Below are 459,418 nucleotides of genomic sequence, written 5' to 3' on the forward strand. Positions count from 1 at the left end.
GTTTTGGTCGCTCTTTAACGCTTTGACCGACATGTCCCTGCCGGCCAATATCGTGACGGCGCGACTCATGACAAGGCGATACGTCGATGCGCTCGTACAGCACAAGGAGCGTGAGGTATTCATGGCCGGGTTGTGGCACATCACCGGTTTCACGCAAATTGCCGCGACGGTCCACAAGCTCAGCAATGCCACGTCGACCTATACGTTCCGCAAGAAGCTCTCTTTGCTGATCAACTCGATTACCGCATTCAGCAACACGCCGTTGATCGGTATTTTCTATCTAGGCGTCGGCATCTCGTTGCTGGCCGCCGTCTATATCGTCTGGCTACTCGTGTTTTGGCTATTTCTGAATCGTCCGCCAACCGGTTGGACTTCGGTGATGGCCTCGATTTGGCTACTGGGCGGATTGATCATGTCGAGCATCGGAGTCATCGGCATCTATCTTTCGAAGATCTTTTCGGAGGCCAAACAACGCCCGTACACTATCGTTCGGCAAATTTACCGACGGGAATCATGACTCGACGGATCGTATTCCTCTGTTCAGGAGGCGGCGGCAATTTACGGTTCATCGCACGCGCGGCCGAACTCGGTACGTTGCCCGATGCGACGATCGCGGCCGTCCTCACCGACCGCGAATGCCTCGCGAATCAATTTGCGCGCGAGCAAGGCCTGCCGACTGAAGTGCTCGATTTCGGCGGCGAACGTCAACAAGCGGTCGTTACCGCGCTCGAAGCGCTCGCACCCGACGTGGTCGTGACCAACGTACACAAGATCCTTTCGCCCGCGGTGATCGAAGCGGCTCGGGGACGGCTGATCAATCTGCACTATTCGCTGCTGCCCGCGTACGGCGGCGTCATTGGAACTCGGCCCGTGGAGTTGGCGCTCGCAAACGGCGCGAAGTTTATTGGCGTAACCGCCCATGAGGTCGATGTCGCCGTCGACGCCGGCCGGCCCATCATCCAAGCCGTCCTTCCGACCGAGCCGGCCGACACCGTTGCATCCGTCATGGACACGATCTTCCGTTGCGGCTGCCTAGTGTTGCTCGAGGCGCTACGCGCGCCCGGCGAATCGCCGTCGCGGGCGCCGGCGCGCCTTTGCATTCATGGCCGCGAGGTGTTCATCAACCCCGCGCTGTCGTTCTCCGTCAGCGCATTCGACGAACCGTTCTGGCAAGCGTTGGCGGCTTACCCCGCATCGCCCGTGACGGGCTCGATGCGTTCATGAGTCAGCGAACCGAAGTGGGAAGGCAGGCCTAATGGCGCAAATTACGAGCGGCATCCGCGCGATACTCTCACAACCCGTCGTGTATTCGGCGTTCCAGCGCTTCATGGGGGCATACGACGATCGCGAGCGCTACGTACGGGAATTCCTGCGTCCAGTCGCAGGCATGCGCGTGCTCGATATCGGCTGCGGCCCGGCGGACATCCTCGCGCATTTGCCGGACGTCGAATACCATGGGTTCGACATCAGCGAGCAATATATCGAAACGGCTCGGCGTCGTTTCGGCGATCGCCGCGCACGATTCGCATGCAAGCATCTATGCCCCGATGACCTCGATACCTTGCCTCGTTTCGACCGGGTCATTGCAATCGGGCTTTTGCATCACCTGGACGACGAGACCGCGCGTGGGGTCCTGCGCATGGCGTCGTCCCGATTGGCGGAGGGCGGCCGCTTGGTTACGCTAGATCCGTGCCTAACGGCGGATCAGAATCCGGTCGCACGCTGGCTCGTAAAATCGGATCGCGGTCGGAATGTCCGTACGCTCGAAGGATATGAAGGTCTCGCTCGCGCGGCTTTCGATCGCGTGCATGCCACCGTCCGCCATAAGCGCTGGATCCCCTATACGCATTGCCATGTCGTCTGTGAAAACGACGGCACGCGCCCTCGCCCATCCGTAAGCGAATCGACGGACATACTATGAGCAGCGACAAAATCGAATTCAACCGCCCGTACATGACCGGGCGAGAGCTACAGTACATTGCCGAAGCTAACGAAGGGCATCGTCTCGCGGGCGACGGTCCGTTCACCAAACGCTGCCATCAATGGTTGGAAGCACGGACGGGCGCCCAAAAGGCGCTCTTGACACACTCGTGTACCGCCGCGCTGGAAATGGCCGCGCTGCTACTCGATATCGCGCCCGGCGACGAAGTCATCATGCCGTCCTATACGTTCGTGTCGACGGCAAATGCGTTCGTCCTACGCGGCGGCATCCCGGTCTTCGTCGATATCCGCGACGACACGCTGAATTTGGACGAGCGGCTCGTGGAAGAAGCGATTACGCCCCGAACCCGCGCTATCGTCCCCGTGCACTATGCGGGCGTATCGTGCGAGATGGATACGCTCATGGAGATTGCGGGCCGTCGTGGGCTCGCCGTCGTGGAAGATGCGGCCCAAGGCGTGGAGTCGACCTACAAGGGCCGCGCGCTCGGAAGCATCGGAACATTCGGCGCACTCAGCTTTCACGAAACGAAAAATGTCATTTCGGGCGAAGGCGGAGCGCTGCTCGTCAACGACACCGCGTATAGCACGCGCGCCGAAATCATTCGCGAAAAGGGCACCGACCGAAGCCGCTTCTTCCGCGGTGAGGTCGACAAATACACCTGGCAAGAGGTTGGTTCGTCGTTCTTGCCCGGTGAATTGGTCGCCGCGTTTCTTTGGGCGCAACTCGAACGTGCCGACAGCATCACGCACACGCGCCTCGAGGCATGGGCGCGCTACCACGAGCTGCTTGCGCCGCTCGAGCAGCAAGGGGTATTGCGCAGGCCCTACATCCCGGAGCAATGCGGACACAACGCGCATATGTACTACGTCCTTCTTTCGGAAGGGATAGAGCGTCAGAAGGTGCTCGACGCGCTAAAGGAAAGTGGCATCTATTCGGTTTTTCATTACGTTCCGCTCCACACGTCGCCTGCGGGACAACGTTACGGAAGGGTGCATGGAAACCTCGACGTCACCGACCGTCAGGCCGAACGTCTCATTCGTCTGCCACTGTGGATCGGCTTGAACGCCGCACAGCAAGAGCGCATCGTCGCGATACTAAGCAGCGCCTGCCGGAACTGATTCGCTATGGGTTCGTATTTGCTAATCTTGCCGGTCGCATCGCTCGTCGCATACAGCCAGCTCATGGTCAAATGGCGAGCGACCTCGCTGCCTATTGCGACGAGTCTAACCGGCAAGCTGGTAACCATGTTCGCCGACCCGCTGATTTTGTCGGCGTACGCGGCCGCCCTCGCCGCGTCGGTGGCCTGGCTACTCGTAGTTACGAAGCTGCCGCTGACCATCGCATTTCCGGTCTATATCGGCGTGACGTTCGTGATGGTGGTGCTCGGCGGGCACCTGATGCTCGGTGAGCCGCTCCCTTTTGCGCGGCTTGCGGCACTCGTGCTGATCGTCGCGGGAATCGCGCTCGGTATGTCATCGAACACATGAGCTCGGCAAACGCGAAGCAATACGATATCGACGGGTGGCTGCATACCGTCGCCGAGCGCATCGAGAGGGAGGCGCCCGAATTGCGCGACGTGTTCGAGCTTTATTCGGGCGAAGCTCGCTTCGGACGCCGCTTCATCGCGACCGACCTCGACCGTTTGCCGCGCGGTTCGCGCGTGCTGGAGGTTGGCGCCGGATCGTGCCTGCTCAGTTGCCAGTTGGTCCGCGAAGGTTTCGACGTCGTAGCGCTGGAACCCGTCGGCATCGGCTTCTCGCATTTTCGGCGCATGCAAAGTCTGGTCGCACAATTGGCGTCCGAGATGGGATGTATGCCGAAGGTGCTCCAGCAGCAAGCGGAGACGCTGGACGCACGAGACGATTTCGATTTCGCGTTTTCCGTCAACGTCATGGAACACGTACGCGACGTCGCCGGCGTGATCGCGCGCGTTGGCATGGGGTTAAGGCGCGGCGCCAGTTATCGCTTCACTTGCCCCAACTATGCATTCCCGTACGAACCGCACTTCGATATGCCGACGCTCTTCGGCAAGCGCTTGACAGAGCGCTTGATGAACAGACGAATCTTCGGAAATCAAAAGCTAGACGATCCGGTTGGCACCTGGCAGTCGTTAAACTGGATAACGGTGGGCCAAATCGTCCGTGCGGTAGGCCGGCACCCCGAGTTGCGCGTCGCGTTCAGTCGAGATCTGCTGACGTCGACGCTCGAGCGCGTCACCCGCGACCCGGAGTTCGCGGCTCGTCGTTCCGCCGTCGTCCGCAATGGCATCGCCCTACTCGTTCGCTCGGGTCTACATCGGTTACCCGCCGCACTACCCGCATCGATGCTGCCGATCATAGACTGTCGGATAGAAAGGCCCGCGAACTGACGCAGCCCCGTATTCGTGCGACTGTGATAAAACCGCGGACGTGAGAGTCATCGGAGGATTTATGATCAAGCAACTTTCCGCCGCGTTCGCGTGTGCTGCGTTCGTCGCGCTCGCAGGCTGCGCGCAGCCGTGGCAAGGGTTTTCGGCCGGGCAGGATCAATCCGCACTTGTCGCCCGTCTGGGTCCGCCACGCGAAATTTACGACCTGCCGAACGGCGGCAAGCGCCTCATGTGGCCAACCCAGCCGATGGGAGAAACGACGACGGCTGCCGATGTGGACGCCGCGGGCAAGATCGTGACCGTGCGCCAGGTGCTCCAGCCGAACGAGTTCTACAAGGCGCAAATCGGCACTTGGACGAAACAGGACGTACTCGTCAACTTCGGCCGCCCGGAGGAAACGGCTTATTTCCCGCTGATGAAGCGCGAAGTCTGGACTTACCGCTACCAGGAAGACAACGTCTGGTACCAGCTCTATCACTTCTACTTCGATCCGCAGGGCATTCTCCGGCTGACGCAAAAGACGCCCGACCCGCTGCACGAGCCCGAGCGCGACCGGATGTGGTGAAGCAAGTCTGCGACTGACTGCGCGCGTGCACGTATCTGAAAAAAACCCTCGCCGGCCATAACCTGACGAGGGTTTCGCATACAACCGGACACACGCGCTGCCCGTATCCGCTCAAACGCCCTGCGGATTCACCTTTTCCACGTTCGCGTACAGCTTGTTCAGCGCAGAGATGTAGGCCTTGGCGGAAGCCGCCACGATGTCCGGGTCCGTGCCGACGCCGTTCACGATGCGCCCGCTCTTGGACAAGCGCACCGTCACCTCGCCCTGCGCCTGCGTGCCCGTCGTAATTGCGTTCACCGAGTACAGCAGCAACTCGGAACCGCTGCCCACTTCACCCTCGATCGCATTGAGCGTGGCATCGACGGGACCGTTGCCGCGCGCCTCGCCCACCGTCTCCTTGCCGTCGACCGAAAACACGACGCGCGCATGCGGACGCTCGCCCGTTTCCGAATGCTGCGCCAGCGAAACGAACTTGTAGTGCTCGCGTTCGGCCGCCGCGGCCGATTCCTCGGAGACGATCGCAATGATGTCCTCGTCGTAGATCTCAGCCTTGCGATCGGCCAGTTCCTTGAACCGTGCGAACGCTTGATTCAGTTCGCCCTCGCTGTCCAGCGAGATGCCGAGTTCTTGCAGCCGTTGCTTGAATGCATTGCGGCCCGAGAGCTTGCCGAGCACGATCTTGTTCGCGCTCCAACCCACGTCTTCCGCACGCATGATTTCGTAGGTATCGCGCGCTTTGAGCACGCCGTCCTGGTGAATGCCCGACGCATGCGCGAATGCATTGGCGCCCACCACCGCCTTGTTCGGCTGAACGACGAAACCCGTGATTTGCGAGACGAGCTTGGACGCCGGGACGATCTGCGTCGTGTCGATACCCACGTCCAGACCGAAATAGTCCTTGCGCGTCTTCACGGCCATCACGATTTCCTCGAGCGCCGTATTGCCCGCGCGCTCGCCGAGGCCGTTGATCGTACATTCCACTTGGCGCGCCCCGCCGATCTTCACACCGGCGAGCGAGTTCGCCACCGCCATGCCGAGGTCGTTGTGACAGTGCACCGAAAAGATCGCCTTATCCGAGTTCGGAATACGCTCGCGCAACGTCTTAACGAGATTGCCGTACAGCTCGGGAACGCCGTAACCGACGGTATCCGCGATGTTGATGGTCGTCGCCCCTTCGTCGATCACGGCTTCCAGGATGCGGCACAGGAAGTCCATGTCGGAACGGCTGCCGTCCTCGGGCGAGAATTCGACGTCGTTCGTGAACTTACGCGCGAAGCGCACGGCCAAGCGCGCCTGCTCATACACCTGCTCCGGCGTCATGCGCAGCTTTTTCTCCATGTGCAGAGGCGAAGTTGCGATGAACGTATGGATACGGAAGTGGTCGGCGGGAGCGAGCGCGTCGGCGGCCCGCTGGATGTCCTTGTCGTTCGCACGGGCGAGCGAGCAGATCGTGCTGTCCTTGATCAGCGAGGCAATCGTATTGATCGCATCGAAGTCACCGTTCGAGCTGGCCGCGAACCCGGCCTCGATCACGTCGACCTTCATCCGCTCGAGTTGCTTCGCGATACGGATCTTCTCTTCCTTCGTCATCGACGCGCCAGGCGACTGCTCGCCGTCACGCAACGTCGTGTCGAAAATAATCAGCTTGTCTGCCATCTCATGTCTCCAGGGGACGTTTGCTTTCGGAATACGGGGGTGAATACGGAAAATGGAATTCGGGCGTTTGCGCCACCGCAGGCGACGCCGAACAACGAACGAGGCAGACGGGGGCGAGAACGATCAGCGCGGTAGGCGCGCTAGCGCTAGCGCGCATAGAGGCGCACCGGCGAGAAGGGATAGGCGGGGGAAGGTCAAGATTGCCATGTCGCCGACTATAGCGGCATTCGCGAAATCGCGCAATCGGCCCGGCCCCAGCCGGACGGCCACGCGGCCCCGGGGAAGATGGCCCTCCCGGAGCCGCCATGGCGCGCGAGAGAGCCGACACGTTTTTAGTGATCGTGCGGAACGGACCGGGCTGGGTTGTCGCGCCCGCGCACGGCCATATAGGCCCAGAACACGTAGCCCGACAGGCCGTACAGCACGAACAGCCCGAACAGCATCAGCGGCGGATCGGACGACACGAGCACGAACGCCACGACGACCAGCAAAATCGCGGCGAACGGCACGCGATGGCGAACATCCAAGGCCTTGCCGCTATAGAACGGCGCATTCGACACCATCGTCACGCCCGCATAAATGGTCAACGCGAACGCAACCCACGGCAACCAAACCAGCTTGAGCGGGACCCGATTGTCGGTCGCGAGCCACACGAAGCCCGCGATCAGCGCGGCCGCGGCCGGGCTCGGCAGCCCTTGGAAGAAGCGCTTGTCGACGACGCCGATGTTGGTATTGAAGCGCGCCAACCGCAGCGCGGCGCCCGAGCAGTAGACGAACGCCGCAAGCCATCCCCAGCGCCCGAGATCCTTGAGCACCCACTCGTACATGACGAGTGCAGGCGCCACCCCGAACGAAACCATATCGGACAGGCTGTCGAACTGTTCGCCGAATGCGCTTTGCGTGTGCGTCATCCGAGCGACGCGCCCGTCCATACCGTCCAGCACCATCGCGACGAAGATCGCGATCGCCGCGATCTCAAAGCGCACGTTCATCGCCTGCACGACGGCGAAGAAGCCGCAAAAGAGCGCGGCCGTGGTGAACGCGTTCGGCAGCAAATAGATGCCGCGAGTGCGCAAAAATTGCTGGCGCGCGGCGCGGCGGCTTTCGGCGGGGGCCATCTCGGACCCCAGCGTCTTATTGCGCCTGAACGGATTGCGCCGGAACGGGCGCGGCATCGGTGTCGTACCGGAGCGCGGACGACGCGGTTTGAAAGCGGCCATCTGACTCTCCTGCCGCGGCGTTACAGTTCGGCGAGGATCGTCGACGAGGCGAACACCTTCTCGCCGATCGACACCTTCGCGCGGCTGCCAAGCGGCAGGTAGACGTCGACGCGCGAACCGAAGCGAATGAATCCATAACGCTGGCCACGCGAAAGCGGCTCGCCGGTGCGCACGTAGCACAAAATCCGCCGAGCGATCAGGCCCGCGATCTGCACCGACGTGACCGTCTGCCCGTTCGCCGTTTGAATGACGACGGCATTGCGCTCGTTCTCGGTCGATGCTTTATCGATGGCGGCGTTCAGGTACGCCCCCGGGAAATATTCGACCTTGGTGATCGCGCCGTCCACGGGCGAGCGTTGCGAGTGGACGTTGAAGACGTTCATGAACACGCTGATCTTCAGCGCCTCACGATCGGCATAAGGATCGCGCGTGGTTTCGACCGCGACGATACGGCCGTCGGCCGGACACAAAACGGCGTTCGCCTGCGTCGGAATCGGGCGCGGCGGATCGCGGAAAAATTGCACGACGAAGATTAGGATCAGCCAGAACGGCCAGGCAAAGCCGAATCCCGCGACCGCGTGGATCAACAGCGCGACGACGGCGGCAATCGCGATGAACGGCCAGCCTTCGCGTGCGATGATCGGGTGTGGGTAATTCATGGATTGTTTCGAACTTTTTGTAAAACCACTAGGATAGCAAAAGCCGCCCCGCACGAGACGCACGGGACGGCTTTTGAGGGGTCGGCCCGGCTGCCAAACGCGGCTTAACGCCGCTCGGCGAACGCGATTCGGGGTCCTATCCCCCGAATCGGCCGGACTCGCGCGTCATCGCTGCGCGCGAGCGAACCGTAATGCTTAGTTCTTCGATTGGTCGACGAGCTTGTTCTTGGCGATCCAGGGCATCATCGCGCGCAGCTTGCCGCCGACTTGCTCGATCTGGTGCTCGGCCATCAAACGGCGACGCGATTGCAGCGTCGGCGCGCCGGCGCGGTTTTCGAGAATGAAGCTCTTCGCGTACTCGCCCGTTTGAATGTCCTTCAGAACGTCCTTCATGACCTTCTTCGTCTCTTCGGTCACGACGCGCGGACCCGTGACGTACTCGCCGTACTCGGCGTTGTTCGAGATCGAGTAGTTCATATTGGCGATGCCGCCTTCGTAGATCAGATCCACGATGAGCTTGAGCTCGTGCAAGCACTCGAAGTACGCCATTTCCGGCGCGTAGCCCGCTTCCACGAGCGTTTCGAAGCCCGCCTTGATGAGCTCGACCGTACCGCCGCACAGCACGGCTTGTTCGCCGAAGAGGTCGGTTTCCGTTTCTTCACGGAAGTTCGTCTCGATGATGCCGGCACGGCCGCCGCCGTTGGCCGCTGCGTACGAGAGCGCCACGTCGCGTGCCGCGCCCGACTTGTCTTGCGCCACGGCGATCAAATGGGGCACGCCGCCGCCTTGTGAGTACGTCCCGCGCACGGTGTGGCCCGGTGCCTTCGGCGCGATCATGATCACGTCGAGGTCGGCACGCGGAATGACTTGGCCGTAGTGCACGTTGAAGCCGTGCGCGAACGCGAGCGCCGCGCCTTCCTTGATGTTCGCGTGCACTTCGTTCTTGTAGACGTCGGCGATTTGCTCGTCGGGCAACAGCATCATGACGACGTCCGCGCCCTTCACGGCTTCGGCCACTTCCTTCACCGTCAGGCCCGCGCCTTCGGCCTTCTTCCACGACGCGCCGCCTTTGCGCAGGCCAACCGTCACACGCACGCCGCTGTCTTTCAGGTTCAGTGCGTGGGCATGGCCTTGTGAGCCGTAGCCGATGATCGTCACGTCCTTGCCTTTGATGAGGGACAGGTCGGCGTCTTTATCGTAGAAAACTTTCATGTCGATTCCTTCGCGTTAATCGTATTCGTGAAATTCATTAAACGCGCCCGCCGGCCGGCGAGCGCTGATCGTCTTAGCGTTATACCTTCAAGATGCGTTCGCCGCGCCCGATACCCGAGCTGCCCGTGCGGACCGTCTCGAGAATCACGGTGGCGTCGAGCGCTTCGATGAAGGCGTCGAGCTTGTCGCTCGCCCCCGTCAGCTCGATCGTATAGGTCTTTTCGGTCACGTCGATGATACGGCCGCGGAAGATATCCGCCATCCGCTTCATTTCTTCGCGTTCCTTGCCGACCGCCCGTACCTTGATCAGCATCAGCTCGCGCTCGATGTGGGCGCCTTCTGTCAAGTCGACCACCTTCACCACCTCGATCAGGCGGTTCAAGTGCTTCGTGATCTGTTCGATCACGTCGTCCGAGCCAATGGAGACGATGGTCAGGCGCGACAGCGAACGGTCTTCCGTCGGCGCCACCGTCAAGGTTTCGATGTTATAGCCGCGAGCCGAAAACAGACCGACCACGCGCGAGAGCGCACCCGGTTCGTTCTCCAGCAAGACGGAGATGATATGTCTCATGTTGCTTTCCCGTTTATCCAGATGTCGATTGCCAGGAACCTAACGCCCGCCTCGCCGCGCTTCGATGCGCCCTTCGTGAGGGCGGCTGTGCGCGCGAGCGGTCGCGAAAGGTCCGTTATGCGTCTTTAGAGGTCTTCCGAGCCGAGCAGCATCTCGGTGATGCCCTTGCCGGCTTGAACCATCGGCCAGACGTTTTCGGTCGGATCGGTCTGGAAATCGAGAAATACGGTGCGATCCTTCAAGCGCAGTGCTTCCTTCAGCGCCGGCTCGACATCGGACGTCTTTTCAACTCGGATGCCGACGTGGCCGTACGCCTCGGCCAGCTTCACGAAGTCGGGCAGCGCATCCATATACGAATGGGAGTAGCGCTTGCTGTATTCGATCTGCTGCCACTGGCGCACCATGCCCAGATAGCGGTTGTTCAGCGAGATGATCTTGACGGGCGTGTCGTATTGCTTGCAGGTGGACAGCTCCTGGATACACATCTGGATCGAGCCTTCGCCCGTGATGCAGACGACTTCCGAATCGGGATGCGCCATCTTCACGCCCATCGCCGCCGGCAGGCCGAAGCCCATCGTGCCGAGGCCGCCCGAGTTGACCCAGCGACGCGGCTTATCGAAGCGGTAGAACTGCGCGGCCCACATCTGGTGTTGGCCCACGTCAGAGCAAACGAACGCGTTGCCGTCCGTCAACTCCCAGAGCTTTTCCACCACGTACTGCGGCTTGATGATTTCGCTCTTGCGGTCGTACTTCAGGCAATCCTTCGCGCGCCAGCCTTCGATGTCCTTCCACCACTCGGCCAGCGCCGCCGTATCGGGACCGTGCTCGGCGTGCTGAAGCTGCTCGATCATCTCCTTGAGCACTTCCTTGACGTCGCCGACGATCGGAATATCGACCTTCACGCGCTTGCTGATCGAGGACGGGTCGATGTCGATGTGAATGATCTTGCGCGGGCGCGACGAGAAATGCTCCGGATCGCCGATCACGCGATCGTCGAAACGCGCGCCGATCGCGATCAGCACGTCGCAGTTCTGCATCGCCATATTGGCTTCGTACGTCCCGTGCATGCCGAGCATGCCGAGGAATTTCTTATCGCTCGCGCGGTAACCGCCAAGACCCATCAACGTGTTCGTGACGGGATAGCCGAGCAAATCGGCGAACTGATTCAATTCGCGCGACGCATCGGCCAGGATGATCCCGCCGCCCGTGTAGATGTAAGGACGCTTGGCCGAGAGCAGCAGCGATACCGCCTTGCGGATCTGGCCCGAATGGCCCTTCGTCACCGGGTTGTACGAACGCAGCGTCACGCTTTTGACGGGCTCGTATTGGCAAGGCGTTTTCGAAATGTCTTTCGGGATATCGATCAGCACCGGGCCCGGACGTCCCGTCCGAGCGATGAAGAAAGCCTTCTTAACCGTCGCGGCCAGCTCGCGCACGTCTTTCACAAGGAAATTGTGCTTCACGCAAGGACGCGTGATGCCGACGGTGTCGCATTCTTGGAAGGCGTCTTGGCCGATCGCGGCCGTCGGCACCTGCCCGCTGATGATCACCATCGGGATGGAGTCCATATAGGCGGTGGCGATGCCGGTGACGGCATTGGTCACGCCGGGGCCGGACGTCACGAGACAGACGCCGACTTTGCCCGTGGAGCGCGAGTAGGCGTCGGCCGCATGTACGGCTGCCTGCTCATGGCGCACGAGCACGTGCTGGACTTTGTCCTGCTTATAGAGTTCGTCGTAGATATACAGTACCGCGCCGCCGGGATAGCCCCAAAGCACCTCGACGCCCTCGTCGGCCAATGCGCGCATGAGCACGGTGGCACCGATCGAACCGGCTTCGTGGGAAGGAGTGGTATCCGACGTGGAGAATTCCGCGCTGGGCATGTTCATCGTTAACCTTTCGAATTTTCGGCAAAAAATTGATCGGGTGCTCTCTACCGGGCTTGTGGCTCGGGTTCAAGCGGCGCGTCCACTTTGACAGACGAGCCTCATGGGCCCGTCCAAAAAGAGACAAATCACTTATGTCGCGAACCGGAAACCTTATCGGTTGCGGGCCCGCAGGTCAAGCAAAAGTTCTTAGCGCGCGTACGGGCCGCCACACTGGAATCGGCCCCTTTTCCGCGCCAAAATAGCGCATCTTTTACTCATCGATACACGGCTACACACCCATCGCCCCGAAAGTTTGCTAGCATCCGCGAGTTTTACGACATTTTTCTATCGATTACGGCGCACGCGAAAGTTTCGCGCCGCCCCCTCGGATGGCATCAGACAAGGAACTCGCCGATTTTCTGGCGGGCGTCGAAAGGCGCGCGTTTAAGCACACCGTCTACGCCGTGCGCGACGACGACGCCGCCCTCGACATCGTCCAGGACGCGATGATCAAGCTCGCCGAAAAATACGGCGACCGTTCGCCTGCCGAGCTGCCGCTCCTATTTCAGCGTATCTTGCAAAATGTGATGCATGACTACTTTCGTCGTCAGAAAGTACGCAACACATGGGTCAGCCTATTTTCGTCGCTCGGCAGCGGCGAGGACGACGAATTCGACCCGCTCGAGACCATCGAAGCCGACGACAGTTCGAGCGCCGGCCTGAGCAGCGAGCAAAAGCTCGAACGCGACCAAGTATTGGCCCTGATCGACGCGGAGATTCAAAAATTGCCGGCACGTCAACGGGAGGCGTTTCTCATGCGTTACTGGGAAGATATGGATGTCGCCGAGACCGCCGCCGCGATGGGCTGCTCCGAGGGTAGCGTGAAAACGCACTGCTCGCGAGCGACGCACACATTGGCAGTCGCGCTCAAGGCCAAAGGAATTACGCTATGAGCTCCGCTCCAGACACTAAAGAACTCGAGTTCGCGGGGAAGATTCGCCGCGCGCTCGACGAAAGCACAGCCGACTTGCCCGCCGCCACGCTCGAACGCTTGGCCGGCGCGCGTCGTCTCGCCCTCGCACGCAAGAAGCCCGAACCCGTATCCGCTCCGGTTTTCGTACCGGTGCTCGCGCACGCAGGCGCCGACGCCGGCGCAACGTTCGACGCTCCGCCCGCAGGCAAACGGCGGGGCTCGCCGCTTGCCCGCATCTTGCGCATATGGCCCGTTGTCGCGCTTGTCGGCGGCATCGCGGTTATTGCCTATTGGGAAAACCTGCAACGCTCCGCCGAACTGGCCGATATCGACGCGGCCATGCTCAGCGATGATCTGCCCCTCAATGCATACCTCGACCACGGGTTCAATGCGTACCTGTCGCGAGCGCGCTAAGGCAGGCGGAGAATAACGGGGTGAGCTACAAGCGCGGCTTGGCGGTTGTGTTCGGATGCGCGATCGCAGCGGCGGTCGCGTTCGCCGCCACCTACCCTCGATTTTTCGGCGAACCCTCCACGCGTCAGATGGCGGGCGCGCCAGGCGTTGCCTTGCCTACAACCGCGCCGCTGGCCGTCGAATTTCCCCCGCTCGCAGCAGACACCAATCCGCTCTCGTGGTCGCACCTAAGCGATGCGCAGCACGAGGCGCTCGCGCCCTTCGCGTCCGAATGGAACACGTTCAGCGACGAGCGCAAGCGAAAATGGATCAAGATCGCGTCGCGTTTCGCGAAGTTGTCGCCGGAAGCGCAAAAGCGGCTGCATGAGCGGATGAGCGAATGGGTCCGGATGACCCCCGATCAGCGGCGGGTTGCGCGCGAAAACTATCAAGTTTCCAAGGCGCTGCCCGCACAGGCGCGCAAAAAGGCCTGGCAGGCGTACCAAGAACTGACGCCCGAGCAGAAAGCGAAGCTCACCGCCATCGGGCGTAAGCGCCGGCCCACGATCGTGAGCGCGCCCCCGTCGGGTGAGCGCAGTGAGATCCGCGGACTGAACCGACTCGTCAACCCGTCGCTCGCCGCGAGCGGCGCAGCGAGCGCGGCGGCCGCCGCAGGCGCCGCTTCAGGCTTGCCGGCCTCGGGCGGCACGCCGGCTTCGGGGGCCGTGAATTCGACCGTCCCCGTGCCGGCGACGCCGATGTCGCCGTCGGACGCGCCGTCCATTTTCCGCGGCGCCTGACCCGGATGGCCTCGCCGGTTCCGAGCACCCCACCGCTGGCCGAGATTCCGGCCGCCGCCGGCGTGCCCTCCATCCGCCGCCGGCTCGCGGCATTGGTCTACGAGGGCGTGCTGCTGTTCGGCGTGGTATTCATCGCCGGCTATTTGTTCGGCACGCTCACGCAACAGCGCAACGGCCTGACGCACCACAATCTACTGACGATATGGGTTGCGCTCGTTGTCGGCGCCTATTTCGTCTGGTGTTGGACCCGCGGCGGCCAGACCCTGCCGATGAAAACCTGGCGGCTAAGGCTCGTCGCCACCGAAACCGGCCGCCCACCCAGCGTCGCCCGCGCGCTCGCGCGCTACATCGCCGCTTGGCTCTGGTTCCTCCCGCCGCTCGCCTTGCATCCGCTTTTGCAGCTCTCGGTCCCGGCCACGCTCGCCGCGACCGCGGCCTGGTTCGCGCTCTGGGCCGCCGCTGCCTGCCTGGACCCCGCCCGGCAATTCCTCCACGACCGCCTCGCCGGTACCCGCATCGTCACCATCGAGCGCAACTGAGAACGGGCGACGCGCCTCTCGCTTTCGAATCGCCGTAATAAGAAGTTCTTGTGACTGTCATGTGGCAGTCACGGGCGCATGGCGCAATGAGCGCCATGTACAACTCGACGCGAGAAGCCATGGACCGCACGACGTCCGCGACTTCCCTCCTTAGGCAACTCGGCGCAAGCGTCGAAACCGTCCCCTTCGATGCGGCCTTGCCCGGCGGCCATCCCGCGCTGCCGTCCGGCCCTGATACGGGCGACGCATCGGGACATCAACATGACGAGGGCGTCGGCGATCCGCTGCGCTACCGCACGATTTGGCTGTCCGACATCCACCTCGGATCGAGCGGTTGCCAAGCGCCCTACCTGCTCGACTTCCTGCGGCACAACGAGTCGGAATACCTGTATCTCGTCGGCGACATCATCGACGGCTGGCAGTTGAAGAAAGGCTGGTACTGGCCGCAAGCGCACAACGACGTCGTCCAAAAGGTGCTGCGCAAGGCCCGCAAAGGCACGCAGGTCATCTACGTCCCCGGCAATCACGACGAAGGCGCCCGGCAATTTTGCGACCTCGCCTTCGGCGACATCCATGTTCGCGGCGAAGCGTTCCATACGACGCTCACGGGCAAACGCCTTTGGATCGTCCATGGCGACTTGTTCGACGGCGTGATCCAGCACGCGAAATGGCTCGCGTATCTCGGCGATACGGCCTATACGGCGATCCTCGTCCTCAATCGCTGGTTCAACCGCTTGCGCAGCCGGTTCGGCCTGCATTACTGGTCGCTCTCGCAGTACCTGAAGCACCAGGTCAAGAACGCGGTCAACTTCATCTCTTCGTTCGAGCATGTGATGGTCGAGGAAGCCCGGCGGCGCGGCTGCGACGGCGTAGTTTGCGGTCACATCCATAAAGCCGAGATCCGGGACGTCGACGGCTTGCTCTATTGCAACGACGGCGATTGGGTCGAAAGTTTGTCGGCACTCGTCGAAACCCTCGACGGCGAACTCAAGCTGGTCTACTGGACCGTGATGCGCTCGCCGGCCGAGCAACAGCGCAAAACCAAGGCTACGGCCTAACCGCTTCGCGAACCGGATCCGACCGCATGAAAATCATGATCGTCACCGACGCCTGGGAACCGCAGGTCAATGGCGTCGTGCGTACCTTGAAGAACACCACGCGCGAGTTGACGGCGCTCGGTCATCGCGTCGAGTTGATGACGCCGCTCGAATTCCGCACGATCCCGTGCCCGACCTATCCGGAAATTCGCCTTTCGCTATTCCCGCGCCGGCGCGTGCATGCCCGAATCGACGAGTTCGCTCCGGACGCACTGCACATCGCCACCGAAGGTCCGCTCGGCCTAGCCGCGCGCGCCTACGCATTACGTCACGGATTGCCGTTCACGACGGCCTATCACACGCGCTTTCCCGAGTATGTGCAAGCGCGCTTCGGCATTCCGACTTCGGCGACCTATCGCTTCTTGCGTTGGTTTCATCGCGCCTCGCTCGCCGTCATGGCGCCGACGCCCGTCGTCAAGAGCGATCTCGAGCAGCACGGCTTCGACAACGTGGTCTTGTGGACCCGAGGCGTCGATCTCGAGATCTTCCATCCGATGGATTCGAAGGTGCTTAACACCGCACGGCCGATCTTCTTGTACGTAGGCCGGGTGGCGATCGAAAAGAACGTCGAAGCTTTCCTGAAGCTCGATTTGCCCGGCTCGAAATGGGTCGCGGGCGAAGGCCCGGCGCTCGCCGAACTCAAATCGCGTTACCCGGAAGCCAATTACCTCGGCGTGCTCAGCCAATCCGAATTGGCGAAGGTCTACGCCGCGGCCGACGTGTTCGTATTCCCGAGCCGCACCGACACCTTCGGCCTCGTGCTGCTCGAGGCGCTCGCATGCGGCACCCCCGTCGCGGCGTACCCCGTTACCGGCCCGATCGATGTGCTGGCCGGCGGCAACGCGGGGGCGATGAACGAAGATTTGCGCGAAGCATGCCTCGACGCGTTGAAGATCGATCGCGCCGACGCGCGCGCCTGGGCCGAGCGCTTCTCGTGGCAAGCCGCCTCGATGCAGTTCGCGGCCCACTTGAAGCCGCTCCCGCGTGCAAGCGGGCAAGAGGAAAACGCGGCCGCATGAAACGCGACGAGCCGCTCATGCACGACGAATCCGCCGATCGGGCCCATCTGGCCGAGCCGAGTGAAAGCGCGCAGCACGAACCGCTTTCGCCCGACGATCCGCTGGCCCCGCTCCCGTTCAACCCCTATAAGGGCAACCGCGGCTTCACGCGCGCCTGGCACGCGCTGAAAAACTCCATTGCGGGATTTCGCGTCGCAATCCGGGAAGAGAGCGCGTTCCGGCAAGAACTGACGCTCGCCGCGATCCTCGTGCCGTGCGGCGCGCTCGTCCCCGTCGATGCGGTCTCGCACGTCCTCTTGATCGGATCGGTGCTGCTCGTGCTCATCGTCGAGCTCTTGAATTCGAGCGTGGAAGCAGCAATCGATCGCATCTCGCTAGAGCGGCACGAACTGTCGCGCCGAGCGAAGGACCTCGGCAGCGCGGCCGTCATGGTCGCGCTCGCCGCCTGCGTGCTGACTTGGGCACTCATCGTCGGCCCGCTTTTCGTCCGCTGGTTCGGCCATTGGCACTAGCGTTTCGTCAAAAACCTATCGCAAAATTCGGGGAACAGAACGACCGGTTTATAATCGCCCGACGCAGTGCCACATACCAACCGAGCCGGGCGCATCAACGCAGCGTCGCGCGAGCGCCGCGCGTGCCCGGCAGCACAGGGCCGGACGACATGGAAGCCAAAACTCCCCGCCGCACCCGCGAACGGATCCTCGAGTTATCGTTGAAGCTATTCAACGAGATCGGCGAGCCGAACGTCACCACCACGACGATCGCGGAGGAAATGGAGATCAGCCCAGGCAATCTCTACTACCATTTCCGCAACAAAGACGACATCATCAACAGCATCTTCGCGCAGTTCGAGCAGGCGATCGAGAAGCGACTTCGGTTCCCCGAGGACCATCGCCCGACGATCGACGAAACATGGTCGTACCTGCAATACATGGCCGACTTCATGTGGACGTACCGGTTCCTGTATCGCGATCTGAACGATTTGCTCGCGCGCAACCGCACGCTGGAAACGCACTTTAAGCAGATCATTAGCCACAAGGTGCGCTTCGCCAAGGAGATGTGCGAATTGCTCGTGGCCGACGAGGAAATGCTCGCCACGCCCGAGGAGATCCAGGTCATCGCAACGAACATGGGGGTCATCGCCACCTATTGGCTGTCCTACCAATTCGTCATGCATCCGCGTAAGTACAACGATCAAGAAGCGATTCGCGACGAACTGCATCAAGTGAGCGTGCACGTCATTTCGATGATGGCGCCTTACCTGCGCGGCCGCTCGCGCCAGCTCTTCGACGATCTCGTCTCCGGCAAGCTGCCCAAGCGGCAATTTCAGGACTATCTGCCGCCGCGCGATGCGCTCGGCCGTCCTAAGGACCCACAAGCATGAAATCCATCTGCGTCTATTGCGGTTCGTCGATCGGGGCCAAACCCATCTATGCGCAAGCGGCGCAGGCGTTCGCGCGCGCGCTCGTGCAGGCCGACTGCTCGCTCGTCTACGGCGGCGGGCGCGTGGGCCTCATGGGCGTGATCGCCGACGAAGTGCTGGCAGCGGGTGGACGCGCCGTCGGCGTCATCCCCGAATTGCTTGTCGACAAGGAAGTGGGCCACACCGGCTTGTCCGAGTTGCACGTCGTGCCCGATATGCACCAGCGCAAACGCAAGATGGCCGATCTGGCCGATGCGTTCGTGGCTTTGCCCGGCGGCGCGGGCACGCTCGAGGAATTGTTCGAGGTCTATACCTGGGCTCAGCTCGGATACCACAACAAGGCCATCGGTCTTTACGATATCGGCGGTTACTACGCGCCGCTCGTCGGCATGCTTCAGCACACGGTCCGCGAAGGGTTCATGCAGCAAGGCTATCTGAACGTCCTGCAAATCGATACCGACGCGAACGCGCTGCTCGACAAGCTGCGCCGTTATCAGCCGCCCGGCCGCGATAAGTGGGCCACACAGCGCGAAGTCGTCTAACCGCGAAGGCTTCATTTCCCTCGAACGAAGGTCGCCCGATGAATGCCAACCGCCGCGTCGTTCTGATCACCGGAGCCAGCCGCGGCATCGGCCGCGCCACCGCTCGCCTGCTCGGCGATGAGGGAGCAGCCGTCGGCGTCAACTACGTACGCGACCTCTCGGCCGCTCAGGAAACGGCCGACGAGGTGGAGCGCGCGGGCGGTCGAGCCCTGCTGCTGCCGGGCGACGTCGCCGACGAAACGGCCGTCGTCGCCATGTTCGACGAACTCGAAACCGCGTTCGGCAACGTCGATGCGCTCGTGAACAACGCCGGCATCGTCGGGCCCTCGCTACCGCTGGCGGAGATGGACACGGCGCGGCTCAAGCGCATGTTCGACGTCAACGTATTCGGCGCCTACCTTTGCGCACGCGAGGCGGCGCGGCGCATGTCGACCGATCGCGGCGGCCGCGGCGGTGCGATCGTCAATATCTCGTCGGCGGCATCGCGGTTGGGCTCGCCGAACGAATATGTGGACTATGCGGGCTCGAAAGGCGCGATCGATACGATGACGATCGGCTTGGCGAAGGAACTCGGGCCGCGCGGGGTACGCGTCAACGCGGTGCGTCCCGGCTTGATCGAAACCGACATCCACGCGAGCGGCGGCCAGCCGCACCGCGCCGCCGCGCTCGGCGCCCAAACGCCGCTCAAACGCCCGGGCAGCGCCGACGAGGTCGCGCAAGCAATCGTCTGGCTGCTGAGCGATGCGGCCTCATACGTAACCGGCGCCCTGCTCGACGTCAGCGGCGGGCGCTGATTGCACCGGCCGGTCGCGGCCCTGCTGCGGCCTCCCCCGTTTTCCGGCGGCGCCGGCATGCCCGCGCCGACTCCGTCGCGACAAAACTTCACAAATCGAGACGTTTCTCGCCAGACATCGGCGTGCGGCCCCTCTACGATGATGCGCACTGGCTAGCAATAGCCGCCTACCTCGCGCCGATCGTGGTTCGGCTCGAGTCCACGGCTGCCGGCCAGCCTCGAGAGTAGCCCTCCTAGGCCGCACCCCATGTAGGGTGCGGCCACTCCAAAGCATCTCATCATGACGGACATATCCGAACCCGCGCGCAGGCTCGCGTCCGCGCGCGATGCCCTTGCTTTGCCCGTGGCGACGCGCTCCGCCACCTCTTCGCTTACGAGCGCCGCGTCCGCCGCAAGGACGGGCGACGCTATCGCGCCCGCCATGCCGCAAAGCAAGGCGCCGCCGCTCGCATCCGCGCACGCCGGGGCCTATGCGCCGGTCCGTTACGGCTTGCAGGCACTGCTCGCGCTCGTCGCGATCGTATTCGCGTATCTGCTCGTCGGCACGCTTGGACACGACCCGTGGAAGCAGGACGAAACGTATACGTTCGGGATCATCCAGCACATGCTGGAAACGGGCGATTTCGTCGTGCCGATGAACGCGGGTCAGCCGTTCGTCGAAAAACCCCCGCTCTACGACTGGGTCGCGGCGGGCCTGGCTTGGCTCGCACGGGGCTGGCTGCCGCTGCACGACGCAGCGCGACTCGCGAGCGCACTGTTCACGGCGCTTGCGCTTGCGTGCGTCGCGCATCTGGCACGCCGCATCCATGGCGCGCGCCACGCACTCGATCCGCGCGTGCTCGGCACGCTCGCGCTCTTCGGCACGACGCTGCTCGTCATCAAGCACTCGCACGACATGATGACCGACGTCGCGCTGATGGCCGGCACGGCACTTGGGTTCGCCGGACTCTACGAACTCGTCGCCGCGCTCCACGCGCCGCGTCGCCGCTTCGACGGCTCGCTCTCGAGCGCACTCGCCGATCGGGCGGCAATGGCGTTCGGCGCGGGGGTCGGCATTGCCTTCATGACGAAGGGCCTGTTCCTGCCGCTCGTGTTCGGTGCGACGCTGTGCACGTTGCCCGTGCTCTATCCCGCCTGCCGCGGCCGCGAGTTCGCGCGCGCGATGGGCATCGCCGCCCTCGCCTTCGCCCCGTTCGCGCTGATTTGGCCGATCGCCTTCTACTACCGATCGCCTGAGCTGTTCAAGGTTTGGTTTTGGGATAACAATGTCGGCCGCTTCTTGGGCTTCTCGGTCGCAACGCTGGGCTCGGAAAACGACAAGCCGCTCTTCGTGTTGCGCGCGCTGCTCACCGCCGCGTTTCCGGCCGGACCGCTCGCATTGGCGGCGCTCGCCACGGGCGCATGGCGACGCTGGCGAGCCCCGTCGATCGCGCTTCCGGCCGTTTTCGCCGCGGTCGGCCTCGCCGTCTTGCAAACGTCGGCGACGGCCCGCGAACTCTACCTACTGCCGTTCGTCGCGCCGCTCGCCCTTATCGCAGGGCAAGAACTCGAACGTTGGCCGCGATATGTCCATCTCGGGTGGGACTATCTGAGCCGCGTGCTCTTCGGCACGGCGGCGACGCTGACGTGGCTCGTCTGGTCGGAGATGACCGATGCGGCGAGCACGCATGCGAACCTGCGCTGGCTCGGCCGCTGGCTCCCCCTCGATTGGACGCTGCCGATTCAGCCGACCGCCGTCGTCGTCGCGCTGGCGCTGACGCTCGGCTGGCTTTCGCTGATGCCGCGTCTGCGCGATATGGGCGCTTGGCGCGGCGCACTGAGCTGGGCCGGCGGCGCCATGCTCGTTTGGGGGCTCGTCTTCACGCTGCTGCTGCCTTGGATCGACGCGGCTAAGAGCTACCGTTCGGTGTTCGAGGATCTGGCGCTACATCTCGATACCGAGTGGAACGTCAACGACTGCATGGCCAGCGCCCACCTCGGGGAATCCGAAGCGCCGATGCTCTACTATTTCGCCGGCATCTTGCACGAGCCGCTGGCGGATACCGCGACTGACGCCGATACGACGCGTTGCCGCTGGCTCATCGTTCAAGGCCGTAAAACGCACTTCGAGCCGGGCACGGGTTGGACGCCCGTGTGGTCGGGCGCTCGCCCCGGCGACAATGACGAGTTGCTGCGCGTGTTCGTGCGCAAACGCATGCCCGTGCAGTTGCAGGTCAACGACACGCCGTAACCCGACCTCCGATCAGAACGCCGAGCCGGGTTCTTGCAAAAACGCGCGCTCCTCATCGGTCGACGCCCGCGCAAGCACTTCGTTGCGATGAGGAAACCGTCCGAAGCGTTCGATGACGGCGGCATGCCGCCGTGCATAGTCGAGGTAACTCCCCTCGCCCGTTTGGTTCGTTTCCCGCGCGAGCGCTTCGAACAACCGCACCGATTCGCGCTGCGCGTCGAGCGATTCGGCATGCTCGAACGGCATATAGGCAAACACGCGGTGCTCGGCGGTAGGCAAACGAGCATGCGCGCCGCTCGCGACGAGCCGGCGTGCAGCCTCGAGCGCCCGTGCATCGGCGGCAAACGCCTGCGCGCTACCGCGGCCAGTATTTCTGGAAAACTGGTCCAGCACGACGACGAGCGCCAGTGCGCCGAGCGGTGTACGCAACCAAGCATCGCATTCGCCGCGCCTCGCGGCCGCCAGCGTCTCGCCGAATCGTGCGAGGATTTGCGCATCGAACGCCTCGTCGCGTTTGAACCAGCGCGGCGACGCGACACCAAATGCGGGCGTGCCGGGCTCGCCGAACCAAAAATCGAGCACCGCTCGCGCGGCCGGATCGAGCGTGGCGTAATCGGCCTCGGCCGCGATGCGATTCATTTCGTAGCCGGCTCCAAGCGGAGCGCGTGGCAACGTTACGCCCGGTGCGTCCTTCGACTCGGTCATCTCGATTCTCTTTTCTCTTGTTAGGCGCTCGCCGCTTTCTTTTTCGATTCGGTCACGACGCGAGGCAGACCTGGCCTCGGCTGTCGGTCATCGGCCGTTCAACCCGGACGGTTGCGCATCCAATCGGCCGTATCGAAAAACGACGTAACGAGCCGTTCGCGCAGCGCCTCCGGCAGACCGGCGTCGTCCATCGCCCACGCCATGCAACGCACCCATTGGTCGCGCTCGGACGACGCGATCGAGAACGGCAAATGGCGAGCACGCAGCCGCGGATGGCCGAAGCGCTCGATGTAGTGATCGGGGCCGCCCAGCCAGCCGCAGAGAAACCAGAAGAGTTTGTCGCGCGAGCCGTCGAGCGACGCCGGGTGCATGGCGCGAATGCCCGCGAATTCGGGCTCGAGGTCCATGAGGTCGTAGAAGCGGTCGACGAGTTCGCGCACGCGCGCTTCGCCGCCGACGAGGTCGAATGCGCTCGGCTGCTTCGCCTGCGCTTCGTCGTCGTTCAAATCGGTGGTCATACAGTCAATCGAAATCGGTGTAGCAAGAGTTAAACAATACGCCGCCTTGGGCAAACGATGCCTCGGCGGCAGACCATGGCGGCAGCATCAAGCGTCGCGCAGCGACTGCGCGGCCGGCCGCTGCAAGACGCGCCGCAAGCTGATCCACCCGCCGACGCCTGCGCAAGCCACACCCGCTGCAATGCCGGCCGGGAAGAGCCACGGGTCGACGTCGAGGTGGAAGTCGAAGACGCGCGTGGCCAGGACGATACCGAGCGCTTGCGCGCCGACGGCCCCCATCACGCCCGCGAGCGCGCCCACGACGGCGAATTCGGCCGCATGCACCGAGCGCACTTGCCCGTGCGAGGCACCGAGCGCCCGCAATAAGGCCGATTCTCGCACGCGCTCGTCGCGCGTGCCGGCCAGCGCCGAATACAGCACGAGCAAACCGGCCGCGAGCGTGAAGGCGAACAGGAATTGCACCGCGCCGATCACTTGGTCGAGCACGCGCTGCACTTGGGCGAGGATCGGCGCCATATCGATCGCCGTCACGTTCGGGTGTGCGGCAATCAAGCCGTCGAGAACCGGACGTCGCGCGGGCGGAAGATAGAAGCTCGTGATGAACATGGCGGGCAACTTATCCAACACGGCCGGCGGCATCAGCACGAAGAAGTTGACCTTGAAGGTGCCCCAATCGAGCTTGCGCACGCTCGTGATAGGCGCTTCGATCGGAATACCCGTGACGTCGAACCGCATGGTGTCTCCCACCTTGACGCCGATCAGTTTCGCAAGCCCCGCTTCGATGGAGATCTCGGGTCGCGTCGTATCGCCATACCACTTGCCGGAAGCCACGCGATTGTCGTCGGGCAATGTGTTGCGGTACGACAAATTGAACTCGCGGTCGACGAGACGCCGGGCGTCGTCCGTCTTGAACGACTCCGGTACGACGCGCCGACCGTCGATCGAAACGAGGCGGCCCCGCACCATCGGCTCGAGCGCGACGTTCGCGATGCCGTGCGTCGCCAAATAGTCGATGACGGCCTGCCGCTCGTCGGGCTGAATATCGATCAAAAACTCGTTCGGCGCATCGGGCGGCGTCGAATTGCGCCAGCCCTGAACGAGATCGTTACGCGTCATCGCAATCAGCAGCAGACACATGAGCCCGATTGCGAGCGCCGTGATTTGCAGCGCGCTGGCCCAGCCGCGTCGCTCGAGCGACGCCAATGCGTAGCGCCAACCGACGGCCGCCGCGAGCCGCGAGCCGCCCGCGCTGCGCGCGAGACGCGCACAAAGCCAAAGCGCCGCGCGAGCCAGCAAGGCGAACGTGACGAGGCCGAGTGCGAAGCCGCCCGCGACGATACCGCCGAGCTTGAGTTCGCCGGCCGCGAGCACGAGCAAGCCGCCGAAGAGCGCGATGCCCACGGCATAGGCCCACCATGCGGCGCTCGCTTGGCCGTTCCACTCGCGGCGCAACACGCGCAGCGGCGGCACGCGCGTGAGCGGCAAGAGCGGCGGCAAGGCGAAGCCGAATAGCAGCACGAGCCCGGCGCCGATGCCCTCAAGTGCCGGCAGCACGCTCGGCTGCGGCAACGCAACGCCGATCAAGCTGCCCAGCCACGCGAGCAGCGCGAAATGCCCTAGATAACCGAGTACGGCGCCGAGGACGCCGCCGGTCAGCCCCACGAATCCGAATTCGAGCGCGACGAGCATCCGCAACTCGCGCTCGCCCAAACCGAGACATCGCATCACCGCGCAGCCGTCGAGATGGCGCCGCGTATAACGATGCGCGGCCATGGCGATGGCGACGGCCGCGAGCAGCGCCGTCAACAATGCGACGAGTCGCAAAAAGTGTCCGGCACGATCGAGCGTTTCGCGCACTTGCGGCTGGCCGTCCTGCAACGATTCCAACGCGACGCCGCGCAGCTTGCCGCCGTCGACGCGCGCGTGCGCGAAGCCGGCAAAGCGCGCGACGGCCGCATCGCTCCCGGCGACCAGCAGCCGGTAGGTCACGCGACTGCCGTAACCGATGAGTCCGGTCGAGGCCAACTCGTCGGCGCGCACCATGACGCGCGGCGAAAAGTTCACGAATGCAAAGCCGCGATCGAGTTCGCGCGTGATCACGGCACCGATCGTGAAACGGCGATCCCCGAGCTGCACCGTGTCGCCCACTTTCACGTGCAAGGTCTCGAGCAACTGCGGATCGACCCACACGGTCCCCTTTGCGGGAATGCCTGGCGCCGTACGATCGGGGGCGTCGGGCGCGGCGGCGATGCGCAACGCACCGCGCAACGGATAGGTTGCCGACACGGCCTTGACGGCCGCGAGCCGAGCGTTTGCAAGCGCCCAGTCGCTGCCCGCCGGGCTCGCCCGCGTCACCATGCTCGGGAAAATGGCCGTCGTGGCCGTATTCAATCCAAGCGCATGCGCTTCGTCGAAGAAAGCCGTGTCCACGGGATGATCGGAGCGTACGACGAAGTCGGCCGCGATCATGCGCCGGGCATCGCGTTCGAGCCCTTGCTGCAAGCGGTCGGCGAGAAAACCGACGCTCGCAAGCGCGGCAACGGCCAATACGAGCGCGATGACGAGCATCGTCAACTCGCCCGCGCGCCAATCGCGCATCGTCATGCGCGCAGCTTGCGCGATGAGTTGGGGCCAGCCGAGCGGCGGGCTAGGATGGACGGCGCGCGGGGCTTGGCTCAATCGCGCTTGCCCCCGAACGAACCGAGACGCGACACCATATGCGTCGCCATCCCCCGGAAGCCCCCTTGCACGCCGCGCCATAGCCGCGGGAGCGCCCAAACCGCAAAAGCGACGAAACCCGCCATCAGCAACAAAAACAAAAACGGCACGAAGAGCGCGAGCGCGAGACCGACGCAGACGAGCACGTCCTCGGTCGAGGAGGCCACCCAGTTGGAAAACGGCTCGGGCGATAGATTGATGAGCGCGCGCGTGCTGGCTTTCGTGAGGTGCGCGGAGCCGGCGAGCGCGCCGCCCGCGAGTGCTGCGACCGTGAGTAGGGCCGGATCGGCGTGGCCGAGCGAGCCCGCAGCCAAGAGCGCCCCCGCCGGAATGCGGATGAACGTATGAATGGCGTCCCAGAGAGAATCGAAGGCGGGGATGCGGTCGGCCAGGAATTCGATGACGGCCAGCACGGCCGCCGCGCCGATAACCCATCCCGAGGCAAGCACGGAAAGGGAGTCGGGCAAATGGACGACGCCGAGACGGTCGAACAAGCCAACCAGAAAAACGGTCAGATACAGACGCAAGCCGCTGGCCCACGACAGACCTGCGCCGAGCGAAAGTGCGTCGATCATTGCCCCCTCCCCGCTCTCATGGTGACCTCAAGCGCCTGCTCGGTATCCGCTCGCCGAACCTACGTCACGCCTTCGGTGCGCTGTGAAGTCCCATTATAGACAGGCCCGCCGCCGCTCAGAGCAGACCGACGAGCCGATAACCGATTCCGGTCTCCGTCATGATGTGCTCGGGCTGGGCTGCGTCGCGCTCGAGCTTGCGCCGCAGGTGCGCCATGTAGATCCGCAGATAGTGCTGGCTTTCGACGTGCGACGGACCCCACACTTCGCTGAGCAACTGCCGATGCGTCAGCACGCGCCCGGCATGCCGAATCAGCACGGATAACAGCCGATATTCGATCGGCGTGAGGTGGACAGCCTCGCCGGCGCGCGTGACGCTACGCGCGGCGAGATCGACGGTGACGTCGCCGAAGCGCACGACGGGGGCATCGCCCGGCGCGCCGCGCTGACGGCGCCGCAAATGCGCTCGGATGCGCGCCAAAAGTTCCGGCACGCCGAACGGTTTGGTGAGGTAATCGTCGGCACCCGCATCGAGCGCGGCGACCTTTTCCGCTTCTTGCGTACGCGCGGACAAGACGATGACGGGTATATCCGCCCAAGCGCGCAGCTCGCGAATCACGTCGATCCCGTTGGCGTCGGGCAGTCCGAGATCGACGATGACGAGATCGGGTTTGCGCGTCGCCGCTTCGGTCAGGCCCGACTTGCCGGTTTCCGCATCGTGAACGTGCATGCCCTCGGCCTCGAGCGACGCGCGGACGAAGCGGCGAATTTGCCGCTCGTCCTCGATCAGCACGACGTTGATGGCCGCGTCCGTCATCGGCTTCGCCTCGATGCGCCCGGTATGGCGTGCATCGGCCGATCAGGGAATCAGGACGGTCGAGCCGGTCGTCTTGCGCCCTTCGAGCGCGCGATGGGCCTCGGCCACGTCCGCAAGCGCAAAGCGCTGACGCACGTTGGTCCTGACCTTGCCCGACGAGATCACGTCGAATAGCTCCGTGGCCATCGCATCGAGCCATTCGCGTTTGGCGATGTAGCTGAACAGCGTCGGCCGCGTGAAGAACAGCGAGCCGCGATTGGAGAACTCGGCCGCTTCGATCGGCGGCAGCGGGCCCGACGCGCTGCCGAAGCTCACGAAATAACCGAGCGGCGCCAGGCAATCGAGCGAGCCCTTGTAGGTGTCCTTGCCGATCGAATCGTAGACCACCGGCACGCCGGCCCCGTTCGTGATTTCCTTCACGCGCTCGGCGAAGTTCTCGCGCGTATAGACGATCGGGTAGTCGCAGCCGTGCGCCTTCGCAAGCTCAGCCTTCTCGTCCGAGCCGACCGTGCCGATGACCGTCGCCCCGAGCGCCTTCGCCCACTGGCAGACGAACAATCCGACACCGCCCGCCGCCGCATGAATCAGGATCGTCTGGCCCGGTTCGACACGGAACGTGCGCCGCAATAGATATTGCGCGGTCAACCCTTGCAACATCGCCGAAGCCGCATCGTCGAAACCGATCGCATCGGGCAATTTGACGAGCGCGTCGGCCGGCAGAACGCGTTCTTCCGCGTAGGCGCCGGCCGGGCGCGCCACGTACGCGACGCGATCGCCGACCTTGAACCGCGTCACCTGCGCACCGACCTCGGTGACGACGCCGGCCGCCTCCATTCCCAGCCCGCCGGGCAAAGGCATCGGGTAGTGACCCGTGCGGAAGTAGACGTCGATGTAATTGAGCCCCACCGCGTGCTGCTTGATGCGTACCTCGCCCTCACGGGGCGCGCCGACCTCGACGTCGACCCATTGCATCACTTCCGGGCCGCCCGTGCGTTCGATTCGAATCGCTTTCACCATACCGTTCTCCTTGCCGAGCGCGAAGCTCGCGTTGTTCGATAAAGGCGGCAAAGCCGACGGCCGTCGCCCCGAGGATTACGCTATTTCGACGAAACGTGCGCGCTAGCCCGATCAACCGGCTGCAATACGCTCCGCGAGCGTGTTGAGCAGCATGCGCGCTGTGGCGACGTTCGTCGCGCAAGGCACGTCGTGCACGTCGCAGGCGCGCACGAGCGCGTTAATGTCGGGTTCGTGCGGCTGGGGCGTCATCGGATCGCGCAGGAAAATGACGAGATCGACTTTCCCTTCGGCAAGCAACGCCCCGATCTGCAAATCGCCGCCGTACGGCCCCGAGAGCATGCGCTCGACGGTAAGCGTATGCGTATCGGCGATGCGCCCGCCTGTCGTACCCGTCGCGATGAGCTTGCATTGGCGCAGCGTCTGCGCGTATTCGCCTGCGAGGGCGACGATATCGTCTTTCTTATGATCGTGCGCGATCAACGCAACGCAGGCAGTCATGGCACCGCTCCTTCTTGGTCAAACCAGCAAAAGATCGATCGTAGCGATCGGTGGGGGCGCTTTTCGCGCGAAACATCAAGCCTTAGAACGTACCGGGGTAGGCGCCGCCGTCGAGCAGCCAGTTTTGCCCCGTGATATAGCCCGCGTGCACGCTGCACAAAAACGCGCACGCTTTGCCGAACTCCTCGCGCTGCCCGAGCCGCTGAGCCGGAATCGAGGCGGCGCGCTCGCGCCGCGCCTCGTCCACGCTAACGCCCTTCGCTTGCGCCTGCGCGTTCAAGGTAGTGGCGATGCGATCGGTATCGAACAAGCCCGGCAGCAGATTATTGATCGTCACGTTATGCCGGGCCACCTTGCGCGCGACGCCGGCGACGAAGCCCGTCAGTCCCGAGCGCGCACCGTTGGACAGGCCGAGCACGTCGATCGGCGCCTTCACGGCGGAACTCGTGATGTTGACGACGCGGCCGAAACCGCGCTCGATCATGCCGTCGATCGTCGCTTGCAAGAGTGCGATCGGCGTCAGCATGTTCGCCTCGAGCGCACGGATCCAGTCGTCGTGCGTGAACTGGCGGAAGTCGCCCGGCGGAGGACCGCCGGCGTTGTTGACGAGGATATCGGGCGATGGGCAAGCCGCGAGCGCGGCTGCGCGCCCCTGCGGCGTCGTGATATCGCATGCGACGGTGCGGACCGAGACCCCCGTCTTCGCACGGATGTCGGCCGCGGTGGCCTCGAGTGTCTCGCTCGTACGCGCGACGATCACGAGATCGACGCCTTCGGCGGCCAAGGCCTCGGCACAGCCCCGGCCGAGCCCTTTGCTGGCGGCGCAAACAAGGGCAGTGCGTCCTGCGATTCCAAGGTCCATACTAGTTCCGGATGAGGATAGGCGATGGGGGCGATTGTAGAAGAATCGCCGCAAGCCTGCCCAAGCCCGGCGCGCCGCGCGATAGCGGCCGACCGATCCCGAAAAGCGCGGCCCGCCGAAAGGAAAATTCGGCGTACGGGCTTCCTTTAGGTAAACTTGTCTGAATATTTTGCCGCGCCGCCTCGCGCCCCCGTCATGAAACAAGATAGCCGCTTCCCGAATCTCTTCATCCTCAACCACCCGCTGATCCAGCACAAGCTCACGCATATGCGCGACAAGGACACGTCCACGCGGACGTTCCGCGAGCTGTTGCGCGAGATCACGCTGCTCATGGGCTACGAGATCACGCGCAATTTGCCGATTACGACGCGCCGCGTCGAGACGCCGCTCGTTCAGATCGACGCCCCCGTGATCGCGGGCAAAAAGCTCGCGATCGTGCCGGTGCTGCGCGCGGGCGTGGGAATGTCCGACGGTTTGCTCGAATTGATTCCGTCGGCGCGCGTGGGGCACATCGGCGTATATCGCGACGAGGAACATCGTCCCGTCGAATATCTGGTGCGGCTGCCGGACCTCGAAGATCGGACGTTCATTCTGTGCGACCCGATGGTGGCGACCGGCTATTCGGCCGTGCACGCGGTCGATGTGCTCAAGCGCCGCGGCGTGGCGGGCGATCAAATCTCGTTCGTCGCGCTCGTGGCCGCGCCCGAGGGCGTGCAAGTGTTCCAAGACGCTCACCCCGACGTGAAGCTGTACGTGGCCTCGCTCGATTCGCACTTGAACGAGCACGCCTATATCGTGCCGGGGCTCGGCGACGCCGGCGATCGCCTGTACGGCACGAAAAACTGAGCATAACGGGGAAGCATTCGTTCGATCCAATTAGAAGGCGCCCGCTAAACGTAGCGGCGCCCCCGCCCGGCGCCGTCGGCGCCGCGCCAGACACGCCGGCCGATCAAAATCGCGAGCCCCCCTCGGGTTTGTCTCGCATCAGAAAACCGCCCGGCGTGCCGTTAAACGACGTGGAACCACTCCCGTCATCGCCAGCTTGCCATGCACGGCACTTACAATTTTTGGCTCGTCGCGCTCTCGCTCGTCGTCGCGACACTTGCCTCCTATACCGCGCTCGATCTTTCGGGGCGCATCTTTCAACTGCCGACCCGCAGGCAACGTCAAGCCTGGCTCACGGGAGGCGCGATGGCTATGGGCGTCGGCATCTGGTCGATGCATTTCATCGGCGTGCTCGCTTTTTCGCTGCCGATTCCGCTCGGCTACGATTTTTCGATCACGGCCTGCTCGCTGCTCATCGCGATCGCCGTCTCGTATTTCGCGCTGCGCGTGATTACGCACTCCACCCTCGGGACGACGCGGCTCGCGTGCGCGTCGGTGCTCATGGGTCTGGGTATCGTCGGCATGCACTACACGGGCGACGCCGCGATGCGGATGCAGCCCGCCATCGTCTACGACCCGACGCTCGTGGCCGCCTCGATCGTCATCGCGATCGTCGCCTCGGGCGCCGCGCTCTATATGGCGCACACGCTCCGCGCGGAAGATCAACGCCATGTTCTGTCGAAACGGCTGGCCGCATCGCTCGTCATGGGGCTCGCCATCACGGGGATGCACTACACGGCGAACGCGGCGGCGAATTTTCTTCCGGGCGCGATCTGCGGCGCGGCCGATGGCGTCGATTTGCGTTGGCTCGGCACGACCATTTCGATCTTCACGTTCGCGATCCTGATCGTCACGCTGATGCTCTCGCGCTTCGACGCGCGTACGGCCTCGCTCGTCCAATCGGTGTCCCAGTTGAATAGCCGGATCGTCTATATGGCCGCGTTCGACTCGCTCACCGATTTGCCGAACCGGCGCACGCTGACCGAGCACATCGAGCGCGCGATCGAACTCGGCAAGCACGGCAAGAACCTGTTCGCGATCCTATTCATGGACCTCGACGGCTTCAAAACGATCAACGATTCCCTCGGTCATACGGTCGGCGACCAAGTGCTGAGCGCGTTCGCGCGGCGCCTCGTCGATTGCGTGGGGACCGGCGACACGGTGGCCCGGCTAGGCGGCGACGAGTTCGTCATCCTGATGCGCCACATCGGCTTGCCCGACGATGCGCAGCGCGTCGCGCAAGCCGTGCTCGAGCGGATGCGCGAAACGATCTGGGTCGACGACCGGCCGTTGCAAGTCGCGCCAAGCATCGGCATCGCCCTCTTCCCGCGCGACGGCGATACCGTCGAGGCGCTGCTCAAGAACGCCGACGCGGCGATGTACGCTGCCAAACGCGCCGGCCGGGGCACGTGCCGCTTTTTCGAATCGAATATGAACGAAGCGGCCAACCGCACGCTGCTGATCCAGCAAGCGCTGCACGAGGCGCTCGACAAAGGCTATTTCTCCCTGCGCTTCCAGCCTAAGTTCTATGGCCGCGACGGTACGCTGGCCGGTGCGGAGGCGCTGCTCCGGCTCAATCATCCGACGCTTGGGCAGCTCTCGCCGGCCGAATTCATCTCGATCGCCGAGCGCAACGGGCAAATCGTCCCCATCGGCTATTGGGTCGTTAGCGAGGCCTGCCGGCAGATTCGCCGCTGGGAAGCGGCCGGGCTGAAAACGACCAAGGTAGCGATCAATCTCTCGCCCCGACAACTCGCGCAGCCCGACTTGCTGGCGACGATCCAGCAGATCGTTCAAGCCGAGCGCATGGGCGCCGAGCGCGTCATGTTCGAAATCACGGAAACCGCGGCCATGCACGACGTACGCCGTACGGCCGAGATGGTGCACGCGTTCCAGAAAAGCGGATTCGAGGTGGCCATCGACGATTTCGGCACCGGCTACTCGAGCCTCGCCTATTTGCAACGCTTTCGCGTGCGGCAGCTCAAGATCGACCGGTTTTTCGTCGACGGATTGGACGCCCACGACGACGAGGGCGCGGCGATCGTCTCGGCGATCATCGAGCTGGCCCATTCTCTGGGCATGAACGTCGTCGCGGAAGGCGTGGAAACGGTGTCGCAACGCGAAAAACTCGAAGCGCTACGCTGCGACGAGTTGCAAGGCTACCTGCTCGGCGAGCCGCTCGAACCCGATGCATTCGGCGCGCTGCTCGGCAGCGCGGGCGAAGGCGCGCCGCGCGCCCACCCGGTTCCCGCTTGATTGCCGGCGCGCCGCCTGCGCGCGCCGAACGCCCCCGGGGCCGCGCAAGGCCTCGTACGCGTGCCTGGGCATGATAAAATCACGGTCTGCTCTTTGTTGGGACGGCCCGTTCTATTCGCATCGCGGCCCGCATCCGCTACAAACGCGCGGGCACGCCGCCCGATACCCGAACTGAACCACAGCAGGACTCGCACGGTTCAAACGATTCGCAATCGACAAAACGCATCATGCGTGTGCCAAATGGGCGCGCGCCACGGAGAAAGGTATGGCTGGTCACTCGAAATGGGCCAACATCAAACATAAGAAGGCCGCGGCCGACGCCAAGCGCGGCAAGGTCTGGACGCGCCTGATCAAGGAAATTCAAGTGGCGGCCCGCATGGGCGGGGGCGAGATCGATTCGAATCCGCGCCTGCGGCTGGCCGTCGAAAAGGCCTACGACGCCAACATGCCCAAGGACAACATCAACCGTGCGATCCAGCGCGGCGTGGGCGGTGTCGACGGTGCCAACTATGAGGAAATCCGCTACGAAGGCTACGGCATCGGCGGCGCGGCCGTCATCGTCGACACGATGACCGACAACCGCACGCGTACCGTCGCCGAAGTGCGGCACGCATTCTCGAAGTTCGGCGGCAACATGGGCACGGACGGCTCGGTGTCGTTCCTGTTCGATCACGTCGGCCAATTCCTGTTCGCGCCGGGCACGCCCGAGGACACGCTGATGGAAGCCGCGCTCGAAGCCGGCGCCAACGACGTCGTCACGAACGAGGACGGCAGCGTCGAGGTGCTCTGCGGCCCGAACGACTTCTCCAAGGTCAAGCAAGCGCTGGAGGCAGCCGGCTTCAAGGCCGAACTCGCCGAAGTGACGATGAAGCCGCAGACGGAAGTCGAATTCGCGGGCGAAGATGCCGTGAAGATGCAAAAGCTCCTCGACGCGCTCGAAAATCTCGACGACGTGCAAGAGGTTTACACGAACGCGTCGATCGCGGACGAGTAAGGGATGCATCGCGCGCCGCGTCCGCCGCGAAGCCGGCAGCGGGCGCCTGGCGTGCAGGGCAACGACATCGCGGCCGGGCTCAATGCGCCGGCCGCCCCTCTTTTATGTCTTCGGGGAACCATCATATGAAACTACTCGTCGTCGGTGGCGGCGGTCGCGAACACGCGCTCGCCTGGAAGCTCGCGCAATCGCCGCGCGTGCAACTCGTCTACGTCGCGCCCGGCAACGGCGGCACGGCGAGCGACGAGCGCTTGCGCAACGTAGACATCACCGATCTGAACGCGCTAGCCGATTTCGCGGAGAAAGAGCAGATCGCACTGACCGTCGTCGGCCCCGAAGCGCCGCTCGCCGGGGGCATCGTCAACGTGTTCCGCCAGCGGGGTTTGAAGGTGTTTGGCCCCACGAAGGAAGCGGCCCAGCTGGAAAGCTCGAAGGACTTCGCCAAGGCGTTCATGAAGCGCCACGGCATCCCCACGGCCGAGTACGAAACGTTCTCCGACGCCGCGCTCGCTCACGCCTACGTCGATCGCATGGGCGCGCCGATCGTGATCAAGGCCGACGGCCTGGCCGCCGGTAAAGGCGTCGTCGTTGCGCAAACACTCGACGAAGCCCACGCAGCCATCGACATGATGCTGGCCGACAACAAGCTCGGCGACGCGGGCGCGCGCGTGGTCGTCGAAGAGTTCCTGGCCGGCGAGGAAGCGAGCTTCATCGTCATGGTGGACGGCAAGCATGTGCTGGCGCTCGCCTCGAGCCAAGACCACAAGCGTCTGCTCGACGAGGATCAGGGCCCGAACACGGGCGGCATGGGCGCCTATTCGCCGGCGCCGATCGTCACGCCGCAACTGCACGCTCGCGTCATGCGCGAGATCATTTTGCCCACCGTACGCGGCATGGAAAAGGAAGGGATCCGCTATACGGGCTTCCTTTACGCGGGCCTCATGATCGATAGCGAAGGCAATCCGAAGACGCTCGAGTTCAACTGCCGCATGGGCGACCCCGAAACGCAGCCGATCATGGCCCGTTTGAAGGGCGATTTCTCGAAGGTGCTCGAGGCGGCCATCGCCGGCACGCTCGATACGGTCGAATTGACTTGGGACCGGCGCACTGCCCTCGGCGTCGTGCTCGCGGCGCACAATTACCCCGATACGCCGCGCAAGGGCGATCGAATCAACGGGATTCCGGCGGAGACCGACACCGCGGTCACGTTCCATGCCGGCACCTCGCTCGTCGACGGCAAGCTGCTAACCTCGGGTGGGCGGGTGCTTTGCGTGGTCGGCTTGTCCGATTCCGTGCGCGGCGCGCAATCGGAGGCTTATGAGACCATTAACCAGATTTCGTTCGACGGTATGCAGTATCGTCGCGACATCGGCTATCGCGCTCTGAACCGCAAGCACTGAGCGCACTCGCAAGAGTGCGTCGTTCGATCCGGGCCTGACCGTGTTCAGGCCCGGTTTTCGTCACTTTCGCGTGCGTCCTATCATGTCCGACACGACCTACGATGTCTCCCAAGTGCGCAGCTACCTGCAAGGGCTGCAAACGCGCATTGCCGATGCGCTCGGCGCGCTCGACGGTACGCCGTTCGGGACCGATGCGTGGCAACGACCGGCCGGCGAGCGCCTGCGCGGGGGCGGCATCACGCGCATTTTGGAAAACGGCGCACTGATCGAACGCGGCGGCGTGGGGTTCTCGGATGTAGCCGGCGACAAACTGCCCCCATCGGCCACCGCCTTGCGGCCGCACTTGGCCGGGCGCGGCTTCGAAGCGATGGGCGTCTCGCTCGTCATGCACCCGCGCAATCCGTATTGCCCGACCGCGCACATGAACGTGCGGATGCTCGCCGCCACCAAGGAAGGCGAAGCGCCGGTGTTCTGGTTCGGCGGCGGCATGGATCTGACGCCGTATTACGGCTTCGAGGAAGACGCGGTACATTTCCACGGCGTCTGCCGCGACGCGCTGGCGCCGTTCGGCTCGGAACTGTATCCGCGCTTCAAGCGCTGGTGCGACGACTACTTCTTCTTGAAGCATCGCAACGAGACGCGCGGCGTCGGCGGCATCTTTTTCGACGATTTCGACGAACTCGGATTCGAGCACTCGTTTGCGATGGTCCGCAGCGTGGGCGATGCGTTCGTCGATGCGTACCTTCCGCTGCTCGAAAAACGGCGTGCGACCCCCTATGGTGAACGCGAACGCGATTTCCAGGGCTATCGCCGCGGCCGCTATGTCGAATTCAACCTCGTATATGACCGTGGCACACTATTCGGGCTGCAAAGCGGCGGGCGCACCGAGTCGATTTTGATGTCGATGCCTCCCGTTGCGAACTGGCGCTACGATTGGCAACCCGAGCAAGGCTCGCCCGAGGCGCGTCTTTACAGCGACTTTCTACAGCCGCGCGACTGGCTCGAATGAACCGCGACCGCTCAACGAGGACCGACATCTGATCTCGACCGCTTCCGCCACGCCTAGCCGCGCATCCGACGCGCGGCCGATGCTGCCGCGCCGTGTCGGCCTGCTCGGCGGCACGTTCGATCCGATCCACAACGGCCATCTTGCGCTGGCGCGGCGCTTCGCCGATTTGCTGCAACTGACGGAACTCGTGCTGCTGCCGGCCGGCCAGCCGTATCAGAAAACGGGCGTTTCCGCGGCATCGCACCGCTTGGCGATGACGCGCGCGGCCGCCGCCTCGCTCGATTTGCCCAGCGTGGCCGTCACGGTGGCGACCGACGAAATCGAGCATGCCGGCCCTACCTATACGGTCGAAACGGTTTCGCGCTGGCGAGCGCGCGAAGGCGGTAACGCCTCGCTCTCGCTGCTGATCGGAGCCGATCAGCTATTGCGGCTCGATACGTGGCGCGACTGGCGCCGATTGTTCGAATTCACGCACGTATGCGCGGCGACGCGGCCAGGATTCGACTTGACGAGCCTCGCGCCCGCGCTGGCGGTCGAGCTCGGTCCGCGCCGCGCCGATGCGGCAACGCTACGCGCCACCCGCGCAGGGCACCTGCTCGTCGACGATACACTCGCGCTGGATGTCTCGGCCACCGACATCCGCGCTCACGTGAAAGCGCGGCTTGCGCAAAAAACGGCGGCGCCGTCAGGCACGGCGCCGGCCGTCGAACCGATCCCCGAGGCCGTCTGGGACTACATTCTTCAACATCATTTGTATCACCCGTAACCATGGATATTCGCAAACTCCAGCGCGCGATCGTAGACGGTCTCGAAGACGTCAAGGCGCAAGACATCCGAGTCTTCAACACGAGCCATCTGACGGAGCTGTTCGACCGCGTCGTGGTGGCGAGCGGCAACTCCAACCGGCAGACGAAGGCGCTGGCTTCCAGCGTCCGCGAAAAGGTGAAGGAAGCCGGCGGCGAAATCGTCAGCACCGAAGGCGAGGACATCGGCGAATGGGTGCTCGTCGATTGCGGCGACGCCGTCGTGCACATCTTGCAGCCGGCGCTGCGCCAGTACTACAACCTCGAGGAAATTTGGGGCGATAAGCCCGTGCGCGTCAAGCTTACGAACACGAGCCCGTTCGGCGGCGCGCGTGCGAGCGAACCGGAAGACGACGACGAGGACGAAGACAACGAGCCCGCCGCCAAGCCAGCGCGCAAAAGCGCAGCCGCGGCCCCGGCCCCGGCCCGCAAGAGCCCCGCGAGCAAGAGCCCTGCGCGCAAAAGCCCTGCGCGTAAGACGAGCGCCAAATAACGAGGACTGACGCGCCCGTCTATCAGCGGGCCGTTTTCCGCCTCGCTCGACGCGATGAAACTCCATATTTTGGCCGTCGGCCATAAGATGCCCGACTGGATCTGCGCCGGCTTCGACGAATACGCGAAGCGGATGCCGCCCGAATTGCGGATCGAGCTACGCGAGATCAAGCCCGAAGCAAGAACGGGCGGCCGCTCCGCGCAGAGCGTGATGGCGGCGGAAGCGCAGCGTATCGAAGCGGCCCTGCCCAAAGCCGCGCTCGTGGTCGCGCTCGACGAGCGGGGGCGCGACTGGACGACGATGCAATTGGCCGCCGCCCTGCCCGACTGGCAACGCGAAGGCCGCGACGTCGCCTTCGTGATCGGCGGCGCCGACGGCCTCGATCCGCAGATCAAGGCGCGCGCCGAGTTGCTGTTGCGTATCTCGAGCCTCACGCTGCCGCACGGCATGGTTCGGGTACTGCTTGCTGAACAGCTTTACCGCGCGTGGAGCATCACGCAGAATCACCCTTATCACCGCGTCTGATGCGGCGTCCGTTTTCGTGAAACCGGGCGCCTACGCCCAACGAGAACGACACATGCCGCAGCCGAATACCCGCCCGTCTTCCTATCCTTTCGTTTATCTCGCGTCGCAGAGCCCGCGCCGGCAAGAATTGCTGGCGCAACTCGGCGTTCGCTTCGAATTGCTGCTCCCCCGCCCCGACGAAGACGCCGAGGCGCTCGAAGCCGAGCTCGCCGACGAACAAGCGCACGCCTACGTCGTGCGCGTTTGCGTGGCCAAGGCCGAAGCCGCCCGCGCGCGACTCGAAGCAAGCGGCCATGCCCGCGCGCCGATCCTCGTAGCCGATACGACGGTCACGATCGACGGCGCGATCCTCGGCAAACCGAACGACGTCGAACACGCCGTGCAAATGCTGGCGCGCCTCGCGGGGCGCGAACACGAGGTCCTGACCGCCCTGGCGGTGGTAGATGCCGACGGCACCGTGCTCCCTGCCGCGCTCTCGCGCTCCACGGTGTCGTTCGCGAACGTCCCGCTGACGAGGCTCACGCGCTACGCCATGACCGGCGAGCCGCTCGGCAAGGCCGGCGCTTACGGCATTCAAGGCCGCGCCGCCGAGTTCATCGAGCGAATCGAGGGATCCTATTCGGGTATCATGGGTCTGCCCCTATTTGAGACCGCTGCGCTGCTGCGTCAGGCGCGCGTCGACTTCTGAAGCCGCCGACATGAACGAAGAAATCCTAATCAATGTCACGCCGCAGGAAACGCGAGTCGCACTGATCCAGCAAGGCGCCGTGCAAGAGTTGCACGTCGAGCGCACGCTCTCGCGCGGGCGTGTGGGTAACGTTTATCTCGGCAAGGTCGTGCGCGTGCTGCCCGGCATGCAGTCGGCGTTCATCGACATCGGGCTCGAGCGCGCCGCGTTTCTGCATGTGGCCGACATTTGGCATCCTCGCTTGGCCGGCGAACATGCGAGCCCGCAACAGCCTATCGAGAAGATCGTCTTCGAGGGCCAAACGCTGACGGTGCAAGTAATCAAAGACCCGATCGGCACGAAGGGCGCGCGCCTATCCACGCAAATCAGCATCGCGGGCCGCATGCTCGTGTATCTGCCGCAGGAGCCGCACATCGGGATTTCGCAGAAGATCGAAAGCGAAGCGGAGCGCGAGGCGATCCGGGCGCGTCTGACGGCCGTGCTTCCGGCCGAAGAGAAAGGCGGCTACATCGTCCGCACGATGGCCGAAGACGCGACGAGCGAGGAACTCGCCAGCGACGTCGCCTATTTGCGCAAGACCTGGGCAACCGTGGTCGCGCAGGCGCAGCGTTTGCCGCCGACGAGCCTGCTTTACCAAGATTTGAACTTGGCGCAGCGCGTCTTACGCGATTTCGTGACGGACGAAACGTCCCGCATTCAAGTCGACTCGCGAGAAACGCACCAGATGCTGGCCGAATTCGCGGCCGAGTTCACGCCGGCCGTGAGTTCGAAGCTGCACCATTACACGGGCGAGCGGCCGCTATTCGATCTATACAACATCGAAGCCGAAATTCAGCGTGCGCTGTCGCGTCGCGTCGATTTGAAATCGGGCGGCTACTTGATGATCGATCAAACGGAAGCCATGACGACGATCGACGTCAACACGGGCGGCTACGTCGGCGCACGCAACTTCGACGACACGATCTTCAAGACGAATCTCGAAGCCGCGCATACGATCGCGCGTCAATTGCGGCTGCGCAATCTCGGCGGCATCATCATCATCGACTTCATCGATATGGAGAACGCCGAGCACCGCGACGCAGTCCTGGGCGAGTTGAAGAAAGCGCTTGCGCGCGACCGCACGCGCTCGACGGTGAACGGCTTCTCGCAACTGGGGCTCGTCGAGATGACGCGCAAACGCACCCGCGAATCGCTCGCACACGTGCTGTGCGAGCCGTGCCCGGTATGCCAGGGGAAAGGTCAGGTGAAAACCCCGCGCACGGTCTGCTACGACGTGCTGCGAGAGATTTTGCGGGAATCGCGCCAGTTCAACCCGCGCGAGTTTCGCGTCGTGGCGTCGCAGCAAGTCATCGATTTGTTCTTGGATGAAGAATCGCAGCACCTGGCCATGCTCATCGATTTCATCGGCAAACCCGTCTCGCTGCAAGTGGAGTCGAATTTAAGCCAGGAGCAGTACGACATCGTTCTGATGTAGTGCCGCCGCGCGTCTGCGCGCGCGAATCGTCGTATCGTTCAGGCGACAACACGTACGAAACGGGGCGGCGATGCCGCCCCTCTCTTATTCTCAATGGCGGTCATGCCAGCCGCCGTGTCCATGCCCATGCCAGCCATGGTCATGGTCGCCCCAACCGCCCCATCCACCGCCAACCCCGATGCCGATACCGACCGAAGGCTCGGCATACGCCGGGTAATACGCGTACCCAGGCTGGTAGTAGTCGTAGCCATACCCGTACGCCGGCGCGGCCGGCGCAACGACGCAGCCCGACAGCGAACCGGTCGCCGCTACCGCCGCGAGCGAAACCATTAGGATAACGAACGACCTTTTCATGATGCTCCTCCTGTTGCCTCGTTAGACGGCCGCCGGACGCGTGACGTTCGCCAATGACTTGTGTCACCGAGTAAAAGGTGTAATGCCCGCTGTAATACGCGCACTCGCGCTATCGTTTCTTAAATTCGGGCCGCATCGAGTCGTCCGGTGGGCGGGCTTACCGACCAAAGGCAATGCGCAGCAGCCCGCGCGTTCGCGGTGAAATCTCCTAGAATTTTCTAAGTAGCAGCTAGCAAGGAGACCACCATGGCCGAATCGATCGCGGACATCGTCGTCGGCATCATTCTGCTGATCGCCGTCATCGTCATTGTTGCAGCGCACTATCATCGCGAGCATCAGCGGGCCCGGTGGCTGCACCGCATGGACAACAACCGGATTTGGGACAAGCTCAGACATTGGCATTGACGCACGCCGTCTGCGAAGCCGGGAGAAAAGAGATGACGGAAGAAGAAGACGCCCTGTGGCAAATGACCCAATACGAGGGCTTTGAAGTGCACGTGGCCCCGCTCCTGCGCGAACTCGACGAAAGCACGTCGCCGGCGGCGCGGCAGCCTTATACCTACATCGGCTACGTGTGCCACCCGGGCGCGGATCCCAAGCTACCGGGTCACGCGGTGCCCTTTCACGCCGACGGCGACGTCGGCTTCGCGAGCGCCGCGGATGCGCTCGACGAAGGCATGCATGTGGGTCGGACGATCGTCGACGGCACCCACCCGGACTTGACCGTATTGCCGCTCGTCACAGGCGGCGTTTAAGCCGAACGGCGAGCGGCGGCGAAAAGCCCTACTCGCCCAATGCCGCGACTAGCGATGCATAGACGCGCTCTACGTCGCGCTCGTCCGTACGCCAATTCGAAAACGCTGCGCGCAACGCCCATGTCCCGCCATAGACCGTGGGCGAGATAAAGACGTCGCCGCGGTCGCGCACCGCGAGCATGTACGCTTGCACGCGCGCCTCGCTCGGTGTGTCGGCCAGCGTGAAGCAAACCACGTTCAGACGCGTCGGCGCGAGTAGCTTGAATCGCGAATCCGCGGCAATGTGCTCGTCCAAGGCGCGCGCAGTCCGTACGTTGCGCTCGACGATCTCCGCATGGCCCGCACGCCCGTACGCGGCCAATGAGAACCAGGCCGACATCGCCCGCAACCGGCGCGAGTTTTCGGGCGTCAAATGGACGAAATCGGGATTGTCTCCGGGCAGGCCCAGATAGGCGGCGGAATTTTGAAAGACACGAACCTGGAGATCGCGCCGACGGGAAAATTGGACGGCCGAGTCGTAAGGCACGTTGAGCCACTTGTGCAGATCGATGCAAACCGAATCGGCTGCATCAATACCGGCCACGAGCGAAGCGTGCTCGCTCACTAGCGCGGCAAAGGCGCCGAACGCGCCGTCCACGTGAAGCCAGAACGAATAACGCGCTTTCAATGCGGCGATTGCGGCGAGATCGTCGAAGTCGACCGTATTGACCGTGCCCGCGTTCGCCACGACGATCACGTTCTGCCCTTGAAGCCGATCGAGCGCAGCTTCCAGCGCGCCGAGATCGACGGCCTCGCGTCCTTCGAGCGTCGGGATCTTTTGCACGGACTTACGTCCGATTCCGAGCATCGAGAGCGCTTTAAAGATGCTCGAATGGGGCGTCGCCGACAGCACATGAATCGGACCGAGCGCGCCGACGCCTTCCTCGGCCACGCTGATGCCGCGCTGCTCGCCTAGCCACTCGCGACCGATCGCGAGCCCGACGAAGTTCGACATCGTCGCACCGCTCACGAACGTGCCGCGATGCACCTGCGACAATCCGAACAACTGCCGCAGCCGTTCCACGGTTTCGCGTTCGAGGTCCGGTGCGGAACTGTCGATACCCGCCGTAGGATTCTGGTCGTAGACGCTCGTGAGCCAATCGCCGCCGATCGAGGCCGGCGTCGCGCCGCCCGTGACGAAACCCAGATAGCGTGGTCCGGCGCTGCCCGAAAAGCCCGGCGCCCAGCGCGCGGCGAATTCGTCGAGCGCGCCGGCGAAACCGGCGCCGTGCTCAGGCAACGGTTGCGGCTGCACCGGGCCGGGCGCCGACGCAACCGTTCGCCGGTCGAGCCCGGCCAGCGTTTGCGTCGCATGGCGTACGGTAAGTGCGAGCAACGCTTCGAGTGCTTGCGAATCTTGCGACAGTTTTTCGTACATGAAATGCCCCGTGGATCGTCAACGACGAGCGCGCCGAGCGCGGGTCGGGCACTCGCCGTCAAGCAGCCTGCTGTTGGTATTGGATGCGATGCAGATGCGCGTAGAGGCCGTCTTGTTGCAGCAACGCCTCATGGCTACCTTGTTCGACGATACGCCCTGCTTCCATCACGAGAATGCGATCGGCTCGCTCGATCGTCGAAAGCCGGTGCGCGATGACGAGCGTCGTGCGTCCCTTCATCAGCGTTTCGAGCGCCGCTTGCACATGCCGTTCCGATTCGGAATCGAGCGCCGACGTGGCCTCGTCGAGAATCAGGATCGGCGCATCCTTATAGAGCGCGCGCGCGATCGCCAACCGCTGACGCTGACCGCCCGATAAACGCATGCCGTTGCCGCCGACGTGCGTGTCCATACCTTCGGGCATCGCCTGCACCGTATCCCACAGATTCGCTGCCGCCAGCGCCGCCTGCACGCGTTCGCGATCGGGCGTGCCGCCGTAGGCGACGTTGGCAGCCACCGTATCGTTGAACAGCACGACATCTTGGCTCACCATCGCGATCTGGCTACGCAAGTCGTGCACGTCGTATTCTTGAATCGGCACGCCGTCGACGAGAATCCGCCCGCTCGTCGGCGCAAAAAAACGCGGTAGCAAGTTCACGAGCGTGGTCTTGCCGCTGCCGGAGGGCCCCGCAAGCGCGATCATCTCCCCGGGCTTGGCTACGAACGAGACATGATCGAGCGTGAGCCGTTCGACCTCGCCATAGGCGAACGTCACGTCGTCGAACTCGATCTCGCCGCGCGCGGCCTTAAGCGAACGCGTGCCGCCGGCCGGTTCGAGCGGCTCGTCGATGAGACCGATAATGAATTCCGCCGCCGTCACGCCGCGTTGCAACGGCTGATTCACATCGATCAAATGTTTGAGCGGCGAGATCACGAGCAGCATCGACGTAACGAACGCGACGAAGCCGCCAACGGTCGTTTGATTGTGCGCCGACTGCACGACGGCGATCGTGATCACGATCGCTAGCGCGAACGAGGCGAGGATTTGCGTAAGCGGCTGCGCAAGCCCGCCCGCCACCGTCATGCGCATCGCATAACCGCGCAAGCGCTGGCTCATCGCCGCGAAGCGGTTCATCTCGTACGATTCGCCGTTATGGATCTTCACGACCTTGTAGCCGGCCACCGTTTCCTCGACGATATACGACAGCTCGTTCGTCAGAGTCTGCTGCTCTCGGCCGAGGCGGCGCAACCGCCGGTTGATCTTGCTCACGAGCCAGCCGATGCCCGGCAAAATGAGCGCAACGATCAACGTCAAACGCCAATTCAAATAGAACAAATAGCCGAGCAGAAAGAACACCGATAGCGAATCGCGCACGAGCGTCACCATCACGCTCGTGAGGACGCCGAGGATCTGATTGACCTCGAACACGATCGCGTTGATAACCGTGCTCGCCGTCTCGCGTTGAAAGAACGTCGCGCTCGTATGGATCATGCGCTGGAACATATCGAGCCGCAGTTGCAGCAAGATCCGATTCGACACGTACGACAGCAGGTATTGCGACGCGTATTGGGACACGCCGCGCACGATCGCAAGCCCGATCACCGCGGCCGGGACGTACCACTTCGCGTGATTGCTCGCGTTCTGGCCGAAGCCGCGGTCGAGGAGCGGCTTGAGCAACGCCGGAATTCCGGCGTCGGTGGCGGCGGACAGGCCCATCGCCGCGACGGCGAGCACGAGCACCCAGACGATCGGTTTCAAATAGGGCCACAAACGCCGCATCACGGCCGGCGTCGACGACGTTTGTGCGCCGCCGATCGTTTTTCTCAAAGTGGCTCGGTTTTCCAAGAGTTTCCTTGTTGCTGCGGCAAATCGCCGTCGGTCCCGGCCCCATGCCTGGACACACGAGGCAACTCGCCCGAAAAATCGAATTATTATAAGCCGGCGCCGGCGCGACGCCCGCGAACCCGGCGGCTGGCGATCGCCCGCGGGTATACTGTCGCGTTCCGTTTCGCCGCTGAATATCAGCGTATCCCTGAACGTGCCGCTCACGACCTCCGCTTCGCCCCGCCGCCCAACGCTCGGCGTCGCCATTATCGCGCTCAATGCCGAAAGGCGTCTCGCGCAGTGTTTGTCCGCGCTCTCGTTCGCCGACGATATCGTCGTCATCGACGGCGGCAGCACCGATACGACGGCCACGATCGCCCAAGCGCACGGCGCTCGTTTGATCGTCGAACCGAATTGGCCGGGCTTCGGACCGCAGAAGAATCGCGCGGTGGCGGCGCTCGATACCGATTGGATTCTATCCATCGACACCGACGAAGTGGTCACACCGGAGCTAGCGGCCTCGATCCGGCAAGCGCTGGATACGCCGCGCGCCGACGTCTACGCGCTCGATCGCATCTCGAACTTCTGCGGGCGATGGATCCGCCACGGCGGCTGGTATCCCGATTGGGTACCGCGCCTATTTAAACGCGGCGCGGCGCGGTTCTCGGACGACTTGGTGCACGAACGGCTCGTCTTCGACGCGCAGCCGGCGCAGCTCGCCGGCCAGCTTCTCCATTACTCGTACGACGACCTCGAATCGGCGTTGGATAAGCTCAACGCCTATTCCACCGCAAGTGCGAAGCAGCGTCACGCGAAAGGCAAACGCGGCAGCTTGCGCCTCGCGCTCGCTCACGGCGTGTGGGCCTTCGTCCGTAGCTACTTCGTGCGGCGCGGATTTCTCGATGGGCGAATGGGCTTCATCGTCGCCGTCGCTACCGCCGAGGGCACTTACTATCGTTACCTCAAGCTCATGCTGATGTCCGAGCTTGCGCAAGATTCGGGCGACACCGCGCATGACCCACGATAAGCTCATTACCGTCATCGTCTCCACCTACAACCGTCCCGATGCGCTCGAGTTGGTGCTGGAAGGATGCCTCGCCCAAACGGACCGCGCCTTCGAGATCATCGTCGCGGACGACGGCTCCGGTCCCGCGACGCGCGAGGTCGTCGAACGCATCAAGCGCCGCTCGCCGGTGCCGCTCACGCACGTCTGGCATGCCGATGACGGATTTCGCCTTGCCGCGATCCGCAACAAAGCCATCGTACAGGCCCGCGGCGAATACCTGATCTTTCTCGACGGCGACTGTGTGCCCCAGCGCGATTTCGTGGCCAGGCACCGAGCGCTGGCCGCGCCGCGCACCGTCGTCACGGGTAGCCGCATCTTGCTCGGGCCGCGGCTCACCGCGCTCGCGGCAGCCCGGCATCTGCCGCTCGCCGAGCAATCGCTCGCGTTCTGGTTACGTCAACGCGCGACCGGACAAGTCAATAAGATCGCACCGCTCTTCGCTCGGCTCCCGGACATGGCGCGCAGGAACGTGCAAGGCTTCGTATGGCGCGGCATCAAGGGCTGCAATCTCGCCGCGTGGCGGTCGGACGTCGTGGCCGTCAACGGCTTCGACGGCAGCTTCGTGGGCTGGGGGCATGAAGATGCCGATTTCGTCGCCCGCCTGCACAACGCCGGCGTCGTTCGTAAAAAAGGCTTTTGGGCCACCGAGGTGCTGCACCTATGGCATCCGGAAGCCTCGCGCGGAAGCGAGGGCCCCAACCACGCTAAAGTGCTCGCCCGTCTAGCCGATCGCAGCACGCGAGCGCAAGAAGGCTTGGAAGAGTTGACCGCAGCGGGGTGACGCGCTCGTTGTAACGAACGCGTCACCGCATCATTCGGCGGCGATGTGCTCGCCGAGTGCCGGGTTCATCGCGATCTGCCGCGGCAAATCCGGTTCCCAATTGCGCAGATCGCCAAGCGGATACCGGGGAGCGAGTGCGTACACGGCGCGCTTGATCCTTCCCGCAAAGGTCGGCTCGGGGATGTTGGGCAGCGATTGCGCATTCGCCTCCCCGGTCTTGCGGACATAGTCGCGGACGAACGCCTGCTGAGAGATGCCCCACTTCAAAATAAACGTACGCCCGCCCTTGTTGCGGCGAACGCGGCGCGTCGTCGCACAGGCGAAGTGATAAAGGTGACATCCGGCGACGATGCGGAACGTCCGGCAACCGGCAAGCCAGATCTTCATGAGGAAATCGTCGTCACTGCTCATGCCGGGTCCGAATTCGATGCTATAGCCGCCCACCATATGCCAAAGGCGCGTCTGCGTAAGCATCGGCTGAGCGGCGAAGCCATGCCGATCGACCGACTTCAGCCCCGCGCCGAACGCGAGCAGGCCGGGTTCGTCGAAGTTTTCCGGTGTCGTCCCGTAATTGGCGACCGTCACTTGCGTGTTGCTCGTACCGATCGGCTCGATCAATTGCGCCGACAGGTACATCGGTACGCTTTCGCCGATTTCCTGCGCGGCCGCGTAGAGCGCTTTATCCCAGCCGGGCAGGCACACCATGTCGTCGTTCATGAACAGGATCCACTCGCGCGTGGCAAGCCGCGCCGCATCGTTCATGGCCACGCATACACCGACGTTGCCGCGGCTCGCCGTATGGCGAATCCCTTGCTCGCGCACCCACTTCAGCGTGCCGTCCGTTCCTTCGTTGACGTGGACGATGATCTCGTGATCGAAAGCCGAATGACGCCGAATGCTGTCGATGCACAGCTTCAGGTACGGCAAGTTATTCCAAGACGGGATCAGGATGCTGAACATTGCGATTAGGCGCCGTTGATTGAGGAAGGGTTACCGAACCGCGTCGCGCGAGACGCCGCGGGCGAAATGACGATGCCGGCCAAGATGGCGACAATGGAAGCGTAAAACGAGACGACCATCTTCAGGTCGAACGTCTCGACGGTGAGCCCGAACACGAAAAACGAAACGACAAACGTGAGTCCCAGCACAGCTGCTCCGCGTACCGCGTGCGAGCGCGCCTTCAAGTGACGTGCAAACAGCCATCCCGGCATGAAGTGGACCGCAATGCCCGCGAGGCCGGCGATCATGCCGTAATTGGCCGTATCGGCAAGCAGTTGATTGTGTGCCTCGCCATAGCCGACCGCCGCAGCTGCGGGCGTGATTGCGCCGGAGCGCTCGAACGCCGGCATCGCGTTGGCGAAACCGTTCGGACCAGCGCCGAACAGCGGGTGGTGCCACGTCAGAGAAATCGCGGCGCTATATAGTTGGAGCCGAAGCCCCGTAGACGTGTCTTTATGGCCGTGCGAGTACTGAACGATGTCGGACCAAATGTCGAACAATCGGTGCTGCACCTCGCGTGACACCGCACAAACCGCGATCAGCGCGAAGAACATCGCCAACAGCACCGCGATCCGCCACGAACGCGACTTTTCCCGACCGTAGACATAGACGACAAGCGGGACGATCACGGGCAAAGCGAGCCATCCGCCGCGCGAGCCCGATAGCACCGAGGCAGCGAGCCCGGCGAGCAGCCCGACGACCTTCAGCAAACGTATCGAAAGACGATCCTTGCGCCACCAGTCGATCGACAGGCCGGAGAGCAAGCCCATGACCAAGGCGATGTCGCCATAATGGATCGAATCGAGAAACGGGAGCCGCAGCCGCGTACTCTCGTTAAACGGCCACACATAGGCCACCGCGAGGGCGCCGATCGCACCGATAGCGAACGAGCAGTCGCTCCATTGCAACGCGCGCAGCGGCATCCGACGCAACGCGAGGAGGATAGGGACGGCGGCTAAAAAACGCCACGGCGCATCGAGCAGGTTGAGCACGAATCGCCCATGCCAAAGCTCGCTCGCCAGCGTCGCGCACAACGGACCCGCGAGCGCAATGCACATGAATTTAACGAGCGGGTCGAATGGGTCTTCATCCACCCTCGCCGTGCCGGGCGCCGAGCGCCGCAACATCAGCGCGGACAAGGAGAGAGCCAGCGCCGTCATCATCATCGCGCTCGCCCCGCCGCGCACGGCGAGCGTCACGAATGGGTATGCAAGAACGAATACGGCTGTCAGCGCCTCGCCGACACGCCAACTACCGGTTTCAAAAGTCTTTGAAGGAATCATGCACAATGTTGGCCGGCCGCTCGCACAGACGAACTCAATCTAGATACAGGTTACGGAGCAGGAGAGACGACCAACCGCCGCCCGACGTCGCTAACTGCGGCACGCGCGACGCTCTCACGACATCAACTAGGCACCCGTTTCCGACGCTCAGTATATATGCTGCGCTCCAGCACCAAGAAAACGCGCAAAGACGCCTCATTGGCCGCCTGCTTTCGGCAATCGCGCCCCCTTGGGCCGCGCCGAGCGGACGCTCGACCTTCCGCGCCGTCCGCACGGGGCGAAATTATGACAGACGGCCGAGCCAATCGGTCTTACTAATGACGAATACCGCCCGCCGACCCACGCGCGAGCCCTGACGTATCGACACGAACGACGCCGCCATCCACGCTGGAAAGCGGCTCAGCGAGCCCGAGCATCTGCGCTGCCGCGCGAATTACGCGGCTCGCCGGCAAGGTCAGGAGACATTCGCTCGTACTTTCGAGATGCCGCTCGCAGCCCTCCTTTTTGCAGGGCACGCACTCGCCCTCGCCTTGAACGAGGTAGACGTTGTCGCGACGGCCGGAGCCGATGAGCGGCCAAGGATTGGAACCCGAACGCCAGCCTTTCGGCCAGGGGCCCCAACGAACCGTATCGGACGGACCGAACAGCGCCACCGTCGGCGTACCGGTTGCGGCCGCGACGTGCGTCGCACCGGTGTCGGGGCCGATAAAGATTTTCGCTCGCCGGTACATCTCGGCGCTTTCGCCGAGCGAGAGCTGGCCGACCAAATTGAGCACCGGCTCGCCCCCTGCCTCGACCACGCTTTGCGCGTACTCGCGTTCGGCCGCGGCGGGTCCGCCGCTTAGCGCAACCGCGAAGCCGCGCGAACGCAGCCAACGTATCAACTCGCCCCACCCCTCTACCCGCCAGCGCTTATAGACGAACATCGGCGCCGGATGCAGCACCGCGAGCGGCTGATCGGGCGACGCGGCCGGCGCCGCATCGAAGCGCGCGGCGAACGCGGCGCGGCGAACGGGATCCGCGCCGATGCCGGGCGGCACGACTTCCGCGATCGGCTCGATACCGAGCACGCCCGCCAGCGCAAGGCTGCTTTCGACCGTGTGAACGGCTTGATTGTGACTCAACGCAAAGCCGTCGAGGATGAACCGATTGAGCGGCGTCACCCGGTCCGGATCGAGCAGCCCGATCCGCTTTTTGCCCGCGAACCAACTGTAGAAGCGAGGCCGGTCGCTGCTCGTGGCCGCGCAGGCCAGATCGTAACGGCGCCACATGCGGACCGCATCGGCCAGCCGCTCGCGCAACCGCGCGCGTTGCGCCACGGTGATGACCCGGCGCACGTCCGGGTTGTGTTCGAGCACGCCTTCCGTGCCGCGAAAGACCAGCATGTCGATCGGCGTATCCGGCCAGCGTACCTTCAGCGACCGGACGAGCGGCGTCGTCAACAAGACGTCGCCGATACGACGCGTGCAGACGACGAGGATGCTGCGAGGAGGCCTAGATAAGATCAATCGGGAAGTCACTGGGAAGCAAGCTATTCAGGTCAATACTGAAGCCGCCAGTTTACTTCAATCCTCGGCGCGCTCCGGACGCCATACCGAGGATCGAAGCCGGCGGTTCGTGCCTATCTCGACTATCAATAGACGATCTCGACGTCGGTCCCTTGGAATTCGGTGCGCAGCGTGGCGAGTAGCTCGTCGCTTGGGCGAACGCGCCAGGCGTCGCCAAGCACGATCTCGCCTTGCGCGCTAGGCGCGCTGTAGGCGATGCGTACGGCCAGGCCGTTCGGCGCGGGTGTGCTCACACGCGCTCGCCCACCGTCGGGGCCGCGTTTGGACGGCCCGGCGGCCAGCGCCGCGTTGACCTCTTGCGCCGATTCGCGCGGGGCGCAATGCGCCTCGAGCACCCGCTTGAGCACGCCCGCGTCGGCATTGCCGTTCATACGCACCTTCACGGCCTGCGCGTAGCGGCTACGCGCGCGCTCGAGGTCCATCACCGAATCGACGGTAAAGCGGATGCCGCCCGTAAAGGCATCGTTACGCGCCTGCCCCTGCACGACGAGCAGTTCGTCTTCCTTGAACAATGCCTTGTTCGCCTCGTACTGCTCGTTGAAGACGGTGACTTCGCACTGCCCCGTGCCGTCGTCGACGAGCGCGATCAGCATCTTGCCGCGCTGGGTCATCTGCGTGCGCAGCGACGCGATGATCCCAGCCACAAGTTTGTCGCGCCCTTCCTTCAGGTCGGCCAGCTTCATGCGCGCGAAGCGCCGCACCTCGTCCTTGTAGGCATCGAACAAATGCCCCGACAGGTAAAAACCGAGCGCGGTCTTCTCTTCCTGTAGCTTGCGCTTGTCGTGCCAGGCAGGTTCGTCGACGAGCTCGTGCCCTCGCGACGGTGCGTCGCCCATATCGAACAGGCCCGCCTGCATCGCATTCGCACTGGCCTGCTCCGCGGCCTCCATTGCAAGCGGCACCGATGCGATCAACTGGGCGCGGTTCGCATGGATGGAATCGAATGCGCCGGCCCGGATCAATGCCTCGATCGTGCGCCGATTGACGACACGCCGGTCGATGCGCGCGCAGAAATCGAATAGATCGACGAACGGGCCCTCTTCGCGCGCACGCAGTATTTCCTCGATCGCATTTTGGCCGCTGCCTTTCACCGCGCCCAAGCCGTAGCGGATCGTGCGCGAACGCTTGCCGTCCGCCTCCGCGACCGGCTCGAAACGATAGGCCGAACGATTGATGTCGGGCGGCAAGACAGCCATGCCGTTCGTCTTGCAATCGTCATAGAGAATCTTGACCTTGTCCGTGTCGTCCATGGCCAAGCTCATGTTGGCTGCCATGAATTCCGCGGGGTGGTGTGCTTTCAGCCACGCCGTGTAATAAGCGAGCAGCGCATAGGCCGCCGCGTGCGACTTGTTGAAGCCGTAGCCGGCGAACTTCTCCATCAAGTCGAAGATTTCGTCGGACTTCTCGCGCGTCAAGCCGTTCTTGGCCGCGCCCTCCGCGAAGATCTCGCGATGCGTGGCCATCTCCTCGGGCTTTTTCTTACCCATCGCGCGGCGCAGCAAGTCGGCGCCGCCGAGGGAGTAGCCGCCGATGATCTGCGCCATCTGCATCACCTGCTCCTGATAGACCATGATGCCGTAGGTCTCTTTCAGAACAGGTTCGACACGCGGGTCGGGATACTCCACCACCTCGCGTCCGTGCTTACGCGCGCAAAAGCTCGGAATCAGATCCATCGGACCCGGGCGATAAAGCGCCACGAGCGCGATGATGTCCTCGAAGCGGTCGGGCTGCGCGTCCTTGAGCATGCCTTGCATGCCGCGGCTTTCCAGCTGGAACACGGCGACCGTATTCGCCTTCTTCAGGATGGCGAACGAGGCGGGATCGTCGAGCGGCACTTGCGCGAGCGACCAATCGGCTTTCGTCGGGTCGAGCCGGCGAATGTAGCGCTCCGCCCAGTCGAGAATCGTGAGGGTCGTCAGCCCCAAAAAGTCGAACTTGACGAGGCCGACCGCTTCAACGTCGTCCTTGTCGTACTGACTCACGACACCGCCGTCATCGCCTTGCGTGTACAGCGGACAAAAATCGGTCAGCTTGCCCGGAGCGATCAGCACGCCCCCGGCGTGCATGCCGACGTTACGCGTCAAACCCTCGACGCGCTGGGCCAGCTCGAGCAACTGACGAACTTCGTCTTCGTTGTCGTTACGCTCTTGCAGCAGCGGCTCTTCCGTCATCGCGTCGGCGATCGTCACGTGCTTGCCCGGTTTGAACGGGATCAGCTTGGCGACACCATCGGTGAAGTTGTAGCCGAGATCGAGCACACGACCGATGTCGCGCACGGCGGCCTTCGCGGCCATCGTGCCGAACGTCGCGATCTGCGAAACGGCATCGGCCCCGTACTTGCCCTTCACGTACTGAATGACGCGGTCGCGCCCTTCCTGGCAAAAGTCGATGTCGAAGTCGGGCATCGAGACCCGCTCGGGATTCAAGAAACGCTCGAACAGCAGGTTATAGCGCAGCGGATCGAGATCGGTAATCCCGAGCGCATAGGCGACGAGCGAACCCGCGCCCGATCCCCGGCCGGGCCCCACGGGCACGCCGTTGTTCTTGGCCCAGTTGATGAAGTCGGCCACGATCAAGAAGTAGCCGGGGAAGCCCATCTTGATGATCGTGCCGCACTCGAAGTCCAGCCGCTGGTAGTACTTCTCGCGCTCGCGCGAGCGCTGCGCTTCGTCGGGATAGAGTTCGACGAGACGCTTTTCGAGCCCCTCTTTCGACAGCTGCACGAGGTAATCGTCGAGCGACATGCCGTCTGGCGTCGGGAACAGCGGCAGCTTCGGCTTGCCGAGCTCGAGCGTCAAATTGCAGCGCTTCGCGATTTCGACGGTATTGGCGACCGCCGACGGGATATCGGCGAAGCGCTCCACCATTTCGTCCTGCGTACAAAAACGCTGCTCGGTCGAGAAGCGCTTCGGACGCCGCGGATTCGCGAGAATGTCGCCTTCCGAGATACATACGCGCGCTTCGTGCGCCGTGTAATCGTCCGCCGACATGAATTGAATCGGATGCGTGGCGACCACGGGCAATTTCAAAGCCGACGCGAGCGTCACGGCCTGCTGCACATAGGCTTCCGCGCCCGGCTGGCCGGAGCGCTGCAACTCGATATAGAACGCATTCGGGAAATAGGCGGCCCAGCGCTGCGCATGGCGCGTGGCGGCCTGCTCGTTACCCGCCGCGAGTGCGAGGCCGATGTCGCCGTGCTGCGCGCCCGAGAGCGCGATTAGACCCTCGCTGAGCGGCGAATCGAGCCACGCGGCATCGACTTCGGCACGCCCGCGATACTGATTCGTGAGCCAAGCCTTCGTCAGCAATTCGCACAGATTCAAATAGCCGCGCCGATCCTTGACGAGGAGCAGCAAGCGCGAAGGCTTGTCGCGATCGTCCGGGTTCATGACCCAGACGTCGCAGCCCGCGATCGGCTTCACGCCTTTGCCGCGGGCTTCCTTGTAAAACCGTACGAGACCGAACGCGTTGGCGAGATCGGTCATGGCGAGCGCGCCCTGGCCGTCGTCGGCCGCCGCCTTGACGATGTCGTCAATGCGCACGATGCCGTCGGCGATCGAGAATTCGGAGTGGACGCGAAGATGGACGAAGCGGGGATCTGACATGGGCGATATTGTACATCCGGCCTTCGCCCGAACCGCTCGCCAAATGGCCTAGGACGAGTCGCCCTCGGTTTGCGGGATAATAGAGGTTTCGCCGCCCCGCCCCCGAACGACCGCGGCCGCCCCGAGCGGGCAGCCGTGCGATCGGGCCGTGCGCACCGGCACTCATTATCGCGACACCATCATGCGCATCGTCAATCTCGCCGCCTACCGCTTCGTCACCATCGACGCCATCGACACTTGGCGCCCGCAGCTCACCGAGCGGTGCGAGGCGCTCGGCCTACGCGGCACCATCTTGCTCGCGCCCGAGGGCATCAACCTGTTCATCGCCGGCACGCCCGAGGGCGCCCGCGAATTCATCGACTACTTGCGTGGCGATCCGTTGTTCGAGGGCAAGTTCGCCGACTTGCAATTCAAGGAAAGCTTTTCCGACACGCAGCCGTTTCGCCGCATGCTCGTCAAGCGCAAGCGCGAAATCATCACGATGAAAAAGCCCGCGATCCAGCCCGAACTCGGCCGCGCGCCGTCGGTCGACGCGCCCACGCTCAAGCGCTGGCTCGACGAAGGCCGCGACGACGACGGACGCCCCGTCGTCATGCTCGATACGCGCAACGCGTTCGAAGTAGACGTCGGCACGTTCGAGGATGCGGTCGATTACCGGATTACGAAGTTCAGCGAATTTCCCGCCATAGTCGAGGCCCGCCGCGACGAATTCGAAGGCAAGACCGTCGTCTCGTTCTGCACCGGCGGCATCCGTTGCGAGAAGGCGGCGATTCATATGAAAGAGGCCGGGATCGACCATGTCTATCAGCTCGAGGGCGGCATCCTCAAATACTTCGAGGAAGTCGGCGGGGCGCACTATCGCGGCGAATGCTTCGTATTCGACTATCGTACGGCGCTCAATCCCCGGCTCGAGCCGACCGAGACCGTCCAATGCTTCGGTTGCCGCGCCGTCGTGACGCCCGAGGCCCAACACTCGCCGCTTTACACGCCCGGCAAGACGTGCCCCGCATGTCATCCCGACCGGGACGCGGCACGCGCGGCGTGAGCGGCGCGCCGCGGCCGACCGAAACACCCGCGCAAACGCCGCGGACACCCTACCGCGGCCGCTTCGCGCCTTCTCCCACGGGGCGCTTGCATGCCGGCTCGCTCGTCGGCGCGCTGGCAAGCTACCTCGATGCGCGCGCGCACGGCGGTATATGGCTCGTGAGGATCGAAGACATCGATGGTCCCCGCACGATACCGGGCGCCGATCGCGCCATCATTGAAACGCTGGCGCGCTTCGGCATGCAAAGCGACGAACCCATCGTCCGGCAAAGCACGCGCACAGCGTTGTACGCGCAGGCGCTGGAGCAACTCGAGCAGGCGGGGCTCGTCTACCCCTGCGGCTGCACGCGCAAGGAAATCGCCGATTCACTCGCAAACGCTCATGCCCGGCACACGACGCTCGCCTATCCCGGTACCTGCCGACAAGGCCTGCACGGGAAGCCCGCGCGTGCGTGGCGGCTGCGCGTGCCGGACGCGCCCGATGCCGTCGTCACGTTCGAGGACCGCTGGCAAGGCCGGCAAACTCAAGATCTCGCACTCGAAGTCGGCGACTTCGTGCTCAAGCGCGCAGACGGTCAATGGGCTTATCAGCTCGCCGTCGTCGTCGACGATGCCGCGCAAGGCATCACCCATATCGTGCGCGGGGCCGATCTGCTCGACTCGACGGCGCGCCAGATCTATCTGCAACGCTGCCTGGGCGTGCCGACGCCGTCCTATCTGCACGTGCCCGTCGTGGCCAACGCACAAGGCGAAAAACTCAGCAAACAGACGGGCGCGCGCGAACTCGATGCGAGCGAGCCGCTCCCGGCGCTCATGGCAGCGGCCCGGCACTTGGGGCTCGAATTGAAAGCCGACGCCCGCGGCTATCGATCGCTCGACGCGTTTTATACCGACGCGCTCGCCGCTTGGGGCGAGCGATTTGTCGAGCGGCAAGCATAGTCCGTCGTACGCCCCTCATCCCTCACGGAAGATAAAACTATAGGCGCTCAACGCCGGGGCGCCGCCCAAGTGCGCATACAGCACGCGCGAACCGGGCGGAAATTCGCCGAGCCGCACCTTGTCGATCATGCCGTGCATCGACTTGCCTTCATAGACGGGGTCGGTCAGCATCCCCTCGTAGCGGGCGCACATCCGAATCGCCTCGAGGGTGCCCTCGTTCGGCAGCCCATATTCTGGCCCGCCGTAACGCGTATCGAGCACGATATCGCCGGCGACAATCGGACGGCCAAGCCCGACGAGTTCGGCCGTATGTTCGGCGATCCGTGCAATCTGCGCGCGCGCCGCTTCGGGCTTGGCGGACGCATCGATGCCGATGACGCGATCGGCACGCCCGTCGGCCGCGAAGCCGACCACCATACCCGCCTGGGTGCTGCCGGTCACCGAACACACGACGATGTAATCGAATTTGAATCCGAGCGCGGCTTCTTGTTCGCGCACCTCCTCCGCGAATCCGACGAAGCCGAGGCCGCCGAGCGGATGCTCGGAACACCCCGCGGGAATCGCATACGGTTTGCCGCCGGCGGCCCGTACGCTTTCGAGCGCATCCTCCCAGCTCTTGCGGATACCGATATCGAAACCGTCCGGCACGAGACGCACGTCGGCCCCGAGAATGCGCGATAGCTCGATGTTGCCGACGCGGTCGTAGACCGCGTCATAGTAGTTGACCCAGTTTTCCTGGACGAGCACGCACTTCATCCCTAGGTGTGCCGCCACCGCGGCGACTTGCCGTGTCTGATTCGATTGAATGCCGCCGATCGAGACGAGCGTATCGCATCCCTGCTCGATCGCTTCGGGCACGAGGTATTCGAGCTTGCGCGTCTTGTTGCCGCCGAATGCGAGCCCACTGTTGCAGTCTTCACGCTTCGCGTACAACTCCACTTTGCCGCCCAGATGCGCGCTCAAGCGCTTGAGCGGTTGGATCGGCGTGGGACCGAATGTCAGCGGATAACGGGGAAATCGCTTGAGATTCATGGTGGCTCCGGTCGGGTCGCACAAGCGCTCGAGCAGCCGACGGACAAGCCGTCGCGGCAGGCAGCGCGCGGGTCGAACACCGGAAAATGATAGGCAAACCGCCGCGAAATGAGCTTGCGAATTTTTATTGACGCGCCTACTTTCAGGCCACCTTCAGCGCCATTTGTTTAACAACCCGGAGCTCTTATCAGCCATGTGCGCAACGAAATTGCGTACCGCCGCGACGCGCGTCGCGCCTCGGTCCCGCCGAAAGACGGGACGCAAGGCGCCCGCTCCAACGAGCGTCGGGCAGGTGCCCGCCATCGGGCAACTCGACCGTATCGACCGCGCGATTTTGAAGCACCTGCAACGCGACGCATCGATCTCGAACGTTGCGCTCGCGGGCAAGGTCAAGCTCAGCGCGCCGGCATGCTTACGCCGCGTGGAACGGCTCAAGTCGCTGGGGTTGATTCGCGGCATCGTTGCGCTGCTGGAGCCCAAAGCCGTCGGCGCGGGCATGCTTGTGGTGATCGGGATCGTGCTCGATCGATCGACGCCGGAAGCGTTCGCGGCGTTCGAGCAGGCGGCGCGCGACGTGTCCGGCTGTATGGAATGCCACGTCGTGACGGGCGAGTTCGACTACTTCATGCTCGTGCGCACCCGCGACAGCGAGAGCTTCAATCGGCTTCACGCCGAGCAATTGCTATATCTGCCGGGCGTGCGGCAGATTCGGTCGTTCATGGTGCTCAAAGAGATTTTGTCCACGACGCAATTTCCCATTTGACGGGAGGTTGCGCGGGGATGGTGGAGGTAGCGTCGAGCAGAGCGGCCCTGCGCAGCGGTAACGCGCCCGGTGCGCGGCCCCGCACGGATGTGAGCCACCATGCGCGCATCGCACGCCAGTATTCGCTTTTCGACATCGCGCCGGCGAAAACATGCCGTGCCAGGCGCAGGCGCCGGTATTGCCGAATCAGTACCGCGCGCCGCGATGGGTCGGTGATTCTTTTGCGGATCAGCCCGAGCCAGTGCCCGGATTCGACGTTGGCTTGCCGCAGCAACGCTTGCCGCATACGCGGCGAGCATCCCGGCGCATTCGCCAAGGAAACCAAGCTGCTCACCACGCTCAGATAACTACGGGCACGCTTGATCACCGCTCGCTGACTTGGACACCCCATGATCGATCCCGGCCGCGTCCGATAGCCGTAATACGGCGTCGGGCATACGCCGAGGCGCTGCACGTGATTCGCCAAGTGCGCGCTCCACAGGACGTCTTCGTGAACGATGTTTTCGACGAACCGCATGTTGCCGCCGAGCAGTACGTCGCGGCGAATCAATTGCAGCCATACATAGTGGTGCCATGCATCGCGAGCGACGCTGCCGACGACCCACTCCTCGCCCGACATGACGCTCGAGTCCGGCAGCCACTTCGCGAGTCCGACACGCGGATGATGTTCGGGATCGGTCTCGAAACGAAAACCGTTGCCGAGGACAAGTTGCAACGATCGCGCCTCGCCGAGCGTCACCCAAGCGGAGAGCGCATCGGGCGCAAGCCAGTCGTCGCCGTCTGCGAACGCGACCCAGCGGCCGCGCGCCAATTCGAGCCCCGCATTGCGCGCCGACGATACGCCCAGATTGCGCTGGCTAACGACTCGCAACCGCGGCTCGTGGACGGCAAGCCGTTCCAGGACGGCGAGGCTATCGTCCGAGGAGCCGTCATCCACGGCAATGATCTCGAGCCGGACATCTTTCTGCGCTTGCAGCGATCCGATCAACGTCTCCAAATATTGCGCGCAATTGAAGACCGGAACGACAACGCTCACATCGATTTGGTCAACCGCCATTTTGCTACACCCCGTTGCAGCCGGCATTTCCCTGATGGTCTTCAGGGTCAGTCGATTATGTTTCCGACTTTATAAACGCCCAAAAAAAGCATTTCCAGGCTTATCGCCCGATATCGTTCGTTGCCGATGTTCGAAGACCGCGATTCATTTTGGTGGACATGGTCTGTGTCCGTCGCGATTTCGCTTCGAATATCGGCTGTTTCAATACGACTGGGTACGACAACGCGCTCGAACGATCGACGATGCCGTATCCGGTAAGACTGTCAGGAGGACGAACTGTTGCGCCGCGGCATGCCGAATCCACCTAGGAGCGCCGCCAACGGCTGCTTGGGCGTCTTGCTCTGCGGGGCTTCTTGTTTCTTCGCTTCCTCTTCCTTGCGCGCCGACGGCGAGGGCTCGTACGGCTTCAGGAAAAATTCGTCGATCGGCGCATGATTCGCGCGATACGTCGTGCGCTCGTGCGAGCCCGTGCGGCGGCGCCCCGAGCGGTCCTCTCGTTCGCGCCGGCCCGGCTCCTCGCGCCCACGGCGCACCGGTGCGTCGACGGTCAAGGTCTGCACTTGCAGCGGCTTTTTGATCAGCTTTTCGATCTCGCCGAGCTGCTTACGCTCGTTGGGGCTGCACAGCGACAACGCGTCGCCCGACGCACCCGCACGCCCGGTGCGCCCGATCCGGTGCACATAGTCTTCCGCGTTGAACGGCAAATCGAAGTTGATCACGGCCGGCAGCTCGGCGATGTCGAGGCCGCGTGCCGCCACATCCGTGGCGACCAAAGCCTCGATCTCGCCGCGCTTGAACGCGTCGAGCGCTTGCATCCGCTCGTTTTGCGACTTGTCGCCGTGAATCGCGGAGGCGACAACGCCGTCGCGCTCGAGTTGACGCGCGAGCCGGCTAGCGCCGATCTTGCTGTTGCAAAACACGATGACCTGCTTGAGCGCGCGCTCTCGGATCAGTTGCACGACGGCGCCCTGCTTGTCGCCCTCGGCCACCTCGTAGACGATCTGCGTGACGTTCGTGGCCGTCGAGTTGCTGCGCGCCACCTCGATCGTCTGCGGATTACGCAGATACGTGGAGGCGAGCTTCTTGATCTCGGGGGAGAACGTCGCCGAAAACAGCAGCGTCTGACGCTCTTTCGGCAACAGGTTCAGGATCCGCTGCAAGTCGGGCAAAAAGCCCATATCGAGCATGCGGTCCGCCTCGTCGAGTACAAGAATCTGTACTTGGCCGAGGTTGGCGGTCTTTTGTTGCACGTGGTCGAGCAAGCGGCCCGGCGTGGCGATCAGAATTTCGACGCCGCGCCGAAGCTCCGCCGATTGCGGGTTCATGTCGACGCCGCCGAACACCACCGCGCTACGCAGCGGCGTGTGCTTGGCATACGACTGAACGTTCGCGGCGACCTGGTCGGCCAATTCGCGGGTGGGCGTGAGAATCAGCGCTCGCACCGGATGGCGTGCCGGCGAGGCGCTCGTGCTCGCGGCAGGCAACAAGCGCTGGATGATCGGCAGCGAAAAGCTGGCCGTCTTACCGGTTCCGGTTTGGGCGGCGCCCATCACGTCGCGTCCAGCCAGCACGACCGGGATCGCCTGGGCCTGGATCGGCGTAGGCGTGGCGTAACCTTGCTCGGTAACGGCCCGCAGGATTTCAGGGGCGAGACCGAACTGGTCGAAAGTCGGGGTAGTAGGCGTGACAGCGGGATCGGACATTGTGGCGTTCGCTAAAAATGCGCCGCTAGGCGCTGCGTCGTTCGAGCGCGCGGCGGCGGCAGCACAGCCGCTCGATAAGGTCGACGTGAAGGCGGAGCCACGGCGAGTCGCGCGCGGAGGACATCTGCCGAAGGACCGCACTTCGCGCGCGGCCGGCTCCAGCCGGCGGATATGCCGCCGGAAAGGCCGGTATTGTAGCACCGCAAGATTGCACGGGCCGTACCTGCGTGCGGCCGGCCGAACGTAGGGTCGTGATCCGTGGCCCGGCGCCGCGCCCGGACGCTTAGCGCGCCGATACGGGCCGCACCGCCGCCGCGGCCGCCAACGCGCGCTCCCGGGCCTCGTCGATACCGGAGGCCGTCGCCACGGCGACGCCCATGCGCCGCTTTTTAAAGCTCTCGGGCTTGCCGAACAGTCGCACGTCGGCCTGCGGTACGGCCAGCGCTTCGCGCACGCCCTCGAACGCGATCCCGGCCTCCTCGAGCCCGCCGTAAATGACGGCCGACGCACCCGGCGACACCAGCGACGTATCGACGGGCAATCCCAGAATCGCGCGCGCATGCAGTTCGAACTCGGACAAGCGCTGCGAGCGCAGTGTGACGAGCCCCGTGTCGTGCGGACGCGGGCTCACTTCCGAGAACCAGACGTCGTCGCCGCGTACGAACAGTTCGACGCCGAATACGCCGCGTCCGCCCAACGCGCCGGTAACCTGTTCCGCGATTTGCTTCGCACGCTCGAGCGCCGCGCCCGACATCGGCTGAGGCTGCCACGACTGCACATAGTCGCCGTCGACCTGCAAGTGGCCGATCGGTTCGCAAAACGAGGTACGCACCTCCCCGCTCGCCGGATCGACGGCGCGCACCGTCAGCAGCGTGATCTCATAGTCGAACGTAATGAAACCCTCGACGATCACGCGCCCGACGTTGACGCGCGCGCCGGCCGTCGCGTATTGCCAAGCAGGCTCGATATCGGCCCCGGCGCGCACTACCGACTGGCCCTTGCCCGAGGAGGACATCACGGGCTTGACGACGCAGGGATAGCCGATCCGTTCGACGGCCGCCTTGAACGAGTCGAGCGAATCCGCAAACTCGTACGGCGAGGTGGGCAATCCGAGCGTTTCCGCCGCCAAGCGGCGAATCCCCTCGCGGTTCATCGTCAGTTGCGTCGCGCGCGCCGTGGGAATGACTTCGGCGAGCCCTTGCGCTTCGATATCGGCGAGGGCGTCGGTGGCGATCGCCTCGATCTCGGGCACGATCAAATGCGGCCGCTCCGCTTGCACGAGCGCCTTGATCGCCGCGCCGTCGGTCATGTCGATCGTATGGGCCCGGTGAGCGACTTGATGTCCCGGCGCGTTCGGATAGCGGTCGACGGCGATGACTTCCACCCCGAGGCGCTGCAACGCGATGATGACTTCCTTGCCCAGTTCGCCCGCGCCCAACAGCATGACGCGCGTGGCGGAGGGCGAGAGCGGCGTCCCGATCCGTTGACCGATCTGCATGGCGAATCCCGTTATGCGAAAGAAGGAAAGACGACGATGTTAACACGCGCGGCGCGCGATTCTTGCACCCGCCAAGCGACGCGGCGCCCGCTCGTTTCGCCCGTGCGATATGCACCGGTGCGCAGCTAGCTCGCTAGCGACGCCAGGAGTGCGTTACCCTTACGCCTTCGCCAGTTTTAAAAGAAGGTTCGGGGCCATGTCGAATCCATTCGTTGCACCGACGCGCGCACGCTCGCGTCGGCGCTTGCCGTCGTGCGCGCTTGTGCTCGCGGCCGCGCTCGCCGTCGCCGGTTGCGCGATGCCGACCCATCCCGATTCCGCCGCGGGGCCCAGCAACCCGCTCAATCCGGCCGCAGTGCAACTGCTCGACGACACGCGCTGGATCTTACAAAGCGCGCTAACGAGCGAGGGGCGCACCGCATTCGAGGTGCCCGCCGACCAAGGAGCCGCGCCGACGCTCGTGCTCGACGCCACGTCGGGTCAACGCCTTGCCAGCGGTTTTTCGGGCTGCAATCGTTTCTCGGGGTCATATCTGCTGCGCGACGGCGGGTTGACGTTCGGGCCGCTCGCCACGACGCGTAACGCCTGTGGCGCCGACGCCGGCCGTTTGAGCGAGGCCTATCTGGACGCGCTCTCGCATATCGATACCACGCTCGTGCAAATGCGGCCGCCGCAGCAAATGCGCATCATTGCGTCGAACGGCATCACGCTCACCTTCGCGCGCGAAGGCCAATGACCGGTACGGCGCTCGCTCGCCTCCCTCGAATGTTTCACCCTTGAGCATGCATACGGTAGTTTTCAGCTGGTTCGGCGTCTCGGCCTTGTGGGCCATACCGCTGGCCTTGCGTCTCGCGATCGGGGCCATTTCGCGCGACGCCCGCGGGCGCGGCACGATCAGGCTTTGGCTCGGCTTTGCCGCCGTCTTCATCGGCAGCGGCGCACTCGAAGCAGCGCTCGTGCCGAACACGGGCAATGCACTCGGACATGCGCTGCTGGGCGTCGGCGTGCGCGCGCTCGGACGCGGCGCATTCGCGGTTTCGCCTTTGCTTTTGATCGCCGGCCTGCCTTGGCTCATGGGCTTCTCTTGGCGCGACACGTTGCGCTGGGCCGACCGTGCGTTCGGCCTCGGTCTGAATATCTCGCCGGCGAGCGCATCGTCGCGCGCCGCGGCCGGCGCACGCGACGAGGAACCGCGCCTTGCCCGCGGCACGATGGGCGGGTCCGTCGTACGCACGTCGACCACCAACGCGATGGCGCCCAAATCCACCGGCCGCTATGCTCGGCCCACCGTCTGGCAGCCGCCCGCGAGCGCGGGGATCAAGGCACGGCCGGCCGCACCGGTGGCGGCGCGAGGGCTTGCGCGCGAGGCACGCGCGATCGACACTAAACCGTTCGAGCCCGCTTCGCCGATCCGTCCCGCGCCTCAAACGCCGTGGAGCGCCGGCGACGCTTCGCGCGGCGCGCGGCCCGCCCGCCCTGCGACGAATAGCGCCGGCACGTCGAGCGTCCCGAACATGGCGGCCGCGCGCACTCGGCCGCCGGCTACCCCAGCCGTGCCGGGTGCGAACCGCCGTCCGGACGCCCCCGCAGCCCAGTCGCAAGGCGCGTTCGCCGCGGCCGCCGGCTACGCGACGGCGCGCGCGTCCCAGGCGGCGGCCGGTATCTCGGCGACGTCTTCCGGCGCGCTCCCCGCGACGCCTTCCATTCCCTTCTCCTCGACGGCTCCGAGCAGCCGTGCGAGCGCAAACCATCAAACTAGCCAGAACGAGCGGACGAGACCGGTCGTGCGGACCTATGCGCCGCCGGCGGAAATCGCCGCCGATGCCCCGGCACAAGCCGAGCCGTCCCCCGGCGTGCTCGAAACGCTCAAGGCGATTGAAGCGAACGCGGCGCAATGGACGGCGCTTGCGAGTTCCAGCCTCGCCCGGCGCGGCGCGGCGGCCGCCCCGCGGCCAAACGTGCCCGAGCATAGCGCTGCGACCGAGATGCCCACCGATACGCCATCGGAAGCCACGAAGCCGGCGGGTGATGTCGAGGCGGCGGTGAACGACCACCTCGCGCAACCTGCGCCGTTCGAAGTACCGCAGGCGCCCTCTGCGTCGTCGCTACCCCCGATCGGCGAGGCCAAGGCGGACGACGCCGGCGCGGGGTTCGACGAGCCCGGACCGACCCATCTGCAATCGTCCGAAAGCCCGGCTACCCAAGCGGCGGGGTCGGATGCCCCTGCGCCGGTAAGCGAAGCGCCGCAAGACACCGCCGCGCTCGCACCGTGGGTGGACGCCGAGGAGCCCTTCGACACGCTTTCGGATAACGACCCACCCGCGGCCGCCGCGCCCGTCGAACCGGGATCCCCCTTCGCACCTTCGGTGCCCGGCGCCGCCCCCGCCAATATCGAATCGACAGCCGATGCCCGCACCGAACCGCCATTAGACGGAGCGCCGAGTGCCGCGAGCGTCCTGCCGCCGGTCGCGCCCGTGCTACTGGAGCTCGCGTCGTCGCCGCAGCCGGTCCCTTTGCCGGCGCCGGCCCTCTCGGCGCCGACGGCGACGGATGCGGCCTCGACCTCGCCCAGCGCAGCGCCACCGGCCGCCCCGCTTTCCCGCGTCGATGCCGCGCCGGTCCCCGTGACGCCCGATAGCCAACCGCCCCAACCGCCGTCGGCCCAGGCCTCCGCCCCCACCCCCGCCTCTAGCGTCGATACACCGGCGACGTCCACCGGCGCGGAAAACGCGTCGCGTACGCCGTTGCGCGGCCATGCGCCGACCGAGTTCACGTTCCAAGCGCCGGCCGCTTCGACTGTCGAATTGCCGTCGCTCGATCTGCTGGAACCCGCATCGAGCGAAACCGAAGAGATTCCGGCCGAGCGACTCGCTCAAACCGGACAGCTCATCGAGCAGCGTCTACAGGAATTCAAAGTGCCCGTGACGGTCGTGGGCGCATCGGCCGGCCCGGTGATTACGCGTTTCGAGATCGAACCGGCCCTCGGCGTACGCGGCAGTCAAATCGTCGGTTTGATGAAGGATTTGTCGCGCGGCCTCGGGCTTACGTCGATCCGCGTCGTCGAGACGATCCCGGGCAAGACCTGCATGGGGCTCGAATTGCCGAACGCAAAGCGGCAAACGATCCGCCTATCCGAGATCCTCGCCGCCGCCCCCTATCGGAACTCGGCCTCCAAGCTCACGCTCGCGATGGGCAAGGACATCACGGGCCACCCGGTCGTCACGGACCTCGCCAAAGCGCCGCACATGCTCGTCGCCGGTACGACCGGCTCCGGAAAATCGGTCGCCGTCAACGCCATGATCGTGTCGCTGCTGTTCAAGGCGACGCCCGAGGAAGTGCGGTTGATCATGATCGATCCGAAGATGCTGGAATTGTCGGTCTACGAAGGCATTCCGCATCTTTTGGCCCCCGTCGTCACCGACATGAAGCTCGCGGCCAACGCGCTGAACTGGTGCGTCGGCGAGATGGAGAAGCGCTACCGGCTCATGTCGGCGGTCGGCGTACGCAACCTCGCCGGCTTCAATCAGAAGCTGCGCGACGCGCACGCAGCCGGCAAAAAAATCGGCAACCCGTTCTCGCTCACGCCCGACGCACCCGAGCCGTTGTCGCCCTTGCCGCTGATCGTCGTCGTGATCGACGAGCTGGCCGATTTGATGATGGTGGCCGGCAAGAAAATCGAAGAATTGATCGCCCGGCTCGCGCAAAAGGCCCGTGCGGCCGGCATTCACTTGATCCTGGCGACGCAGCGTCCGTCGGTCGACGTAATCACGGGGCTGATCAAAGCCAACATCCCCACTCGCGTGGCCTTCCAGGTGTCCTCGAAGATCGACTCGCGCACGATTCTCGATCAGATGGGCGCCGAGTCGCTGCTCGGTCAGGGCGATATGCTGTTTTTGCCGCCCGGCACGGGCTATCCGCAGCGTGTTCACGGTGCGTTCGTTGCCGACGAGGAAGTGCATCGCGTCGTCGAACACCTGAAACAATTCGGCGAGCCCGAGTATGTAGAGGGGATCCTCGACGGCCCGGCCACGGAGGGCGCGGCGCAAGATTTGTTCGGCGACGCCCCCGATGCGGAAGCCGATCCGCTCTACGACGAGGCCGTGGCGTTCGTCGTACGCACCCGCCGCGCGTCGATCTCGGCCGTGCAGCGGCAACTGCGAATCGGCTACAACCGCGCGGCGCGCCTCGTCGAACAAATGGAAGCGGCCGGTCTCGTCTCGGCGATGGGCGTCAACGGCAGCCGCGAGGTGATCGCGCCGCCGAGCTCGGAGCCCTGATTCGCCGCGCCATCCACGCGCTCAAAACGCGTAGCGCATCCAGAAAAACGCAACGTCGCCCTTGTTCAACCCGCCGAGCCGCGGAATCAAGGTGCCCATCGCGGACAGCTTGCGATAGCGTATCGACGCGATGGGCAAAGCGAGGGGCAGCGGCGCATAGTGCAGGACGTCGTCGCGCGCCGTGACGCCGATGAAGTAGCCGCCGCCCAACGAGAGGCCGCCGAGCACGGGTCGTGTGTACCACTGGCGCGCATAGCCGCCGATCGGCTCCAAGTGGTCGTGCGAATCGAGAAAGACGAAGGCGAAGACGATATCCTCGTCGCCGCGCGCATCGGTCCAATGCTTTCCGGCTCCGCCGCCCCACGAGCGTGCATTGAGCGATGCGCGGTAGCTCGACGTGTAACCGTCGATATGCCAGCCATAGCCTGTCAAGTACAGATCCCACGAGCCTTCCCCGACGACACGGACGACGCGGCGGCAATGCGCCGCGTAAAACCCGTCCGAGTCGCCGCATTGCGCCGCCGCGGCGCTCGGAATCAAGGCCGCGGCCATCCAAGGCCCCCATGGCCCGGCAAACAGCGCCGCGACGGCAAGACCGGCACCGCAGGCGGCACGCACAGCGTCGATCGCCTGCTTGCGCAACGACGCCCGGGACCGATGAGCCGAAGCGGCGGTCATGAATGCGCTCTCCCATGGCATAAGCGCGTAAAACCTACGCGGCGATTGCAAGAACTAGCCGTTCGTGGGCAATTTCAGCGCGTCACGCCCCGCATTTCGCACGGGCCGGCAACTCCTACTCTAGAGACTATGCGATTCGCTTACGCCGCTCTGGCACGGGAGCTGCATCACACCGCGAAGGCTGCCCTGAAGTCCGCAAGTTACTGGACCCCCGAGGCCGGCCCTGCGTTCATTTCCTGTCATCCCCTGCCGCCCCGCCCCCCGTGAGGCGGTAGATTTGAGCCTACGCGCTTGCTCTGACGCGTAGGCTCTCTTTGTTTTTAGGCCACGAAAAGGAGCGCAGGCAACGCCGTTCACGACGACGGCGTGAACGCGAAATCGACCGGCGAGCCGATGGACAGTTGCGCCGGCTCCGCCAGCCGTCCCGTCTCGGGATCGCGCCTGAAAATAAAAGCACTGTCGCTATCTTGATTGCCGACGATGAGCCAGCGCCCTGTCGGATCGATGGCGAATTCGCGCGGGGTGCGGCCGAGCGTCGAGTACCGGCCGACGAGTTTGAGCAACCCGTCGTACGGATCGACCGAGAAAACGACGATCTCGTTGACGTCGCCGCGATTGGTCGCATACAGGAATTTTCCGTCGGGCGAGAGGTGAATCGCGCCCGCGCCGATCTTCCCCTTGAACCCAGGTGCGGTCAGCCGTACTACCTGGAGCGGCCGGAGCTTGCCGTTCGCATATTGGAGGGTCGTCACCGTGCCCGCCAACTCGCTCGTCAGATACGCGTAGTGGCCGGCGGCGTCGAATATCAGGTGCCGAGGGCCCGAACCCGGCGGCATCTGCGTATAGCCTTCGGGCACCGGGCTGATGAGCCCGCGGCTGCCGTCATTCGTATAGCGATATTCATACAGTTTGTCGTTGCCCAGGTCTTGGGCGAACAGATACCGGCCGTCGGGGGCGAACACCGTTGAGTGCACATGCGCGTCGTCCTGCCGGCCTTTGACTGGCCCGCCGCCCTCGTGATGGACCACCAGTACGGCATCGCCGACCCCACCGCTCGCTTGCAGCGGAAACACGGCGAAACTCCCGCCGGGATCGGCCGCGACCGAATAGTTCGCGGTCAGCAAATAGCGTTCGTCGGGCGAAAACGACAAGTAGCAAGGGTCGTTTCCCTCCGACGAAACGCGATTGACGAACGAGAGCGTCCCCGCGCGCGGGTCGAACGTAAAAGCGCTGATTCCGCCTCGTTCGGTAGCTGGGCCGTTATCGCCGGGCAGCTCGTTGACGGCGTAGACGCGCCGATGGTCGCGGGTCACGACGAGATACGACGGATTGACCGTCTGCACGGACGAGAGCGGCGTCACCTGTCCATTCGACGCATCGAAGCGATAGACGTAGATGCCATGACTTTTGCCGGCGGTATACGTTCCAACGAGCAAATCGTACACGCCCGCGTTGGCCGCGGCGGGCGCATCCTGTTGAGCCATTGCCGGTGCACTGGCGAGGGCACATGCAAAAGCAAGCCCGGCGTACCGCACGCCAAGCGCGGTATGCGCTGCGCGCCGAGACATTGGACGAACCATGCGCAACATGAAGAGCAACCTCCGGTGGTGTCGGACCCCGACTCGGCGGCCGTATCGCCGAAGTACGTTCGTACCGGGCCGGCACTTTGCATAGGGTCCGAGTGGACGCTTACCGCCCTCGGCTCGATAGCATGCGAAAGGCCCGGCCGGCGGCGGCGCGTCGACTCAGCGTTCAAAAAAGGAAATCAAAGGAGCCGCTATGAATATCTTCGTCAGCTTGGGACCGCTCGCCGCACTGATCGCGGGCATTCTGATTCTGGTCGTGCCGCGACTGCTGAACTACATCGTCGCGCTGTACCTCATCATCATCGGATTGCTGGGGCTGCTAGGCCCGGGCGCTCACTCGCTGCATCTCTGAGCGGGCGCACCGGGCCCGCATTCGGCTCGACCTCAGCCGTTGACGAACTGGTCGAGTCGCAGCTTGCCCTGCAACGATAGGCCGCCGACAGCATAATGACCGTCACCGTCGCGATGACGCTTGAAGCAGCCGCGCTCGATCAAGAATGCGGCTGCCGTTTCCATGGCGTTGCGCGTCAGACCGAGGGTGCGGGGATCGAGTTGGAGCAAGGCGTCGTCACCCAGCTCGCGTGCTGCGGAAAGGATCGTGATGCAGTCGACCTTCGACGGATTCAGCATGGCGTCAATTCTCACTTTAGGTGTTGATGACTAGCGCATTGGTGGCCGAGTGCGCGTCGCGCTGTGCATAGCTCGTTGTATCGGAAGCGCACGGCCGGAATCCCCGAAGCCCGATTGTAGCCAGCCATTTTGCGCCATGGCAACGCGAAATCGTTTCCGGCCCGACCCGCCCGACGCGTGACCTAAGCATCGCGCGAACGCGTGGGCAGGCATGGACATTGACACGCATTTGCCGTCGTATTTGTATTGGCATTCGCCCGCATCGAGGAGAAACACCCACATCATGCCCGCCCACATCGAAGACTATGCTCTGGTCGGCGACGGTCACACGGCCGCGCTCATTTCGCGTGAAGGTTCCGTCGATTGGCTGTGCTGGCCCCGCTTCGATTCGGGGGCCTGTTTGGCCGCGCTGCTCGGCAAGGAGGAACATGGATCTTGGCGCCTCGAACCGATGCCGGGCACTTCAGTCTCATGCACGCGGCGTTATCGGGGCGAAACGCTGATCCTGGAGACGCGTCACGAAACCGCTGACGGCGCCGTCACCGTGATCGATTTCATGCCGCCGGGCAATGGCCGCTCGGAGCTCGTCCGCCTCGTCGTCGGGGAGCGCGGACGCGTACCGATGCGCATGTCGCTCACGCTGCGCTTCGACTATGGCCTCTCGGTCCCCTGGGTCACCCGGCTCCCGGCGGCCGGCGAGCACCGCCTGGGCGGCATTAAAGCGGTCGTCGGGCCCGACACCGTGGTGCTACGCACGCCGGTGGAGTTGCACGGCGAAAACATGCATACCGTCGCGGAGTTCACCGTGGCCGAAGGCGAAAAGATCCCGTTCGTGCTCGCCTATTCGGCCTCGCATGAACGTCTGCCGCCGTTGAAAAATCCGCTCGATTTGCTCGAACACACTGAGCAGTACTGGCGGGAGTGGATCGCCCAATGCGACGTACGAGGCCGCTACGCCGAACCGATCCGGCGCTCGCTGATCACGCTCAAAGCGCTGGCCTACAAGCCGACGGGCGGCATCGTCGCGGCACCCACGACGTCGCTGCCCGAGAGGCTTGGCGGCTCGCGCAATTGGGACTACCGGTACTGCTGGCTGCGCGACGCCACGATCACACTGCTCGCCCTGATGCGCTGCGGCTTTTACGACGAGGCGCGCGCTTGGCGGGTATGGCTCGAACGCGCGCTCGCGGGTTCGCCGGCGCAAGCGCAAATCATGTACGGCGTGGCCGGCGAGCGCCGCTTACCCGAGACGGAAATCGATTGGCTCCCCGGCTATGAAGGCGCGAGCCCGGTGCGAATCGGCAACAAGGCGGTCGGGCAGCTACAGCTCGACGTTTATGGCGAAGTGATGAACGCACTGCATCTTGCGCGCGTCGGGGGGCTGCATGCCGACGAAGCCGTCTGGGCGTTGCAATGCGTGATGCTCGAGCATCTCGAGACCATTTGGGTCGAACCCGATGAGGGCCTGTGGGAAGTGCGCAGCGGTCCGCGCCAGTTCACGTTCTCGAAGGTGATGGCGTGGGTTGCCTTCGACCGGGCGATCCGCTCAGCCGAGAAATTCAACCTGTCCGGGCCGATCGACCGGTGGCGCTCGGTGCGCGAGTACATCCATGCCGATGTGTGCACGAAAGGCTGGAACGAGGAACGGCGCACCTTCACGCAGATATACGGCGGCGACGAGCTCGACGCGAGCCTCCTTCTGATCCCGCTCGTGGGCTTTTTGCCGCCGGACGATTCGCGCATCGCCTCGACGATGGCGGCGATCGAGAAAGATCTCATGTTCGACGGCTTCGTGAGCCGCTACCGGACGCACAAGGTGGACGACGGGCTGCCGCCCGGCGAAGGCACCTTCCTCGCGTGCAGCTTTTGGATGGTCGACAACCTCGCGCTGCAAGGGCGAATGCGAGAGGCCCACGAAATGTACGAACGCCTGGCGAACCTCGTCAACGACGTCGGCTTACTATCGGAGGAATACGACCCGCAAACCGGCCGGTTCACGGGCAATTTCCCGCAAGCGTTTTCCCACGTCGCGCTCGTTCACACGGGGTTGAACTTGATGCGCCACGAGGAATCGATGGCACACGCCACGGGGCATCCGAGCGGCGCCGCGAGCGATCCGCCCCCGGAATTGGACAACGAGGCGCTCTAGAACCGCCCGGCGGTGCGGCTGCGCAGGGCCGGGCCGATATCGGCACGATTGCTGCGCAGCAGTATCCGGGAAAGTCCCTGGCCTAGGCCGCGAATTGCTGCGTTGCAACAACGACGTTTGTCCCTTATCATCAATTGAGTCACATCGCCACGAGCAACCGTGCGGTACCCCAGCCGCGACGCCGAGCGCCGCATTTTTATTGCCCCGTCCCACCCCGCGGGAGCCCCAAATCATGCTTTACCAGTTTTACGAATATCAGCGCGCGCTTTTGAATCCGCTGACCGCCTGGGCGCAAGCCGCGTCGAAGTCGTTCGCCAATCCCGCGAGCCCGTTCGCCTACGTGCCCGGCGCGACTCGTCTGTCGGCGGGTTATGAATTGCTGTATCGGCTCGGCAAAGATTACGAAAAGCCCGAATTCGACATTCATCAAATCGTCAAAGACGGCCATAACATCCCGATCATCGAACAAACGATTGTCGAAAAGCCGTTTTGCCGGCTGCTGCGCTTCAAGCGCTTCGCCGACGATCCGGACGCGGTCTCCCAGCTGAAGGACGAACCTGTCGTCCTCGTATGCGCGCCGCTGTCGGGGCACCATTCCACGCTGTTGCGCGATACGGTACGCACGCTGTTGCAAGACCATAAGGTCTACATCACCGACTGGGTCGATGCGCGCATGGTCCCGCTCGAGGACGGCCCGTTCCATTTGGACGATTACGTCGCCTACATCCAGGAATTCATTCGCCACATCGGCGCGAAGAATCTGCACGTGCTCTCGGTGTGCCAACCCACGGTGCCCGTTCTGGCCGCGATTTCGCTCATGGCGAGCCGCGGCGAGGACACGCCGCGCACGATGACGATGATGGGTGGACCGATCGACGCACGGCGCAGCCCCACGTCCGTCAACTCGCTCGCGATGCAGCGCTCGTATCAATGGTTCGAGAACAACGTGATTCACACGGTGCCGTCGAACTATCCGGGCGTCGGCCGCCATGTGTATCCCGGTTTCTTGCAGCATGCGGGCTTCGTCGCGATGAACCCTGAGCGCCACGCCGCCTCGCATTGGGACTTCTATCAGAGCCTGCTGCGCGGCGACGAAGACGATGCCGAAGCGCACCGCCGTTTCTACGACGAGTACAACGCGGTGCTCGATATGGCCGCCGAGTATTACCTCGACACGATTCGCATCGTCTTCCAAGAGTTCCGGCTAGCGGAGGGCACCTGGGAGATCGAAGGCGAACCCGTCCGTCCGCAGGACATCAAGAAGACTGCGCTCTTTACGATCGAGGGTGAACTGGACGACATCTCGGGCTGCGGCCAAACGCGCGCGGCGCATGACCTATGCGCGGGCATTCCCGAGAAAAACAAGCATCACTTCACCGCCGAGAAGTGCGGCCACTACGGCATCTTTTCGGGCCGCCGCTGGCGCACGATCATCTACCCGCAATTGCGCGATTTCATTCTCGAGCACAATCGCGAAACGAAGCGCTCGCGCGAGCCCATCGAAGCGTAACCGCAAGCACCAAGCGCCGCCCGGCGAGTACGCCGGGCCGGCCGCTTGAAGCCGGTGCTTATTTGCGCATCAGGTACGCAAGCAACAACTCGGTATTCATACGCACCATTTCCGCTCGCTCGGCCGGCGCACTGAAATCGCGGCCCAGCGAAGCCTCGAGCGTAAAGCGATTGGACACGATGTAATAGCCGAGCCCCGAAAGCGCGACATACAGGCGCAAGGGATCGATATTCGCGCGAAAGAGTCCCGCACGCTGCCCTCGTTCCAAAATAGACGACAGCGTTGCCACCATCGGCGAAATCATTTCGCGAATGCGTGACGACTTTTGGATATAGCGCGCTTCGTGCAAATTCTCGTTGTTGAGCAGGCGCAGCAAGTCGGGATGGTCGCGATAGTAGTCCCAAACGAAATGCGCGAGCCGCGTGATGGCTTCGACGGGCGCAATACCGTTCAGATCGAGCGTCTTTTCCGCTTCGGTCAATGCGCCGAAAGCGTGTTCGAGTACCGCCGTGAAAAGCTGCTCTTTGCTACCGAAGTAGTAATAGAGCATGCGCTCGTTCGTCTCCGCCCGTCGGGCAATCTGATCGACGCGAGCGCCGAACAAACCACCATTCGCGAATTCTTCGGCCGCCGCAAGCAGAATCCGGCGCCGCGTCCCTTCTGGATCTCTTTTGATTTTCGATTGATTCATGGTGGCCTTTTTGCTTCGTGAGCCGCGTTGCCCCGTCACGCGGCCGGCCCTCCTTGACCTACGCCGGCAGCGTGAACGAGCGCGCCATTTTTCTGGGAAACTGCATGCGCCTCGTGCGAAAAAGCGCTTCGATTATGGCACAAGGGTGACCAATGGCAATCCGGGAAATCGGCGATAATGCGCTCTTTTCCCGCACGCGAAGCGCAACCGCGCCTGGCCAGTGCCCGGCGCGGGGCAACGCGTGCGCGGGCTGCATCGAGTATGCGGCCCGCGTGCTTCTTGACGTTCTCAACGTGACCGATCGTGTAACTCTCGCAGACCGCATCGAGGATCTGCTTCCGCAAACGCAATGCACCAAGTGCGGCTATGACGGCTGCCGGCCTTATGCCGAGGCCGTCGCGCACGGCGAGGCGAACTACAACCAATGCCCGCCCGGCGGCGCTCAGGGCATCGCACGGCTGGCCGCCCTGCTCGGCAAGCCCGTGATCCCGTTGAATCCCGTCAACGGCGAGGAACGGGCGCGGCCGCTGGCGGTCATCGACGAAACGCTCTGCATCGGCTGTACGTTGTGCATGCAGGCCTGTCCCGTCGATGCGATCGTCGGCGCCGCGAAGCAGATGCATACCGTCGTTGCCGAGCTTTGCACCGGCTGCGACTTGTGCGTCCCGCCATGCCCCGTGGACTGCATCGAGATGGTGCCCCTCACCGGCGAGCGCACCGGCTGGGCGGCATGGAGCCCGGAGCAGGCCGATGCGGCCCGGGTTCGCCACGACCGGCGCACGGCGCGTCTCGCGCGCGAACGAGAAGCCGCCGAGGCACGCGCCGCGGCCCGCCGGGCCGAAGCAGCGGCGCACGCTAGCGTGCCCGAAACGCAAGGCGCGGCTCAGGACGAAGCCGCGAACAAGCGCGCGATCATTCAAGCTGCGCTCGAACGAGCGCGGCAAAAGAAGGAAGCACAGGCGGCGCAGGGCGTCACACCGAGAAACGTCGAGAACGTCAGCGCGGACGTTCAGGCTCAGATCGATGCGGCCGAAGCCCGTCGCCAACGCCTAGGCGTCGCATCGACCACGACAAACGCGCGAGCAGCCGAGGCGAAAGCGCCTGCCGAGCCCGGAAAAGACGAGCGCGACGGTCCGGCCACACCCGGGGATCGCTGACCCATTTCACATCGAAGCGCAGCATGAACGCACAAAAACGACGCGCCATCTACGAAACGCTGCAAAGCCTCAATCCGCATCCGACGACCGAGCTCGAATACACGACGCCGTTCGAGTTGCTGATCGCCGTCATGCTGTCCGCGCAAGCGACCGATGTATCCGTCAACAAGGCCATGCGCAAGATGTTCCCGGTAGCAAACACGCCGCAGGCCGTGCTCGAGCTCGGCGAGGCGGGCGTCACCGAGTACATCAAGACGATTGGGCTTTATCGGACCAAGGCGAAGAACGTCATCGCCACGTGCCGGATCTTGCTCGAACAGTACGGCGGCGAGGTGCCCGCGCAGCGCGAAGCGCTGGAAAGCCTGCCCGGCGTCGGTCGCAAGACGGCCAATGTCGTGCTCAATACGGCATTCGGTCAACCGACGGTCGCCGTCGACACCCACATCTTCCGCGTCGCCAATCGAACGGGGCTCGCACCGGGCAAGGACGTACGCGCGGTCGAAGCCGCGCTCGAGAAGTTCACGCCGCCCGAGTTCTTGCATGACGCGCACCATTGGCTAATTCTGCACGGGCGCTATGTCTGCAAGGCACGCCGCCCCGAGTGCTGGCATTGCGCCATCGAGCCGCTGTGCGAGTACAAGCCGAAAACGCCGCCGCCCGAGCTTTGATCGCCCGTCGGCGCGCCCGCTCGGCACGCTGACGTCGATTTAGAGATTGCCTTCGAGGGCCACGGCCTCATCGTGCGGACCGCCGCCGGCCCCGACGAGCCATAGGACAGCGGCGAGAACCGCCGCGCCGCCGCACCACTGCAACAGCGTCAGCCGCTCGCCGAGCAATATCGCCGCGAGCAAGACCGTCACCACCGGCTCCAGCGTCGAGAGCATCGAAGTACGCGCCGCTCCGAGCCGTGTGAGGCCCGCGAAAAACGCGAGCATCGCCGTCACAGTCGAAACGAGCGCGATCGCGACGAGCGCCGCCCAGGCCAGCGGGGTCGTGGGCAGATGCGGGGGTGCCCCCGAGAGCGTGCGCACGAGCGACGCACCGCAAAATACGGCCGCCGCCGATAAACAAACCACCGCGGTGGTCGCTAACGGATCGACACCCTCCGTAAGCCGCGCGCCGGCCACGATGTACAGCGAATAGATGACGGCCGCCGCGAGCGCGAGCCCTATGCCGAGGGGCTCGCCGTGTCCTCCGCCCACCATGAGCGCGGAGCCCGCTAGGCACAGCACGAGGGCGGCCCCTTTCACGCGCGTCAGGCGCTCTCCGAGCCAGAGCGCAGCCAATAGCGTGACGAAGGCCGGGTACAGATACAGCAGCAGTGCAACGAGGCTCGCCTGCGCATGCTGAAGGGCGATGAAATAACTCAGCGATTGACCCACATAGCCGAGCGCCCCCATGGCGCAAATGCCGGCCAAGGCGCGCCCGCGCGGCCAACGCACGCCGCGACGCCACGCGATTGCGGCAAGCACCGTACCGCCGATGAGAAACCGGAGCGTCAGCAACCCGAGGACATCGGTGCCGCCCGCATAGGCGTATCGCCCGAAAATCGCCATGGCGCCGAACGCGCAGGCGGACAAGGCAACGAGCAACGCACCGCGCAAGGTATCGGCGCGCGAATGATCGTGAAGGTCGGGCATCGAAAAAAGGGGTGTCGTAATCGAGCTGTTTGTTTGTTTCGTCCAACGAGGGCTGGAGTCGCGTGCGCGCGACGCCGCCGCTCGCCGCTTCGCGCCGATCGATTCTACCTGTGCGATGGAGCGCCCGGCGAGCGCGGCCTATCGCGGCGTAAAATAATGGATTGGCCGCTGGCCGCCGTCGCAAGACGGGTCACGCTGCCCGGCACCCCTGAAACAAAGGTCGATTTACACGATGTTCAATCCGAGCCGCGACGAAGTCCGACGTTTTTTCATCGATACCTGGCGCAAGCAGCGCGCCGGAGACATTCTCACGCCGCTCGAAGCAATCGCGGCCGACTGGATCGTCGAACACCCCGAATACCATGCCGAGTTGTCCGATGAGGCAACGGCAGCGGCCGATTACGCCCCCGAGGCGGGCCGCACGAACCCGTTCTTACATCTGTCGATGCATCTCGCGATCAGCGAGCAACTGTCGATCGATCAGCCGCCCGGTATCCGAGCCGCGTACGAGCGGCTCGCCGCACGGCTCGGCTCCACGCACGAGGCGCAGCACGCGATCATGGAGTGTCTAGGCGAAACGATCTGGGAAGCGCAGCGCAACAACACGCCGCCCGACACCGACGCCTACCTAGCCCGCATCGAGCGTCGCGCGTCGAGGGATTGAGGGCAAGGCGGCTGCGACATCCTGCGACATCTTGTCGCAGCATCGATTTTCGATAAAAAAACACCCCGCATAGCGGGGTGCTTCTCGATCGGCAACGCGCGGGGGCATGGAGGCGTACCGCGACGCCCCGGCGTGCGAGCTTACTTCTTGTCGACGAGATCGCCTTGAAGCGACTCGAGGTATGCGCCGATGTCCTTCATGTCGCTGAGCGACAAGCCTTGCACCTGGGCCTGCATGATGGCGTTGTTGCGGCCGAAGTTCGGGTTGCCCGTGCCCATTTGGTACTGGCGCAGGGCCATCACGATGTAGTCGGCGTGCTGCCCGGCCAGCTTCGGATAGTCGCCGCTGACAGGCTTGGTGAACGTGGCGCCGTGGCAAGCCGCGCAGTTGTGCGCTTCGATGAGCGCTTTGCCGTTGTCGACGCTGGCCGCATGGGCCGAACCGGCCGCCCCGAAGGCTGCGACGAGCGCCGCGCAAGCGGCCTTGACGGCGAAGCGCAGTGCCTGATCAGGTTTGTTCATGAATTCTCCTATCCCGCGAAATGAGGTAGCTGGAAGCGTCCGTTGGGACGGTCACTTGTCGGGATTGTCTTTCGACGCCGGCGTTTGCGAGGCGTAGTACGCCGCGATATCGGCGATATCCTGGTCCGACAGCGACGCCGCGATCGCATGCATCGTCTGGAAGTGGCGGTCGCCCTTCTTGTACGCGTGCAGCGCGTTATCGAGGTATTGCTGGTTTTGCCCACCGAGGATCGGCACGTGATAGACCTCGGGGAACGCAGTGCGGTAATCGGGAATGCCGTGGCAACCGATGCACATGGCAACCTTGCCCTGGCCCGCCTTTGCGTTGCCGACCACATCGGCCGCCTGCGCGCTCACCGCAAACCCCGCCAGCGCGGCGAGCGCTGCGGTCACGACATGTTTGCCGACGAAAGAGTTCATAGGTTCTAACCTGGCTTGAGGGGAAACGAGCGCCCGCTAAACGCCTGCGGGCAATGGCGCTGCGCCGTTCTTGTTGTCGAAATCGCAACGAGCGGCCAAAAAAATCGCGGCAATTGTACCGCGCCGCTCGGCCGGGCGTCCACCCGGCACCGCCGGGCACAAGCCGTCCGACACGATAAAGCCGGTTGACAAAGTCGCCTAGCCCTTCTGACTTATACTGGGTTTTTTTCTCAGGAAGCAGGCCGCCATGCGCTTCGAAGGCTCGTCGCAGTACGTCGCCACCGACGATCTCAAACTCGCCGTCAACGCCGCGATGACGCTCAAGCGTCCGCTCCTGATCAAGGGCGAACCGGGCACGGGCAAGACGATGCTGGCCGAGGAAGTCGCGGCCTCGCTGGGTATGCCGCTTTATCAGTGGCACATCAAATCGACGACCAAAGCACAGCAAGGTCTGTACGAATACGATGCCGTCTCGCGGCTGCGCGACTCGCAACTCGGCGATGCGCGTGTGCAGGACATCGCGAACTACATCGTGAAGGGCGTGCTCTGGCAAGCGTTCGAATCGGACGTACCCGCGGTGCTTTTGATCGACGAGATCGACAAAGCGGACATCGAGTTTCCGAACGATTTGCTGCGCGAACTCGACCGCATGGAATTTCACGTCTACGAGACGCGCGAGGTCGTACGCGCGAGGCACCGTCCGCTCGTCGTCATCACGTCGAACAACGAAAAGGAGCTGCCCGACGCGTTCTTGCGCCGCTGCTTCTTTCACTACATCCAGTTCCCGGATCCGGCCACGATGCAGCGCATCGTCGACGTACATTACCCCGGCATCCGCGAGGACCTGCTGCGCGCGGCCTTGACGAGCTTCTTCGAATTGCGCGCCGTATCGGGCCTCAAGAAGAAGCCGTCGACCTCCGAATTGCTCGATTGGCTCAAGCTGCTGCTCGCCGAGGACATCCCCGCCGAGGCCCTGCGCTCGATCGATCAAAAGCAGGTCGTGCCGCCGCTCGCTGGCGCGCTGCTCAAGAACGAGCAGGACATGAGCCTGCTCGAGCGCTTGGTGTTCATGAACCGCCACAACCGCTAACCCACGGCGCACCCTCGCGCCTTCGGCGCTCGCGCATACAGAGACATCGGCATGCTGATCGACTTTTTCTATTCGCTGCGCGCGGCCCAATTGCCGGTGTCGGTCAAGGAGTATCTGACGCTCGTCGAGGCGCTGCGCGAGCGCGTAATCGCCCCCTCGCTCGACGAGTTCTACTATCTCGCCCGCCTCACGCTCGTGAAGGACGAACGTTACTTCGACAAGTTCGACCAGGCGTTCGGCGCCTACTTTCGCGGCGTGCAAGCACGGACCGATGCCGCCTTCGAGCTGCCGCTCGATTGGCTCGAGCAGCGGCTGCGCCGCGAGCTTTCGCCCGAGGAGAAAGCGCAGATCGAGGCGATGGGCGGGCTCGATAAGCTCATGGAGCGCTTGAAGGAACTCTTCGACGAGCAGAAGGAGCGTCACGAAGGCGGCAGCAAATGGATCGGCACGGGCGGCACGTCGCCGTTCGGCAACGGCGGCTATAACCCCGAAGGCGTCCGAATCGGCGGTCCATCGGCCGGCAACCGAACGGCCGTCAAGGTCTGGGAGGCCCGTGGCTATCGCGACTACGACGATCAGGTGGAAATCGGCACGCGTAACATCAAGGTCGCGCTGCGCCGGCTGCGCCGCTTCGCGCGCGAGGGCGCGGCGGACGAACTCGATCTGCCCGACACGATTCGCAGCACGGCCGCCAACGCCGGTTGGCTCGATCTGAAGATGGTGCCCGAGCGGCACAACACGGTCAAAGTGTTGATGTTGCTCGACGTCGGCGGTTCGATGGACGACCACATCAAGCGCACCGAGGAGCTGTTTTCGGCGGCGAAGGCCGAATTCAAGCACCTCGAGTTCTACTACTTCCACAACTGCGTCTACGACCACCTCTGGAAGAACAACCGGCGCCGGCACGTAGAGCGCATGCCGACTTGGGACGTCTTGCACAAGTACACGCCCGAGTACAAGCTCATCTTCGTCGGCGACGCAACGATGAGCCCCTACGAGGTGCTCCAAGCCGGGGGATCGGTCGAATACAACAATCCCGAGGCCGGCGCGGTATGGTTGCGCCGTCTAGCAGATCGCTTTCCCCACCATGCGTGGCTCAATCCCGAACCCGAAGGATTGTGGGAGTATCGTCAATCCGTTTCGATCATTCGGCAGTTGCTCGGCGAGCGCATGTACCCGCTGACGCTAGCAGGGCTCGAAGCGGCGATGCGCAGGCTCACCAAATAACCCCGCGCTTCGCACGCGTTTCGAGCGATTCGGCCGTCTAGTCCTTTAGCCTTTTTTTCGCCGCTGCCCGGTATCAAGCACCCATGACATCACCCTCTGCTCCCGATATGCCGGGTCCCTTTTCGGTCCGCCGCGCGCTCGTGCGCCCGCTCGCCGATACGTCGCTGCACTCGATCGTCGCCGGCTTCGTCGCGATGATGACCGGATATACGAGTTCGCTTGTGCTCGTGTTTCAAGCGGGCCGCGCCGCGCAATTGTCCGACGCGCAAGTTTCGTCATGGATCTGGGCGCTCTCCCTGGGTATGGCGCTCTCGAGCATCGGTCTATCGCTACGCTTTCGCACGCCCGTGGTGGTTGCCTTCTCGACGCCCGGCGCCGCGCTGCTGATCGCGTCGTTGCCGCACGTCCCCTACGCGGATGCGATCGGCGCGTTCATCGTGAGCGCCGTGTTGGTCACGGCCGTCGGTCTGACGGGCTGGTTCGATGCGCTCATGAAACGCGTCCCGGCCGGCATCGCCGCGGCACTGCTCGCCGGCATCTTGTTCGAGATCGGCATCGAAATCTTTCATGCGGCGCAGTATCAGACGACGCTCGTGCTGACGATGTTCTTCGTCTACCTATTCATCAAGCGCCTCGCACCGCGCTACGCCATCTTGTCGACGCTCGCCGTCGGCACGGCCGTCGCGGCGGGCCTCGGACTCCTCGATTTCAGCCGCTTTCACATCGCGCTCGCGCATCCCGTCTTCACGATGCCGCACTTCTCGCTATCGGCGGCCGTCAGCGTGGGCGTGCCGCTGTTCGTCGTTGCGATGGCGTCGCAGAACATGCCGGGCGTCGCCGTGCTGCGTGCCGACGGCTATTCCGTACCGTCGGCGCCGCTCATTTCGACGACGGGCATCGCCTCGATGTTGCTCGCCCCGTTCGGCGCGCACGGCGTCACGCTCGCCGCGATCACCGCAGCGATTTGCACGGGTCCCGAAGCGCACGAAGACCGCAAGAAGCGCTATACGGCGGCCGTTTGGTGCGGTCTGTTCTACCTCGTCGCCGGCATCTTCGGCGCGACGATCGCAGCCTTATTCGCCGCGCTGCCGAAAGCGCTCGTCGTATCGGTGGCGGCGCTTGCGCTGTTCGGCTCGATCATGACCGGCCTCACCAATGCGATGAGCAACGTACGCGAACGCGAAGCCGCGCTCGTGACGTTCATGGTGACCGCCTCGGGACTCACGCTGCTCTCGATCGGATCGGCGTTCTGGGGGCTCGTCGCCGGCGTCATTACGCAGGTGGTGTTGAATGCGCGGCGGACGTAACCCGAGCCGCCCGTTCCGGCCCCATCGCACCCCGAACGCGACAGGCCTAAAATAGTCTCATTTACAGTGGGTCGCGCCGCTTGAGCGGTTTTAGCGGTGCGACCCTGATCCCACCCATACCGGAGGCGCGCCGCGCTACTGAATCGACTATGACCAATGCTCTCGACCAACTGAAGCAGCACACGATTGTCGTCGCGGATACCGGCGACTTCCAGCAACTCGCGCAATACAAGCCGCGCGATGCCACCACGAACCCGTCGTTGATCCTCAAGGCGGTGCAAAAGGACGCCTACAAGCCCTTGCTCGAGAAAACCGTGCGCGAGCACGCGAGCAAGCCCGCCACGGCGATCATCGATCACTTGCTGATCGCTTTCGGCACCGAAATCTTGAAGATCATCCCGGGGCGCGTATCGACGGAAGTCGACGCGCGCCTTTCGTTCGACGCCAAGCGCTCGATCGATAAGGGTCACGAACTCATCAAGCTGTACGAAGCCGCCGGCATCGATCGCGAACGGATTTTGATCAAGCTCGCATCGACCTGGGAAGGCGTACGCGCGGCCGAAGTCCTGCAAAAGGAAGGCGTGAACTGCAACATGACGCTGCTGTTCTCGCCCGTTCAGGCGGCAGCGTGCGCCGAGGCCGGCGCGAAGCTGATCTCCCCGTTCGTCGGCCGTATCTACGATTGGTACAAGAAGCAAGCCGGCGCGGACTGGGACGAAGCCACGATGGGCGGCGCGAACGATCCCGGCGTGCAGTCGGTACGCCGCATCTACGCTTACTACAAGCGCTTCGGCTACAACACCGAAGTCATGGGCGCGAGCTTTCGCACGACGAATCAAATCGTCGAACTGGCCGGGTGCGATTTGCTGACGATCAGCCCCGATCTGCTGCAAAAGCTGCACGACAGCAACGAAACGGTCGAGCGCAAGCTGTCGCCGCAGGCGAGCGAGGGCGAGAAGATCGAGCGCATCGCTATCGACGAACCGTCGTTCCGCTTCCAACTCAACGACGACGCAATGGCAACCGAGAAGCTGGCCGAAGGCATCCGCGCATTCGCGGCCGATGCGATCAAGCTCGAGAAGCTGATCGAGGCCCTACGCTGAACGGCATCTCACGCAGACGAAGGGGGTAATCGCCATGGTGGTCCAACCGTACTTGCATTTCTACGGCCGCTGCGAGGAGGCGCTTGCGTTTTACGAGCAAGCGCTCGGAGCGCAAGTCACGTTCAAGATGCGTCACAAGGATGCGCCGGGCGACTATGCGTTGGCGGGCGAAGCGGGCGAGCGGATCATGCACGCTTCGTTCAAGGTCGGCCAAACGACCTTGATGGCCACCGACGGCCCCGCGAACGACGCGAATGCGCCGGCCTATTCGGGCTTCAGCATCTCCGTATCGCTCGACAATATGGCCAAGGGCGAAAAGATTTTCGACGCGCTGGCGCAAGGCGGCGAGATTCGTTTTCCTTGGCAATCGACGTTTTGGGCGAAAGGATTTGGCATGGTCGTCGATAAATTCGGCGTGCCGTGGATGGTCAACGTCGAGAATACCGAGCCTTAACCTGCCGGCGAACGGGAACCGCGCGTCCGCGCGCGGGCTGCCGCATCGCCCTCGATGTGCCAATACGGCTCCGTATCGGCGAGCAGCGCGCGCAGCACGTCCACTTGCTGGGCGAACCACCCGGCAATCCAGCGTGGCCCCGGCATCGTGTCGTCGGGCGCCCCGCTTCGCTCGTCGCCGATCTCATGCGCATCCCCCGCTGCAAGCGAGGGTACGGCCAAGCGCTCGCCGGCACGGGAATGCGAGCCGAATCGCAAAGCACGTGCCATCCTGAGCAATGCGGCACGCTCCACATACGCATCGTCGCCCATCTCCGCGCGAGTCGAGGGATGCATCGCCGCGCTCGTCGACATCATCTCAAGCGCACTCAACGTCGAACGATGCAGCCGCTGAATCGCCTCCAACCGCTTGAGCGGAATATCGACTTCCTTGGCGACGGAGGGCATCAACGACCGCAGCTTCACGAGCCGGCCGTTGAGCGCAGCGAAAGCCGCCACGTGCGTCTCGACGTCGAGCGGCCGGCCCCGTGCGATCCTCGCGCGAATGCGAGCGCAATCGCGCAAGTTGCGAGCGAGCAAATAGCGCCACGAATAGGTCGCATAAAGCGGCACGGCGAACGAAAACGCGAGCGCGATCACGATGCCGACCAAGACGTTGAGCGTGCGCCATAGCCCCGTATCGATCGTGCTATCGCCGTGTCCGGCCACGATGCAGATCGTGATGGCCGTCAGCAGCGCGATATAGCCGGCTTGGCCGATTGCGTAGTACCCGCATACGCCCGTGGCGATCGCCATGAGCAAATACGTAAGCGGCATCGATCCGATCAGATGCAGTTGAGCGATCAGCAAGAGCCCCACTGCGGCGCCGAGCAGCGTCCCTAGCGCGCGGTCGGCAGCCTTCTTGCGAATGTTGCCGTGATGCTGCAAGCCGCCGATCACGACGAGAACCGTCACGGAAGCCCAGATGCCGTTCGGCACGTGGATGCCGGTGGTGACGAGGATGGAGGCGAGCATCGCCAAACCCACACGTATGGCATGCAGCACGCTCGCATGGCGGTAGCGGTAGTACGGCGAAACGATGACGCTCGCGAGCGAACTCGCAAGCCATCGGAAAGGACGGAAACGGGTAATCACCGTGCAATTGTCGAGCAAATGCGGCGCCGAGTCGATACGCGTACGTGCGACGAATCCGCTGGTCGAAAAAAAAGGCGGCGCATGGCCGCCTGGCGCTTGAGCAAGCAGCGCGCCGTACCGCTCGCGCGAGGCGAGCGGCGCAGCGAGCCCGCGCTCAGCCTTCGACTACGTCGAGATAATCCTCCGGACGCGTGCGGTCTTCGGCATGGCTCATACCGATCGCGCGCACGACCAGGCTGACGACGATCGCGACCGCGAGGTTCACGATCAACGACCACACGGCCGCATAGCCGGGGATCGCGACGCCGCCGAGATGGATCGCGAAGATCGAACTCTTGAGCCCGTTCGACGCGGCCATCCACGTACCCACCGCAATACCCACGGCCCAGCCGGCGAGCAGACCGCGCGAGTCGAGCTTACGCGTGTAAAGCCCGAGCACGATCGCCGGCAGCGTTTGGATGATCCAGATCCCGCCGAGCAACTGCAATTGGATCGCGTAGGTCAACGGCAAGCCGAGAATGAACGCGACGGCGCCAACCTTCACGATCAGCGAAACGAGCTTGGCTACGCCGGTTTCCTGCTCGTGCGACATGTTGCGATTGACGAACTCCTTGTGGATGTTGCGCGTGTACAGGTTCGCCGCGGCGATCGACATGATCGCGGCCGGCACGAGCGCGCCGATCGCAATCGCCGCAAACGCCACGCCGACGAACCACGACGGGAAGAAGTGCAAGAACAACGCCGGCACGGCGAAGTTCGGTCCGAACGCCTTGAAGTACGGGGCGAACTCGGGCATATCCTTCACGCCCGAGGCCAGCGCCATATAGCCGAGCAGCGCCAACAAGCCGAGCACGAGCGAGTATGCGGGCAGCATCGCCATGTTGCGGCGGATGGTGTTGCCCGAGGACGAGGACAAGATTGCCGTGACCGAATGCGGGTACAGGAACAGCGCCAACGCCGAGCCGATGGCCAGTGTTGCGTACGCGCTGTAGCCGTTCATGCTCAGGGCGTCGGGTGCTTTCAGCAGCAGCTTGGCGGGCGGCACGACGCTGAAAATGTGGCCGAAGCCGCCGAGTTGCGCCGGAATGACGATGATCGCAGCGATGATCGTAATGTAGATCAGCAGATCCTTGACCACGGCGATCATAGCCGGAGCGCGCAGGCCCGACGTATAGGTATAGGCGGCGAGAATCGCGAACGCAATGATGAGCGGCAGATCGCCGACGAAACCCGAGGTATCGAAGCCGAGGCCGCCGATCACCACTTCGATGCCGACGAGCTGCAACGCGATATACGGCATCGTCGCGACGATACCCGTGACTGCGACAGCGAGCGCCAGCGTGCGGCTACCGTAGCGGGCGCTGACGAAGTCGGCCGACGTGACATAGCCATGGCGTTTCGCGACGGCCCACAGCTTGGGGAAGACGACGAACGCGAACGGATAGATCAGGATCGTATAAGGCAGCGCGAAAAAGCCCGTCGCGCCGGCGCCGAACACAAGCGCCGGCACGGCGACGAACGTATAGGCAGTATACAAGTCGCCGCCGAGCAGGAACCACGTGACGATCGTACCGAAGCGACGACCGCCGAGGCCCCACTCTTCCAGATGGGCGAGATCCCCGCGCCGCCAGTGCGCGGCGACGAAACCGAGGATCGTTACGCCGATGAAGAACAGGACGAAGACAAATGTTGCTGTTGCGTTCATCGAGCGTCTCCGGCAGAGGCGCCCGGCTTCGAACGCGATTTGGTCTTGAAATAGACGACGCCCGTGATGACGGCGCTCACCAGTACCCAGAACAGCTGGTACCAGTAGAAAAACGGAAAGCCCCAGAGTTGGGGGTCGACTTTGTTATACGACGGCACCCAGATCATCGCGATCCAGGGTACTACCAGCAGCCAGAGCCAGTGCTTGGAGGCCCGATTGGCGTCGGCATTGTGAGCCATGACGTCTCCTCTTTTACTCTTTTTCACCCCGCGGGACATCCCCTCGAGGGCGACGACCCAGATTTGAACCGTTCCGAAACCCGCGCGTGGAGCGGCCGGCCGGCAACCTTCAGCTTATTAAGCTTGGGAAGAGTATAAGAGCGTTGCCCGAGCGGTCAAGCGGGACAGACCCGGGGCCGGCCATACGCGGCAAGCCCGCCCGCCGCGCCTTCGCGCGATGCGGGGGGCAAATCGGCTCGACGCTCAGATTCTGAAAACGGCGCCGGCCGACGATGCGTCGCCGCCGCTGCGAGCGGCATCCACTTCGCGCAGCGCCTTCACCCAGCGCCGGGCCGGCAGTCCGAGCTTCGCCTCGATCAACTCCGCGCGGCGCACGAGCGAGGCATACGGCACGTCGAGCGCGGGGCCCGAGAACGCCAGCGCGATACGATTGCCCTCGTGCACTTCGGGCAACGCGATCACTCGACCGTCGAACGCTGCGTTCAGGTGCTTCATGTTGCGCACGAAGCTCGGATGATCGCCGAACAGATTGATCGTCGCGACGCCGGCGCCGGTCAAGCAAGCCCGCACCGCGCGATAGAACGCCACGGTATCGAGCACGGGACCGCGCGCCGTCGCATCGTAAAGATCGATTTGCAACGCGCCGATCGTCCCGTGATTGGCGCGGTCGTTCACGAAATCCCAGGCATCGGTCTCGTGGACCGTCAAGCGCGCGTCGTCTTGGGGCAACGCGAACATCGTGCGCGCCGCCACGACGACGGCCGGATTCAGTTCTACGGCTTCGACGTGCGCGCGTCGCAAGAAGCGATAGGCGAACTTGGTCAGCGCCGCCGCGCCGAGGCCAAGTTGCACGACGCGTTTCGGCGTTTCCAAAAAGAGCAGCCAGGCCATCATTTGCTCGGCATATTCGAGCTCGATGCGGTCGGGCTTGTTGATACGCATCGCGCCTTGCACCCACTCGGTGCCGAAGTGCAGAAAGCGCACGCCGCCCTCTTCGGAGAACGTGACTGGCGCGAACCGCGGTTTGCGCGGCAGCTCGATACGCGGCGCATCGTGGGGAAAATCGTCGGCTGCGTCGGGGCGCGACGCGCGCGAGCGCTTACGCTTGGCTTGCTCGTCACGTTGGCCGCGTGCGAAAGCGCGCGCCTCAGCCGAAGCGCGCTTGATGAGATCGGTCATGGAAAAATAGGTGCGCACGTAGGCGCCGGGTTGAATCGGACGAGAGGATAGCATTGCGCGGCTAGCACGGCGGTGCCGTGCGGCCGAGGCCGTCAACGCATGTGTGCACGCGCGCGCCGGTGCGCCATGCGATGACGGCAAGCGTTACGGGTTAGCGGAACACGCCGACTGCGTCGACGAGGCGCGTCGCCTGCTGCTTCAAACTGGCGAGCGCGGCCGTGCTTTGCTCGACGAGCGCCGCGTTTTGCTGCGTGATGTTATCGAGTTCGCTCACCGCGCGATCGACTTGCAGCACACCGGCGCTCTGCTCGCTCGTCGCCGAACTGATTTCGGCGATGAGATCGGACACACGCTTGACCTGCGCGACGATGTCGTCCATCGTACGACCCGCATCGTCGACGAGCTTCGAGCCCGAATCGACCTTTTCGACGCTCGCATCGATCAGCGACTTGATCTCCTTCGCCGCGGTCGCGCTGCGTTGCGCCAAGCTGCGCACCTCGCCCGCGACGACCGCGAAGCCTCGGCCCTGCTCGCCCGCGCGGGCCGCTTCGACGGCCGCGTTCAGCGCGAGGATATTGGTCTGGAATGCGATGCCGTCGATCACGCCGATGATGTCGGCGATCTTGCGCGAACTCGTCGTGATGTCGTTCATCGTATGGACGACCTCGGATACGGCGCGCCCGCCCGCCGATGCCGATTCGCTCGCGGTGCTCGATAGCTGGTTCGCGGCCGACGCCGTCTCGGCATTGCTCTTGACGGTCGAGGTCATTTGCATCATCGAGGAAGCCGTCTGCTGCACGCTCGATGCCGCTTGCTCCGTACGCGAACTCAGATCGATATTGCCTTGCGCGAATTCGTTGATCGATTGCTGCACGTGACGCACTTGCCCGCTCACGTCATCGACGAGCCAACGGAACATCAGTCCCATCTGGTTGACGGTGCGCAACGTCATGCCGATCTCATCGACGCGATCGGCTTCGGCCGATTGCCGCCCTTGCCCCGACGCCACATTGAGCGCATGTTCGCGCAAGCGCTCGACCGGTCCGGCGATCTGCGCTTCGAGCCAAAACGACGCGAGCGCGAACGCCGCGCACGTCACGGCGCCGAAGACGGCGAGCCCGGTGCCGGTCTGGCCGGAAGCCGCGGCGGCGCCGACGAGCACCGGCACGAGCGCGATCAGTGCCGTGCGGATACGCCAGCGCACGGACATCGTCTTGAGCGCGCTGGTAAAGCCCAACAGACCCTTGCGAACGACGAGCCCCTTGTGGAAGGCACGGTTGCCCGCCCGCCCCTCGCGAACATCGGCATACAAGGCCTCGGCGGCTGCGATTTCATCGCGCGATGGCTTCGTGCGCACCGACATATAGCCAACGGGGCGCCCGCCGCGTACGACCGGCATCGCATTGGCCCGCACCCAGTAGTGATCGCCGTTTTTGCATCGGTTCTTGACGATGCCGGTCCAAGGCTCGCCGTCCTTGAGCGTCGCCCACATATCGGCGAACGCTTCCTGCGGCATATCGGGGTGGCGCACGACGTTGTGCGGCTGGCCCTCCAGTTCCTCGACCGAAAAACCGCTGACCTCGACGAACGCCGCATTCGCATAGGTGATATAGCTTTGCGCGTCGGTTGTCGACATCAGGGTTGCGTCATCGGACAACTCATGTTCCCGGCCGGTGACAGGCACGTTGTTGCGCATCGAACAAGACCTCAGAAAGTTTGAAACGGGGCGGCAACACAATGCGGCCGATAGCCGCGGTGGCTGCTTACGCTCGTTTAACGGCCGGCTTACGAGGAACTTGAGGTATCTTTTACGCGGCGGCGGGATAAAAAGCGAAAAAGCAATCTTACGAATAGTGCGACAATAAAAAACGGCCTCCGTGCCGGGGTGTCCCAGCACGGAGGCCGTATCGATTCTCTATCGACAAACAACGCAGTCGATTAAGTTCGCTTAATTAAGTGCGCCTAAGTATTCGACTAAGGCCGTTCACGCTAGTCGGAATGGCGGTCCGCCGAGTTGGTGATGGCTTGTCCGCCCTTCGAGATGTCCTGGCCGGCGCCCGCGACGGTATGGCAGGCGGTCAGCGCGAGCGTACTTCCAAGCAGCATCAGTGCGATGAGTCGTGTCATGAGCGTCCTCCGTTCGAGTATGAATCTACAAAGATCGCAGCAAGCTCCATACCCGATTCGCTTACGCACCGCACATCTCTCGGTGCAAGCGCTTCAAACCGACGATAAGGCGGCGTTGATACCTTGCGCACGACGCGACGGCTCGGCGCCATGCAAATGAACGGCGTAGGTATCGCGAGGCAACTTGAATTGCGGACCCTCGGCGAGCGCGACGCGCTTCAATGCCGCGCAAGCCTCGCCGCGATGATAGCCGCCGTGAATGACCACGTGCGTCAGCATCTCTTCGCGCGTCATGTAGCCGTTGTCCCCGTCCGTGAACTGGAACGGAACGGATTCGCTCAACGCGGACGGCGTCACCTCCTTCACGTAGTCGAGATACCAGTCGTCGATACGGGCGAACTCCGAACGCAGCGCCTCGAGTTCAGGCGTATCGGGAGTATTGTCCGCAGCGAAGCCATGTTGCTCGCCGACAAGGTGCGCCGCGAAGATTTTGCCCACGACAAGGCAATGATTCATGATTCGAAGCATGAGGTGCCGCTCATCGGCGTGGCGAACGGCGTCGAGTCCTTTCATCGCCTCCAACACTTCCGAATTAGCCCATGCTTGATAGCGGAGCATTCGGGATAAGAGGTCGTTTGTGCTCATCACCACGTTCTCCTTGGACATCAATCAAATGTGAATTCGCGATGCATCGTTGGCAAGCGGGTGCTCGCATATTCGCGGCACAATGCCTCGACGAGCGAGCATACGGCAGGATTGTCCGACGCCTTGAGCGTCGTCACGACGATCGTCGCCGTCAACTCCGGTCTTTGGGGCAACGGGCGAAAAGCGAGCGCGCCGCCAGACGCACGCGTTCGAGCATCTTTTCCATGTCGCTGCAAAGCAACTGCGCATGGGCATACATCACCGCACCGGCGGGTGTCAGTTGAACCGAGCGCGTCGTGCGTGTCAGCAATTGCGCGCCGACAAGCGCTTCGAGCCGCCGAATTTGATGACTCAATGCCGGTTGACTCATACACAGGCGCTCTGCGGCTCGCGCGAAATGCAATTCTTCCGCAAGCGCGCAAAAAGTGACAAGCAGCCGACCGTCGAGCCCGATTAATTCAGAGATCAAAATAAACGGCGCCCAATTATGAATTGGACGATTATCGATATGCCGCCTACGCTTCGTCAACTTTTCGAATGAAGGGGCGTGCGGTGGGGCAAAGCGAAAACATAAAGGGAACGTCCGGCGATATCGGTGTCTCCGATATCGTCGCGCGAATGCGATTGGGCATCGCGCGTCCCGCGCAGTGCGTCGACGATGCCTGGGCTGCGATTGCGCGCTGCGATGTGCGCGTGCGGGCGTGGGCGCACGTCCCCTCGCGCGGTACGCTGTTGGCCAGCGCGAATCGCATCGATCCTACCGCTGCGTTGGCCGGCGTCCCCTTCGGCGTGAAGGACATCATCGACGTCGCGGGCATGCCGACCCGGTATGGTGCACACCTGCCGTCAACCGGCGACGCGCCGTTCGACGCCGCATGCGTCGCGATCTTGCGCGCCGCCGGCGCGGTGCCGGTCGGCAAAACCGTGACGACAGAATTTGCGTATCGGACGCCCGGCTCGACGCGCAACCCGCACAATTTCGAGCGTACACCGGGCGGCTCATCGAGCGGTTCGGCCGCTGCCGTTGCCGCCGCCATGGTGCCGATGGCCCTCGGCACGCAGACTGGCGGCTCGATCATCCGCCCCGCCGCATTTTGCGGAGTCGTCGGTTTTAAACCGTCGATCGGCGCAGTCCCACGCGACGGCATTAAAGTGATTTGCGAGTCGCTCGATACGATCGGATGGTATGCGCGATCGGTCGGCGATGTCACCGAAGTCGCTCGCGTGCTGCTGCCTTCGAGCGCCGGAACGCCCCCGCCGGCTCGAGCGCCCCGCATCGCGGTGATCCTCGGCGGATATCGGCATACGCTCGACGATGAGGCCCGTCACGTACTGGACAGCGTCGTCCAACGACTCGAGACGCAAGGCGCGGACTGCTTCGAGAGACACGTGCAGGGCGAACTCGCGCAATTGGCCGACGCGCATCGCACGATCATGCGCTACGAACTGGCCGCGAGCCTTTCACCGGTTGCGCACCGGTATGAAGGGCGGCTAAGCGAAGCGCTGCGAAGCTGTATTCGCGACGGACTTGCCACGCCTTTGTCCGACTATCTCGCCATGCTCGAGGTGCGGCGTGAATTGACCTACGACTGGGAAAGATTCGCCGGCCACGCCGACCTCATCGTCACGCCGAGCGTGCCCGGCGTAGCGCCGACCGGGCTCGCCGACACCGGCTCGTCGGCCTTCAACGTAGCTTGGTCGGTTCTTGGCTGGCCATGTTTGCATCTTCCGGCCGCCATGTCTGCTCATGGGATGCCGCTCGGCGTGCAACTCATCGGTCCACGCTATCGGGATACCGATCTACTGGCCACGTCAGCATGGATCGAATCGGCATTGCCGCGTATCGATTAAGTTAGCCCTTACCGTGCAGCGCCTAGCGCCAATGGCATAATTGCATGGCCAATCCCAAGACGCGATGCCAGATATCGCGCGCCGAAATCACTCAATACGACCGCATCCTGCAATGAAATCGACGACACTTTGCGCACTGATGGTCCTGCTGTGCGCAGGCTGTGCGAGCAGTGGCCACCGCGCACAAAGCAAAGACGTCCTGGCGACCCTGCCGGCGGATCCGCATCAAACAACACAGCCTCTTTGGATCAAGGCCGTACCGCCTTATTCCTTATCCCTGCTTTCCAAAGCGGAAGTCGATTTACATTCGGTCCAATCGAATGGCGACGGGACCATTACAGCGTGGGAACGGGACACCTACCAGGAAATTCAAAATCCCTCGACCGACTATGGCTATAAGGTTGCGGAAGCGCACTACTTGTTCGACTGCGCCGGCGGGACGTTTTCGATTCTCGACGTCAACACGAGAAGAGAAAACGGCGACCTAGTCCGATCCGTGCCGCTCTCGGGTAGCGGACCGCAACATCGGCAAAACATCTTCCCGCATTCGCTGAACAGTGCCGAGGCCAAACTTGCTTGTGCTCAGGCCGAACGCAATTGGCCGGGCGACGCTCGTTATACGCTTCAGATAAAGCCCGACGCACCGCCGCCCAAGAGCGACGGTGCATCCGACATGACACCGGACAATAGGCGGGAAATCGAGCGTTCGGTTCTGCAACTCAAGCAACGGCAAGCAGTCGATGAGGTCCCCGCCGCCTCGGTGCTGGCTATTCCTTCGGGGAGCAGTGCATGCCGCGCGATGACCCTTTCCGGCGGCCGCGCATCGACCTTCGAATTGTGTGTCACCCAAGGACACATGTCGCACGACATCTACACCGTACGGATGGCGGGACAAAAGATCATCGAAGGGATCGACGACGACACCACGCAGGGCATCGCCCGGCTGTTCGGGGGCACCGCCCTCAATCTCAAGTGCGTCCCTATCGATCAGCTAGCGAGCGACGTTACGGCGAAGACGATCGAAGATGCGATAGAGTCGTTGAAAACGTCGTCTCCCAACGCATCGTTCGAACAACGAAAAGACTTTGCGCTATCGATGCACTCAGTAGAGATCGGCCGCCACTGTAGGCTGACTCAGTCGAACGAAGCGACCGCAACCCTCGACATTCGATTCCCTGAATAACGATCTCTGGCGGCCTCACTCTTTGGCCGCCTCATCTTCCAACGACCATACGTCCCAACGAATCGCTTCCCTATGACCGGAGTGATTCGTCCCTTACAGATCGCCTGGACCACACTGCCGAGCCTTTGTTGTCGGTGTGAAACGCTGGCGCGTTCTAACGGGGTTTTGGCGATACCGACCGGACGAAAAATTCATAATATGAACGCACCATGACGCCCCCCAGGGGCTCATTACGCGCGTACCGGAACGCGCTAGCGCTTCTAAAAAAAGAGGGTAAACGCGATGCTTCTTGCCTCAAGGACCGAACACGCATGCCGCTTACCTCGCACGTCGCTTCAAGTGCTTACGCCAGCCTTGCTCGCGATATGGCTCACTACCCCGGCAATTGCATGTGCGGCCGGGGCGCTACCTCAAGGCGGGAAGTTCGCCGCGGGGTCGGGGTCGATCAACGGCAACGCGACATCGCTGACAATCAATCAAACATCGAGTCGCGGGGTGATCGATTGGACGAGCTTCTCGATCGGCAGCGGCAACCAGGTCACCATCAACAACGGCACGGGCGCGACGCTCAACCGCGTGACGGGTACCGCCGCTTCGGCGATTCTCGGCTCGCTCTCGGCCACCGGCAGCCTCTATTTGATCAATCCACAGGGAGTCCTAATCGATCATAGCGGCGTGGTCTCGACAGGCGGCCGCTTCGTCGCCTCGTCGCTCGATACCGACGACACTGCATTCATGAACGGCGCGCCCCTTACCTTCTCGAGTCCGTCGGGTACCGCTAAGGGCACGGTCGTGAACCTGGGGACGATTGCGACCAGCGGGGGCGACGTCTTTCTCATCACCAGCAACGAAGTCGATAACGTCGGCACCATTACGGCCCCGAAGGGGACGGTGGAGCTAATCGCCGGGCAACAAGTGCTGCTGCACGATTCGGCGGCTAGCCAACAAGTGTTCGTCCAAAACCCGAGCCACGGGATAGTCGTCAATCGCGGCACGATCGAAGCGGCGCAAATCAACCTTCAGGCGGCCGACGGCAACATCTACGCACTGGCCGGCGCGCATTCGGTGCTGCGCGCGACAGGCACCGCGGTACGGGACGGTCATGTCTGGCTGGTGGCCGATACCGGCCGAGTCTGGATGGACGGAGCAATCGATACGGTCAACGCAGACGGAAGCGGCGGCACCGTCGATACGAACGCTGCGACGCTGCGGATCGCGGGCGGCCCGAGCGTAAAGGCCAATCAATGGAACATCACCACGCCCAGCCTTACGATCGACAGCCTCGCCGCGCCTGTCTTACAGAACAACCTCAATGCGGGAACGTCGATCAATCTTCAAACGACCGGCGCGGCGGGTACGACCGGCGATATCGACCTAGCCTCGAGCATTCATTGGAGCGGCGCTGCATCGCTGACGCTGGACGCTTACCACTCATTGACGATCGAAGCCGCCGCCAAGTTGAAAAACGACGGCAACGGGAATTTGACCTTGTTCGCCGATGCGCAAGCGATCGACAACGGCGGCAGCATCACGAATAAAGGCACGGTGGATTGGTCGACGAGCCAGGGCATCGTCAGCCTGTTTCACGACATGAACGGCACTTACACCGCCGGCACTTTGCTCTCCAACGGATCGTGGACCGCACCGGCCGACAGTGGCCTCGTATCGCAGATCACGAGTTATAAGCTCGTCAACTTCTATAAGGATCTCGAGAACGTCAACGGCGATTTGACGGGCAACTACGCACTAGGCCGGGATATCGTCGCGACCGCGTCGAGCGACGGCTCCTTCGTTCCGCTCGGCGGCGGCAATAACGCGTTCACCGGTCAATTCGATGGGCGTGGCCATACGATCTCCTCGCTCACGATGCGCGGCGCCGGCCCGCAATCGATGGGCCTGTTCGGAACGCTCGGTGCGAGCGCGGTCGTGCGCGATCTGAACGTCAACGGCAATATCGCGATGGCGCTCGATCCGCAAAACAACTGGGAAGACGGCATTCAGGGGATCTTGGCCGGCATCAACGAGGGGACGATTCTGCGCGTCAACACGTCCGGCAGTATCTGGGATGTGCTTGCTACGCAAAACATCGCGATCACGGGGGGACTCGTGGGCGTGAACACCGGCACGATCGAGCATTCGAGCGCCGCCGCGATTCTGAACTCGGGAACAGTGGGAGGCCTCGTCGGCGAAAACGACGGCCTGATTGCGGACTCGCATGCTTCGGGGCAAGTTCAGGGAGCAACTGCGGTGGTCATCACCGCCGATGGGCCAGCCGGCCTGGTCAGCGATAACCGCGGGACGATCACCCGATCGTATGCAACCGGTGTGGTAGTAGGCGAATGCAATGACTCGCATTGCGGCGGTGCCGCCGGACTCGTCTCGGACAATTTCTACGGCGTGATCAGCCAGTCGTACTCGACCGGCGATGTGGAAGCCGGCCGCTGCGGCGCCGAGAGCTGCGGATATGCCGCGGGACTGGTGCTGCAAAACACGGGGGCGATCAGCCAGTCGTATTCGACAGGCCGCGTGATTGCCAACGGATGTATCGACCCTTCCAATTGCGGCTCCGGTTCCGCGCTTGTGTATGACAACGCCGGCAAGATCAGTCAGTCGTTCGCGACAGGCTTGGTGACGGCCGGAATCATCGACCCGCCCGCCGGCCCGCAAGCACAAAGCTCCGGCATCACGACGCGCAACACGGGCTCGATCGGCAACAACGTCTACTGGAACAAACAAACCACTGCCACGGCGGTCGGCGTGGCGTCCGGGACACCGATCTCGGCCGCCAACGGCCTAACCACTGCGCAGATGTCGAACGCCGCGAACTTCTCGGGTTGGGATTTCAGCTCGACCGGTGCGTGGGCGATGCCGGCGGGCGCCGATCATCCCGTCTTAAGATGGCAGATGCAGAACCCGTAGACGGTCATGCAGTGAAGCTGACGAGCGGCGCGTGCGATATGCATGCGCTGCGACACCCACGACCGGCTTCGCCGCAATCGTCGATCAGCCGGGTCGGCGAAACTCGTTTTCCACCCAGCTCGCCGCGCTCGCCTTATTCAACTTGAAGTTCGGCGCCACCCGCACTTGAGCGAGCTGTTCTCCGAAGGTGGTCAGCGCTGTTAGTAGCGCATACGGGTCGTCCTCGTCGGGAACGATGTCCAGCGTGACGTCCAGATCGCCATCGCCCGTTGCGGCCGCTACGGTCACTCGCTTGTGCAGTTGCGCGCGCAACTGCTGCTCGTGCCGCCACAATACCTCCGACGCGGTTTTCACGAGCGTATTGAATGCCGCCGCATCGAGCGGTTTCGGGTCTTTCTTGTTGCGGCCCATCGTCCACGGGCCGACCAGCGCGGGCTCCGGCTCTCCGTCCTTGATCATTTCGACAGCCCAGCCGTCGTCGTCCTCGTTCTTGATCACGCGCGCGGTCCATCCGCTGTCGCGCCAGAGTCCGTCTCCGTGCACCGTTTCGGAAACCTCGGTGGCGGGGCCTTCGGCTGCAAGCTCGGGCGACGGAAGCGATAAATCAGTCATGACACATTCACTCGTTCGGGCGGCGCATCGTGCGCGCAATCCAGCGATTTTACTCGCGCATGGCGCAGCGAACGCAGCGCTATGACAAACGGACAAGGCAACCGCCACGGCAAAACTTCGGCGAACTGTACATGGTGCCCATGATCGACCGACGCTTAGACTCTTCGCATCGAACCGTCTTTCAGACCGGTATGCTAAAAATTCTGGGAAAAGCGTCATCCATCAACGTTCGTAAGGTGCTATGGACCTGCGCCGAATTAAATCTATCTTTTGAGCAAGAGGATTGGGGATCGGGTTTCAAATCTACGCAAACGCCGGCATTTCTTACTTTGAATCCGAACGGTCTGGTTCCGGTGTTACGCGATGGCGATTTCGTTCTTTGGGAGTCGAATTCCATCATCCGTTATCTTGCGTCGCGCTATAACGGCTCGCATCTTTATCCCACCGATCCAATGGTGCGCGCGGGCATCGATCAATGGATGGATTGGCAAGCCACGGAGCTCAATCGGTCCTGGAGCTACGCCTTTCTCAACCTGGTTCGGCAGTCCACGACGCATCAAGCGGCAGATGAGACGACACGATCGATCGAGACTTGGACCAGACACATGCGCATACTGAACGGTCAGCTGACGGCAACCGGCGCGTATATCGCCGGCACTCGATTTTCGCTGGCCGATATTCCAATCGCGTTGTCCGTGAATCGCTGGTTCGGCACACCGTTCGATCGCCCGCATTTCGCTGCCGTTTCACACTATTTCGATCGTTTGAACGATCGTCCCGCCTTTCTCGATTACTGCAAAAACGGACTGCCTTAGCCGATGGCGAGATCGACTGTCATGTTCCGGCATGGTCTTTAGTACAACCAAATAAAATATCGCGGTTCGGGTCCGTTGGGACTCCAGTTCGACCTGTGCGTCGGTCATGCCGGCGGGAGCCGTTCATCCATACTTGCGGCAGCCGCCTCTGTAACTGCACCGGCTTCGCTTGCAGCACGTGTGACATCTGCGCCCTGCATGACGACGCGTAGACGACCCGGCGCCCGTGAGCGGCATTCAATTGTCGCTGGCCGAAATGCCTAAGAAATTGGCCGTGGAACCCTAGCGTACCGCTCGATTCGAGCGTCCGTATCAATCAATGGCGCGATCCACTGTCATTTTGGCGATGCCATCTTTCTACAGCCAAATAACATGAGCGAGTGATGGCCCACTCCCCCACGCGAGGGTTGCGTGCGCCGGGAACGGATAACGTCATTCGCGATTCGTCATTGGCGAACCGCCACGCTCACGATACAGGGATAACCGTGAATCTCCTCGCCTCGCGTCGCATAAGTTTTCAAGACATCCGGCGCAATCCACTGCCCGCGCTCCTGCCCACCGTTCTCGCCGTCTCACTCGCTATGCCGGCCGCCGCTCTCGCCGCCGGCGCGTTGCCGCAAGGCGGGCATTTCGTCGCCGGTTCCGGATTCATTTATAGCGATGCCAACTCGGTCACGATCGACTCAGCTCTCGGCCGCTCCGTCATCGATTGGACCAGCTTCTCGATCGGCGCCGGCAACCATGTGAGCATCTACAACACGGGCCCTACGCTCAATCGAGTCACGGGTGCGGATCCCTCATCGATTTTCGGCTCGCTCACATCCAATGGCAGCGTCTATTTGATCAATCCTCACGGCGTGCTCATCGGCAGCTCCGGCGTCGTCACGACGGCGGGCCGCTTCGTCGCCTCCACGCTCGATGTCGATAACACCGCGTTTATGAACGGCGGTCCCCTCACCTTCTCGCGCCCATCGGGAGGCGCGAAAGGCACCGTCGTCAACCTCGGCAAGATCTCCTCGACGGGCGGCGACGTATTTTTGATCGCGAATGGCGAAGTCGATAACGTCGGCAGCATCAGCGCACCGAACGGCAGCACCGAACTCGTCGCCGGCCAACAAGTGCTCTTGCAAGATTCGGCGGGCAGCCAACAATTGTTCGTGCAACAAGGCAGCGCCGGCAACGTCGTCAATCGCGGCGATATCGAAGCGGCGCAGATCAGCCTACAGGCGGCCGACGGCAACGTTTATGCGCTCGCCGGCAATCACGCGGTGCTGCGCGCCACCGGCGCGGCGACGCGAGACGGTCATGTCTGGCTCGTGGCCGATACGGGCAGAGTCTGGATCGATGGAGCGGTCGAAGCGGCCAATGCGGACGGCAGCGGCGGCACCGTCGATACGACCGCCGCCAGGTTGCGCATTGCGGGCGGCCCCACGGTGAAGGCAAACGTCTGGAACGTCAGGCTGCCGACCTTCACGCTCGACGGCGCCGATGCGCAAGTATTTCAAAACAATCTCAACCAGGGCACCTCACTCAATCTCCAAACAACCGGCGCAGGCGGCACGACCGGCGATCTCGAGGTCGCGTCCAGCCTGCATTGGAACGGCGCGGCGTCGCTCACGCTTGGCGCCTATCACTCGTTGACGATCGACGCTGCATCGAAATTGATCAACGACGGGACGGGGAATTTGACGTTGCGCGCCGATGCTTCGGCGAGCGATAACGGCGGCAGCGTCGTGAACAACGGCGTCGTGAATTGGTCGGGAAGCCGGGGCATCGTCAGCGCGTACTACGACATCAACGGCACCTACCGCCCCGGCACAATGCTCGCCAACGCGTCGTGGACCTCGCCGACCTACAGCGGCATCACCGCACAAATCTTGGCTTACAAGCTCATCGACAACTTAACGGACCTGAATCACGTCGCTACCGACCTGGGTAGCAACTACGCGCTCGGCAGGGACATCGATGCCGGTGTTATTTGGGGCAGCACATTCACGCCCATTGGCAGTGGTAACTCCCCTTTCACCGGCCAATTCGATGGACAGGGCCACACGATCTCGTCGTTGACGGTGTCGACGGATCCCACCGTATTAGCGGGGTTGTTCGACACCCTGGGCGCAAGCGCGACCGTGCACGATCTAAACATCAGCGGCAACGTGGTCTCCGCTGGACAAGCAGTAGCGGGGATCTTAGCGGGCCAAAATTATGGCACCGTCTTGCGCGTCAACACGTCGGGAAACGCGGGGAACACTTATTTTGGGGCGGGCGTGCCCGTCGGGGGACTCGTGGGCGAGAACTTCGGCACGATCGAGGGCTCGAGCAGTAGCGCATTCGTCGCATCGACCGCGGCAGGCGGCCTCGTCGGTTGGAATACCGGGCAAATCATTCAGTCCCACGCATCGGGACAGGTTCAAGGCCCGTCGGACCCCAACGGCGGTCCTGGAGGACTTGTCGCTGTCAACGAAGGTGGGACGATCACTCAGTCGTACGCGACGGGTCTGGTAGATAGCCAATGCTCCATCGGAACCTGCTACGGCGCCGGGGGACTCGTGTACCTCAATTACTATGGGACGATCGACCAGTCGTACGCGACCGGCACCGTGGACGCCAATGGATGCGGCTTTGGCGGGTGCGCCATCGGCGCAGGGCTGGTCCTCATTAACGAGGGGTCGATTACTCGGTCGTATGCGACCGGCGACGTCTTGGCTCTAGGGTGTTACAGCGCCACCCTGTGCAGTGCCGGATCGGCGTTCGTTGGCTATAACCAAGGTTCGATCAGCCAGTCGTTTGCCACCGGTCGAGTGACCGGCGCCGTCACGCAATCGCCCACCGGCCCCACCGTGCAAAGTTACGGTATCGCATTCAGCAATAGCGGCGACATCGGCAACGATGTGTATTGGGACAAAGATTCCACCGGGACCTCCGTCGGCGTGGGATCCGGCACCGCACTCCCGCCTGCTAGCGGGCTGATCGCCGCGCAAATGTCGAATCCGGCGAGCTTCTCCGGTTGGGACTTCAGCTCGGCTGGTATGTGGACTATGCCGCCCGAAGCCGACCACCCCATCTTGCGCTGGCAGTTGCAGCCGCCTTCGACCGAATAGTCGATCGCCCCCGCCGCGCATCGGTGAATGGAAGCTTTACCACGAGGGGCGCCATGACCGCGAATCCGGCGATCGAGACATACATCACCAATGGTAATTGGCGCTGGCGAGCACGGTTCGCTCATTGCCGAATCCGCAGACCGAGTACGACTGGCAACCGCTGATGTAGCGACGGTCGAACAGGTTTGTCGCGTTCAGTGAGAAGCGCCAATTGCGACTGTCATAGTGCAGCGCCGCGTCGTACAGCGTGTAGCTCGGGACGGTCAGCGAGTTGTCCGGGGCACCCGCGGACGCGCTCTGGTAGCGGATCCCGCCGCCGATGCCGAACCCGGCAAGGGCGCCGGTATGCCATGTCCAGTCGGCCCACAGCGACGCCATCTGGCGCGGCCGCGCAATGTCGACGGGCCAGTTGTTCAGCGATACGTCGTTCGCCTTTACGTTCTTCACGTCCTGATAGATGTACGACGTGACGATCGACAGCTCGCGCGTCACGTTTCCAACCGCGCTCAACTCGATGCCGCGCGAACGCACCTCGCCGGTCTGCACGGAGGAGATGCCGGTAGGATCGAGATTTTTCGGTGCCGGCGTCACGACGTTCGTCTGGTTGATCTGGTAGGCGACCGCGCTCAACATCAGTTTTTTGCCGAGCGGCTGCCAGCGTAGGCCTGCCTCGGTCTGCCTACCACGCGTTGGCTGGGGCAATTCACCACCGAACATCCTCACACCGATGACCGGATTGAACGATGTCGAATAGCTGACGTACGGCGACAGGCCGTAGTCACCGCGATACGTGAGGCCGACGCGGCCCGAGAACGCGCTGACGTTCTGGTTCGACCGCGTGCCGGCCCCGCGGTCGTCCTGGTGCAGGTTGACCCAATCCTCGCGGCCACCGAGCGTCAAGGTCCAACGGTCCCATTTGATCTGGTCCTGCGCGTAGGTACCGACCGTGTTCATCGCCGTGTACAGATCGGGGTGGCCCAGGGAGGTCGGGCCCGAGAAGATCGCGCTCGTGACCGGCGCATAGACCGGATGGTAGAGGTTCAGGCCCGGCGCCAGCGCGAGCCACTCGCTGTCGGTCGACGTCTGCCGGTTGTACTCGATGCCGAGCAGTACCGTGTGCTCGAGCGGCCCCATGCCGAAACGCGCCTGTGCGTTGTTGTCGATATCGAAGCGGCTGTAGTTCAGTTGGAACAACCCGGCGAAACGCGTTATGTTGGCCGCGCTGCCCGGGGCAAGGCCAGCGCCGAAGACCGATGCGTCGTCCAGCGACAGGTGCATCCAGCGGACATTCTGGCGCAACGTCCAAGTTGAATTGAGGTTGTGCGAGAACTGATAGCCGAGCGACCACTGTTTCTTCCGGTAGTCGTTGAATGTCGGATCGCCTGTGTACACATCATGCGTGAGCTGTCCGTTGGGGTTCGGCAGAACGGTACCCTGGGCGGGTAGAAAGTTGTGTGAGAAATCGCTCCGATCTTGAAGATAGGTCGAAGTGAGTGTCAGCGAGGTGTCGGCATCCGGCTGCCAGCGCAGTGAAGGCGCAAGCGCGACACGCCGGTCCCCATTCGGACCGGTCAGTGCGTTGCCGTCTCGCGCAACGCCGATGAAACGGTACGCATACTTGCCGTCGGAGTCGAACTTGTCGCCGATGTCGAGCATCGTCTCCTTACGCGCGTAGTTGCCGATCTGTACACCGGCGTTACGCACGCGCTCGCCGTCGGCCTGTTTCGTCTGCACGTCGACGATCGCGCCCGGATCGCCGGCCCCATACAACACCGACGTCGGCCCGCGTAGCACGGTGACGCTATCGATCGTCTCGGGGGCCACACGCCAATCCGCAATGGACGTCGTGTTCGGCGCTTGCAATCCGTCGACAAACAGAGCGGGCTTAAAGCCTCGCAGCGTCGCATACAGGTCCGAGCGGTTGTCGGATCCATACGACGCGAAACCTGGCAGGTAGCGCAGTGCCTGGTTGAGATCGGTCGAGCCGGTCATCTCGATCTGCTGGTCAGTGACGATGTTGATCGTCTGTGGAATCTCGCTGATAGACGTATCGGTCTTCGTACCCGTTGCGGTGCGTTTGCCGACGAGCCCGACCGATGACGCGTTCGCCACGCCTTTCACCACGATCTCCGGTAGCGTGGCGCTCGTCGCTTGTATGTCGTCCGCCGGTTGCGGCGCCTGCGCGTAGGCGTGGCCAGCGGCCGTTGCACACAATATCGCTCCGGCGGCGATCGCACGTCGACCGTTGCACGTTGCCGCATTGTCTTTCGTTTCACGACGCCGTGAGGCTGCGGTGAATTGCACCGAAAGTACGCATACCCTGCAATTCGCCGACCGCGCGGGATGTTGTAATTTCTTGAGTTTCAATGCGGGCTTCGTTTCTATCGGATGCGTTGATGAAGAGGGCGGGCACGACCTCGTGGGGCGCGCCGCCGCGGACAAACGTCGACGAGACGCCTGATTTACGGACTTACACCGACCCTATATCGACACGACGGCGGCGGACTTGAGGCAAGAGCGAGCAGGATCACATCCCCAACCAAATGCCAAAACCGATTGGCGTTTTAGTCAATTTGCCATCGGGTACGGCATCGCTAACCCACCCGCGTAGGTCCACATGCTCAGGTCTGCCCCGATAGAACGAACAACAGCGCTAACCGGCGCGCTACGCGCAAAGCGCAGCCGTTAGCTCGACCTATATCTAAATGCAGAGGCCCATTGCGCAATGGCTGGCATTCGGTCTTAGAAACAAGCGAATTCACCACGAAGCCGGCACTCCCTCGTTGGCATCTAGCGATTGGCGAGCCCCTAGGTGGTCCGCGCCGCAGTATGTAAGCAGACGACGGCCCGCAACCGTACAGCAACCGCATCCGCATAGACGGTCCTGTGCATCCCATCCGCGAGGGTTCAGGCCCGGGAACGCGTACGCGTATCGAGTATGACCACGCGCATCGCGGCGCTCAGGTTCGTTTCTATTTCTACGAGAACGCTGCGAAGTTGCTGGCGGATTTCTGGGGCGAAGTTGAAGCGATTCTTGCGAGAAGAAGCAGTCAGCATGAGTAAAGCCAACGTCTTGAAGGTCGGGATTGCGTCATTGGAGCAATACAAAGCTCGGACGATGGCAATTGCCCGAGGTGACTATGTGCCCAGCCCGGATGAGCCCAAAGTCTGGTTCCAGTCGCTAGAAACGCTGGCACAGGTACTTTCCGACAGAAACCGCTCGCTGCTTGCGTTGATCGCCGAGACGAAGCCCGCGTCGCTGAGCGAATTAGCGGAGCGCTCGGGCCGTGCGAAGTCCAATCTATCGCGGACGTTACGGACAATGGAGCAATACGGGCTCGTTCGTTTCGAAGAAGGCGAGGGTCGAGAAGTCGCGCCGCGCGTCAACTACTCAGGCGTGGAGCTGGAAATGTCATTCGCATGATGGCGGTGGCAACTGCATGAACGTCGAGATGCGGATCGAGTTGACCCGCATGGTCATTTCAACGCGGCAGGCAGCGGCTCGCCGAGCACATCCCCGAACGGTTGTTTCCGCAAGCGTAGCCGACTTCGCTATTGCGCGGCGCGTTTGTATGATTCGAGTTCCGTCGTGGCGCGTTCGGTGCGCGTACCGTTGCTGCCGTATATCTCCTCGATGGACTTCACCCAGCGGCCCACCTCCGGCACATACCAGAACGCCTTGTAGGTGTGGCCGGCCGCTGTCTCCGCCGTGACCCGCTGCGTTTGCGTGACGAGCGTAGTCGCGTTCGACACAGTTTGGGCCGCCTGCACGACCGAGTTCGAAGGAGCCAATTGCGCGTGCCAATCGCCTTCCGCTTCGATCTTCAGCGCGTGGAATTTTCCCGCCGGCACTTGCACATCTTCATAGCCGACAATTTTGTATTTCGTCGTCCATGTCGCGGAGCTGAGCTTCGGGTTCGGGTGGGGCTCCGTATATTGAACCGCCCAGCTCTTGCCAATCTCGAGCGGGAAGGCAAGCGGCCGATTGACGACAACGTCGGTACCGTTCAATTCGCGTATGCGGCTCCAATCTGCACCGGTGATTGCCTCGTTGCCGTTTTGCGTAGAACCGGCTTGTTTCGCAACAAAATATACGTGCGAGTCCGTCACGCGTTGCACGGTAAGCTCGTCATGCGTCTGACGCCATCCCGATGGACCTCTTTCCAACGTCTCGACATAGGTCCATGAATCACCTTCTCTCAAAGTCGGTGCTGAAATCGATTGCCCCATCGCGATTATCGGCATACCGAAGGCTAACAGTAGCGCCGCGGTCAGCTTCGTTTTCATGGGTTTGCCCCCGTGAGTGTGGTGCCGGAGATTTTACAGCTCTATCAACGATATCTGATGAAGTTCGATGTGATGCCTGCGAACGTAACCGTCGACTACGATTAGTGCCGATGCGCTTCAACTTGACGAAGTGCCGCTGAACGGACCGAATGAACTCGTTCGTCAGCGCGTTAGCGGGCGCCCCCTGGGAACGGAGAACCGCAAACGAATAAGGTAGAGTTGCCAGACGTCCATTATTGCCGATCGACTGCTGCTGGCCATGGAACGGACCGTTGACCGGTGCAATGGGTGAGATCAGTGCTCGATGAGGCTTACACCATTAACCACTTGCGCAACGCCTCCCACGCCCTTAACTTCTCGGCATAAGGCACGGCCGCATAAGCCGGGCTGCTCGACGTCAGCTTGACGAGATCGAGCGATAGTCGGCTTTCGGCCAGCGCCTGCATCCGCGCCTCGTACGCCATCCCCGGCAGCGCTACGTCGATCACATCCCCAACCAAATGCCAAAACCGATTGGGGTTTTGGTCAATTCGACATCGGCCGAAACCGCCTAGGGGAGCCAGCCCGCACAAACCCGGTATATCAATCTTCACGATTCAAGGTTCGCGGCTCCGTGCCGATATCCTCAAAGGGGGCCAATCCGACCCGACCAGGCAAGACCTTAAATCCGCCAGACGCCGGCCGGCGTTTGCAGCCTAGGGTCCTGCGTATGTCGACGCTAACAATTACAAGGTAAATCGAATATGTTCAATGTTGTTCGTGTAGTCGGCTTGACCGCGCCGATCGCTCTATTGACAGCTTGCTCTCTAGTCGCTCCGCCGTACTCCCCCGATGTCGACAATATCCAGTCCCTCAAGAACGTCGCCACCGCTCACGCGAAGATCGGCACGTTCGAATCCCGCGCGGATGCAAAAAACCCGTACCCGGTCCCCTTGCGCGCGAACGTGATGAAGTCCCCGGTTGGAAACTCATTCGGTGCATACCTTGCCGACGCAATGACGAAGGAATTGCTGATGGCCGGCAAGCTTTCCCCTCAAAGCGACGTCGAAATCAAGGCAACGCTACTGGAAAACGACATCGACACCGGTATTGCCACCGGCACCGCGACGCTGTCGGCACGCTTCGTCGTGACGCGAGGCGAAACGGTGCGCTACGACCAGGTCAAGTCCGCGCACACGCAATGGGATTCAGCGTTCGCGGCAATGATTGCCGTACCGAAAGCGCGTGAAGAATATCCGCTCGCCGTACAGAAGTTACTCGGCGAGCTATATGCAGACCCCGCCTTCCTCGAGGCAATTCAATAACATTACCAACCACACTACGAGAGACCCCATACAATGGCATTGATTCGAACGATCGCGGCAGCAGGTATGATCGCGGCATTGGCAGGCTGCGCTCACGAAATTTCGCTGACCGGCGACGCAAGCAAAATCCCGGCGCTTTCGACGGAGCCGCTCGATAAAACGGTGGGCCTCGTGATCACGGACGATCAGGTATCGAAGGAAGTGATTACGCCGGGCGGCGGGGGCGACAAGGTGAGCTATCACCCGTACCACGATCTTGAATTGCCCATATATGTAGGGCTCGGGCATGTGTTCAAGAACGTGACGAAGCTCAAGAGCACACCGGACGCCGCCACGATCCAGGCCAAGCATCTCGACTACGTGATCACTCCGACGATCAAGACCACGTCGTCGTCCCCTAGCCTCCTCACGTGGCCTCCGACGGATTTCTCGGTTACGCTCACCTGTACAGTCGCGGACCCGAGCGGTCAGACGGTCGTAACAGAAGACGTGACCGGCACCGGCCACGCGGAGTTTAGCCAATTCAAGCACAACCTCAGTCTTGCTGGGCAGCTTGCGACCGCCGATGCCGTATCCAGACTACAGTCGGCACTAGCGGACGCTCCTGAACTGAAAAAGTAGCGTAGGGCACGCGGCATGGTTGAAGCCGCGTCTACAGCCGTGCCTTCGCTCGCGGAATCTTCGACAAAAACGCAGCGGCGCGGGGGAAACCTCGTAAATCCCGATTTTCCCCGCCGCGCCACCATTGAATGCAACAGACGCGAGATTCGGCAACGCGATCACGAGCGCCGCCAGATCATTCGTCGCATGGAGCGAGCCGGCAGGCAGTAATGGCGTTGCAAGTGCTTGTCCGCCTCGATGCGATCGTCAATGACGTGAACGCTAGATGCCCGACGGATGCGGAGAAAAGATCTCGGTCCAGTTTGGGCCACCGTACGTAATGCCCACGAACGTCACCGTCGACTCCGAGTCATCCACGGCGTATGCGAGCATTAGTCTCCCCTTCGATGTTCCACGTTCGAAGCCCAGCCATTAGGTCACCCTGACTGGCGCCACGATTCGGAATTCAGCGATGCTGCACCGCCACCCACTTGCGCAACGCGTCCCACGCCCTTAATTTCTCGGCATAAGGCACGGCCGCATAAGCTGGGCTGCTCGACGGCAGCTTGATGAGATCGAGCGACATCCGGCTTTCGGCCAATAGCTGCATGCCAATCTTCGCCGCTGTGCCTCCGTTGAACGCTACCGCAGCGAGATTCGGCAAGGCAGCCACCAGCGCTGCAAGATCGTTCGTCGCATGATCGCGAATGCGGCTATCGAGGCTACCTTCCCGCTTGGCTTTCGCAATCACGTCCCACAACCCCACGCGATGATCGAGCAGCGTTTGCAACCGCGCCTCGTACGCCATCCCCGGCAGCGCTACATCGATCACATCCCCAACCAAATGCCAAAACCGATTTTGCGGGTGCGCGTAGTACTGGCTTTGAGCGAGCGAGGCTTCTCCCGGCAAGCTGCCGAGCACGAGCACGCGAGTATGCTCGTTCACGACGGGCGCGAACGAATGCTTGAACGTCACGATGAGCTAGCGCGCGTCGCCCGCTCCGTCACACGGCTCGATGCGTGACCCGCGTGCGAAGGCCGCGCCGGGCGTCCGCCGCGATCATGAGGAAGATGAGGATGAGCGGAGGCTAGCGCATTGCCGCCTGTGTCGCCGGCTCGGCGGCCATCGAGATGCGCCCATAGCGCCGGCAGCATACATTCGGTCACCATGAGCGGCGCACCGTGCCGCACGAACACCGATCGTCGCGCGAGCAACGTTCGCGGCGCACGCCCCGCGATCTCGCGCCGCGCCAACACGGCAAGCGGATGCCTCGGCGCAAGGCGCGTGCCGACCAACACCGAACGCGCCACGGTGCTATCCGCATAAAGCAACTCGGCAAGCGGGCGCGTCCGCAGCCGGCGCATCGCCTGCCAAACGCCTCGGCTCGCCGCGAGCGGGGCGATGCTATGCGCGGCGACAAACGGCACGCCGTCCACCTCGAGCACGACTTCACGCACCCACACGCGCGTGCGCGACTCCACGCGCAGCGCCGCACATTCGTCGGGCCAGGCGCGATCGACCGCCTCGCGCGTGACGCGTACACGCACGTTACCGAGCGCGCGCAGATGCGCGGTGAGCGACCCGCCGCGCGTGAGCCAATCGTTTTGATCGAACGTCGAAAGCGGCCGCCGCGCCGCGCGCCAAGCGCGGCCGGCGGCGTCGTAGCGCAAATGCGCGGCGTGCATCAGCGCGCCAGCAAGAGCGCGTTGGTGCGCTTCACGAAGCTTGCCGGATCGTCGAGCGTGCCGCCCTCGGCCAACACGGCCTGATCGAACAGGAGATTGCACCAATCGGCGAAATCGCCATGCTCGGGACTCAACGCCTTCACGAGCGCATGCTCAGGGTTGATCTCGAGAATCGGATGGAACTCCGGCGTCTTTTGACCCGCGGCCTTCAGCATGCGCTGCAAATACCCGGTCATCTCGCCGTCATCGGCCACCAGACACGAAGGCGAATCGGTGAGGCGGAACGTCAAACGCACGTCCTTCGCCTTATCCTTGAGCACGTCCTTCATCTTTTCGACGAGCGGCTTCATCGTTTCGCCGATCGCCTCGTGCGCCTTCTTCTCTTCGTCGTCGAACGCATCGAGATCGAGGTCGCCGCGTGCCACGCTCGCGAGCGGCTTGCCGTCGAATTCAGTGAAGTAGGCCAGCCCCCACTCGTCGACGCGATCGGTCAACAGCAGCACTTCGATTCCCTTCTTGCGGAACACTTCGAGATGCGGGCTGTTCTTCGCCGCCTGCCAGGTATCGGCCGTGACGTAGTAGATCTTCGTCTGTTCCGGTTTCATCCGAGCGACGTAGTCGGCCAACGACACCGTCTGGTCGGCGGAATCGGTATGGGTCGACGCGAAGCGCACGAGCTTGCCGATCCGCTCCCGGTTTGCGAAGTCTTCGCCGAGGCCTTCCTTGAACGCCTGACCGAATTCCTTCCAGAACGTCGCGTACTTGGCCTTGCCTTCTTCGGTCTCGGCGTTGGCCATTTCTTCCAGCATCGACAACACGCGCTTGGTCACGCCTTCGCGGATCGCCTTGACGTCGCGGCTCTCCTGCAAAATTTCACGCGACACGTTCAGCGGCAGATCGGCCGAATCGACGACACCTTTCACGAACCGCAGGTAAGGCGGCAGCAGTTGCTCCGCGTCGTCCATGATGAACACGCGCTTCACGTACAGCTTCAGGCCGCTGCGATGGTCGCGGTTCCACATATCGAACGGCGCATGAGCAGGCACGTAAAGCAGCTGCGTGTACTCGCTGCGGCCTTCGACGCGGTTGTGCGTCCACGCCAGCGGATCTTGCTCGTCGTGCGCCAGGTGGTGATAAAACTGCTTGTACTGTTCGTCTTCGATCTCGCTCTTCGGCCGCGTCCAGAGCGCGCTGGCCTGATTGATCGTCTCGTCCTCGTCCTTGACGACGGTCTCGCCCTTCTCCGCGTCCCACTCTTCCTTCTTCATGAGAATCGGCAATGCGACGTGGTCCGAATACTTGCGAATGATCGACTTGAGACGATACGACGAAAGCAACTCGTCTTCCTCAGGGCGCAGATGCAGCGTAATCGTCGTGCCGCGCTGCGCGCGCTCGATCGTTTCGACCGAAAAGTCGCCCTCGCCCGCGCTGATCCAGCGCACGCCGTCTTGCGCCGGCAACCCGGCGCGGCGCGTTTCCACGGTGATCTTGTCGGCGACGATAAAGCCGGAGTAAAAGCCCACGCCGAACTGACCGATCAGCGCCGCATCCTTTTGCTGGTCGCCCGACAGTTTCGAGAAGAACTCCTTCGTGCCCGAACGCGCGATCGTGCCCAGATGCGAGACGGCTTCGTCTCGGCTCATGCCGATGCCGTTGTCGTCGATCGTGATCGTGCGCGCCTCTTTGTCGAACGCCACGCGGATGCGCAAGTTCGGATCGCTTTCGTACAGCGCGCTATCGGCGATCGCTTCGAAGCGAAGCTTGTCCGCGGCATCCGAAGCATTCGAGATCAACTCGCGCAGGAAGATTTCCTTGTTGCTGTAGAGCGAATGGATCATCAATTGCAGAAGCTGCTTGACCTCTGCCTGAAAGCTCATGGTTTCTTGTGCCATGGTCTCAAGTTCCTTTGCGTACGGTTACGGTTCGTAAATGACGGAAAACGACGATTCGCGCGCCGCCCGCGGCCCGGGCGAGCGGTCGCGACGCGTGAGCGGCCCCTTAATTGGGGGCGTCCCGCTAACCTTTCAAGAGCCGCGGGACGCGGTGGCGCGCTTCGATGTAATCGGCCAGAAAGCCGGGCAGCGCCGGATCGCCGCAATTTGCGACGTTGAACCGCATCCAAGTCGTGGACGATTGGTGCGGCGAGAACAAGCTACCCGGGGCCAGCAAGAAGCCGGCCTCCTGGCCCGCGGCGGCGAACGCGTCGGCGTCCACGCCTGCATCGGCCCAAAGAAACATGCCGGCGGTCGGCATCGAAAAAAGCGAGAAGCCGGCCTGCTCGAGCATCCGGCCGCACTGTTCGCGCACGGGCTCGAGCCGCGCACGCAACCGCTCGACGTACCGCCGGTAGTGCCCCTCGGTCAAGATTTTGTAGAGCAGGCGCTCGTTGAGCTCGGGCGTCGTCATCCCGACTAGGATCTTCTGATCGGCAATGGCCTGCGCCACCTCGGGCGCACAGGCAATGAACCCCACGCGCAGGTTCGCCGTCAGCGTCTTCGAGAAGCTGCCCAAATAGATGACGCGGCCTAGCTGATCGAGCGTCGCCAGGCGAGTAACTGGTTGGCCCGGGGGGGAAAGATCGCCGTAGATGTCGTCTTCCACCACGACGAAATCGTACTCCTCGGCCAAGCGCAAAATACGAAACGCTTGCGCCGGAGACAACGAGGTGCCCGTCGGGTTATGGAGAACCGAGTTGATGACGAGCATTTTCGGGCGCCAGGTCTTGACCTGCTCCTCGAGCGCGTCCAAATCGGGACCGGCCGGCGTGTACGGCATGCCGACGAGCCGGGCGCCTTGCGCGACGAATCGGCCGAACATTTGAAACCACGACGGATCGCCCACGATCACGGCGTCGCCCGGCTCTATGTATAGACGCGCGATCAGATCGATCGCCTGCGTGATACCGGAGGTCAGCACGATCTGCTCCGGCGAGGCGCCGATCTCCAACTCCTCGAGCCGGGTTTGCAGTTGCTGCCGAAGCGGCAGAAACCCTTGCGCAGAACCGGTTCCGAGCCATTGCGCCGCGTTCTGCCGAGCGAGCGCGCGAAGGGCCGACGCCATGAGTTCGCCGTCGAGCCAATGGCTCGGCAAGTACCCGAGGCCCGGGCCTTTCTCGGGCGGCCCCGCCTTCAGCGTATTGCGCACGAGCCAAACGACGTCGATGGGCCGCGGCGACGCGTTCTCGCCCGTCGCGGGAACCTCCTGCCGCCCCGGTGCCAAACCGCGCTCGCCAGGCCCGTTCGAGGCGCGCTCGCGGACGTAGAATCCCGAGCCCCGCCTCGATTCGAGATAGCCCTGCGCGACAAGCCGTTCATAGGCTTCGACGACAGTGAACCGGGAGACACCCTTGTCTTGAGCGAGCTTGCGAATCGACGGCATCCGCATACCGGGCCGGAACACCCGCTCCTCGATCCGGCGCCTCGCCCATTGAACGAGCTGCTCGACCAGCGTCAGCGACGAAGCCTCATGCGGAGCAGGGATTTGATCCAGAGCGGTAGACATGGCGTCGAGGAACTGTACAGAGAAGTATCGTTGCGATTGTACAGTTACTGTGCTGGCCATGCCGATTAAAGTGATCGGTATACCCACTCAGCCGGACTCGGCACGGTCATTGTCCGAATAGACCGGTCTTACGCCGCCGCTCAACCCCGTCTTTGCAATGAAAAACGCCTCCGCGCTCGAACTCGATCACCTCGTCGTCGCTGCCCGTACACTCGAAGAAGGCGCGCGCTTTATCGCCGATACGCTCGGCGTCGAACCCGTCCCCGGCGGCAAACATGCCGCCATGGGCACGCACAACCAACTGCTCGGCTTGTGGGGTGGCGCTTATCTGGAAATTATCGCGATCGATCCGGACCCGCAGCGCGAGCGCACCGGCGCGGCAGACTCGGCATCGCCGGCCCGAGCCCGGTGGTTCGCGCTCGACGATCCCGCCACGCACGCGCGGCTCGAGCACGGACCCTATCTGGCGCACTGGGTCGCCCGCGTGCCGCGCCCGAAGGATCTCGGCCGCTGGCAAACGCAATACCCCGCGCGTATCCCGAGCGTCATGCCGATGGCGCGAGGCGATCTGACTTGGCGGCTGACGGTACCGGCCGACGGCGGCTTCCCGGCCTGGCAAGGCGACGGCGACGGCATCGTGCCGACCTTGATCCAGTGGGACACCGTCGCCCATCCCAGCGCGCGCCTGCCCGAAAACGGCTTGGCGCTCAAAACCCTAAAAGCTCGTCATCCGCGCGCGGACGCATTGCGCGCGCAACTCGAATGGCTCGGCGCGGCCCATCTCGTCGAGTTGGAGGCCGCCGAGGACGGCCAGGCGGGACTCACGGCCGAAATCGAGACGCCGGCCGGTGTGCGGACCCTTGCGTAAAACGTGCGCACACCGCCTTTTTCGACGATTCAGAGAGCCTTTCGATGACGAATTCGCGTGAAACCCAAGGGATGTTGCTCGGTTTGCTGGGCGTCATCATCTTCAGCTTGACACTGCCGATGACACACGTCGTCGTGCAGGAAGTGAATCCAGTACTCAACGGTCTGGGGCGCGCGCTCGCCGCGGCCGTGCCCGCCGCCGCGCTGCTGGCGTGGCGGCGCGAACGGCTGCCCAACCGCGCCCAACTCAAGGGCCTGGCGGTCACGGCGCTCGGCGTGATCGTCGCTTTTCCCGTGCTATCGGCCTGGGCCATGAAGACGGTCCCCGCGTCGCACGGCGCGCTCGTCAACGGGCTACAACCCCTTTTTGTGGCAATCTATGCGGCTTGGCTCTCGCGCGAGCGCCCGTCTCCGGCATTCTGGGCGAGCGCGGCGATCGGCAGCGCTCTTGTCATCGCTTATGCTCTGCACGCAGGCGGCGGCGCGCTCCAAGCGGGCGACCTGTTCATGCTTGCCGCCGTCGCGGTGGGCGCACTCGGCTATGCGGAAGGCGCCCGCATCGCTCGTGAATTGGGTGGCTGGCAAGTGATCTGTTGGGCGCTCGTGCTTGCTGCCCCGTTTCTGCTGATCCCCGTCAGTTGGCTGGGTTGGCAACAGCACTTGGCCCACCCGGCGCCTCTCGCGCTGCGGACGTGGTTCGCATTCGGCTACGTCACGCTGTTCTCGCAATTCATAGGATTTTTCGCGTGGTACGCGGGACTGGCCATGGGTGGAACCGCGCGGGTGGGACAAGTGCAGCTATTACAGATATTCTTCACGATCGCATTCGCCTCGCTCTTTTTCGGCGAAACGGTCGCGCCGTCGACGTGGCTGTTCGCCGCCGCCGTCATTGCCACCGTGATGCTCGGCCGTCGGGCGGCCGTACGGACGGTCGCGACGACAACCGCATCCGGGACACCCGCAACGGGACGACTCGCGCGATAATCGCGCTTCTCGTCTCGAAACATTACCCGTGTTTCGGTATCGACGACGGAACCCAACTCAACCACCATCGAGGACTAAGGAGACGTTTCATGGATCACAGCGATCTGCCGCACACGAACTGGCGCATATCCGAGCGCGCACGCAAACTCACGAGCTCCGCCATCCGCGAGATCCTGAAAGTCACCGAACGCCCCGAAGTTATCTCGTTCGCGGGCGGCCTGCCCTCGCCGGTCACGTTTCCGGTCGAGCGCTTGCGCGAGGCGTGCGATCGCGTGACGCGCGACGCCCCGGCCGCCGCTTTCCAATACAGCGCAACCGAAGGCTATGCGCCGCTGCGCGAATGGGTGGCCGCGCGCTATTCGAAGGACGGCGTCATGATCCGTCCGAGCCAGGTGCTCATCGTCACGGGATCGCAGCAGGCGCTCGATCTGCTCGGCAAGGTGCTGATCGATCCCGAGAGCCCGGTGCTCGTGGAAACGCCGACTTATCTGGGCGCGCTGCAATCGTTCTCGATGTACGAGCCGCGCTACGTGCAAGTGCCGACCGACGAGAACGGCTTGATCCCCGAAGGCTTGACGCCGGCGCTGACGCAAGGGGCGCGACTGCTGTACGCTCAGCCGAATTTCCAAAACCCGACCGGACGCCGTCTGCCGCTCGAGCGCCGCCGCGCCCTGGCCGAGTTCGCCCGTACAAGTCCGTTCCCCGTCATCGAGGACGATCCTTACGGCGCGCTGGACTACGCCGGCGCACCGCTGCCGACGCTGCTCTCGATGGCGCCCGATCACATCGTGCACTGCGGCTCCTTCTCCAAGGTGCTCGCGCCGGGTCTGCGCCTGGGCTACATCATCGCCCCCGAGGAGCTGCACTTCAAACTCGTGCAGGCCAAGCAAGCCACCGACCTGCATACGCCGAGCTTCACGCAACGCATCGTCTACGAAGTGATCAAAGACGGCTTCCTCGACGAACATGTGCCGACGATCCGCGCCCTCTATCGCGATCAGTGCGAGGCGATGCTCTCGGCACTCGAGCGCCATATGCCCGAAGGCGTGAGCTGGAACCGCCCCGAAGGCGGCATGTTCATTTGGGCGAGTTTGCCGGGGCAGATCGACACGATGAAACTGCTCGAAGCCGCCATCGCCGAGAACGTCGCGTTCGTGCCGGGCGCGCCGTTCTATGCGAACGACGCAGATCACAGCGCGCTGCGCCTGTCCTTCGTCACCGTGCCGCCGGCGCGCATCGACGAGGGCATCGCGCGTTTGGCCAAGCTGATCCGCGAGCGTATGTAACTCGCTGACTCACTAACTCGCATTCAACCGCTTGCGGCCCATGCCCTTACCTCGCTCCGCCGGGGCGGGACATGGGCCGATCGCGCGACGCTTCACTGAATCGCTCTCTTTCACCGTCCTAATCGAGGAACCGCCATGGCAAACCAAAACGTCTACGACAAGCTCAAGGAAATGGGCATCGAACTGCCCGCCTCGGCCACACCGGCCGCCGCTTACGTCATGGCCGTGCAAACGGGCAATACGCTGTTCGTCTCGGGCCATACCGCCAAGAAGGACGGCAAGCCCTGGGTCGGCAAGCTCGGCGCGAACATGACGACGGACGAAGGCAAGGTTGCGGCCCGCTCGGTCGCCATCGATTTGATCGCAACGCTGCATGCGCATACGGGCGACCTGAACCGCGTCAAGCGCATCGTGAAAGTGATGAGCCTCGTGAATTCGACGCTCGAATACACCGAGCAGCATCTCGTGACGAACGGGGCGTCGGAGCTGTTCGGCGAAGTGTTCGGCGATGCAGGCAAACATGCGCGCTCCGCATTCGGTGTCGCGCAAATCCCGACCGGCTCGTGCGTCGAAATCGAGCTGATCGCCGAACTCGCGTAATTCGGAGCGCATCGATGAGCGCACGCCAAGTCCGCTTCAAGCAGGTCGACGTGTTCTCGGCGGTGCCGTTCAAGGGCAACCCATTGGCCGTCGTCTTCGATGCCGACGGCCTCACCGACGAGCAAATGCAGGCGATCGCGCGTTGGACGAACCTCTCGGAAACGACGTTCATCTGCGCACCGACCGAACCCGGCGCCGATTACCGGGTGCGGATCTTTACGATCGCCTACGAGTTGCCGTTCGCCGGCCATCCGACCCTCGGCACCGCGCATGCGCTGCTCGAGAGCGGATATCGCCCCCGGCAACCGGGCCGGCTCGTTCAGCAATGCGGCGTCGGGCTCGTCGAGATCGCGCTGCACGATGACGGCTCGATGTCATTCGCGGCGCCGCCCGCTCGGATCGAGCCGCTCGGTCCCGAGGATCGGCGCGCGCTCGCGGCCGCACTCGGCAACGATGAGATCGATTTCGGCGACATCGAGCCGTGCTGTCTCGACAACGGAACGCCGTGGCTCGCGGTCGGCGTCGATTCGCCGAGTACCTGCTTATCGATCGGCTTCGACCCGCTCAAGGTGTCGCGCATTGTGCAGAAACTGGGCATGACCGGGCTCGCTTTCTACGCGTGGCATGCGCCGGACGGTCCTGCGACGCTTGAGGTGCGCTGCATCGTCATCGACAGCGACTATGCAATATATGAAGACCCGGTGACCGGCAGCGCCAACGCAGGCCTCGCCGGCCTTTTCGCGGCACGCGACCGCCGCCCCGGTAGGCGCTACACGGTTCGCCAAGGCACCGCCATCGGCCGCGAAGGACGCGTGACGGTCGAATACGCCGAGAACGGCGGCATCTGGGTTGGCGGCCGTTCGACGACGATCGTCGACGGGACATTCCGCATAGCCTGAGCCGCATAGGCGACTGTTCTCCGAAGGGCGGTTCACATCGCCCTTTCCCCTTTTTTTCTTCCACTAAACGAAATAGCCGATCGGTCTATCGAGCCTGCGTATGCGGCCCGATGACGCCGCTCGCGGGCCGCCTCAGACCGTCGAATGCCCTTGCGCAGTGCGTTCGCGACGTCAGGCGGCGCGAAATGGGAATACCATTGCCGAAATCGTGCCCGGTGCGACGAACGTTTACCCGATAAACGGACGCTATCTTAATTTTTATCCATTCAGTAATATCCTCGATGAGGAACGTCTGCGGTATTCGAAGCCTTCCCAATCACTCACTGCCCCGATGAATTTCGCCCGGCTTCATTCCACGAGAGACACCCGCACGCGATCCAACGCCGCGGGCTCACGCCGTCGCGCCCTGATCGCGATCCCGGTGTTGGGCATACTCGTGCTTGCGCTGCTCTGGACGGTGATCTCCGCGCGGCTATCGGTCGAGCGCGACTCGACCTACCGGGAAGCGACGGCCTCGGCCGCGATCCTGTCCGCCGCGCTCGAGCAGCACACCGTCAAAGCCATCCACCAAGTCGACCAGATCACGCGCTTCGTCAAGTACGAATACGAGAAGAGCCCCGATCGTTTCGACCTCGCCAGCACGGTCGAGAAAGGCGTCGTGCAAAGCGATACGCTTGTCCAAGTATCGATCATCAACGAGCACGGCATCTTGATCTCGAGCACGGCCGAACCCAACCCGGCGCCGATCGACCTCTCCGATCGAGAGCACTTCAAAGTGCACGAGCACGAGAACGACGATCAGCTCTATATCAGCAAACCCGTACTCGGCCGCGTCTCGCATCAGTGGACGTTGCAGATGACCCGCCGCCTGAACCATCTCGATGGCTCCTTCGCGGGCGTCGTCGTGGTCTCCGAGGACCCGAGCTACTTCACGAGCGACTTCTATAACAACGCGGCGATCGGCAAGGACGGCGTCATCGCCGTCATCTCCGATAACGGCGCGGTCCTCGCGCGCCGCACCGGCGTCGCGCGCGATCCGGCCGGCGCGTTTTCCGCGAGCGGCACCTATCCGATCTCCGAGCATGTCTCGGGCACGCTGACCGATCCGATCGACCACGTCAAACGGATCGTCTCGTACCGGCATATCGACGGCTATCAGATGGGCGTGCTCGTCGGCCTATCGCAGGCCGAGGAGTTCGCCGACTACCACCATACGCGCAACGTCTACCTGTTGATGGCGGGCTTCATCTCGCTTGCGATGCTCGGTTTTTTCGCCGTCGCAACGGGCCTCATCGGCAAACTGCTCGGACGCGAGCGCGAAATGACGCACCTCGTCGAGTACGACTTGCTCACGGGCCTGCGCAATCGCTACGCGACCATGCAAAGCCTGCGGCAAGACGTGGGCGATCCGGCCAACGTCGGGCGGCTCGCCATCTTGTTCATCGATCTCGACAATTTCAAGACCGTCAACGACACGCTCGGGCACAACGCCGGCGACATCGTCTTGCAGATGACCGCCTCGCGCTTGTCCGATGCGGTCGGCGCGGCAGGTGTCCTCTCTCGCATCGGCGGGGATGAGTTCGTCGTGGTGCTCAAGGGCGGCGACGTCGAACGCCAGGCCGTGCAACTCGCGGAGAACGTCCGCGAAATCTTCGAGCATCCGTTCGACGTACGCGGCACCTCGTTCGTCTTGCATGCCAGCATCGGCATCGCCCTCTACTCGGTCGGCAGCGAGAGCGAAATCGACCTGCTCAAGAAGGCCGATCTCGCGATGTATAGCGCCAAGGACGCCGGCAAGAACTGCTACCAGTTTTATTCGCCGCACCTATCGCATCGCGCCGATCACCTGATGCAATGGGAACAGCAGTTGCGCGTGGCGCTAGCCGAGAACCAACTGTTCCTCGTCTACCAGCCGAAGATCGATCTGGCGCGCCGCTGCATCACCGGTTTCGAAGCGCTCGCGCGCTGGAACCATCCGCAACAAGGCGTCATCTCGGCGAGCGAGTTCATCCCCGTGGCCGAGTCGACAGGGCTCATCGTGCCGATCGGCGATTTCGTCATCGAAACGGCCTGTCGCCAACTCGCCGCATGGCAGCGCGACGGCTTCGAAACGCTTTCGCTCGCCGTCAACATCTCGGCAGTCCAGTTCTGGCGCGGCGATTTGTACGAAACGATCTCGCGCGCGATCGAGGAAACCGGCATCGCCGCTCATCGGCTCGAGCTCGAGATTACCGAGACGGCGATGATGGAGTACCCCGAACTCGTCTCGGAAAAAATCGTGGCGCTGAAGCGGCTCGGCGTCGGCATCGCACTCGACGATTTCGGTACCGGCTATTCGTCGCTGTCGTACTTGAACCGCTTTTCGGTCGACACGCTCAAGGTCGACCGCTCGTTCGTTCAAGCCATCCCGGCCGACCGCAGCGTATGCGTGATGGTGTCGGCAATCGTCAATCTGGCGCGCTCGCTCGGATTGACCGTCGTCGTCGAAGGCACGGAAACCGAGGAGCAGATCGCATGGCTTTCCGCGCTCGGCAACATTCAGGCGCAAGGCTTTTTGTTCTCGCGCCCGGTGCCCGCGGAAGGCATTCCCGCGCTTCTCGAACGCTTCGGCGTCTGCGACATGCACGAGCCGTTCGGGTCGTACGGCAAAAACCAGAAGAACACGAGCAAACAATCGGCATAAGCGCATCGGCCCCCATGCGGTCGGTGCTGGAGCGAACGGAAGGACCGATCGATGGGCGATGCCAGCACGCGCAGGAGACGCGCTTCGCGAGCGCCGCGCACCGCCCCTGCCGCTGAGCGAGAGGCGTATGTCGCGCACGCGCCCGATACCGGGCCCGAGCCGCTATGGGCGCTATTTCGCGTCGTCTGCGCGCTTTCGGCGCTCTCGTGGGGCGGGCTCGCGCTGATGGCACAACTCGAAATGCATTACGTGGCGCGCGAGCGCCGCTTCACCCAAGTCCAATTTTCCGATTTCGTCGCGCTCGCCTGGATGACCCCGGGCGCCGTGGGCTACAACGTGGCCGTGCAGGTCGGTTATGCGCTGCGCGGGCGCCTCGGTGCGTGCGTGGCCGGCATCGCCGCCGTCCTGCCGTTCTTTTGCACGATGACGACCTTGGCGACGTTCTACCATGCGTCGTTCATCCATGCGCTCGCCACGCCCGGTCTCATCGACCATTTCGCCGCCGTACTCGCCGTGCTCATCGGCATCACCTGGTACCGGCAGACCCGAGTCCTTGTGCACGAACCGATCGAATGGGGCGCGGCCGCCCTCGCCTGCGTCGTCCTGCTGACGATCCACGGCACCGCATCGTTTGTCTTGTTGCTCGCAGGCTCGTTCGCCGCCGGCTGGTTCGCGAGCCCCGCCCGCGGCGGCAAACTGCGGATTTCGCTGGGGCTGGCCGACAAGCTCATCGCGCTCGTGGTGCTCGCCTTGATCGCGCTATTCGCGGCACCATTGCCGCCGCAGTATGCTGGGCCCCTCATCTGGCCGCGCCTGGCCGGCGCCGGCATGACGTTGTTCGGCGGCGGATTCTCCGCGTTACCGGTACTCAAAGCGCTGTTCGAAACGCCGGCGGTCGGCGTCACCGCTCGCGAATTCACGCTCGCATTTGCGCTCTCGCCGATCTCGCCCGGCCCGCTGCTGAACGTCGTTCCGTTCCTCGGCTATCTCGTGCACGGCTGGGCCGGCGCGGTCGCGGCCACCTGCTCGCTGTTCGTACCGTCGGCGATCCTCATCGTATTCGCGCGCCGCCACTTGCATCGACTCGAGGAAAACGCGCGGTTCGAACACGGCATGCGCGTGCTGCGCGCATCGACAACGGCCTTCTTGCTCACCGCCGTCGTTCACATCGCCGAACATCTCCCTCGCGAACCCGCCGAACTCGTGACGTCCGTTTTCGCGTTCGTCTGCCTCGTGCGTCTCAAGCTACCTGTGTATGCCGTCTATGCCATCGTGGCTGCCATCTACGGGCTGGCGCGAGCGCTCGGCTACGCATGAACCCGAGCGCGGTGCCGGCACGTGCTACGCGTAACCGAGCACACCGATCAAGGCGCCTGCCGCGATCAGCCAAAGCGGATTGAGTTTCGTGCGCAACCCTACGGCAATCGTTGCGATCGTCAAAGCGATCGTCGGCACGGAATGGTCGGCGCCTCGAGCGAGGATGGCGCCCGTGGCCATGAGCAAGCCGATCGTCACGGGGGCGAGCGCCCGCCGGAACACGATCATCCAGCGCGCATCGCGGTGCGCCCCCGTGTAATGCTCGAATACGAGCGCGAAAACGGAAGACGGCCCGCACATCGCCAGTGTCGAAACGGCCGCTCCCGCAAGGCCCGCCGCCTGCCAACCGAAGAGCGCGACGAACAGCACATTGGGACCGGGCGACGCTTGAGAAATCGCGAACAGCGCCGCGAACGTCGTATCGTCGATCCAATGATTTTGCTCGACGAGAAAGCGATGCATTTCCGGCAGCACGGCCGTCGCCCCGCCGAACGCGATCGCCGATACGAGCGCGAAACGCCAAGCCAACTCGAGGAGAATCATCGCCGCGCCCTCCACTCGACCCAGAGCGCCGAGGGGATCAACACGAGCATCGCCCAACCGAGCGGCAATCGCACGATACCGACGGCGGTGAGCGACAGCAAACCGAAGATAAGCCCGCGTAGCGTGCGAGGCTGGCTTTGGGCGAGCTTGATACCCGTCATGAGGACGAGTCCGGCCGCCACAGCCATCATGCCGTGCAGCGCGCCTTGAACGGCGGGCAACGCGCCGAAGCGATGGTAAAGCGCGCCGAGCATAAGCACGATGACGAACGGCGCGCCGAGCAAACCGACGGCCGCGGCCAATGCCCCGCGTGCACCGCAAGCGCGATAGCCGACGATCACCGCCATATTGCAAATGTTGGGACCCGGGAGAATCTGCCCGATCGCGAGCAGCTCGGCGAATTCCCGGTCGTCGAGCCAACGGCGCCGGTCGACCAGCATGCGCCGCGCCCAAGGCATGACACCGCCGAAGCCGTAAAGGCTCATTTCGCCAAAGGTGCGCAAGAGCTCCGCCGGCGTGATGCGAGGAAGCGGCCTCGCATAGTCGTCGGACGCGCCGCTTGCGGGATCGGAGGGAATCATCGGCGGCTTACTCGTAAAGCCTCAAGTATCGTGCAATACCCTTGCAAATAGTCTGCCTGCAATCAACCGTAATGGTTGCGCACGCAACCGTCACTCGCTGCTCGAAACCCGCTCAAAACCCGCGCGAGAGCACGGCCGCGACGATCGTCGCCACGCCGAGGACGAGATTGACGAGCACGAGCCGGCGCATCGTATCGACGGCGCGCGCCCCGTCCGGCCAGCGTTGCGCCTGTACGGCGCGGCGGATGCGAGGGAAGACGGCGAAGCGGACGTGTCCGAAGATCATCATCATCACGACACCCAACGCGGCCATCAGATTGATCTGCCACGGCGCCTGCGCGCCGCCGAAGCGCGACATCAGAAAGCCACCCGAGATCAAGATCGCGATCACGGCGGCGCCGATCCAATTGAAGAACCGTCCGAACACCGCCTCGATCAGCGGCAAGCGCAACTGCGGCGAGACATCGGCCAAAGCGGGACGCAAACAAAAATGCGCGAACACCATGCCGCCCACCCAAACCGCGACGGCGGCTATATGCGCGAAGAGCGCAACGTCGATCGCGATCGACAAGGACATGAGATTCTCCAAGAACGTTCGTTCCAATCTGCGATGCTCATGCCGGGGCGAACCGCCATGCATGAGCATCGGACACGCCGACAAGTCAATCGAGTGCGGGCCGCAACGCGGTAATCTTCAGCCGCGTATCGGGTGCGCGACCGCGGCGGGCACGCTTACCGACGTGCGGTGCGAGCGCCGCGCCCGCAAGCCTTTCCTCTTGCGGCTTACCGCCGCGGCCGGTGCCCAACAGCACGACCCCGGCAGGCGCGATCGCCAATGCTTGCAGAAGCTTTTCACCGTCGTCCAGCCCCATCAAGATGATGCCGCGCCCACCGCCCGCGAGCGACTTCATTTCGTCGAGCCCGAATACGGCGAGACGCCCCCCGCTGGACAAGCAAGCGACTTGGCTCGCCTGCGGCACCACGGGCATCGGCGCCAGCGGCTGCGCGCCTTCGTCGATCGTCATGAACGCCTTACCCGCCTTGACGCGACTGACCATATCGCCGACGCGTGCAATGAAGCCATACCCGTTGCTCGACGCGAGCAAGAGCGGCTGGTCCGCACTCGCCGCGTAGTAGTGCATGAGATGCGTGCCCGCTTCGAGGTCGATGAACGACGTAACAGGCGCGCCGTCGCCGCGCCCGCCCGGCAGCATCGCCACGGCAACCGAGTACACGCGCCCCTTGCTGCCCCACGCGATCAGCGTATCGGGCGTACGGCATTGGAATGCCGCGTAAAGGCTATCGCCGTCCTTGAACGTAAAGCCGGCGGCATCGAGCCCATGGCCCTTGAGCGCACGCACCCACCCGCGTTGCGAGACGACGACCGTCACCGGCTCGTCGATCACGCGCGCCTCGAGCATCGCGCGCTTCTCTTGCTGAATCAGCGTGCGCCGTTCGTCGCCGTATTGCTTCGCGTCGCCCTCGATCTCCTTGATGATCAAGCGCTTCATCGACGACTCGTTCGCCAGCAGCTCTTCGAGCTTGGCCTTCTCTTCGCGCAGCGCCTCGAGTTCCTTCTCGATCTTGATCTTCTCGAGCCGGGCCAATTGGCGCAGCCGGATGTCGAGAATGTCGTCGGCTTGCCGCTCGCTCAGACCGAATGCGCTCATCAACGCCGCCTTCGGCTCGTCCGACTCGCGGATGATGCGGATGACCTCGTCGATGTTCAGGTAGACGATCATCCGGCCTTCGAGGATGTGGATGCGATCGTCGACCTTCGTCAGCCGATGGCGCGTACGGCGCGTGACCGTCGCGAAGCGGAATCCGATCCACTCTTGCAGGATTTCGGTGATGCCCTTTTGCCGTGGCCGCCCATCCCCGCCGATCATGACGAGATTCAACGCGGCGTTCGATTCCAAGCTCGTATGCGCGAGCAAGGCATTGATGAACTCGGTTTGCTCGAGGCGGCTCGACTTCGGCTCGAACACGAGGCGCACCGGCGCATCCTTGCCCGATTCGTCGCGCACCGCATCGAGCAGCGCCAGCATCGTCTGCTTCGTTTGCAGTTGCTCGGGCGTCAGCGACTTCTTGCCGAGCTTGATCTTCGGATTCGTCAGCTCCTCGATTTCCTCGAGCACCTTCTGACCCGACGTATTGGGCGGCAGCTCGGTGACGACGAGTTGCCACTGGCCGCGCGCGAGGTCCTCGATCTTCCAGCGCGCGCGCACCTTCAAGCTGCCGCGGCCCGTCTCGTAGGCGGCCGCGATTTCGGTTGCGCTCGAAATGATCTGACCGCCGCCCGGAAAATCGGGACCGGGCAAGAGCTCCATGAGCTCCGCATGCGAAATCTTCGGATGACGAATCATCGCCACCGCCGCCGCAGCCACCTCGCGCAGATTGTGCGAAGGAATCTCGGTCGCCAAACCGACCGCGATGCCCGATGCGCCGTTAAGCAGCAGGAACGGCAGACGAGCCGGCAAAAGCTTCGGCTCTTGGAATGAGCCATCGTAGTTCGGCGCGAAATCGACGGTGCCTTCCCCGATTTCGTCGAGCAGCAGCTTTGCGATCGGCGTTAAGCGCGCTTCGGTGTAACGCATCGCCGCCGCGCCGTCTCCGTCGCGCGAACCGAAGTTGCCTTGGCCGTCGATCAGCGGATAGCGCATCGAAAAATCTTGCGCCAAGCGAACCAGCGCGTCGTACGCCGATTGATCGCCGTGCGGATGGTACTTACCGAGCACGTCGCCCACGACGCGGGCCGACTTGACCGGCTTCGCATCGGCAGCCAGGCCCATTTCGTTCATCGCGAACAGAATGCGGCGTTGCACGGGCTTTTGTCCGTCGCAAACGTCGGGCAGCGCACGGCCCTTGACCACGCTCACCGCGTAGTCCAGATAAGCGCGCTCGGCATAATGGCCGAGCGTCAGCGACTCGCCGTCGGGCGCGGCGGCCGGTGCGAACAGATCGTCTTGTTGATCCATCGAGAATAATGTCCGTGTTCAGGAGACGCTAGAAGAAGTGGGCGCCTACAAGTCGTTGTCTTGCGTCAGATATCGGCTTCGACTTCGTTGCCTTTCTCTTCGAGCCAGCTGCGACGCGCCGCCGCCTCACCCTTACCCATCAGCATGGTCATGCGCGACACCGTGCCTTCGTATTCCAGTTCGCCGAGCGCAACAGGCATAAGCCGCCGCGTGTCGGGGTTCATCGTCGTATCCCAAAGTTGCTCGGCGCTCATTTCGCCGAGGCCCTTGAAGCGGCTGATCGACCACTGCGTCTCGCGCACGCCGTCCTTGCGCAGCTTATCGAGCGTGGCCTCGAGCTCGCCTTCGTCGAGCGCGTAAAGCTTCTGCGCGGGCTTCTTGCCGCGAGCGGGCGCATCGACGCGAAACAGCGGCGGCCGCGCGATGCAAACGTGCCCGCGTTCGATCAGCTGCGGGAAGTGCTTGAAGAACAGCGTCAGCAGCAACACTTGGATGTGCGCGCCGTCGACGTCCGCGTCCGAGAGGATACAAATCTTGCCGTACCGCAGATTCGAGAGATCGACGTTGTCGTCCGGGTTGTGCGGATCGACGCCGATCGCCACCGAGATGTCGTGCACCTCGTTGTTGGCGAACAAGCGGTCGCGCTCCGTCTCCCAGGTGTTGAGCACCTTGCCGCGCAACGGCAGAATCGCTTGAAACTCCTTGTCCCGGCCCATCTTCGCCGAGCCGCCGGCCGAATCGCCCTCGACGAGGAAGAGCTCGTTACGAGAAATGTCGGTCGATTCGCAGTCGGTCAGCTTGCCGGGCAACACGGCGACGCCCGAGCTCTTGCGCTTCTCGACCTTTTGCCCGGCCCGCGTGCGCGCCTGCGCTTGCTTGATGACGAGTTCGGCGAGCTTCTTGCCGTGCTCGACGTGCTGATTGAGCCACAATTCGAGCGCCGGGCGCGCGAACGACGATACGAGCTTGACGGCGTCGCGGCTGTTCAGACGCTCTTTGATCTGCCCTTGGAATTGCGGATCGAGCACCTTCGCCGACAGCACGAACGACACCCGCGCAAACACGTCCTCGGCCAACAGCTTCACGCCCTTCGGCTGAAGATTATGCAGCTCGACGAAACTCTTGACCGCTTGAAAGAGCCCGTCGCGCAAGCCCGACTCGTGCGTGCCGCCCGCGGGGGTCGGGATCAGATTCACGTAGGATTCGCGTTGCAGCGGCCCCTCCTCGCTCCAGGCGACGACCCACGCCGCGCCTTCGCCTTCGGCAAATGAATCTTCGCTTGTCCGCGTGCTATCCGCGTAGCGCTCGCCTTCGAAGAGCGGAATCAACAACTCGCTGCCGGCCATGCCCTCGAGCAAGTAGCCACGCAGGCCGTCGTCGTATTTCCAGCTTTGACGCTCGCCCGATTTTTCGTTGACGAGCACGACCTCGACGCCCGGCAGCAGCACGGCCTTCGAGCGCAACAGGCGCTGAAGCTCACCGAGCGGCAGATTGGCCGAATCGAAGTATTTCGGATCGGGCAGCGCCGTCACGCGTGTACCCGTGCGCTTTTCGCCTCTCTCGACGGCGCGCACGGTCAACGGGCGGATGACGTCGCCATGCGAGAACCCGACTTGCGCGACCTTGCCGTCGCGCCAGACCGTCACGTCTAGCCGCGACGACAAAGCGTTCGTCACCGAAACGCCGACGCCGTGCAAACCGCCGGAGAACGTATAGGCGCCGCCGGCCGCCTTATCGAATTTGCCGCCGGCGTGCAGGCGCGTGAAGACGATCTCGACGACGGGCACGCCTTCGTCGGGATGCAAGCCGAAGGGAATGCCGCGCCCGTCGTCCTCGACGGAGACCGACTGATCGGCATGCAACGTGACGGTAATCTGGCGGCCGTGACCGCCCAGTGCTTCGTCCGATGCGTTGTCGATGACTTCTTGAATGATGTGCAGCGGATTCTCGGTGCGCGTGTACATGCCCGGCCGCTGTTTGACCGGCTCGAGCCCTTTGAGCACCTTGATTGAGGCCTCGCTGTATGCGGCGCTTGGCTTTTTCGTGGACATGGTCTCGTGTTGGTCGTTGTCCACAGCGCGTGTGGATATCCGCGTGGACAAAGCGTTGAAAGTTCAAAAAAAGCGAATCGAATCAGCGCAGCGGCCGGCATGCCCGCAAAGCGAGCGTGGCCGGCGCCGCCGAATGCGCGTCCGCCGTAGTCGCGCCGTATTTTACTGGTTTCGTTTCATGCGGCAATTCGTTGAAGCGGTCACCCGCCGGGCGGCGCCCCGCGGGACGGCCATTTCGCCGAGCCGCAGAGGACGGCCATTTCGCCGAGCCGCAGAGCGCGCGGCGGCCCGCGGCCGCCATGGAAACTACTTGCGCTTGGCCTCGAGCGCCTCCCAGCGTTCGAGGGCGGCCAGCAATTCGTCGTCGATCGCGGCGTAGCGCTCCGTCAGGCGGGCGCCTTCCTTGGCGTCGCGCGCGAAAATCGAGCCATCCTCGAGTTGGGCCCCGATCGACTTTTGCTCGGCTTCGAGCGCGGCGATCGTCTCGGGCAGCGCTTCGAGCTCGCGCTGCTCCTTGAACGAAAGCTTGACCGTGCGCTGCGCGTTGCGTCCGGCGGCGCTTTCTTTCGGTGCAGCCTCGCGCGGCTCGGCCTTGGGCGCGTTTTTGGCGGCGGCCTCTTGGGCGAGCCGCTCGGCCCGCGCGCTTTGCGTCTGCCAATCGGTGAAGCCGCCGACATACTCGCGCCAAACGCCGTCGCCTTCGGCTGCGATCACGGACGTGACGACGTTGTCGAGGAACGCGCGATCGTGGCTGACGAGCAGTACCGTACCGTCGTAATCGGCCAGCAGCTCTTCGAGCAACTCCAAGGTCGGAATATCGAGATCGTTCGTCGGCTCGTCCAGCACCAGGACGTTCGCGGGCCGCGCGAACAGCCGAGCCAGCAACAGCCGATTGCGCTCCCCGCCCGATAACGACTTGACGGGCGAGCGTGCGCGCTCCGGGGCGAACAGAAAGTCGCCGAGGTAGCTCATGACATGCTTACGCGTGCCGTTCACCTCGATCCAATCGCTGCCCGGGCTAATCGTATCGGCCAAGCTCTTTTCCTGATCGAGCTGCGCGCGCATCTGATCGAAATAGGCCACTTGCAGGTTCGTGCCCACCCGAACGGTGCCTTCATCGGGCGCGATTTCGCCGAGTATGAGCTTGAGCAGCGTCGTCTTGCCCGCGCCGTTCGGACCGATGAAGCCGATTTTGTCGCCACGCATGACCGTCGTCGAAAACCGATCGACGACCGTGCGTTCGCCGTAGCGCTTCGTCACGTCGGTGAGTTCGGCGACGATCTTGCCGGAGCGCTCGCCCTGGCCGACATCGAGCTTGACGTTGCCCTGAACGTTGCGGCGCTCGGCGCGCTGGTTGCGCATCTCGACGAGCCGCGCGATGCGCCCGACGCTGCGCGTACGGCGCGCCTCCACGCCCTTGCGTATCCACACTTCTTCCTGCGCTAGCAGTTTGTCGAACTTCTCGTTCTCGATGCGTTCCACTTCCAGCTGCTGCGCCTTGCGTGTTTGATAGGCCGAGAAATTGCCCGGATACGACAACAACCTGCCGCGGTCCAGTTCGACGATGCGGGTAGCGACGCGATCGAGGAATGCGCGATCGTGCGTGATGAAGAACAGCCCGGCACGCGAATTCACGAGCAACTCCTCGAGCCAGCGGATGCCGTCGAAATCGAGGTGGTTCGTGGGCTCGTCGAGCAGCAAGACATCGGGATCGACGACGAGCGCCTGCGCGAGCGCAACCCGTTTCTGCATGCCGCCCGACAGCGCACCGACACGCGCTTCGCCGTCGAGATTCAACTGCGCGATCGTTGTGGAGACGCGCGTGCGCCAGTTCCAGGCGTTGGCCGCATCGAGCGCCGACTGCAATGTGTTCATGCGCGCGAGCAGCGCATCGTGCTGCTCGCCTTCCGGCGTATCGGCGAGCGCATGGGCGACGGCGTCGTATTCGTCGAGCGACGCGCGCATTTGCGTCAACCCGGCCGCGACGGTATCGAATACCGAGGCTTGCGGATCGAACTCGGGCTCTTGCGGCACGTAGACCGTGGACAGGTCTTGCTGACCCGTGACGAGCCCGTCGTCCGGGTGCATCAGGCCGGCGACGATCTTGAGCAGCGACGATTTGCCGGCGCCGTTGCGCCCGATGAGCCCGACGCGTTCGCCGGCCTCGAGCGAGAAGTCGGCGTGATCGAGCAAGGCGACGTGGCCGAACGCGAGCTGCGCATCGACGATGGAATAAAGCGACATGAAGGAGCGCGCCTGCGAAAAATCGAAACATCCATTGTACCGGCCGCCGGGCGCGGGCCGGCATGTGCTGGCCGTTCGGTCTACCGGAGGCCGTTTGGGACCCCAACAGCGGCATCGGAAAAAGAGTGCGACAATTCGCCTCGCCGTCGAAACGCCGCAAGGCAACCCGGCGGCGCTAAGGTAGCGACTTTTTGAGATGAACTAGGTAGAACGCTGTGAGCGACGTTATCGAGTACAAGAGCTGGGTCTGCGTGATTTGCGGGTGGGTGTACAACGAAGAGGAAGGGCTGCCGGACGAGGGGATTGCCCCGGGCACGCGTTTCGCGGATATCCCGGACGATTGGCGGTGCCCGCTGTGCGACGTGAGCAAGGGCGAGTTCGCCGCCGTGGAATTTTGAGATCTAGCGCGCGCATGGAACCGTGCGCGCGATTGCGATAGGCAACCGGCCGGGCTTTGATATACTCTGCGCGCGCCGGCGCATCCGGGCTCACCGCCCGGTCAGCGGATCCTCCCCGTAGTTCAATGGATAGAACAAGTGCCTCCTAAGCGCTAGATACAGGTTCGATTCCTGTCGGGGGGACCATCATCGATCCCGCGCCGTCTCCCAATCTTCCGAGAAGTCTCGCTCCCCCATTGTCCGGCGGGGCCTGCGGCTGCCCAATGCCCGAGGCAAGCACGCTCGGTTGGGGGCATCATTGGGCAGCCACCGCAGTACATCCAACGGCCGCGGCCCCGAAGCCCCGCTAAACGCACCTCGACGCGGCAAGCGCGCCGCGCCGGATACGCGATCGGCCAAATCAAGCCGACCGAATCGCCGCTTGGTCGGAATGCATGCTTAGGTAGTGCATCTCGATATCACCTACCAGTAATTGCTCCTTGTCCTTCACGAGGCGTTGTAGCGGCTCTGTCTGGAAGTGCAAATCGAGATCGGCCTGCGACCTCCAGTTTTCATACATACACCACACGGCAGGGTCGGTGTTGCTGCGATGAAGGTCGTAGTTCAGGCAACCGATCTCTTTGCGCGAAGGCTCGACCAGTTCCATCAAGCGGCGGCCGAGCTCCTCCTCAGCACCGGGTTTGGCACGCAGGAAGGCGACAACGGTAAGTTGTTCAGACATGGATTTCTCCGGTGAGGTAAGGATGGATTTGCTGGGTACCGAGCAGGTGCAACTCTAACGATCGAGGCCGGACTGAGGAACGAACCGGCGGTAGCACGCGCCACAACCGAAAGTTGTCATGCCGCCATGCTGTCTCCGCCTTGCGGCAGGTGGTAGGCGGCACTCCCGCGTAGCCGAGCCAGCGCGAAGTCGACAAAGAGTCGTACTCGCCGCGGCATGGCGTTTCGGCGAGGGTAATAGAGGTAAAGCGCCTGCGGTGCGCATACATGCTCCGGTAGCAGCAATTGGAGCCGGCCGGCCAGCAGGTGAGGAACCGCGTTGAGACTGTCGATCTGCCCGATCCCGATACCGGCTAATACCGCCTCCAGTTCGCTCTGAGTGTCATTGACGCTAAAGACCGCCGACGGCACGAACGTCCCCGTAGCACCGCGGCGCCGTACCGTCCAGGGACAGATGCGTCCGGTGGTGCTTAGGCGGAACGCAGTGCAACGATGCGCTTGCAAGTCGTCCAGTGTTTGCGGCGTACCGTGTCGCGCAAGATAGTCGGGTGACGCGCAGATGAGCAATTGCAGCGGAAAGAGCTTTCGTGCCACCACCTCTCCCTCCGGCTGGGCGCCGGCCCGGAAACCCAAGTCGATACGGTGTTTGGCCAAGTCGGTGAATTCGGCCGAGAGCACGAGTTCGATTTCGATACGGGGATGGCTTTGCATGAACTCTGCCAACAGCGGCAGCAGCGCACGGCGCGCGACCGGGCCGTCGGCCGTGATGCGCAGCAGCCCGGCTTCGTCCGCGTGGACCGCCTTCGTGGCGGACAGTGCCTGAGTCAGCGTATCGAGCACCGGACGTATAGTCGCCAGGAGGCGCTCGCCCTCCTGCGTGAGCGTGCATTGCCGGGGGCTGCGGTGAAACAACCGCACCTCCATGTGCTGCTCCAATTGCCGAATCGATTTACTGACTGCTTGAGGCGTGAGGCCGTGTTGAAGCGCCGCGCGGTTGAAGTTGCCGCACTCGACGACGGCCACAAACATGGACAGCGCGCGAAAAGAATCCATACGCGGATTGATGTGAACGATGAACGATGCCACCCAGCCCTGCCGCGCCGACCGCGGCATCCGCCAAGAGGAGCGCAGTTTAGCGCGGGAGGCTCGTTGCACGCAGGCAAGCCCACATCACGCGTGTCGCCGGGCGCAAGCCAATACGCACGACACTACCGACATCGCATCAAAGCTCCGCGTCGGCTTGGGCGCGAGCTTGATGGGGGCCTGCCGGGAACGAAGTGCCCGCCTCCTTGTACCGTTGGGCGTCCAGTAAGCCCAATCCGCGACGTTCGGCATTGTCTTTCGCCACGCGGATCGCCCGGTCAAAGCTGTCTTCGCTGGCAACACAGCGCCGGTCCACATTTACGATCCAATTGTTGAAACAGTAGCGCCATTTGATTCGGCGCTCTTCCAACATGACTGCGAACCAACGCCAAAGAGCAGCGTCGGCCGCATTGGCCTGCGCTGCCGCTTCGATTCGCGCTTGTTGCATCGCGTCCATGACAAAACCTGGAACTCTCATTCTCCCGTCATGCATGTCGTCGACATCGCATCCGAACTACCTCGGCACCCGCGGCAAACCGCACACCGTGCGCGCGAAACGAACATCGGGCGAGGCGACAAGATACCTCTACGGAAATCGTCACGCTCGCTGCGGATCGTAAAGCTTTTCCTTGATGAAAAGCGCCGGCACCAGCCCGCAAAGGAAGTAGGCACCGCCCATCACCAAAAAGCCCAAACCAATGGTGCCTCCCGTCGCCAGCCATCCGATCGCGGCGGGGGCGATCGCTGCGCCGGCACGGCCGACGTTGTACGCGCCGCCAACCGCCGATCCGCGAATCCGTGCCTCGAAACTCTCGGTCATATACGTCGCGTTCACACCGTAGGGCATGCCGTACAGAAGCCCAAAAACCGTCATCAAGTACGCAATATTCCCCGGCGTGTGCCATAGCACGATCACCGGCAAAAACACCGCCGAGCCGAAGGCACCGAATGCGAATACCGCCCGTCGCCCGAATTTGTCCGCGAACCAGCCCGCCACCACCTTACCGAGAATCATCGCGACGTAAGTGCCCACCATATAGCTCGTCATCGACGAGAACTTCAGATGAAGCTCCTTCTCCAGATAAGTGGGCATCCAATTGCTGACGCCGTAGTACCCGAATTGCAGCAACCCCGCCGTCATCGACCAGAGCACGAACATGCGACGATTCACAGGATCGCTGAACACGAGCTTCATCGCGCCGCCACGCTTTTGCTTGCCGTCGGCCCCGTCACGGCGACGCGTGCCGCGCGACGCGACATAGCTTTGCGGCTCGGGCACGACCCGCTGCATCGTCAACGCGAGCAAGACAGGAATGATCGAAACGAAAAACAGATAACGCCAACCCAAAGCAGGCAAGATCCACCCGGCCAAAATGGTGGCGACCAAATAGCCGACCGACCATCCCGCCTGCAACGTACCGAGAATGGTGGTGCGCGATTTCGTCGGCGAATACTCGGCCATCAACGTATTGCACGCGACATACTGGGCACCCAGCCCAAGCGACGCGATAAAGCGAAAGACGGCGAATTGCACGAAATTCTCCGTGAAGCCAAGCGCCGCCGTCCCCAACGAAAAAAGTGCGATGGTCCACGCAACAGTACGCACACGCCCGAACCGGTCGCACGCCCAGCCGCCGTAAATCCCCCCGATCGCCATGCCCGCCAGCGTAATACTGCCAAGCGTGCCCGCTTCGACATTCGAAAGCCCGAACTCGCGTTTCAAACTGGAGAGGCTATAGGACAAGAACATCAAGTCCGCCCCATCGACCATCAAACCCAAAAACGCAAAAGCGAACGCCGCGATCCATATGCGATCGTGCGCGATCAAGCCTCGCCGGCTCAGCGAATCGATTTCCATTTGTTCTCCTCCATCGGGCAAAAATGCTCGGCAAGCGCTCTGCGGCGCCGTTACGCCAAACGATGAACGGTGACGGGCACCGTACTCCTGACTATCTCAATCGAAGCGCGCGGATCAAAGACTCGCGTTGCGCATCATGTCGCGCGCAATGACAAGTTGCTGAACCTGAGTCGTGCCTTCGTAAATGCGAAAGAGACGCACGTCGCGGTAAAACCGCTCGACGGCATATTCCGAGACATACCCCGCCCCGCCGTGAATCTGCACGGCGCGATCGGCGACGCGCCCGCACATCTCCGATGCAAACAATTTGCAGCACGACGCAAGGGTGGCAACGTCCTCGTTCTCGTCGCGTCGACGGGCCGCATCGAGCACCATCGATCGCGCGGCGTAGATTTCCGCGCGGCTGTCGGCCAGCATCGCCTGGATCAGTTGAAACTCCGCGATCGGTTTGCCGAACTGTTGCCGCTCCAGCGCGTAACGCAAGGCATCGTCGAGCATGCGCTCGGCAGCCCCGACACAAATGGCCGCGATGTGCAGGCGCCCTTTGTCGAGCACTTTCATTGCCGTCTTGAAGCCGACACCTTCGATGCCGCCGATCAGGTTTTGCGCAGGTACGCGGCAATTTTCAAAGATGACGTCGCATGTGTGCGCACCGCGCTGCCCCATCTTCTTGTCGACTTTGCCGAGCGACAAACCCGGGGTTCCCTTTTCGACGATGAAGGCGGAGATTCCGCCCGCGCCTTTGATATCGGGATTCGTTCGGGCCATCACGGTGAAGATCCCGGCCTCCGGCGCATTGGTGATGAAGCGCTTTGTGCCGTCGATGACATAGTGATCGCCGACGCGCACGGCACGGGTACGCAAGGATGCGGCGTCGGAGCCCGAGCCCGGCTCCGTCAGCGCGAACGAGGCAATGAGTTCGCCCGACGCGAGCCTCGGCAGATAGTGCTGCTTTTGATCCACCGTCCCGTCGATAATGAGCCCTTGGGACCCTATCCCCACATTCGTGCCGAACAGCGACCGAAAGCACGGCGAAGTCCGCGCAATTTCGAACGCCACCAGAACTTCCTCTTCCATCGTGAGCCCGAGGCCCCCGTACTGCTCCGGAATGGACAGGCCAAACAGACCCAACTCGCGCATCTCGCCCACGATATCGGCGGGGATTTCATCTGTCTGCGCCACGTGCTCTTCGGCAGGCACGAGCCGCTCGCGCACGAAGCGCGAAATCGCGTCCAGAAGAAGGTTGAGGGTTTCATCGTCACGGATCATCTGCAATTCCCGATTTCACAACATTCGCAACGGGCGCTCCGTTCGCGCGCCGTTTTCCAGTCATCGCCGCCCTAAGGCGGCACCCAAACGATTCACGAGATCCACTAGGCGGGGGCCCAGATCCTCCTCCAGCGTCTCGCGGCTCATCACGAACGCCGGTCCGCCGCAATTGAAAGCCATACGTGTGCCGTCGGGCGCCGTGAACGGGACGCCGACGGCCGCGATGTCCTTGTCCCAATCGCCCGCGGAAAGGCAGAAGCCGCGTTCCTCGTAATCCTTCACGGCCTGAACGATGCCGCGCTCGATGCGCGGCCAATTCGCTTCGTCGTGCGCACGCACGTGTTCGAGCACCTCGTTGCGCTCAGCCTCGGAGGCCGCGGCCAGATACGCCCGTCCCATCGACGTGGTGGCGAGCGGCAAGCGAACGCCCACGCTTCGCATCACGGTGATCGGGGCGCTGCTACGCACCCATTCGATGTAGACCACCGAAAGGCGATCGCGAACCCCGATGGCCACCGACGCCCTCGCGTACTCCGCGAGTTCTTGCATGAACGGGCGCGCGACATCGCGAATATCCAAATTCGACAGCATCGAATAACCGAGCGAAAGCACACCCGTGCCAAGGCTGTATTTACCGAGCGCTTCCGAGTAACGCAGATACCCGAGCTTGGCGAGCGTGCCGGCCAATCGCGCCACCGTCGCTTTCGGCAAACCCGCGCGCCGCGCAAGCTCCGACAACCCCAAGTAGCGCTCGCGCGGCTCGAAACATCGCAGTACCTCGAGGCCCCTCGCCAAAGCGGTCACGAACTGCCGGTCGGTAGCAGCCTCCTCGTCGAAGCGCGCGATGTCGCGCTGCTCGCTGCGCGACTCCGACGACCCCACCGCACGCTTGATCTTTGGCACCGCTGCACCCCGCTCTTGCTCGTCCGAGCCTTTGGTTTTGCCGAATCCTGTCATGGTGAAAATCTCCGTGTCAAACATTTCTCGATTTCGGTTCGCATAGCGGATCGATCGATGAATCTCCGATATTCCGCTGATCAAAGCGCAAACACCGTATAAGGATTTGCACTCAATGGCTTATGAAATGAGAATCCATTTATTTGAACGAGGCACCGTTTACATTCGATCGGCGCTTCGATAGTGTGCGTGTAGAACCGAATTCTACCTCTCTGGTTCGCATAGCGGACCGAACCGACCCATTCAGCCGCTAAGCGAATCACCTTCAACTTCAGGATGTCCCCATGCACGGAGCACTCTCCCATCTTCGCGTTCTCGATCTGTCTCGCGTCTTGGCCGGCCCTTGGGCAAGCCAGACGCTGGCAGATCTCGGTGCCGAGGTAATCAAAATCGAACGCCCCGTCACGGGAGACGACACGCGAGCCTGGGGGCCGCCTTACTTGCATGACGGCGAGGGCAACCCGACCGGCGAATCGGCCTATTTCCTCGCGGCGAATCGCGGCAAGAAATCGGTCACGCTCGACATCGCGACGCCCGAGGGCCAAGCGATCGTGCGCAAGCTGGCGCAGCAAAGCGACGTGTTCATCGAGAACTACAAGGTGGGGGACATGGCCCGCTACGGGCTTGCCTACAACGATCTGCGCGAGATCAATCCGCGCTTGATCTACTGCTCGATCACGGGCTTCGGACAAGACGGGCCGCTCGCGCAATGGGCCGGCTACGACTTCATCGTTCAAGCGATGGGCGGTTTGATGAGCATCACGGGCGAGCGCGATGCGCTGCCGGGCGGGGGGCCGCAAAAGGTGGGCGTCGCATTCGCCGATTTGATGACCGGCATGTACGCGACGGTCGCGATCCTCGCCGCGTTGGCCCATCGCACCGAGACGGGCGACGGCCAATATATCGACATGGCGCTCTTCGACGTGCAGGTTGCCGCCTTGGCGAACATGAACCTGAACTACCTCGTTTCCGGAAAGACGCCGCGGCGGCAAGGCAATGCGCACGCGAACATCGTGCCCTACGAGGCCTTCGACGCCCAAGACGGAAAAATCGTATTGGCCGTCGGCAACGACAGCCAGTTCCGCAAATTCTGCGAAATCGCGCAATGCGCGCATCTCGCGTGCGACCCGCGTTTCGCGACGAATACGGCGCGCGTGACCCACCGCGAAACGTTGGTCCCGCTCATACGCGAGATCTTGGCCACGCGCACGATCGAACAATGGGTCACGCCCCTTGCCGCGGCGGGCGTGCCTTGCGGTCCGGTCAACGACATTGCTCAGACGTTCGCCCATCCGCAGGTTCGGCACCGAGGCATGAAGGTGGATTTGCCCCACGCGCTTTCGGGTACGGTCCCCTCCGTGGCGAATCCGATCAAGATGTCGCGCTCGCCGATCCGATATACGAGCGCGCCGCCGACACTGGGGCAGCACACCCAAGACGTCTTGCAAGCGCTGTGCGGAATCGGCGGCGAAGAACTCGATGCGTTGCGGCGCGGGGGCGTCGTCTAACGGGCTGGTTGCTCCGTGCTAGCATCGCCTGACCACGGAAGCACTCATGAACCCGACGACAGCTCATCAATTCGATACAGAATTCGCGCCTCGCATTGCCCAAGCGATTCAAAACGTCATCGGCCCCGATGCCCACGTGCGGCTCGAACCGTACGCTGGCCCCGAGCGTCCGACGACACTGACGATCACCGCGTCGATCGCCGAACGGGTGCGCGGCGCGCGGCATCCGCTCAATCTGCGGATGACATGGGACGAATGTGAAATCGCCTCGCTAACGGAGCATAACGGCCCGCAACGTTTCGAACATTATCTCGAGGCGCTGCCGCGTAAGTTGGCCGCCTGGCAAGCCGCGCGCGATTTCGACCTGGCCACGCGCTCGCAGGCCGAGCCGTTCGTGCTGTTAGGCAACCTCGATCTGGAAGGCTGACGCATTACCCCCATTGCCCCATTACCCCACTACCCTCGATGCGCGCGGTCCTCCGCGCACGACCACGCCTGCGCCGCCGCTAGGGACGATCGAGTGCGACGTAATGCAGCCTAATGCCGATGGTGAAGCCGATCGAACCAATGGCGTGCCTGGATCCAATGCATCAGATCGGTCACCGGGCGATCGGTGTGGTAACGCGTCGCCACGGCAAGCGCGGCGGCTGTAAGGAACGCGAGTACGAGCACCATTACGATCGACGAATCGGACATGGCGACCTCCTTGTCTTACCCGGCGCGGGAAAAGCTTAAGTCCATTGTAGGCCCGCCACGGGCCATTGCGAATGTGCGCCGCCGTACGGCCCATCGCTGCGATAATCGAGGTCCCCACCCCACCAAAACGCCCAAGGAGCCGCCGTGAGCGAGCCGACTTCCTCCCCTGTCAACGTCATTCGCCGTGTCGCCTTCATCGGGCTCGGCGTCATGGGCTACCCGATGGCCGGCCATTTGGCCAAAGCCGGCTTCGACGTCACCGTCTACAACCGGACCCACGCGAAAGCCGAGCAGTGGGTAGCCGAATACGGCGGGCGGGCGGCCGGCACGCCGCGTGAAGCGGCACAAGGCGCCGAACTCGTACTCGCGTGCGTCGGCAACGACGACGATCTGCGCAGCGTCACACTCGGCGAGCAGGGTGCTTTCGCCGGCATGGCGAGCGGCGCGATTTTCGCGGACCACACCACGGCATCGGCGGGCGTTGCCCGCGAACTCGCGCAAGCGGCGAAGTCGCACGCGGTGCAGTTCATCGACGCGCCCGTCTCGGGCGGCCAAGCCGGCGCCCAAAACGGCAAACTAACTATCATGTGCGGCAGCGACGACGCCCAAGCCTTCGAGCGCGCCGCGGCCGTCCTGCGCCATTACGCCGTGGCGGTGACCTGCCTCGGTCCGGTCGGCGCGGGCCAACTGACAAAGATGGTCAACCAGATCTGCATCGCGGGGCTCGTCCAAGGCCTGTCCGAGGCGATCCATTTCGGCGAGCGCGCCGGGCTCGACATGACGCGGGTGCTGGAGGTCATCGGCAAAGGCGCGGCGGCGAGCTGGCAGATGGACAATCGCGGCAAGACGATGATCGAGAATAAATTCGACTTCGGCTTTGCCGTCGATTGGATGCGCAAGGACCTTGGCTTCTGTCTGGACGAAGCCAAGCGCAGCGGCACGTCTTTGCCCGTGACGGCGCTCGTCGACCAGTTCTACGGCGACGTTCAAGCGCTCGGCGGCAACCGCCTGGATACCTCCAGCCTAATCTGGAGATTGCGCAAGCTGCACGCGCCCCGCTGACGCGGCGCACCGCCGATGCGCGCGCAGGTGCGGTGATAAACTCGGCTCGCGAGCCGCACCGCGATGCATCGTGTCGTACCGCCCACCCCGTTAAGAAGAAGGAGGCATCCGATGGCTGAGTTCAGAATCTGGTCAGACGACTTCCCGAGCAACGGCTTCATGCCCAAAGCTCAGGAGTGCAACGACAAATCGTTCGGCGTCGACGGCGACGGCGGCAACCTCTCGCCCGCGCTGCAATGGGAAGCGCCGCCCGCGGATACGAAGAGTCTCGCGTTGACGGTCTACGACCCCGATGCGCCGACCGGCAGCGGTTTTTGGCACTGGGTCGTCGTCAATATTCCGGCCGACGTGCGCTCGCTGCCGCTCGGCGCCGGCAAGGCGGACGGCAGCCTGCTGCCCGCCGGCGCGATCCAGGTCCGCAACGACTACGGCACGCAGGGCTTCGGCGGCGCCGCGCCGCCGCGCGGCGACAAGCCCCATCGCTATATCTTCCGTCTGCACGCGCTCAAGGTCGATCATCTGCCCATCACGCCGGAAACGACCAACGCCGTGGCCCGCTTCATGACGCATCTGAACGAGCTCGACTCGACCACCTATACCGGGCTCTACGAAATGAAATAGCGACCTCTCGGGTCACCGCCTTGCACGGCGCATGAGGGCATGGTGGTTGCGCAGGCAACCAAAAGTGCCCGCCGCCGCGCAGGCGTGCCCGCAAGCACGCCGAAGGGTTGCGCGCTTAGAATGCGGGGGTACGTCCCCGCAGCCCGCTACCCTGAGTTTCTTCGTGATGGAAGCAGAACAAGGTATTCCCGTTCCCCAGCGCTACTGGGCGATCGTCGTCATCGCGCTGGGCATCACGCTCGCCGTGCTCGACGGCGCCATCGCGAATGTCGCCCTGCCGACTATCGCCCACGACCTGCATGCCAGCGCCGCATCGTCTATTTGGGTTGTCAACGCCTACCAGCTCTCGGTCACGATTTCGCTCTTGCCGCTCGCCTCGCTAGGCGACAGGATCGGCTACCGGCGTATCTATCTCGGCGGACTGGCACTCTTCACCGTCGCCTCGCTCGGCTGCGCGCTGGCCGGATCGCTACCGGCGCTCGCGCTCGTGCGGGTCGTCCAAGGCTTCGGCGCCGCGGGCATCATGAGCGTGAACACCGCGCTCGTGCGAACCATTTACCCGCCCACCCAGCTCGGCCGCGGCGTCGCCATCAATGCGATGGTCGTCGCGATATCGTCGGCCGTCGGACCGACGGCCGCATCCGCCATTCTCTCGGTTGCCGCTTGGCCATGGCTGTTCGCGGTCAACGTGCCGATCGGCATTATCGCCTTCGCGGGGGCATTGCGCGCGCTGCCGACCAACCCGGGACACGACGCGCCTTACGATTACCTGAGCGCGGGGATGAACGCGATCGTGTTCGGGCTCCTGATTTTCACGATCGATGGGCTCGGTCACGGCGAAGCGTCCGGCTGGTTGATCGTGCAAGTGCTGGCCCTACTCGTCGTAGGTTACGTGTTCGTTAGGCGGCAACTCACGCGGCCCGCCCCGCTGCTGCCGATCGACCTTTTGAAGATCCCCGTCTTCGCGCTCTCGATCGCTACCTCCGTTTGCTCGTTCTGCGCCCAAATGCTGGCTTATGTCGCGCTGCCGTTCTTCTTTCAGAACGTCTTGGGCTTCGATCAAGTGCGCACGGGCTTGTTGATCACACCTTGGCCGTTCGTCATCATTTTCGCCGCGCCGATCGCCGGTGTGCTCTCCGACCGCTATTCGGCAGGGTTGCTCGGCGGCGTCGGTCTGCTCGCGCTGACGATCGGACTCACGCTGCTCGCGACGATGGGGGCGCATCCGAGCGAGTTTTCCATTATTTGGCGCATGGCCCTATGCGGCGCGGGCTTCGGGATGTTTCAGTCGCCCAACAATCGGCAAATGCTTTCATCGGCACCTCGCGAGCGCAGTGGGGGCGCGAGCGGTATGCTGGGCACAGCGCGCCTAACGGGGCAGACGATCGGCGCGGCCCTCGTCGCGCTGATTTTCGGCGTCTCGCCTCAACATGGGCCGGTGATCGCTTTGACCCTCGCGGCCACAGTGGCCGGGCTCGCGTCGGTCGTCAGCCTGATGCGCCTGCGTGCGCCGCATACCGTCGCAACAACCTGAGCGACGACGCGATGAGGCCTAGGGACACGAGCGCCCACGCACCCCTCCCGGGATAAACCCGCACGGGGACGCACCTACGCAAAGAATTCGTGTCCAAGCATATGGCCCGGGGCGCGGCTCGCGCCAGCGGCCCTGCCTCCGGTTCTTCGCTTTGCTCATTCGGCATGCCCTTGGGCAACGCCGTCAAGGAGCCGCCATGTCGCTTATCGTCGCTGGACGTTTCACTACGTTCGCCGCGGCACAATCCGCCGCCCGGCAGTTATTCGCGCAAGGCTTCCTGGAAGAAGACGTCAGCCTGTTTTTCGTCAATCCCCGCGGCCAACACGCTCACGCCGCGGCCGACAGCCTGCACTCCGTTACACCGGGAGCCGGGCAAGTCGGGCTCGCGCAGCGTTGGAGCACGGCTGGCGCGGTCGCCGGCGCCGCGCTCGGCGTGGCGATTTGTGCGCCCTTGACGGCCTCGTTCATTGCCGCGGTGACGGCGGCGGGCATCGGCGCCTACGCCGGCGCGTTGCTCGGCGGCCGCTTGCATGCCTATCTCGGCATGTCGCCGACGTTACGCGAGCGCGTCCGCCATGCGGTCCATCACGAGATGCGCGATTCGGGCGTGCTGGTCGCCGTGCATGTGTCGCCCGACAATCAAGCGAAGGCCGCGCACGCGCTAGACGAGGCTGGCGCGCTCGCGATCGAACGCGCCACCGGGCACTGGCAGCAGGGTCGTTGGGCCGACTTCGACCCGACCGTGCCGCCGGTACCGCTCTCCGAATTTGCGCAGCGCCACGCGTAGGCCGCATATAGGCCCAAGTTGGGCGCCGCGCCGCCTGGTGTCGAATGCCTTACTCGGCTTTCACCTTCAGGCGATTCTTGACTTCATGCACGCCGGTGACGCCGGCGGCGACCTGCTCGGCGCGCGTCTTCTCGTCGCTCGTCGGCACCGACCCGGTCAGCCAAACGATACCGCGCCGCGTCTTGACGTGAATGTGCGTGGACTTCACGTCGTTTGCCGTCATCAGCGCAGCCTTCACCTTCGTCGTGACGGTGCCGTCGCTAATGTGCTGCCCTAGCGATTCGGAGCTGCCCGAAGGCGCGGACGCGCTTTCGGTCGACGATGCCGTGGTCTGGGCCGAGACGCCTGCGGCGAGGGAAAGAGACGCAACGACAGCTGCGATTTTGAGTAAAGGGAGCGCTTTCACGTTTTCTCCTGCTCAAAGATGGAAGGAATTGCCGAACCCGGCGTGCGCGATCGGGAAGGGATGCCGCCCTGAGTCTATTGCGCACTCATCATCCGCAAGCATCGTGCCCCGCGCGCCGCCCCATCCATCCGGCGCTTTGTTCGCAGCCGCAGCAAAGCGCGCCGCGCTTTTGCACTGGAGTCTGTAAAAGCTGCCGCGTTCTTCGCGTTGCGGCACGGTTCCTGCGGTAGCTAATCGTCTGCATTGCCCACGTGGCAACACCTGGTATGGCCGTTGCTTTACAGCCAGGACTATTCCACAGGACTTTCGACATGCCACCGACACTCGAGCTACGCAGCAAACAACATGTGGCACTGACGCCGCGCCTGCAACAATCGGTGCGTCTTCTGCAACTGTCGTCGCTGGAATTCCAGCACGAGTTGCGGCAAGCGCTCGACAACAACCCGTTCCTGGAATACGACGACCCGATCGTAGAAGAGTCGGAAAGCCCCGCTAACGGCTCGCACGCAGGCGATGCGAACGACCTTCAGCCCGGCGTCGCGGCCGACGCGCCGCAGACCGTTGAAACGGCCGATCCTTACGATGGACTGGGAAGCGCCGATGCGACGATCACGGCGCCGGCCGACGACCCGATCGGCGATTTCGGCCAAGATTGGAGCACACGAGGCGCCTCGCGCAACAACGGCGACTCCGACGACGTCGACCCGGGCGCTTGGGCGCACGCGCAGCCGACGATGCACGAGCACTTGCACAACCTGCTCCATCTCTATCCGTTGAGCGAACGCGATCGCGCGGCCGCGCAGATCGTCATCGAAGCGCTCGACGACGACGGGTACCTGCGCGAATCGCTCGAAGAGCTCGCCGGCGCATTCGAAGCGGATCCGCCGCTCAGCGAAGAGGAATTGCGCGTCGCGCTGCGGCTCGTGCAAACGCTCGACCGCCCGGGCGTAGGCGCACGCTCGCTCTCCGAATGCTTGAGCCTGCAACTCGACGCGATGCCGCCCGATACCCCCGGGCGTGCCGCCGCGCGTGAAGTCGTCGAACACCATCTCGAGCGGCTTGCCCGGCGCGAGCATGCGGAACTCCAAAAGCAGTTGGGGTGCTCCGCCGAGCAATTGCGCGTGGCGTGTGCGCTCGTGCGACGGCTCGATCCGAAGCCCGGTCAGTTCTATGCGCGCGCCGACGACAATTACGTCATCCCCGACGTCATCGTGCGCCGCGTGAAGGGCCGCTGGGTGGCGACGATCAATCCGGCCGTCCTGCCGCGCGCGCGCATTCATCGCGTCTACGCCGAGTTGTTCGCGCAATCGGGCGGAGCCGGCTCGCCGCTCGGGCAGCAGTTGCAGGAAGCGCGCTGGCTGCTTCGCAACGCCGAGCAGCGCTTCACGACCATTCAACGCGTCGCGCAATGCATCGTCTCGTATCAGAAGGCATTCTTCGATTACGGCGAGATCGCACTCAAACCGCTTGTCCTTAGCAAGCTCGCCGAAGAACTCGGTTTGCACGAATCGACCGTCTCGCGCGCGTCGAGCAACAAGTACATGGCTACGCCGCGCGGCATCTTCGAGTTCCGGCACTTCTTCCCGCGTGAACTCGCGACCGAAACGGGCGGCCGCTGTTCGGCCGCCGCGGTACGTGCGCTCATCAAAGAGATGATCGATCAGGAAGACGCGCGCAACCCGCTGTCGGACGTCGCCCTCGCGAAGATGCTCTCGCAAGAAGGCATGATCGTCGCGCGCCGGACCGTCGCCAAATATCGCAACCTGCTGAAGGTGCCGCCGGCGCAGTTGCGGCGGCAAGCGTAGCGCGCGTTGAAGGCGAGCGAGAACGTCGATTAGGGCTGCTAATCGTCTGTAGTCCTAATTGGCGTTCTCGCGTTCTCAAATGCGCCGACGGAGCAGCTCGATCGTTTTCCGGTTTCAAACAAATAGGGCCGACTAACGAGTCGGCCCTATTCGTGTCGACGACGCGCCGTCGCGCTAAGCGGCGATATCGGCCAGCTTGACGGCCTTGCGCGTGACGGACGCTGCCGTCGTGACATCGCGCAAATCGGCCAGGAACGCATCGCGCCAGGTCGACAGATCGCCCGAGCGCAGTTGCGCCATCATGTCGGCGTGCCGAGCCTTGCGATCCTCGAGCGGCATCGATAGCGCCCGCTCCAGCGCCTCGGCCATCTGCGTCAGATCGAATGGATTGACGATGAGGGCACCGGGCAGTTGCTCGGCCGCGCCCGCGAACTGCGACAGCACGAGTACGCCCGGATCCTCGGGATCTTGCGACGCCACGTACTCCTTGGCCACGAGATTCATGCCGTCGCGCAACGGCGTCACGTAGCCCACTTGCGAGAGACGGAAAAGCGCCATCAAGAGATTGCGCTCGTACTTGCGGTTCAGGTACTGAATCGGCGTCCAATCGAGCTGGGCGAATCGTCCGTTGATGCGGCCCGCTTCGCCTTCGAGCGTCTGGCGAATACGCTGATAGGTCTGCACGTCGGAGCGCGTCGGCGGCGCGATTTGCACGAGCGAGACACGCCCGTGCCAATGCGGCGAGGCGAGAAGCAAGCGCTCGAATGCTTGAAAGCGTTCGACGAGGCCCTTCGAATAATCGAGCCGATCGACGCTCATGATGAGCTTGCGTCCGCGCATCGCGTCGCGCAGCGTACCCACTTGCTTGCGATCCGCGAACTGTTGCGCGGCCTTGGCGATCGCGTCCGGATAGATCCCGATCGGGTAGGCGCCGACCTTCAAGACGCGTCCGAATGCATGAATCATCCCATCGTCGCTCGCCGTGCCGAACCCGCCCCGCTCGATATAGTCGACGAACGACTGGCGATCGGCCTGGGTTTGGAAACCGAGCACGTCGTAGCTGCACATCGCCTTGACGAGTTCTTCGTGCGGCGGCACCGTGCGCAGCATCTCCGGCACCGGAAAAGGAATGTGCAGGAAAAAGCCGATCGGGTTGTTCACCCCCAACTCGCGCAGCGCACGCGCGAACGGCAGAAGGTGATAGTCGTGAACCCAGATAATGTCGTCGGGCTCGAGCATGGCTTTCAACTGCTTCGCCATCGTCGCATTGACCCGCAGATAACCGGCATATTCTTGCCGATCGTAGCGCGACAAGTCGGTGCGATAGTGAAATGTCGGCCATAGGGTCGCGTTCGAAAAACCTCGGTAATATTGGTCGTAATCGCGTCGCGTGAGGCCGACGGTCGCATAAGTGACCTTGCCCTGGTTCTCGATCGTGGGCGGTTGTGATTCACCGATGATCTCGCCACTCCACCCGAACCAGACGCCGCCCGTTTCCTTCAGGGCGTCGAGCACGCCAATCGCCAGCCCCCCCGCTGCGGGGCGGCCCTCTTGCGTCGGCGCGACGCGGTTTGACACCACGATAAGTCTGCTCATTGCGGCTCCACCTCTTCGGTTGGCAGTTCTCGCGCGGCGAACCATCTCGCCGTCGCTCGGCGTGAGATACGCAAGTGCCGTGCCGCAATCCCCATTCGAAGCACGTTTCCGCCATTCGCGCACTCGTCGCGGTAAAGGCGAGCCCCCAATAGGCAATGCGCGCTTGTCGAAACTCGATCAAGCGCGTACGCGTTATCGCACGATACGCAACGTGAAAGCGCGCCCTACGCCGCGCCCACACGCGCACGTGCCGACTTTTTTCCGACAAAGCTACGACTAAGCGTCTTGCTCGGAGCCTAGATCGCGTTGATAGTCGAGCCCCTCGACGCGAGCCCCACCCTGATTGTGCTCGCCGTCCGCGGGCGCGTCAGGCGCGGCGCGGTTCTGGCCGGACGCATCTTCGGAAGACGGCGAGCGAGCGGGAAAACCGCCGCCGTTCTTCGCTTCACGCTTGAGCGCATGGCGCGCAGAGCGCCGCAACGCAGGGTGTCTCATGGATCGGTCTCCAAGAGCAGGCGAATGCCCGCGCAAGCAAAGCAATGTCTTTCAAGTCTAGGATGCCGAACGAGCGAACGCGCGGTAACAATTGCGTCAGATTTGTAACGGGTACCGCCGAACGTCGCTTGCGTCGTCAATGCATGGGCGGCAGATCCGAAGGAATCGGGGGCGGATCGCCGATAGGAGGTTCGCGCGGCTCGGGCGGCTCGCGCTCGGGAACCGGCCCCGGCACCGGTGGCTCTTTCGGCGGCGGCACAGGCGGGTCGGGCTCGGGCGTATGCAAATGTGCTCGCGGTCGTAGCCGCGTGCGGAAACAAGCGGAAATCTGAGCGTATGCGCTACATGATGCGGGCATGGCAAACGTCCCTCGTCGATCGACCCAATGGAGTTAGGACGATAGGCGAGCAAATCCTTTGCCATGCGAACGATCGCGCCGAACGTCGATTACTCCAGGCTACTCGTTAGGCGCGATCGCATGCGCGAGCCGTGACGGCCCGCTTGCTTCAGCGTCCAGCCGTGGCCTCGCCCGGCTCGCCGGCCGCATCGCTTTCGCTCGCGGCCGATTTCGCATCTTCGCCGTATTCGACGAGCCGGTTGTACAACGTCTTCAGGCTAATGCCGAGAATTTCGGCCGCGCGCGTCTTCACGCCGCCGCACTGCTCGAGCGTGGCGAGAATCAATTGACGATCGGCTGTTGCGAGCGACGTGCCGAACGGAATCGTCACCGCAGTGCCCGTAGACGGTTTGGACAGCGAGATCTGCAACGGCACGGCAGCGGTACTGTCTGCGTCGGGCGCGGCCATGATGAACGCGCGCTGCACGTAGTTTTTCAGCTCACGCACGTTACCCGGCCAGGGATACGACAGCATCATGTCTCGCACTGCGGGCGGGAACTGCTTGCGCGAACCGTGACGCTCGTTGAGCTCGTCGAGGAACGCCTGCGCGAGCAGCCAAACGTCATTGCCGCGCTCGCGCAGCGGCGGCAGGCTGATCGGAAACACGTTGAGCCGGTGATAAAGATCGAGCCGCAACTTGCCTTCGAGCACAGCCTCTTCCGGATCGCGGTTCGTCGCCGCGATCACGCGCACGTCCGTCTCGATTTCCTTGGTGGTCCCCACCCGCATGAACATCCCGGTCTCGAGCACCCGCAGGAATTTCACCTGCAACTCGGCCGGCATCTCGGTGATTTCATCGAGGAAAATGGTGCCGCCGCTCGCACGCTCGAAATAGCCCTTGTGCTGACGATCCGCGCCCGTAAACGAGCCGCGTTCATGGCCGAACATCTCCGATTCGATCAGGTTCGGCGAGATGGCGCCGCAATTGACGGCGAGAAACGCGTGCTTGCGCCGCAAGCTCAGTTCGTGGATGGTTTGCGCCGCCACTTCCTTGCCGGTACCCGATTCGCCCACGAGCAGCACGGACGCCGCAGTCGGCGCGACGCGGCCGATCTGGTCGTACACCGATTGCATCGCCGGCGAATTGCCGAGCATCAGGCCGAATCGCCCCATACGGCGTAGCTCGCCGCGCAGCGTGCCAATCTGCGCTTTCAGATCGCCGGCACGCGGCAGGCGATCGAGCACGGCCTTGACGCGCTGCATGTTGATCGGCTTAACGAGATAGTCGGAGGCACCCATTTTGAGCGCCGTCACGGCCGACTCGACCGTCGCATGACCCGTGATGACGATGATTTCGACGCCCGAACGCGGATCGAGGTCTTCGAACAAATCGACGCCGCTGCCGTCCGGCAGTTGCAGATCGGTGAACACGACATCCGGCGTTTGGCGTACGAGCTGAATGCGAGCCTCGCGCAAATCGCCGGCCGTCGCGGTCGTCAAGCCGTCGGCGGCGATGATCGATACGAGCGCTTCGCGGGTTTCGGGGTCGTCGTCGACTATCAGCACATGTGGCATCTGTTTTCGCTGGTCTTTGAATAACGGGTTGGAAACAAAAAAGCGCGAACCGCTCGCGCGGCTCGTTGCGACATTGTGCCTAGACGCAACGAGCCAAGCGAGCGATTCGTCGCACCAATACGAAATCGGCACCGCCCGAGCGGCGGCGCCGAAGGTCGCCCAGCGTACTGACCGGTGTCAGCTATGCCCGTGCGGGAAGATCCATGCGTCGCGCGTGCCCCCGATGCGTCCCATCGCGCCGTGGCCGGCACCGTTGGGCATCACGTCGCGCCCCGGGCCGCTATCGGACATGGCCTGCGTGGCGCTTGTGCCCGCCGCTACCGCACCGCCTTCGCCCTCCCACCGAGTCAACTCGCCTGCGAGCCGCGCTTGCGCCGCTCGATGCTTTTGCGCCCAGCGCAACGCTAACACGCCGCCGACGGCGACGAGTGCACCAAAAATGCCGATTTTAGGACGAGCCATGAGATCCCCCTAGCATTACTCGTTGCATTGACGAATGCGAGGTAAAGCGGCGTTCGCGCACCGCTCGGATCTTATTCCGATCGCTTTACGCGCGCCAAGTTCCGCTTACCGTCGATTTCGGCCAGTCGCAGTTTTCGTGCCTGGGCAAAGCGCAGGACAGGGGTGCGCCAACGTTGCGTTGCATGGTTAAATACTCGTTTGGAACTAGCTACGCGCATTGCCGCCGAAGGATAGGTCGCATACTTTTTTCGGGGCGATGACGCCCCTTGGACTTCAATCACATGCCCGAGTCTACCGATGTTGAAACGCCAGCCGCGGCGCGGGATCAAGACGCAGCGGCGCGATTCGCGAAGACCCTCGCCCGCGATGCGGCAGGGCTCGAATCGTACGGGATGCTGTACGGCTCCTCGCCGTCGATGCTGGAGTTATACGAGCAAATCGAACGCGTCGCGTCGACCGATGCAACCGTGTTGGTCGTCGGCGAGTCCGGCACCGGCAAGGAATTGGTCGCCCGCACGATCCACGACCGCAGTTCGCGCAAGGACGGCCCGTTCGTCGCGGTCAATTGCGGCGCCATCCCCGATAGCCTGATCGAAGCGGAACTGTTCGGCCATGAGCGCGGCAGCTTCACCGGCGCCATTCAGGGTCGCGCCGGCTACTTCGAGCACGCGAACGGCGGCACGCTGTTTCTCGACGAAGTCACCGAGATGATGCCCGTGCGTCAGGTGAAACTGCTGCGCGCGCTCGAAACGGGCACGTTTTACCGCGTCGGCGGGACGGAGTTATTACGCAGCGATGTGCGCGTGATCGCCGCGACGAACCGCGATCCGATGGTGGCCGTGAAGGAAAACGGCCTGCGCGAGGATTTGATGTACCGGCTCGCCGTGTTCCCGTTGCGGGCCCCACCGCTGCGAGAACGCGAAGGCGACCGGGAACTGCTTGCGCAACATTTCCTTGCCGAACTGAACGCCCAAGAAGGAACGAATAAGGCATTCAGTAAACGGGCCAGGGAAACGATGCGCACGTATTCGTGGCCGGGGAACGTGCGGGAGCTGAAGAACAGCGTCTATCGTGCGTTTATCCTCGCGGAGAAGACGGTCGAGATCGAACATCCGCGACTTGCGGCGCGTTCGAAAAAAGCCGTCACGCAAGGCGATGCGATGAGCATTTGGGTGGGCACGCCGCTCGCCGAAGCACAACGTCAGATCATCCTCGGCACGCTCAAGCACTGCGGCGGCGATAAGCGGCGTGCGGCGAAGGCGTTGGGCGTCAGTTTGAAGACGCTCTACAACCGGCTCGGCGCGTACGAAGACGAGGACGACGGTCCTGCGTCGGAAGCATAAATGCAAACGCGCCGCGCGCATCCCATGTGGAGGGACGCACGCGGCGCGCTTCGTATCGATTACCGCCTTCGCGCTTTTTCGGCCTGATTCCTAGGACTCTACGTCCTCGAGGCTAAAAATCTCGGTCTGGTCGTTGTACGAGAAAATCTCGCCGTACCGGCCCCAGTTGATGACGGCATCGAGGGTCTCTTCCGCGGCGCTGTCCGAGAGAAAATCTTCGAGTTCTTGCTCGAAGCGCACGCGCGGCGCGCGATGGCCCGGCCGTTCGTTGAGCACCTTTTTGATCCGAGCGGCAAGCGGCACATGCCGCAGCAGATGCTCGGCGAACATCATCTTGCGCTCTTGCGTGCCGAACTCCGCGAACACGCGCGCGGGCGGCGTCAGAAAAATATCGCCCTCGCGCACGTCGGCGAAACCCAAGTGCTGAAGCACTTCGGCGATCGGGAATAGATCGTCCACCTCGAGATGCAACGAGCGCGCGATTTCCGGCATATCGGCACGGCCGTGGTACGGCGGCGCCGCCAGCGTTTCGATCAAACCGGCCATCAAGTTCGTCGACACGCTCGGCAGCCAACTGCCGAGTTCGAGGCCTTTCTTCGTCGCCTCATCGGTCCGGCGCGCCGTCATCTTCGCGTAGATCTCGTCGACGAGCCGTCGGAAAGCCGGATCGAGCCGGTTGCGCGGATGCGCGAACGGCACTTTGATCTCGGCCAGCACGCGCCCCGGATTCGACGAGAGCACCAGGATCCGGTCGCACATGAACACGGCTTCTTCGATGTTGTGCGTGACGATCAGCACCGACTTGATCGGCATGCGGCGCTGCGTCCAGAGGTCGAGCAAGTCGGTACGCAGCGTTTCCGCCGTCAGCACGTCGAGGGCGGAGAACGGCTCGTCCATCAACAGCAGCGTCGGGTCCACGACGAGCGCGCGCGCGAAACCCACGCGCTGGCGCATACCGCCGGACAGTTCGCGCGGATAGGCGTTCTCGAAGCCGTCGAGGCCGATCAAATCGATTGCGGCCAACGCGCGCTCGCGCCGCTCGCGCGCAGCGACGCCGAGCGCCTCGAGCCCCGCTTCCACGTTTTGCAACACGGTGAGCCACGGAAAGAGCGCGAACGTCTGGAACACCATGGCGACGCCTTCGGCCGGGCCCGAAAGCGGCGCGCCCAAGTAGCTGACTTCGCCGGCGGTCGGCTCGATCAGGCCGGCGATGATCCGCAGGAGCGTCGATTTGCCAGACCCCGAACGACCCAGCAGCCCGACGATCTCACCTTCGCGCAGCGACAGATTGACGTCGTCGAGCACGAGCAATTCGCCTTGCGCCTTGGAAAAACCGCGGCATACGCCCTTCACGTTCAAGACTTCCTCGCCCGTACGCGGGGCTGCTGCGGCGGTGCCCGCGAACGGCGCGGCGCTTAGGTCAGCTTTAGGATTTTGCATTGCGCTTCACTCTTGATTTGAGCACTCGGTCGGCGCGGCCTTCGCGGCCGCGCGCCTTGGACGGTATCGGTCAATCGAGCCGCAGCTTCGATTCCGCATAGGCATAAAGCGGGCGCCACAGCAGCCGGTTGAATAGCGTCACGAACAGCGACATCACGGCGATGCCGAGGATGATCTTGGGGAAATCGCCAGCCGCCGTGTATTGCGCAATATAGGCCCCGAGCCCATGCGCCGCGATTTTCGTATCGCCCCACTGCACGAGTTCCGAGACGATGCTCGCATTCCATGCGCCGCCCGAGGCCGTAATGGCGCCTGTGACGTAGTACGGAAAAATGCCCGGCAACATGGCTTGACGCCACCATTGCCACCCGCGAATCCGGAAATTCGTCGCCGCTTCGCGATAGTCGTTCGGGTAGGCCGTCGTGCCCGCGATGACGTTGAACAGGATATACCACTGCGTCCCGAGCACGATGAGCGGCGACAACCAGATGTCGGCGTTCAGATGGAACCGGACGATGACAATCACGAACACCGGAAATAGCAAGTTCGCCGGGAAGGCCGCGAGGAACTGGGCAATCGGCTGCACTTTCTCGGCGAGGGCCGGCTTCAGACCGATCTTCACCCCGATCGGCACCCACACCAGTGACGAAAGCGCGATCAGCACCACGACCCGCATGAGCGTAAAGAAGCCGAGCACGAAGACATGGCCGACTTCGGCGCCCGTCACGCCCGTGCGCACATAGGCCACGACGCGCCAGGCCACATATAGCGTGCCGGCGAGCACGAGCAGGCCCCATGCGATATCGCCGGCGAGCGAGCGCTTGCGCCCGCTCGCCATGCGCGCGAACGAGACGTTGTCCACGCGCGGCAAGCGCAGCGGCAACCGCGCGAGCTTGGCGAAAATCCATCCGGCCGGCACGAGCAGCAGATGGATCAAGCGCGTGCGACGTACGAGGTCGAGCAGCCACGATTCGGGCGCATCGCCCGAACTCGTCGTTTCCATACGGAACTTATCGGCCCAGGACACCAGCGGACGGAACATCAACTGGTCGTACGCAAGAATGACGACCGCCATCGTGACGATCACCCAGCCGATCGCGACCAGATTCTTTTCGGCGATCGCTTGGGCGAGATAGGCACCGATGCCCGGCAACGTAATCGTGTTGTTGCCCACGGTTATCGCTTCCGAGGCCACGACGAAGAACCAGCTCCCGGACATCGACATCATCATGTTCCAGATCAGCCCCGGCATCGAGAACGGCACCTCGAGCTTCCAGAAGCGCTGCCAGGCCGTCAGATGAAAGCCGCGCGAGACTTCGTCGAGATCGCGCGGCACCGTGCGCAGCGACTGGTAAAAGCTAAACGTCATGTTCCAAGCCTGGGCCGTGAAGATCGCGAAAATGGCCGCGAATTCGGCGCCGAGCACGCGCGCCGGGAATAGCGCGAGAAAGAACGTGACGGTAAACGAGATATAGCCGAGCACCGGAACCGACTGCAAGATGTCGAGGATCGGTACGAGCACGATGCCCGCCCGGCGGCTCTTGGCCGCGACGGTTCCGTAGACGAGCGTGAACACGAGCGACGCCACGATCGCGGCCAGCATGCGCAGCGTCGTTCGAAGCGCGTACTCCGGCAACATCGCGGGATTGAGCGAAATCACCTGCGTCTTGAGCGTCGAGATCGGCGCCATCGTCTGGTGAAAGCCGATCGCCGCCATGGCAATTACACAGATGATGAGCGGAAATGCGACGAAATCCCAGCGATTGGGGGCTAAACGCCACGCAGATGCATTGGCGGTGCGGTTCAGGTTGAAACCGAAATCCATTAAGCCCCCTTCAAGCCGCGCGGCGAGCGGCAAACACGCGCGGACAGGCCGAGCGGGCGAACGCATGCCGCCGGCGAACTGGCGCGCAAGCATGTGCGCGGGGCGGCGCAGCGATCCGAGACACGAAATACAGGCATGACGAGCGTATGGTTGCGGTGATGCGTTTTGAGCGCGAATCGTTGATTGTTGAGCCGTCCGTTCTAGCTGCCGGCCCTTGCCGCCTTTTCGACGGCACGACACTACTACAACCTTTGTTTCAGGCACAACCGCGCGGGCCACAAAAATCTCGCCTCTTGGCCCGATGCGTGCGACGAAAGCGAGCGCAGGACGGCTCGCCGTGGCCGCGCCGCTTCGGCGCTTGCGATGGCCGCCGAAAATTGCCTCCCGCTGCGGGTCGTTGCCGCAAATGCCTGCGCAAAGCACACGCCGGCGCGTAAAAAATGCCCGGCGTGTCGGCGCGAACGCGAAATTATGCCCCGAAGCGGCGGCGGGCGAAACCCACGGGGGTGGCGAACGGAAGTCGCGCTCGCCTCGAAATCGGCGAACGAACGGCACTTGGACGAGAGCGGGTATGATCGATCTCTCGTGGCGAATGAACCTACCGATCTACCGGGAGATACGCATGAAAGGAAATCTGGTCATCGTCTGTCGCGACCAGGATGCGCACGCATTCGATCAGCTCATGGCCGAATACGGCGCGTTCCAGACCAGGCTGTCGTCCACTTCGTGGTACCTGAAACTCGATACGGAGCCCGAAGAAATCCAGGAGGAGATTCTGGCTCGGCTCGGCAAGTACACCACGCACTACATCTTCGAGGCGAACAGCGTCACCTACAACACGGTGGATAGCGAGGCCGCGGCCGCCCTAGACTCCCTTTTCGCCGAGTAGCCCGCGGGGGCTTCGTTGCGGCGGCCGAAAGCAGCGTTACCAGGCGCTTTCGGACTCCCGGGCAGACCGGGCCGTGGCGGCGAACGGAAACGTCATCGCCACGCGCAAACCGCCCTCCGGGGCATTGCCGATCTCGCATACGCCGCCCTGCCGGCGCACCAGCCGCTCCACGATCGCAAGACCCAGCCCGCTGTGGCCATTGCCGCCGCGCGCCGGATCGAGCCGTACGAAGGGCCGGCTTGCGTTGACGAGATCCAACGGCGCAATGCCGCGACCGTGGTCGCTGACGGAAAGCTCCCAGCCCGCTTGCGTGCGCGCCGTCGCCACGACCACGGGCGGCGCGCCGTAGGCATGGGCGTTATCGAGCAGGTTCGATAAGATCCGTTCGAGTGTGGCCGTCGGCAGCCGGAAACCGGCGCCGGTCGCCAATTCGGTGCGTACGGGGGGACTGCCCGGCGCAACGGCGCGATAAGTCCGAGCGATCCGCGCGCATTGTTCGTCCACGACCACGGGTTCGCTACGGTCCGAGCCGTCGTGCGCGAATACGAGGAACTGGTCGACGATGTGGGCCAGTGCATCCACGTCGCGAACGACGCCATCGCGTAGCTTGGCTTCCTCCATCATCTCGGCGCGCAGGCGCAGCCGCGCAAGCGGCGTCTTCAAATCGTGGGCCACCCCGGCCAGCATGACCGCGCGGTCCTGCTCGGTACGCGACACCTCGCGCACCATTTGATTGAAACCGTGCGTGAGCGCACGCAGCTCGCGCGGACCGCGCTCGGCGAGCGGCGGTACGCTCTGCCCTCGCCCGAAACGTACGACGGCTTGGGCGAGCGCGCTGATAGGCTGCTGGAGGCGCCACGCGACGAACAGCGCGCACATCACGGCAATGCTGAAGATGACTGCAAGCCATTCCAGCATTTGATCGCGCGGCCGCGGCGGATGCAGCGACGTCATCGGTAAGACGATCCAGTTCTCGTCGGTCGCCTCGTGGACCCAAAGCGTCGGCGGGCGGGCCGGCGGCCCAATACGCACGAGCGAGCCCGGCGGCAGACGGTCGCGAATTTCCTCGAGAAAGCGCCTCAGCGGCGGGGGCAGGTCTTGCTTGGCGGGCGGCACCTCGGGGCTAGCCGGATCGACGAGCCGGACGCGAGAAGGCAGCGGGACCGAGGGCGATCGGGCCACGTGCTGGCGCACGGCATCGATCAGAAAGGTCTCTTCCTCGACCGCGTAGCGTGCCTGCGACTGGCTGCGCTCGACACGAATGAGCACGAACCAAGCGAAGTGAGAAATCAGCAGAACGGCGACGACGAGCAGTGCAAGCCGGCCGAACAGCGAGTCAATTGGGCGCCGCATTCGGTTCGCCGTTAGGGACGAAGACATAGCCCCGGCCGCGTACGGTTTGGATAAAACGCGGCGTAGAAGGGTCAGATTCCAAGATGCGGCGCAACCGCCAGACTTGAACGTCGATACCGCGGTCGGTGCCGTCGTACTCCGGCCCATGCAGCAGTTCCAGCAATCGCTCGCGCGTGAGCGTACGCATCGGATGGTTCACGAAAATCTTCAGCAACGCGAATTCGCTACCGGAAAGCGTCAGCGGACGCCCCTCGAGATTGAGCGCGCGCGCCTGAAAGTCAAGTTGGAAGCGGCCGAATGCGAACGGCTCCCGCTGCTCGGGCGCCGCCGACGGAATCGTCCGGCGCCGGCGCAGCACGGCTTGGACGCGCGCGAGCAGTTCGCGCGGATTGAAGGGCTTGCCGAGGTAATCGTCGGCGCCGAGCTCGAGCCCGACGATGCGGTCGACATCGTCCGCGCGCGCCGTCAGCATGATCACGGGAATGTCGTCGCCCGTCGCCCGCAGCTTGCGCAGCGCCGTCAGACCGTCGACGCCGGGCATCATCAGATCGAGCACGATGAGATCGGGGCGTTCGCGTTCAAGCCGGCGCTCGAGTGAGACGGCGTCGTGCAGCACCGACACCTCGATGCCTTGACGGACCAAGTAGTCGCGCAGGAGATCGCGCAGTTCGGCGTCGTCGTCGACGACCAGGATTTGAGTAGCCATGCCGTGAAGTTTAACGCGAGCTACCCGTGTAAGACCGTCACAAACGACGTAAAGGGTTACCGGGCGTTACCGCGAAACTGGCCCGTAACGACGCGTAATAGGCAGCGCGCGTCGCGTAACACGCCCCCGCTTCGCAGCGCATAGCCTGACGTCACGGAGCTTAAGCCTTACTACGGCTTCTCCTTCATTGTTCAGGAGCATCGAATGAAACGACTCTCGCGCTTGCTGTCCGCTACGGCGCACACGCCCCAAACGAATCCGACTTCCCGCCTCTCGCGGCGCTGGCTCGCCGTGAGCGCCGCCGCGGTCGTACTGGGATTGGGCACCGCTTACGCCGCCGAAAACGCGCCGGGCCCCGCCGGCGATACCGGCGGCTGGCATCACGGCTGGCACGGCCACCATCATGACGACGGCATGATGATCATGAAAGAGCTCGGCAAGCTCCACAACGAACTGAAGCTCACGCTGACGCCCGCCCAAGAGCGGCTATGGCAGAACGCACTGCAAACGATGACGCAAGCGCGCGATGCCGCTCGTACCGAGCACGATGCGGCGCGCAAGCAGTTCGAAGCCATGGCGCAGCAGCCCGTGATCGATCTCGATGCGATGCATAACGCCCATCAAAAGCTCGCGGACGACCAGCGGCAACGGCACGAGCAGGTCACGGCGGCTTGGCTCAAGGTCTACGACAGCTTGAGCGAGCAGCAAAAGAAGGTGGTCAGCGACGACATCAAGCAGCACCTCGCCCGCATGGCGCATCGCGGCGGATGGATGATGGAGCACGGGCATGACGCAGCCCCGGGTGCCGCGCCCTCGCAAACGCAATAAGTCGACGACGCCCCCGCCCCTACCCCTAGCGTGCGCATTCCCTTCGCGCACGCGTTCCTTCGCCGCGCCCTTTCGGGTCGCGGCTTTTTTTTGCCGTTCCGCGCGGAGGCCAATGCGCTGTCTCGCGGCTTCCGGCTCGGGACGCCGATAGACAGAAACAGAACCCGGGTTCGTCGCAGTAGCGCGGCAGCCCGCTTCAGGTAAAATACCGCGCTTTTCCGGCTGGACGCCCTTTCCCCGGAGCGGCGGTCGTCCCGCCGAGGCGCGTTCGTGCTCGAGCGGCGGCCCAGGCAAGCCATTGCGGCGCCTGGCCCATCGTCGCCCGCCGCGGACGCTCAGGCTGGCCCCAATATTGGCCGCACGCCATTTTTGGCCGCTTAGTATTTCGTTTCGCGGTGCACGCACATTCCCGCGCGCCGTCAAGGACTGCACTTCCAACCATGTTTCTTCAAGGCTACGGCCCGCTGATCCTCGCCGGCACTTGGCAGACCGTCAAGCTCTCGCTGCTGTCGCTCGCGCTGGCCTTCGTTCTGGGCCTCGTCGGCGCGGCGGCGAAGCTCTCGAAAAATCCGGTGCCGAGAAGCATCGGCACGGTGTATACGACGCTCGTGCGCGGCGTGCCCGATCTCGTGCTGATGCTGCTGCTGTTCTACAGCATCCAAATCTGGCTCAACAACTTGACCGATCTGGCCGGTTGGGACGAGATCGACATCGACCCGTTCGTGGCCGGCGTCATCGTGCTCGGCTTCATTTACGGGGCCTACTTCACCGAAACGTTCCGCGGCGCATTCCTTTCCGTGCCGCGCGGACAGCTCGAAGCGGGCGCCGCTTACGGCATGACGGGCTGGCAGAGCTTCTCGCGCATCATGTTTCCGCAGATGATGCGTTTCGCGCTACCGGGCATCGGCAACAACTGGCAGGTGATGGTCAAAGCCACGGCGCTCGTCTCGATCATCGGCTTGGCCGACGTCGTCAAGGCCTCGCAGGACGCCGGCAAAGGCACGCTGCGCTTTTTCTTTTTCACGTTGATCGCGGGGGCGATCTATCTCGCGATCACGACGGTTTCGAATCTAGTCCTCCTCTGGCTCGAGAAGCGATATTCGATCGGCGTGCGTAAAGCCGAGCTATAAGATCTGTCTGTCCAAATCCACCATGATCGAGCTGATTCACGACTACTGGCGCAACTACCTGTTCACCGACGGCTATCAAACGACGGGCCTTGCCATCACGCTGTGGCTGCTGGTCGTGTCGATCGGCATCGGCTTTTGCTTGTCGGTGCCGCTCGCTTGCGCTCGGGTCTCGCGCAACAAGGCGATCTCGGGCGCCGTGTGGCTCTACACGTACATCTTTCGCGGCACGCCGCTCTACGTGCAGTTGCTGCTCTGCTACACGGGGCTTTACAGCCTCGACATCGTGCGCAATCACGAAATGTTGAACGCGTTCTTCCGCCAGGGTATGAACTGCACGCTGCTCGCGTTCACGCTCAATACCTGCGCTTACACGACCGAGATCTTCGCCGGCTCGATCAAGGCAACGGCCTATGGCGAGATCGAAGCGGCGCGTGCTTACGGGATGTCGACGTTCACGCTCTATCGGCGCGTGATCCTGCCTTCGGCGCTGCGGCGCGCGTTGCCGTTGTATAGCAACGAAGTCATTCTGATGCTGCATGCGACGACGGTCGCATTCACGGCCACCGTCCCGGACATCCTCAAGATCGCGCGCGACGCCAATTCCGCGACCTACATGTCGTTCCAGGCGTTCGGCATCGCGGCCCTGCTCTATCTGGGCATCTCGTTCGCGCTCGTCGCACTGTTTCGCCGCGCCGAAAAGCGCTGGCTCGCCTACCTGCGCCCGCAAGGCAAGTAACTCATGCATAAGCTTTTCATCGACGATCTGCACAAGCACTACGGCAGCAACGAAGTTCTCAAGGGCGTTTCTCTGAAGGCCAACGCCGGCGACGTGATCAGCGTCATCGGTTCGTCGGGCTCGGGCAAGAGCACGATGCTTCGCTGCATCAACTTCCTCGAACAACCTAGCGCCGGGCGGATTTTCGTCGACGGCGAAGAGGTACGCACGGCCAAGGACAAGACCGGCGCACTGCGCGTATCGGATCAAAAGCAGTTGCAGCGGATCCGCACGAAGCTCTCGATGGTGTTCCAGCACTTCAACCTTTGGTCGCATATGAACGTGCTCGAGAACGTGGTGGAAGCGCCCGTGCACGTGCTGGGGCTCTCTCGCAAGGAAGCCGAGGAGCGTGCGCGAACGTATCTCGAGAAGGTCGGGCTCGCGCCGCGGCTGGAAAAGCAGTATCCGTCGCATCTGTCGGGCGGGCAGCAACAGCGCGTGGCGATTGCGCGTGCGTTGGCGATGAATCCCGATGTGATGTTGTTCGACGAGCCGACTTCGGCGCTCGATCCCGAGCTCGTCGGCGAAGTGCTCAAGGTCATGCAGAAGCTGGCCGAGGAAGGCCGGACGATGATCGTCGTCACGCACGAGATGGGGTTCGCGCGCAATGTGTCGAATCACGTCATGTTCCTGCACCAGGGTCGCGTGGAAGAGGAAGGTGCGCCGCAAGAGGTGTTCAGCAATGCGAAGAGCGAGCGGCTGCGGCAGTTTCTGGCGGGGAGTTTGAAGTAGGAGGGTCGCCGCGGGAGGCAATCAAACCGGGCTTTGCTGAAGCGGCTGCCGATGTTCGGTGATCTCGACGATGGTCGGCGCGGTAACAAGCTTCGCGCCTTCGATGCTCTGCACTTGACGTAGGTCTAGTCGAATGCCCTGCTTCGACTCTTACTGGCATTCGACGCGCGTAGGTGTAATCGGCCTCACCCGGCGACCATCGTCACTCAATAGAAAAACACGCTCACGACATTCGGATACAAGATCAGCCGATCCGTCGATGTGATATCGCGCCACCAGTATTGCACTATCCGAACGACCCGCCAATTCGGTCACGTAGGCGCGGCCATCTCGCGTTCGCAAAGGCTCGCCCTCGGCAGTGGAGAACATGTCCAATGCCTTCGAATCCCGCCCGGTGGACAAGTCCGACAGTGTGAAATAGCGGCACTCGGCTCCGCAGCTATGCACGCCGAGGTAGTACCTGCCGGCGAAGTTGATGCGAACGGGAGCGACTTGCTTTCCCATGTCATCGCGCCAAACGCCGTCGGAATCGTGCGCATAGTAGGACACGACGTGCAACGCCCCCGTGTAGACCGGTACCGGATAGTCGGAAAACTTCGGCATCGGGGTTAGGCCATCCCCTTGTGCGGATGAACCGACGTACAGGCAAAGCGAGATCGCTAGAACTGCATGACGTTTCTTCATTGGCATGCGGCTTTTGAGCTAACCCGTGCATCGCACACTGTCTGCGGCGCACGCGAGGACATTGCTCGACGTACCTCCGATAGTTGGCGGTGTCGACGTTAAGGATCGCGGGCGTATCCGGATCGTTCGTCACATCGAACGCCTTCATCGTATTGACGTCCAAATTTGATCTGGCATCTCGACTACATATTCGTGTCCGAGGAGGCAAAGACTGCTTCGCTCTGGCCAAAGAAAATCGTTCGCGGCCGAAGGAACGCAATGGTGGCTGCGCGATTCTCATCCTCCACGGCCGCACAGTATTTCGCGGCCATTTGCGTGAAATACTGCCCACACGTCTGCGCGGCGCCGACGCCGTTCATCGCAGCCGCGGCCTCGTCTCTCGAATGACTCCATGCCGCTTGGCTATCGTGAATATAACGATCGAAAAAGGCCACAACGTCCTCGGGCAATGGACGCGGATCGTTCCATGCTTCCCAGATGGCCTTTTCCCAATCAGCAGCACGGCCACTCGCCACTAAGCGGGACAGAGCGCGCGCCTCGCCTTCGAGCCTATCGTCGGCTTCCTTCGCTTGCTGCTTGTCGTTGTCGAACTCATTATTCCTTGAAATTTGGTCGTTCAGGGCTGTCTCTTGACTGGCATTGCTATCAAGTTCCGCCTGTTGACTCTTTGTCAAAACTCCGCCCTGGGCGCGAAACATAATCAGTCCGGTGTCGTCGTCTCTGAGTGATCTCAATCGATCAAACAACGACCTGTTCGTCTGCTTAGCTTGATGTGAGAGCGCCGCGAGCCGCTGCGGGATTGGCGCCTGCAAGTTGTTCATCCTCAATTTTCGCCAACGCCAGTAGAGTCTCAGATGACCGAAGGTCTGCTCCTCTAGCGATTCACCCGTAGTTTCCAGCGCCCCCATGTAAGTACGAAAATGAGGCAGTACATTCGCATCCATCTTGAAGTGCTCCCGCGCAGCCGTGGGCAGGTCATCGATATTTTTTAGCGGAACACCGGCCATTTGTGCTTCGCGGTACATCGAATATAAAGGCAGTTTCGTGTAGGCATTGGAACGTCCCTGCTCATTCTGAGCGTATCCGCCACCGACATCTGAGTGCACGCCAGGAAATACATATTCGACGACATTGGCCGGGTATCGTCCGTTGCGCCGTACGGAATCGAGAGGAAATGCAAATCGAAGTTCATGAGCGGCCACCATATGAACACATCGCTCGACGATCTGCGGGATGCTTAATTCTCTCGAGTAGGTATTATGATCCCGCGGCAAACCAACCGACGCCACGGTATCAAAGATACCAAGGAAGTAAATACGAAACCTGGCGCCATCACGAACCCACTGCCCGCCTTGTTGCTTCGCTTGCTTGGCGAGCCTGCTAACGAAGGCACGCGCAAGCGTTGCGCCGCGCGAGAAACCGAACACTGCGACATGCACAGTGTTCACCTTCAGGCCGCGCGCCCTTTGCGTATCTGTCGCGACCTTTAGGCGCATTTCCGCCCAATCAATGCGCTCCATGCCCATATAGCCCATCGCATATCCCATGGCGCCACCCGAATCTCCAATCTCTGCAAACTTAGTGCCGACGCCAGGCATGTACTCAGTTGCTATAGCCTTCGAATCGTTTCTCGGCTGGTGCGCAAAGAACAATCGTGCGACGTTCGTGTATGACTGCTGCTCATGGGGGCGGTGGTCTTCGTCATAAAGACTGTTGCTGGTTCCATCGAAGAAAGCCGAGAACCACACGTCCGTCGTACAAGACGAAGCCGTATGGGGTGACTCGATCGCAGCGGGAGCCATTTGGGCTGCGCGGCTCACGAGCTGCGCAGGCGAAAGTGCATCGGGTAACGCCACATCGGGACGAAGCGCCGCGTCGCTCATGGCTGCTCCTTCCGATCTTCGGGCAGTTTTATCCGTGGTTCCGATGACCATTGCGTGACCGCTGCCTCGACGTGCCCATCCGGATAAAAGTGCACCTCGAGATTCTTTGGATCATCCGGAAACGGGGGCTCCACGGAGACTGATGCAACCTTGTGAATCTCCGGAGCAACGGTATGGCCGGAGGCATCATCGATTCGACCGATTGTCCAGTCGATCCGAAGTCGAACGGCCCGCGTAGTATTCGGTTGCAGCAGCACGCAGCATGTGCTTCCACCACCGCCGGCTGTCGGCGTACTTAACTTCACGTCACCGCCCCATGAGCCATTGCCGCTTTCATCGGTTACAGTGAAGCTAGATATATACCGATTAGTGTAGTTATAGCCTTCTATGGCCAATCCGATTGGCTTCGCTCGCGAACAGCCATTGAATGCGACCAGGATGAAAGCGGCGAGAAAAATTCGACTTGACGTTTGCATAACTTGCTCAGAATTTACGCAATTATTTTGATTGCTCGTTGAATCGTTGCAGGATCGACATTTCAGGTTAGCCGAGGTCTACTCCATATGGTCCATGTCTACCTTCGTCGACAGCAACCGCAGACTAGCCCCGCTGCTCAAGCCGTCCACCGATCTCTGCTGCGACGGCTGCCAGCGATACGTTCCCAGCAGTCACCGATTGCACCAAATGTCCCACGCGGGTGTCATCAATCCACTGCACGCCGTGGGCCCCCGAAAGCGCAGCGACGATGAATAGATCTCCCATAGACCTTTTTCCCAACCGCTCGCCAATTTCTAACTGCTGGATACAGAACGCCTTGCGCTCAGCCGATGTTAGTGACTCCATGATTGACGGGCCATGGGCTTCAATATAGCCCGCCAGCGCGATACGATTCGCAAGTCCCTCGAACCGATCTTGTTCGTTGCGATCAAGCCGCAGCGGGCAACTAAGTTCAGACGCAGGCTCCCATACTGGACGTTGCAACTGCTTTAGGACATCGTCCTCGTCCAAATAGCTCCACGCGCTCAACGGCCGCCATAGCGCAGCCTGCCTCCCAAAATCGAAACAAGCAATCGTGTCCTCCATGATGCGTGGATCGTAGGGACGAAGTATCGCCGCAGTAGCGCCGAATTCCGCTCGTATAAATCGAGCAAAATGCTGTGCAAGTACTTGCCTTGATAGGGGCGACCACACCCAACTCGCTAAATGGTATCGGACAGCCAATGCAGCAATCTGGGCAGCGAGGTCACCTTCGAGCGCCGGGATCGACACAAGCAATGGCGAAGCATCTGCACGCGCATCATTGAATGCGTACGCAAATAGTGGCTCCGCTTTTGCACCAATCAGTTCCGCCGCGAGATCACCATACGACTTGCCCATTTCGTCGGTTGAAGCTGCGGCGTAGACCGTGCTATCGAGAAGACAGTATAGGGATAGTCCATCTCGCTGCTCGGCCGCTATCAGCTGCAACTGCTCGATTAGTTCTCGATCATTCATATCAATTGCTGATGGCGAAAGGCATCTTGGCGCGTGCTGCACGGATCATGCACTCTACGCAGATCTCGCGCGGCAGTTGCGGCATCGGATAGGGCATTTCCGTCGGCCCCGCAAATATCCGCTTAGCCCCTTTCACATCGATCGTTCCAGGCGCATGCATTTCGATATTGCCGTCCTTGATCCGGATATACGCCCCGCCAGAGGTCAACAAGATCTCGCGCTTGCCTGCCATTTCGATTACATCGGCAACCGAAACGAGCTTCACACTTTTTTGCGCCTGCAATTCGATTCCATCGCCGTGAGCCTGCACTTCGACCTTGCCCTTCGCCGCAAAGAGCTTCATCCCCGCGTTCTGCACAAAAAGGCTGAGCTTTTCCGCGATCGAGGCAATCAACGATTTCCCGCTCGCGATATGCGTACTCCCGCCGCTGACGACATTCACGTGCTGATCGGCGCTGACCTGCACCGATTGCTGCGTCGACAACGCAATGCCCGAAGGACTCGCCATCAACATGACTGGCTGCGCAAACCCATTCGCAGTGCCCGTCCCACCGCCCGCCGTTCGGCCTGCACCCGACGCGTCGCCGGCCGTCTTCTTTTGCGTCGCATCGGTAAACGCCTTGAGGGCGTCATATCCGTCTTTCAGGCTTTCGGCCTGATGCGCCGCGCTCGCGTCGGAAAGGCCCTCGATCACGCTTTCGGCATTCACGAGTTCCGCGCGCACCTGCGCGACATCCAACGGCTGCTTGGTGGAGGCCGGATAAGTCGACACATACAGACCCTGCTCTGCCCGGACCGCGCCATAGGCACTCGATTTCAAATCGAAGCCGCTACCCAGATACCCGCCGCGCGTGTTGCCGGTGTGATCGACGAGATAGCCAAGATGCAGATGCGAGTCGGCACTCGTCGAATAAAGATGGATGCGGTTCTGTCCGGTAGCATCGTCCAATACGAGCTGATTGAAGCCGCTACCCGCGTATTCCTTTGACCGGATACCCGACAGTAGCCCGTTCGAATGCCAGACGGGCGGCGTCGGCCCGCCGTGCATCCGGCCCATGATGACGGGCCGGTCGCAGTCGCCGCCCATGAAACCGACAACAACCTCGTCGCCTTTGCGCAGCGGAAAGTGGCCGCCGCGCCTCGATCCCGCGTCGGGAAACGCCGCACGCACCCAAACCGATGCGCCTTCGTCTCCCTGATTGCGCCGGTTCCAAGGAAACCATACCTTCACGCGATTGAGCGCGTCGGTATATATCTCCTCGCCGTCAGGTCCCGCGACGATGCCAGTTTGCATTTCCAGGACCGGCTTGCGATGCTCGAAAGGACTGCGAAAGGGCGTGCGGCGCCGCTGTGCTTCGATCTCCACCTGGAAGAATCCGTCGCTGCCGTCAGGATGGCGCACCTTTACGCCGCCACCATTGAAGCGCATCGCGCGAAGTACCTGCGAGCTCAGGCTTTCGGCGAAATCGGCGATCTCGTCCATCCCCGGCAGATTGTTGCGAATCGTCCACCGCGTCTCGAGAATCGCGAACTGGCGATCTTGTTCGGGCTCTTTGTCGTGGATAGGGTGACCGGCCAGCGTGAACCAATAACCCGGCATCGCGGAGCGCAAGCTTCCGATGCCTTCGAAACGCTTCATCTCCGATTCCCATGCCTGGACTCGCGCCGTCGCTTGCTGCTCGCCGCGGTCGCGTATCCCCCAGGTGTAGGCGCCGGTGTAGTCGTAGACCTCACCATCGACCGCGCCATCGGTAGCGGAGCTCGCCGCGCTATCGACTTGCTTCGGCAAGTCGGGGCGCTTGTAATCGAACGTCCGAGTGGTGAGCGTGGCACTTTGAATCCGCTGCCGCTCCGACCATTGCGTGAATCCATCAACCTCTTCGCGCAGACCGGTACGAATGAAGCGCACGGTTTTATCTTCGAGCTCCGGCACGAAGTAAAGATCGTCCATCAACACGAGCGTGTGCGACTTGCCGTCACGCGCCTGTTCGAACCGTCCGAAAACACCCGCTTCTTCCAAGCTGCGATGAACGAAGTTCCAATCGTCCTCCCACTGCACGCGATTGGAATACTGCGGCATCGACTCGCGCAGATCGAATCGATAAGCGCCCCGGGCCTGCGGGTGCTCGTCGAACACGTCCGCGAGGATTTGTTCGCCCGTCTGCTCCTGCCAGTCGCGCAGATCCCGCCTCAGCGGCAAGAAACACATCCACGACGAAAAGCTGAGTTGATAAAACGTCAGATAACCGTCGCCACCCAGCCGGGAGAACGTTTTTACAAAGCCGTGATGCGGGAAGTAGCTGCGGTCGGTTTGCTGAAGCCACAGGGTTACCGGCTGCGCGATAAGCGCCTGCAAGTCAATTTCGCGGCCTTTGACGGAAGCGGCTTCGACAACGAATTCGTAGTCGCGGCCAAGGCGCGATACGCCCTTCGCATAGAGCGGCAGCAACCAATCTTCGCCCAGCGGCGTGTCGAGCCGAATCAGCCGGCCACGCTGCACGCCGCCGGCATAGATCGCTTCGGATAGGGTATTCGATCCCATCGGGATGGGCCCTCTCAGATTCTTGTGCGTTTTATTGGAAGCCAATTTTATCGAATCGTCGTAGCAAATGCGATGGCACGCGCTCTGAATTCGGAACATCCCCAGCATTAACTGAACGGTCACCCTACTCGTCCGCGCGCTCGCGACGACGGCAGCAGGCACTCAGTCACGCCACGAAGCCGCAATTAGATATGCACCAAACTCGCCCATTTTGACGACACCGCCCGCACTGCAACTACCTCCAACAATATTCCCCGTCAATCCCCAAAACCCTGAACGACAACTTTGCGCAACATGTGCGTCGGTTGTCGCACTACGAGCTACAAGGGCCTGCGGCCGAGCGCGGCACCCGGTCCCAGCATATGAATATGGCAATTAAGAGACACCTGCTAGCAAGACTACGATTTGCTTGGCCACAGGCATGTATTTTTGCTAAATTAGTAACCAAAGTAGCAAAACAAAGTTCTGCAAATGTAGTTTTACTTCAAACGAGGAGACACCGCCCACGAGCGGCCTCGAACCCGAGCGCAGCACGTCCGGCTCACCAAGCCAGCAGCTAGCCCTCGAGCGTTCCGAAGGATCTCCCTGATACTGGATTCCCGCTCGGGCGATGGCCTCGCCCGAGCGCTATTCGCAGTAGTGGCTTCACTTTTGACAGGGTAAATGGAGGAGAAGATGAAGAAAGCATTGCTCGCCGCGGCGCTCATGTCGGCTGGCGTCATCGCGCACGCACAAAGCAGCGTGACGTTGTACGGCCGCTTGGATGCCGGCCTCGAGTACATCAGCGGCCTGCCGAACGCTAGCTACACCGGTTCGACCTCGCGTTGGCGCGCTGAGAGCGGTGACTGGGGCACGAGCCTGTGGGGCATGAAGGGCGTGGAAGACATCGGCGGCGGCAACCAAGTTCTGTTCAAGTTGGAAGGCAGCTTCAACACGATGAACGGCACGGGCCCCGGCAATAACGGCCTGTTCAATCGCTGGGCCACGATCGGTCTGTCCAATGCGAACTACGGTACGTTCTCGTTGGGCCGCATGCTCTACATCGCCAACGGCGTGTGGGACTTCGATCCGTTCGGCCAATCGAACTGGTCGTCGGCATCGCTCGTACGTGGCCGCAACTGGCCGCAGTCGAGCAACAACATCGCGTACCAATCGCCGAAGTGGAACGGCTTCGACGTCTACGGTCAGTACGCGCTGTCGAACTCGACGAACTGGAACGGCAACAACCCGAACGGCCAAGGCCGCGAAGCAGGTCTGCAATTGACGTACACGAGCCCGCTCTTCCAAGTGCGCGGCATGTACGATGAAATCCGCAACCCGGCAAACGGTACGCTCAACGGCGGCGACGGCGCATTCTCGTATTCGCGCGAATACACCGCCGGCGTGAACGTGTTCCTCGGCCAATTCAAGATCCAAGGCGTCTACCAAGCGCTCCGTACGTCGGGCTACAACGGTGCCGCAGGCGCTCCGACCTCGCTCGATCACGAATGGGGTGGCATCACGTGGCAAGCCACGCCGGCTGCGGCCGCAATCGCCGCGGTTTATCACGTGAACGCGAACAACGGCTTCGGCAATGCGACGATCTACACGATCGGCGGTTCGTACAACTTGTCCAAGCGCACGCTGCTCGACATCCAGATCGCGACGGTGCGTAACAGCAAGTCGGCGAACTTCGGTCTCGACGCAAACTCGTTCGGCAACGGCGGCAACGTGACGTCGGGCACGACGACGACGTACAACGAAAACCCGCTGCCTGGCCACAGCCAAACGGGCGTCTACGCAGGTATTCAACACTCGTTCTAAGCGAGTAGCGTAGCCAAAAAGAACAGATTTAACTGAGTTTCACAGTTTCAAGTTTCACGCTGCTGCGAGAGGCGCGTATCGGTGCGGTGTCCCGTCAGGGCATCGCACCGTTTTTTTTGTATCGACGTTTTATAGCGTTTGTAGCAACGCGTGCCGGCGTCGTCGGTGCGGCTCGCCACGCACGCGCGGCGAGCGCCCCGGATTGGTATTTCGCCGAGGCGTAGCCGCGTCAAACCGCCGCTTCGTTTTCTTCGCCGGTGCGAATTCGAATGACCCGCTCGACTTCCGTCACGAAGATCTTGCCGTCACCGATCTTGCCCGTGCGCGCCGCGCCGATGATCGCGTCGATGACCTGGTCGCATTGCGCCGCCGCCACCACGACCTCGATCTTCACTTTCGGCAGGAAATCGACGACATACTCCGCGCCGCGATAAAGCTCCGTATGTCCCTTCTGGCGGCCGAAGCCTTTGACTTCCGTGACGGTCAGCCCCGTCAGGCCGACTTCGGCCAGCGCTTCACGGACTTCGTCGAGCTTGAACGGTTTGATGATGGCGGTGATGCGTTTCATGATGTGCCTCGTGGGAGTCCGACAAACAAGTGGATCGATTCTACGCCGCGGCGCGGCAGGTTCACTGAACGGGTTCGGTATAGCGCGACGTAATCGGGTAGCGCCAGTCGCGGCCGAACGCCCGATGCGTGACGCGAATGCCGATCGGCGCCTGACGTCGCTTGTATTCGTTTAGCTTGATCAAGCGCGTGACGCGCGCAACGTCCTCGCGCGCATAGCCGGCCGCAACGATCTGCGCAAGCGAGCAGTCCTCTTCCATGAACATGCGCATGATCGCGTCGAGCACGTCGTATGGCGGCAGGCTGTCCTGGTCGGTCTGGTTCTCGCGCAACTCCGCCGACGGCGCCCGCGTGATGATGCGCTCGGGAATGACGTCGCGTTTAGCAAACGACGACGCGCCGTTGCGGTAGTGGCACAGACGATACACAAGCGTCTTGGCGATGTCCTTGATGACGGCGAAGCCACCGGCCATATCGCCGTAAAGCGTGCAGTAGCCCACGGCCATTTCGCTCTTGTTGCCCGTCGTCAGCACGAGCGAGCCGAACTTGTTGGACAGCGCCATCAACAGCGTGCCGCGTATGCGCGCCTGAATGTTCTCCTCGGTCGCATCCTCGGGCAGGCCCTCGAATTCGCTTGAAAGGGCCCCGCGGAACGCTTCCATCATCGGCGCGATCGCGATTTCGTCGTAGCGCACGCCGACGCGTCGCGCCATCTCGGCCGCATCGGACGTGGAGATATCGGCCGTATAGCGCGAGGGCATCATGACGGCACGCACGCGATCGGCGCCGAGCGCGTCGCAGGCGATCGCCAACACGAGCGCCGAATCGACGCCACCCGACAAACCGATGATGGCGCCGGGGAATCCGTTTTTGCCGATGTAATCGCGCACGCCCAGCACGAGCGCCGCATACACCTGCGCTTCAAGCGAATCGGCCTGCGCGAGCTCGCCCGGAAGCGGCCGGCCATCCTCGAATTCGACGATCGCATGGCCCTCGGCAAATTGCGGCATCCGCGCGACCATTTCGCCTTGGGCATCGAGCACGAACGAGCCGCCGTCGAAAATCAGTTCGTCCTGACCGCCCACCATGTTCACATAGGCGACGGGCAAGCCCGTCTCGGCGATGCGCGAGCGCACGATATCGACGCGGGTCGCTTCCTTGTTCATGTGGAACGGCGAGCCGTTCGGAATCAGCAGCACTTGCGCACCCGCCGCTTTCGCGAGTTGTGCGGCCGAGGCGTGCCAGGCATCTTCGCAGATGATGATCCCGTACTTGACGCCGTCGAGCGTAAAGACGAAAGGCGTCGTGGCCGACGCGAAGTAGCGTTTCTCGTCGAATACCTCGGTATTGGGCAGGTCTTGCTTCATGTAGGTGCCGACCACGCAGCCGTCGACGATCAGCGAAGCCGCGTTGTAGGTGTCGACAGGCGACACGCCGCGCTCGATAGGCCGGTTTGCATTACCATGACCGCTCTCGCTATCGACAACGCGGTGCGGATGGCCGACGATCACATGCAGCCCGGTCAGCGGTTTCAGCCGCTGCGCGAGTTCGGCGAGCGCCGCGGCGCTGGCGGCATAAAACGCCGGGCGAAGCAGCAGGTCTTCGGGCGGATAGCCCGATAGCGAAAGCTCGGGCGTGATGACGAGCTTGGCACCGTCGCGATGCGCGGCTTGCGCGCAATCGACGATTTTCGCGATGTTGCCGGCGAAGTCGCCAACGGTAACGTTGATTTGGGCTAAAGCGATACGGGTCTTCATGGGCAGTGAGCGGCAAGCCGCTTAGTGCGGCCGGATGACTCGACAAAAAGGAACGACGGGCGCGCCGCGCCGTCCCGCTGAACACGGTTAGACAGTTGAAACAGGAACGCATCGATTATCGCATGGGGCTCCTCGGCTCGCCGGCCGAAGTCGACGCACGTGAATGGAATGCGCTCGTGGCGCGCCAGGAGCAGCCAACGCCGTTCCTGCGGCACGAGTTCCTGAGCGCGCTCACGAGCACGCAATGCGCGACGGAAGACACCGGCTGGGGGCCGCGCTTCGTCACGCTCGTCGACGACAAAACAGGCGCGCTCGCCGCCGCCGCGCCGCTGTACGTCAAGAACCATTCCTACGGCGAATACGTGTTCGATTGGGCCTGGGCCGACGCCTATCAGCGCAACGGCCTTGCCTACTATCCCAAGCTCGTCTGCGCCCTGCCCTTCACGCCGGTGCAGGGCACGCGTCTCATGGCCGTGGACGACGCCGCGCGTCGCCAGCTCGCGGCGACGCTCGTCGCGCTGGCGGAACAGTCGGAGGTATCGTCGCTGCACGTGCTCTTCCCCACCGAACAAGAGGCCGACGCGCTCGCGCAAATGGGTATGATGCGCCGCCAAGGCATCCAGTTTCACTGGCTCAACGACGGCTACCGCCACTTCGACGATTTCCTCTCGACGCTCGAGCAAAAAAAGAGGAAAAACATCCGCGCCGAGCGGCGCAAGGTACGCGATGCCGGAATCACGTTTCGGCGCGTGCGTGGAGAGGACGCGACCGACGCCGATTGGCGCTTGTTCAACCGTTGCTATCGGCAAACCTATCGCGAGCACTTTTCGTCGCCGTACCTGAATCTGGATTTTTTCCGGACGATCGGACAATCGATGCCGGAGAACCTGCTGCTCGTCATCGCCGAACACGAGGGGCGGCCCATCGCGAGTTCGCTGCTCGTCTACCAACGCGACGAGAAAACAGGAGGAACGCTCTACGGGCGTTACTGGGGCGCACTCGAACACGTGCCGTGCCTGCATTTCGAAACGGCTTACTATCAGCCGCTCGAGTTTTGCATCGAGGAAAAGCTGGCGATGTTCGAAGGCGGCGCGCAAGGCGAGCACAAGATGGCACGCGGCTTCATGCCCACCGTGACGCACTCGGCGCACTGGCTCGCGCACCCGGCGTTCGCCGATGCGGTCGCGCGTTTCCTCGACAACGAGGCGAACCTTATCCACGCACACGTCGACGAACTACGCGAGCACGATCCGTTCAGAAAGCGCGCCTAGCGCGGGATGCATGGTAGAAGACAGAAAAACGAAGAGCCCCAAGCGCGATGACCTGGTTTCTCTATTTGATCGAGTGTGACGACGGCAGCGTCTACACGGGCATCGCCACCGATGTCCAGGCACGGTATGCGAAACATGCGACCGGCAAGGGCGCCCGCTATACGCGCGCGCGCAAGCCCGTCGCGCTACTCGCCTCGTTCGAGCTTGCCGATCGGTCGAGCGCATTGCGCGCCGAATACCGAGTCAAGCAACTGTCGGCGGCAGACAAGCGTGCGCTCGCGGCAGGCGCGCGCACGCTCGCCTCGGTACTTACTTCTTGAAGTTCGCGATGCCTTCGGTGATTTCCTTGTGCGCAGCATCGATGCCGGCCCATCCTTCGACCTTCACCCACTTGCCCTTCTCGAGCGCCTTGTATTGCTCGAAGAAGTGCTTGATCTGGTCCTTCAGGTAAGCGGGCACGTCGTCGATCGACTTCATGTGCGCCGTCATCGGGCACAGCTTGTCGTGCGGCACGGCGACCAGCTTCGCGTCGACGCCCGATTCGTCGGTCATTTGAAGCATGCCGAGCGCACGCGAGCGCACGACGCAGCCCGGGATCAGCGGGAACGGCGTGATGACGAGCACGTCGACGGGATCGCCGTCGCCCGAGAGCGTTTGCGGAATGTAGCCGTAGTTGACCGGGTAGCGCATGCCGGTGCCGATGAAGCGGTCGACGACGAGCATGCCCAATTCCTTGTCCGCTTCGTACTTGACCGGATCGCTTTGCGCCGGGATTTCGATGATGACGTTGAAGTCTTGCGGAAGATCCTTGCCCGCGGGGACGTGATTGAAGCTCATGGCGTTCTCTAGTGGAAATAAAAACGGGAAAACGTGAGGCTCGCGCCGCCGCACGCGGCGGCGGTGCACGGCTGGTCGCGACGCGCTGCGCGCAGCGCCCGCCGAGCGGCAAGCAGGCAGCAAGCATTGCGCGCCATTATAGCCGAGCGGCGCGTGTGCACTTCCCGCGTGGATCGCGCCATAATCGCGCTAGTGACGGGTTCCGCATTACCCCGAGGGGGCTTGGATGGAAGAAGCGAAGCACTTCATCGGCGGCAACTGGGCCGCGCCTGCCTCGAGCGAGTCGATCGAGACGATCGATCCGTCCGACGGCCAGTCCTTCACGCGCATCGCGCGCGGTAACGCCGACGACATCGACGCGGCCGTCGATGCCGCCCGCACGGCCGCCGGCGGCGCGTGGGGTCAAACGAGCGCCGCCGAGCGTGGCCGGATCCTGTACCGGCTCTCGATGCTCATTGCGACCTGCGGCGACGAGCTCGCTCGCCTAGAAGCCCGCGATACCGGCAAGCCGCTGCGCGAAGCACGCGCCGACGCCGCGGCGCTCGCCCGCTACTTCGAGTTTTACGCCGGTGCGTGCGACAAGCTGCACGGCGCGACGCTGCCCTATCAGTCGGGCTACACGGTCATGACGGTGCGCGAGCCGCATGGCGTCACCGGCCATATCGTGCCCTGGAACTACCCGATGCAGATCTTCGGACGCAGTGTCGGCGCCGCGCTCGCCGCCGGCAACGCATGCGTCGTCAAACCGTCCGAAGACGCGTGCCTGTCGCTGCTGCGCGTGGCGGCGCTTTCCGCCGAAGCCGGCTTGCCGGCGGGCGCGCTGAACGTCGTAACAGGCTATGGAACGGAAGCGGGCGCAGCGCTCGCGCGTCACCCAGGCGTCGATCATATTTCGTTCACGGGCTCGCCGAGCGTGGGGGCGCTCGTCTCGCAACTGGCTGCCGAGCACCACGCCCCCGTCACGCTCGAGCTCGGCGGCAAATCGCCGCAAATCGTCTTCGCCGACGCCGACCTCGACGCCGCACTCCCAATGCTCGTCGCGGCGATCGTTCAAAACGCCGGGCAAACATGCTCCGCGGGCAGCCGCATCCTGGTCGAGCAGGCCGTCTACGGCACGCTGCTCGAGCGCCTAGCCGCGGCTTTCAACGCGCTGCGCGTCGGTCCGAGCGAACGCAACCTCGATTGTGGCCCGCTCATCAACGCCAAACAACACGCGCGCGTGGCAAGCTTCGTCGCCGAAGCCGAGCGCGATGGCATCCGCGTCGCCGGTCGGGGCGAGATCGTCGCCGATGCACCGAGCGGCGGGTTCTATCAAGCGCCGACGCTGTTCGCCGACGTGCCCGCCGCGCACCGGATCGCCCAGGAAGAGATCTTCGGCCCCGTGCTCGCCGTACAGCGCTTCGAGGACGAGCAAGAGGCGCTGGCACTCGCGAACGGCACGCGCTATGGGCTCGTCGCCGGCCTTTGGACCCGCGACGGCGCAAGGCAAATGCGCTTGGCGCGGCGGCTGCGCGCGGGCCAAGTCTTCATCAACAACTATGGCGCCGGCGGCGGCGTCGAATTGCCGTTCGGCGGTACGGGCCAATCGGGCCACGGTCGCGAGAAAGGCTTCGAAGCGCTGTACGGCTTCACCACGCTCAAGACGATCGCGATCAAGCACGGCTAACCGCTCGCGTTGGACCGGCCGCAAGACGTAAGCCATAAAACGCATCGCGCAATACATCGACAGGCCGAACGGGCCAGGAGGAAGACACCATGCGGTTGGAGGGCAAAACGGCGGTGGTCACGGGCGCCGGCTCGGGTTTCGGCGAAGGCATCGCCAAGACATTCGCGCGCGAAGGCGCGAACGTGGTGGTGAACGACCTGAACGGCGCGGCGGCCGAACGGGTCGCCAGCGAGATCGCGCTTGCGGGCGGACGCGCCATCGCAATCACGGGCGACGTCACGAAAATCGACGACTGGCACACGCTGCGCGAGGCGGCGCTCGACGACTTCGGCCGTGTGCACATCGTCGTCAACAACGCGGGAACGACGCATCGCAATAAGCCGGTCATGGACGTGACGGAGGCCGAGTTCGATCGCGTCTACGCGGTCAACGTCAAAAGCATTTTTTGGAGTGTGCAGGCGTTCGTGCCGCACTTTCGCGAGCAAGGCGCCGGAGTCTTCGTCAACATCGCCTCGACGGCCGCCGTGCGGCCGCGACCGGGCCTCGTTTGGTACAACGGCAGCAAGGGCGCCGTGGTCGTCGCGAGCCGCGCGCTGGCAGCCGAGCTCGGACCCGACGGCATCCGCGTCAACTGCGTGAATCCCGTCATCGGCGCAACGGGACTCCTCACCGAATTCATGGGCTGCGAGGACACGCCCGAGAACCGCCAGCGGTTTCTCGCCGGCATCCCGCTAGCCCGGTTCTCGACCCCGCAGGATGTCGCGAACGCCGCGCTTTATCTCGCCTCCGACGACGCCGCGTTCATCACCGGCGTGAGCCTCGAAGTCGACGGCGGACGCTGCGTCTGATCGCCCACCCCGTACCCGAACGAACTATCACAACGAAGAGGAGACACCATGGCAAGTTCCAATCGCATCGATCCGCTCTCGAAGCTCGCGCCCAGCTCAAGCTTCGAAGCCGCCACTTACCGCAAGGTGTCGTGGCGGCTCTTGCCGCTGCTGCTCGTGTGCTACCTCGTTGCGTATCTCGATCGCGTCAACGTCGGCTTCGCGAAGCTGCAAATGGCCTCGGCGCTGCACTTGAGCGATGCCGTCTACGGCCTCGGCGCGGGCATCTTCTTTCTCGGCTACTTTTTGTTCGAAATTCCGAGCAATCTGATTTTGCATCGCGTCGGCGCGAGGCTCTGGGTGGCGCGGATCATGGTGTCGTGGGGGGTAATTTCGGCGCTCACGATGTTCGTCACGACGCCCGCCATGTTCTATGCGATGCGCTTTTTGCTCGGGCTCGCGGAGGCGGGTTTCTTCCCCGGCATCATCCTTTATTTGACCTACTGGTATCCGGCGCATCGGCGCGGGCGCATGACCACCTGGTTCATGACGGCGGTTGCGCTATCGGGCGTGGTCGGCGGCCCGGTCTCGGGCTATATCCTCAAAAGCTTCGACGGCGCCAACGGCTGGCAAGGCTGGCAATGGCTGTTTTTGCTCGAAGGGCTGCCCTCCGTGCTGGCCGGCGTGCTCGTCTTCTTTCTGCTCGACGACCGTATCCAGAAGGCCCGTTGGCTGACGAACGAGGAAAAGCAACTGCTCGAACGCAACATCGCGCTCGAGGACGCCGGCAAGGAAGAACTTTCGCTCGGCACCGTGCTCGCGAGCGGGCGCGTCTGGCTCATGAGCCTCATCTACCTGTCGTTCGTCATGGGGCTCTACGGTGTCAGTTTTTGGTTGCCCACGATCATCAAAGCCACCGGCGTAACCGACGCTTTCTCGATCGGCTTGCTCTCGGCCATTCCGTTTGCCGTGGCGGTCGTCGCCATGATCGTCGTCGCCCGTAGCGCCGACAAACGGCGCGAGCGGCGCTGGCACGTCGCCATCCCGGGCCTCGCCGGGGCGCTGGGTCTCGTCCTATCGGTTGGATGGGCGCACAACACGATGCTCGCGATGGCCGCGCTCACGCTGGCCACGGCCGGCATCATCACGGCATTGCCGCTCTTTTGGAGTCTGCCGACAGCGTTCCTCGCCGGTGCCGGCGCGGCGGCCGGCATCGCGATGGTCAACTCGATCGGCAACTTGGCGGGGTTTCTGAGCCCCTATGCGGTGGGCTGGCTCAAGCAGGCCACCGGCGCGAACGATTCGGGCATGTATATGCTCGCCGCGTTCATGGTGCTCGGCGCCTTGCTCGCGCTCAGCGTGCCGGCGCGGCTCGTGGACAAGTGAAAAACAGACGCGCGCGGAAAACGCCGCCCACCTTTGCGGTGGGCGGCGCGTAGGCTCAAACGATCTTCATCGCCAGCGCGCTGGCACGATAGTGCTCGGCCGCGCGTTCGGCATCGCCGAGCTCTTCGAACAACCGCGCAAGCGCGCGGTGCGTGCGAATCACGAGAGCATCGTTATCGCCGGCGAGCCGCAAGGCGGACTCCAAGAACGATTGGGCCTTGCCCCAGAGCTGCTGGTGCAAGCACAGGCGTCCCAAGGCGAACAGCAGGTCCGGATCCTCGGTGCGCTCCTTGCGCCAGCCTTCGGCCTTTTGAATCAGCGGCAACGCATCGGCTTGCGCCGTCTCCGGATAGCGACGCAAAAGTCTCGCGTCCCAGTTGTGGGCCAGCGCTTCCTCGACGATCTTGCGCGCATCCTGCTGCCGGTTCAGCGCGATCAGCAGTTCGGCGGCCAAATCGGCCAAGCGCGGAGATTGACGCTCGACGACAGCCAGGGAGTTCCAAAGCGCGAGCAGCGCGTCGGGGTCGTGGCGGCGATCGCGCAGCAAGTTCTCGGCCGCCTGCTGGCGCAAGCGCACGGCGACGGTCGGATGCAGCGCTTCGCGCTTCTCGAGCGTCTTGACGAGCTTGAGCACCTCCGCCCAATTCTTGAGTTGCTGCTGCGCACGCAAGGCGATCTGCTGCGCATGGATGCGGCGCGTGCCCTGCGCCTGCATTTCGGTCAGCGCCATCAACGCGCCGTCCGGATCGCGTCCGTCGGCGCGCATGTCGGCGCTGGCCATCAGACGCGCGTCTTGCCAGTCGGGCGCATCGATGGCGGCGAGCCACTCGTCGCGACGCACGTACTCGCGCATCCGATGCGCGGCCACAGCGGCGACGATGCCGGCCGCGCCCTTGTTCGATTCGAGCGACAACGCTTCGCGCGCCGCTTTCTCCGCCCGCGAAAAGCGTCCCGCATAGAGATTACCGATCGCATCGCGCAAAGCCGCGTGGGCCTTCGCCTCTTTCGCCCGCACGCGATAAGCGGCCACGCGCTGCGGCATCGTCCATACGTTGCGGCCGAAGCGAATCGCCGCATAGAGCACGATAAACAGGGCGACGATCCCGACGACGACGAGATTGAGCGAGACGTCCACGCGATACGGCGGATAGACGATCAGTACCTGGCCGGCGTCGAAATGGCCGACGGTGGCCAGCACGACCGCAAGCACGAACAGCAAAGCGAGCCACAAGAGTCCTCTGAGTGCCATCGTCAGCCTCGGCTCTTATAGTCGTGAATCGCTTGCAGGCTCGTGTTCAAGTTCGGCACCGCGACCGATTGCGCGCCCTGCGCCACGTCCTTGATCAGCGCACGCACCGTCTGCGTCCGTTTGGAGGCACCGTCGAAGTAGCGCGCGAGCGCCGCGTCAGCCTCCTTCAAATCCGACTCGAGCGTCGCCTGATTGCGCGAGAGCAATCCCAAACGAGCCGAGAGCAGCCGTAGCTTCACGTTGTCGCGAATGAATTCGCCTTGCTGCGGCGAATTGAGCATCGCGTCGGCGTTGTCGAGCCGGCGCACCTGTACGAGAGCCCTCAACTCCTCGCCGGCCGCGTTCGCAAACACGCGCCACCAATGCGCTACGCGCGATTCGCCGGGCACGGCCGCGCTCGCCGGCACCGGCGCGGACGCCGGCGCTTTCGCCGCCTGGGCGCTGTGAACCTCGCCGAGCAAGGGCAGCGTGTCCACTTGAGCGATGGCGTCGTCGAGCTTGATCGCAAAGCCGGTCAGATCGGTGGAAGGCGCCGCCCGGAGCTTGTCGAGGTCCTGTGCGATCGCCCGCCGCACGACGACCGCCTGCGGGCTCGACGATCCCGCCAGGCGCGTATCGGCGCTTTGGAGCGCAAAGAGCGCAAGCTGCGTATTGCCGGTGAGCTGCAACTGCTGGCTCGCGCTCGAGAGGATTTGCTCGACTTCGGCGAGCGTCCAATCGTCCCGGTTGGCGGCGAGATTTTGATACTGCTGTTGCAATGCCTGCTGCGCCGTCTGAGCGTCTGCGAGCTTGCCTTGCAGTTGCTGCAACTCGGCGTCGGTCTGATGCGCCGTCGCCGTCGCTTGTTCCGTCTTCATGCGCAGCTCGGCCGTTTGCGCAACGAGCGCCTGCTGCCGCGCGGCGAGTTGGGCATCGAGCCGGTCGAGCTTTCGGTTCAAGGCGAAGGCCGCAATGCCGGTTGCGACGGCCAGCACGATGAGGACGATCCAGACGAGGCCGCCGCGGCGACGCCGCGGCGCGTCGTAGACGGGCGGCATCGGCGGGGGAAACGGCGGCGTCGCAGCCGGCTGGAACGAGGCGGAAGACGATTCTTGGTTCGTATCAGTCATGCGCGAATGAGTCGAGGATGAGGCCTGAGCCGTGGCAGCCCAAGCCGGTGGGTCGAGTGCGGCGCGAGACGATGCGGATAGAGCGCGCAAGGCCGCGAGGATGCGCGCATCGCCGGGGCCGGATGTCGTAATCGTATCAAAACCTACCGCCCGTGCCGTTTCCGCGATGCGCGGGTGCGGCGCGACGATCGGCGCATGCAGCAGAGCCGCGCGTTCGGCGGGCTCGAGCGAGGCGTGCGTAAGCGCATCGAGGTTGCGCACCCCTTCCGAGCTCGTGAGCAGCCAAGCATGCGGCGCGCCGCCGACGAGGGCGCGCACGCGCGCCCAAGCCTCGGCCGACGGCACGGGCACGACGCGCCGGTAGGCGCACACGGCTTCCACGAGGGCGCCCGCTTCGCGCAAGCGATCGGCCAGCCACTCGCGGCCACCGTCCCCGCGCACGATCAGCACGGGCCGGCCGGTCAACGCCGCGAGCCCCAAACGATCCGTCAGCGCGGCAAAAAGGGCCTCGGAGTCGAAGCGTGTGCCCGCATCGCCATTGCCCCCGCCGTTCTCGTTCGCCTCGGCGCTCGCCGAAGCCGGGTCGGTTTCAAGGGCCGTATCCGCCCCGGCCGGTGCGATCACCTGGTGCGACGGCGCCGCGATGCCGTATCGGGCCAGCTCGGCGACGCTACCGGGTCCCACGACGCCGATCGGAACATGCGCCGGCCAAACCAGCCCCGGCGCGGTGCTAAGCGCCCGCTCGATAGCGTTGGGCGAGACGAAGACCACGAGCGCGTAGCGCTCGAGCGATGCCAACGCGCTGCGAAGCGGCGCGTCGTCCGCGGCGGCGGCGATGTCGATCAGAGGAAAGTCGAACGCGGCGATACCCGCGCGCTCGAGCGCCGCGGCAAGGGCAGCCGACTGCCCGGCCGGGCGCGTCAGCACGGCCGTAAAGCGCGCGCCGGCGGCGCGTTCGTCTGGAAAGGCGTGACCGGGCTCGACGCTCGCCATCGATGCGCGCCGCGCTCAGGCCGCCGGCTCGGCGCCGCGCGCGGCCGCGAGTTCGGCCACGACCTCGCGGGCGCCTTGCGCCACGAGCGAGCGGGCGACGGCATCGCCGAGCGCGACCGCATCGGCGGCGTTCGTCACGGCCGCCGACGCCTGGGCAACCGCCGGGCGGCTGCCGTCGGGCATCGAAACGCGGCTCGCAAGGTGCATTTGTCCGCCTTGCCAGAACGCATGGGCGGCAAGCGGCACGTCGCAGCTACCGCCGAGCGCGCGCGACACCGCCCGCTCCGCTTCGACGGCAAGCCGCGTTGGCGCATGTTCGAGCGGCGCGAGCCACGCTTCGAGTTCGGGCCGCCCTGCACGGATTTCGATACCGAGGGCCCCTTGCCCCGCCGCCGGCAAACTGTCTTCGACGTCGAGCAACGCGCGAATGCGCGCGGCCAGCCCGAGCCGCTTCAGTCCCGCCGCGGCCAAAATGATCGCCGCGTAGTCGCCGCGATCGAGCTTAGCGAGCCGGGTATCGAGGTTGCCACGCAACGGCTGCACGACCAAATGGGGGTAGCGCGCGCGCAAAATGGCCTCGCGCCGCAGGCTGGACGTGCCCACGACGGCGCCCGCCGGCAGCGCCGCCAGGGAATCGTAGGTGTTCGAAACCAACGCGTCGCGCGGGTCTTCTCGCTCCATGACGGTGGCGAGCGCGAACCCCTCGGGCAGCGACATCGGCACGTCTTTGAGCGAATGCACGGCCAAATCGGCCCGGCCTTCGGCGAGCGCGTTCTCGAGTTCCTTGACGAAAAGGCCCTTGCCGCCGACCTTGGAGAGCGTCCGATCGAGAATTTGATCGCCGCGCGTCGTCATTCCGAGAATTCGGACGTCGCAAGATGGATATAATTTCCGCAGCGCATCGCGCACGAACTCAGCCTGCCACATCGCGAGACGACTTTCTCGCGAGGCAATGACGAGTTCGGTAGGCGGTGCGGCTGAAAGCGTCTCGGAATTCATAAGTCAACACTTCGAATGACGGGATAGAACATCGAGAAATGGTAGCACGCACGCCTTGCCCCATTTTTCGCGCTAGCCGGCGATACGCGTGCGCAACAGCACATCCTCGGCACCCGGCGCGATCGCCACGAGCGCTTCGCCCACGGACACATGAGCGCAAGCCAGCACGTTTTGTAGTCGTTTGGTCAGTTTTTTTGTAGTTGTCAGCAGTCAGCCCCCTTTTCACCCTGGCTTCACTGAGGAAACCACCGTGACGTCTTCCGGATCGGCGCGCACCGCCCGCCGCAACGATGCATCGCCTCGCTCGTCCAAAAAAAAATCCGCCGCGCTAGCAAGCGCGGCCCCTGCCGCCACCTCGCGCACCGACGGCGCCACACCGCATAAAACGGCCGGCCGCGGCCGCGAGGATAAAGACCAGCCGCTGTTCCAGGACATTCGCTATCTCGGCCGCCTGCTCGGCGACGTCGTGCGCGAGCAGGAAGGCGATGCCGTCTTCGACGTCGTCGAAACGATTCGTCAGAACGCCGTCAAATTCCGGCGCGAGGACGATACGAGCGCATCTCAAGCGCTCGAGAAACAACTGCGCACGCTCACGCCCGAGCAAACGGTCAGCGTCGTCCGTGCGTTCAGCTTTTTCTCGCACCTGGCCAACATCGCCGAGGATCGCCATCACAATCGCCGCCGCCGCATCCATGCGCTGGCGGGCTCGGCGCCGCAAGCCGGGACGATCGCGTATGCGCTGAGCCGGCTCGCGCTGGCGGGCAATCTGGATACCGACACGCTCAAGCGCTTCTTCGACGATGCACTGATCGTGCCCGTGCTGACGGCCCACCCCACCGAAGTGCAACGCAAGAGCATTCTCGACGCCCAGCACGACATCGCACGTCTGCTGGCAGAGCGCGATCAACAGTTGACCGAGCGCGAACGCGCGCACAACGAAGCGATGCTGCGCGCACGCGTGACGACGCTTTGGCAAACGCGGATGCTGCGCGACTCGCGCCTGACCGTCGCCGACGAAATCGAAAACGCCCTCTCGTACTACCGTGCCACGTTCCTCAACGAGATTCCGGCGCTGTACGACGATATCGAAACCGCGCTCGCCGAACATACGGGCGCGCCCGCCCACGTCCCGGCGTTCTTCCAAATGGGTAGCTGGATCGGCGGCGACCGCGACGGCAATCCGAACGTGACCGCAGCCACGCTCGAACATGCGATCACGCGCCAAGCCACCGTCATCTTCGAACACTATCTCGAAGAGGTACATGCGCTCGGCGCCGAACTCTCGGTCTCGAATCTGCTGGCCGGTTCGAGCGATGCGCTGAAGGCGTTGACGGCGGCTTCCCCCGATCAATCGCCGCACCGCGTCGACGAACCCTATCGCCGGGCGCTGATCGGCGTCTACGCGCGGCTCGCCGCGACGGGGCGCGCTTTGCTCGGCGAAGGCACCGTCCACACGCGCAGCGGCGTGCACCGCGAGTGCGAGCCCTATGCGGACGCGCAGGCGTTCGCACGCGATCTGAACGTGCTCGTCGACTCGCTGGGCGCGCATCACGGCAGCTCGCTCGCCACGCCGCGTCTCGCACCGCTCGCACGTGCCGCGCAGGTGTTCGGCTTTCACCTGGCATCGATCGATCTGCGCCAAAGCTCCGACGTCCATGAAGCCGTCATCGCCGAGTTGCTCGCGCGTGCCGGCGTCGAGCGCGACTACGCCTCGCTCGCCGAGGCGGACAAGCTACGCGTGCTGCTGGCCGAACTCGAGCAACCGCGGCTGTTGCGCTCGCCCTACCTCGACTACTCGCCGCTCGTGCAAAGCGAGCTCGCCGTACTGGAAACGGCCCGCGTCACGCGCGAGCGCTTCGGTGCGCGCGCCGTTCGCAACTACATCATTTCGCATACGGAGACCGTCAGCGACCTCGTCGAAGTCCTGCTGCTGCAAAAGGAAACGGGGCTGCTCGAGGGCACGCTCGGCGGCCGCGGCGCCAAAGCGAAGAATTCGCTGATGGTCATTCCGCTGTTCGAAACGATCGCCGACTTGCGCAACGCACCCGTCATCATGCGCGAGTTCTTCGGGCTGCCGGGCGTCGATGCACTGCTCGCCCACCAGGGCGGCGAACAAGAAGTCATGCTCGGCTATTCGGACAGCAATAAGGACGGCGGCTTCCTCACGTCGAACTGGGAGCTGTATCGCGCCGAACTCGCGCTCGTCGCGCTGTTCCGCGAGCGCGGTATTACCCTGCGCCTGTTCCACGGCCGCGGCGGCACGGTCGGCCGCGGCGGCGGTCCGACCTATCAGGCGATTTTGTCGCAGCCGCCGGGCACGGTAAACGGCCAGATCCGGCTGACCGAGCAAGGCGAAGTCATCGCGAGCAAGTTCAGCAACGCCGAGATCGGGCGGCGCAACCTCGAAACCGTCGTCGCCGCCACGCTGGAAGCGTCGCTCGTGCCGCAGGGCAACGCGCCGGCCAACCTCGCCGCTTTCGAAGAGACGATGCAATCGCTCTCGAACGCCGCCATGGCCGCCTATCGCGCCCTTGTCTACGAGACGCCGGGCTTCACCGATTACTTCTTCTCGTCCACGCCGATCTCGGAAATCGCCGAGTTGAACATCGGCAGCCGCCCGGCCTCGCGCAAGCTGCAAGATCCGAAGAACCGCCGCATCGAAGATCTGCGGGCGATTCCTTGGGGCTTCTCGTGGGGGCAGTGCCGCTTGCTGCTGACGGGCTGGTACGGTTTCGGCAGCGCCGTCGCCGCGCATCTGGAAGGCGCGGCGAGCGAGGCCGATCGCACGCGCCGCCTGACCATACTGCGCAAGATGTACAAGAGCTGGCCGTTCTTTTCGACGCTGCTCTCGAACATGGACATGGTGCTGTCCAAGACCGATCTCGCCGTGGCGTCGCGCTACGCGCAACTCGTCGAAGACAAGAAACTGCGCAAACACGTGTTCGAGCGGATCGTCGCCGAATGGGAACGGACCTCGCACGCGCTCTCGGAAATCACCGGCAAGGATGAGCGGCTCGCCGATAATCCGCTGCTCGCGCGTTCGATCAAGAACCGCTTCCCGTATCTCGATCCGCTGAACCACTTGCAGGTCGAACTACTCAAGCGGCATCGCGCCGGCGATTCGAATACGCGTGTACGGCGCGGCATTCACTTGACCATCAACGGCATCGCCGCCGGCCTACGCAATACGGGCTAAGCGCCATTATGCCGGCGCTGTAAAGCGCCGGTTTTAGGCTTGCGTTTAAAAAGGCCGTTCGCGAAAGCGAGCGGCCTTTTTTATTGCGCTGCACCTATTTGTTTCGCTTACCCTTAAGTGTTTATACCGCCCCCAGCGGCTCAAGTTTTATCGCATTCCGGTCGTTAAAAAAATCGTAATACCCGGTTTTGCCGTTCCTACTATGTCAATCATTGGCCTGCAAACCCGACACAGGCGGATACGGCAACAGGCGCCGGTGCGCCGCCCCGAGGCGCACGTCGCAGCTATTTCGCGAGCAAGCGTAGTCGGCAAAAATGCTTGTCGAATCATGATTAACGTGTCGTCCCTTTTTCGATCGCTGGCAAGGATCCCGCATACGTTGCGTGTCAATCACGCGACGGCGCTCGGTTTGATCCTGGCTTTATGGCTCGCACTCGGTGCCTTTTCGACTTGGGATGTCAGAACCGAGTTGACGAACGAACGGCTCCAGGCCGATGCGCTCGCCGACGCGCTCTCGGCCCACACGTCGCGCGTTCTGCGCGAGGCGAATCAGGCGGCGTCCGTCGTCGCATGGCTCGTCCGTCGCAATGGCGTGAACTTGCCGCTCGACGATTACGTTCACTCCGGCCTGCTCGATCTCGACGTCTTCGTTCAAGTTGCGGTCATCGACAAGCACGGCATCTTGCGCGCCTCGACGATTCCCGATTTCAAGCCGATCGACCTTTCCGACCGCGAACACTTTCGCATTCACCTGGACGATCCGAGCACGCGGCTATTCGTCGGCCGCCCCGTGATCGGCCGCATCAGCGGCAAAACCTCGATCCAGCTTTCGGAGCGCGTCAACGACCCGCAAGGGCGCTTTTTGGGCGTCATCGTCGTCTCGATGCCGCCGTCGTACCTGACCGAGCTCTACGATACGCTGCGCCTCGGTCACGACGGTCTCGTCTCCGTCGTCGGCACGTACGATTTCGACATTCGCGCGCGTCGCAGCGGCGATCGCAGCAACCTCGACTGGCTGCGTCTGCCGCAAAACTCGCCGCTGCGGACCGCGCTTTCTACCTCGCCCCGCGGTCATTTCAACGCCGTAAGCCCGATCGACCACGTTCAGCGCACCGTGAGCTACCGGACCCTGCCCGATTACCCGCTCGTGGTCATGGTCGGTTTTTCCAATGCGGAATTTCTCGCCGCGTTCCGTATGCGCATGCTTGCGCTCGTTATCGCGGGTGTCGTGCTGACCGGTTTGATTCTAGCGGCGGGGGCGAAACAGGGCCGGCTATTTCGCCGGCTACAAGCCGCGTCGGGGCGCGAGCGCGAAGCGCACGAACGCACGATCGTGGAGGCGAAACGTGCCGATGCGCTGTTCAAGGCGATTCCCGATGGCGCCCTCGGCCTATCCGCCAACGGCCAAATCGACGGCTACAACCCCCGCCTGCTCGAACTGCTCGGCTGGCAGGGCGACGAAATCGCGACCGCGACGCCTGTCCAAATTGCACAGGCGTTCTTCCGCGACGACCCCAGCGCCGAACACGAGGGCAAAACCGAGCAATTCGCGCAAATGCTCGGCGGAGCGACGCTCAAGCATTCGGCGAACGCCGTGTTCAATCTCGACACGCCGTTCCCTAGCGTCTACGAAATGCGCGTCGAGCGGCGCGGAGCCGACTCGAGCGGCGTCGTCGCGCTGATTCGCGACGTGACGCGCGAACATGCGAACGAGCAAGCCTTGATGCAAAGCGAATCGCGCTACCGGCAACTGATCGAATTGTCGCCGTACGCCGTGTTCCTGATCCAAGAGTTCAAGATCGCCTTCGCCAACCCCAAAGCGCTCGAAATGCTCGGCGCCTATTCGGCCGCGCAAATTCGGGGACTATCGATCGTCGAGTTCGCCCACGCGGAGCATCGCGAAGTGATCGAGGAACGGATCGGCCGTCTGCTGCGGCGCTTCACGGCCGCGCCGGCACGTGAAGAGAAGTGGCTGCGGCTCGACGGGAGCGCGTTCGTCGGCGAAATGACGGCCGTGCCTTACGAGCTCGACGGCGTGCGCGGCGCGCTCGTCATGCTGCAAGACGTGACGGGGCGCAAGGAAGCCGAGACGCAGCGCGACCGGCTGTTCGATCTGTCGCTCGATTTGACTTGCTTGGCCGACCCGGCAGGCCGGTTCAAACGCGTCAACCCGGCATTCACGAAGGTGCTCGGCTGGTCCGCCGACGAATTGCTCTCGCGCCCGTTCATCGAATTCGTCCACCCCGAGGACCGCACGCGCACGATGCACGAAATCGAGAGCCGCCGCCCCGGCGAGCCGATCGATCAGTTCGAGAATCGTTACCTGTGCAAGGACGGAAGCGCGCGCTGGCTCGCGTGGAAGGCGATCCAGCTCGAAGGGCTCATCTACGCGACCGCGCGCGACGTGACCGAAAGCCGCCGGGCCACGAAACAGCTCGAACAGGCACGTGCCGATGCCGAGTCCGCGTCGCGCGCGAAGAGTGCTTTCCTCGCCACGATGAGCCACGAGATCCGCACGCCGATGAACGGCGTCATCGGTATGATCGAAGTGCTCTCGCAATCGCCGCTATCGACCGACCAAGGCGACATGGTCACGACGATCCGCGAATCGGCGCATGCGCTGCTGACGCTGATCGACGACATCCTCGACTTCTCGAAGATCGAGGCGGGCCGGCTTCATATCGAGCGCGTCCCGCTCTCGATCGCCCATCTCGTCGACGGATTGTGTCAATCGCTGATGCCAGTCGCAGAGCGAGCCGGGGTGAAACTCACGAAGTCGATCGCCCCCGAACTACCGCAGGTCGTGCTGTCGGACGACACGCGGCTGCGGCAAGTGCTCTACAACCTAGTCGGCAATGCCATCAAGTTCTCGGGCGGACGCCCCGACAAACCCGGCGCGGTGAGCGTCGCCGTCGAAGCCGAGCCGCATCCGTCGGAGGCAGGCCGCGTGCAGATCCGCTTCCATGTCGGCGACAACGGCATCGGCATGTCCGCCGATACGCTACCTAAGCTGTTCAAGCCGTTCACCCAAGCCGAGGCATCGACGACGCGCCGCTTCGGCGGCACGGGCCTCGGCCTCGCGATCTGCCGGCGGCTGTGCGAGTTGATGGGCGGCGACGTCTCGGCGCGAAGCGAAGTAGGCGTGGGCTCGACGTTCACGGTCAGTCTGCCGTTCGAGATCGGCGAAGCGGCCCTCGACGTTCATCGCGCCCTTTCGCATGCGAGTACCGCCGTGCGCGGCGGCGGACTGGGCTCGAACCGCCCCGCGCCGTCGATTGCCCAGGCCCGCGAACTCGGGCGATTGATCCTCGTTGCCGAAGACGACGCGATCAATCAGAAGGTGATCCTGCGCCAACTGGCCCTACTCGGCCATGCCGCCGAGATCGCCGGCGACGGACGCGAGGCGCTCGCGCTTTGGCGCGCCAACCGCTATGCGTTATTGCTGACCGATCTGCATATGCCGGAGATGGACGGCTACGAACTCGTCGAAACGATCCGTCGCGAGGAAGGCACGAACTGGCGCTTGCCGATCATCGCGCTGACGGCGAACGCCGTGCAAGGAGAAGCGGCCCGCGCGAAGGCCGTCGGAATGGACGGCTACCTGACCAAGCCGCTCCAACTCGCCCGGCTGCAAGCGGTGCTCGATTCGCATTTTCCCGTGGATGACACCCCCGCCGCATCCGAGGTGGCGCCGCCCCCCGAACCGGCGCCGGCTCACACGTGCGCCGTCGATATCGAGGTGCTCAAAGGCATCGTCGGCGACGACCCCGAAACCGTGCGCGAGTTGCTTTGCGACTATCAGCAGTCGGTTGGGCGCTTGGCCGGCGAGTTGCGCGCGCATTGCGAGGCGGGCCGCGGCCGGGAAGCCGGCGCGATCGCGCACAAGCTCAAATCGTCGTCGCGCTCGGTGGGTGCGCTCACGCTCGGCGATTTGTGCGCCGAACTCGAAAACGCCGGGAAAGCCGGCGACCTCGCTCTGCTGGCCAATTGGGCCAAGCAGTTCGATGCGGCGCTGGCCGCGGTCGAACAATCGCTCGATCGGCTACTCGCCGTGGAATCACGATAATCAGGACGGTCAATCATGACGGAACTCAACGATCTGACGCCCAAGCACGCCGCAGTCCTCGTCGCCAGCCAATCCGTGGCCGACGCGGAGCTCGTCGGCAAGCTATTGCAAGACGAATTTCACAACGTGAAGCTGTCGACGAAATCCGAATTCGCCGTCGACGATTTCGAAACGCATCGTCCCTCCGTGCTCGTCCTCGCGTTCGATACGCTCGATGCGGCCCAGCGCTACTACATCGGGCTCTATAGGATGAGCACCGTCGTGCACGAAACGCGTCATCGTGTCGTCGTGCTCTGCAATAAGCACGACGTATGGACGGTCTACGATCTGTGCAGTACCGGTCACTTCGACGATTACGTGCTGTTTTGGCCGGCAACGAACGACGCGCCTCGTTTGCGCATGTCCGTGCATCAAGCGCTGCGCATCATGGCGGCCAAGGAGCAAGCCGGCGACGTCGCCCCGCGCGCCGCACCGGCCGGCGTCAACGCGCCGAACAAGCAACCCGCGAAACCAGTCGAGGCCGATACCGATACGGTATTCGTCGGCTTGCAAGCCGGCGGCGCGCAGCCGGCGCAGACGGCCCCCGGCACGCACGCGCCGGCGCCCAAGGCCGCGAGTCCCGCGCCGCAACGATTGGCCGTGCTCATCGTCGAGGACGACGAATTTCAGCAAAAGCTCATCGGCCGTTTGATGAACGGGCTCGATATCGACGTGTTGTTCGCCGGCAGCGGCGCGCAAGCGATCGAGCAAATGTGGGAGCACAAGCCGGACCTCGTGCTCATGGACGTAGGCTTGCCCGATACGAACGGCGTCGAGGCCACGCGCAAAATCAAGTCGATCGGCCAGTTCGGCCATGTGCCGATCCTCATGGTGACAGGTCATAGCGAACGCAACATCGTGGTCGACAGCCTGAAGGCCGGCGCCGCCGATTTTCTCGTCAAGCCGTTCGACAAGAACACTCTGCACGAGAAGCTGCGCCAGTTCTTGCCCGGCTTGGCGGTATGACCATCGGTAAGCACGGGTGCAGCACATGGAGCAAGCCACACGTCCCCGCAAGATCCTCGTCGTGGACGACGAGCCGTTCGTACTGAAGGTACTCGTTCGCCAACTGACTGCTCTCGGCTACGACGACATCCTTTCGTACGAACACGCGCAAGATGCGCTTTCGGTACTGGAGACGCAGGATCATCAAGTCGACGTCGTCTTCACCGATCTGCAAATGCCCGGCATGGACGGCGTCGAATTTCTGCGGCAACTCGTGCAGCGCGGCTACGACGGACAGGTCGTGCTGGTGAGCGGCGAAGATACGCGCGTGCTCAAGAGCGCGGAAAAGCTCGCCTATTCTCGCGGCTTGCACGTGCTCGGCTCGCTCGCGAAACCGGCCACGCGCGAGCAATTGCAGCAGCGGCTGCACTGCGTCAAACCGCCGGCGCCCGCGGGTCAGCTGCGCGGCACTTATCTCCCCGAGGAACTGCACGCGGCGATCGCTGCCGGTCAAATCGTGACCTGCTTTCAGCCGCAAGTTGCGTTCGCGACCGGTGAACTGATGGGCGTCGAAGCGATAAGCGCGTGGCGGCACCCACGCGACGGGCTAGTCGTCACCGATCGCTTGCAGGCGGGCGAGCAGTACTCCGGAATCCTAAACGATTTGACGCGCACGATGCTGCCGTCGATTCTCGATGAGGCGGCTCGATGGCAAGGCTTGGGCGACGATTTCCGCGTCGCCGTCAATTTGTCGATGGAGGATCTGGCCGCGCTGGATTTCCCCGATTTCATCGTCGATGCCGCCAAGCAGGCCGGGTTCCCGCTTTCTCGAATCGTGCTCGAAATCAACACCGCGCATATCACGCGCGATGGCCTCATTTCGCTCGACGTACTGACGCGGCTGCGCTTGAAGCGCATCAGTCTGCTGCTCGACGATTTCGGCACGGGGCACGCGTCTCTCACGCATTTGCGCGACGTGCCGTTCGACGAACTAAAGCTTCACGGCGGCTTCGTGCATGGCGCGAGCCGGGACACCTCGCTCGGCGCCATCGTCAAAGCAAGCCTGTTGCTTGCTCGTCAGCTCAACATGCGCACGATCGCGCAGGGCATCGACGATCCCGACGATTGGTGCGTGTTGCGCGACTTGTCGTGCGACGTCGCGCAAGGCGGCTTCGTCGGGGTGCCGATGCCCGGCGAGGCACTCGCGACATGGGCCGACGCGTGGGCCGCGCGTTACGCGGCGCTCACGCGCTAGGGACCCGCGCGCGAGGTCCGGCTCATTGCGTGCAACGCGCCTCGATCATGACCACGTCGAGCATGAACGAACCGTCGGGCTGCACGCCGTAATGTTCGCGCACCTCGTCGGGGGCGCTCGCCCACAGCGAGCGGATCGCCTGCACGCGCTCGGCCGGCGTACGCATGCGCGCCACCCATGAAGCGAATTCGATCGGCAAACGCCAGCGCTCCCGTACGGTAGCCGAGCATCCCGCGGCGGCAAACAAGGCGACCCATTCGTCGGCGCGGTAGTTGCGCACATGCGAGCCGTCGCGCAGCACCTCGACAGCCTGCAAATGCGTATCGATCAAAGGATGATCGGCGCCGGCCACGTCGATGAACAGCACTCGGCCGCCCGGCTTGAGCACGCGCCGCACTTCCGTCAGGGCCCGCGGGAGATCGCGCCAATGATGGGCGCTGAAGCGGCTCACGACCCAATCGAACGATGCATCGGCAAACGGCAATTGCTCGGCGGCGCCTTGCTGCGTCCGAATATTGGCGAGCCCTTTGTCGCGGGCGGCCGCGGCCACCGTCGCCAGCATCGGTTCGGCGATGTCGTAGGCGATCACCGAGCGCGCGTGCGCGGCGACGGCAAAGCTCGCGTGGCCGGCCCCGCATCCGAGATCGAGCACGTCGGCGTCCGGCGTCGATCCGACTTCCCGCGCCAGCGCCTCCAGGTCGGCGCCGCTCGCATGAGTCGGGCTCGTCAGATAGGCGGCGGCGGTCGAGCCGAATGCGTCGGCGACCTGGTCGTGATGTTTCATCGGTGCGCTCCTTGGGCAGCAAATAGGGGAAAAGCCGGCAAGCCGGCCTACGCGCCGCCCCAAAATCAACCCGATCGGCCATTTCGACGACGCGTCCCGCTACAATATGACCACGCAGGTACCGGTACAAGCCAAGCAAATATCCCGGTATCGGATCTACCAGGCTGCGACCGCACCCCCCGATCTACCCGACACAACCGATTTCGCCGACCATCATGACCACCGCCGTACCGCCCCGCCCCAGCACGAGCGCTCGTCACGCAGCCTCGGCCCCGTCGCCGGGAACGGCGCTGGAAGCGTCGCCGGCCCGCGCGCTCGGCGAATTCATCCGGGCGCACCGCGAGCGGCTCACGCCGCAGGCCGTCGGCTTGCCGCCGGGCCCACGACGGCGCACGCCGGGGCTGCGCCGCGAGGAAGTCGCCCAAATGTGCGGCGTGAGTCCGACCTGGTACACCTGGATCGAACAAGGGCGTCCCGTCTCCGCTTCCGCCGATGCGCTCGCTCGTATCGCCGTCGCGCTGCGGCTTTCGCGCGCAGAGCGCGCCTATCTGTTCGAACTGGCCGGAGAACGCGACCCGGCCGAGCCCACGCCGGCGTCGAACGACGCACCGGCCACCTTGATCGCAACCGTCGGTTTGCTCGATGCACCGGCCTACGTGCTCGATCGTCAGTGGAACGCGCTGGCATGGAACACCCAAGCGGCGGAACTCTTCGTCGGCTGGCTCGACGGGGCGCCCGAGACGCCGCGCGACCGCAATCTGCTTCGTTTTACGTTCACGGAGCCGGCGGCGCGCACGCTGATCGTCGATTGGGAAACGCGCGCACGCCGCCTCGTGGCCGAATTCCGGGCCGATTCGATCCGCCATCTGAACGATGGCCCGACTCGGGCGTTGATCGATGCATTGAGCGCCGAAAGCGACGAATTCGCGCATTTTTGGGCGTCCCAGGACGTCGGCGAACGCGAGGGCGGCAGCCGGGCGTTCGATCACCCGCGCCACGGGCGTGTCGTCTACGATCAAATCACGCTGCGGCCCGCGCACCGCGAGGACTTGCTGCTCGTCGCGCTCGTGCGGGTGTGAACCCGGGCGCGGCCGGCGCCAAGCGTAAGATAGCGCCTCGAACCCACGACGGCGCCGAAGCCGCCCTATGACGACCTTACCCAACGAACCCACGCCGTCCGCTCTCGCCGCCCTGCTCTCGCGCGTCGCGGCCAGCGACGCTCAAGCACTCCGTACGCTGTACGAACTCACGAGCGCGAAACTGTTTGGCGTCGCGCTCCGTATATTGGTGAAGCGCGAATGGGCGGAGGAAGCGTTGCAGGAGTCGTTCGTCAACATCTGGCGCCACGCCGGCGACTACCGTGAGGCGCTCGCGGGTCCGCTCACGTGGATGGCCGCCATCGTGCGCAATCGGGCGTTGGACTGCCTGCGCCGGCAAAAAGCCGCCACCTCCGACGGCTCGCCGCTCACGACGGAATGGAGCGATTCGCTCGACGAAGTCATCGCGGGCGACGAGCGCGATCCGGCCGATACGGCGCTTTTGTCCGAACAAGCGAAGCAACTTGCGATTTGCCTATCGCGGCTCGATGCGAGCCAGCGCCAGGCCGTCGCGCTGGCGTATCTGCGCGATCAAAGCCACAGCGAGATCGCCGAGCAGCTCTCGGTCCCACTCGGCACGGTGAAGTCGTGGGTGCGCCGCGGGCTTGAAAAACTGAAGATTTGCATGGGGGGCAAGTGATATGAACTTGCACCGGAATCCCGATTTGGTCGACCGCCTTGCCGCCGAATACGCGCTTGGCGTGCTGCGCGGCAGCGCGCGCAAACGCTTCGAGGCGCTGGCGCGCCAAGATCGCCGTATTGGACAAGCCGCCGAAAGCTGGCAAGCGCGCATCGCGGCGATGACCGAACTCGCCCCGAGCGTCGCGCCGCCCGCGAGCGCATGGGAAGGCGTGGAGCGCAGGCTCGGTTTGAACACGGCATCCGCGGGGTCGGCAGCCGCCGCTTTCGCTTCCGCACCCACTCGCCGCGCCGGCGCGCGTACGGCATTTGGCCAAGCGCGCTCGCGCTGGTTCGACTCGCTCGCCTTCTGGCGCGGCTGGTCGATCGGAGCGACGGGCCTGGCGCTCGCCGCGGCGGTGACGCTCGCCGTTACGCTGCGCCCGTTCGCGCCGGAAGGCGCCCCGCCCGCGGCGGCGCCCAGCGGCGGGAAGATCGAGCGCGTCGCGTACGTCGCGGCGCTCGTGCCGCCCGATCAGCCGAAAAGCGCGACGATGGCGTTCGTGATGTGGGACGACAAGAACGCGATGGCGAGCGTGCACCGTATGACCGGGGGCAACGCGCCGCCGCCCGGCAAGAGCGAACAGCTTTGGGGCGTGATGCGCGACGGCCGCATGGTCTCGCTCGGCATGCTGCCGGCCGGCGAAGTCGTCGCCATGAAGCTGCACGGCATGAACACCTACGTGAAGCTGGCCATATCGGTCGAACCGATGGGCGGCTCGCGCCGGACCGACGGCCCCACCGGGCCGGTCGTCTGCGAAGGCGCGTTGATGGCCACGGCATAAAGCCGATACGAGCCGGTAGGCCGCTCGGGCGGTGATAAAATCGACGGCTTACCGCCGCTTCGGCCTACCGCCCATCCGCTCATTTCTTCACCGCCCATCATCATGACGTCTCAACTGCACAAAAAAGGCGAAGCCTGGTCGGCTCGCTTCTCGGAGCCGATGTCGGAACTCGTCAAGCGCTACACGTCGTCGGTATTTTTCGACAAGCGCATGGCGCTCGTGGATATCGAAGGCTCGCTCGCGCACGCGAAGATGTTGGCCGCGCAAAAAATCATCGCCGCCGACGATCTCGCGGCGATCGAGCGCGGCATGGCACAGATCAAAGGTGAAATCGAGCGCGGCGAATTCGTCTGGCAACTCGACCTCGAGGACGTTCACCTCAACATCGAGGCGCGCCTGACCGCGTTGATCGGCGATGCCGGCAAGCGCCTGCATACGGGCCGTTCGCGCAACGACCAAGTGGCCACCGATATCCGCTTGTGGCTACGCGGCGAGATCGACCATATCGGCGGCCTTATCAAAGACTTGCGTACGGCGCTCGTCGATTTGGCCGAGCAGCATGCCGAAACGATCATGCCGGGCTTCACGCATTTGCAAGTCGCACAGCCGGTGACATTCGGTCATCACCTGCTCGCCTACGTCGAAATGTTCGGGCGGGACAGCGAGCGCATGCGCGATTGCCGCACCCGCGTGAACCGCTTGCCGCTCGGCGCCGCGGCGCTCGCGGGCACGAGCTATCCGATCGATCGGCACGCCGTGGCCAAGACGCTCGGCTTCGACGGCATTTGCGCGAATTCGCTCGACGCCGTATCCGACCGCGACTTCGCAATCGAATTCACGGCGGCCGCCGCGCTCGTCATGACGCACGTCTCGCGTCTGTCCGAAGAGCTCGTGTTGTGGATGAGCCCGCGCGTCGGCTTCATCGATCTGGCCGACCGCTTCTGCACGGGCTCGTCGATCATGCCGCAAAAGAAGAACCCCGACGTGCCGGAGCTCGCGCGCGGCAAGACGGGGCGCGTGAACGGCCATCTGATGGCGTTGCTCACGCTCATGAAAGGCCAGCCGCTCGCCTACAACAAGGACAATCAGGAAGACAAAGAGCCGCTGTTCGACACGGTCGATACCGTCGCCGATACGTTGCGGATTTTCGCCGAGATGGTGGCGGGCATCACGGTCAAGCCGCAGGCGATGCGTGCGGCGGCGCTGCAAGGATTTTCGACGGCGACGGACTTGGCCGATTATTTGGTCAAGCGCGGCCTGCCGTTCCGCGATGCACACGAAGCCGTGGCGCATGCGGTGCGGATCTGCGTCGATCGCGGCTGCGATCTGGCCGATCTCACGCTCGACGAAATGCGCGCCGAACTGCCGAACGTCGCCCATTTGATCGGCGAGGACGTATTCGGGTATTTGACGCTGGAAGGTTCGGTGGCAAGCCGCAATCATCCGGGCGGCACGGCGCCGGAACAAGTTCGCGCCGCGGTTCAAGCTGCACGTCAAACGCTTTAAGCGGCTTTAAGTAGCAGTAGCGCTAAGCAGCTTGAAGCGGTTCAAGCACCCAGCGCGGCGGCGGCTCGATCCTCGCAGCCGTCGCGCTACCGTCCCCATCCCTCAATCGCTTCCCACGGTCTCCGACAATCGCTTGATCGTCGCCACACGCTCGCCGATCAGGTCCGCGCGCTCGGCCTCGGTGCCGAGCAATGAGGTCGCGTCAAAGTACGACCACCACGCCCGCTGAGCCCGCACGAGCGTCGATCTTGCGCGCACCGGGAGCTTGTCGCGCAGCGACCGCTCATAACGCCGCAAATCGAACTGCGCATGCTCGCAGGCTCCATCGACGTTACAGGGGCGCAAGCGCTCGTCGTGCGCGCGAGCGTCCTCGCTCTGCGCGCGGGTCGCCGCAGGGCTCGAGACGGCCGGCGCATCCGCAGCAGTGCTTGCGCCGGGAGCCGGCGCCGAAGCCGGCGAAGCGCCGAGCGGCGCCGATGCGCCCACTGTCGATGCAACCGGCGCGAAGCGCGAGGCGACATGCCGCAGCGCAAGCGCGCGATCGCGCACCGACTGCAACAAAACATTCGCCTCCGTGATCGAGTACGAGCTGCCGCGCGTCGTCGCGAATACGGCCCGCAACAACGCTTGCTCCTCCTTGCGCCAGGCCAGCCATCGCCCTTGGCTTTGCGCCCAGCCGCGCTTCTGATCGTCGGGCGCGCTGGCCGCGATCGAGCGCATCGCGGCATCGATCGCTTGTTGCCACGCATCGCGGGCGGCCTCGATGCACTGGACCTGCCCGGGGGTGGACGAGCGATCCGCCCGCGCCGAACAATTCTGCATCGCCGTGTCGATCGGATCGGCGCGCGCCGCCTCGGCACGCGCCGAAAACGGTGCAACCGAGAGCGCGGCGAGCAGCGCGCACCGCATGGCCCATGCCGCGAACGCGCCGAGAGGAGGGTTCGGCTTGGACATTGTCAAACGCGCACGCAGTCGACGAAATATTCGGTCCGGCCGGCCGTCGTCTCCGCGACGAGGCCGTGAATATCCGTCGAGAAACCCGGGAAGCGCTCGTTGAACTCGCGCGCAAACCGTAGATAGTTGACGATCGTCTTGTTGAAGCGTTCACCCGGAATCAACAGCGGGATGCCCGGGGGATAAGGCGTCAACAGAATGCTCGTCACGCGGCCTTCGAGCTCGTCGATCGGCACGCGATCGATCTCGCGGTGCGCGAGCTTGGCGAACGCGTCCGACGGCTTCATCGCGGGCTCCATGTTGGAGAGATACATCTCCGTCGTCAGTCGCGCGATGTCGTTCGCGCGATAGACGCTATGGATCGCCTGGCACAGATCGCGCAGACCCATCCGCTCATACGCGGGGTGCTGGGCCACGAACTCGGGCAACACGCGCCACAGCGGCTGATTCGTGTCGTAGTCGTCCTTGAACTGCTGCAACTCCGTCACCATCGAATTCCAACGACCCTTCGTGATGCCGATCGTGAACATGATGAAAAACGAGTAAAGCCCCGTTTTCTCGACGATGATGCCGTGCTCGGCCAGATATTTCGTGACGATCGCGGCCGGAATCCCCGTCTCGCCGAAATCGCCGGCCATGTCGAGCCCCGGCGTGACGATCGTCGCCTTGATCGGGTCGAGCATGTTGAAGCCGTCGGCAAGCGGACCGAACCCGTGCCATTGATCGTCGGCGTGCAAAATCCAGTCCTCGCGTGAGCCGATGCCTTCGTCGGCCAGCGCTTCGGGGCCCCAAACCTGGAAGAACCAGTCGTCGCCGTACTCGGCATCGACCTTGCGCATCGCGCGGCGGAAATCGAGCGCCTCGGCGATCGATTCCTCGACGAGCGCCGTGCCGCCGGGCGGCTCCATCATGGCCGCCGCGACGTCGCACGAAGCGATGATGGCGTACTGCGGGCTCGTGGACGTATGCATCAAATAGGCTTCGTTGAAGCGATGCCGGTCGAACACGCCGTGCTCGGAGTCTTGGACGACGATTTGCGAGGCCTGCGAAATGCCGGCGAGCAACTTGTGCGTCGAATGGGTAGCGAACACGAGCGCCCCCGTACGCGGACGCCCCGCGCCGATCGCGTGCATGTCCTGATAGAACGCGTGAAATTCGGCGTGCGGCAGCCACGCTTCGTCGAAATGCAGCGTATCGAGAAAGTCTCCCAACAGCTCCTTGATCATCTCGACGTTGTAGACGACGCCGTCATAGGTGCTCTGCGTGATCGTCAGAATGCGCGGCTTCAGATTCGGGTTCTTTTCCAGCGCCTCGCGGGCGAACGGATTCGCCAAGATCTTCTTGCGAATGTTCTCGGGCTTGAATTCGTCGCGCGGAATGGGGCCGATGATGCCGAAGTTGTTGCGCGTCGGCGTGAGAAACACCGGAATCGCCCCCGTCATCGTGATCGCGTGCAGGATCGACTTATGGCAGTTGCGGTCGACGACGACGATGTCGCCCGGCGCCACCGTCGCGTGCCAGACGATCTTGTTCGACGTCGAGGTGCCGTTCGTCACGAAGAACAGGTGATCGGCGCTGAAAATGCGCGCGGCGTTGCGCTCGGAGGCCGCGACCGGTCCGATGTGATCGAGCAGTTGCCCGAGTTCGTCCACGGCGTTACATACGTCCGCGCGCAGCATGTTCTCGCCGAAGAACTGGTGAAACATCTGCCCGAGCGGGCTCTTCAAGAACGCGACGCCGCCCGAGTGCCCCGGGCAGTGCCACGAGTACGAACCTTCGTCGGCGTATTTGACGAGCTCCTTGAAGAACGGCGGCGACAGCGAATCGAGGTAGACCTTCGCCTCGCGCACGATATGGCGTGCGACGAACTCGGGGGTGTCCTCGAACATGTGGATGAAACCGTGCAGCTCGCGCAGGATGTCGTTCGGCAGGTGGCGCGAGGTGCGCGTCTCGCCGTACAGGAAGATCGGGATATCCGAGTTGCGGCGGCGAACCTCGGTCACGAACGCGCGCAATTCGAGAATGGCGGTGGCAAGCTCGGGCAACTCGCCGTCCGATCCCGTTTCGCCGAGCATCAGCTCGTCGTCGTCCAGCGACAAAATGAAGCAGGAGGCGCGGCTCGACTGCTGCGCGAACGAGGTCAAATCGCCGTAGCTCGTCAGGCCGAGCACTTCCACGCCCTCACCTTCGATCGCCTCCGCGAGCGCGCGGATGCCCGAGCCCGAGATGTTCTCGGAGCGAAAATCTTCGTCGATGATGACGACGGGGAAACGAAACTTCATGGACGAATCTCCAAAAACAAGGACCGCGGGCACGGGGTCATCGCATCCCACGTGCCAGCGGCCGCTCTCGGTGCCTAGGGCAGGCAATCAAACACTAGAGTCTCTACGCGTTGCGCGTCCGTTATATGACGGTTGCCAACACTACGTCTTGGGCAGCGTGACGCCATGCTGCCCCTGGTATTTCCCGCCGCGATCGGCGTACGACACCTCGCACACCTCGTCGCTCTCGAAAAACAGCACCTGCGCCACGCCTTCGTTCGCGTAAATCTTAGCGGGCAACGGCGTGGTATTCGAGAACTCGAGCGTCACGTAGCCCTCCCATTCGGGCTCGAACGGCGTGACGTTGACGATGATCCCGCAGCGCGCGTACGTGGACTTGCCCAAGCAGACCGTCAGCACGTTGCGGGGAATGCGGAAATATTCGACCGTGCGCGCGAGCGCGAACGAATTCGGCGGGATGATGCAAACGTCGCCCTTGAAATCGACGAACGACTTCTCGTCGAAGTTCTTAGGATCGACGATCGTCGAATTGATGTTCGTGAAGATCTTGAATTCGTCGGCACACCGAATGTCGTAGCCGTAGCTCGAGGTGCCGTAGCTCACGAGCTTGCGGCCGTCCTCGCCCATGCGTACTTGAGCGGGCGCGAACGGCTCGATCATGTTGTGCTGGTCGGCCATGCGCCGAATCCACTTGTCGGATTTGATGGTCATAAAAAAACGCTGAATAAGCGGATTTACTGCCGGATCGCGCCGCACGCGAGCGCAATTCCGACGCCCCGATCGGGGAATTCCGGATCGCTCGGCTCGCGAGCGACGAGCACCGAGCGGCCGACGACGGAGCGCACCCCGTCGAGCGACACCTCGGTCGCCACGACGAAACCGGCGGCCACGCCTGTCGCATCCGCATGAATGTTGCCGAGATCTCCCGCACGCCGCACGCCGGTTTTGAGGCGATCGGCCGCCGGCGCGAATACCGCGCCCGCGCTCGAGCCGTCGGCCGCGTTGCAATCGCCGCGCTCGTGCACCTGCAAGGCGTGGTCGCTATTCGGCGGCAGACCGACCAGGTTGTACGTCACCTGCACGCCGTCCGCGCGCTCGATGAACGTGACGGTGCCGCGCGCCGCATTGCCGACCGTGGGCAATACCTGCGCGTCCGCGCGTTTTTCGTGTGGGCCGAAGAAGGCAGCGCAGCCGCCGAGCGCCACACTGGCCAGCACTAGGGCGGCTGCCGCGCTCGGACGGCGGACGCGCCGCCAGCCGGTTGTTTCTCTCATGCGATCCTCATGCCGGCGCACGGCGCCACTCGCGCCGCCGAGCCGGACTCAAGCGAAGGCGACATGATACCGCGACGCGGGACGCGCAAGCACAATCGGGGCCGTGCGCCGCGGCGTGCGGCGCACCCGACAATGGGCGGCAATGCGCTTTCACGTGTCCTGCACGACGATGGTCGGAAACTTCGCGCTCATGTCGCGGGCGCGTTCGGCGATCCGAATCGCCACTTTCCGGGCGATCGCGCGATAGGTTTCGGCAATCGTGCCGTGCGGATCCGCCACGACGCTCGGGTGCCCGCCGTCCGCCTGCTCGCGGATGCCGATATCGAGCGGCAAGCTGCCCAAAAGTTCGGCACCGTATTCCTTGGCCATGCGCTCGCCGCCGCCTTCGCCGAAGATGTGCTCGGCGTGCCCGCAGTTCGAGCAGATATGGATGCTCATGTTTTCGACGAGCCCGAGGATCGGCACGCCGACCTTCTCGAACATCTTGAGCCCCTTCTTGGCGTCGATCAGCGCGATGTCCTGCGGCGTCGTGACGATCACGGCGCCCGTAAGGGGCACGCGCTGCGCGAGCGTAAGCTGGATGTCGCCGGTGCCCGGCGGCATGTCCACGATCAGGTAATCGAGCTCGCCCCACCGCGTTTGGCGCAGCAATTGCTCGAGCGCCGACGTCGCCATCGGACCGCGCCAGACCATCGGGTTGTCCTGATCGACGAGAAAGCCGATCGAGTTGGCCTCGATGCCGTGCCCTTTCATCGGGTTCATCGACTGCCCGTCCGGCGATTCCGGCCGGCCTTCGATACCGAGCATCATCGGCAGCGACGGACCGTAGATGTCGGCATCCAAGATACCGACGCTCGCGCCCTCGCTCGCCAGCGCAAGCGCGAGGTTCACGGCGGTCGTGCTCTTGCCGACCCCGCCCTTGCCCGAGGCGACCGCCACGATGTTCTTGACGTTCGGCAGGAGTTTGACGCCCGGCTGTACCGTATGCGCCACGATCGACTGCGACACGGTGACCTGGGCGCGTTCGACGCCCGGCACCTTCAATAGCGCCGCTTCGACGAGTGAGCGCACGGCGTCGAACTGGCTCTTGGCCGGATAGCCGAGCACGATGTCGACGCTAACGGCGGCGGTGTCGATCGCGACGTTCCTCACGCCTTTGCCGTTGGCTATCGGCTTACCCGTATTGGGATCGGTCACGGCCGCGAGCGCGGCGTCGACCAAGGCCCGATCAATGCTCATCGATTCGACTCCGAGGGAGGAATGCACGCGGCACCGAGTTCGCGGACAAGCGCGATGCGCTTCGGAAACACGGCGAGACCGCGGAAAAGTGAAAGAAAATGTTGCGTACCATTGCCAAACGGCCAACCGACGGGCAATTTCGCCCAGCGGCAAGCAAAGAGAGTGCCGCATCGGCACTCGCAGGCACTATTGTAGTGGTTAGCGGGAGCGTGCGCCTCGCCTCGGCTAAGCTCAGGCTTCCGCTTGCCGGTTTTGTCGCCGCATCGCGCGAGCGACCGTTTTCGAGAGAGGACACCAACATGAACGCAAAAATTGTCACCCGCCTCACCGTTTTGGCCGTTGCCGGCTCGATTCTCGCCGGCTGCGCCACGCAGCAGCAAACCAACACGGCCACCGGCACCGGTATCGGCGCCGCGCTCGGCGCCGGAATCGGCGCGCTGGCCGGCGGCGGCAAGGGAGCCGCGATCGGCGCCGGCGTCGGCGCCTTGGCCGGCGGCGTCACGGGCTACAACTGGCAAAATATCCGCAATAAGTTGTCGGGCGCATCGAAGGGAACGGGCACCCAGATCACCGAGCAGCCGGACGGCTCGCTCAAGCTGAATATCCCGAGCAACGTCACGTTCGCCACAGACAGCTACCAAATCAATTCGCAGTTGTACCCCACGCTGAACGAGTTGGCGACGCAGATGAATCAAAACCCGCAAGTCGTCGCGCAGATCCGCGGATACACGGACAGCACGGGAAGCGCCGCGCATAACCAAACGTTGTCCGTCAATCGGGCGCAGAGCGTTGCGGCCTATCTGACGCAGCACGGCGTGCAACAGAACCGTCTCGATGCGCAAGGCTTCGGGGCCAGCAACCCGGTCGGAGACAACAATACGGCCGCGGGCCGCGAACAGAACCGTCGCGTAGAGATCTACTTGCGCGCAGTGGCCCAGCAGGGCTAACGCTCGCCGTTGGGCCCCGGGGCGCGCCGCGGCACGCCCGAGCGGGGTCCGAAGGCAACAACGGAAGGCGCCTAGAAGCCGGCGGTAAACGTTCCGAAAAATTTTTCGAACTCGCCGGCATTTCGCTGGTCTGTATATTCGGTACGTGGCTGGCCAACGCCGCTGCGTCACCATTCTCCTCTTGTCGTTGTTGCTCCGGGGCCGAACGCCCCGGTTTTTTTTGCCTGCTTATCCCTAGCCGGCACGCTTTGGCAGATATTTCTTACATTTCCGGCATGACGCGGCCGTTTGGTTAGAAATCCGATACCAGCTTCCGTCGCCACGCCCAGCGGCCTGTCGAAACGCCGGCTCTCGGCGAACGACAGTGCCGTGCCTGCTAAAATCGACGCTTTCCCTCAAGCAGCACACCTTCCTATACGCTCATGACCGTATCCGCCCCTCATTTTGCCGCGCAAGCCGGCACGGGCGCCGCCCGCCGCCGCATTCTCGTGACGTCCGCTTTGCCCTATGCGAACGGACAGATCCACCTCGGCCATATGGTCGAGTTCATCCAGACCGACGTCTGGGTGCGCGCGATGCGAATGCACGGGCATGAGGTCTACTACGTCGGCGCCGACGACACGCACGGCACGCCAATTATGCTGAGCGCCGAAAAGGAAGGCATTACGCCGAAGCAACTGATCGAGCGCGTCTGGCGCGAACACACGCGCGATTTGGGCAACTTTTTGATTTCGTTCGACAACTATTACTCGACCGATTCGGAAGAGAACAAGGCGTTGTGCGAGACGATCTACGGCAAGCTCGAGCAAGCGGGCCTCATCGACGCACGCGAGATCGAGCAGGCGTACGACCCTGTCAAGGAGATGTTCCTCCCGGACCGCTTCATCAAGGGCGAATGCCCGAAATGCGGGGCGAAGGATCAGTACGGCGACAGCTGCGAAGTATGCGGCTCGACCTACCAGCCCACCGACCTGGTCAACCCGTATTCGGCCATTTCGGGTGCGACGCCCGTGCGCCGCAAGTCGACGCATTACTTCTTCCGGTTGTCCGACACGCGCTGCGAAAATTTCTTGCGCGAGTGGGTCAGCGGTCTCGCGCAGCCCGAGGCGACGAATAAGATGCGCGAATGGCTCGGCGAGGCCGGCGAAGCCAAGCTCGGCGATTGGGACATCTCGCGCGACGCCCCCTACTTCGGCTTCGAAATTCCGGGTGCGCCGGGCAAGTACTTCTACGTCTGGCTCGACGCGCCGGTGGGGTACTACGCGAGCTTCAAGAATCTGGCGGACAAGCGCGGCCTCGATTTCGAAGAATGGATCAAGCCCGGCTCGAGAACGGAGCAATACCACTTCATCGGCAAGGACATTCTCTATTTCCACACGCTGTTCTGGCCGGCCATGCTCGAATTCGCCGGCTATCGCACGCCGACGAACGTGTTCGCACATGGCTTTTTGACCGTCGACGGCGCGAAGATGTCGAAATCGCGCGGCACGTTCATCACCGCGAACAGCTATATCGAAACGGGCTTGAACCCTGAGTGGCTGCGCTACTACTTCGCGGCGAAGCTGAACGCGACGATGGAGGATCTCGATCTGAACCTCGACGACTTCCTCGCACGCGTCAATAGCGACGTGGTGGGCAAGTATGTGAACATCGCGAGCCGCGCGGCGGGCTTTTTGATCAAGCGCTTCGACGCTCGCGTGCAAGACAGCGCCATGCGCCATCCGCTGCTCGGCACGCTGCGCGCGGCGATTCCGCAGATTGCGGCGCACTACGAAGCGCGCGAATACAGCCGCGCCCTGCGCCAAACGATGGAGCTCGCCGACGCCGTCAACGGTTATGTCGATACGGCCAAGCCGTGGGACCAAGCGAAGGATCCGGCCAATGCGGCTTTGCTGCACGAAACGGTCAGCGTCAGCTTGGAAGCGTTCCGCCTGCTCTCGATCGCGCTCAAGCCCGTACTGCCGGCGCTCGCCGCCAAGGTCGAAACGTTTCTCGGCGTGGCCCCGCTCGCATGGGCCGATGCCGATACGCCGCTGTCGTCGGCTCAACCGATCAACGCCTACCAGCACTTGATGACGCGTATCGACGTCAAGCAGATCGAAGCGCTGATCGCCGCCAATCGCGGTTCGTTGCAAGCGACCGAACAAGGCGCGGCGGCGGCCGGCGCGGCGCAGAGCACCGCGACGAAGCAAAAGACGCCTGCCCCGGCCATCGAAGCGCAAAGCGAGACGATCTCGATCGACGATTTCGCCAAGATCGATCTGCGCGTCGCGCTCATCGTAGATTGCAAGGCCGTGGAAGGCTCGGACAAGCTCTTGCAACTCACGCTCGATGTGGGCGAGGAAAAGACGCGCAACGTCTTCTCGGGCATCAAATCCGCCTATCGGCCCGAGGACTTGGTGGGCAAGCTGACGGTGATGGTCGCGAATCTCGCGCCCCGCAAAATGAAGTTCGGCATGTCCGAGGGGATGGTGCTCGCCGCGTCGAGCGCCAACGAGAAGGCCGAACCGGGCCTTTATATCCTCGAGCCGCATACCGGCGCGAAGCCCGGCATGCGCGTACGTTAACCGGTGCGTAGCCGGCAGGTGCAAGCAGCGCCTGCCGGTTTGCCCACATCAGTGGGCGAGAAGCGCTTGAATGCCCGCGCCGGATTCTTGAGCGCCGAAAGCGAGCTTGTGGCACCCCACCTCGCGCATGCCCGCCCCGGGCATATAGCTGAACGTCACGCAGATCGCATCCGCTTTGGCCGCCGACTCGGCGATCCCGGGCCGCAGCAGCTTGCGCACGTACTCGTAGAGCGTCCCGCCCAGCGATGCGACGTTGCTCACGTCTTGCATATACGGTCCCACGCCCGTCCACGTCGCCATATTCGCCAGCCTCAGCGCCGCGTCGTGATGCGGCGTGAGCTTTCGGTACTGCGTTTTCGGGACGTAGCGCGAGATGCCCATGTAGATTCGCGGCAGCTCGGGCACCGTGTTTTCGATTCCGCTCGCCGCGTGACGCCGGAAAAACGCCAGCACTTGCGCACGGCTACCGATGATCACGAGCGGCTTACGCCCTTCGCCGTGCTCGGAAAGCTGAAACCAGCCACGGCTGTTCTTGATCGCCTTTCGCAAGCTGCCCCGGTCCTCGAGCAGCGAACCGCCCTTGCCAAGCTTCACCTCCGATACCGGCCAGCGCCACATCGATACGGTGGTCATCGCACAACTCCTTGAAATGAATCGAGCGTAAATCAGACCACGTTACATACGGCTCACGCATTGACATTTTTCTCAAATGTTCAAGCGGCGCTCACCACCGCCATCGGTCGAAGCGTCGCGTGTAGTTGATGTCCGTGCCTTGAAACGTTCCGGTATAAACGAGCACCGACCAGAAGCGCGATAGGTTCACCGTCGCTTTGAACGCATTGCTCGCCGATTGCAGCCCCTGTTCATAGCCGAGCACGAGCCGGTCGTTAATCGCCTTGGAAAGCATGACGACCTGCGAATCCGTCAGGCCCACGTCGCTGCGGCCCACCGAAAACTCGTCGAGGCCGAACGTTTGCGCCACGCGCTTGCCCGTCGCACTGCCGAGCAAGGCGAGCGCCGTCGTCATCGAGCTTTGCTGGCTGAGGTTGTTGCCCTGATCCGTGCCATGGCCGAATAAAAGCCACGAGAGCTTTTCGTTGTCGGCGACGTTCGGCTCGGAGACCAGTTTGACGATCGGCGTGCGCACCGTGCCCGTTACCTGCACGCCGGCCTCAACCTCCTGATTGCGGCGCATGGCGAGAATGTTGACGCCGGGATTTGCCACGGGCCCGTTGAACGTGAAATAGCCGTTCTCGATCGCGAGCTTGCGACCGAACGAGGTATAGGTCGAACCTTCGGTGACGCGCACGTTGCCGATCGCACGCAGCGGTTGATCCGGCGCGGAGAGCGCCGTCACGGTACCGCGCAGTCCCAGATCGGCGCCTTGGCCGCGGAAACGGAAGTCGCGTCCCAAGTCGATGTCGACGCTCGCGCGCGGGGCAAAACGGCCGACGGGCTTATTGGTGGGCTCCGCCTGCCGCGGCGAACCGCGCACGAAACCGTGATCCCGGACGATCACCACGTCGTCCGATAGACGCGGGGCGCTCTGTTCCGGCAAATCGAAGAGCGCGTGATCGACCGTAAACTTGCCGTTGATGTCGAGTCCGCCGCCAGGGCCGCCGTTCGCGACCGTCGCACTGCCCGAAAGCGACAATTGCCGATCGGGCGCCGCGAACAGTTCGAGCTTGTCGGCAACGATATGCGCCGCAAGATCGGGCTCGGCGCTATCGAGCCGAATACGCCCGGTGGCGCGTATCGTTCCTTCGCCGCCATGAAATTCCACGCGTTGCAGATCCACGAGGTTTTCGGTCAGCGCCACCCGTACGATGCCGTCCTTCAATTGAATCCCTTGATCGACGAGCGTGGCCGAGAGATCGTCGCCGACGAGCGCGCCCGAGATCGTCGGCTTCGCCGCGGTGCCGGCAAGCACAAGGTTCAATGCGACGTGGCCGTCCAGCACGTAGCTCGGCCCGAACAGCCCGCCCGTCGCCTTCAACGCCGGCACGTCCAGCGCAAGCCTGCCCGCCAGCGGCGCACCCTCGCCCACGCCCAAGATCCCGCCTCGCGCGGGATCGGGGGAAAGGCCGGCGCTGACATTCGCATCGAGCGTGCCGACTCGATTGGCCGCCGCATGCGCGGTCGCCAGCACGCGCGCACCGCTCAAATCGACACGCGCGGAGAGCGCCGTGATCCCGAACGACGCCGTGCCGTAGCCCGTCGACAGCGTCACATCGCCGCTGCGGCGCTCGATGCGCGCGTAACCGCTCGCCGTGCGGCCGAGGCTTAAGTCCCAATCGGCCGCGAGTACGAGATCGCTCGATAGCCGCGAAGGCTGCCCCGTCAGCATTTGCCGGATCGCAATGAGCCGCGCGGCAGACAGATTCGTTGCGCTGCCCGCCGAGCTGATCGCCCCGTGGTCGTAGACGAACGACTTCAAATCGAGGGTCGCCCCCTCGATCGATAGCCGCGTCGGGCCTAGCGTCACGCGCTCTCCCCCGGCCGACACGGCCACCGGTGCTTGTAGCTCGAAGCCGGGCAACCCGCGGTTCGCCAAACGCGCGAGCACGCCGTCCCAACGCGGGCCGGCTCGCGTGTCCGTCAATGCGCCCGTCCCCGCAAGCGTCATGTCGACCGGCCGTCCACGCACCTCGCCCTTCGCTTGCGCATCGAAGTCATGTTTGCCGCGCGTGCCGGTTACATGGGCCGTCAACGTCGTCAGATCGATCGGGCCCGCATGAACGTCCCGGGCATCGGTCGTGAATTCGAGCGCCCCGGTCGCGCCGTCGCGAATACGCGCGCTACCTGTCGCCGTGCCGATTCGATTCGTGCCGATCGCTACCGCGCGGGCATCGTAGCGCAGCGTCACGTCGGGATGGGCCAATGAGCCCGTGAGGTCGCCGTCCGCCCGCACCGTGCCTGCGACGCCGAAGCCGAGACGATCGAGCCGCGGCGCATCGACGTGGAAACGAAGCCGGTCGCCCGGGCCGCCGAAGCTGCCGTGCACCGCGACATCGTTGCCCGCGATCGACAACGTCGCATCGCTCGGCAGCAGGCGCGCGCCCGCGAGCTGGACCTTGCCTTCCCCCGTCAGCGGGAAGCCGTCATAGACGCTATCGCCAAGCTCGAACCGTAGTTTCGTCGAGAACGGCTCGGCAAGCGTGCCGACGGCGCTGAAACGCCCGGTCACCCGCGCCTCGGGCAATTTGCCGGCGGCATGCACCGGTTTCGCGGCAGCCGTGCCGGCCGGACGCACCGCAGGCAACGCGGTCGCAAGCACGAGCCGCGGGTCGAAATTCGTCGCGATCGCGCTCAAGTCGTAGCTGGACGAGGCATCGTGTACCAGCGCGCCTTTCAGTTCGAGGCGCCCGTCGCCCGCGTCGATGCGCACCTCGTGCAGCGCGACGCGGCCCCGTTCGAGGGCCACGTGAGCCCGTGCGCGCAAGCGTGCCGCCGCATCGGCCAAGTCGAGCGAGAACGACTGCGTCGAGCCATCGACGGTGACTGCGAGCGGCCCGGATAGCGACGTCGGTCGCGCATAGGGCGTAAGCGTTGCCAAATCGAGTGCGTGCGCGTTCAGTTCCAACCGCCCACGCCCGCCCGAGAACGTACCGCCACCGGTCAGCGTGGCGTTGTGCACGAGTTGCACCGCCAAGCGATCGACCCGTTGCTCGTGCGCGTCGAGGCGAACGTCGGCGTTCGCTTGCACGAGCGGCAGGCGGTGCTCCTCGAGCCGCCCCGGTTTCGCATTGACGATCGAGACGGGCCCTGCAACGACGAGCGGCTCGGCGCCGGGCACCGGCGCGAGCGTCGCGGTGAGCGAGAGGTCGGCCTGCGGCGCGCCCGCGCTCAGGACGCGCGGGTCGACGTGATCGAACGCGATCGTCGCTCGCTTGAGCGGCACGGACGCGAACGGCATCGCCTCGACATGAGCACGGCCGGCCAGCTTCATCCCACTGGCCGTGACGTCGGCGACCAGCGCTTCGAGGGTACCGGAGACACGCGCTTGCAACTGCACCGGCGTACCGCCCGGCGAACCCGAAGCGCTCAGCGTACCGTTCAGCGGAAACGGGCGCAGGCCATTCAACGAAAGCTCGGCGGCGAGCGCCCCATAGGCGGTATCGAAGCCGTCGATCCAAAGGGTGTGGCGAAGGCCGTCGCTCCGGCCGTGCGCGCGCAATCGGTCGATCTCGGTAGTCGCCGCGCCGTCGCGCATGATGAGTTTGTCGATGCTTAGCGCGCGCACGTCGAGTTGAATCGGTAGGCGCAATTCGGTTGGGAGGCGCATCGGCGTCTTGCTCGTCGACGGGGCCAGGCGCGCATCGATCGTCCCCACCCGCAGCGCGTCCACGGTCAGCCGCCAGGGCGAGCGCGTCAATGCCCAGCGTAGTGCGAAACGATCGATCCGAATGTCCGTCGCGGGGCCGCCGGCCGCCCCCGCCTGCTCGTGCCAGCGCACGTTAGCCAAGCGCACCCCTTGCGCGAGCGTGCCCCCGTCGAACGTACCCGTGAGCCGCGAGCCCGTTATCGCGACGGCCGCCCGCCAGACGAGCCGCGTACCGGGCTCGGTGGCAATGGCACCGTACAGCGTCGCCGCGACGGTGCCGAGCACCAGCACGAGCACGAGCGCACTCCAGGCGAGCGCGCGTCGCGCACGCCGTTTCGGCGGCGGCGCTTCGGGCTCGCGCGGCCCGGGCGCGTCCGGCCCGCCCGTCCCTGTTCCGGGTGCGCTAGCGGACGGCTCGTGCGGCCGGGGCGGCGATGCTTGACTCATGCGTCGTGATCCATGCGTTGATCCGGTCGAGGGTCCTAGAAGGCGATGCCGAGCGTCAAATACGGCCGCACGCTGTGATTGCGCGTGCCGTAGGCCAAATCGACGTTGATCGGACCGACGGGGCTGCGCCAGCGCACGCCGACGCCCATGCCGGGATAAAAGACGCGCTCCCCCCAGGTATCCGTCGCCGTACCGATATCGTAGAAGGCGGCCGCGCCCCAATCGTGCGTGAACCAATGTTGGAACTCGGCGGTGGCCGTCACGAGATACTTCGTCGGCAAGACCGATCCATCGACGTTGTTGCCTATGCTCTGGAATCCGTAACCGCGCACGGAGTTCGAGCCGCCGGCGCGAAACAGCAGCGAAGCCGGAATGCCGCTCGAGCTGCCGCTGGTAAAGACGCCGCCGAACTCCGCGCGCACGAGAAACAGGTCGCGCTTGAAGAGCGGCACATACTGTTCGCCGCGGGCATAGCCGCGTACGAACGACTGATCCGTCGCGATGCCTTTGAGCGCAAATCCCGTTTCGACGTGAACGAGATTGCCTTTGCGCGGAAACAGCGGGTCGTCGACGTTACGACGCGTCCACGACCACTGCGGCACGAGCGCGTGGCTCGTCGTCGGGCCGGCGGCGTTCTGATCGAGGCGATCGGCGTAGTACTGGAGCGAATACGCGTAGTCGATGAATTGCGCCGTGCGTGCCCGCTGCAAGCCGGCACGCGCACTGTAGATTCGCGTACCGGAGACCTGCGTGTTCGTATAGGAGGCAAGCGCGCTGTTGACCCAACCGCGCTTGCCGGGCGGCATCGACAGTTGGACCTGACCGTACTGTTGAATCTGATCGAGCCGGCCCTGCACGGAAAGCGGCCAGGCGGCGCCGAAGGTATCGAGATACGTATAGGAACCTTGCACGTGCGCGCCGGTATCGGTCGCGTAGCCGACGCCTCCGCGCACGCTGTTGTACGGATATTCGCTCACCTTCACGTGGATAGGCGTGTCGGTCGGCTTGGCGACGTCGTTGCCGACGTCGATCGCGACGCTCGCATAGTACGGCGTGTTTTGGAGTTGCCGCTGAAGCTCGGCGATCCGATCGACGTCGTACACCTCGCCGACCGCGAGCGGATTGACGTTCGTTGCGATCCGCTCCGGATAGCGCCGAACGCCCGAGACATCGAGCGGACCCAGCGTGAACGTCGGGCCGCTCTCAAACGCCACCGTCAGCGCCGCCTGTCGCGTATGCGGATCGATCAGCGCTTGGGAGCGCACGATCTTCGCGCCGAGGTAACGACGCGCCTGCAAGGCCTTGAGCGCGGCCTCCTTTGCATCGCTCCAGCCCGCCTGCGTGAACGGATCGCCCGTATGCAGCGAGAAGGCGAAACGCGCGGCGTTCTCCCGCGTCGGTTCTTCGGTCCGGACGGGGCCGTCGAAGGTCAATTCGATCGAGGAGACGATCGTGCGCGGCCCTGGGTCGACGTGCACCGTCACGGTTTTTTTCCCCGCCCCGATCGTGCGCACGTCGGTGCGCACGATCGGGGAAAAATAGCCGTCGGTCGCCGCCAAGTCCCGCACTTGCTGGGGCGCGGCCGTGACGAGGAAGTCGAATTGATCGTCGGTCACATCGCTGCGGGCGGCGAAGCGCGACAGGTCGAGATGCTTTTCGAGCAGCTTGTGCATCGCGCGTGGGGCATCGATGGCGATGTCGTATTTGGCCGCCGCCGGCATCGACGCCAGCGCAAACAACAGCGCGCACACGAACGACGGCCAAAGCGGTCTCGCGACCGGCGCGGTCCGGCGCGATGAACCGCGCCCGGCGCAAGACGAAGCGATCACGACTCCCCGCAAACAAGACCTCCCACGTTGAACGATGTCCGGCCCCACCCATAAAACGTCAAAACGCCGACGAAAGCGGTCATTTGACCATAACCGCCGGGCACCGAGCCATGGATCGCGCCTCACGGCGGCCGAACGCCCGAGCGCGCCCGAGAATGCGCGCCGCCTCGAGCGATTTGCGTGCCCGCCTTCGACGCCGAAAGGCGTCCAGTGTTCCGTCCGGTCCGCATGCGCTAAAATCGCAGCTTGCTCGAGGGGCGGCACCGGCGCCGCCCTGTCCCCATTTTCAGGATGACCGCATCATGTTGTATCAATCGGATATCACGCAGTTCATCAATCAGCTCAAGGAACAAAAGCCGACGTTGGAAGACGAGCAGCGCCGCGGCCGTGCACTGCTGTGGGACAAGCAGCCGATCGATCTCGAGGAGCGTTCGTCCCAACAGCTCGCGCGCGTGAATCAAACGCCGTACGTGTACTACCAGAACTTCTGAACGTGGCCGCCGCCGATGAAGGGCATCGCGGGCAGGTGCCCGACGCGGCGCTGACCGCGCCCGCGACCGACACGACGCCCGACACCGTCGACGGCATTGCGTTCGCGCGCCTCTACGGCGAGCCGCTGTTCAAGCTGCCGCAGGATCTGTACATCCCGCCCGATGCGCTCGAGGTGTTTCTCGAGACGTTCGAAGGTCCGCTCGATCTGTTGCTTTATCTGATCCGCAAGCAGAACTTCAACGTGCTCGATATTCCCATGGCGGACGTGACGGCGCAGTACCTCGGCTATGTGGAGCAGTTGCGCAAGACGAACCTCGAATTGGCGTCCGAGTATCTGCTCATGGCCGCGATGCTGATCGAAATCAAGTCGCGCATGCTGCTGCCCGTCAAGAAGGCCGACACGGGCGAGGAACCCGAGGATCCGCGCGCGGAACTCGTCAGGCGCTTGCTCGAATACGAGCGTATGAAGCTCGCGGCGCAGCGGCTCGATCAACTGCCGCAGCTCGGGCGGGACTTCCTGCGCGCCGAGGTCTACATCGAGCAAAGCATGGCGCCGCGGTTTCCCGACGTGGCGATGGACGATTTGCGCGCGGCTTGGGCCGACGTGCTCAAACGCGCCAAGCTCGTCCAGCACCACAAGATCTCGCGCGAAGAGCTCTCGGTGCGCGAGCACATGAGCTTGATTCTGCGTCGACTGCAAAATGCGCGCTTCGTCGAATTTTCGGAACTCTTCGATGTGACGCGGGGCGTGCCCGTTGTCGTCGTGAATTTCATCGCCATGTTGGAGCTGGCGCGGGAATCGCTCGTCGAAATCACGCAGCCGGAACCGTTCGCACCGATTTACGTACGTCTCGCGTATCTGCCCGCCTAAACCGGACACCGCGCACCTCGCCCCGCTCATCGAACGACCGTCTTTTTTTCGATGCCAGTGGCCGTCAAATCCACTACAATCGGCGCGCCTTCAACTCGCGGGGCGTCGCGCCCGTCAAGCACGATCATGAAAGTCATCAGCTCGATCCACGAATTGCGCGACCAATTGCGCGGCCAGAACCGTACTGCGTTCGTCCCGACGATGGGCAATCTGCACGAGGGCCATTTGTCGCTGATGCGTCTCGCGCGCCAGCACGGCGATCCCGTCGTGGCGAGCATCTTCGTCAATCGTCTGCAATTTGGGCCCAACGAGGATTTCGACAAATATCCGCGTACGCTCGAAGCCGATATCGAGAAGTTGCAAAAAGAGAACGTCTACGTGCTGTTCGCGCCCACCGAGCGCGACATGTACCCTGAGCCGCAGGAGTACCGCGTCCATCCGCCGCACGACCTCGGCGACATCCTCGAGGGCGAATTCCGCCCCGGCTTCTTCACGGGCGTGTGTACGGTCGTGATGAAGCTCATGTCGTGCGTGCAGCCGCGCGTGGCCGTGTTCGGCAAGAAGGATTACCAGCAGCTCATGATCGTGCGGCAGATGTGCCAGCAGTTCGCGCTGCCGACCGATATCGTGGCCGCGGAAACCGTGCGCGACACCGACGGGCTCGCACTCAGCTCGCGCAATCGCTATCTGAGCGAAGCCGAGCGCGCCGAAGCGCCGATGCTGGCCGCGACGCTCGCGCGCGTGCGCGAAGCCGTGCTTTCAGGCCGGCGCGACTTCGCGGCGATCGAGCGCGAAGCGGTCGAGAGCCTTGCCGCTCGCGGCTGGGCACCCGATTACATCGCCGTGCGCAAGCGCTCGAACCTGATCGCGCCCGCCGCTCAAGAACAAGACGCGCCACTCGTCGTGCTGGCGGCCGCCAAGCTCGGCGCGACGCGCCTCATCGATAATCTTGAAATCTGACGCCCGGGGGCGTCTGAAGAAGGAACGACCATGCAGCGACACATGTTGAAATCGAAGATTCACCGCGCCGTGGTGACGCATTGCGAGCTTCATTACGAAGGATCGTGCGCCATCGACGAAGATTTGCTCGACGCCTCGGGCATCGTCGAAAACGAGCGGATCGACATCTGGAACGTGAACAACGGCGAGCGCTTCTCGACCTACGCGATCCGCGGCGAGCGCGGCAGCGGCATGATCTCCCTGAACGGCTCCGCCGCGCGGCGCGCTCAACTCGGCGATCTCGTCATCATCGCCGCCTTCGCGATGGTCGACGATGCCGAGCTTAAGGCGGGCTGGGAGCCGAAGCTCGTATTCGTCGACGAACAGAACAAGATCAAGGGCAGCCGCGGCCACGTGCCCGTGCAAAGCTGGAGCTGAACCGGCGGGCCGCGCGTTACTTCGCGGCCCAAGCCGTAATCGGCTCCCACTGTTCGAGGTCCTTCTCCACGCGGCTTTGCGGGACGTCCCATAGCGTCAATCCGTGCGCCGCGAGTTGCACATAGTTTTGCGTATCGCGCAAGAAACCGAGCACGGGCAGCTCGAGACTTTCCACGAAGCGATGCAACTGCTCGGCCGAACGCGTGCGCGCATCGACGCGCATGCCGACCACCCCCACTTCGATCGCGCCTTTGCGCACCGCCTTTTCCTTGGCTAGCCGCTCGAGAAAATGCTGCGTGGCCAAGATGTCGAACATCGACGGCTGCAACGGCACAATGACCTTATCGGCCAACTCGAGCGCCGCGGCAAGGCGCGCGCCGTGCAGACCCGCGGGCGTATCGATCACGGCGCGTTCCAGGCCCTTCGGCGGCTTGACCGGCGCCTCCGGATCGACGTGCCAGGTTTCGATGGGAGGCAAGGCTTCCGGCCGCAAGGCCAGCCATCCGTGCGACGATTGCTGCCGATCGAGGTCGGCCAGCGCCACCCATTCGCCGTTCGCCGCGAAGGCGCCCGCCAAGTTCGTCGACAACGTGCTCTTGCCCACGCCGCCCTTAGGGTTCGCTACCACGATCACCGTCATGAACACTCCCGAGTAGAAGGCCGCTTCATGCGGCCGGTTAACCGGTCACGCCGCCGGGCTGATTGGGCACATCGAGATAATCAGCCCGTTAAGCTATCAAAAAGCATCGTAGCTCCCGATAATATCGGCAAATTCGGCCGTAAGGAGGTTATCTCGATGTCGACGCTACGCCCCGATTACACGATCGAGACCATCCATGAACACCAGCAGGGCACCTTGCCCGATCTGCTCGGGGTGCGCATCGTCGCGCTCGGGCAAGGCACGCTGACGGGCAAGTTGGCCGTGAGGCCGCAATTGCTGGCGCCGAACGGCTTTTTACACGCCGCGACCGTCATCGGCCTGGCCGATACCTGCTGCGGCTACGCTTGCATGGCCCATCTACCTCAGCACGCGCGCGGGTTTACGACCATCGAGCTAAAAAGCAATTTTCTCGGCACCTGCCGCGCAGGAACGGTGCGCGCCGTGGCCAGTGCCGTTCATCTCGGCCGCAGCACGCACGTCTGGGACGCCTCCGTATTCGATCCCGACGGTCACACGATCGCCCTATTCCGTTGTACGCAGATGATTCTTGCGTAATGTGGGAAGCCACATGCGCCGGGTGAGCGCCAACGCCCATGCGTGCGTCACGCCGACCCGTGACGGGCGCGGCCTCGCTACAATCGCGCGATGATCTCACCCGACCTTACCCTCGTGCTCGGCGGCGCCCGCTCAGGCAAGAGCCGCCACGCCGAGCAACTCGCTCAGACGCGGGCCGCCGCACAGTCGCTGGCCGTCACCTACATCGCCACCGCGCGCCACACGGGCGACGCGGAATTCGCCACGCGCATCGATCAGCATCGTGCCCGGCGCCCCGCGCATTGGCGCTTGATCGAGGCGGACGTCGACCTTGCTCACGCCATCGACGCGGCGGACGACGGCCGCACCTGCATCTTGCTCGACTGCCTGACGTTGTGGCTCGCCAATGTCGTCTGCCCCGCCGACGGCGCCCCGACGCACGACCCGGAGACGCGCGCGCAGGCGCTCGAGACGGCGCTTTGTCGCACGCGCGGCCCCGTTATCGTCGTCAGCAACGAGATCGGCATGGGCGTCGTACCGATGGGCGCGATGACGCGCCAATACGTCGACGAGCTAGGGCGGCTCAATCAGCGCATCGCCGCGCTCGCGCGCGACGTCACGCTGATGGTCGCGGGCCTGCCGATGACCGTCAAAAGCGAGCGTATTCGATGAGCGCACGATCCGCGGTTGCACTTGCCTTCGCTTGCGCGCTGGCGCTGACTGGGGCCCAAGCAGCCCGGGCCTCGGTCTCGGTCGTCGACGACGCGGGCGAGCGCGTCACGCTCCCCGCCCCCGCCGAGCGCGTCGTGGCGCTTGCGCCGCACGCGGTCGAACTCGCCTATGCGGCCGGCGGCGGCAGCAAGCTCGTGGGCGCGGTGTCGTACAGCGACTACCCCGACGCCGCGAGGGCGCTGCCGCGTGTGGGCACCAATACGACGTTGGATCTCGAGCGCATCGTCGCATTGAAACCCGATCTCGTGATCGTCTGGCGCCACGGCAATAGCCGGCGTCAACTCGACCGCCTGCGCGCGCTCGGCATCCCCCTGTATCGCAGCGAGCCGCACAAGCTGGACGATGTGGCAACGGACCTCGTCGCCCTCGGGACGCTGATGGGCACGTCAGAACCTGCGCAAGCGGCAGCCGCCGACTATCGCGCCAAAATCGCCGCGCTGCGCGCGCGTTACGCGGGACGATCGCCGGTCACCGTCTTTTATGAAGCATGGGCCGATCCGCTGATGACGCTCAACGGCTCGCAAATCATTAGCGACGTCATTACGCTATGCGGCGGGCGCAACGTCTTCGCCAACCTGGTACCGCTCGTACCGACCGTATCGACCGAAGCGGTGGTCGCGGCCGACCCCGAAGCGATCGTGACCTCGAGCGGCGGCGCCACGAAACCCGATGCGCAGTTGCCGAGCCTTGCCGCATGGCGTGCCTGGCCGCGCATGACGGCCGTCGCGCGCGACAACCTGTTCGCCATCGACGGCGATCTCATCACGCGCCCCGCCCCGCGTTTGACGCAAGGTGCCGAAACGCTATGCCGCGACTTGGATCTCGCGCGCACACGCAGGCCCGGCGCCGATGCAGGAGGCGCGCACTGATTCGCGAGGCGCTCGACCGGGGCCGCTCAAACGTTCCAGTGCACGACGCACCACTCGCCGGTCTCCCCGCCCCGTCGCAACCAGACGACCGCGGCCATCTCGAGCGGCCACGCGAGCGTCGTCTCGATCGCCTCGCCGAGCAACAGCGCGGCAATCATGCGCATGACGCCCGCATGCGTCACGGCCAACACGCTCGCGTCAGGCGCTGCCGATTCGCGGCACATATCGAGCCAAGCATCGACACGCGCCTCGAACTGAGCCACGCTCTCGCCGCCATGAGCCCGCGCGTGGCGCAGATCGGCGCTCCATGCATCGAGCGCGGCGCGATCGATCGCGTCCCAGCGCTGCCCCTCCCATTCGCCGAAGTCGATCTCCTGCAAACGCGCGTCGCTGTCATAGGTTCTGCCGAGCAGCGGCGCAAGCCGCTGCGCGAGTTCGGCGCACCGGCGTAGCGGACTGCTCGCGACCCGGTGCGGCAGCGGCGCGGCGAGCGCGGCCAGACGCGCGGCGAGCGCATGCGCCGATTCCGCCGCATCGCCGGCCAACGGCACATCGGTCTTGCCGTAGCAGATGCCGGCTTCGATCGCGGGCGCCGGATGGCGGATCAGAATGAGGTCCAAGCGAGTGCGGTCAAGTAAAAGACAAGCTCGAAGCCCTGCTGGGCGAGCCCCAGGCAATCGCCGGTATAGCCGCCGAGCCGGCGCGTGAAATACCGGCCGAGCCCAAAGCGCAGTACCGACGCCAACGCAAGCCCGAGGGCGCCCGCTCGCCAGTCGGGCACGAGGAGCCATACGAACCCCAGCGCTAGCGCGAGCCCGAGCGCGCCCAAGGACATGCGCTGCGCGACCGGCTTGGCCTTGCCCTGTTCGCGCGCGTACTCGTGCGTAGCCAAATAGCTGACGGCCAGCGCGCGACTCGCGGCATGGGCGCCGACCATCGTCCAGGCGGCGGTGGCCGCCGGCAATGCGGCGAGCGTCTGCCATTTGAGCGCGAGCGCCATCATGAGTCCGATCGCCCCGAAAGCGCCGAGACGCGGATCGCGCATGATGCGCAGCGCATCCTCGCGGCTCGCCGCGCCGCCGAACCCGTCGCAGCAATCGGCGAGGCCGTCCTCGTGCAAGGCGCCCGTCGCGACAAGCGTGCCGATCATCGACAACAACACCGAAACGGCCGGCGGAAATAGCTGTAGCGCGCCTAGATAAATCAACGCGCCGAGACCGCCGACGAACGCCCCCACGAGCGGAAAATAGCGCGCCGCGCCGGCGAGATCGCCGGCATCGAGGGCGATCGATCGGGGAATCGGGATGCGCGTGAAGTAGCCCAGCGCGGCGACGAGATAGCGCACCTGCTCGCGCCAAAAAATGCGGCGCGCAAGCGGTGCGGTGCCGGTAGCGAGTTCCGTGATCGACCGCTCGTCTTTCATCGACCGTCGGGCCCTGCCACACCGGCCGATTCGAAACTCGCCATATCGCTGAGCACCGCGACGGCCGCGCGCAGTACCGGGACCGCCAAGGCGGCGCCGGTTCCTTCGCCGAGCCGCATATCGAGCGAGAGCAGCGGCTTCGCGCCGAAGTAGTCGAGCATGCGCCGATGACCCGCCTCGTTCGACAGATGCGCGAATACGCAGTAATCGCGCACGGCCGGCGCGATCGCATCGGCGACGACGAGCGCCGACGTGGCGATGAATCCGTCGACGAGTATCGTCATCTTGGCCTCGGCCGCGGCCAAGTACGCGCCTGCCATCATCGCGATCTCGAAGCCGCCGAACGTGGCAAGCGCATCGATCGGTTCGTTCACGCCGCCATGCAATGCCAGCGCATTGGCGAGCACATTGCGCTTGCGCGCAAGGCCCGCATTGTCGAGGCCGGTGCCGCGACCCACGCAATCGTCGATCGGTACGCCGCACAAGCGGCTCATCAAACACGCGGCCGACGACGTATTGCCGATACCCATCTCGCCGAAGCCGATCACGTTCGTCCCGAGCGCCGCATGATGACGTACGCGCGCGGCGCCCGCACGGATCGCCGCGAGTGCCTCGTCGCGCGTCATGGCGGCCCCTTCAGCGAAATTGCGCGTGCCTGGCCGGACGGGGACATCGATAAGGCCCGGCAGCGGCCCGAGCGGCGTCGCCACGCCGGCATTGACCACTTCGAGCGTGAGCCCAGAAGCTCGGCTGATTGCGTTGATGGCCGCGCCACCGGCAAGGAAGTTCGCGACCATTTGCGCCGTGACTGCTTGCGGGTAAGGGCTGACACCCTCTTGCACGATACCGTGATCGGCGGCGAAGACGATCATCGCCGGGCGCGCGACAGTGGGACGCGTGCTCTGTTGAATCATGCCCATTTGACGCGCGAGCACCTCGAGCATGCCGAGGCTGCCGAGCGGCTTGGTCTTGTTATCGATCATGTGCGAGAGCGTGCCGCGCAACGAGCGATCGAGCGGTTCGACGATAGGCAAAGGAAGTGATGCGTTCATACTCAGTTCAAATATCGAAGCTGACGATGCGAGGCCGGGAGGTGAGCTTGAGAGCACCGAACTTCGGGCCGCTCCGCTCGAATCCCAGGTCGCACGCAGCAAAGGTGTCACCATACCCTCAGGCAAGGGTTGGCTTCAATTCGGTAAAACCGCCAAGGGCTCGGGGGCGGGTCGTCGGCATACCACTATGTGACATGCCGTGCGTCGATCGAGCTCATGAGGCGCTCGGCGCGCCTGGCCAAGCGGGCACCAGCGCCTCGTAGCCGCCTTGTTCGATCAGCACCAGCGGATACCCGAACGCGCGACTCGCGAGCCCCGGCGTCAAGACGTCGCGTGCAGCGCCGGCATGCGACGCGCCGTTGCCTTCCAGCAACAGCGCATGCGTCGCGAACCGGCGTGCAAGATTCAAATCATGACAAGAGAAGATGACAGTGCGCGGCAACGCCCGAGTCCACCGCACGAGTGCATTCATGCACTCGATCTGGTGATGCCAATCGAGAAATGCCAGCGGCTCGTCGAGGAGCAGCAACGGCGCTTCTTGGCATAGCGCCGCGGCCAGTGCGACGCGCTGCCGCTCGCCACCGGAGAGCGACAACACATTGCGCGCCGCGAACGCTTCGAGCCCGACGAGCTTAAGCGCCGCCTGCGCGGCTGCGCGATCTTCCTGCCCCTCCCATCCCCAACCCGTCAAATGGGGAAAGCGATTAAGCAGCACGACATCGAGAACGCTCGCGCCGAAAGCGTCGTGCGACGTTTGCGGCATCAACGCGCGCCGCCGCGCGAGCGCCGCGCTCGGCCACGCCTCGATATCCTCGTTATCTACTTGCACGCGGCCGCCGGCGGGCCGCGCGAGACCCGCGAGCGTCGTAATGAGCGTGGTCTTGCCCGCACCGTTCGGTCCCGCGACACACCAGATCTCGCCGGGAAAAAACGTATGGGTGAAGTCCTCTAGCAGCGTGCGGGTCCCCGCGCGCAACGTCAGATGCTCAGCGCATAGCGACGCGAGACGACGCTCGGGATCGATGGGCGTCAGCGACTTCATCGGCGAACGGAACCGAGCATCCATAAGAAGACGGGCACGCCGACGAGCGCGGTCACGACCCCGACGGGCAACTGCGCCGGCGCAATTGCCGTCCGGGCCAGAAGATCCGCGCCCATGACCGCCACTCCGCCCGCCAAAGCGCTGGCCGGCACGAGCATGCGCTGGTCGTTGCCGAGTACGAGCCGCAACGCATGCGGCACCACGAGGCCGACGAAGCCGATCGTACCGGCCGTCGTCACGCTTGCCGCGGCGGCCAACGATGCGACGAGGTAAATGCGTAGCCGCAGCCGCGTAGTGGGCACGCCGAGCGACGCGGCGAGCGCATCGCCACGCAGCAAAACGTTCAGTTGCGGCGCGACGGGTAAGCACACGCCGAGTGCGACGACCAGCACGACGAGCGCCGCCCAGGGGCCCGCCGCACCGTTCAAATCGCCCGTCAGCCAAAACACGATGCCGCGGAGCCGATCGTCCGGCGCAAGCGCAATAAGCAACGTGACGATAGCGCCCCACCCCGTGGCAACCACGACGCCTGTCAGCAGCAATCGGGGCGACGCCTCTTGCGGCTCGCCGCGCCAGAACTCGCGCCGCGCGAGGCCCAGCACGAGCGCAATCGAAAGCATGGCGCCGCCGAACGATGCGAGATCGACGAGCCACCAGGCATAGCCTGCGAAGAGCGCCGCTACCGCGAAGGCGGCCGCGCCGCCCGAAACGCCGAGCACATAGGGCTCGGCGAGCGGATTGCGCAGCAACACTTGCAACAGCGCGCCGGCAAGCGCGAGCAACGCGCCGCACGCGAACCCCGCGAGGGCGCGCGGTAAGCGCAACGTCCGCACGATCTCGCCGGTCAAGTCGGCGCCTGCGCCGTCATGCGCGGGCGAATGCAACAAGGCGAGCAAAGCCCGGCCCGGTGCGACGCGAACGCTGCCCAGCATGAGCGCGGCCGTAAAAACGGCGAGCGCGGCCACCCCGAGCACGATCCACACGAGCGCTGCGCGCTTAGCGTTCATCGGCGCATGCGTGCGCAAAGCGGATGGGCTCATCGCGGTACGTTCGAGGCTTGGCATCGTGAAAAGCGATTCGCGACGAAAGGATCATGGCTCCCGCCAACCGATCGTGACGAACGCACTGCGGCGCGGCGTGTTGTAGGTATAGGCGAGCTCATAGTGCTTGTCGAATAGGTTGTCGATGTGGGCGCTCACATACCAGGCCTTGGTGATATCGTAGCGCGCCAATAGATTGACGATACCGAAACCGCCCAGCGGGGTGCCGCTATCGTTGCGCGGCCCGCTGACGATCCACTCCCCCGCGGCTCGCCACGAGCCGAACGAGCGATTGGCCGAGAACGACGCGAAGTGCCGCGCCCGCCGGTTCAGATCGGTGTCCGCAATCTCGTCGACGGGGTTTTGCACCGTCAACGCCGCCCGCACACCGGTCTTGCCGATGCGCGCGCTCCACGCGCCCTCGAGCCCTTGGACCTTCGCCCGCCCGACGTTTTCGGCCAGATAGAACAGTCCGCCTTGCGTCGGCACGTACTTGATCAAATCGGTGTAATGCGTTTGAAACGCCGTTAGCCTGACGACGCCGAGCGTATCGGATGCATATTGCAGCGCGGCCTCGAGCGAGTGGCTGCGCTCGGGGCGAATCGACAGATTGCCGCTGCCGGGGAAATACAGATCGTCGAAGCTCGGCGCGCGAAACGCGCTCGAGTAGCTCGCGGTCGCCTTCCAATGGTCCGCGAAGTCGAACCCGTATCCCAGATAGTACGTGTTCGCACCGCCGAAATCCGAATACTGATCGCGCCGCGCGTTCGCCTGTATTTGATTGGCGCCGAAACGGGCCGTATAACCGGCAAACACCGAATTCACGTGGCGATCGGGCGCGGCGACCATATCCGAGTCGAGGCTCTGATCGAGCCGCTCGTACCCGGCTCGCAGCGTTTGTTGCTTAGCGAGCTTGAAATCGTTCTGCCATGTGAATTGACGATTGTCGGTATCGAAGCGGTTGTTGTAGATACCGTTCGTCTTGGCCACCGTGCGATCGTCGCCGAGGCCCGCGCTCAAGTGCGTCGTCCACCAATCGGTCAGCTTGCCGTCGGTGAACACCGAGGCCACGCGAACCGTGCTGAAAAGGATATTGACGTCGGTCGGCATGCCGTAGGCATTGTCGAACGAGTCCTTGCCGTTCGATTGGAAATAGCGCACACCGGCATCCCAACCATACTCGAACGTATGACGCAGCGATGCGGAAACGCTCTCGTTCAAATATCCGTCGGCGCCGGGGTTTGCATTCGGCGCGAGCGCCGGGTCGATCGCGGAAAAACCGTCGTCCTTCGAACGCGCGACATGTAGATTGAACGTCGTCTTGCCGTCCTTATCGAGCGCGCCGTTCACGCCGGCTTGCTGCGTCTGCGTGTGATAACTGCCGTAGCCGAGCGAAAAATCGAAGCGCGGCGGATGATTGCCGCCTTGCTTCGTGAACACTTGCACGACGCCGCCCATCGCCCCGGAGCCATAGAGCGCCGATACGTCGCCGCCCACGACCTCGACGTGATCCACCTCGGACAATGGAATTTGCCCGAGCTGGCTTTGGCCGAGACTCACCGAGTCGACGCGCATACCGTCGATGAGCACAAGCGACTGAGCCCCCGAGCCGCCGCGAAGAAACATCGTCACGTTCGAGCCGGGCGGCCCGTTGCGAACGACCTGCACGCCGGGCGCCTGTGCGAGCAAACCGGGGAGATCGGTCGCGCTGGAATCGGCGATGTCTTGCGGCGAGAAACGCGTGGTCTGCGCAATGGCTTCGGAAATAGGTTGGGGCCCTCGCTGCGCCGTGACGACGATCGGCTCGAGTGCGCCGCTGCGTATAGTCGCCGCGGCGGACTCAGGCGGGCCGCCGGTGGCTGGTTCGCCGGCCGGGGCAGTCGCGCAGGGGCTTGAGGAATCGGGCGAGCGATCGCAATGGGCGCGGTCGGGCGCGCTTTGCGCGAGCGCAACGAACGGCGCGGCCGCGAACGCAATGAGCGCCGCACGGACGATAAGCGTGGACATCGTGTGGTTTTCCTGTGGGACCGTCACGCAGCTGCTCCCCGCAGACCGCGCTGTGATCGAGCGCTTGTATCGCGCTCCCCCTTTGGCCGGTATCCGGGCTGGCGACGAACCGAATCCGCCTTCCCGCGCAGGTCGCGCAGTGGCAGTGGATCGGGTGCGCGGCGGCTATTCGCCGATTGCGCAAGTCGCTTACCGTTGGCGGGGGGCAGCACAGGTTGGCTCGTCCGGGCGGACTTCGCTCCCTGTTTCCCGTTTAACCGCGCGCAAGGTCGCCAAGCGCGCGAGCACCAAAGTGCCGCCAGTGTAGGAGTGGGTCGCGAGAGCGTCAAGAATCGAAAAGCCGCAGCGCGATCGAGTAAAAACCCCTGCAAATCCCGTGCAAAACGGCCATATCGAAAAGAAAACGCACGACGGTTACGTCTGGATACGAGAGAACGATCGGAACTGCGGCTATTTAGCGCTAAAATGCGTGGTCTTTAGAGGACGCAGCAGATGCTCAACGAACTCGAATCCCTCTCACAGAATATTGGCCGGCTGATCGCGATCAACGAGCGCCAGCAGCAGGCACGCCACGCGCTCGAGGAACAACTCACGCAGTTGCGTCTGGAAAACGAAGCGGCGCAGGCCGAACTCGCGCAGTTGCGTGAAGCGCGTAATGCGCTGCAAGCGGAGCGCGATGCGCTCGTCGCGAAAATCGACGATGCACAGGTGCGCCTCAATGCGATCCTTGAAAAACTGCCGCGAGGAAAAGGCCCGTACGATTCCGACAGCCAGCTCGATCTGCTCGCTTCGCAGCAAGAGCAGGTGAAACCCGGCGCCGTGCAGCAAGGAGAAGACGCATGACGACCAAACAAATCGAAGCGACGATACTCGGACAAAGCTACCGCCTCGCCTGCTCGCCCGAAACGGAAGCGGCGCTGCTCGAGGCCGTGGCGCGCGTCGATGCGGAAATGACGAAGATCCGCAATGCGAGCAACGTGCGCGGCACCGATCGCATCGCCGTCATGGCTGCGCTCTCGCTTGCATCGGAGCTCTTGAAACTGCAACAAAGCGTGCGTCATGGAGAAGCGTTTCCCGCGGAAGAAATCCGGCGTACAATGCATCAAATGAACGAAAAACTCGGTGCGGTGCTCGATCAACACGAAGCGCTGTAACGGGCGGCGGTTCTGCAATTAAGAACAAGTTTTACGGCTTCCCTGCCTGGTTCGCCAAGGTCATAGATTCCTTGAACCAATGCCATGTGCACGGTTGCGGAAATTTGTAGCACGGGTGTGCGCGTCACTCTGTCTGATGTACCCGAAGTGCTGCTAACTGCGACCAATTCTGAACCTTAGGTTCAGGATGCCGGCCTAGCGGCCAAGGCGGGGATTTTATTCAACGGCATCGGTACTCCCGATGCCGTTTTCATTTGGGGCCCACGCTCGGCTGGCGCCACCTTTTCGATTCGCTCCACTGACTCGATTCGCCTATGCGCTACTGGCTCATGAAGTCCGAACCGGACGAAGCAAGCATCGACGACCTTTACGCGGCGCCGAAGCGAACGCTGCCGTGGACCGGCGTACGCAACTATCAAGCACGCAACTTCATGCGCGACATGATGGGAATCGGCGACGGCGTGCTCTTTTATCATTCGAGCTGTGCGGAACCTGGCATCGCCGGCATTGCCGAAGTCGTGTCGGGCGCCTATCCCGATCCGACGCAATTCGACCCCGCGAGCGTGTACTACGATCCGAAATCGACACGCGAAACGCCGCGTTGGATGCTCGTCGACGTGCGCTTCGTGAAAAAAACGCCGCTGGTGCCGCTGGCCCAGTTGCGCGCGCACCCAGAACTTGCCGGTATGCGCGTGCTGGCCAAGGGCAATCGATTGTCGATCACCCCCGTGACCGACGACGAATGGCGCTTTATCACGGAGCAGTTGGCATAGCGCGCGACGACGAGAGCGCCCTTGCCCGGGTGTGCATGGTCCCGGTCCGAACGCCATGTCATGAAGTGGAGCCAAATCAAATGAGAAAAACAATCGCAGCGCTTTCTTTCGCGGCCGCTTTGCCGCTCGCGCTGACAGCCGTACCCTCGAGCGCCGACACCGTGGTCACGCAGAGCGCGCCGTCGGGCGTGCTCTCGCTCTCGGCGCAGGCGACCCGGGAAGTGCCGCAAGACACCGTCGAAATCACATTGTTCTACGAGCAAGAGGCGTCGGATCCCACCTCGCTTACGAGCGCCCTCAATAACCATGCCGAGACGGCGCTCGCGCAGGCCAAACGCGTGAGCGAGGTGCAAGCGCGCACGGGCACGTTCTCGATCTACCCGAGCACCGATCGCGACGGACGCATTTCCGCATGGCGCGGCCGCACGGAGATCGTTTTGAAATCGCACGATTTCGGCACAGCTTCTCGCCTGGCGGGCGACCTGGGTTCCGTGATGCAGGTCGGCAACGTCACGTTCTCGCTCTCGCCCGAGGCGCAGCGCGCGGTGGCACAAAGCCTTGCGGGCCAAGCCATTCAAAACTTCCGGGAGCAAGCGCAGACGGCCGCGAAGGCCTTCGGCTATTCGGCCTTCACGATTCGCGAAGTGGACGTGAACAGCAACAGCGGCTCGCAGCCGCGCCCGATGTTCGCCATGCGCGCAATGGCGGCCGAAGCCAAAGCCGCGGCACCGGTGCCCGTGGAAGGCGGAACCTCGACGGTGACCGTCAACGTGTCCGGCTCCGTTCAGATGACGCGGTAATCGCCGCAAATACGGCTAAGCATAAAGGCTAGGACGAGTGCACGGCCGCATAGGCCGTGCGTCCCAGCCTTCATTTTCAATGCGATGCGGCACCGGCCTGCACGCTGCGGCTACGGCGATACGACCAGACGAGCAGTGCGATGCCGGCGACGATCATCGGCAGCGAAAGCCACTGCCCCATCGAGAACCCAAACGCAAGCAGCCCCAGGAAATCGTCGGGCTCGCGCGCGAACTCCACCGTGAAACGGGCCAGCCCGTAGCCGATCAAGAACACCGCGGATGCCGCTCCGACGGGGCGCGGCTTGCGCGCAAAAAACCATAGAACGAGAAACAGCGTCACCCCTTCGAGCGCGATCTCGTAGAGCTCGGACGGATGACGCGGCAACATGTGGTACTTCGCAAAGACATCGGCCAGATGCCACTGCGCCGCGAGTTGCGGATGCCGCGCGAGCCATATCGCATCGTCGGGCGACGCATTCTGAAAGAGCATTGCCCAAGGCGCATCGGGACTCGTCACGCGGCCCCACAGTTCGCCGTTGATGAAATTGCCCAGGCGGCCGGCCGCGAGCCCCGTGGGGACCATCGGCGCCACGAAGTCCGTCACTTGCAGCCAGGTACGCTTGCGCTGATAAGCGAACAGCACCATGGCGAGCGTCACGCCTAAAAAGCCCCCATGGAACGACATCCCGCCCTGCCAAACCTTGAAGATATCGAGCGGATGCGCGAAGTAATAATCGGCCTTGTAAAACAGAACGTAACCGAGCCGTCCACCAAGGATCGTGCCGAGTACGCCGTAGAACAAGATGTCGTCGATGTCCTTCGTGGTCCACCCTTGCGCGGCGACATGCGGCAGGCGCAAGCGCAGCCGAGCCACGACGATCGCCAGCATGAAGCCGACGAGGTACATGAGGCCGTACCAGCGAACCGCAAGCGGACCTAGATGAATCGCAATGGGATCGAAATTTGGATGAATCAGCATCGTAAGGCTTTCGGCATTGTTAATTGAGGCATTGAACGAACGACGCATACGCGGCGGTTAAGCATCGCGCTCCCGCACAGACTTTCGTCGCGCAGTGCGCCGGCTCATACCCGCTTGCGCGGACGCGAGCGCGTGCACTTCGGCATGGGCCCGCACGATATCGATGAAACCCGCGAGCACGGGACTCACATCGGCCGTACGCCAGACGAGCCCCGTCTCGACCAGCGGCGTTCTTTCGGCCAGGGGCCGGTACACCACGCCGGTACGCCGCAGATTACGTAACGATTGCGGCACGAGCGCGACACCCATACCGGCCGACACTAGGCTTACGATCGTTTGCATCTGGATCGCTTCTTGTCCGATGCGCGGCGTGAGCCCGGCCGCGCCGTAGCAGCCCGTAATGATGTCATAAAAGCCCGGCGCCAAACGACGCGGAAAGATCACGAGCGGCAATTGCTTGAGATCGGCGAGCGAAACCGCCTCGTCGGCCCAATCGGGCGGCTCGCCACGGCCGCGATGATGCACGCTGGCGGCGGGCAATGCGGCCACCAGCGGTTCGCGCATAACGGGCAGATAGGTGAGCGTCGCCGCATGGCGCGGCGGCAGCGGCGGAATGATCAAGCCCGCGTCGATCCGGCCCGCGACAAGCTCCTCGATCTGCACGTCGCTCGTCGCTTCCGCCAAGTTCAACCGCACGTGCGGATGGCGCACGGCGAACTCGCGTAGCAGTTGCGGCAGCAAGCCGTAGTCGGCCGTCGAAACGAACGCGAGCGAAAGCGCGCCGGCCTCGCCGCGCGCAAGGCTTTGCGCGAGCGGACGCAGCGCATCGGCCGCGGCAAGCAACTTGCGCACCTCGGGCAGCAGATCGGCGCCCACCGCGGTGAGTTCGACCGTGCGCTTCGTTCGCGCAAAGAGCGCGACCCCGAGCGTCTCCTCCAGAGCGCGAATCGCCTGCGACAGCGGCGGCTGCGTCATCGACAGCTTGCGAGCCGCGCGCCCGAAGTGACGCTCCTCGGCGACGGCGACGAAGTAGCGCAACTGACGCAAATCGGGGGTCATGGAGGCGGTTCCGAGCAATGTCATCGATATCTGATTCGACCTAGTCCGGCATGAATCATATATTGGACACGAGAAACCGAGCGAGGCATGCTGATCGATGCTCGACGCGCGGCGCTCGCCTCGCTCGCGGCGCACCCTTGCACCACGGCCCGCCGCCCTGCTTCCGATCCACGAACCGGAGTCCTGATATGGCATACAACCGTCGGTCCCAGCACATCACGCAAGGCGTCGCCCGCGCCCCGAACCGCTCGATGTTCTATGCGCTCGGCTACGAAAAGGGCGACTTCGACAAGCCGATGATCGGCATCGCCAACGGTCATTCGACGATCACCCCTTGCAATGCGGGATTGCAAAAGCTGGCCGACGCAGCCGTGGCGGCCGTCGAGGACGCAGGCGCGAACGCGCAGACGTTCGGCACGCCCACGATTTCGGACGGCATGTCGATGGGTACAGAGGGGATGAAATACTCGCTCGTTTCGCGCGAGGTCATCGCCGATTGCATCGAAACGTGCGTCCAAGGTCAATGGATGGACGGCGCCGTCGTGATCGGCGGCTGCGACAAGAACATGCCCGGCGGCATGATCGCGCTGGCCCGCATGAACGTCCCCGGCATCTATGTCTACGGCGGCACGATACGCCCCGGGCATTGGAAAGGGAAAGATTTGACGATCGTCTCGTCGTTCGAGGCCGTGGGCGAGTTCACGGCCGGGCGCATGTCGCAAGAGGACTTCGAGGGCATCGAGCGTAACGCCTGCCCCAGCACGGGATCGTGCGGCGGCATGTACACCGCGAACACAATGAGTTCGTCGTTCGAAGCGCTTGGCATGTCGTTGCTCTATTCGTCGACGATGGCGAACCCCGACGACGAAAAAGTGGCCTCGAGCGCCGAATCGGCGCGTGTGCTCGTGCAAGCCGTGAAGCAAGATTTGAAGCCGCGCGACATCATCACGCGCGAATCGATCGAGAACGCCGTCGCGCTGATCATGGCGACGGGCGGTTCCACCAACGCAGTTCTGCACTATCTAGCCATCGCGCACGCGGCCGAGGTGCCGTGGACGATCGACGACTTCGAGCGCATCCGCCGGCGCGTGCCCGTCATCTGCAATTTGAAACCGTCGGGCGAATATGTGGCAACGGACCTGCATCGCGCGGGCGGGATTCCACAGGTGCTGAAGATCCTGCTCGATGCCGGCCTGCTGCACGGGCAGTGCATGACGATTACCGGGAAGACGATCGCCGAGGAACTGAAAGACGTCCCCAGCGTGCCGCGCGCCGATCAGCAAGTCATCTTCCCGATCGAGAAAGCCCTATACAAGGAGGGGCACCTCGCGATTTTGAAGGGCAATCTGGCCGAGAACGGTGCCGTCGCCAAAATCACGGGCTTGAAGAATCCCGTCATCACGGGGCCCGCGCGCGTATTCGAGGACGAACAGAGCGCACTCGCGGCGATCTTGGACGATCGCATTCGACCGGGCGACGTGCTCGTCCTTCGCTACCTCGGCCCGCAAGGCGGCCCCGGCATGCCCGAAATGCTCGCGCCCACCTCCGCGTTAATCGGCAAGGGGCTCGGCGAATCGATCGGCCTTATCACCGACGGCCGTTTTTCAGGGGGAACCTGGGGCATGGTGGTGGGACACGTGGCGCCCGAGGCGTTCGTGGGCGGCACGATTGCGCTTGTGCACGAAGGCGATTCGATTACGATCGATGCGCACAAGCTACTACTGCAACTGAATGTCGACGCTGCGGAGCTCGAGCGGCGTCGGGCGGCATGGACGCCGCCGGCGCCACGTTATACGCGCGGCGTGCTCGCGAAATTCGCGGCGCTCGCGCGGCCGGCCGATAAGGGAGCCGTAACCGGCTAAGAAGGCCGAAGGGATTAACGCCGTGACGTATGCCGTGCCAGCTCCTCGCTCACGGCATCGCGCACCCAGCCCGCCACCTCTTGTTCCAGCACGCCCACGACTTCACGCGTAACTTGCCGCACGAGCCAGTTCGTGTGCTCTTCGATGGCGTCCCGGCAGTGCGCTTCAACCACGCCACGCGCGTCCCGCCGCAAGTACGTGGAAAAACGCGCACGCAAACGCTCGGCAATAAACTCGACGTCACGCGCGTCGAGGGTGGGCTGAGCAGCCGGCATCGGTTCGGAGCGCGTGGCCGCCGATGACGCCTGTGACGACGATTGCGGCTCGGTAGGAGCCGGCGCGCCGGCTTGCACCTTGTGTTCCGGCTCCGGCTGCGGATCGGCCGGACGGACCGCGGCGGGCCGCCCCGGCACCATGACGTCCGTCAGCATCGGAATCGAATTGGGATCGACGGGCTCGACCATGCTTGCCTCCCTAAATCAATGAAATCACCGCCGGCGGCGGCGCTCATACGCCTGGATTGTCGCCCTGCTTGTAATTGTTGAGCGCATAGCCGCGATCGCGATAGAAACGATACCGCTCGCGCCCCGCTCCAAGCTCATCGTCGGTCGTCCCGACGATTTCGAGCAAACGCTCGAAGCGCGCAAACTGCGCCGGCACGGCCGGCGCCAGGTTCAGCAAAATTTGATGATGCGGCACGCGCGCGAGATCCGTCGCGAGCACGATCGGCGTGCGCGCGGCAAGCGCGTGATCCGCCATGCAGTGCGGAAGGAAATCGAGCGGAGAAAACGTCCATAGCCGCTCGTCGAACGCCCGCAATCGCCCTGGATCGGCCAGCACGACGAGCGGCTGGCCGGCCTGATAGGCTTTGCGGGCGAGCCGGCAGGCATATAGCAACGGATCGCCGACGTTCGTATGAAAGTCGATACGCGTCACTCGTGCGCCCCACTTGCTTGCCAGCTCACCGCCATTACTGCCCCGCGCGGTCGATCAAGAACTGCGTCAGCAGCGGCACGGGACGGCCCGTCGCACCCTTGGCCGCGCCGCCCTTATGCGCGACGCCCGCGATGTCCAGGTGGGCCCAAGGATAGGCTTGCGTGAAGCGCGACAGGAAGCACGCCGCCGTCACGCTGCCTGCCGGGCGGCCGCCGATGTTCGCCAGATCGGCGAAGTTCGACTTGAGCTGCTCGTGATACTCCTCGTCGAGCGGCATGCGCCAGGCGGGATCGGCCGCTTCGCGCGACGCATCGAGCAGCTCGCCGGCCAGCGCGTCGTCCTTCGAGAACAGGCCCGCGTTGTGATGGCCGAGCGCGATGATGCAAGCGCCCGTAAGCGTCGCGACGTCGACGACGGCCGCCGGCTTGAAGCGCTCGGCGTAGGTCAGCGCATCGCACAAGATCAGGCGCCCTTCGGCATCCGTGTTGAGCACCTCGATCGTCAAGCCCGACATGCTCGTGACGATGTCGCCCGGCTTCGTGGCCTGCCCGCTCGGCATGTTCTCGACGGCGGGTACAATGCCGACGACGTTCAGCTTCAGGCCCAATTCGGCGACGGCGCGCATCGTGCCGAACACCGAAGCCGCGCCGCACATGTCGAACTTCATCTCATCCATGCTCTCGCCAGGCTTGAGCGAGATACCGCCGCTGTCGAACGTGACGCCCTTGCCGACGAGCACGATCGGCGCAGCCTTGGCCGGACCGCCCTGATACTGCATGACGATGAATTGCGGCGGCTGCACCGAGCCGACCGAGACCGACAGCAGCGAGCCCATCTTCAGCGCTTCGAGCTGCTTCTGGCCGAGCACGTCGACCTTGAGCTTGAAATCCTTGCCCAGTTGCTTCGCGGTTTCGCCGAGGTAGCTCGGCGTGCAGATATTGCCGGGCAGATTGCCGAGATCGCGCGCGAAGTCCATGCCGTTCGCGACGGCCTGCGCTTGCTTCAGCGCGAGCTTGGCGAGTTTCTCGTCGGCCGAATCGACCGTGACGACGATGCGCTTGAGCGCATACTTGACGGGCTCCGGCTTGCCCTTCATGCGAACGAACTGATAGGTCTCGCCTCGCAGCGCGAGCAGCGCGGCACGCGCGTTCCACTCGGTCGCGCGCTCCTTCACAGGCAATTGCGCGAGCGTAAACGTAACCTGAACGATCTTCGTGCCGAGGATCGCGCGCCATGCGGCGCGGGCGGCGTCCATGTAGGCTTTCTGCCCGAACGCGTCTTGCTTGCCGAGCCCGACGAGCAGCACGCGCGAGGCGCCGATTCCTTCCACTTCATGCAAGAACAGCGTCGAGCCGCTCTTGCCCTGCATGTCTCCCGCTTTCACGATGCGTGTGAGGAGCCCCTTCGTCGCTGCGTCGATCTCAAGCGCCGCGCCCGAAAGCGATTGCCCCTCAAACACACCGATCACGATGCAATCGGATTTCCCCGTTAGAAAACCGCCCGTCGTGCCCTTCGTCCAGTCACAGGCTTTTATGCTAAAGTCCATCGCGCTTGTCCTCGGATAAAATCGGCTTAACTTTGGTAACGAAGCCGCAATTATCCGCTATTTTTTCCTCGGCGTCGGAACGCAGCGCTTGGCAAGCGCGAACGCCGCCCGCCCTCTCGCATCGACGATGATCTTCGAACGCTCCTTGCAGCGCGAGCTAGCGTATACGGCCGGTGCCGTATTCATGGTACTGCTCACAATTTTTCTCACGACGATGATGATCCGCATCGTCGGCTACGCCGCGTCCGGTGAGGTCGACCCCAAGGACGTCGTCGTCCTCATCGGCCTGACCGTCATCGGCTACATCGCGGTGATGCTCGTCGTCACGATGTTCGTCTCGATTTTGTTCGTGCTCACGCGGTGGTACCGCGACTCCGAGATGGTCGTCTGGCTCGCCTCCGGCGTCAGCCTGACGCAATTCATCAAGCCGATCGCGAAATTCGCGGCGCCGCTGATCTTGCTCGTCGCGTTTTTCGCCTATGTCGGCTGGCCCTGGTCGAACGCCCAAAGCAAGCTCATTCGCGCGCGGTTTCAGCAGCGCGACGAAGTCTCGATGCTCGCGCCCGGGCAATTTCGCGAATCGCCCGCGTCTCACCGCGTCTTTTTCATCGAGAAGATGACGCCCGATCAAACGCACGTTCAAAACGTGTTCGTCACCAGCACCGAAAACGGCAAGGTGAGCGTCGTCGTTTCGCAAAACGGTCACACCGAAACGATGAAGGACGGCTCGCGCTTCGTCGTCCTCGAAAACGGCCGGCGCTACGACGGCGAGCCGGGCAAGCCCGATTTCCGCATCATGGAATTCCAGCATTACGGCGTCAAAATCACGCATCAGCCGGTGGTCAACGTACCCACCACCACGAGCCTGTCCACGTCCTCGTTGCTGCGGCACCCCACGCGCACCAATCTCGCGGAATTCGCGTGGCGCACCGGGCTACCGCTCATGGCCGTGAACTTGATGCTGCTCGGCATTCCGCTCGCCTATCAAAACCCGCGGCGCGGGCGCACGATCAATCTCGTCATGGCCGTTCTGATTTTCCTCACCTATTCGAACCTGCTCAACGTCGTGCAATCGTGGCTCGAGCAGGGGAAGATGTCGTTCGTCGTCGCGCTCTTAGGTTTGCACGTCGTGGCCGCGCTCGTCGTGGTTGCCGTGTTCTGGCTGCGGGTGCGCAATCGTCCGCTGATTCCACGCGAGTGGCTCGCGTTCGGACGAGGAGCCTGAGACGATGCGCATCTACGAACGATACTTCGCGCGCCAGGTGTACCTCGCGTTCATCTTCATCTTGTTCGCGTTTTCGGGTCTGTTCTTCTTCTTCGATCTGATCAACGAACTGAACACGGTCGGCCACGGCAATTACAAATTCGGCTACGCCGTGCTGCGCGTCGCGCTGCAAACGCCGTCGCGCTTTTACGAAATCATTCCCGTCGCGGCGTTGATCAGCGCGATCTACGTATTCGCGCAGATGGCGGCTAGTTCCGAATACACGATCTTCCGCGTATCGGGGCTGTCTACGGGCCAAGCCTTGCGCTCGCTGCTCAAGATCGGCATCCCGCTCGTCGCCCTCACCTATTTCATCGGCGAGGTCGTCGGCCCGTACTCCGATCAACTGTCCGAACGCGTGCGCCTCGAGGCGCTCGGCTCGGCCGTTTCGAGCAACTTCGCCTCGGGCGTCTGGGTGAAGGACACGCTCACGGCACGCGAAGACGGCCAGCAAGTCACGCGCTTCGTCAACGTCGGCGAATTGATGCCCGATACGACCATTGCCAACGTGCGCATCTACGAATTCGATCCGGGATTCAGGCTGACCAATCTGCGCACGGCGCAAACGGGCCGCTACGAAGGCGACGGCCACTGGTTGCTCAAAGGCGTGACCGACACGCAACTGAAGAGCCTGCCGCCGCCGGCGACATCGGTGCCCGCCGACGCGCTGAACCCCGTCTATCGCGCGGCGCAGGTCACGCTCCCCGAATACTCGTTGCGCTCGGAGTTGACGCCGCAGATTCTGTCGGTGCTGCTGGTCTCGCCCGATCGGATGTCGATCTTCAATCTGTTTCGCTATATCGAGCACCTGGTCGAAAATCATCAGGACACGCAGCGTTACGAGATCGCCATTTGGAAGAAGCTGCTCTACCCGTTCGCCGTGCTCGTGATGTTCGTGTTGGCGCTGCCGTTCGGCTATCTCCATACGCGAGCCGGCGTCGTCGGCGCGAAAGTGTTCGGCGGCATCATGCTCGGCATGAGCTTTCAGCTCATCAACACGCTCTTCTCGCACGTCGGCATGCTCAACACATGGCCGGCACCGGTCACGGCAGCCACGCCTGGGCTCATCTATCTTGCGCTCGGCCTAGCTGGGCTCAAGTGGGTCGACCGGCACTGAGGCCGCAAAGGCAGGAGTCGATGAACGCAAGCGCCCATCCCTTACGCGGCATCGTGCTCTTCGCCCATGGCGCGCGCGATGCGCGGTGGGCCGAGCCGTTCGAGCGGCTGGCAGCCAAGCTGCGCGCCTTGAGCGCGCCCGATACGCAGGTATCGCTTGCGTTTCTCGAATTGATGACGCCCGATCTTCCAACCGCCGTCGCCGCTCAAGTCGCGGCGGGCTGCACCTCGATTACGGTCGTGCCGGTATTTTTCGGGCAAGGCGGCCATGTGCGGCGCGATCTGCCGGTTGCGATCGAAGCATGCCGCGCGGCCCATCCGCATGTCGATATTCGCGGCACCGTGCCCGTCGGCGAGGACGATGCCGTTCTCGATGCGCTAGCCGCTTACTGTCTGCGCCAGTTGAACGCGAGCCCCGACGACGGAGCGGCCCCTGGGGCGACCCGTTAGATAGGCGTATGGGCTCGTAGGATGAAAACGCCGCGCCGCTTAGGCGGCGTGCGCGTAGGGATCGCGTTCGACGGCGCGTGCGTCGTCCGCTTGCGGATGGGCTGAATGGGTCGAATGGCCCCGTTCGGCAAACGCCTCTCCGATCATCAACAGGCTCGGTTGGCTCGCATCGAGCCACGTCTGCGCCTCGCCCATGGCGAGCGCTTCGAGCGTCAAGGTCAGCGTGCGTTCGCGCGGCGTACTGCATGCCTCGACGATAGCGACGGGCGTCGCGCCCGCACGTCCGGCGTCGATCAACTGTTGTGCGATCTCGGGCGCGCTGTCGCGGCCCATATAAAACACGAGCGAATCGGCGTTGACCGCCTCGCGAATCGCTTCCGTATCGGGCGCGCGGCTCTTGGTCGCCAGCGCTACGCTGCGCGACACGCCGCGCAACGTCAGCGAGCGCTTGACCGACGCCGCCGCGGCGAGCGCCGCCGTGATGCCGGGCACGACCTCGTAGTCGATCCCCGCTTCTTCGAGCGCGCGCATTTCCTCGTCGGCCCGGCCGAACAGCATCGGGTCGCCGCCCTTCAGGCGCACGACCACTTCATGCGAACGCGCCGCATCGACAATCTGCTTGTTGATGAACTGCTGCGCCGTCGAGCGCTGCCCGCAGCGCTTACCGACAGCGATCTTGCGCGCGTGCGGCGCGTATTCGAGCATCGCGCTCTCGACGAGCGCGTCGTGTAGGACGACCTCGGCCGTGCCCAACAAACGGGCGCCGCGCACCGTAATGAGATCCGCCGCCCCCGGTCCTGCACCGATCAAATACACTTTGCCCATTGCGCTTTCGTCCTCTCGCGTGTGTGGACGGCGCCTCAGGCGCCGTCTCGTTCTCCATCACGCGGAATATGCACGAATCATACCGGCTGCCACCGTATGATGCGTCGCCTCGTCGATCAGCACGAATGCGCCAGTCGCCGGTTGCGCGTCGTAGGCATCGCATACGATTGGCTTTTGCAGCGTCAAGGCCACGCGTCCGATGTCGTTCATCTTCAGGTCGCGCACGTCGCTCGTGTGAGAGAGCGTGTGGACGTCCAATACTTCCTTCACCGAGCCGATACGCGCGAACACCGTATTGGTGGTTTGCTTGAGCAGATACTTTCGCTGCGTGGAAAGCGGTTCTTCGTCGAACCAGCATAGATCGGCCTCGAGCTTCTTCGACGGCTGCGGCGCCTCTTGCGCGGCCACGAACGTATCGCCACGCGAGACGTCCACGTCCTCGGCCAAACGAATCGTCACCGTCTGTCCCGCAAACGCCCGGTCCACTTGCGCCGTGCCGCCGGGCACCGGCGCGATGATCTCGGCCACCGTCGCTTCGCGCGCCGCCGGCAGCACCACGATCGTATCGCCCACGCGCACCTCGCCCGCTTCCACTCGGCCCATATAGCCACGGAAGTCGTCCGCGCTCGAGCCGTCTTGACGCGCCACCCACTGCACCGGGAAGCGCAACGCCTCGCCCGTGGGCTGCGCCACCGGCAGCGCTTCGAGCACGTCCAAGAGCGGCTCGCCCGCATACCACGGCATGCGCTCGCTCGCCTGCACGATGTTGTCGCCCTTGAGCGCCGACACCGGCACGAAGCGCGCGTTCGCAATGCCCAACTGACGCGCCAATTCGACGTACGCGTCGCGGATCTCGTTGAAGCGCGCCTCGCTGTAATCCACGAGATCCATCTTGTTGATCGCCACGATCACGTGCTGCAAGCCGAGCAGCTTCACGATCGCGCTGTGGCGCTTCGTCTGCGGCAGCAGCACCGTTTGACCGTCCGGCGTCTTCGTCACGCGCGTCGCATCCACGAGGATGATCGCCGCATGCGCCGTGGACGCGCCCGTCACCATGTTGCGCGTGTATTGCTCGTGCCCCGGCGTATCGGCAATGATGAACTTGCGGCGCGCCGTGGCGAAGTAACGATAGGCCACGTCGATCGTGATGCCTTGCTCGCGCTCGGCTTCCAAGCCGTCGGTCAGCAGCGAAAGATCGATCTCGTCGCCCACCGTGCGCTTGTTCTTCGCGCGCGAGAGCGCCGAGAGCTGGTCGGACAGCACGGCGCGGCTGTCGTAAAGCAGGCGCCCGATCAGCGTGCTCTTGCCGTCGTCGACGCTGCCCGCCGTGATGAAACGCAGCACGCCGAGGTCTGCCGGTTGATGAGGAGTACTCATGTTCTCGATTCCGTCTTCGATTGTTCGGGTGCCGGGCTTCAGAAGTAGCCTTGCTTCTTGCGCTGTTCCATCGCGGCCTCGGACGCCTGATCGTCCATCCGCGTCGCGCCGCGCTCGGTGATGTCGGTCACCGCCGTCTCGGCGATGATCTTCTCCACGTCGTCGGCGTCCGATTCGACGGGGCACGTGCAGCTGATGTCGCCCACGGTGCGGAAGCGCACGAGCACGTTTTCGCTTTGCTCGCCCTCGCGCATCGGCGTGAGCGGCGTGACCGGCACGAGCAGACCGCCCCGGCGCACGATCTCGCGTTCATGCGCGTAGTAGATCGAGGGCAGCTCGAGCCCTTCGCGCGCGATGTATTGCCACACGTCGAGTTCGGTCCAGTTCGAAATCGGGAACACGCGCAGGTGTTCGCCCTTGTGCAGACGCGCGTTGTACAGGCTCCACAATTCGGGGCGCTGCGCCTTCGGATCCCATTGGCCGAATTCGTCGCGGAACGAGAAGATGCGCTCTTTGGCGCGCGCCTTCTCTTCGTCGCGGCGCGCCCCGCCGATCATCGCCGTGAAGCCGTGCTGCTCGATCGTCTCGAGCAGCGTCACCGCTTGCGCCGCGTTGCGCGAATCGGTCTCGCGGCGCAGCCGCACCGTGCCGCGCTCGATCGAATCCTCGACGTGACCGACCACGAGCTGCGCGCCGATCTGCGCCGCGCGGCGATCGCGAAAGTCGATCACTTCCGGGTAGTTGTGCCCCGTGTCGATGTGCACGAGCGGAAACGGCAGCGTCGTCTTGCGCTGGGCGCCGAGGCCGAACGCTTTCAGCGCCAGATGCAGCACGACGACCGAATCCTTGCCGCCCGAGAACAGCAGCGCCGGCTTGCTGCATTCGGCCACGAGCTCGCGCAGGATGTGGATCGATTCCGCCTCGAGCCAGTCGAGGTGGTCCATGCGGGTTGCGCTGACCGTGAGCGGGGTCGTCGCGGAGGGTTCGAGAATCGTGCTCATACTTGACGGTTTCCTATCGTTTGCCCGTGTGCCGCCCGGCGCCGATGCGCCTTGGCCGCCGCCACATCATTCGAATACTTCAGTGTAGTGCTTGACACCGGCCGGCGCGTCAGGCCGAAGCCTCGTTCGTCGCGCCGCCCGATGCGAATTGAATGGTCGAGGTGACGTGCAGGCCGCATTCCTTCGAATCGCGCGACTCCCACCACCAGCGTCCCGCCCGGCTGTCCTCGCCCGGACGCACCGCGCGGGTACAAGGCTCGCAGCCGATGCTCGGATAGCCGCGCGCATGCAGCGGATTGACAGGCACATCGAACAGCTTGAGGTAAGCCCAAACCTCGGCTTCGGTCCAATCCGCAAGCGGGTTGTATTTCGCGATGTTCCGCGCCGAATCGTGCTCCTGCTCGTGCAGCTCGGTGCGCGTCACCGATTGCTCGCGCCGCTGCCCCGTCACCCAGGCTTGCACGCCGGAGAGCGCGCGGTTCAACGGTTCGACCTTACGGATCTCGCAGCAGCGCTTGCGCAACTCGACGCTCTCGTAAAACGCGTTCAAGCCGTGCGCCTTCGCGTATTCGTCCACGGCCTCGGCTCGCGGATGAAACTGCTCGATCTCGTAGCCATAATGTTCCCGGATGCGATCGATCATGCCGACCGTTTCCTCGTGCAACCGGCCCGTATTCAGCGAAAAAATGCCGATCGCCGCCTTGCGCGACAAGATGGCATGCGTCAGCACCATGTCTTCCGCGGCCAAGCTGCTCGCGAGCTTGACGCGTTCATGACGCTGCGCGATCTCGTCGACGAAAGCGTGCAGACGCGCGAACTTCGCTTCGAGCGCCGCGTCGACATCGGCTGCGGCGGGCGTGCGGTCCAGGCTCATACACGCTCCGATTCGAGTTCGGCGCGCCGGCGAAACAGCGGCTGCGGCGTATCGAACGCGGCTTGGTACTTGACCGTGAACTCCTCGAATGCGCGCAATGCATCGTGGATGTCCTTGTCGGCCCGCACGGCGAACGCATCGAACCCGCAACGCGCCATGAAATTGAGGTGATCGCGCAGCACGTCGCCGATCGCGCGCAACTCGCCCTTCCAGCCGTACCGATCGCGCAGCAGACGCGCCGTGCTATAGCCTCGCCCGTCGCGAAACACGGGGAAATCGACGCCGATCAGCGAAATTTTGTCGAAGTCGCCGGCCAGATCGGCAGGCTCGTCGTCCGGGGCCAGCCATACGCCGAGCGCATCGCGCTCACGCGAGGCGAGGAGCGCCGCGCTCGCTTGCTTCCAGAGCGCGAACGGAACGAGTACGCGTCCGGCCGGCAACGCATCCGCCGTCGGCAGCGTACCGTCCTCGAGCGCGCGAACAACCGTCCAGTCGTCGCGTACCACCGAGCGATTCTTGATAATCGAAGTCATCTGCAAATATCCCTGGTTCGCCCGTGATTTACGCGTGAGCCGGCTGGCGCGATGCGTAGACGCGTTCCTTGAACGGCGTCACGCCAATGCGATTGTAAGTGTCGATGAACCGCTCGCCGTCGATACGGTGCTCGAGGAACGTGTCGATCACCTTGCTCATGACGTCGGGCATTTCCTCGGCCGCGAACGACGGCCCGATCACGCGGCCCAGACGGGCGCCCGTCGCGCTCGTGCCCTGCTCGCCGCCGAGCGTCACTTGGTACCACTCCGAGCCGTCCTTATCGACGCCCAGGATCCCAATGTTACCGACGTGATGATGACCGCACGAGTTGATGCAGCCCGAAATGTTCAGCGACAGATCGCCCAGATCGTAGACGTAGTCGAGATCGTCGAAACGATCTTGGATCGATTGCGCGATCGGCAACGACTTGGCGTTCGCGAGCGAGCAGAAATCGCCGCCGGGGCAAGCGATGATGTCGGTCAGCAAACCGATGTTCGGCGTGGCGAAGCCTTGCTGCTTGGCAAGCTCCCACAGCGTGAACAGATCGCGCTTGCGCACGTCGGCCAGAATCAGGTTTTGTTCGTGCGACACGCGAATCTCGCCGAACGAGTACTGGTCGGCCCAATCGGCGACCGCTTCCATTTGTTCGGTGGTCGCATCGCCCGGCGCGCCCTTGGCCGGCTTCAGCGAAAGCGTGACCGCGGCATAACCCGGCACGCGATGCGGACGCAAATTGCGCTCGATCCAGCGCGCGAACGCGCGGTTCTCGAGCAGATGCTTTTCGAACGTCGCATCGGTATCCGACAGCTTTTCGTAAGCCGACGGCGTGAAATGGCGCGCGACGCGATCGTACTCGGCTTGCGTGAGCGTCGAGGGACCGTCCTTCAAGTGCTGCCATTCCTCTTCGACTTGCTGCGCGAACTTCTCGGGGCCAAGCGCCTTCACGAGAATCTTGATACGCGCCTTGTACATGTTGTCGCGGCGGCCGAAGCGGTTATATACGCGCAGCACGGCTTCGCAGTAAGTAAGCAGATGCTGCCAGGGCAGGTTCTCGCGAATCACCGAGCCGATGATCGGCGTACGGCCGAGCCCGCCGCCCGCGAGAATCGCGCAGACGACCTCGCCCGCCTCGTTCTTCGAGAGATACACGCCAAGGTCATGGATCTGCACGGCGACGCGATCTTCCTTCGTCCCCGACACCGCGATCTTGAACTTACGCGGCAGCCAGCTAAATTCGGGGTGGAACGTCGACCATTGACGCAGAATTTCGGCCCATGGACGCGGATCGACGATTTCGTCGGGCGCCACGCCGGCGAACTGATCGGCCGTGATGTTGCGGATGTCGTTACCCGACGTTTGAATGCCGTGCATCTGCACCGACGCGAGATCCGCCAGCAGATCGGGGGTCTCCTCGAGCTTGATCCAGTTGTACTGGATGTTCGTGCGGGTCGAGAAGTGGCCGTAGCCGCGATCGTATTTGCGCGCGATGTGAGCGAGCATGCGCAACTGGTCGCTGCGCAAGTTGCCGTACGGAATGGCGATGCGGTGCATGTAGGCATGACGTTGCATGTACAGGCCGTTCTGCAACCGCAGCGGGCGGAATTCGTCCTCGCTCAATTCGCCCGACAAGCGGCGGCGGACTTGGTCGCGGTATTGCGCGACGCGTTCGTCGACGATGGTCTGGTCGTACTGATCGTATTGATACATGCGGGACCCCAGGTTAGTGTCGGACCGCCTCGCGCGGCAGCCGGAAATCGCTATCGATGCGGATGGCGAGCGTTCGTTCAGACAAGCTCGTCATGCGCTAATGACGAAAACAGCTATACATATTGAAAAACGTGCGTCGATCGTAATAAACTGCCCTTATATTTCAAACGACTAAAAAATTCTTTCCTTATGTCGATAGGGTTATAAATGAACCTGCACCAATTTAGGTTCGTGCGCGAGGCGGTCCGCCAGAAATTCAATCTGACGGAGGCCGCCAAGGCCCTGTATACGTCTCAGCCGGGCGTCTCCAAGGCGATCATCGAACTCGAGGACGAGCTGGGGGTGGAGATCTTCACGCGCCACGGCAAGCGTGTGCGTTCGCTCACGGAGCCGGGCCGGATCATCCTCGCCTCGGTCGAGCGGATCTTGCAGGAGGTCGAGAGCCTCAAGCGGGTCGGTAAGGATTTCGCGGCGCAAGACCAGGGCAACCTCGTCATCGCCGCCACCCACACTCAGGCGCGCTACTCGCTGCCCGGCGCGATCGCCGAATTCAAGAAGCGCTTTCCCAAGGTGCACTTGTCGATCCTGCAAGGCAGCCCGACGCAGGTGGCCGAGATGGTCATGCACGATCACGCCGACGTGGCGATTGCGACCGAGGCGATTTCCTCATACAAAGAACTCGTCTCGCTGCCTTGCTTCCAGTGGCATCACGTGGCGATCATGCCGGCCGATCATCCGCTCTTGCAGCGCAAGCAGCTCTCGCTCGAAGATCTTGCGCAGTACCCGCTGATCACGTACGACAACGCCTTTGCCGGGCGCACGAAGATCGATCAAGCTTTTTCGCTGCGCGGACTTGCGCCCGACATCGTGCTCGAGGCGATCGACGCGGACGTCATTAAGACATACGTCGAACTCGGGCTCGGCGTGGGCATCATGGCCGATATCGCGTTCAACACGGAGCGCGACCGCCATCTACGCGCAATGCCGGTCGGGCATCTTTTCGGCAGCAACTTGACGCGTGTCGCGCTGAAGCAAGGCGCTTATCTGCGCAGCTATGTGTATACGCTCGTCGAATTGCTCTCGCCCACGCTCAATCGCAAGCTGATCGAGCAGGCGCTCAAGGGCGAACACGACAGCTACGAGCTGTGAGCCGAACCGAAAGCAAACCGCGTCACATTTCACTTAGCACTTAGCCACGAACTTCAGGAGACCTTTGCATGGCGTTGTCCGCAACTTTGCGCCGCACGTTCGCGCTCGCGGCATTCGCGCTCGTTTGCGCAGCCGAGACCGCTCCGGCGCGGGCCGACATCAAAGTCGGCATCGATTTGTCGTCCACGGGACCCGCAGCCGTCATCGGCATCACGAGCAAGAACGCGATGTTGATGTGGCCCAAGACGATTGCCGGGCAGAGCGCGCAGTACATCTTCCTCGACGACGGCTCCGATCCGGGCGCAGCCGTGCGCAACATCAATAAGCTGATCCACGAAGATCATGTCGACGTCATCGTCGGTCCGAACATCACGCCGGCCGCGTTGGCCGCGCTCGATCCGGTGGCCGAGTCGCATACGCCGATGATCACGCTGATCGGCTCGGGCAGCGTCGTCGAGCCGCAAACCGGCCCGCGCGTATGGGCGTTCAAGATGGCGCAAACCGACAGCGCGATGGCCGATGTAATGACGCGTTACATGTCCGCCCACGGGGTGAAGACGGTCGGTTTCATCGGATTCGCCGACAGCTACGGCGATAGCTGGCTCAAAGAATTTTCGACGTTCGCCAAGCTGCGTCACATCTCGATCGTCGCGACAGAGCGCTACAACCGCACCGATTCGAGCGTGACGGGCCAGGTACTCAAGCTGATGGAAGCCAAGCCCGACGCGATCCTCGTCGCGGGCGCGGGTACGCCGTCCGTGCTGCCGCAGCGAGAACTCGTCCAGCGCGGTTTCAAAGGCCCGATCTACCAGACGCACGGGATCGCCACGCCGGCGTTCATCAAGCTCGGCGGCAAGGACGTGGAAGGCACGCTGTTTCCCACACAGCCTGTCGTCGTCGCGCGCACGTTACCGGCCGACCATCCGTCGAAAAAGGCGGCAATGGCATTCGTCGACAGTTATGAAGCGAAATTCGGGGCCGGCACGGTTACGCAATTCGCCGGCGATGCTGCCGGCGTCTATCCGCGCTTGAACGATGCCGTCGCGCGCGCACTCAAGACAGCGCAGCCGGGTACCGAGGCGTTCCGCTCGGCGCTGCGCACGGCGCTCGAGCAGGCGCACGAACTCGTCGTACCGAACGGCGTCGTCAATACGAGCGCGGGCGATCACGTCGGGCTCGATCAACGCGCGAGCGTCATGGGCGAAATCAAGGGCGGCAAGTTCGTCTACATCAGCCAGTAAGGGGAAGGTCGAAGCACGCACTCAAGCGAGCTGGAAGCGCGCGACGAGCCGCTCCATCTGCTCGGCCTGCTCCTGCAACGACGCGCTAGCAGCCGCCGATTCCTCGACGAGCGCGGCGTTGCGTTGCGTGACCTCGTCCATCTGAGCGATCGCGACGTTCACCTGCTCGATGCCGTCGCTTTGCTGCTCCGAGGCATCGGCGATTTCGCCGACGATGCGATCGACGTCCGCGATCGCATCGATCACCGAATGGATCGCACCGTCGACTTGAACGAATAGCGCGGAGCCGCCCGTCACGCGCTCGATGGACGTCTGGATCAGCGCCTTGACGTCCTTCGCCGCGGACGCGCTGCGATGGGCGAGCGCGCGTACCTCGCCGGCCACCACCCCGAATCCCTTGCCTTGCTCGCCCGCGCGAGCGGCCTCCACGGCGGCATTCAGCGCGAGGATGTTGGTCTGAAACGCGATTCCTTCGATGACCGAGACGATCTCGGCCATTCGCGTCGAGCCTGCGTGCACCTCTTTCATGATGTCGACGGCAGACGTCACGATCGATCCCGTCCGCGAAGCGCGTTCGGCCGCCTCGGCGCTCAACTTGTTGGCATTCGCCGCGTTCGACGCGTTGTGCTTCACGGTCGAGGTCAACTGCTCCATGCTCGCCGCCGTCTCCTGGAGCGACGCCGCTTGCGTCTCCGTGCGTTGCGACAGATCCTGGTTGCCGGCCGCGATTTGCCCGCTGCCGACGAGCACCGATTGCGCCGCTCCGCGCGTCGCGGCGATCGTTTGCGTCCAGGCGGCGACCAGCGTATTGAGGCCGCGTTTGATCGAAGCGAACTCGTCGTGGCCCTGAACGTCGATCGACGCGCGCAAATCGCCCGTGCCGATCGCTTTCATCGAATTCGACAATTCGGCGACGTCTCGTTGCGTGCGCAACGCGAACCCAACGAATAGATAGAGCGCGCAGCCGACCGAGATCGCGCTCAGCAGCGACAGTACGGCGACCTCGCTGCGTTCGGCACGCGCGCGGGCATCCAACCGATCGCGGACAACTTGAGATAGCTCGGCGTGTGCGCGATAGAGCGCGGCGATCGCGTCCGTGCCTTGCTGAAAGAATGCGTTCGCATCGAGCGCCGGGGCGCCGTCGTGGCCGAGCGCTTCGACCGTATGGCGGAACGTATCGTAGGGAGCAAGGTCCATCGCCGCGACGGCGGCGCTAAGCGCTGAGCTCGTCGCTGCTTGCTGCATGCCGGAAATCGCATGGCGTAGCACGGCGCTTTGATCGTCGAGCAAGGCCGCGCGGGTTTGCAGCACGCCGCGATCGAGCTCGGCGAGTTGCCCCGCGCTCAATGCAGCGGCGCCTTTCCCACGCGTCACGCCGGCCGTTTCAGCGGCATTCGGCAGCCCGTATGCCACCGAATCGATCAGTACCGCGTTGATATCGTCGGGATCGAGCGCAAGTCCGGTGCGATCGGACAGGTCGCGCTCGAACATAAAGATCTCGCGCACAAGCGCCGTATGCGACGCGAACAACGCCGCGCCGGTCGGCCCAAGACCGGCCGCCGACAAATGCGCGTACCGATCGGCGAGGGCTTTGACGTCGGCGCGCATGTCGAAACGCGCACTCGCTTGCGTTTGCTCGGTGAGGCGAGCCAGCGATGCCTCGGCCGCAATGCTCGACGAATCGAAGGCGGATCGCATGCCCGCGTTGCCGGCCATGACCGCCGCCCCGGCGCCGCGGCGCACCTGCACCGCCTTGAGCAAATCCTGGGTGGTGGCGAGCATGGCAAGGCCGTCTTGCTCGCTCAGCGTCGCGCTGTAGGCACGCAGCGCGGAATGAAGTGTGGCGTAGAGCGTCGCGGACAACGGCGCCATGAACAACAGCGCCAGAATGACGAGCTTCTTGGGCATCTTGAGCCGGCCCATTAGCGCCATTCCAGGCGCAAATACAGCTTGAATCACGGTGTTCCCCAGCAAGTGCGCAGTCCACGTCGCATGTAGACCGATAAAAGCGCCGCGCTCGACGTGACGAAGTGCGATGCGTCCCGCCGGCGGCTCAGTTGTTCAGACGATACGCGGCTGAGGCGAACTGTCGATTGACTTACGTCAACGGCAAAAACCGGGGTAAAAGGGGCCATGATGGCGCGCCGGCGCGATGAAGGCGGGCGTTCGGCAAGATGAGGATGCACGGTGCCGGACGCGTGGCGGATGGACGCGGTCGACGCCCCCTTGTCAGGCGAGACGAATTCCGCCATAATCGCGCTCTTCTGTCCGGCGTGTTCAAGCGTCGGCGAAAGCCCAGGTGGTGAAACAGGTAGACGCAGGGGACTCAAAATCCCCCGCCGCAAGGCGTGCCGGTTCGAGTCCGGCCCTGGGCACCAAGAATTCTCGTGAAAGGCCCAGCCCGCAAGGCTGGGCCTTTTCATTTGGCGTAAATCTGGCGTAGCGAGCTATATCGGGACCCGCTTCCCGCGCGCTCGGCGACCAAGAATTCCACTTGCTAGGTGTTCTCGCCCCCGCACGAATTCCCGTCGACAACCAGCCCAAAAACAGTACGCTCGCACGGTTTTCACCTTCGCAGGCTCGTCCGCGTATGTAAACCATGCGATCGCATGGTTTACATACGCGGGGTGGCAACAGGTGATAAAATCCTTGCATTCGCATGGTTTTTGATCGCATTTCCTGCCGTCCCTCACAAACCGTTCGGACGCACTGTTTTTATAGCTCGGCACGCGCCCATTGGTCCGCTTACTGGCTTGCCATGCTGGATCACGCGCCAATGGCGCCGGACCGAGCCCATCATTGGAGCAAGTGGCCGTGACCTCCTTGCGGTCGCGGGCATCAAAGCCATTGCAACGCAGGCTGTACCCAGCCGTCGTCGTTCAAGGAGCCTACCCGTATGCGTCGAACAATCGAGCACGCCTCTGATATCGGCGGAGTGATTCGCGCCGCCCGAAAAATTCAGAAATTGCGCCAGGACGACGCCGCAGGCAGCGTTGGTGTAAGCGAATCTTTTATGGCCAAAGCCGAGCGCGGCACGGACACGGTGCAGTGGGGGAAAGTTTTTCAGATCCTTCAAGGCCTCGGCGTGCGAGTGGTCGTCGAGATCCCCAACGCAGACGACGAATTGCTCACGCGCCAAGCCGCCTTGGCAAGGTTTCGCTCCTCCGTGCGGGCGCTCCACGGTGCATTGCGTGCTAACGCCGAAAAAGGCGGCATAGGTGCGGCCGGAGCGAGGACGCAAGACTGGCTAACCGAACCCCCGACCGGACAGAAGGTGCTCTTGAGGGCCGCCGAACGCTTAGCGGCATCCGTCGAAACCGACAAGGCCAGTGCAGAACTCAGAGCATTAGCACGAAAACTCTTAGACGACGCCGAGCTTTTGTCAGATAGCGCTAAGCCCACTATCGGCCCCAAGGGACAAAAACGAGATGACTGAGCGAACTCTGCAAGCTTTTATCGACGGTCAGGAAATCGGCACGCTTCACGAGAACAATAACCTTTGGGCCTTTGAGTACGCCCGGTCGTGGTTGGAAAACCCCACGCGCTTTGCACTGAGCCCGCACCTCCCGCTCGACGACGGCATCTTGCGAGACGGTGCTACCACGCGGCCGGCACAGTGGTATTTCGACAATCCGCGTCAAAGTCGAAGTAACCTTAATCCGAGCCGTTCATGCCGCAAGGCGACGCGATCGAAAAGCGAGTCCATCGAAACATCCGAGGCCGCGACAATTCGCAGCGCGTAGTTGTGGTATTGAGATGCAGCGTTCATAAAGCGCTCGGCGTTGTCTCGATACCCGTCGATCAAGCCACGCTGGTACGCCTTTCGGACTCCCCGAGGCAACTCGTACTCCACGCGATCGCGTCCGGTAAGCGGATCGATCGACCTCGGCTTATCGGCTCTCATCAGATTTTCGATTTTCCCGAGCTCGCCGTCGGCTTCGGCAAGCATGCCCTCCGCCAACCGCAAATAGTGCTCGACGTCCAGATTGCTCGCCGCGACAGCGCCGAGCTCGTCTTCGGATGCATCGATCTCCGGCACACCGTTCGCCGCATCCCCTTCTTCCTCGACGCGCTGAACCGCGACTTCCGTGGGCCCAAACCGTACTCCCTTCCTCGCGCGCCGTCCCAAACCGAGCCGTCCGAACACATCGCCCAGCCTGCGTGATTTCAATATCGATACTGGGCGTTTAGCCGCGCCGCTCCCAATAGCCCGCCTAGCAATCCCTGAAGAAGAGATCGCGCTGGAACGAGCATGCACCGCCGCTAGCGCTTCATCGCTCGGCGACGGACTGATCCGCGCGAATGTCGAACGCGCCCAATTGACGAACGGCTCGACGGAATAATGTCCGGAAAGATCCCGCCGGTTGATCGGATCGCCGGCGCAGTATATGTAGGGATTGATTCCCCCGACGTCGAATGGGCTTAGATCGTCTGCCGCATTGAACCCCATGCGTCCGGGCAGGTACCAACGATACCCATTGCCTAACGGATAAGCGAACGTTACGGGATCGCGACGTGCACCCGTGAACGCAATCGAGTGAGCGCTCAGCACGGCCTGGCCTGGTTCAGTTCGGATCCGATACGGTCGGAAACGCTTGGCCTACCCGAAGGGTATCGACCTGCACTTGTCCCAATCCCTGAAGCGCCGCACTGCTTTCTATCGCAATCCTCGATGCGCTCTGCTGAAGCGTCCGTATTTCGTCCAATTGGTTTCCGAATCGATCCCCGTATCGATCGAGCGTCTGCGCGAAGTCACCGAGTTCGCGGTTCACGACAGACGCTTTCTCGGCCAGCACTCGGAGCGGCTGAGCAAACCGCTGTGCCGTCGGCGGATAAGCACGCCCGGTCGCGGCTCGCTCACGTTGTATCGCACGCAAGCGCTTGGATCGCCGGGCCAATGCCCTGCCCGCTTCGCTCTCGACCGCCGACACGGCTTCCCGTTGTTTGGCCATCCACTGCGAAATTTCATGCGGGAGCGGCGTCTGCGGCCGCGAGTTCGAAGGCGAATCGAACGAATCGAGAGACAGCGCCGACGGTCGATCGGCGAATTCACTATGCGTACTCGAACTCGAGTCTGCCCTTTCGCGTGCGTCCGGCGCGATCGACGTCGTACCGCTTTCGATCGATTGCTCCGACGCCGCCTGAGCCTCTTCGGGCGCCAGAGAAGACGCGGCCTCGTGCGTGCCTTCTCGCACGACCTTTGCCGCGATCCCCCTCGCTAGCAAGCTTAGCCAAGAGCGACCGCTCGGGTCGATCCGGTTCACCGGATCGGCACCGCAATAGGCGTAAGGATTGATGCCCCCTGCCCCGAAAGGGCTACGCTCATCCGGTGCGCCGAAGCGCATGAGCGGCGGCAGATACCAGCGATAGCCGGCACCCAACGGATAGGCGTGCGTGACAGCGTCGCAGTAGGCTCCGGCGAAGGCATTGGCCGTCTTGTTCATGGTCGTGCCCGTCTTCCAATATTCGCTATCTCGGCGCGCCTCATCCGGCGTGCCCCGCATCGGTGTTCTCGCTAGATGCTATGTGAGGACGTGCGGCATCGCGCTAGCAAAATTGATAGCGTGGGCGTTCGCTTATCTCCATCCGCGCCCGAGCGCCGCTAATCGTGCGAATGGCCTCGGTCAAGGAAGCGAGATAGCCGATCGACGCCGTCCAGTAATGTGGCATCGACACTGACGGCATGGCACCATCGCAGCCATCCGTTACCCTCCGGGCCGAAAGCAGCCCCAGGGGCAAGGCCGAGCCCCACTTCGCTCACCAACCGTTTGGCGAGTTCGAGCGAATCGTCTTGGCCGGCGATACGGAAAAATACGTACATTGCCCCCCCGGCTTCGGGCACCTGTACGCCCGGCAGAGAGGTCAGCGCCTGCGACAGCAGTGCTCGCGTATGCGACAAGCTTTCGCGCAAGCGCGCGATTTCCGGCTCGCCGCGTTCCAGCGCGATTGCCGCAGCGCGTTGCACAGGCTCGAATACGCAGGAGAAGTTGTATTCGATGATTTTGGCCAAATCCGCGGTGAGCGCTTCGGGTACGACCATCCATCCTGCTCGCCAGCCCGTCATGGACCAAGCTTTGGAAAAGCTGTTGACGGAAATGATCCGATCGCCCTCTTCGTAGTAAGCAAGAAACGACGGCGCCGAGCGCCGATTCGAGTCGTACACCAAGCGCTCGTAGACATCGTCGCAGACGATCCAGATGCCATGCTTGCGGCAATGGCTCAAGATGACTTGGACACTATGGTCGTCGATTGTCCATCCGGTCGGATTGTTCGGCGAATTGACGATCAACGCCCTCGTTCCCGGCGTCAATGCGTCTAAGAGGCGATCGAGATCGAGCGTCCAGCGGCCATCACTCACGCGCAGCGGAACACGCTCGACCTCGGCGCTCAGGATTTTGGGAATCTCGGTGATATTCGGCCATAACGGCGTCACCACCACGACGCGATCCTGAGCGGAAAGCAGCATCTCCGACGCAATCATGAGCCCCGTCACCCCGGAACTCATCACGGCGATACGTTCGGGCGCGATCGATCGACCATGAAGCTCGGAGAGATAGTTCGCGATACGCTCGCGCAGATACGGCCGCCCTAGGTTCTGCGAGTAGAAGGTCTCGCCTTGCGCGAGCGAGCGAGCCGCTTCATCGCGAATGAACTGGGCCGTCGCCATATCGGACTCCCCGAACCAAAACGGCAAGACATCGGCTCGACCCATGCCGCTATTGGCGACTTCTCGAATGAGCGAGCCGCCCAGGTTTTGGATGGCGGGTCGGGCCTGAACGGGGTAAAGGCGAGTGTCGGTCATGAGGCGTCTCGGCGTGGTTGATCGGGCCTGCGCGCGGATCGTTCGAACGCGGGTGCCAGGCGGCGATATCAGACGCCCTATATTCGCATGCCATTTCGATGCCGAGGGTGAAACTCACTAACGACGCACGAGCTTCGGCTAAACGGTTTCGTTCGAATGCAGAGCCCAAACGCCCGTCGTCGCGCCTCGCTTTGCACGACGATGGACGATGTGCGCGCCATACGCGAATAGCAACGCGGCAGCCGCTGCAACGAGATCGACGCCGAACACCGCCCCGTCATTTTGCACGATCGAACGGAGCCAATCGCCGGCGCCTAGCGCGACGTCGACTATCACAATGCTTGCGGACGCGACAGCCGCGGCCATCAGGAGATCGCGTGCGGCGAAGATCGGCGCGCGCCACACACAATGGCCGAGGCTCAGCGCGAGCGCGATGCAGAAGACGCGATCCGCGCCGACGCCGGGCAAGCATCGCGCGCCCACAAAGGCAACGGCTAGACCGACACAAGTACCGACGCACACCCCGACGGTCAAGCGCGCGATGTTGCGCGCCGCAAGCGGCTGCATGGCTACGTCGCGCTTGCGCCGCGCCTCGAGCCACATGAGGTTGCCGGTGAAGACCATAGCGGCACCGCAAAGCCCAAGCGCGAAGTAGGCCCAGCGCAACGCGAGTCCCCCATAGGTCCCGAAGTGAAGCCCGTAAATAGCGCTGCCGATCGCGTGATTCGCATCGCGCGCGCCGGCATGCTGGCTACCGGTTACGGTACCGCTCGTCAATCGCAGCGCAACCGCACTGCGCGTTCCGAGCGCTTTCGGGACATCGCCCCATACCTCCGCCCTACCGTTCGATTTTCCATAGTCGGTGAACGTCACCCACTCCGGCTCGAGATCGGGCACTTCGCGCCTCGCAGCCGCGAGAAGTTGTTCCGCCGACAACGGCCCCGCATTCGGCAGCTCTCCGTAGCCCGGTGCCGCGAGCGTGCTCGGCGACCACATCGCCGGCAACGCCGCAGACAGCCGATGATCGAACGCGATGTTGAAAACGAATGCGATCGCGGTTGTGAGGCACATGAATGCGCCCGTCACGGCAACCATCGCGTAAAACGGCAGCGGGAACAAGCCGAGCGCGCTGTGCGCATCTTGCCAAAAACGCTTGCGGTTCTTGCCGGGGCGTAACGCAAAAAGATCTTTTGCCAATCGCGGCCAGTGCACGATCAGGCCGCTCACCATCGCAAAGCCGAACGCAATGGACACCGCGCCCATCAAGTACATTCCGAACGGCGGCAGCGCGAGCGCGTAGTGCAATTTGTTGATGAACGGGGCTAGCCTCGGCGTGTCGAGCGGCACGAGCGCTCCGGCCGATGCAGATGCAGATGCGGAAGCCGAAGCGGCCCGCCGATCGAGCGCCGCGAAATGCCAGTGGCCACGTTCGAACCAAAACGCGGTCGGATCCGGCATGGCCGGGCTTGGCCACATGATGCCGAGCCGGCTAGCGGCTGTAGGATGCGCGACAAGCACTGCCGCGACGAGCCGGTCGACGTCGCCGGCCGACGGCTGTACGTGCCACGCCTGCCGGCGCTCCCAGCGACCGATCTGATCTTGAAACATGGTGAGCGCACCGGCGAGAAATGCAACGAACAGCGCAAGACCTGCAACGATACCGGTCCACGTATGCAGCCACTGATAGGCACGAAGTGTTTGCGTACGCATCGTCAACTTACGAACCGATCCATTTCGCGCCGCATACGAGCGCGAACGCGGCAAGATTGCCGCCCACGAGATACACCGACAAGCGCCGCCTCGAAGTTACGGCGATAAGCCCTGACGCGGTGCCCACCCAAACGGGAATCGTCAACACCATCGCGCCGATCGCGGCGTGCCGCCAGCCGCCCGGCAAGAGCATGGCCGATGCGGCGCATAGTGCGACCGAAAACGGCAGCGTCGCGGCGAACACGATCACGAAGCGAAATGGCATGGACGCCTCGCCCGGATTCGAATTCGCAGACGCCGAACGACTTCGACGGCGAACGGCGTGACGCTGCAACTCGCACCGATCGAGACACAGGTCGCGCACAAACCCGCGGGCCAACCGTGCGCGTCGATCCACTGCGCGCTCGAAAGCAGCGCGAACGCCCCGGCGAGGTAGCCCGCGCGGCGGCCGCGGACGATATTGCGCGAACTCGCATTGGCGGATGGCGAAGCGCGCCAGGCGAACGCCGCTGCAACGAAGCTAAGCGCACACGCAAACCAGTCGCTCATCGCGCTTGCCCCCGGGCATCGCTTGCCCTACTCGTTAGCATCCGCATCGACGTCATCGTCCGCTCAAAAATCGGTCGACAACGAGAACATCACCGTGCGCGGCGCGCCTTGGGTCAGATAGCCGCCGAGCGTCGAACTCCAGTACGCGTGATTGCCGACGTTGAGCACCATCGCGCGCAACTCGGTATCGTGGCCAAGGACCTTGCGGCGATAACGGGCACCCACGTCGAAGCGCGTCCAAGGCGCGATCGATAGCCGGTTGGCGACGTCGAGATACTGCTTGCTCGTATAGGTGGCGCGGCCCATCAGCGTGAAGCCGGTCAGCTCGGGAACGTCCCACTCGCCATTGAACGTGAACATGTAGCGCGGAACGCCGATGGGCCGATTGCCGTCGTCGATGCCGCCTGACGTACCGCGCAACGTCGCGTCGATGAGCGTGCCGCCCGCGATCAGCCGAAGGCCTTTGATCGGCTCGCCGAACATCGACACTTCGACGCCGCGATGGCGTTGATCGCCATTCGTGCCGTAGATCTGCGTGGCCGGATCCACATAGGCAGACGGTTGGTTGATCTGATAGACGGCCAGCGACGCGCCGTAGCGCTCGGCGTCGTACTTCACGCCCGCTTCCACTTGGCGGGAACGATACGGCGCGAGCATCTGATTGGCGTTGCGCGCCGTCGAAGGAGCCTGCCCGCCTTGCGACAGCGCCTCGGTACGGTTCAAGTAGAACGACAGATGCCGCCACGGCTTGACCACGAGCCCGAACACCGGCGTAGTCGCCGACTGGTCGTAGACCGACGCTGCTTTCCCCGTGTAGTCGTAGTCGGTGACATGCAGCTTTTGATAGCGCGCGCCGAGCGTGAACAAAATGCGATCGTTCAGCACGCCGAGCGTGTCCGCCATCGCGGCGCTACGCATCAGGGTCGTGCTGACCAAGCCCGGATCGGATAAATTGCCCCCGGAGAATGCGGTGGCAGGCTGCGGGACTTGCACCGTGTCGTACAGGCTCGTCGGGAAGGTCCCCGACATGTCGTAAGCGCTGTAGGTATTCAGATGCGAAATCGATACGCCCGCGCTGAGCCGGTGCGTCACCCAGCCGGTGGCGAATGCGCCGCGCACGCCCGCCTCGCCGGCTAGGCCATCGGCCTTGTACGGGACGCCGAGTCGATAACCGGACGTCGCCGTGGGCGAAACGTACCCCGGCGATTCGTACTGCCCGCTCTCGTTGTCGTGATGCACGCCCGCGCTCAAATAGGCGGTCCATCCCGGCAAGAAGTCGTATTCGGCCCGAGCCATCGCAATCGTGTCCTCGAGCGTGCTGTAGTTCCACGCCTGCGTGTAGTTGTAGCTCGCGGAAGGAACGGTGGGAATCGCATTGCCCCGCACGTAGACGACCGAGCGCCCGTCGGTGATGCGCTCGCGCTGATAGATGAAGTCGCCGTACAAGCGCAGCTTCTCGCCGCGGTAATCGAGCGACACCGACGTCATCGCATCGCGCCGATGCTCGCCGTCGATCGACGTCTCGCCGCCGTGGACGGACGAATTGACGCGAATGCCGAATTGATCGTGGTCGCCGAAACGCCGGCCGATGTCGACGTGCGTGCCGGCTTCGCCCGATGCCGTTCCCTCGAGCGTCAACCGGGTAAGCGGCTTATCGTCGGCGCGCTTCAATTGCAGATCGATGCCGCCGCCCACGCCCGAACTCGAGGGCGGCACACCGCCCACGAACGAGTTCGCCCCTTTGAAGACTTCGACGCGTTCGAGGGCTTCCGTCATGACGAGCTGACGCGGGACGATCCCGTACAAGCCGTTCATCGAGATGTCGTCGCCGTCGAGCGGGAAGCCGCGTACGACGAACTTCTGCGAAAAATTGCCGAAGCCGAACGCGGTGCGTACGGCCGGGTCGTTGGCGACGACGTCGGCGAGCGTGCGCGCCTGCTGCTGCTCGATCAGACGCGAGGTGTAGCTCGTGACGGCGAACGGCGTGTCCAGATTCGCTTGCTGGCCGAGCACGCCGTACTGCGCGCCGCGTGCGACTTGTCCGCCCGCATAGGTCGGGGCGTAATCGCCCGGCAAACGCTGAGCCTTCTCCTTGACCACGATGATGGGTAACGCACCATCGGCGACCGATGAGGCACCCGCGGGTGCCGCGACTTGCGCCGCGGCATGGCCGGCGATGGTCGCCAACAACGCGCCGGCGATGGAAACAGGAACAATGCGACGACGATGCGCGCCGCCGCGAACAACACCCCGATAGCGAATAGACATAGTTATTTGACGACCGACGATGCTTAAGGCCGCTGCCCTCGGTCGAGCAGCGGGATTTTTGAGATGCATATGATAAATGCAAATGAGACGGATTCCTATTTGCATTTATCGCCGAGAGAATGCGCCGATCGCCGCACTTCCCGCCGCACTTCCGCTGTACGGCCTCAGGCGCACACATGATTGACAATTAATATGTTGTATAACAACAATAGATGCCATTCGATCAAAGTGGCCATCGGCCTGCATGCCGAACGCCTCGCCCCACCGGAAACAGCCATGAGCGACCACACACAGCTCGCGCAGCCTTATCGGCTCGAGTCTCGCCATCCGCGGCGTTGCGCCGTGGGCGAGAGTCCCGTTTGGCGAGCGTCGGAAAACGCGCTTTATTGGGTGGACATACCGGCGCAAACGATCGTGCGTTACGAACTCGATCGTGCGCGCCGCACGCAATGGGCCTTGCCCGAGCGCGTGGGCTGCATCGCATTCGACCGCGCCGGCACCGTCCTGGCGGCCCTCGAGACGGGATTGTTCGCGCTCGAGTTGCACGAAAGCGAAGACCCCCTGCAACACGGCGACGATACGGGTCCCCATCCCGGCCGCGCGACCATTCGCCGCCTCGCGCCCGTCGCGCACGAGGCCGAGCGCATGCGCTTCAACGACGGCCGTTGCGATCGACAGGGACGCTTTTGGGCCGGCACGATGGTGCAGGACGCAACGGATCCGCATCCCGCCGGCAAGCTGTATCGATATACCGCGCAATGGGGCCTATCGGCGCCGGTCGTCTCGGGCTTGTGCACGCAAAACGGCTTGGCATGGTCGCCCGACGGCCGCACGATGTACCTCTCCGATTCGCACGCGTCGAGCCGACTCATTTGGGCCTTCGATTACGACATCGACGACGGCGTGCCGACGAATCGCCGCGTCTTCGCCGATCTGCACGACTATGTGGGCCGCCCCGACGGCGCGGCGATCGACGCCGACGGCTGCTATTGGACCTGCGCGAACGACGCCGGCCTGCTGCTCCGCTTCACCCCCGATGGCCGGCTCGAGCGCAAACTCGCACTGCCGGCCGCCAAGCCTTCGATGTGCGCATTCGGCGGTACCGGCCTCGATACGCTCTTCGTGACGACGATCTGTCCGAATACCGTCGGCGAACACGACGGCTTCGTACTCGCGCTGCACCCCGGCGTACGCGGTTTGCCCGAACCCGAGTTCGCCGGGACGTTGTAACGACCGATTCGCACGCAGGCGCGGCCGCGATACCGGCGACTGTGTGCGTCGGGTGCCGCATGAAAGGGGCGCAATCGAGCGGCACGCTATGATTTACGACTTGCCGTGACTTACAATCGGTCACACTCATGACAACTCATCCAACAACGCCCCAAATGGCCGAGCAGAAGGCGCCGCGCATGCCGGCGCGGATTTACAGCGACATCCTCAACCGAATCATCGACGGCGAGTACAAGGAAGGGGAACGGTTGCCGACCGAGCACGCCTTGGCGGAGCGTTTCGCGACGTCTCGTCCGACGGTGCGCGAAGCGCTCGCGCAGTTGCGCGCGGACGGCATCATCGCCACGCGCCACGGTTCGGGCACGACCGTCGTGCGACGGCCCGATCCCGACGTGCGCCGATTTGCGCCGCTCGAGACGTTATCGGACATTCGGCGCTGCTACGAATATCGCGTCGTGATCGAATCCGGCGCGGCCGCGCTGGCCGCCGAGAAAGCCGACGAGGAAGACATCGCCGCGATTCGTCGCGAATGGGACAACTTGCAGACGATCGTCGAGACCTCGGGGATCGGCGCGAAAGACGATTTCGCGTTTCATCTCGCCGTCGCGCGCGCCTCGAAAAATCAATTTTTCGTGGCGGCGCTCTCCGCGATTCAAGAGCAGATGGTGTTCAGCATGAACTTGTCGCGCAATCTATCGCTCGTGAAATCGATCGAGCGGCAGCGCGTGGTTCAGCAAGAGCATCTGGAAGTCCTGCAAGCGATCACGGAGCGCGATCCGCAGCGCGCCACGCGCGCCATGCGCGATCACCTCGAACACGCACTGAGCCGAATGTTCGGCTCCTAACGCGAAGAGCGCCGGCGACCTTGCGGCTTGCACCCGGCCGCCCTCTCCCGCAATCTTTCGAGACCTCTCCTCCCCTTCGCCTCGCCGTTAGGGAAAGCCCTGGGCCTCCCTAGATTTGCTTGACAACTTTTCCTGTATGGCCGACGATGTCTTACATGGTCGGCAGCGTGGGCGCTTCATCGAAGCGATACGCGCCTCATATGCCTGCACTCGGCTTTTCGCGTCGCGAACGATCGGCATTGCCGTCCGATCCGGCCTGGCGCTCGCTCCCCAAGAGACACACGATGACGAAACTCTGCGCGAACCTCACCATGCTGTTCGGCGAGGTCGATTTCATGGAACGCTTCGCACAAGCGGCAAACGCCGGCTTCAAAGGCGTCGAATTTCTATTCCCCTACGCATACGACAAACACGCGCTCGCCGAGCAGTTGCATACGCACGGCCTCACGCAAGTCCTGCACAACATGCCCGCCGGCGACTGGGCCGCGGGCGAGCGCGGCATTGCCTGCCTGCCCGATCGCGTGGGGGAGTTTCAAGACGGTGTCGGCACGGCGATCGACTATGCGCATACGCTCGGTTGCAAACAGCTGAACGTATTGGCCGGTATCGCACCCGCCGGCGTGGCGCCTGATGCGATTCGCGAAACGTTCGTCGCCAACGTAAAGTTCGCCGCGAAAGCCCTAGCCGCGGCCGGTATTCGTCTCTTGATCGAACCGATCAATACGTACGACATCCCCGGCTTTTACGTCAACCGTTCGCGGCAAGCGATCGAGCTGATCGAAGCTAGCGCGAGCGAGAACGTCTTTCTACAGTACGACATCTATCACATGCAGCGCATGGAGGGCGAACTGGCCGCAACGATCGAGGCCCTCCTGCCGAAGATCGCCCACCTGCAACTCGCCGACAACCCGGGGCGCCACGAACCGGGCACCGGCGAAATCAACTATCCGTTCCTATTCGCCCACCTCGACAAGCTTGGCTACGAGGGCTGGATCGGCTGCGAATACAAGCCGGCCACGACGACGTCCGCGGGTTTGCACTGGGCCGCGAACTATCTTTAACCGCACGACCGAACGCGCGAGCAATCACCGAGGACAGAGCAGATGAGCAAAGTCGGATTTATCGGCTTGGGCATCATGGGCGCCCCCATGGCCGCCCATCTTCTGAAAAGCGGCCACGAGCTGTTCGCGCATACGCGCCGCCAAGTGCCGAGCGAACTGACGGCAGCCGGCGCGCAACCGTGCGAAAACGCGAAAGCCGTGGCCGAAGCGGCCGACATCGTCATCACGATGCTGCCCGATACGGCCGACGTGGAAAAGGTGTTGTTCGGCGAAAACGGCGTCGCCGCCGGCCTCACGCCGGGCAAGCTCGTGATCGATATGAGCTCGATCTCGCCGCTCGCGACGCGCGAGTTCGCACAGCGCATCGAAGCGCTCGGCTGCGCGTATCTCGACGCCCCCGTATCGGGCGGCGAGGTAGGCGCGAAGGCGGCCACGCTGACGATCATGGCGGGCGGCCCGCAAGCCGCATTCGAGCGCGCTAAGCCGCTGTTCGACTTGATGGGCCGCAACGTCACGCTCGTAGGCGGCAACGGCGACGGCCAAACCGCTAAGGTCGCCAATCAAATCATCGTCGCGCTCACGATCGAAGCGGTCGGCGAGGCGCTGACGTTCGCCGCGAAGGCCGGCGCGGACCCGGCCAAGGTACGCGAGGCGCTGATGGGCGGATTCGCCTCGTCGCGCGTGCTTGACGTTCACGGCGAGCGGATGATCAAACGCACCTTCGATCCCGGCTTTCGGATCGAGCTGCACCAGAAGGATCTGAACCTCGCGCTGGAGAGCGCCCGCGCGCTCGCGATGGCATTGCCGAACACCGCCAGCACGCAACAGCTCTTTAGCGCATGCGTCGCCCAAGGCGGCCGAGGGTGGGACCATTCCGCGATCGTGCGCGCACTCGAACATATGGCGAACTATACGCCGGCGCCGGCGGGCGACGCGAGCGCTTAGCGCACCTTGAAGACGTATGCGGTCGAGCGCCGACCGGCAACATCCATAAGGCGCGGTCAGGAGACAAACCATGCAACATCGTCCGATCAAGGGATTGCGGTGGTGGATCGTCGGGCTGCTCGTGCTCGGCATGAGCTTCAACTATCTAGCCCGGAGCTCGCTCGCCGTCGCCGCGCCGACACTCACCGAGAAGCTGCATCTGACCACGCAGCAGTATTCGTACGTCGTCACCGCGTTCCAGGCCGCCTATGCGCTTGCGCAGCCCGTCGCCGGCTTCGTCATCGATCTCGTCGGCCTCAAAATCGGCTTCGCGATCTTCGCGCTCGCCTGGGCAGTGTCGAACATGCTTCACGGGCTTGCCATGAGTTGGCCCGCGTTGGCAACGTTTCGCGCGATGCTCGGCGTGAGCGAAGCGGCGATCTTCCCCGCTGGGATGAAAACGATCAGCCAATGGTTCCCCGCCAAGGAACGTTCGATCGCGGCCGGCTGGCTCAACACCGGCACGTCGCTCGGCGCGATGCTTGCACCGCCGCTCGTCGTTTTTTGCATCGTCAAATACGACTGGCAAATGGCCTTCGTCATCACGGGCGGCGTAGCCCTGCTCTGGGTCGCCCTTTGGCTCGTCTTCTTCCGCTCGCCGCAAGAACACCCGCGCCTCGCGCCCGCCGAATTCGACTACATCCGCCAGGGGCAGACGCAAAACCAGCGAACCGGCAGCGCGCAGCGTCCTTCTTGGCGCGCCATCGTCCGTACGCGCCGCTTCTGGGGTATCGGCATCGCCCGCATGCTGGCCGAACCGGCATGGCAAACGTTCGGGGCCTGGATTCCGCTCTACATGGTGACCGTGCGGCACATGAACTTGAAAGAGATCGCGCTATTCGCCTGGATGCCGTTTCTCGCGGCCGATCTCGGCAGCCTCCTCGGCGGATACCTGGCGCCGTTCTTCATGCGGCGGTTCGGCGTCTCGCTCGTCACCTCGCGCAAGCTCGTGATCGTGACCGGCGCCGTGTTGATGATCGGCCCCGCCTGCGTCGGTCTCGCCGCGAGCCCATACGCCGCCATCGCGCTCTTTTGCGTCGGCACGTTCGCGCATCAGGCGCTCTCGGGCGCGCTATTCACGCTCGCTTCGGATGTTTTCGGCCAGCACGAAGTGGCAACCGCGACCGGGCTCTCCGGGATGCTCGGCTACTTCGGCGCGACGATCTTCTCGCTCGTCGTCGGCGCGCTCGCCGGCACCGTCGGCTACAACCCGCTTTTCGTCTGCTTGATGCTGTTCGACGTCATCGGCGCCATCGTGGCGTGGAAGCTGATCTTGCCGAACGAGCCTTCGGGACCGCGTCCCGAACCGCTCGACGCCCGTGGCGCGCTAAGCGTGTGAGCGGCGAGCGAACTCCCCTTTGAAGCCCCTTCGACAAGGACTTGTATCGTGAAGAAAGTTGCATTGACCGGTGCGGCTGGCCAACTCGGCCGCGTATTGCGCAAAGCGCTCGTCGAGCGCGGCGTGAACCTCAGATCGGCGGCGGGCTCCCAGCGGCTCGAGCCGATCGCCGACGGCGAAGACGTCATGCACGGCGATCTGCGCGACGCCGCAGTCGTCGATCGCTTGCTCGACGGCGTCGACGTGCTGATTCATATGGCCGGGACGAGCGTCGAGCGCCCGCTGCCCGAAATCATCGAGAACAACCTGCGCGCGCTCGTCGAAGTGTACGAAGGCGCGCGCCGTCACGGAACGAAGCGCATCGTCTTCGCCAGCTCGAATCACGCAATCGGCATGCATCCGGTCGAATCGAAACTCGGTCTCGATTGCGATTTTCGTCCCGACGGCTTTTACGGCCTCAGCAAGATGTGGGGCGAAGGCCTCGCTCGCCTGTACTGGGACAAGCACGGCATCGAAAGCGTTTGCATCCGGATCGGCAGTTGCATCGAGAAACCCACCGAGTTCCGCCATCTAAGCACGTGGCTCGGCTTCGACGATCTGCTGCAATTGATCACCCGCTCGATCGAGGTGCCCGATCTCGGCTTCGAGGTGGTATGGGGCGTATCGGCTAATACGCGCAGCTACTGGGACAATACGGGAGCCGCGCGACTCGGCTATCGGCCGACGCAGAACGCGGAAGACTATGCGGCCGAGATCCTGGCGAAGCCGAACGCGATGGATGCGGTCGGCCAGCGTTACCAAGGCGGCAGCTTCGCGAGCTTCGATTTCTCCAGGCCCGCGCCCAGCGCCGCGCCGCGTTAAGCGCACACTTCGACGTCACGGGGGAACCCAGCGATGAACCTGCCCGAGAATCGTTTCAAGCGCGCGCTCGCCGCGCGCCGGCAACAGATCGGCTTATGGTCGAGCCTCGCGAATCATATAACGGTCGAATTGCTGGCCGGCGCGGGCTTCGATTGGCTCGTGCTCGACATGGAGCACGCGCCCAATGAACTGCCGATGGTCGTCGGCCAGCTCCAAGCGATGGCGGCCTACGACACGCATCCGGTCGTACGCCCGCCTTGGAACGACATGGTGACGATCAAACGGCTGCTCGACGTCGGTGTCCAGACGCTCCTGATTCCCTACGTCGAAACCGAAGCGCAGGCACGCGACGCCGTCGCGTTCACGCGCTACCCGCCCGAAGGCGTACGCGGCTATGCCTCGGGCGCGCGAGCTTCCGGCTACGGCCGCATCGCGGACTACACGGCACGGTGCGCCGACGAATTGTGCGTGCTCGTGCAAGTCGAGAGCCGTCTCGGGCTCGAGAACCTCGAACGAATCGCAGCCGTCGAGGGCGTCGACGGCGTGTTCGTCGGGCCCGGCGACCTCGCCGCGGCACTCGGCCATGCCGGCGAGATCGCGCATCCCGAGGTGCAAGCGACGATCGAAAAGACGATCGAGCGCATCGTCGCCACGGGCAAACCGGCAGGCATCTTGACGCCGAACGAAACGTTCGCGCGCTGCTATATCGAACTGGGCTGTTTGTTTACCGCGGTCGGCTCCGACATCGGCATTCTCGGACGCGGCGCCGAGCAGCTCGCCGCGCGCTTCAAGCGCGGCGCTTGAGCCGCGCCTGCGCCTCGGCTCACTCGAGGTGAAACGCCGCGACGGCATCGAGCAAGAGCGTCGCCTGTTCTTGCAACGACTTGGCGGCGGCCGCGGCTTGCTCGACGAGCGCGACATTGTTTTGCGTCGCGTCGTCGATCTGACCGATGGCGCCGTTCACAGCCTCGATACCGGCGCGCTGTTCGCTCGCGGCGGCTTCGATTTCGACCACGATCTGCGTCACTCGCCGCACGGCTCGCATCGCTTCGTTCATCGTCTCGCCCGCTACCGTGACGAGGGCCGCACCCTCGTCGATACGCGCGGACGAGTGTCCCAGCAGTTCTTTGATCTCCTTCGCGGCCGTCGCCGCGCGCTGCGCGAGCGAGCGCACTTCCGACGCGACGACGGCAAAGCCCCTGCCCTGCTCGCCGGCGCGCGCGGCTTCGACTGCCGCGTTCAACGACAAGATGTTCGTTTGAAACGCAATGCCCTCGATCATGCCGGTGATCTCGGCGACCTTGCGCGACGATGCCGTGATACCGTTCATCGTGTCGATCACTCGCTCTACCGCCTCGCCCCCGCGCGTGACCGTCTCTAGCGCGCCGCTCGCGAGGCGCCTCGCCTCTTGAGCATGACCGGCGTTCTCCTTCACCGTCGACGACAGCGTCTCCATCGTCGACGCCGTTTGCTCGAGCGACGCCGCCTGCCGCGCCGTACGGACCGACAAATCGCGGTTGCCTGCGGCGATTTCCTCGACGCCGGCCGCAATGACGCCGGCGCCGCCGCGCACCGCCGCGACCGTCGTCGCGAGTCCATCGCGCATCTGCCGCAGTGCGCCCAAAAGCTGCCCCATCTCGTTGCTCGAACCGTGCGCGATCGAACCGGTGAGATCGCCGGCCGCGATTCGGCCGAAATGGCCGATGGCGCGATCGATCGGCTTTACGAGCGCGCGGCTGAGCAGCGCGCGAGCCGCGACACCGAGCGCGATCGCCGCCGCGCCGATGGCGCCGAACAGCAACAACGACGTCCCAACGCGCCGCGTCAATGCGTCGGCGCTCGCATGCTGCGAGTTCGTCTGCATCGCTTCGAGGGCACCGATGGCCTTCGCATAGGCGCCGTAGCTGCTATCGGCGATATCGCCCTGGATCGCGCGGAACGTCGCGAAGTCGCCGCCGACAAGCGCTTTGTACTCGGGCTCGATGGCTTTGCCGACGAGCACGGCGCGCGCGGCGGCGACCTGCGCCCCCAGTTCGCGCTGAGTTTCGCTCTCGAACCGGCGATGCGCATACGCATCGAAATCGGCATTAGACTGCGCGAGCAATCGGTGCGCTTCGTCGAGCAGCCCATCTGTGGGTTTGCCCACATGAAACTTGATCTCATAGCTCGACAGCGCGAGGCGCACTTGCAACAGCTTCTCCGAACTCGCGTGCAGCGACTCGATCGCCGACGCCCCTCGCTGCGCTTGCTCGAAACCGTCGATGGCGTGCCGCAGCGTGTCATAGCCGATCCCGATCACGGCCATCAATAAGGCGGCGAAGACGCAGACGGTCGCCGTGAGGCCCGCGCGGATCTTGATGTTCTCGAGCATGAGGTCTCCTGATGGGTTGATCGTTCGATCGTTGTTATTCGATTACGCGGACACCGTCCATCCGTAAAAAAGGCCCGCGCAAGCGGGCCCATCGGCGAGAACGAATGCGACGCCCGCTGCACCCGGCGTCAAAACACGGGATGCGCGTTGATGAGGCTCGGCAGCCAGGTCGAAAAGTACGGGAAATACGTCACGATATTGATCGCGCTGAAAATCGCCAGGTAATAGGGCCACGCGATCTTCGTCGTCTCACCGATCGACACGTCGCCGATCGCGCAGCCGATGAACTGCACGGAACCGATCGGCGGATGGACGAGCCCAAGCGAGCAATTGAGCAAGATCATGATCCCGAATTGCACCGGACCGACGCCGTAATGCATCGCCATCGGCAAGAACAGCGGCGTCGTGATCAAGATATGCGCGGCCATGTCGACGAACGTACCGAGGAACACCTGGATGATGTTGATGTAGAGCAGCATGAGCCAGGGCACGGTCGTCGCGTGCTCGAGCAAATGCTCGATTGCGTCGGGAATCTCGAGGTACGCCATCTGAAAGCGCAGCATGTTCGACACGCCGATCAACAGCAGCACGACGCCGGTCGTGCGCGTTGCGCGCGCGAGCGATACGCCGAGCTTTTTGAGCGTCATCGTTCGATAGACGAGGAACGTCAGCACGAGCGAATAGGCGACCGCGATCGCCGCGGCCTCGGTCGCCGTCGCGATGCCTTTGGCGACGCACAGCAAGATAATGACGATGACGAGCAGCCCCGGAATCGCCCCGACGAACGACTTGCCCACGGCGAACCAGCCCGGAAAAATCGGCAGCTCGGACGTGCCGTCGGCGCGGCGCGGGAAGCGATAGCGCACGGCCTGCCAATAGGCGGCCAACAGCACGAAACCCATCACCCACAGCACCGGAAGCAGTCCCGAGAACAGCAGGTCGCCGATCGATACGCCACTGACCGAATGCCCTGCGACGATGCCCGTGATCCCTTGCGCGGCGAGCGCGTAGATGATCATGTTGGTCGACGTGGGCATGAGCGCGCCCGCGAGCGAGGCGTGCGTCGTCACGTTGACCGCGTAGGCCGCGCTATAGCCCTCGCGCTTCATGAGCGGAATCACGACGCCGCCCATCGCCGACGTATCGGCCGTAGGCGAACCCGAGACGCCGCCGAACAGCGTGCAGGCGACGACGTTCGCCATCCCCAGGCCTCCGCGGAAATGGCCGACGGTCGCTTGCGCGAAGCGCAAAATGCGATCGGCGATCCCGCCGTGCAGCATCAGCTCGCCGGAAAGGATGAAAAACGGCACCGCCAGAAACGAAAAGGCGTTGATACCCGAAACCATCGCCTGCATCGCGGTCGCAAGCGGCAGTCCTTCATACAGGTAGGTCAGCACGCACGAGAGACCCAACCCGAACGAAACCGGTACGCCCAGCACGAGAAAGACGATAAAACTGACGACCAGAATCAAGAGTTCCATGTGAATCACGTCCGCTTTGGCGCGAAGAGCGCCAGCAAGCGCTCGATTGAGAAAAGTATGGTGCAGGCGCTGGCGACGAATGGAATCGCGTAGCGAATCGCTTCCGGCAACCCGAGAATGGGAATCTGGTCGTCGAAGGTCGTCGTCGCCATCTCCTTCGTGCCGAAGCAAACGGCGACCGAAAACGCGACGAGGCAAAGCTGCTGCAACGCCTCGAGCGCAAGCCGCCACCTCGGCGGCAAGGCTTTGGCCAGCGAATCCAAGCCGATATGTCCACCGTCGCGCACTTTGAGCGCCGCGCCCATGAACGCCACCACGAGCACCATGAGCAAGCCGATCGGCTCGACGTAGTCGGGTGCGTTATCGAACAGATAGCGCATCACGACGCTGTACATGACGAGTACGCAAAGCACGGCGAGGCAAATCGAGGCGAGCACGGTGATCAAGAGGGCCACCATGCCGCTCGGACGCTTGATGATGTTCATTGGGTCGGTCTCTCATACAAGACGTGACGGCCCCTCTGGCGTCTCTCGCGGCGGCGCCTGCGAGGCGGCCTTCGGGGCGTCGACGTGGCTCGAGCGCATAGGCGCTCGAGCGTGCGGTCTCGGCGCTTACTTGGTCGCCACGATCTCGTCGACGATGCTCTTCATCGCCGGCGTCTTTTCGTACTTGGCCCAAACGGGCTGCATCGCCTTGACGAATGCCGCGCGATCGACCTGCGCCGCCGGGACGATCGTCACGCCGGCCTTTTTGACCGTCTGCACGCCGTCGGCCTCTTTCGCCACCCAGAGCTTCTCGTAGTAAGGCACCGAATCGGCCGCCGCCTTGCGGATCGCTTGTTGCTCTTGCGGCGTCAACGTGTCCCAGATCTTCTTCGAGAACACCACCACTTCGGGCGTCATCGAGTGCTGAGTTTCGGAGAACACGGGCGCGACTTCATAGTGCTTCGTTTCGACGTACGAGGGGATGTTGTTCTCGGCCGCGTCGACAAGCCCCGTCTTCAGCCCCGTGTAGACCTCCGAGAACGGCATCGGCGTCGGCGTGCCGCCCATGGCCTTGATCTCGTCGACCATGAGGTCCGACGGCTGCACGCGCACCTTCACGCCCTTCATGTCGGCCGGCGAATGGATCGCCTTCTTGCCGTAGACCGAGCGCGCGCCGCTCTCGTAGAACGTGAGCGCGACCATGCCCTTAGCGGCGAACGCATCCAGAATCTTTTGCCCCACCGGGCCGTACATGACCTTGCGGAAATGATCGATATCGCGGAACAAGAACGGCAGCGACGGAATCATCGATTCGGGAACGATGTCGTTGAACGCCGCCGCGTTCGCGCGAACCATGTCGATCGCACCGATCCGAACCTGATCGATCGTGTCGTTCTCGGAGCCGAGCGCGCTGTTGCCGAACACCTTCAGGCTGTCCTTGCCGCCCGTGTCCTTCGAGATTTCATCGCCCATGAACTTCAGCGCCATCGTGGTCGGGAAGGTGTCGCTATGCACGTCCGCCGCGCGGAATACGCGTGCCTGGGCCGTCCCGGCCGCGAGCGCGAGCCACGAGGCAGCCAACGCCATCGCGACGCTGGACAGGGCCAATTTGCGTTTCATCTTGTGATCTCCTCGAGAATATGGATCGTGTGCTGCCCGCGCGGGCTATGACGGTGTCGACCCGCGAGCGCGACTGACATCTTCACTTCAATCGACTATGTTGTCTTACAATGTCAGTGATTGTATTAACATGTTGCCGGCTTGCGGCTTAGTAGATACCCGGGGACAGGGCGCATGGCGCGCCGCTGTCTCCCGTCGACCGGATCAGAACTGGTGGTTGATGCCGATCGTCGCGGCGAACTGGCTGCGCGTGGCCGAAGCCGATTGCTCGCCGATGCTCGCCGTTGCCGTGACCGCCTTGCCGCTCGTGCTCAGCGTTTGGCCATTGGCGCGCTGATATGCCTCGAGCACATAGATGCGGGTGCGCTTGGACAGGCTATACAGTTGCGTCAGGTTGACCTGCTGGTAACTCGCGGCGTCTTGGATCCCGTTGGCCTTGGTGGCGCGCGTGTAGCTGTAGCCCACCGCCAAGTCCCATACGGAAGCGGGACGGAAGTGCAGCACCGCACCGGCCGTGTTGAAAATCGCCTTGTCGGTGAAGCCGGAACTGATGCCCGGCAGGTATTGCACGTTCGAATACGTCGCCGAGACGTCCCATTGCGGGCTGAACTTATAGCCGCCCGTGACCGCGAAGCGCTGCTGCGCGGCCGCGTTCTGATATCCGTTGGTGATGCTCGAGACGCCTTGCTCGCCCGTACCCGAATAGGCCGTCGAGCTCGTGCTCCATGCGCCGCCGCCGTTCGTCGCGTTATTGAAACGCGCGAAGCCGACCGCGATGCCCGCGGGGCCCATGAGATATTGCGCCGCCACGCTCCAGGTGGAGCCCGCATTGAAGCTGCCGGCCACGCCGCCGAGGGCATACATGCCGCTTACCTTGAACCCGCCGAACGACGGCGAGGTATAGACGAGCCCGTTGTTGACGCGATAATCGGTATCGAGCGCGTCGAGGTCGCCCGGATGGGCGCCGAACGCGCCGGTCAGCCACGTCGTGGGGCTATAGGGCGAGAGCAACGTGTAGTACGGGGTGTACTGACGGCCCGCCGTGAACGTCCCGAACTTCGCGTTGTCGAGGCCGACCCACGAGGCCCGGTTGAACGCCAGGCCGCTCTTGCCCATCGTGCCGTTATCGAGGTTGAAGCCCTCTTCGAGCTTGAAAATCGCCTTCGTGCCGCCACCCAGATCTTCGCTGCCGGTGAGGCCGAAGCGCTCGCCGCCCCACACCCCTTCCAGCATTTTCACGACAGATTTGCCGCCCGCCGTCGCACCCGTTGAGGGCGCCTGGTTGCTCAGATATCCGATGCCGGTATCGACAATGCCGTAAAGCGTCACGCTGGACTGCGCGAACGCGCCGCTGCTCGCCAGCACCGCCGCCGCGCCGGCGAGCGTCATCGTGGCGTGTTTGTAGTAGTGCCTCATCCTATCTCCTGGTCTTTGTTGGACTTATCGCGGCGCGTTGCCATGCCGCTCAATACTTCCTGGCCGCCGCACGGCGCCCAGTCACTACATCTGCCGCCGCCGATCGATCGAAGCCTGCCGACTACGGCCGTCGCTATCATTAGGACTCCTAATGACATGACGCCGGGCGCCGGCCCGCCGGGATGCGCGCGCCTGCCTCCTGCAAACGCGCTTTCCCGAACCGCTTCGCTACGACCGGGTGTACTCCTTAGTGAATCTCGGGTTCGCCGCCGCTACCGGCGTCGCGGCTCGCGCCCTGCGCGCCTTCGCGTTGCAGGAAGTCGAAATCGCAGCCCTTATCGGCTTGCATGACGTGAATTTGATGCATCGCGCCGTAGCCGCGCGTGAAGCGCGGCGCGGGCGGCACCCACGCCGCCTTGCGCTTAGCGAGTTCGTCATCGCCGATCAGGACGTTGAGCTTGCGCGCCGGCACATCGAGCTCGATCAGATCGCCGTCGCGCACCAGCGCAAGCGGACCGCCGATGAACGACTCGGGCGCCACATGGAGTACGCACGCGCCATAACTCGTGCCGCTCATGCGCGCGTCGGAAATGCGGACCATGTCGCGCACCCCCTTTTGCAGCAGCTTGCGCGGGATCGGCAACTGCCCCCATTCGGGCATGCCGGGCGCGCCGACGGGCCCCGCATGCTGTAGGACGATCACGCACTGCTCGTCGATATCGAGCGCGTCGTCGTCGATGCGGGCCGCCATGTCGTTGTAATCCTTGAATACGACGGCACGCCCGGTATGCACGTGCAGCTTCGGATCGGCCGCGCCGGGCTTGATCACCGCACCGTCCGGGGCCAAGTTGCCGCGCAGCACCGCGAGCCCCGTATCGGGCATCACGGGCGCGGCTAGGCGACGAATGACTTCGTCGTTGAAGATTTCGGCATCCGCGATGTTCTCGCCGAGCGTCTTGCCGTTGACCGTGCGCTGCGTGCCGTCGATCAACTCGCCGAGCTCCTTGAGCATCGCCCTCAAGCCGCCCGCGTAGTAAAAGTCTTCCATCAAGTACTGGCCGGTCGGACGAATATTCGCCAGCACGGGCGTACGTCGCGACAGATCGTCGTAGTGCCCGAGCGTGAGCGGGATACCGGCGCGGCGCGCAAGCGCGATCATATGCACGATCGCATTGGTCGAGCCCGACAGCGCAAGACAGGTCGTCACGGCGTTGTCCACCGATTTGCCGGTGATGATGTCCGACGGCTTGAGGTCTTCCCACACCATGTCGACGATACGCATGCCGGTTTTCGCGGCCATTTGCGCGTGGCGCGAATCGGCGGCGGGAATCGAGGCGAAGCCCGGCAGCGTGAAGCCGAGCGCTTCCGCCGCGCTCGTCATCGTCGAGGCCGTCCCCATCGTCATGCAGTGCCCGGGCGAGCGTGCGATGCCGCCTTCGACGCCCTTCCAATCGTCTTCGGTGATCTTGCCCGCGCGCAGGTCGGCCCAATACTTCCAGGTATCGGAGCCCGAACCGAGTGTGCGGCCGTTCCAATTGCCGTTGAGCATCGGACCGGCGGGCAAGAAGATCGCGGGCAAGTCCATCGAGATCGCGCCCATCAAGAGCGCGGGCGTGGTCTTATCGCAACCGCCCATCAGCACGACGCCGTCGGCCGGATAAGAACGCAACGTTTCCTCGACTTCCATCGCGAGGAAATTGCGGTACAGCATCGTCGTCGGCTTTTGGAACGGCTCCGACAGCGTTTGCACGGGCAACTCGATCGGAAACCCGCCCGCCTGCCAGATGCCGCGCTTCACCTCCTCCACGCGCACCTTGAAGTGCGTATGGCACGGATTGATTTCGCTCCACGTGTTCAGGATCGCGATGACCGGCTTACCGGCGTATTCCTCGCGGCTGTATCCCATCTGCGCGCTGCGCGAGCGATGGCCGAAGGAACGCAGATCGTTCACGCCGTACCAGCGGTGACTGCGCAGCTCCTCGGGTTTCTTTCTGTTCGTGCTCACTTCGTGCGACTCCGCAATACTGAATCAGTGAAAATGCCGGCCACCGCATGCCGTCTTAACGGCGCACCAGCTCGCCGTCACGCAACCGCCAAAGACCCAGCGGGTTCTCGTCGCGCAACGCCGCCGGCATCAGTGCCTGGGGCAAATCTTGGTAGCAGACCGGGCGCAGGAAGCGTTCGATCGCCATTGCGCCCACCGAGGTCGTGCGCGAATCGGACGTCGCCGGAAACGGCCCGCCGTGCACCATCGCGTGCGAGACTTCGACGCCGGTCGGAAAACCGTTCGCGAGGATGCGCCCCGCCTTGCGTTCGAGCGTCGGCAAAAGGCGCGCTGCAAGTGCGTAATCCGCTTCGTCGATTTGCAGCGTGGCGGTCAATTGGCCTTCGAGACGTTCGGCGACGCGCAAGAGCTCGTCCGCATCGCGGCATTGCACGACGAGCGACGCCGGTCCGAAGATCTCGTCTTGCAGATGCGCGTTCGAGAGAAACTCGGCCGCGCTCGTTTTGAACAGCGCGCCGCGCCCGGCGCACGGCGCATCGCTCGCGGCGCCGTCGGCCACGCGCGTCACCCCCGCCGTCTTCGCGCGTGCGTCGATGCCGCTACGGTACGCCGTCGCGATGCCGGCGGTCAGCATCGTTTGCGCGCCTTTCCCTTCTAGCGCGCGGGCGGCGGTTTCGACGAATCCGTCGAGTGCGGGTCCTTCGATCGCGATGACGAGCCCCGGATTCGTGCAGAACTGACCAACGCCGAGCGTCAACGAATCGACGAAACCACGGGCCAGCGCGTCCGTGCGCGCAACGAGCGCCGCGGGCAGCACGAACATCGGGTTGACGCTGCTCATTTCGGCATAGACGGGAATGGGCTCAAGTCGCGACGCGGCGATCCGCATCAACGCGAGCCCGCCATGACGCGAGCCCGTAAAACCCACCGCCTTGATCGCCGGATGCGCGACGAGCGCTTCGCCGATCGCATTGCCGGCCCCAATCAAGAGCGAAAACACGCCTTCGGGTAGCCCAAGATCAGCCACCGCCTTCTGAATCGCGCGGCCAACGAGTTCGGAGGTGCCCAAATGCGCGGGGTGCGCTTTGACGACCACGGGACATCCGGCAGCCAGCGCCGACGCCGTGTCGCCTCCGGCGACCGAAAACGCGAGCGGGAAATTGCTGGCCCCGAACACGGCCACCGGACCGATTGCAATACGTTGCGCGCGCAGATCCGGCCGCGGAACCGGCGAGCGTTCAGGAAGCGCCGAATCGAGTACGGCGCCGCACCAGCGTCCAGCGCGCACCAGTTGCGCGAAGAGCTTGAGCTGCCCCACCGTGCGCGCGCGCTCGCCTTCGAGGCGCGCCTTGGGCAGCGCGGATTCGGCCTGCGCGCGGTCGATCAGCATTTCGCCGAGCGCGGCGATATTCTCGGCGATCGCCTCGAGCAAACGGGCACGCGTCTCGAGCGGTGCCGCCCTGAACCGATCGAACGCCGCGGCTGCCAACTCGCAGGCGCGCTCGACTTCGGCAACGCCGCCCATGCCGAAGGACGGCTCGATCTCGGCGTTACGCGCGGGATCGAACGCGCGCGTCGTTCCTTGCGCCCCTCTCACCGAGGACGCGCCCAACAACATCTCGCCAGCAATGCGCATCATGTCTCCGTCGCCCTTCGTCAAGCACCGATCTCGGCGCGCAAGCCCTGCTCGAACGCAAGCAACGCTTGGGCCGCGGCACGCACCGCCGCGTGGTGCTCCTTCGGCGTTTCGCTGAGCAACGGCAGGATCGCCCCCATATCGGCCACGCCCGAGAACGTGACGGCGTCATGCAGGACTCGGATCAGAGAGATGTCGTCGCGCAACGTCTCGAGCGGCATGAACGCATCGTACAGGCGCTGCGTATCGGCCGCGCGCGACTCGCGTACGGCGCGCATGAGCTCGGTTACGGCGCGCGATGCGATACAACCGGAACCCGTCGTCCAAGCGGCCACGCCGAAATCGCGCAGATGGACGACGGCCGGACGCTCGCCCATACCGGATACGACACGCGCCGGATTCACGCTTTGCAGCAGGCGGCGCAGGTACGGATCGTTCGACGGATCGTCGCGCTCGATCGCGTACTTCACGGCGGCGAGCGTACCGCGATCGACGAGCCGCGCCAGCGTATCGACGTCGACGTACTGCTCGCTCTTCACGTAAAGCGTAAGGGGCATGCCCGCCGTATCGGCGATTCGCGTGAGGCCCGCCTCTACGCCGGCCGGCGTCGCGAAGTTCGCGAACGGCAGGACCATCGCCGTACGGTAAGACGTCTGCGCAAGGATGCGAGCTTGATCGAGCATCTTGCCGTAGTCGGGACCGATCGACGGAATCACTCGCGTACCCGGCGCCGCGCAGTCGGCGAGCATGTCGAGCAATTCGCGGTATTCGCTAACGGCGACGTGATAGAAGTTCGCGTTGCCGCCGTAGAGCAGCGTGGTGACGCCGCCGGCTTCGATGTGACGGATCAGCTTTTGATTTTCGGCGACATCGATCGACAAATCGGCGCGGCGCGCAAGCGGCGGCACCGCCATCACGGACGAGGCGAATTCGCTCTCGACAAGTGGGGACACGTTCATGGGGCCTCGAAACGAGTGTTTTGATGACTGACAGGCTGGACGGTATCACCGGAAAATCCATCTTGTCAAACAACATTGGCTATTGCCGATCACTTCAATACAACTTCCAACCGGAAGCGCACCCCAGAAGTTATCGATCCATCAAGGCAGATCAAGGCCTAACGCGTCCAAACCACCCTTTCGGTGGACTCGCCTATCGTTTACGAGGTTTGACAACTTTAAATTTGCATAACGAAAATGCCAGCCCTGGCTCATTGCCAGGCCGACCCGGGTCTGCCGAGGGGCGTCCCGGCGTTCGAGCTCAACTCATGGAGACACTGAGATGGCAGAACACAAACCTAGCTTGCACGCCATTGCCGAAGCATCGCGTGTGCGGTCCCCGGGCCGCCGCGCCTTCATGGCGCTCGCCGGCGCAACGGCTGGCGCGACCGTGCTGGCCGGCTTGCCCGGCTGCGGCAGCAGCGATTCGAGCGATGCGGGCGGCAGCGCCGCACCCGGCTCGACGACGAGTACCACGTCGTCCGATCCGATCTGGGGATCGAACGGCGCCGCAACGCAGATCGTCAATGCGTTGCAAAACGTCACGCAGTCGATGTTTCCTGCCGTCGATTTCAATGTCACGAGTTTCGGCGCACAGCCGATCGCCTCGCAGGTGACGGCGGCCACCGCATGGAGCCCAGCCATCCCATGGTTGAACCAAAGCACGTCGCCGCAAAGCCCCGGCTCCGAGCTCATGGTCTCGTCGAGCTTGACGGGTACGGCCTTCGATTCGTGCGCGGCATTCAACAACGCGATCGTCGCGGCGAATGCAGCGGGCGGCGGCCGGGTCGTCGTGCCGGCCGGCAACTGGTATTGCGGCGGCCCGATCGTGCTGCTCAGCAACGTCAACTTCCATTTGAGCGAAGCTTGCACGATCTACTTCAGCCCCAACCCGGCCGATTATGCGAAAAGCGGCCCTTATGCGACCGCCAACGGCAATCTGTATTGGACCCGCTGGCAAGCCAACGATTGCCTGAACTTCGGCTCGCCGATCTATGCCTACAAGCAGACCAATATCGCGCTGACCGGCGAAGGCAACAGCTCGATCTTGAACGGCCAAGCCATGACGCCGATCCAGCCGAACGGCACGATGCCCACTTCATGCTGGTGGACCTTCAAGGGCACGACGCTCGCCTACGGCTGCACCGGATCGACCACCCCTTCGCAGAGTTATTCGAATCCGAACAACGCAGCCTTGACGAGCCTCACGACAACCACGGCATCGAACGCGGCGACGATCCTGCCGCTACTGACCGCCTCGTCCTGGTCGCAAGATCAAAACTATCTGCCCGCGCTATCGGAGCTCGGCGTGCCGGTCACCGATCGCATTTTCGGCAACGGTCACTATCTTCGGCCTTGCATGGTCGAATTCATCGGCTGCACGAACGTATTGATGCAGCTTTATCACACCCAGAACACGCCGTTTTGGCAGCATCATCCGACCGACTGCACCCATGTCGTCATTCAAGGCGTGTTCGCCGACAGCATCGGCCCGAACAACGACGGCTTCGATCCCGACGCATGTTCCAACGTGCTCGCCGATTCGGTCACGTTCAACACGGGCGACGACTGTATCGCGATCAAATCGGGGAAAGCGCTCGACACCGAGTACGGGCCCGCGCAAAACCACGTAATCCAAAATTGCACGATGAACAGCGGCCACGGGGGCTTGACGCTCGGCAGCGAGATGAGCGCGGGGGTGCAAAACATCTACGCGCGCAATCTGAGCATGCTCAATCAAAATTGGGCGACCAATCCGTTGCAGATGGCGATACGAATCAAGAGCAACATGAACCGCGGCGGCGTCGTGCAGAACGTCTACATCGACGGCGTCACGTTGCCGAACGGCATTGCGCTAACGGGCAAAGGTTACGGCTCGAGCAATATGATCGCGGGCAGCCCGATCAATACGTCGGTACCGGTGGGGGTCGCGACCGCGAGCGCGGGCAACCCGTCGGCTTCGCAAGGCGGACTCATCGCGTTCGATTGCGACTACTCGCCGAACGGCGATGCCGTCCGTTTGAACCCGCCCGTCATACGCAACGTCAACATCAGCAATGTGACGGCCGGCAACGTCACGCTCGGCGGTAAGACCGGGTCGTGCTTCCAGGCGATCGTCGCGCAAGGGCCAGTCGCCGCCGATTACAACGGCCCCGCCCCCGCGCCCACCGTTTCGCCGATTACCGGCGTGACGATTTCGAACTGCAATCTCGGCACGCCCGTATCGAACGGCACGGCCAGTGCGACGAACCCGGGGCCGATCTATGTCTGGAACGTCAATGCGATCACCTTGAGCAACGTAGTGATCGGTGCCACGACGTACAACACGACATTGACGGGCTGACAGGCCACGCCGGGCGCCTTCGCGGTCACTTCACGGGTCACTTCACGGTAAACGCGTAATGCCCTTGCGTCCGGTGGCCGTCGGCCGCGACGGCCACCCAAGAGACCGTATATAGACCGGGCTCGAGTGCGCGAAGCGCGACCGACATATGCTTTTTGTCGTTGGCGTCGACGCTCGACGCCCCGGTCGTCACGTCCCGGCCGGCCGCATCGGTCACCTTCAACGAACTGAACGCGCCTTCCAATGCGTCGTCGAATTCGATCGACACTTGTTGCGTCGTGCCGACGCCGACGGTCGCGCCGGCGCCCGGCGTTTGCTGCTTCGGATGCGCGTGCGCGTAAGCCCATTGCGCCGACATGAGGACGAGCACGGCCGCGCCGACGCGAACGAGAGGCGAAATCGAGGATGGCTTCATTAGAAAGGATCCCAAGTTAGAACAGCGGTTTGCCCAGCGTACCGGGGAATAGGTCGTCGAAATACAGGTGTGCTTGGACGAGCACGCCCGTATGCGTGCCGCTCGCCCGATTCACCGGTATCTGCGCTTCAATGCCGAATTGTCCATATCGATTCGTCCAAACGAGTCCCGGGTTGATCGTACCGGTCGTCTGCCCGGAACAGGCCCCCGCCGTGCACGTGCTCATCGGAAACTCGACGATCGGTATTACGTGCGAAATCGGCTCGGGTAGATGCAAGTCTTTAACCTGCGATTGCAGGTAAGGAATGCTGTACTCGAGTGCAAAGCCCCAGCCGAACGAATTCGGTCCCGTATCGGCGTCGGCCGTCGTGATATGCGGGCCGAACTGTCCCGTGACCGCCAACGGACGCAGATAGGCGAGCGATGCGGGCAGATCGCCGAAGCCCTTGCCGAAGTAGATATTGGGCGTGAATGTCGAATACGCGCTCGCGATCGATTTGGCGCCCGTGCCGCCTAGCTCCGCGCCAATTCCCACCGATGCCATGAACTCGTGTTTCGCGTTGACGTAAGCGAGGTACTTGAGCCCGATCTCCGTGTTGTCCCAACCGCGGGCCGACCCGCCGTCGGGCGCGTTTTGATTGACGTACTGGCCGCCCACGCTGAAAGCGAGGTTCGACGTAATCAGCTTGCTCCACTCGTAGGAGGCGGTATTGACGTTGATCGGATCGCCATCGTCGGTCGAGTTCTTGACATGGCCGAATTGAAAATCGAATTCGTCGCTGACGCCGGGGTCGTCGATGGCGAGCGTCACGGGAAAGACGCGATCGCCCGCAATGGCGTGCGCCATTGCGGCGGAACTATACATAGCGAAACAGGCGAGCGCGTATAGCGCCGCGCGACACCGCGCATGCCGTTTCGAAAAAATCGAAAAGCCGTTCATTTCGAAGTCCGAATATAAATCGAATGCCGCGCGTCTACGTCGCGCGCGCACTTATACCGCGGCGTGCTTGCACCGCGGGCATCTCTTTGACTCGATCGGGTTCAGGAAACGACGGGAGGGGCGCGCGGTTGCGCGGCAAGGAAACGCTCAGCAAGCGTAGGCTCGGCGAATCCGCTGCGATCCGGCGCCGGACTGGAAAAACGCGTGGGAAGAAACGCCTGCGCGAGGCTCGGCGCAATCGGAAGATGCGAGAAGAACGCGCAATACCCGCATGCCTGCCCATGATCGGAAGCATCGTGCGAATGACCGCGTTGCGCGAGGCTCCCGTGTGCCGACGGCTCGGTCATTGCATGCGCCGAACACTGAACGCCGAACATGGTCCCGTGCTTCGCACGGTCATGCGCCGCAAGCGTCTGCGAGATCGCCGGGGCGAGCACGGTCATCCAGATTGCGAGCAATCCGAGCAGCGTACCGAACCGGCGCAAACGACGATCGAGCATCACGGGGGCGCGCACCGCGCGCAGCAAAGACATCGATAGGAACAATTCCGACCGCTTCATTATCGGCGACACGCGTCGACGCGCACAAGGCGGCTGCGACAATCCGCCGGAGGGCGGTGCGATCGGGCGCCGCGCCGGGCGTACAATCGCGCCACTTCGATTCGACGCAAGCCATGGACCTCGAAAGCATCCTCTTCAAACAAGGCTTCGGCTCCCGCCGCCAATGCCGCTCGTTGATCGCCGAGGGGCGTGTGGTCGTCGCCGGTAACGCCTGCACCGACCCCGACGCGGATTTCGCCGTCGACGATCTGGCGTTCGACGTCGACGGTACGTCTTGGCGCTACCGAGAGCGCGCCTATCTCATGGTCAACAAGCCGGCCGGTTACGAATGCTCGCGCGAACCGCAGCACCATTTGAGCGTATTCGCGTTGCTGCCGGCGCAATTGGCGACGCGCGGCGTTCAATGCGTGGGCCGGCTCGACGAGGACACGACGGGGCTTTTGCTGCTGTCGGACGACGGCCAATTCGTGCACGCCTATACATCCCCGAAGCGCAAAGTGCCGAAGACCTATCTCGCCACCACGCGTCATCCGCTCGACGAACGCCAGCTGCAAGCGTTGCTCGGCGGCGTGCTGCTGCATGGCGAAAAGGCCCCGATCGCGGCGGCGGATGTTCGCATGCGCGACGAGAAATTGCTCGAACTCACGGTGAACGAAGGCAAGTATCACCAGGTCAAGCGCATGATTGCCGCCGCGGGCAATCGCTGCGATGCCCTGCATCGAGAGCGGATCGGCTCTCTCGGGCTACCGTCGACGCTTGCGCCGGGCGCATGGCAGTGGCTCGACGACGCGGCATTGCAAGCCCTGCGCGCCTAGGGTCGCGGCCGAGCCGGTTCGCAATGTGGGCTGGCGTACGCCCGATCCGAAGGAACGTTCGATATCGGGTGGGGCCCCAATAGGGTCCTCGCGCGGCCGTGCCTATACTGCCCTCAAAGAACGAAACGAAATCGACGTGCATCGGCGCGCGATTCCGATCAAGGGACGTTTCGAGGGAGGTGTGCCGTGGCCATCAACAGCGCGTTCGAGATTTCGTACGTGACGCTCGCGTTCGCGGCGCTCGGTGCGATCCTCATCGGCGCATTGCTTGCGGTGATGCACGTCAAGCGCCGCTATCACCCGAATCTGATCGGCGCTTTGCTCGGCGCCCTGCTTTGCTTCTTGTTGCTCGAGGTGTTGCCCGCGCTCATTTAGGGCGCGTGCAAACTGCCTAGAAAATCGTCGACGGTCGGATAGCGCAACGCAACGCCCAACTCGTGCTTAAGCCGCACATTCGATAGACGCCGCGACTCGCGCATGAACGACAGCGTCGCCGGATCGAGCAGAGCTTGCGCTGCTTCGCGTGTGATACGCGGGACGCGCGACAACCCGAACGCGTCGGCCACGCGATCGAAATAAGCCCCCATCTTCAGCACCGTATCGTCCGATGCATGAACGACGCGCCCCGGGCGTCCCCGCACCGCCGCGCGCAGCATGATCGCGGCGAGGTCGTCGGCGTGAATGTGGTTCGTGTAGACGTCTTGATCCTCGACGAGCGCCGGCTTGCCCTGGCCGATCCGCGCCAGCGGCAAACGCTCGCGCGCGTAGATGCCGGGAATACGCACGATACTGGCCGTCATCGCACCGCGCGCGTTCGCCCGCCTGAGCCGCCGCTCGGCCGCCACGCGACGCTTGGCGCGCGCGTTCGCGGGCTTGGCTGGCCGCGTTTCGTCGATGAACGCCCCTGCGCAGTCGCCGTACACGCCGGTCGTGCTGGCATAGACGAGCCGCAGTCTCGGGCGGGGCCAAGCTCTCGAAAGCGCCTCGGGTACAATACGCGCTTGAGCCCGCGCGCCCCCGCAAGCCGCGAATAGACGCGTCTCCGGCGCGAGCCGGGCCGCTTGGCGACGTGTCTGCAAACGTCCCGCACCCGGCGCGCCCGAGCGAGCCGGGCGGTGCGGCCGGCGCGTACCGAGCGCAGCGATCAACGCCCGCGTGCGCGGGTCGTCGTCGCCATGCGGCGGCGGCGGCGCGAGATGCAGGACCGTCGCGCTTAAAGCGGCGAGCCGCCGCAACGTGCGAGGCGCATCGAGGTCGCCGACGATCGGCGTCAGACCTTCGGCGCGCAGTTGGGCCGCACGTTCGGGACGCGTCGTGAGCGCGATGATGCGCGGGGGTGCCGAGCGCGCGAGCAGGCGCCGCGCGCAGCGCAGCCCGACGTCGCCGCATCCGACGATCAGTACGCGGGGCCGGCGCAAGATTCGTATAGCGTTCATGTGCGCGCATTGTAGCGGTCCGCCGCTCCGCACGCTTCAGGCCAAGATTTTTTCGCTTTTTTGTTTCCATCGAGCTATGGCATATAACGTGACCCTCCGGCAAAGCGGCCGGCAGTTTCAAGTAGAACCCGACGAACCCGTGCTCGTCGCCGCGCTGCGCCAAGGCGTCGGCGTGCCCTACGGCTGCAAGAACGGGGCCTGCGGCTCCTGCAAGGGCGAGGTCGTATCCGGCCAAATCGAGCAACGCTCGCATTCGTCGTCGGCCCTCTCGAACGACGAGAAAACGCGCGGCATGGCGCTGTTTTGCTGCGCGACGGCCCAGTCCGATCTCGTCATCGACGTGCGCGAGATCGCGGGCGTGGGCGACGTTCAGGTCAAGAAGCTGCCCTGCCGCGTGAACGCGCTCGAGCGTCGCGCCGACGACGTCATCGTCCTCAAGCTCCAACTGCCCGCGAACGAGCGGCTGCAATATCTCGCCGGCCAATACGTCGAATTCATCTTGAAGGACGGCAAGCGGCGCAGCTACTCGATGGGGAGCGCGCCGAACGCGGAAGGCCCGATCGAGCTGCACATCCGGCACATGCCCGGCGGCCTTTTCACCGATCACGTGTTCAATACGATGAAGGAGCGCGAGATCCTGCGCTTCGAAGGCCCGCTCGGCACGTTCTTCCTGCGCGAGGATTCCGAGAAGCCGATCGTCCTGTTGGCCTCGGGCACGGGCTTCGCGCCGATCAAGGCGATCGCCGAGCACGCGTTTTTCAAGAATATCGAGCGGCCGATCACGCTTTACTGGGGTGCCCGCCGCAAGAAAGATCTGTACATGCTCGAGCTCGCGGAAAGCTGGGCAAAAGATCACCCGAACTTCAAGTTCGTCCCGGTGCTCTCCGAGCCGGATCCGAGCGACGGCTGGACAGGCCGCATCGGTTTCGTACATCGCGCCGTGATCGAAGATCTGCCTGATTTGTCAGGCCATCAGGTGTACGCTTGCGGCGCGCCGGTCATGGTCGAATCGGCGTTGCGCGACTTCACCGCGCACCACGGGCTGCCGGCCGAGGAGTTCTACGCCGATTCGTTCACGAGCGAAGCCGATCTCGTCAACGCGGTCTAACGAGACGAAAATGCGACAGCCGATGCGGCGCCGTCATTGCATCGACACGCACGCTGTCGTATTCTTGCGCCCATGAACCGTTCCCAATCCGCTCTCCGACGTCGCCGCTCGCTCCCCGCCAGGGAAGCCGTCGGCTCATAGCGGACGCGCGCCTCGCAAGCAATCGGCAGCAAGCAGGCAGCGCGCAATCGGTCAAAACCGCAAAGCCACGGACTACCGTGGCTTTTTTCATTTCCCGCTCACCTTTCCTTCACTTACCGCGGAGCCGTGCCATGCAATCGACGCAGAACCCGACGCAGTCGCTGATGTACATCACCAACCGGCCGGACATCGTCTTTACGCGCGGCTCGGGCTCGTGGCTGTTCGACAGCGAAGGCAAGCGCTACCTCGATTTCATTCAAGGTTGGGCCGTCAACTGCCTCGGACACTGCCATCCCGCGATGATCGAGGCGCTCGAGACGCAGGCGCGCCAGCTCATCAACCCGTCGCCGGCGTTCTATAACGAGCCGATGGCCAACCTCGCCGCGCTGCTGACCGAGCACAGCGTCTTCGACAAAGTCTTCTTCGCCAACAGCGGCGCCGAAGCGAACGAAGGCGCGATCAAGCTCGCCCGCAAATGGGGCAAGAAGTTCAAGAACGGCGCCTACGAAATCATCACGTTCGATCACAGCTTCCACGGCCGTACGTTGGCGACGATGTCGGCAAGCGGCAAGCCCGGCTGGGACACGATCTACGCCCCGCAGGTGCCGGGTTTTCCGAAAGCCGAGCTGAACGACATCGCATCCGTTGAAAAGCTCATCGGCGATCAGACCGTTGCCGTCATGCTCGAGCCGATCCAAGGCGAAGGCGGCGTCATTCCGGCCACGCCCGAATTCATGCGCGAATTGCGCGAGTTGACGAAGCGCCACGGATTGCTGCTGATCGTCGACGAAGTGCAAAGCGGTTGTGGCCGGGCCGGTACGCTGTTCGCCTACGAACTCTCCGGGATCGAACCGGACATCATGACGCTCGGTAAAGGCATCGGTGGCGGCGTGCCGCTCGCGGCGCTGCTCTCGAAAGCCGAAGTGGCCGTGTTCGAGGCTGGCGACCAAGGCGGGACCTACAACGGCAATCCGTTGATGACGGCGGTCGGGTACGCGGTCATCAAGACGCTGACGGCCCCGGGCTTTCTCGAAGGCGTGCGCGCACGCGGCGAGTACTTGCGCACTAAGCTCGTCGAGCTCTCGGCCGAACGCGGCTTCGAGGGCGAGCGCGGCGAAGGGCTGCTGCGCGCCTTGCTGCTCGGCAAGGATATCGGGCCGCAGATCGTCGAAAAGGCGCGCGACATGCAGCCCGTGGGCCTGCTGCTGAACGCGGCACGGCCGAACTTGCTGCGCTTCATGCCGGCGCTGAACGTGACGAACGAGGAGATCGATCAGATGATGGCGATGCTGCGCACCATCCTCGATTCGCTTTGATCTTTCGACGTGAGGGACGCGGCGACTCTCCATCGCCGCGGTCGCAATAAAGAAGGCCGCACGCGTGTTATCGACGCATGCGGCCTTTTTGCTGAGGCTGGAGCCGGGCCCGAACGTATTTCGCTCAGACCGGCCGCCCCAAAGAACTTACATCGAGACCTTGTTGATGAAGGTCCGCTTGCCGTCCTTATAGCCGTAGATCGAGATGATGCCGTGCTTCAAGTCGCCCTTGGCATCGAACGTCGTCTCGCCGATCACGCCCTTGTAGTCGCTCGTGGGCATCGCCGCGAGGATCTTCGCCGGATCGATCGAGTTCGCGCGCTTCATGGCATCGACGATGATGTAGACGGCATCGTAGGTGTACGGCGAGTACAGCACCACGTCTTGGTCGTAGCGCTTCTTGTACTTCGCCGCGAACGCCGCGCCGCCCGCCATTTGGTCGAGGCCGACGCCGGCTTGCGAGCAAACGATGTTGTCCGCCGCGTTACCGGCCAGATCGGCGATGTTGGCCGTGCACACGCCGTCGCCTGCCAGGATCTTCGCGCGCAGGCCGAGTTGCTTGGCTTGCTTGGCGAACGGGCCGCCCGTTGCGTCCATCGCGCCGACCATGATCGCGTCGGGGTTTTCGCCCTTGATCTTCGTCAGAATCGCGCGGAAGTCGACAGCCTTGTCGTTCGTTGCGTCATGCGACACGACGGTCATGCCGGCTGCCTTCGCGGCCGTTTCGAATTGCTGCGCCAGGCCCTGACCGTAAGCGGTCGAGTCGTCGACGATCGCAATCTTCTTCACGTGCATTTCCTTGGCCGCGTAGTTCGCGAGCGCGGGACCTTGCTGAGCGTCCGTTGCGACGACGCGGTAGGTCGTCTTGAAGCCTTGCTCCGTGTACTTCGGATTCGTGGCGGACGGCGAGATCTGCACGACGCCAGCATCGCTGTAAATCTTCGATGCGGGGATCGACGTGCCCGACGTTTCGTGGCCGACCACGGCGACGACCTTGTCGTCGACGAGCTTTTGCGCGACTTGCGTGGCTTGGCGCGGATCGCCCGCGTCGTCTTGCGGATCGAGTTGGAGCGTCACCTTTTGACCGCCGATCACGAGACCCTTCGCATTGATCTCTTCGATCGCGAGACGGGCGCCGTTTTCGTTGTCCTTACCTTGGTGAGCCGAGCCGCCCGTGAGCGGTGCGACGTGGCCGATCTTGACGGTCGTATCGGCGTAAGCGGTGCTGGAAAGTGCAAAAGAGAGAGCAGCGGCTGCTGCACAGCCGGTGAGAAGCGACTTAATCACTGTTGTAATTCCCTTGTTGGATCGGGTTTTTGTTAGTACTACTGCGGGCCGTGGGCCCATTGACGGCGCCCGTGCTCTCGCACGGGCGCGCGAGAGATGGCGTTACTCGCCGAGGTACGCAGCGCGCACCTTCGGATCGTCGAGCATTTGCTTGGCATCGCCCGACATCGTGACCATACCAGAATCCATCACATAGCCGCGGTTAGCCGCTTGCAGTGCGAGGCGTGCATTCTGCTCCACGAGCAGCACCGTCAGGCCTTCCTTGGAGATGTCGCGCACGACTTCGAAGATCTTCTCGACCATGATCGGCGACAGGCCCATCGACGGTTCGTCGAGCAGGAGCAGCTTCGGACGGCTGATAATGGCACGCGCCATCGCCAGCATCTGCTGTTCGCCGCCCGAGAGCGTACCGGCCAGTTGCTTCGCGCGCTCTTTCAGGCGCGGGAAATAGCCGAACATACGATCGACGTCGCTCTGAATCGCGTCGTTGTCGTTACGCAAGTACGCGCCCATCTGCATGTTCTCGAGAATCGACATGCGCGCGAAAATGCCGCGGCCTTCCGGCACCATCGCCAAGCCGCGCTTGAGCAGCTCGTGCGCCGGCACGCCCTTGATCGATTCGCCGAGGTATTCGATATCGCCCGCCGAATAGGGCTTGAGGCCGGTGATGGCCTTCATCGTCGTCGTCTTGCCCGCGCCGTTCGCGCCGATCAACGTGACCAGCTCGCCCTGCGCGACTTCCATGTCGACGCCCTTGACCGCTTGGATGCCGCCGTAATTGACCTGTAGGCCCTTGATTTTCAACATTGCCGTAGCCATCAGTGGACCCCCGCGCCCAAATATGCCTCAATCACCTTCGGGTTCTTCTGCACGTCTTGCGGCAGACCTTCAGCGATCACCTTGCCGTAATCGAGCACCGTCATGCGGTTGCACAGGTGCATCACGAGTTTCACGTCGTGTTCGATCAACAAAATCGTCTTGCCGTCGTCGCGAATCTTTTCCAGAAGACGCGTGAGTTCGACCTTCTCCGTCGCGTTCATCCCCGCCGCGGGCTCATCGAGCGCGAGCAGCTTCGGATCGGTCGCCAGCGCGCGCGCGATTTCCAAGCGGCGTTGGTGCCCGTACGACAGATTGCGCGCCGTGTAGTCGGCGTATTGCAGCACGCCAACGTACTCGAGCAGCTCGAGCGCGCGCTCTTTGATCTCGCGCTCTTCCTTGCGCTCCGCCGGCGTTTGGAACACGGCGCCGAGCAACCCGTGCTTGGTGCGCACGTGACGGCCCACCATGACGTTCTCGAGCGCGGTCATGCCGCCGAACAGACGGATGTTTTGGAACGTACGTGCGATGCCGGCCTGGGCCACTTGGTGGACGGCCGTCGGCTTGTAGTCCAGACCGTCGAGCTTGAAATCGCCCGAATCGGGCGTGTACAGCCCCGTGATCACGTTGAAGAACGTGGTCTTGCCCGCCCCGTTCGGGCCGATCAAACCGTAGATCGTGCCTTCTTCGATTTGCAGGCCGACGTCCGACAGCGCTTGCAGGCCGCCGAACCGCTTGTTCACGCCCTTGACGGACAAACGAATGCTTTTATTGCTCATGTCTTGTTTCCTCCGCTCTTCAAGCGCGAACCGGCTTTTTGGCGTTGCGCTTGGCCAGTTTCGCGATCTTGTCCTCATGCTTCGGCGCCGGCCACAGGCCTTCCGAGCGGTAGAGCATGATCAGAACCATCGCCAAACCGTACAGCAACTGACGGATCACTTCCGTGTCCAGGATCTGATGGCCGAACAGCCAATGCTGCAACGGACCCATCGTCGAACGCAGGAATTCCGGGAAGATAGCGAGCAACACGGCACCGAGGATGACGCCCGGGATGTGGCCCATGCCGCCGAGCACGACGCAGGCGAGCACCACCACCGATTCCCAGAACGTGAACGACTCGGGCGAGACGAACCCTTGGAAGCCGCCGAACATCGCGCCCGACAGGCCGCCGAACGACGCGCCCATCGCGAACGCGAGCAGCTTCACGTTACGCGTGTTGATGCCCATTGCCTTCGCGGCGATTTCGTCTTCGCGAATGGCGGCCCAAGCACGGCCGATACGCGAGTGCTGCAAGCGCGTACAGACCCAGATCACGAACAGCGAGCACAGCACGAACAGGTAGTAATACAGGTAGACCGAGGGCAGCTGCATGCCGAAGATCGTGTGCGTCTGCGCCAAGCTGAAGCCGGCCACGTGCACGGGATCGACACCGGTAATCCCTTGCGGTCCGTTCGTGATGTTGATCGGGCGGTCCAGGTTGTTCATGAAGATCCGCACGATTTCACCGAAGCCGAGCGTCACGATCGCCAGGTAGTCGCCGCGCAGACGCAGCGTCGGCGCACCGAGCAGCACGCCGAACAGCGCGGCCAGGCCCATCGCGATCGGCACGATCAGGAAGTACGACAGATGCAGACCGTTCGGCCAAATGCGCCCGATCCACTCGAACTGCGTGGACAGGTGCGGCGAAGTCAACAGTGCCGCCGTGTAGGCGCCCACCGCGTAGAAGGCGATGTAGCCCAAGTCCAGCAGGCCGGCGAAGCCCACGACGACGTTCAGGCCCAGCGCCAGCATCACGTAGAGCATCGCGAAGTCGAGCACGCGAACCCAGTAGTTGCCGCCGGCCGCACCGATAATCATCGGTGCCGCAATAACGAAGATAGCGGTGAGGACACCCACGACGAGCGTCTTCGTGGCATTTTTCTCGGGGATGAGCGTGGTGGACGGCTCGATCGGTTGAATAGAAGTCATTTGCTTTGCTCCTTGCCCTTACGCGCGGTCCGCGACACGTTCGCCGAGCAGACCCGACGGACGGAAGACCAAGACGATGATCAGGACGATGAATGCGAACACGTCTTGATAGTTACTACCGAACACGCCGCCCGTCAGGTTGCCGATGTAGCCGGCGCCGAGCTGTTCGATCAGGCCCAGCACCACGCCGCCGACCATTGCGCCGCCGAGGTTGCCGATGCCGCCCAGCACGGCGGCGGTGAACGCCTTCATGCCCGGGATGAAGCCCATATAGAAGTGAACGTTGCCGTATTCCGATGCGATCATCACGCCGGCCAAGGCAGCCAGCGCCGAACCGATCATGAACGTCGCCGAAATCACGAAGTTCGGGTTCACGCCCATCAGGCTCGCGACGTTCGGGTTCTCGGCGATGGCACGCATCGCGCGGCCAAGCTTGGTCTTATGCACGAGCAGCAACAGGCCGGCCATCACGAGGAACGCGACGACGATGATCGTGATTTCAGTGGCCGAGATCACGGCGCCGACCGTCGTGTCGGTGGCCTTGATCACATTGATCGGATCGGTCGAGATGAGCTGCGGAAACGGCAGCGGGTTGCGCGACCAGATCATCATGGCCAGCGTTTCCAGTAGGATCGAAACGCCGATGGCGGTGATCAACGGAGCCAGACGCGGCGCGCGGCGCAGCGGCCGATACGCGGTGCGCTCGATCAGGTACCCGACGACCGCGCATACGGCGGCGGCGACGATGAGCCCGATGATGAGCGTCGGGATGTTGCCGAGCCCAGGGAAGTGATTGTGCAGCACGTTGATGGTGGACAGCGCGACCATCGCACCGACCATCAGCACGTCGCCGTGAGCGAAGTTGATGATGCCCAAGATGCCGTACACCATCGTATAGCCGAGTGCAATGATCGCGTAAACGCTACCAAGCACCAGACCGTTGAGGATCTGCTGGATGAAGATATCCATTTAAAGCTCCTTAGCCCGTGCGACTGGATCTTCGCTTCACGCCGGTTGTAACGCGGACGGTCTACGAAAACCGCAACGGCACTGCGGGTACTGATAAAAAAACCGGTAAGGGTCGGCCACCTCACAGCTACCGCTCGAAGCCGTGATTCGGCAGCAGACCGGTGGGGCGGATGCAAAAACGGCACCGTCGGGTATCCGGTGCCGTCGCGTTGCCATGCTCCGTCACTACACCTCCACGACGTCGAGAACCGCGCATGCGCTGTCCTTGAAGTCGTGAAGCGTAATGGCACCGCCCTCGCGAATCGCCGCCGGCGCCGAGGGTGATGAAGGCCGTCCGCGCAGTTGCGTGCGTGGTGGTCATCGCCTTAGGCGTCTTGGGCGTCTCGATCGAGGCGGCACACTTCTTTGCGCCGAACGCCGCGTAAGCGGCATCCGTCGCCAGCGTGCTTGCGCGGGCTTCGCCATACTGCGCGAAGACTGCATCCTGGTGTCGGCGCGCAGACGATAAACCTGCCTGCGGACCGACGCGATACCGCCACGCAACGAGCGCGGACGGCATCCCCTTGCCGGCATGCACGCCGCCCGCAAGGATTGTTGCTCCGATTTCGAGTGCGGCCTGCGCTACAGGCAACACACTCAACGAAAATGTTCCGCCATACCCACGCGTGCTCGATCGAGCGCGCCCGGTGCGGGTGGGGAAAGTCGCCGACGCCGGCGTGCGCAAAGGCACGTGCCGAAGTGAGCGAGCTGGCCGCGCGTGGTCGCTCAACCGCGACGCCGCCTGCTTTTTATTTTGTTTGTCCTGGTCCAAAGGCGCGGAGCGTGCCGTCAACCATCCGGCCTGCCCCAAGGAGACGATAGTCGCCATCTCGTTCGCCGGCACCGCGACGGCCCTCGCCGCAACACCGATGCTCGCCTCGCCGCCCCTCGTGATGCTCGATGCGGCGTAAGCAAACTTGACTTGCATTAACTAGGTCTCCTGCGCCTTACTCAATACCGATGCCCAAAGGCCCGGGGACCTTGAGGACGCGCGCATTGTAACTCTAATTGCCGAACGGCCAATATGCTGAATCGCCAGGGTTTTCCTGCATTGCAACCTTTTTTTGGGACCCTTATTTGGTGCACGTCGCAACCAAGTTGCAACATTTCGACATTTATTGGGAGCAACCTCCAACCACGCGATCTCGCGGCAAATAAAAAAGCGCGCCGGAAAGGGCGCGCTTTTTCAGCAAGACCGGGAACCAAGGGAAAACCCCGAGCCCGACTATCGATCGAATCGAGGTGCATCGTTCGCACCTCGCTCGATTACGCCGGCAAAGTGAGACCGCGGGGCAGCGGGAACGCGATGTTTTCCTCGATGCCCTCGAGGGCGCGCACGTTGCGCACGCCGAGTTCGCGCAAGCGGGCGATGACGGCCTGTGCAAGCACCTCCGGGGCGGATGCGCCGGCCGTGACGCCGATGCGCAGCTTGCCCGCGACCCAGGCCGGATCGATTTGGTCCGGGGAGTCGACCATATAGGAAGGCACGCCCCGCTTTTCCGCCACTTCGCGCAACCGATTCGAATTCGAGCTATTCGGGCTACCGACGACGATCACGACGTCGCACTGCGGCGCCATGAACTTGACGGCGTCTTGCCGATTTTGCGTCGCATAGCAGATGTCTTGCTTCTTCGGCTCGCGAATCGAGGGGAAGCGCGACTTGAGCGCGGCGATGATGTCGGCGGCGTCGTCCACGGACAGCGTCGTTTGCGTGACGAACGCGATGCGGGCGGGATCGGCGACCTCGAGTGCATTCACGTCTTCGATGCTCTCGACGAGATACATCCCCTCGCCGCATTGCCCCATCGTACCTTCCACCTCGGGGTGCCCCTTGTGGCCGATCATGACGATATCGAGCCCTTCCTGCCGCATCTTCGCCACTTCGATGTGAACCTTAGTGACGAGCGGACAGGTCGCGTCGTAAATGCGCAGCCCGCGCGTTTCGGCCTCCTCGCGCACCGCCTTCGAGACGCCGTGCGCACTGAAGATCACGGTGCTGCCCGAGGGGACTTCGTCGAGCAACTCGACGAAGACCGCGCCCTTCTTGCGTAAATCCTCGACGACGTAGGCGTTGTGGACGATTTCGTGGCGCACGTAGATCGGGGCGCCGAACAGCGTAATCGCGCGCTCGACGATCTCGATGGCACGGTCGACGCCAGCGCAGAAGCCGCGCGGCTGCGCGAGCAGAATTTCCGCCTCGGCAGCGGCAAGAGAGGTGTCCGTGAGGCTCATGTCTACAAAATTCCGATGATGTGCACTTCGAACGTCAGCGCTTGGCCCGCGAGCGGGTGGTTGAAATCGAACAGCGCGGAGGTTTCGCCGATCTCCTTGAGCACGCCCGCGTAACGGCCGCCGCTCGGCGCATTGAATTCGATCAAATCGCCGGGAGCAATATCCTCGCCCATCATGCCGTTCTCGCGCAGCGTCGCCAGCGAAACGCGCTGAATGAGGTCGGGATTGCGCGGACCGAACGCCTGACCTTCGGCTAGCCGGAAGGTCGAATGGTCGCCCGTCTTCATGCCCAGCAAAATAGCTTCCAGCGGCTCGGCCAATTGACCGGCGCCCAGCAAGAGCGTGGCCGGTTTGTCGACGAACGTGTTCACGATGTCGGCCCCATCGGCAAGCGCAAGCCGGTAGTGAAGCGTGACATGCGAACCGGCCTTCACTTCTGAAATATCGATGATGCTCATGCAGTAGCTCGTTGGGCAAACGTGAGTGGCGCGGCGCGCGCAAAGCAGTGCGGGACGGGAGCCGCCCGCGGATGGCCGCCCGCGGATGGCCGCCCGGCGGATGGCCGCCCGCGGATCGCCGCCCGACACAAAACATCTATTGTAAGCCAGCTCGCGCCGGGGGAGTTCGGGCCCTATGAGCGCGTCGGCAAGGGCCTCGCGGAAAACCTACTCGGAGATGCGCAGATGCAAGATAGTTCCACCGTCGTCCCCTTCCGGGCGCCCCCACACCGATCGCGTGCGGCGAAGTGTCGCCCGCGAGCGGGAGCCGCGCACGACATGCCGCGCGAACGGCTCATCGGTGTGGGTCCGGCGGCGTTGTCGGACACGGAATTGATCGCGATCTTTCTTTGCTCGGGCGTGCCGGGCCACGATGTTTTCGACGTCGCGCGCTCGCTGCTCGAGCGCTTCGGATCGTTACGCGCGATGCTCGACGCCGCGCCGTCCGATTTTCATGGATTGCGCGGAATCGGGCCCGCGAAAACGGCTGTCCTGCTGGCCGTCATCGAGATGGCGCGCCGCGCGCTTGCGGAGCAGGCGAGCGAACGCCCGCTCGTCGATTCGGCCGCCGCCGTGCAAGACTATGTGCGATTGCTGATCGGCGCCCGGCCCTACGAAGCGTTCGTTTGTCTCTATTTAGATGCGCGGCACCGGCTCATCGATACCGAGGAAACGTCGCGCGGCTCGCTCACGCGCATGGCCGTCTATCCGCGCGAAATCGTGCGCCGCGCGCTGGAGGCAAACGCGGCGAGCTTGATCGTGGCGCACAATCACCCGTCGGGGGCCGTCAAACCCAGCGCGAGCGACCGGCAACTTACGCACGTGCTGCGCGATGCGCTCGCGCTGATCGATGTGCGGCTCGTCGACCACCTCGTGGTCGGCCGCCATGATATCTTTTCGTTCGCGCAGGCCGGCTGGCTTTGATGCGCGGCGCGATCGAAGCATCCGCCACACATCGACGTAAATTCGGTTTGATTTTTCGGCGCTTTTTCTGCTAGAATCGCCGTCTGCCTGTTTCCAACCCCGTTCAGAAGCTTGGGGGGAGGTCGCCGCGACCGGTTGCTGATCGGCTTCCCGTGCCCAGTTTGGGCCGCCCGCCGTCCACCATCCATCGCTTTCACGCGGCTTAGCTTGTCGGGTCACCGCGCCATACGGCGCATGCTCCAGCTAGCTAGGAACGGCGAGAAAAGCGGCGGTGTCGACCTTTCCTGTTAGGCCCGACCCAGGCTTGAACCCCGAATTTAAGCGTTTTAGGAGTGCTCTCATATGGCACGCGTATGCCAAGTAACTGGGAAAGCGCCGATGAGCGGCAACAACGTTTCCCACGCAAACAACAAGACGAAGCGGCGCTTTTTGCCGAATCTGCAATACCGCCGTTTCTGGGTGGAAAGCGAAAACCGTTTCGTGCGCCTGCGCGTTTCGAACGCCGGTCTGCGCCTCATCGATAAGAACGGCATCGATACCGTGCTCGCAGATTTGCGCGCACGCGGCGAAATCTAAGGAGTAAGTCATGGCCAAAGGCGCACGCGACAAGATCAAGCTGGAGTCGACCGCAGGCACGGGTCACTTCTACACGACCACGAAGAACAAGCGCAACATGCCGGAAAAGATGGAGATCATGAAGTTCGATCCCGTCGCCCGCAAGCACGTGGCGTACAAGGAAACGAAGATCAAGTAATCGGTTTCCTGCGAGCCCGAAGACACTAAAAAGCCCCGCCCTGTGCGGGGCTTTTTGCTTTGCGCACTACCCGTTCGGTGCCGCGGCGCGGTATGCTCCCTCGTTTACCCGCGCGCACAGACATGGCGGCGGGCGCAAGTCGGATCGGGGACAAAGGATTTGCAGATATGAATTTCGACGTCGTAATCGTAGGCAGCGGGCTCGCAGGGCTAACCGTCGCACTGAATTTGGCCGAGAAGCGGCGCGTCGCCGTCATCGCCAAGCGATCGATGATGGAAGGTGCGAGCGACTGGGCGCAAGGCGGGATCGCCGCGGTGCTCGACTCGGCGGACAGCGTCGAAAATCATGTCAACGACACGCTGATCGCGGGCGGCGGCCTCTGTGACGAGGGCGCCACACGCTTCATCGTCGAACACGGTCGCGAGGCGATCGAATGGTTGATCGCTCAAGGCGTCCCGTTCACGCGCGACGACGCCGCGGAACTCGGCTTTCACCTCACGCGAGAAGGCGGCCACAGCCATCGGCGGATCATTCATGCGGCCGACGCGACGGGCCACGCCGTCGTGGCGACGCTCTCCGAGCGAGTACGCGCGCATCCGAACATCACGCTCCTCGAAGACCATTACGCGATCGATCTAATCACGTCCGATCGCCTCGGCCTGCCGGGCCGCCGCTGCCACGGCCTTTATGCGCTCGACTTGGCCGGCGGGCGCACGGTTACGCTGCAAGCGCCGCATACGATCCTCGCGACGGGCGGTGCGGGCAAGGTCTATCTGTATACGACGAATCCCGATACGGCGACGGGCGACGGCATCGCGATGGCGTGGCGCGCGGGCTGCCGCGTGTCGAACATGGAATTCATCCAGTTCCACCCGACCTGCCTCTTCCACCCGTACGCCAAATCCTTCCTGATCACCGAAGCCGTTCGTGGCGAAGGCGGCAAGCTGGTCCTGCCCGACGGCACGCGCTTCATGCCCGCGCACGATGAGCGGGCCGAACTCGCGCCGCGCGACATCGTTGCCCGTGCGATCGACTTCGAGATCAAGAAACGCGGGATCGACTGCGTCTATCTCGACATCAGCCACCAACCGGCCGAATTCCTGCACGAGCATTTCCCGACGATCCTCGCGCGCTGCCTTGAATTCGGCATCGACATCACGAAAGATCCAATCCCGGTCGTACCGGCCGCGCACTACACGTGCGGCGGCGTCGTGACCGATTTGGCCGGGCGCACCGATCTCGCCGGCTTGTATGCCGTCGGTGAAACGTCGTGCACAGGCTTGCACGGCGCCAATCGCCTCGCCAGCAACTCGTTGCTCGAATGCCTCGTCATTGGGCGCTCCGCAGCCGATGCGATCGAGGCCGAGGGATTCGAAGCCGGCGCTCATGCGCCGCTGCCCGACTGGGACGAAAGCCGCGTCTCCGATCCCGATGAGGAAGTCGTCGTTGCCCACAACTGGGACGAATTGCGCCGGCTCATGTGGAACTACGTGGGCATCGTGCGAACCGACAAACGTCTGACGCGCGCAAAGCACCGCATCGCGATGCTGCGCGACGAGATTCAGGAGTACTACGCGAATTTCAAGGTGAGCCGCGATTTGCTCGAGCTGCGCAATCTCGTCGACGTCGCTTCCCTGATCGTCGACAGTGCGCGCTCGCGTCGCGAGAGTCGCGGCCTGCACTTCTCGCGCGATTGGCCGTCGGCGTTGCCCAAGGCATTGCCAACTGTTCTTTCGCCCGAGCGAGTCCGCAATCGGAAGGTCTAATCGCCGATCGAGCCGGCCCGGGCGCTCCGCCCGCCTTGCCGGCTCGCGTACGCGCTAGATCAAGCGCATCGAGTAGTCGGTCGCGCGCACGTCTTTCGTCAGCGCACCGATGGAAATGCGATCGACGCCCGTCTCGGCAATGGTCCGCACCGTATCGAAGCTCACGCCGCCCGACACCTCGAGCAGCGCTCGTCCCGCCGTCAGTTTGACGGCATCGCGCATTGCCTCGAACGAGAAGTTATCGAGCAGGATCGATTCGGCCCGGTGCGCAAGCGCGGTTTCCAATTGCTCGATCGTCTCCACTTCGATTTGAATCGATACGCCCGCGTTCAGCGCGTAGGCCGCATCCAACGCCGCACCCACGCCGCCCGCCGCGGCGATGTGGTTCTCCTTGATCAGAATGCCGTCGTACAACGCAATGCGCTGGTTCACCCCGCCGCCCACACGAACCGCGTACTTTTGCGCGAGCCGCAGGCCCGGCAAGGTCTTGCGCGTATCGAGGATGTGCGCGCGCGTACCGGCGACGGCATCGACATAACGGCGCGTCGCCGTCGCGACGCCGGAAAGCAGTTGAAGGAAGTTCAGGCCGTTGCGCTCGGCCGTGAGTAGCGAGCGCGCAGGCCCGCGCAGAAAACAAACGGCCGAATCGGCCTTCATGACCTCGCCTTCGCGGTAACGCCAGTCGATCTCGATCGATGCATCGACCTGCCGCATCACCGCCACGAACCAGGGCACGCCGCAGAGCACCGCGTCCTCGCGCACGATGATGCGCGCTTCGCGGATCGAATCTCCCGGCACGAGTCGCCCCGTGCGGTCGCCGTCACCGACATCCTCCGCCAGCGCATCCGCCACATTTCGGGCGAGCGCTGCATCGAATGCCGCGCCGTAGCGCGCGTGAAGTTCGGCGAAAAGCGGGGAGACGGCGTCCTCGACGTGCGCTGCTTGTTGCTCGGTCATATGATCAGGTTGTCCTTTGCGCCCCGCTCGGCCAGGCAAGCGCGCGCGGCGCATGAATGGGAAGGTCGGGCGTTAGGCCGCACCGACGTTGGCGAACAGCGTCGTATCGCGAGCAAGGTCGCCGCTCGCACGAACACGCTTCTTGTGCTCCGCCGCGAATGCAAGCATCCGGTCGATCGGCAAGCGAGCCCGCTCGCCTACGGCCGCATCCACGAAGATCTCGTTGTGGCCGCGCTCGAGCACCTCCACCAGATTGGCCAATCCGTTCATCGCCATCCACGGGCAATGCGCGCAGCTCTTGCACGTCGCACTATTGCCGGCCGTCGGAGCGGCGATGAACGTCTTGCCGGGAGCGGCAAGGCGCATCTTGTGCAAGATACCGAGATCGGTGGCCACGATGAAGTGAGTCGCGTCCAAGCGGGTCGCCGCATCGATCAATTGGGTCGTCGAGCCGACGACATCGGCCTGCGCCACGACACTTGCCGGCGATTCCGGGTGCACGAGCACCTTGGCGCCCGGGTGCTCGGCACGCAACAGATCGAGCTCGATGCCCTTGAACTCGTCGTGGACCAGGCACGAGCCCTGCCAAAGCAGCATATCGGCGCCCGTCTGGGCCTGGATGTAGCTGCCGAGGTGACGATCCGGCGCCCAGAGGATCTTTTCTCCGCGCGCATGCAGATCCTTGACGATTTCGAGGCCGATCGACGACGTGACCATCCAATCGGCACGCGCTTTCACGGCCGCACTCGTATTGGCGTAGACCACCACGGTACGGTCCGGGTGCGCATCGCAAAATGCGGAAAATTCGTCGGCGGGACAACCGAGATCGAGCGAGCATGTCGCGTCGAGGTCGGGCATCAGGATCCGCTTGCCGGGACTCAAAATCTTGGCCGTCTCGCCCATGAATCGAACGCCCGCCACTACGAGCGTTTGAGCGTCGTGGTCGCGGCCGAAGCGCGCCATCTCGAGCGAATCGGCTACGCAGCCGCCCGTTTCGTCGGCGAGTTCCTGTAGTTCGGCGTCGACGTAGTAATGCGCGACGAGCACCGCTTTTTCTCGTACCAGCAACTCGCGCACACGGGCTTTAAGCCGGGCGCGCTCATCGGGCGCCGGCGCCGGCGGGACCTTCGCCCAGGCGTGGCCGATGCCGCATACCGCGCCGCCCTGCGGCTTATCGAATTCGACGGTTTTGATGGCCGGATCCATCGTGTTCTCCTCTAGTCCGCCTGCCGGCGTTGGCCTCTCGCCTGGCGGTCGAGCTGAGCCGAGCGCGTTACAAGGGCCCAAAAAGCAACACCCCGCCAGACGCGGGGTGTGTGACGTAACGAAATTTTAATGGATTTCGTCTTTCGGCGTGCTCAGGCGTACCGGCGCAAGCGCATCGCGAATTCTTGCAGCGCCTTGATGCCGCTTTGCTCGGCGCGATGGCACCAGTCTTGAAGCTGCACGAGCAGCTGTTCACGCGAAGCGTTCGAGCGCTCCCAAATCGCGCTCAGATCGTTGCGCAGCTCGATGAAGGTGCGCAGGGTTTGGCTGTCCGCGAAAATTTCGGGAAGCTGGCGCTTTTGCGGCTCGTCGAGGCCCGCCTCGTCCTTGTGGAACCAATTGCGCGCGCTACGCATCAGTTGATACTTCTCGCGCGAGCCGATTTCCTTCAAACGGGCCAACTCCTGACGATAGGCGCGCTTGACCGTCTTGCCGTAACGCGCCATCACTTCGTAGCGGTTGCTCAGCACGGCTTGCAGCGTCTCTTGATCGAGCACGAGCTTGCGGGCGGCGAGGCGAGGCGTGGGCGCGACCTTCTTGACCTTCGCGAGCCCGACGGCCGACATCATGCGGATATAGAGCCAGCCGATATCGAACTCGTACCATTTGTTCGACAGCTTCGCCGACGTGGCGAACGTATGGTGATTGTTGTGCAGTTCTTCGCCGCCGATGATGATGCCCCACGGGAAGATGTTCGTGCTGGCGTCGGCCGAATTGAAATTGCGATAGCCCCAAAAGTGCGCGAGCCCATTGACGACGCCCGCCGCCCAGAAGGGGATCCACACCATCTGTACGGCCCAAACTGACAACCCGACCACGCCGAACAAGGCGACGTCGATCACCATCATGATGCTCACGCCGAGGATCGGATAGCGCGTATAGACGTTGCGTTCCATCCAATCGTTAGGCGTGCCGTGCCCGAAACGGCGCAGCGTTTCTTCGTTCTTGGCCTCGGCCCGATAAAGTTCGGCGCCTTCGAGCAGCACCTTCCAAATGCCGCGCGTTTGCGGGCTGTGCGGATCTTCCTCGGTCTCGCACTTGGCGTGGTGTTTCCGGTGGATCGATGCCCACTGGCCCGTAAGCATGCCCGTGGTCATCCACAGCCACAAGCGGAAGAAGTGACTCGCGACCGGATGCAGATCGAGCGCGCGGTGGGCTTGGCAGCGATGGAGATAAACGGTGACGCCGATGATCGTCACGTGCGTGACGGCGAGCGCAAACAGCACGATTTGCCACCAAGTGAAGCGAAGGAAACCGTGTGCAAGAAAATCGAGAAGGGAGTTCAGCAAGGCGTTGTACCTGTATTGCGAGGACACCCAGCTCGGTTGCGGGCGTCAAAAAGTTGAAAGCTGGCTTTCAGAACTGATCGGCATTCTACTGCAACCGACGCAAGTAGTTGTAACAAATGAGGTTTTACCCCGAGGCGCTATCGCAACGACTGCCAGGTTTATCCCGATTTACGGCCTGCGCGAGGCGCTGCGGCCGATCGCCGCAGCGACGATCGAGCACCTTCTATGCACCCGGAGCCAACGCCGTGCCCGCTCCTGCCGCATTCGCGGCCGGCTCGCCGATCGGCATCGACCCGCCCGCAGCTTCGCGTCCCATTTCCACCCCGCCGCCGAGCGCCGCCGGCAACCCGCCGACGAAATGGACATCGCGCCGGGTGTAGGGGATCGAAACACCATGCTCGTTGAACAGCCGCCAAATGTTGCGATTGATCGTCGAACGCGTGCCCGCCGTCCCCTTGGCGGCCTCTTCGATCCAAAAACCGAGTTCGAGATTGATGCCGTCCGCGCCGAAGCTCGCGAGGTAGGCGGCCGGGGCCGGATCCACGACCACCCGCTCCACGCCTTGCGCCGCTTCGACGAGCAGCGCCAACGCGCGATCGAGATCGGCGCTGTAGGCGATCTGAACGGCCGCCTTCGCGTACCCGCGCGTGAGATAAGACGAATGATTCTGTACGACGTCGGTGACGAGTTTTTCGTTCGGAATCAGCGTTTCGATGCCGTCCAGCCCCCGCACCGTGGTGTACCGCGTACGGATTTCGGTCACTTGGCCTTGCAGCCCCGCGACATTGATCGTGTCGCCGATCCGCAGCGACCGGTCGATCAGGATGATGAAGCCCGAGACGTAGTTGCTCGCGATCTTTTGCAAGCTGAAGCCGAGCCCGACGCCGAGGGCCCCGCCGAACACGCCGAGCACCGTGATGTCGATGCCGACGAGCGAAAAACTGACGAGCAGCGCGGCCAGCACGAGCAGCGCGCGCCCAAGACGCGACAGCACGACGCGCAAGTTCGCGTCGATCGAATACGCGCGCATCACGCGGTCTTCGTACACGGATCCGACCCACAGCGCGAAGATCACCGTGGCGCAGACCCACATGAGGCCCGTCGTCAACGACAGAAGCGTCATGTGCGCCGTGCCGACCCGAAAGTGGACCGACGCCATCCAGCGCAGCACTTCGTCTTGAATGCCGAGCACCGTCATGAGCATGCCGACCCAGACGAGGAACGAGACGAGCTTTTCCGTGATCGAGAGCCATGCATGTGCCTGCCCCGATCGGGCGAATACCCGGCGCGCGATGAAAAAGACGATATAGATCAACGCGATGCCGATGAGCGGCACGAGCGCGAGCTCGAGCAGCGAGGTCGACATGTACTCGTCGAGGACCGTCTGCGCAATCCAAACGAGCACGCCGCCGAGCAGCGGGAACAGCGCCTTATGCAGACTTTCGGCGCCGAAACGCGCTGCCTCATGCCGCGCTCGCCGGTGCGAATCGAGCCTGGCGCGTACAAACCGCGCGAGCAGCCACGCCACGATCAGCGTGCCGATCAGCGTCGACGCCTGCCAAATCATGACGGGCTCGCCATAATCGCGAACGATGCCCGCCAGCATGTGGGAAAGGATGCGGTTTTGCGTCATCGACTCAAGCACGGCGTTCGAGAACGGCCGCGAAAAAGCCGTCGGTCGCGTGCCGGTGCGGCCAAAGCGACAAGTACTCGCCCATCTCGAGTTCGATCCGCTGCTCGGCCAGGACTTGACCGGCGGGAATCAGCGCGAAATCGGGATGATCGGCCAAGAAACGCGTGACGATCGATTCGTTCTCGGCCTCGAGCATGCTGCAAGTGGCGTAGACGAGACGGCCGCCCGGCTTCACGAGACGCGCCGCGCTCGCAAGAATCGCCCCTTGCTTCGGCACCAGCTCCTCGACCGAGGCCGGGCTTTGGCGCCACTTCAAATCGGGGTTGCGGCGCAACGTACCGAGACCGCTGCACGGCGCATCGACCAAGACGCGATCGATTTTGCCCGCCAGACGCTTGATCTTGGCATCCTGCTCGCTGTCGATGAGCACCGGGTGCACGTTCGACAAGCCGCTGCGCGCAAGCCGCGGCTTGAGCTTGGCCAGGCGGCGCTCGGAGACGTCGAATGCGTACAGCCGCCCCGTCGAGCGCATCGCGGCGCCGAGCGCCAACGTCTTGCCGCCCGCGCCGGCGCAGAAATCGACGACCATCTCGCCGCGGCGCGGGGCCATCAGCGCGCATAGCAATTGACTGCCTTCATCCTGCACTTCGATCCAGCCGTCCTCGAACGGCTGCAACTTGGTCAGCGCCGGCTTGCCGGCGACGCGCACGCCGAGCGGCGCAAAGGGCGTCTCCCCGGCTTCGATCCCCGACGCCTGCAATGCGCTCAGCACCTGCTCGCGACTGGCCTTGATCGGGTTGACGCGCAAATCGAGCGGCGCCGGGTAGTTCAGCGCGGCGGCGAGCTGCGCGAGCTCCTGCTCGTCGAACCGTTTGGCGAGCGCTTCGACGATCCACTCGGGCAGATTCGTCCGTACGCGCAGCGGCAGGCTCGCCGGATCGATTTTCGACACATGCTCGAGCCAAGCGCCCTCGGCCTCGGAGACGAACGGCGCGACCGCCGCACGGCCGGCCGTCTGCATCAAGCCGAGCAGCGCGAGGCGCCGCGTCGGGCTGCCGCTTCCGCTCTCGGCCAAGTGCGCGAACTCCATACGCCGGCGCAAGACCGCGAACACGGCCTCGGCGATGATTCCGCGCTCGCCATGGCCGAGCTTCGGATGAGCGCGGAAGAAACGGCTCGTCGTGGCGTCGGCCGGACCCGTGAATTTCAGGATCTCGGCCAGCAGCGTTTCGGTCTGGCCGATCAGAAACCCGTGCAGGGCGGAGTCGCGCCGGCTGGCGCCCGTGCGGCCCCCGGTGCGGTTGTCCTTGGGCGAGCCTTTTGCCGCGCCTTTGTCTTTCTTTTTCATACTTTTCATGCGGCCGTCCCTTGGGTATCCGAAAAAAACCATTGCGGCTCGGGCGGCGTAACCGTGACCCGTAGCCCCGCGAGCGTCAAACGTCCTTCGACGAACCAGCGCACGGCGCGCGGGTAGATCGTATGCTCCACCGCCAGCAGGCGCCGCGCGAGCGAGCCGGCGTCGTCCGCGGCCGTCACCGGAATAGCGCCTTGCACGACGATCGGCCCATGATCGAGCTCGGGCGTCACGAAATGCACCGTGGCCCCATGCAGCGTCACGCCGGCTTCGAGCGCGCGCTCATGCGTGCGAAGCCCGGGAAAGCTCGGCAACAGCGAAGGGTGAACGTTCAGCATGCGGCCCGCGTAGCGCCCGACGAAGCCCATCGTCAACACGCGCATGAAGCCGGCCAGTACGACGAGGTCCGGAGAAAAGCCGTCGACCACGTCGGCGAGCGCCGCATCGAACGCCTCGCGATCGGCAAAACCGCCATGCTCGACGACGGCCGTGGCGATGCCGTGGGCGCTAGCGAACGCCAGCCCGGGCGCGTCGGGCCGGTTCGACACGACCGCCGCGATACGCGCCGGCCAGCGCTCGCTGGCGCAGGCGCGTACGATGGCTTCCATGTTGCTGCCGCGCCCGGAAATCAAAATCACGATATTTTTCATCCGGCGATTTTATCACCCGGGGGACCCGCCAAAGCCTCGCGCCGCCGCGCCAGGCCCCGAGCGTTTATAATCTTTTGCTTTGCGGCATTTGCCGCCCGCCCATCGATGAATGGCTTCGCGGCATCGTGCCGCCCACCCCAACGGCTATCGTGAAAGTCTTCCGCGGTCTTCCCAACGCCGAAAGCCGCGCGCCCTGCGCGCTGACGATCGGTAACTTCGACGGTGTCCACCGCGGCCACCAGGCGCTGCTCGCCCGCGTGAGCGAGGCGGCGCACGCGCGCGGCCTGCCCGTGTGCGTGATGACCTTCGAGCCGCACCCGCGCGAATTCTTCAATCCGGCCAGCGCACCGCCGCGCATCGCGATGCTGCGCGACAAGCTCGAAGCGCTACGCACGAACGGCGTCGATCGCGTCGTCGTCGAGCATTTCAACCAGACGTTCGCAAGTCAATCGCCCGAGGCGTTCGTCAAACGCATCTTGGTCGACGGCCTGCACGCGCGCTGGGTACTGATCGGCGACGACTTCCGTTATGGCGCCAAGCGCGCGGGCGACTTCGACTCGCTCAAGGCGGCTGGCGAGCAATACGGCTTCGAGGTCGAGCAAATGCCGACCGTCGCCGATACGAGCGGCGCCCGCATTTCGAGCTCGGGCGTGCGCGCCTCGCTCATCGCGGGCGACCTCGATGCCGCGCGAGCTGCGCTCGGGCGCTCTTACGCGATCAGCGGGCACGTCACGCACGGGCTCAAGCTCGGCCGCGACCTCGGCTTTCCCACGCTGAACCTGCCGATCGCGCACAAGCGCCCCGCACTCGCCGGCATCTTCGTCGTACGCGTCCACGGCATCGAGGACGCGCCGCTGCCGGCCGTCGCGAGCCTCGGGCTGCGCCCGACCGTCGACGATTCGGGGCGCGTTTTGCTCGAAGTGCATTTACTCGATTGGCACGGCGACGCCTATGGCAAACTCGTGCGCGTCGAATTCTTGAAAAAGCTGCGCGACGAGGAGAAGTACCCCGACCTCGAAACGCTGACGGCGGCCATCGCTCACGACGTGGCGGTCGCGCGCGCCTACTTCGCGGCGGACTCGGCCCCGGCCTCGCGCGGCGCCGGAACGGCCGCCGATGCCGCGCCGGGCAGCCGAACGACAGGGTTTTCGACATCGGCGACCGACCGAATTCGCTAACCGCCCGCATGAACGCCGGCCCGCGCCGGCCGAGCAACACGACAGACCCCATACCGAAGCGCCCACGGCTCGGGCGCCCACCGTTTTCAGCGATAGCACCATGAGCGACAAAAAAGCCGATTCGAAATCCCAGGCCAAGTATCCGGTCAACCTGCTCGACACGCCGTTCCCCATGCGCGGCGACTTGCCCAAGCGCGAGCCGCAATGGGTCAAGGCATGGCAAGACCAAGGGATCTACGAGAAGATCCGCGCGGCCAGCAAGGGCCGGCCGCTATTCGTGCTGCACGACGGCCCCCCGTACGCCAACGGCGACATCCACCTCGGGCACGCGGTCAACAAGATCCTGAAAGACATCATCGTCAAGTCGCGCAACATGGCGGGCTTCGACGCACCGTATGTGCCCGGCTGGGACTGCCACGGCATGCCGATCGAAATCCAGATCGAGAAGAAGTTCGGCAAGTCGCTGCCGGCCGAGGAAGTCCAGCGCAAAGCACGCGCTTACGCGGGCGAGCAAATCGAAACGCAAAAGGCCGGCTTCAAACGGCTGGGCGTGCTCGGCGATTGGGACAACCCGTACAAGACGATGAACTTTTCGAACGAGGCGAACGAAATCCGCGCGCTCGCGAAGATTCTCGAGAAGGGTTACGTCTTCCGAGGCCTCAAGCCCGTGAACTGGTGCTTCGACTGCGGCTCGGCGCTTGCCGAGGCCGAAGTCGAGTACAAGGACCGCGTCGACCCCTCGATCAGCGTCATGTTCCCGTTCGCGGAGCCGGAAAAGACGGCGCAAGCGTTCGGCCTCTCGGCGCTGCCGCGTGCCGAAGGCGGGATCGTCATCTGGACGACCACGCCGTGGACGATCCCGGCCAACCAAGCCCTGAACGTGCACCCGGAGCTCGAATACGCACTCGTCGACACGGAGCGCGGCTTGCTCGTGCTCGCACAAGAACGCGTCGACGCTTCGCTCAAGCAGTTCGGTCTGTCGGGCAGCGTAATCGCCACGGCACCGGGCGCGAAGCTCGTCAATCTGCGCTTCCATCATCCGCTCTCGTCGGCGCACCCGGGCTACAAGCGCACCTCGCCCGTGTACCTCGGCGAGTACGTGACGATCGACTCGGGCACGGGTGTCGTGCACTCGTCGCCGGCCTACGGCGTGGAAGACTTCGAATCGTGCAAGTCCCACGGGATGGCCGATTCGGACATCATCAGCCCCGTGATGGGCGACGGCCGTTACATCGAATCGCTGCCGCTGTTCGGCGGGCTCACGATCTGGGAAGCCAATCCCAAGGTGGTCGAGGCGCTCACCGGAGCGGGGACGCTGCTGCACACCGAAAAGTACCCGCACAGCTACATGCACTGCTGGCGCCACAAGACGCCGATCATCTACCGCGCGACCTCGCAATGGTTCGCGGGTATGGATCTCACGCCGAAGGAAGGCGGCGCGACGCTGCGCGAAACGGCGTTGGCCGGCGTCGAGGCGACGGCGTTCTACCCGTCGTGGGGCAAGCAGCGCCTGTTCAACATGATCGCGAACCGCCCCGACTGGACGCTCTCGCGGCAACGCCAATGGGGCGTGCCGATGGCGTTCTTCGTCCACAAGGAAACGGGCGAGTTGCATCCCCGCACGCTCGAGCTGCTCGAAGCCGTCGCGCAACGCGTCGAGGCCGGCGGCATCGAGGCATGGCAAACGCTCGACGCACGCGAGTTGCTCGGCGACGACGCCAACCTCTACGAAAAGAATCGCGACACGCTCGACGTCTGGTTCGATTCGGGCACGACGCACTGGCATGTGCTGCGCGGCTCGCACAAAGCGGTCTCGCAATTCCCGGCCGACCTCTACCTGGAAGGCTCCGATCAGCACCGCGGCTGGTTCCATTCGTCGCTCTTGACGGCCTCGATGCTCGACGGCCGCGCGCCTTATCGCGCGCTGCTCACGCACGGCTTCACCGTCGACGGCGAAGGCCGCAAGATGAGCAAGTCGCTTGGCAACGGCATCGACCCGCACGACGTGGCCAACCGGCTCGGCGCCGAGATCATCCGCCTGTGGATCGCCTCGACCGACTATTCGGGCGAACTCGCGATCTCCGAGGAAATTCTCAAGCGCGTGACGGAAAGCTATCGCCGTATCCGCAACACGCTGCGCTTCCTGCTCGCGAACTTGTCCGACTTCGATTACGCCCAACACGCGGTGCCGGTCGGCGCTTGGTTGGAAATCGACCGTTACGCCGTAGCGCTCGCCGGCGAATTGCAAAAGGACATCCTCGCGCATTACGAGAAGTACGAATTCCACCCCGTGGTGGCGAAGCTACAGACGTTCTGCTCGGAAGATCTCGGCGGGTTCTATCTCGACGTGCTCAAGGATCGCCTCTACACGAGCGCGGCGAATTCGCCCGCGCGCCGCTCCGCGCAAACGGCGCTTTATCACATCGCCCAGGGCTTGCTGCGCGTGATGGCGCCGTTCCTCTCGTTCACGGCGGAAGAAGCCTGGAAGGTCTTCCAACCGGGCAGCGACACGATCTTCACGGAAACGTACTACGCCTACCCCGAGGTCCCGGCCGCCGAGGGTCTGCTCTCGAAGTGGTCGGTGCTGCGCGCCGTGCGCGGCAACGTGATGAAGGCGCTCGAGGAAGCGCGCTCGACCGATCGGATCGGCTCGTCGCTACAGGCGCAGGTCACCGTTCGTGCAACGGGCGCCGCCTACGATGCGCTCGCGAGCCTCGGCGACGATTTGAAGTTCGTCTTCATCACATCGGATGCGACGCTCGTTAAAGTCGACTCCGATGCCGAGGAAGGGGTCGACGTCGTGACGTCGAAGTACCTGAAGTGCGAACGCTGCTGGCACTATCGTGCCGATGTCGGCGCCCACGCCGATCATCCGACGCTGTGTGGACGATGCTTCAGCAACCTGTTCGGCGATGGCGAGAAAAGGAGCGCCGCATAATGGCGAAATCGCGTTCGATGCAAACGAGCGGCTCGTCGTCGCTCGCACCGTGGCTCGGCATTTCGCTGATCGTCATTTTGTTCGATCAGCTCACGAAGATCGCCGTGACGAAAGTGTTCGCCTATGCCACGCCTTACGTCGTCACGCCGTTCTTCAACTTCTTGTTGATCTTCAACCGCGGCGCCGCGTTCAGCTTCTTGTCGTCGGCGAGCGGCTGGCAACGCTGGGCCTTCACGGCACTCGGCGTGGCGGCGGCGTGCGTGATCGTCTATTTGCTCAAGCGTCACGGCAATCAGCGGCTGTTTTGCACGGCGCTCGCGCTGATCATGGGCGGCGCGCTCGGTAACGTCATCGACCGCCTCGTGCACGGCCGCGTGATCGACTTCCTCGACTTCCACGCGGGTGGCTGGCATTGGCCCGCATTCAATTTGGCGGACAGCGCGATCGTCGTCGGCGCGATGCTGCTCGTACTCGACGAGCTGCGGCGCGTGCGCGGCGCACGCTGACCCCGCCGCGGGCCGTATCGTCTTCGCGGCGGACGGCCCCGCCCTCTTACGAGTGCATTCGGAGGCAACGTTGGCAACCGCAGAACTCGAAGGCAAGCGCGTACTGCTCGGCATGACGGGCGGCATCGCCTGCTACAAGATCGCCGAACTCACGCGGCTCATGACGAAGGCCGGCGCGACCGTACAGGTGGCGATGACCGAAGCGGCGACGCAGTTCATCACGCCCGTGACCATGCAGGCGTTATCGGGACATCCCGTCTTCACGAGCCAATGGGATGCGCGCATCGACAACAACATGCCGCACATCGATCTGTCGCGGGCGGCCGATGCGATCGTCATCGCGCCGGCCTCGGCCGATTTTCTGGCGAAGCTCGCACAGGGCCGCGCCGACGATCTGCTGTCGATCCTCTGTCTTGCGCGAGAGTGCCCGCTGCTTGTCGTGCCGGCCATGAATCGGCAGATGTGGAGCAATCCCGCCACGCAACGGAACGTTGCGCAACTGCGCGCGGACGGCGTCGTCATCCTCGGTCCCGACGCGGGATCGCAGGCCTGCGGCGAAGTCGGCGAAGGCCGCATGATCGAGCCCGAGGCGGCTTTCGAAGCGATCGTCTCGTTCTTCCGGCCGAAGCTGCTAGCGGGCCGGCGCATGCTCGTCACGGCCGGTCCGACGTTCGAGGCGATCGATCCCGTGCGCGGCCTGACGAACCGCTCGAGCGGCAAAATGGGCTTCGCGCTCGCGCGGGCCGCGCAGCAAGCCGGTGCCGACGTGCGGCTGATTGCGGGTCCGGTTGCGCTATCGACGCCTTGGGGCGTGGAGCGAGAAGACGTCGAAACGGCGCAGCAGATGTACGACGCCGTGATGCAGGCCGTAGCCGACTACGACGTGCTCGTTTCGGTTGCCGCCGTAGCCGACTGGCGCGTCGCGCAAGTGAGCGAACACAAGATCAAAAAGAGCCCGACGCAAACCGTGCCGTCGCTCTCGTTCGTCGAAAATCCCGACATCCTCGCCACAGTGGCGCGGCTACCGAACCCACCGTTTTGTGTCGGGTTCGCGGCCGAGAGCGGCGATCTCGAAACGAACGGCGAGCAAAAGCGGATCAAGAAGCATGTGCCGCTGCTGATCGGCAATCTCGGCCCAGCCACGTTCGGTCGCAACGACAACGAGGTGGTGCTGTTCGATGCCTCGGGCGCGACCCATTTGCCGCGTGCCGATAAAGACGCGTTGGCGAGCGTGCTGATCGAGGAGATCGCGCGGCGCCTGCCCGACGCCAGCCTCATTTCCTAAGAACGACCTGACGGCGAGGCGGCCCCCTTTGGCCGCTCGCCTCCTATTGCGGAACTCATGAAACTCGACCTGAAGATTCTCGACGCGCGGATGCGCGATTACCTTCCCGCCTACGCCACGCCCGGTAGCGCCGGCCTCGATCTGCGTGCTTGCCTCGATCACGCCTTGACGCTCGAGCCAGGCCAAACGGCGCTTGTTCCCACGGGTCTTGCGATTCACGTCGGCGATCCCGGCCACGCGGCGTTGATCTTGCCGCGCTCGGGGCTCGGTCATAAGCACGGTATCGTGCTCGGCAACCTCGTCGGCTTGATCGATTCCGACTACCAGGGCGAGTTGATGGTGTCGACTTGGAATCGCGGGCAGACGAACTTCACGCTGAACCCGATGGAACGCCTGGCGCAGCTCGTCATCGTTCCCGTGGTGCAAGCGCAATTCAATATCGTCGATGAGTTCGCGGCCAGCGAGCGCGGCACGGGCGGTTTCGGCAGCACCGGCAAGCACTGATTCGCCGCGGCCCGCGTTCAAACAAAAACGGCGCTTCGTAAATCGAAGCGCCGTTTTTACATGGGCGAAGCAGATTCGCCCAACCTTCTTTCGCTTACTCGACTTCCACGGTTTCCGGGCTCGCATTGCGCGGCGCGGCGTTTTCGTCGAACGTGAGCTGCACCTTGTCGCTTTCGTCGACATCGACCGTCACGCGCCCGCCGCTCATCAGCTTGCCGAAGAGCAGCTCGTCCGCCAGCGCACGACGGATCGTATCTTGGATCAGACGCTGCATCGGACGTGCGCCCATCAGCGGGTCGAAGCCGTGCTTGGCCAAATGCTTACGCAATGCATCGGTGAAGAGCGCATCGACCTTCTTCTCATGCAGTTGATCTTCGAGCTGCATGAGGAACTTGTCGACCACGCGCATGATGATTTCCTCATCGAGCGAACGGAAGCTGATGACCGAATCGAGCCGGTTACGGAACTCGGGCGTGAACATCCGCTTGATGTCGGCCATTTCGTCGCCCGTTTCCCGACGGGACGTGAAGCCGATCGTACCTTTCTGCATCGATTCCGCGCCCGCATTCGTCGTCATGATGATGATGACGTTACGGAAGTCGGCCTTGCGCCCGTTGTTATCCGTCAGCGTGCCGTGGTCCATGACCTGAAGCAGCACGTTGAAGATATCCGGATGCGCTTTTTCGATCTCGTCGAGCAGCAGCACGCAGTGCGGCTTCTTCGTCACGGCCTCGGTCAGCAGCCCGCCTTGATCGAACCCGACGTATCCCGGCGGCGCGCCGATCAAGCGGCTCACGGCATGCCGTTCCATATACTCCGACATATCGAAGCGGATCAACTCGATGCCGAGCGTGAAGGCGAGCTGACGCGCGACTTCGGTCTTACCGACGCCCGTCGGACCCGAGAAGAGGAACGCACCGATCGGCTTATCCGTCTTGCCGAGACCCGCGCGCGCCATCTTGATCGCGGCCGAGAGCGCATCGATAGCCGGATCCTGGCCGAACACGACCGCCTTCAGATCGCGATCGAGCGTTTGCAGCTTGCTGCGATCGTCCTGCGACACGCTTTGGGCCGGCACGCGTGCGATCTTGGAGATGATCTCCTCGATCTCGCCCTTGCCGATCGTCTTCTTCTGCTTCGACTTCGGCAGGATTCGCTGGGCCGCGCCCGCTTCGTCGATTACGTCGATCGCCTTATCGGGCAGATGACGGTCGGTGATGAAGCGCGCCGACAGCTCCGCCGCGGCGGAGAGCGCACCGGACGAGTATTTGACGCCGTGATGCTCTTCGAAGCGTGACTTGAGTCCGCGCAGGATCGCGACGGTCTGCTCGACGGTCGGTTCGGTCACGTCGATCTTCTGGAAGCGACGCGAGAGCGCCGCATCTTTTTCGAAGATGCCGCGATACTCGGTGAAGGTCGTCGCGCCGATGCACTTGAGCGTGCCCGACGAGAGCGCCGGCTTGAGCAAATTCGAGGCATCGAGCGTACCGCCCGACGCGGCGCCCGCGCCGATCAGCGTATGGATTTCGTCGATGAACAAGATGGCGTGGGGGCGCTCCTTCAGCTCCTTGAGCACCGTCTTCAGGCGCTGCTCGAAATCGCCGCGGTATTTCGTACCCGCGAGCAAGGCCCCCATATCGAGCGAGTAGACCTGTGCGTCGGCCAGGATGTCAGGCACCTCGCCGCGCGTGATGCGCCAGGCCAAACCCTCGGCGATTGCCGTCTTGCCGACGCCGGCCTCGCCGACGAGCAGCGGATTGTTCTTGCGCCGGCGGCAGAGCACTTGCACGACACGCTCGACTTCCGCCTCGCGCCCGATGAGCGGGTCGATGCGGCCGTCTTTGGCCATCTGATTCAGATTCTGCGTGAACTGTGCGAGCGGCGTTTCCTTTTGCGACGCGGCGTCTTCCGATTCCGCATTCGCATCGCCCGCTTTGGCGGCATCGCTGCCGTTCGTCTTCGCAATGCCGTGCGAAATGAAGTTCACGACGTCCAAACGCGTCACCCCCTGCTGTTGCAGGTAGTAGACCGCGTGCGAGTCCTTCTCGCCGAAGATCGCCACGAGCACGTTCGCGCCCGTCACTTCCTTCTTGCCGTTCGAGGTGGACTGCACGTGCATGATCGCGCGTTGGATCACACGCTGGAACCCGAGTGTGGGCTGCGTGTCGACGTCGTCGGTGCCGGGCACCGTGGGCGTGTTGTCATGGATGAAGTTGCGCAGGTTCTGGCGCAAATCCTCTATGTTCGCCGCGCACGCCCTCAGCACCTCGGCGGCTGTCGGGTTGTCCAACAATGCCAGCAACAAATGTTCGACCGTGATGAACTCATGCCGCGCTTGGCGTGCTTCCATGAACGCCATGTGCAGGCTGACTTCCAGTTCCTGGGCAATCATGCTTCCTCCATCACGCATTGCAGCGGATGCCCTGCCTGCCTTGCGTGGGTAACGACTTGCTCGACCTTGGTCGCCGCGATATCCCGCGTATAGACCCCACATACCCCCCGCCCTTCGCGATGCACCTTCAGCATGATCTGCGTAGCGGTCTCTCTATCTTTATTGAAATATTCCTGCACGATCATCACGACAAATTCCATTGGCGTGAAATCGTCATTCAGCAGGACAACCTTGTACATGGACGGCGGTTTCAGCGCTTTTTCCTGCCGCTCCAGTACGGTGCCATCCTGCTTGTCCGGGATAATCGCCATACACCCATTCTAAACAACTCGGCCGGACCCGCAATCTGCGCGAAAACCCGACCGACCAGTTGGTGGACCGGGCCACCGTCCAGCGGCGGCCCGCGCGCTGCCCGCGCACCGACCGGAGGACCTCCCGTATCGTGCGCGCCCCGCGCCCTCGCCGTGCCCCGCCGCCGCTTCTCTCGCGCGCGGCCGAGCGTCGCGGCCGATTCGAGTATCGCACATAGCGTGCCGACTTTCCCGGCACCGCATCGAAGCAGGTTGCACGCCACGGCCCGAGGCCACGCCGAGCCTATCTGAGTCGATTATGCGACTTTTCAAGCCCCACCGCTTGCGCTAGCGCACAAAAGGAAAGCGGGAGAAACCCTGAAGCCGCTTACTCGACGCAACGCTCCAGTAAACATCTCAAAATTCACTTGACACCTGGTTAAAGAGATCCAACAATCAAGCTGGCACTTTTTTTCAGCTAGCCAAGAAGTGGGACACGAAAAAAAAATGCCGAGGTGAGCTAGTGCGGAGGGGGCGGTCGCGTAATGCGGCTGTCGAGCTTTTCGAGCGTGCTCGTGGGACATGAGTTACAGGGGAAGTTGGTATGGCAACTGGTACGGTCAAATGGTTCAATGACGCGAAAGGCTTCGGATTCATCACGCCCGATGAAGGCGGTGAGGATCTGTTTGCGCATTTCTCGGCCATCCAGATGAACGGTTTCAAAACGCTCAAGGAAGGTCAGAAGGTGAGCTTCGAGGTCGTGCAAGGACCGAAGGGCAAGCAAGCGTCGAACATTCAGTCCGCAGCTTAAGACTGATTCGACAGCAGCGCCTACGAAAACCCGGCTTCGGCCGGGTTTTTTTATTTACGCGAACGTGCGCCTGACTCGCTTGGTTTGCGCCGACGATCGAAATGTTTTCAAACGTCGGCGCATGTCGCGTGTAATAACCCGATTAGTTCTTATAAACCCACATATTGCTGTAGTACACGCCGTCGGCTTGCCAGCCGAGCTTCACGAAACGCGAAACTTCGGCATTCAATCCTTCGGTCGTGGCGCTGCGGCCTTGGATCGACGGAGCGAAGACTTCCGAATACGAACCTGAAGCATTCGGCGTCGGCAACGTGAGGTAATTGTTGTTATAGTACGCCTCTTGCGGCGCGGTTGCCGTTGCCGCCGTCACCGCGCCGATCGACACGCCGAAGGTCGGCTTCGCCCATTGCGCCATCAGCGCCGGAGCAGTCCAATCCAGTGCGACGGAAGCCTGAGCCGACGTGGCTGCCGAGCCGCCCGGCGTCAGGAAGTTGGCGATCACGTCGCTGCCGAGCGTCTGCCAAGGCACGAGCGCGCCCGCAGCCGCCGCGACGTTCGGGGCAATGTTCATGACCTGGGTCGGTTGTCCGATACGGGTGCCCGTCGTATCGAACAGCGTGACCGTATAGATCCCGTGCTGCGGCAGCGACGCGACGTTGATCGGCTGCGGCGCGTAGTCGGCCAAACCGTTCGGCGCGAAAGCACTTGTGCCGCCCGAGAGCGAAACCCAGTCCCACTTGTAGGACGAGGTCGTGCCGTTGGACTGAGCACAGGTTCCGCAGCCGGTCCAGGGCGCCGTCAGCGCCGTCGTCGGAATCGTCAGGTCGAACGCCGAGTTGCCGAGGCCCGATGCCGTATTGAGCATATACAGGCCGTTGCCGCTGATCCCCGGGCCTTGCACCAATGCGGAACCGACGTTCGTCGTCGTTCCGTTCACCACGAGCGCTTGCGGAATCTGGATGTCGATCCCCGATTCGAAGCGGCCGTTATTGGCATCGGCTGTGTCGGTGAACTGCTTTCGGCCGACAAACGACGCGATATAGACATCGAACTGTTCCTGATTGCCGATGATGTCCCAGGCACCGCTCGGCAGTTTCTGCACGATATCGCTGGCGAATGTCGGCGCGCCGTTCGCACCGACGTAGAGGAAATAAACGAGTGCGGCTTGATTGCCGATCGCCGAAAGCGTCGAAGGCTGCAAGAATGCGATCGTTTTGACGCCGATCAAGCTTTTAGCGCTGAACAGACCGCCGTGACGGGTCTGCATCGAGTGATAGCCGTCGTTCAAATAACCGGCGTCTATCGCGGTCGCGCAGGCGGCCGTGTTTTTCGCAATGCACTGTCCGAGCGACTGAACGAGGGAGGCCAGATAATCGGCCTTTTGTGCGGGTGCGGTCAGCGTCGGCGGCGTTCCGCTATTGCGCTTCAGACGAAACACGGTATTGGGATCGGCCACGCTCGACAATTGCAAGCCGGTGCCGCTGGTCGACGGCGCGATCTCGACCGAATCGATCACGGCGTCCGCGCCAGTTTGGTCGGCCGTGAATTTGCCGCCGATCGGATCGAACGTCGCCGGCGAGAGGTTGTACTGAGCCAAAATCGGCGCAAGCGACGTATTAAGTTGCGTCACGGCGGCGTTGACCGCCGACGGCGACACGGCACTGAGCGCCGTGCTCGAGGCCAGATCCCCCGGATTGCCGGTATCGGTCAACTCGGCGGCTACCGCCGTCGTCAGCGTCGTCACGTTGGCCGTGATCGACGTCGCACCGGTCGTCGTCGTGCTTGTCACGATCGAGTACAGAGTCGAGCTGGCGCCGCTTGTGTCGGACGCCGTGATCAACAGCGGCGAGGTCAAGCCGGCGAGTTGAATCGTATACGCGCCCGTGCTGTCGCTCGTCGTCGATACGGTTTTGCCGGTTGCATCCATCACCGCGACGAGGGACCCGCTAAGCGCATTGCCGATCGCGACCGTCCCGCTCATCGATGAAGCTGCCACCGTCGAGGTCCCCGAAGAACTCGACGTCGTGTCCCCGCCCCCACCGCCGCCGCACGCTGCTAGCACCGCAATCAACGATGCGCACAAGCTGAACTTCGCAGCCCCGGCTTTACAAATTGTTTTCAATTTATTTGCCCTTTGTTTTCAGTCTCGGTTTTTAATCGGCACGGTCAGTCACTCGGAGTGCCGCCGAAAGACGTTAACGTCTTTCGGCGCATTTGTCTTGAATATTTATCAGAAGGCAAAATGAAATAGAAAGGCACGTTAAGAAAGGCCGCGGCCTATCTAAGCCTGAAAGGTGTGCCGTCCATCGCCACCTTTTTTACGGTACAAGGTTCAGACCGGAAGCGCCGCGCCGCCTATACTCGCTGCACTGTTTGTGCGTGTCGTCTATGCGGCCGTCTGTTTCTCCGTTACACGGAAACGGGCGGTTATTTCGTCGATCCGCGTATCCGCCCACTCGACGCAAGCCTAATCGTCGACGCGCCGCTCGAGAATGACCAATGATCCCTCCCCTCCGACCACGCGCCCTGGTGATCGATGCCGCACCCGCTCCGCTGCTGTTCGAGGAGCTGGACGCCTTTTTGGAGCGTGGTATCGACGTGACGCTGAATCTAAGGAACGTACCGGAGCGCGATGCCGTCCGTCAGCGCTATGCCGGACAGCTCTCATACGACGATTTCGACGGCTTTGCCCCCGCCTCGGTGCTCGCCGCACTCACTCGCGATGGGATCGGTCATGAGGCACTGAAAACCCGGATCAATGTACCGATCGACAGGTCCATCATCGAAGGCGGCGTGGCGCCGGCTTTGCAACGCCGCCTATCGGTGATCGCTCAAGCCGGGGTAGGCGTCGACCATATCGATATCGAATCGGCAACACGCGAACGGGTCGCCGTGACCAATACACCCGGCTCGAACGCCGATGCGGTGGCTGAGTTCGCCCTTTGCCAGATGCTCGCTCTCACAAGGCGCATCATCGCCTACAACGCCGCTAGCCAGGACGGCATCTGGGCGAAATCGAATGCCGGACCTGTCGCGCCCGAACTGTCTGAGCTCACGCTGGGACTCATCGGCGTCGGAAACATTGCACGCCGTTTTGCCGAGAAGACTCGGTTGCTGGGGATGCGCGTCATTGGTTTGGGTTCGGAGCGATTTACGCCCGAAGAAGCTCGCGCGGTTGGAATCGAGCATATGCAATCACTCGATGCACTGCTCGCCGACGCTGACGTCGTTTCGTTGCACGCCCCGCTGACCAAAGCGACGCGGCATATGATCGGCATGCCGCAGCTAAAGCGGATGAAACGCGGTGCGGTGCTCATCAATACGGCGCGCGGAGAGCTAGTTGATGAACTGGCGCTATCGAAAGTCCTATCCGATCCGAATGGGCCGCTCGCGGGCGCAGCGATCGACACCTTCGCCAAGGAAAAAGCGCAATTCGCATCGCCCTTGATCGGTATCGAGAACGCACTACTAAGCCCGCATATCGCTGGGACGACGCGCAGCGCGATTCGGGCTGCCGCCCTTGGGGCGGTCGAAAATATCGCGGCGATTCTAAACGGTCAAACCAATGTCACGCTCGCCAATCCGGGAGCCCGACTTCCATCAGGCGCACCAAGTAACACGTAACGCGCCGTTGCAGATCGACGTTTGCGCCGGCTTGATGACGACGTCGGCTGCTTCCGTCCAAACCGAATGCAGCAGCCTTATTTCGGGCGAGCAGATTTCCGAGCTTGGACTCGCGTAGCCCTTACCGGCGTACTCTCGTGTCGTGCATCGTTTCGAACGGCACAAAGAGCACACTCCAGGCTCGCAAAAACATGAGATGTATCAACGGCCCATGCCACACTTGCGTGCTTTCGTTCAACCGATGGAGTTTTCGATGTCTAAGCTTCCGCCTACCGACTGGGATCAGATTCGACACGTCTTATCCGCGGCAATCGATTTTTGCGAGCAACTGGAAACACTCGGGTATTCCGAGGACGCCCGGACGCAATCGGCGCTGATCAACGGGAAGAATGTGTCGGCGTTCGAGGTCGTCACAAGCGCGTGGTCGATTGCGGAGGCTACGCGCTATGCGGTCGTTCGCTCGCGCCACGATACGGACAACGACCTGCCGTATGTGCCCGAAACCGCGCGCATCATCGCAGCGGCGGCCGGTGTCTGCGCCGAGCTTGTACATAGCGATGGGAAGGTCGCGTCGGCGGCGATCGACCACCTGACGACATGGCTCAAACGCGACGGGCTCAAGGCACTGAAGGCGACGCTGAATCAGCCCTGAACGTCCTGCGCCGAAAGAAATACCCTACCGCGCAACCGCCTGTGGGCTGTGCTGCCACACTGGAAACCGGGCCATTTCGTGCAAACCGCGAGGCGTCGCAAAGGGCATCAGCTCGGCCCACGTGGCGCCATCGTGCGTGCCGTACAAGATCAGCGCCTGCTCTACGCTCAACGCGCGATCGAACCATCGACGGAAGCCGTCGAAAACCTCGGCTTTCCACAGCGCATCCACGCTGTCATAGACCTTTTGCTGCCCCGGTATCGACATCGTATTGATCCAGCCCCCCGGCGCTTTCCCCGGTCTATTCTCGAGACATTTCAGCAAATCCCAGCAGCGGCCCCGGTAATGCACGCTCGCTGCGAGCGTCGTGCCGCTCACGAAAATTCTGATCGCCGGATGCAGTTTCGACAGTCGAAATTCAGTGGACGTTCTGCGCTGTTCGCGCGGCAGACGTTGGATGTCGCCCGTCGATGCGCATAGAGAGGATAGCCAATCGTAGACGACGCGGCGTCGAGCGGAGCAGTGGATGTACGCGCGGCGCATTTCGCTCGCCTTGCTCCACTTGTATCGAATCGATTGGATGTCGTGCGCGCGCGATCGGCGCACCGGGCCGAGTTTCCGTTTCGGTGACAATGGGCGCCGCTGCTCAAAGAGCCCCGACCGTCGCGTCCGCGTTTTACGTTTGATCTCTCTTTGCATGCCGGCCAGCATGCATCCAAGTCTGCGTTCGCGCGTTTGCCGCAGCGCCTCTTTACTTTGCCCGGCTGCCCTGTCTCGACAATTCGCAGCCGCCGCTACTACCGAAGGCGGCTGCGGCGGCGCTTTAACCGTCTAACTACAGACGCAGGCATCTATCGGAAGCTTCGAGCCCAATAGCTGCCTGCGCGGACATCACCAGCGATAACCGACGCCTGCGCCCGCTGCCACGGAACCATGACCGGAAACCGGCGTGGAAACCGAGCCCTTCATCATCCACGAACGGGTAGCGACCGACAGACCGACGGCCATGGCCGATTGACCGCCGTATGTACCACCACCGAGGGCGACGACCTTCTCGCCCGGCAGCACGGCTTGAGGCAGATTCGCCATGGCGATCGCAGCGGCCGAACCTGCATCCGAATCCTTGCGGTACTTGTTTAGATCGCTGCGGATCGAGCCAACGGCGCTATCCAGTTGGCGCACATTCACCGCGTCGGTGGGTGCCGTACCATCGGCAACGTTGGTGATTTGGCGCTCGGCACCCGGCGCACCGACGGAAACTGTGTTGTCCCGGTCTGCGACGCTACCCGCGCCCAAGGCAACCGAATTGTTGCCCGTGACGGTGGTGTTCGACCCGATTGCCGTTCCGTTGGTCCCGGTAACATTGCTGTTCGTGCCGACAGCCGTTCCGTTGGTCGAGGTAACGATCGCTTGATGACCGACAGCGGTGCCGCCGTTCGCGGCAACGTCGCTGCTCGAACCCACGGACGTTGCATTGGCAGCGCCCGCCGTTGCACCGGTGCCGGTTGCCGTGCCCGTTGCATCGAGCACGTTTGTGTTTCCGCCCGGCATCGAGTTGACTTTCCCGACGAGCGACGACAGTTGCGTAGCCACGCTAAAGAGCTGCGATCCGTTTATGGCGTCCGTGCTCGTTGCCGCGATCTGGCCGGCCGCAACGTTGACGATCTGCCGCTCCGTGCCTGCGGCGCCAACACTGACCACGCCGACCGGATTGGAAGCGGCAAATCCGCTATACGTGATACCGCCGACGACTTGACTTGCGACCGTCGTTGCAGCCTTCGTCGCCGAGCTATTTCCGAGTGCAACGCTATTTGCATTCGCGGCGCTCGCTTGATCGCCGATCGCAACAGACATGTTCCCCGTTGCTTGCGAACGGTCGCCGAGTGCGACTGCCCATGTACCCGTTGCGTTCGAAGCCCAGCCTGCGGCAACCGTGTTTTGTCCCGTCGCAGTCGCTTGCGTGCCCATCGCGACGGAGCCCGACGAACCCGTCACGGCGGCGAAGCCGACTGCGGTCGTCGAAAAACCGTTGGCGATCGCCCCCGAGCCCAATGCCGTATTGTTCGTCCCGTTTGCAACGCTGCCTTGTCCGAAGGCCGAGGTGTTCGCACCGATAGCGCTCGAATTCGCGCCGTTCGCGACAGAATTGTCTCCGGACGCGGTGCTGTTGTAGCCGGCCGCAGTCGAATTCGCACCACTCGCGAATGCGCCCGAACCATACGCTGCACCGTGCAAGCCGCTCGCTTCCGCCCCTGCACCGGCTGCGATTGCCTGAGCACCGCCTGCCGTCGCCGTGTTGCCGATCGCGATCGCGGAGTCGCCCGTTGCCAAGGCGGCGCCGCCGACAGCGACGGAAACGCGGCCCGTGGCCGATGCAGCGGTGCCGCCTGCAAACGATTCATTGCCCGTCGCGTTCGACGACACGCCGATAGCCGTACCGTTGTGGGTCGAGTTCGACTGGAATCCCACGGCTGTATTGCCGGTCGAGAAGGATGTGCTTCGTTGCGTGCTGTCCGTGCGCCAGTTGTCGATCAGCGAAGTGTCTGTGCCGCTCGCGCCGGCGGTTGCCGTTGCGCCTAGCGCCGTCGAATTGGCGGAGGTAGCCGACGACGATCCGCCGACTGCGACCGCGTTGTTTGCCGTTGCGTTCGTATTCGCGCCCACCGTCGTGGCGTTCACGCCAGTTGCCGTTGCGCGGTCACCGACAGCCGTAGCTTGGCCACCTTGGGCGACGACCGCATTGCCCACCGCGGTGTTTTGACTCGTGCCGTCCGCGCCAGCGACAGCGGGGTTACTCCCACCCGTCGTTGCTGTCGGCGCTGCGCTCGCGCCGCCGACCGTCGAGACGATGCCCTTCGCTTCGCCGCCCACCGCAAGGTTATCTGCGTGGGCGTAACCTGCCGTCAGCGCAAGCGCCGTGACGATCGCCAGTGAGACCTTGGACTTTGCGGGCGTGGCCGCCCCTCGATTCGAATTCATTTTTTGTCTATTTCCGTCGTTGAAAAAAACACCATGGCTTCGCTTCTTCCGCCGGTAGCGCAAAGCAGGCGCCCTGCTTTGCGGCGGATTTTTACAGAAAGCTGGCCGATTACAGCGACGGTTTGGCCGATTTTGACAATATTTGAGACTTATACGACTTTTCAGGTTGCCTTCACCCAACATTGACTATTGTTTTGTTGCTCATATCGTTACAGTCGCTCCACCCCTGTAGCTCGTGAGGCGCCAGGCGGCGGCGGGCTCCGTCAGTCTCGGATGAGGGACGTGAGATAAAATGAAGCAAAGGGGGATCGATGACCGATAGGCGAGCGGGTGTTGGGCGAACCGGGTCGAAGGTGGGAACGGACGACCAGCGCAGGGGGATGTCGACGCAGGAAAGGGTCTTCCTTACACGCATCGGAGATGCCTTGGCACGTGCGCGGATGGAACGGCGCATGACGCAGGAAGAAGTGTCCGCACAACTGGGTGTGAATCCGGAAACGATCAGCCGCTTTGAACGCGGTCACACGGCCCCGCCGTTATTCCGGCTGTTCGAGCTTGCGACGCTCTATGGCGTACCACCCGAATCGCTGATCGCTGGGGGCGGTGGGCGTTCGCTCGATCCGGCACGCGAAATCTCCTCGCTGCTGGATAACCTTGCACCGGCCGACCAGGAATTTATCCGCCAATGGGTATCGGCGATGTGCGCGCATTTATCGAACAGGTAGGGAGCGCGGTCGACGGTGATCGAACCGCAGGACAAACAAAAAAACGCCGATAAACCAATGGTCTATCGGCGTTTTTTCTACCACGCGGCAGTACCTACACTGCCTGCGATACACGCTTACATATTCTCGATCAAAATCTACGGATCGCCGATAAGCCATTGATTCATAACGATCCAGATGGCGGCGAGATGCTCGTTCCCCGTCAATTTCCCCGTCACGAAAAATCCAAACGCCGGACGCGCGCGAATGCCGAACGTGCCCGACCGTCGCGGAATTCGACATGATGCCGTTGGGAACGAATCGCCGCCCAACACTTCCGGCGCACCTTGCACTCAGCCGATGGGATAGAAACGTGTCGCAATGGCGCGCGCGTCCGTCTCGACCATAGCATCGTGGACGAAATTCCGTTTTGCCACGTAGCGCATGCAGCGGAGTCCTGTTTCGTCGTACACCATCAATTTCGCCAGCCAGTCTTCGCCAAAATCGATGTAGACCGGGCATGTGGCATCGAGCCACGTGCGGCGCGGTCGAACCCAGTCGTACTGCCGGTGCCCGCTGTACGCTTGCCCTAACTGCTCTTCAATTTCGTCTATGAAGTGAACTAAGTGCATGTCACCGCCCAAGTCCGCCTTGGTCGCGTTGGCGTTGTGCTCCAAGGCGTCCGATACCCGGAAGAACACACCGTCGAATGTGCCCGGTAAATGCCGGTACGTCTTGGCCCAGACCAGATCACGCGCCAGCTCGGACGCTGGATCTGGCAGCGGGTGATAAATGTCAAAATTCTGTCGGAAGCCGCTGCCGTCGACGACCCAGACAAGGTTCCCGTAGAACGCTTCGCGGGAACTTCGCTCGGCGTCGGTCATCGCCGAATGTTGAACCTCGATGACGATGCCGGTTGGCGTCTTGATATCCGCGCGATGGATTTCGCCATCAGGCGCGACATGCGAGATTTCCCGGCAGTCAGCAGGAAACCGATTTTTCCACTCACGATGCCACAGCGTTTCGTTCTCCCACCACGGATCGCAGTCGCGGCGGCTGGCATGCGCCCAATGATGCATCACGCGCGGGCCACATTTCGCGACGGTCGGCGCGCCGCACGTCGAGCAGTTGCCGTGACCGCCCGGAAACGCCTCGCGGCGCTCGTCTTCAACATTGGCGAACTGCACCCGTCATCCCCTTTGCGTCTGATTTCTTGGCGTAACCACACTGCACCGGAACGCGCCCGCTCGTCGTGGTTCGACGACGAATTTTTCATATCTGCGGAGGCCCTTCATACGGGCGGTCGAACCGTATATGCTCGGCTCCCTTCATGTCGGGGTTACCGTCTCTGAATTCCTTCCAGACCGATTCCGCCGTCCTGTCCGGCCACAGATGGTTAATTAAGTGCATGTGCGGCCCGCCCTTGAAGTGATTTTTGTACTGCCACACGTCGCGGTTGTCAAAATAGAAGAACAGCCACTTCGAATGGTCGGGCCAATAGAAGATGTGCCCGACAAGATATCTGCGCTCTTCGAGAAGCTGGTACCACTTGCGCATTGCCTTCGTTTGCGTCTCGGTCAACGGGCCGTTGTTGATATCCCCGATCCTCTTAGCGTCCTCATCGGTCCATATCACACTGCCCGGAAAATCCCGATAAGAAATGTGGTGCGTCCAAGGATGCAGCACACCGGAATCGCAAGCCACGATGAAGTCGGTGAAGGCTGCCTCGGTAATCACCGCCTGCTTGCATATCTTCTTCACGTCGCTGAGCTTCTTCGCGCTCACCAAGTCCTCGATGGCTTGCATCGCGGCTCTGTCCTGCGGCGTCGGGTTGCGATTTATCAGCATGCGGCAAACTTGTCGGTTTGTACTGGCAGGCACGAGCGACATTCTGCCACGCCCACCGCATGTACCCGCGATGTAGAGCGCCCAGCAGATACACTCCTCGGCATCCGAACGACCGATTTGCAATCACAAATCCGCGTAGGCCGGTAGCAAGTCCTGATCGACTAAGCGAATTTCGATGCGGTTCGCGGCTTCGACGTGTTCGGGGTTGTCCACCGAAAACACCGCATCAGTGACGCTCGCGATGATCGTGCCGGTTTCCTTTCCGTTCCGCGCCTTCACGGAAATCAGCGCCCGCGCCTCGGGCACCTGCTGGACGGTGATGACCTTCGGCAAGTACAGCATCCAGCCAACACCGGGCTTGTCGTCGAAAACCTGTTTCGGCGAATACTTTCGCGGCGCGGCTGTCACGTAGGACGGCGCGTAGGCATCAGCGATTGCCGCAACGACCTGGGCGACCGATTGGAAATCGCCGAGTCGGGAAGCGTCCGCGCCCTCTTCGCCTAGCGAGAGGTCGAAATCATGCGTCAACGGATCGTTATCAAACGCCAGTGAGAGCGCAGCGCCATCTTTCTTTTGCTCGTGTCCATTCCACATGGCGATCGACTTCGCGAGGTGCTCTTCATTTCTATATTCCTCGTTCAGCACCGCGATAGCTGCTGTCGTTGGCGTGCCGTCAGCTTCGTAAACCGGGTAAAGAAGCGCCTCGTCCTTCGTGTCCCCTGTCAAAAACCATTCAGACAAGCGACGATCCTTCGCAGCGAGCACATCAATGACCCGCCGTGCCCGTTTCAAGTGGAAGACGTAGTCGGATTGAGCAACGTCTAGCGTTTCGCGAAATTGAGCTATAAATTGCATGGCTTTACGGTTGATAGATCGAGGAAACACGTGCCCGCCGCAGGTCGGGCAGCAGGTATTCACGCGCGTGCGGTGTCATGAAATACCACATGAGCCGCGTCGGCGGGTTGCTGTTCACTACGACCGCCTGCCGGTTCAGCTGGTCGCGCACCTTCTTGAAGCCCCTGTACCAAAAAATCGGCTCCCCATCATCGAGGAATTGGTCGTAGTCGCCCTTAGTTTCCTGCAAAAGACATTCACTGGCCTGAAACCCGTCGAAGTCGATCCCAAGCCATTGCCATTCGTCGCTCCACCGGCACTCCTCAACGTCGAACGCGAAGCCCGTGATGCGCGCTTGGTAGCTGTAAGAATTCCAGTTGACTCCGTGGTTGCGGCGAATCTTCGACCCGCCTTCGGGCGGACATTTCTTGCACTTTTCGTCGGCGCGCGGCAGTGTACGCACGGCGGGCGCTGCCTTGCTGTCTTCCTTTTTCGTATCACCAGACAGACTACCCGTTGCCCCCACCGCTGCTCCGCCCAATAAAGCCGCGCCAGCGCGCGCCAAGGTTTGCCCAAGGGCCTCCACTGCCCCCTCGATCACCGGAACCGCCAGACCTGCCATTATTCATTCCCCCACGAAATTCAGGATGCTCGATTTTCCAGCGCATGACGCGCAGGTAGTCATGAAAGCGTTCGTCAGCCGAACGGCCCGGACGCGTGAGCCACGCGCGTATCGCAGGCTGCTCGTAAAAGCTGGGCGCATACGCCTCGATACGAAGGAACGCGGCCAGATTTTCATCGCGCTCGATGCCAAGCGCACGCGCTGCTTTGAATGCCCGCCACAGCCTGGACGAAAGCGTCGGATCGTCGGCGAGCTTCGGCTCTTGCTTGCACAAATCGGCACGCACGCCTTCGACAAACCGTTTGGCGTCAATATCGGCGAGCGCCGCAACCTGCTCTGTCGTCAGTTCAAGCATGCGGATGCACCCTTTTCAGTTCGCCGTTGATTTCCACAAACCAATCGAACGTCGGCACAAAGAATTCGATGCGCTGCGTGAACGAAAACAGTTCCGCGATTTCACTCATCAAGCGTGCGTCATAAAAGCGGAGCAAGGCGGTTCGACCGTCCGGCATACGGGCGTTCAAACGCCCTGCAAGCTCTTCGGCAAGCGCCGGAAAGGGGTACGCACTGACAAGCCATGAAACGCCGTCATCACCCGCTCCCATCGTAAATAGAGACTGTTGCACGGCGCTCGACGCGTCGGCGAAATCGATCAGCCACGGCCCAGCGTCAGCCAACGACGCGTCGGGCGTTCCGTCGAATAATCCGATAGTGGCTCCTGGCCGCTCAACTGTTTCACCGCGTCCGTATAGCAGGGCGTCGACAAGCGCGTACAGCCGGACAGGAAGCGACGCCTGCGCTTGGCGCTGCGCGAAATGAACTTCGATTTTTGCGGGCTGCACGACTTACCCCCGCATGACCATCGTTGCGCCGCTTTTAGCTGCCGCGATCAAGCACTCAAGGCAAAGTGTCGGCGTCGGCGACAGCGGCATTGCAGTAGCTGCTGCTGCGACCGCGGTGCCTGTATTTGCGTGACCTTCGCCGTCGTCGCTGATCGTGGAATTCGATTGCGAAGCGATCAACGTCGCGCCGCACGCTGTCCGCATGCCTTCAACCGCCGTATCGCGCTTGTCGATGATGTGCGGATAACGACGGCCGAGCAGGTCCGGCAAAATCGGGAAATTTCCTTTGCATTGCGGGCAGGCAACCATGTGCCCGACTCCCGAAATGGGCTTGCCGTCTAACGTCGCGGTTGGATTTCCTTCAAGAACCTTGCCGCCGTGCGACGTAGAGTCGCCAGCGCAAATAATGCTGCGTGTCGCCAAGTGGCCCTCTCTCGGATTTTGTTTTATGCAACTTTATCATAAGCGTGTATGTCAACATGAATTCTTTCAGTCAACTTACCGCAACATGTTCTCGAAAGCCTCCGCAACCGCCTCTAGGTGTCTGCTTCGCACTTAGGGCAGCTTCGACCGATCCAACTGCGCGCCTGCCTGTGAGGTCGGAACAAGGCAAGCATTACACCGCCAACTAAGTAGATTTGGAACTCTTCGGGTGCTCATGTAGCATGGCTCTGCGAGTTCAAACGAGCAGCCAATTGGAGTTCAAAAATGATTAAGCGATACGCATATCTCGTCTACTACGAAGCCGGGCCGACGCCGAGTGCGCCAAACCGTTTAACGAAAAGTGAACAGGAGGTGATAGAGGCGTTGCGGGCACTTCCAGAGCACCTAGAGCACTATTTCGACGCAAAGACGACAATTGAGGCATTTGATATCGAAACAGATGATGATCGCGGGCTGTTGCGGGAAGTCGCCATCATAACAAGCCGAGAGGAGGCGAGCGTCGACAGCCACCTCGTTCACGGCCTCAAGGGTCTTGACCTCTGCGGCAACAAATTGTCATGATAATTGATTCGAATTGCTGTTTTCGCACTTGAATGTTGTTCAAGGTCGATCAACATGTCCTCTTAAATTAAAATCAAAACAACACCCACATTAAACAATCACTGGAGAATACATGGCGACAGCAAGCAGTTTATCGTTGGACAAATTTCTGTCCATGCTCGAAAAAGCGGTGAGGCCACAATTTTTCCTTCTTGCCGCGAGCTTCCTGTTCTTCTCAGATTCGATGCTGGCTTATTTTTCTGGTGCCAGCATTAAGGATATTATTATAGAGGGTGGAAAATTCGACATCTCCCTTGCACTGGAGGTCGCCTTGATATTTGTCGCCTTTTCCGGCCTTGTATCACTGATACTTCCGACACTCAAAGTGACGGTCGTTCTAATTTATATTGAGATGCAATATCAAACATGGAAGATCACGAGCCACATAAAAAGGGATTGGATCGGAATCGACGAACCACCATTTAAATTTCACAGAAGAGAGCATAACCGCGTTAGACCGGCCGAACTATTGGATGAAGCCCATGAAAAAGAAAGTAAATTTCTTATGGATAGATACGAGCAGTACGAGCGCGATGAGCGAGAAAGCGAAATCGCTTTAAGAGAAATGCAGGCATATTCATTTTGTTCACTGACATTCATTCTATTAAATTACCTGTTACCAGAAAATCATTCCAATCACACGCTCACAAACTGGGTGGTGAATTATTGCGGCACCAGCTCCCCGGTTTGGATGACGATCGGAGTCCTTGGTTGGCTTGTTGTTCTGCCGGTGCATCAGGACGATTTTAGTAAGAAATGGATTTATTGCCCCCCTCTTTACAAGAAATTGGAAGCAGCGGAAGAGGAACGCCGGAAAATCGAGCAAGAATGGACAAGGAGACGGGGCTAGGTACTGGACGCACGTAGGATGCGCAGTCGATAGTCGCCCACGGCCATCGCTTCGCGTGTGCGTCATCGCCAAGTCGGCACTTCGATAGGGGCAAAATGCGTTCGGTACAGCAATATTCGCTCGAAGGCCCCCGCGTGGACCGTCACCCCGTCCGGCCAAGAAATGTCTTGATCGGATGCCGGATTCCAAAAATTCACGACCATCAACAACCAATACGCGTCGCAGGGGCGGTACTTCTTCGCCCGCTCCGTCTTCTCTGCAATGGTTTTCTCGATGCGAGGCAATGCGAGCGAAGGCACAGCGTAGCTTTGGGTGACGCGCCATTTCGCATCAGGATATTCGCGACCGTTCCAATACACCCATTCGAGTTCGGGTATATGTTCGAAGGCGTAGTCGGGAACAGCGTCCGACGGCCCCTGCTCGATGCTTCGTCCGAGTTCCGCGATGGCCTCGGCAAGCGGCTCGACCTTGCCGATTGGCTTGTCGAAATTGAACGCGAAATGAAGCTCTATCGGGCGACCGCCTGCGACGCTGTACAGCGCTTGCGCCTGCTTCACTACAGCATCGCGGTACCTCTGCTGCATCTGTTCGCTACTTGGGTTGTCGCCGTCCACGTGGTACAGGTCAGTGATTTCGATGCCGATCTTTCGCGGGCCGTCGATAACCACATCCGGGATATCACCGTGCAGGATCGTGCCTTCTGGTAGCTCGAAATCGCGGGCGAACAGATCGAAGACGGCCTTCTCTTGCTCGCGCTTCTTGTCGTTTTTGGTGGATCGACCCATCGCCCTCGCCCTTGCTGATTTGTTGCGCGCTCGAATTTCGACTACTCGACCTTGACGATATACGAGCCGTCTACCTCGTCGTCGGGGCTGTCATCGTAGTGTGTCATTTCCGCACGCACGAAGTAGGTCCTACCCTTCGGCACGACGAACGGCACCAACTCATCGTAGGCGATGCCCGGTTCCATAACGTAGCCGCCCGAATATCGCTCCACGAAATTTGGCACGCTGAATTGGACGGGCAACTTGTCCGCGTCCACCGGGCCGTCAGGCAATGTCGCAGGCAATTCGCCGACTGTGATTTTGATATCGCCTTCCTTACCGCCGTCCAGTTCGATAGGCACCTTGCCTGCATTCTTTGGGCGGACGTGAACGAGCAGCAGCCGCCGATCACCGTCGTAGGGCATAACGTCCGCAGTGACGCTGATGTTCGGATTCGCTTCGTGGGTATCTTCCACCGAAAAATTGTGAACGACCCAATAAGCGCCGACAGGTAGCGCAATCAACGAGCCGCAAGTCAGCGCAAGCTCGGCCCATGTCTTGACCGTTTCCAGTTCAAAACGCATCTGGTCCCCGATGGTCTGTTCTCCGGCACATCAGTGTCAAAAATCGCGCAAGCACGGCGATCATAAAATGCTGCCTGCCGACATTTTCCGGCGGCATTAATCCTACCTTCTACGTTCGGAGCCAGCAACACAACGCAGCGTGCTTGCGATGACGGCGGCAATTGAAAAACCGGCGCAAGGCCGGTTCGTAAATTTCGCCGCTGTACGGGCTCGCCATGCGTCGCCGGGTGCGATATGTGTTGCGCTATTGGCGAAGGTCGGCGACTGAGAGCGATATGCGTTTGCCTTGGCAGTCGAAGGTCCTAAGCGAGAGCATTTTTTGCAATTTGGGACGACTGAGTTCGAACGCTAGGGTCAGTTGCTTGGGGCTTTCATCGGCGGCACCTAGTTCCGATTGGGCAACGCCATGGGGGATTGCGAAGGCGCAGTCCCCCCAACCGAATTCGTAAGCCGAAAAGTGAATGGTGGATTGTTGGACGAGCGCGCTCGTGAGTTTGACGGTGATGGCGTCCATGGCTGGCCCCCTTTCGGCTGGGAACTTGGATTGTGCCTGTTGTGCAGCAGCGTAGGTGATTGGTATCGTTTTCATCCGAGTCGGCCAGGCAACGCGGTACCGGGATATTGAAATCAGGGGATCGGTGTTCTCTGGATGGCGACGGGAACCCGCTACCCGGCCCGGGAAGCCGCGCTCATAACGCAAGCCGACGCTGCCGCACAGCCGAACGGGGGATGGAGGAAAAATTCGAGAGGCAAAAAATTTGAGCCTTCTTTTCTCGGCGTCAGTAAATACGTATCGAGGCCAACCAACATGGAGGAAACGCCCCGATGCCTGCTCGAACCGTTCTCTCGGACAGTGCCCCGCTCGATGTCCGTATCGACCCGCTTATCGCTATTCCTGTCGCGCGCGAACTGCTAGGTTGCGGCGGCACGATGATATACGTGAAGCCGAAAAACAAGTCGGCTTTTTCGAGGCCGAAGCGAATCACGCAACGTTCCATCCGCTGGAAGTCGTCCGAAATCCTTACATATCGCGATGCGCTGCTCGATTGGCAATCACAAGCCGAAGCGGCGAAAGCGATCCGCGCCGAGCGTATGCCGGGAAAGGCAAGCTGCGTCGGCGGTGCTGACGATGATGGTGTCGAATAATGACGCCCGATTTCGTCGCACCACCTACGAAGCGGAAAACCCAATCTCGCGAAGTGTCGTACGTCCTGCTGGACGACGGCCTCCACTTCCGCTCGGCCAATCGCCTGGTCCGAATTTGCTCGCCGTTGCGCCCGCTGGGTTACGCGATCGACAGCACGGGCAGCGGTCCGGCGCGGATCATCCGCATTCAGACTCTTGCCGGTTGGAAAGTTATCGAACTTCCCGAAACCTTGTTAGCGCAACCCCGCGACCTTGTACTTGCGCTGATCAACTACGGCGTCGAGCTTGAGAGTTCTGCCGATGCTATTGCGCACATTTCGGCGTACCTGAAGTCGCTTCCGAAGACACCGCTATATAAGCGCGTCCATCGCGACGGCTGGATCAATCCCGATGGCAGCGGCGGTTACGCCTTTCGCAAATACATTTACGATGCCAGCGGTAAGATGCGCATCATTCGCGCTGCTGATCAGGATCACGCGCCCGAATGCAAGGGCAGCATAGAAGAATGGCGAGCGTGCACCAGCCTGCTTGAAGCAAATCCGCTGCCGCTGTCAATTATCTGTTTCGCGCTCGCAGCGCCGTTGCTTCGTCCGTTCGGACATTCGTCGTTCAGCGTATCGATTGTCGGTCAGTCGAGCAGCGGCAAAAGCACGCTGCTTCGTCTCGCCCAATCGCTCCTAACGTATCCGCAGCGTTTAGCAACTTGGGCGGGGACGGCGAATGGTTTGCTTGCGCGTGCCGTAGACCATAACGACTTGCCGTTTATTGTCGATGAAATCGGGCAGGCGGACCCTCGCGGCCTCAGTCAACTAATTTACGACCTGACGAATGGGATGGGCAAGTTACGCGCCTCCCCGGACGGCAGTGCCGCGATGCCCTCGTCCGTGTCCACGGTCATCGTCACCGCCGGTGAGGAGAGCGTTTTTGATCGGATGCGTCGTGTCGGTCACGCGCCTACAGGCGGACACCGCGCCCGCTTCATTACATTGAACGTCAAAGGGCGTAGGGGAATCGTTTCCGATTGGCACGGCAGTTCCGATAGTGCCAGCTACGTCAAGAATTTGAATGCGATGATCCACAAAACGTACGGCGTCGCGTGGCCCCCGTACATCCAATACGTCGCAAAACACCTTGACGAACTCAGGGAGGAATACGCGAGCAAACTTGACCGCATTCGCCGACGCATCGCAGCCGAGTTCGTATTGGACGAATTCGATAATATCGAGTCCCGCGTCCTCGATCACTTCGCGATCGCCGCGTTCGCCGGTTATGTCGCCGTTGAGGCAAATGTGATCGATCTTCCGAAACCTGCGATCGGACAAGCGATGGGGGCCTGCTTCGCAAATTGGTTCGATGGCATGACCTCGGGCCGCAGCGTATCGGCCAAGGTGATCACCCGCGAAGTGCAAGCACACGTTCGCAAGCATCACCACAAGATGGCCGCATTCGCTGACTTCGAGAAACATGAAGTCCGACAGCCATTTGGCTATCGTCACGCAAGCGCAGGCGAATCCCTTCTGTTGATCCGGCCGTCAGCACTTGAACAGTTGAAGTCGAAGTATGGGGAGCGCGAATTTCACGATGCGCTCCGTAGTTCGGACTGGCTCATCCCCGGCTCAGGTAACCGCCCGACGAGGCAAGTCAAGGTGCCGCAAGGCGACGGCCGAAAATTCAATGCGTACGTGCTGCGAGAAGCACTGTTGCTGTAACGGAGCCGTAGGTCTACAGGTCTACGTAGACCGGCGAGGGGCACGCACAGACGCAAAAGCGGGCAGTGACACTCGATTTCCGATACTAGGCGATCCCTGCTCGTTTTCTGCCGCCCTTCGCTCCCATCGTCGTTTTCATTGCCATTTCCGCATCTTTCAGCATCCGACAACAACCGCGACAGCCAAATGATCGACCTCATCGACATCATGGTCTACATCGAGCACGCCCCCTTCGGCAACAAGCGCATCAAGGAAAGCCCGAATGCGATACAGCTTGGTATCGACCGCTACAGCCACAACGTGCAACTGCACGCTGACGGCGCTCCCCTAAAAGTAATGTCGATCCGCGACGGACGAGCCATCGTCATCCGCTGTTCGCCACTGAAAGCTCTTCAAGGGCACAACGTGTTCGGTACGAACAACGTGTGCGCGATCGCATCCGCCATCATCTGCCGTACGCTCGATCAACTGAAAATCACTTACAGCAGGGAACAAGTGCAAGAATGGGCCGCCGGTCATTTCGAGATTCGTGCCATCGACATTACGCACCGCCTAAAGCTTCCTCGTGGTGTAACCGTCCTCGACTTGTGCGACCATCTGCGCCGCACGGCCCCGCATCAATTCCGTCCGCAGTGGCTCGATTCAGGAATCGGCGTCCGCCTGTCACCGCCATCGGAAGCCGGGGCGCAATGGGTGCTCTATGACAAACATCAGGAATTATTGGACAAGCGAAAGTTTGCCCACGCACATCTTGAGGCCGTTCTTGGCCCCGAAGCGCAATCCGTATGGAGCGATTTGTTGAAGATCGCGCGCTCAACCGTACGCGCCGAACTAAAGCTTTCGCATCAGTATCTCAAGCGCCACGGTTTGACCGATGGGAACAAGTGGACGGTCAGTTCCGCGCAGTCGCTTTACTTTGCTGCCCTAAACGAACTGCCGGTTGACGCCTCGATACCGATCAGCGAGGCGTCGGCGCTTATTCGTAACAAACGCCTGCGACTCACGTTCAAGCTTTGGGCTGCCGATCACAATCCGCGCGATTTCGTCGCGCCTTCAACCTTCCGCGCCCACCGTCGATCCATTCTCGACTTGGCCGGGATCGACATCGCCAAGCATGTGCCGAACACCTTCGCCAAGCCGTTGTCGAGCATCTTGTGTCGCGACAACCTACACAAACTCAAGCCAGACCGGAAAAGCAAAGCCGTCTTCGTTCCCATCAGCTAATAACCACGGCGCACCTGCTAATCACGCCGCAGCGGCGGCCTTGCTAATCGTCGGGTGCGACACGTTGTATTCCTTCGCAAGTCCGCGCGCCGTCGCGCCTGCCGCCAGCTTGGCTTTAATTTCCGCGCGCTCGGCAACCGTCAGCGACTGCGGACGACCTGCGATTTTCCCTTCAGCTTTTGCACGTGCCAACCCTGCGTGCGTCCTCTCGACCAACAAGTCGCGTTCGAACTGAGCGTAGGCCGCGAACATGCGTAGGACCAGATCACCGGCCGCGCTCGTCACCTCTACCACCGGCAGGTCGAGCACGATTACCGCGACCTGCATGTTCCGCAGCATCGCGACCGTCGCATCAATGTCGCGCGCGTTCCGCCCGAGCCGGTCGAGTTTGGTTACAACCAGCTTGTCGCCCTCGTCCAGCTTCGCGACAAGCTTGGCGAACATCGGGCGTTCCATCGCCGCTACCGTCCCGCTGATCGTTTCTGCATACACGTGACGGGGAGCAACGATGTACCCTGCCTTTTCGGCCAGCATGATTTGGTTCGCCGTGGTCTGATCACCGGTGCTCACGCGTGCGTAAAGAAAAGTCTTGGACATGGCGCGCTCGATGGAAATAAAACGTGGTAATTATACCTCGCGGAAATCAATTTCGAAACACGGACTTTGTTTCCACTTTTCCAGCGGGTTTGGGGACGGCAAGAAAACGGACGGTTTATTTCCACATTGAGAGCTTATGTGCCGGTCGTCGACGGCTTTCGCGCGTAGCGAGTAGCCAGCCGCTGATCAACGCGTCAAGCGAGGGCCAACGCGGTTTGCCGGTGGTGCGATAACATTTCCGGCGTGCCGCCCAATGTCGCGCTTACATCGTAGACAATCCTTAAAGCTGCCAACCTGGAAAGTGACCGCAATGGAACACAAGACGGCTGAATCGAAAATGTCGGCCAGCGAGCAGATGATGGACGCCACCGCGCGCTTCATCGCGAAGCTTGACACCGTTCCCGGTTGGAGAGCGTCGCGCATTTCGAACTTGGTAGCCGCGATGGCCTACGACGAGCCTTTTTCGTCCAGCGCCGAAAAAGGGAGGCCGATTGAGTTGCCACCCCAGATCGATTTGCAACATGCTGTCGTATCTCGGTATATGGAGTTGGCCGACGTCGTCCTCTCGGTGAAATCATGCGAATTCTACTTTCGCCGCTTCCCGTTCAACGGCTTGCCAGTGACACGGCACGAGCATCTGAGCAACATCTGCGAGTTGTACTTCAGCCGTATCTATCAGTTCAAGGAGCGCCTCAAACATTTGGTTGATGCCGTGGACGCCTTGGTGCCCAAACATGGCATCCAATTCGGTCCGTTCATCAAACGATTCGCGAAGGAATTTGACCAGGAAATTCGAGAGCGACACCGGATCCACCACTTCCAAAGGTTCGCCGATCTTGATATCGAGCGGGTCTACCTGACGGGGATGCATGAGATGGTCTATCCGGATAAAGGATGGAAAGAGGAGCAACAGCGTTACTATCGAAAGGTCGCCAAGGAATGGGCGCAGCGTGTCCAAGAACGCAGCGCGCGCCTCGACGCATTCCTCGATGCGGTTGCGGAGGCACTGCTAAAAGGGTGCGCATTTCTCATCAACGGTCGTCTAGTGACCGAATCACAAGCGGAATTTTCGCGGAAATTGCATGGCTAACAGCAAGTTCGTCGTGTACCTACGCGTATCGACGCAGCGTCAACGAAATTCAGGGCTTGGGCTGGCTGCGCAGAAAGAAGCCGTCAAGAATTATCTGAACGGCGGCGATTGGGAGGCAGAAGGCGAGTTCGAGGAAATAGAAACAGGCAAGGGCTCGAACGCGCTATCGAAACGACCTCAACTTGGTCCGGCGCTAGCGCTCTGCAAAAAGACGGGTGCACGGTTGCTCGTCGCCAAGCTCGATCGGCTCGCTCGGAACGTTCGCTTCATATCGAGCTTGATGGAAAGTAAGGTCAAGCTCGTCGCTTGCGATCTTCCCGAAGCGAACGAGCTTACCCTGCACATCATGGCGGCGTTCGCGGAATTCCAGGCGAAGCGGATTGGCGAGCGGACGAAAGACGCGCTCGCGGCAGCGGCGGCGCGCGGTGTGCGACTTGGAACGGCCGGTCCGCAAAATCTGCGGCCGAACATCGAAGCTCGTCAAAGGGTGGCCGACGCTTTCGCGCAAAAAGTGGCACCGGTAATTGAATTTTTTCGCTCCAAGGGCTACGGTCAGCGCCGGATGCCAAAGAGCAGAACAACATGAATATTCGCGCACCGCGCGGTGGGCAATGGACACAAAGTCACCTTCACGCGGTACTAACGAAGCTCACGCGTGTACAGCATGCAGACGCGGCCAGCGTTGAGGAGATTGCAGCTTGATGGCTCATCTATAAGTTCGATGCGCTAAGTGCATCGGAGAAATTCGTGCTTCACCGCGCGGCAAGGCGTTTGATCCGTGACGTCTCCGGTCGTGAACTTCATCGTTGTGGTCGCAGGATATTGGTTGAAACGAACTTGGTGGGCTGGCGGGGCTCAGGTCGCATCCGAAACCGATACAGTGGAGGTGGGCTGCCTCATCGGGTTTATCGGCTGAAACCGTGGATGATGTAGCAGTCGAATTTTCGGTAGTCCACGCCAAAATCTTCCTCTTTCGCCTTGGTCCTGCGCATGACACATGGCATACACGACGACATCGGCCAATTGGAGCAGAGGGTGTGTCGCCTCTGTGCCGATCGATGGCTCATACTGAAACAGTTCGCCCGCCGATGCTCCAATTTCCGAAAAACCCGTTACCTGCCGGTGGGCCTGGCGGGATCGATCGCCAAATAGCTTCGCCTGTGTTTTGTCCTGAGAAGTAAGCACCCGGTGAAGGCATCCCGGGCGCAAAGCGCTGGCGATCAAGCTGCGGCAGGTACCCAACGATGCGGTAGAAGCGCGGCGATGTCGTCGGCTCGATGAGTGGGCAATCGATTGAGGACGTCTTTCAGATAGACGTAGGGATCGTGGCCGTTGAGCTGCGCGGATCGAATGAGGCTCATGATCGCCGCAGCGCGTTGTCCGGCGCGCAACGAACCGGCAAACAACCAGTTCGACCGACTGATGGCCCAAGGACGGATCTGGTTCTCGAGCCAGTTGTTATCAATGGGCACGTGCCCGTTGTCCAGATAACGCGTGAACGCCTCCCAACGCCTGAGGCTGTAGTCGAGTGCCCTGGCGATCGCCGATCCCTCAGAGACGAGTTTGCGTTGGGCGAGCATCCATTGATGTAACGCATCGGCGATCGGCCGAGCGCGTTCTTGGCGCACTTCACGTCTGTGATCGGGAGTGAGTTCTGCGACATCGCGCTCGACCGCGTAAAGTTCGCCGTAGTATTTCAGCGCCTGCTCGGCGATTGCACTCTTGTTGCTGGCGTGCAGCTCAAAGAATTTGCGTCTTGCATGGGCAACACATGCGATCTCGGTGATGCCCAACTCGAATCCGGCTTTGTAGCCGCTGTGATCGTCACATACAAGCTTGCCGCGCCAGTTGCCGAGGAACTTGCGAGCATGTTCGCCCGCGCGGCTATCGGCGAACTCGTAGACGACGGCGCGCACGTCGGTGAACTGCGTCGTGGCGTATGCCCATACATACGCGCGCTGTGTCTTTCCTTTGCCGGGAACGAGCATTTGCACCGGCGTCTCGTCGGCGTGCAGCACGTCGTGCTGGAGAAGCACCTCCCGAAGCGCGTCGACCAGCGGCTGCAATCGCACACCGCAAACGCCAACCCACTCGCCCAGCGTTGACTGGGGGATGGCAAGACCCGCGCGTTCAAAGATGCGTTCTTGACGGTACAACGGTAAGTGATCGCCGTACTTCGCGACCAACACCTGGGCGAGCAACCCGACGGTGGCAATGCCCTTGTCGATCACATGGGGCGCAACGGGTGCCTGAATCAGCGTCTCGCATGCCTTGCAGGCCCATTTACCGCGGATGTGACGTTCGACCGTGAACACGCCCGGCGTATAGTCCAGCTTCTCGCTGATGTCCTCGCCGATACGCACGCGCTGGCAACCGCAGGCGCACGTGATGTCGTCGGGTTCATGGTGGATGTCGGTGCGCGGCAAGCGTGCTGGCAACGGCGCACGCTTGGGCTGCTGGCGCTGCTTGTCCTCGGGCGGCTTCGACTTCAACTGCTCGAGCTCGATTTCCAGCGCGGCCAGGTCGGCGTCGATGGCTTCGTTCAGCAAGCTCATCTGCTCGACGTTCAGTTGCTCGCTGCGCTTGCCGAATTGCAGGCGCCTGAGCGTAGCAATCTCGTGCGTGAGCTGGTCGATGCGCGTCTGGCGGTAGCGCAGCTCCCGCTCGTTCTCGCCAACCTGAGCCATCAACTGCGCAGCCAGCGTGCGCAGTTCGTCGGGACTCATAGCGTCGAGATTGGCGGGTAGGTTCATGCGGGCAGTCTGCCAGAACCCACCGCGCCGCGGAAGCAAGCCAGTTTACGGCTTTAGGGACATTACACGACCGTGATCGCGTGATCGTGGGCAAGCGTGCGCCAGGGCAGCCCCATCACCAGCGCCTGCAATTGCTCGGAGTTGAGCGCGGTGGCGATCATCAGGTCCCCATTCGTCCAGATGAACCGCCCCTTGTTCAGACGCCGAGCGGCCAGCCAGATACCCAAGCCGTCATAGACGAGCACCTTCATGCGCGTCGAGTTCTTGTTGGCGAACAAGTACGCGTGATGCGGGCGTGCCGAGCCGAAGACCTTGACGACACGTGCGAGGATCGTCTCGGTGCCGGCGCGCATATCCAGCGGTTCGGTCGCCAGCCAAATCGCCTCGATGCGAATCACCGCAGCCAACCTTGCAACCACGCAGCGCAGTCGCTGGCGGCCGACAATGGCCAACGCACCGTGACCACCGTCGCTCCACGGCGCACTTCCACCTCGATTGCGCCCGGCGCCGGCGCAACGCTCGGCGGCGCCGCGAGTTGTAGCGGAACAAATTCCGCGGGTGACACATTGGTTGAATGACTGGCCTGTGTAGCCCCGTGCCGCTTGGCTTGCCGGGTGATCCATGTGCGAACCAAATTGGCATTGAGACGATAGTGCAGCGCCACCGCCGCGATTGACACGTGCGGCTGCATCGCCGCGCGCATCACTTCCGCCTTGAATTCTTTGCTATGCCGGCGGCGCCGCACCGGCTGCACTGCGACTTCGGGATTCGCTACGAGTTCTTCCATCGTGTACACCTGTCCATTAAAAGTTGTTAATGGACACGATGCTCGCGTCAGAACACTCGAGCTTCAAGGCGACTTTGCCGGGTGCTTACCCTGAGAAACGACAATCTCCCATTCGTGGGGACGTGCGAACCGCCTCTCGTGCGCGGGAACCATCAAACACAACTGCGAAAGAAAGCCGATCAATCCCTTGGGATCGGCATGAACATTGAGGTCTACGCGATCCGCTTTTTCTTGATCCCAAAGCGAAATTTGGGTACCCATCGCGGAGGTAAACTCGCTCAGGCGACAGTGAGAAAACACGACGCAAACCCCCGCATCATTGAGCAAAAAAATACAGCGGGTGATGATTTCTTCGGCAAGTGCTTTCGTCAAGTGAGCGAGCCCCGCCTTCTTCCGTTGGTCGCCACTGAAAAGTATCCGGCAGTGAATCGGCGCACCAGTCGGAAACCCATACCTCTCCTTGATCGCATCAAGCTCGCGGAGAACCCTTTTTATGCGGGTACGCTTAACGACTAGGAATGCGAAGCCACAGATGTCGCCGAACTGACAATCATCCCCGTACGCGACGTATGCGGAATTGCCGTCTCGTCCGACTGGGGTGAGTTTGGGTGAAGCCATGCGGTGCATTGTTATGGGTCCCTAGGCTATCCGACGCGGGTAAGCGCACGCTCATACAAGAATGGCCAACCTGCGGACTCCGTTACGTCGTATCCACCGATGCCTGGGCTGCACTTGTCGCAGTGAGGATTATACGATCGCTGCGGGGTCCCCGATGCAACGGGCGAAGCTATTTCGAAGGGCCCCACACTGCGTCGAAGAGCGCGGGAATAATAACGCCCGCTTGTCCGACGAGGTTGAACTGCGCGATGCCGTCGAGCGACGTCGGACCGAGATTTATCTGAACGACCATCGCGCGTCCGCGCGCGGCGATGACCGGCAAGCTCGCAGCAGGTTGCACGATCGAGCTTGTGCCGACGGTGAACAGCACATCACATTTTCGGCAGGCATCGACGGCTACCTTCCATTCGGACTCAGGTACCGACTCGCCAAACCACACAACGCCCGGACGAACGTATCCGCCGCAATATTCACATCGAGGCGGGGCGAGGCGACGGCCGCCTTCTGGCTCCTCGGGAATTCCGAGCGACAATTCGTGCAGGCGGCGGCAAGCGAAACAAATCGGGTGATCCAACCGACCGTGCAAATGGACCACGTTTTCGCTGCCCGCACGTTCGTGCAAGTCATCGACATTTTGGGTCACGACATCGACGTGCGGGACCTTCGATGCAATCGTAGAAATCGTGCAATGCGCCGCGTTCGGTTCCGCCTTGAGAACTTTCATCCGTCGCCACTCGTACCATCCCCACACGAGTTCGCGATCGCGCCTGAACGCATCGGCACTTGCCAGTTGCTCGGCGTCGAAATTCTCCCATAGACCGGTCAAGGCATCACGGAACGTCGGTATGCCACTTTCGGCGGAGACGCCAGCGCCGGTCAGGAACGCTACGTGGCGCGCATTGCGCAGCACGACAATCAACTCGGATGGAATCTCTATCGTCATGACGCGGGCGCTATGTAACTAACCGTGCCGGAATATTTACACTATATCGCGCTGCGGGACGCTCCGACACATCCATGTCGGAGCGCTTTTTTGAGGTCGGCCTTTGCGCTGCTCTGGCACGCTAGCACCCAGGCCCTTTCGATACAACTGCCGCTCGCTGTGTATACGCCGTCAAAAATGCTCGCTGGGAAATGCCAGATTCTATTTCCCCATCGCTGCTGCTGCGGCCGATTTCGGCGCTCGCGTGCAGGATGTCACCGTACCCAACGGCGTCGTGCAGTAGCCCATCCACCCATCGATTTCCATCCTATCGAACACGACCTGAGCATCGTCCGACTCGGGCCAGTATGAAACCGCATAGCCGCATTGCTTGCTCGCGAACAACACGACCGGCTTGGTCGGCGCAGAGGCAGGCGGTAGCTGCTTAAGGAGGACGACATCGGGGCACGCTGCGGCCACCAACGACAATTTTTGGGTAGCCGAGTCGTACGCAGTATCGAAATCCGCGCGCCGCTCCTTTGCGTCCCGTGCCCACTGAGAAGCCGTGATCGCGTTGTGCTGTTCAAGTTGAGCCTGATGGGATTCGGAAGTGCCCGTCGTTGCTGCGTCGGCCTTTGGCAAGTTTTGTACATACGACGTCGCTTGCACCATGGCAAGACCGCATCGGTCGGAAAATTGAATATTTTGCAGCGATGCGGCCATGGTCACATTCCCGAAACCGCTGACCAGTTTCGACAAACCGGTGTCGCAGAACTTCGCCTGCTTCTCAGCGCCGATCTTTTGAATGTTGGCGCGCACACCTCGAACCATGTCAGTGCCACGTGGGAGCGAATTATGATTCCCCCACGCGCGATCTACCCTTTGCAGATCGTCGTGACAGGCATCGAGGACGTTCGCTTCGAGCGTACACGCTTGCGGAATGTCTTGTGCGTGAGCGACGGTAGCTGTCAACGCACAGAGGACAAAGGAGTAGATGATTTTCATATCGAATCAAATGTCATCGTATTGCTTGATGCCGGAAATCGCCGTACCCGATCGAATTTTTCCGAGGTCAGCCTTCGCGTTCGATTTGCGCGCTTCCTCCGCGAGTTCCTTCGATACGACAGCCTTGCCGATCGGCGAAATCGCAAGAGCGGCGAGCTTGAAATGTTGGATGCCGAATGGAATTCCGATAATCGTCACGCAGCAAACGAGTCCTATTGCGCCGTGCGCGATCGCCATCCAGAGTCCGAGCACCAGGAACCAAACGAGATTTCCGATGGATCCGAGAATCGATGTTCCGAGGTCGAGCCTTTGTGTTAGCTGCTGACGGCTGATCGCCTCTTTCCCGAACGGCGCGGCCGACAGTTCGGACAGGTTGTAGCAAGCGCGTCCCCATGGAATTCCGACGATGGACACGAAGGCGAGCAACGAAGCGAGCAGCCAAAGCAGCCACGCGAAAAAGCCACCAAGAAACAGAAACCAGACGATATTTCCCAACTTTCGCATGTGTGAAGTGATTTGTTATCTACGTATCGTGATACCGGCTTGCCGCCGCCCCGGGTGCTCCATGCTCGGCCCACTGAAAAGCACGTATGGGCCAGCGAATCTGTCGACGAGAAAGGGTTCCGGCGTCCGATGCCCTGGAACCAGACTCGCCCCCACACAGTACGTCCAGTGACGAGAAAATTCAACAAAATTGGCATTTAATATTCCTGACAGGGCGTTCACCCCGAATGGAATAGCCACGACCATCGTGGAATGCCCACACGACGCGATCCCTCAACCGACGAAGCACAAGACGCGCTGCTCACGTCTCGTGTCGGTGCTGCAATTGCTGAACGCCGCCGCGCACGCGGTCTAACGCAGGCGCAACTTGCGGAAATGATCAATCTTGAGCAGGAAGCGGTTAGCCGATGGGAACGCGGCATCCGTGCGCCGACGCTGTATCGACTCCAACAACTTAGCGATGCCTTGGACTGCTCGGTCGATCAGCTGTTGCAACGCGGATCGAAGCGCATAGATGATCAGTTGTCGATCGTCTCCGGGGCTTTGCATGGCCTCGACGCCAGCGAGCGGGCACTTGTTGTGCAATTCGTGCAGCAATTTACCGACTTGCTGCGCACCCAGCGTCCCACGCGCGGGAAGCAACGCAAATAGGCTCCCTCGGTGATCGACGCAGCACCGGCCACGCTCGAATTCCGCTCCTCGAAAGCTGCGCAGCGCGCTTATCGAAATCCTCCACGAGCGCACCCAATCGTTATCGAATGCAGCGGCAAATATTCACGCACACCTTCCCACTATCTGTATCGACCTCGACGTAAAAGTCTTCGTCGCTGCGTTGCCCGTGCGGAATGCTTTCGGCTTGGCGGCCCCGCGATTGCCTTGCCTTCGCCACGAGCAAGCGAACTGCCGCGAGGACCTGTTCGCCACTAGGATCGTCGCGAGTCATCGCCAGCATCCATTGAATAAAAAGTCCGGCGGGCGAACCCACCGGAAAAACGATTCCGGCGTCCGAGGCAACGGAAATTGCCGGAATCCGACAACCGCGCACCAACGTTCGGGGCGATCACGCTCGATCCTCGTCTTCGCGCATCATCAGTTCGGCCTCTAGCGACAGAAGTCGTTGCGAACGCTTCCTGATAAAGCGAGCAGGCGTCCCACCATAGATGCCCCACGGCGCGAGACTTTTTTTGACGAGCGACATTGCGCCGATCGATGCACCCTCGCCGATGTCGCAGCCGGGAAGGATGACTGTGCCAGAGCCAACGATGGAATGTCGACCGAGCCTTACGCGGGCAATCGTAACATTCAGGTAACGCCTCGGAACCGTTGGATTCGTCAGCGCGTCGCCCGAGTAGTCATCGGACGCGCTGTAAATTCGCACACCTTGGGATAGGCCCGAAAAATCTTCCATATCGATTCCGCCAGCGCCCGCGAGAAAGCACATTCCACCGATATGTACGTATCGGCCGATACGAATGTGTCCGCTCGCGGCGGACAGTACGCTGGGGCCATCGATACGAACATCGTCGCCGACGTATATATTCTGCGCGCCAACAATCGTGCAGTTCCGAGCGATTTGTATATTTCGCCCGAGGCTCGGGAATCCCGCTGACACGAGGTCGCTCTCCGTCCAATACCCGGGGTTAAGCGTGTCGTTCATTCGGCATTCCATAGGCCGCGATGACGGTGACGCGCAGGCGGTCCTTCAATCGATCATCGTAGTGTGCGGCCAGCGCTCCGCTCGCATCGCCCGCGCTAGCGTTGTGGACAGCGAACGCTGCTTCCGCAACCTCTTGCAAGCGCAGTGAGCGGTTGCCCGCGACCATTATTGCCAGCCCCATGCTAGCCTCAAGGCAGCCTTTGGGGATGGTGGAAATCGCAATTTCTGCGGCCCGACGCGCGCGCTCGTGTCCACTTGCGAACCCGATGCCAAGAAATGCACCGTCGGTTTTCTCAAACGCTTCGCGCAGATCGAGAAATTCCGCACCTACCGGAACGTCTACGTTGCCTTCGCATGTACACGCGTACGCAGCCACTACTTGCTGCACGGTTATCGGTGCAGAGTCGGCTGGCAGCAAAAGGACAGCGTTGGCAAATTGGCCGATTTCAGCGACTGTCGGCCTCGCGTCGAAAAATGGCGGCAACAGAAATATCGCGATCGTTGTCGCGCCAGCTTTGCGCGCCGCGCGTAGAGCAGTCGACATTGCGCTCAAAGCCACCGTACCGATAGAACTTGCTATCCCAACTGTGAGCCCGGCGGCGAGGTCGTCAGGTACCACGGGAGCGACAGGAATCGATGCTGCGTCGAGCATTTCAGTGTGTGTGGAAACTGCGGGCTGACCCGGCGTGGAGACATCGCTTGCAGAATGCATGAGCGCGGTCACCAACGTCGACGAGTCGTCGTCTACCGGCACGAAACGAACCGCGGCAGGTTCGGTGGTGGCCCCTTGCGCGGACTGCGGCGGGCCGATCGTGACTAGTAGGCCGTCTGTTGTTGGCGATCTGTTGTGCATGTTTTCCCCGAGCGCCGAAGCGCCTCGCTCGAATATAACGTGAAGCAAGTTTTGATGTATGGTTAACAATACATGAAATGCGTTGTTTACGATATTGTTCATGCAAGGTTTGCGCGGCATGCTGGCGAACATGAAAACTACGTCCGCCGAAACGGCAAGCCGGAATCCGATCACGCTCGCGGTGGGGCGTCGGCTGAAGGAAATTCGCATCGAAAAAGGGCTAAGCCAGGAGGACCTGGCGCACGAGGCGTGTGTAGGTCGGGCGGCAATTAGTGCGATCGAGTCGGGCACGTCTAACCCGACTGTGCTGACGCTTGCTTCGCTATGCGCCGTGCTCGGCGTGTCGTTGTCGCATTTGTTTGCGCCTCTCACTATGGCGCTTGAGACATCGGACGGCCGTCGGTCCAACGCTGCGCGACCGCCAAAGATCGCTCGGTCGCGGCTGCGTTAAGGATCACAAACTGCGGCTCAACAGCTCAATTCCATGACGCCGTCGTTTAGCGTCGGATTTGGACCGGCGTTCACAACGGTGGAACGGCCCCTTCGAGGTGCGCTTCCTTCTTGCATTTATGTTGTGCTTTGCGCCTTCGGCGGTCTTCTTCGGTCTGCCTCCACGGGCGAGCGACGCCGATACACTTGGCAAGTTCGGGCAGCGGCGGATGCATCCCTGCGATTACGCGCTGCATATATGTGCTCGCAGATATTCCCAGCGACTGCGCTCGTGCCTCGATGCCCTGAATGTATTCCACGGGCATAGACATCGTGACGCGCCATACCGGCTCCGAAGCCGGATTCCGCATGCGGGACGAAGCCTTCGGGCTGTCGCACAATGCCGCGCTCAACTGTGCGACGCGTAGCGTCGGCCGTTCAACTTCGAGGGCATTGGGATACTCTCGGGCTTTCGATTCGTCAAGTTCGCGGCGAAGCTCGTTGATCTGCTCCTGCATCGCCGCGAGTTCCAGTTGCAGCGTCGCCAAAAATTTCGCATGCTCTTTCAAATGCAATGTATTGAGGTGCGTGGCGGCACGAGTTTTGTTGAACTCGACTTCGTTCACTTTGGCACCATCGGGGAGAATCGACATCTTGTCCTCCTTATTGCGTTAGCTTCGCGATCGAATCGAGCGACGGCAACTGCGTGTTGAGTACGGGCCGCTCACCTTGCTGCGCAGGATCTATGGCACCTGTAGCTGTGGCGCGAATTTCATCCTCGATTTCGTGCAAATCTTGCAGTGCCGTACGAACGGCGTCGAGCGCGGCTTGCTGAACTGCTTCACGCAGACCGGTGATCGACGCGCCGATTTCCTGACGGACCAACGCGCGTAGTTCATTTTTTTCAATTGGCATTCGGTTACTCCGAGGTACGTTGAGGACACCACGGCCGCACGGATGCGTGGCGGTGGTTTTACGTTTGGGCAATTCGGCGAACGTTTTGCGTTGCGGCGTTCGGCATATCGGTGCGACACCGCCACGACAAGCGGATGCGCTATGTTCGGCGGACGATCGCCTTCGCTGGGCTCATCGGCTCATATTCGGGCAAGGCGTCGCGCCACGCCTTTACCGCCTGCTCCGACCAGCGCACAGCACGGATGCCGACTTTCTTCGACTTCGGGAAAGTTGGATCATTGCGAAGCTTGTCGTAGATCGTCGTTTTCGAAATGCCGAGCATGGAGCAGACGGCGATGAGGTCGACCATGCGGTCCGTACCAGCGCGAGCAGGGGACGGCGCGGCGTCGGCGGTTGCTTTGCGTGGCGGCAAAATGGCTGTGGTGCGTTTAGACATTTGTAGCTCCGGTTGTTTTTGTCCTACACCGGATTTACTGTTTCCCGCCCAAAAGTCCGAATATTTTTTTACCCGCACCAGGCAACAGACGGCGGGGGAAAATCAAGTGGAGACGCCGACCACTTCCGCCGCTACGCGGTCTTGACGTCTAGCTCAATCACGTTCGATGCGGCCAACCGGTCGATGGCGTCGGCTAGAAATTGAAGGGCCTCTCGGCGTTTTTCGGCATGTTCTTGATGGTGATAGCTCCCCTTCGTCTTGTTCGGCTCCTTGTGCGCGAGCAACAAATCAATGACTTTTTCATCGTACCCATGCTCGCCGAGCAACGTCGCCGCCGTGCCTCGCGTGCCGTGCGGCGAGAACTCCGGTACGCCGAAGTCGAGCCGCTTCATCAGATGATTAAGGGTCACATCGGCCAACGGCGTCAGGGGGCTGTACGCACATGGGAAGACATACTCGGAACGGCCGGTCAGTGCCTTTTGTACCCCGAGTAGTTCGAGCGCCTGCCTCGATAGAGGGACGACGTGCTTGCGGCGCATCTTCATCCGTTCCGCAGGAATCGTCCAAATCTCCCCTTCGAAGTCGAATTCCGTCCATTTCGCACGGATGGTTTCCACCTTGCGCGTCATCGTGAGCATAAGGAACCGCGCTGCCGCGATGGTCGTTGGATGCGCATATGCTTGCCGCGCAAGCGAACGCCAGAACGCCCCCAATTCTTTTTCGTTCAAATGTCGATGGTGTTCGACTTGGGGTACCTCGAACAGTCCGCGCATGCTTGCAGCCGGGTTCGTCTCGGTCAAAAGCTTGATGTTCGCGTACTGGAAAATCTGTTGCAGCATCAGCCGGACCTTTTCGCCAGTCGTCGGAATATCGCGCAGCTTTTCGAGCAGATCGCGCATGTGCAAGGATTTCACCTCCTTGAGTGGCATTCCGCCGATTTCGGGCCACACGAATCGTTCAAGAAACGAGTGCAGTTGATCGCGGTATGTCGGCACTTTCGCGCCCATTTTTTCAACCAACCACACCAGCGAAAAAGCCTTGAACGTTTCCGGCTGCGGCTCGGCTTTCGCTGCGCGCTTGGCTTCGCGCTTCGTTGCAGCCGGATTTTCGCCGTGCGCAACCATCGTGCGGAACCGTTGTGCTTGCTCGCGCGCTTCGGCAAGGCTGATTTCGGGGAACCGTCCAATTGTCACCTCGCCGCGCTTGCTGTTGACGCTGTACTGAAAAAGCCATGTCTTCGCGCGGCGCTGCACGAACAGGAATAAACCTTCGCCGTCGTTCAATTTATAGGGGTCTTCGCCTTCTTTGAGACGTGCATTGCTGATAGCGGTCGCCTTCAAAAGTGCCTGCGCCACCTGTCCTCCGGGGGTCCAAAAGTTACGGGGAAATTCATACTACCACGCGAATTTCCCCGCAGATTTTTCCGAATTCCCCGTAACTTCCCCGGACGTTGCCGCACCATCGTGGCAATAAAAAACCCAGCCAATCGATTGATTTAGCTGGGTTTTTAGTACCTCACGAGACGTTGGCGAACGTCCCCGAACCAACGCTTACATATTCTCGATCAACACCTGACCGAAGCCCGAGCACGACACTTGGGTCGCGCCTTCCATCAGGCGGGCGAAGTCGTACGTCACGCGCTTTTGCAGAATCGACTTTTCCATCGACGCGATGATCACGTCGGCCGCTTCCGTCCAGCCCATATGACGCAGCATCATTTCGGCCGAAAGGATTTCCGAACCCGGGTTCACGTAGTCCTTACCGGCGTACTTCGGAGCCGTACCGTGCGTCGCTTCGAACATCGCCACCGAATCCGACAAGTTCGCGCCCGGGGCGATCCCGATACCGCCGACTTGCGCGGCCAGCGCGTCCGAAATGTAGTCGCCGTTCAGGTTCAGCGTGGCGATCACGTCGTACTCGGCCGGACGCAACAGGATCTGCTGCAAGAACGCATCGGCGATCACGTCCTTCACGACGATATCGTTGCCCGTCTTCGGGTTCTTGAACTTCATCCACGGGCCGCCGTCGATCAACTCAGCGCCGAATTCCTTCTGCGCCAGCGCATAACCGGCGTCACGGAACGCGCCTTCCGTGAACTTCATGATGTTGCCCTTGTGCACGAGCGTGACCGAGCGGCGGTCGTTGTCGATCGCGTACTGGATCGCCTTACGCACAAGACGCTCCGTCCCTTCGCGCGACACGGGCTTCACGCCGATACCCGACGTTTCCGGGAAGCGGATCTTCTTCACGCCCATCTCTTCGCGCAGGAACTTGATGACCTTCTTGGCCTGCTCCGATTCCGCCGCCCACTCGATACCGGCGTAGATGTCTTCCGAGTTCTCACGGAAGATCACCATATTCGTCTTCTCCGGCTCGCGCACCGGCGAGGGCACGCCCTTGAAGTACTGCACCGGGCGCAAGCAGACGTACAGGTCGAGCTCTTGACGCAACGCTACGTTCAGCGAGCGAATGCCGCCGCCGACCGGCGTCGTGAGCGGGCCCTTGATCGACACGACATAGTCCTTCAGGACTTGCAGCGTTTCCTCGGGCAGCCAGACGTCCGGGCCGTAGACCTTCGTCGCCTTCTCGCCCGCATAGATTTCCATCCAGTGAATCTTGCGCTTGCCGCTGTAAGCCTTCTCGACCGCCGCATCGACCACCTTGATCATCACCGGCGTGATGTCGAAGCCCGTACCGTCGCCCTCGATGTACGGAATGATGGGCTGGTCGGAAACGTTGAGCGAAAAGTCCGCGTTGACGGTGATCTTGTCACCGCCCGTCGGAACCTTGATGTGCTGATACGGCATGATCGACTCCAGTGTTGGCTGTGCGGGTGGAAAGCAGTGATGCGGTAACGCGCAAACGGGCTCTTATCCTTGCCGAGCGCCGCTGCCGCAACACCTGCCCAATCCTCGGTTCGGCGCGCTCCATCGGCTCAAGTACGAACGCGGCTGGATGGCTATTCTAGCCCACGTCGGATTCGCGGCGGCCGCCTCGCGCCACTCCGGCACGATAGACACCGCCGCCCTCGCAACCCGCGGCCGAACCACGGTAGCGAGAGAGTCAGTCTTCAGTCTTATATAAGACAAAAGACTTGGGCATTCCGTATTATGCATTAAGATTCCGCCATTTGCCATAGAGCGGCCGCGCCGGCCCGCGCGACAATGCGCGTACCGACGTCGATCGCCACCTCGCTCAAACGCCCTTTTCATGCGTCTCATCGCCCTCAACAAACCGTTCGGCACCATCTGCCAATTCTCCGCGCACGAGACTCGTGCCTCGCTCGGCGATTGGGTCGACGTACCCGGCGTCTATCCGGCGGGCCGGCTCGATGCCGACAGCGAAGGGCTGCTTTTGCTCACGGACGATGGCGCGTTGCAAGCGCGCATCGCGGAGCCCCGTCATAAACTCGTCAAGCGCTATTGGGCGCAGGTGGAAGGCGTGCCCGACCCGGTAGCGCTCGCAAGATTGGCCTCCGGGGTCGATTTGGGCGACTATGTGACACGTCCGTGTCAAACGCGACTCATCGACGAACCCCCGGCGCTTTGGCCGAGAGTGCCGCCGATCCGCTACCGCGCCGCCATTCCGACGAGCTGGATCGAAATTGCGATCGCCGAGGGCAAGAATCGCCAGGTGCGCCGTATGACCGCCGCCGTCGGTTTTCCCACGCTGCGGCTCGTTAGGGCCGCCGTCGGCAAACTCGATGTGCTCGCGCTCGGCCTCGGCCCAGGCCAATGGTGCGACCTGCCGCCGCGCTCGCCCTGGGACGGCGTGCCGCTTCAGCGGCGTGCCAAGCATGGTGCAAACTGAGGCCGTTCGGCTAACTCTTTGTAAGGACACGTCTTTTCGCTGTCCGCTCCACCAACCGAAATGGCTACGGGGCCGTTAGGCGCCCGGCAATGCGCGACGCATCGGAAAATCGAAAGAAAACGCGTCAACCGCCCGAGCGCGTCGCGCGTTATCCGACGCAGATGCCGCCCGAAGCTATCCGGCATTGGCCTTCGGCAGCCGCCGGCTGTATCGTTTTCGCGATACGGGACGTCGAGCCGAGTGCCCGCAGACGCGTCGGCAAAATTGTTTGATGCGGCTGTCAACCGAAAGGTGGATGGCACGTTTACCGACTTGACTCATTGACCGGGTCATTTGGTTAATTAACTAAAGCTGAGGATTTACAAATGAACAAACTGATCGCCGCTCTGGTCGCTGGCCTGTTCGCAACGGCTGCTTTCGCACAAGCTTCGGCTCCGGAAGCCGCTTCGGCTGCTGCTCCGGCTGCTAAGACGGAAAAGAAGGCTGCTAAGCACCACGCTGCTAAGAAGCACCACGCCAAGAAGGCGAAGGCTGCTGAAGCTGAAGCCGCTTCGGGCGCTTCGGAGTAAGTTTGTTGTAACGACGCAGTCAAGAACTAGCAGTACTGCCGTTCTTTACGGCGTTGGAAGGCAGGTGACCGCAAGGCGCCTGCCTTTTTCTTTTTCAGGCACGCCGGCTTTGCATTGAACGCGCCCGCTCGCGTAACATGCGCGAGTTCTTGTCGTCGAAAAGGAGTGGTGTCGTGCGATTTTCGTTTCGCTCGCGGATAGCGCGTCTCGCGCTTCGCTTCGCTTTGCCCGCTTTCGCCCTCGCGGCCGCACAGGCCGTGCCGGCAACGAGCTTCGCCCAAGCCATGCCCGCCGGCGCCAAGCCGCCCGAGGCCTTCCCGCGCGTGAAACTCACGGCCGGGATGTTCGTGATCGACGCGGCTGTCGCCGCCAACGACACGGACCGAGAGCAAGGTCTGATGTATCGAACCCAGCTTGCACCGAACGAGGGAATGCTGTTCGTCTTCAACGAGAACGCCGTCCACTGCTTTTGGATGAAGAACACGCTGATTCCGCTATCGATCGCGTTTATGCGCGCCGACGGCACGGTCACCGACATCGACGAAATGCAGGCGGAGACGACCAACAACCATTGCCCACGTAACAACGGCGTATACGCGTTGGAGATGAGCAAGGGGTGGTTCTCCGCGAAGGGCATCCGGCCGGGGACCAAGATCAACGGGCTGCCGCAACCGCAGTAACGAGCGCACGCGCATCCTCCCAAAGCCAACCCTCGCGGTTGGCTTTTTTACTTCCGAACGGAACGCGCGCATTCCGCGCGCATTCACTTGGCTGGAAATTCGCGATCAATCGGATAAACCCGGTTAGCGACCCGTGCGGCACTCCTACGCGCGGATCGCTTCGCGCCGTTCGCGCGATTTAGCGGCGCACGTCGGCTGCCCCCTGGCACGTCCCCTGCAAAAGCCTCGAGCAGGCGCTATGCTTGTAAGGCTGCGTGACGTGCCGGGCCCGGCCCGGCCGATTCGCGGCGCCAACATTCCAAGGAGATCGACGTGCCCCGCAAGACTCCCATCGAGCGCTATCGAAACATCGGCATCAGCGCTCACATCGACGCAGGCAAAACCACAACTACCGAACGTATCCTGTTCTACACGGGCGTGAGCCACAAGATCGGCGAGGTTCACGAGGGCGCGGCCGTGATGGATTGGATGGAGCAGGAGCAAGAGCGCGGGATCACGATTACCTCGGCCGCGACGACGGCGTTCTGGAAAGGGATGGCCGGCAACTATCCGGAGCATCGGATCAATATCATCGACACCCCCGGACACGTCGACTTCACGATCGAGGTGGAACGCTCGATGCGCGTGCTCGACGGCGCCTGCATGGTCTACGACTCGGTCGGCGGCGTACAGCCGCAGTCTGAAACGGTTTGGCGCCAAGCCAACAAGTACAAGGTGCCGCGCATCGCGTTCGTCAATAAGATGGACCGCGTCGGCGCCGACTTTTTCCGCGTTCAGCGCCAAATCGGCGAGCGCCTGAAAGGCGTGGCCGTGCCGATTCAAATTCCCGTCGGCGCGGAAGAAAACTTCCAAGGCGTGATCGACCTCGTCAAGATGAAAGCGATCATCTGGGATGAGGAAAGTCAGGGGGTGAAGTTCGAGTACCAGGACATTCCCGAGAACCTGCGCGCCACCGCAGACGAGTGGCGCGAAAAGATGGTCGAAGCCGCGGCGGAAGCGAGCGAGGAGTTGCTCGAGAAGTATCTGAACGACCACACCTCGCTCACCGAGGCCGAGATCAAGGGCGGATTGCGCAAGCGCACGATCGCCAACGAGATCGTGCCGATGCTGTGCGGCAGCGCGTTCAAGAACAAGGGCGTGCAGGCGATGCTCGACGCGGTCATCGATTACCTGCCCTCGCCCATCGACGTGCCCGCCATTCTCGGCCACGACGAGGACGACAAGGAAGCCGAGCGTCATCCGAGCGATGACGAGCCGTTCTCGGCACTCGCGTTCAAGATCATGACCGACCCATTCGTCGGGCAACTGATCTTCTTCCGCGTCTACTCGGGCATCGTCAATTCGGGCGATACCGTTCTCAATTCGACGAAGGACAAGAAGGAACGCATCGGCCGGATCTTGCAGATGCACGCGAACGACCGCAAGGAGATCAAGGAAGTTTATGCGGGCGATATCGCGGCCGCCGTCGGCCTGAAAGAAGCGACGACGGGCGACACACTATGCGATCCGGCCAATCCGATCATCCTCGAAAAGATGATCTTCCCCGAGCCGGTGATCTCCCAGGCCGTCGAGCCGAAGACCAAGGCCGATCAGGAAAAGATGGGCATCGCGCTCAATCGCCTGGCTCAAGAGGATCCGTCGTTCCGCGTGCAAACGGACGAGGAATCGGGGCAGACGATCATCTCCGGGATGGGCGAGCTGCACCTGGAAATTCTCGTCGACCGGATGAAGCGCGAGTTCAACGTCGAAGCGACGGTGGGCAAACCGCAAGTCGCATACCGCGAAACGGTCCGCACGAGCGCCGAGGACGTCGAAGGCAAGTTCGTCAAACAATCGGGCGGACGCGGTCAGTACGGCCATGTCGTGATCAAGTTGGAGCCGCAGCCACCCGGCAAAGGCTATGAGTTCGTCGATGCCATCAAGGGCGGTGTCGTGCCGCGCGAGTACATCCCGGCCGTCGATAAAGGCATCCAAGAAACGCTCAAGAGCGGCGTGCTCGCGGGCTATCCCGTCGTGGATGTGAAGGTGACCCTCACCTTCGGCTCGTACCACGACGTGGACTCGAACGAAAACGCGTTCCGGATGGCCGGCTCGATGGCCTTCAAGGAAGGGATGCGGCGCGCCAAACCGGTGCTGCTCGAGCCGATGATGGCCGTCGAAGTCGAAACGCCCGAAGACTTCATGGGCAACGTCATGGGCGACCTGTCGGGCCGGCGCGGCATCGTGCAAGGCATGGAGGACATCGCCGGAGGCGGCGGCAAGGTCATTCGCGCCGAGGTACCGCTCGCGGAGATGTTCGGCTATTCGACGTCGCTGCGCTCGCTCACGCAAGGGCGTGCGACCTATACGATGGAGTTCAAGCATTACGCCGAAACGCCGAACAACGTATCCGAGGGCATCGTCAACGCCAAGACGAAGTAACGCGATTCAGCCCTCAACCGATACGTCAATCGGAGTAGCAATTGTCGAGCCTGTCGGGGCGCCGCACCCCCGACAGGCTTTTTTATCGGCGCCGCCCGGCCGTTCCGCTTGCGCTTATCCTCGTCATGAGCCGCGTGCCCGCCGCTTCGCGTTAAACTGCAACGGCTTTATCGTCGCAGTACCGCTCGTCGCCGCCGCGCCGCTATATCTCGGGCGCTCCCCACACGAACCGGAAGCTTTCGATGAAACTACCCGCCGCGCTTGCCCTCGCCCTGGACGCCGCCCGTCAAGACACCGGCGAGTTGGGCAATCACGCCATCGACGAATATCTCGCACGACGAATCTCGCGACGCGAGCTTCTGCGCCATGCGAGCGTGCTTGGCTGTTCGAGCGTCGTGCTCGCGACAGGCGCGCTCGTCGCGCCGGGACGTGCGCGCGCGCAAAGCGGCTCGGCCGGTGCGAATGCGACGATACGCGTGGCGCATTTGACGCCCGCGGGCCGCGTCGACCCGCTAACGGTGGCCGATGCCGCGGGGCTATGCCTCATCGCGCAAACAGGCGAGTTCCTCGTCAACGACACAGGCGAACATGCCACGCTCACGCCTGCGTTGGCGCTATCGTGGAGCGCCAACGACAAAGGCGATGTCTGGACGTTCAAGCTGCGGCCCAACGTGAAGTTCCACGACGGACGGCCCCTCGGCGCGAAGGACGTCGTCGCCACGATCGATCGTCTCGCCGACCCCGCAAGCGGATCGGCCGCGCTGTCGGTCTTCAAGGGCGTGCTGTCCAAAGGCGGTGCGCGCGTCGTCGACGAACATACCGTCGCGTTCCATCTCGATGCGCCGAACGGCAATTTCCCGTACTACGTATCGTCGGATAACTACAACGCGGTGATTTTGCCGGCCGGCTCGAACGGCGATTACGAACAAAGTTTCATCGGTACCGGACCGTTCAAGCTCGAGCGCTATGAAGCCAAGCGCGGGGCCTCGTTCGTCCGCAATCCGGACTATTGGGGCGAAAAAGCGCTCCCGGCACGTGTGCAATTCGTTTTTTACGCCGACAGCCAAGCGCAAATCCTTGCCTTGCAAGGGCGGCAAGCAGACGTCATGGGCGATTTGACGGTGCAAGGCGGCTTAGGCATTTTGAACAATCCGGAATTCACCGTTCAAGGCGTCAAATCGAGTGCGCATCGCCAAATTCACATGCGCTGCGACACCGCGCCATTCAACGACAAGCGCGTACGACAGGCGCTTGCGCTCGCGGTCGATCGCGATGTCCTCGTGCGCGGGCTCTTCAAAGGGCGGGCCGCCCTCGGCAACGACAGCCCGTTCGCCCCGGTCTTTCCTTCGACGGATACGTCGGTGCCACAGCGTCGCCTCGATGTCGCCCAGGCGAAGAAATTGCTGGCGCAAGCGGGCCACCCCAACGGTTTCGCCGCTACGCTGACCACCGAAAAATTCATGGAGATCCCCGATCTCGCCGTCGTCCTGCAAAACGAGGCCAAGGCGATTGGCGTCAACCTCACGCTCAAAGTCGAAAGCCAAGGACAGTATTACGGCAAAGGGACGTTCGGCAGCTCCGATTGGCTCGATGCGCCGCTCGGCATCACCGACTACGGCCATCGCGGCGTGCCGAATCTTTTCTTGAACGCGCCGCTCGTCAGCGGCGGCGCGTGGAATGCCGCGCATTTCGCGAACCCGCAATACGACAAGCTCAGCAAGCAGTTCGCCGCCGCGCTCGACGTCGCCTCGCAAAAGAAGATCGCGGGCGAAATCGAACGGCTGCTGCTCGACGAAACGCCGATGATCATTCCGTATTTTTTCGATCAGCTCGTCGCGACGCGTAAGAACTTGACCGGGGTGCGCTTCACCGCCATTTCGCAGATGTATTTCGACCGCGCTCGATTGACGGCTTAAGCGCCTCGAGCATAGACGCCGCGCCCGGCGTCGAGTCTTTCCATGGATTGAGGATACTCAGATCACCGTGCCGATGTCCGATCCCGCTCTTGCATTTCGTTCCAACGTTTCGCGCGGCAGCGCGCTGCGCGTCGCTCGCTTTCTCGCCGGCCGGCTCGCCCTGTCGCTCGTCACCCTCTGGCTGCTCTCGGTGATCGTGTTCGCGCTAGGCCAGTTGCTGCCCGGCGACATCGGCCGCGCCATCCTCGGGCCGCTGGCCGATGCGCGCGCCGTCGCCACGCTCGATCATCAACTCGGCGTCGATCGGCCCATACTCGCCCAGTATGCGCAGTGGATCGGCCGATTCGTACGCGGCGACATGGGGATGTCGTATGCATATCGATCGCCCGTCGCTCCATTCGTTGGCGCCGCACTCGCGCGTTCGGCGAAGCTCGGGGCGCTAGCCTTCGCGATCGTCGTGCCGCTCGCCATTTCGGCCGGCGTCTGGGCTGCGCTACATGCCGGCAGATGGATCGACCGCGCGATCATGATCGTCGGCTTGTCCGCGACGGTCGTACCGGAGTTCGTCTCCTCCATCACGTTGATTCTCGTCTTCGGCATTTGGCTGCGTTGGTTGCCGAGCGAAGCGGGCTACCCCGACGACGCCGGCATCTTGACGGCACTGCGTCATTTGATTCTGCCTGCCCTGCCGCTCGTGTTCGTCTTCTTCGGCTACATCGCAAGAATGGCGCGCGCCGGCACGGCCGAGGCGCTCGATGCCGACTACACGCGCACCGCCGTGCTTAAAGGATTGCCTCGGCGTGTGGTCATCGTCCGTCACGTGCTGCCCAATGCCCTGACGCCGACGATCACGGTCGTGGCCACGCAGCTCGGGTATATGGTGGGCGGACTCGTCGTGGTCGAGACGCTGTTTCATTACCAAGGCATCGGCTCGCTGATCTACAACGCAGCCACGGCCAAGGATTTCCCGATGCTGGAGGCGGGCGTGCTCACGGTCGGGGTGGTCTACATGCTCGCGAATCTCATCGCCGACGCGCTCATCGTCATGCTCGATCCGCGCTTGCGTGTGGGGGGTGCCGCATGAGCCAGGCCGTCGAACCGCGCGAGCGGGTCAGCCCCGGCGACCGCACACTGCCGTCGCCTCGCTTCGAAGCGTTGCGCGCCCTTGCCCGTTCGCCGAGCTTCGTCATCGGCGTTGCCATCGTCCTCGTGTGGATAATCTGTGCGATCTTCGGTCCGCTCTTGGTCCCGCTCGACCCGTTCGCCTCCGATCCGCTCAATTCGCTGCTCCCCCCGAGCCGCGCGCATTGGTTCGGCACGGATCAACTCGGCCGCGATGTCTTCTCGCGCGTGATCGTCGGCGCCCGCGACATTCTCACGATCGCGCCGCTCGCCACACTTGTCGGCACGTTCGCCGGCACGGCGCTCGGCCTTGCCGTCGGCTATTTCGGCGGATGGCTCGACAATTTGGTCGGGCGCTTGATCGACGCGCTGCTCGCGCTGCCGCTCGTCGTCCTCGCGCTCGCGGCACTGGCCGCGCTCGGCGCATCGAACGCGACGGTCGTGCTCGTCATCGGACTCACGTTCATGCCGATCACGGCGCGCACCGTACGCGCCGCGGTATTCTCCGAGCGCCATCTCGACTATGTCGATGCCGCGCAACTCCGCGGCGAGCGCGCGCCGTACATCATGTTCGTCGAGATCTTGCCCAACGTGCTGCCGCCGATCATGGTCGAGGCCACGGTCCGGCTCGGTTATGCCATCTTCGCTGTCGCCACGCTTTCGTTCTTGGGCTTCGGCATCCAACCGCCGTCGGCCGATTGGGGGCTCGCGCTCTCCGAGTCCTATTCGTTGATGACGGGGGGCGCTTGGTGGACCGTCGTCTTCGATGCGGCGGCGATCGCCACGCTCGTCGTCGGCGTAAATCTGATCGCCGATAGCGTGCAGGGGGTATTCGAACAATGACGAATGCCGCACGCCGTACGAACCCTGCCTTCGAGACCGCCTCGCCCAGCGCGGACGATGCACTCGCCGTCGTCGGCCTGAGTCTCGCTTACCGCGTACGCGGCCGCGATCGCGAGGTGCTGCACGACGTGACGTTCCGGGTACGGCGCGGTGAGGCATACGGGCTCGTCGGCGAATCGGGCTGCGGGAAATCCACAGTCGCGCTGGCCGCGCTCGCCTATCTGCCTCGTAACGGCAAGATCAAGGCGGGGCACATCTCGATTGCCGGTCGCGAGGTGGGCTCGCTCGCCGCCGAGGCGCTGCGCTCGATGCGGGCGCAAACGGTGTCGATGGTCTATCAGGATCCATCGCGTGCGCTGAACCCGAGGTTGACGATTGGACGGCAAGTATCCGAAGCCTTCGAACTCGCCGGCGCATCGCGCGGGGAGGCCTATGCACAAGCGCTGGACATGCTGCGCCGCGTGCGCATCGCGGCGCCCGAGCGGGTCATGGGTTGCTATCCGCATCAGCTTTCGGGCGGCATGCAGCAACGCGTCGTCATTGCGATGGCGTTGGCATCGAAGCCGGCGTTGCTGATCCTGGACGAGCCGACGACCGGTCTCGATGCCACCGTCGAGGCCGAAGTGCTCGATCTCGTCGCGAAGCTGCGCGAGGAGTCCGGCACGGCGGTACTGTTCATCAGTCACAACTTGGCGGTGATCGGCCGGATGTGCAGCCGCGTCGGGGTGCTCTATGCCGGCCGGCTCGTCGAGGAAGGCGCAACCGAAGACGTCTTCGGCACGCCGCGTCACCCCTATACCGTCGGCTTGCTGCGTTGCTTGCCGAAGCCGGGACGCAGCAAAGACAGCGAACGGCTCGATACGATCGCCGGCGCACTGCCGCCCCTCGGGGCTGCTTATGCCGGCTGCGTGTTCGCGCCGCGCTGTCGTCTGGCCGACGATCGTTGCCGCGCCGAAACGCCGCCACCGCATCGATTCGGCGCGGCGCACGGTCCGCAGATGGCGCGCTGTCACTACCATGAAGAGGCCGGCCGCTTGCCGCGCGCGGCCGCCGAATCCTCGCGAGCGCAACCGCTCGATAAGGATCGCACGGCGCACCGTGCACTCGCGCTGCGTGCCGCGCATTTGTCGAAAACGTTCGATGCTTCGGGCGCTGCGGTGCGCGCCGTCGACGACGTCTCGCTCGAACTGGCGGCCGGCGAAACGCTCGGGCTCGTCGGCGAATCCGGCAGCGGCAAGACCACGCTCGCCAAGCTTCTGGTCGGCCTGATCGCGCCGGACCGCGGCGGCACGTTGGAGCTGGACGGCAAGCCCTTGCCTGCCCATGTTGCGCGCCGCGACGACGAGCAAGTCAAATCGTTGCAAATCGTTTTTCAGAACCCCGATTCGGCTTTGAATCGGGCGCACTCGGTGAAGCGGCTGATCGGGCGCGCGCTATCCAAGCTCGGCGCGCTACGCGGCGCAGCGCACGGCGCGCGGCTCGCCACGCTCGCGCAGGCCGTTCGGCTACCCTCGCGCTATCTCGACGCCCGCACCCGGCAGCTGTCGGGCGGATTGAAACAGCGTGTCGCCATTGCGCGGGCGTTCGCGGGCGACCCTCGCGTGGTGGTCTGCGACGAGCCGACGTCCGCGCTCGATGTCTCCGTGCAAGCGGCAATCTTGAATCTGCTCGCCGATTTGCAGCGAGAGCGCGGCGTAAGCTATGTGTTCATCTCGCACGACTTGCATGTCGTGCGCTACGTCGCCGATCGCATCGCCGTGCTCTATGTCGGCAAGCTGCTCGAAATCGGTCCGGCGAACGCGGTTTTCGACGGCCCCCACCACCCATACACCGAGGCGCTGCTTTCCGCGATGCCGACGCTCGGCAGTCCCGGCTCGCTCGCCAAGCAACGCATTCGATTGGCGGGCGACCCGCCGAGCCCCGCGGCCCCACCCACGGGCTGCGTGTTTCACACGCGTTGTCCCCGCAAGCTCGGAGCCGTTTGCGAGGAGCACGATCCGCCGTTCTCCGATGCAGGCGATGGGCATCGCATCCGCTGTCACATCGCGGTCGGCGAGTTGCGCGAAATGCAACGCGAAACGCAGATCGCCTGAACCCACGTTCTGCGTTCCTGCGTTTCGGCGTTTTCCCCATGTGCGATGCCGCTCATTGCCGGCGCGAGCGCGCGTTTCAACGTTGAAACATTCCGAACCGATTTCGCCACGCCGTTTTGCGTGTGCGGTGCCACGCTCAAGCGGGGTGCGGCATTGCGCTCGATGGCATGGTTATCGCACTTCCCCGCGTATGGCCGCGTGACCGACGCGGGCCCAGCAGCAGTCGCTCGAGCGGTGTCTCGACCGCGGGCGCGGGCGCGTTCTCGCAGTCGAACGCGCTCGCGCCGTGTGACATCCGCATCGATCGTGCATGGGCAGCCATGGTCGCCTTAGGGCGACAGGAGTACGACGACATCCGATCGTCGTTCCTGCCGGGGAGATGACGATGAAGACCAAAGCAATTAATAAGGACTCCTACATATTTAGGGGCGTTCTCAGGGCGACGGCCGGCGCAGTGCTCGTCTTGCTCGCGGGCGGCGCGCATGCGGGCTCGTTCTTGGACGGCATGGGCCAGTGGCTAGTCGAGTCCAGCGCCGTCTTGCAAGCGGATGCGGCAAATACGAGCGACTCGGGCGCACGAGCGGCTATGCCGCTACGCAATGCTCAGGCATTCGATGCGTCATCTCTCAAGGTAAGCGCTGCGGCGAACGGCTCGGATACGGCTAAGCCAGAGGATTGCCGCACGGCAGGCGGCGGCGCCGGCTGCGTGCAAAACCCAACCAGCGATCCCGCTGTGAGCGGCCTAGGGGGTACGTCCGACGGCACGTCCGCGAGCGGCGACGGTAGTGCTGGAAGCGCGAACGGCGGCGCGTTCGGTGGCGCTCGCGGCGGCGGCGACAACGGCGCGGCCGGGCCAGGGAACGGAAAGGGCGGTAGCTCTGGTAGCTCTGGTAGCTCTGGTAGCTCTGGTGGCTCTGGTGGCAACGGCAGCTCTGGAGGCGGAGGGACGGGACACGGCAGCGGTGCAGGCAGTTCGGGGAGTTCAGGTGGCTCGGGTGGCTCGGGTGGCTCGGGTGGCTCGGGCGGCTCCGGTGGCTCCGGTGGCTCCGGCGGCTCCGGCGGCTCCGGCGGCTCCAGTGGCTCGGGCGGCTCGGGCGGCTCGGGCGGCTCGGGCAGCTCCGGCGGTTCGGGCGGTTCGGGCGGTTCGGGCGGTTCGGGCGGTTCGGGCGGTTCGGGCGGTTCGGGCGGTTCGGGCGGTTCGGGCGGTTCGGGCGGTTCGGGCGGTTCGGGCGGTTCGGGCGGTTCGGGCGGTTCGGGCGGCTCCGGCGGCTCGGGCGGCTCCGGCGGCTCGGGCGGCTCCGGCGGCTCCGGCGGCTCCGGCGGCTCCGGCGGCTCCGGCGGCTCCGGCGGCTCCGGCGGCTCCGGCGGCTCCGGCGGCTCCGGCGGCTCCGGCGGCTCCGGCGGCTCCAGTGGCTCGGGCGGCTCGGGCGGCTCGGGCAGCTCCGGCGGTTCGGGCGGTTCGGGCGGTTCGGGCGGTTCGGGCGGTTCGGGCGGTTCGGGCGGTTCGGGCAGCTCCGGCGGTTCGGGCGGTTCGGGCGGTTCGGGCGGTTCGGGCGGCTCCGGCGGCTCCGGCGGCTCCGGCGGCTCCGGCGGCTCCGGCGGCTCCGGTGGCTCCGGTGGCTCCGGTGGCTCCGGTGGCTCCGGTGGCTCCGGTGGCTCCGGTGGCTCCGGTGGCTCCGGTGGCTCCGGTGGCTCCGGCGGCTCCGGTGGCTCCGGTGGCGGACACGGCGGCCCAGGTGGCGGGTGCGGTTGCGGTGGCAGCGGTGGCGGGACGGGCTCGGGCGGCGGACACGGTGCAGGCGGTTCTGGCAGCGGCCACGGATCGGGCGGAAATAGCGGCGGCGGCACAGGTAGCGGCCATGGTTCCGGCGGCAATGGCAACGGAGGCTCGGGTAGTGGCCACGGCTCAGGCAATGGTCACGGCTCCGGTGGCAACGGCGGCAACGGCGGCAACGGCGCGGGTGGTGGCGGCCATGGCCACTAAGTCATGAGAGGCCAGGCGGCTCGTCGACATCGGCGAGCCGCCGCCGCATTCGGATTGCGGCTGTCCCACTACGACAGCCGATCCCGTCGCGCCTGCACCGTCCCTCTTCGTCCGACAAACGCATGCGACGCAGGGAATGGCCCCTGTCTCAAAGATGCATCACGCTCGACCATCCAAGACACACCATGTCTTTCGAAGCAGTGTCCGCAAACGCACCGACGCCCTTGCGAAAACGCACCGCCTATCAGTCGAGCACGCACCGCTCCCCTCGCTCAAAGCATCTCGAGCGGCATCTTCTTGCGCGGCGGTTTGAACTCGCTGTCGATCGCCGCCAGTTCCGCCTCGGTAAGCACAACGTCGAGCGCATGGCGATTCGCTCGCACATGCTCGACGCTGCCGGCTTTGGGAATCGCGCAGACCTGCGGCTGGGCCAACACCCATGCCAGCGCGACTTGAACCTGCGACAGGCCGCGCTCACGCGCGATCTCGTCGAGCACCGACCGTTTCGGCAAGCGCATATGATCGATCGGACTATATGCCATCGCCGGCATCGCACGCGCCGCCATCCACGGCAGCAGGTCGAACTCGGGTCCGCGCCGCGCCACGTTGTAGAGAATCTGATTCGTCGCGCACGCCTCCCCGCCCGCGTCCATCAGTTCTTCCATATCCGCCACATCGAGGTTGCTCACGCCCCAGTAGCGAATCTTGCCGTCGCGCCGTAACGCCTCGAGCCCCTCGACCGTCTCCTCGAGCCGGATACCGCCGCGCCAATGCAGCAGATACAGGTCGAGCCGATCGGTCTTCAGCCGCCGCAAGCTCGCCTCGCAAGAGGCCGCAACGCCACGCTTGCTCGCGTTGTGAGGATAGACTTTGCTCACGAGGAACACCCGCTCGCGCAAACCCGCAAGCGCTTGCCCAAGCAACGTCTCGGTCGCCCCTTCTCCATACATCTCGGCGGTATCGATCAGCGTCATGCCGAGATCGATGCCGGCACGCAACGCGTCGATCTCGGCGGTGCGCCGAGCAGGCCGCTCGCCCATTTCCCAAGTACCTTGCCCCAAGCGGGCGATGCGTTCGCCGTCGGGCAACGTGACGAAGGCGTCGTCGCGCGTCATATCGGCCTCCTATTCAACGATTAACCATGCCGACGAGTGTAGCCATCGACGGTATCGCCTGCTTGCGCGGCTGCGAATGGCGGGTATCAGACGGCCGGTGAGCGCTCCGCTCGCCGATAACCGGCCCTGATGCTCGCGCGATGACTTAAAATTGCCGCTTGCCCCTCGCCGCGCACATTCCATGACCCAAGCTTCCTCGGAAGACCGCTGGCGCGATTTGCGCCCCGATCCGGACAACGACACGCCACTTTACTTGCAGCTCGCGCGCAAGCTCGGCCAGGCAATCCACGAAAATCGCTGGAACGCCGGCGAAGCGCTGCCCTCGGAACGTGTGCTGTCGGACGCCCTAGGCGTCTCGCGGATCACCGCCCGCAAGGCAATCGCGCTGCTCGTCGAACAAGGTCTCATCCGCCGCACTCAAGGCGCGGGCAGCTTCATCACCCCACGCTACGACGATCCGCTATCGCGCCTCTCGAGCTTCAGCGAGATGCTGCGCCGTCGCGGCTTCACGCCCAGCTCGAAATGGATTTCGCAAGAAATCCAGCCCGCCAGTCGAGACGAAGTCATTCAATTGGGGTTATCGCCGGCCGCGGCCGTCACGCGCCTGAAACGGCTACGGCTCGCCAACGGAATCGTGATGGCCGTCGAAAATTCCACGCTGCCCGCGTCGGTCATCCCCGATCCGCATGCGATCGGCGACTCCCTCTATAGCTATCTCGAACAACGCGGCCTGGCCATCGTCCGCGCGCTCCAGCATTTTCGCGCGGTCAACGCCAGCGAGGAAATCGCGCGGCAGATGGGCATCGCGACGCATGACGCGCTGCTGCTCATTACGCGAATCGGCTATACGGCCGATCAGCGCGCGATCGAGCTGACCGACACTTACTGCCGCAACGACTACTACGACTTCGTGGCCGAGCTTCGCAAGTAGTCCGATGCAGCACGGCGTGCGCCATGCATGGCGCGCCCGAACGATGCTTCAGGCGTCCCAACGCGCCGCGTGTGTGCCGAGCGGCACGGGCGGCAGCTCGAATCGGGCCGGCGTCTCCGACATCGCCTCGGCCGGTGCCGCGGCGAGGACTTTGCCGAACGGCGAGTCCATCGTTTGCATGAGGTCGCGCACGTCGCCCGGACGCACGTCCGGCGCGCGCCACCCGTCCTCGATCGTTCCCAGCGATTGCAGCCAGCGCCCGGTTTGAGCCAGCGACACGCGCACATGCCAGCTGCCGCCTTCGACGGCCCGCCGCTGCAACGCCACCATTGCACCGAATGCGGCGAGATATCCCGTCGCGTGATCGAGCGCCTGACAAGGCAGATGCTTGGGCGCGGCCGTACCCGCCGCCTTGCGTTCGGTCCAAGCGATACCGCTGGCCGACTGCACGAGACTGTCGAAGCCTCGCCGGCCCGACCACGGGCCCGTATGCCCGTAAGCGCAAATGGACACGTAGACGATTCCCGGCCGCGCTCGCGCAAGCGCCTCGGGCGAAAATCCGTGTGCCGCGATCGCACCGGGCCGATACGCTTGCAAGAAGACGTCGGCGTTTCGGGCGAGTGCCTGCAAGACAGATCGCTCGTCCTCGCGTCGCAGATCAAGCAGTGCGGAGCGCTTGCCTCGGCCGTTGTCGATCACGAGCGGTGCGATGTTCGGCAAATGAGGACCGTTGACGAGCAATACGTCGGCGCCGTGCTGCGCAAGCGTTCGCCCCGCCACGGGGCCCGCGATGATACGGCTCAAGTCGAGCACGCGCACACCTTCGAGCGGTCTGCGCGCGAGCGAGCCCGCACCGCCGATCGGCGCCGGCGGCGCATCGCTTGCGCCGCCGTCGATCCGTTCGATCTCGAATAGCGGCAAGGCGGCAAGCGCAGACGCTTGAGGAAGTGCCGCCCATTCGTTAGGGCTCCTGATCAATGCCGCGCAGAGTCCCGCGTCGGCAAGCGTTTGATCGAGCACGGCACCGTCCCATCCGCGGATTGCTTCGGTGACCGCGGCATGATCGTCGGCACACCCCAGCACGCGGACGACGCCTTGCCGATGATGCGGAAAATTCGTATGGAGCTGAATCCAACGTCCGTCCCGCGTCTCGTAAAACCCCATCAACGGATCGCGCAACTCGGGGGCCGCACCTTCGTCGATACGCAGATAGCGTTCGCTGCGAAAGACGGCGAGCGCGCGCCGTTGCTCGACCTCGACCGTTTGACGGCGGCCCGTGCGCAGCCGATAACATTGCGCGGCGGCCAGCGCTTGCGCGGCGATCGTCGCATTCGCGAGCGCGCCGACTCGATACACGGAAGGCAGTCCCGGATCGTCGCCGGCAAGCCGCACGTCTTCCAAGGCGGCCGCATCGCAACCGGCTATAGACCAAACATATTGAAGCGCGCTAAACGCAGTCATGGTTCGAGAAGAACGGAGTTGAGGTGTCGATGAGTCTAAAATCGACCTCAATGCCGATCAATCTTGATTCAAATAATCAACATATATCGATTTGTTTGGTTCTTTGCGCGACCTTAAACCATGTCCACTTATTTGACCGCGGCCGAAGCGGCTGCCGCCCTCGGGATCAGTCTGCCGACGCTCTACTCGTATGTCAGCCGGGGCATGCTCAGTTCGGCGCCCGAGAGCGCCGGCAAACGCAGACTCTATGCCGCCGACGAAGTGCGGCGGCTCGCGCGCCGCAAAGCCGACGGCAAGCGCGCGGGCAAAGTCGCCCAGAAGGTGCTCGATTGGGGCGTGCCGGTCCTCGAGTCGCGGATTACCTCGATCGCCGACGGCCGCCTCCTCTATCGTGGATACAACGCCGTCGAACTCGCGCGTACCGCGACGCTCGAGGAGACGGCCGCGTTGCTATGGGAATGCGAGGCGACGTGCTTCGACGATGCGCCCGATCCGCAGATCCCCGCGTCGGCCTGGCAAGCATGGATCAAGCAGACGCTCGCGAGCGCGCCGCACGAGCGCGCGCTCGTGATGCTGCCTGCCGCCGCGGCCCATCTGCCGCGCTTGTTTTCGGTGGGGAGGCAGGCGCAATTAGAAACCGCGCCGGTACTGTTACGGGTACTGGCTGCCTCGCTCGCGCAAGCGCCCTTATCGCGCGAACCGTTGCATCGGCAACTCGCGGCCGCCTGGGGGATTCGCAATCGCCGGCACCTGGAATTGCTGCGCGCCGCGCTCGTCGTATGCGCCGACCATGAGTTGAACGCGTCCACCTTCACGGTGCGATGTATCGCCTCCACGGGCATGCATTTCTTCGGAGCGGTGACAGGCGGACTTGCGGCGCTCGCCGGTCCGCGTCACTGCGGCGAGACGATGCTCGTCACCGCCCTATTTCACGAGGCTCGGGAAGCGGGCGACGTGGACCGCTATCTTGCCGCGCGACTCGCGCGAACCGATATCGTACAACGCACCATCTTGCCGGGCTTCGGCCACATGCTTTATCCGAACGGCGATCCGCGCGCGACGGTATTGCTCGAGATGCTCGCCGAACAGGCCGCCACGCGCGCCGAACGCCAGACACTGGACCATATCGATTCGATCGTGCGGGCGGCCTACGATGCGACGGAACTCGCACCCACTGTCGACTTCGCGCTATCCGCGCTGGAACGCGTGCTTGCGCTGCCGCAAGGCGCGGCATTCTCGTTGTTCGCGCTCGGCCGGGCCGCAGGTTGGATCGCGCACGCCATGGAGCAAATCGAAGACGGCCGGCTCATTCGGCCGCGCGCGCGTTACGTCGGCCCCGACGAGCCGATGCGCTGATTGGCGCGCAGGCGGCCAAGCGCTTCGCCGCTCAAACTGCCGCGTGCCACCAGCGCCAAGCTTGGGCGCCCGCCGTTGCAGCCCTGGCAGCCGCTGCCGCGTTCGCCGAACGCGGCGCGTGCGCGCCGGTGCTCGGGGCATTCCCGCTCAGCTGTGTCCCACCGCTCGCGCCGATGAGCGATAAGCGCACGTCGCCGCGCCCCGAGCCGATCCAAGCCCGCGTCCCCGCCGGTAGCACAAACGATTCGCCCGGATCGACCCAATAATCTTCGGCGTCGCCTTCGAACGTCAGCCAAAGCGTGCCCGCCTTCACTTCGACGACGAGCGCGCGGTCCACGCGCCATGCCGTCGCGGGTTCGTCGTATCCCATTTCAAACGTCCGGATCTCGCGCATCGCCCTACTCCTTCAAAAATATTCCGTCTACGCATTATTGCGACGGCGCGACTACAATCACATGCACAGTACCGAACAGTTTTGTCCGAACTGTTCAGTTGAAACGCCGAACAGTCGGAGCAGACGCATGGACATCAAAATCGCCCGCGATAGCGCGGTCCCGATGACCGAGCAGATCGTCGCAGCCATGGAACAGTGGATACGTTCGCGCGAGGCACATGCGGGCGCGAAGTTGCCGTCGATCCGCCAGCTTGCGCACGATTGCGCCATCAGCCGCTTTCCGGTGATCGAAGCCTACGACCGGCTCGTATCGTTGGGCCTTGTGGAATCGCGCCACGGATCAGGGTTCTACGTGAGCGCGAGCGCGCATACCGCGCTCGATCGCGCGGGCGCGTCCGATCCGCGCCGCGCGGAGGAGGAATCGAATTACATCCTCCAGCAATTCAACCATCCCGGCGAGACCCTCAAGCTAGGCAGCGGGTTCATTCCAGAGGCATGGCGCGATATGGAAGGCATCGCGCAAGCCGTGCGGCACGTTGCGCGCACGGATCCCGGCTCGTTGATCGACTACGCCACGCCGCTCGGCAACCCTACGTTGCGCGAGCACCTTCAGGCGCGTATCGCACCGCTCGGAATCGCCGCGGACGCCTCGCAAATCTTGATCACGCTCGGCGCGAGCCAGGCGATCGACCTAATCGTTCGCTATCTGCTGCGCGCGGGCGATACGATGTTCGTCGAAGATCCGGGCTACTACAACTTGTTCGGGCTACTGAAGTTGCACGGCATCAACGTGGTGGGGATTCCGCGCACGGCGACCGGCCCCGACATCGATGTGTTGCAGGCGCAACTGAAGCGGCACCGCCCGCGTGCGCTCTTCATCAATTCGGTCTTCCACAACCCCACGGGAACGATCTTGGCGCCCTCGGTCGCCTTTCGCCTGCTGCAACTCGCGCACGAGTACGACTTCACGATCGTGGAAGACGACATCTATGCCGATTTCCAAGCGGCGGCCACGGACCGTCTCGCGGCGCTCGATCAACTCGAACGCGTCATTTACATCGGCGGGCTATCGAAGACATTGTCCTCGTCGCTGCGAATCGGCTTCATCGCCGCGAGCCGCAAAACCGTCAAAGCCTTGGGCGACATCAAGATGCTCACGAGCATCAGCGGATCGCAATTTGCCGAAGCGGTCGCGTTGACGATGCTCGAACGAGGCGCTTACCGCAAGTTCCTCGAGAGGCTGCGCCGGCATATGAGCGACGCGCTCGGCGCGACCGCGCGCACGCTCGAGGCCAACGGCTGGCAATTGTTCGCGCCACCCGTGGGCGGCAAGTTCATTTGGGCTCGCGTACCGCACATCGACGATTCGCAGTCGTTGGTCGATTGCGCGGCCGCCTGCGACGTCACGATCGCGACGGGCACCTACTTCCGTCCACATAGCGAGCCGAGCCCCTGGATTCGCATCAACGCGGCTTACGCCCAAGACCGTCGCGCTCACGCGTTTTTCGCGCGCGCGAGGCAATGGGAGCCGGCCGGCGAGCACGAGGCTTCGGCGCTCGCCGAACGCGCGCTTGCCGATTAGGGGTGCACCTGTCCCGCCAGCACGCCCCTTTACGGTGCCGCGATCGCGCGATCGGGGCACCACGTCTGTGCGTCCGGGCACGCCTCGGCACGCACGACGCAAGACGTGCGGGCCGCCGGTATGCGTTTTGACATTGCGCATGGAACTTGCTCTTGTATGCTGTACAGTTCGTAGTTGACGTCAAGCGTCATCGCGTCGAAGGCACCTGGGAGCGCCGTTTCAAGCGTACGCCGGTGTCTGTTTTCACCTCGTCGAATTCCCCATGAGCATGATCGATCTGGATCCTCCCGGCTTTCAGCCGCCTCGTCCCGTCGCGGACGACGCGGGTAGCCGCCGCACCGTCGTCTATGGCGGCTACACCGTGTTCAGCGTGTTCCAGCCGGTCTTTTCGGTCTCGCATCGTCGCGCGATCGGCTATCACGCCTCATTGCGCGCGCACGACGAACAGGGGCGGCAGGTTCCTTCGCGCGACGTCTTCGCGCAAGCCGCGCGGCGCGGCGATTTGCTGGAGTTGGGGCGGCTCGCCGAATCGCTTCATTTGGGCAATTTCAGCGCGATCGACGGCCACGACGAATGGCTCTTTCTGAGCCTGCATCCCGCCGCGCTCATGGACACGAGCTACGGCGATGCCCTGCTCGCAAACCTCAAATCGCTCGGCCTGCCACCGCAGCGCGTCGTCCTCGAGGTGCCGGAGCAGGCAGGCGGTGAGACGGGGCGCTTCGCCGAGATCGTCGACGGGCTACGCAAATCGGGGTTTCTGATCGCGCTTGGCGGCTTCGGGGCCAAGCATTCGAACGTCGATCGCGTTTGGCATCTGCATCCGGATATCGTCTCGCTCGATCGAGGCATCCTCGCGCAGGCCAGCGAGCACTCGCATTTCGAACGCGTGTTGCCTCAGCTCGTCTCGCTGTTACACGAATCGGGACAGCTCGTGCTCATGGGCGGCCTCGCCACCGAGCGCGACGCTTTGATTGCGCTCGAATGCAATGTGGACTTCGTGCAAGGCAGCTACTTCGCCGAGCCGAGCGCGCAACCGGTTGAACCCCAGGCCGCGGCCGGGCTCATCGATGCGCTCTCGGCGGCATTGCGCAAGCGCGTCGCTGCCCGCGAGCGCGCGCAGACGGAGCGCCTCGAGCCCTATGTCAGGTCGCTAGAGCAAGCGTGCGGGCGTTTCGTGGCGGGCGAGCCGGCGCTCGCCGCTTTCGATGCGCTGCTTGCGCTGCCCGATACCGCGCGCTGCTTCGTACTCGACGCCCAAGGCAGGCAGATCGGCGACAACGTCGTGCCGAGCGGTCGCGTGTCGCGACGCGCCAAGCGCTTCCGGCCGCTCTTGCATTCGGAAGGCGCGAACTGGGCACATCGTCCGTACTTCACGGAAGCGGTTCGAGCCCCCGGGCCCGTACATTTGACGGCACCGTATCTATCGCTGAACGAAGCGCACTTGTGCGTGACGGCATCGATTGCCGCGCAAACGGCTCGTGGGCTACAGGTGCTGTGCGTCGATATCGATTGGGAAGCGGCGTCGAGCCGTCGATAAGCCGTTCTCATTGACGAGCGGCGAACGCGTTCGCGGAAATTCGACTGAGGAAATGAGACTGCCGATCGGAAAAGACGCCTAGGAATTGGCGCGCGTCGGCAAAGCAAGCGGGAAAGCGGTAGACGCGTTGCGGCGCGTGTCGCGGATGAGCGCAGGCGTTACGCCGCGCATGAAGTCGTCATGGGCGTGCGGCCGGCGATTCGCGACAACAATTGGGCGATCGCGCGCGAGCCGAAGCGCCGATTGAGCGCATCCACTTCCGCCCCGCTCGTGACGAGCGCAAACTCACCCTCCCAGCCGCCCGATCGTCCACGCTTGAACGAAAAGCGAACCAGGCCGACGACTTCGCACGCGCGCACGAGTGCGAAGGCGCCCCCCCAATCGGACGGTAGTGCATAGGCCTCGAACGCGGCATCTTCGCTTTGCGCCGCGGCGCGTTCGACAGCGGAACGCGCAGCACCGGCACTGGCGCCGCGGGCCGCCGCAGCCGTCACCGCCGTTCGAACCGCGAACAGCTGCAACGCGCCGGCGGCATCGGCCCCATGGATCGCATCGCGCAGTCGCTCGAAACTGCCCATACCCGACTCTCCCGCCTCGGCCCGATCGCGCGACCGCCCGTCCACCGCGTGTTGCTCGCGATTCGCAAGACGCTGGCGCGCCCGATGGGCCAGTTGCCGGCAATGCGCGGCCGTCTTGCCGACGACCTCGGCGATCTGCGCATAGTCGTAGTCGAACGCCTCGTGCAGGACGAACGCGGCGCGCTCGTCCGGCGACAGGCGCTCGAGCAACAGCGCGACCGCCTCCGACACCGACGCCGCGCGCATCGCCTCGTCCTCCGCGGAGGGGACCCACTCGTCGAGCCAAGGCTGCATCAGCCAATCGTTCGCACGCGCCGTCTGCTCGGATTGCAGCCGGCGGATACGGTCGATTGCCAGGCGCGTCGTTACCGTCGTCAGCCAAGCGAGCGGCGTACGCAGCTCGTGAGCGGCGGCCGCGTGCCATTTGAGCCATGCGTCCTGCACGACGTCCTCGGCTTCGGCCCGACTGCCGAGCATGCGATAAGCGATGGAGATGAGCCGCGCGCGGGCGGCCTCGAAACCCGATGTTTTCTCTATTTCTTCTTGCGTCATTGAATTGGCTCCCAGATTCGAGCTTTCGGCGCGCCGTGCGCCTTCGTCAGGTTGACGTTCGAGCATGCTCCGATGTGACGAGCATGCGGATGTTTTTTTCCGTAGGCCGGCTCATGCGGCGGATTCATCGGCCGAGCGTCACATCGCCGTTCGGCCAAGCGTCATGACAGCAAAGACCGCTTGCGAGGCGTATCCTCGTTAAGCGGACATCGTCGATTCTCATTTGAGGAGCGCCATGCCTTTCCTTCCCACTAGCCAGCTCGTGCCGACCGTCATCGAACAATCGGGCCGGGGCGAGCGCGCCTACGACATCTATTCGCGCCTGCTGCGCGAGCGGATCGTGTTCCTGGTCGGTCCCGTCACCGACGAAACGGCAAGCTTGATCGTCGCCCAGATGCTCTTTCTCGAATCGGAGAATCCCGAGAAGGATATTTTTTTCTACATCAATTCGCCGGGCGGCTCCGTGTACGACGGCTTCGCCATCTACGACACGATGCAGTTCATCAAGCCGCAAGTCTCGACGCTATGCACCGGATTCGCGGCCAGCATGGGTTCGTTCCTGCTCGCCGCCGGCGCGAAGGGCAAGCGCTTCGCACTGCCGAACGCGCGCATCATGATTCACCAGCCCTCGGGCGGCAATCAAGGCACGGCGGCCGACATCGAGATTCAAGCGAAAGAAGTGCTGTTTTTACGGGAACGGCTCAATAGCGTCCTCGCGGAGCGTACCGGTCAATCGATCGAACAGATCGCCAAGGATACCGATCGCGACAATTTCATGTCGGCAATCGCGGCAAAAGAGTATGGGCTAATCGACGACGTACTCGCCGACCGAATCTCGCTCGCCGACTTCGCGCGCCGCAATACGCTCTAGTTGCCCGCATCGCGCGGACCGCGTCAATGTGCGAACGGCGCCGCAGATGGCGCCGTTGCATGAAAAAAGGCTCTCCGATGCGAAGAGCCTTTTCGATGCATGGGTGCTCGATGCGGCACCCATGCCGTCGTGGTCAGCGATGACTTACGCGAAGTTCTTCGCGGCGAAATCCCAGTTCACGAGGTTCCAATACGCTTCGACGAACTTCGGACGCGCATTGCGGTAGTCGATGTAGTAGGCATGTTCCCACACGTCGATCGTCAGCAGCGCCTTGGCGTCGGTCGTCAGCGGCGTTGCGGCGTTGCTCGTCGACACGATGTCGAGCGAACCGTCGGCCTTCTTTACGAGCCACGTCCAGCCCGAACCGAAGTTGCCCACGGCGGCCTTCGAGAACGCTTCCTTGAACGCGTCGAAGGAGCCCCACTTCGCGTTGATCGCGTCACCCAGCGCACCGCTCGGCGCGCCGCCGCCTTGCGGCTTCAGGCAATTCCAGAAGAACGTGTGATTCCAAACTTGCGCGGAGTTGTTGAAGACACCGCCCGACGACTTCTTGATGATCTCTTCGAGTTGCAGGTTCTCGAACTCGGTGCCCTTGATCAGGTTGTTCAAGTTCGTCACGTAGGCTTGGTGGTGCTTGCCGTAGTGAAATTCGAGCGTTTCCTCCGACATATGCGGAGCGAGCGCGTTCTTCGCGTACGGCAGCGGCGGGAGCGTATGTTCCATGGTGCTGTTCCTTCTGTGTTATGGGGAAGTAGGCGGCTAACGCTTGGAGCACTGGATTGTAGGCGAGTTGGAATAACCCCGCAAACGAGCGGCCTTTATGGGCAGCATTGACCGTCAGCCGCCGTAATCAGCGTAAAAAATGCTCCCGCAACGCGCATTTCGTCGCATGGATGGACGGAAATGACCGACGATCGATCCCCGATCGTCGCAGCTGCGTGCAAACGGCGCGTTCGGCGCATTCGGCGCGACCGAATCGCGCCGCCGATCAAAAGCCGTCGGCAAGCCGGGCCTGCACGTCCTTGAGCGTCACGTCGACCACGCCCTCGGCCACATGAACGGTCAAGCGCTTGTCTCGTTTCAATGACGAAGGCGATCGCACCGCACGCCCCGTTTGGGCGTCGATGAGTGCCGCGTAGCCACGCTCGAGCGTACGCTGCGGACTCAGCACCTCGAGCCGCGCCTCGAGCGTCGCCACCTGCGCCAAACGGCGCTCGCGTTGCCGCTCGATACCGACGGCGAGCCGGCGCGACAAGCCCGCGAGCGCGGCGCGCGGCGCGGCGAGATCGGGCCGCCAGCGCTGCCAAGAAAGCCGGACGATCGCGAAGCGCGCCTGAGCATCGCGCAACGGGCGCCCGCCCGCCGAGGCCAAGCGTGCCTGCAATTGCTGAAGATGCGAGCGTTGCCGGCGCAGACGCTCGGCCGGACTCACGAGCCTGCGCGCCAGCCAGTCGAGCTGCTGCTCGCGCCGTTCCATCAGGCGCCCGAACCCGCGCGCCAGCGCCGCCGTGCGGTGATCCAACTCACGGAGCAGCATCGTTCGCTGCGGACTCACGAGTTCGGCGGCGCCCGTGGGCGTCGGCGCACGCATGTCCGCTGCGAAATCGGCGATCGTGAAATCCGTCTCGTGCCCCACGCCGCTTACGACCGGCAACTCGCTGGCGGCAATCGCGCGCGCGAGCCTCTCCTCGTTGAACGACCAAAGATCTTCGATCGAGCCGCCTCCGCGGCAAACGATCAGCACATCGACTTCCCGGCGCGCATTCGCCGTCTCGACCATCGCGGCCAGCTTTTCGCTGGCGCCCGCGCCTTGAACGGGTGCGGGATAGACGATGACAGCCACGTGCGGGGCTCGGCGCGCGAGCGTCGTGAGCACGTCGCGCAGCGCTGCGGCTTGCAGCGACGTGACGATGCCGATCGCACGCGGATGCGTGGGCAAAGCCCGCTTGCGCTCGGCCGCGAAGAGCCCCTCCGCTTCGAGCTGCGCCTTCAGCTTCAGGAATTGCTCGTAAAGGCGCCCCATGCCGGTACGGCGGACGGCCTCGACGTTCAGTTGCAGCTCGCCGCGCGGCTCGTACATCGTCACCAGCGCGCGCACCTCGATCTTGTCGCCTTCGCGCGGGGTGAATTCCGCGTACTGGGCGCGGCCGCGGAACATGACGCAACGCATCTGCGCCCCGGCATCCTTGATCGAAAAGTACCAATGACCGCTCGCCGCACGTGTGAAATTCGAGACTTCCCCCGCCACCCAGACGAGCGGAAACGAGCGCTCGAGCATCGTGCCGATCGCACGATTGAGCACCGAGACGGGAACGGCCATATCGGCCTCGAACGCGGCGGCGGGAAGCGGCGTCGACGCGCCGCCGGGCGGAAATGGGGGGCGAGATTGCATGCGAAACCTTATTCGGACCGGTCAGGACAATAGACCGCCCGGCGGCGCCCGTCCAGTGTCCCCGTCATTGCATGCAAGGTTTCCCACATAGCGAAGCGCCATCAGACGTGGCCGACAACACCGAAGAAAACTCGCGAATCGCGCGACATCATGTTTCAAGTAATTGATTTTTATAGATTATTTTTACGAATACCATCGTGCTTGGCCGATAAGAAGTCCTATTTATCGGCCTTCCCGGTCGCCACCTCGGAAGTTCTTCACAGAGTTATCCACAGGCGGTGCATCGCAGTGAAGCCCTGCGCAAAGTACGCCGAGGGGGCTCGGCGCGCTTGCGGCGCCCTTGCGGCGCGCGCTACAGTGCCGGCTCCCGACTCCGCGCTTTCACCAACTTGACGTCTACTTCCGCCCGATGAATCGCATGGCCGACCGAATCAAAGCACGCGCCGAAGCTTACGTCACGCGCGAATGGCAGCGCCGCGGCACGTTTGCCTGGGCCATGACGCCGTTCGCCGGTGTGTTCGGCGCGATCGCCGCTATGCGGCGCGCGACGTTCGCGCTCGGCTGGCGCGAATGCGTGAGCGTCGGCGTACCGGTCGTCATCGTCGGCAACGTCACCGTCGGCGGTACCGGTAAGACGCCGACCGTCATCGCGCTGGTCGAGGCGCTGCGCGCCGCGGGCTTCACGCCGGGCGTGGTCTCGCGCGGGTACGGCGCCAAAGGCGACGAGCCGCGCCCCGTCACCTCGAGTTCGTCGGCCAAGCAGGTGGGCGACGAGCCGGTGCTGATCGCACGGCGCACGAGCGCGCCCGTTTGGGTCGCGCGCGATCGCGTCGCTTGCGCGAAGGCGCTGCGCGAGGCGCATATCGATGTCGATGTCATCGTCAGCGACGACGGCTTGCAGCATTACCGACTGGCGCGCGACGTCGAACTCGTGCTGTTCGATCAGCGCCTGGCCGGGAATGGCTTCTTGCTGCCCGCCGGCCCCTTGCGCGAACCGCTTTCGCGCCGGCGCGACGCCACGCTCGTGAACAATCCGTTCGAGCGCACCCTGCCGCCGTGGCCCGATACGTTCGCGCTGTCGCTGACACCGGGGGACGCCTGGCATCTGGGCGAGCCGGGTCTGCGGCGCCCGCTCGCGCAGTTCGCCGGCGAGCGCGTCCTGGCCGCGGCGGGCATCGGTGCGCCGGAGCGCTTTTTCGCGACGCTGCGCGCGGCCGGCCTCGCCCCGGCCACCAGGCCGCTGCCCGACCACTACGCGTTCAACGACAACCCGTTCGCGGGCGATCGCGTCGACGCGATCTTGGTGACCGAGAAGGATGCAGTAAAATTGAACGCTTGGCGTGACCCTCGTATCTGGGTAGTCCCGGTCGAAGCCACGCTTCCTGCTCGCCTCATCGATTTGGTTGTGGAGAAACTCCGTGGACGCTCGCCTGCTTGAAATCCTCGTTTGCCCGATTTGCAAGGGGCCGCTGACCTACGACCGCGGCCAGCAAGAACTTATCTGCCAAGCCGATAAGCTCGCCTACCCGATCCGTGACGGTATCCCCGTGATGCTCGTCGACGAAGCGCGCCAAACCGTGGAAGGCACGCTCGTCGATCCGGCCGGCGGCGCCTGAAGCACCGCCCGCACGCTTGCGCCTTACGTGACACCGTCTTTCTCCGCACCGCGATGACCGTCAACGCCAGTCTCGATACGCCGCCTTTCATCGCGGTCGTTCCCGCTCGCCTCGCTTCCACTCGTCTACCTGAGAAACCGCTCGCCGACATCGCCGGCAAGCCGATGGTCGTACGCGTGGCCGAACGCGCACGCGAGGCGGGTGCGCAACGGGTGCTGATCGCAACCGACGACGCCCGCGTACTTCAAGCCGTGCAAGCCCATGGGTTCGACGCCTTACTCACGCGCGCCGACCATCCGTCGGGCACGGATCGGCTCGCCGAAGTGGCGGCGCGGCTCGCGTTGCCCGACGACACGATCGTCGTCAACGTGCAAGGCGACGAGCCGCTGATCGACCCCGCATTGGTACGCGACGTTGTGTCGCACCTTGCGGCGCATCCCGATTGTGCGATCGCGACCGCCGCTCATCCGATTGCCGACGCCGCGGAAGTTTTCAATCCGAACGTCGTGAAAGTCGTGCTCGATGCACGCGGGGTCGCGCTGTACTTTTCGCGTGCGCCGATCCCGTGGCAACGCGATGCCTATGCGCCGCAATGCGGCGAGCGCGCGATCGACGTCGCGGCGATGCCTGCGCCGCAAGCCGGCGCGGTCCTTCGCCACATCGGCTTGTATGCGTACCGCGCGCGGTTTCTGCGCACGTATCCGTCGCTCGCTCAAGCACCGATCGAGCACGCGGAGATGCTCGAGCAGTTGCGTGCGATGTGGCATGGCGAACGCATCGCGGTGCTCGTGACAAGCGATGCGCCGGCGCCCGGCGTCGACACGTTGGCCGATCTCGAGCGCGTGCGCACACTTTTCCTGTCAAAGGCCTAACCTTTTCCGGTCGAAGCGCTAACGACCCATGGCATAATCAGGGCCGATTGCGCGAGCATCTCGCACCATTCGCTTCCGATTCCCGTTCGTTTCGCTTGGTCGCCCACCGGCGGCCGACCGCATCGTACCGACGATGCGGCGCGCCCAGCGCGTGTGACCGATGCGCCTTTGCGCCGCTGGCGACGCAACGGATGGAAGCGCGTTTGCCATTGGCATTCTCGAGTTTGCGTTTTGCGTATCGCGCCGCAGCATTCACATTCGATTCGGAGAACAGCATGCGTTTGATCCTGTTGGGCGCGCCGGGCGCCGGCAAGGGTACCCAGGCTAACTACATCAAAGAAAAATTCGGGATCCCGCAGATTTCGACCGGTGACATGCTGCGCGCCGCCGTCAAGGCCGGCTCGCCGCTCGGCATCGAAGCGAAGCGCTTCATGGACGCGGGGGAACTCGTACCTGACACGCTCATCATCAATCTCGTGAAGGAACGGCTCCTCGAAGCCGATTGCAAGAACGGTTACCTGTTCGACGGTTTCCCGCGCACGCTGCCGCAAGCGGAAGCAATGAAGGAAGCCGGCGTCGCGATCGACTACGTGCTGGAGATCGACGTTCCGTTCGACGAGATCATCGTTCGCATGAGCGGCCGCCGCACGCACCCGCAGTCGGGCCGCACTTATCACGTCAAGTTCAATCCGCCGAAGGTCGAAGGCCAAGACGACGTGACGGGCGAGCCGCTGATTCAGCGCGACGACGATAAGGAAGAGACCGTGAAAAAGCGTCTCGACGTCTATGTCGCTCAGACGAAGCCGCTCGTCGACTACTATCAGCAATGGGCGCAACGCGGCGTCGAAAACGGGTTGAGCGCGCCGCAGTATCGGCGTATCTCGGGCCTCGGCAGCGTCGACGAAATTCGTCAGCGCGTGTTCGAAGCGCTGAAATAACGCGCCGTCAACCCAGCACAACCCGCCCCCGAAGGCGGGTTTTTTTACGCCCGCGAGCGATTACAATCGTCGGCGGCCCGCGCGCCTACCGGTCACGAGCCGGGCGGCAACGGGAATGCACCCTCTTGAAAAAATGAAAGGAGCATCAGCATGGAGATTCGCGGCAACGCATTTTTGGTCACCGGCGGCGCGTCGGGCCTCGGCGCGGCAACGGCACGGCTTTTCGCCGAACAAGGCGGCAAGGTCGTCATCGCCGATTTGAACGAAGATGCCGGCACTCAGCTCGCGAGCGAACTTGCGGGCGCGTTCGTCAAATGCGACGTGAGCCGCGAGGCGGATGCGAAGCAGGCCGTCGAAGCCGCGACGCGTCTCGGCCCGCTCGTCGGGCTCGTGAACTGCGCAGGCGTCGCGCCGGCGATTAAGACGGTCGGCAAGGACGGCCCTCACCCGCTCGACAAATTCCAACGCACGATCGAAATCAATTTGATCGGCACGTTCAATATGCTGCGGCTCGCGGCCGTCGAGATGGCGAAAAACGAGCCCAACGCGAACGGCGAGCGCGGCGTAATCGTCAATACGGCCTCGGTCGCGGCATTCGACGGACAAATCGGTCAAGCGGCGTACGCCGCATCGAAAAGCGGCGTGGCGGGTATGACGCTGCCGATCGCACGCGATCTGTCGCGCAATGCGATCCGTGTGATGACGATCGCGCCCGGTATCTTCGAAACGCCGATGCTGCTCGGCATGCCCAAGGAAGTGCAGGATGCGCTCGGCGCGATGGTGCCGTTCCCTCCGCGCCTCGGCAAACCGAACGAGTATGCGATGCTCGTGAAGCAGATCTTCGACAACCCGATGCTCAACGGCGAAGTGATTCGCCTCGACGGCGCGATTCGGATGCAGCCGAAGTAAATCGGCCCGCACAGCGCAACGTATCAGACGAAAACGCCCGACCAGCGCTTGCGCGCCGGCCGGGCGTTTCTTCATTCGGCGTGCTTCGCTTCTACATGTCGCCGTGATCGGTACGTTGGCGCAATTCGTTCAGTTGCGATTCGACGGCCGTAGCGTCCTCGGCATCGGGACAATCTTCGAGGTAACGCTCCAGGTCCTGAAGTGCCGGTCGCAGATAGTCGAGCCGCGCATAGGCAAAGCCTCGGTCGCGCACTTCCTCGATATTGCCGGGCAACAACACGACGAGCCGCTGCTGGACCGCCAGTAGGCGTTGCCATCGTTCGGACTGCAAATAAACGGCCTTCAAGTTGCGTAGCATCCGCGCGACGATCTCGCGCGGCGTCGCGGGCTGCAACAACATGCGCAAGGCGTTGCCGACCGACTGCTCCGTATGCGAGATATACGGCTCGAGCATGTCGACCATCTGCGCCTCGGAAAGCGACTGGCCCGTCGTGGGATCGAGCATGACATCCCCTTCGGGCAGCGTCATGCGCAGCAGAAAGTGCCCGGGGAACGATACGCCTTTGACCGGTACGCCGATTTGCTCGCCTAGCTCCAGATAGAGCACGGCCAGCGAGATCGGGATTCCGCGCCGGCGTTTGAGCACGACGTTCAGATGGCTGTTGTCCGGGTCGTAGTAATCGTTCAGATTGCCCGCGAAGCCGAGTTCGCGGAAAAAAAAGCGGTTCAGCGCGCCGATTTTTTCAGTCAAATCGGCGCCTTCCGGAAGCCGTCGTTTGATTCGCAACGCGAGTTCGTCCAACTCCGCGAGCACGCCTTCGAGGTCGAGATCGGGATAGGTGTCCTGCGCAAGCGAAATCGCCGTCTCGGTGAGCGGCAGGCTGTCGTCGTCGGCAACGAGGGTGGCGAAGTAGTCGAGTACGGATGTCATGACCGTTACTTAGTACGCCTTCTGAAGTAAGCGTATTTGAAGCCCATGAGCCCAAGCATACTGAAATATAGTGCGGCGAATATCACGAGACACGCAGCCAGCAGCGCGATGCGCTCGAGTGGGTGATGACGCAAGCCGATCCAGTCGAAATTGACCGCGCACCAGTGCATGGCGCCCGCGAGCATCAACGACGAACCCGCCAACTGGACGAGAAATAACAGCCACCCGCTCGACGGAGTATAGATCCGGCGCCGGCGCAAACCGATGAATAACAACGAAGCGTTTACGCAAGCGCCGAGCCCGACGCTCAACGTGAGGCCGGCGTGCCCCAATATAGGCACGAACACATAGTTCGATAGCTGCGTAACGACGAGCACCGCGATGCCGATCTTCACGGGCGTCTTGATGTCCTGCTTGGCGTAAAAGCCCGGCGCCAGGATCTTGATGAGGATGAGGCCCACGAGCCCCACGCCGTATGCCGCCAGCGCTCGCCCGACCATGACGACCGAATGCGCGTCGAAACGGCCGTAGTCGAAGAGCGCGGCCGTGAGCGGTTCGGAGAAGACGAATAGCGCCAATGCACTCGGCACGGCGAGCAAAAAGGTGACGCGCAATCCCCAATCGAGCAGCGAGGAGTACTCGTGCGGGTCGGCGTCCGCATGGGCTTTCGCGAGGCTCGGCAGCAAGATCGTACCGAGCGCGACGCCGAGCAGCGCCGTCGGAAACTCCATGAGCCGGTCGGCGTAGTAGATCCAGGAGACGGCGCCGGGCCCGAGGCGCGACGCAATGTTCGTGTTGATGATGAGGCTCAATTGGGCCACGGAGACGGCAAACGTGGCGGGAACCATTTTGACGAGCACGCGCTTCACGCCCCGGTGCGCGAGCGCGGCAAGCGGATTGAAGCCGATGCGCGGCGCCATGTCGATTTTGCGCAACCCGGGCAACTGGGCGACGAACTGCAACACCCCGCCGACGATGACGGCCCAGGCCAGCGCATAGACCGGCACCTTCATATGCGGCGCGACGAATGCGGCGGCGACGATGAACACGAGGTTCAGCAACACCGGCGCGAAGGCCGGCAGCGAAAACTTGCCGTAGGTATTCAGTACGCCGGCGGCCAGCGTCGTCAGCGAAATGAAGATGATGTACGGGAACATGATTCGCGTCATCGCCACCGCGAGCACGAATGCCTGCCCGTCGGCACGCAGCCCCGAGGCGACGCCGTAGACGACCCACGTCGCGCCGGCCACCCCGACGACGGAGACGGCCGCGAGCATCCAAGCGAGCACGGTCGACATGGCGTCGACCAGCGCTTTGGTCGCGTCGTGCCCTTGCTGGCTCTTGAATTCGGCCAGGATGGGCACGAACGCCTGCGAGAACGCCCCCTCGGCGGACAAGCGCCGCAACAGGTTAGGAATACGGAAAGCGACGTAAAATGCGTCGGTATATTGACTGGCGCCGAACGCACGGGCGATCAGCGTTTCGCGGGCCAGTCCGGTCACGCGCGACAGCAGCGTGAAGCCGCTGACCGTCAGCAGGGCTCGGAAGAGATTCATGGGGCCGAATTATACGGACACCGGCAGCTGCGTCGTCCGCATCGAGTATCGGCGAAACGCGCCACCGGCCGCATCGATGGGTTTCGAGGACGTCGGCTACGCGACCGAGCGGACATCCGGCCCCTTTCGAGCGCACACACGCTCGCGAGTTGCAGCGGCGCCTCATCCGGCTCGCGCTTGCCATCTATCTGATTTTGTTGCTATACTCGCGCGTTTCGAAGCTCGACCTCGGTCGCCGACCGGCCTTTCCTCGTTTTTGGCCGGCCCCGGTTGCTGGCTGAGAGGCCGGCTAAGGACCCCATGGCGGGCGCCGGCTAGTGGTCGCTAGGCGCCGTGTTCGCGGTGAATCGCGAAAACCACGAATACGCTTCGCCGAAGTTTTTGCACTTCCGGGCAATCGCTTCCGGAAGTTTGGACCAAAAAGCGGCACTCGATCGGCCTACCGGCCGGGCGCCGAAACAGTACAGGACAAGGAACTCTCATGGCTAACTCCGCACAAGCACGCAAGCGCGCCCGTCAGGCCGCCAAGGCGAACTCGCACAACTCGGCTCTGCGCTCGAAGTACCGCACGGCAGTCAAGGCCGTTCGCAAGGCGATCGAAGCCGGCGACCAAGCCAAGGCAGCGGAGCTCTTCCGCGCGTCGGCCAAGACGATGGACATCATCGCCGACAAGAAGATCGTTCACAAGAACAAGGCCGCTCGCCATAAGAGCCGCCTGGCAGCAGCCATCAAGGGTCTGCAAGCCGCAGCGTAAGCAGCCTGGCCGCGGGTGCGTCATGCGCCCCGCGCCGATTGCGGTCGATACACGTCAGCCTATCGTTATCCGATAGGCCGATAGGCGAATCGACCGCAGACTGACTTCGCAACAAAAAAGCCCGCAATGTACGCATTGCGGGCTTTTTTGCGCGCTGGCTACGCGCAATCACCATCAAGGGACGACTCAAGGGACGCGAAACGCGGCCGACGCAACGGCCGCGAGAGCACACGGTGTAGCGGCCGGACGGGCCGGCCCGTTACGCTTTGCGCGAGGCGCCGTGATCGTCGGGCAGCTCGCACGCTTCGGTCACGACGAGATCGTTGTCTTTCGCGAAATTCATCACGAAGTCGAACGCCATCGGCTCGATGTCGCGCAACCGCGAATCGAGAATCACGCACTTGAGATCGCCGAGGAGGATGGGACGGACGTAGCGCGAATATTGCAACCGCGCGTTCGGACCTTGGGCGCCGGGACCGTAGCAGGACATAACCCCTGCGAGACGCTCCGACCAATCACTGGGCCGAAATTTCTTTCCGCCTTTCGTGATGCCTTGAATGAAGAATTCAGTGTGGGGTGCTTCGGCCATGTAACAAACCCATGAGACTCGCCCGAAGCCTGCCCGCCGGGCTTGGGAAAACCTGTCGATTATACCACCGCTACGCGCTTTTGCCGCACTGCACACAAACGGCGCCTGCGCCGCGGCGCAGGCGCGCAAGCGGGACTCGCCGGCTCGTCAAAAGTGGCGAAATCCTTTATGCTGCATACAGTTACCACATCCGACGGCGGCGCCGTCCGGTGCCTTCGCGCCGGGTGAAGCCCGCCGTATTTGCTTCATGGCCGCCAAACAAATCCGACACTACCTCCAGTTCAACGACTTCTCCCGGGACGACTACGAGTACGTGCTCGAACGCGCGCGCATTCTGAAACGCAAGTTCAAGAACTACGAGACGTATCACCCGCTGCACGATCGCACGCTTGCGATGATTTTCGAGAAGAACTCGACTCGCACGCGCCTCTCGTTCGAAGCCGGCATCTTCCAGTTAGGCGGTCATGCCGTGTTCATGAGCACGCGCGATACCCAACTCGGCCGCGGCGAACCGATCGAAGACGCCGCCCAGGTCATTTCGCGCATGGTCGACATCATCATGATCCGCACGTTCGGCCAGGACATCATCCGCCGCTTCGCGGAAAACTCGCGCGTGCCGGTCATCAACGGCCTGACCAACGAATACCACCCGTGTCAGGTCCTTGCCGATATTTTCACGTTCTACGAACATCGGGGCCCGATCGCGGGCAAGACGGTGGCGTGGGTTGGCGACGCGAACAACATGCTCTACACCTGGATCGAGGCGGCACAGATCCTCGAGTTCAAGCTGCGCATTTCCACGCCGCCCGGTTATAAGCTCGATCCGGCCCTCGTCGCGCCCGACAGCGCGCCGTTCTTCGAAGAATTCGCCGATCCGAACGAAGCGTGCCGAGGCGCCGATCTCGTGACGACCGATGTCTGGACCAGCATGGGGTTCGAGGCTGAGAACGAAGCGCGCAAGGCGGCGTTCGCGGATTGGTGCGTCGATTGCGAGATGATGGCCCTGGCCCAACCCGACGCATTGTTCATGCACTGCCTGCCCGCCCACCGCGGCGAGGAAGTCAGCGCCGATGTGATCGATGGGCCGCAAAGCGTCGTCTGGGACGAAGCGGAAAACCGGCTGCACGTTCAAAAGGCACTGATGGAGTTCTTGCTGCTCGGCAAGCTCAATCACTGACGCTCGCCGGCCCCCGTAACAACGCCGTACCGAACCGCCGCCGTCGTCATCGCCCTGTTAGACGACGACCGGCTCCGGTTCGAGCTGCACGCCAAAACGCGCACGCACGTCTTCCTGAATCGCGCGAGCCAACGCGAGCACTTCGGCGCCCGTCGCGCCGCCCCGATTGACGAGCACGAGCGCCTGGCGTTCGTGGACCGCTGCGCCGCCCATCGCTCGCCCTTTCCATCCGCACCGATCGATGAGCCAGCCGGCCGCCAGCTTCAGGCGCCCGTCGGCTTGCGGGTAGGACACGATTTGCGGCTCGCGGGCGCGCAACGCGTCGAACGTGGCCGCATCGACGACCGGATTCTTGAAAAAACTGCCCGCGTTGCCGAGGACGGCCGGATCCGGCAACTTCGCGCGGCGCACGGCGACCACGGCATCGAAAATCGCTTGCGGCGTGGCCGGCGCGCCGCTCGCTTCGATGGCGCGCGCGACGTCCGCATAGTCGGCGCGCGACGTCCACGCTTTCGGCAAGCGAAACGTCACGGCTGTAATCGCGAATCGATCGCGCCCTTCCCGCTTGAAAAAACTATCGCGGTAACCGAAACGGCATTGCGCCGCATCGAGCTCGACCGCCTCGCCGCTCGCCAATTCGATTGCACGCAGCGAATGGAAGCGTTCGGCCATCTCAAGGCCGTAGGCACCGATGTTCTGGATCGGCGCAGCGCCGACGGTGCCCGGAATCAACGCTAAATTCTCGAGCCCGGGGAAACCGTTCGCGAGCGTCCAGGCGACGAACCCGTGCCAGTTCTCTCCCGCGGCGGCCTCGACGTACCAGGCCTCGCCGTCTTCCCGCACGAGGCGTTTGCCCGCGAGCGCGACATGCAAGACGACCCCGTCGAAATCGCGCGTCAGCACGACGTTGCTACCGCCGCCGAGCACGAGATGCGGCGCGCCGCGCAAGCGGGGATCGCCCAACGCTGCGACAAATTGATCGGGCGTTTCGATGCGGCAAAACCACCGTGCGCGCGCATCGAAGCCAAACGTGTTGTAGGCACGCAGCGATTGGTCGGGTACAAGCACAAACGAATCAGGATCGGTCTGGGACATCGGCGAAAAGCGCGCTTGCGATGCAGCGTCGGGACAACCGTCGCACAATGCGACGTATCGCGCGGTACGGATGCAGCCCGGCGTTTTCTCGGAAGAAAGGCGTCGGTAAAATGGCGTTCGGTCGTGATTATAGCGAGTGCCCGCGACCGCGCGGGCACGCAAGCATGGATGCGTGCGGTCGATACCGCCGTTCAAAACTGAAGTCGGGAGAAATGAATATGCCGTCGTTTGATGTCGTCTGCGAAGCCAACATGGTCGAAGTCAAAAACACGATCGAGCAATCGAACAAGGAAATCTCAACGCGTTTCGACTTCAAAGGGTCGGACGCGCGCGTCGAGCAAAAGGAGCGCGAATTGACGATGTTCGCCGACGACGAGTTCAAGCTCGGTCAAGTCAAAGACGTGCTGCTCTCGAAAATGGCCAAGCGCAACGTCGACGTGCGCTTTCTCGATTACGGCAAAATCGAGAAGATCGGCGGCGACAAGGTCAAGCAGGTCGTGACGATCAAAAAGGGCGTGTCGGGAGATTTGGCCAAGAAGATCGTGAAGCTCGTGAAGGACAGCAAGATCAAGGTCCAGGCAAGCATTCAGGGGGACGCCGTACGTGTAACGGGCACCAAGCGCGACGATCTGCAAAGCGTCATCGCGATGCTGCGCAAAGACGTGACGGACACCCCGCTCGACTTCAACAACTTCCGCGACTGACGCGCGCCGCAGGCACGCCTCGCGCATCGCACGCGAGGCTGCCGCTAGCTAGGCGAGCGCGCCTCGCCCAGCCTATCGTGTGCGCATGCGCTCAACGCTTGCGTGCATGGGCCTCGCCCGTGCCGGGCTTCGCGGCGGCCTGCGCCCCGCCCTTCTTATCGCCGATCCGGCTTTCCGTGCCCGCGATCAGTTTCCCGATATTGGCGCGATGCCGCCAAACGAGCAGGGCGCTCATCGCGAACACCGACCACGCGATCTCGTTCTCGCCGAATAGGAAAATGTCGAATAGCGGCGCGAAAACGGCGGCCGCGAGCGCCGCAAGCGACGAATAGCGCAAGAAGAACGCGACGATGAGCCAAGTCAGCGCCGTGGAAAGGCCGAGCACCGGGTGAATCGCGAGCAGGACGCCGGCGGCCGTGGCCACCCCCTTGCCGCCCTTGAATTTGAAGAAGATCGGGTACAGGTGCCCGAGAAACACGGCGATCGCGGCCAGCGCAATCGCCGTATCGCCGAGGCCGAAGTGCGGACCGAAACGCGCGACGAGCCATACCGCCAGCCAGCCTTTGAACGCGTCGCCGAGCAGCGTCAGGATGGCCGCGGCCTTATTGCCGCTGCGCAGCACGTTGGTCGCGCCGGGGTTCTTCGATCCGTAGGAACGGGGATCGGCCAGCCCCATCGCGGCGCTGACGATCACGGCGAACGAGATCGATCCGATCAGATAGGCGGCAACGGTGGCGATCAACAATGACATAGAGGGGACTCTTTCTATCTACTTAGCGGGCAAACCGCGCAACGCGCGGGCGGCTCATTCTACCGAACGGTGCGGCTCAATCGACGCTCGCGCATTGAACGGGGCGCGCGTTCAGCAACGACGTCAAGGCGGACGGCGAAATACTGATCAGATAGCCGCGCCGTCCGCCGTTCAGATAAATCGAATCGAGTTCGAGGATGCTCGATTCGACATAGACGGGCATCGTCTTTTTCGTACCGAACGGCGATGTGCCGCCGATCAAGTAACCGGAATGCCGATTGGCGACCTCGGGCTTGCAGGGCTCGACGCGCTTCGCGCCGATCTGACGGGCGAGGTTCTTCGTCGAGACGGTGCGGTCGCCATGCATCAGAACGATCAGCGGCTTCGCGCTTTCGTCCTCCATGACGAGCGTCTTGACGACGCAATGTTCTTCCACACCGAGTTGACGCGCCGATTCCCCGGTCCCGCCATGTTCGACGTAGTCGTAAGGGTGCTCGCCGAAGCGCACGTCGTGGCGCCGCAGGAACTGCGTCGCCGGGGTCTCCGAAACATGTTTGCTTTTGCTCATCGGCGCATTGTAAGCGCAACCGTGCGCCCGTTCATCCGCCGTCTCGCCCAGCCGGCCTCATCCGCGCGGATGATGCGTCGCATGCAGCGTCTTCAAGCGCTCGCGCGCGACGTGCGTGTAGATCTGCGTCGTCGAGATGTCGGCATGCCCCAGCAACAGTTGCACGACGCGCAAGTCGGCCCCGTGATTGATGAGGTGCGTCGCGAATGCGTGCCGTAGCGTATGCGGCGAGAGGGGCGTTTGCACGTCTGCGGCACGCGCGTGACGCTTGATGATGTTCCAGAACTGCTGGCGCGTCATGCCTTCGCCGCGCGCCGTCACGAACAGCGCATCGGCCGCGCGCGCGCCCATGAGCGCCGGGCGCGCGTCGCGCAGATACCGCGCGATCCAGCCGTGCGCCTCTTCGCCGAACGGCACGAGGCGCTCTTTGGAGCCCTTGCCCATCACCCGCACGACGCCCTCGTTGAGCCCCACCTCCACGGTCTTGAGCGCAACGAGTTCGCTGACGCGCAAGCCGCTCGCATACATCAACTCGAGCATCGTGCGATCGCGCAAGCCGAGGGGCGTGTCGACGTCGGGAGCCGCCAACAGCGCTTCGACCTGTGCCTCGCTCAATGTCGACGGGAAACGCGGCGCCTGCTTCGCCGAGCGGATACGCATCGTCGGATCCACGCTCACGCGATGCTCGCGCAATGCCCAAGCGTAATAACGACGAAAGACCGAGAGCCTGCGATTCGCCGACGTCGGTTTGCCGTCGCTACGTGCCGCCAGATAGCCGTTGATGTGCCGCTCCGCCGCCGCATCGATGCCGGCGCCGTGCGTGCGCGCGAGCCAATCGGCGAAGAGCCGCAAATCCCGGCCATAGGCGTCGAGCGTATTGCGCGAGAGTCCGTGTTCGAGCCATAGCGCATCGCCGAACGTATCGATCGCGCGCACGTTGGCCGCTTGGAGCGCCAACACCGCCGGGTCGACCGGCGGCTCCTGCGACGGGACGGCCGGTGCCGCCACCTCGCTCGCTTCGTTCGTCTCGCTCATAACCCCAATGCCAGTTGCGTACTCTCGTGAGCGATGAGCCAGCGTTTCACGCGCGGATAAAAACCGTCGCCCGCATGATGCGAAAAACCGCCGAGGCCGTTCGCCGCCACCACGCGGTGGCAAGGCACGACGAGCGGGAACGGATTGTCGCCACATGCCTGCCCCACGGCTCGCGCCACACCGCCGACTTGCGCGGCGAGCGCGCCGTAGGTCAGCACGCTGCCGAGCGGGATCTCGCACATTGCCTGCCAGACGCGCCGTTGGAACGGCGTACCGGCCTCGGCGAGCGGCAAGTCGAACGGTGCGGCGGCATCGGCCAAATAACGCTCGATTTGCGCCACGGCCCGTTCGGCGATCGCCGAATCGGGCGCCCGAAACGGAACCGAATCTTCGAGATAGACGATCGAGCGCACGACGCCCGCGGCGGCATCGACTTCGATCCCCACTTTGCCGAACGGCGCACTCACGACGGCGTCGTACATCGATTCCCTCCGGTGGATGACAGCGGCTTTGACGCCCCGTAGCTTACGCCGCTTGCAGCGCCCAGTGCACGTGCTCGCGCACGAGCGGCGACGGATCCTCGGCGCGGGCGCGCAATGCGTCGACGATTGCCTCGCGCGCCGCCTCGCCGCCCGCCACCCGCTCGGCCCGCAAGGCATTGCCCATCGCCACCGCGAGATTGCGCAGCCATCGCTCATGGCCGATACGCCGGATCGCGCTGCCTTGCATGCGCGTATCGAACGCCTCGGCGCTCCAAGCGAACAGATCGACGAGCGTCGCCCGATCGAGTCCATGGCGCACGTCGAAGTCATCGACGGGCGCCGCCTGCGCGAATTTGTTCCAAGGGCAGACGAGTTGACAGTCGTCGCATCCATAGATGCGGTTGCCGATCAGCGGCCGCAAGGCTTCGGGTATGCTGCCCGCAAGCTCGATCGTCAGATAGGAAATGCAGCGGCGCGCGTCGACGCGATACGGGCCGACGATCGCCCCGGTCGGGCACGCGTCGATGCAGCGCGTGCACTGCCCGCAATGCGCTCCGGCCTCGCGCGTCGCACGCTCGGGCGCACTCTGCGCATCGGTCGGCAACGCGATGTCGACGTAGATTTCACCGAGAAAAAACATCGAACCCGCGTCGCGCTCGAGCAGCAGCGTGTGCTTGCCGCGCCAGCCGACGCCGGCCTTTTGCGCGAGCGCGACTTCCAGCACGGGAGCCGAATCGCTGAAGACGCGATAGCCGTAGGCGCCGATCGCGCCCTCGATGCGCTCGGCCAGATGCTGCAACCGCTGGCGCATCACCTTGTGGTAATCGCGCCCACGGGCATAGAGCGACACGATAGCCGTCGTCGGGTCGGCCAGACGCGCCAGTTCGCGCGCGCGCCAATCGCCGGCTTCGCCGTGCGGCGTGCCTGACGATGCGCTTTCATCGTGCCCTCGCGCGAGCGTAGCCGCAGGCAAATAGGCCATGCGCGCCGCAATCACGCGTCGCGTGCCGGCCACAAGCTCGGCCGGCCTCGCGCGTTTGGCGCCATGTTTGGCCATATAATCCATCTCGCCGTGGCAGCCCGCTTCGAGCCAAGCGAATAGCGCCGCTTCGGCATCCGACAAATCGGTGTCGCTGATGCCGACGGCCGAAAAGCCCAGCTCGAGGCCCCACGCTTTGATCTGTCGCGCAAGCGTCGCGAGCGCGATGTCGTCAAGGGGCTGCGTCGCGCTGCCCGCATCGGCCTCGCCGAGCGTGCGCGCGCCAAGGGCGGCCTGTTCCGGACTTCGTTTCATCCCGCTATTTTACGAGAATGCCCGCCGCGCCCGCACCGTCGTTTTTTCCGCCCGCGAAAGCGCTTCTCGAGCGTGTCTTTCCGCTCGACGATCTCGCGGCCACCGATGCGTTCGGCGAGCGTTTCGCGCATGCGATCGAGTACGTCCGCCAGCTTCCCGGCTTCACGGGGTTGCATGTGCAGCTATTGGGCGACCTCGGCGCGGGCAAAACCACGCTTGTGCGGGCGACGCTGGCCGGCCTCGGCCATAAAGGCCGCGTGCGCAGCCCGACCTACACGCTCGTCGAACCCTACGCGCTCGCACGCGAAGACGGGGAACTCGACCTCTATCATTTCGATCTTTACCGCTTTGCCGACCCGGCGGAGTGGGCCGATGCGGGCTTTCGCGAATATTTCGACGCGGGCGCGATCTGCCTCGTCGAATGGCCGCAAAAAGCCGGAACGCTGCTCGGCACGCCCGATCTCGTCTTCGCGCTCGAGCCTATCGACGACGACCGGCGCCGACTCGACGCCCGCGCATATAGCGAATCAGGAAAAGCATGTCTCGAAAGATGTTGATCAAGCCGTTCAAGTCGATCGAATCGGCGGCGACGGCGACGCATAACTGGCGCCGCCGCCAAATGCTGCGCGCGGGCGCATCGACGCTCGTGCTCGGGCTCGCATCGTCACTCGCATTGCCCCGCCTCGCGCTGGCCAGCTCGGTGCTCGGCGTGCGCGTCTGGCCGGCGCGCGACTACACGCGCGTCACGATCGAATCGGATCAACCGCTGCAAACGACGCAGCAACTGCTGCAAGGGCCCGACCGCCTCGTCGTCGATCTGAACGGTCTCGATCTCGACCAAGCGCTGCGCGACCTTGTCTCGAAGATCACGCCGAACGATCCGCAGATCCAAGCCGTCCGCGCGGGGCAATTCCAGCCCCATGTGGTGCGGCTCGTGTTCGACTTGAAGGGCTCGGTCAAGCCTCAGGTCTTTTCGTTGCCGCCCGTGGGCAGCTACCGCTACCGGCTCGTGCTCGACTTGTATCCCACGGTCGCGCCCGATCCGTTGATGGAATTGCTGGCCGAAACCGAGCGCAAGGAAAAGCGCCTGGATCAAAGCGCGCGCAGCGCCGACGCGCTGCAAACGCCGGCGCCGCTCGCCGGGCCGAACGCGGGACCGGCCTCGCCCCCGTCCCCGCCTGACAATAGCGATGCGTTCTTCGAGCGCTATGCGCAAAACACGCCGCAAGGCGACGCCGGCGGCCCGCCCACGCGGGGCGGCGCACCGAACGCAAGCGGTTCCGCTTCGCGCAAAACGCCGAAACCTTCCGCCGAACCGCCGACGCTCGCAGATCGCAAAAGCGGTCCGAATAAGAGCGACGGCGCCCCCCAAGACGGTCTCGACGGCGGCGATACCTACGCCTTCACGACGCCGAAATCGGGTAAAACCGTGCGTCTACTCACCGTCGCGATCGATCCGGGCCACGGCGGCGAGGACCCGGGCGCAATCGGCAGCGCCGGCACCTACGAAAAGCATATCGCCCTCGATGTCGCCAAAAAATTGCGCGCGCTGATCGATGCGCAGCCGAACATGCGCTCGATGATGACGCGCGACGCCGATTTCTTCGTCCCGCTCAACGTACGCGTGCAAAAGGCGCGACGCGTCGGCGCCGATCTGTTCGTCTCGATCCACGCCGACGCCTTCACCACGCCCGAGGCGCGGGGCTCGTCGGTCTTCGCGCTGTCCGAGCACGGTGCGACGAGCGCCGCGGCCCGCTGGATGGCCAATAAGGAGAATTCGTCCGACTTGATCGGCGGGATCAACGTGAAGACGCAGGACGAAACGGTCAACCGCGCGCTGTTCGACATGTCGACGACGGCGCAGATCCGCGACTCGCTGCGCTACGGCAATTTCGTACTCAAGGAAGTGGGCGAGATCAACAAGCTGCACAAGGGTTCGGTTGAGCAAGCAGGCTTTGCCGTCCTGAAAGCGCCCGATATCCCGTCGATCCTCGTCGAAACGGCGTTCATCAGCAATCCGGACGAAGAAAAGCGTTTGAACGACGACAGCTACCGCAGCGAGATGGCGAGCGCCATCCTCAAAGGCATCAAGCGTTACTTCGCGGCCAATCCGCCGCTGGCGAAGAACCGCATGGCATGACGCTGCGCGCGGCCCGTGCGGCGAAGCACGGGCCGAGGCGGCGGATCGACGAGCCGAAGTACAATGGTCCGCCCCAATCCCCGTAGGGAGTGCGCCGTGCCGACATCCGTAAAAGCCATCCTCAAGCCGACGCAGCGCGACATCGGCAGCCTCTTGGTTCGCCGCGTCCTACCGGCGCTTGCGGCCAGGCTCGTCGGCCCTTTCATCTTTTTCGATCACATGGGGCCCGCCACGTATGCGCCGGGCACGGGTGTCGACGTTCGCCCGCATCCGCACATCGGGCTGGCCACCGTCACCTATCTATTCGAAGGCGCGATGCTCCACCGCGACAGCATCGGCTCCGTGCAAAAAATCACGCCCGGGGACGTCAATTGGATGACGGCCGGCCGCGGCATCGTTCACTCCGAGCGTACGCCCGACGAAGAGCGGCGGCGCGGCCAGGTGATGCACGGCATTCAAACGTGGGTGGCGCTGCCGCTCGCGCACGAAACCGACGAACCGTCGTTCGAACACCATGTCGCCGCGACGCTGCCGCAAACGGAACGCAACGGCGTCACGCTCACCGTCATCGCCGGCAGCGCCTTCGGCTTGCAAGCCCCGACGCGCACCTACTCCCCCACGCTCTACGTCGCGGCGAACTTCGCCCCCGACGGTGCGCTCGCGCTCACGCCCGAGCATGAGGAGCGCGGCGTCTATCTCGTCGACGGCGACCTATCGATCGACGGCGAACCGCTCGAGCTCCACCACATGGCCGTCCTCGTGCCCGGGGAGACGGCGACGCTCGCCAGCCGTGCCGGCGCGACGGTGATGTTGCTCGGCGGCGCGAAACTCGAAGGCGAACGGTTCATCGAATGGAATTTCGTGGCGAGCTCGCGCGAGAAGATCGCCGAGGCTAAAGCCGCGTGGGCAGCGCAGGCGATGGGCAAGGTACCCGGCGAGACGGAATGGATTGCGCTGCCGGAGCGCGCAGCGAAGCCGCCGCAAGGTTGAAATGGCGCGAGCCGCACCCATCTGCACCCATGCAAACCATTGAGGCATTGAGGAAGCGATGAACACCACCCTGGCTACCTTTGAAAAAGACGTAATCGACGCCTCGGCCGTCGCACCCGTGTTGGTCGATTTTTGGGCGCCGTGGTGCGGCCCGTGCAAGTCCCTCGGCCCGATGCTCGAGAAGCTCGAGCAGGAGTACAGCGGCCGCTGGCGGCTCGTCAAAGTGAACGTCGACGAAAATCAGGAGCTCGCCGCGCACTTCCAAGTGCGCAGCATCCCGCACGTCGTGGCGTTCGCGGGCGGCCGGCCCGTCGATCAATTCACGGGCGTGCTGCCCGAAAGCCAATTGCGCGCATTTATCGACCGGCTCGTGCCGGATCCGGCGCAAGCCGAACATCGCACGGCGCTGTACGCGTTGGAACAAGGCGAACGCGACGTCGCGCGCGACCATTTGCAAGCGGCGTTGGCGCTCGATCCCGGTTTCGACGAAGCGCGGCTCGATTTGATCGAGCTGTTGCTCGACGAGGAGCAGGTGGAGGACGCGCGCCGCGAGGCCGAATTGCTCTCGCCGAAGACGACGCAAGGCATCGACGCGCGCTATAACGCGCTGAAGACCCGCCTGGATGCGCTCGATGCAGCCACGGATTTGCCGCCGACCGACGCGCTCGAGGCCGCGGTCGCAGCCGATCCCGCCAACTTGCAGGCGCGCTTCGACTTGGCCAATGCGTTGATCGCGCGCCGCGCTTACGAACCGGCGCTCGAGCACCTGCTCGAAATCGTCAAACGCGATCGTTCGTTCGAGGACGACGCGGGCCGCAAGACGATGCTCTCGGTCTTCGATTTGGCGGCGCACCGCCCGGAGCTCGTCTCGCAATGGCGCCGTAAGCTCAGCGCCGCCCTCTACTGACCTGACGCACACACCGCCGGCCGAGCGGCCGGCGGCCGCTCAGCGGGGCGCTTTCGCCAATGCGCGCAACACGTGTGCGGCGGCCGCGAAGCCGAAACTCGCCGTCACGCATACGCTGGAGCCGAAGCCCGCGCAATTGAGCCCTACGGGGCCGGCGGGCCCTGCGTGCCCGGCCGACGTGTTCAGGTGCTGGGCGACGTCGTCCATATCGCAGACGGCCGCCTCGGGGTAGATGAGCGGCTCGTCGGAGTAGACGGCGCTCACCTTGAATTTCGCTTTGGGTCCGCGGGCAAATCCGTGCTGCTTGCGCAACTGCGCCCGCACCTTGGACAGCAGCGGGTCCTGGATCGTCAAAGCGAGATCGTCGATCCGGATACGCGTAGGATCGAGTTGCCCGCCCGCCCCGCCCACCGTGATGAGCGGCTGCCCATGCTCGACGCACCATGCGATGAGCGCGGTTTTCGTGCGCACACTGTCGATGGCGTCGACGACGTAGTCGAACCCGCCGCCGAGTAGCGACTCGAAGTTCTCCGCCTCGACGAAATCCTCGACGCGGCGTACCTCGCAGGCCGGATCGATGAGCGCGATGCGCTCCGCCATCGCATCGACCTTGGGCTTGCCGTAATTGCCGTTCAGCGCGTGAACTTGCCGATTCGTGTTGCTTTCGGCGACATTATCGAGGTCGATCAGCGTCAGCTTGCCGATCGCGCTTCGGGCCAGCGCCTCCGCCACCCACGAACCCACGCCGCCGATCCCGATGACCGCCACGTGCGCACGTTCGAACGCCGCGAGTGCGGCGTCGCCGTACAGCCGCGCGATGCCGCCGAACCGGCGAGCGCGATCGATCTCGTCGACGTGGTCTACGGCACCCGGTGCGGGCGTAACGTCGGCGGGGATCTCGGTGGCGCTAGGACTGGACATGTTGCGTGTAATTCATACGAGCGAAGCCTATATTTTGCCTCATCGAACGGGAATGCAGCCGGCAGCCTCGCGCGCCGTCTGCCCGTGGGCGGGCGAACGCGCATTGCGGCTACGCGACACGCGGCACGTTTCTCGCAGGTTAGCTATACTGACCCCGACTGTGTAGCGGTCGCATAACAACATGACTACCCTCGCCGATCTCCGTAAAGACTATGCACGCGGCTCACTCGATGAAACGAGTGTCGATGCCGACCCGATCCGCCAATTCGACGCCTGGTTCAAACAGGCGCTGGACGCGCGGCTGCCCGAACCCAATACGATGACGCTCGCCACCGTCGACGCGCGCGGCTATCCGTCCGCGCGAATCGTTCTCATCAAGGGAGTGGACGAACGCGGCTTCGTGTTTTTCACGAACTACGAAAGCCGTAAGGGGCTGGACCTAGCGGCCAACCCGCATGCGTGCTTGCTGTTCTATTGGATCGAGCTCGAACGTCAAGTGCGGGTCGAAGGAACCGTCGTCAAGACGAGCGCCGAAGATAGCGACGCGTATTTCAATTCGCGCCCGCTCGGCTCGCGGATCGGCGCTTGGGCGTCGGACCAAAGCCGGCCGATCGAGAGCCGTGCGCTGCTCGAAGCCCGCGAGAAATCGTTCGCCGAGCGCTTCGGCGAGGCGCCGCCTCGGCCGCCGCACTGGGGCGGCTATCGCCTCGTGCCCGAAACCATCGAATTTTGGCAAGGCCGCCCGTCGCGGTTACACGACCGAATCCTCTATACACGCCAGAGCGCCGAGACCTGGCGCATCTCGCGACTTTCGCCTTGATGGCGAGCTGACGCGCCAGCGCCCGCCGCGCCGGTTTTGCCGGGGCGGCGGGCTCGACCGTCTGTGCAAGAACACGCCGCCCGCGCCGAACGCGCGTGCGGGCGGCTGCTTTGCTCTGCTTTGCATTTTCAACGTCAACGGAGAAAACGCATGTTCTGGGAGAAAAAGCTGGCGCAGTGGGTGGACGACGTGCGCAACAAGACGAACTTGCCGGCCAGGCTCGTCTTATGGAATGGACAACAACTCGATTTCGGCAGCTTCGCGGCGCCGCAAGTGACGCTCAAGGTCAATTCGGCCTCGGCGTTGCCGCTCCTGCTCGAGCCGAGCCTCGACAACCTCGGCGAAGCCTACGTGAAAGGCAAAATCGACATCGAGGGCAAACTTTCCGACATCATCTCGATCGGTTACTCCCTCGCCCGGAGTACCGTCACTAGCGCAAGCAAGCTCGCCCGCGTGCGGCGCTATTTCAATCACACGAAGAACTCCGACAAGAAAGCGATTCAGTACCACTACGACGTGTCGAACGAGTTCTACAAGCTGTGGTTGGACGATAACATGGTTTATTCGTGCGCCTACTTCGAAAACGGCGACGAGACGCTCGACGCGGCGCAGGTCAAGAAGATCGACCACATCTTGAGAAAAATCCAGCTGCAACCGGGTCAGCGCCTGCTCGACATCGGCTGCGGCTGGGGCGCCCTCGTCTTGCGCGCGGCGAGCCGGTTCGGCGCCCAGTGCGTGGGCGTTACGCTATCGCAGAACCAATTCGATCTCGCCACCGCACGCGTCAAAGCCGCAGGGCTTACCGATCGGATCGAGATCCGGTTGCAAGACTACCGCGACATCGACGGGCAATTCGATCGCATCACGAGCGTGGGGATGTTCGAGCACGTCGGACGCAAGAACCTGCCCGAGTACTTCGGCAAAATCCGCGAATTGCTGACTGAAGACGGCATCGCGATGAATCACGGCATTACGTCCACCGACTACGACAGCGGCGAAACCGCGCTCGGCGGCGGCGAGTTCATCGATCGATACGTCTTCCCCGACGGCGAACTGCCCCACGTCAGCCTAGCCCTGGAGTCGATGCAGCGCGGCGGACTCGAGCCTGTCGACGTCGAAAGCTTGCGGCGCCATTACGCGCGTACGCTCGAGATCTGGACGGAGAACTTCGAGCGGCATAGCGAGACGTTGAAAACGCTCGTCGAGGACGAAAAGTTTCGGATTTGGCGCGTCTACTTGGCCGGCTGCGCCTATGCATTCGAAAACGACGACGTCTCCCTGTTCCAAATCGTGTGCCGCAGGGCGGGACGCAGCGCCCAAACGTTGCCTTGGTCGCGCCGCTACATGTACGATCGGCCGCTCGACGCATAGCGCGCACTTGGACCCTCTCGCGAGGGTCCGGCAACCGATGGCAGCCAGCAAAGACGACTCGCAATTCGACCTATTCGGCGATATGGACGCCGCCTCGCCGGCGGCGGCACCCGAGGCCGAGCAATCCGACTCGAACGCCGGCGGCGAAACCCGCGAAACCGGCGAAACCGGCGAAAGCGCCACGCCCAAGCGCGGCCGCCGTGCACGGGCCGTACTCGCCGCGCCCGCTTCGCCCGACGTGCTCGAGTGGGCAAGCGCCTTGCCGCCGCAAGTCCGGTTGGGCACCTCGTCGTGGTCGTTCCCGGGATGGGAGGGGATCGTCTACGGGGAAGCCTACAGCGATTCGAAGCTCGCCCGCGACGGACTCGCGGCGTACGGCGCGCATCCGCTGCTGCGCACCGTCAGCATCGACCGTTCGTTTTACGCACCGCTTTCAGTCGCCGACTATCTGCGTTACGCGCAACAGGTTCCCGATGGTTTCCGCTTCGTCGTCAAAGCCCCCGCTTCGGTGACCGATGCGACGCTGCGGGCCGAACGCGGCGAGCCGATCGCCGACAATCCCTGCTTTCTCGACGCGCAACTCGCGACCCGTGAGTTCGTCACGCCGTGTCTCGAAGGCTTGGGGGCGAAAGCCGGCTCGCTGGTTTTCCAATTCCCGCCGCTGCCCGAGCGCATCCTGGCCGACCCGCTCGGCTTCGTCGAACGGCTCGGCGCGTTTTTCGACGCGCTGCCGCCGCTGCCGGCATCGACATCGGACGACGGCAGCCCCTGTTACGCGCTGGAGATTCGAGACGCCTGCCTGCTGACGCCTCGGCTCATCCGCATGCTGCGCGAGCGCGGGGTGCGGTACTGCGTTGGACTCCATGCCCGCATGCCGGATCCGCTCAGGCAAGCGGCCGCGCTTGCGCTGCTCGACGGCGAGGCCCCGAGCGGGCCGCTCGTCGTGCGTTGGAGTCTGCACGGGGGCTTCAAGTATGAGCAGGCGAAGGCGAAGTACGAACCGTTCAACCGGATCGTCGACGAAGACCCGGCCACCCGTTCGGCATTGGCCGAGCTTGCCGCACGGTATGCCATTGCGGGACAGCCGGTGCTCATCGTGACCAATAACAAGGCCGAGGGCTCGGCCCCGCTCACCTGCTTGGGACTTGCGCGCGAGATCGCCGCGGCGTGCGCGCGGCTGCGGGAAGAAGCCGCCCCGGCGCACGCGGGCGACTCGGATTGAGCGCACCGGCCGGGCACGCGCCACGCGCACCCGGTCGGCACAATGCTAGGCGCCCGGACGCATCCAGCTTGCGAACTTCGCGCGGAACTTCGCCACTTTCGGCGCCACGACGAAGGCGCAATAGCCCTGCTCGGGGTGCTGCGCGAAGTAACGCTGGTGGTAGGCCTCCGCCGGCCAATAGTTACCGTTAAGCGGCTCGACCTTCGTGACGATCGGCGCATCGAACACCGCTTCGCGCTCGAGTTCGCGGATCGACTCCAAGGCGATCTCGCGCTGCCGGTCGCCGTCCGTGTAGATAACGGAGCGGTACTGATCGCCGACGTCGTTACCCTGCCGGTTCAACTGGGTCGGATCGTGGATGGAGAAAAAAATCTTCAGGACCTCGTGATAGCTGATCCGTGCCGGATCGAACTCGACTTTCACCACTTCGGCGTGGCCGGTACCGCCATCGCAGACTTGCTCGTAGGTCGGCTGCGCGACGTTACCGCCCGCGTAGCCGGATTCGACGCTGGTTACGCCCTCGACGTCGAGATAAACGGCTTCGAGACACCAGAAGCACCCGCCGCCCAGCGTCGCGGTTTCGGTTGTCTGACTCATGGCTTTCGCTCTCCTCATTTTTGCTCGACATTTCGGCAATGCGCCCAATCTGCGCACTACGCTCAGAGAGAGTAGCTTAGTGCGTTTTCGCACAAGATGTCAGCCAATGCGAATGGCAGGCCGGCCAGCGGGCGCAAGTTGTGCATGACGACATCGACCGATGCCGATTCAATTAAAATCTGCGCTACTCGCAACTTACGCCGAACCTTCGATCTTGGACCTTTCCCTTTCCGCCGCCCCTTTGCATGTGCCGTACGCGGCGGCCGTGCGCCGTACCCGGGGCGTCGCACGATGAAACGCGCGAGCCCCCCGAATTTCGACGTCGCCGCGTTCCGGCGCGCGCTGGGCCAATTCGCGACGGGCGTGACCGTGATTACCACGCGCGCGCCCAACGGACAGCTCATCGGCATCACCGCCAGCTCGTTCAATTCCGTCTCGCTCGATCCGCCGCTCGTGCTCTGGAGTCTGGCGACGAAATCCGCTTCGATGCCCGTCTTCCAAGCGAACAGCCACTATGTCGTCAACGTATTGGCCGCCTCCCAACTCGACCTGTGCCAGCGCTTCGCGACCGTCAAGGGCGACCGCTTCGCGGGCGTGTCGCATGCGGCCGGCGATACGGGCATGCCTGTGCTCGACGGCGCATTGGCCTGGTTCGAGTGCCATAACCGCAGCCGGTACGAAGAAGGCGATCACGTGATCTTCGTGGGAGAAGTCGAGCGCTGCGGCGTCAGTCCCGGCGCCGAGGAAATCGCGCCGCTGATCTTCCACGGCGGCGCGTTTCACGGCGTAAAGCCACTCTGAGCAGGGCGCGGCCGCCCCCGGCGGCATCAGACGATCGTTTCGAGCTGATATCGGCGCGTGAAAACCCCCGGCGTCACGCGCCGGTTACCTTGCACGATCCGCACCCGATAGCTGTCGGGGCACTTGCCGTAGCCGCCGGTGGCCTCGCGCACGCGCGCATCGTGCTCACCGGAGATTTCGTGCCAAGTCCCACGCCACTGCTGCGCCGTGTGCCGATAGCCGATGAGCCAGCCAACCCCCATCCGGCGCACCGCGATCATCGTGGCGAGATCTTGCAGGAAGCCGGCCGCGCCGAGCTTGCAGCCGCGAAACGCAATCAGCCCCGCTTCTTGCAAGCCCCATCGTTCGAGCCAGCCGGACACCGTGGCGGCATTGCTGATTTTTCGGCCGATACTGATGCCCCCCGGAGTCCCGTGACTGACGATGATCAGTTTCGTCGACAAGTCCGAGAACGACAGGCACCCCTCCGTGATGGGCGTGAAACCGCGGATCTTGCACCCCGACGCGTGAGGCAACGTGAAGCACCGCTCGTCGGGAACGGCGTAGCGCTGCTTCCACGCATAGCAATCCTTGTTGATTACGGGGTCGTTGGGATCGAGCATGATGATCGCCGCCTGCTTCCATTTCATATCCATCTCCGGTTCAAGGAAGGAGCGACCTACGATAACCGTGCCCCTTCGCTCGACCGGCTCCCGGCAGCGACCTAAGACTGATTTACCCTCGAGGCGGCGCTTTTGCGAGTTTTCGTATGAGCGCCGCGCAGTTTTGGGCGCCTAGCGGGCCGGGGCTGCGGGCGCCGCCGGCGTTAGCGTGACCGGCACGCCCGAATCTTCTTTGAGCGTCTCCAATACGATGTTCGAGCGGATATCCATGACGCCCGGCGCCTTGTAGAGCTTGCTCAGCACGAAGTCCGAATAGTGCTTGAGGTTGTGCGCAAGCACGCGCAGCACGTAATGGCTTTCCCCGGTGACGACAAACGCCCCGATCACCTCCGGCCAGGCACGCACCGCCTCGGCGAACCGTTCATGCCAATTCTCCTGATCGTTGCGCATCGAAACCTGAACGAAAGCTTCGAGCTCGAAGCCGAGCGCCTCTCGATTCAGACATGCCCGATAGCGCTCGATCACCCCTTGCTCCTCGAGCAGCCGCAGCCGGCGCAGGCACGCCGACGGCGACAACGAAATACGCTCGGCCAGATCGAGGTTACTGATCCGCCCTTCATTTTGGAGAACGCTCAGAATACGGCAATCGGTGGCGTCCAGCGTGATCGCGTTCATTTTTGGCCCCCTTTTTAGGTTTGTCTCGAATTATGTTCTAGTCCGCTCCGTTGGTGGAGAGAATTTCGCAAGCACTTTGCGCGCGAAGTTGCCTATCATCGTCCCAAGCTTCCCGACAAGTGAGGAAACATGAAGGAGACGATTTGGGACATCTCGCCGCCGGTCGAGGCCGGGACGCCCGTATGGCCCGGTGACACGCCCGTCGGCATCGAGCGCGTCTGGCGCATGGAAGCGGGCTCGCCCGTCAACGTCGCGCGACTCACCTGCTCGCCGCACACCGGCGCCCACGCCGATGCCCCGCTGCATTACGACGCCGAGGGCGCCGCCATCGGACGCGTGCCGCTCGCGCCTTACCTCGGCCGGTGCCGCGTCGTGCATTGCATCGGCGCAGCGCCGCTCGTGCTGCCCGAACACGTCGCGCCGTTCGCCGACGCGCTCCCCCCGCGCGTGCTGCTGCGCACGTATGCGCAAGCACCGGTCACGCGCTGGGACGAAACGTTTTGCGCCGTGGCGCCGCAGACCATCGATTTTCTCGCCGAGCGCGGCGTCATGCTGATCGGCATCGATACGCCTTCGCTCGATCCTCAGGACTCCAAAACGATGGACGCCCATGGCCGCGTACGTGCGCACCGCATGGCGATCCTCGAAGGGCTCGTGCTCGATGCGGTGGCGCCAGGCGATTACGAACTGATTGCGCTGCCGCTCAAGCTCACGACGCTCGACGCCAGTCCCGTGCGCGCCGTGCTACGACCGTGGCCGATGCGAAACGAAGCCTGATCCGGCCGTTTTCCTCTTTCCCCTTTCATACACCAAGTTCATGAAGACTCGTGCCGACGCACTCGCACTCGATCGCGACGATCCCCTGGCTCATCTACGCGATCGCTTCGCGCTGACCCCGGACGTCATCTATCTCGACGGCAATTCGCTCGGTGTACCGCCCGCCGCAGCCGCCGCGCGCGCGCAAGCCGTCATCGCCGAAGAATGGACCGAAGGACTCATCCGCAGTTGGAATACGGCGGGCTGGTTCGCGCTGCCGCGCCGTCTCGGCGATAAGCTCGCGCCGCTCGTGGGCGCGGCGGCCGATGAACTCGTCGTCACCGATACGATCTCGGTCAACCTGTTCAAGCTGCTTTCGGCCGCTTTGACGATGGCGAACGATCGTGACTCGAGCCGCCGCGTGATCGTCTCCGAGCGCGCGAACTTCCCGACCGATCTCTACATTGCGCAAGGGCTCATCGAACAGCTCGATCGCGGCTACACCTTGCGCCTCGTCGACGATCCCGCCGAGTTGCCCGATGCCATCGATGCCGATACGGCCATCGCGATGATCACGCACGTGAACTATCGCACCGGCTACATGCACGATATGGCTTCGCTCACGCAGATCATCCAACGCGCGGGCGCCCTCGCGCTGTGGGATCTTGCGCACTCGGCCGGCGCCGTGCCCGTCGACCTGAACGCGGTCAATGCCGACTTCGCGGTCGGCTGCACCTACAAGTATCTGAACGGCGGCCCCGGTTCTCCCGCGTTCGCATGGGTTCCCAAGCGCCATCAAGAGGCGCTCTCCCAGCCGCTCTCGGGCTGGTGGGGCCATGCCGCGCCGTTCGCGATGACCCCCGAATACACGCCGGGCGCCGGCATCGGCCGCTTTTTGTGCGGCACGCAGCCGATCGTCTCGATGTCGCTCGTGGAAACCGGGCTCGACGTGTTCCTCGAAACCGATATGGCCGCGATTCGACGCAAATCGCTCGCACTCACCGACGCGTTCATCGACCTCGTCCAGACGCGCTGCGCCGAACACCCGCTGACGCTCGTCACGCCACGCGCCCATACGCAGCGCGGCTCGCACGTCAGCTTCGAACATCCGCACGGCTATGAAGTCATGCAAGCGCTCATCGCTCGCGGCGTGATCGGCGATTACCGCGAGCCGCACGTACTGCGCTTCGGCTTCACCCCGCTGTACACGCGCTTCGTCGATGTCTGGGATGCCGTCGAAACGTTGCGCGACGTACTCGATAGTCAAGCGTGGCGCTCACCCGAGTTCGCCGCTCGTCATTCCGTTACTTGAGCAATCTGAGGAATCCTAAATGACCGGACATATGCGCCTACCGGACATGCCTGAGACGTCCGAATCGGCAGCGATGCCGCAGGCCGCGCGAGGCTGCCCGTTCGGCCACGGCGGCGAGCATGCCGCCGGCGATGCATCGGCGCAGCCAGCGCCGCACGTCCCCACGGGCGAGGCGGGTTGGCACGATGCGCAACTCGACTTCTCGAAGTCGATGAGCTACGGCGACTACCTCTCGCTCGACGCGATTCTGCACGCACAGCATCCCCGCTCGCCCGATCACAACGAGATGCTGTTCATCATCCAACATCAGACGAGCGAACTGTGGATGAAGCTCGCGCTTTACGAGTTGCGCGCCGCGCTCGGTTGCGTCCGGCGCGACGAGCTGCCGCCCGCCTTCAAGATGCTCGCACGCGTCTCGCGCATCATGGAGCAACTCGTGCAAGCGTGGAGCGTGCTGGCTACGATGACGCCCTCGGAGTACACGGCGATGCGCCCGCATTTGGGCTCGTCCTCGGGTTTTCAGTCGTATCAGTATCGGCAGATCGAATTCGTGCTCGGCAACAAGAATGCGCAGATGCTGAAGCCGCATGCCCACCGGCCCGACGTGCTCGCCGAAGTAAAGGCCACCCTTGAGGCGCCGTCGTTCTACGACGAGGTTGTGCGTCTGCTCGCGCGGCGCGGTTTCGCGCTCGCGCCCGAACGGCTCGAGCGCGATTGGACCCAGCCGACGGCCTATGACGCGTCCGTCGAAGCGGCATGGCTCGAGGTCTATCGCAATCCGTCGCAGCATTGGGAGCTCTATGAAATGGCGGAGGAGCTCGTCGATCTGGAAGATGCGTTCCGTCAATGGCGCTTCAGGCACGTCACGACCGTGGAGCGCATCATCGGCTATAAGCAAGGCACGGGCGGCACGAGCGGCGCACCTTATCTGCGCAAGATGCTCGACGTCGTACTTTTCCCCGAGTTGTGGCACGTGAGGACCGTGCTTTAAGGAAGGATCGGGCGCGCATATCGTGTGCCCCCGGCGCCCCGATTAGGGCGCAAAACTGTTCCGCGCCGACAAACTCGGATTGTTCAAACGCGCGAGTTAGCGACGGCAAGCGGGCAATTGCCCCTCGACCTCAAGCCGGCTGCTCCGCTTGTGCCTTCGGCTCGGTACCGTGCCCGGCTTGCCCGAGCACCCAGCTTCGAAAGGCCGCCACGTTCTCGCGATCGGCTTTCGCATCGGGATAAACGAGCCAATAGCTGTAATCGTTCGGAATCGCGATATCGAACGGCTTGATCAAACGGCCCTCGCGCAAGTCGCGCTCCGCAAGCGTCAGCCTGCCGAGCGCGACGCCCTGCCCGCGCAGCGCGGCCTGCAAGACGAGACCCGCATCGTCGAAAGCCAGGCCGGCATCGACATCGATGTCGCCGACACCCGCGCGCTCGCACCACATGCGCCAGCCGCCGCGCGGCACGTCGTGCAACAAATGCGCATGCCGCAAATCGGCCGGCTCGCGCAGCGGCTCTCGGCCTGTTGCGAGCGACGGCGCGCAAACGGGACTTAGCGATTCCGTGGCCAAAAGCTGCGCATTGAGGCCGGGCCATCGCCCCAAACCCGAGCGGATACCGACATCGAAACGATCGTCGAGACCGTCCCATAGCTGCGTCGAGGTCGTCAGCTTCAATTCGATATCGGGATACTGCTCGCGAAAACCGCCTAGGCGCGGCACAAGCCAACAAGCCGCGAACGACGGCAAGACCGTGATTCGCAACGGCCCTTCGCTGCCCTGCTTGAGCCGCGCCGTGGCCGACGCAATACGATCGAGCGCGACCGAAATTTCGGCCAAGTAGTCGCGGCCATGGGCCGTGATCGTGAGCAGGTGCCCGCGCCGCTCGAATAAACGAAGCCCCAACCATTGCTCGAGTTGGCGAACTTGATGGCTGATCGCGGCCTGCGTGACATGCAGTTCGGCGGCGGCTTGCGTGAAATTCAAATGACGCGCGGCGGCCTCGAAGGCACGCACCGCGCCGAGCGGAGGTAGGCGGCGCATGCGCTCGATAATCGCATGTTATCGAGTCCATGAAAATCCCTCGCTTGGTCGCGCGCACAAACCTGCGTCTAATGATCGTCACTCATCGATCATAAGGAGAAGTCATGGTTTCGCCGCAAGTCTGGATGCTCATCGTCGGATTCTCCGTGCCGATGATCATCAGTCCGGGTCCGGGCAACACGATTCTCGCCACCGCCGGCGGGCGCTTCGGCGTACGCGGCACGATTCCGTTTTGGTTCGGTTTCGAAGCGGCGAATCTCATCTGGTGTCTCGTCTACGGCTTCGAGTTGAGCCGCGTATTGCACGACGTTCCCGCAGCCGCCCACGTGCTCAAGTGGATCGGCATCGTCTATACGCTGTATCTCGCCTACGGTTTCGTCAAATCGTCGACCGGCAAAAAGCAGGCATCCATGCCTCGGCTCACGGCATTGGACGGTTTTCTATCGGTCTCGCTGAACCCCAAAATCCATTCGATGATTTTCGTACTGTTCTCTCAATTCCTACGGCCCGACATTTCGCTCGCACAACAAGTGCTGCAAATCACATCTGTCTTTACGGTGCTTTGCGTCGTCTGCCACTTTCCTTGGATCTACGGTGGGCGCGTGCTCTTCGAGCGATTCAGTAGCGAAAAGTCGATCAAACTCCAAGGCTATGTGTTCGGAGGGTGCATGGCCGCCGTCGCGCTGTTTCTCGCCGTCACCGTATAACCGCGCCCTCGCGCGCCGCATTCGCCGCGAGCGAATGCCGAAGTAGCAAGCATTCGTTCCCCCTCATTGCAAGACACGCCCGAGTGATATGTTATATCATCTCACTCGTGCACCCTTAGGGAACGAATCCATGCCCGCCGCCTCATTGACAGCCCGGCTCGCGCGCGCCGATGCGTATGCGGCCGAACACGGTCTGGCGCTCACGCAACTGCGGCGCCAGGTCTACGCGCTCGTCGCGGCCGCCGGCAAGCCGATCGGCGCCTACGATCTGCTCGCCGCGTTGGAACCCGAACGCGGCCGCGTCCCGCCCACCACGGTCTATCGCGCGCTCGAGTTTCTCGTCGAGCACGGATTCGTTCATCGCATCGAATCGCGTAACGCATTCGTCGCGTGCTGCGAAATCGGCAAGCCGCATCAAAGTCAGTTTTTGATCTGCGAACGCTGCGGCGAAACGCTCGAAATTCCCGGCGACGAACTCGCCGAACGGCTCTCGTCCACGCCACCCGCCCACGGCTTCGAAGTTCATAAGCAGGTGGTCGAGCTAAGCGGCCTGTGCGGCGAATGCCGGCAGGGACGCGGCCAGCCCACTCATCGGCGATGAAGTTTTTCTCGCCGGCACGACGCCCCCGGACATTAGGAGAACGAATGAAATCGATCGACCACGCCGGTCGTATGGCCAAGCGCGCGCGACAATTGACGCGCCGCGTCGTTTTCGCGCTCGCCGCGCTGACCGCAAGCGCTGCCGCGCTCGCACAAAGCAATCCGATTCCGGTCGTGGCGGCCGAGAATTTCTACGGCGACGTCGTCAAGCAATTGGGCGGCACGCATGTCGCCGTGACGAGCATCCTCAGCAACCCCGACCAAGACCCGCACTTGTTCGAGGCCAGCCCGAAAACCGCTCGCGATCTACATCGCGCGGCGCTCGTCGTCTACAACGGCGCCGACTACGATCCGTGGATGGATAAGCTCTTGGCCGCCTCGAGCAACGGCAAACGCGCCGTGATCGTCGCCGCGCAGCTCGTCGGCAAAAAGGCCGGCGATAATCCGCATCTTTGGTACGATCCGCGCACGATGCCCGCCGTAGCCAAGAAGATCGTCGAGGCACTCGGCCAGGCCGATGCCGCGCATAAGGCCGAATACGACGCGAACCTGGCCACGTTTCTCGCCTCGCTGCAACCGATCGACGGCAAGATCGACGCGCTGCGGGCCAAGTACCGGGGCACCGCCGTCACCGCGACCGAACCCGTCGCGGGCTATCTGTGCGATGCAATCGGTCTGAATATGCGGAACACGCGTTTCCAACTGTCGGTCATGAACGATACGGAGCCCGCGGCTTCCGACATCGCCGGGTTCGAGCAGGATTTGCGCGGCAAGCGCGTCGCCGCGCTGATCTATAACGCACAAGCCGTGACCAAATTGACTCAGCGCATGCTCGAATTGGCCCGCGCCTCCCACGTGACGAGTGTCAGCGTAACGGAGACCGAGCCCGCGGGAATGACCTATCAGCAATGGATGAGCAAGCAAATCGACGCGCTCGCGCAAGCGCTCGGAGAACAAGGACGATGAGCCACGATAGCGAGCGCAATAGCGCCCGGCCGACCAGGTCCGCCGGCGGGCCGTCCAGCCCGGCGCTCGAACTCGATCGCGTCTCGCTGGCGTTGGCCGGGCGCACGATTCTGAGCGACGTGAGCCTCGCGATCGACCAAGGCGAATTCGTCGGCGTGCTGGGGCCGAACGGTGCGGGCAAGACCACGCTCATGCGCGCCGTGCTCGGCTTGGTGCCCGTGGCGAGCGGCGAGATTCGCATCGGTGCCCAGGCGGTCGCGCGCGGCAATCCGTCCATCGGATACATGCCGCAGACGCGTAGCGCACTGGCGAGCCGCCGTGTGCTCGGGCGCGATTTCGTCGCCATGGCCGCCGACGGGCACCGGTGGGGCCTGCCGATCGCCGACGCCGCGACACGCGCCGACGTCGAGCGCGTGCTCGAACTCGTCGGCGCGGGCAAGCTCGCCGCACGGCCGCTCACCGAACTCTCCGGCGGCGAGCGCCAACGGTTGCTGCTGGCTCAGTGTCTGCTCGGCCAACCACGGTTGCTGCTGCTCGACGAACCGCTGATCAGTCTCGATCCGCACCATCAACGCAGCGTCGTCGAACTCGTGCGGCGCGTACAGCGCGAACTCGGGATCACCGTGCTGTTCTCGGCGCACGAACTCAATCCGCTGCTCAACGCAATCGACCGCGTGCTCTATTTGGGCAGCGGCAGCGCGGCGCTCGGTACCGTCGACGAAGTCATCACGCGGCCCGTGCTCTCGCGGCTGTACGGTTCGCCGATCGACGTCATGCGCGTCAACGGACGCATTTTCGTCATGTCGGGCGACGTCGAAGTCGAAAAGCACGATCACGAACACGAGAACGACGGCGGCTCCGGCCCACATCATGCCCACGGACATGCGCACGACCATGGGCACGACCATGGGCACGGCCAGGACTCATCACACGGACACACGCACGATGTTTGAATACGACTTCATGGTGAACGCGTTCGCGGCGTCGGGGATCGTCGCCGTGCTCGCGGGCGTGGTCGGCTACTTCCTCGTCATGCGCGGACAAACGTTCGCCGGTCATGCGCTTTCTCACGTCGGCTTCACGGGCGCGACCGGTGCCGTGCTCCTCGGTATTTCGCCGCTCTGGGGCATGATCGGTTTTACGCTCGCGGCCGGGCTTTCGATGGGCGCCCTCGGCGAACGGCTGGCCGGGCGCGACGTCGCGATCGGCGTCGTACTCTCGCTGGCGCTCGGCTGCGGGTTGCTGTTTCTGCATTTCTTCACGGCGTATGCCACCCAAGTCACGGCACTACTGTTCGGCAACGTGCTCGGGGTGACCCGCGAGACGCTGATCGTGCTCGCGGGCATCGGCGCGGCAAGTCTGATCGCGTTGGGTGCGATCATGCGGCCGCTTTTGTTCGCGACATTGCAGCCCGAGCTCGCCGAAGCGAAAGGAGTTTCGCTTCGCCTCGTCTCGGTGCTGTTCTTGGCGATCGCCGCACTCGCGGTGGCCGCTTGCACGCAAATCGTCGGCGTTTTGCTCGTGTTCACGTTGATGGTCGGACCGGCCGCCGCCGCCCAAAATCTCTCCACGCGGCTCGCGAGCGGCGTAGCGCTCGCCGCATTGTTCGCGCTCGGCGAGGCTTGGTTCGGCGTGACGCTGGCGTTCTACACCGATTGGCCGACGAGCTTTTGGATCACCGCCCTCTCCGCGCTCGTCTACGGCGCAAGTTTGCTGCGCCGCCACTAAGAAGCGGCCTCAACCGTCCTTAATCGTCCTCCAACGCCCTGAAGCCGGCCCGCCGGCGCGCTCACCCCACCGCCCGCGTCGCCCATCACGCGCGCGGGCCCCGATTTTCGCGCTGCACCGCGCCTTGACTTTCGCGCGCCACAAACCGATCATTCGCTCAGTCAGAGAACAAAAGATCCATTTTTAACGCGACGGCGTTCGGGCCGCCGCACTCAACATTGCTGGGGCGCGAGCCGGCATCGGCAGCCGCGTTCGTGCTCACAAAGGAGACAAATCATGGGCAACGGCTCGAACGTGATCTTGCATCTGGGCGTGGGCTCGTTTCACCGGGCGCACCAAGCGTGGTATCTGCATCGGCTGTCCGCCGCCGCTGCGCCGAACGAAGCGCATTGGTCGCTGACGGTGGGCAACATTCGCGGCGACATGAATGCGACGCTCGACGCGCTGGCGAAACAGCATGGCGTCTATACGCTGGAGACGGTCACGCCGCAGGGCGAGCGCGCCTACGAAACGATCCGCTCGATCACGCGCGTGCTGCCGTGGTCGCCCACGCTCGAGCCGATTATCGAGGCCGGATCCGATCCTGCTTGCAAGATCATTTCGTTCACGGTGACCGAGGGCGGCTATTACCTCGACGAACACGATCGGCTCGATACGGCGAACCCCGATCTGGCCGCCGATTTGGCCGGTGCGCGCTCGACGATCTACGGCGCGCTGGCCGCGATCCTCGATGCGCGGCGCGCGAGCGGGGCCGGTCCCGTCACGCTGCAAACCTGCGACAACCTGCGCAGCAACGGCGAGCGCTTCGAGGCGGGCATGCGCGCGTTTCTCGCGGCACGCGGCGCAACGGCGCTCCTCGAATGGTTCGAGGCGAACACCACCAGCCCGAACTCGATGGTCGATCGGATCACGCCACGGCCGACGGACGACGTGCGCGCCCGCGTGCTCGAAGCGACCGGCGTGCCGGATAGCTGCCCCGTGATGGGCGAAGCGTTTATTCAATGGGTTATCGAAGACCGCTTCAAGGCGGGCCGTCCGGCGTGGGAGCGCGTGGGTGCGGAGGTCGTCGAATCCGTCATGCCTTACGAGGAAGCGAAGATCCGCATCTTGAACGCGAGCCATAGCTGCATCGCATGGGCGGGTACGCTTGTCGGGCACACCTACATTCACGAAGGCACGCTCGATCCCGACGTGCGCCGTTTCGCTCACGAATACGTCACGCAAGACGTCATCCCTTGCTTGACCCCGAGCCCGCTCGATTTGGCGCGATATCGCGACGTCGTGCTCGACCGCTTCAGCAACCCCTATATCCAGGATACGAACCAACGCGTCGCGGCCGACGGTTTCTCGAAGATCCCGGGTTTCATCGCACCGACGCTCGTCGAGAGCTTTGCGCGCAACGCGCAGCCCAACGCCACGGCGATTTTGCCGGCGCTGTTCTTCCGCTTCCTCGACCGCTGGCACAAGGGCGATCTGCCCTATATCTACCAGGATGGCTTACTCGATGAAGAGGCCGTGCGCGCATGGTTCGATTCGCCCAATCCGCTCGCGCGCTTTTGCGAGTCGCGCACGCTATGGGGCGGCTTGGCAGACGACGCGCGGCTTGAGCGCGTGATTCAGGCGGCGCTCGAACGCGTCGATGCATGGCTCGCCACGCGCTGATCCGCATTGGCGCAAGCCGCGCCGCGCGAGTAAAGTAGCGCATTCGCGTTTTTCGACTCCGTTCCCGATCGCATCGACCAAGGGGCCGTCCGCCATGTACCTCGGCATCGACCTAGGCACGTCCGAAGTAAAAGTCTTGCTGCTCTCGGCTGACGCGCGCGTGCTTGCCACCGCGGGTTCGCCGTTTCACGTTTCCCGGCCGCATCCGCGTTGGGCCGAACAAGACCCGGCCGACTGGTGGCGCGGGACATGCGAGGCGATCGCCAAGCTGCGCGCCGTCTGCCCCGACGCCTTCGCGCAAGTACGCGGCATCGGTCTGTCCGGCCAGATGCACGGCGCCGTGCTCCTCGACCATGCCGACCGTGTTTTGCGTCCCGCCATCTTGTGGAACGACATGCGCAGCGTCGAGGAATGCGACGAGCTCACGCGCCGCGCGCCCGAGTTGCATACGGTCGCCGGCAACTTGGCGATGCCCGGCTTCACGGCGCCCAAGCTGCTCTGGGTCGCCCGCCACGAGCCCGACGTGTTCCGCCGCACGGCCTGCGTGCTTTTGCCGAAGGACTATCTGCGGCTACGCATGACGGGCGAGAAAGTCTCCGATCCGTCCGATGCCGCGGGCACGCTGTGGCTAGATGTTGCTCGGCGCGACTGGTCCGACTCGCTGCTCGCGGCCTGCGATATGAGCCGTTCGCAGATGCCGCGGCTCGCTGAAGGCAGCGCTCCCTCGGGCGTGCTGCGCGCCGATATCGCGCGCGAGTGGGGATTGAGCGGAGAAGTCGTCGTCGCGGCCGGCGGCGGCGATAACGCAACGAGCGCGATCGGCATCGGCGCGACCGAGCCCGGGGACGGCTTCGTTTCGCTCGGGACGTCCGGCGTGCTCTGCGTAGTGGGCGACCGCTTTTCGCCGAATCCCGCATCGGCCGTCCATGCGTTCTGCCATGCGATTCCCGATCGCTGGCACCAGATGAGCGTCGTACTGTCCGCCGCCAGTTGCCTGCGCTGGGTTTGCAAGCTCACCGGTACGGACGAGCCCACGCTTGTCGGCGAGGCCGCCGCGCTCGCGCCTGAAGCGATCGACTCCGCGCCGATCTTCCTGCCCTACCTGTCCGGCGAACGTACGCCGCATAACGACCCGTACGCGCAGGGCGTCTTTTTCGGCATGACGCATGCGACCGATCGCGCGTTGCTCGGCTATGCCGTGCTCGAAGGCGTCACGCTTGCGCTAACCGATGGCCTCGACGCGCTGGCGGCCGCCGGTACGGCGCCAAGTGCGCTATCGCTACTCGGCGGCGGCGCGCGCAGCGCGTTTTGGGCCCAATTGCTCGCCGATGCGTTGTCGACGCCCACGCGTCAGCACGGCGGCGGCGAGACCGGCGCGGCGTTGGGGGCGGCGCGCCTGGGCTGGCTTGCGGCCGGCGGCGATCCGCGCCAAGTGCTCGCCAAACCGCCGGTGGTCGCACAATTTACCCCCAACGCTCAGCGTCATGCACAATTGCGGATGCGCCTTGGCGCATACCGCGAGCTTTACCGTCACGTGCGGCCGCTGTTCGAGCCCTCGCGCGCACGGCTCGCTTAACGGAACTTTTCACAGCATCACCCGCACCGGGTCTATCACCGTGTCAAAAGTCAACGAAAAGCTCGACCTGGCCACACGCGCCGCGTGGCTCTACTACGTCGCGGGGAATACGCAAAACGAGATCGCGGAAAAGCTTCAGGTCTCCCGACCGGTCGCGCAGCGGCTCGTCGCTTTCGCCGTCGAAAAAAATCTCGTGCGCGTGCGCATCGAACACCGGCTCGCCGATTGCCTTACGTTGGCCGACGAACTCAAGGCCCGCTACGGGCTCTCGATGTGCGAGGTCGTTCCCGTCGACGACGATACGCCCGAAGCCATCGATCGCAAGCTCGCCGTGGCGAGCGCTCAAGTGATGGAGCGCTATCTGAGCGAAGAAAAGCCGATGATCATCTCGGTGAGCAGCGGCCGAACGCTGAAGGCGGCCGTCGACCAACTCGGGCAAATCGATCGGCCGCAGCACCGGCTCGTGTCGATGGTGGGCGCGATCGCGCAAGACGGCTCGTCGAACCGATACGACGTCGCGCTGCACATTTCGGAAAAGACAGGCGGGAAGCACTTCCTGCTGCCCGCGCCGCTCATCGCCGACACCGAAGCCGAGCGCGCGCAGTGGGTCAATCACCGTCTGTATCGCATCGTCGAATCGCTGACGGCGCAAGCCGATGTGGCGTTCGTCGGCATCGGCGACATCGGGCCGAAGTGCCCGCTTCACGTGGACGGCTTCATTACCGCGGCCGAGGTGGGCGAACTCACGAAGCGCGGGGCCGTGGCGGAGATGTTGGGGCTCCCGATCGATGCGGATGGTAAGTGCATCAAATCGGCCACGGGCCGCCGCGTCACGAGCGTACCGCTCGATTCGCCGCCCAAGCGGCCGACGATCGGCTTCGCGGGCGGCGCGCGCAAGCACGGCGCCGTCTTGGCCGTGCTCAAGGGCGGCTGGCTGTCGGGACTTGTCACCGACGAAGCCTGCGCACGGGCGGCATTGGGCGGGGACGACCGCGCAGCCAAACGAACCAAGCCACGCGGTGCGCAAACGCCCGCTTGATGCGCGCCCGACGCCGACGGTCATCGGCCACTTTCTTTACCCGCAAAGAGCGATTCGACGACGCTCGGCTCGCCCCGCCCCACAGCGGCATCGCGCCGCTTCTCACTCCTGAATTTCGGCTTCCACGAGCAGCTTCAACAACGCGAGCGATTCCTGCCAGCCGAGGTAACACGCTTGCGCCGGAATGACTTCCGGTATTCCCTCTTGAACGATGTTGATCTCCGTGCCGAAAGGCGTTTGGGCGAGCGTGACGGTGGTCTGCATCTCGCCCGGCAGGTTCGGGTCGTCGAACTTGCCGGTATAGCGGATCCGTTGCTGCGGGACCAACTCGAGATATTCGCCGCCGAACGAATGGCCGTTACCCGTGGTGAAGTTGGAAAAAGACATCCTGTAGCTGCCGCCTACTTCGGCCTGCAAGTGATGAACCGTACCGGTGAAGCCGTTCGGGGGAAGCCATTTGGCGAGTGCGGCCGCGTCTAGGAACGCGCGGTAGACGCGGTCGGGGCTGGAACGCAAGACACGGTGGAGGCGAACGCTATTCGTTGACATGATGGGCTCCGAAGCGAAGGGACAGCCCCTTCGATCCTACTCGACGAACGAACATCCGCGAAATCGACATCGCGGAGGGCGGATTTCACCCGAATCGAGCCCTCATTTCCAACGCGCGTTCCGGTAGTCCGATTAGATCGCGAACTCGCGCACAACCGCCACTCGAGCAGCATATTTCGCGACCGATAGTGTCGGCCCGCAAGGCGACGAAATACGAGGCGAAGCGATATGAGCAAAACGGCAAAAACTGATTGGAAGCGACTGGATCAGCTCAAAGATGAGCAGATCGACACGAGCGATATCGCGGAACTCGGCGACGAGTTTTTTTCACAAGCGCAATTGCACGTGCCGCCCAAGCAGGCAGTGACGATGAGGCTCGACGCGGGCGCGCCATTGAAGGCGGGCCCGCGGCTGATAGGCCTCAAGCGGCCGACAGCACCTCGATGATCTTCCTGTCGTAAGCCTGGCCCTGTTCGTCGAACAGGTGGCAGTGCTCGGGATCGGCGCCGAGCATCAGCGCATCGCCGCGCACGTGCCGCTCGAGCGGCGCGATGCGCGAGATGAGTCCTTCGGGCGCAACCGCCGCTTCCGCATACAAATAAGCGGCGTCGCCGAGCGATTCCACCGTGGTCGTGCGCGCCAGAACACCGTTCGTCGGCGCGCCGCCTACCGATGCAGCCGGCTGCGGATGCAGGTGCTCCGGCCGAATCCCTACCGTCACGCGGGCACCCCGCTCGAGCGCACGCGCACCGGACGACGACACGCCACGCGTCTCGATCGCCACCCGTTGCGCTTCCCCGGAGGCATAGCGCACGAGGACGCCGTCGCCGTCCACCTGCTCGACGACGCCATCCAAGAAGTTCATCTTCGGCGAGCCGATGAATCCCGCGACAAACCGGTTGGCCGGCGCATGGTACAGACGATTAGGACTGCCGACTTGTTCGACGTTGCCGGCCGACATCACGACGATTTTGTCGGCGAGCGTCATCGCTTCGACCTGATCGTGCGTCACGTAGATCATCGTGGTCTTCAATTCGTCGTGCAGCCGCGCGAACTCGAGCCGCATCTTCACCCGCAGCGCCGCGTCGAGGTTCGATAACGGCTCGTCGAACAGGAAGACCTTCGGCTTGCGCGTAATGGCCCGCCCGATCGCCACGCGCTGACGCTGGCCGCCCGAGAGCTGCTTCGGCTTGCGATCGAGCAAATGGTCGATGTGCAAAATCTTCGCCGCATTGCGCACGGCCTCGTCGATCTCGGGCTTCTTCGCGCCGGCGAGCTTGAGACCGAAGGCCATGTTGTCGTACAAGGACATATGCGGGTAAAGCGCGTACGACTGGAACACCATCGCGATGCCGCGCTTGGCCGGGGGCACGTCGTTGACGCGAGCCGCATCGATCAACAACTCGCCGCCGCTAATCGCCTCCAGACCCGCGATCATCCGCAGCAGCGTCGACTTCCCGCATCCGCTGGGCCCGACGAAGACCACGAATTCGCCGTCGGCGATATCGAGGTTCACGTTGCGCAATACCTCATGCGCCTCATATCGCTTCGCAATGCCACGCAGCGTCAAGCTTGCCATGATGCGTCTCCTTTCCCATTCATCGCCGTGCGCGCCGCGCCGGCGACATCGGTCATCCATTGGTCGACGAGCGCGGGCAACGCACGCATGTCGTCGAATACTTGTTTGGCGCCCGCCTGCACGAGCGCTTCGGCGTGGGCGCGGCCGCCATGTTCGGCGTGCGTGCCGCCCGCGAAGCCGAATACGACCATGCCCGCCGCATTCGCAGCTGCGACCCCGGTCACGCTATCTTCCACGACGACGCACGCCCCGCTCGGCACGCCGAGCGCGTCGGCCGCCGCAATATAAATATCGGGGGCCGGCTTCGGTCGAGGCACGCGATCCGCGCAAAACACGCGCGATCCGAAGAAGCGGTTCAACCCTGTGCGAGCGAGGACCGCGTCGACATAAGCTGTATAACTGTTGCTCGCGCATGCCTTAGTGAGCGCGATTTGCGCGAGCGCCGCCTCGACACCCGCCATCATGGGCGCTTGTTGCGCCGCCGCCTCGACGCTGCGCCGGATCGCATCCATTTCCACGGGCGCGAGCGTCTCGTTCAGCGCCGCCGCGCTCGCTTCGAGCACGCGCTCGATACGCAACCCGAGCAGCGGCATCACGACGGGTTCGACGTCGGCATGCGGCCAACGCGCCTGCAACTCGCGCACGAGCATTTTGGCGGCGACGGCCTCGCTGTCGATCAGCACGCCGTCGCAATCGCAGATCAGCACGCGGTCGCGCCGCAGCTCGTTTGCTCCGATCGTCGCCCCCGTCATTTGACGGCCCCGAACGTGAGACCGCGCACGAGTTGCTTTTGCGAGAGCCAGCCCACGATCAGGATGGGCGCGACGGCGAGCAACGAAGCCGCCGACAACTTCGCCCAGAACAACCCCTCGGGGCTCGAGTACGACGCAATGAATACCGTGAGCGGCGCGGCGTTCGAACTGGACAGATTGATGCTCCAAAACGCTTCGTTCCACGAGAGGATCACGAGCAACAGCGCCGTGGACGCCAGCCCCGGCAATGCCATGGGCATCAACAGATAGACGATTTCCTGCCAGGTCGCCGCGCCGTCGATGCGGCCGGCCTCCAAGATGTCGCGCGGAATTTCGTTGAAGTAGGTGAACGCCATCCACACGGCGATCGGCAAGTTCATCAGCGTGTAGACGATGACGAGACCCGAAACCGTATCGAGCAGCCCCACGTTTTTCCAGAGCAAATAGATCGGCACGAGCACGCCCACCGACGGCATCATCTTCGTCGACAGCATCCACAGCAGCAGGCTTTGCGTGCGCCGCGACGGGAAGAACGCCATCGCATAGGCAGCCGGCACGGCGAGCAACAGGCACAGTACGGTCACGCCCACCGAGATCAGCACCGAATTGCGCGCGAACAGGAAGTAGTCGCTACGGGCAAACACTTCGCGGAAGCTGTCGAAGGTCGGCGAGAAAATCAGCGCCATCGAATAGGCATCGCGCTCGGTCTTGAACGCCGTGATGGTCATCCAGAAGATCGGGAAGAACAGCGCGAGCGCGATCAGCCAGGCAAGCGCCGCCGGCAGCGCGCGCTTGACGGCGTCGAGCCCGGGCACTTGCACGCGCGGCGTGGGTACGGTCGGATGGCTCATGCTTCGTACTCCCCTTTCAGATTCTTCGCGAGGACGCGCACGAGGAAGAACGCAACGACGTTCGCAAGCACGACGGCCAAAATGCCGCCCGCGGAAGCGAGACCCACGTCGAACTGTTGCAGCCCCAGCGCATAGATCAGGTACGACAGGATCGTCGTGGCATTGCCCGGACCGCCCGAGGTGGTCGTATAGATCTCGGCGAAGATCGACAGCAAGAAGATCGTCTCCATCATCACGACGACCGAAATCGCGCGCCTCAAGTGCGGCAGCGTGATGTAGAAGAACATCGCGAGCGGACCCGCGCCGTCGATACGCGCGGCTTCCTTTTGTTCCTCGTCGAGCGATTGAATGGCCGTGAACAAAATAAGGAACGCGAACGGCAGCCACTGCCAGGCGACGATGACGACGATCGAGAACAGCGGATAGGTCGCGAACCAGTCGATGGGCTGCATACCGAACCACCGCATGACGGCTGCCACCACGCCGTATACCGGATGCAGCATCATGTTCTTCCAGATCAGCGCGCTGACCGTGGGCATGACGAAGAACGGCCCGATCGCGAGCAGACGCGCAATACCCTGGCCGGGGAATTTGCGGTCGAACAGCACCGCCATGAGGATGCCCCCGACGACGGTGATAATGAGCACCGACCCGATCAGCTCGAGTGTATGAACGATCGACGGGAGAAACGCGGGGTCGGTGACGAGGTACAGATAGTTGTCGAGCCCCGCGAATCCCTTTGCGTCGGGGTTAAGCAGGTTGTAGCGCGAAAACGAATACCAGATCGTCATCGCGAGCGGTATCGTCATCCAAAGGACGAGCACGGCAACCGAGGGGGCGGCGAGCCATCGCGTCGAGCCGGCTCGTCGTTCGGGCGTGGGCAGCGCGCTGGGCTCCGCGGCGTGCGAGAGCGGCATATGAAGATGTCCCATTGTTTCGGACTCCTGGTCGATCTGACGCCGCCCGCGCGGGGCGGCGTCGAGAGCGGGCCGTGAGGGACGGCCCGCTGGCGGACGATGCGCGTGAAACGCATCGCCTGCCGGCTTACGTCACTTCTGGTAGCCGGCCTCGCGCACCGCGCGATCCGCGGTGGCATTGCCGGCCGCGAGTGCCTGGTCCACCGTCATCTGGCCGGCCAGCGCGCCCGAGATGCTCTGTCCGACGACCGTGCCGAACGATTGGAACTCGGGGATGCCGACGAACTGCACGCCCGTGTACGGAACCGGCTTGGCCGTCGGATGGTTCGGATCGGCCGTACGGATTGCGTTCAGCACGAACTCGCCGAACGGCGCGGCTTGCACGTAGGCCGGCGTGTTATACGTCGATTCGCGCGTGCCCGGCGGCACCGAGGCCCAGCCTTCGTCCTTTGCCACGAGCTTGATGTAATCCTTGCTCGTCGCCCATTCCACGAACTTCTTGGCGTCGTCTTGTTGCTTGGACGTCTTCGGAATCGCGAGCGACCACGCCCACAGCCAGTGAGAACCGTTCGGCGTGACCTGCGTCGGCGCCGCGGCGAAACCGATCTTGTCGGCCACCTGGGACTGACTCTTGTTATAGAGCATGCCGGCGGCGACCGTGGCGTCGATCCACATCGCGCACTTACCCGAGGACATCAGCGTCAGGTTTTCGTTGAAACCGTTCGAGCTCGCCCCCGGAGGGCCGTCCTTCTTCATCAAATCGACGTAGAAACTGACCGCCTTTTTCCATTCCGGCGACGTAAGCTGAGCATGCCACTTGTCGTCGAACCATCTGCCGCCGAACGTATTCACGACCGTCGTCAGATAGGCCATGTTCTCGCCCCAGCCGGCCTTGCCGCGCAAACAAATGCCGTAGACGCCGTTCGCCTTGTCGGTCAGCTTGTCGGCGAATTGCGCGATCTGGTCGTAGGTGGGCTTCGACGGCATCGTCAAACCCTTGGCCGCGAACAAGTCCTTGCGATAGAACGTCATCGAGCTTTCCGCGTAGAACGGCAGCGCGTACAGCGTTCCGTTGTACGACAGGCTGTCGCGAACCGTCTTGATGACGTCGTTCTCGTCGTAGCTCGCGGGCAGGCCCGTCATCGGCGTCAGCCAACCGCGCTTGCCCCACTGCGGCGCTTCATATGCGCCGATCATCATGACGTCGAATTGGCCGCTCTTCGTGGTGATGTCGGTCGTCGCGCGCTGACGCAGCACGTTCTCCTCGAGCACGACCCAGTTCAGCTTGATCGACGGATTGCTCTTCTCGAAGTCCGACGACAGCTTCTTCATCTCGATCATGTCGGGATTGTTCACCACCGCGACCGTGATCGTCGCAGCGGACGCAGGCAGCGCCGCCAGCGCGCCCAGCGCCAGGGCACCCGCGGCGAGCGCGCGCCGTGTGAATCGAGCATTGCGTTGCATCGCTTGTCTCCTTAAGTCTTGTACGTTGTGGTGGAAATGCACGTGCGCTTCGTGAAGAAGCACGGTTCGTACTCAGGACCGGCGCCACATTCGCCCGCGTCTGCGGTTTCGCGCCCCTGCCGAGCGATCGCTCATTGATAGAGCAATTGTTCAGTTCGTGATCGAATGATCGGATACACGTCGGGGCATGTCAAGGCGGCCCCAGGATTTTCGATGGTGCGCTGCGAAAGATCGCGTTGGCCGTTCGGTCTATTGCGGATTTGAGCTAAACTAACGAAACTTAGTTCACCTCAACAGCCCATTATGGAAATCGTGAATATCCACGAAGCAAAGACCCACCTCTCGCGCCTCGTCGACCGTGCCGCGCTCGGCGAGGCGTTCATCATCGCCAAAGCCGGAAAACCGCTCGTAAAGGTCGTTCCGCTCGATGCGCCTAGCGGAGCGCAGCGGCGCCGCCTAGGATTCCTCGCAGGCGAAATCGTCGTCCCCGACGATTTCGACCAGATGGCGGCGGGCGAAATCGAACATTTGTTCGGAGGTTCGGATTCGTGAAGCTATTGCTCGATACGCACGTATTGCTGTGGGCGGCGGGACAGCCGGAGCGGCTGTCGGCCGCGGCGCGTTCGCTGATCGAAGATGAAGACCACACCTTGCTGTTCAGCGCGGCCAGCTTGTGGGAAATCACGATCAAGAGCGACTTGGGACGCGCCGATTTCCGCGTCGATCCTCGGCTGCTACGCCGCGCGCTCGTCGATAACGGCTATCTCGAATTGGCCGTCACTCATCGCCATGTGCTCGCGCTGAAGGGGCTGGCGGCGCTGCATAGGGACCCGTTCGATCGAATGCTCGTCGCGCAATCGTCGGCCGAGGGCGTGCCGCTCGTCACGGCCGATCCGCTGGTTATGCAATACACCGGATTGGTCAAGCCGCTTTGACGAGCGAACTCAGAAGCGCTGGCCCATCATGTCGTCCACCAGCGGAACGGCGGCGAGCGCCACGAGCACGGTGGCGAGGGGCACCGTCGAGACGAAGCCCATGTGCTTGAATCCGATCGCACCGGCCAAGCCGCCGCAAAAAAACGCGGCCAGCAGCGAGGCAAGCAGCGCCAGGCGCTGACGGTCCGCCTTGACTGGGTAGTCCCGGCGCATCGCGTCGGCAGCCGGTCCATTCCAATAGAACAGTTTGCCGAGCTCGATACCGATATCGGTGACGAGCCCCGTTACATGCGTCGTGCGGATCTCGGCCTTCGAGATCTTGGTGATCATCGCGTTTTGCAGCCCCATCACGAAGCACAGCAGCACAACGGTCGCGGGCACGAACAGCAAGCGATGGCCTTCGAGATTGGATCCCAGGAAACCGAACACGAGCAAAAGCGCCGCTTCCAGCATCAACGGCATCGCATACAAACTTCGGCGGGCATGCCGCCGGCCCCAATTGATCATCACGGCAGAGGTGGCCGCCCCGCCTAGAAAAGATACGAGCGAGGCAAGCCCTGCTCCGGCGAGCCCCAGTTCCCCGAGGGCCAGATTGTCGGCCATCGAAGAAACGATGCCGGACATATGCGACGTATATTGGCCCACAGCCAGAAAGCCGCCCGCGTTGGCGGCGCCCGCGACGAACGCGAGCGAACGGCCGAGGCGACGATTGGCTTCGTCCGTGCGCTCCGGTGTGGTGAACGCCCGCAGGTAATGAATAGGCATGTCGGCTCGCTTACGGCAGGACGCGTGCGCACCGATCGGCAGAAGACTCGGATTCGACGCTGCCTTTGCGCACGCTCGTTCGATCCTAACACGGCGCGTCGAGCTATCCGTTACGCTAGGTCAAAGCGCGTGCATGGTGAGCGATATGATCCTCGATGAACGTTTCGATGAAGTAGTAGCCGTGGTCGTACCCTTCATGGCGGCGCATCGTCAACGGTTGACCGGCCTCGAGGCACGCGCGCTCGAACACCTCGGGATGCAATTGCTCGAGACGGAATTTATCGGCGAGACCTTGATCGACGAGGATGCCTTCCGGGAAACGGGGCTCTCCGGCACGCTTCACAAGTTCGGTCGCGTCGTATTGGAGCCATGCCTGCTCGTCGTCTCCGAGGTACCCCGCGAACGCTTTCTTGCCCCATGGGCATTGCATAGGCGCTGCGATCGGCGCAAATGCCGAAACCGAGCGATAAATGTCGGGGTTGCGCAGGGCTAGAACGAGTGCGCCGTGCCCGCCCATCGAATGGCCGAAGATGCCGAGCCGCGCGCCGTCGATCGGCAGTTGGGCGAGCACCGTCTCGCGCAACTCGTCCCGCACATACGAGTACATGCGGTAATGACGCGACCACGGCTCGCGCGTAGCGTCGACGTAAAAACCCGCACCGGCCCCAAAATCCCAGTCGTCGCTCTCGCCGGGAATGTTCGCGCCGCGCGGGCTCGTATCGGGGGCGACGAGCGCGATGCCGTGCTGCGCGGCGAAGCGTTGGGCTCCAGCCTTGATCGGGAACGTCTCTTCGGTGGACGTGAGCCCGGCGAGGTAGAAGAGCGCGGGCACGCGCGCATGCTGCGCGTGCGGGGGCAAGTAGACCGAGAACCGCATCGGCAGTCCGATCGTCTTCGATTCGTGGCGATAGATGCCTTGGGTGCCGCCATGGGCTAGGTGGGTCTCGATCAATTCGAGCATCGGGCGTCTCCGATTCAATGGATCACGTTGCTTGCGCGCCGCTCGAGCGGCGCCTGTATATCGACTGCGCGATACACATCATAACGGCGGTGCGCCGGGCCGGACCCATAATCGAGCAGGCATGCGCGGCCCGCCCCCGCCCGGCGCCGCCGCGCGGCGAAACCGCGCGCGCGGCCATATCGTCTCGGAAAAGGATGGAATAGGCCATGGCGTCTTGTGCCCTTATCGGCATACGCCTACCGTAGAGCCACCCAATAAAGAGACTATGGAGCGAGACACATGCAATCGAACACGGTTCATCCGTGCGACGAGCAGTTGCCCTTTGCGCGACTGCTTACGCTCGGCATTCAGCACGTTTTGGTCATGTATGCCGGCGCGGTGGCCGTACCGCTAATCGTCGGCGGCGCGCTGAAACTGCCTAAGGATCAAATCGCCTTTCTGATCAGCGCCGACTTGTTTTCATGCGGCATCGCCACGCTGATCCAAACGCTCGGGTTGTGGATCTTCGGCATTCGGCTACCGGTCATCATGGGTTGCACATTTGCGGCCGTGGGCCCGATGGTCGCCATCGGCACGAATCCGCAACTGGGCATTCTCGACATCTTCGGCTCGACGATCGCGGCGGGTGCCATCGGCATCGTGCTCGCACCGATGATCGGGCGGTTGCTGAGATTCTTTCCCACCGTGGTCGTGGGCACAGTCATCTCGGTCATCGGTCTATCGCTCATGGAGGTCGGCATCAATTGGGCCGCGGGCGGCGTCGGCAATCCCGATTACGGTGCCCCCCTCTTCCTCGGCTTGTCGCTCTTCGTGCTTGCCGCGATTTTGCTCATCAATAAGTTCTGCCGCGGCTTCATCGCCAACATCTCGGTGCTGATCGGCATCGTCGCGGGATTCGTCATTGCGGCTGTCACGGGGCATGTCTCGTTCGACGGCGTGCGCGCCGCGCCCTGGGTCGGGATCGTCGCGCCGTTTCATTTCGGCATGCCGCATTTCGATCCGCTCGCGATCGCGACGATGGTCACGGTGATGTTCGTGACGTTCATCGAATCGACGGGGATGTTCCTCGCCGTGGGCGACATGGTGGGCCGGCCCGTCGATCGCGCCACGCTCGTGCGCGGCTTGCGCGTCGACGGTTTGGGCACACTTGTGGGCGGCATCTTTAACTCGTTTCCCCATACGTCGTTCTCGCAAAACGTGGGGCTCATCGGCGTTACCGGCGTGAAGAGCCGATTCGTCTGTGCGACGGGCGGCCTCATTCTCGTAGTACTGGGCTTGTTTCCGAAGATGGCGCAGGTAGTCGCCTCGGTCCCGCCGTTCGTGCTGGGCGGCGCCGGCATCGTCATGTTCGGCATGGTGGCCGCCAATGGCATCAAGGCCCTGTCGCGTGTCGATTTCACGACGAATCCGCACAACTTGTTCATTGTTGCGGTCAGCGTGGGACTCGGTCTCGTGCCCGTCGTTTCGCCTTCCTTCTTCGGTCAATTGCCGCATGCGCTCTCGCCGCTCCTGCATAGCGGCATCTTGCTGGCCTCGGCATCCGCGGTGCTGCTCAACGTCATCTTCAACGGTGTGTCGAGTGCGAGCGCCAAGGAAAATGAAAGCGAAACCGAAAGCTTGTATATCGAACGGCACGACGATCGTTCGCCCACCCCACTCGAGCGACGGGCTATCGACATCCATTAACTGAAGATCGCTTCAGACTGTCGCTAAAAATCGGCAACACGCCACGATGCACGCTTCGGGTCTTGCTTGGCCCGCCCGCGTGCATCGTGCGTTTTCTCCCCGCTCCTTTCCTCCCACGAAATCTTCCGCTACCTTCTCGCCGCCCTGTGGCGACGCACCTATTAGTTAGCAGAACTGACTATCGTTTACACCTAACGAAATTCATCCGACGATTGCGCGGCCGCGCCTCCTGCTCTCTTCAAACCCTTTCCCCATAAGGGCTCAATCATCGATTGCGATCGTCTGCAATTTATTCAGACGATTCGTTTCATCGATAGAAATTTAGGTCTCCTGCAAACGCGGCTAAATCCGCGCAAACGATTGCCGTAAACACATTCGGGAGCTTTCGTCTCCCACCCCCGTTGCGAAAGTGGTCCACTCTGGCCCTTCGTCTATTATTAAGGAGTCCTAATAATGTTGCGTTTCCTACGGTTCCTTTCGCGCGACGAGCGCGGTGTCAGCGCGCTGGAATATTCGGTTTTGGCCGGCATCGTCGTGGTGGCGGTCGCGGCTGCGGGAGCGATCTTCGGCGGCACGGGCGGCTTGCCCAATCTCTTCCAGAACTTGATCAACAACGTGACGGCAGTTCAAGCCAGCGGCAAGTGAGTTCTTCAAGCCGTTCGGCGTCAGCGCCGAACGGCTCCGCTGGGCCTATTGCGGCCCTTATCGCTCGAAAGGCAAATGCTCATGGATTGGATCGACGCCGTTGCCTGCGCCGCCTTGTCGATACTGGCCATCTCCGACCTGCGTCGGCGGCGCCTGCCCAATGCGGTGGTCGCGGCCTATGCGGCCCTGTATTTTCTGCATGCGCGGTACGCCGGCGAAAGTCGCGCCGCGCTTGAAGCTCACATCGCGATCGGCGTTGGCGCACTCGTATTCGGCGCCTTGCTGCTGCGCTTGGGATGGCTCGGCGGCGGCGACGCGAAGCTGTTCGCCGCGGTGTTCCTGTGGACCGGCCCCTCGTATGCGAGCGCCGTGTTCTTCGTGGTCTCGTTCTGCGGACTGATCATCGCGCTGGCCCAGCTCGCCTACGGCCGAGCACGCCACGGCGCAAGCCCGCCTGCCGCGTTCGAATGGCTCGCGCCCGCGCGCGGCGTACCGTACGGCGTCGCGTTGGCCGCCGGCGGCATCGCCGCCATCTGGTTGCCGCTCGCTCATGCGCATACCGTACCGCTCCACCAAGCGGCATGGCTGCCCTCGATTCACGCACGGCTCATATAACGGAACGCCGTCGTCATGCAAAACATTCTGAGACTTGCCGGCCTCATCATCGTCGCCGCGATCGGCGCCGTGGTGTTGCGCGCGCTCTATGTCACCGCCTCTCGCCCGTCCCCGCCCAAACCCGCGCCGACGGTCCACATTCGCGCAGCCGCCGCCGACCTGCCCGACGGCCTGCTGTTGCGCGACAGCGATCTCGTCTGGAAGAGCGTTCCTCGCTCGGACGTACCGGCCGGCGCACTCGTCGAAGGGCAACCCGACGTCAACGATCTGAAGGGCGATTTGCTGCGTCACGCCGTGCATGCCGGCACGCCGCTCGGGCCGGCCGACGTCATCTCCCCAAGCTCGCCGGGCTTTCTCGCGGCGGCCCTCAAACCCGGCATGCGCGCGATTTCGGTCGCGATCGACGACGTGTCGGGTAACGCGGGCCTCATCGAGCCGGGCGACTATGTCGACGTGCTCCTCACGCAGCAAATCGCGACGGCTTCCGGTGCACCGAGCAACCCGGACCGGACCGTCGAAGCCGAGACGGTCGCCGAACGCGTGCGCGTGCTGGCGGTCGGTTCGGCATTCAAGCGTCCGAAGGACGACGACACGCAAAAGAGCCCCGCCAATGCCCGCGCGCGCACCGTGACGTTCGAGGTTACGCCGCGCAGCGCCGAGGTCGTGACGGTGGCCGCTCACCTCGGTTCGCTCTCGCTCGCGCTGCGCAGCTTCGCGACGCGCGATCGCAATCAACCGCAGACCGAGGACGTCATCGAGCCGCAATCGGCGCCCGTCTGGGCACGCGACGTTTCGCGCGGGTTGCGGGCGATGACCGCGGGCGCGCAGAGCGGGCCGCACACGGCAGCGTCGCGTATGAGCTCGAGCGCGCGGCCCGTCATCGTTTATCGCGGATCGAAGCAAAGCGAGGCGGACGGCAACGATCTGTCGGGCCTACCGAACGGCTCGGCCGGCTTGATACCGCCGCTGCCCTCCGGCGCGCCGCCTGCCGCGCCGAGTGCCACGACCGGCTCGACGCCGGCCCCCGCGACGAGCATTCATCCCGCAGCTTAGGATTTCTAACGATGTCTGGTCCCAATCGCTTTTCATCGCATTTTTGCTCCCGCTCATCGCGCCGCTCGGCCGTGCGCCTCGCCCTGCTCGCCTGCGCTTGGGCCTGGTGTGCGCTGGCGGCGACGCTCGCGCACGCGGCGGGCACCCCCGACGGCGTACTGCGCGTACCCGCAGGCGGCGGCGAGCTTGTGCAACTGCCCGCTCCGGCCGTGGCCGTGTTCGTAGCCGACCCGGATGTCGCCGACGTGCACGTTCCCAACGCGCGCAGCGTCTTCGTGCTCGGCAAGAAGGCCGGCACCACGACCCTGTTCGCGCTCGGCGCCGACAACCGTCCGATTCTGCGCAAGACCGTGGACGTCGCGATGGATACGGTATCGATCCAGCGGCTGCTCGATGCGCGCTTCCCCCAATGGCGTCTCACGGTAACGAGCGCACCGGGCTCGCTGATGGTGACGGGACACGTTCCAAGCGCCGCCGATGCCGACGCCGTCGCGCAAACGTTGAAACCGTATCTGCACGGCGAGGAAACGCTCGTCAATCGACTGACGTTGGCGCAACCGATCCAAGTCCACCTTCGCGTGCGCATTACCGAAGTCGATCGCAACGTCACCCAGCAACTGGGCATCAATTGGAGCGCACTCGGTTCGCGCGGCAACTTCGTGGCCGGCCTATTCAACGGCGGCAGCACCGTCCTCGATCCGACCTCGAAACTATTCACGCTGCCGGCGACGAGCGCGTTCTCCATCCTCGGCGGCTTCCATGCGGGCAACACCTCGATCGACGGCGTGCTCGACGCGCTCGATCAGGAAGGCTTGATCACGATGCTCGCCGAACCGAATCTCACGGCCATGTCGGGCCAAACCGCGAGCTTCTTGGCCGGCGGCGAGTTTCCCATCCCCGTCGCCCAAGACACGACGGGCGCGATCACGATCGAATTCAAGCCATACGGCGTCTCGCTCGACTTCACGCCGACAGTACTCGCCAACAACCGCATCAGCCTGAAAGTGCGGCCCGAAGTCAGCGAGATCGATCCGAGCAACAGCGTCACGACCGGCTCGATCAAGGTTCCCGCACTCACCGTGCGCCGCGTGGAGACGACGGTCGAACTCTCGAGCGGCCAAAGCTTCGCGATCGGCGGGCTGCTTCAAAGCAACAGCAGCGACGTGCTCTCCGAGTTGCCGGGCCTGAGCCGGCTGCCCGTGCTCGGCAAGTTGTTTTCGTCGAAAAACTATCTGAACAACAAATCGGAAGTCGTCGTCATCGTGACGCCTTATATCGTGCAGCCGGTCGGTCCCGGGCAAGCGCATGACGCGCTCGATAGCGTCACGCACCCGAGCAGCGATATCGAGTTCGCGCTACAGCGTACGCTCGGTCTCGATCCGCTCGAGGGCGACGCGCCGCGGCTCGTCGGCGCGGCCGGCTTCGTCTATTGACCGGAGAGCGTCGATGCGCAATCGCTTAGTTCTACGAATCGTCTGCGCGGCCGCGACGGTCGCGCTCGGCACGGGGCTGTCGGGCTGCATGTCGGAACATCCGCCGCTCGGCATGCCCGACGACTCCGTCATCGGCTTCACCGCCGCCGACGGCGGGCACGCCATCCCACCGCAATGCGACCGGCTCAATCAGCCCTCGCACATGATCGACGCGGGTCGAGGCCGGCCCGGCGTCGAGTTCGGCTGCGCGACCTATTCGAATCTGGCCGCGATGCTCGCGCGCCCGGCCGATCTCGTCGCGCCGCTCCCGTATGCCGGTGCCGACGCGGCGCTTGGCGCCAGTGCCGTGCGCGCGTATGAGGAGGGCCGCGCGCAGGCGTTGCGCTCGACCTCGACGACGCGCTCGGTCACCCATTGAGAATCATCGAGAACCACTAGGACGCCACGCCATGGGTGCCTTCGATTTCCGCTCCGATACCCGCCGCGCGCAGCCGCTCGCGACCGACCGCATCATCGCGGTACTGGCCGATGCGAGCAGCGAGGAAGTCGCCAAGAATCTGATGCTCGACCAAGGCATCGCCCACGCCTACGTCACGCGTGGAACGATCGGCGACGCCATCGAATTGATGCGCGGTCTGCCGCACGCGCCACGCCATCTACTCGTGGACGTCTCCGGTTCGGCGATGCCCGTATCCGATCTGATGCGGCTCGCCGAGGTCGTCGATCCGTCGGTGAGCGTGGTGGTCGTCGGCGATCGCAACGACGTGGGATTGTTCCGCTCGCTGCTGCGCATGGGCGTACAGGACTATCTCGTTAAGCCGCTCACCGTCGAGCTCGTGCAGCGCGCCTTGAGCGCGGCCGATCCGTCCACCTCCGTGCGCGCCGGCAAGGCGATCGGCTTCATCGGCGCACGCGGCGGCGTCGGCGTAACGACGATCGCCTCGGCGCTCGCGCGGCACCTCGCCGACAAGACGCGGCGCCGCATTGCATACGTCGATTTCGATCTGCACGGCGGCGCGGCCGCATCCCTGTTCGGCATCGCTATGAACAACGGCCTGGCGGAGCTGCTGCAAAACACGCAACGGCTCGATCAGCAATTGATCCATCAAACCGTCGTGGCGCAAAGCGATCGTCTGTTCGTGCTCGGCGCAGAGTTGCCCTACGATCAACCGCTCGTGCTCCGTCCCGGGACCGTTAGCGAACTCGTCGCGGCGCTCAAACGCCATTTCCACTACGTCGTGCTCGATCTGCCGCAGCGAGCCGGCGCTTGGGTCGAGGAAGCGCTCGACGCCTGCGAGACGATCCACGTCGTATCCGACCGCTCCGTACATGCCGCGCGAGAAACGGCGCGCCTATGTCGCTTCGCCGAAGGCCGTCCCGCGAATGCCGCCGTATCCGTGTTGCTGAACAACGCGCAGCAGCCCGTTCGGGGGCGCGTCGCGCAGGCCGATTTCGTCCACGCGCTCGGGCGCGCATCGGTGCACGAGTTTCCCTACGAGCCGCAGACGCTGGCGCTCGCCGAGAATCTCGGCGAGGCGATTGCCGAAGGCAAACACTCGGGATTCGCGCGCGCCGTGGTGGCGCTCGCCGATGCGATCACGGGCTCCGACGCGCCGGCCGTCGCCGCACGCTCGCCGTGGTACGTGCGGCTGCTGTCGAAACGGAGTGCCGTCTGATGTTCGGGCGCCGCAGCCATGCCTCGGCGTTCGAGTCGCCGGCAAGCGTCGAGGTCGGGAGCCAAGCCGAGCAGATCGACGCGACCGTATCCGAGCGGTACGCGGCGCCTGCGGCCGATGACGCACGGCAGCGCACGCCGAGCGCACCCAGCACGCCTAGTCCGCCGCCGCCGGCCGGTGCGGCACAGCACGAATCGCGCGCACCTTCGTCGCCCCCCTCGCTCCCCGCCGACCGCCATGAGGCGTTGATTCGCTCCGACACGTTCAAGACGATTCGCACGGCCGTGTTCGCCTCGATGAACATGTCGGCGGCATTGATGATGTCGCGCGCGCAAGTACGCGAAGGCATCGAGCAGATCGCCACCGAGACGATCGCCCGCGAACGCTTGACGATCACGCTCGCGGAGCAGGCCCTCGTCGTCGACGAGATGCTCAACGATATGTTCGGCGTCGGCCCGATCGAACCGCTGCTCGCCGACGAAAAGGTCACCGACATACTCGTCAACGGTCCCGACCAGGTCTACGTCGAACGCGCCGGCCGGCTCGAGCTCACGCCGCTGAAGTTTCGCGACAACGCACACGTCGTCAACGTTGCGCAGCGCATCGCTGCCGCCGTCGGCCGGCGCGTCGACGAAAGCAGCCCGCTCGTGGACGCCCGGCTTGCCGACGGCAGCCGCGTCAACGTCGTGCTGCCGCCGATCGCCTTGCGCGGCGCATCGATTTCCATCCGCAAATTCGCCAAACGCAACATCACGCTCGGACGCATGGCGCAGCAAGGCAACATCTCGCCCGCGATGGTCGAGGTATTGCGCATCGCGAGCGCTTGCCGGCTTAACATCGTGATCTCGGGCGGCACCGGCTCGGGCAAGACGACGCTGCTCAATGCGCTCTCGAATTTCATCGATCCGCACGAGCGCATCGTGACGATCGAAGACGCGGCCGAATTGCAGTTGCAGCAACCTCATGTCGTGAGCTTGGAGACGCGTCCCGAGAACAGCGAAGGGCTCGGCGGCATCTCGCAGCGCGATCTCGTACGCAATGCGTTGCGGATGCGTCCCGACCGCATCATTCTCGGCGAGACGCGCGGCACCGAGGCTTTCGACGTCCTGCAAGCGATGAACACGGGCCATGACGGCTCGATGACGACGATCCACGCGAACACGCCGCGCGATGCGATCACGCGGCTCGAAAGCATGGTGATGATGGCGAACGGCAACCTGCCGCTGATCTCGATCCGTCGTCAGATCGCAAGCGCCGTGCACATGATCTTGCAAGTCGAGCGCATGCGCGACGGCATGCGCCGCGTCACGCGCGTGACCGAAATCTCGGGCATGGAGGGCGATATCGTCATCACGCAGGACCTGTTCGCGTTTCGATTCAACGCAAGCGCGTACGAAGAACAGGTGCGGGGCACGTTCGAATCGTCGTCGCTGCGTCCGGCGTTCGCGCAGCGCGCGGCGTATTACGGACTCGAAGAGCAACTGATCGGAGCGATGCAATCGTGAGGCCCGCAGACGTCGTCGCCGCCGGCGCATTCTTTGCCATCGTTATCTTAGGCTTGATCGCCCGTTCGCTGCGCGAGATGCTGCGGCGCCGGCCGGCGCCGCGGATCAAGCGCCGTATGGGGGCGCTGCGCGACACCCATGCCGCGAGCCGCACCTCGCCCAGCGAAAAGCCGTCGCACCAGCTCGTGAGCCTCGATCGCCATGCGCAGGACGAGCCCGCGTTGCAAGCGTGGCTGCGAGCGAAGCGCCAGCGCGTCGAAACGCTGGCCGGGCGCGCGGGCGTGCGCGCCATCGTCATCGTCGCCTTGCTCGCGAGCACAATCGCATTCGGCGTGGCATCGCTGGCCGGCTTGGCGCTCTGGATTCGGCTGTGCGCGTGCATCCTCGTAGCCGTCATCGCGGTGCGGACGATGTATCTGTTCATCATCGCCCGCTTCAAACAGCGCTTTTTGGCCGTGTTTCCCGATACGCTCGACCTGATCGTCCGCGCCGTGCGAGCCGGGATCCCCGCCGTGCAAGCCATTTGCACGGCTGGCGTCGAAAGCGAAGAGCCCGTGCGCTCGACCTTCCGCACGATGGGCGATGCGCTGCTCGTCGGCGCCGACGTCAAGGAAGTCCTCGAGCAAGCCGCGCAGCGGCTGCAACTGGCCGACTTTTCCTTTTTCGCCGTATGCCTCGTCCTGCAACGCGAAACGGGCGGCAATCTCGCCGAAACCCTCGAAAACCTCGCGGGCATCGTTCGCAGCCGGCGCGACATACGCGCCAAAACCAAGGCACTCACGGCCGAAGGGCGGATCTCGAGCAAGATCATTTCGGGCGTGCCGTTCTTCATCATGGGCTTTCTTTATGTGGTGAACCGGCCTTACGTCTCGTTGCTGTTCACGACGCGCGCGGGGCACAAGATGCTCACGCTCGCCGCGGTGCTGCTCACGATCGGGCTCGTTTCGATCCGCAGAATCGCCAACTTGGATACCTCTCGATGAAGCTGACCGACGTCTGGATGGATCTGTGGCTCGTCGCGTTACTGGCGCTGGCGACGTTCGTACTCGTGCTGCGCGGCGCGAGCGCGCGCTCGCGCATCGCGCAGCGCATGCGGCACGGCATCGCGCGCGCGAGCGCGGCGCCAGGCCGCAACGTCCCGCAGCAACTCGCCCATCGCGTGGCGACGCTCGGCGAGCGCATGCCGATCCTCGATGCGGCCGAGCGGGGCAAACTCGCGGCGCGCCTGGCAAGCGCGGGCTTTCGCGATGCCCGGGCGGTGTCGATCCTCGCGGGGTTGAAGCTCGTATGCGGCGCCTGCCTCGCCGTGGGCGCCATCGTGCTCGCGCCGCACCTTCCGCGTATCGGCGGCTACTTCGTGCTGCGGCTGTTGATGATGGCCGCCGCGTTCGTCATCGGCATGATGCTGCCCGAGCTTGTGCTCGGCGCCGCAATCAAGCGCCGCCAGCGTGCGATCGCCGGCGCGCTGCCCGACGCGCTGGATCTACTCGTGATCTGCACGAACGCGGGTAATAGTCTTGTCGTCGCAATCAAACGCGTCGCGAGCGAGTTGAGCGCGATCTGCCCGGCGCTTGCCGACGAGTTGTCGCTCACCGCCGACGAGCTGCAAATCGGCGGCGACAGCGCAACCGCGCTAAACGCGATGGCGGCGCGCATCGGCTTGACGTCGATGCGCGCCCTCGTCACGACGCTCGTGCAATCGCAACAGTACGGCACGCCGATCACGCAATCGCTGCGCATGCTCTCGCGGACCGAGCGCGCGATGCAAATCGTCGCCCTCGAGGAAAAAGCCGCGAAGCTCGCACCGAAGATGACGCTGCCGATGATGCTTTTCATCATGCCCACCGTGGCGTTGATCGCGGCGGGGCCGGCCATCATTCGATTGCTCGCGGTGTTTCATCAGCACTAGCTAGCCGCACCTGAAGATAACCGTGGGAGGTTTCATGCACTCGATCCCCTTGCCGTTGCGGCACCCCGCGATACGCACGCTCACGCTCGCCGCGCTTTTCGCTTGCGCGCTCGTCGGCTGCGCGAGCAGCCCGAGAATCGAAACACGGCCCCTCGTGGCGACCCGCGGCGTCGATCAGAGCACCGATCTGAAGATCGCCGAAAGCGCGCTCGAAAGCGGCGATACGCAACTCGCGATCTCGCTCTTCGAAAAGGCGCTGAAGGCCGACCCCGCTTCGCTGCAAGCCCAGCTCGGTCTTGCCGATGCGATCTATCAGATCGGGGAGCTCGCGCGCGCCGGCATGCTGTATGCCCACGTCGCGGCGAGCGCGCCCGATGATCCACGCGCGCAGTTGGGTCTGGCACGCGTCGCACTACGCGAACGCCGTCTCGACGATGCCCTCGTGCGCTATCGCCGTCTCGCCGCGTCGCATCCCGACAGCGCCGCCGCTGCGGAAGGGCTTGGCGCCGTATTGGATTTGCAAGGCGAGCACGGCGAAGCACAGGCCGTTTATCGCGCGGCGCTCGCCCGTCATCCCGAAGCGCAGGGTTTGAAGACGAATCTGGGACTGTCGCTGATTCTCGACCACCGTGCGCGCGAAGGCGCGAACGTCTTGCTGGACGTTGCAGGCCTGCCCGATGCCCCCGTACAAGCACGCGAGAACTTGGCCTTGGCATATGGCGTACTCGGCAACGCGCAAGCGGCGAAAAGCATCTTGACGGCCGACATGCCGGCGGCCTCGGCCGAAGACAATCTGCTCTTCTATCGAAAACTACGCGACCGGTGGTCGTCAGTAGGCGCCGGCACCGCAGGCCGGGCCGGTGGGAGTACGGCAAGCGTTCAATCGGTACCGTCCGAGTCGATCTCGCGGGTAGGTGCACTCGAATGAACCGCGTCGCTCGCCTCGCCGCCGACGAGCGTGGCGTTGCCGCCCTCGAATTCGTGCTCGTGTTTCCGTTCTTGATGACGGTGTTGTTCGGCATCGTCGATACGAGCCTGCTGCTTTGCGACAAGGCCGTCATCACGAATGCGAGCCGCGAGGCCGCGCGCGCCGGCGTGGTCGTGCGCGTACCGCAGCTCACGTCGAGCGAAGTGTCGAACGTGGCGCTCGCCTATGCGCAGAACAATCTCGTCACGGGGGGCACGGCCACGACGCCGACCGTGAGTGTCGACCAATCGGCGGGTACCTCGCCGGGTAGCCCGCTGAAGGTTACCGTCACCTACACGTACGACGGGCTCGTATTGGGTTCGGCGCTCAGTTCGTTGACCGGTCCGGTGACAGTCTCCGCCACGACGGTGATGAACTATGAGTAGGCCTACGCGGCACCGCTCGCGGCGCTTCGCACCGCGCGCTCGACAAGCCGGATCGGTGCCGCTCTGGTTTTTGCTCACTGCGGCGATTTTGCTGACGTTCGGCGCATTCGCCGTCGACTTGCCGCGCGTTGCGACCGTGCGCAACGAATTGCAAAACGCGGCCGATGCCGCTGCGCTCGCCGGTGCCGCCAAACTGATCGACGGCAGCAGCGGGCCCGATTGGCCCGACGCCGCGAGCGCAACGAGCACGGCGGTTTCGCTCAACGCTTCCGACGGCGCCACGTTGAGCGTCGGCACGGTCCAAACGGGGTTCTGGAATCTAACGGGCTCGCCCTCGACGCTTGAGGCGAAGACGATCACGCCGGGTCTATACGACGTCCCCGCCGTGCAAGTCACCGTCACGCGCAGCGCGGGCCAGAACGGCGGTGCGGCAGCGCTCTTGCTGGGCGGCTTCCTCGACGTGCTCAGCGCGCCGGCGAGCGCGACCGCCGTTGCGGTCGCCGCCGCGCCGTCGACCGTGGATTCGGGCGGCCTATTTCCGATGGTCATCGATCAATGTGTGCTGAACGAATACTGGGACTCGACGACGAACGAACCGACGATCGATCCGAGCACCGGCAAGCCGTACGAATTCCAAATCGGCAATGGACACCTGTACGGTTCGAGTTGCGAAGCGGGGCAATGGACGTCGTTTCTGATCAACGCGAACGACGTGCCGACCGTGCGCGGTCTCATCGCTTCGGGCAATCCTTCGCCCATTTCCATCGGCGATAACATTTGGATCGAGCCCGGCGTCAAGACCACGATCTACAGCAGCGTGCCGACGGGTGTCACGATCGTCGTGCCCGTCGCCGAGCAGATCATTTCGCATAGCTACGTGCCGGTGGTCGCGTTCGCGGCGTTTTACGTCGACGGCTCGTATGGCGGCAGCAGCAAATACATCCAGGGACATTTCGTAGGCGGTTATCGCATTCCCGTCCAGTCTTGGGGAATCGGCCCCGACTACGGCGCATACGTCGCCCCGCGGCTGGCGCTCTAAGCCCCGGCCCATCGTCTATCCCCTCCGATCGGCGGAATTCGTCGCGGCTGCTTTCGTCGAAGAGGCAAAACGCTGTACGCTTCTGCGAAAGTGCGATCGCGCCCGAACGACGGGCGCGGCATCCTCGATTCGTTGACCTCGCCTTAAACCGATGCCTCAATCGTTCGTTCTCCCGCAAACCTACTTGGTTACGCCCGAACCGTCGGCCGACCCGTTGCCGGCCGCCTTCGTCGCGCACTTGGAGCGCGTCTTGAAAAACGGCATTCGCCTCGTGCAATTACGCGCGAAAACGCTGACGCCGCCGCAGTACGTCGAGCTTGCCGAGCAGGCGCTCATCGCATGCCGGCGCTACGATGCGCGGTTGCTTTTGAATGCCTCCGTCGACATCGTCCAGGCCGTGGGCGCCGACGGCATTCACCTGACGAGCACGCGGCTCATGGCATGCACGGCCCGACCGCTACCCTCGAACTTTCTGGTTTCGGCCGCTTGCCACGATGCCGCTCAGGTCCTGCACGCGAACCGAATCGGCGCGGACTTGCTCACCGTATCGCCGGTGTTGCCGACAGCCACGCATACCACGGCCACGCCGCTCGGCTGGCCGCGGTTTCGCGAGTTGGTCGCCCTCACCGAGATCCCCGTATTCGCGCTCGGCGGAATGAGCGCCCAGACGCTCGATGAAGCGCGCGCGGCCGGTGCCCACGGGATCGCAGCCATTCGTTCGCTTTGGGGCGGCGTGGCGGCAAGTTGACGCTTGTCGCACGTTGCGCGGATTCAAATAAAAACGGCGAGCATCGCTGCTCGCCGTCTGACTCTGACCGACACCGGATAAACGCGCAATATCAGCCGGTGGTTTTGGTCGATGCCGATGCGGCCGCCGGTGCCGATGCGGCGCCGATCGTCGCGGGTGCGTCGGCCGGCCGGGGCGTGTCGCCCGTGTTGGCAATCCAACCGCCGCCCAGGGCGACATACAGACTGACGAGGCTGTCGAGTCGCGCCACGCGCGCGTTGACGAGCGATTGCTGAACCGTATAAAGGTTCGTTTGTGCGGTCAGCACCTGCAAGTAGCTGTCGACGCCGTTCTTATAGCGCAGTTGCGAGAGATCGAGCGTGCGCGATTGCGCAAACGTCGTGCGCTCGAGCGACTGAATCTGCGCATCGTACGTGCTGCGCGCAGCGAGACCGTCCGCCACTTCCCTGAACGCCGATTGAATCGCCTTCTCGTAGTTGGCGATCTCGATCCGCTTTTGCACGTTGGCGAGGTCGAGGTTGGCGAGATTTTGCCCCCCCTCGAAAATCGGCAGCGTGATATTCGGCGCGAACGTCCAAGCAGCCGAGCCCGCCTTGAACAAATCGCCGAGGGTCGGGCTGGCCGTACCCACCGTGCTCGTCAACGAAATGCGCGGGAAAAACGCCGCTCGCGCAGCCCCGATGTTCGCATTGGCCGCGCGCAGCGTGGCCTCGGCTTGCATGATGTCGGGCCGGCGCGTCAGCAGATCGGACGGCAACCCCGCCGGGATGTCGGTCAGCAAACGCTGATCTTCAAGGCTGCGACCGGGCGGCAGATCGTCGGGCAGCGGCTCGCCGACCAACAATACGAGCGCGTTCTCGGCTTGCGCGCGGGCGCGCGCCTGCGCCTCGCGGTTCGCGCGCGCTTGTTCGACGATCGTCTCCGCTTGCCGCAAATCGAGTTCGGAGCCGGTACCGTTATCGAATTGCAGCTTCGTCAGCGCGTACGACGACTCGGCCGTCTTCAACGTATCGTCGGTGATCTTAAGCAGATCGTCGACCGCGACCATTTGCAGATACTGCTGCGCCACCTGCGAGACGAGCGAAATCTCGGCGGCCTTGCGCGCCTGCGCCGTCGCGAGATACTGCTCGAGCGACTGATCCTTCAAGCTGCGGACGCGCCCCCAGAAATCGATCTCCCAGGAAGCGCTGAGGCCCACTTGGTACTCGCGGGAAATCGTTTGTCCGGAGGGCGACAAGTCGAGCGGCGCACGCTGAACCTGCCCGGTGCCTTGCGCGTTGATCGCCGGGAACAGTTGCGCGCGCGTAACCCGATACTGCGCGCGCGCCGCCTCGACGTTCAAGACGGAGACACGCAAGTCGCGGTTGTTTTCGAGCGCAAGTTCGATGATCCGCTGCAAACGCGGATCGGCGAAGAACTCGCGCCAGCCGATATCGACGGCGGTACGGCCGGCGGCCGTGTCGCCCGAGGTCGTCGTCGGTTGAGTCGCATACACGCCCGATGCCGGGAACGCGGCCGCGACTGGCGCGGCCGGACGTTCGTACCTCGGCTGGAACGTGCAGCCCGCCGCGAGTGCCGCGGTGGCGATCGCAATCAAGGAATATCGTTTCATCTCAGTGTCCTTCATCGCCGTTCTTCTTCTCGCCCGCGTTCGGCGCATGCGGCGCCGAATGGTGCGCTTCGGCCAGGCGCGCCGCTTCGTCCACGTCTTCCGTCTCGCCGCCGAACTTCGCGCGGATCACGACGAAGAACATCGGGATGAAGAAGATCGCGAGGAACGTCGCGGTGAGCATACCGCCGATCACGCCCGTGCCGATCGCGTGCTGGCTCGCCGACCCGGCGCCGTTACTGATCGCGAGCGGCAACACGCCCAAAATGAACGCAAGCGACGTCATCAAGATCGGGCGTAGCCGCAACCGCGCAGCCTCCATCGCCGCCTCGACCGGCCCCATACCTTCGCTTTGCTGCAACTCACGCGCAAACTCGACAATCAGAATCGCGTTCTTCGCCGAGAGGCCGACCGTCGTCAGCAAACCGACTTGGAAGAAGACGTCGTTTTCGAGCCCGCGCAGCGTCGCGGCAACCAGTGCGCCGATCACGCCGAGCGGCACCACCATGATCACCGAGAATGGGATCGACCAGCTTTCATAGAGCGCCGCCAAGCACAGGAACACCACGAGGATCGAGATGCCGTACAGGATCGGCGCCTGCGAGCCCGACTGGATTTCCTGGTACGACAGACCCGTCCACGAGTACCCTATACCGGTCGGCAGCTTCGTCGCGATCTGCTGCATCGCTTGCATCGCCTGGCCCGTACTCTTGCCGGGTGCTGCCGCGCCTTGGATTTCCATCGCCGAGATACCGTTGTAGCGCTCGAGCTTCGGCGAACCGTAGGTCCAGTGTCCGGACGAGAACGACGTGAACGGCACCATCCCACCGGACGCGTTGCGCACGTACCACTGGCCCATGTCCTCCGGCGTCATCCGGAACGGCGCATCGGACATCACGTACACCTTCTTGATCCGGTTGTCCGTATCGAGGAAGTTGTTCACGTATTGCGACGCCCATGCCACGGAGAACGTCTGGTCGATCGCTTGCGGCGACACGCCGAGTGCTTGCGCCTTCTCGCGGTCGATGTCGACCTTGAACTGCGGCGTGTCGTTCAGCCCGTTCGGCCGCACGCCCATGAGCGTCGGATTCTGGGCAGCCATGCCGAGCAACTGATTGCGCGCGGCCATCAGCTTGTCGTGCCCGAGGCCCGCGTTGTCGGTCAACTCGAAGTCGAAACCCGATGCCGTGCCCAGTTCCGGGATCGACGGCGGATTGACCGGGAACACCATCGCGTCCTTATAGCCCCCGTAGTGCATGAACATCCGCTGGATGATCGCCTGCACCTTCTGATCGCCATGTTGCCGCTTGCCGAAATCGGTCAGCCGGACGAAGACGAGGCCCGAGTTCTGGCCGCGCCCCGCGAAGCTGAAGCCGTTCACCGTGAACACCGATTCGACGAGCGACTTCTCCTGCTTGAGCAGGTAGTCGGAGATGTTCGCAAGCGTGCGGGCCGTCGTTTCCTGCGTCGAGCCCGTCGGCGTCTGCACGATGACGAACATAAGCCCTTGGTCTTCTTCGGGCAGGAACGACTTCGGCAAACGAACGAACAACAGGCCGACCGCGACGATCACGGCCAGGTAGATGACGAGCCAGCGGCCCGAGCGCCGGATCACCTGATGCACGCCACGGTGGTACTTGTCGCGGCCGCGGTCGAACGTGCGGTTGAACCAGCCGAAAAAGCCCGTCGTGGCCGCATGCTCGCCCGGGGCGATCGGCTTGAGGATCGTCGCGCACAGCGCCGGCGTCAGAACCAACGCGACGAGCACCGACAACACCATCGCCGAAACGATCGTCAGCGAGAACTGGCGATAGATCGCGCCGACCGAGCCGCCCGAGAGGGCCACCGGCACGAACACGGCCGACAGCACGAGCGCCACGCCGACGAGCGCGCCCGTGATCTGGTCCATTGCCTTGCGGGTCGCCTCGCGTGGCGAGAGCCCCTCCTCGCTCATGACCCGCTCGACGTTTTCGACGACCACGATCGCATCGTCGACGAGCAGACCGATCGCGAGCACGAGCCCGAACATCGACAGCACGTTGATCGAGAAGCCCACCGCGTTCATGATCGCGAACGTGCCGAGCAACACGACCGGCACGGCAATCGTCGGGATCAACGTGGCGCGCAGGTTCTGCAAGAACAGATACATCACGAGGAAGACGAGCACGATCCCTTCGAGCAGCGTCTTGATCACTTCCTCGATCGATAGGCGCACGAACGGCGTCGTGTCGTACGGGTACTTCACGACGAGACCGTGCGGGAAGTATTTCGACAATTCGTCGATCTTCGCGCGCACTTCCTTGGCCGTTTGCAGCGCATTGGCACCCGTGGCGAGCTGAATGCCCATCCCGGCCGTCGGTTGACCGTTGTACTTCGTGTCGAAGTTATACGTTTCGCCGCCGAGTTCGATGCGTGCGACATCCTTGATGCGCACCTGCGAGCCGTCGGCGTTCACCTTCAGCTGGATGTTGCCGAAGTCCGCCGGCGTACGCAGCAGCGTCTGCTCCGTAATCGTCGCTTGCAGCATCTGGCCCGGGACGGCGGGGGTGCCGCCGAGCTGACCGCCCGCGATCTGGACGTTTTGCTGTTGCAATGCTGTGACGATATCGCCCGGGGTCAAGCTGTAGTTCGTCAGCTTGTTCGGGTCGAGCCAAATCCGCATCGCGTACTGCGTGCCGAACAGCGTCACGGTACCGACGCCGTTCAGACGGCTGATCGGATCCTGAATGTTCGACGCGACGTAGTTGGCCAAGTCGTACTTGCTCATGCTGCCGTCTTCGGAGACGAACGCGAGCACGAGCAAGAAGCTGCTGCTCGACTTCGTCACCTTCGTGCCGAGCTGCTGCACGACCGTCGGCAACAGCGGCGTCGCAAGCGACAACTTGTTTTGGACCTGCACCTGGGCGATGTCGGGGTTCGTGCCGGCGTCGAACGTCAGGGTGATCGTCGCCGTACCCGAATCGTCACTCGTCGAGGACAAGTACAGCAGGTGATCGAGACCGCTCATCTGCTGCTCGATCACCTGCGTGACCGTGTTTTCGACCGTCTTCGCCGACGCACCCGGGTAGCTCGCCGAAATCTGGATCGACGGCGGCGCGATGGTCGGGTACTGCGCGATCGGTAAATTGAAGATCGACGCAACCCCCGCCAGCATCAGGATGATCGCGATCACCCAGGCGAAGATCGGTCGATCGATAAAGAACTTAGCCATTGTTGCGGGCTCTCCGTTATCAGGCGGCGGGCGCTGAAGCACCCGAGGCCGGCGCGGCCGCGCCGGCCGGGGCCCCTTGCGCGCCGCTCGCGGCCGCCGGCAGTTGCGCCGGGACCGGTTTCACTTGCATGCCGGGCCGCACTTTCTCCGTGCCCTGCACGATCACGCGATCGCCGCTTTGCAGGCCGCCGTCGACGACCCAGTTCGGACCTTGCATGCCCGAGGTCACGAGCTCGCGCGGCGCGACCTTGTCGTCGGCGCCGACGACGAGCGCAATCGCGCTGCCCTTCTGGTCGTGCGTCACGCCGATCTGCGGCACGAGCATGGCGTGCTCGTTCACGCCTTCTTCGATATGCGCACGCACGAACATGCCCGGTAGCAGCACGCGGTTCGGGTTCTGGAAGATGGCACGGATCGTCACCGAACCGGTCGATTGATCGACGGTCACGTCGGAAAATTGCAGTTTTCCGGGCAGCGGATAGGGGCGGCCGTCCTCGAGGATCAGCGTGACTTTCGCCGCGCCGGGACCGCTCGTCTTCAAGCGCCCTTCCTGGATGTCGCGCCGTAGTTTCAGGCCGTCCAAACTCGATTGCGTCAGATCGACATAGACCGGATCGAGCTCTTGGATCGTGTCCATCAGCGTCGCTTGGCTCGCCTGCACATACGCGCCCGGCGTGACTTGCGAGACGCCGGTGCGGCCCGAGATCGGCGCGACGACGTCGGTGTAGCCGAGGTTGATCTGCGCGGTCTCGACGCTGGCCTTGCCTGCGGCCACGTCGGCCTCGGCTTGCCCTTGAGCGGCCACCGCGTTGTCGTAGTCTTGCTTGCTGACCGCGTTCGCCGCGACGAGCACCTTGTAGCGATTGGCTTGCGCCGTTGTCGTCGCGAGGTTGGCTTGCGCCTTCGCGAGCGTCGCCTTCGCGCTGTTCAGCGCGGCCTGGTACGGCGCGGGATCGATCTTATAGAGCCGTTGTCCGGCCTTGACTTCACTGCCTTCGGTGAACTCGCGCCGCAGCACGATGCCGTCGACACGGGCGCGCACTTGCGCGACGAGGAACGCGCTCGTACGACCCGGCAGCTCGGTGACCACGGGCACCGAACTCGGCTGGACGGTGATGACGCCGACTTCGGGCGTTTGCTGCGGCGGCGCGGACGGCTTCTGTCCGCACGCTGCGAGCGCCACGGCCGCGGTGGCGGCGCAGATTAAGCGAAATGGAACCGGTTGGACACGCATGGAGCGACCTCTGGTCTATAGCTGGGAACAAAATGATCCTGTCGCGCCCCTTCCCCCGCGAGGCGCGCGGCGCGACGTGTCGTCGCAAACGCTTGAGCAAGTCGATGGGCGCCGGCTCAGATGCCATACCTTGCGTATGGCGCTGCGCGGGCCGCGCAAGAAGCGCACGAAAGACGGCACATGAAACGGATTCGCGCGCAAACGACTGACGATAATACCCGCGATTTCGGTTAGGGCACTTCCAACACAGACGCGCATTTTATATACATTCTCGACTGTATGTAAAATGACGCACATTACACGATGTTCCGGGGCTACGGTCGCTTGCCATTTCACGCGAACTCGTAGCAACGGACCGACAGCGGCCGGCTGCCGCCCTCACGCGCACATAGCGAGACATGGTCAGACGAACGAAGGAAGAGGCCCAGCGCACCCGCGATCGCATTCTCGACGCGGCCGAGCAGGTCTTCTACGACAAGGGGGTATCGCGCACGTCGCTAGCCGACATCGCCACGCAGGCGGGCGTCACGCGCGGCGCGATCTATTGGCACTTCGAAAACAAAGGGGATTTGTTCACCGCGATGTTCGATCGCGTGCTGCTGCCGCTCGACGAGCTTGGCGCGCCGCCGGCGGATTCGGCCAGCGACGATCCGCTTGCGCGCCTGGCCACCGTCCTCAAGTGGTGCTTGCAGGCCGCCACGAGCGATCCGCGGCGGCGACGCGTCTTCGATATCTTGTTTTTGAAGTGCGAGTTCGTCGACGAGATGGGCCCCGTCAAGGAGCGCCATCAGACGAGCATGCGCGAAGGCGTGGGCAAGATCGAGAACGATCTGATCCTCGCCGTCGCGCATGGGCAGTTGCCGGCCGACCTCGATACGCGCCGCAGCGCGTTGTATTTGCACGCGTTCATCGGCGGCTTCTTGCGCGACACGTTGCTGCTGCCCGCGCAAGAAGACTTCGCCGCGCACATCGACGCGTTTATCGACGCCTGCATCGACGCGCTGCGCACGAGCCGAGCGCTACGCCGAGACGGCGCGCGTCATTGAACCGAGGCAGGCGCCCGGTTGCGCTCACGCGCTTTTTTGTTCGACGCGCCGATCGATCCGCCGGCGAGCGGCTTGCCGGCCGCGACGGCGTCGATCCAATCGCCGGTGTTCACGACTGCCGCGAACCGCGCGTGCATCACCACGGTGAACGCGCGGTGGATTTCCTCCGCGCTTGCATAGCCCGCGTCGTTCTCGTAAGGGAGCGCGCCGGTCGCATCGTTCAAATATTCGACCTTGAAGCCGGCGTGCGAGGCATGCAGCGTCGTCGACACGTTGCAGTTTTGCGTCATATAGCCGACGACCGACAACGTATCGATTGCGTTCGCCGCGAGCCAATCGGCCAGATCCGTCCCCGCGAACGAGCTCGGCAGCGTTTTTTCGATGAGATGATCGTAGGCGCGATCGGCCACGACCGCATGCAACGCGGCGCCGTGCGAGCCGCGGGCGAAGAGCGACGCGTCGGGCGGCGAGATGTGTTGGACGACGATCACGGGCACCGCGTGCGCGTGCGCGGCATCGATCGCGCGGCCGATATTGGCCAGCGAATCTTGCACGGGCGGGTACTCGATCGGCAGCCCGCCCGTGACGTATTCGTTTTGGACGTCGATGACGATCAGGGCGCGGCGGGGGGACGTGGACATGGCGATTCTCCTTTGAATAATGGGCCGGGTACGTCGCTTCGCATCGTTTTGCTGCGAGTGCTCGGTAACGGCATGGGTGTCATTGTTCCCGGATCGCTTCGCCGTCGACAGCGGCCCGAGTGCCATTCATCGATATAATCGGGCCAATCGTACAAGCGCCTGTTTAGACTCGGTTCTCGCCGGCCCCTTCTCCATGACGCTCACTTCGCCCTCGCCCGCCGTCATTGCCGTCGTCGCGTTCGACGGCATCAGCCCGTTTCATCTGTCGGTGCCCTGTATCGTCTTCGGCGAAGACTACGGCGCGGGCGGCGTGCCGCGCTTCGACGTGCGCGTGTGCGCCGTCGAGCCCGGCATGCTGCGCACGACCGCCGGATTTTCGATCGCCGCCCCGCATGGGCTCGAGGCGATTGCCGCCGCCGATATCGTGATCGTGCCGAGTTGGCACAATGCGCTCGAGATGCCGAGCGACGCGCTGACCGCCGCATTGCGCGAGGCTCACGCGCGCGGGGCGCAAATGGTGGGATTGTGTCTAGGCGCCTTCACGCTGGCCGCGGCCGGCATCCTCGACGGACGTCCCGCGACGACGCATTGGGCGTGGGCCGAGCGGTTCGCTGCCCGCTATCGGGCGGTACGCGTCGATGCCGCCGTGCTCTATGTGGACGACGGCGACGTGCTGACGTCGGCGGGCACCGCCGCGAGCCTCGATTGCTGCCTGCATCTGCTGCGGCGCCGCTGTGGCGCGCAGGCGGCCAACTACGTCGCCAGACGGCTCGTCGTGCCGCCGCATCGCCAAGGAAGCCAAGCGCAATTCGTCGAGCAGCCGATCGGCGTTCGGGCGCGCGACGAGCGGCTATCGCCGCTATTGGATTGGGTCCGGGAAAATCTGAGCGCGCCGCATTCGCTCGATTCGCTGGCGCAGCGCGCCTTGATGAGCCGGCGCACGTTCACGCGACGCTTCAAGGAAGCGACCGGCACCACGGTGGGAGCATGGCTTTTGGCGGCGCGCCTATCGCGCGCGCAGCAATTGTTGGAAACGACCGCCGACAGCGTCGACGCAATCGCCGCAGCGGCGGGATTCGGCTCGGCCGTCTCGCTGCGGCAGCACTTCGCCGAGGCATTCAAGACGACGCCGTCGAACTACCGGCGTGAGTTCCAAGGCGCGTAGCCTCAAGCAGCGGCCAGGGCAAACGCGGTTCAGCCGAGCCAATGCGACGCGTAGAGCAGCACGGCAACGAGCACCACGATGGCCGCCCAACCCCACACCGGCATGACCTGCGGCGACGCGGCACGGTGCAATCCTTGCGCGCCGCGCGGCGACACCAGCGTCCCCGCGGCGCGCCCGCCGACTACAGCCGCGGCATTGTGCTCCCACGCCTTGCGGCCGAGACCGGCTAAGCCGGCCGGGCGCAAGAAGACATGCTGCCGGCGTGGGCCGGTCGCGGCGCGGTTCGCGCGCTTACCGTGCTTGGCTTCCACCACGGCGCAAAATTCGGCGAAGAAGTCGTCGGCCAACTCGTGCAGCGCGTTCTCGATCTGGCGCGGAGGCAATTCGGCGAGCGGTCCGGTCAACGTGGCCCAGACCGAATAGTCGATGCGCGTGGCGCAAGCCTCGCCGCCTTCGCCCGAAAATTCGTCGCCGTGTAAAGCGATGTCGATCTGACCGCGTAACGACCCGGCACCGTTGGCGCAGGCCTTGAAATTGAGCGTCCGGTGCAGGCCGTCGCAGGGCGCGCCAGCCCCCTCGCCCTCGCCCGCCGGCCGCGACTCGAACCTTCCCAAGTGCGCGCGCACGTCGTAATGCGCGCGCAGCGGCCCGAGCGGCACCGTCAAGGCGAGCAGATATTCGCCGTTCGGCGTCCGCGTGAACGTTTCGCAGTTTTCAAGGCTCGCCCGCAACAATGCGGTGTCTTGCAACGCATCGCAGACGGCGGATGGGGCAAGCGGAATGCGCAGCGCGTCGGTCAATTCCATGGCGGCCTCCTCGATCTGCCTCGTCTATGAGGTCTGATCGATACGGTCCACCCGCGACGAATAGAACGCCACGCATCCCTTGATCGCCTCGGCACCGGGCAACGGAGATTCGTAGCTCCACGCGGCATCGACCACGGGACCGTCCTCTTCAGTCAGCAAATGGAAGTACGACGCGTCGCCTTTATACGGACAATGCGACGCGTTCTCCGAGCGGTGCAGACGCGTCATGTTCACGTCCTCGCGCGGAAAGTAAAAGACCTCGGGCAATCCCGTTTCGCGCAGCGTCAGTCCTCGGCGCGTGTCGGCAATGGTGATCCCGCGATGGATGACCCGCAGACGGTGCGCGTTCGGCGCAATCTCGATACGGTGTGTGGCATCGGCATTCGTCATGGCAATTCCTCTCGCAAGGCGTATGCCGGGTGCCCGTGTGCAACGCACAAAAAAAGCCACGAGCGGGCGCCCGTGGCTTCATTATCGACGAAAGTCAGACCGCATGCGCGGCCGACCTATTCACTATTGCGTATTCCAGTGAAAATCTGCGCGTGCGCCAGGCTTTCTTCCTACGTTGACCTGGCGCGTCTGGTCCTCGTCCTTGTAGCGCGCATGCACGGTGTAACGGCCAGGCGGCAGTTTCACGAGCATATAAGGCCCGCGTGCGTCGGCCTTCAGAACTTGCGTGTCGTGAGCGCCGACGATGCGGACATGGACGTCCGACAGATAGTCCGCGCCCGGCCCCGTGAAGCGCATGGCTAGCGGCCACTGGTGCTCGGCGCTCTTGAGGGCGGCCGACTCGTCGGTCCCGACGCCACCGGATACATAAGAGATATCGCCTTGCTGTTGAATTTGCGGCATGCCACCGCCGTTCACGTTGCCCGCGCTGGTCATGTCGGTGGTCGTGCCGCCGACCGTGTCGGAGGCTTGTGCGAATGCGGCGGCCGTGAAGCCGAGCGCCGCCGTCGCTACCACCGCGGCGATCGCCGCTTTCTTGCTGGTTCGCGTTTTCATGCATCGCTCCTTTTGTTGCGCGCCGGTCGCTAAGCAACTTGGGCGCCATGGGAAACAAGCATGCAAACCGCGTTCCCGGCGACGGGCGCGCGCTTTACGATAGCGCCCGTACGCGTGGGAACCGGTGCAAACATCAGCCCAAATCGACCGGCACGAAGATTTGCGCGTTGTCGCGCTGGATGAGCAGCGCCACGCTGTTGCCGGCCTTGGCGATGACCTCGCGCAACTGCTGCACCGAGGTAACCGGACGGCCGTTGACGGCCAGGATCACATCGCCGGGCTGGATGCCCGCGCTCGCCGCCGGGCCGCTCGCCTGTTGCACGAGCAAGCCATGCGAGAGCGAGCTGCCGTTACGCTCTTGCGGCGTGAGCGGACGCACCGCAACGCCGAGCCGCCCTTGCTCCGAAGCCTGCGCGCTTGCGTCGGCCACCTTCGTTTCGGAGAGCGAGCCGAGCGTGACCGTCACTTGCTTCTTGGACTTGTCGCGCCAGACGTCGAGCGTTGCCTTGCTGCCCGGCTTCATGCTTGCGATCTGGGACGGCAGATCCGTCGAATCGTTCACGGCGTTGCCGTTGACGGCCAAGATGACGTCGCCTGCTTGCAAGCCTGCCTTCGCGGCCGGGCCGCCCGGATCGACGGAGCTCACGAGCGCGCCGGCGGGTTTTTGCAGCCCGAACGAGTCGGCCAGCGTCTGATTCACGCCTTGCACCGCCACGCCCAAACGGCCGCGGCTCACATGGCCCGTCTTGACCAGTTCGTCCTTCACGCGCATCGCCTCGTCGATCGGGATCGCGAACGAGAGCCCCTGGAAGCCGCCCGTTTGCGAATAGATCATCGAGTTGATACCGATCACCTGCCCTTGCAGATTGAACAGCGGTCCACCGGAGTTGCCGGGGTTCACCGGCACGTCGGTTTGAATGAACGGCGTGTAGTTCTCGTTCGGCAGCGAGCGCGCCTTCGCGCTGATGATGCCCGAGGTCACCGTGTTGTCGAAGCCGTACGGCGAGCCGATCGCGACGACCCACTGCCCGACCTTGCTTTGAGTCGGATCGCCGATCTTCACCGTCGGCAGGCTCGACGCGTTGATCTTCAGCACCGCGACATCGGACTGCTTATCCGTGCCGACCACCTTCGCGCGAAATTCGCGTTTGTCCGTGAGCTTGACCGTCACGACGTTCGCGCCGTCGACCACGTGCGCGTTGGTCAGGATATAGCCGTCGTTGCTGATGATGAAGCCCGATCCGAGGCTCGCGCTCGGGACGTCTTCCTGGCCGCCGCCGTTATCGCCGCCGTTGTAGCCCGGGAACTGCCCGTAAAAGCGCTTGAAGAATTGGAAGAACGGATCGTCCGGATCCACGGGCAACTGCTGCATCGAGCGGCGCGCCGTCTGCTTCACGACATGCTTCGCGCTGATGTTGACGACCGCCGGCCCATACGTTTCCACGAGGCCCGAGAAATCGGGCACACCGGTTTTCGCGGCGGCTTCGGCCGGCATGAGCGCGGCCGCTTGCGCGGACGAAATGATCTGAGGATCGGTGTGACGCGTACCGGCGACGTAACCGACGGAAAGCGCAGCCGCCACGGCAATGGCCACGGCGCCGCGAGAGAGCGTTTTTGCGTTCATGGGGAAAGGCCTCCTTGCTTGATGTCAGGCAGAGTAAAAGGGCTGTCTTAAAGGAGACTTAACCGTGAATCCGTCCGATCGGCCCGGGCTGTCGGGCTCACAGGGGTGGCGACGGCGCGGGCGCGCCGCCTCGTGCCCTCAAAAACGGACGGTGACGAGCAGACCGCCGAGCGACGCGTCGCCGAGTTCGATCGATGCCTTGTGCTGCGTCGCAACGCGCTTGACGATGGCCAGACCCAGACCGCTGCCCGAGACGTCCGTGCGCGCACGCGCCGAGGCGTCGCGATAGAACCGGTCGAACACGCGCGAACGTTCCTCGGCGGGAATGCCCGGCCCGCTATCGGCGATTTGCACGCTGGGGTGGCCGCCTTCGGCGTCGGCCGAGAGGCTCACGTCGATACGGCCGCCGGCGGGCGTGTACTTGACGGCGTTGTCGAGCAAATTGCCGAACATCACGCGTAGCGAATCGGCATCGGCCGCAACCGTCGCCGCCTGCGCCCGTTCGAAACCCAGATCGATACCGGCGCGTTGTGCGATCGGCGCATGCGCGGCGACGCAATCGGCCAGCAACATCCGTAGATCGACCGCCTCCTTGACCGCGCCGGCGTCGGGTTCCGCGCGCGCGAGCGCGAGCAGCTGCTCGGCCAGCCGCGTTGCGCGCGTGACGCCGGCTTGCAGATCCGCCAGCGCTTCGCGGCGCGCGTCGGCGTCTTGCGCGCGCGCAACGAGTTGCGATTGAATCTGGACGGCTGCGAGCGGCGTACGCAGTTCATGGGCCGCATCGGCCACGAACGCGCGCTGCGTGTCGAGCGCCGCCGACAACCGCGCCAGCAGTCCGTTGAGCGCGCGCACGAGCGGCCGCACCTCCAGCGGCAAACGCGCATCGGGCAGCGGATCGAGCGCTTCGGGACGACGCGCGTCGAGCGCGCGCGTCACGCGCCTGAGCGGCGCGAGCCCGCGTCCGACGACGCCCCAGACGGCCACCCCGAGAAACGGCAGCAGCACGATAAGCGGCCAGAGCGTGCGCAGCGCGACGTTTGCGGCCAGCCGGTTACGCACCGACAAAGGCTGCGCAAGCTGCACGACGTTATCGCCCACGATCGCGCCGTACACGCGCCAATCGCCGCGGTCGGTGCGCTCGGTCGAAAATCCGAGTTCCGCCCGCGGGGCCAGCGGCGCGCGCGGATGCGAGTAGTACATCAGCGAACCCGTGCGGCTCCAGATCTGGATGACGATCCCTTCGTCGGCATCGTTGTGAGCTCCGAAGATCTGGGCGAACGGCTCGGACGGCAGGGCCGCGGCAATTTCTTGCAGCTGATAGTCGAAGAGTTCGTTGGCCTCGGCGAGCGCCTGCCGGTAGATGAGCCAACCGGCCAGGCCCACGCCCGCCAAAACGATCCCGATCAGCCAAAACAGCAGTTGACGGCGAATGGATTGCATCGAAGCCTTCGGTCCCTATTCCTTGGCGATCATGTAGCCGAGGCCGCGTACGTTGCGGATCAGATCCGCACCGAGCTTCTTGCGCAAGGCATGAATGTAGACCTCGACGGTGTTGCTGCCGATCTCCTCGCCCCAGCCGTACATCTTCTCTTCGAGCTGAGCTTTGGAGAGCACCGCGCCGGGCCTGGCCAGCAGCGCTTCGAGCAGCGCGAATTCGCGCGCGGAAAGCGCGACGGGGGCGCCGTCCAGCGTGACTTGGTGCCCCGCCGGATCGAGGGTGAGCCCGGCATGACGGATGATCGATTCGCAGCGCCCGGCCTGGCGCCGGATCAGCGCGCGCATCCGTGCGCCGAGTTCGTCGAGATCGAACGGTTTGACGAGGTAATCGTCGGCACCGGCGTCGAGCCCCTTCACGCGGTCGGCGACGGCGTCGCGCGCCGTAACGATCAGCACCGGCAGTGCATTGCCGCGCGCGCGCAGCGCCCGCAACACTTCGAGCCCGTCTCGCTTGGGCAGACCGAGATCGAGCAGCACGAGATCGTAGGTCTCGCTGCCCGCGGCGGTCAGCGCGGCCTCGCCGTCTTGAACCCAGTCGACCGCGAACCCTTCTCCGCGCAGCGCCTTGCGCACGCCTTCGGCAATCATGCGGTCGTCTTCGACTAGTAGTATTCGCATCGCTTCACGCGCAACGCGTCCGTGAGTTCAGATAGCGCATTCTAGCGGGTCCGGCGTCGACGCCTCGCGCCCACGAGCCGCCGCTTGCCCCATACAATGAGCGCTTCGGCCGCTTCGTCGCGCCCACCGCCTTTGCCATCGGTCCTTTGCGCATCCTTTCATGTCGATTGCCACGCTCGTTTCACCTCGCCCTTCTGTCGCCTCCGATCTGTCTCCAACGTCCGCTTCGTCCCGCCTCGTCATGCGCCCTCGGCGCGGTGCGGCGATGCTGCGCGCGCTTTGCGCGCTCGCCGCCGTGGCCGGGATCGCTACCGCCGGCCCGGCCGATGCGCGGATCAAACTGTTCCACCGCCACGCGCACCCCGCGGCCGCCCCCGCCCCGCTGCCGGTGTCCGTCACGAGCGCGCTCAAGCGCGCGGGCGTGCCGATGTCGGACATCAGCGTCGTCGTGGAGCGCATCGGCAGCCGCACGCCCGTCGTCGCGGTGAACGCCGATACGCCGATGCTCCCGGCCTCGACGATGAAGCTCGTCACGACCTACTCGGGCCTGTCCATCCTCGGCGCCGACTACCGCTGGCGCACGAGCGCCTACGCCGACGGCAACGTCGACGGCAGCGGCGTGCTGCACGGCAATTTGTACATTCAGGGCACGGGCGATCCGAAGCTCGTGCCCGAAGAGCTCATCGATCTCGTCGATAAGATCAAGCAGGCCGGCATCACGGGCATCGACGGCACGCTCGTGCTCGACAAACGCTTCTTCGATCCGTCCACGCGCGACGCTCCGCCGTTCGACGGCGACGTGAACGCGCCGTACAACGTCGGACCCGATCCGCTGCTGTACGCGTTCAAGTCGCTCTCGTTCACGCTCACGCCCTCAGCCGACGGCAACGTCGCCATCGACGTGCTCCCGGCACTCGCGCAACTGCAAATCGACAACTCGCTGCGCGCGAGCCCGGGTCCGTGCGTCGGCGTAGACACGGCGCTCACGCCGAACGTCACGCCGCAGCCGAACGGCATCGTCGATGCGCTGTTCTCCGGCGAATACCCGCTGCGCTGCGGCCCGCGCACGATCAACGTCGCGGTGCTCGATCACAGCGCGTTCTTCGCGGGCGGCTTTCTCGCCCTGTGGCGCTCGGTGGGCGGCACGTTCAACGGGACGACCCACGAAGGCCCCGTCCCCGCCGGTGCGCGGCTCGTCGCGGTCCACCGCGGCCCGCCGCTCGGCGACATCGTTCGCGACATCAACAAGTTCAGCAACAACGTGATGGCGCGCAATCTATTCCTGACGATCGGCGCCGTCGTCGACAAACCGCCCGCCACGCCGCAAAAGTCGGCGCAGGTGATCGAGCGCTTTTTGCACACGCAGGGGCTCCCGATGCCCGAGCTGTCGCTGGCAAACGGCTCCGGGCTGTCGCGCGACGAGCACGTGAGCGCGCAATCGCTCGCCGACCTGCTTCAGAGCGCGAACGCGAGCCCCGTTGCGCAAGTGTTCGTCGCGTCGCTACCGATCGCGGGCGTCGACGGCACCATGCGCAATCGGCTGCGCAACGAGCCCGTGCTCGGCAACGCGCATATCAAGACCGGCACGCTGAACGACGTGCGCGCGATCGCGGGCTACGTGGCCGCCGCCAACGGCGAGAGCTACGTCGTCGTCAGCCTCATCAACGCACCGCGCGCGGAGCAGGCTCGCGCGGCCCACGACGCGCTGCTCGAGTGGGTCTATCGGGGTTTGCGCTAAGCGCTTTTCATGCGCCCGGCCCACTGCGCCGGGCGTCGACCATCGAATACTTCTTCTACGAGGAAATGACGCGGGGCGGGACGCGAGCGTGTACGCTGTCGGGCAACGACCGGCACTTGACCGGATGGATGCGTTTGCCCCGCGCGCCGGCGGGGGCCCCATAACGACGAGACACGAAGGAGGAAGACGTCATGCAATTCGACGCCGAATTGCTTCTACTCGCCATGGCGCCCGTCTTTCTCGCCTGCATCGCCTGGGAAGCCTGGCACTTCGCGCGCACACGCCGCTTAGCTCGGCTCTACAGTTGGCCGGACACGCTGTGCAACGCCGCGCTCGCCCTCATGCATCAAGGCGCCGACAAGCTCGCGTGGCTCGCGGTCGTACCCGTCTACGCTTACGTCTATACGCATTTCCGGCTTTTCACTTGGCACGGCGGTTGGGTCTCGTTTCTCGTCCTGTTCGTGGCACAAGACCTGCTCTACTACGTTTTCCACCGTTGCAGTCACCGCATTCGCTGGTTCTGGGCCGCGCACGTCGTGCACCATTCGTCGGAACGCCTGAATCTATCGACGGCCTTCCGGCAAAGCCTGATGTATCCGATCGCCGGCATGTGGGCCTTTTGGATCCCGCTTGCGCTCATCGGCTTCCCGCCCAACGAGATCATCGCGATCGTGCTCGTCAACCTGGCCTTTCAGTTCTTCGTGCATACGCAAGCGATCGGGCGGCTGGGATGGCTCGAGTACGTCTTTAACACGCCCTCCATTCACCGGTGCCATCACGCGCGCAACCCGCGCTACATCGATCGCAATTACGCCGGCGTACTCGTCATTTGGGACCGGCTGTTCGGCAGCTACGTTCCGGAAGACCCCGAAGACGCGCCGCAATACGGCATCGTCGAGCCGCTTCGCAGTCACAACCCCTTGACCGCCACGTTCCACGAATGGGGCGCGATGCTGAGCGATGCGCTGCACGCGCCGCGTCTCGGCGATAAACTGCGCGCGGTTTTCGGGCCGCCGGAATGGGCGAGCGCCTATCACGCGATGCGCGCCGAACAAGCGGGCGAGCGCGACGGCCCGAGCCGCGAGGCGGCCGGTCCGGCCGCGCCCCGCGCCCCGGTCTCGAGAGAAACATAACGAAGTAAGCGACGCGAGCGTCGTGCCGGGCAGGCGGCTGCGAGGTCCGCCAGCTCGGAAAGAGGTCCACCGCGTCGGTTTTCATGCAGCAAGCATCACATCACGGCCATGCCGCATATACGAGGAGATGAAGTCGATGGAACACCGTAAAAAGACCCAGAACAACACTTGGCTGCGCGTGGCGCAAACCTCGATCGCAGCCGCGGCGTTCGCGCTGTTGGCCGCTTGCGGCGGCGGTGGCGGCGGCTCCGACTCGTCGGCCAGCACGACGCCGGCGGGCGGCGTGTCGATGCAAGTCGTCTCGTTCGGCACGAGTCTGTCGGACGCCGGCACGTACTCCCCGGTCGTCGCCGCTCAATTCGGCGGCGGCCGGTTCACGACGAACCCGGGCCAAGTCTGGACGCAAAACGTCGCGAACTACTACGGCGGTACGCTCACGCCGGCTGTCGTCGGCGGTTTCGGCCAGCCTCTGACGGCGGCGGGCGGTCAGGACTATGCGCAAGGCGGAGCCGAGGTCGTCAACGCACAAGGGCTCGGCTGGGCGCCGAACAACATGGCCGCGACGACCACCCCGATCGTCACGCAGGTCGCGAACTACCTGAGCGCGAACGGCAGCTTCAATTCGAACCAGATCGTCCTCGTCGAAGGCGGCGCGAACGATATCCTCGCGAACCTGAACGCGCTCTTGGTCGCCGTGCAGACGGACGTCGGCGGCGGCATGACGCCCCAGAACGCCATTCTGAAGGAAGTCAGCACCACGCTCGGTCCGGCGGCGCAAGCGCTCGTCACGCAGGTCGCCACGATCGTCGCCAAGGGCGCGACCCATGTGGTCTTCGTCAACGTGCCGGACATCGGCCAAACCCCGCAGGGCGTGAAGATCGGGCTCCAGAACGGTGCGACGGCGCAACAGCTCACCTCGGGCATCGTTCAAACGTTCAACGGGATCGTAGCGGCCGGCTTGCAGGCTGCCCATCTGCCGGCCGGCGCGGTGATTTCCGTCGATTCGTTCACTTGGCTCGACAACCTCATCGCCAATTACCAGGGCAACGGCTTTTCCGTGGCGAATACGGACACGGCTTGCAACCTGACGATGATGCAAACGTCGGCGACGGCATACGCCACGCAGAACCCGAGCGTGCTCCTGCCGGGGCAGACGGCCCAGGCCTTCGGCGCCGCGCTGGCTTCTTCGCTGTTCTGTTCGCAGCAGACGCTCACGGCCGCCAACGCCGACCAGACGTACATCTTCGCGGATAACGTCCATCCGGCGACGCGCACGCACCTGCTGTTCGCGCAGTACGTCGAATCGAAAATCGCGGCTGCGGGTATCGGTCACTGACGTGATCGCGGCGTGAGACGGCTGGGTTAGACGGCCGTTTGCGATGCCCATACGAGAACGCCCGGCTCTCATCGAGTCGGGCGTTTGCTTTTGTATTTCACATGGCGCCGATGACGCAGACATCGGCCAAGCGTCGTCAATCGCGCGCTTCGAACGCCGCCGCCGCGCGGCCGAGCCGATCGTTGACCGCGATCCATTCAAGCGTATCGGGAAGCTTCTCGACGAAGATACGCGTAACTTGCGCACGGTCGAGCGCACGGAGCAAACCGTAGAGCTCGCGCGCATAGACGTGCGGATCCTCCGGCGCCGCCACGAAATGCACGTTGTGCGCATCGGCCCAAGCACCCGCTCGCGATGACCGCGCGACGAGCGCGATACGCGCGCCTGTAGCGTGCGCAGCGGCGAGCTCCGGCTCCAATAGTTCGAACGGCAGCAACGCCAAGGGGGTGCGTGGCGCATAGTGGGCCTTCAGCGTGCCCGACGCGCGGGGCGCCGTCGCATCGCTGCCGTCGGGCAAACGCGGCGCGACGCCGAGCACATCGGCGATTTCGCGCGGCGTCACGCGCCCGGGGCGCAGCAAAGCAGGAAAGCCTCGCGACAAGTCGAGAATCGTCGATTCGATCCCGACATCGCAGGCGCCGCCGTCCAGCACGTGGATTGCATCGCCGAACTCCTCGCGCACATGCTGCGCAGTAGTCGGGCTCACATGGCCGAAGCGGTTCGCCGATGGCGCAGCCACCCCGCCATGGCCGCCCCGCCGCGCGTCGAACGCTTGGAGCAGCCTTTGGGCAACCGGGTGCGACGGGCAGCGCAAACCCACCGAGTCTTGGCCGCCGCTCACCGCGGCCGGAATACGCGCGGCGCGCGTAAGGATCAGCGTGAGCGGGCCCGGCCAAAACGCATCGATGAGCTTTTGCGCGTCGGCGGGCAAATGATCGACCCAATACCCGGGATCGCCGTGCGGCGCGAGATGGACGATGACCGGGTGATTGGCCGGCCGGCCCTTCGCCGCGTAAATGCGGGCAACCGCCTCGGGGTCTTGCGCGTCGCCGCCGAGCCCGTAGACGGTCTCGGTCGGGAACGCGACGAGTTCGCCCGCAGCGAGCAGCGCCGCCGCTTCGTCGATCTGCGTGTCGGACACCACTGGGCCCGAGGACGCAGCGGAGGAAGTCGAACGGTCGGTCATCGTCGATGAGCCCCTGCTCAAGCGCCTTAAGCGAGCGCGATATGCAGCAGCCGCGCGCAATCGCGAGCGGCCGTGCGCGCTTCGTCGAGCGAGGCGGCGGTGAAGTTCACGTGCCCCATCTTACGGCCGGGCCGCGCCTCTTCCTTACCGTACAGATGCAGCCGCGCGGCGGGCATGGCGGCCACTTCGTGCCACGGCGGCGTAACGGGCGTTGCGCTGGCCGCGCCCTTCGGATCCACGGGGAACCAGACGTCGCCGAGGATATTGAGCATGACGGCCGGCGAGTGCTGCCGCGTGTCGCCGAGGGGCATGCCCGTCATCGCGCGCACCTGCTGCTCGAACTGGCTCGCGGCGCAAGCGTCCACCGTATAGTGTCCCGAGTTATGAGGCCGCGGCGCCATCTCGTTCGCGACGAGCGAACCGTCTTCGAGCACGAAGAATTCGACGCAGAGCACGCCGACATACCCAAGCTTCTCGGCGATGCTGATCGCCGCCAACTGCGCCTGTTCGCTCAATGCGGGGGACGCGTCGGGCGCGGGCACGACCGTCAGCGCCAGCACGCCGCCGCGATGCAGGTTCTGCGCGAGCGGGTAGACCGCCGTTGCGCCGCTCGTGCCGCGCGCCACCAGCGCGGACACCTCGTACTTCAGCGGAAGGCGCTTCTCGAGCACGCAAGGCACGCCGCCGAGCGCGCTGTATGCATCGCGCACTTCCTCGGCGCTGGCCACGCGAACCTGGCCCTTGCCGTCGTAGCCGAGCCGCGCCGTCTTCAAGATGCCGGGCAGCACCTCGCCGAGTTGCGCGTCGTCCAACGCGGCCAGCGCATCCGACGATTCGATGACGACGTGCGGCGCCACGGGCACGCCCGCCTCCGCGATAAAGCGCTTTTCGGCGATACGGTCCTGCGCGATCGCGACACAGCGCCCGGCCGGGCTCACGAACGTGGAACGCGCGAGGAAATCGAGGCTTGCCGCCGGCACGTTCTCGAACTCGGTCGAGACGGCTGCGCACAGGCGCGCCAGTTCGGTCAACGCCGTTTCGTCGGTATAGGCCGCGCGCAAATGACGGTCGGCCACGCTGCCGGCGGGGCTCGATTCGTCGGGATCGAGCACGGCGACGCGATAGCCCATGGCTTGCGCCGCGAAGCAGAACATGCGGCCGAGCTGGCCGCCGCCGACCATCCCCAGCCAGGCGCCGGGCATGATCGGTGAAACGGGAGTGTTCTCTGGATTCATTTCAGTGGTCGGTCGCGCCCGCGGCCTGTCGGTGAGCTGCGGGACGGGAAGCAACGGTCGCGAAAACGGGACCTCTAAACGGGGCCGGACGTTCATCCCGGCCCCACGCGCTCAGAGCGCGGGCAGCACCATCGCATGCGCCGCCTGATTTTGGCGCACGCGGAACGCCGCCAGCCGTTCGGCATACTCGCTCGACGTGCCGGACAACATCGCGACGGCGAACAGCGCCGCGTTCGCCGCGCCCGCTTCGCCGATCGCGAACGTCGCGACGGGCACGCCTTTGGGCATCTGTACGATCGAATGCAGCGAATCGACGCCCTTCAGATACTTGCTCGCGACGGGCACGCCCAGCACGGGCACGGTCGTCTTCGCGGCGAGCATGCCCGGCAGATGCGCCGCGCCGCCCGCGCCGGCGATGATCGCGCGAATGCCGCGCCCACGCGCGGTCTCGGCGTACGCGAACATCTCGTCGGGCATCCGGTGCGCCGAGACGACTTTCGCCTCGTAGGGGACACCGAACTCCTGAAGCATCGCCACGGCGTGCTTCATCACATCCCAATCGGAGCTCGATCCCATCAACACGCCGACGATCGGCGCCTCATGCGTATGCGCGGTCTGGACTTGTTCGGTCATGATCCGGTCTTTCCTCTCTATCGATCGAATCAAGCCTTACGCCAGCGTTTGGCCCGTCAGACGCTCGAGCGCTTCTTGGTACTTGCTGCTCGTCTTGGCGATCACGTCGTCGGGCAGCTTCGGCGCCGGCGCCGTCTTGCCCCAGTCTTGCGTTTCGAGCCAGTCGCGCACGAACTGTTTGTCGAACGACGGCGGGTTCGTGCCGACGCGGTACTCGTTCGCCGGCCAGAACCGCGACGAATCGGCCGTCAGCGCTTCGTCCATCAGGAACAGCTGGCCGTGATTGTCGAGGCCGAATTCGAACTTCGTGTCGGCGATGATGATCCCGCGCGTGGCCGCGTATTCCGAGGCCTCTTGGTAGAGCTTGATCGAGATGTCGCGGATCGTCGCCGCCAGCTCGGTGCCGATGCGGCGCTCGCACTCCTCGAACGTGATGTTCTCGTCGTGATGCCCCATCTCGGCCTTGGCGGCCGGCGTGAAGATCGGCTCGGGCAGCTTCTGCGCGTTTTGCAGGCCCGGCGGCAGCGCGACGCCGCACACGGCGCCGCTCGCTTGGTAATCCTTCCAGCCGCTACCGGCGAGATAACCGCGCACCACGGCTTCGACGAGGATCGGCTCCAGTCGTTTGACGACGACGGCGCGCCCCTTCACCTGCTCCACTTCGTCGGGTGCGACGACGGTCTCCGGCTCCACGCCCGTGAGGTGGTTCGGTACGATGTGCTGAAGGCGGTCGAACCAGAAGTTCGCCATTTGATTCAGCACGCGGCCTTTGTTCGGAATCGGCTCGCCCATGACGACGTCGAACGCCGACAGACGGTCGGTCGTGACGATCAGCAATTTGTCGTTGCCGACGGCGTAGTTGTCGCGGACCTTGCCGCGGCCGAGCAGCGGCAGCGAGCGGAGCGTGGATTCGTAGAGGGTAGACATCGTCGTGAGCCGTCAGTCAAAAGTGATGAACGAATGAAACACCAGGCGTGTCCTAGCTGCCGCCTGAACCACCAAACACTACAAAAGACTACAAAACAACAAAAGGCAAACGCCGTTCCCATCGATTGATCGGAACGGCGATCGATTCACGACGGCCGCGCGGGTACTCGCGCGGCCTTCACGTGCGGCGGATCAGCGAACGACTTGCGCCAGCTCGCCCGCCTTGTACTTGTCCGCCATCTTATCGAGCGAGATCGGCTTGATCTTGCCGGCCTGCCCCTCGCAACCGAATGCGAGGTAGCGGTCCACGCACACCTTCTTCGCCGCTTCCCGAGCGGGCTTCAGGTAGTCGCGCGGGTCGAACTTGCTCGGATTTTCGAACAAATAGCGTCGAATCGCGCCCGTGATCGCCAGACGCAAATCGGTGTCGATGTTCACCTTGCGTACGCCGTGCTTGATCCCTTCCTGAATTTCCTCGACGGGCACGCCGTAGGTTTCCTTCATGTCGCCGCCGAACTCGCGGATCTCGGCCAGCAGTTCTTGCGGCACCGACGACGAACCGTGCATCACGAGGTGCGTGTTCGGGATCCGCGCATGGATTTCCTTGATGCGATCGATCGCGAGGATATCGCCCGTCGGCTTTTTCGTGAACTTATACGCGCCGTGCGACGTGCCGATCGCGATGGCGAGCGCGTCGCATTGCGTCTTGCTCACGAAGTCGGCGGCTTGCTCCACGTCGGTCAGCAACTGCTCGCGCGTCATCGTGCCTTCGGCACCGTGGCCGTCTTCCTTGTCGCCCTTCATCGTTTCGAGCGAACCGAGCACGCCCAGTTCGGCTTCGACCGTCACGCCGATCGAATGCGCCATCTCGACCACCTTGCGCGAGACGTCGACATTGTATTCGTACGACGCGACCGTCTTGCCGTCCGCTTGCAGCGACCCGTCCATCATGACGCTCGTGAAACCGCTGCGCATCGCCGCCATGCAGACCGCGGGCGATTGGCCGTGGTCTTGGTGCATCACGACCGGGATGTGCGGATACGACTCGATCGCCGCTTCGATCAAGTGGCGCAGGAACGGCTCGCCCGCATATTTGCGGGCACCGGCCGACGCTTGCATGATGACCGGCGCGCCGACCTGATCCGCCGCGGCCATGATGGCTTGCACTTGCTCGAGATTGTTCACGTTGAACGCCGGCAAACCATAGCCGTGCTCGGCGGCATGGTCCAGCAGTTGACGCATTGATACGAGAGGCATGCTGTACTCCTTGGATTGAAATCTGGGTGCTCGGTCGGCACGTTTTTATGTGCGAATACGCGATTTTATCGCGAAGCGGGGGCTCGCCCCCCACTTTGGGGCGGTCAACATCCCCCGCGAAGCGCCAAACTTACGGCGCTGAGCGCCGGCTCATGGCCGGCGCACCGCTTTTTCAATCTCTTCAGCCCGGGATCAATACGGATCGCCGACACGCACGATCTTCAGCGTATTAGTACCGCCCGCTTGGCCCATCGGCTCGCCCACGGTCAGGACCACCATATCGCCGCGCGAGGCGAACCCCTTCGACACGACGACCTCGACGGCCTGCTTGAGCGCTTGATCGCGGTCGCTGTTCGGCTCGACCGAGAGCGGCGTGACGTTACGGAACAGAGCCATGCCCCGCTCGCTCGTCACGCGCGAAGTCAGCGCGAAGATCGGCACGTGCGACCAGTGGCGCGAAAGCCACAGCGCCGTCGCGCCCGATTCCGTCAGCGCCACGATCGCCTTCGCGCCGAGGTGGTAGGCCGTGAACAGCGCCCCCATCGCGATCGATTGATCGATGCGCGTAAACGTGCGGTCGAGGAAATCCTTGTCGAGTTCGACATGCTCGGATTTCTCGGCTTCGATACAGATCGCGGCCATAGCCTCGATCGTCTGCACCGGGTACTTGCCGGCGGCCGTTTCCGCCGAAAGCATGACCGCATCGGTGCCGTCGAGCACGGCGTTGGCGACGTCCGAGACCTCGGCGCGTGTCGGCACCGGCGCGTGGATCATCGACTCCATCATCTGCGTGGCCGTGATGACGAGTTTGTTCGACTCGCGCGCCATCCGGATCATCCGCTTTTGCAGCGCGGGCACGGCCGCGTTGCCGACTTCGACGGCCAGATCGCCGCGAGCGACCATAATGCCGTCGGAGGCGTCCAGGATGCCTTGCAGCGCCGGAATCGCTTCGGCCCGCTCGATCTTCGCGATCATCTTCGGCTTATTGCCGTACGGCATGCCGGCGATGTTCGCGAGCTGGCGCGCCATCTCCATGTCAGTGGCGTTCTTCGGGAACGAAACCGCGATGTAGTCGACGCCGAGGGACATCGCCGTGCGGATGTCCTCCATGTCCTTGGCCGTCAGCGCGGGCGCCGTCAGGCCGCCGCCTTGGCGGTTGATCCCCTTGTTGTTCGAGAGCTCGCCGCCGACTTTGACGATCGTGTGAATTTCCTCGCCGACGACGCGCGAAACCGTCAGCACGATCAGGCCGTCGTTGAGCAACAGCACGTCGCCCGGCTTGAGGTCTCGCGGCAGATCGCGGTAGTCGAGGCCGACGCGCTCGTCGTTACCGAGCTCGCAGGTGGCGTCCAGAATGAAAGGCTGCCCCGGCTCGAGGAAGGTCTTGCCCTTCTCGAACTTGCCGACGCGGATCTTCGGTCCTTGCAGGTCGGCCATGATGGCGACCTCTCGCCCCATCTGACGCGCCGCCTCGCGCACGTGCTCGGCGCGCTGGCGGTGATCGTCGGCCGTGCCGTGCGAAAAATTCAGGCGTACTACGTCGAGCCCCGCTTGCATCATCTGCAAAAGGATCTCGGGCGAACTCGATGCCGGTCCGATCGTGGCGACAATCTTGGTGGCGCGATGCATGTATCTCCTCGTCTGAGTGGTGTCGCTGGTAAACGGGCTGCGAGATGATGCGTCGGGCGCCTGGGGCAGAGCGCTCGCACTAGGGCTTGGGTGCGCGCCGGATCGGGCCGGCGTCGCTTTGACTTCGTCTTTAAGGGGTACTGCGGCCGCGGTGCCGGCGAGCGGCACCGCAACGGGTTCGACAGGCTGGGCGGGGGCTGCCGCCGGCGACTGCGAAACGGGCGTCACGCCCGTGGGTTCGACGGCCGGGGCGCGGCGCGACGATCGGGCCGGCCGAGCCGGGCTCTTGGCCGATTTCGGAGCGCGCGCGCCCACGATCAAGCCCGCGACTCGAGCACTTCGACGGCGGGCAGCTTCTTGCCCTCGAGGAATTCGAGGAACGCGCCGCCGCCCGTGGAGATGTAGCTGACCTTGTCGTGAATGCCGTACTTGGCGATCGCCGCGAGCGTATCGCCGCCGCCTGCGATCGAGAACGCGGGCGACTTCGCGATCGCTTCGGCAAGCGTCTTGGTCCCGTTGCCGAATTGATCGAATTCGAAAACGCCGACCGGGCCGTTCCAGACGATCGTGCCGGCGCTCGAGAGCTGCGTGGCGAGCGCGTTGGCGGTTTGCGGGCCGATGTCGAGAATCATGTCGTCGGCTTCGATGTCGGCGACGTTCTTCGTCACGGCCTGCGCCGTGGCCGAGAATTCCTTGGCGACGACGACGTCGGTCGGGATCGGCACCGAGGCACCGCGTGCGCGGGCGCCGTCGATGATCGCTTTGGCCTCGTTCAGAAGGTCCGCCTCGGCCAGCGACTTGCCGATCTTCAGGCCGGCCGCGAGCATGAACGTATTGGCGATACCGCCGCCGACGATCAGTTGATCGACTTTCTCGGCGAGCGACTTGAGAATCGTGAGCTTCGTGGACACCTTCGAGCCCGCGACGATCGCCACGAGCGGACGCTTCGGATTGCCGAGCGCCTTGCCCAGTGCGTCGAGCTCCGCCGCGAGCAGCGGGCCCGCGCAGGCGATTTTGGCGTACTTGGCGATGCCGTGCGTCGTCGCCTCGGCGCGGTGCGCCGTGCCGAATGCATCGTTCACGTAGATGTCGCACAACTGCGCCATCTTTTGCGCCAACTCGTCGCTGTTCTTCTTCTCGCCCTTGTTCACGCGGCAGTTTTCGAGCAGCACCACGTGCCCCGGCTCGACGTTCACGCCGTTTTCGACCCAGTTGGCGACGAGCGGAACGTCTTTGCCGAGCAGTTCGGCGAGGCGTTTGGCGACAGGCGCGAGCGAATCCTCAGGCTTGAACTCCCCTTCGGTGGGGCGTCCGAGGTGCGACGTCACCATGACGGCCGCGCCGGCGGCCAGTGCCGCTTCGATGGCGGGCACGGAGGCGCGGACGCGCGTGTCTTCGGTGATGTTGCCTTGCTCGTCCTGCGGCACGTTGAGATCGGCGCGGATGAAGACGCGCTTGCCGGATAGCAAGCCCTTTGCGATCAGATCGGAGAGACGCAGTACTTGGCTCATGGGAATGTACGCATGCAGGTTGATTGGCGGGCGAGCGCGCCCGCGGCGAGCGCACCGAACCTTCAGGCTCGCTACGGGGCGGCAGTCGAGCATTTTAGCCGATCGGCCCGCCGACTAAGCCGATCTTGGAACGAATGTCGCGTATTCGGGGAACGCATGTCGCAAATCGGTGAATTCCGAGCCTGCCCGGGAAGGGGGCAAAAGACGCTAAAATGGCGAACTCACTGGGGCGTTGCCCCACCGCACCTCTAGGAGATACCTATGTCAATGGCCGATCGTGACGGCAAGATCTGGATGGACGGCAAGCTGATCGACTGGCGCGACGCGAAGATCCACGTGCTCACGCACACGTTGCATTACGGCATGGGTGTGTTCGAGGGCGTGCGAGCTTACAAGACCGTCGACGGCGCGACCGCGATCTTTCGTCTGAAGGAACACACGAAGCGCCTGCTGAATTCGGCGAAGATCTTCCAGATGGACGTGCCGTTCGACCACGAAACGCTGGCGGCCGCGCAATGCGAGGTCGTGCGCGAGAACAAGCTGGAGACGGCCTATCTGCGCCCGATCATCTGGGTCGGCTCGGAAAAGCTCGGCGTGTCGGCACGCGGCAACACGATCCACGTGGCGATCGCCGCTTGGCCATGGGGTGCGTATCTCGGCGAGGAAGGGATCACCAAGGGCATTCGCGTGAAGACCTCCTCGTTCACGCGTCACCACGTGAACGTGTCGATGGTGCGCGCCAAGGCGTCGGGCTGGTACGTCAACTCGATCCTCGCGAACCAGGAAGCCACGGCGGACGGCTATGACGAAGCGCTGTTGCTCGACGTCGACGGCTACGTCTCCGAAGGTTCGGGGGAGAACTTCTTCCTCGTGAACAACGGCAAGCTCTACACCCCCGATCTGGCTTCGTGCCTGGACGGCATCACGCGCGACACGGTGATCACCCTGGCACGCGACGCCGGCATCGAGGTCATCGAAAAACGAATTACGCGCGACGAGGTCTACACGGCCGACGAAGCGTTCTTCACGGGTACCGCCGCCGAAGTCACGCCGATCCGCGAGCTCGACAACCGCACGATCGGCGCCGGCAGCCGGGGCCCCATCACGGAAAAACTGCAATCGGCGTTCTTCGACGTCATCGCGGGCAAGAACGCGAAGTACACGCACTGGCTCACGAAGATCTGACCCGAACGCCACACGCCATACCGCCAATAACGAGAATCCGTCTCATGAGCGAAACGAAGGAAATGCCGCTGGTCGAACTGTCGGCGAAAGATTTGCCCGCATACTGCCCGAATCCGTCGATGCCGCGCTGGAGCGCGCATCCGCGCGTATTCATCGACGTCACGCACGGCGAAGCCCGCTGCCCCTACTGCGGCACGCGCTACAAGCTGCGCGACGGCGAAGTCGTCAAGCATCACTGATACGCCGCGTCGACCCCTCGCCGGCGGGGAACATCCCGCCTGTCGCG

The 459,418-nt window shown here is 63.4% G+C and carries 425 protein-coding genes, 2 tRNA genes, 1 other RNA gene, 4 pseudogenes and 1 riboswitch (1 of these 433 only partly in view); of the genes and pseudogenes, 214 read left to right on the forward strand and 218 right to left on the reverse strand.

Annotation, left to right across the window (positions count from 1 at the left end; all coding sequences use genetic code 11):
- From AB1286_RS06280 to AB1286_RS06310, 7 genes are all read left to right on the forward strand, one after another.
- Positions 1-517 carry the 3' portion of a glycosyltransferase family 2 protein gene (locus AB1286_RS06280; protein ID WP_430362447.1) on the forward strand. Its footprint begins 410 nt before the window's first position, so 517 of the gene's 927 nt are visible here — the last part of the coding sequence; its start codon lies beyond the left edge, outside the window; it ends in the stop codon at positions 515-517.
- Positions 514-1,224: a phosphoribosylglycinamide formyltransferase gene (gene purN, locus AB1286_RS06285; protein ID WP_430362448.1), complete on the forward strand. Its 711-nt coding sequence runs from the start codon at positions 514-516 to the stop codon at positions 1,222-1,224. The genes AB1286_RS06280 and purN (AB1286_RS06285) overlap by 4 nt, the downstream gene beginning before the upstream one ends.
- A gap of 31 nt (positions 1,225-1,255) precedes the next feature.
- Complete coding sequence (locus AB1286_RS06290) at positions 1,256-1,921, forward strand: class I SAM-dependent methyltransferase (RefSeq protein WP_430362449.1); 666 nt, start codon at positions 1,256-1,258, stop codon at positions 1,919-1,921.
- Positions 1,918-3,060 carry a dTDP-4-amino-4,6-dideoxygalactose transaminase gene (rffA, locus tag AB1286_RS06295; protein ID WP_430362450.1) on the forward strand — a complete coding sequence of 381 codons (1,143 nt, stop codon included), beginning with the start codon at positions 1,918-1,920 and terminating at the stop codon, positions 3,058-3,060. The genes AB1286_RS06290 and rffA overlap by 4 nt, the downstream gene beginning before the upstream one ends.
- A gap of 6 nt (positions 3,061-3,066) precedes the next feature.
- Entirely contained in the window at positions 3,067-3,429 is a 363-nt protein-coding gene (locus AB1286_RS06300; protein ID WP_430362451.1) for a hypothetical protein, read from the forward strand.
- Positions 3,426-4,310, forward strand: a complete 885-nt coding sequence (locus AB1286_RS06305; protein WP_430362452.1) for a class I SAM-dependent methyltransferase — start codon at positions 3,426-3,428, stop codon at positions 4,308-4,310. Before AB1286_RS06300 ends, AB1286_RS06305 begins: the two co-directional genes overlap by 4 nt.
- A 61-nt stretch (positions 4,311-4,371) precedes the next feature.
- Positions 4,372-4,875, forward strand: a complete 504-nt coding sequence (locus AB1286_RS06310; RefSeq protein WP_430362453.1) for a hypothetical protein — start codon at positions 4,372-4,374, stop codon at positions 4,873-4,875.
- A 111-nt stretch (positions 4,876-4,986) separates the two neighbouring features.
- On the opposite strand, the gene AB1286_RS06315 is transcribed toward AB1286_RS06310, so the two are convergent.
- From AB1286_RS06315 to AB1286_RS06340, 6 genes are all read right to left on the reverse strand, one after another.
- The gene (locus AB1286_RS06315) at positions 4,987-6,531 is read right to left on the reverse strand and encodes a 2-isopropylmalate synthase (protein ID WP_430362454.1); all 1,545 of its coding nucleotides are present in this window, start codon (positions 6,529-6,531) and stop codon (positions 4,987-4,989) included.
- A gap of 332 nt (positions 6,532-6,863) precedes the next feature.
- The gene (pssA, locus tag AB1286_RS06320; protein ID WP_430362455.1) at positions 6,864-7,751 is read right to left on the reverse strand and encodes a CDP-diacylglycerol--serine O-phosphatidyltransferase; all 888 of its coding nucleotides are present in this window, start codon (positions 7,749-7,751) and stop codon (positions 6,864-6,866) included.
- 20 nt (positions 7,752-7,771) lie between these two features.
- Positions 7,772-8,410, reverse strand: a complete 639-nt coding sequence (locus tag AB1286_RS06325; protein ID WP_430362456.1) for a phosphatidylserine decarboxylase — start codon at positions 8,408-8,410, stop codon at positions 7,772-7,774.
- Between the two features lie 195 nt (positions 8,411-8,605).
- Complete coding sequence (ilvC, locus tag AB1286_RS06330; protein WP_102611775.1) at positions 8,606-9,622, reverse strand: ketol-acid reductoisomerase; 1,017 nt, start codon at positions 9,620-9,622, stop codon at positions 8,606-8,608.
- A 79-nt stretch (positions 9,623-9,701) separates the two neighbouring features.
- Positions 9,702-10,193, reverse strand: coding sequence for an acetolactate synthase small subunit (gene ilvN, locus AB1286_RS06335; protein WP_115535886.1), 492 nt, complete (start codon positions 10,191-10,193; stop codon positions 9,702-9,704).
- Positions 10,194-10,318: 125 nt separating this feature from the next.
- Positions 10,319-12,082, reverse strand: a complete 1,764-nt coding sequence (locus tag AB1286_RS06340) for an acetolactate synthase 3 catalytic subunit (RefSeq protein WP_430362457.1) — start codon at positions 12,080-12,082, stop codon at positions 10,319-10,321.
- 368 nt (positions 12,083-12,450) lie between these two features.
- Here AB1286_RS06340 and AB1286_RS06345 point away from each other — a divergent pair, with 368 nt between their 5' ends.
- The 11 genes from AB1286_RS06345 (at position 12,451) to AB1286_RS06395 (ending at position 21,870) form a co-directional block, all read left to right on the forward strand.
- Complete coding sequence (locus tag AB1286_RS06345) at positions 12,451-13,014, forward strand: RNA polymerase sigma factor (RefSeq protein ID WP_430362458.1); 564 nt, start codon at positions 12,451-12,453, stop codon at positions 13,012-13,014.
- Positions 13,011-13,448: a DUF3619 family protein gene (locus AB1286_RS06350; RefSeq protein WP_430362459.1), complete on the forward strand. Its 438-nt coding sequence runs from the start codon at positions 13,011-13,013 to the stop codon at positions 13,446-13,448. Before AB1286_RS06345 ends, AB1286_RS06350 begins: the two co-directional genes overlap by 4 nt.
- Positions 13,449-13,468: 20 nt before the next feature.
- On the forward strand, positions 13,469-14,227 hold the full coding sequence (locus AB1286_RS06355; RefSeq protein ID WP_430362460.1) for a DUF3106 domain-containing protein: 759 nt from the start codon (positions 13,469-13,471) through the stop codon (positions 14,225-14,227).
- A gap of 5 nt (positions 14,228-14,232) precedes the next feature.
- Positions 14,233-14,766, forward strand: coding sequence for an RDD family protein (locus AB1286_RS06360; protein WP_430362461.1), 534 nt, complete (start codon positions 14,233-14,235; stop codon positions 14,764-14,766).
- Between the two features lie 119 nt (positions 14,767-14,885).
- Positions 14,886-15,824 (forward strand): UDP-2,3-diacylglucosamine diphosphatase, encoded by a 939-nt coding sequence (locus AB1286_RS06365; RefSeq protein WP_430362462.1) that lies wholly within the window; start codon positions 14,886-14,888, stop codon positions 15,822-15,824.
- 26 nt (positions 15,825-15,850) lie between these two features.
- A complete protein-coding gene (locus tag AB1286_RS06370) occupies positions 15,851-16,882 on the forward strand; it encodes a glycosyltransferase family 4 protein (RefSeq protein WP_430362463.1) in 1,032 nt (343 codons plus the stop codon).
- Positions 16,879-17,394 carry a diacylglycerol kinase gene (locus AB1286_RS06375; protein ID WP_430362464.1) on the forward strand — a complete coding sequence of 172 codons (516 nt, stop codon included), beginning with the start codon at positions 16,879-16,881 and terminating at the stop codon, positions 17,392-17,394. Before AB1286_RS06370 ends, AB1286_RS06375 begins: the two co-directional genes overlap by 4 nt.
- A 149-nt stretch (positions 17,395-17,543) precedes the next feature.
- The gene (locus tag AB1286_RS06380; protein WP_430362465.1) at positions 17,544-18,266 is read left to right on the forward strand and encodes a TetR/AcrR family transcriptional regulator; all 723 of its coding nucleotides are present in this window, start codon (positions 17,544-17,546) and stop codon (positions 18,264-18,266) included.
- Entirely contained in the window at positions 18,263-18,847 is a 585-nt protein-coding gene (locus AB1286_RS06385; protein ID WP_430362466.1) for a TIGR00730 family Rossman fold protein, read from the forward strand. Before AB1286_RS06380 ends, AB1286_RS06385 begins: the two co-directional genes overlap by 4 nt.
- Before the next feature lie 38 nt (positions 18,848-18,885).
- Positions 18,886-19,641, forward strand: a complete 756-nt coding sequence (locus AB1286_RS06390) for an SDR family oxidoreductase (RefSeq protein WP_430362467.1) — start codon at positions 18,886-18,888, stop codon at positions 19,639-19,641.
- 279 nt (positions 19,642-19,920) lie between these two features.
- Positions 19,921-21,870: an ArnT family glycosyltransferase gene (locus tag AB1286_RS06395; RefSeq protein ID WP_430362468.1), complete on the forward strand. Its 1,950-nt coding sequence runs from the start codon at positions 19,921-19,923 to the stop codon at positions 21,868-21,870.
- 12 nt (positions 21,871-21,882) lie between these two features.
- Here the strand turns inward: AB1286_RS06395 and AB1286_RS06400 are convergent, their stop codons facing one another.
- The 8 genes from AB1286_RS06400 to AB1286_RS06435 form a co-directional block, all read right to left on the reverse strand.
- Positions 21,883-22,509: a DUF924 family protein gene (locus AB1286_RS06400; protein ID WP_430365001.1), complete on the reverse strand. Its 627-nt coding sequence runs from the start codon at positions 22,507-22,509 to the stop codon at positions 21,883-21,885.
- A 164-nt stretch (positions 22,510-22,673) separates the two neighbouring features.
- Positions 22,674-23,093 carry a group II truncated hemoglobin gene (locus AB1286_RS06405; protein WP_430362469.1) on the reverse strand — a complete coding sequence of 140 codons (420 nt, stop codon included), beginning with the start codon at positions 23,091-23,093 and terminating at the stop codon, positions 22,674-22,676.
- Between the two features lie 87 nt (positions 23,094-23,180).
- Positions 23,181-25,697, reverse strand: coding sequence for an ABC transporter permease (locus AB1286_RS06410; protein WP_430365002.1), 2,517 nt, complete (start codon positions 25,695-25,697; stop codon positions 23,181-23,183).
- A gap of 71 nt (positions 25,698-25,768) precedes the next feature.
- Positions 25,769-26,386 (reverse strand): DUF4126 domain-containing protein, encoded by a 618-nt coding sequence (locus AB1286_RS06415; RefSeq protein ID WP_430362470.1) that lies wholly within the window; start codon positions 26,384-26,386, stop codon positions 25,769-25,771.
- A gap of 115 nt (positions 26,387-26,501) precedes the next feature.
- Positions 26,502-27,200 (reverse strand): two-component system response regulator KdpE, encoded by a 699-nt coding sequence (gene kdpE, locus AB1286_RS06420; RefSeq protein WP_430362471.1) that lies wholly within the window; start codon positions 27,198-27,200, stop codon positions 26,502-26,504.
- Between the two features lie 42 nt (positions 27,201-27,242).
- Positions 27,243-28,217: a quinone oxidoreductase family protein gene (locus tag AB1286_RS06425; RefSeq protein WP_430362472.1), complete on the reverse strand. Its 975-nt coding sequence runs from the start codon at positions 28,215-28,217 to the stop codon at positions 27,243-27,245.
- A gap of 111 nt (positions 28,218-28,328) precedes the next feature.
- The gene (locus AB1286_RS06430; RefSeq protein WP_430362473.1) at positions 28,329-28,715 is read right to left on the reverse strand and encodes a methylglyoxal synthase; all 387 of its coding nucleotides are present in this window, start codon (positions 28,713-28,715) and stop codon (positions 28,329-28,331) included.
- Between the two features lie 82 nt (positions 28,716-28,797).
- Entirely contained in the window at positions 28,798-29,577 is a 780-nt protein-coding gene (locus AB1286_RS06435) for an SDR family oxidoreductase (RefSeq protein ID WP_430362474.1), read from the reverse strand.
- Positions 29,578-29,772: 195 nt separating this feature from the next.
- Here AB1286_RS06435 and upp point away from each other — a divergent pair, with 195 nt between their 5' ends.
- The 10 genes from upp to rng all read left to right on the forward strand — a co-directional run bounded on the left by upp (position 29,773) and on the right by rng (position 40,104).
- The gene (gene upp / locus AB1286_RS06440; RefSeq protein WP_430362475.1) at positions 29,773-30,423 is read left to right on the forward strand and encodes a uracil phosphoribosyltransferase; all 651 of its coding nucleotides are present in this window, start codon (positions 29,773-29,775) and stop codon (positions 30,421-30,423) included.
- 201 nt (positions 30,424-30,624) lie between these two features.
- Positions 30,625-32,718 carry a putative bifunctional diguanylate cyclase/phosphodiesterase gene (locus AB1286_RS06445; protein WP_430362476.1) on the forward strand — a complete coding sequence of 698 codons (2,094 nt, stop codon included), beginning with the start codon at positions 30,625-30,627 and terminating at the stop codon, positions 32,716-32,718.
- 265 nt (positions 32,719-32,983) lie between these two features.
- Positions 32,984-33,712, forward strand: a complete 729-nt coding sequence (locus AB1286_RS06450; protein ID WP_430362477.1) for a YebC/PmpR family DNA-binding transcriptional regulator — start codon at positions 32,984-32,986, stop codon at positions 33,710-33,712.
- 125 nt (positions 33,713-33,837) lie between these two features.
- Entirely contained in the window at positions 33,838-35,112 is a 1,275-nt protein-coding gene (purD, locus tag AB1286_RS06455) for a phosphoribosylamine--glycine ligase (protein WP_430362478.1), read from the forward strand.
- Between the two features lie 82 nt (positions 35,113-35,194).
- Complete coding sequence (gene hemF, locus AB1286_RS06460; protein ID WP_430362479.1) at positions 35,195-36,121, forward strand: oxygen-dependent coproporphyrinogen oxidase; 927 nt, start codon at positions 35,195-35,197, stop codon at positions 36,119-36,121.
- 79 nt (positions 36,122-36,200) lie between these two features.
- Positions 36,201-36,887, forward strand: coding sequence for a nicotinate-nucleotide adenylyltransferase (locus AB1286_RS06465; RefSeq protein ID WP_430362480.1), 687 nt, complete (start codon positions 36,201-36,203; stop codon positions 36,885-36,887).
- A 2-nt stretch (positions 36,888-36,889) separates the two neighbouring features.
- A complete protein-coding gene (rsfS, locus tag AB1286_RS06470) occupies positions 36,890-37,417 on the forward strand; it encodes a ribosome silencing factor (RefSeq protein ID WP_430362481.1) in 528 nt (175 codons plus the stop codon).
- A 54-nt stretch (positions 37,418-37,471) separates the two neighbouring features.
- Positions 37,472-37,942, forward strand: a complete 471-nt coding sequence (gene rlmH, locus AB1286_RS06475; protein ID WP_430362482.1) for a 23S rRNA (pseudouridine(1915)-N(3))-methyltransferase RlmH — start codon at positions 37,472-37,474, stop codon at positions 37,940-37,942.
- A 52-nt stretch (positions 37,943-37,994) separates the two neighbouring features.
- On the forward strand, positions 37,995-38,630 hold the full coding sequence (locus AB1286_RS06480; protein WP_430362483.1) for a Maf family protein: 636 nt from the start codon (positions 37,995-37,997) through the stop codon (positions 38,628-38,630).
- 10 nt (positions 38,631-38,640) lie between these two features.
- Positions 38,641-40,104 (forward strand): ribonuclease G, encoded by a 1,464-nt coding sequence (gene rng / locus AB1286_RS06485; RefSeq protein WP_430362484.1) that lies wholly within the window; start codon positions 38,641-38,643, stop codon positions 40,102-40,104.
- 90 nt (positions 40,105-40,194) lie between these two features.
- Here the strand turns inward: rng and AB1286_RS06490 are convergent, their stop codons facing one another.
- Positions 40,195-40,458 (reverse strand): hypothetical protein, encoded by a 264-nt coding sequence (locus AB1286_RS06490; RefSeq protein WP_430362485.1) that lies wholly within the window; start codon positions 40,456-40,458, stop codon positions 40,195-40,197.
- A gap of 246 nt (positions 40,459-40,704) precedes the next feature.
- Here AB1286_RS06490 and AB1286_RS06495 point away from each other — a divergent pair, with 246 nt between their 5' ends.
- Positions 40,705-40,863 (forward strand): hypothetical protein, encoded by a 159-nt coding sequence (locus tag AB1286_RS06495; RefSeq protein WP_430362486.1) that lies wholly within the window; start codon positions 40,705-40,707, stop codon positions 40,861-40,863.
- 32 nt (positions 40,864-40,895) lie between these two features.
- Positions 40,896-41,213, forward strand: coding sequence for a hypothetical protein (locus AB1286_RS06500; RefSeq protein ID WP_430362487.1), 318 nt, complete (start codon positions 40,896-40,898; stop codon positions 41,211-41,213).
- 28 nt (positions 41,214-41,241) lie between these two features.
- On the opposite strand, the gene AB1286_RS06505 is transcribed toward AB1286_RS06500, so the two are convergent.
- On the reverse strand, positions 41,242-42,630 hold the full coding sequence (locus AB1286_RS06505) for a pyridoxal phosphate-dependent decarboxylase family protein (protein ID WP_430362488.1): 1,389 nt from the start codon (positions 42,628-42,630) through the stop codon (positions 41,242-41,244).
- Between the two features lie 58 nt (positions 42,631-42,688).
- Positions 42,689-44,473, reverse strand: coding sequence for a lipid A export permease/ATP-binding protein MsbA (msbA, locus tag AB1286_RS06510; RefSeq protein WP_430362489.1), 1,785 nt, complete (start codon positions 44,471-44,473; stop codon positions 42,689-42,691).
- Positions 44,474-44,666: 193 nt separating this feature from the next.
- Here msbA and AB1286_RS06515 point away from each other — a divergent pair, with 193 nt between their 5' ends.
- Both AB1286_RS06515 and AB1286_RS06520 read left to right on the forward strand, forming a co-directional pair.
- Complete coding sequence (locus AB1286_RS06515; protein ID WP_430362490.1) at positions 44,667-45,479, forward strand: glycosyltransferase family 2 protein; 813 nt, start codon at positions 44,667-44,669, stop codon at positions 45,477-45,479.
- Positions 45,466-46,299 carry a glycosyltransferase family 2 protein gene (locus AB1286_RS06520; RefSeq protein WP_430362491.1) on the forward strand — a complete coding sequence of 278 codons (834 nt, stop codon included), beginning with the start codon at positions 45,466-45,468 and terminating at the stop codon, positions 46,297-46,299. Before AB1286_RS06515 ends, AB1286_RS06520 begins: the two co-directional genes overlap by 14 nt.
- 30 nt (positions 46,300-46,329) lie before the next feature.
- Here AB1286_RS06520 and AB1286_RS06525 read toward each other — a convergent pair whose 3' ends face one another.
- The 4 genes from AB1286_RS06525 to dnaE form a co-directional block, all read right to left on the reverse strand.
- The gene (locus AB1286_RS06525; protein WP_430362492.1) at positions 46,330-47,259 is read right to left on the reverse strand and encodes a glycosyltransferase family 2 protein; all 930 of its coding nucleotides are present in this window, start codon (positions 47,257-47,259) and stop codon (positions 46,330-46,332) included.
- A gap of 5 nt (positions 47,260-47,264) precedes the next feature.
- Positions 47,265-48,581 carry an O-antigen ligase family protein gene (locus AB1286_RS06530; protein WP_430362493.1) on the reverse strand — a complete coding sequence of 439 codons (1,317 nt, stop codon included), beginning with the start codon at positions 48,579-48,581 and terminating at the stop codon, positions 47,265-47,267.
- A 314-nt stretch (positions 48,582-48,895) separates the two neighbouring features.
- A complete protein-coding gene (locus tag AB1286_RS06535; RefSeq protein ID WP_430362494.1) occupies positions 48,896-50,089 on the reverse strand; it encodes a glycosyltransferase family 9 protein in 1,194 nt (397 codons plus the stop codon).
- Positions 50,090-50,214: 125 nt separating this feature from the next.
- Positions 50,215-53,763 (reverse strand): DNA polymerase III subunit alpha, encoded by a 3,549-nt coding sequence (dnaE, locus tag AB1286_RS06540; RefSeq protein WP_430365003.1) that lies wholly within the window; start codon positions 53,761-53,763, stop codon positions 50,215-50,217.
- A 172-nt stretch (positions 53,764-53,935) separates the two neighbouring features.
- Here dnaE and AB1286_RS06545 point away from each other — a divergent pair, with 172 nt between their 5' ends.
- Together AB1286_RS06545 and gluQRS are read left to right on the forward strand one after the other, a co-directional pair.
- Positions 53,936-54,799, forward strand: a complete 864-nt coding sequence (locus AB1286_RS06545; RefSeq protein WP_430362495.1) for a sulfurtransferase — start codon at positions 53,936-53,938, stop codon at positions 54,797-54,799.
- A complete protein-coding gene (gene gluQRS / locus AB1286_RS06550; RefSeq protein ID WP_430362496.1) occupies positions 54,763-55,737 on the forward strand; it encodes a tRNA glutamyl-Q(34) synthetase GluQRS in 975 nt (324 codons plus the stop codon). The genes AB1286_RS06545 and gluQRS overlap by 37 nt, the downstream gene beginning before the upstream one ends.
- 15 nt (positions 55,738-55,752) lie before the next feature.
- Here the strand turns inward: gluQRS and AB1286_RS06555 are convergent, their stop codons facing one another.
- Complete coding sequence (locus AB1286_RS06555; protein ID WP_430362497.1) at positions 55,753-56,769, reverse strand: 1-aminocyclopropane-1-carboxylate deaminase; 1,017 nt, start codon at positions 56,767-56,769, stop codon at positions 55,753-55,755.
- A gap of 193 nt (positions 56,770-56,962) precedes the next feature.
- On the opposite strand from AB1286_RS06555, the gene AB1286_RS06560 reads away from it, so the two are divergent.
- Positions 56,963-57,532 (forward strand): Lrp/AsnC family transcriptional regulator, encoded by a 570-nt coding sequence (locus AB1286_RS06560; protein ID WP_430362498.1) that lies wholly within the window; start codon positions 56,963-56,965, stop codon positions 57,530-57,532.
- Here AB1286_RS06560 and AB1286_RS06565 read toward each other — a convergent pair.
- The 3 genes from AB1286_RS06565 to purT form a co-directional block, all read right to left on the reverse strand.
- The gene (locus AB1286_RS06565) at positions 57,495-58,589 is read right to left on the reverse strand and encodes a glycosyltransferase (RefSeq protein WP_430362499.1); all 1,095 of its coding nucleotides are present in this window, start codon (positions 58,587-58,589) and stop codon (positions 57,495-57,497) included. The genes AB1286_RS06560 and AB1286_RS06565 overlap by 38 nt on opposite strands.
- 263 nt (positions 58,590-58,852) lie before the next feature.
- On the reverse strand, positions 58,853-60,493 hold the full coding sequence (locus AB1286_RS06570; protein ID WP_430362500.1) for a DEAD/DEAH box helicase: 1,641 nt from the start codon (positions 60,491-60,493) through the stop codon (positions 58,853-58,855).
- A gap of 82 nt (positions 60,494-60,575) precedes the next feature.
- The gene (gene purT, locus AB1286_RS06575; protein ID WP_430362501.1) at positions 60,576-61,790 is read right to left on the reverse strand and encodes a formate-dependent phosphoribosylglycinamide formyltransferase; all 1,215 of its coding nucleotides are present in this window, start codon (positions 61,788-61,790) and stop codon (positions 60,576-60,578) included.
- A 196-nt stretch (positions 61,791-61,986) separates the two neighbouring features.
- Here purT and AB1286_RS06580 point away from each other — a divergent pair, with 196 nt between their 5' ends.
- Together AB1286_RS06580 and AB1286_RS06585 are read left to right on the forward strand one after the other, a co-directional pair.
- Entirely contained in the window at positions 61,987-62,526 is a 540-nt protein-coding gene (locus tag AB1286_RS06580) for an META domain-containing protein (protein WP_430362502.1), read from the forward strand.
- A 46-nt stretch (positions 62,527-62,572) separates the two neighbouring features.
- On the forward strand, positions 62,573-66,067 hold the full coding sequence (locus AB1286_RS06585; RefSeq protein WP_430362503.1) for a DNA translocase FtsK: 3,495 nt from the start codon (positions 62,573-62,575) through the stop codon (positions 66,065-66,067).
- A 21-nt stretch (positions 66,068-66,088) separates the two neighbouring features.
- Here the strand turns inward: AB1286_RS06585 and AB1286_RS06590 are convergent, their stop codons facing one another.
- Together AB1286_RS06590 and AB1286_RS06595 are read right to left on the reverse strand one after the other, a co-directional pair.
- Complete coding sequence (locus AB1286_RS06590) at positions 66,089-66,745, reverse strand: antimicrobial peptide resistance and lipid A acylation PagP (protein WP_430362504.1); 657 nt, start codon at positions 66,743-66,745, stop codon at positions 66,089-66,091.
- Between the two features lie 353 nt (positions 66,746-67,098).
- On the reverse strand, positions 67,099-68,325 hold the full coding sequence (locus AB1286_RS06595) for a lactonase family protein (protein ID WP_430365004.1): 1,227 nt from the start codon (positions 68,323-68,325) through the stop codon (positions 67,099-67,101).
- 199 nt (positions 68,326-68,524) lie between these two features.
- Between AB1286_RS06595 and AB1286_RS06600 the strand changes: the two genes are divergently transcribed.
- Complete coding sequence (locus tag AB1286_RS06600; RefSeq protein ID WP_206953216.1) at positions 68,525-68,683, forward strand: DUF3096 domain-containing protein; 159 nt, start codon at positions 68,525-68,527, stop codon at positions 68,681-68,683.
- A gap of 32 nt (positions 68,684-68,715) precedes the next feature.
- Here AB1286_RS06600 and AB1286_RS06605 read toward each other — a convergent pair whose 3' ends face one another.
- Positions 68,716-68,961, reverse strand: coding sequence for a hypothetical protein (locus tag AB1286_RS06605; protein ID WP_430362505.1), 246 nt, complete (start codon positions 68,959-68,961; stop codon positions 68,716-68,718).
- Between the two features lie 283 nt (positions 68,962-69,244).
- On the opposite strand from AB1286_RS06605, the gene AB1286_RS06610 reads away from it, so the two are divergent.
- The gene (locus AB1286_RS06610) at positions 69,245-71,110 is read left to right on the forward strand and encodes a glycoside hydrolase family 15 protein (protein WP_430365005.1); all 1,866 of its coding nucleotides are present in this window, start codon (positions 69,245-69,247) and stop codon (positions 71,108-71,110) included.
- A 232-nt stretch (positions 71,111-71,342) separates the two neighbouring features.
- On the forward strand, positions 71,343-72,620 hold the full coding sequence (locus tag AB1286_RS06615; protein WP_430362506.1) for a polyhydroxyalkanoate depolymerase: 1,278 nt from the start codon (positions 71,343-71,345) through the stop codon (positions 72,618-72,620).
- A 58-nt stretch (positions 72,621-72,678) separates the two neighbouring features.
- Here the strand turns inward: AB1286_RS06615 and AB1286_RS06620 are convergent, their stop codons facing one another.
- A complete protein-coding gene (locus tag AB1286_RS06620; protein WP_430362507.1) occupies positions 72,679-73,311 on the reverse strand; it encodes a TetR family transcriptional regulator in 633 nt (210 codons plus the stop codon).
- 158 nt (positions 73,312-73,469) lie between these two features.
- Between AB1286_RS06620 and rsxB the strand changes: the two genes are divergently transcribed.
- Both rsxB and nth read left to right on the forward strand, forming a co-directional pair.
- Positions 73,470-74,468 carry an electron transport complex subunit RsxB gene (rsxB, locus tag AB1286_RS06625; protein WP_430365006.1) on the forward strand — a complete coding sequence of 333 codons (999 nt, stop codon included), beginning with the start codon at positions 73,470-73,472 and terminating at the stop codon, positions 74,466-74,468.
- 23 nt (positions 74,469-74,491) lie between these two features.
- Positions 74,492-75,136: an endonuclease III gene (gene nth, locus AB1286_RS06630; RefSeq protein WP_430362508.1), complete on the forward strand. Its 645-nt coding sequence runs from the start codon at positions 74,492-74,494 to the stop codon at positions 75,134-75,136.
- Positions 75,137-75,175: 39 nt separating this feature from the next.
- On the opposite strand, the gene AB1286_RS06635 is transcribed toward nth, so the two are convergent.
- Positions 75,176-76,108: a DMT family transporter gene (locus tag AB1286_RS06635; RefSeq protein ID WP_430362509.1), complete on the reverse strand. Its 933-nt coding sequence runs from the start codon at positions 76,106-76,108 to the stop codon at positions 75,176-75,178.
- Positions 76,109-76,340: 232 nt separating this feature from the next.
- On the opposite strand from AB1286_RS06635, the gene AB1286_RS06640 reads away from it, so the two are divergent.
- On the forward strand, positions 76,341-76,772 hold the full coding sequence (locus tag AB1286_RS06640; protein ID WP_430362510.1) for a DUF1841 family protein: 432 nt from the start codon (positions 76,341-76,343) through the stop codon (positions 76,770-76,772).
- Positions 76,773-76,912: 140 nt separating this feature from the next.
- Here AB1286_RS06640 and AB1286_RS06645 read toward each other — a convergent pair whose 3' ends face one another.
- Both AB1286_RS06645 and AB1286_RS06650 read right to left on the reverse strand, forming a co-directional pair.
- Positions 76,913-77,293: a c-type cytochrome gene (locus tag AB1286_RS06645; protein WP_430362511.1), complete on the reverse strand. Its 381-nt coding sequence runs from the start codon at positions 77,291-77,293 to the stop codon at positions 76,913-76,915.
- Between the two features lie 51 nt (positions 77,294-77,344).
- The gene (locus AB1286_RS06650; RefSeq protein WP_430362512.1) at positions 77,345-77,713 is read right to left on the reverse strand and encodes a c-type cytochrome; all 369 of its coding nucleotides are present in this window, start codon (positions 77,711-77,713) and stop codon (positions 77,345-77,347) included.
- Positions 77,714-77,960: 247 nt separating this feature from the next.
- On the opposite strand from AB1286_RS06650, the gene AB1286_RS06655 reads away from it, so the two are divergent.
- The 5 genes from AB1286_RS06655 to AB1286_RS06675 all read left to right on the forward strand — a co-directional run bounded on the left by AB1286_RS06655 (position 77,961) and on the right by AB1286_RS06675 (position 82,894).
- Positions 77,961-78,803, forward strand: coding sequence for an AAA family ATPase (locus tag AB1286_RS06655; protein ID WP_430362513.1), 843 nt, complete (start codon positions 77,961-77,963; stop codon positions 78,801-78,803).
- Positions 78,804-78,854: 51 nt separating this feature from the next.
- A complete protein-coding gene (locus AB1286_RS06660; protein WP_430362514.1) occupies positions 78,855-80,030 on the forward strand; it encodes a vWA domain-containing protein in 1,176 nt (391 codons plus the stop codon).
- Positions 80,031-80,137: 107 nt separating this feature from the next.
- Positions 80,138-81,337: a benzoate/H(+) symporter BenE family transporter gene (locus AB1286_RS06665; protein ID WP_430365007.1), complete on the forward strand. Its 1,200-nt coding sequence runs from the start codon at positions 80,138-80,140 to the stop codon at positions 81,335-81,337.
- Between the two features lie 149 nt (positions 81,338-81,486).
- The gene (gene tal / locus AB1286_RS06670) at positions 81,487-82,440 is read left to right on the forward strand and encodes a transaldolase (RefSeq protein ID WP_430362515.1); all 954 of its coding nucleotides are present in this window, start codon (positions 81,487-81,489) and stop codon (positions 82,438-82,440) included.
- 34 nt (positions 82,441-82,474) lie between these two features.
- Complete coding sequence (locus AB1286_RS06675) at positions 82,475-82,894, forward strand: VOC family protein (protein ID WP_430362516.1); 420 nt, start codon at positions 82,475-82,477, stop codon at positions 82,892-82,894.
- Here AB1286_RS06675 and AB1286_RS06680 read toward each other — a convergent pair.
- The 8 genes from AB1286_RS06680 to AB1286_RS06715 form a co-directional block, all read right to left on the reverse strand.
- Positions 82,891-84,027: an FUSC family protein gene (locus AB1286_RS06680; RefSeq protein ID WP_430362517.1), complete on the reverse strand. Its 1,137-nt coding sequence runs from the start codon at positions 84,025-84,027 to the stop codon at positions 82,891-82,893. The two genes, AB1286_RS06675 and AB1286_RS06680, sit on opposite strands and share 4 nt — an antisense overlap.
- A 154-nt stretch (positions 84,028-84,181) precedes the next feature.
- On the reverse strand, positions 84,182-85,732 hold the full coding sequence (gene mctP / locus AB1286_RS06685; RefSeq protein ID WP_430362518.1) for a monocarboxylate uptake permease MctP: 1,551 nt from the start codon (positions 85,730-85,732) through the stop codon (positions 84,182-84,184).
- Positions 85,729-85,971 carry a DUF3311 domain-containing protein gene (locus tag AB1286_RS06690; RefSeq protein WP_430362519.1) on the reverse strand — a complete coding sequence of 81 codons (243 nt, stop codon included), beginning with the start codon at positions 85,969-85,971 and terminating at the stop codon, positions 85,729-85,731. Before AB1286_RS06690 ends, mctP begins: the two co-directional genes overlap by 4 nt.
- A gap of 243 nt (positions 85,972-86,214) precedes the next feature.
- Complete coding sequence (locus AB1286_RS06695) at positions 86,215-87,150, reverse strand: spermidine synthase (RefSeq protein WP_430362520.1); 936 nt, start codon at positions 87,148-87,150, stop codon at positions 86,215-86,217.
- Positions 87,151-87,301: 151 nt separating this feature from the next.
- Positions 87,302-88,846, reverse strand: a complete 1,545-nt coding sequence (locus AB1286_RS06700; RefSeq protein WP_430362521.1) for a methyl-accepting chemotaxis protein — start codon at positions 88,844-88,846, stop codon at positions 87,302-87,304.
- 293 nt (positions 88,847-89,139) lie between these two features.
- Positions 89,140-89,277: an entericidin A/B family lipoprotein gene (locus tag AB1286_RS06705; RefSeq protein ID WP_430362522.1), complete on the reverse strand. Its 138-nt coding sequence runs from the start codon at positions 89,275-89,277 to the stop codon at positions 89,140-89,142.
- 93 nt (positions 89,278-89,370) lie between these two features.
- Positions 89,371-89,922, reverse strand: a complete 552-nt coding sequence (locus tag AB1286_RS06710; protein WP_430362523.1) for a DinB family protein — start codon at positions 89,920-89,922, stop codon at positions 89,371-89,373.
- 151 nt (positions 89,923-90,073) lie between these two features.
- On the reverse strand, positions 90,074-90,451 hold the full coding sequence (locus AB1286_RS06715; RefSeq protein ID WP_430362524.1) for a LysR family transcriptional regulator: 378 nt from the start codon (positions 90,449-90,451) through the stop codon (positions 90,074-90,076).
- Positions 90,452-90,474: 23 nt separating this feature from the next.
- Between AB1286_RS06715 and AB1286_RS06720 the strand changes: the two genes are divergently transcribed.
- The 3 genes from AB1286_RS06720 (at position 90,475) to AB1286_RS06730 (ending at position 95,875) form a co-directional block, all read left to right on the forward strand.
- Positions 90,475-91,773, forward strand: coding sequence for an amidase (locus tag AB1286_RS06720; RefSeq protein WP_430362525.1), 1,299 nt, complete (start codon positions 90,475-90,477; stop codon positions 91,771-91,773).
- Between the two features lie 112 nt (positions 91,774-91,885).
- Positions 91,886-92,956, forward strand: a complete 1,071-nt coding sequence (locus tag AB1286_RS06725; RefSeq protein ID WP_430362526.1) for a surface-adhesin E family protein — start codon at positions 91,886-91,888, stop codon at positions 92,954-92,956.
- A gap of 282 nt (positions 92,957-93,238) precedes the next feature.
- Positions 93,239-95,875, forward strand: coding sequence for a beta strand repeat-containing protein (locus tag AB1286_RS06730; protein WP_430362527.1), 2,637 nt, complete (start codon positions 93,239-93,241; stop codon positions 95,873-95,875).
- Between the two features lie 84 nt (positions 95,876-95,959).
- On the opposite strand, the gene AB1286_RS06735 is transcribed toward AB1286_RS06730, so the two are convergent.
- Positions 95,960-96,487: a hypothetical protein gene (locus tag AB1286_RS06735; RefSeq protein ID WP_430362528.1), complete on the reverse strand. Its 528-nt coding sequence runs from the start codon at positions 96,485-96,487 to the stop codon at positions 95,960-95,962.
- A 191-nt stretch (positions 96,488-96,678) separates the two neighbouring features.
- On the opposite strand from AB1286_RS06735, the gene AB1286_RS06740 reads away from it, so the two are divergent.
- Entirely contained in the window at positions 96,679-97,302 is a 624-nt protein-coding gene (locus AB1286_RS06740; RefSeq protein ID WP_430365008.1) for a glutathione S-transferase family protein, read from the forward strand.
- Positions 97,303-97,685: 383 nt separating this feature from the next.
- Positions 97,686-100,403, forward strand: coding sequence for a filamentous hemagglutinin N-terminal domain-containing protein (locus AB1286_RS06745; RefSeq protein WP_430362529.1), 2,718 nt, complete (start codon positions 97,686-97,688; stop codon positions 100,401-100,403).
- 84 nt (positions 100,404-100,487) lie between these two features.
- On the opposite strand, the gene AB1286_RS06750 is transcribed toward AB1286_RS06745, so the two are convergent.
- Positions 100,488-102,620 (reverse strand): TonB-dependent siderophore receptor, encoded by a 2,133-nt coding sequence (locus AB1286_RS06750; RefSeq protein WP_430365009.1) that lies wholly within the window; start codon positions 102,618-102,620, stop codon positions 100,488-100,490.
- Positions 102,621-103,341: 721 nt separating this feature from the next.
- Here AB1286_RS06750 and AB1286_RS06755 point away from each other — a divergent pair.
- Entirely contained in the window at positions 103,342-103,827 is a 486-nt protein-coding gene (locus AB1286_RS06755; protein WP_430362530.1) for a helix-turn-helix domain-containing protein, read from the forward strand.
- A gap of 128 nt (positions 103,828-103,955) precedes the next feature.
- Here AB1286_RS06755 and AB1286_RS06760 read toward each other — a convergent pair whose 3' ends face one another.
- Both AB1286_RS06760 and AB1286_RS06765 read right to left on the reverse strand, forming a co-directional pair.
- Complete coding sequence (locus tag AB1286_RS06760; RefSeq protein ID WP_430362531.1) at positions 103,956-104,522, reverse strand: hypothetical protein; 567 nt, start codon at positions 104,520-104,522, stop codon at positions 103,956-103,958.
- 479 nt (positions 104,523-105,001) lie between these two features.
- Positions 105,002-105,178 (reverse strand): hypothetical protein, encoded by a 177-nt coding sequence (locus tag AB1286_RS06765; protein ID WP_430362532.1) that lies wholly within the window; start codon positions 105,176-105,178, stop codon positions 105,002-105,004.
- 255 nt (positions 105,179-105,433) lie between these two features.
- Here AB1286_RS06765 and AB1286_RS06770 point away from each other — a divergent pair, with 255 nt between their 5' ends.
- Entirely contained in the window at positions 105,434-105,994 is a 561-nt protein-coding gene (locus tag AB1286_RS06770) for a hypothetical protein (protein ID WP_430362533.1), read from the forward strand.
- A gap of 33 nt (positions 105,995-106,027) precedes the next feature.
- Positions 106,028-106,615: a hypothetical protein gene (locus tag AB1286_RS06775; protein ID WP_430362534.1), complete on the forward strand. Its 588-nt coding sequence runs from the start codon at positions 106,028-106,030 to the stop codon at positions 106,613-106,615.
- Between the two features lie 445 nt (positions 106,616-107,060).
- Here the strand turns inward: AB1286_RS06775 and AB1286_RS06780 are convergent, their stop codons facing one another.
- The 5 genes and pseudogenes from AB1286_RS06780 to AB1286_RS06800 form a co-directional block, all read right to left on the reverse strand.
- A complete protein-coding gene (locus AB1286_RS06780) occupies positions 107,061-107,570 on the reverse strand; it encodes a DNA-deoxyinosine glycosylase (protein ID WP_430362535.1) in 510 nt (169 codons plus the stop codon).
- Positions 107,567-108,280 carry a chorismate--pyruvate lyase family protein gene (locus tag AB1286_RS06785; RefSeq protein WP_430362536.1) on the reverse strand — a complete coding sequence of 238 codons (714 nt, stop codon included), beginning with the start codon at positions 108,278-108,280 and terminating at the stop codon, positions 107,567-107,569. The genes AB1286_RS06780 and AB1286_RS06785 overlap by 4 nt, the downstream gene beginning before the upstream one ends.
- A complete protein-coding gene (htpG, locus tag AB1286_RS06790) occupies positions 108,280-110,172 on the reverse strand; it encodes a molecular chaperone HtpG (protein WP_430362537.1) in 1,893 nt (630 codons plus the stop codon). The genes AB1286_RS06785 and htpG overlap by 1 nt, the downstream gene beginning before the upstream one ends.
- Positions 110,173-110,296: 124 nt before the next feature.
- A pseudogene (locus AB1286_RS06795) lies at positions 110,297-111,445 on the reverse strand (PLP-dependent aminotransferase family protein); the annotation flags it as partial.
- A gap of 66 nt (positions 111,446-111,511) precedes the next feature.
- Positions 111,512-111,781, reverse strand: a pseudogene (locus tag AB1286_RS06800) (GntR family transcriptional regulator); the annotation flags it as partial.
- Between the two features lie 157 nt (positions 111,782-111,938).
- On the opposite strand from AB1286_RS06800, the gene AB1286_RS06805 reads away from it, so the two are divergent.
- From AB1286_RS06805 to AB1286_RS06835, 7 genes are all read left to right on the forward strand, one after another.
- Entirely contained in the window at positions 111,939-112,649 is a 711-nt protein-coding gene (locus AB1286_RS06805; RefSeq protein ID WP_430362538.1) for a VOC family protein, read from the forward strand.
- A gap of 44 nt (positions 112,650-112,693) precedes the next feature.
- Positions 112,694-113,632, forward strand: coding sequence for a DMT family transporter (locus tag AB1286_RS06810; protein ID WP_430362539.1), 939 nt, complete (start codon positions 112,694-112,696; stop codon positions 113,630-113,632).
- 89 nt (positions 113,633-113,721) lie between these two features.
- On the forward strand, positions 113,722-114,918 hold the full coding sequence (locus tag AB1286_RS06815) for a PLP-dependent aminotransferase family protein (protein ID WP_430362540.1): 1,197 nt from the start codon (positions 113,722-113,724) through the stop codon (positions 114,916-114,918).
- A 135-nt stretch (positions 114,919-115,053) separates the two neighbouring features.
- Entirely contained in the window at positions 115,054-115,518 is a 465-nt protein-coding gene (locus AB1286_RS06820; RefSeq protein WP_430362541.1) for a RidA family protein, read from the forward strand.
- 14 nt (positions 115,519-115,532) lie between these two features.
- Positions 115,533-116,417, forward strand: a complete 885-nt coding sequence (locus AB1286_RS06825; protein ID WP_430362542.1) for a PhzF family phenazine biosynthesis protein — start codon at positions 115,533-115,535, stop codon at positions 116,415-116,417.
- 331 nt (positions 116,418-116,748) lie between these two features.
- A complete protein-coding gene (locus AB1286_RS06830; protein ID WP_430362543.1) occupies positions 116,749-119,100 on the forward strand; it encodes a bifunctional diguanylate cyclase/phosphodiesterase in 2,352 nt (783 codons plus the stop codon).
- Between the two features lie 51 nt (positions 119,101-119,151).
- Positions 119,152-120,417, forward strand: a complete 1,266-nt coding sequence (locus tag AB1286_RS06835) for a chromate transporter (RefSeq protein WP_430362544.1) — start codon at positions 119,152-119,154, stop codon at positions 120,415-120,417.
- 24 nt (positions 120,418-120,441) lie between these two features.
- Here AB1286_RS06835 and AB1286_RS06840 read toward each other — a convergent pair whose 3' ends face one another.
- From AB1286_RS06840 to AB1286_RS06865, 6 genes are all read right to left on the reverse strand, one after another.
- The gene (locus AB1286_RS06840; RefSeq protein ID WP_430362545.1) at positions 120,442-120,960 is read right to left on the reverse strand and encodes a chromate transporter; all 519 of its coding nucleotides are present in this window, start codon (positions 120,958-120,960) and stop codon (positions 120,442-120,444) included.
- Positions 120,957-121,541: a chromate transporter gene (locus AB1286_RS06845; RefSeq protein ID WP_430362546.1), complete on the reverse strand. Its 585-nt coding sequence runs from the start codon at positions 121,539-121,541 to the stop codon at positions 120,957-120,959. Before AB1286_RS06845 ends, AB1286_RS06840 begins: the two co-directional genes overlap by 4 nt.
- Before the next feature lie 112 nt (positions 121,542-121,653).
- A complete protein-coding gene (locus AB1286_RS06850) occupies positions 121,654-122,112 on the reverse strand; it encodes a CopD family protein (RefSeq protein WP_430365010.1) in 459 nt (152 codons plus the stop codon).
- Positions 122,113-122,203: 91 nt separating this feature from the next.
- Entirely contained in the window at positions 122,204-124,519 is a 2,316-nt protein-coding gene (gene parC / locus AB1286_RS06855; RefSeq protein WP_430362547.1) for a DNA topoisomerase IV subunit A, read from the reverse strand.
- A gap of 65 nt (positions 124,520-124,584) precedes the next feature.
- On the reverse strand, positions 124,585-126,570 hold the full coding sequence (locus AB1286_RS06860; protein ID WP_430362548.1) for a DNA topoisomerase IV subunit B: 1,986 nt from the start codon (positions 126,568-126,570) through the stop codon (positions 124,585-124,587).
- A 306-nt stretch (positions 126,571-126,876) separates the two neighbouring features.
- Positions 126,877-128,814, reverse strand: a complete 1,938-nt coding sequence (locus tag AB1286_RS06865; RefSeq protein ID WP_430362549.1) for an ATP-binding cassette domain-containing protein — start codon at positions 128,812-128,814, stop codon at positions 126,877-126,879.
- A gap of 215 nt (positions 128,815-129,029) precedes the next feature.
- On the opposite strand from AB1286_RS06865, the gene AB1286_RS06870 reads away from it, so the two are divergent.
- Both AB1286_RS06870 and AB1286_RS06875 read left to right on the forward strand, forming a co-directional pair.
- Entirely contained in the window at positions 129,030-129,212 is a 183-nt protein-coding gene (locus AB1286_RS06870) for a rubredoxin (RefSeq protein ID WP_430362550.1), read from the forward strand.
- Between the two features lie 111 nt (positions 129,213-129,323).
- Positions 129,324-129,398, forward strand: a tRNA-Arg gene (locus AB1286_RS06875).
- Positions 129,399-129,612: 214 nt separating this feature from the next.
- Here AB1286_RS06875 and AB1286_RS06880 read toward each other — a convergent pair.
- From AB1286_RS06880 to AB1286_RS06905, 6 genes are all read right to left on the reverse strand, one after another.
- Entirely contained in the window at positions 129,613-129,933 is a 321-nt protein-coding gene (locus tag AB1286_RS06880; protein ID WP_430362551.1) for a putative quinol monooxygenase, read from the reverse strand.
- A gap of 116 nt (positions 129,934-130,049) precedes the next feature.
- Positions 130,050-130,985, reverse strand: coding sequence for a LysR family transcriptional regulator (locus tag AB1286_RS06885; protein ID WP_430362552.1), 936 nt, complete (start codon positions 130,983-130,985; stop codon positions 130,050-130,052).
- A 169-nt stretch (positions 130,986-131,154) separates the two neighbouring features.
- On the reverse strand, positions 131,155-131,508 hold the full coding sequence (locus tag AB1286_RS06890) for a hypothetical protein (protein ID WP_430362553.1): 354 nt from the start codon (positions 131,506-131,508) through the stop codon (positions 131,155-131,157).
- A 105-nt stretch (positions 131,509-131,613) separates the two neighbouring features.
- Positions 131,614-132,873 (reverse strand): MFS transporter, encoded by a 1,260-nt coding sequence (locus AB1286_RS06895; protein ID WP_430362554.1) that lies wholly within the window; start codon positions 132,871-132,873, stop codon positions 131,614-131,616.
- 114 nt (positions 132,874-132,987) lie between these two features.
- Positions 132,988-134,142 carry an acyl-CoA dehydrogenase family protein gene (locus tag AB1286_RS06900; protein ID WP_430362555.1) on the reverse strand — a complete coding sequence of 385 codons (1,155 nt, stop codon included), beginning with the start codon at positions 134,140-134,142 and terminating at the stop codon, positions 132,988-132,990.
- A gap of 60 nt (positions 134,143-134,202) precedes the next feature.
- A complete protein-coding gene (locus AB1286_RS06905; RefSeq protein ID WP_430362556.1) occupies positions 134,203-135,099 on the reverse strand; it encodes an IclR family transcriptional regulator in 897 nt (298 codons plus the stop codon).
- A 284-nt stretch (positions 135,100-135,383) separates the two neighbouring features.
- Here AB1286_RS06905 and AB1286_RS06910 point away from each other — a divergent pair, with 284 nt between their 5' ends.
- Both AB1286_RS06910 and AB1286_RS06915 read left to right on the forward strand, forming a co-directional pair.
- Complete coding sequence (locus AB1286_RS06910; protein ID WP_430362557.1) at positions 135,384-136,607, forward strand: CaiB/BaiF CoA transferase family protein; 1,224 nt, start codon at positions 135,384-135,386, stop codon at positions 136,605-136,607.
- Between the two features lie 46 nt (positions 136,608-136,653).
- Complete coding sequence (locus AB1286_RS06915; RefSeq protein WP_430362558.1) at positions 136,654-137,034, forward strand: DUF5594 family protein; 381 nt, start codon at positions 136,654-136,656, stop codon at positions 137,032-137,034.
- A 110-nt stretch (positions 137,035-137,144) separates the two neighbouring features.
- Here the strand turns inward: AB1286_RS06915 and AB1286_RS06920 are convergent, their stop codons facing one another.
- Positions 137,145-137,303 (reverse strand): hypothetical protein, encoded by a 159-nt coding sequence (locus AB1286_RS06920; protein ID WP_430362559.1) that lies wholly within the window; start codon positions 137,301-137,303, stop codon positions 137,145-137,147.
- Positions 137,304-137,447: 144 nt separating this feature from the next.
- Between AB1286_RS06920 and AB1286_RS06925 the strand changes: the two genes are divergently transcribed.
- The 4 genes from AB1286_RS06925 (at position 137,448) to AB1286_RS06940 (ending at position 141,307) form a co-directional block, all read left to right on the forward strand.
- Positions 137,448-138,365: an NAD(P)-dependent oxidoreductase gene (locus AB1286_RS06925; RefSeq protein ID WP_430362560.1), complete on the forward strand. Its 918-nt coding sequence runs from the start codon at positions 137,448-137,450 to the stop codon at positions 138,363-138,365.
- Between the two features lie 111 nt (positions 138,366-138,476).
- Positions 138,477-138,986 (forward strand): YbhB/YbcL family Raf kinase inhibitor-like protein, encoded by a 510-nt coding sequence (locus tag AB1286_RS06930; protein ID WP_102646397.1) that lies wholly within the window; start codon positions 138,477-138,479, stop codon positions 138,984-138,986.
- A gap of 166 nt (positions 138,987-139,152) precedes the next feature.
- A complete protein-coding gene (locus AB1286_RS06935; protein ID WP_430362561.1) occupies positions 139,153-140,520 on the forward strand; it encodes an MFS transporter in 1,368 nt (455 codons plus the stop codon).
- A 196-nt stretch (positions 140,521-140,716) separates the two neighbouring features.
- Positions 140,717-141,307 carry a hypothetical protein gene (locus tag AB1286_RS06940; RefSeq protein WP_430362562.1) on the forward strand — a complete coding sequence of 197 codons (591 nt, stop codon included), beginning with the start codon at positions 140,717-140,719 and terminating at the stop codon, positions 141,305-141,307.
- Positions 141,308-141,356: 49 nt separating this feature from the next.
- On the opposite strand, the gene AB1286_RS06945 is transcribed toward AB1286_RS06940, so the two are convergent.
- Positions 141,357-141,713 carry a BON domain-containing protein gene (locus AB1286_RS06945; protein WP_430362563.1) on the reverse strand — a complete coding sequence of 119 codons (357 nt, stop codon included), beginning with the start codon at positions 141,711-141,713 and terminating at the stop codon, positions 141,357-141,359.
- A gap of 311 nt (positions 141,714-142,024) precedes the next feature.
- Here AB1286_RS06945 and AB1286_RS06950 point away from each other — a divergent pair, with 311 nt between their 5' ends.
- Complete coding sequence (locus AB1286_RS06950) at positions 142,025-143,518, forward strand: RNA polymerase factor sigma-54 (protein ID WP_430362564.1); 1,494 nt, start codon at positions 142,025-142,027, stop codon at positions 143,516-143,518.
- Positions 143,519-143,692: 174 nt separating this feature from the next.
- Here the strand turns inward: AB1286_RS06950 and otsA are convergent, their stop codons facing one another.
- From otsA to AB1286_RS06970, 4 genes are all read right to left on the reverse strand, one after another.
- On the reverse strand, positions 143,693-145,114 hold the full coding sequence (otsA, locus tag AB1286_RS06955; RefSeq protein WP_430362565.1) for an alpha,alpha-trehalose-phosphate synthase (UDP-forming): 1,422 nt from the start codon (positions 145,112-145,114) through the stop codon (positions 143,693-143,695).
- Positions 145,115-145,390: 276 nt separating this feature from the next.
- The gene (locus AB1286_RS06960) at positions 145,391-145,609 is read right to left on the reverse strand and encodes a hypothetical protein (RefSeq protein ID WP_430362566.1); all 219 of its coding nucleotides are present in this window, start codon (positions 145,607-145,609) and stop codon (positions 145,391-145,393) included.
- Between the two features lie 506 nt (positions 145,610-146,115).
- Complete coding sequence (locus AB1286_RS06965; RefSeq protein WP_430362567.1) at positions 146,116-147,522, reverse strand: sigma-54-dependent transcriptional regulator; 1,407 nt, start codon at positions 147,520-147,522, stop codon at positions 146,116-146,118.
- Positions 147,523-147,699: 177 nt separating this feature from the next.
- Complete coding sequence (locus AB1286_RS06970) at positions 147,700-147,984, reverse strand: hypothetical protein (RefSeq protein ID WP_430362568.1); 285 nt, start codon at positions 147,982-147,984, stop codon at positions 147,700-147,702.
- Positions 147,985-148,265: 281 nt separating this feature from the next.
- Here AB1286_RS06970 and AB1286_RS06975 point away from each other — a divergent pair, with 281 nt between their 5' ends.
- Positions 148,266-149,327: a sigma-54 interaction domain-containing protein gene (locus tag AB1286_RS06975; protein WP_430362569.1), complete on the forward strand. Its 1,062-nt coding sequence runs from the start codon at positions 148,266-148,268 to the stop codon at positions 149,325-149,327.
- A gap of 90 nt (positions 149,328-149,417) precedes the next feature.
- Here the strand turns inward: AB1286_RS06975 and AB1286_RS06980 are convergent, their stop codons facing one another.
- Both AB1286_RS06980 and AB1286_RS06985 read right to left on the reverse strand, forming a co-directional pair.
- Positions 149,418-150,767: an AAA-associated domain-containing protein gene (locus AB1286_RS06980; protein WP_430362570.1), complete on the reverse strand. Its 1,350-nt coding sequence runs from the start codon at positions 150,765-150,767 to the stop codon at positions 149,418-149,420.
- 70 nt (positions 150,768-150,837) lie between these two features.
- The gene (locus AB1286_RS06985) at positions 150,838-152,592 is read right to left on the reverse strand and encodes an ABC transporter permease (protein WP_430362571.1); all 1,755 of its coding nucleotides are present in this window, start codon (positions 152,590-152,592) and stop codon (positions 150,838-150,840) included.
- A 622-nt stretch (positions 152,593-153,214) separates the two neighbouring features.
- Here AB1286_RS06985 and AB1286_RS06990 point away from each other — a divergent pair.
- Complete coding sequence (locus AB1286_RS06990; protein ID WP_430362572.1) at positions 153,215-153,481, forward strand: hypothetical protein; 267 nt, start codon at positions 153,215-153,217, stop codon at positions 153,479-153,481.
- Between the two features lie 36 nt (positions 153,482-153,517).
- On the opposite strand, the gene AB1286_RS06995 is transcribed toward AB1286_RS06990, so the two are convergent.
- Positions 153,518-154,834, reverse strand: coding sequence for an ATP-binding protein (locus AB1286_RS06995; protein ID WP_430362573.1), 1,317 nt, complete (start codon positions 154,832-154,834; stop codon positions 153,518-153,520).
- Entirely contained in the window at positions 154,818-155,540 is a 723-nt protein-coding gene (locus AB1286_RS07000) for a response regulator (RefSeq protein WP_430362574.1), read from the reverse strand. The genes AB1286_RS06995 and AB1286_RS07000 overlap by 17 nt, the downstream gene beginning before the upstream one ends.
- Positions 155,541-155,744: 204 nt before the next feature.
- Here AB1286_RS07000 and AB1286_RS07005 point away from each other — a divergent pair, with 204 nt between their 5' ends.
- The 4 genes from AB1286_RS07005 to AB1286_RS07020 all read left to right on the forward strand — a co-directional run bounded on the left by AB1286_RS07005 (position 155,745) and on the right by AB1286_RS07020 (position 159,005).
- A complete protein-coding gene (locus AB1286_RS07005) occupies positions 155,745-156,368 on the forward strand; it encodes a periplasmic heavy metal sensor (RefSeq protein WP_430362575.1) in 624 nt (207 codons plus the stop codon).
- A 440-nt stretch (positions 156,369-156,808) separates the two neighbouring features.
- A complete protein-coding gene (locus AB1286_RS07010) occupies positions 156,809-157,498 on the forward strand; it encodes an ABC transporter permease (protein WP_430362576.1) in 690 nt (229 codons plus the stop codon).
- A gap of 22 nt (positions 157,499-157,520) precedes the next feature.
- Positions 157,521-158,234: an ABC transporter permease gene (locus tag AB1286_RS07015; protein WP_430362577.1), complete on the forward strand. Its 714-nt coding sequence runs from the start codon at positions 157,521-157,523 to the stop codon at positions 158,232-158,234.
- A 3-nt stretch (positions 158,235-158,237) separates the two neighbouring features.
- The gene (locus AB1286_RS07020; RefSeq protein ID WP_430362578.1) at positions 158,238-159,005 is read left to right on the forward strand and encodes an ABC transporter ATP-binding protein; all 768 of its coding nucleotides are present in this window, start codon (positions 158,238-158,240) and stop codon (positions 159,003-159,005) included.
- 150 nt (positions 159,006-159,155) lie between these two features.
- Here AB1286_RS07020 and AB1286_RS07025 read toward each other — a convergent pair whose 3' ends face one another.
- The 5 genes from AB1286_RS07025 to AB1286_RS07045 all read right to left on the reverse strand — a co-directional run bounded on the left by AB1286_RS07025 (position 159,156) and on the right by AB1286_RS07045 (position 165,608).
- Entirely contained in the window at positions 159,156-159,608 is a 453-nt protein-coding gene (locus AB1286_RS07025) for a hypothetical protein (protein ID WP_430362579.1), read from the reverse strand.
- Positions 159,609-159,871: 263 nt separating this feature from the next.
- Positions 159,872-161,572: a phospholipase effector Tle1 domain-containing protein gene (locus AB1286_RS07030; protein WP_430362580.1), complete on the reverse strand. Its 1,701-nt coding sequence runs from the start codon at positions 161,570-161,572 to the stop codon at positions 159,872-159,874.
- The gene (locus AB1286_RS07035) at positions 161,569-162,048 is read right to left on the reverse strand and encodes a DUF3304 domain-containing protein (RefSeq protein WP_430362581.1); all 480 of its coding nucleotides are present in this window, start codon (positions 162,046-162,048) and stop codon (positions 161,569-161,571) included. Before AB1286_RS07035 ends, AB1286_RS07030 begins: the two co-directional genes overlap by 4 nt.
- A gap of 124 nt (positions 162,049-162,172) precedes the next feature.
- Positions 162,173-163,066 (reverse strand): DUF4123 domain-containing protein, encoded by an 894-nt coding sequence (locus AB1286_RS07040; RefSeq protein ID WP_430362582.1) that lies wholly within the window; start codon positions 163,064-163,066, stop codon positions 162,173-162,175.
- A gap of 1 nt (position 163,067) precedes the next feature.
- Positions 163,068-165,608, reverse strand: coding sequence for a type VI secretion system Vgr family protein (locus AB1286_RS07045; protein ID WP_430362583.1), 2,541 nt, complete (start codon positions 165,606-165,608; stop codon positions 163,068-163,070).
- A gap of 675 nt (positions 165,609-166,283) precedes the next feature.
- On the opposite strand from AB1286_RS07045, the gene AB1286_RS07050 reads away from it, so the two are divergent.
- The gene (locus AB1286_RS07050) at positions 166,284-167,411 is read left to right on the forward strand and encodes a porin (RefSeq protein ID WP_430362584.1); all 1,128 of its coding nucleotides are present in this window, start codon (positions 166,284-166,286) and stop codon (positions 167,409-167,411) included.
- Between the two features lie 229 nt (positions 167,412-167,640).
- Here AB1286_RS07050 and AB1286_RS07055 read toward each other — a convergent pair whose 3' ends face one another.
- Positions 167,641-167,979: a P-II family nitrogen regulator gene (locus AB1286_RS07055; protein ID WP_102649078.1), complete on the reverse strand. Its 339-nt coding sequence runs from the start codon at positions 167,977-167,979 to the stop codon at positions 167,641-167,643.
- A gap of 61 nt (positions 167,980-168,040) precedes the next feature.
- Positions 168,041-169,735, reverse strand: coding sequence for an NAD+ synthase (locus tag AB1286_RS07060; protein WP_430362585.1), 1,695 nt, complete (start codon positions 169,733-169,735; stop codon positions 168,041-168,043).
- 95 nt (positions 169,736-169,830) lie between these two features.
- Between AB1286_RS07060 and AB1286_RS07065 the strand changes: the two genes are divergently transcribed.
- Together AB1286_RS07065 and AB1286_RS07070 are read left to right on the forward strand one after the other, a co-directional pair.
- The gene (locus tag AB1286_RS07065) at positions 169,831-171,006 is read left to right on the forward strand and encodes a GNAT family N-acetyltransferase (RefSeq protein ID WP_430362586.1); all 1,176 of its coding nucleotides are present in this window, start codon (positions 169,831-169,833) and stop codon (positions 171,004-171,006) included.
- A gap of 47 nt (positions 171,007-171,053) precedes the next feature.
- Positions 171,054-171,326, forward strand: a complete 273-nt coding sequence (locus tag AB1286_RS07070) for a GIY-YIG nuclease family protein (RefSeq protein ID WP_430362587.1) — start codon at positions 171,054-171,056, stop codon at positions 171,324-171,326.
- On the opposite strand, the gene ppa is transcribed toward AB1286_RS07070, so the two are convergent.
- Positions 171,316-171,843 (reverse strand): inorganic diphosphatase, encoded by a 528-nt coding sequence (ppa, locus tag AB1286_RS07075; protein WP_102649086.1) that lies wholly within the window; start codon positions 171,841-171,843, stop codon positions 171,316-171,318. The genes AB1286_RS07070 and ppa overlap by 11 nt on opposite strands.
- Before the next feature lie 226 nt (positions 171,844-172,069).
- Between ppa and AB1286_RS07080 the strand changes: the two genes are divergently transcribed.
- The 3 genes from AB1286_RS07080 (at position 172,070) to AB1286_RS07090 (ending at position 175,722) form a co-directional block, all read left to right on the forward strand.
- Positions 172,070-173,509, forward strand: a complete 1,440-nt coding sequence (locus tag AB1286_RS07080; RefSeq protein WP_430362588.1) for an aldehyde dehydrogenase family protein — start codon at positions 172,070-172,072, stop codon at positions 173,507-173,509.
- 89 nt (positions 173,510-173,598) lie between these two features.
- The gene (locus AB1286_RS07085; protein ID WP_430362589.1) at positions 173,599-174,357 is read left to right on the forward strand and encodes an SDR family oxidoreductase; all 759 of its coding nucleotides are present in this window, start codon (positions 173,599-173,601) and stop codon (positions 174,355-174,357) included.
- Positions 174,358-174,405: 48 nt separating this feature from the next.
- Positions 174,406-175,722 carry an MFS transporter gene (locus AB1286_RS07090; RefSeq protein ID WP_430362590.1) on the forward strand — a complete coding sequence of 439 codons (1,317 nt, stop codon included), beginning with the start codon at positions 174,406-174,408 and terminating at the stop codon, positions 175,720-175,722.
- Between the two features lie 55 nt (positions 175,723-175,777).
- Here the strand turns inward: AB1286_RS07090 and AB1286_RS07095 are convergent, their stop codons facing one another.
- From AB1286_RS07095 to hemC, 3 genes are read right to left on the reverse strand one after another with little or no spacing between them, the layout of a single operon-like run.
- Positions 175,778-176,971 (reverse strand): heme biosynthesis protein HemY, encoded by a 1,194-nt coding sequence (locus tag AB1286_RS07095; RefSeq protein ID WP_430362591.1) that lies wholly within the window; start codon positions 176,969-176,971, stop codon positions 175,778-175,780.
- Between the two features lie 2 nt (positions 176,972-176,973).
- Positions 176,974-179,073 carry a fused uroporphyrinogen-III synthase HemD/membrane protein HemX gene (hemDX, locus tag AB1286_RS07100; protein WP_430362592.1) on the reverse strand — a complete coding sequence of 700 codons (2,100 nt, stop codon included), beginning with the start codon at positions 179,071-179,073 and terminating at the stop codon, positions 176,974-176,976.
- A gap of 15 nt (positions 179,074-179,088) precedes the next feature.
- Positions 179,089-180,072, reverse strand: coding sequence for a hydroxymethylbilane synthase (gene hemC / locus AB1286_RS07105; RefSeq protein WP_430362593.1), 984 nt, complete (start codon positions 180,070-180,072; stop codon positions 179,089-179,091).
- A 250-nt stretch (positions 180,073-180,322) separates the two neighbouring features.
- Here hemC and ppc point away from each other — a divergent pair, with 250 nt between their 5' ends.
- From ppc to AB1286_RS07125, 4 genes are all read left to right on the forward strand, one after another.
- Positions 180,323-183,268 carry a phosphoenolpyruvate carboxylase gene (gene ppc, locus AB1286_RS07110; protein ID WP_430362594.1) on the forward strand — a complete coding sequence of 982 codons (2,946 nt, stop codon included), beginning with the start codon at positions 180,323-180,325 and terminating at the stop codon, positions 183,266-183,268.
- Positions 183,269-183,647: 379 nt separating this feature from the next.
- Positions 183,648-187,334, forward strand: coding sequence for a PAS domain S-box protein (locus AB1286_RS07115; RefSeq protein WP_430362595.1), 3,687 nt, complete (start codon positions 183,648-183,650; stop codon positions 187,332-187,334).
- A gap of 15 nt (positions 187,335-187,349) precedes the next feature.
- Positions 187,350-188,339, forward strand: coding sequence for a response regulator (locus AB1286_RS07120; protein WP_430362596.1), 990 nt, complete (start codon positions 187,350-187,352; stop codon positions 188,337-188,339).
- A gap of 25 nt (positions 188,340-188,364) precedes the next feature.
- Positions 188,365-189,573, forward strand: a complete 1,209-nt coding sequence (locus AB1286_RS07125) for an EAL domain-containing response regulator (protein WP_430362597.1) — start codon at positions 188,365-188,367, stop codon at positions 189,571-189,573.
- A gap of 22 nt (positions 189,574-189,595) precedes the next feature.
- Here the strand turns inward: AB1286_RS07125 and AB1286_RS07130 are convergent, their stop codons facing one another.
- Positions 189,596-190,357, reverse strand: coding sequence for a class I SAM-dependent methyltransferase (locus AB1286_RS07130; RefSeq protein WP_430362598.1), 762 nt, complete (start codon positions 190,355-190,357; stop codon positions 189,596-189,598).
- A 215-nt stretch (positions 190,358-190,572) separates the two neighbouring features.
- On the opposite strand from AB1286_RS07130, the gene AB1286_RS07135 reads away from it, so the two are divergent.
- The 4 genes from AB1286_RS07135 (at position 190,573) to argH (ending at position 194,423) form a co-directional block, all read left to right on the forward strand.
- A complete protein-coding gene (locus AB1286_RS07135) occupies positions 190,573-191,436 on the forward strand; it encodes a helix-turn-helix transcriptional regulator (RefSeq protein WP_430362599.1) in 864 nt (287 codons plus the stop codon).
- A 67-nt stretch (positions 191,437-191,503) separates the two neighbouring features.
- Positions 191,504-192,094, forward strand: a complete 591-nt coding sequence (locus AB1286_RS07140) for a sigma-70 family RNA polymerase sigma factor (protein WP_430362600.1) — start codon at positions 191,504-191,506, stop codon at positions 192,092-192,094.
- A 1-nt stretch (position 192,095) separates the two neighbouring features.
- Positions 192,096-192,917, forward strand: a complete 822-nt coding sequence (locus AB1286_RS07145) for an anti-sigma factor (protein WP_430362601.1) — start codon at positions 192,096-192,098, stop codon at positions 192,915-192,917.
- A 102-nt stretch (positions 192,918-193,019) separates the two neighbouring features.
- The gene (argH, locus tag AB1286_RS07150; RefSeq protein ID WP_430362602.1) at positions 193,020-194,423 is read left to right on the forward strand and encodes an argininosuccinate lyase; all 1,404 of its coding nucleotides are present in this window, start codon (positions 193,020-193,022) and stop codon (positions 194,421-194,423) included.
- A 102-nt stretch (positions 194,424-194,525) separates the two neighbouring features.
- On the opposite strand, the gene AB1286_RS07155 is transcribed toward argH, so the two are convergent.
- The 5 genes from AB1286_RS07155 to apbC form a co-directional block, all read right to left on the reverse strand.
- The gene (locus tag AB1286_RS07155; RefSeq protein WP_430362603.1) at positions 194,526-195,377 is read right to left on the reverse strand and encodes a lysozyme inhibitor LprI family protein; all 852 of its coding nucleotides are present in this window, start codon (positions 195,375-195,377) and stop codon (positions 194,526-194,528) included.
- Between the two features lie 2 nt (positions 195,378-195,379).
- Positions 195,380-197,659, reverse strand: coding sequence for an Orn/Lys/Arg decarboxylase N-terminal domain-containing protein (locus tag AB1286_RS07160; protein WP_430362604.1), 2,280 nt, complete (start codon positions 197,657-197,659; stop codon positions 195,380-195,382).
- Between the two features lie 141 nt (positions 197,660-197,800).
- A complete protein-coding gene (dcd, locus tag AB1286_RS07165) occupies positions 197,801-198,370 on the reverse strand; it encodes a dCTP deaminase (RefSeq protein WP_430362605.1) in 570 nt (189 codons plus the stop codon).
- A gap of 23 nt (positions 198,371-198,393) precedes the next feature.
- Entirely contained in the window at positions 198,394-198,933 is a 540-nt protein-coding gene (locus AB1286_RS07170) for a superoxide dismutase family protein (protein ID WP_430362606.1), read from the reverse strand.
- Between the two features lie 150 nt (positions 198,934-199,083).
- Positions 199,084-200,172, reverse strand: a complete 1,089-nt coding sequence (gene apbC / locus AB1286_RS07175) for an iron-sulfur cluster carrier protein ApbC (protein ID WP_430362607.1) — start codon at positions 200,170-200,172, stop codon at positions 199,084-199,086.
- Between the two features lie 299 nt (positions 200,173-200,471).
- Between apbC and AB1286_RS07180 the strand changes: the two genes are divergently transcribed.
- Both AB1286_RS07180 and metG read left to right on the forward strand, forming a co-directional pair.
- Positions 200,472-201,119 carry an OmpA family protein gene (locus AB1286_RS07180; protein ID WP_430362608.1) on the forward strand — a complete coding sequence of 216 codons (648 nt, stop codon included), beginning with the start codon at positions 200,472-200,474 and terminating at the stop codon, positions 201,117-201,119.
- A gap of 422 nt (positions 201,120-201,541) precedes the next feature.
- On the forward strand, positions 201,542-203,686 hold the full coding sequence (metG, locus tag AB1286_RS07185; protein WP_430362609.1) for a methionine--tRNA ligase: 2,145 nt from the start codon (positions 201,542-201,544) through the stop codon (positions 203,684-203,686).
- A gap of 48 nt (positions 203,687-203,734) precedes the next feature.
- On the opposite strand, the gene AB1286_RS07190 is transcribed toward metG, so the two are convergent.
- From AB1286_RS07190 to AB1286_RS07200, 3 genes are all read right to left on the reverse strand, one after another.
- On the reverse strand, positions 203,735-204,319 hold the full coding sequence (locus AB1286_RS07190) for a hypothetical protein (RefSeq protein ID WP_430362610.1): 585 nt from the start codon (positions 204,317-204,319) through the stop codon (positions 203,735-203,737).
- A gap of 91 nt (positions 204,320-204,410) precedes the next feature.
- The gene (locus AB1286_RS07195) at positions 204,411-208,457 is read right to left on the reverse strand and encodes a translocation/assembly module TamB domain-containing protein (RefSeq protein WP_430362611.1); all 4,047 of its coding nucleotides are present in this window, start codon (positions 208,455-208,457) and stop codon (positions 204,411-204,413) included.
- 35 nt (positions 208,458-208,492) lie between these two features.
- A complete protein-coding gene (locus AB1286_RS07200; RefSeq protein WP_430362612.1) occupies positions 208,493-210,286 on the reverse strand; it encodes an autotransporter assembly complex protein TamA in 1,794 nt (597 codons plus the stop codon).
- Between the two features lie 302 nt (positions 210,287-210,588).
- On the opposite strand from AB1286_RS07200, the gene AB1286_RS07205 reads away from it, so the two are divergent.
- From AB1286_RS07205 to panD, 4 genes are all read left to right on the forward strand, one after another.
- On the forward strand, positions 210,589-210,777 hold the full coding sequence (locus tag AB1286_RS07205) for a DUF3460 family protein (protein ID WP_430362613.1): 189 nt from the start codon (positions 210,589-210,591) through the stop codon (positions 210,775-210,777).
- A 2-nt stretch (positions 210,778-210,779) separates the two neighbouring features.
- The gene (locus AB1286_RS07210; protein WP_430362614.1) at positions 210,780-211,649 is read left to right on the forward strand and encodes a segregation and condensation protein A; all 870 of its coding nucleotides are present in this window, start codon (positions 210,780-210,782) and stop codon (positions 211,647-211,649) included.
- Positions 211,650-211,775: 126 nt separating this feature from the next.
- Positions 211,776-212,609 carry a pantoate--beta-alanine ligase gene (panC, locus tag AB1286_RS07215; protein ID WP_430362615.1) on the forward strand — a complete coding sequence of 278 codons (834 nt, stop codon included), beginning with the start codon at positions 211,776-211,778 and terminating at the stop codon, positions 212,607-212,609.
- A 30-nt stretch (positions 212,610-212,639) separates the two neighbouring features.
- Positions 212,640-213,026 carry an aspartate 1-decarboxylase gene (panD, locus tag AB1286_RS07220; RefSeq protein ID WP_430362616.1) on the forward strand — a complete coding sequence of 129 codons (387 nt, stop codon included), beginning with the start codon at positions 212,640-212,642 and terminating at the stop codon, positions 213,024-213,026.
- A 16-nt stretch (positions 213,027-213,042) separates the two neighbouring features.
- Here the strand turns inward: panD and AB1286_RS07225 are convergent, their stop codons facing one another.
- Positions 213,043-213,666, reverse strand: a complete 624-nt coding sequence (locus tag AB1286_RS07225; protein WP_430362617.1) for a ParA family protein — start codon at positions 213,664-213,666, stop codon at positions 213,043-213,045.
- Between the two features lie 156 nt (positions 213,667-213,822).
- Here AB1286_RS07225 and AB1286_RS07230 point away from each other — a divergent pair, with 156 nt between their 5' ends.
- The 3 genes from AB1286_RS07230 to AB1286_RS07240 all read left to right on the forward strand — a co-directional run bounded on the left by AB1286_RS07230 (position 213,823) and on the right by AB1286_RS07240 (position 215,822).
- On the forward strand, positions 213,823-214,242 hold the full coding sequence (locus tag AB1286_RS07230; RefSeq protein ID WP_430362618.1) for a PaaI family thioesterase: 420 nt from the start codon (positions 213,823-213,825) through the stop codon (positions 214,240-214,242).
- Positions 214,243-214,332: 90 nt separating this feature from the next.
- Positions 214,333-214,893 (forward strand): bifunctional adenosylcobinamide kinase/adenosylcobinamide-phosphate guanylyltransferase, encoded by a 561-nt coding sequence (cobU, locus tag AB1286_RS07235; RefSeq protein ID WP_430362619.1) that lies wholly within the window; start codon positions 214,333-214,335, stop codon positions 214,891-214,893.
- Positions 214,890-215,822 (forward strand): cobalamin-binding protein, encoded by a 933-nt coding sequence (locus tag AB1286_RS07240; RefSeq protein ID WP_430362620.1) that lies wholly within the window; start codon positions 214,890-214,892, stop codon positions 215,820-215,822. The genes cobU and AB1286_RS07240 overlap by 4 nt, the downstream gene beginning before the upstream one ends.
- A 26-nt stretch (positions 215,823-215,848) precedes the next feature.
- Here the strand turns inward: AB1286_RS07240 and cobC are convergent, their stop codons facing one another.
- From cobC to AB1286_RS07270, 6 genes are all read right to left on the reverse strand, one after another.
- Entirely contained in the window at positions 215,849-216,442 is a 594-nt protein-coding gene (cobC, locus tag AB1286_RS07245) for an alpha-ribazole phosphatase (RefSeq protein ID WP_430362621.1), read from the reverse strand.
- Positions 216,427-217,245, reverse strand: coding sequence for an adenosylcobinamide-GDP ribazoletransferase (locus AB1286_RS07250; protein ID WP_430362622.1), 819 nt, complete (start codon positions 217,243-217,245; stop codon positions 216,427-216,429). The genes cobC and AB1286_RS07250 overlap by 16 nt, the downstream gene beginning before the upstream one ends.
- The gene (gene cobT, locus AB1286_RS07255) at positions 217,242-218,297 is read right to left on the reverse strand and encodes a nicotinate-nucleotide--dimethylbenzimidazole phosphoribosyltransferase (RefSeq protein ID WP_430362623.1); all 1,056 of its coding nucleotides are present in this window, start codon (positions 218,295-218,297) and stop codon (positions 217,242-217,244) included. The genes AB1286_RS07250 and cobT overlap by 4 nt, the downstream gene beginning before the upstream one ends.
- 214 nt (positions 218,298-218,511) lie before the next feature.
- Positions 218,512-219,339, reverse strand: coding sequence for an ABC transporter ATP-binding protein (locus tag AB1286_RS07260; RefSeq protein ID WP_430362624.1), 828 nt, complete (start codon positions 219,337-219,339; stop codon positions 218,512-218,514).
- Positions 219,336-220,379: a FecCD family ABC transporter permease gene (locus AB1286_RS07265; RefSeq protein ID WP_430362625.1), complete on the reverse strand. Its 1,044-nt coding sequence runs from the start codon at positions 220,377-220,379 to the stop codon at positions 219,336-219,338. The genes AB1286_RS07260 and AB1286_RS07265 overlap by 4 nt, the downstream gene beginning before the upstream one ends.
- Positions 220,380-220,430: 51 nt before the next feature.
- The gene (locus AB1286_RS07270; protein WP_430362626.1) at positions 220,431-222,386 is read right to left on the reverse strand and encodes a TonB-dependent receptor plug domain-containing protein; all 1,956 of its coding nucleotides are present in this window, start codon (positions 222,384-222,386) and stop codon (positions 220,431-220,433) included.
- Positions 222,387-222,453: 67 nt separating this feature from the next.
- Positions 222,454-222,692: riboswitch (cobalamin riboswitch) on the reverse strand.
- 186 nt (positions 222,693-222,878) lie between these two features.
- Between AB1286_RS07270 and AB1286_RS07275 the strand changes: the two genes are divergently transcribed.
- The 5 genes from AB1286_RS07275 to AB1286_RS07295 all read left to right on the forward strand — a co-directional run bounded on the left by AB1286_RS07275 (position 222,879) and on the right by AB1286_RS07295 (position 225,113).
- A complete protein-coding gene (locus tag AB1286_RS07275) occupies positions 222,879-223,229 on the forward strand; it encodes an ATPase (RefSeq protein ID WP_430362627.1) in 351 nt (116 codons plus the stop codon).
- On the forward strand, positions 223,226-223,540 hold the full coding sequence (locus tag AB1286_RS07280; RefSeq protein ID WP_430362628.1) for a cell division protein ZapA: 315 nt from the start codon (positions 223,226-223,228) through the stop codon (positions 223,538-223,540). Before AB1286_RS07275 ends, AB1286_RS07280 begins: the two co-directional genes overlap by 4 nt.
- Before the next feature lie 36 nt (positions 223,541-223,576).
- Positions 223,577-223,758: non-coding RNA, 6S RNA (gene ssrS, locus AB1286_RS07285), on the forward strand.
- Positions 223,759-223,854: 96 nt separating this feature from the next.
- Entirely contained in the window at positions 223,855-224,313 is a 459-nt protein-coding gene (locus AB1286_RS07290; protein ID WP_430362629.1) for an EVE domain-containing protein, read from the forward strand.
- Between the two features lie 80 nt (positions 224,314-224,393).
- The gene (locus AB1286_RS07295) at positions 224,394-225,113 is read left to right on the forward strand and encodes an SIMPL domain-containing protein (RefSeq protein ID WP_430362630.1); all 720 of its coding nucleotides are present in this window, start codon (positions 224,394-224,396) and stop codon (positions 225,111-225,113) included.
- Positions 225,114-225,189: 76 nt separating this feature from the next.
- Here AB1286_RS07295 and lgt read toward each other — a convergent pair whose 3' ends face one another.
- Positions 225,190-226,092, reverse strand: coding sequence for a prolipoprotein diacylglyceryl transferase (gene lgt, locus AB1286_RS07300; protein ID WP_430362631.1), 903 nt, complete (start codon positions 226,090-226,092; stop codon positions 225,190-225,192).
- Between the two features lie 57 nt (positions 226,093-226,149).
- Entirely contained in the window at positions 226,150-227,151 is a 1,002-nt protein-coding gene (locus tag AB1286_RS07305; protein WP_430362632.1) for a LysR substrate-binding domain-containing protein, read from the reverse strand.
- A gap of 188 nt (positions 227,152-227,339) precedes the next feature.
- On the opposite strand from AB1286_RS07305, the gene ilvD reads away from it, so the two are divergent.
- Complete coding sequence (ilvD, locus tag AB1286_RS07310) at positions 227,340-229,013, forward strand: dihydroxy-acid dehydratase (RefSeq protein WP_430362633.1); 1,674 nt, start codon at positions 227,340-227,342, stop codon at positions 229,011-229,013.
- A gap of 14 nt (positions 229,014-229,027) precedes the next feature.
- Here the strand turns inward: ilvD and AB1286_RS07315 are convergent, their stop codons facing one another.
- Genes AB1286_RS07315 through AB1286_RS07325 form a run of 3 tightly spaced genes read right to left on the reverse strand, consistent with a single transcriptional unit; the run spans position 229,028 to position 231,495 of the window.
- A complete protein-coding gene (locus tag AB1286_RS07315; protein WP_430362634.1) occupies positions 229,028-229,477 on the reverse strand; it encodes a DUF2486 family protein in 450 nt (149 codons plus the stop codon).
- A 43-nt stretch (positions 229,478-229,520) separates the two neighbouring features.
- On the reverse strand, positions 229,521-229,949 hold the full coding sequence (locus AB1286_RS07320) for a DNA polymerase III subunit chi (RefSeq protein WP_430362635.1): 429 nt from the start codon (positions 229,947-229,949) through the stop codon (positions 229,521-229,523).
- 34 nt (positions 229,950-229,983) lie between these two features.
- Complete coding sequence (locus AB1286_RS07325) at positions 229,984-231,495, reverse strand: leucyl aminopeptidase (protein WP_430362636.1); 1,512 nt, start codon at positions 231,493-231,495, stop codon at positions 229,984-229,986.
- A gap of 127 nt (positions 231,496-231,622) precedes the next feature.
- On the opposite strand from AB1286_RS07325, the gene lptF reads away from it, so the two are divergent.
- Genes lptF through AB1286_RS07340 form a run of 3 tightly spaced genes read left to right on the forward strand, consistent with a single transcriptional unit; the run spans position 231,623 to position 234,325 of the window.
- Entirely contained in the window at positions 231,623-232,720 is a 1,098-nt protein-coding gene (gene lptF, locus AB1286_RS07330) for an LPS export ABC transporter permease LptF (protein WP_430365011.1), read from the forward strand.
- Positions 232,721-232,724: 4 nt separating this feature from the next.
- Positions 232,725-233,876, forward strand: a complete 1,152-nt coding sequence (gene lptG / locus AB1286_RS07335) for an LPS export ABC transporter permease LptG (protein WP_430362637.1) — start codon at positions 232,725-232,727, stop codon at positions 233,874-233,876.
- 20 nt (positions 233,877-233,896) lie between these two features.
- Positions 233,897-234,325, forward strand: a complete 429-nt coding sequence (locus AB1286_RS07340; RefSeq protein ID WP_430362638.1) for a sirohydrochlorin chelatase — start codon at positions 233,897-233,899, stop codon at positions 234,323-234,325.
- A 39-nt stretch (positions 234,326-234,364) separates the two neighbouring features.
- Here the strand turns inward: AB1286_RS07340 and cobA are convergent, their stop codons facing one another.
- The 6 genes from cobA to AB1286_RS07370 form a co-directional block, all read right to left on the reverse strand.
- Positions 234,365-235,150 carry a uroporphyrinogen-III C-methyltransferase gene (gene cobA / locus AB1286_RS07345; protein WP_430362639.1) on the reverse strand — a complete coding sequence of 262 codons (786 nt, stop codon included), beginning with the start codon at positions 235,148-235,150 and terminating at the stop codon, positions 234,365-234,367.
- 57 nt (positions 235,151-235,207) lie between these two features.
- Positions 235,208-236,527, reverse strand: a complete 1,320-nt coding sequence (locus AB1286_RS07350; RefSeq protein WP_430362640.1) for a sulfate adenylyltransferase subunit 1 — start codon at positions 236,525-236,527, stop codon at positions 235,208-235,210.
- 38 nt (positions 236,528-236,565) lie between these two features.
- Positions 236,566-237,528 carry a sulfate adenylyltransferase subunit CysD gene (gene cysD, locus AB1286_RS07355; RefSeq protein ID WP_430362641.1) on the reverse strand — a complete coding sequence of 321 codons (963 nt, stop codon included), beginning with the start codon at positions 237,526-237,528 and terminating at the stop codon, positions 236,566-236,568.
- A 109-nt stretch (positions 237,529-237,637) separates the two neighbouring features.
- Positions 237,638-238,402 carry a phosphoadenylyl-sulfate reductase gene (locus tag AB1286_RS07360; protein WP_430362642.1) on the reverse strand — a complete coding sequence of 255 codons (765 nt, stop codon included), beginning with the start codon at positions 238,400-238,402 and terminating at the stop codon, positions 237,638-237,640.
- The gene (locus AB1286_RS07365; protein WP_430362643.1) at positions 238,399-238,935 is read right to left on the reverse strand and encodes a DUF934 domain-containing protein; all 537 of its coding nucleotides are present in this window, start codon (positions 238,933-238,935) and stop codon (positions 238,399-238,401) included. The genes AB1286_RS07360 and AB1286_RS07365 overlap by 4 nt, the downstream gene beginning before the upstream one ends.
- A gap of 28 nt (positions 238,936-238,963) precedes the next feature.
- Positions 238,964-240,643: a nitrite/sulfite reductase gene (locus AB1286_RS07370; protein WP_430362644.1), complete on the reverse strand. Its 1,680-nt coding sequence runs from the start codon at positions 240,641-240,643 to the stop codon at positions 238,964-238,966.
- 207 nt (positions 240,644-240,850) lie between these two features.
- Between AB1286_RS07370 and AB1286_RS07375 the strand changes: the two genes are divergently transcribed.
- On the forward strand, positions 240,851-241,792 hold the full coding sequence (locus tag AB1286_RS07375) for a CysB family HTH-type transcriptional regulator (RefSeq protein WP_430362645.1): 942 nt from the start codon (positions 240,851-240,853) through the stop codon (positions 241,790-241,792).
- 68 nt (positions 241,793-241,860) lie between these two features.
- Positions 241,861-243,033 carry an ABC transporter substrate-binding protein gene (locus AB1286_RS07380; protein ID WP_430362646.1) on the forward strand — a complete coding sequence of 391 codons (1,173 nt, stop codon included), beginning with the start codon at positions 241,861-241,863 and terminating at the stop codon, positions 243,031-243,033.
- A 21-nt stretch (positions 243,034-243,054) separates the two neighbouring features.
- Here the strand turns inward: AB1286_RS07380 and AB1286_RS07385 are convergent, their stop codons facing one another.
- A complete protein-coding gene (locus AB1286_RS07385; protein WP_430365012.1) occupies positions 243,055-244,965 on the reverse strand; it encodes a methyl-accepting chemotaxis protein in 1,911 nt (636 codons plus the stop codon).
- A 361-nt stretch (positions 244,966-245,326) separates the two neighbouring features.
- Between AB1286_RS07385 and AB1286_RS07390 the strand changes: the two genes are divergently transcribed.
- The 3 genes and pseudogenes from AB1286_RS07390 (at position 245,327) to AB1286_RS07400 (ending at position 246,776) form a co-directional block, all read left to right on the forward strand.
- A tRNA-Leu gene (locus AB1286_RS07390) sits at positions 245,327-245,411 on the forward strand.
- Between the two features lie 518 nt (positions 245,412-245,929).
- A pseudogene (locus tag AB1286_RS07395) lies at positions 245,930-246,170 on the forward strand (helix-turn-helix domain-containing protein); the annotation flags it as partial.
- Between the two features lie 291 nt (positions 246,171-246,461).
- Complete coding sequence (locus tag AB1286_RS07400) at positions 246,462-246,776, forward strand: HipA N-terminal domain-containing protein (RefSeq protein ID WP_430362647.1); 315 nt, start codon at positions 246,462-246,464, stop codon at positions 246,774-246,776.
- On the opposite strand, the gene AB1286_RS07405 is transcribed toward AB1286_RS07400, so the two are convergent.
- From AB1286_RS07405 to AB1286_RS07440, 8 genes and pseudogenes are all read right to left on the reverse strand, one after another.
- Positions 246,671-247,204, reverse strand: a complete 534-nt coding sequence (locus tag AB1286_RS07405; RefSeq protein WP_430365140.1) for a hypothetical protein — start codon at positions 247,202-247,204, stop codon at positions 246,671-246,673. The genes AB1286_RS07400 and AB1286_RS07405 overlap by 106 nt on opposite strands.
- Positions 247,205-247,387: 183 nt before the next feature.
- Positions 247,388-247,585, reverse strand: a pseudogene (locus tag AB1286_RS07410) (RHS repeat-associated core domain-containing protein); the annotation flags it as partial.
- A 13-nt stretch (positions 247,586-247,598) separates the two neighbouring features.
- The gene (locus AB1286_RS07415; RefSeq protein ID WP_430362648.1) at positions 247,599-248,537 is read right to left on the reverse strand and encodes an RHS repeat-associated core domain-containing protein; all 939 of its coding nucleotides are present in this window, start codon (positions 248,535-248,537) and stop codon (positions 247,599-247,601) included.
- 98 nt (positions 248,538-248,635) lie between these two features.
- Complete coding sequence (locus AB1286_RS07420) at positions 248,636-249,835, reverse strand: pyridoxal phosphate-dependent aminotransferase (RefSeq protein ID WP_430362649.1); 1,200 nt, start codon at positions 249,833-249,835, stop codon at positions 248,636-248,638.
- 138 nt (positions 249,836-249,973) lie between these two features.
- Complete coding sequence (locus AB1286_RS07425; protein ID WP_430362650.1) at positions 249,974-251,545, reverse strand: PepSY-associated TM helix domain-containing protein; 1,572 nt, start codon at positions 251,543-251,545, stop codon at positions 249,974-249,976.
- 7 nt (positions 251,546-251,552) lie between these two features.
- A complete protein-coding gene (locus AB1286_RS07430; protein WP_430362651.1) occupies positions 251,553-251,810 on the reverse strand; it encodes a hypothetical protein in 258 nt (85 codons plus the stop codon).
- Complete coding sequence (locus AB1286_RS07435) at positions 251,792-252,094, reverse strand: hypothetical protein (RefSeq protein ID WP_430362652.1); 303 nt, start codon at positions 252,092-252,094, stop codon at positions 251,792-251,794. Before AB1286_RS07435 ends, AB1286_RS07430 begins: the two co-directional genes overlap by 19 nt.
- 63 nt (positions 252,095-252,157) lie before the next feature.
- Complete coding sequence (locus tag AB1286_RS07440; RefSeq protein WP_430362653.1) at positions 252,158-254,362, reverse strand: TonB-dependent receptor; 2,205 nt, start codon at positions 254,360-254,362, stop codon at positions 252,158-252,160.
- A gap of 276 nt (positions 254,363-254,638) precedes the next feature.
- Here AB1286_RS07440 and AB1286_RS07445 point away from each other — a divergent pair, with 276 nt between their 5' ends.
- The 7 genes from AB1286_RS07445 to AB1286_RS07475 all read left to right on the forward strand — a co-directional run bounded on the left by AB1286_RS07445 (position 254,639) and on the right by AB1286_RS07475 (position 261,486).
- On the forward strand, positions 254,639-255,592 hold the full coding sequence (locus tag AB1286_RS07445) for an SMP-30/gluconolactonase/LRE family protein (RefSeq protein WP_430362654.1): 954 nt from the start codon (positions 254,639-254,641) through the stop codon (positions 255,590-255,592).
- 155 nt (positions 255,593-255,747) lie between these two features.
- Positions 255,748-256,437 (forward strand): FadR/GntR family transcriptional regulator, encoded by a 690-nt coding sequence (locus AB1286_RS07450; RefSeq protein ID WP_430362655.1) that lies wholly within the window; start codon positions 255,748-255,750, stop codon positions 256,435-256,437.
- Positions 256,438-256,721: 284 nt separating this feature from the next.
- Positions 256,722-257,498 carry a hydroxypyruvate isomerase gene (hyi, locus tag AB1286_RS07455; protein ID WP_430362656.1) on the forward strand — a complete coding sequence of 259 codons (777 nt, stop codon included), beginning with the start codon at positions 256,722-256,724 and terminating at the stop codon, positions 257,496-257,498.
- 42 nt (positions 257,499-257,540) lie between these two features.
- Positions 257,541-258,443 carry a 2-hydroxy-3-oxopropionate reductase gene (locus tag AB1286_RS07460; protein ID WP_430362657.1) on the forward strand — a complete coding sequence of 301 codons (903 nt, stop codon included), beginning with the start codon at positions 257,541-257,543 and terminating at the stop codon, positions 258,441-258,443.
- Between the two features lie 70 nt (positions 258,444-258,513).
- Positions 258,514-259,821, forward strand: a complete 1,308-nt coding sequence (locus AB1286_RS07465; RefSeq protein ID WP_430362658.1) for an MFS transporter — start codon at positions 258,514-258,516, stop codon at positions 259,819-259,821.
- Positions 259,822-259,869: 48 nt separating this feature from the next.
- Positions 259,870-260,682 carry an NAD-dependent epimerase/dehydratase family protein gene (locus AB1286_RS07470; RefSeq protein ID WP_430362659.1) on the forward strand — a complete coding sequence of 271 codons (813 nt, stop codon included), beginning with the start codon at positions 259,870-259,872 and terminating at the stop codon, positions 260,680-260,682.
- Positions 260,683-260,715: 33 nt separating this feature from the next.
- On the forward strand, positions 260,716-261,486 hold the full coding sequence (locus tag AB1286_RS07475; protein WP_430362660.1) for an HpcH/HpaI aldolase family protein: 771 nt from the start codon (positions 260,716-260,718) through the stop codon (positions 261,484-261,486).
- A gap of 19 nt (positions 261,487-261,505) precedes the next feature.
- Here the strand turns inward: AB1286_RS07475 and AB1286_RS07480 are convergent, their stop codons facing one another.
- The 8 genes from AB1286_RS07480 to AB1286_RS07515 form a co-directional block, all read right to left on the reverse strand.
- Positions 261,506-263,053 carry a methyl-accepting chemotaxis protein gene (locus AB1286_RS07480; protein ID WP_430362661.1) on the reverse strand — a complete coding sequence of 516 codons (1,548 nt, stop codon included), beginning with the start codon at positions 263,051-263,053 and terminating at the stop codon, positions 261,506-261,508.
- Positions 263,054-263,181: 128 nt separating this feature from the next.
- Positions 263,182-264,534: a TRAP transporter large permease gene (locus AB1286_RS07485; protein ID WP_430362662.1), complete on the reverse strand. Its 1,353-nt coding sequence runs from the start codon at positions 264,532-264,534 to the stop codon at positions 263,182-263,184.
- Between the two features lie 5 nt (positions 264,535-264,539).
- The gene (locus tag AB1286_RS07490; RefSeq protein WP_430362663.1) at positions 264,540-265,019 is read right to left on the reverse strand and encodes a TRAP transporter small permease; all 480 of its coding nucleotides are present in this window, start codon (positions 265,017-265,019) and stop codon (positions 264,540-264,542) included.
- Positions 265,020-265,145: 126 nt separating this feature from the next.
- The gene (locus AB1286_RS07495) at positions 265,146-266,138 is read right to left on the reverse strand and encodes a TRAP transporter substrate-binding protein (protein ID WP_430362664.1); all 993 of its coding nucleotides are present in this window, start codon (positions 266,136-266,138) and stop codon (positions 265,146-265,148) included.
- Between the two features lie 204 nt (positions 266,139-266,342).
- Positions 266,343-267,554, reverse strand: coding sequence for a porin (locus AB1286_RS07500; protein ID WP_430362665.1), 1,212 nt, complete (start codon positions 267,552-267,554; stop codon positions 266,343-266,345).
- Positions 267,555-267,801: 247 nt separating this feature from the next.
- A complete protein-coding gene (gene araD, locus AB1286_RS07505; protein WP_430362666.1) occupies positions 267,802-269,559 on the reverse strand; it encodes an L-arabinonate dehydratase in 1,758 nt (585 codons plus the stop codon).
- Positions 269,560-269,614: 55 nt separating this feature from the next.
- Positions 269,615-271,195: an aldehyde dehydrogenase (NADP(+)) gene (locus tag AB1286_RS07510; RefSeq protein ID WP_430365013.1), complete on the reverse strand. Its 1,581-nt coding sequence runs from the start codon at positions 271,193-271,195 to the stop codon at positions 269,615-269,617.
- A 20-nt stretch (positions 271,196-271,215) separates the two neighbouring features.
- Entirely contained in the window at positions 271,216-272,154 is a 939-nt protein-coding gene (locus AB1286_RS07515) for a dihydrodipicolinate synthase family protein (protein ID WP_430362667.1), read from the reverse strand.
- A gap of 322 nt (positions 272,155-272,476) precedes the next feature.
- Here AB1286_RS07515 and AB1286_RS07520 point away from each other — a divergent pair, with 322 nt between their 5' ends.
- Complete coding sequence (locus AB1286_RS07520; protein ID WP_430362668.1) at positions 272,477-274,537, forward strand: glycoside hydrolase family 28 protein; 2,061 nt, start codon at positions 272,477-272,479, stop codon at positions 274,535-274,537.
- A 37-nt stretch (positions 274,538-274,574) separates the two neighbouring features.
- Here AB1286_RS07520 and AB1286_RS07525 read toward each other — a convergent pair whose 3' ends face one another.
- The 3 genes from AB1286_RS07525 to AB1286_RS07535 form a co-directional block, all read right to left on the reverse strand.
- The gene (locus tag AB1286_RS07525) at positions 274,575-274,952 is read right to left on the reverse strand and encodes a copper resistance CopC family protein (RefSeq protein WP_430362669.1); all 378 of its coding nucleotides are present in this window, start codon (positions 274,950-274,952) and stop codon (positions 274,575-274,577) included.
- Between the two features lie 16 nt (positions 274,953-274,968).
- Positions 274,969-275,799 carry a hypothetical protein gene (locus tag AB1286_RS07530; RefSeq protein ID WP_430362670.1) on the reverse strand — a complete coding sequence of 277 codons (831 nt, stop codon included), beginning with the start codon at positions 275,797-275,799 and terminating at the stop codon, positions 274,969-274,971.
- Between the two features lie 194 nt (positions 275,800-275,993).
- Complete coding sequence (locus AB1286_RS07535) at positions 275,994-276,425, reverse strand: DUF2946 domain-containing protein (protein ID WP_430362671.1); 432 nt, start codon at positions 276,423-276,425, stop codon at positions 275,994-275,996.
- A 140-nt stretch (positions 276,426-276,565) separates the two neighbouring features.
- Here AB1286_RS07535 and AB1286_RS07540 point away from each other — a divergent pair, with 140 nt between their 5' ends.
- Together AB1286_RS07540 and AB1286_RS07545 are read left to right on the forward strand one after the other, a co-directional pair.
- The gene (locus AB1286_RS07540) at positions 276,566-277,267 is read left to right on the forward strand and encodes a pseudouridine synthase (RefSeq protein WP_430362672.1); all 702 of its coding nucleotides are present in this window, start codon (positions 276,566-276,568) and stop codon (positions 277,265-277,267) included.
- Positions 277,268-277,453: 186 nt separating this feature from the next.
- A complete protein-coding gene (locus tag AB1286_RS07545; RefSeq protein ID WP_430362673.1) occupies positions 277,454-277,642 on the forward strand; it encodes a hypothetical protein in 189 nt (62 codons plus the stop codon).
- Here the strand turns inward: AB1286_RS07545 and AB1286_RS07550 are convergent.
- Positions 277,639-278,703, reverse strand: a complete 1,065-nt coding sequence (locus tag AB1286_RS07550; protein ID WP_430362674.1) for an NAD-dependent epimerase/dehydratase family protein — start codon at positions 278,701-278,703, stop codon at positions 277,639-277,641. The two genes, AB1286_RS07545 and AB1286_RS07550, sit on opposite strands and share 4 nt — an antisense overlap.
- Positions 278,704-278,779: 76 nt before the next feature.
- Here AB1286_RS07550 and AB1286_RS07555 point away from each other — a divergent pair, with 76 nt between their 5' ends.
- Positions 278,780-279,811 (forward strand): CDP-6-deoxy-delta-3,4-glucoseen reductase, encoded by a 1,032-nt coding sequence (locus AB1286_RS07555; protein ID WP_430362675.1) that lies wholly within the window; start codon positions 278,780-278,782, stop codon positions 279,809-279,811.
- Between the two features lie 272 nt (positions 279,812-280,083).
- A complete protein-coding gene (locus AB1286_RS07560) occupies positions 280,084-281,268 on the forward strand; it encodes an acetylornithine transaminase (protein ID WP_430362676.1) in 1,185 nt (394 codons plus the stop codon).
- A 147-nt stretch (positions 281,269-281,415) separates the two neighbouring features.
- Here the strand turns inward: AB1286_RS07560 and AB1286_RS07565 are convergent, their stop codons facing one another.
- The 5 genes from AB1286_RS07565 to AB1286_RS07585 form a co-directional block, all read right to left on the reverse strand.
- The gene (locus AB1286_RS07565; RefSeq protein WP_430362677.1) at positions 281,416-282,555 is read right to left on the reverse strand and encodes a branched-chain amino acid ABC transporter substrate-binding protein; all 1,140 of its coding nucleotides are present in this window, start codon (positions 282,553-282,555) and stop codon (positions 281,416-281,418) included.
- 102 nt (positions 282,556-282,657) lie between these two features.
- On the reverse strand, positions 282,658-283,374 hold the full coding sequence (locus AB1286_RS07570; RefSeq protein WP_430362678.1) for an ABC transporter ATP-binding protein: 717 nt from the start codon (positions 283,372-283,374) through the stop codon (positions 282,658-282,660).
- Entirely contained in the window at positions 283,374-284,150 is a 777-nt protein-coding gene (locus AB1286_RS07575) for an ABC transporter ATP-binding protein (protein ID WP_430362679.1), read from the reverse strand. Before AB1286_RS07575 ends, AB1286_RS07570 begins: the two co-directional genes overlap by 1 nt.
- A 19-nt stretch (positions 284,151-284,169) precedes the next feature.
- On the reverse strand, positions 284,170-285,339 hold the full coding sequence (locus AB1286_RS07580; protein WP_430362680.1) for an ABC transporter permease subunit: 1,170 nt from the start codon (positions 285,337-285,339) through the stop codon (positions 284,170-284,172).
- Between the two features lie 18 nt (positions 285,340-285,357).
- A complete protein-coding gene (locus tag AB1286_RS07585) occupies positions 285,358-286,308 on the reverse strand; it encodes a branched-chain amino acid ABC transporter permease (RefSeq protein ID WP_430362681.1) in 951 nt (316 codons plus the stop codon).
- Positions 286,309-286,994: 686 nt separating this feature from the next.
- On the opposite strand from AB1286_RS07585, the gene AB1286_RS07590 reads away from it, so the two are divergent.
- Positions 286,995-287,258, forward strand: a complete 264-nt coding sequence (locus AB1286_RS07590) for a hypothetical protein (RefSeq protein ID WP_430362682.1) — start codon at positions 286,995-286,997, stop codon at positions 287,256-287,258.
- Positions 287,259-287,613: 355 nt separating this feature from the next.
- Here the strand turns inward: AB1286_RS07590 and ispH are convergent, their stop codons facing one another.
- Complete coding sequence (ispH, locus tag AB1286_RS07595; RefSeq protein ID WP_430362683.1) at positions 287,614-288,579, reverse strand: 4-hydroxy-3-methylbut-2-enyl diphosphate reductase; 966 nt, start codon at positions 288,577-288,579, stop codon at positions 287,614-287,616.
- 2 nt (positions 288,580-288,581) lie between these two features.
- Entirely contained in the window at positions 288,582-289,037 is a 456-nt protein-coding gene (locus AB1286_RS07600; RefSeq protein WP_430362684.1) for an FKBP-type peptidyl-prolyl cis-trans isomerase, read from the reverse strand.
- 225 nt (positions 289,038-289,262) lie between these two features.
- Here AB1286_RS07600 and radC point away from each other — a divergent pair, with 225 nt between their 5' ends.
- The 4 genes from radC (at position 289,263) to nadB (ending at position 292,520) form a co-directional block, all read left to right on the forward strand.
- A complete protein-coding gene (gene radC / locus AB1286_RS07605) occupies positions 289,263-290,000 on the forward strand; it encodes a RadC family protein (RefSeq protein WP_430362685.1) in 738 nt (245 codons plus the stop codon).
- 342 nt (positions 290,001-290,342) lie between these two features.
- Positions 290,343-290,576 (forward strand): 50S ribosomal protein L28, encoded by a 234-nt coding sequence (gene rpmB, locus AB1286_RS07610; protein WP_102648738.1) that lies wholly within the window; start codon positions 290,343-290,345, stop codon positions 290,574-290,576.
- Between the two features lie 10 nt (positions 290,577-290,586).
- Positions 290,587-290,754: a 50S ribosomal protein L33 gene (rpmG, locus tag AB1286_RS07615; protein ID WP_004185395.1), complete on the forward strand. Its 168-nt coding sequence runs from the start codon at positions 290,587-290,589 to the stop codon at positions 290,752-290,754.
- A 167-nt stretch (positions 290,755-290,921) separates the two neighbouring features.
- The gene (gene nadB, locus AB1286_RS07620) at positions 290,922-292,520 is read left to right on the forward strand and encodes an L-aspartate oxidase (RefSeq protein WP_430362686.1); all 1,599 of its coding nucleotides are present in this window, start codon (positions 290,922-290,924) and stop codon (positions 292,518-292,520) included.
- 54 nt (positions 292,521-292,574) lie between these two features.
- On the opposite strand, the gene nadC is transcribed toward nadB, so the two are convergent.
- From nadC to purN (AB1286_RS07650), 6 genes are all read right to left on the reverse strand, one after another.
- A complete protein-coding gene (nadC, locus tag AB1286_RS07625; RefSeq protein ID WP_430362687.1) occupies positions 292,575-293,477 on the reverse strand; it encodes a carboxylating nicotinate-nucleotide diphosphorylase in 903 nt (300 codons plus the stop codon).
- Positions 293,478-293,549: 72 nt separating this feature from the next.
- The gene (gene nadA / locus AB1286_RS07630) at positions 293,550-294,683 is read right to left on the reverse strand and encodes a quinolinate synthase NadA (protein ID WP_430362688.1); all 1,134 of its coding nucleotides are present in this window, start codon (positions 294,681-294,683) and stop codon (positions 293,550-293,552) included.
- 152 nt (positions 294,684-294,835) lie between these two features.
- On the reverse strand, positions 294,836-296,032 hold the full coding sequence (locus AB1286_RS07635) for a DesA family fatty acid desaturase (protein WP_430362689.1): 1,197 nt from the start codon (positions 296,030-296,032) through the stop codon (positions 294,836-294,838).
- Positions 296,033-296,255: 223 nt separating this feature from the next.
- The gene (locus AB1286_RS07640; RefSeq protein ID WP_430362690.1) at positions 296,256-297,665 is read right to left on the reverse strand and encodes a mechanosensitive ion channel family protein; all 1,410 of its coding nucleotides are present in this window, start codon (positions 297,663-297,665) and stop codon (positions 296,256-296,258) included.
- A 4-nt stretch (positions 297,666-297,669) separates the two neighbouring features.
- Positions 297,670-299,022: an RsmB/NOP family class I SAM-dependent RNA methyltransferase gene (locus tag AB1286_RS07645; protein ID WP_430362691.1), complete on the reverse strand. Its 1,353-nt coding sequence runs from the start codon at positions 299,020-299,022 to the stop codon at positions 297,670-297,672.
- Complete coding sequence (gene purN, locus AB1286_RS07650; protein WP_430362692.1) at positions 299,019-299,669, reverse strand: phosphoribosylglycinamide formyltransferase; 651 nt, start codon at positions 299,667-299,669, stop codon at positions 299,019-299,021. Before purN (AB1286_RS07650) ends, AB1286_RS07645 begins: the two co-directional genes overlap by 4 nt.
- 122 nt (positions 299,670-299,791) lie before the next feature.
- On the opposite strand from purN (AB1286_RS07650), the gene AB1286_RS07655 reads away from it, so the two are divergent.
- From AB1286_RS07655 to dut, 5 genes are all read left to right on the forward strand, one after another.
- Complete coding sequence (locus AB1286_RS07655) at positions 299,792-300,847, forward strand: bifunctional riboflavin kinase/FAD synthetase (RefSeq protein WP_430365014.1); 1,056 nt, start codon at positions 299,792-299,794, stop codon at positions 300,845-300,847.
- A gap of 100 nt (positions 300,848-300,947) precedes the next feature.
- Entirely contained in the window at positions 300,948-303,785 is a 2,838-nt protein-coding gene (ileS, locus tag AB1286_RS07660; protein WP_430362693.1) for an isoleucine--tRNA ligase, read from the forward strand.
- Entirely contained in the window at positions 303,785-304,291 is a 507-nt protein-coding gene (lspA, locus tag AB1286_RS07665) for a signal peptidase II (RefSeq protein WP_430362694.1), read from the forward strand. Before ileS ends, lspA begins: the two co-directional genes overlap by 1 nt.
- A gap of 70 nt (positions 304,292-304,361) precedes the next feature.
- On the forward strand, positions 304,362-305,576 hold the full coding sequence (coaBC, locus tag AB1286_RS07670) for a bifunctional phosphopantothenoylcysteine decarboxylase/phosphopantothenate--cysteine ligase CoaBC (RefSeq protein ID WP_430362695.1): 1,215 nt from the start codon (positions 304,362-304,364) through the stop codon (positions 305,574-305,576).
- A gap of 57 nt (positions 305,577-305,633) precedes the next feature.
- Positions 305,634-306,080 carry a dUTP diphosphatase gene (dut, locus tag AB1286_RS07675; protein WP_430362696.1) on the forward strand — a complete coding sequence of 149 codons (447 nt, stop codon included), beginning with the start codon at positions 305,634-305,636 and terminating at the stop codon, positions 306,078-306,080.
- A 94-nt stretch (positions 306,081-306,174) separates the two neighbouring features.
- Here dut and clpA read toward each other — a convergent pair whose 3' ends face one another.
- Positions 306,175-308,472 carry an ATP-dependent Clp protease ATP-binding subunit ClpA gene (gene clpA, locus AB1286_RS07680; RefSeq protein ID WP_430362697.1) on the reverse strand — a complete coding sequence of 766 codons (2,298 nt, stop codon included), beginning with the start codon at positions 308,470-308,472 and terminating at the stop codon, positions 306,175-306,177.
- Positions 308,469-308,783, reverse strand: coding sequence for an ATP-dependent Clp protease adapter ClpS (gene clpS, locus AB1286_RS07685; RefSeq protein ID WP_102648748.1), 315 nt, complete (start codon positions 308,781-308,783; stop codon positions 308,469-308,471). The genes clpA and clpS overlap by 4 nt, the downstream gene beginning before the upstream one ends.
- Before the next feature lie 583 nt (positions 308,784-309,366).
- Here clpS and cspD point away from each other — a divergent pair.
- Positions 309,367-309,573, forward strand: coding sequence for a cold shock domain-containing protein CspD (gene cspD, locus AB1286_RS07690; RefSeq protein WP_007586257.1), 207 nt, complete (start codon positions 309,367-309,369; stop codon positions 309,571-309,573).
- 142 nt (positions 309,574-309,715) lie between these two features.
- Here the strand turns inward: cspD and AB1286_RS07695 are convergent, their stop codons facing one another.
- The gene (locus AB1286_RS07695; RefSeq protein ID WP_430362698.1) at positions 309,716-311,569 is read right to left on the reverse strand and encodes a cell wall anchor protein; all 1,854 of its coding nucleotides are present in this window, start codon (positions 311,567-311,569) and stop codon (positions 309,716-309,718) included.
- Positions 311,570-312,072: 503 nt separating this feature from the next.
- Between AB1286_RS07695 and AB1286_RS07700 the strand changes: the two genes are divergently transcribed.
- Complete coding sequence (locus AB1286_RS07700; RefSeq protein WP_430362699.1) at positions 312,073-313,197, forward strand: NAD(P)-dependent oxidoreductase; 1,125 nt, start codon at positions 312,073-312,075, stop codon at positions 313,195-313,197.
- Between the two features lie 253 nt (positions 313,198-313,450).
- A complete protein-coding gene (locus tag AB1286_RS07705) occupies positions 313,451-313,849 on the forward strand; it encodes a hypothetical protein (protein WP_430362700.1) in 399 nt (132 codons plus the stop codon).
- 24 nt (positions 313,850-313,873) lie between these two features.
- Here AB1286_RS07705 and AB1286_RS07710 read toward each other — a convergent pair whose 3' ends face one another.
- A complete protein-coding gene (locus tag AB1286_RS07710) occupies positions 313,874-314,455 on the reverse strand; it encodes a hypothetical protein (RefSeq protein ID WP_430362701.1) in 582 nt (193 codons plus the stop codon).
- Positions 314,456-314,740: 285 nt separating this feature from the next.
- Positions 314,741-316,828, reverse strand: coding sequence for a YadA family autotransporter adhesin (locus AB1286_RS07715; protein ID WP_430362702.1), 2,088 nt, complete (start codon positions 316,826-316,828; stop codon positions 314,741-314,743).
- 380 nt (positions 316,829-317,208) lie between these two features.
- On the opposite strand from AB1286_RS07715, the gene AB1286_RS07720 reads away from it, so the two are divergent.
- On the forward strand, positions 317,209-317,553 hold the full coding sequence (locus AB1286_RS07720; protein WP_430362703.1) for a helix-turn-helix domain-containing protein: 345 nt from the start codon (positions 317,209-317,211) through the stop codon (positions 317,551-317,553).
- Between the two features lie 332 nt (positions 317,554-317,885).
- Here AB1286_RS07720 and AB1286_RS07725 read toward each other — a convergent pair whose 3' ends face one another.
- From AB1286_RS07725 to AB1286_RS07755, 7 genes are all read right to left on the reverse strand, one after another.
- Entirely contained in the window at positions 317,886-318,719 is an 834-nt protein-coding gene (locus AB1286_RS07725; protein WP_430362704.1) for a competence protein CoiA, read from the reverse strand.
- A gap of 85 nt (positions 318,720-318,804) precedes the next feature.
- Positions 318,805-319,380 carry a hypothetical protein gene (locus tag AB1286_RS07730; protein ID WP_430362705.1) on the reverse strand — a complete coding sequence of 192 codons (576 nt, stop codon included), beginning with the start codon at positions 319,378-319,380 and terminating at the stop codon, positions 318,805-318,807.
- A 123-nt stretch (positions 319,381-319,503) separates the two neighbouring features.
- A complete protein-coding gene (locus AB1286_RS07735; RefSeq protein WP_430362706.1) occupies positions 319,504-320,235 on the reverse strand; it encodes an immunity 52 family protein in 732 nt (243 codons plus the stop codon).
- 4 nt (positions 320,236-320,239) lie between these two features.
- Positions 320,240-320,836 (reverse strand): restriction endonuclease fold toxin 5 domain-containing protein, encoded by a 597-nt coding sequence (locus AB1286_RS07740; RefSeq protein WP_430362707.1) that lies wholly within the window; start codon positions 320,834-320,836, stop codon positions 320,240-320,242.
- Entirely contained in the window at positions 320,724-321,191 is a 468-nt protein-coding gene (locus AB1286_RS07745; protein WP_430362708.1) for a hypothetical protein, read from the reverse strand. Before AB1286_RS07745 ends, AB1286_RS07740 begins: the two co-directional genes overlap by 113 nt.
- Positions 321,184-321,678 carry a DUF4123 domain-containing protein gene (locus tag AB1286_RS07750; protein ID WP_430362709.1) on the reverse strand — a complete coding sequence of 165 codons (495 nt, stop codon included), beginning with the start codon at positions 321,676-321,678 and terminating at the stop codon, positions 321,184-321,186. Before AB1286_RS07750 ends, AB1286_RS07745 begins: the two co-directional genes overlap by 8 nt.
- A gap of 3 nt (positions 321,679-321,681) precedes the next feature.
- Positions 321,682-322,101, reverse strand: a complete 420-nt coding sequence (locus AB1286_RS07755) for a PAAR domain-containing protein (protein ID WP_430362710.1) — start codon at positions 322,099-322,101, stop codon at positions 321,682-321,684.
- Between the two features lie 285 nt (positions 322,102-322,386).
- On the opposite strand from AB1286_RS07755, the gene AB1286_RS07760 reads away from it, so the two are divergent.
- Complete coding sequence (locus AB1286_RS07760; protein WP_430362711.1) at positions 322,387-322,683, forward strand: hypothetical protein; 297 nt, start codon at positions 322,387-322,389, stop codon at positions 322,681-322,683.
- A 112-nt stretch (positions 322,684-322,795) separates the two neighbouring features.
- Positions 322,796-323,572: a hypothetical protein gene (locus AB1286_RS07765; RefSeq protein WP_430362712.1), complete on the forward strand. Its 777-nt coding sequence runs from the start codon at positions 322,796-322,798 to the stop codon at positions 323,570-323,572.
- Positions 323,573-323,634: 62 nt separating this feature from the next.
- Here the strand turns inward: AB1286_RS07765 and AB1286_RS07770 are convergent, their stop codons facing one another.
- From AB1286_RS07770 to AB1286_RS07780, 3 genes are all read right to left on the reverse strand, one after another.
- Complete coding sequence (locus AB1286_RS07770) at positions 323,635-324,357, reverse strand: hypothetical protein (protein ID WP_430362713.1); 723 nt, start codon at positions 324,355-324,357, stop codon at positions 323,635-323,637.
- Positions 324,358-324,398: 41 nt separating this feature from the next.
- The gene (locus AB1286_RS07775) at positions 324,399-324,920 is read right to left on the reverse strand and encodes a hypothetical protein (protein ID WP_430362714.1); all 522 of its coding nucleotides are present in this window, start codon (positions 324,918-324,920) and stop codon (positions 324,399-324,401) included.
- A 244-nt stretch (positions 324,921-325,164) separates the two neighbouring features.
- Positions 325,165-325,434 (reverse strand): hypothetical protein, encoded by a 270-nt coding sequence (locus AB1286_RS07780; protein ID WP_430362715.1) that lies wholly within the window; start codon positions 325,432-325,434, stop codon positions 325,165-325,167.
- Positions 325,435-326,065: 631 nt separating this feature from the next.
- Here AB1286_RS07780 and AB1286_RS07785 point away from each other — a divergent pair.
- Positions 326,066-327,775 carry a DUF927 domain-containing protein gene (locus tag AB1286_RS07785; protein ID WP_430362716.1) on the forward strand — a complete coding sequence of 570 codons (1,710 nt, stop codon included), beginning with the start codon at positions 326,066-326,068 and terminating at the stop codon, positions 327,773-327,775.
- A gap of 186 nt (positions 327,776-327,961) precedes the next feature.
- The gene (locus tag AB1286_RS07790; protein ID WP_430362717.1) at positions 327,962-328,999 is read left to right on the forward strand and encodes a phage/plasmid replication protein, II/X family; all 1,038 of its coding nucleotides are present in this window, start codon (positions 327,962-327,964) and stop codon (positions 328,997-328,999) included.
- A 21-nt stretch (positions 329,000-329,020) separates the two neighbouring features.
- Here the strand turns inward: AB1286_RS07790 and AB1286_RS07795 are convergent, their stop codons facing one another.
- Positions 329,021-329,596, reverse strand: a complete 576-nt coding sequence (locus AB1286_RS07795; RefSeq protein ID WP_430362718.1) for a recombinase family protein — start codon at positions 329,594-329,596, stop codon at positions 329,021-329,023.
- Between the two features lie 310 nt (positions 329,597-329,906).
- On the opposite strand from AB1286_RS07795, the gene AB1286_RS07800 reads away from it, so the two are divergent.
- Together AB1286_RS07800 and AB1286_RS07805 are read left to right on the forward strand one after the other, a co-directional pair.
- The gene (locus AB1286_RS07800) at positions 329,907-330,686 is read left to right on the forward strand and encodes a hypothetical protein (protein WP_430362719.1); all 780 of its coding nucleotides are present in this window, start codon (positions 329,907-329,909) and stop codon (positions 330,684-330,686) included.
- Complete coding sequence (locus tag AB1286_RS07805; RefSeq protein ID WP_430362720.1) at positions 330,679-331,272, forward strand: recombinase family protein; 594 nt, start codon at positions 330,679-330,681, stop codon at positions 331,270-331,272. Before AB1286_RS07800 ends, AB1286_RS07805 begins: the two co-directional genes overlap by 8 nt.
- Positions 331,273-331,906: 634 nt before the next feature.
- On the opposite strand, the gene tnpC is transcribed toward AB1286_RS07805, so the two are convergent.
- The 7 genes from tnpC to AB1286_RS07840 all read right to left on the reverse strand — a co-directional run bounded on the left by tnpC (position 331,907) and on the right by AB1286_RS07840 (position 337,275).
- On the reverse strand, positions 331,907-333,439 hold the full coding sequence (gene tnpC / locus AB1286_RS07810; RefSeq protein WP_430362721.1) for an IS66 family transposase: 1,533 nt from the start codon (positions 333,437-333,439) through the stop codon (positions 331,907-331,909).
- 62 nt (positions 333,440-333,501) lie between these two features.
- Positions 333,502-333,837, reverse strand: coding sequence for an IS66 family insertion sequence element accessory protein TnpB (gene tnpB, locus AB1286_RS07815; protein ID WP_430361780.1), 336 nt, complete (start codon positions 333,835-333,837; stop codon positions 333,502-333,504).
- Complete coding sequence (tnpA, locus tag AB1286_RS07820; RefSeq protein ID WP_430362722.1) at positions 333,834-334,226, reverse strand: IS66-like element accessory protein TnpA; 393 nt, start codon at positions 334,224-334,226, stop codon at positions 333,834-333,836. The genes tnpB and tnpA overlap by 4 nt, the downstream gene beginning before the upstream one ends.
- 63 nt (positions 334,227-334,289) lie before the next feature.
- The gene (locus AB1286_RS07825; RefSeq protein WP_430362723.1) at positions 334,290-334,844 is read right to left on the reverse strand and encodes a hypothetical protein; all 555 of its coding nucleotides are present in this window, start codon (positions 334,842-334,844) and stop codon (positions 334,290-334,292) included.
- 169 nt (positions 334,845-335,013) lie between these two features.
- Positions 335,014-335,787, reverse strand: a complete 774-nt coding sequence (locus AB1286_RS07830) for an SIR2 family NAD-dependent protein deacylase (RefSeq protein WP_430362724.1) — start codon at positions 335,785-335,787, stop codon at positions 335,014-335,016.
- A gap of 201 nt (positions 335,788-335,988) precedes the next feature.
- Positions 335,989-336,771 (reverse strand): hypothetical protein, encoded by a 783-nt coding sequence (locus tag AB1286_RS07835; protein WP_430362725.1) that lies wholly within the window; start codon positions 336,769-336,771, stop codon positions 335,989-335,991.
- Positions 336,772-336,777: 6 nt separating this feature from the next.
- Complete coding sequence (locus AB1286_RS07840; RefSeq protein WP_430362726.1) at positions 336,778-337,275, reverse strand: YccF domain-containing protein; 498 nt, start codon at positions 337,273-337,275, stop codon at positions 336,778-336,780.
- A gap of 252 nt (positions 337,276-337,527) precedes the next feature.
- Here AB1286_RS07840 and AB1286_RS07845 point away from each other — a divergent pair, with 252 nt between their 5' ends.
- Positions 337,528-337,926: a helix-turn-helix domain-containing protein gene (locus tag AB1286_RS07845; RefSeq protein WP_430362727.1), complete on the forward strand. Its 399-nt coding sequence runs from the start codon at positions 337,528-337,530 to the stop codon at positions 337,924-337,926.
- Between the two features lie 409 nt (positions 337,927-338,335).
- Here the strand turns inward: AB1286_RS07845 and AB1286_RS07850 are convergent, their stop codons facing one another.
- Positions 338,336-338,932 (reverse strand): acyltransferase, encoded by a 597-nt coding sequence (locus AB1286_RS07850; protein WP_430362728.1) that lies wholly within the window; start codon positions 338,930-338,932, stop codon positions 338,336-338,338.
- Positions 338,916-339,917, reverse strand: a complete 1,002-nt coding sequence (locus AB1286_RS07855; protein ID WP_430362729.1) for a hypothetical protein — start codon at positions 339,915-339,917, stop codon at positions 338,916-338,918. Before AB1286_RS07855 ends, AB1286_RS07850 begins: the two co-directional genes overlap by 17 nt.
- Here AB1286_RS07855 and AB1286_RS07860 point away from each other — a divergent pair.
- Complete coding sequence (locus AB1286_RS07860) at positions 339,916-340,236, forward strand: helix-turn-helix transcriptional regulator (RefSeq protein ID WP_430362730.1); 321 nt, start codon at positions 339,916-339,918, stop codon at positions 340,234-340,236. The genes AB1286_RS07855 and AB1286_RS07860 overlap by 2 nt on opposite strands.
- Positions 340,237-340,306: 70 nt before the next feature.
- Here AB1286_RS07860 and AB1286_RS07865 read toward each other — a convergent pair whose 3' ends face one another.
- The 5 genes from AB1286_RS07865 to icd form a co-directional block, all read right to left on the reverse strand.
- Entirely contained in the window at positions 340,307-340,867 is a 561-nt protein-coding gene (locus AB1286_RS07865) for a hypothetical protein (RefSeq protein WP_430362731.1), read from the reverse strand.
- A 10-nt stretch (positions 340,868-340,877) separates the two neighbouring features.
- Positions 340,878-341,129, reverse strand: a complete 252-nt coding sequence (locus AB1286_RS07870; protein WP_430362732.1) for a hypothetical protein — start codon at positions 341,127-341,129, stop codon at positions 340,878-340,880.
- A 139-nt stretch (positions 341,130-341,268) separates the two neighbouring features.
- Positions 341,269-341,565: a helix-turn-helix transcriptional regulator gene (locus tag AB1286_RS07875; protein ID WP_430362733.1), complete on the reverse strand. Its 297-nt coding sequence runs from the start codon at positions 341,563-341,565 to the stop codon at positions 341,269-341,271.
- A 131-nt stretch (positions 341,566-341,696) separates the two neighbouring features.
- Complete coding sequence (locus AB1286_RS07880) at positions 341,697-342,920, reverse strand: tyrosine-type recombinase/integrase (protein ID WP_430362734.1); 1,224 nt, start codon at positions 342,918-342,920, stop codon at positions 341,697-341,699.
- 195 nt (positions 342,921-343,115) lie between these two features.
- Positions 343,116-344,372, reverse strand: coding sequence for an NADP-dependent isocitrate dehydrogenase (icd, locus tag AB1286_RS07885; RefSeq protein WP_430362735.1), 1,257 nt, complete (start codon positions 344,370-344,372; stop codon positions 343,116-343,118).
- 403 nt (positions 344,373-344,775) lie between these two features.
- Here icd and AB1286_RS07890 point away from each other — a divergent pair, with 403 nt between their 5' ends.
- The 9 genes from AB1286_RS07890 to AB1286_RS07930 all read left to right on the forward strand — a co-directional run bounded on the left by AB1286_RS07890 (position 344,776) and on the right by AB1286_RS07930 (position 357,003).
- The gene (locus AB1286_RS07890; protein WP_430362736.1) at positions 344,776-345,375 is read left to right on the forward strand and encodes a pseudouridine synthase; all 600 of its coding nucleotides are present in this window, start codon (positions 344,776-344,778) and stop codon (positions 345,373-345,375) included.
- Between the two features lie 365 nt (positions 345,376-345,740).
- A complete protein-coding gene (locus AB1286_RS07895; RefSeq protein ID WP_430362737.1) occupies positions 345,741-345,944 on the forward strand; it encodes a hypothetical protein in 204 nt (67 codons plus the stop codon).
- A 173-nt stretch (positions 345,945-346,117) separates the two neighbouring features.
- Entirely contained in the window at positions 346,118-346,624 is a 507-nt protein-coding gene (locus AB1286_RS07900; protein ID WP_430362738.1) for a DUF192 domain-containing protein, read from the forward strand.
- Positions 346,625-346,936: 312 nt separating this feature from the next.
- Complete coding sequence (gene fusA, locus AB1286_RS07905; RefSeq protein WP_430362739.1) at positions 346,937-349,045, forward strand: elongation factor G; 2,109 nt, start codon at positions 346,937-346,939, stop codon at positions 349,043-349,045.
- A gap of 242 nt (positions 349,046-349,287) precedes the next feature.
- Positions 349,288-350,961: an ABC transporter substrate-binding protein gene (locus AB1286_RS07910; RefSeq protein ID WP_430362740.1), complete on the forward strand. Its 1,674-nt coding sequence runs from the start codon at positions 349,288-349,290 to the stop codon at positions 350,959-350,961.
- A 73-nt stretch (positions 350,962-351,034) separates the two neighbouring features.
- Positions 351,035-352,045, forward strand: a complete 1,011-nt coding sequence (locus AB1286_RS07915) for an ABC transporter permease (RefSeq protein ID WP_430362741.1) — start codon at positions 351,035-351,037, stop codon at positions 352,043-352,045.
- Positions 352,042-352,926, forward strand: a complete 885-nt coding sequence (locus tag AB1286_RS07920; RefSeq protein ID WP_430362742.1) for an ABC transporter permease — start codon at positions 352,042-352,044, stop codon at positions 352,924-352,926. The genes AB1286_RS07915 and AB1286_RS07920 overlap by 4 nt, the downstream gene beginning before the upstream one ends.
- A complete protein-coding gene (locus AB1286_RS07925) occupies positions 352,923-355,019 on the forward strand; it encodes an ABC transporter ATP-binding protein (RefSeq protein ID WP_430362743.1) in 2,097 nt (698 codons plus the stop codon). The genes AB1286_RS07920 and AB1286_RS07925 overlap by 4 nt, the downstream gene beginning before the upstream one ends.
- Positions 355,020-355,404: 385 nt before the next feature.
- Positions 355,405-357,003, forward strand: coding sequence for a hypothetical protein (locus AB1286_RS07930; protein WP_430362744.1), 1,599 nt, complete (start codon positions 355,405-355,407; stop codon positions 357,001-357,003).
- A gap of 272 nt (positions 357,004-357,275) precedes the next feature.
- Here AB1286_RS07930 and AB1286_RS07935 read toward each other — a convergent pair whose 3' ends face one another.
- Positions 357,276-358,118, reverse strand: a complete 843-nt coding sequence (locus AB1286_RS07935) for an aldo/keto reductase (RefSeq protein ID WP_430362745.1) — start codon at positions 358,116-358,118, stop codon at positions 357,276-357,278.
- A gap of 181 nt (positions 358,119-358,299) precedes the next feature.
- Here AB1286_RS07935 and AB1286_RS07940 point away from each other — a divergent pair, with 181 nt between their 5' ends.
- A complete protein-coding gene (locus AB1286_RS07940; RefSeq protein ID WP_430362746.1) occupies positions 358,300-359,049 on the forward strand; it encodes a GntR family transcriptional regulator in 750 nt (249 codons plus the stop codon).
- Positions 359,050-359,097: 48 nt separating this feature from the next.
- Here the strand turns inward: AB1286_RS07940 and AB1286_RS07945 are convergent, their stop codons facing one another.
- The gene (locus AB1286_RS07945; protein WP_430362747.1) at positions 359,098-360,510 is read right to left on the reverse strand and encodes a CoA transferase; all 1,413 of its coding nucleotides are present in this window, start codon (positions 360,508-360,510) and stop codon (positions 359,098-359,100) included.
- A gap of 120 nt (positions 360,511-360,630) precedes the next feature.
- Between AB1286_RS07945 and AB1286_RS07950 the strand changes: the two genes are divergently transcribed.
- Complete coding sequence (locus AB1286_RS07950; RefSeq protein WP_430362748.1) at positions 360,631-361,866, forward strand: citrate/2-methylcitrate synthase; 1,236 nt, start codon at positions 360,631-360,633, stop codon at positions 361,864-361,866.
- A gap of 31 nt (positions 361,867-361,897) precedes the next feature.
- On the opposite strand, the gene AB1286_RS07955 is transcribed toward AB1286_RS07950, so the two are convergent.
- Positions 361,898-362,260, reverse strand: coding sequence for a DUF2917 domain-containing protein (locus AB1286_RS07955; RefSeq protein WP_430362749.1), 363 nt, complete (start codon positions 362,258-362,260; stop codon positions 361,898-361,900).
- A gap of 127 nt (positions 362,261-362,387) precedes the next feature.
- On the opposite strand from AB1286_RS07955, the gene AB1286_RS07960 reads away from it, so the two are divergent.
- A complete protein-coding gene (locus tag AB1286_RS07960; protein WP_430362750.1) occupies positions 362,388-363,842 on the forward strand; it encodes a PLP-dependent aminotransferase family protein in 1,455 nt (484 codons plus the stop codon).
- Between the two features lie 262 nt (positions 363,843-364,104).
- A complete protein-coding gene (locus tag AB1286_RS07965) occupies positions 364,105-365,379 on the forward strand; it encodes a sensor domain-containing phosphodiesterase (RefSeq protein WP_430362751.1) in 1,275 nt (424 codons plus the stop codon).
- Between the two features lie 158 nt (positions 365,380-365,537).
- Here AB1286_RS07965 and AB1286_RS07970 read toward each other — a convergent pair whose 3' ends face one another.
- Positions 365,538-366,509, reverse strand: coding sequence for a sigma-70 family RNA polymerase sigma factor (locus tag AB1286_RS07970; RefSeq protein WP_430362752.1), 972 nt, complete (start codon positions 366,507-366,509; stop codon positions 365,538-365,540).
- Between the two features lie 235 nt (positions 366,510-366,744).
- Between AB1286_RS07970 and clpP the strand changes: the two genes are divergently transcribed.
- Positions 366,745-367,380 carry an ATP-dependent Clp endopeptidase proteolytic subunit ClpP gene (gene clpP / locus AB1286_RS07975; RefSeq protein ID WP_430362753.1) on the forward strand — a complete coding sequence of 212 codons (636 nt, stop codon included), beginning with the start codon at positions 366,745-366,747 and terminating at the stop codon, positions 367,378-367,380.
- Between the two features lie 144 nt (positions 367,381-367,524).
- Here the strand turns inward: clpP and sodB are convergent, their stop codons facing one another.
- Both sodB and xseA read right to left on the reverse strand, forming a co-directional pair.
- Complete coding sequence (gene sodB / locus AB1286_RS07980; RefSeq protein ID WP_430362754.1) at positions 367,525-368,103, reverse strand: superoxide dismutase [Fe]; 579 nt, start codon at positions 368,101-368,103, stop codon at positions 367,525-367,527.
- A gap of 265 nt (positions 368,104-368,368) precedes the next feature.
- A complete protein-coding gene (gene xseA, locus AB1286_RS07985) occupies positions 368,369-369,700 on the reverse strand; it encodes an exodeoxyribonuclease VII large subunit (RefSeq protein ID WP_430365015.1) in 1,332 nt (443 codons plus the stop codon).
- 490 nt (positions 369,701-370,190) lie between these two features.
- Here xseA and lpxK point away from each other — a divergent pair, with 490 nt between their 5' ends.
- From lpxK to AB1286_RS08010, 5 genes are all read left to right on the forward strand, one after another.
- Positions 370,191-371,210 carry a tetraacyldisaccharide 4'-kinase gene (gene lpxK, locus AB1286_RS07990; RefSeq protein ID WP_430362755.1) on the forward strand — a complete coding sequence of 340 codons (1,020 nt, stop codon included), beginning with the start codon at positions 370,191-370,193 and terminating at the stop codon, positions 371,208-371,210.
- Complete coding sequence (locus AB1286_RS07995) at positions 371,191-371,388, forward strand: Trm112 family protein (RefSeq protein WP_102647165.1); 198 nt, start codon at positions 371,191-371,193, stop codon at positions 371,386-371,388. The genes lpxK and AB1286_RS07995 overlap by 20 nt, the downstream gene beginning before the upstream one ends.
- A gap of 53 nt (positions 371,389-371,441) precedes the next feature.
- Positions 371,442-372,260 carry a 3-deoxy-manno-octulosonate cytidylyltransferase gene (gene kdsB, locus AB1286_RS08000; RefSeq protein WP_430362756.1) on the forward strand — a complete coding sequence of 273 codons (819 nt, stop codon included), beginning with the start codon at positions 371,442-371,444 and terminating at the stop codon, positions 372,258-372,260.
- A 275-nt stretch (positions 372,261-372,535) separates the two neighbouring features.
- On the forward strand, positions 372,536-373,198 hold the full coding sequence (gene adk / locus AB1286_RS08005; protein ID WP_430362757.1) for an adenylate kinase: 663 nt from the start codon (positions 372,536-372,538) through the stop codon (positions 373,196-373,198).
- A gap of 150 nt (positions 373,199-373,348) precedes the next feature.
- Entirely contained in the window at positions 373,349-374,107 is a 759-nt protein-coding gene (locus AB1286_RS08010) for a 3-hydroxyacyl-CoA dehydrogenase (RefSeq protein WP_430362758.1), read from the forward strand.
- Between the two features lie 91 nt (positions 374,108-374,198).
- Here the strand turns inward: AB1286_RS08010 and AB1286_RS08015 are convergent, their stop codons facing one another.
- On the reverse strand, positions 374,199-375,038 hold the full coding sequence (locus AB1286_RS08015; protein WP_430362759.1) for a SirB1 family protein: 840 nt from the start codon (positions 375,036-375,038) through the stop codon (positions 374,199-374,201).
- A gap of 5 nt (positions 375,039-375,043) precedes the next feature.
- On the reverse strand, positions 375,044-376,594 hold the full coding sequence (gene murJ, locus AB1286_RS08020) for a murein biosynthesis integral membrane protein MurJ (RefSeq protein ID WP_430362760.1): 1,551 nt from the start codon (positions 376,592-376,594) through the stop codon (positions 375,044-375,046).
- Positions 376,595-377,075: 481 nt separating this feature from the next.
- Between murJ and rpsT the strand changes: the two genes are divergently transcribed.
- Entirely contained in the window at positions 377,076-377,348 is a 273-nt protein-coding gene (gene rpsT, locus AB1286_RS08025; RefSeq protein WP_102647170.1) for a 30S ribosomal protein S20, read from the forward strand.
- A 259-nt stretch (positions 377,349-377,607) separates the two neighbouring features.
- Here rpsT and AB1286_RS08030 read toward each other — a convergent pair whose 3' ends face one another.
- Entirely contained in the window at positions 377,608-377,937 is a 330-nt protein-coding gene (locus tag AB1286_RS08030; RefSeq protein ID WP_430362761.1) for a DUF3579 domain-containing protein, read from the reverse strand.
- A 247-nt stretch (positions 377,938-378,184) separates the two neighbouring features.
- Here AB1286_RS08030 and argF point away from each other — a divergent pair, with 247 nt between their 5' ends.
- Positions 378,185-379,114 carry an ornithine carbamoyltransferase gene (gene argF / locus AB1286_RS08035; protein ID WP_430362762.1) on the forward strand — a complete coding sequence of 310 codons (930 nt, stop codon included), beginning with the start codon at positions 378,185-378,187 and terminating at the stop codon, positions 379,112-379,114.
- A 57-nt stretch (positions 379,115-379,171) separates the two neighbouring features.
- Here the strand turns inward: argF and murB are convergent, their stop codons facing one another.
- Positions 379,172-380,209 carry a UDP-N-acetylmuramate dehydrogenase gene (gene murB, locus AB1286_RS08040; protein ID WP_430362763.1) on the reverse strand — a complete coding sequence of 346 codons (1,038 nt, stop codon included), beginning with the start codon at positions 380,207-380,209 and terminating at the stop codon, positions 379,172-379,174.
- A gap of 218 nt (positions 380,210-380,427) precedes the next feature.
- Between murB and AB1286_RS08045 the strand changes: the two genes are divergently transcribed.
- Entirely contained in the window at positions 380,428-380,913 is a 486-nt protein-coding gene (locus AB1286_RS08045; RefSeq protein ID WP_430362764.1) for a YajQ family cyclic di-GMP-binding protein, read from the forward strand.
- Between the two features lie 91 nt (positions 380,914-381,004).
- Here AB1286_RS08045 and plsY read toward each other — a convergent pair whose 3' ends face one another.
- The 5 genes from plsY to queG all read right to left on the reverse strand — a co-directional run bounded on the left by plsY (position 381,005) and on the right by queG (position 385,043).
- Positions 381,005-381,664 carry a glycerol-3-phosphate 1-O-acyltransferase PlsY gene (gene plsY, locus AB1286_RS08050; protein WP_430362765.1) on the reverse strand — a complete coding sequence of 220 codons (660 nt, stop codon included), beginning with the start codon at positions 381,662-381,664 and terminating at the stop codon, positions 381,005-381,007.
- A 76-nt stretch (positions 381,665-381,740) separates the two neighbouring features.
- Positions 381,741-382,232, reverse strand: coding sequence for a Cys-tRNA(Pro) deacylase (gene ybaK, locus AB1286_RS08055; protein WP_430362766.1), 492 nt, complete (start codon positions 382,230-382,232; stop codon positions 381,741-381,743).
- A gap of 57 nt (positions 382,233-382,289) precedes the next feature.
- Complete coding sequence (gene xerD, locus AB1286_RS08060) at positions 382,290-383,267, reverse strand: site-specific tyrosine recombinase XerD (protein ID WP_430362767.1); 978 nt, start codon at positions 383,265-383,267, stop codon at positions 382,290-382,292.
- Positions 383,264-383,749 carry a methylated-DNA--[protein]-cysteine S-methyltransferase gene (locus AB1286_RS08065; protein ID WP_430362768.1) on the reverse strand — a complete coding sequence of 162 codons (486 nt, stop codon included), beginning with the start codon at positions 383,747-383,749 and terminating at the stop codon, positions 383,264-383,266. Before AB1286_RS08065 ends, xerD begins: the two co-directional genes overlap by 4 nt.
- A 43-nt stretch (positions 383,750-383,792) precedes the next feature.
- Entirely contained in the window at positions 383,793-385,043 is a 1,251-nt protein-coding gene (queG, locus tag AB1286_RS08070; RefSeq protein ID WP_430362769.1) for a tRNA epoxyqueuosine(34) reductase QueG, read from the reverse strand.
- Positions 385,044-385,060: 17 nt separating this feature from the next.
- On the opposite strand from queG, the gene tsaE reads away from it, so the two are divergent.
- The 4 genes from tsaE (at position 385,061) to trxA (ending at position 389,080) form a co-directional block, all read left to right on the forward strand.
- Positions 385,061-385,600, forward strand: a complete 540-nt coding sequence (gene tsaE, locus AB1286_RS08075) for a tRNA (adenosine(37)-N6)-threonylcarbamoyltransferase complex ATPase subunit type 1 TsaE (RefSeq protein WP_430362770.1) — start codon at positions 385,061-385,063, stop codon at positions 385,598-385,600.
- Complete coding sequence (locus tag AB1286_RS08080; protein WP_430362771.1) at positions 385,582-387,183, forward strand: N-acetylmuramoyl-L-alanine amidase; 1,602 nt, start codon at positions 385,582-385,584, stop codon at positions 387,181-387,183. Before tsaE ends, AB1286_RS08080 begins: the two co-directional genes overlap by 19 nt.
- A gap of 96 nt (positions 387,184-387,279) precedes the next feature.
- The gene (locus tag AB1286_RS08085; protein WP_430362772.1) at positions 387,280-388,173 is read left to right on the forward strand and encodes a pirin family protein; all 894 of its coding nucleotides are present in this window, start codon (positions 387,280-387,282) and stop codon (positions 388,171-388,173) included.
- A 58-nt stretch (positions 388,174-388,231) separates the two neighbouring features.
- Positions 388,232-389,080, forward strand: a complete 849-nt coding sequence (gene trxA / locus AB1286_RS08090) for a thioredoxin (RefSeq protein ID WP_430362773.1) — start codon at positions 388,232-388,234, stop codon at positions 389,078-389,080.
- Positions 389,081-389,119: 39 nt separating this feature from the next.
- Here trxA and AB1286_RS08095 read toward each other — a convergent pair whose 3' ends face one another.
- The gene (locus tag AB1286_RS08095; protein WP_430362774.1) at positions 389,120-390,001 is read right to left on the reverse strand and encodes a tRNA threonylcarbamoyladenosine dehydratase; all 882 of its coding nucleotides are present in this window, start codon (positions 389,999-390,001) and stop codon (positions 389,120-389,122) included.
- A gap of 181 nt (positions 390,002-390,182) precedes the next feature.
- Here AB1286_RS08095 and pdxH point away from each other — a divergent pair, with 181 nt between their 5' ends.
- From pdxH to AB1286_RS08110, 3 genes are all read left to right on the forward strand, one after another.
- Positions 390,183-390,821, forward strand: coding sequence for a pyridoxamine 5'-phosphate oxidase (gene pdxH / locus AB1286_RS08100; protein WP_430362775.1), 639 nt, complete (start codon positions 390,183-390,185; stop codon positions 390,819-390,821).
- A gap of 150 nt (positions 390,822-390,971) precedes the next feature.
- Positions 390,972-392,192 carry a class I SAM-dependent methyltransferase gene (locus tag AB1286_RS08105; protein ID WP_430362776.1) on the forward strand — a complete coding sequence of 407 codons (1,221 nt, stop codon included), beginning with the start codon at positions 390,972-390,974 and terminating at the stop codon, positions 392,190-392,192.
- Between the two features lie 37 nt (positions 392,193-392,229).
- Positions 392,230-393,414 (forward strand): DUF72 domain-containing protein, encoded by a 1,185-nt coding sequence (locus AB1286_RS08110; RefSeq protein WP_430362777.1) that lies wholly within the window; start codon positions 392,230-392,232, stop codon positions 393,412-393,414.
- Between the two features lie 45 nt (positions 393,415-393,459).
- On the opposite strand, the gene msrA is transcribed toward AB1286_RS08110, so the two are convergent.
- Positions 393,460-394,011, reverse strand: a complete 552-nt coding sequence (msrA, locus tag AB1286_RS08115) for a peptide-methionine (S)-S-oxide reductase MsrA (RefSeq protein WP_430362778.1) — start codon at positions 394,009-394,011, stop codon at positions 393,460-393,462.
- 291 nt (positions 394,012-394,302) lie between these two features.
- Between msrA and AB1286_RS08120 the strand changes: the two genes are divergently transcribed.
- The gene (locus AB1286_RS08120; RefSeq protein ID WP_430362779.1) at positions 394,303-394,812 is read left to right on the forward strand and encodes a flavin reductase family protein; all 510 of its coding nucleotides are present in this window, start codon (positions 394,303-394,305) and stop codon (positions 394,810-394,812) included.
- Positions 394,813-394,838: 26 nt separating this feature from the next.
- Here AB1286_RS08120 and AB1286_RS08125 read toward each other — a convergent pair whose 3' ends face one another.
- Positions 394,839-395,441, reverse strand: a complete 603-nt coding sequence (locus AB1286_RS08125) for a hypothetical protein (RefSeq protein WP_430362780.1) — start codon at positions 395,439-395,441, stop codon at positions 394,839-394,841.
- 144 nt (positions 395,442-395,585) lie between these two features.
- A complete protein-coding gene (locus tag AB1286_RS08130) occupies positions 395,586-396,089 on the reverse strand; it encodes an Lrp/AsnC family transcriptional regulator (RefSeq protein WP_430362781.1) in 504 nt (167 codons plus the stop codon).
- Between the two features lie 129 nt (positions 396,090-396,218).
- On the opposite strand from AB1286_RS08130, the gene kynB reads away from it, so the two are divergent.
- Genes kynB through kynA form a run of 3 tightly spaced genes read left to right on the forward strand, consistent with a single transcriptional unit; the run spans position 396,219 to position 399,148 of the window.
- Positions 396,219-396,866 (forward strand): arylformamidase, encoded by a 648-nt coding sequence (kynB, locus tag AB1286_RS08135; RefSeq protein WP_430362782.1) that lies wholly within the window; start codon positions 396,219-396,221, stop codon positions 396,864-396,866.
- A 40-nt stretch (positions 396,867-396,906) separates the two neighbouring features.
- Positions 396,907-398,157 carry a kynureninase gene (kynU, locus tag AB1286_RS08140; protein WP_430362783.1) on the forward strand — a complete coding sequence of 417 codons (1,251 nt, stop codon included), beginning with the start codon at positions 396,907-396,909 and terminating at the stop codon, positions 398,155-398,157.
- 19 nt (positions 398,158-398,176) lie between these two features.
- Positions 398,177-399,148 carry a tryptophan 2,3-dioxygenase gene (gene kynA, locus AB1286_RS08145; RefSeq protein WP_430362784.1) on the forward strand — a complete coding sequence of 324 codons (972 nt, stop codon included), beginning with the start codon at positions 398,177-398,179 and terminating at the stop codon, positions 399,146-399,148.
- A 130-nt stretch (positions 399,149-399,278) separates the two neighbouring features.
- Here the strand turns inward: kynA and AB1286_RS08150 are convergent, their stop codons facing one another.
- Entirely contained in the window at positions 399,279-400,193 is a 915-nt protein-coding gene (locus AB1286_RS08150) for a transcriptional regulator GcvA (protein ID WP_430362785.1), read from the reverse strand.
- A gap of 104 nt (positions 400,194-400,297) precedes the next feature.
- Between AB1286_RS08150 and AB1286_RS08155 the strand changes: the two genes are divergently transcribed.
- From AB1286_RS08155 to AB1286_RS08190, 8 genes are all read left to right on the forward strand, one after another.
- Complete coding sequence (locus AB1286_RS08155; RefSeq protein ID WP_430362786.1) at positions 400,298-400,900, forward strand: LysE family translocator; 603 nt, start codon at positions 400,298-400,300, stop codon at positions 400,898-400,900.
- 130 nt (positions 400,901-401,030) lie between these two features.
- Positions 401,031-401,501 carry a Fur family transcriptional regulator gene (locus tag AB1286_RS08160; RefSeq protein WP_430362787.1) on the forward strand — a complete coding sequence of 157 codons (471 nt, stop codon included), beginning with the start codon at positions 401,031-401,033 and terminating at the stop codon, positions 401,499-401,501.
- Positions 401,462-402,466 (forward strand): metal ABC transporter solute-binding protein, Zn/Mn family, encoded by a 1,005-nt coding sequence (locus tag AB1286_RS08165; RefSeq protein ID WP_430362788.1) that lies wholly within the window; start codon positions 401,462-401,464, stop codon positions 402,464-402,466. The genes AB1286_RS08160 and AB1286_RS08165 overlap by 40 nt, the downstream gene beginning before the upstream one ends.
- A complete protein-coding gene (locus AB1286_RS08170; RefSeq protein WP_430362789.1) occupies positions 402,463-403,419 on the forward strand; it encodes an ABC transporter ATP-binding protein in 957 nt (318 codons plus the stop codon). The genes AB1286_RS08165 and AB1286_RS08170 overlap by 4 nt, the downstream gene beginning before the upstream one ends.
- Positions 403,412-404,194 (forward strand): metal ABC transporter permease, encoded by a 783-nt coding sequence (locus AB1286_RS08175; protein ID WP_430362790.1) that lies wholly within the window; start codon positions 403,412-403,414, stop codon positions 404,192-404,194. The genes AB1286_RS08170 and AB1286_RS08175 overlap by 8 nt, the downstream gene beginning before the upstream one ends.
- Before the next feature lie 276 nt (positions 404,195-404,470).
- A complete protein-coding gene (gene dalD / locus AB1286_RS08180) occupies positions 404,471-405,856 on the forward strand; it encodes a D-arabinitol 4-dehydrogenase (RefSeq protein WP_430362791.1) in 1,386 nt (461 codons plus the stop codon).
- A 94-nt stretch (positions 405,857-405,950) separates the two neighbouring features.
- Entirely contained in the window at positions 405,951-407,432 is a 1,482-nt protein-coding gene (gene xylB / locus AB1286_RS08185; RefSeq protein WP_430362792.1) for a xylulokinase, read from the forward strand.
- Positions 407,433-407,472: 40 nt separating this feature from the next.
- The gene (locus AB1286_RS08190; protein ID WP_430362793.1) at positions 407,473-408,471 is read left to right on the forward strand and encodes a sugar-binding transcriptional regulator; all 999 of its coding nucleotides are present in this window, start codon (positions 407,473-407,475) and stop codon (positions 408,469-408,471) included.
- 102 nt (positions 408,472-408,573) lie between these two features.
- Here the strand turns inward: AB1286_RS08190 and AB1286_RS08195 are convergent, their stop codons facing one another.
- Positions 408,574-409,020: an SRPBCC family protein gene (locus AB1286_RS08195; protein WP_430362794.1), complete on the reverse strand. Its 447-nt coding sequence runs from the start codon at positions 409,018-409,020 to the stop codon at positions 408,574-408,576.
- Between the two features lie 228 nt (positions 409,021-409,248).
- Here AB1286_RS08195 and AB1286_RS08200 point away from each other — a divergent pair, with 228 nt between their 5' ends.
- Entirely contained in the window at positions 409,249-409,467 is a 219-nt protein-coding gene (locus AB1286_RS08200) for a hypothetical protein (RefSeq protein WP_430362795.1), read from the forward strand.
- Here AB1286_RS08200 and AB1286_RS08205 read toward each other — a convergent pair.
- From AB1286_RS08205 to AB1286_RS08225, 5 genes are all read right to left on the reverse strand, one after another.
- The gene (locus AB1286_RS08205) at positions 409,442-410,599 is read right to left on the reverse strand and encodes an ABC transporter ATP-binding protein (protein WP_430362796.1); all 1,158 of its coding nucleotides are present in this window, start codon (positions 410,597-410,599) and stop codon (positions 409,442-409,444) included. The two genes, AB1286_RS08200 and AB1286_RS08205, sit on opposite strands and share 26 nt — an antisense overlap.
- Positions 410,587-411,351, reverse strand: coding sequence for an HAD family hydrolase (locus AB1286_RS08210; protein ID WP_430362797.1), 765 nt, complete (start codon positions 411,349-411,351; stop codon positions 410,587-410,589). Before AB1286_RS08210 ends, AB1286_RS08205 begins: the two co-directional genes overlap by 13 nt.
- Positions 411,348-412,202, reverse strand: a complete 855-nt coding sequence (locus tag AB1286_RS08215) for a carbohydrate ABC transporter permease (protein WP_430362798.1) — start codon at positions 412,200-412,202, stop codon at positions 411,348-411,350. The genes AB1286_RS08210 and AB1286_RS08215 overlap by 4 nt, the downstream gene beginning before the upstream one ends.
- Complete coding sequence (locus tag AB1286_RS08220; RefSeq protein ID WP_430362799.1) at positions 412,199-413,134, reverse strand: carbohydrate ABC transporter permease; 936 nt, start codon at positions 413,132-413,134, stop codon at positions 412,199-412,201. The genes AB1286_RS08215 and AB1286_RS08220 overlap by 4 nt, the downstream gene beginning before the upstream one ends.
- Positions 413,135-413,251: 117 nt before the next feature.
- A complete protein-coding gene (locus tag AB1286_RS08225; protein WP_430362800.1) occupies positions 413,252-414,583 on the reverse strand; it encodes an ABC transporter substrate-binding protein in 1,332 nt (443 codons plus the stop codon).
- 303 nt (positions 414,584-414,886) lie between these two features.
- On the opposite strand from AB1286_RS08225, the gene AB1286_RS08230 reads away from it, so the two are divergent.
- A complete protein-coding gene (locus tag AB1286_RS08230) occupies positions 414,887-415,135 on the forward strand; it encodes a type II toxin-antitoxin system Phd/YefM family antitoxin (protein WP_430362801.1) in 249 nt (82 codons plus the stop codon).
- Positions 415,132-415,518: a type II toxin-antitoxin system VapC family toxin gene (locus AB1286_RS08235; protein ID WP_430362802.1), complete on the forward strand. Its 387-nt coding sequence runs from the start codon at positions 415,132-415,134 to the stop codon at positions 415,516-415,518. The genes AB1286_RS08230 and AB1286_RS08235 overlap by 4 nt, the downstream gene beginning before the upstream one ends.
- Positions 415,519-415,527: 9 nt before the next feature.
- Here the strand turns inward: AB1286_RS08235 and AB1286_RS08240 are convergent, their stop codons facing one another.
- Both AB1286_RS08240 and fghA read right to left on the reverse strand, forming a co-directional pair.
- Positions 415,528-416,283, reverse strand: coding sequence for a YoaK family protein (locus AB1286_RS08240; protein WP_430362803.1), 756 nt, complete (start codon positions 416,281-416,283; stop codon positions 415,528-415,530).
- 115 nt (positions 416,284-416,398) lie between these two features.
- Positions 416,399-417,244, reverse strand: a complete 846-nt coding sequence (gene fghA, locus AB1286_RS08245) for an S-formylglutathione hydrolase (protein ID WP_430362804.1) — start codon at positions 417,242-417,244, stop codon at positions 416,399-416,401.
- Positions 417,245-417,523: 279 nt separating this feature from the next.
- On the opposite strand from fghA, the gene AB1286_RS08250 reads away from it, so the two are divergent.
- The 14 genes from AB1286_RS08250 (at position 417,524) to AB1286_RS08315 (ending at position 430,906) form a co-directional block, all read left to right on the forward strand.
- Positions 417,524-418,930 carry a nucleobase:cation symporter-2 family protein gene (locus tag AB1286_RS08250; protein ID WP_430362805.1) on the forward strand — a complete coding sequence of 469 codons (1,407 nt, stop codon included), beginning with the start codon at positions 417,524-417,526 and terminating at the stop codon, positions 418,928-418,930.
- A 453-nt stretch (positions 418,931-419,383) separates the two neighbouring features.
- Complete coding sequence (locus tag AB1286_RS08255) at positions 419,384-419,575, forward strand: Flp family type IVb pilin (protein ID WP_430362806.1); 192 nt, start codon at positions 419,384-419,386, stop codon at positions 419,573-419,575.
- Between the two features lie 81 nt (positions 419,576-419,656).
- Complete coding sequence (locus tag AB1286_RS08260) at positions 419,657-420,190, forward strand: prepilin peptidase (protein WP_430362807.1); 534 nt, start codon at positions 419,657-419,659, stop codon at positions 420,188-420,190.
- Between the two features lie 15 nt (positions 420,191-420,205).
- Complete coding sequence (gene cpaB / locus AB1286_RS08265; RefSeq protein ID WP_430362808.1) at positions 420,206-421,243, forward strand: Flp pilus assembly protein CpaB; 1,038 nt, start codon at positions 420,206-420,208, stop codon at positions 421,241-421,243.
- Between the two features lie 11 nt (positions 421,244-421,254).
- A complete protein-coding gene (locus tag AB1286_RS08270; RefSeq protein WP_430362809.1) occupies positions 421,255-422,676 on the forward strand; it encodes a type II and III secretion system protein family protein in 1,422 nt (473 codons plus the stop codon).
- Positions 422,677-422,689: 13 nt separating this feature from the next.
- Entirely contained in the window at positions 422,690-423,094 is a 405-nt protein-coding gene (locus AB1286_RS08275) for a CpaD family pilus assembly lipoprotein (protein WP_430362810.1), read from the forward strand.
- Between the two features lie 31 nt (positions 423,095-423,125).
- The gene (locus tag AB1286_RS08280) at positions 423,126-424,352 is read left to right on the forward strand and encodes an AAA family ATPase (RefSeq protein ID WP_430362811.1); all 1,227 of its coding nucleotides are present in this window, start codon (positions 423,126-423,128) and stop codon (positions 424,350-424,352) included.
- Positions 424,352-425,857: a CpaF family protein gene (locus tag AB1286_RS08285; RefSeq protein ID WP_430362812.1), complete on the forward strand. Its 1,506-nt coding sequence runs from the start codon at positions 424,352-424,354 to the stop codon at positions 425,855-425,857. The genes AB1286_RS08280 and AB1286_RS08285 overlap by 1 nt, the downstream gene beginning before the upstream one ends.
- Positions 425,854-426,840, forward strand: a complete 987-nt coding sequence (locus AB1286_RS08290) for a type II secretion system F family protein (protein WP_430362813.1) — start codon at positions 425,854-425,856, stop codon at positions 426,838-426,840. Before AB1286_RS08285 ends, AB1286_RS08290 begins: the two co-directional genes overlap by 4 nt.
- Positions 426,837-427,766, forward strand: a complete 930-nt coding sequence (locus AB1286_RS08295) for a type II secretion system F family protein (protein WP_430362814.1) — start codon at positions 426,837-426,839, stop codon at positions 427,764-427,766. The genes AB1286_RS08290 and AB1286_RS08295 overlap by 4 nt, the downstream gene beginning before the upstream one ends.
- A 34-nt stretch (positions 427,767-427,800) precedes the next feature.
- Positions 427,801-428,694 (forward strand): tetratricopeptide repeat protein, encoded by an 894-nt coding sequence (locus tag AB1286_RS08300; protein ID WP_430362815.1) that lies wholly within the window; start codon positions 427,801-427,803, stop codon positions 428,692-428,694.
- Positions 428,691-429,119, forward strand: coding sequence for a TadE/TadG family type IV pilus assembly protein (locus AB1286_RS08305; RefSeq protein ID WP_430362816.1), 429 nt, complete (start codon positions 428,691-428,693; stop codon positions 429,117-429,119). Before AB1286_RS08300 ends, AB1286_RS08305 begins: the two co-directional genes overlap by 4 nt.
- Positions 429,112-430,158, forward strand: a complete 1,047-nt coding sequence (locus AB1286_RS08310; protein WP_430362817.1) for a TadG family pilus assembly protein — start codon at positions 429,112-429,114, stop codon at positions 430,156-430,158. Before AB1286_RS08305 ends, AB1286_RS08310 begins: the two co-directional genes overlap by 8 nt.
- A 151-nt stretch (positions 430,159-430,309) precedes the next feature.
- Positions 430,310-430,906 carry a thiamine phosphate synthase gene (locus tag AB1286_RS08315; RefSeq protein ID WP_430362818.1) on the forward strand — a complete coding sequence of 199 codons (597 nt, stop codon included), beginning with the start codon at positions 430,310-430,312 and terminating at the stop codon, positions 430,904-430,906.
- A 91-nt stretch (positions 430,907-430,997) separates the two neighbouring features.
- Here the strand turns inward: AB1286_RS08315 and AB1286_RS08320 are convergent, their stop codons facing one another.
- The 3 genes from AB1286_RS08320 to AB1286_RS08330 are packed head-to-tail and all read right to left on the reverse strand — an operon-like array spanning position 430,998 to position 436,960.
- Entirely contained in the window at positions 430,998-432,518 is a 1,521-nt protein-coding gene (locus tag AB1286_RS08320; protein WP_430362819.1) for an efflux transporter outer membrane subunit, read from the reverse strand.
- A gap of 1 nt (position 432,519) precedes the next feature.
- Complete coding sequence (locus tag AB1286_RS08325; RefSeq protein ID WP_430362820.1) at positions 432,520-435,726, reverse strand: efflux RND transporter permease subunit; 3,207 nt, start codon at positions 435,724-435,726, stop codon at positions 432,520-432,522.
- Positions 435,727-435,745: 19 nt separating this feature from the next.
- Positions 435,746-436,960: an efflux RND transporter periplasmic adaptor subunit gene (locus AB1286_RS08330; RefSeq protein WP_430362821.1), complete on the reverse strand. Its 1,215-nt coding sequence runs from the start codon at positions 436,958-436,960 to the stop codon at positions 435,746-435,748.
- Between the two features lie 398 nt (positions 436,961-437,358).
- Here AB1286_RS08330 and AB1286_RS08335 point away from each other — a divergent pair, with 398 nt between their 5' ends.
- Complete coding sequence (locus AB1286_RS08335) at positions 437,359-438,006, forward strand: TetR family transcriptional regulator (protein WP_430362822.1); 648 nt, start codon at positions 437,359-437,361, stop codon at positions 438,004-438,006.
- Here AB1286_RS08335 and AB1286_RS08340 read toward each other — a convergent pair.
- Positions 438,000-438,647 (reverse strand): cysteine hydrolase family protein, encoded by a 648-nt coding sequence (locus AB1286_RS08340; protein WP_430362823.1) that lies wholly within the window; start codon positions 438,645-438,647, stop codon positions 438,000-438,002. The genes AB1286_RS08335 and AB1286_RS08340 overlap by 7 nt on opposite strands.
- 193 nt (positions 438,648-438,840) lie before the next feature.
- Between AB1286_RS08340 and AB1286_RS08345 the strand changes: the two genes are divergently transcribed.
- Complete coding sequence (locus tag AB1286_RS08345; RefSeq protein ID WP_430362824.1) at positions 438,841-439,812, forward strand: GlxA family transcriptional regulator; 972 nt, start codon at positions 438,841-438,843, stop codon at positions 439,810-439,812.
- 29 nt (positions 439,813-439,841) lie between these two features.
- Here the strand turns inward: AB1286_RS08345 and AB1286_RS08350 are convergent, their stop codons facing one another.
- The 6 genes from AB1286_RS08350 to AB1286_RS08375 form a co-directional block, all read right to left on the reverse strand.
- Positions 439,842-440,618, reverse strand: coding sequence for a CoxG family protein (locus tag AB1286_RS08350; protein WP_430362825.1), 777 nt, complete (start codon positions 440,616-440,618; stop codon positions 439,842-439,844).
- 24 nt (positions 440,619-440,642) lie between these two features.
- On the reverse strand, positions 440,643-441,008 hold the full coding sequence (locus tag AB1286_RS08355) for a DUF427 domain-containing protein (protein ID WP_430362826.1): 366 nt from the start codon (positions 441,006-441,008) through the stop codon (positions 440,643-440,645).
- Positions 441,009-441,131: 123 nt separating this feature from the next.
- Entirely contained in the window at positions 441,132-441,623 is a 492-nt protein-coding gene (locus tag AB1286_RS08360) for a carboxypeptidase regulatory-like domain-containing protein (protein ID WP_430362827.1), read from the reverse strand.
- 133 nt (positions 441,624-441,756) lie between these two features.
- Positions 441,757-443,247 (reverse strand): DegQ family serine endoprotease, encoded by a 1,491-nt coding sequence (locus AB1286_RS08365; RefSeq protein ID WP_430362828.1) that lies wholly within the window; start codon positions 443,245-443,247, stop codon positions 441,757-441,759.
- 138 nt (positions 443,248-443,385) lie between these two features.
- Entirely contained in the window at positions 443,386-444,687 is a 1,302-nt protein-coding gene (locus tag AB1286_RS08370; RefSeq protein ID WP_430362829.1) for an ATP-binding protein, read from the reverse strand.
- 15 nt (positions 444,688-444,702) lie between these two features.
- Positions 444,703-445,362, reverse strand: a complete 660-nt coding sequence (locus AB1286_RS08375) for a response regulator (protein WP_430362830.1) — start codon at positions 445,360-445,362, stop codon at positions 444,703-444,705.
- Positions 445,363-445,522: 160 nt separating this feature from the next.
- Between AB1286_RS08375 and dacB the strand changes: the two genes are divergently transcribed.
- The 3 genes from dacB (at position 445,523) to AB1286_RS08390 (ending at position 449,569) form a co-directional block, all read left to right on the forward strand.
- Positions 445,523-447,100, forward strand: a complete 1,578-nt coding sequence (gene dacB, locus AB1286_RS08380; RefSeq protein ID WP_430362831.1) for a D-alanyl-D-alanine carboxypeptidase/D-alanyl-D-alanine endopeptidase — start codon at positions 445,523-445,525, stop codon at positions 447,098-447,100.
- Between the two features lie 191 nt (positions 447,101-447,291).
- Positions 447,292-448,233 (forward strand): sterol desaturase family protein, encoded by a 942-nt coding sequence (locus tag AB1286_RS08385; protein ID WP_430362832.1) that lies wholly within the window; start codon positions 447,292-447,294, stop codon positions 448,231-448,233.
- A 127-nt stretch (positions 448,234-448,360) separates the two neighbouring features.
- Positions 448,361-449,569: an SGNH/GDSL hydrolase family protein gene (locus AB1286_RS08390; protein ID WP_430362833.1), complete on the forward strand. Its 1,209-nt coding sequence runs from the start codon at positions 448,361-448,363 to the stop codon at positions 449,567-449,569.
- A 136-nt stretch (positions 449,570-449,705) separates the two neighbouring features.
- Here the strand turns inward: AB1286_RS08390 and AB1286_RS08395 are convergent, their stop codons facing one another.
- From AB1286_RS08395 to AB1286_RS08425, 7 genes are all read right to left on the reverse strand, one after another.
- On the reverse strand, positions 449,706-450,755 hold the full coding sequence (locus AB1286_RS08395) for an L-threonylcarbamoyladenylate synthase (protein ID WP_430362834.1): 1,050 nt from the start codon (positions 450,753-450,755) through the stop codon (positions 449,706-449,708).
- Between the two features lie 26 nt (positions 450,756-450,781).
- Positions 450,782-451,990: a 5-(carboxyamino)imidazole ribonucleotide synthase gene (locus AB1286_RS08400; protein ID WP_430362835.1), complete on the reverse strand. Its 1,209-nt coding sequence runs from the start codon at positions 451,988-451,990 to the stop codon at positions 450,782-450,784.
- 111 nt (positions 451,991-452,101) lie between these two features.
- Positions 452,102-452,623 carry a 5-(carboxyamino)imidazole ribonucleotide mutase gene (purE, locus tag AB1286_RS08405; protein WP_430362836.1) on the reverse strand — a complete coding sequence of 174 codons (522 nt, stop codon included), beginning with the start codon at positions 452,621-452,623 and terminating at the stop codon, positions 452,102-452,104.
- A gap of 36 nt (positions 452,624-452,659) precedes the next feature.
- Complete coding sequence (locus AB1286_RS08410; protein ID WP_430362837.1) at positions 452,660-453,550, reverse strand: phosphoribosylaminoimidazolesuccinocarboxamide synthase; 891 nt, start codon at positions 453,548-453,550, stop codon at positions 452,660-452,662.
- Positions 453,551-453,742: 192 nt separating this feature from the next.
- Positions 453,743-454,807 carry a class II fructose-bisphosphate aldolase gene (gene fba / locus AB1286_RS08415; protein ID WP_430362838.1) on the reverse strand — a complete coding sequence of 355 codons (1,065 nt, stop codon included), beginning with the start codon at positions 454,805-454,807 and terminating at the stop codon, positions 453,743-453,745.
- 192 nt (positions 454,808-454,999) lie between these two features.
- The gene (pyk, locus tag AB1286_RS08420; RefSeq protein ID WP_430362839.1) at positions 455,000-456,436 is read right to left on the reverse strand and encodes a pyruvate kinase; all 1,437 of its coding nucleotides are present in this window, start codon (positions 456,434-456,436) and stop codon (positions 455,000-455,002) included.
- Positions 456,437-456,753: 317 nt separating this feature from the next.
- On the reverse strand, positions 456,754-457,947 hold the full coding sequence (locus AB1286_RS08425; RefSeq protein ID WP_430362840.1) for a phosphoglycerate kinase: 1,194 nt from the start codon (positions 457,945-457,947) through the stop codon (positions 456,754-456,756).
- A gap of 261 nt (positions 457,948-458,208) precedes the next feature.
- Between AB1286_RS08425 and AB1286_RS08430 the strand changes: the two genes are divergently transcribed.
- Complete coding sequence (locus tag AB1286_RS08430) at positions 458,209-459,132, forward strand: branched-chain amino acid transaminase (RefSeq protein ID WP_430362841.1); 924 nt, start codon at positions 458,209-458,211, stop codon at positions 459,130-459,132.
- Between the two features lie 44 nt (positions 459,133-459,176).
- Complete coding sequence (locus AB1286_RS08435) at positions 459,177-459,371, forward strand: zinc-finger domain-containing protein (protein ID WP_430362842.1); 195 nt, start codon at positions 459,177-459,179, stop codon at positions 459,369-459,371.
- Positions 459,372-459,418: the final 47 nt, after the last annotated feature.

It is taken from the genome of Trinickia sp. NRRL B-1857, from assembly GCF_050470685.1.
Taxonomy (GTDB): Bacteria; Pseudomonadota; Gammaproteobacteria; order Burkholderiales; family Burkholderiaceae; genus Trinickia.

Coding starts and splice junctions, on each gene's coding strand:
- AB1286_RS06530 (WP_430362493.1), bottom strand. CDS start 48,581: ATGATTCCTTCAAAGACTTTTGAAACCGGTAGTTGGCGTGTCGGCGAG.
- AB1286_RS07945 (WP_430362747.1), bottom strand. CDS start 360,510: ATGACTGCGTTTAGCGCGCTTCAATATGTTTGGTCTATAGCCGGTTGC.
- AB1286_RS07790 (WP_430362717.1), top strand. CDS start 327,962: ATGATCGACCTCATCGACATCATGGTCTACATCGAGCACGCCCCCTTC.
- AB1286_RS06555 (WP_430362497.1), bottom strand. CDS start 56,769: ATGAATCTCAAGCGATTTCCCCGTTATCCGCTGACATTCGGTCCCACG.
- purD (WP_430362478.1), top strand. CDS start 33,838: ATGAAACTACTCGTCGTCGGTGGCGGCGGTCGCGAACACGCGCTCGCC.
- kynB (WP_430362782.1), top strand. CDS start 396,219: ATGAAGGAGACGATTTGGGACATCTCGCCGCCGGTCGAGGCCGGGACG.
- rpmB (WP_102648738.1), top strand. CDS start 290,343: ATGGCACGCGTATGCCAAGTAACTGGGAAAGCGCCGATGAGCGGCAAC.
- AB1286_RS06740 (WP_430365008.1), top strand. CDS start 96,679: ATGCTAAAAATTCTGGGAAAAGCGTCATCCATCAACGTTCGTAAGGTG.
- cspD (WP_007586257.1), top strand. CDS start 309,367: ATGGCAACTGGTACGGTCAAATGGTTCAATGACGCGAAAGGCTTCGGA.
- AB1286_RS08280 (WP_430362811.1), top strand. CDS start 423,126: ATGGGTGCCTTCGATTTCCGCTCCGATACCCGCCGCGCGCAGCCGCTC.
- AB1286_RS07580 (WP_430362680.1), bottom strand. CDS start 285,339: ATGACTTCTATTCAACCGATCGAGCCGTCCACCACGCTCATCCCCGAG.
- plsY (WP_430362765.1), bottom strand. CDS start 381,664: ATGTCATTGTTGATCGCCACCGTTGCCGCCTATCTGATCGGATCGATC.
- dut (WP_430362696.1), top strand. CDS start 305,634: ATGAAACTCGACCTGAAGATTCTCGACGCGCGGATGCGCGATTACCTT.
- AB1286_RS07225 (WP_430362617.1), bottom strand. CDS start 213,666: ATGACGGTGATCGTGGTAGCGAACCCTAAGGGCGGCGTGGGCAAGAGC.
- AB1286_RS08375 (WP_430362830.1), bottom strand. CDS start 445,362: ATGCGAATACTACTAGTCGAAGACGACCGCATGATTGCCGAAGGCGTG.
- AB1286_RS06610 (WP_430365005.1), top strand. CDS start 69,245: ATGCCCGCCCACATCGAAGACTATGCTCTGGTCGGCGACGGTCACACG.
- tal (WP_430362515.1), top strand. CDS start 81,487: ATGACCAATGCTCTCGACCAACTGAAGCAGCACACGATTGTCGTCGCG.
- hemF (WP_430362479.1), top strand. CDS start 35,195: ATGTCCGACACGACCTACGATGTCTCCCAAGTGCGCAGCTACCTGCAA.
- AB1286_RS07715 (WP_430362702.1), bottom strand. CDS start 316,828: ATGAATTCGAATCGAGGGGCGGCCACGCCCGCAAAGTCCAAGGTCTCA.
- AB1286_RS06405 (WP_430362469.1), bottom strand. CDS start 23,093: ATGACCACCGATTTGAACGACGACGAAGCGCAGGCGAAGCAGCCGAGC.
- AB1286_RS06310 (WP_430362453.1), top strand. CDS start 4,372: ATGATCAAGCAACTTTCCGCCGCGTTCGCGTGTGCTGCGTTCGTCGCG.
- AB1286_RS08160 (WP_430362787.1), top strand. CDS start 401,031: ATGCCCGCCGCCTCATTGACAGCCCGGCTCGCGCGCGCCGATGCGTAT.
- AB1286_RS06960 (WP_430362566.1), bottom strand. CDS start 145,609: ATGAGACACCCTGCGTTGCGGCGCTCTGCGCGCCATGCGCTCAAGCGT.
- AB1286_RS08260 (WP_430362807.1), top strand. CDS start 419,657: ATGGATTGGATCGACGCCGTTGCCTGCGCCGCCTTGTCGATACTGGCC.
- AB1286_RS07840 (WP_430362726.1), bottom strand. CDS start 337,275: ATGCGAAAGTTGGGAAATATCGTCTGGTTTCTGTTTCTTGGTGGCTTT.
- rsfS (WP_430362481.1), top strand. CDS start 36,890: ATGGATATTCGCAAACTCCAGCGCGCGATCGTAGACGGTCTCGAAGAC.
- AB1286_RS07440 (WP_430362653.1), bottom strand. CDS start 254,362: ATGTCTATTCGCTATCGGGGTGTTGTTCGCGGCGGCGCGCATCGTCGT.
- AB1286_RS07825 (WP_430362723.1), bottom strand. CDS start 334,844: ATGGCTTCACCCAAACTCACCCCAGTCGGACGAGACGGCAATTCCGCA.
- dalD (WP_430362791.1), top strand. CDS start 404,471: ATGGGCAACGGCTCGAACGTGATCTTGCATCTGGGCGTGGGCTCGTTT.
- AB1286_RS08425 (WP_430362840.1), bottom strand. CDS start 457,947: ATGAGCCAAGTACTGCGTCTCTCCGATCTGATCGCAAAGGGCTTGCTA.
- dacB (WP_430362831.1), top strand. CDS start 445,523: ATGTCGATTGCCACGCTCGTTTCACCTCGCCCTTCTGTCGCCTCCGAT.
- AB1286_RS06660 (WP_430362514.1), top strand. CDS start 78,855: ATGCTGATCGACTTTTTCTATTCGCTGCGCGCGGCCCAATTGCCGGTG.
- AB1286_RS08105 (WP_430362776.1), top strand. CDS start 390,972: ATGTTCTGGGAGAAAAAGCTGGCGCAGTGGGTGGACGACGTGCGCAAC.
- AB1286_RS06445 (WP_430362476.1), top strand. CDS start 30,625: ATGCACGGCACTTACAATTTTTGGCTCGTCGCGCTCTCGCTCGTCGTC.
- AB1286_RS06735 (WP_430362528.1), bottom strand. CDS start 96,487: ATGACTGATTTATCGCTTCCGTCGCCCGAGCTTGCAGCCGAAGGCCCC.
- AB1286_RS07265 (WP_430362625.1), bottom strand. CDS start 220,379: ATGAGCCCATCCGCTTTGCGCACGCATGCGCCGATGAACGCTAAGCGC.
- AB1286_RS06500 (WP_430362487.1), top strand. CDS start 40,896: ATGACGGAAGAAGAAGACGCCCTGTGGCAAATGACCCAATACGAGGGC.
- AB1286_RS07960 (WP_430362750.1), top strand. CDS start 362,388: ATGGACATCAAAATCGCCCGCGATAGCGCGGTCCCGATGACCGAGCAG.
- AB1286_RS07230 (WP_430362618.1), top strand. CDS start 213,823: ATGTCGACGCTACGCCCCGATTACACGATCGAGACCATCCATGAACAC.
- AB1286_RS07045 (WP_430362583.1), bottom strand. CDS start 165,608: ATGGGATCGAATACCCTATCCGAAGCGATCTATGCCGGCGGCGTGCAG.
- AB1286_RS07570 (WP_430362678.1), bottom strand. CDS start 283,374: ATGGCTACGGCAATGTTGAAAATCAAGGGCCTACAGGTCAATTACGGC.
- AB1286_RS06730 (WP_430362527.1), top strand. CDS start 93,239: ATGCTTCTTGCCTCAAGGACCGAACACGCATGCCGCTTACCTCGCACG.
- AB1286_RS07305 (WP_430362632.1), bottom strand. CDS start 227,151: ATGACCCCCGATTTGCGTCAGTTGCGCTACTTCGTCGCCGTCGCCGAG.
- pdxH (WP_430362775.1), top strand. CDS start 390,183: ATGACTACCCTCGCCGATCTCCGTAAAGACTATGCACGCGGCTCACTC.
- ppa (WP_102649086.1), bottom strand. CDS start 171,843: ATGAGCTTCAATCACGTCCCCGCGGGCAAGGATCTTCCGCAAGACTTC.
- AB1286_RS06775 (WP_430362534.1), top strand. CDS start 106,028: ATGGCATTGATTCGAACGATCGCGGCAGCAGGTATGATCGCGGCATTG.
- AB1286_RS06650 (WP_430362512.1), bottom strand. CDS start 77,713: ATGAACTCTTTCGTCGGCAAACATGTCGTGACCGCAGCGCTCGCCGCG.
- AB1286_RS07365 (WP_430362643.1), bottom strand. CDS start 238,935: ATGACTTCGATTATCAAGAATCGCTCGGTGGTACGCGACGACTGGACG.
- AB1286_RS08345 (WP_430362824.1), top strand. CDS start 438,841: ATGACGCTCACTTCGCCCTCGCCCGCCGTCATTGCCGTCGTCGCGTTC.
- AB1286_RS06970 (WP_430362568.1), bottom strand. CDS start 147,984: ATGGCTCGTCCTAAAATCGGCATTTTTGGTGCACTCGTCGCCGTCGGC.
- murB (WP_430362763.1), bottom strand. CDS start 380,209: ATGTCCCAGACCGATCCTGATTCGTTTGTGCTTGTACCCGACCAATCG.
- AB1286_RS07940 (WP_430362746.1), top strand. CDS start 358,300: ATGACCCAAGCTTCCTCGGAAGACCGCTGGCGCGATTTGCGCCCCGAT.
- hemDX (WP_430362592.1), bottom strand. CDS start 179,073: ATGGCGAGCGTCGAGCCCGGTCACGCCTTTCCAGACGAACGCGCCGCC.
- AB1286_RS07190 (WP_430362610.1), bottom strand. CDS start 204,319: ATGACCACCGTATCGATGTGGCGCTGGCCGGTATCGGAGGTGAAGCTT.
- AB1286_RS07700 (WP_430362699.1), top strand. CDS start 312,073: ATGATCCCTCCCCTCCGACCACGCGCCCTGGTGATCGATGCCGCACCC.
- argF (WP_430362762.1), top strand. CDS start 378,185: ATGGCCGCCAAACAAATCCGACACTACCTCCAGTTCAACGACTTCTCC.
- trxA (WP_430362773.1), top strand. CDS start 388,232: ATGAACACCACCCTGGCTACCTTTGAAAAAGACGTAATCGACGCCTCG.
- AB1286_RS07360 (WP_430362642.1), bottom strand. CDS start 238,402: ATGAGCCTGGACCGCACGCCCGCCGCAGCCGATGTCGACGCGGCGCTC.
- AB1286_RS07055 (WP_102649078.1), bottom strand. CDS start 167,979: ATGAAACGCATCACCGCCATCATCAAACCGTTCAAGCTCGACGAAGTC.
- AB1286_RS06990 (WP_430362572.1), top strand. CDS start 153,215: ATGAAAGGAAATCTGGTCATCGTCTGTCGCGACCAGGATGCGCACGCA.
- AB1286_RS06950 (WP_430362564.1), top strand. CDS start 142,025: ATGCCACCGACACTCGAGCTACGCAGCAAACAACATGTGGCACTGACG.
- rlmH (WP_430362482.1), top strand. CDS start 37,472: ATGAAACTCCATATTTTGGCCGTCGGCCATAAGATGCCCGACTGGATC.
- AB1286_RS06525 (WP_430362492.1), bottom strand. CDS start 47,259: ATGTTCAGCATCCTGATCCCGTCTTGGAATAACTTGCCGTACCTGAAG.
- AB1286_RS07730 (WP_430362705.1), bottom strand. CDS start 319,380: ATGCTGATAAATCGCAACCCGACGCCGCAGGACAGAGCCGCGATGCAA.
- AB1286_RS07870 (WP_430362732.1), bottom strand. CDS start 341,129: ATGCCAATTGAAAAAAATGAACTACGCGCGTTGGTCCGTCAGGAAATC.
- AB1286_RS07035 (WP_430362581.1), bottom strand. CDS start 162,048: ATGCAAACGTCAAGTCGAATTTTTCTCGCCGCTTTCATCCTGGTCGCA.
- AB1286_RS08165 (WP_430362788.1), top strand. CDS start 401,462: ATGCCGGCAGGGACGCGGCCAGCCCACTCATCGGCGATGAAGTTTTTC.
- AB1286_RS06820 (WP_430362541.1), top strand. CDS start 115,054: ATGGCAAACCAAAACGTCTACGACAAGCTCAAGGAAATGGGCATCGAA.
- AB1286_RS06865 (WP_430362549.1), bottom strand. CDS start 128,814: ATGTCGCTTTATTCCATCGTCGATGCGCAGCTCGCGTTCGGCCACGTC.
- AB1286_RS07415 (WP_430362648.1), bottom strand. CDS start 248,537: ATGCGGGGCACGCCGGATGAGGCGCGCCGAGATAGCGAATATTGGAAG.
- AB1286_RS07555 (WP_430362675.1), top strand. CDS start 278,780: ATGGCATATAACGTGACCCTCCGGCAAAGCGGCCGGCAGTTTCAAGTA.
- AB1286_RS06900 (WP_430362555.1), bottom strand. CDS start 134,142: ATGATCCGTGACGATGAAACCCTCAACCTTCTTCTGGACGCGATTTCG.
- AB1286_RS07155 (WP_430362603.1), bottom strand. CDS start 195,377: ATGTCCAAGCCGAACCCTCCTCTCGGCGCGTTCGCGGCATGGGCCATG.
- AB1286_RS07560 (WP_430362676.1), top strand. CDS start 280,084: ATGCAATCGACGCAGAACCCGACGCAGTCGCTGATGTACATCACCAAC.
- AB1286_RS06635 (WP_430362509.1), bottom strand. CDS start 76,108: ATGCCCGACCTTCACGATCATTCGCGCGCCGATACCTTGCGCGGTGCG.
- AB1286_RS07835 (WP_430362725.1), bottom strand. CDS start 336,771: ATGAAAATCATCTACTCCTTTGTCCTCTGTGCGTTGACAGCTACCGTC.
- AB1286_RS06810 (WP_430362539.1), top strand. CDS start 112,694: ATGACGAATTCGCGTGAAACCCAAGGGATGTTGCTCGGTTTGCTGGGC.
- rpsT (WP_102647170.1), top strand. CDS start 377,076: ATGGCTAACTCCGCACAAGCACGCAAGCGCGCCCGTCAGGCCGCCAAG.
- AB1286_RS07350 (WP_430362640.1), bottom strand. CDS start 236,527: ATGAGTACTCCTCATCAACCGGCAGACCTCGGCGTGCTGCGTTTCATC.
- AB1286_RS06490 (WP_430362485.1), bottom strand. CDS start 40,458: ATGAAAAGGTCGTTCGTTATCCTAATGGTTTCGCTCGCGGCGGTAGCG.
- AB1286_RS06340 (WP_430362457.1), bottom strand. CDS start 12,082: ATGAACATGCCCAGCGCGGAATTCTCCACGTCGGATACCACTCCTTCC.
- otsA (WP_430362565.1), bottom strand. CDS start 145,114: ATGAGCAGACTTATCGTGGTGTCAAACCGCGTCGCGCCGACGCAAGAG.
- ilvC (WP_102611775.1), bottom strand. CDS start 9,622: ATGAAAGTTTTCTACGATAAAGACGCCGACCTGTCCCTCATCAAAGGC.
- AB1286_RS06300 (WP_430362451.1), top strand. CDS start 3,067: ATGGGTTCGTATTTGCTAATCTTGCCGGTCGCATCGCTCGTCGCATAC.
- AB1286_RS06725 (WP_430362526.1), top strand. CDS start 91,886: ATGAAATCGACGACACTTTGCGCACTGATGGTCCTGCTGTGCGCAGGC.
- AB1286_RS08410 (WP_430362837.1), bottom strand. CDS start 453,550: ATGTCTACCCTCTACGAATCCACGCTCCGCTCGCTGCCGCTGCTCGGC.
- AB1286_RS08335 (WP_430362822.1), top strand. CDS start 437,359: ATGGTCAGACGAACGAAGGAAGAGGCCCAGCGCACCCGCGATCGCATT.
- gluQRS (WP_430362496.1), top strand. CDS start 54,763: ATGTCATCCCGACCGGGACGCGGCACGCGCGGCGTGAGCGGCGCGCCG.
- AB1286_RS08225 (WP_430362800.1), bottom strand. CDS start 414,583: ATGCAACGCAATGCTCGATTCACACGGCGCGCGCTCGCCGCGGGTGCC.
- nadB (WP_430362686.1), top strand. CDS start 290,922: ATGAATTTCGACGTCGTAATCGTAGGCAGCGGGCTCGCAGGGCTAACC.
- AB1286_RS07525 (WP_430362669.1), bottom strand. CDS start 274,952: ATGAAGCCATCCTCGATTTCGCCTCTCGTTCGCGTCGGCGCGGCCGTG.
- AB1286_RS07085 (WP_430362589.1), top strand. CDS start 173,599: ATGCGGTTGGAGGGCAAAACGGCGGTGGTCACGGGCGCCGGCTCGGGT.
- AB1286_RS08130 (WP_430362781.1), bottom strand. CDS start 396,089: ATGAACGCGATCACGCTGGACGCCACCGATTGCCGTATTCTGAGCGTT.
- AB1286_RS07195 (WP_430362611.1), bottom strand. CDS start 208,457: ATGAGTCAAGCATCGCCGCCCCGGCCGCACGAGCCGTCCGCTAGCGCA.
- AB1286_RS06350 (WP_430362459.1), top strand. CDS start 13,011: ATGAGCTCCGCTCCAGACACTAAAGAACTCGAGTTCGCGGGGAAGATT.
- AB1286_RS08175 (WP_430362790.1), top strand. CDS start 403,412: ATGTTTGAATACGACTTCATGGTGAACGCGTTCGCGGCGTCGGGGATC.
- AB1286_RS08125 (WP_430362780.1), bottom strand. CDS start 395,441: ATGAAATGGAAGCAGGCGGCGATCATCATGCTCGATCCCAACGACCCC.
- AB1286_RS06365 (WP_430362462.1), top strand. CDS start 14,886: ATGGACCGCACGACGTCCGCGACTTCCCTCCTTAGGCAACTCGGCGCA.
- AB1286_RS07720 (WP_430362703.1), top strand. CDS start 317,209: ATGTCGACGCAGGAAAGGGTCTTCCTTACACGCATCGGAGATGCCTTG.
- AB1286_RS06390 (WP_430362467.1), top strand. CDS start 18,886: ATGAATGCCAACCGCCGCGTCGTTCTGATCACCGGAGCCAGCCGCGGC.
- AB1286_RS08270 (WP_430362809.1), top strand. CDS start 421,255: ATGTCTGGTCCCAATCGCTTTTCATCGCATTTTTGCTCCCGCTCATCG.
- AB1286_RS08330 (WP_430362821.1), bottom strand. CDS start 436,960: ATGCGTGTCCAACCGGTTCCATTTCGCTTAATCTGCGCCGCCACCGCG.
- icd (WP_430362735.1), bottom strand. CDS start 344,372: ATGCCGTATCAGCACATCAAGGTTCCGACGGGCGGTGACAAGATCACC.
- AB1286_RS07430 (WP_430362651.1), bottom strand. CDS start 251,810: ATGCCATTTCGCTTCGTGATCGTGTTCGCCGCGACGCTGCCGTTTTCG.
- AB1286_RS06690 (WP_430362519.1), bottom strand. CDS start 85,971: ATGGCTCACAATGCCGACGCCAATCGGGCCTCCAAGCACTGGCTCTGG.
- AB1286_RS06985 (WP_430362571.1), bottom strand. CDS start 152,592: ATGGATTTCGGTTTCAACCTGAACCGCACCGCCAATGCATCTGCGTGG.
- AB1286_RS08110 (WP_430362777.1), top strand. CDS start 392,230: ATGGCAGCCAGCAAAGACGACTCGCAATTCGACCTATTCGGCGATATG.
- rpmG (WP_004185395.1), top strand. CDS start 290,587: ATGGCCAAAGGCGCACGCGACAAGATCAAGCTGGAGTCGACCGCAGGC.
- AB1286_RS08395 (WP_430362834.1), bottom strand. CDS start 450,755: ATGACCGACCGTTCGACTTCCTCCGCTGCGTCCTCGGGCCCAGTGGTG.
- AB1286_RS08430 (WP_430362841.1), top strand. CDS start 458,209: ATGTCAATGGCCGATCGTGACGGCAAGATCTGGATGGACGGCAAGCTG.
- AB1286_RS08300 (WP_430362815.1), top strand. CDS start 427,801: ATGCACTCGATCCCCTTGCCGTTGCGGCACCCCGCGATACGCACGCTC.
- AB1286_RS07005 (WP_430362575.1), top strand. CDS start 155,745: ATGAAACGACTCTCGCGCTTGCTGTCCGCTACGGCGCACACGCCCCAA.
- AB1286_RS06305 (WP_430362452.1), top strand. CDS start 3,426: ATGAGCTCGGCAAACGCGAAGCAATACGATATCGACGGGTGGCTGCAT.
- AB1286_RS07180 (WP_430362608.1), top strand. CDS start 200,472: ATGAACGCAAAAATTGTCACCCGCCTCACCGTTTTGGCCGTTGCCGGC.
- AB1286_RS07420 (WP_430362649.1), bottom strand. CDS start 249,835: ATGACCGACACTCGCCTTTACCCCGTTCAGGCCCGACCCGCCATCCAA.
- apbC (WP_430362607.1), bottom strand. CDS start 200,172: ATGAGCATTGATCGGGCCTTGGTCGACGCCGCGCTCGCGGCCGTGACC.
- parC (WP_430362547.1), bottom strand. CDS start 124,519: ATGGATCAACAAGACGATCTGTTCGCACCGGCCGCCGCGCCCGACGGC.
- lgt (WP_430362631.1), bottom strand. CDS start 226,092: ATGCTGATTCATCCAAATTTCGATCCCATTGCGATTCATCTAGGTCCG.
- AB1286_RS06905 (WP_430362556.1), bottom strand. CDS start 135,099: ATGACAGGATTCGGCAAAACCAAAGGCTCGGACGAGCAAGAGCGGGGT.
- AB1286_RS07830 (WP_430362724.1), bottom strand. CDS start 335,787: ATGACGATAGAGATTCCATCCGAGTTGATTGTCGTGCTGCGCAATGCG.
- AB1286_RS08220 (WP_430362799.1), bottom strand. CDS start 413,134: ATGGGACATCTTCATATGCCGCTCTCGCACGCCGCGGAGCCCAGCGCG.
- AB1286_RS06590 (WP_430362504.1), bottom strand. CDS start 66,745: ATGACCGCCGCTTCGGCTCATCGGTCCCGGGCGTCGTTGCGCAAGCAG.
- lptG (WP_430362637.1), top strand. CDS start 232,725: ATGCGCATCTACGAACGATACTTCGCGCGCCAGGTGTACCTCGCGTTC.
- purN (WP_430362692.1), bottom strand. CDS start 299,669: ATGAAAAATATCGTGATTTTGATTTCCGGGCGCGGCAGCAACATGGAA.
- AB1286_RS07785 (WP_430362716.1), top strand. CDS start 326,066: ATGACGCCCGATTTCGTCGCACCACCTACGAAGCGGAAAACCCAATCT.
- AB1286_RS07865 (WP_430362731.1), bottom strand. CDS start 340,867: ATGTCGATTCTCCCCGATGGTGCCAAAGTGAACGAAGTCGAGTTCAAC.
- AB1286_RS07070 (WP_430362587.1), top strand. CDS start 171,054: ATGACCTGGTTTCTCTATTTGATCGAGTGTGACGACGGCAGCGTCTAC.
- AB1286_RS06565 (WP_430362499.1), bottom strand. CDS start 58,589: ATGGCGGTTGACCAAATCGATGTGAGCGTTGTCGTTCCGGTCTTCAAT.
- AB1286_RS06885 (WP_430362552.1), bottom strand. CDS start 130,985: ATGGATTCTTTTCGCGCGCTGTCCATGTTTGTGGCCGTCGTCGAGTGC.
- AB1286_RS08250 (WP_430362805.1), top strand. CDS start 417,524: ATGCAATCGAACACGGTTCATCCGTGCGACGAGCAGTTGCCCTTTGCG.
- AB1286_RS06605 (WP_430362505.1), bottom strand. CDS start 68,961: ATGCTGAATCCGTCGAAGGTCGACTGCATCACGATCCTTTCCGCAGCA.
- dcd (WP_430362605.1), bottom strand. CDS start 198,370: ATGACCATCAAATCCGACAAGTGGATTCGGCGCATGGCCGACCAGCAC.
- AB1286_RS07935 (WP_430362745.1), bottom strand. CDS start 358,118: ATGACGCGCGACGACGCCTTCGTCACGTTGCCCGACGGCGAACGCATC.
- AB1286_RS08015 (WP_430362759.1), bottom strand. CDS start 375,038: ATGACATCCGTACTCGACTACTTCGCCACCCTCGTTGCCGACGACGAC.
- AB1286_RS06770 (WP_430362533.1), top strand. CDS start 105,434: ATGTTCAATGTTGTTCGTGTAGTCGGCTTGACCGCGCCGATCGCTCTA.
- AB1286_RS08390 (WP_430362833.1), top strand. CDS start 448,361: ATGAAGTCGATGGAACACCGTAAAAAGACCCAGAACAACACTTGGCTG.
- AB1286_RS07050 (WP_430362584.1), top strand. CDS start 166,284: ATGAAGAAAGCATTGCTCGCCGCGGCGCTCATGTCGGCTGGCGTCATC.
- AB1286_RS07890 (WP_430362736.1), top strand. CDS start 344,776: ATGCGTCTCATCGCCCTCAACAAACCGTTCGGCACCATCTGCCAATTC.
- AB1286_RS06425 (WP_430362472.1), bottom strand. CDS start 28,217: ATGGTGAAAGCGATTCGAATCGAACGCACGGGCGGCCCGGAAGTGATG.
- clpA (WP_430362697.1), bottom strand. CDS start 308,472: ATGATTGCCCAGGAACTGGAAGTCAGCCTGCACATGGCGTTCATGGAA.
- AB1286_RS07515 (WP_430362667.1), bottom strand. CDS start 272,154: ATGAACGTGTCCCCACTTGTCGAGAGCGAATTCGCCTCGTCCGTGATG.
- AB1286_RS06975 (WP_430362569.1), top strand. CDS start 148,266: ATGCCCGAGTCTACCGATGTTGAAACGCCAGCCGCGGCGCGGGATCAA.
- AB1286_RS06835 (WP_430362544.1), top strand. CDS start 119,152: ATGGGCGATGCCAGCACGCGCAGGAGACGCGCTTCGCGAGCGCCGCGC.
- AB1286_RS07965 (WP_430362751.1), top strand. CDS start 364,105: ATGAGCATGATCGATCTGGATCCTCCCGGCTTTCAGCCGCCTCGTCCC.
- AB1286_RS08095 (WP_430362774.1), bottom strand. CDS start 390,001: ATGTCCAGTCCTAGCGCCACCGAGATCCCCGCCGACGTTACGCCCGCA.
- nth (WP_430362508.1), top strand. CDS start 74,492: ATGAACGCACAAAAACGACGCGCCATCTACGAAACGCTGCAAAGCCTC.
- radC (WP_430362685.1), top strand. CDS start 289,263: ATGCAAGATAGTTCCACCGTCGTCCCCTTCCGGGCGCCCCCACACCGA.
- AB1286_RS07490 (WP_430362663.1), bottom strand. CDS start 265,019: ATGAACATCATCAAGCGTCCGAGCGGCATGGTGGCCCTCTTGATCACC.
- AB1286_RS07910 (WP_430362740.1), top strand. CDS start 349,288: ATGAAACTACCCGCCGCGCTTGCCCTCGCCCTGGACGCCGCCCGTCAA.
- kdpE (WP_430362471.1), bottom strand. CDS start 27,200: ATGACGGACGCGGCCATCAACGTCGTGCTGATCGAGGACGAGCGGCAA.
- AB1286_RS07295 (WP_430362630.1), top strand. CDS start 224,394: ATGAGAAAAACAATCGCAGCGCTTTCTTTCGCGGCCGCTTTGCCGCTC.
- AB1286_RS08355 (WP_430362826.1), bottom strand. CDS start 441,008: ATGACGAATGCCGATGCCACACACCGTATCGAGATTGCGCCGAACGCG.
- cysD (WP_430362641.1), bottom strand. CDS start 237,528: ATGAGCACGATTCTCGAACCCTCCGCGACGACCCCGCTCACGGTCAGC.
- hemC (WP_430362593.1), bottom strand. CDS start 180,072: ATGAATTCCGAGACGCTTTCAGCCGCACCGCCTACCGAACTCGTCATT.
- AB1286_RS06645 (WP_430362511.1), bottom strand. CDS start 77,293: ATGAACAAACCTGATCAGGCACTGCGCTTCGCCGTCAAGGCCGCTTGC.
- AB1286_RS06505 (WP_430362488.1), bottom strand. CDS start 42,630: ATGTACGAAAAACTGTCGCAAGATTCGCAAGCACTCGAAGCGTTGCTC.
- AB1286_RS06930 (WP_102646397.1), top strand. CDS start 138,477: ATGGCTGAGTTCAGAATCTGGTCAGACGACTTCCCGAGCAACGGCTTC.
- AB1286_RS08240 (WP_430362803.1), bottom strand. CDS start 416,283: ATGCCTATTCATTACCTGCGGGCGTTCACCACACCGGAGCGCACGGAC.
- AB1286_RS07705 (WP_430362700.1), top strand. CDS start 313,451: ATGTCTAAGCTTCCGCCTACCGACTGGGATCAGATTCGACACGTCTTA.
- AB1286_RS06965 (WP_430362567.1), bottom strand. CDS start 147,522: ATGCCACATGTGCTGATAGTCGACGACGACCCCGAAACCCGCGAAGCG.
- AB1286_RS08195 (WP_430362794.1), bottom strand. CDS start 409,020: ATGTCAACGAATAGCGTTCGCCTCCACCGTGTCTTGCGTTCCAGCCCC.
- tnpA (WP_430362722.1), bottom strand. CDS start 334,226: ATGGAAGAACTCGTAGCGAATCCCGAAGTCGCAGTGCAGCCGGTGCGG.
- AB1286_RS08285 (WP_430362812.1), top strand. CDS start 424,352: ATGTTCGGGCGCCGCAGCCATGCCTCGGCGTTCGAGTCGCCGGCAAGC.
- nadA (WP_430362688.1), bottom strand. CDS start 294,683: ATGGATCCGGCCATCAAAACCGTCGAATTCGATAAGCCGCAGGGCGGC.
- AB1286_RS07095 (WP_430362591.1), bottom strand. CDS start 176,971: ATGGCACTCAGAGGACTCTTGTGGCTCGCTTTGCTGTTCGTGCTTGCG.
- AB1286_RS07845 (WP_430362727.1), top strand. CDS start 337,528: ATGCCCACACGACGCGATCCCTCAACCGACGAAGCACAAGACGCGCTG.
- lptF (WP_430365011.1), top strand. CDS start 231,623: ATGATCTTCGAACGCTCCTTGCAGCGCGAGCTAGCGTATACGGCCGGT.
- AB1286_RS06915 (WP_430362558.1), top strand. CDS start 136,654: ATGAACCCGACGACAGCTCATCAATTCGATACAGAATTCGCGCCTCGC.
- AB1286_RS07015 (WP_430362577.1), top strand. CDS start 157,521: ATGATCGAGCTGATTCACGACTACTGGCGCAACTACCTGTTCACCGAC.
- AB1286_RS08215 (WP_430362798.1), bottom strand. CDS start 412,202: ATGAGCCATCCGACCGTACCCACGCCGCGCGTGCAAGTGCCCGGGCTC.
- kynA (WP_430362784.1), top strand. CDS start 398,177: ATGACCGGACATATGCGCCTACCGGACATGCCTGAGACGTCCGAATCG.
- AB1286_RS07315 (WP_430362634.1), bottom strand. CDS start 229,477: ATGGTCGAGCCCGTCGATCCCAATTCGATTCCGATGCTGACGGACGTC.
- htpG (WP_430362537.1), bottom strand. CDS start 110,172: ATGGCACAAGAAACCATGAGCTTTCAGGCAGAGGTCAAGCAGCTTCTG.
- AB1286_RS07090 (WP_430362590.1), top strand. CDS start 174,406: ATGGCAAGTTCCAATCGCATCGATCCGCTCTCGAAGCTCGCGCCCAGC.
- AB1286_RS07800 (WP_430362719.1), top strand. CDS start 329,907: ATGGAACACAAGACGGCTGAATCGAAAATGTCGGCCAGCGAGCAGATG.
- AB1286_RS07425 (WP_430362650.1), bottom strand. CDS start 251,545: ATGCGTACGCAAACACTTCGTGCCTATCAGTGGCTGCATACGTGGACC.
- upp (WP_430362475.1), top strand. CDS start 29,773: ATGAAACAAGATAGCCGCTTCCCGAATCTCTTCATCCTCAACCACCCG.
- AB1286_RS06435 (WP_430362474.1), bottom strand. CDS start 29,577: ATGGACCTTGGAATCGCAGGACGCACTGCCCTTGTTTGCGCCGCCAGC.
- AB1286_RS08295 (WP_430362814.1), top strand. CDS start 426,837: ATGAAGCTGACCGACGTCTGGATGGATCTGTGGCTCGTCGCGTTACTG.
- AB1286_RS06380 (WP_430362465.1), top strand. CDS start 17,544: ATGGAAGCCAAAACTCCCCGCCGCACCCGCGAACGGATCCTCGAGTTA.
- AB1286_RS06910 (WP_430362557.1), top strand. CDS start 135,384: ATGCACGGAGCACTCTCCCATCTTCGCGTTCTCGATCTGTCTCGCGTC.
- AB1286_RS06430 (WP_430362473.1), bottom strand. CDS start 28,715: ATGACTGCCTGCGTTGCGTTGATCGCGCACGATCATAAGAAAGACGAT.
- xseA (WP_430365015.1), bottom strand. CDS start 369,700: ATGGCCGTTCCCGTCTCGGTGCTCAATCGTGCGATCGGCACGATGCTC.
- AB1286_RS07920 (WP_430362742.1), top strand. CDS start 352,042: ATGAGCCAGGCCGTCGAACCGCGCGAGCGGGTCAGCCCCGGCGACCGC.
- clpS (WP_102648748.1), bottom strand. CDS start 308,783: ATGGCGATTATCCCGGACAAGCAGGATGGCACCGTACTGGAGCGGCAG.
- AB1286_RS07585 (WP_430362681.1), bottom strand. CDS start 286,308: ATGGATATCTTCATCCAGCAGATCCTCAACGGTCTGGTGCTTGGTAGC.
- AB1286_RS08305 (WP_430362816.1), top strand. CDS start 428,691: ATGAACCGCGTCGCTCGCCTCGCCGCCGACGAGCGTGGCGTTGCCGCC.
- adk (WP_430362757.1), top strand. CDS start 372,536: ATGCGTTTGATCCTGTTGGGCGCGCCGGGCGCCGGCAAGGGTACCCAG.
- AB1286_RS07080 (WP_430362588.1), top strand. CDS start 172,070: ATGGAAGAAGCGAAGCACTTCATCGGCGGCAACTGGGCCGCGCCTGCC.
- AB1286_RS07860 (WP_430362730.1), top strand. CDS start 339,916: ATGAAAACTACGTCCGCCGAAACGGCAAGCCGGAATCCGATCACGCTC.
- AB1286_RS07530 (WP_430362670.1), bottom strand. CDS start 275,799: ATGGCGCACGCCATTGCGGGCGATCGCGTCTTTCCCGTGACGCTCGCC.
- purN (WP_430362448.1), top strand. CDS start 514: ATGACTCGACGGATCGTATTCCTCTGTTCAGGAGGCGGCGGCAATTTA.
- AB1286_RS06845 (WP_430362546.1), bottom strand. CDS start 121,541: ATGATTCCCTCCGATCCCGCAAGCGGCGCGTCCGACGACTATGCGAGG.
- AB1286_RS06370 (WP_430362463.1), top strand. CDS start 15,851: ATGAAAATCATGATCGTCACCGACGCCTGGGAACCGCAGGTCAATGGC.
- tsaE (WP_430362770.1), top strand. CDS start 385,061: ATGCCCGCCGCGCCCGCACCGTCGTTTTTTCCGCCCGCGAAAGCGCTT.
- AB1286_RS07950 (WP_430362748.1), top strand. CDS start 360,631: ATGTCCACTTATTTGACCGCGGCCGAAGCGGCTGCCGCCCTCGGGATC.
- queG (WP_430362769.1), bottom strand. CDS start 385,043: ATGAAACGAAGTCCGGAACAGGCCGCCCTTGGCGCGCGCACGCTCGGC.
- AB1286_RS06325 (WP_430362456.1), bottom strand. CDS start 8,410: ATGAATTACCCACACCCGATCATCGCACGCGAAGGCTGGCCGTTCATC.
- AB1286_RS07485 (WP_430362662.1), bottom strand. CDS start 264,534: ATGGAACTCTTGATTCTGGTCGTCAGTTTTATCGTCTTTCTCGTGCTG.
- AB1286_RS06410 (WP_430365002.1), bottom strand. CDS start 25,697: ATGACGATGCGCGATTGGCGCGCGGGCGAGTTGACGATGCTCGTCATC.
- msrA (WP_430362778.1), bottom strand. CDS start 394,011: ATGAGTCAGACAACCGAAACCGCGACGCTGGGCGGCGGGTGCTTCTGG.
- AB1286_RS07450 (WP_430362655.1), top strand. CDS start 255,748: ATGGCCGAGCAGAAGGCGCCGCGCATGCCGGCGCGGATTTACAGCGAC.
- AB1286_RS07290 (WP_430362629.1), top strand. CDS start 223,855: ATGCGCTACTGGCTCATGAAGTCCGAACCGGACGAAGCAAGCATCGAC.
- cobT (WP_430362623.1), bottom strand. CDS start 218,297: ATGAACGCATCACTTCCTTTGCCTATCGTCGAACCGCTCGATCGCTCG.
- AB1286_RS07540 (WP_430362672.1), top strand. CDS start 276,566: ATGGACCTCGAAAGCATCCTCTTCAAACAAGGCTTCGGCTCCCGCCGC.
- AB1286_RS08080 (WP_430362771.1), top strand. CDS start 385,582: ATGTCTCGAAAGATGTTGATCAAGCCGTTCAAGTCGATCGAATCGGCG.
- AB1286_RS07135 (WP_430362599.1), top strand. CDS start 190,573: ATGACCACCGCCGTACCGCCCCGCCCCAGCACGAGCGCTCGTCACGCA.
- AB1286_RS06600 (WP_206953216.1), top strand. CDS start 68,525: ATGAATATCTTCGTCAGCTTGGGACCGCTCGCCGCACTGATCGCGGGC.
- AB1286_RS07375 (WP_430362645.1), top strand. CDS start 240,851: ATGAACCTGCACCAATTTAGGTTCGTGCGCGAGGCGGTCCGCCAGAAA.
- AB1286_RS08435 (WP_430362842.1), top strand. CDS start 459,177: ATGAGCGAAACGAAGGAAATGCCGCTGGTCGAACTGTCGGCGAAAGAT.
- AB1286_RS07930 (WP_430362744.1), top strand. CDS start 355,405: ATGAAGACCAAAGCAATTAATAAGGACTCCTACATATTTAGGGGCGTT.
- AB1286_RS07280 (WP_430362628.1), top strand. CDS start 223,226: ATGACGACCAAACAAATCGAAGCGACGATACTCGGACAAAGCTACCGC.
- cpaB (WP_430362808.1), top strand. CDS start 420,206: ATGCAAAACATTCTGAGACTTGCCGGCCTCATCATCGTCGCCGCGATC.
- sodB (WP_430362754.1), bottom strand. CDS start 368,103: ATGGAACATACGCTCCCGCCGCTGCCGTACGCGAAGAACGCGCTCGCT.
- AB1286_RS06700 (WP_430362521.1), bottom strand. CDS start 88,846: ATGCGCAACAACGTGCCTGTCACCGGCCGGGAACATGAGTTGTCCGAT.
- pssA (WP_430362455.1), bottom strand. CDS start 7,751: ATGGCCGCTTTCAAACCGCGTCGTCCGCGCTCCGGTACGACACCGATG.
- ilvD (WP_430362633.1), top strand. CDS start 227,340: ATGGCATACAACCGTCGGTCCCAGCACATCACGCAAGGCGTCGCCCGC.
- AB1286_RS07875 (WP_430362733.1), bottom strand. CDS start 341,565: ATGTCTAAACGCACCACAGCCATTTTGCCGCCACGCAAAGCAACCGCC.
- ilvN (WP_115535886.1), bottom strand. CDS start 10,193: ATGAGACATATCATCTCCGTCTTGCTGGAGAACGAACCGGGTGCGCTC.
- AB1286_RS07170 (WP_430362606.1), bottom strand. CDS start 198,933: ATGAGAGAAACAACCGGCTGGCGGCGCGTCCGCCGTCCGAGCGCGGCA.
- AB1286_RS06830 (WP_430362543.1), top strand. CDS start 116,749: ATGAATTTCGCCCGGCTTCATTCCACGAGAGACACCCGCACGCGATCC.
- AB1286_RS06345 (WP_430362458.1), top strand. CDS start 12,451: ATGGCATCAGACAAGGAACTCGCCGATTTTCTGGCGGGCGTCGAAAGG.
- rffA (WP_430362450.1), top strand. CDS start 1,918: ATGAGCAGCGACAAAATCGAATTCAACCGCCCGTACATGACCGGGCGA.
- purE (WP_430362836.1), bottom strand. CDS start 452,623: ATGACCGAACAAGTCCAGACCGCGCATACGCATGAGGCGCCGATCGTC.
- AB1286_RS07640 (WP_430362690.1), bottom strand. CDS start 297,665: ATGACGCAAAACCGCATCCTTTCCCACATGCTGGCGGGCATCGTTCGC.
- AB1286_RS06620 (WP_430362507.1), bottom strand. CDS start 73,311: ATGAATCAATCGAAAATCAAAAGAGATCCAGAAGGGACGCGGCGCCGG.
- AB1286_RS07130 (WP_430362598.1), bottom strand. CDS start 190,357: ATGAAACATCACGACCAGGTCGCCGACGCATTCGGCTCGACCGCCGCC.
- AB1286_RS06695 (WP_430362520.1), bottom strand. CDS start 87,150: ATGACCGATCTCATCAAGCGCGCTTCGGCTGAGGCGCGCGCTTTCGCA.
- AB1286_RS07340 (WP_430362638.1), top strand. CDS start 233,897: ATGAACGCAAGCGCCCATCCCTTACGCGGCATCGTGCTCTTCGCCCAT.
- AB1286_RS06890 (WP_430362553.1), bottom strand. CDS start 131,508: ATGCATGACGGGAGAATGAGAGTTCCAGGTTTTGTCATGGACGCGATG.
- AB1286_RS06745 (WP_430362529.1), top strand. CDS start 97,686: ATGGCCCACTCCCCCACGCGAGGGTTGCGTGCGCCGGGAACGGATAAC.
- AB1286_RS08045 (WP_430362764.1), top strand. CDS start 380,428: ATGCCGTCGTTTGATGTCGTCTGCGAAGCCAACATGGTCGAAGTCAAA.
- AB1286_RS08150 (WP_430362785.1), bottom strand. CDS start 400,193: ATGCGCCGCCTACCTCCGCTCGGCGCGGTGCGTGCCTTCGAGGCCGCC.
- AB1286_RS07160 (WP_430362604.1), bottom strand. CDS start 197,659: ATGAAGTTTCGTTTCCCCGTCGTCATCATCGACGAAGATTTTCGCTCC.
- AB1286_RS06980 (WP_430362570.1), bottom strand. CDS start 150,767: ATGCAAAATCCTAAAGCTGACCTAAGCGCCGCGCCGTTCGCGGGCACC.
- murJ (WP_430362760.1), bottom strand. CDS start 376,594: ATGAATCTCTTCCGAGCCCTGCTGACGGTCAGCGGCTTCACGCTGCTG.
- AB1286_RS07205 (WP_430362613.1), top strand. CDS start 210,589: ATGTTGTATCAATCGGATATCACGCAGTTCATCAATCAGCTCAAGGAA.
- AB1286_RS08340 (WP_430362823.1), bottom strand. CDS start 438,647: ATGTCCACGTCCCCCCGCCGCGCCCTGATCGTCATCGACGTCCAAAAC.
- lspA (WP_430362694.1), top strand. CDS start 303,785: ATGGCGAAATCGCGTTCGATGCAAACGAGCGGCTCGTCGTCGCTCGCA.
- AB1286_RS06480 (WP_430362483.1), top strand. CDS start 37,995: ATGCCGCAGCCGAATACCCGCCCGTCTTCCTATCCTTTCGTTTATCTC.
- AB1286_RS06860 (WP_430362548.1), bottom strand. CDS start 126,570: ATGTCCACGAAAAAGCCAAGCGCCGCATACAGCGAGGCCTCAATCAAG.
- cobU (WP_430362619.1), top strand. CDS start 214,333: ATGATCTCACCCGACCTTACCCTCGTGCTCGGCGGCGCCCGCTCAGGC.
- kynU (WP_430362783.1), top strand. CDS start 396,907: ATGAAGACTCGTGCCGACGCACTCGCACTCGATCGCGACGATCCCCTG.
- AB1286_RS07735 (WP_430362706.1), bottom strand. CDS start 320,235: ATGCAATTTATAGCTCAATTTCGCGAAACGCTAGACGTTGCTCAATCC.
- AB1286_RS07385 (WP_430365012.1), bottom strand. CDS start 244,965: ATGGCGCTAATGGGCCGGCTCAAGATGCCCAAGAAGCTCGTCATTCTG.
- AB1286_RS06935 (WP_430362561.1), top strand. CDS start 139,153: ATGGAAGCAGAACAAGGTATTCCCGTTCCCCAGCGCTACTGGGCGATC.
- AB1286_RS07125 (WP_430362597.1), top strand. CDS start 188,365: ATGGAGCAAGCCACACGTCCCCGCAAGATCCTCGTCGTGGACGACGAG.
- fba (WP_430362838.1), bottom strand. CDS start 454,807: ATGCCTCTCGTATCAATGCGTCAACTGCTGGACCATGCCGCCGAGCAC.
- AB1286_RS07435 (WP_430362652.1), bottom strand. CDS start 252,094: ATGAGCGACTGGTTTGCGTGTGCGCTTAGCTTCGTTGCAGCGGCGTTC.
- AB1286_RS06815 (WP_430362540.1), top strand. CDS start 113,722: ATGGATCACAGCGATCTGCCGCACACGAACTGGCGCATATCCGAGCGC.
- AB1286_RS07645 (WP_430362691.1), bottom strand. CDS start 299,022: ATGAAAAGTATGAAAAAGAAAGACAAAGGCGCGGCAAAAGGCTCGCCC.
- AB1286_RS08400 (WP_430362835.1), bottom strand. CDS start 451,990: ATGAATCCAGAGAACACTCCCGTTTCACCGATCATGCCCGGCGCCTGG.
- clpP (WP_430362753.1), top strand. CDS start 366,745: ATGCCTTTCCTTCCCACTAGCCAGCTCGTGCCGACCGTCATCGAACAA.
- panC (WP_430362615.1), top strand. CDS start 211,776: ATGAAAGTCATCAGCTCGATCCACGAATTGCGCGACCAATTGCGCGGC.
- AB1286_RS06785 (WP_430362536.1), bottom strand. CDS start 108,280: ATGCACGCCGCGCATTTGCGCTACGACGCCGCCGGCCGCGCTTGGCGC.
- AB1286_RS08365 (WP_430362828.1), bottom strand. CDS start 443,247: ATGAACGCAAAAACGCTCTCTCGCGGCGCCGTGGCCATTGCCGTGGCG.
- AB1286_RS07855 (WP_430362729.1), bottom strand. CDS start 339,917: ATGTTCGCCAGCATGCCGCGCAAACCTTGCATGAACAATATCGTAAAC.
- AB1286_RS07000 (WP_430362574.1), bottom strand. CDS start 155,540: ATGGCTACTCAAATCCTGGTCGTCGACGACGACGCCGAACTGCGCGAT.
- AB1286_RS06825 (WP_430362542.1), top strand. CDS start 115,533: ATGAGCGCACGCCAAGTCCGCTTCAAGCAGGTCGACGTGTTCTCGGCG.
- AB1286_RS08320 (WP_430362819.1), bottom strand. CDS start 432,518: ATGAAACGATATTCCTTGATTGCGATCGCCACCGCGGCACTCGCGGCG.
- AB1286_RS07770 (WP_430362713.1), bottom strand. CDS start 324,357: ATGGGTCGATCCACCAAAAACGACAAGAAGCGCGAGCAAGAGAAGGCC.
- AB1286_RS07535 (WP_430362671.1), bottom strand. CDS start 276,425: ATGTCTTTGCTGCGCGCGGTGCGCGCCCCCGTGATGCTCGATCGTCGT.
- AB1286_RS06450 (WP_430362477.1), top strand. CDS start 32,984: ATGGCTGGTCACTCGAAATGGGCCAACATCAAACATAAGAAGGCCGCG.
- ileS (WP_430362693.1), top strand. CDS start 300,948: ATGAGCGACAAAAAAGCCGATTCGAAATCCCAGGCCAAGTATCCGGTC.
- AB1286_RS06920 (WP_430362559.1), bottom strand. CDS start 137,303: ATGTCCGATTCGTCGATCGTAATGGTGCTCGTACTCGCGTTCCTTACA.
- AB1286_RS08310 (WP_430362817.1), top strand. CDS start 429,112: ATGAGTAGGCCTACGCGGCACCGCTCGCGGCGCTTCGCACCGCGCGCT.
- AB1286_RS07465 (WP_430362658.1), top strand. CDS start 258,514: ATGCAACATCGTCCGATCAAGGGATTGCGGTGGTGGATCGTCGGGCTG.
- AB1286_RS07250 (WP_430362622.1), bottom strand. CDS start 217,245: ATGAAAGACGAGCGGTCGATCACGGAACTCGCTACCGGCACCGCACCG.
- AB1286_RS07025 (WP_430362579.1), bottom strand. CDS start 159,608: ATGCCGAAGTTTTCCGACTATCCGGTACCGGTCTACACGGGGGCGTTG.
- AB1286_RS08170 (WP_430362789.1), top strand. CDS start 402,463: ATGAGCCACGATAGCGAGCGCAATAGCGCCCGGCCGACCAGGTCCGCC.
- AB1286_RS07955 (WP_430362749.1), bottom strand. CDS start 362,260: ATGCGCGAGATCCGGACGTTTGAAATGGGATACGACGAACCCGCGACG.
- AB1286_RS06290 (WP_430362449.1), top strand. CDS start 1,256: ATGGCGCAAATTACGAGCGGCATCCGCGCGATACTCTCACAACCCGTC.
- AB1286_RS06705 (WP_430362522.1), bottom strand. CDS start 89,277: ATGACACGACTCATCGCACTGATGCTGCTTGGAAGTACGCTCGCGCTG.
- AB1286_RS08205 (WP_430362796.1), bottom strand. CDS start 410,599: ATGGCAAGCTTGACGCTGCGTGGCATTGCGAAGCGATATGAGGCGCAT.
- AB1286_RS08255 (WP_430362806.1), top strand. CDS start 419,384: ATGTTGCGTTTCCTACGGTTCCTTTCGCGCGACGAGCGCGGTGTCAGC.
- AB1286_RS06995 (WP_430362573.1), bottom strand. CDS start 154,834: ATGCGGCGCCCAATTGACTCGCTGTTCGGCCGGCTTGCACTGCTCGTC.
- AB1286_RS07145 (WP_430362601.1), top strand. CDS start 192,096: ATGAACTTGCACCGGAATCCCGATTTGGTCGACCGCCTTGCCGCCGAA.
- AB1286_RS07120 (WP_430362596.1), top strand. CDS start 187,350: ATGACGGAACTCAACGATCTGACGCCCAAGCACGCCGCAGTCCTCGTC.
- AB1286_RS07260 (WP_430362624.1), bottom strand. CDS start 219,339: ATGAAGTCGCTGACGCCCATCGATCCCGAGCGTCGTCTCGCGTCGCTA.
- AB1286_RS06640 (WP_430362510.1), top strand. CDS start 76,341: ATGTTCAATCCGAGCCGCGACGAAGTCCGACGTTTTTTCATCGATACC.
- AB1286_RS06710 (WP_430362523.1), bottom strand. CDS start 89,922: ATGAGCACAAACGACCTCTTATCCCGAATGCTCCGCTATCAAGCATGG.
- AB1286_RS06755 (WP_430362530.1), top strand. CDS start 103,342: ATGACCACGCGCATCGCGGCGCTCAGGTTCGTTTCTATTTCTACGAGA.
- AB1286_RS07575 (WP_430362679.1), bottom strand. CDS start 284,150: ATGAGCAATAAAAGCATTCGTTTGTCCGTCAAGGGCGTGAACAAGCGG.
- AB1286_RS06465 (WP_430362480.1), top strand. CDS start 36,201: ATGCTGCCGCGCCGTGTCGGCCTGCTCGGCGGCACGTTCGATCCGATC.
- AB1286_RS07775 (WP_430362714.1), bottom strand. CDS start 324,920: ATGCGTTTTGAACTGGAAACGGTCAAGACATGGGCCGAGCTTGCGCTG.
- AB1286_RS06840 (WP_430362545.1), bottom strand. CDS start 120,960: ATGATTCTCCTCGAGTTGGCTTGGCGTTTCGCGCTCGTATCGGCGATC.
- AB1286_RS07140 (WP_430362600.1), top strand. CDS start 191,504: ATGACGACCTTACCCAACGAACCCACGCCGTCCGCTCTCGCCGCCCTG.
- AB1286_RS07030 (WP_430362580.1), bottom strand. CDS start 161,572: ATGAGCGACGCGGCGCTTCGTCCCGATGTGGCGTTACCCGATGCACTT.
- AB1286_RS07740 (WP_430362707.1), bottom strand. CDS start 320,836: ATGGCAGGTCTGGCGGTTCCGGTGATCGAGGGGGCAGTGGAGGCCCTT.
- AB1286_RS07745 (WP_430362708.1), bottom strand. CDS start 321,191: ATGCTTGAACTGACGACAGAGCAGGTTGCGGCGCTCGCCGATATTGAC.
- AB1286_RS07760 (WP_430362711.1), top strand. CDS start 322,387: ATGATTAAGCGATACGCATATCTCGTCTACTACGAAGCCGGGCCGACG.
- AB1286_RS07765 (WP_430362712.1), top strand. CDS start 322,796: ATGGCGACAGCAAGCAGTTTATCGTTGGACAAATTTCTGTCCATGCTC.
- AB1286_RS06580 (WP_430362502.1), top strand. CDS start 61,987: ATGTCGAATCCATTCGTTGCACCGACGCGCGCACGCTCGCGTCGGCGC.
- AB1286_RS08010 (WP_430362758.1), top strand. CDS start 373,349: ATGGAGATTCGCGGCAACGCATTTTTGGTCACCGGCGGCGCGTCGGGC.
- AB1286_RS07550 (WP_430362674.1), bottom strand. CDS start 278,703: ATGAACGCTATACGAATCTTGCGCCGGCCCCGCGTACTGATCGTCGGA.
- AB1286_RS07380 (WP_430362646.1), top strand. CDS start 241,861: ATGGCGTTGTCCGCAACTTTGCGCCGCACGTTCGCGCTCGCGGCATTC.
- AB1286_RS07510 (WP_430365013.1), bottom strand. CDS start 271,195: ATGCGCATTGCTGGCGAGATGTTGTTGGGCGCGTCCTCGGTGAGAGGG.
- AB1286_RS07495 (WP_430362664.1), bottom strand. CDS start 266,138: ATGAAACGCAAATTGGCCCTGTCCAGCGTCGCGATGGCGTTGGCTGCC.
- AB1286_RS08210 (WP_430362797.1), bottom strand. CDS start 411,351: ATGACGGGGGCGACGATCGGAGCAAACGAGCTGCGGCGCGACCGCGTG.
- xylB (WP_430362792.1), top strand. CDS start 405,951: ATGTACCTCGGCATCGACCTAGGCACGTCCGAAGTAAAAGTCTTGCTG.
- hyi (WP_430362656.1), top strand. CDS start 256,722: ATGACGAAACTCTGCGCGAACCTCACCATGCTGTTCGGCGAGGTCGAT.
- AB1286_RS06415 (WP_430362470.1), bottom strand. CDS start 26,386: ATGATCGACGCACTTTCGCTCGGCGCAGGTCTGTCGTGGGCCAGCGGC.
- AB1286_RS07780 (WP_430362715.1), bottom strand. CDS start 325,434: ATGGACGCCATCACCGTCAAACTCACGAGCGCGCTCGTCCAACAATCC.
- AB1286_RS08030 (WP_430362761.1), bottom strand. CDS start 377,937: ATGGCCGAAGCACCCCACACTGAATTCTTCATTCAAGGCATCACGAAA.
- AB1286_RS07600 (WP_430362684.1), bottom strand. CDS start 289,037: ATGAGCATCATCGATATTTCAGAAGTGAAGGCCGGTTCGCATGTCACG.
- lpxK (WP_430362755.1), top strand. CDS start 370,191: ATGGCCGACCGAATCAAAGCACGCGCCGAAGCTTACGTCACGCGCGAA.
- AB1286_RS06315 (WP_430362454.1), bottom strand. CDS start 6,531: ATGGCAGACAAGCTGATTATTTTCGACACGACGTTGCGTGACGGCGAG.
- AB1286_RS07460 (WP_430362657.1), top strand. CDS start 257,541: ATGAGCAAAGTCGGATTTATCGGCTTGGGCATCATGGGCGCCCCCATG.
- AB1286_RS06880 (WP_430362551.1), bottom strand. CDS start 129,933: ATGTCTGAACAACTTACCGTTGTCGCCTTCCTGCGTGCCAAACCCGGT.
- AB1286_RS06375 (WP_430362464.1), top strand. CDS start 16,879: ATGAAACGCGACGAGCCGCTCATGCACGACGAATCCGCCGATCGGGCC.
- mctP (WP_430362518.1), bottom strand. CDS start 85,732: ATGAACGCAACAGCAACATTTGTCTTCGTCCTGTTCTTCATCGGCGTA.
- metG (WP_430362609.1), top strand. CDS start 201,542: ATGACCGTATCCGCCCCTCATTTTGCCGCGCAAGCCGGCACGGGCGCC.
- argH (WP_430362602.1), top strand. CDS start 193,020: ATGACGTCTCAACTGCACAAAAAAGGCGAAGCCTGGTCGGCTCGCTTC.
- AB1286_RS06385 (WP_430362466.1), top strand. CDS start 18,263: ATGAAATCCATCTGCGTCTATTGCGGTTCGTCGATCGGGGCCAAACCC.
- AB1286_RS08360 (WP_430362827.1), bottom strand. CDS start 441,623: ATGAAAACGCGAACCAGCAAGAAAGCGGCGATCGCCGCGGTGGTAGCG.
- AB1286_RS07850 (WP_430362728.1), bottom strand. CDS start 338,932: ATGAACGACACGCTTAACCCCGGGTATTGGACGGAGAGCGACCTCGTG.
- AB1286_RS06495 (WP_430362486.1), top strand. CDS start 40,705: ATGGCCGAATCGATCGCGGACATCGTCGTCGGCATCATTCTGCTGATC.
- AB1286_RS06560 (WP_430362498.1), top strand. CDS start 56,963: ATGTGCGCAACGAAATTGCGTACCGCCGCGACGCGCGTCGCGCCTCGG.
- AB1286_RS08155 (WP_430362786.1), top strand. CDS start 400,298: ATGGTTTCGCCGCAAGTCTGGATGCTCATCGTCGGATTCTCCGTGCCG.
- AB1286_RS06400 (WP_430365001.1), bottom strand. CDS start 22,509: ATGAATCGCATCGCGGCCGAGGCCGATTACGCCACGCTCGATCCGGCC.
- AB1286_RS07520 (WP_430362668.1), top strand. CDS start 272,477: ATGGCAGAACACAAACCTAGCTTGCACGCCATTGCCGAAGCATCGCGT.
- AB1286_RS06615 (WP_430362506.1), top strand. CDS start 71,343: ATGCTTTACCAGTTTTACGAATATCAGCGCGCGCTTTTGAATCCGCTG.
- AB1286_RS07500 (WP_430362665.1), bottom strand. CDS start 267,554: ATGAGGCACTACTACAAACACGCCACGATGACGCTCGCCGGCGCGGCG.
- AB1286_RS07020 (WP_430362578.1), top strand. CDS start 158,238: ATGCATAAGCTTTTCATCGACGATCTGCACAAGCACTACGGCAGCAAC.
- nadC (WP_430362687.1), bottom strand. CDS start 293,477: ATGACCGAGCAACAAGCAGCGCACGTCGAGGACGCCGTCTCCCCGCTT.
- AB1286_RS06665 (WP_430365007.1), top strand. CDS start 80,138: ATGCCGGGTCCCTTTTCGGTCCGCCGCGCGCTCGTGCGCCCGCTCGCC.
- AB1286_RS06675 (WP_430362516.1), top strand. CDS start 82,475: ATGGTGGTCCAACCGTACTTGCATTTCTACGGCCGCTGCGAGGAGGCG.
- AB1286_RS07480 (WP_430362661.1), bottom strand. CDS start 263,053: ATGCTCGAGAACATCAAGATCCGCGCGGGCCTCACGGCGACCGTCTGC.
- AB1286_RS07400 (WP_430362647.1), top strand. CDS start 246,462: ATGACTGAGCGAACTCTGCAAGCTTTTATCGACGGTCAGGAAATCGGC.
- kdsB (WP_430362756.1), top strand. CDS start 371,442: ATGACCGTCAACGCCAGTCTCGATACGCCGCCTTTCATCGCGGTCGTT.
- AB1286_RS06585 (WP_430362503.1), top strand. CDS start 62,573: ATGCATACGGTAGTTTTCAGCTGGTTCGGCGTCTCGGCCTTGTGGGCC.
- AB1286_RS07915 (WP_430362741.1), top strand. CDS start 351,035: ATGTCCGATCCCGCTCTTGCATTTCGTTCCAACGTTTCGCGCGGCAGC.
- AB1286_RS07010 (WP_430362576.1), top strand. CDS start 156,809: ATGTTTCTTCAAGGCTACGGCCCGCTGATCCTCGCCGGCACTTGGCAG.
- AB1286_RS07925 (WP_430362743.1), top strand. CDS start 352,923: ATGACGAATGCCGCACGCCGTACGAACCCTGCCTTCGAGACCGCCTCG.
- AB1286_RS07795 (WP_430362718.1), bottom strand. CDS start 329,596: ATGTCCAAGACTTTTCTTTACGCACGCGTGAGCACCGGTGATCAGACC.
- AB1286_RS08275 (WP_430362810.1), top strand. CDS start 422,690: ATGCGCAATCGCTTAGTTCTACGAATCGTCTGCGCGGCCGCGACGGTC.
- AB1286_RS06520 (WP_430362491.1), top strand. CDS start 45,466: ATGACCCACGATAAGCTCATTACCGTCATCGTCTCCACCTACAACCGT.
- AB1286_RS07895 (WP_430362737.1), top strand. CDS start 345,741: ATGAACAAACTGATCGCCGCTCTGGTCGCTGGCCTGTTCGCAACGGCT.
- AB1286_RS06940 (WP_430362562.1), top strand. CDS start 140,717: ATGTCGCTTATCGTCGCTGGACGTTTCACTACGTTCGCCGCGGCACAA.
- AB1286_RS07270 (WP_430362626.1), bottom strand. CDS start 222,386: ATGTCCACGCTTATCGTCCGTGCGGCGCTCATTGCGTTCGCGGCCGCG.
- AB1286_RS08370 (WP_430362829.1), bottom strand. CDS start 444,687: ATGCAATCCATTCGCCGTCAACTGCTGTTTTGGCTGATCGGGATCGTT.
- AB1286_RS06805 (WP_430362538.1), top strand. CDS start 111,939: ATGAAAAACGCCTCCGCGCTCGAACTCGATCACCTCGTCGTCGCTGCC.
- AB1286_RS08120 (WP_430362779.1), top strand. CDS start 394,303: ATGAAACGCGCGAGCCCCCCGAATTTCGACGTCGCCGCGTTCCGGCGC.
- cobA (WP_430362639.1), bottom strand. CDS start 235,150: ATGGGCAAAGTGTATTTGATCGGTGCAGGACCGGGGGCGGCGGATCTC.
- ispH (WP_430362683.1), bottom strand. CDS start 288,579: ATGAGCCTCACGGACACCTCTCTTGCCGCTGCCGAGGCGGAAATTCTG.
- AB1286_RS08385 (WP_430362832.1), top strand. CDS start 447,292: ATGCAATTCGACGCCGAATTGCTTCTACTCGCCATGGCGCCCGTCTTT.
- ybaK (WP_430362766.1), bottom strand. CDS start 382,232: ATGAGCAAAAGCAAACATGTTTCGGAGACCCCGGCGACGCAGTTCCTG.
- AB1286_RS08325 (WP_430362820.1), bottom strand. CDS start 435,726: ATGGCTAAGTTCTTTATCGATCGACCGATCTTCGCCTGGGTGATCGCG.
- AB1286_RS06545 (WP_430362495.1), top strand. CDS start 53,936: ATGCGCATCGTCAATCTCGCCGCCTACCGCTTCGTCACCATCGACGCC.
- AB1286_RS07445 (WP_430362654.1), top strand. CDS start 254,639: ATGAGCGACCACACACAGCTCGCGCAGCCTTATCGGCTCGAGTCTCGC.
- purT (WP_430362501.1), bottom strand. CDS start 61,790: ATGCAGATCGGTCAACGGATCGGGACGCCGCTCTCGCCCTCCGCCACG.
- rng (WP_430362484.1), top strand. CDS start 38,641: ATGAACGAAGAAATCCTAATCAATGTCACGCCGCAGGAAACGCGAGTC.
- AB1286_RS08315 (WP_430362818.1), top strand. CDS start 430,310: ATGCCTCAATCGTTCGTTCTCCCGCAAACCTACTTGGTTACGCCCGAA.
- AB1286_RS06655 (WP_430362513.1), top strand. CDS start 77,961: ATGCGCTTCGAAGGCTCGTCGCAGTACGTCGCCACCGACGATCTCAAA.
- tnpC (WP_430362721.1), bottom strand. CDS start 333,439: ATGAACCTACCCGCCAATCTCGACGCTATGAGTCCCGACGAACTGCGC.
- fghA (WP_430362804.1), bottom strand. CDS start 417,244: ATGCTCGAATTGATCGAGACCCACCTAGCCCATGGCGGCACCCAAGGC.
- panD (WP_430362616.1), top strand. CDS start 212,640: ATGCAGCGACACATGTTGAAATCGAAGATTCACCGCGCCGTGGTGACG.
- AB1286_RS08350 (WP_430362825.1), bottom strand. CDS start 440,618: ATGGAATTGACCGACGCGCTGCGCATTCCGCTTGCCCCATCCGCCGTC.
- AB1286_RS07275 (WP_430362627.1), top strand. CDS start 222,879: ATGCTCAACGAACTCGAATCCCTCTCACAGAATATTGGCCGGCTGATC.
- AB1286_RS07970 (WP_430362752.1), bottom strand. CDS start 366,509: ATGACGCAAGAAGAAATAGAGAAAACATCGGGTTTCGAGGCCGCCCGC.
- pyk (WP_430362839.1), bottom strand. CDS start 456,436: ATGCATCGCGCCACCAAGATTGTCGCCACGATCGGACCGGCATCGAGT.
- AB1286_RS08200 (WP_430362795.1), top strand. CDS start 409,249: ATGAGCAAAACGGCAAAAACTGATTGGAAGCGACTGGATCAGCTCAAA.
- AB1286_RS06395 (WP_430362468.1), top strand. CDS start 19,921: ATGACGGACATATCCGAACCCGCGCGCAGGCTCGCGTCCGCGCGCGAT.
- AB1286_RS06595 (WP_430365004.1), bottom strand. CDS start 68,325: ATGGTTCGTCCAATGTCTCGGCGCGCAGCGCATACCGCGCTTGGCGTG.
- AB1286_RS07240 (WP_430362620.1), top strand. CDS start 214,890: ATGAGCGCACGATCCGCGGTTGCACTTGCCTTCGCTTGCGCGCTGGCG.
- AB1286_RS07475 (WP_430362660.1), top strand. CDS start 260,716: ATGAACCTGCCCGAGAATCGTTTCAAGCGCGCGCTCGCCGCGCGCCGG.
- AB1286_RS06895 (WP_430362554.1), bottom strand. CDS start 132,873: ATGGAAATCGATTCGCTGAGCCGGCGAGGCTTGATCGCGCACGATCGC.
- AB1286_RS07040 (WP_430362582.1), bottom strand. CDS start 163,066: ATGAATGATCGAGAACTAATCGAGCAGTTGCAGCTGATAGCGGCCGAG.
- AB1286_RS06360 (WP_430362461.1), top strand. CDS start 14,233: ATGGCCTCGCCGGTTCCGAGCACCCCACCGCTGGCCGAGATTCCGGCC.
- AB1286_RS07325 (WP_430362636.1), bottom strand. CDS start 231,495: ATGGACTTTAGCATAAAAGCCTGTGACTGGACGAAGGGCACGACGGGC.
- AB1286_RS07370 (WP_430362644.1), bottom strand. CDS start 240,643: ATGTATCAATACGATCAGTACGACCAGACCATCGTCGACGAACGCGTC.
- xerD (WP_430362767.1), bottom strand. CDS start 383,267: ATGAGCGAGACGAACGAAGCGAGCGAGGTGGCGGCACCGGCCGTCCCG.
- AB1286_RS07060 (WP_430362585.1), bottom strand. CDS start 169,735: ATGAAGACCCGTATCGCTTTAGCCCAAATCAACGTTACCGTTGGCGAC.
- AB1286_RS08230 (WP_430362801.1), top strand. CDS start 414,887: ATGGAAATCGTGAATATCCACGAAGCAAAGACCCACCTCTCGCGCCTC.
- AB1286_RS08065 (WP_430362768.1), bottom strand. CDS start 383,749: ATGTACGACGCCGTCGTGAGTGCGCCGTTCGGCAAAGTGGGGATCGAA.
- AB1286_RS07805 (WP_430362720.1), top strand. CDS start 330,679: ATGGCTAACAGCAAGTTCGTCGTGTACCTACGCGTATCGACGCAGCGT.